Annotated in this window: 323 protein-coding genes, 21 tRNA genes, 1 rRNA gene, 6 pseudogenes, 2 riboswitches and 1 other annotated feature (2 of these 354 running past the window's edge); of the genes and pseudogenes, 91 read left to right on the forward strand and 260 right to left on the reverse strand. The window is 39.3% G+C overall.

Going from position 1 to position 394,829, the window contains the following annotated elements; translation table 11 throughout:
- From AC2TDL_RS02595 to thrS, 12 genes are all read right to left on the reverse strand, one after another.
- Positions 1-130, reverse strand: the start of a protein-coding gene (locus AC2TDL_RS02595) for a sensor histidine kinase (RefSeq protein ID WP_484698567.1). Its footprint begins 1,340 nt before the window's first position; the window shows 130 of its 1,470 coding nt (coding positions 1-130); the start codon lies at positions 128-130; its stop codon lies beyond the left edge, outside the window.
- Between the two features lie 4 nt (positions 131-134).
- Complete coding sequence (locus tag AC2TDL_RS02600) at positions 135-827, reverse strand: response regulator transcription factor (protein WP_484698569.1); 693 nt, start codon at positions 825-827, stop codon at positions 135-137.
- Between the two features lie 202 nt (positions 828-1,029).
- The gene (locus AC2TDL_RS02605; protein ID WP_484698570.1) at positions 1,030-2,727 is read right to left on the reverse strand and encodes a S1C family serine protease; all 1,698 of its coding nucleotides are present in this window, start codon (positions 2,725-2,727) and stop codon (positions 1,030-1,032) included.
- Between the two features lie 234 nt (positions 2,728-2,961).
- Positions 2,962-3,750, reverse strand: a complete 789-nt coding sequence (locus AC2TDL_RS02610; protein WP_484698573.1) for a zinc ribbon domain-containing protein — start codon at positions 3,748-3,750, stop codon at positions 2,962-2,964.
- Positions 3,751-3,997: 247 nt separating this feature from the next.
- Positions 3,998-4,651, reverse strand: coding sequence for a response regulator (locus AC2TDL_RS02615; RefSeq protein ID WP_484698574.1), 654 nt, complete (start codon positions 4,649-4,651; stop codon positions 3,998-4,000).
- Position 4,652: 1 nt separating this feature from the next.
- Entirely contained in the window at positions 4,653-5,687 is a 1,035-nt protein-coding gene (locus AC2TDL_RS02620) for a sensor histidine kinase (RefSeq protein WP_484698576.1), read from the reverse strand.
- A gap of 1 nt (position 5,688) precedes the next feature.
- Positions 5,689-6,429 carry a cell wall-active antibiotics response protein LiaF gene (gene liaF, locus AC2TDL_RS02625; protein ID WP_484698578.1) on the reverse strand — a complete coding sequence of 247 codons (741 nt, stop codon included), beginning with the start codon at positions 6,427-6,429 and terminating at the stop codon, positions 5,689-5,691.
- A 393-nt stretch (positions 6,430-6,822) separates the two neighbouring features.
- Positions 6,823-8,211 (reverse strand): methyl-accepting chemotaxis protein, encoded by a 1,389-nt coding sequence (locus AC2TDL_RS02630; RefSeq protein ID WP_484698580.1) that lies wholly within the window; start codon positions 8,209-8,211, stop codon positions 6,823-6,825.
- A gap of 223 nt (positions 8,212-8,434) precedes the next feature.
- Positions 8,435-8,626: a hypothetical protein gene (locus AC2TDL_RS02635; RefSeq protein WP_484698581.1), complete on the reverse strand. Its 192-nt coding sequence runs from the start codon at positions 8,624-8,626 to the stop codon at positions 8,435-8,437.
- A gap of 229 nt (positions 8,627-8,855) precedes the next feature.
- Positions 8,856-10,157 (reverse strand): uracil/xanthine transporter, encoded by a 1,302-nt coding sequence (locus tag AC2TDL_RS02640; protein ID WP_484698582.1) that lies wholly within the window; start codon positions 10,155-10,157, stop codon positions 8,856-8,858.
- A gap of 66 nt (positions 10,158-10,223) precedes the next feature.
- Positions 10,224-10,364, reverse strand: a complete 141-nt coding sequence (locus AC2TDL_RS02645) for a hypothetical protein (protein ID WP_484698583.1) — start codon at positions 10,362-10,364, stop codon at positions 10,224-10,226.
- 90 nt (positions 10,365-10,454) lie between these two features.
- Positions 10,455-12,395 (reverse strand): threonine--tRNA ligase, encoded by a 1,941-nt coding sequence (gene thrS / locus AC2TDL_RS02650; protein WP_484698585.1) that lies wholly within the window; start codon positions 12,393-12,395, stop codon positions 10,455-10,457.
- Positions 12,396-12,475: 80 nt separating this feature from the next.
- Positions 12,476-12,726, reverse strand: a binding site (T-box leader).
- Between the two features lie 146 nt (positions 12,727-12,872).
- Between thrS and AC2TDL_RS02655 the strand changes: the two genes are divergently transcribed.
- Positions 12,873-13,571 carry an AIM24 family protein gene (locus tag AC2TDL_RS02655; protein ID WP_484698586.1) on the forward strand — a complete coding sequence of 233 codons (699 nt, stop codon included), beginning with the start codon at positions 12,873-12,875 and terminating at the stop codon, positions 13,569-13,571.
- A 135-nt stretch (positions 13,572-13,706) separates the two neighbouring features.
- On the opposite strand, the gene ytxC is transcribed toward AC2TDL_RS02655, so the two are convergent.
- The 3 genes from ytxC to metA form a co-directional block, all read right to left on the reverse strand.
- Entirely contained in the window at positions 13,707-14,660 is a 954-nt protein-coding gene (gene ytxC / locus AC2TDL_RS02660; protein ID WP_484698587.1) for a sporulation protein YtxC, read from the reverse strand.
- 218 nt (positions 14,661-14,878) lie between these two features.
- Positions 14,879-16,045, reverse strand: coding sequence for a PLP-dependent transferase (locus tag AC2TDL_RS02665; RefSeq protein WP_484698588.1), 1,167 nt, complete (start codon positions 16,043-16,045; stop codon positions 14,879-14,881).
- A 35-nt stretch (positions 16,046-16,080) separates the two neighbouring features.
- Positions 16,081-16,998, reverse strand: coding sequence for a homoserine O-acetyltransferase MetA (gene metA, locus AC2TDL_RS02670; protein WP_484698589.1), 918 nt, complete (start codon positions 16,996-16,998; stop codon positions 16,081-16,083).
- A gap of 94 nt (positions 16,999-17,092) precedes the next feature.
- Positions 17,093-17,200: riboswitch (SAM riboswitch) on the reverse strand.
- 420 nt (positions 17,201-17,620) lie between these two features.
- Between metA and corA the strand changes: the two genes are divergently transcribed.
- The 5 genes from corA to AC2TDL_RS02695 all read left to right on the forward strand — a co-directional run bounded on the left by corA (position 17,621) and on the right by AC2TDL_RS02695 (position 22,121).
- A complete protein-coding gene (gene corA / locus AC2TDL_RS02675) occupies positions 17,621-18,556 on the forward strand; it encodes a magnesium/cobalt transporter CorA (protein ID WP_484698590.1) in 936 nt (311 codons plus the stop codon).
- Between the two features lie 212 nt (positions 18,557-18,768).
- Complete coding sequence (locus AC2TDL_RS02680) at positions 18,769-19,671, forward strand: LysR family transcriptional regulator (protein WP_484698591.1); 903 nt, start codon at positions 18,769-18,771, stop codon at positions 19,669-19,671.
- A gap of 128 nt (positions 19,672-19,799) precedes the next feature.
- Positions 19,800-20,633: a histidinol-phosphatase gene (locus AC2TDL_RS02685; protein WP_484698593.1), complete on the forward strand. Its 834-nt coding sequence runs from the start codon at positions 19,800-19,802 to the stop codon at positions 20,631-20,633.
- A 120-nt stretch (positions 20,634-20,753) separates the two neighbouring features.
- Positions 20,754-21,710, forward strand: a complete 957-nt coding sequence (locus tag AC2TDL_RS02690) for an EamA family transporter (protein ID WP_484698594.1) — start codon at positions 20,754-20,756, stop codon at positions 21,708-21,710.
- 99 nt (positions 21,711-21,809) lie between these two features.
- Positions 21,810-22,121, forward strand: coding sequence for a winged helix-turn-helix transcriptional regulator (locus AC2TDL_RS02695; RefSeq protein WP_484698595.1), 312 nt, complete (start codon positions 21,810-21,812; stop codon positions 22,119-22,121).
- A 163-nt stretch (positions 22,122-22,284) separates the two neighbouring features.
- On the opposite strand, the gene AC2TDL_RS02700 is transcribed toward AC2TDL_RS02695, so the two are convergent.
- The 11 genes from AC2TDL_RS02700 to AC2TDL_RS02750 form a co-directional block, all read right to left on the reverse strand.
- Positions 22,285-24,153, reverse strand: a complete 1,869-nt coding sequence (locus AC2TDL_RS02700) for an SLC13 family permease (protein WP_484698596.1) — start codon at positions 24,151-24,153, stop codon at positions 22,285-22,287.
- Between the two features lie 239 nt (positions 24,154-24,392).
- Positions 24,393-26,150: a glycoside hydrolase family 35 protein gene (locus tag AC2TDL_RS02705; protein WP_484698597.1), complete on the reverse strand. Its 1,758-nt coding sequence runs from the start codon at positions 26,148-26,150 to the stop codon at positions 24,393-24,395.
- 21 nt (positions 26,151-26,171) lie between these two features.
- Positions 26,172-27,212 (reverse strand): carbohydrate ABC transporter permease, encoded by a 1,041-nt coding sequence (locus AC2TDL_RS02710; RefSeq protein WP_484698598.1) that lies wholly within the window; start codon positions 27,210-27,212, stop codon positions 26,172-26,174.
- Positions 27,199-28,128 carry a carbohydrate ABC transporter permease gene (locus AC2TDL_RS02715; protein WP_484698600.1) on the reverse strand — a complete coding sequence of 310 codons (930 nt, stop codon included), beginning with the start codon at positions 28,126-28,128 and terminating at the stop codon, positions 27,199-27,201. The genes AC2TDL_RS02710 and AC2TDL_RS02715 overlap by 14 nt, the downstream gene beginning before the upstream one ends.
- A 14-nt stretch (positions 28,129-28,142) precedes the next feature.
- Positions 28,143-30,755: a DUF5696 domain-containing protein gene (locus AC2TDL_RS02720; protein WP_484698601.1), complete on the reverse strand. Its 2,613-nt coding sequence runs from the start codon at positions 30,753-30,755 to the stop codon at positions 28,143-28,145.
- A gap of 6 nt (positions 30,756-30,761) precedes the next feature.
- Positions 30,762-31,385, reverse strand: coding sequence for a Yip1 family protein (locus AC2TDL_RS02725; protein ID WP_484698602.1), 624 nt, complete (start codon positions 31,383-31,385; stop codon positions 30,762-30,764).
- Positions 31,386-31,436: 51 nt separating this feature from the next.
- Complete coding sequence (locus AC2TDL_RS02730) at positions 31,437-32,894, reverse strand: hypothetical protein (RefSeq protein WP_484698604.1); 1,458 nt, start codon at positions 32,892-32,894, stop codon at positions 31,437-31,439.
- Positions 32,895-32,947: 53 nt separating this feature from the next.
- A complete protein-coding gene (locus AC2TDL_RS02735) occupies positions 32,948-33,838 on the reverse strand; it encodes a carbohydrate ABC transporter permease (RefSeq protein WP_484698606.1) in 891 nt (296 codons plus the stop codon).
- Position 33,839: 1 nt separating this feature from the next.
- Positions 33,840-34,769, reverse strand: coding sequence for a carbohydrate ABC transporter permease (locus AC2TDL_RS02740; RefSeq protein ID WP_484698608.1), 930 nt, complete (start codon positions 34,767-34,769; stop codon positions 33,840-33,842).
- Between the two features lie 41 nt (positions 34,770-34,810).
- Positions 34,811-37,696 (reverse strand): extracellular solute-binding protein, encoded by a 2,886-nt coding sequence (locus AC2TDL_RS02745; RefSeq protein ID WP_484698610.1) that lies wholly within the window; start codon positions 37,694-37,696, stop codon positions 34,811-34,813.
- Between the two features lie 49 nt (positions 37,697-37,745).
- Positions 37,746-39,815, reverse strand: a complete 2,070-nt coding sequence (locus tag AC2TDL_RS02750) for a hypothetical protein (RefSeq protein ID WP_484698612.1) — start codon at positions 39,813-39,815, stop codon at positions 37,746-37,748.
- Between the two features lie 459 nt (positions 39,816-40,274).
- Here AC2TDL_RS02750 and AC2TDL_RS02755 point away from each other — a divergent pair, with 459 nt between their 5' ends.
- A complete protein-coding gene (locus AC2TDL_RS02755) occupies positions 40,275-42,665 on the forward strand; it encodes a glycoside hydrolase family 2 protein (protein ID WP_484698613.1) in 2,391 nt (796 codons plus the stop codon).
- Between the two features lie 180 nt (positions 42,666-42,845).
- Here AC2TDL_RS02755 and sdhB read toward each other — a convergent pair whose 3' ends face one another.
- From sdhB to AC2TDL_RS02770, 3 genes are read right to left on the reverse strand one after another with little or no spacing between them, the layout of a single operon-like run.
- Positions 42,846-43,610, reverse strand: a complete 765-nt coding sequence (gene sdhB / locus AC2TDL_RS02760) for a succinate dehydrogenase iron-sulfur subunit (RefSeq protein ID WP_484698615.1) — start codon at positions 43,608-43,610, stop codon at positions 42,846-42,848.
- Between the two features lie 2 nt (positions 43,611-43,612).
- Positions 43,613-45,370 carry a succinate dehydrogenase flavoprotein subunit gene (gene sdhA, locus AC2TDL_RS02765; protein ID WP_484698617.1) on the reverse strand — a complete coding sequence of 586 codons (1,758 nt, stop codon included), beginning with the start codon at positions 45,368-45,370 and terminating at the stop codon, positions 43,613-43,615.
- Between the two features lie 23 nt (positions 45,371-45,393).
- Entirely contained in the window at positions 45,394-46,065 is a 672-nt protein-coding gene (locus AC2TDL_RS02770) for a succinate dehydrogenase cytochrome b558 subunit (protein WP_484698618.1), read from the reverse strand.
- A 229-nt stretch (positions 46,066-46,294) separates the two neighbouring features.
- Between AC2TDL_RS02770 and AC2TDL_RS02775 the strand changes: the two genes are divergently transcribed.
- Complete coding sequence (locus AC2TDL_RS02775; protein WP_484698619.1) at positions 46,295-47,191, forward strand: LysR family transcriptional regulator; 897 nt, start codon at positions 46,295-46,297, stop codon at positions 47,189-47,191.
- A gap of 115 nt (positions 47,192-47,306) precedes the next feature.
- On the forward strand, positions 47,307-49,001 hold the full coding sequence (locus AC2TDL_RS02780) for a CPBP family intramembrane glutamic endopeptidase (protein ID WP_484698621.1): 1,695 nt from the start codon (positions 47,307-47,309) through the stop codon (positions 48,999-49,001).
- Here the strand turns inward: AC2TDL_RS02780 and uvrC are convergent.
- Positions 48,967-50,814 carry an excinuclease ABC subunit UvrC gene (gene uvrC / locus AC2TDL_RS02785; RefSeq protein ID WP_484698623.1) on the reverse strand — a complete coding sequence of 616 codons (1,848 nt, stop codon included), beginning with the start codon at positions 50,812-50,814 and terminating at the stop codon, positions 48,967-48,969. The genes AC2TDL_RS02780 and uvrC overlap by 35 nt on opposite strands.
- Before the next feature lie 165 nt (positions 50,815-50,979).
- Between uvrC and AC2TDL_RS02790 the strand changes: the two genes are divergently transcribed.
- Entirely contained in the window at positions 50,980-51,123 is a 144-nt protein-coding gene (locus AC2TDL_RS02790) for a YqzM family protein (protein WP_484701012.1), read from the forward strand.
- 118 nt (positions 51,124-51,241) lie between these two features.
- Here AC2TDL_RS02790 and AC2TDL_RS02795 read toward each other — a convergent pair whose 3' ends face one another.
- The 10 genes and pseudogenes from AC2TDL_RS02795 to AC2TDL_RS02840 form a co-directional block, all read right to left on the reverse strand.
- Complete coding sequence (locus tag AC2TDL_RS02795) at positions 51,242-51,427, reverse strand: YezD family protein (RefSeq protein ID WP_484698625.1); 186 nt, start codon at positions 51,425-51,427, stop codon at positions 51,242-51,244.
- A 110-nt stretch (positions 51,428-51,537) separates the two neighbouring features.
- Entirely contained in the window at positions 51,538-52,413 is an 876-nt protein-coding gene (gene cysW, locus AC2TDL_RS02800) for a sulfate ABC transporter permease subunit CysW (RefSeq protein ID WP_484698627.1), read from the reverse strand.
- Positions 52,414-52,454: 41 nt separating this feature from the next.
- Positions 52,455-53,282, reverse strand: coding sequence for a sulfate ABC transporter permease subunit CysT (gene cysT, locus AC2TDL_RS02805; protein WP_484698628.1), 828 nt, complete (start codon positions 53,280-53,282; stop codon positions 52,455-52,457).
- A 35-nt stretch (positions 53,283-53,317) separates the two neighbouring features.
- The gene (locus AC2TDL_RS02810; protein ID WP_484698630.1) at positions 53,318-54,439 is read right to left on the reverse strand and encodes a sulfate ABC transporter substrate-binding protein; all 1,122 of its coding nucleotides are present in this window, start codon (positions 54,437-54,439) and stop codon (positions 53,318-53,320) included.
- A 236-nt stretch (positions 54,440-54,675) separates the two neighbouring features.
- Positions 54,676-54,843 carry a hypothetical protein gene (locus tag AC2TDL_RS02815; RefSeq protein ID WP_484698632.1) on the reverse strand — a complete coding sequence of 56 codons (168 nt, stop codon included), beginning with the start codon at positions 54,841-54,843 and terminating at the stop codon, positions 54,676-54,678.
- A 180-nt stretch (positions 54,844-55,023) separates the two neighbouring features.
- Complete coding sequence (locus tag AC2TDL_RS02820; protein ID WP_484698634.1) at positions 55,024-55,527, reverse strand: hypothetical protein; 504 nt, start codon at positions 55,525-55,527, stop codon at positions 55,024-55,026.
- Between the two features lie 266 nt (positions 55,528-55,793).
- Positions 55,794-57,341, reverse strand: a pseudogene (locus AC2TDL_RS02825) (IS1182 family transposase); the annotation flags it as partial.
- 123 nt (positions 57,342-57,464) lie between these two features.
- Complete coding sequence (dnaI, locus tag AC2TDL_RS02830; RefSeq protein ID WP_484698635.1) at positions 57,465-58,442, reverse strand: primosomal protein DnaI; 978 nt, start codon at positions 58,440-58,442, stop codon at positions 57,465-57,467.
- 35 nt (positions 58,443-58,477) lie between these two features.
- On the reverse strand, positions 58,478-60,034 hold the full coding sequence (locus AC2TDL_RS02835) for a replication initiation and membrane attachment family protein (protein WP_484698636.1): 1,557 nt from the start codon (positions 60,032-60,034) through the stop codon (positions 58,478-58,480).
- A 161-nt stretch (positions 60,035-60,195) separates the two neighbouring features.
- Complete coding sequence (locus AC2TDL_RS02840; protein ID WP_484698638.1) at positions 60,196-65,832, reverse strand: endo-1,4-beta-xylanase; 5,637 nt, start codon at positions 65,830-65,832, stop codon at positions 60,196-60,198.
- A 189-nt stretch (positions 65,833-66,021) separates the two neighbouring features.
- Between AC2TDL_RS02840 and AC2TDL_RS02845 the strand changes: the two genes are divergently transcribed.
- Both AC2TDL_RS02845 and AC2TDL_RS02850 read left to right on the forward strand, forming a co-directional pair.
- A complete protein-coding gene (locus AC2TDL_RS02845; protein ID WP_484698639.1) occupies positions 66,022-66,846 on the forward strand; it encodes an AraC family ligand binding domain-containing protein in 825 nt (274 codons plus the stop codon).
- Between the two features lie 32 nt (positions 66,847-66,878).
- A pseudogene (locus tag AC2TDL_RS02850) lies at positions 66,879-67,815 on the forward strand (proline dehydrogenase family protein).
- 128 nt (positions 67,816-67,943) lie between these two features.
- Here AC2TDL_RS02850 and AC2TDL_RS02855 read toward each other — a convergent pair.
- Both AC2TDL_RS02855 and AC2TDL_RS02860 read right to left on the reverse strand, forming a co-directional pair.
- A complete protein-coding gene (locus tag AC2TDL_RS02855; RefSeq protein ID WP_484698641.1) occupies positions 67,944-69,161 on the reverse strand; it encodes an MFS transporter in 1,218 nt (405 codons plus the stop codon).
- A 16-nt stretch (positions 69,162-69,177) separates the two neighbouring features.
- Positions 69,178-69,597, reverse strand: a complete 420-nt coding sequence (locus tag AC2TDL_RS02860; protein ID WP_484698643.1) for a MarR family winged helix-turn-helix transcriptional regulator — start codon at positions 69,595-69,597, stop codon at positions 69,178-69,180.
- A 122-nt stretch (positions 69,598-69,719) separates the two neighbouring features.
- On the opposite strand from AC2TDL_RS02860, the gene AC2TDL_RS02865 reads away from it, so the two are divergent.
- Positions 69,720-70,679: an IS30 family transposase gene (locus AC2TDL_RS02865; RefSeq protein ID WP_340834498.1), complete on the forward strand. Its 960-nt coding sequence runs from the start codon at positions 69,720-69,722 to the stop codon at positions 70,677-70,679.
- A 207-nt stretch (positions 70,680-70,886) separates the two neighbouring features.
- Here the strand turns inward: AC2TDL_RS02865 and AC2TDL_RS02870 are convergent, their stop codons facing one another.
- Positions 70,887-71,177, reverse strand: a complete 291-nt coding sequence (locus tag AC2TDL_RS02870; protein WP_484698644.1) for a YuiB family protein — start codon at positions 71,175-71,177, stop codon at positions 70,887-70,889.
- A gap of 181 nt (positions 71,178-71,358) precedes the next feature.
- Here AC2TDL_RS02870 and hemQ point away from each other — a divergent pair, with 181 nt between their 5' ends.
- Positions 71,359-72,108 carry a hydrogen peroxide-dependent heme synthase gene (gene hemQ, locus AC2TDL_RS02875; protein ID WP_484698645.1) on the forward strand — a complete coding sequence of 250 codons (750 nt, stop codon included), beginning with the start codon at positions 71,359-71,361 and terminating at the stop codon, positions 72,106-72,108.
- A gap of 193 nt (positions 72,109-72,301) precedes the next feature.
- Here hemQ and AC2TDL_RS02880 read toward each other — a convergent pair whose 3' ends face one another.
- Both AC2TDL_RS02880 and AC2TDL_RS02885 read right to left on the reverse strand, forming a co-directional pair.
- Positions 72,302-72,589 (reverse strand): hypothetical protein, encoded by a 288-nt coding sequence (locus AC2TDL_RS02880; protein ID WP_484698646.1) that lies wholly within the window; start codon positions 72,587-72,589, stop codon positions 72,302-72,304.
- Positions 72,589-73,782 carry an NAD(P)/FAD-dependent oxidoreductase gene (locus AC2TDL_RS02885; protein ID WP_484698648.1) on the reverse strand — a complete coding sequence of 398 codons (1,194 nt, stop codon included), beginning with the start codon at positions 73,780-73,782 and terminating at the stop codon, positions 72,589-72,591. Before AC2TDL_RS02885 ends, AC2TDL_RS02880 begins: the two co-directional genes overlap by 1 nt.
- 419 nt (positions 73,783-74,201) lie before the next feature.
- Between AC2TDL_RS02885 and AC2TDL_RS02890 the strand changes: the two genes are divergently transcribed.
- Positions 74,202-75,203 carry an NAD(P)/FAD-dependent oxidoreductase gene (locus AC2TDL_RS02890; RefSeq protein WP_484698649.1) on the forward strand — a complete coding sequence of 334 codons (1,002 nt, stop codon included), beginning with the start codon at positions 74,202-74,204 and terminating at the stop codon, positions 75,201-75,203.
- Between the two features lie 168 nt (positions 75,204-75,371).
- Here the strand turns inward: AC2TDL_RS02890 and sda are convergent, their stop codons facing one another.
- The 3 genes from sda to AC2TDL_RS02905 form a co-directional block, all read right to left on the reverse strand.
- Entirely contained in the window at positions 75,372-75,536 is a 165-nt protein-coding gene (sda, locus tag AC2TDL_RS02895) for a sporulation histidine kinase inhibitor Sda (RefSeq protein ID WP_484698651.1), read from the reverse strand.
- A 234-nt stretch (positions 75,537-75,770) separates the two neighbouring features.
- The gene (locus tag AC2TDL_RS02900; protein WP_484698652.1) at positions 75,771-76,442 is read right to left on the reverse strand and encodes a YheC/YheD family protein; all 672 of its coding nucleotides are present in this window, start codon (positions 76,440-76,442) and stop codon (positions 75,771-75,773) included.
- Between the two features lie 261 nt (positions 76,443-76,703).
- Positions 76,704-78,821 carry a DNA topoisomerase III gene (locus AC2TDL_RS02905; RefSeq protein WP_484698654.1) on the reverse strand — a complete coding sequence of 706 codons (2,118 nt, stop codon included), beginning with the start codon at positions 78,819-78,821 and terminating at the stop codon, positions 76,704-76,706.
- A 160-nt stretch (positions 78,822-78,981) separates the two neighbouring features.
- Between AC2TDL_RS02905 and AC2TDL_RS02910 the strand changes: the two genes are divergently transcribed.
- On the forward strand, positions 78,982-79,689 hold the full coding sequence (locus tag AC2TDL_RS02910; RefSeq protein ID WP_484698656.1) for a metallophosphoesterase: 708 nt from the start codon (positions 78,982-78,984) through the stop codon (positions 79,687-79,689).
- A 196-nt stretch (positions 79,690-79,885) separates the two neighbouring features.
- Here the strand turns inward: AC2TDL_RS02910 and AC2TDL_RS02915 are convergent, their stop codons facing one another.
- The 6 genes from AC2TDL_RS02915 to AC2TDL_RS02940 form a co-directional block, all read right to left on the reverse strand.
- Positions 79,886-81,844, reverse strand: a complete 1,959-nt coding sequence (locus AC2TDL_RS02915; protein WP_484698658.1) for an ABC transporter permease — start codon at positions 81,842-81,844, stop codon at positions 79,886-79,888.
- On the reverse strand, positions 81,819-82,595 hold the full coding sequence (locus AC2TDL_RS02920) for an ABC transporter ATP-binding protein (protein ID WP_484698660.1): 777 nt from the start codon (positions 82,593-82,595) through the stop codon (positions 81,819-81,821). Before AC2TDL_RS02920 ends, AC2TDL_RS02915 begins: the two co-directional genes overlap by 26 nt.
- A gap of 218 nt (positions 82,596-82,813) precedes the next feature.
- Entirely contained in the window at positions 82,814-83,887 is a 1,074-nt protein-coding gene (locus tag AC2TDL_RS02925; RefSeq protein ID WP_484698662.1) for a sensor histidine kinase, read from the reverse strand.
- Positions 83,887-84,618 carry a response regulator gene (locus AC2TDL_RS02930; protein ID WP_484698664.1) on the reverse strand — a complete coding sequence of 244 codons (732 nt, stop codon included), beginning with the start codon at positions 84,616-84,618 and terminating at the stop codon, positions 83,887-83,889. Before AC2TDL_RS02930 ends, AC2TDL_RS02925 begins: the two co-directional genes overlap by 1 nt.
- 94 nt (positions 84,619-84,712) lie before the next feature.
- Positions 84,713-85,018, reverse strand: coding sequence for a hypothetical protein (locus tag AC2TDL_RS02935; RefSeq protein WP_484698666.1), 306 nt, complete (start codon positions 85,016-85,018; stop codon positions 84,713-84,715).
- 166 nt (positions 85,019-85,184) lie between these two features.
- Positions 85,185-85,724: a DoxX family protein gene (locus AC2TDL_RS02940; RefSeq protein WP_484698668.1), complete on the reverse strand. Its 540-nt coding sequence runs from the start codon at positions 85,722-85,724 to the stop codon at positions 85,185-85,187.
- Between the two features lie 342 nt (positions 85,725-86,066).
- On the opposite strand from AC2TDL_RS02940, the gene AC2TDL_RS02945 reads away from it, so the two are divergent.
- Positions 86,067-86,345, forward strand: a complete 279-nt coding sequence (locus tag AC2TDL_RS02945) for a hypothetical protein (protein ID WP_484698670.1) — start codon at positions 86,067-86,069, stop codon at positions 86,343-86,345.
- Between the two features lie 72 nt (positions 86,346-86,417).
- On the opposite strand, the gene AC2TDL_RS02950 is transcribed toward AC2TDL_RS02945, so the two are convergent.
- The 6 genes from AC2TDL_RS02950 to AC2TDL_RS02975 all read right to left on the reverse strand — a co-directional run bounded on the left by AC2TDL_RS02950 (position 86,418) and on the right by AC2TDL_RS02975 (position 91,248).
- A complete protein-coding gene (locus AC2TDL_RS02950; protein WP_484701014.1) occupies positions 86,418-86,795 on the reverse strand; it encodes a copper amine oxidase N-terminal domain-containing protein in 378 nt (125 codons plus the stop codon).
- Positions 86,755-87,099, reverse strand: coding sequence for a YHYH domain-containing protein (locus tag AC2TDL_RS02955; protein WP_484701016.1), 345 nt, complete (start codon positions 87,097-87,099; stop codon positions 86,755-86,757). The genes AC2TDL_RS02950 and AC2TDL_RS02955 overlap by 41 nt, the downstream gene beginning before the upstream one ends.
- 198 nt (positions 87,100-87,297) lie before the next feature.
- Positions 87,298-88,137 (reverse strand): MurR/RpiR family transcriptional regulator, encoded by an 840-nt coding sequence (locus AC2TDL_RS02960; protein ID WP_484701017.1) that lies wholly within the window; start codon positions 88,135-88,137, stop codon positions 87,298-87,300.
- 221 nt (positions 88,138-88,358) lie between these two features.
- A complete protein-coding gene (gene nagA / locus AC2TDL_RS02965) occupies positions 88,359-89,534 on the reverse strand; it encodes an N-acetylglucosamine-6-phosphate deacetylase (RefSeq protein WP_484698671.1) in 1,176 nt (391 codons plus the stop codon).
- Entirely contained in the window at positions 89,531-90,259 is a 729-nt protein-coding gene (gene nagB, locus AC2TDL_RS02970; protein WP_484698673.1) for a glucosamine-6-phosphate deaminase, read from the reverse strand. Before nagB ends, nagA begins: the two co-directional genes overlap by 4 nt.
- 50 nt (positions 90,260-90,309) lie before the next feature.
- Positions 90,310-91,248: an ROK family protein gene (locus AC2TDL_RS02975; RefSeq protein WP_484698674.1), complete on the reverse strand. Its 939-nt coding sequence runs from the start codon at positions 91,246-91,248 to the stop codon at positions 90,310-90,312.
- Between the two features lie 152 nt (positions 91,249-91,400).
- Here AC2TDL_RS02975 and AC2TDL_RS02980 point away from each other — a divergent pair, with 152 nt between their 5' ends.
- Positions 91,401-92,711: a GNAT family N-acetyltransferase gene (locus AC2TDL_RS02980; RefSeq protein ID WP_484698675.1), complete on the forward strand. Its 1,311-nt coding sequence runs from the start codon at positions 91,401-91,403 to the stop codon at positions 92,709-92,711.
- A 123-nt stretch (positions 92,712-92,834) separates the two neighbouring features.
- On the opposite strand, the gene AC2TDL_RS02985 is transcribed toward AC2TDL_RS02980, so the two are convergent.
- The 15 genes from AC2TDL_RS02985 to AC2TDL_RS03055 all read right to left on the reverse strand — a co-directional run bounded on the left by AC2TDL_RS02985 (position 92,835) and on the right by AC2TDL_RS03055 (position 109,485).
- On the reverse strand, positions 92,835-93,032 hold the full coding sequence (locus AC2TDL_RS02985) for a hypothetical protein (protein ID WP_484698678.1): 198 nt from the start codon (positions 93,030-93,032) through the stop codon (positions 92,835-92,837).
- 22 nt (positions 93,033-93,054) lie between these two features.
- Complete coding sequence (locus AC2TDL_RS02990) at positions 93,055-94,089, reverse strand: Ger(x)C family spore germination protein (protein ID WP_484701020.1); 1,035 nt, start codon at positions 94,087-94,089, stop codon at positions 93,055-93,057.
- Between the two features lie 171 nt (positions 94,090-94,260).
- Positions 94,261-95,223 (reverse strand): BadF/BadG/BcrA/BcrD ATPase family protein, encoded by a 963-nt coding sequence (locus AC2TDL_RS02995; protein WP_484698679.1) that lies wholly within the window; start codon positions 95,221-95,223, stop codon positions 94,261-94,263.
- Positions 95,224-95,307: 84 nt separating this feature from the next.
- Positions 95,308-96,870, reverse strand: a complete 1,563-nt coding sequence (locus AC2TDL_RS03000) for a glycoside hydrolase family 3 protein (protein ID WP_484698680.1) — start codon at positions 96,868-96,870, stop codon at positions 95,308-95,310.
- An 18-nt stretch (positions 96,871-96,888) separates the two neighbouring features.
- Entirely contained in the window at positions 96,889-98,031 is a 1,143-nt protein-coding gene (locus tag AC2TDL_RS03005) for an exo-beta-N-acetylmuramidase NamZ family protein (RefSeq protein ID WP_484698682.1), read from the reverse strand.
- A 36-nt stretch (positions 98,032-98,067) separates the two neighbouring features.
- Entirely contained in the window at positions 98,068-98,775 is a 708-nt protein-coding gene (locus tag AC2TDL_RS03010; protein ID WP_484698686.1) for a PIG-L deacetylase family protein, read from the reverse strand.
- 4 nt (positions 98,776-98,779) lie between these two features.
- Positions 98,780-99,745: a GNAT family N-acetyltransferase gene (locus AC2TDL_RS03015; protein WP_484698687.1), complete on the reverse strand. Its 966-nt coding sequence runs from the start codon at positions 99,743-99,745 to the stop codon at positions 98,780-98,782.
- 34 nt (positions 99,746-99,779) lie between these two features.
- Positions 99,780-101,024, reverse strand: a complete 1,245-nt coding sequence (locus AC2TDL_RS03020) for an anhydro-N-acetylmuramic acid kinase (protein ID WP_484698688.1) — start codon at positions 101,022-101,024, stop codon at positions 99,780-99,782.
- On the reverse strand, positions 101,024-101,884 hold the full coding sequence (locus AC2TDL_RS03025; RefSeq protein ID WP_484698689.1) for a carbohydrate ABC transporter permease: 861 nt from the start codon (positions 101,882-101,884) through the stop codon (positions 101,024-101,026). The genes AC2TDL_RS03020 and AC2TDL_RS03025 overlap by 1 nt, the downstream gene beginning before the upstream one ends.
- 17 nt (positions 101,885-101,901) lie before the next feature.
- On the reverse strand, positions 101,902-102,807 hold the full coding sequence (locus AC2TDL_RS03030) for a carbohydrate ABC transporter permease (protein ID WP_484698691.1): 906 nt from the start codon (positions 102,805-102,807) through the stop codon (positions 101,902-101,904).
- Positions 102,808-102,957: 150 nt separating this feature from the next.
- The gene (locus tag AC2TDL_RS03035) at positions 102,958-104,421 is read right to left on the reverse strand and encodes an ABC transporter substrate-binding protein (RefSeq protein ID WP_484698692.1); all 1,464 of its coding nucleotides are present in this window, start codon (positions 104,419-104,421) and stop codon (positions 102,958-102,960) included.
- A 38-nt stretch (positions 104,422-104,459) separates the two neighbouring features.
- Positions 104,460-105,383: an N-acetylmuramic acid 6-phosphate etherase gene (gene murQ, locus AC2TDL_RS03040; RefSeq protein ID WP_484698693.1), complete on the reverse strand. Its 924-nt coding sequence runs from the start codon at positions 105,381-105,383 to the stop codon at positions 104,460-104,462.
- A 370-nt stretch (positions 105,384-105,753) separates the two neighbouring features.
- A complete protein-coding gene (locus AC2TDL_RS03045) occupies positions 105,754-106,617 on the reverse strand; it encodes a MurR/RpiR family transcriptional regulator (protein WP_484698696.1) in 864 nt (287 codons plus the stop codon).
- Positions 106,618-106,652: 35 nt separating this feature from the next.
- Positions 106,653-108,077, reverse strand: a complete 1,425-nt coding sequence (locus AC2TDL_RS03050; protein WP_484698699.1) for a (Fe-S)-binding protein — start codon at positions 108,075-108,077, stop codon at positions 106,653-106,655.
- Positions 108,070-109,485, reverse strand: a complete 1,416-nt coding sequence (locus tag AC2TDL_RS03055; protein ID WP_484698701.1) for an FAD-binding oxidoreductase — start codon at positions 109,483-109,485, stop codon at positions 108,070-108,072. The genes AC2TDL_RS03050 and AC2TDL_RS03055 overlap by 8 nt, the downstream gene beginning before the upstream one ends.
- Before the next feature lie 112 nt (positions 109,486-109,597).
- Between AC2TDL_RS03055 and AC2TDL_RS03060 the strand changes: the two genes are divergently transcribed.
- A complete protein-coding gene (locus AC2TDL_RS03060) occupies positions 109,598-110,311 on the forward strand; it encodes a FadR/GntR family transcriptional regulator (RefSeq protein WP_484698703.1) in 714 nt (237 codons plus the stop codon).
- A 207-nt stretch (positions 110,312-110,518) separates the two neighbouring features.
- Here the strand turns inward: AC2TDL_RS03060 and AC2TDL_RS03065 are convergent, their stop codons facing one another.
- From AC2TDL_RS03065 to AC2TDL_RS03080, 4 genes are all read right to left on the reverse strand, one after another.
- Positions 110,519-111,055 (reverse strand): DoxX family membrane protein, encoded by a 537-nt coding sequence (locus AC2TDL_RS03065; RefSeq protein WP_484698705.1) that lies wholly within the window; start codon positions 111,053-111,055, stop codon positions 110,519-110,521.
- A 181-nt stretch (positions 111,056-111,236) separates the two neighbouring features.
- Positions 111,237-112,340: a PAS domain-containing sensor histidine kinase gene (locus tag AC2TDL_RS03070; protein ID WP_484698707.1), complete on the reverse strand. Its 1,104-nt coding sequence runs from the start codon at positions 112,338-112,340 to the stop codon at positions 111,237-111,239.
- Positions 112,330-112,992: a response regulator transcription factor gene (locus AC2TDL_RS03075; protein WP_484698709.1), complete on the reverse strand. Its 663-nt coding sequence runs from the start codon at positions 112,990-112,992 to the stop codon at positions 112,330-112,332. Before AC2TDL_RS03075 ends, AC2TDL_RS03070 begins: the two co-directional genes overlap by 11 nt.
- 105 nt (positions 112,993-113,097) lie before the next feature.
- A complete protein-coding gene (locus tag AC2TDL_RS03080; RefSeq protein WP_484698711.1) occupies positions 113,098-113,553 on the reverse strand; it encodes a peptidoglycan recognition protein family protein in 456 nt (151 codons plus the stop codon).
- Positions 113,554-113,766: 213 nt separating this feature from the next.
- Between AC2TDL_RS03080 and AC2TDL_RS03085 the strand changes: the two genes are divergently transcribed.
- From AC2TDL_RS03085 to pflA, 4 genes are all read left to right on the forward strand, one after another.
- A complete protein-coding gene (locus AC2TDL_RS03085; protein WP_484698713.1) occupies positions 113,767-114,525 on the forward strand; it encodes a Crp/Fnr family transcriptional regulator in 759 nt (252 codons plus the stop codon).
- 334 nt (positions 114,526-114,859) lie between these two features.
- Positions 114,860-117,457 (forward strand): bifunctional acetaldehyde-CoA/alcohol dehydrogenase, encoded by a 2,598-nt coding sequence (gene adhE / locus AC2TDL_RS03090; protein ID WP_484698714.1) that lies wholly within the window; start codon positions 114,860-114,862, stop codon positions 117,455-117,457.
- 64 nt (positions 117,458-117,521) lie between these two features.
- Complete coding sequence (pflB, locus tag AC2TDL_RS03095; RefSeq protein WP_484698716.1) at positions 117,522-119,780, forward strand: formate C-acetyltransferase; 2,259 nt, start codon at positions 117,522-117,524, stop codon at positions 119,778-119,780.
- On the forward strand, positions 119,780-120,568 hold the full coding sequence (gene pflA, locus AC2TDL_RS03100; protein WP_484698718.1) for a pyruvate formate-lyase-activating protein: 789 nt from the start codon (positions 119,780-119,782) through the stop codon (positions 120,566-120,568). Before pflB ends, pflA begins: the two co-directional genes overlap by 1 nt.
- A gap of 190 nt (positions 120,569-120,758) precedes the next feature.
- On the opposite strand, the gene erpA is transcribed toward pflA, so the two are convergent.
- Positions 120,759-121,118: an iron-sulfur cluster insertion protein ErpA gene (erpA, locus tag AC2TDL_RS03105; RefSeq protein ID WP_484698720.1), complete on the reverse strand. Its 360-nt coding sequence runs from the start codon at positions 121,116-121,118 to the stop codon at positions 120,759-120,761.
- A 261-nt stretch (positions 121,119-121,379) separates the two neighbouring features.
- On the opposite strand from erpA, the pseudogene AC2TDL_RS03110 reads away from it, so the two are divergent.
- Positions 121,380-122,444 (forward strand): annotated as a pseudogene (locus AC2TDL_RS03110) (NAD(P)/FAD-dependent oxidoreductase).
- Between the two features lie 41 nt (positions 122,445-122,485).
- Here AC2TDL_RS03110 and AC2TDL_RS03115 read toward each other — a convergent pair.
- Complete coding sequence (locus AC2TDL_RS03115; RefSeq protein WP_484698721.1) at positions 122,486-122,758, reverse strand: YuzB family protein; 273 nt, start codon at positions 122,756-122,758, stop codon at positions 122,486-122,488.
- A gap of 128 nt (positions 122,759-122,886) precedes the next feature.
- Here AC2TDL_RS03115 and AC2TDL_RS03120 point away from each other — a divergent pair, with 128 nt between their 5' ends.
- Positions 122,887-123,132: a NifU family protein gene (locus tag AC2TDL_RS03120; RefSeq protein ID WP_484698722.1), complete on the forward strand. Its 246-nt coding sequence runs from the start codon at positions 122,887-122,889 to the stop codon at positions 123,130-123,132.
- A gap of 56 nt (positions 123,133-123,188) precedes the next feature.
- Here the strand turns inward: AC2TDL_RS03120 and AC2TDL_RS03125 are convergent, their stop codons facing one another.
- The 11 genes from AC2TDL_RS03125 to AC2TDL_RS03175 all read right to left on the reverse strand — a co-directional run bounded on the left by AC2TDL_RS03125 (position 123,189) and on the right by AC2TDL_RS03175 (position 134,027).
- Positions 123,189-123,974, reverse strand: coding sequence for an SDR family oxidoreductase (locus AC2TDL_RS03125; RefSeq protein ID WP_484698724.1), 786 nt, complete (start codon positions 123,972-123,974; stop codon positions 123,189-123,191).
- A 27-nt stretch (positions 123,975-124,001) separates the two neighbouring features.
- A complete protein-coding gene (locus AC2TDL_RS03130) occupies positions 124,002-124,709 on the reverse strand; it encodes a Cthe_2314 family HEPN domain-containing protein (RefSeq protein WP_484698725.1) in 708 nt (235 codons plus the stop codon).
- Between the two features lie 278 nt (positions 124,710-124,987).
- Positions 124,988-125,974, reverse strand: coding sequence for a YhdH/YhfP family quinone oxidoreductase (locus AC2TDL_RS03135; protein WP_484698726.1), 987 nt, complete (start codon positions 125,972-125,974; stop codon positions 124,988-124,990).
- A gap of 180 nt (positions 125,975-126,154) precedes the next feature.
- Positions 126,155-127,081 carry a COX15/CtaA family protein gene (locus AC2TDL_RS03140; protein ID WP_484698729.1) on the reverse strand — a complete coding sequence of 309 codons (927 nt, stop codon included), beginning with the start codon at positions 127,079-127,081 and terminating at the stop codon, positions 126,155-126,157.
- 91 nt (positions 127,082-127,172) lie between these two features.
- Entirely contained in the window at positions 127,173-127,511 is a 339-nt protein-coding gene (locus AC2TDL_RS03145; protein WP_484698733.1) for a thioredoxin family protein, read from the reverse strand.
- A gap of 94 nt (positions 127,512-127,605) precedes the next feature.
- Positions 127,606-129,267, reverse strand: a complete 1,662-nt coding sequence (locus tag AC2TDL_RS03150; protein WP_484698736.1) for a putative polysaccharide biosynthesis protein — start codon at positions 129,265-129,267, stop codon at positions 127,606-127,608.
- Positions 129,268-129,290: 23 nt separating this feature from the next.
- Positions 129,291-130,004, reverse strand: coding sequence for a ThuA domain-containing protein (locus AC2TDL_RS03155; RefSeq protein ID WP_484701022.1), 714 nt, complete (start codon positions 130,002-130,004; stop codon positions 129,291-129,293).
- A 26-nt stretch (positions 130,005-130,030) separates the two neighbouring features.
- Positions 130,031-130,510, reverse strand: a complete 480-nt coding sequence (locus AC2TDL_RS03160; protein ID WP_484701024.1) for a DUF456 domain-containing protein — start codon at positions 130,508-130,510, stop codon at positions 130,031-130,033.
- Positions 130,511-130,529: 19 nt separating this feature from the next.
- Positions 130,530-131,297 (reverse strand): Cof-type HAD-IIB family hydrolase, encoded by a 768-nt coding sequence (locus AC2TDL_RS03165; RefSeq protein ID WP_484698738.1) that lies wholly within the window; start codon positions 131,295-131,297, stop codon positions 130,530-130,532.
- A 93-nt stretch (positions 131,298-131,390) separates the two neighbouring features.
- The gene (locus AC2TDL_RS03170; protein ID WP_484698740.1) at positions 131,391-133,496 is read right to left on the reverse strand and encodes a peptidoglycan D,D-transpeptidase FtsI family protein; all 2,106 of its coding nucleotides are present in this window, start codon (positions 133,494-133,496) and stop codon (positions 131,391-131,393) included.
- Between the two features lie 33 nt (positions 133,497-133,529).
- Positions 133,530-134,027 (reverse strand): hypothetical protein, encoded by a 498-nt coding sequence (locus AC2TDL_RS03175; protein WP_484698741.1) that lies wholly within the window; start codon positions 134,025-134,027, stop codon positions 133,530-133,532.
- A 252-nt stretch (positions 134,028-134,279) separates the two neighbouring features.
- Between AC2TDL_RS03175 and AC2TDL_RS03180 the strand changes: the two genes are divergently transcribed.
- Positions 134,280-135,455, forward strand: a complete 1,176-nt coding sequence (locus AC2TDL_RS03180; protein WP_484698742.1) for an MFS transporter — start codon at positions 134,280-134,282, stop codon at positions 135,453-135,455.
- 79 nt (positions 135,456-135,534) lie between these two features.
- Positions 135,535-135,903, forward strand: coding sequence for a toprim domain-containing protein (locus AC2TDL_RS03185; protein ID WP_484698743.1), 369 nt, complete (start codon positions 135,535-135,537; stop codon positions 135,901-135,903).
- Here the strand turns inward: AC2TDL_RS03185 and AC2TDL_RS03190 are convergent.
- On the reverse strand, positions 135,900-136,529 hold the full coding sequence (locus AC2TDL_RS03190) for an SCO family protein (protein WP_484698744.1): 630 nt from the start codon (positions 136,527-136,529) through the stop codon (positions 135,900-135,902). The two genes, AC2TDL_RS03185 and AC2TDL_RS03190, sit on opposite strands and share 4 nt — an antisense overlap.
- A 20-nt stretch (positions 136,530-136,549) precedes the next feature.
- Positions 136,550-137,404 carry a heme o synthase gene (gene cyoE, locus AC2TDL_RS03195; RefSeq protein ID WP_484698745.1) on the reverse strand — a complete coding sequence of 285 codons (855 nt, stop codon included), beginning with the start codon at positions 137,402-137,404 and terminating at the stop codon, positions 136,550-136,552.
- A gap of 237 nt (positions 137,405-137,641) precedes the next feature.
- Between cyoE and AC2TDL_RS03200 the strand changes: the two genes are divergently transcribed.
- The 3 genes from AC2TDL_RS03200 to AC2TDL_RS03210 all read left to right on the forward strand — a co-directional run bounded on the left by AC2TDL_RS03200 (position 137,642) and on the right by AC2TDL_RS03210 (position 139,670).
- Positions 137,642-138,064 (forward strand): cell wall hydrolase, encoded by a 423-nt coding sequence (locus AC2TDL_RS03200; RefSeq protein ID WP_484698746.1) that lies wholly within the window; start codon positions 137,642-137,644, stop codon positions 138,062-138,064.
- A 36-nt stretch (positions 138,065-138,100) separates the two neighbouring features.
- A complete protein-coding gene (gerQ, locus tag AC2TDL_RS03205; RefSeq protein ID WP_484698749.1) occupies positions 138,101-138,523 on the forward strand; it encodes a spore coat protein GerQ in 423 nt (140 codons plus the stop codon).
- A 145-nt stretch (positions 138,524-138,668) separates the two neighbouring features.
- Positions 138,669-139,670: a metal-dependent hydrolase gene (locus AC2TDL_RS03210; protein WP_484698750.1), complete on the forward strand. Its 1,002-nt coding sequence runs from the start codon at positions 138,669-138,671 to the stop codon at positions 139,668-139,670.
- A 176-nt stretch (positions 139,671-139,846) separates the two neighbouring features.
- Here the strand turns inward: AC2TDL_RS03210 and AC2TDL_RS03215 are convergent, their stop codons facing one another.
- Positions 139,847-140,059 (reverse strand): alpha/beta-type small acid-soluble spore protein, encoded by a 213-nt coding sequence (locus AC2TDL_RS03215; RefSeq protein ID WP_484698752.1) that lies wholly within the window; start codon positions 140,057-140,059, stop codon positions 139,847-139,849.
- A 136-nt stretch (positions 140,060-140,195) separates the two neighbouring features.
- Between AC2TDL_RS03215 and AC2TDL_RS03220 the strand changes: the two genes are divergently transcribed.
- Positions 140,196-140,396 (forward strand): DUF5325 family protein, encoded by a 201-nt coding sequence (locus tag AC2TDL_RS03220; RefSeq protein ID WP_484698753.1) that lies wholly within the window; start codon positions 140,196-140,198, stop codon positions 140,394-140,396.
- Here the strand turns inward: AC2TDL_RS03220 and AC2TDL_RS03225 are convergent.
- A complete protein-coding gene (locus tag AC2TDL_RS03225; protein ID WP_484698754.1) occupies positions 140,384-140,785 on the reverse strand; it encodes an O-methyltransferase in 402 nt (133 codons plus the stop codon). The two genes, AC2TDL_RS03220 and AC2TDL_RS03225, sit on opposite strands and share 13 nt — an antisense overlap.
- Before the next feature lie 255 nt (positions 140,786-141,040).
- On the opposite strand from AC2TDL_RS03225, the gene AC2TDL_RS03230 reads away from it, so the two are divergent.
- The gene (locus tag AC2TDL_RS03230; protein WP_484698755.1) at positions 141,041-142,312 is read left to right on the forward strand and encodes a methyl-accepting chemotaxis protein; all 1,272 of its coding nucleotides are present in this window, start codon (positions 141,041-141,043) and stop codon (positions 142,310-142,312) included.
- Between the two features lie 372 nt (positions 142,313-142,684).
- On the opposite strand, the gene AC2TDL_RS03235 is transcribed toward AC2TDL_RS03230, so the two are convergent.
- Positions 142,685-143,599, reverse strand: coding sequence for a CAP domain-containing protein (locus AC2TDL_RS03235; RefSeq protein ID WP_484698756.1), 915 nt, complete (start codon positions 143,597-143,599; stop codon positions 142,685-142,687).
- A 518-nt stretch (positions 143,600-144,117) separates the two neighbouring features.
- On the opposite strand from AC2TDL_RS03235, the gene AC2TDL_RS03240 reads away from it, so the two are divergent.
- Entirely contained in the window at positions 144,118-148,050 is a 3,933-nt protein-coding gene (locus tag AC2TDL_RS03240; protein ID WP_484698757.1) for a family 10 glycosylhydrolase, read from the forward strand.
- Positions 148,051-148,218: 168 nt separating this feature from the next.
- Here AC2TDL_RS03240 and AC2TDL_RS03245 read toward each other — a convergent pair whose 3' ends face one another.
- The 3 genes from AC2TDL_RS03245 to AC2TDL_RS03255 form a co-directional block, all read right to left on the reverse strand.
- A complete protein-coding gene (locus AC2TDL_RS03245; protein WP_484698758.1) occupies positions 148,219-148,719 on the reverse strand; it encodes a GNAT family N-acetyltransferase in 501 nt (166 codons plus the stop codon).
- 201 nt (positions 148,720-148,920) lie between these two features.
- Positions 148,921-149,568, reverse strand: a complete 648-nt coding sequence (locus tag AC2TDL_RS03250) for a glycoside hydrolase family protein (protein ID WP_484698759.1) — start codon at positions 149,566-149,568, stop codon at positions 148,921-148,923.
- Between the two features lie 43 nt (positions 149,569-149,611).
- A complete protein-coding gene (locus AC2TDL_RS03255; RefSeq protein ID WP_484698760.1) occupies positions 149,612-149,944 on the reverse strand; it encodes a hypothetical protein in 333 nt (110 codons plus the stop codon).
- 173 nt (positions 149,945-150,117) lie between these two features.
- On the opposite strand from AC2TDL_RS03255, the gene AC2TDL_RS03260 reads away from it, so the two are divergent.
- Entirely contained in the window at positions 150,118-151,557 is a 1,440-nt protein-coding gene (locus AC2TDL_RS03260) for an IS6 family transposase (RefSeq protein WP_484696056.1), read from the forward strand.
- A 269-nt stretch (positions 151,558-151,826) separates the two neighbouring features.
- Here AC2TDL_RS03260 and AC2TDL_RS03265 read toward each other — a convergent pair whose 3' ends face one another.
- On the reverse strand, positions 151,827-152,696 hold the full coding sequence (locus tag AC2TDL_RS03265; protein ID WP_484698762.1) for a carbohydrate ABC transporter permease: 870 nt from the start codon (positions 152,694-152,696) through the stop codon (positions 151,827-151,829).
- Between the two features lie 15 nt (positions 152,697-152,711).
- Positions 152,712-153,644, reverse strand: coding sequence for an ABC transporter permease (locus AC2TDL_RS03270; protein ID WP_484701026.1), 933 nt, complete (start codon positions 153,642-153,644; stop codon positions 152,712-152,714).
- Positions 153,645-153,947: 303 nt separating this feature from the next.
- On the opposite strand from AC2TDL_RS03270, the gene AC2TDL_RS03275 reads away from it, so the two are divergent.
- Positions 153,948-155,678 (forward strand): sensor histidine kinase, encoded by a 1,731-nt coding sequence (locus tag AC2TDL_RS03275; protein ID WP_484698763.1) that lies wholly within the window; start codon positions 153,948-153,950, stop codon positions 155,676-155,678.
- Positions 155,656-157,014, forward strand: coding sequence for a response regulator transcription factor (locus tag AC2TDL_RS03280; RefSeq protein WP_484698764.1), 1,359 nt, complete (start codon positions 155,656-155,658; stop codon positions 157,012-157,014). Before AC2TDL_RS03275 ends, AC2TDL_RS03280 begins: the two co-directional genes overlap by 23 nt.
- Positions 157,015-157,076: 62 nt before the next feature.
- Here AC2TDL_RS03280 and AC2TDL_RS03285 read toward each other — a convergent pair whose 3' ends face one another.
- From AC2TDL_RS03285 to yicI, 4 genes are all read right to left on the reverse strand, one after another.
- A complete protein-coding gene (locus tag AC2TDL_RS03285; RefSeq protein ID WP_484698765.1) occupies positions 157,077-158,102 on the reverse strand; it encodes a Gfo/Idh/MocA family protein in 1,026 nt (341 codons plus the stop codon).
- A 40-nt stretch (positions 158,103-158,142) separates the two neighbouring features.
- Complete coding sequence (locus AC2TDL_RS03290; RefSeq protein WP_484698766.1) at positions 158,143-158,922, reverse strand: sugar phosphate isomerase/epimerase family protein; 780 nt, start codon at positions 158,920-158,922, stop codon at positions 158,143-158,145.
- 134 nt (positions 158,923-159,056) lie between these two features.
- Positions 159,057-160,130 carry an AbrB family transcriptional regulator gene (locus AC2TDL_RS03295; RefSeq protein ID WP_484698767.1) on the reverse strand — a complete coding sequence of 358 codons (1,074 nt, stop codon included), beginning with the start codon at positions 160,128-160,130 and terminating at the stop codon, positions 159,057-159,059.
- Between the two features lie 320 nt (positions 160,131-160,450).
- Complete coding sequence (gene yicI / locus AC2TDL_RS03300; protein ID WP_484698768.1) at positions 160,451-162,772, reverse strand: alpha-xylosidase; 2,322 nt, start codon at positions 162,770-162,772, stop codon at positions 160,451-160,453.
- A gap of 168 nt (positions 162,773-162,940) precedes the next feature.
- On the opposite strand from yicI, the gene AC2TDL_RS03305 reads away from it, so the two are divergent.
- Together AC2TDL_RS03305 and AC2TDL_RS03310 are read left to right on the forward strand one after the other, a co-directional pair.
- Complete coding sequence (locus AC2TDL_RS03305; protein WP_484698770.1) at positions 162,941-163,846, forward strand: AraC family transcriptional regulator; 906 nt, start codon at positions 162,941-162,943, stop codon at positions 163,844-163,846.
- A gap of 163 nt (positions 163,847-164,009) precedes the next feature.
- Positions 164,010-164,237, forward strand: a complete 228-nt coding sequence (locus AC2TDL_RS03310; protein ID WP_484698771.1) for a 3-dehydroquinate dehydratase — start codon at positions 164,010-164,012, stop codon at positions 164,235-164,237.
- A gap of 286 nt (positions 164,238-164,523) precedes the next feature.
- Here AC2TDL_RS03310 and hflC read toward each other — a convergent pair whose 3' ends face one another.
- From hflC to AC2TDL_RS03325, 3 genes are all read right to left on the reverse strand, one after another.
- A complete protein-coding gene (hflC, locus tag AC2TDL_RS03315; RefSeq protein ID WP_484698772.1) occupies positions 164,524-165,393 on the reverse strand; it encodes a protease modulator HflC in 870 nt (289 codons plus the stop codon).
- 52 nt (positions 165,394-165,445) lie between these two features.
- A complete protein-coding gene (gene hflK / locus AC2TDL_RS03320; protein ID WP_484698773.1) occupies positions 165,446-166,522 on the reverse strand; it encodes an FtsH protease activity modulator HflK in 1,077 nt (358 codons plus the stop codon).
- Between the two features lie 169 nt (positions 166,523-166,691).
- A complete protein-coding gene (locus tag AC2TDL_RS03325; RefSeq protein ID WP_484698775.1) occupies positions 166,692-167,615 on the reverse strand; it encodes a copper amine oxidase N-terminal domain-containing protein in 924 nt (307 codons plus the stop codon).
- A gap of 158 nt (positions 167,616-167,773) precedes the next feature.
- Between AC2TDL_RS03325 and AC2TDL_RS03330 the strand changes: the two genes are divergently transcribed.
- Complete coding sequence (locus AC2TDL_RS03330) at positions 167,774-169,795, forward strand: DUF2339 domain-containing protein (protein WP_484698776.1); 2,022 nt, start codon at positions 167,774-167,776, stop codon at positions 169,793-169,795.
- Positions 169,796-169,907: 112 nt separating this feature from the next.
- Here AC2TDL_RS03330 and AC2TDL_RS03335 read toward each other — a convergent pair whose 3' ends face one another.
- On the reverse strand, positions 169,908-171,092 hold the full coding sequence (locus tag AC2TDL_RS03335) for an IS256 family transposase (RefSeq protein WP_484696077.1): 1,185 nt from the start codon (positions 171,090-171,092) through the stop codon (positions 169,908-169,910).
- Between the two features lie 534 nt (positions 171,093-171,626).
- Between AC2TDL_RS03335 and AC2TDL_RS03340 the strand changes: the two genes are divergently transcribed.
- The gene (locus AC2TDL_RS03340) at positions 171,627-172,358 is read left to right on the forward strand and encodes a M48 family metallopeptidase (RefSeq protein ID WP_484698778.1); all 732 of its coding nucleotides are present in this window, start codon (positions 171,627-171,629) and stop codon (positions 172,356-172,358) included.
- A gap of 11 nt (positions 172,359-172,369) precedes the next feature.
- On the opposite strand, the gene AC2TDL_RS03345 is transcribed toward AC2TDL_RS03340, so the two are convergent.
- Positions 172,370-173,074, reverse strand: coding sequence for a hypothetical protein (locus AC2TDL_RS03345; RefSeq protein ID WP_484698779.1), 705 nt, complete (start codon positions 173,072-173,074; stop codon positions 172,370-172,372).
- 11 nt (positions 173,075-173,085) lie between these two features.
- Positions 173,086-176,025, reverse strand: a complete 2,940-nt coding sequence (locus AC2TDL_RS03350) for a type I restriction endonuclease subunit R (RefSeq protein WP_484698780.1) — start codon at positions 176,023-176,025, stop codon at positions 173,086-173,088.
- A 143-nt stretch (positions 176,026-176,168) separates the two neighbouring features.
- Here AC2TDL_RS03350 and AC2TDL_RS03355 point away from each other — a divergent pair.
- A protein-coding gene (locus AC2TDL_RS03355) for an IS3 family transposase (RefSeq protein ID WP_429776203.1) occupies positions 176,169-177,292 on the forward strand; the annotation gives its coding sequence in 2 pieces (ribosomal slippage) (positions 176,169-176,418 and positions 176,418-177,292; 1,125 coding nt in all).
- Here AC2TDL_RS03355 and AC2TDL_RS03360 read toward each other — a convergent pair.
- From AC2TDL_RS03360 to AC2TDL_RS03395, 8 genes are all read right to left on the reverse strand, one after another.
- On the reverse strand, positions 177,293-178,480 hold the full coding sequence (locus AC2TDL_RS03360; RefSeq protein ID WP_484698782.1) for a restriction endonuclease subunit S: 1,188 nt from the start codon (positions 178,478-178,480) through the stop codon (positions 177,293-177,295). It abuts the gene before it with no gap.
- Positions 178,470-179,951 carry a type I restriction-modification system subunit M gene (locus tag AC2TDL_RS03365; RefSeq protein ID WP_484698783.1) on the reverse strand — a complete coding sequence of 494 codons (1,482 nt, stop codon included), beginning with the start codon at positions 179,949-179,951 and terminating at the stop codon, positions 178,470-178,472. Before AC2TDL_RS03365 ends, AC2TDL_RS03360 begins: the two co-directional genes overlap by 11 nt.
- 350 nt (positions 179,952-180,301) lie before the next feature.
- A tRNA-Leu gene (locus AC2TDL_RS03370) sits at positions 180,302-180,387 on the reverse strand.
- Positions 180,388-180,639: 252 nt separating this feature from the next.
- A tRNA-Lys gene (locus AC2TDL_RS03375) sits at positions 180,640-180,715 on the reverse strand.
- Between the two features lie 44 nt (positions 180,716-180,759).
- Positions 180,760-180,834 (reverse strand) — tRNA-Glu (locus AC2TDL_RS03380).
- 124 nt (positions 180,835-180,958) lie between these two features.
- Positions 180,959-181,049: transfer RNA gene (locus AC2TDL_RS03385), tRNA-Ser, on the reverse strand.
- A gap of 4 nt (positions 181,050-181,053) precedes the next feature.
- Positions 181,054-181,129, reverse strand: a tRNA-Asn gene (locus tag AC2TDL_RS03390).
- 47 nt (positions 181,130-181,176) lie between these two features.
- Positions 181,177-181,644: a SprT family protein gene (locus AC2TDL_RS03395; RefSeq protein WP_484698784.1), complete on the reverse strand. Its 468-nt coding sequence runs from the start codon at positions 181,642-181,644 to the stop codon at positions 181,177-181,179.
- Between the two features lie 103 nt (positions 181,645-181,747).
- Between AC2TDL_RS03395 and AC2TDL_RS03400 the strand changes: the two genes are divergently transcribed.
- Positions 181,748-182,116, forward strand: coding sequence for a hydrolase/acyltransferase (locus AC2TDL_RS03400; protein WP_484698785.1), 369 nt, complete (start codon positions 181,748-181,750; stop codon positions 182,114-182,116).
- 104 nt (positions 182,117-182,220) lie between these two features.
- A complete protein-coding gene (gene cmpA / locus AC2TDL_RS03405) occupies positions 182,221-182,370 on the forward strand; it encodes a cortex morphogenetic protein CmpA (protein ID WP_484698786.1) in 150 nt (49 codons plus the stop codon).
- A 185-nt stretch (positions 182,371-182,555) separates the two neighbouring features.
- Here cmpA and AC2TDL_RS03410 read toward each other — a convergent pair whose 3' ends face one another.
- The 4 genes from AC2TDL_RS03410 to AC2TDL_RS03425 form a co-directional block, all read right to left on the reverse strand.
- Positions 182,556-184,715 (reverse strand): Tex family protein, encoded by a 2,160-nt coding sequence (locus AC2TDL_RS03410; RefSeq protein ID WP_484698788.1) that lies wholly within the window; start codon positions 184,713-184,715, stop codon positions 182,556-182,558.
- A gap of 113 nt (positions 184,716-184,828) precedes the next feature.
- Positions 184,829-185,479: an MBL fold metallo-hydrolase gene (locus tag AC2TDL_RS03415; protein WP_484698789.1), complete on the reverse strand. Its 651-nt coding sequence runs from the start codon at positions 185,477-185,479 to the stop codon at positions 184,829-184,831.
- Positions 185,480-185,482: 3 nt separating this feature from the next.
- The gene (locus tag AC2TDL_RS03420; RefSeq protein ID WP_484698791.1) at positions 185,483-186,049 is read right to left on the reverse strand and encodes a thioredoxin family protein; all 567 of its coding nucleotides are present in this window, start codon (positions 186,047-186,049) and stop codon (positions 185,483-185,485) included.
- A 113-nt stretch (positions 186,050-186,162) separates the two neighbouring features.
- Positions 186,163-186,774: a DedA family protein gene (locus AC2TDL_RS03425; protein WP_484698792.1), complete on the reverse strand. Its 612-nt coding sequence runs from the start codon at positions 186,772-186,774 to the stop codon at positions 186,163-186,165.
- Positions 186,775-186,883: 109 nt separating this feature from the next.
- Between AC2TDL_RS03425 and AC2TDL_RS03430 the strand changes: the two genes are divergently transcribed.
- Entirely contained in the window at positions 186,884-187,198 is a 315-nt protein-coding gene (locus AC2TDL_RS03430) for a dehydrogenase (RefSeq protein WP_484698793.1), read from the forward strand.
- 115 nt (positions 187,199-187,313) lie between these two features.
- Here the strand turns inward: AC2TDL_RS03430 and AC2TDL_RS03435 are convergent, their stop codons facing one another.
- On the reverse strand, positions 187,314-187,502 hold the full coding sequence (locus tag AC2TDL_RS03435) for a hypothetical protein (RefSeq protein WP_484698795.1): 189 nt from the start codon (positions 187,500-187,502) through the stop codon (positions 187,314-187,316).
- A 350-nt stretch (positions 187,503-187,852) separates the two neighbouring features.
- On the opposite strand from AC2TDL_RS03435, the gene AC2TDL_RS03440 reads away from it, so the two are divergent.
- Entirely contained in the window at positions 187,853-188,308 is a 456-nt protein-coding gene (locus tag AC2TDL_RS03440) for a bactofilin family protein (protein WP_484698796.1), read from the forward strand.
- 160 nt (positions 188,309-188,468) lie between these two features.
- Here the strand turns inward: AC2TDL_RS03440 and gltB are convergent, their stop codons facing one another.
- Positions 188,469-193,070: a glutamate synthase large subunit gene (gene gltB / locus AC2TDL_RS03445; protein ID WP_484698797.1), complete on the reverse strand. Its 4,602-nt coding sequence runs from the start codon at positions 193,068-193,070 to the stop codon at positions 188,469-188,471.
- Between the two features lie 278 nt (positions 193,071-193,348).
- Here gltB and AC2TDL_RS03450 point away from each other — a divergent pair, with 278 nt between their 5' ends.
- Complete coding sequence (locus AC2TDL_RS03450; RefSeq protein ID WP_484698798.1) at positions 193,349-194,704, forward strand: stalk domain-containing protein; 1,356 nt, start codon at positions 193,349-193,351, stop codon at positions 194,702-194,704.
- A 31-nt stretch (positions 194,705-194,735) separates the two neighbouring features.
- On the opposite strand, the gene kapB is transcribed toward AC2TDL_RS03450, so the two are convergent.
- On the reverse strand, positions 194,736-195,119 hold the full coding sequence (gene kapB, locus AC2TDL_RS03455) for a kinase-associated lipoprotein KapB (RefSeq protein ID WP_484698799.1): 384 nt from the start codon (positions 195,117-195,119) through the stop codon (positions 194,736-194,738).
- Between the two features lie 129 nt (positions 195,120-195,248).
- Between kapB and AC2TDL_RS03460 the strand changes: the two genes are divergently transcribed.
- Together AC2TDL_RS03460 and AC2TDL_RS03465 are read left to right on the forward strand one after the other, a co-directional pair.
- Positions 195,249-196,361 (forward strand): MGDG synthase family glycosyltransferase, encoded by a 1,113-nt coding sequence (locus AC2TDL_RS03460; RefSeq protein ID WP_484698800.1) that lies wholly within the window; start codon positions 195,249-195,251, stop codon positions 196,359-196,361.
- A 173-nt stretch (positions 196,362-196,534) separates the two neighbouring features.
- A complete protein-coding gene (locus AC2TDL_RS03465; protein WP_484698802.1) occupies positions 196,535-197,149 on the forward strand; it encodes a YqaA family protein in 615 nt (204 codons plus the stop codon).
- A gap of 228 nt (positions 197,150-197,377) precedes the next feature.
- On the opposite strand, the gene AC2TDL_RS03470 is transcribed toward AC2TDL_RS03465, so the two are convergent.
- Positions 197,378-198,241, reverse strand: coding sequence for a C40 family peptidase (locus tag AC2TDL_RS03470; protein ID WP_484698804.1), 864 nt, complete (start codon positions 198,239-198,241; stop codon positions 197,378-197,380).
- A gap of 383 nt (positions 198,242-198,624) precedes the next feature.
- Positions 198,625-199,521, reverse strand: coding sequence for a cation diffusion facilitator family transporter (locus AC2TDL_RS03475; protein ID WP_484701029.1), 897 nt, complete (start codon positions 199,519-199,521; stop codon positions 198,625-198,627).
- 274 nt (positions 199,522-199,795) lie between these two features.
- Here AC2TDL_RS03475 and AC2TDL_RS03480 point away from each other — a divergent pair, with 274 nt between their 5' ends.
- Complete coding sequence (locus tag AC2TDL_RS03480) at positions 199,796-200,983, forward strand: MFS transporter (RefSeq protein WP_484698805.1); 1,188 nt, start codon at positions 199,796-199,798, stop codon at positions 200,981-200,983.
- Between the two features lie 172 nt (positions 200,984-201,155).
- On the opposite strand, the gene AC2TDL_RS03485 is transcribed toward AC2TDL_RS03480, so the two are convergent.
- Positions 201,156-202,784 carry an ABC-F family ATP-binding cassette domain-containing protein gene (locus AC2TDL_RS03485; protein WP_484698806.1) on the reverse strand — a complete coding sequence of 543 codons (1,629 nt, stop codon included), beginning with the start codon at positions 202,782-202,784 and terminating at the stop codon, positions 201,156-201,158.
- Between the two features lie 255 nt (positions 202,785-203,039).
- On the opposite strand from AC2TDL_RS03485, the gene AC2TDL_RS03490 reads away from it, so the two are divergent.
- Positions 203,040-204,182, forward strand: a complete 1,143-nt coding sequence (locus tag AC2TDL_RS03490) for a conserved virulence factor C family protein (RefSeq protein WP_484698807.1) — start codon at positions 203,040-203,042, stop codon at positions 204,180-204,182.
- A gap of 71 nt (positions 204,183-204,253) precedes the next feature.
- On the opposite strand, the gene AC2TDL_RS03495 is transcribed toward AC2TDL_RS03490, so the two are convergent.
- The 5 genes from AC2TDL_RS03495 to mutY form a co-directional block, all read right to left on the reverse strand.
- Positions 204,254-205,516 carry a hypothetical protein gene (locus tag AC2TDL_RS03495; RefSeq protein ID WP_484698808.1) on the reverse strand — a complete coding sequence of 421 codons (1,263 nt, stop codon included), beginning with the start codon at positions 205,514-205,516 and terminating at the stop codon, positions 204,254-204,256.
- A 115-nt stretch (positions 205,517-205,631) separates the two neighbouring features.
- On the reverse strand, positions 205,632-205,937 hold the full coding sequence (locus AC2TDL_RS03500; RefSeq protein WP_484698810.1) for an ArsR/SmtB family transcription factor: 306 nt from the start codon (positions 205,935-205,937) through the stop codon (positions 205,632-205,634).
- A gap of 72 nt (positions 205,938-206,009) precedes the next feature.
- On the reverse strand, positions 206,010-207,377 hold the full coding sequence (locus tag AC2TDL_RS03505) for a transglutaminase domain-containing protein (protein ID WP_484698811.1): 1,368 nt from the start codon (positions 207,375-207,377) through the stop codon (positions 206,010-206,012).
- A gap of 66 nt (positions 207,378-207,443) precedes the next feature.
- Positions 207,444-208,079, reverse strand: coding sequence for a bifunctional 4-hydroxy-2-oxoglutarate aldolase/2-dehydro-3-deoxy-phosphogluconate aldolase (locus tag AC2TDL_RS03510; protein WP_484698812.1), 636 nt, complete (start codon positions 208,077-208,079; stop codon positions 207,444-207,446).
- 1 nt (position 208,080) lies between these two features.
- Positions 208,081-209,289, reverse strand: coding sequence for an A/G-specific adenine glycosylase (gene mutY, locus AC2TDL_RS03515; RefSeq protein ID WP_484698813.1), 1,209 nt, complete (start codon positions 209,287-209,289; stop codon positions 208,081-208,083).
- A gap of 107 nt (positions 209,290-209,396) precedes the next feature.
- Between mutY and AC2TDL_RS03520 the strand changes: the two genes are divergently transcribed.
- Positions 209,397-209,732 (forward strand): c-type cytochrome, encoded by a 336-nt coding sequence (locus tag AC2TDL_RS03520; protein WP_484698815.1) that lies wholly within the window; start codon positions 209,397-209,399, stop codon positions 209,730-209,732.
- A 221-nt stretch (positions 209,733-209,953) separates the two neighbouring features.
- Here AC2TDL_RS03520 and acpS read toward each other — a convergent pair whose 3' ends face one another.
- The 4 genes from acpS to AC2TDL_RS03540 all read right to left on the reverse strand — a co-directional run bounded on the left by acpS (position 209,954) and on the right by AC2TDL_RS03540 (position 214,804).
- Positions 209,954-210,361, reverse strand: coding sequence for a holo-ACP synthase (gene acpS / locus AC2TDL_RS03525; RefSeq protein ID WP_484698817.1), 408 nt, complete (start codon positions 210,359-210,361; stop codon positions 209,954-209,956).
- A 4-nt stretch (positions 210,362-210,365) separates the two neighbouring features.
- Complete coding sequence (locus AC2TDL_RS03530; protein WP_484698820.1) at positions 210,366-213,407, reverse strand: EAL domain-containing protein; 3,042 nt, start codon at positions 213,405-213,407, stop codon at positions 210,366-210,368.
- Between the two features lie 148 nt (positions 213,408-213,555).
- The gene (gene nadE / locus AC2TDL_RS03535) at positions 213,556-214,368 is read right to left on the reverse strand and encodes an ammonia-dependent NAD(+) synthetase (RefSeq protein ID WP_484701031.1); all 813 of its coding nucleotides are present in this window, start codon (positions 214,366-214,368) and stop codon (positions 213,556-213,558) included.
- 1 nt (position 214,369) lies between these two features.
- Positions 214,370-214,804, reverse strand: coding sequence for a BrxA/BrxB family bacilliredoxin (locus tag AC2TDL_RS03540; RefSeq protein ID WP_484698823.1), 435 nt, complete (start codon positions 214,802-214,804; stop codon positions 214,370-214,372).
- Between the two features lie 146 nt (positions 214,805-214,950).
- On the opposite strand from AC2TDL_RS03540, the pseudogene AC2TDL_RS03545 reads away from it, so the two are divergent.
- Positions 214,951-215,412: pseudogene (locus tag AC2TDL_RS03545) on the forward strand (FAD-dependent oxidoreductase); the annotation flags it as partial.
- A gap of 76 nt (positions 215,413-215,488) precedes the next feature.
- On the opposite strand, the gene AC2TDL_RS03550 reads toward AC2TDL_RS03545, so the two are convergent.
- The 4 genes from AC2TDL_RS03550 to AC2TDL_RS03565 form a co-directional block, all read right to left on the reverse strand.
- Positions 215,489-215,731 (reverse strand): hypothetical protein, encoded by a 243-nt coding sequence (locus tag AC2TDL_RS03550; protein ID WP_484698825.1) that lies wholly within the window; start codon positions 215,729-215,731, stop codon positions 215,489-215,491.
- A gap of 552 nt (positions 215,732-216,283) precedes the next feature.
- Positions 216,284-216,487, reverse strand: coding sequence for a hypothetical protein (locus tag AC2TDL_RS03555; RefSeq protein WP_484698826.1), 204 nt, complete (start codon positions 216,485-216,487; stop codon positions 216,284-216,286).
- Positions 216,481-216,819 carry a YolD-like family protein gene (locus AC2TDL_RS03560; protein WP_484698828.1) on the reverse strand — a complete coding sequence of 113 codons (339 nt, stop codon included), beginning with the start codon at positions 216,817-216,819 and terminating at the stop codon, positions 216,481-216,483. Before AC2TDL_RS03560 ends, AC2TDL_RS03555 begins: the two co-directional genes overlap by 7 nt.
- Before the next feature lie 13 nt (positions 216,820-216,832).
- Complete coding sequence (locus AC2TDL_RS03565; RefSeq protein ID WP_484698829.1) at positions 216,833-217,066, reverse strand: hypothetical protein; 234 nt, start codon at positions 217,064-217,066, stop codon at positions 216,833-216,835.
- 77 nt (positions 217,067-217,143) lie between these two features.
- Here AC2TDL_RS03565 and AC2TDL_RS03570 point away from each other — a divergent pair, with 77 nt between their 5' ends.
- The 4 genes from AC2TDL_RS03570 (at position 217,144) to AC2TDL_RS03585 (ending at position 219,176) form a co-directional block, all read left to right on the forward strand.
- A complete protein-coding gene (locus tag AC2TDL_RS03570; RefSeq protein WP_484698831.1) occupies positions 217,144-217,323 on the forward strand; it encodes a hypothetical protein in 180 nt (59 codons plus the stop codon).
- Positions 217,324-217,334: 11 nt separating this feature from the next.
- Positions 217,335-217,517: a hypothetical protein gene (locus AC2TDL_RS03575; RefSeq protein ID WP_484698833.1), complete on the forward strand. Its 183-nt coding sequence runs from the start codon at positions 217,335-217,337 to the stop codon at positions 217,515-217,517.
- 522 nt (positions 217,518-218,039) lie between these two features.
- Positions 218,040-218,456: a hypothetical protein gene (locus AC2TDL_RS03580; protein WP_484698836.1), complete on the forward strand. Its 417-nt coding sequence runs from the start codon at positions 218,040-218,042 to the stop codon at positions 218,454-218,456.
- Positions 218,457-218,483: 27 nt separating this feature from the next.
- Entirely contained in the window at positions 218,484-219,176 is a 693-nt protein-coding gene (locus AC2TDL_RS03585) for a hypothetical protein (protein WP_484698839.1), read from the forward strand.
- 144 nt (positions 219,177-219,320) lie between these two features.
- Here the strand turns inward: AC2TDL_RS03585 and AC2TDL_RS03590 are convergent, their stop codons facing one another.
- Positions 219,321-219,674 (reverse strand): stalk domain-containing protein, encoded by a 354-nt coding sequence (locus tag AC2TDL_RS03590; RefSeq protein WP_484698841.1) that lies wholly within the window; start codon positions 219,672-219,674, stop codon positions 219,321-219,323.
- Positions 219,675-219,822: 148 nt separating this feature from the next.
- On the opposite strand from AC2TDL_RS03590, the pseudogene AC2TDL_RS03595 reads away from it, so the two are divergent.
- Positions 219,823-220,584: pseudogene (locus AC2TDL_RS03595) on the forward strand (BaiN/RdsA family NAD(P)/FAD-dependent oxidoreductase); the annotation flags it as partial.
- Between the two features lie 122 nt (positions 220,585-220,706).
- On the opposite strand, the gene AC2TDL_RS03600 reads toward AC2TDL_RS03595, so the two are convergent.
- The 3 genes from AC2TDL_RS03600 to xylA all read right to left on the reverse strand — a co-directional run bounded on the left by AC2TDL_RS03600 (position 220,707) and on the right by xylA (position 224,216).
- The gene (locus AC2TDL_RS03600; protein WP_484698842.1) at positions 220,707-221,048 is read right to left on the reverse strand and encodes a hypothetical protein; all 342 of its coding nucleotides are present in this window, start codon (positions 221,046-221,048) and stop codon (positions 220,707-220,709) included.
- Between the two features lie 232 nt (positions 221,049-221,280).
- Positions 221,281-222,777, reverse strand: a complete 1,497-nt coding sequence (gene xylB / locus AC2TDL_RS03605) for a xylulokinase (protein WP_484698843.1) — start codon at positions 222,775-222,777, stop codon at positions 221,281-221,283.
- A gap of 125 nt (positions 222,778-222,902) precedes the next feature.
- Positions 222,903-224,216, reverse strand: a complete 1,314-nt coding sequence (xylA, locus tag AC2TDL_RS03610) for a xylose isomerase (protein ID WP_484698844.1) — start codon at positions 224,214-224,216, stop codon at positions 222,903-222,905.
- A 358-nt stretch (positions 224,217-224,574) separates the two neighbouring features.
- On the opposite strand from xylA, the gene AC2TDL_RS03615 reads away from it, so the two are divergent.
- The 3 genes from AC2TDL_RS03615 to AC2TDL_RS03625 all read left to right on the forward strand — a co-directional run bounded on the left by AC2TDL_RS03615 (position 224,575) and on the right by AC2TDL_RS03625 (position 226,740).
- Positions 224,575-225,738 carry an ROK family protein gene (locus AC2TDL_RS03615; RefSeq protein ID WP_484698845.1) on the forward strand — a complete coding sequence of 388 codons (1,164 nt, stop codon included), beginning with the start codon at positions 224,575-224,577 and terminating at the stop codon, positions 225,736-225,738.
- Positions 225,739-225,829: 91 nt separating this feature from the next.
- A riboswitch (guanidine-I (ykkC/yxkD leader) is annotated at positions 225,830-225,929 on the forward strand.
- A 94-nt stretch (positions 225,930-226,023) separates the two neighbouring features.
- Complete coding sequence (locus AC2TDL_RS03620) at positions 226,024-226,425, forward strand: DMT family transporter (RefSeq protein ID WP_484698846.1); 402 nt, start codon at positions 226,024-226,026, stop codon at positions 226,423-226,425.
- Entirely contained in the window at positions 226,426-226,740 is a 315-nt protein-coding gene (locus AC2TDL_RS03625) for a DMT family transporter (RefSeq protein WP_484698847.1), read from the forward strand. It begins immediately after the preceding gene.
- 56 nt (positions 226,741-226,796) lie between these two features.
- Here the strand turns inward: AC2TDL_RS03625 and AC2TDL_RS03630 are convergent, their stop codons facing one another.
- The 4 genes from AC2TDL_RS03630 to AC2TDL_RS03645 all read right to left on the reverse strand — a co-directional run bounded on the left by AC2TDL_RS03630 (position 226,797) and on the right by AC2TDL_RS03645 (position 236,785).
- Positions 226,797-233,861, reverse strand: coding sequence for a hypothetical protein (locus AC2TDL_RS03630; protein ID WP_484698848.1), 7,065 nt, complete (start codon positions 233,859-233,861; stop codon positions 226,797-226,799).
- A 46-nt stretch (positions 233,862-233,907) separates the two neighbouring features.
- Complete coding sequence (locus AC2TDL_RS03635) at positions 233,908-234,837, reverse strand: copper amine oxidase N-terminal domain-containing protein (RefSeq protein ID WP_484698849.1); 930 nt, start codon at positions 234,835-234,837, stop codon at positions 233,908-233,910.
- A 346-nt stretch (positions 234,838-235,183) separates the two neighbouring features.
- Positions 235,184-235,681, reverse strand: coding sequence for a hypothetical protein (locus AC2TDL_RS03640; RefSeq protein ID WP_484698850.1), 498 nt, complete (start codon positions 235,679-235,681; stop codon positions 235,184-235,186).
- Between the two features lie 174 nt (positions 235,682-235,855).
- A complete protein-coding gene (locus AC2TDL_RS03645) occupies positions 235,856-236,785 on the reverse strand; it encodes a copper amine oxidase N-terminal domain-containing protein (protein ID WP_484698851.1) in 930 nt (309 codons plus the stop codon).
- Between the two features lie 280 nt (positions 236,786-237,065).
- Between AC2TDL_RS03645 and AC2TDL_RS03650 the strand changes: the two genes are divergently transcribed.
- The gene (locus tag AC2TDL_RS03650; protein ID WP_484698852.1) at positions 237,066-237,719 is read left to right on the forward strand and encodes a response regulator; all 654 of its coding nucleotides are present in this window, start codon (positions 237,066-237,068) and stop codon (positions 237,717-237,719) included.
- Positions 237,720-237,763: 44 nt separating this feature from the next.
- Positions 237,764-238,582 (forward strand): sensor histidine kinase, encoded by an 819-nt coding sequence (locus AC2TDL_RS03655; RefSeq protein ID WP_484698853.1) that lies wholly within the window; start codon positions 237,764-237,766, stop codon positions 238,580-238,582.
- Positions 238,583-238,634: 52 nt separating this feature from the next.
- Here the strand turns inward: AC2TDL_RS03655 and AC2TDL_RS03660 are convergent, their stop codons facing one another.
- The 7 genes from AC2TDL_RS03660 to AC2TDL_RS03690 all read right to left on the reverse strand — a co-directional run bounded on the left by AC2TDL_RS03660 (position 238,635) and on the right by AC2TDL_RS03690 (position 244,797).
- Positions 238,635-239,198, reverse strand: coding sequence for a TlpA family protein disulfide reductase (locus AC2TDL_RS03660; protein WP_484698854.1), 564 nt, complete (start codon positions 239,196-239,198; stop codon positions 238,635-238,637).
- Positions 239,188-239,925: an ABC transporter ATP-binding protein gene (locus AC2TDL_RS03665; protein WP_484698855.1), complete on the reverse strand. Its 738-nt coding sequence runs from the start codon at positions 239,923-239,925 to the stop codon at positions 239,188-239,190. Before AC2TDL_RS03665 ends, AC2TDL_RS03660 begins: the two co-directional genes overlap by 11 nt.
- On the reverse strand, positions 239,918-240,739 hold the full coding sequence (locus AC2TDL_RS03670) for an ABC transporter permease (protein WP_484698856.1): 822 nt from the start codon (positions 240,737-240,739) through the stop codon (positions 239,918-239,920). The genes AC2TDL_RS03665 and AC2TDL_RS03670 overlap by 8 nt, the downstream gene beginning before the upstream one ends.
- Before the next feature lie 44 nt (positions 240,740-240,783).
- Positions 240,784-241,476 (reverse strand): nitrous oxide reductase accessory protein NosL, encoded by a 693-nt coding sequence (locus tag AC2TDL_RS03675; protein WP_484698857.1) that lies wholly within the window; start codon positions 241,474-241,476, stop codon positions 240,784-240,786.
- Complete coding sequence (locus AC2TDL_RS03680) at positions 241,473-242,933, reverse strand: right-handed parallel beta-helix repeat-containing protein (protein ID WP_484698858.1); 1,461 nt, start codon at positions 242,931-242,933, stop codon at positions 241,473-241,475. Before AC2TDL_RS03680 ends, AC2TDL_RS03675 begins: the two co-directional genes overlap by 4 nt.
- A complete protein-coding gene (locus AC2TDL_RS03685; protein ID WP_484698859.1) occupies positions 242,920-243,342 on the reverse strand; it encodes a hypothetical protein in 423 nt (140 codons plus the stop codon). Before AC2TDL_RS03685 ends, AC2TDL_RS03680 begins: the two co-directional genes overlap by 14 nt.
- Before the next feature lie 222 nt (positions 243,343-243,564).
- Complete coding sequence (locus tag AC2TDL_RS03690; protein WP_484698860.1) at positions 243,565-244,797, reverse strand: MFS transporter; 1,233 nt, start codon at positions 244,795-244,797, stop codon at positions 243,565-243,567.
- A 169-nt stretch (positions 244,798-244,966) separates the two neighbouring features.
- Here AC2TDL_RS03690 and AC2TDL_RS03695 point away from each other — a divergent pair, with 169 nt between their 5' ends.
- Together AC2TDL_RS03695 and AC2TDL_RS03700 are read left to right on the forward strand one after the other, a co-directional pair.
- Positions 244,967-245,296, forward strand: coding sequence for a LytTR family transcriptional regulator DNA-binding domain-containing protein (locus AC2TDL_RS03695; RefSeq protein ID WP_484698861.1), 330 nt, complete (start codon positions 244,967-244,969; stop codon positions 245,294-245,296).
- Positions 245,297-245,432: 136 nt separating this feature from the next.
- Entirely contained in the window at positions 245,433-246,434 is a 1,002-nt protein-coding gene (locus AC2TDL_RS03700) for an aldose epimerase family protein (protein WP_484698862.1), read from the forward strand.
- Positions 246,435-246,480: 46 nt separating this feature from the next.
- On the opposite strand, the gene AC2TDL_RS03705 is transcribed toward AC2TDL_RS03700, so the two are convergent.
- The 6 genes from AC2TDL_RS03705 to AC2TDL_RS03730 form a co-directional block, all read right to left on the reverse strand.
- Positions 246,481-246,705: a hypothetical protein gene (locus AC2TDL_RS03705; protein ID WP_484698863.1), complete on the reverse strand. Its 225-nt coding sequence runs from the start codon at positions 246,703-246,705 to the stop codon at positions 246,481-246,483.
- 115 nt (positions 246,706-246,820) lie between these two features.
- The gene (locus AC2TDL_RS03710) at positions 246,821-247,933 is read right to left on the reverse strand and encodes a LacI family DNA-binding transcriptional regulator (protein ID WP_484698864.1); all 1,113 of its coding nucleotides are present in this window, start codon (positions 247,931-247,933) and stop codon (positions 246,821-246,823) included.
- A 12-nt stretch (positions 247,934-247,945) separates the two neighbouring features.
- Positions 247,946-248,707: an SDR family NAD(P)-dependent oxidoreductase gene (locus tag AC2TDL_RS03715; protein ID WP_484698865.1), complete on the reverse strand. Its 762-nt coding sequence runs from the start codon at positions 248,705-248,707 to the stop codon at positions 247,946-247,948.
- A 149-nt stretch (positions 248,708-248,856) separates the two neighbouring features.
- Positions 248,857-249,786 (reverse strand): AEC family transporter, encoded by a 930-nt coding sequence (locus AC2TDL_RS03720; protein ID WP_484698866.1) that lies wholly within the window; start codon positions 249,784-249,786, stop codon positions 248,857-248,859.
- A 13-nt stretch (positions 249,787-249,799) separates the two neighbouring features.
- The gene (locus tag AC2TDL_RS03725; protein WP_484698867.1) at positions 249,800-250,417 is read right to left on the reverse strand and encodes a nitroreductase family protein; all 618 of its coding nucleotides are present in this window, start codon (positions 250,415-250,417) and stop codon (positions 249,800-249,802) included.
- 79 nt (positions 250,418-250,496) lie between these two features.
- Positions 250,497-251,351 (reverse strand): EamA family transporter, encoded by an 855-nt coding sequence (locus tag AC2TDL_RS03730; protein WP_484698868.1) that lies wholly within the window; start codon positions 251,349-251,351, stop codon positions 250,497-250,499.
- Between the two features lie 154 nt (positions 251,352-251,505).
- Between AC2TDL_RS03730 and AC2TDL_RS03735 the strand changes: the two genes are divergently transcribed.
- Positions 251,506-251,667 carry a hypothetical protein gene (locus AC2TDL_RS03735; protein ID WP_484698869.1) on the forward strand — a complete coding sequence of 54 codons (162 nt, stop codon included), beginning with the start codon at positions 251,506-251,508 and terminating at the stop codon, positions 251,665-251,667.
- Between the two features lie 31 nt (positions 251,668-251,698).
- Positions 251,699-252,361, forward strand: a complete 663-nt coding sequence (locus AC2TDL_RS03740) for a metal-dependent hydrolase (RefSeq protein WP_484698870.1) — start codon at positions 251,699-251,701, stop codon at positions 252,359-252,361.
- A 210-nt stretch (positions 252,362-252,571) separates the two neighbouring features.
- On the opposite strand, the gene AC2TDL_RS03745 is transcribed toward AC2TDL_RS03740, so the two are convergent.
- The 8 genes from AC2TDL_RS03745 to AC2TDL_RS03780 all read right to left on the reverse strand — a co-directional run bounded on the left by AC2TDL_RS03745 (position 252,572) and on the right by AC2TDL_RS03780 (position 261,379).
- Entirely contained in the window at positions 252,572-253,231 is a 660-nt protein-coding gene (locus tag AC2TDL_RS03745) for a metallophosphoesterase (protein WP_484698871.1), read from the reverse strand.
- A 24-nt stretch (positions 253,232-253,255) separates the two neighbouring features.
- Entirely contained in the window at positions 253,256-254,395 is a 1,140-nt protein-coding gene (locus tag AC2TDL_RS03750) for an ABC transporter ATP-binding protein (RefSeq protein ID WP_484698872.1), read from the reverse strand.
- Entirely contained in the window at positions 254,395-256,071 is a 1,677-nt protein-coding gene (locus tag AC2TDL_RS03755) for an ABC transporter permease (RefSeq protein WP_484698873.1), read from the reverse strand. The genes AC2TDL_RS03750 and AC2TDL_RS03755 overlap by 1 nt, the downstream gene beginning before the upstream one ends.
- 2 nt (positions 256,072-256,073) lie before the next feature.
- Complete coding sequence (locus AC2TDL_RS03760; RefSeq protein ID WP_484698874.1) at positions 256,074-257,198, reverse strand: extracellular solute-binding protein; 1,125 nt, start codon at positions 257,196-257,198, stop codon at positions 256,074-256,076.
- A 284-nt stretch (positions 257,199-257,482) separates the two neighbouring features.
- The gene (locus AC2TDL_RS03765; RefSeq protein WP_484698875.1) at positions 257,483-258,247 is read right to left on the reverse strand and encodes a response regulator transcription factor; all 765 of its coding nucleotides are present in this window, start codon (positions 258,245-258,247) and stop codon (positions 257,483-257,485) included.
- Positions 258,248-258,274: 27 nt separating this feature from the next.
- Positions 258,275-259,114, reverse strand: a complete 840-nt coding sequence (locus AC2TDL_RS03770; RefSeq protein WP_484698876.1) for a carbohydrate ABC transporter permease — start codon at positions 259,112-259,114, stop codon at positions 258,275-258,277.
- Entirely contained in the window at positions 259,107-259,997 is an 891-nt protein-coding gene (locus AC2TDL_RS03775; protein ID WP_484698877.1) for a carbohydrate ABC transporter permease, read from the reverse strand. The genes AC2TDL_RS03770 and AC2TDL_RS03775 overlap by 8 nt, the downstream gene beginning before the upstream one ends.
- Before the next feature lie 77 nt (positions 259,998-260,074).
- Positions 260,075-261,379, reverse strand: coding sequence for an ABC transporter substrate-binding protein (locus AC2TDL_RS03780; protein ID WP_484698878.1), 1,305 nt, complete (start codon positions 261,377-261,379; stop codon positions 260,075-260,077).
- A gap of 241 nt (positions 261,380-261,620) precedes the next feature.
- Between AC2TDL_RS03780 and AC2TDL_RS03785 the strand changes: the two genes are divergently transcribed.
- The 3 genes from AC2TDL_RS03785 to AC2TDL_RS03795 are packed head-to-tail and all read left to right on the forward strand — an operon-like array spanning position 261,621 to position 264,993.
- Positions 261,621-262,580, forward strand: a complete 960-nt coding sequence (locus AC2TDL_RS03785; protein WP_484698879.1) for a glycoside hydrolase family 113 — start codon at positions 261,621-261,623, stop codon at positions 262,578-262,580.
- A complete protein-coding gene (locus AC2TDL_RS03790) occupies positions 262,577-263,818 on the forward strand; it encodes an AGE family epimerase/isomerase (RefSeq protein ID WP_484698880.1) in 1,242 nt (413 codons plus the stop codon). Before AC2TDL_RS03785 ends, AC2TDL_RS03790 begins: the two co-directional genes overlap by 4 nt.
- A gap of 2 nt (positions 263,819-263,820) precedes the next feature.
- Entirely contained in the window at positions 263,821-264,993 is a 1,173-nt protein-coding gene (locus AC2TDL_RS03795; protein WP_484698881.1) for a glycoside hydrolase family 130 protein, read from the forward strand.
- A 174-nt stretch (positions 264,994-265,167) separates the two neighbouring features.
- On the opposite strand, the gene AC2TDL_RS03800 is transcribed toward AC2TDL_RS03795, so the two are convergent.
- From AC2TDL_RS03800 to AC2TDL_RS03815, 4 genes are all read right to left on the reverse strand, one after another.
- Positions 265,168-266,304 carry a DUF418 domain-containing protein gene (locus tag AC2TDL_RS03800; RefSeq protein ID WP_484698882.1) on the reverse strand — a complete coding sequence of 379 codons (1,137 nt, stop codon included), beginning with the start codon at positions 266,302-266,304 and terminating at the stop codon, positions 265,168-265,170.
- A gap of 206 nt (positions 266,305-266,510) precedes the next feature.
- The gene (locus AC2TDL_RS03805) at positions 266,511-267,602 is read right to left on the reverse strand and encodes a LacI family DNA-binding transcriptional regulator (protein ID WP_484698883.1); all 1,092 of its coding nucleotides are present in this window, start codon (positions 267,600-267,602) and stop codon (positions 266,511-266,513) included.
- A gap of 13 nt (positions 267,603-267,615) precedes the next feature.
- The gene (locus AC2TDL_RS03810; RefSeq protein ID WP_484698884.1) at positions 267,616-268,908 is read right to left on the reverse strand and encodes an ABC transporter substrate-binding protein; all 1,293 of its coding nucleotides are present in this window, start codon (positions 268,906-268,908) and stop codon (positions 267,616-267,618) included.
- Positions 268,901-270,721: a cache domain-containing sensor histidine kinase gene (locus tag AC2TDL_RS03815; protein ID WP_484698885.1), complete on the reverse strand. Its 1,821-nt coding sequence runs from the start codon at positions 270,719-270,721 to the stop codon at positions 268,901-268,903. Before AC2TDL_RS03815 ends, AC2TDL_RS03810 begins: the two co-directional genes overlap by 8 nt.
- 261 nt (positions 270,722-270,982) lie before the next feature.
- On the opposite strand from AC2TDL_RS03815, the gene AC2TDL_RS03820 reads away from it, so the two are divergent.
- Together AC2TDL_RS03820 and AC2TDL_RS03825 are read left to right on the forward strand one after the other, a co-directional pair.
- Positions 270,983-271,672 (forward strand): helix-turn-helix domain-containing protein, encoded by a 690-nt coding sequence (locus tag AC2TDL_RS03820; protein ID WP_484696083.1) that lies wholly within the window; start codon positions 270,983-270,985, stop codon positions 271,670-271,672.
- Between the two features lie 20 nt (positions 271,673-271,692).
- A pseudogene (locus AC2TDL_RS03825) lies at positions 271,693-272,562 on the forward strand (IS3 family transposase); the annotation flags it as partial.
- A gap of 111 nt (positions 272,563-272,673) precedes the next feature.
- On the opposite strand, the gene AC2TDL_RS03830 reads toward AC2TDL_RS03825, so the two are convergent.
- The 6 genes from AC2TDL_RS03830 to AC2TDL_RS03855 all read right to left on the reverse strand — a co-directional run bounded on the left by AC2TDL_RS03830 (position 272,674) and on the right by AC2TDL_RS03855 (position 279,991).
- Positions 272,674-274,092: a cellulase family glycosylhydrolase gene (locus tag AC2TDL_RS03830; protein WP_484698886.1), complete on the reverse strand. Its 1,419-nt coding sequence runs from the start codon at positions 274,090-274,092 to the stop codon at positions 272,674-272,676.
- A 365-nt stretch (positions 274,093-274,457) separates the two neighbouring features.
- Positions 274,458-275,507, reverse strand: a complete 1,050-nt coding sequence (locus tag AC2TDL_RS03835) for a LacI family DNA-binding transcriptional regulator (RefSeq protein WP_484698887.1) — start codon at positions 275,505-275,507, stop codon at positions 274,458-274,460.
- A gap of 203 nt (positions 275,508-275,710) precedes the next feature.
- Positions 275,711-276,643, reverse strand: a complete 933-nt coding sequence (locus tag AC2TDL_RS03840) for a manganese-dependent inorganic pyrophosphatase (protein ID WP_484698888.1) — start codon at positions 276,641-276,643, stop codon at positions 275,711-275,713.
- A gap of 98 nt (positions 276,644-276,741) precedes the next feature.
- A complete protein-coding gene (gene thrC, locus AC2TDL_RS03845; RefSeq protein WP_484698889.1) occupies positions 276,742-278,139 on the reverse strand; it encodes a threonine synthase in 1,398 nt (465 codons plus the stop codon).
- A gap of 103 nt (positions 278,140-278,242) precedes the next feature.
- Positions 278,243-279,121, reverse strand: a complete 879-nt coding sequence (locus AC2TDL_RS03850; RefSeq protein ID WP_484698890.1) for a DUF72 domain-containing protein — start codon at positions 279,119-279,121, stop codon at positions 278,243-278,245.
- A gap of 84 nt (positions 279,122-279,205) precedes the next feature.
- Positions 279,206-279,991 (reverse strand): TerC family protein, encoded by a 786-nt coding sequence (locus tag AC2TDL_RS03855; protein ID WP_484698891.1) that lies wholly within the window; start codon positions 279,989-279,991, stop codon positions 279,206-279,208.
- 294 nt (positions 279,992-280,285) lie between these two features.
- Between AC2TDL_RS03855 and AC2TDL_RS03860 the strand changes: the two genes are divergently transcribed.
- On the forward strand, positions 280,286-280,609 hold the full coding sequence (locus AC2TDL_RS03860; RefSeq protein WP_484698892.1) for a thioredoxin family protein: 324 nt from the start codon (positions 280,286-280,288) through the stop codon (positions 280,607-280,609).
- Positions 280,610-280,700: 91 nt separating this feature from the next.
- Here the strand turns inward: AC2TDL_RS03860 and AC2TDL_RS03865 are convergent, their stop codons facing one another.
- Both AC2TDL_RS03865 and AC2TDL_RS03870 read right to left on the reverse strand, forming a co-directional pair.
- Positions 280,701-282,020: a TraB/GumN family protein gene (locus AC2TDL_RS03865; protein WP_484698893.1), complete on the reverse strand. Its 1,320-nt coding sequence runs from the start codon at positions 282,018-282,020 to the stop codon at positions 280,701-280,703.
- Positions 282,021-282,209: 189 nt separating this feature from the next.
- The gene (locus tag AC2TDL_RS03870; RefSeq protein WP_484698894.1) at positions 282,210-283,208 is read right to left on the reverse strand and encodes an LLM class flavin-dependent oxidoreductase; all 999 of its coding nucleotides are present in this window, start codon (positions 283,206-283,208) and stop codon (positions 282,210-282,212) included.
- 123 nt (positions 283,209-283,331) lie between these two features.
- Between AC2TDL_RS03870 and AC2TDL_RS03875 the strand changes: the two genes are divergently transcribed.
- Positions 283,332-286,313 carry a DEAD/DEAH box helicase gene (locus tag AC2TDL_RS03875; protein ID WP_484698895.1) on the forward strand — a complete coding sequence of 994 codons (2,982 nt, stop codon included), beginning with the start codon at positions 283,332-283,334 and terminating at the stop codon, positions 286,311-286,313.
- 89 nt (positions 286,314-286,402) lie between these two features.
- Here the strand turns inward: AC2TDL_RS03875 and AC2TDL_RS03880 are convergent, their stop codons facing one another.
- Both AC2TDL_RS03880 and AC2TDL_RS03885 read right to left on the reverse strand, forming a co-directional pair.
- Positions 286,403-287,416, reverse strand: coding sequence for an HD-GYP domain-containing protein (locus AC2TDL_RS03880; RefSeq protein ID WP_484698896.1), 1,014 nt, complete (start codon positions 287,414-287,416; stop codon positions 286,403-286,405).
- Positions 287,417-287,454: 38 nt separating this feature from the next.
- Entirely contained in the window at positions 287,455-288,195 is a 741-nt protein-coding gene (locus AC2TDL_RS03885; protein WP_484698897.1) for an HAD family hydrolase, read from the reverse strand.
- Between the two features lie 239 nt (positions 288,196-288,434).
- Here AC2TDL_RS03885 and AC2TDL_RS03890 point away from each other — a divergent pair, with 239 nt between their 5' ends.
- Entirely contained in the window at positions 288,435-289,997 is a 1,563-nt protein-coding gene (locus tag AC2TDL_RS03890) for an IS1182 family transposase (protein ID WP_484697438.1), read from the forward strand.
- Between the two features lie 124 nt (positions 289,998-290,121).
- On the opposite strand, the gene AC2TDL_RS03895 is transcribed toward AC2TDL_RS03890, so the two are convergent.
- The 12 genes from AC2TDL_RS03895 to AC2TDL_RS03950 form a co-directional block, all read right to left on the reverse strand.
- Positions 290,122-292,665 (reverse strand): beta-mannosidase, encoded by a 2,544-nt coding sequence (locus AC2TDL_RS03895; protein WP_484698898.1) that lies wholly within the window; start codon positions 292,663-292,665, stop codon positions 290,122-290,124.
- 145 nt (positions 292,666-292,810) lie between these two features.
- Complete coding sequence (locus tag AC2TDL_RS03900; protein ID WP_484698899.1) at positions 292,811-294,280, reverse strand: glycosyl hydrolase; 1,470 nt, start codon at positions 294,278-294,280, stop codon at positions 292,811-292,813.
- 44 nt (positions 294,281-294,324) lie between these two features.
- The gene (locus AC2TDL_RS03905) at positions 294,325-295,386 is read right to left on the reverse strand and encodes a glycosyl hydrolase (protein ID WP_484698900.1); all 1,062 of its coding nucleotides are present in this window, start codon (positions 295,384-295,386) and stop codon (positions 294,325-294,327) included.
- A 27-nt stretch (positions 295,387-295,413) separates the two neighbouring features.
- Positions 295,414-296,406, reverse strand: coding sequence for a carbohydrate ABC transporter permease (locus tag AC2TDL_RS03910; RefSeq protein WP_484698901.1), 993 nt, complete (start codon positions 296,404-296,406; stop codon positions 295,414-295,416).
- Between the two features lie 18 nt (positions 296,407-296,424).
- Positions 296,425-297,327, reverse strand: coding sequence for a carbohydrate ABC transporter permease (locus AC2TDL_RS03915; protein ID WP_484698902.1), 903 nt, complete (start codon positions 297,325-297,327; stop codon positions 296,425-296,427).
- Positions 297,324-299,885 carry a DUF5696 domain-containing protein gene (locus AC2TDL_RS03920; protein WP_484698903.1) on the reverse strand — a complete coding sequence of 854 codons (2,562 nt, stop codon included), beginning with the start codon at positions 299,883-299,885 and terminating at the stop codon, positions 297,324-297,326. The genes AC2TDL_RS03915 and AC2TDL_RS03920 overlap by 4 nt, the downstream gene beginning before the upstream one ends.
- Positions 299,886-299,908: 23 nt before the next feature.
- Complete coding sequence (locus AC2TDL_RS03925; RefSeq protein ID WP_484698904.1) at positions 299,909-300,529, reverse strand: Yip1 family protein; 621 nt, start codon at positions 300,527-300,529, stop codon at positions 299,909-299,911.
- Complete coding sequence (locus tag AC2TDL_RS03930) at positions 300,526-302,001, reverse strand: gluconolactonase (protein WP_484698905.1); 1,476 nt, start codon at positions 301,999-302,001, stop codon at positions 300,526-300,528. The genes AC2TDL_RS03925 and AC2TDL_RS03930 overlap by 4 nt, the downstream gene beginning before the upstream one ends.
- A gap of 15 nt (positions 302,002-302,016) precedes the next feature.
- Positions 302,017-302,883, reverse strand: coding sequence for a carbohydrate ABC transporter permease (locus AC2TDL_RS03935; protein WP_484698906.1), 867 nt, complete (start codon positions 302,881-302,883; stop codon positions 302,017-302,019).
- Positions 302,884-302,885: 2 nt separating this feature from the next.
- Positions 302,886-303,788: a carbohydrate ABC transporter permease gene (locus AC2TDL_RS03940; protein ID WP_484698907.1), complete on the reverse strand. Its 903-nt coding sequence runs from the start codon at positions 303,786-303,788 to the stop codon at positions 302,886-302,888.
- Positions 303,789-303,807: 19 nt separating this feature from the next.
- On the reverse strand, positions 303,808-306,732 hold the full coding sequence (locus AC2TDL_RS03945) for an extracellular solute-binding protein (protein WP_484698908.1): 2,925 nt from the start codon (positions 306,730-306,732) through the stop codon (positions 303,808-303,810).
- Positions 306,733-307,354: 622 nt separating this feature from the next.
- Entirely contained in the window at positions 307,355-308,716 is a 1,362-nt protein-coding gene (locus tag AC2TDL_RS03950; protein ID WP_484698909.1) for an ABC transporter substrate-binding protein, read from the reverse strand.
- Positions 308,717-309,019: 303 nt separating this feature from the next.
- Between AC2TDL_RS03950 and AC2TDL_RS03955 the strand changes: the two genes are divergently transcribed.
- Complete coding sequence (locus AC2TDL_RS03955; protein WP_484698910.1) at positions 309,020-310,045, forward strand: LacI family DNA-binding transcriptional regulator; 1,026 nt, start codon at positions 309,020-309,022, stop codon at positions 310,043-310,045.
- An 82-nt stretch (positions 310,046-310,127) separates the two neighbouring features.
- Here AC2TDL_RS03955 and htpG read toward each other — a convergent pair whose 3' ends face one another.
- The 4 genes from htpG to AC2TDL_RS03975 all read right to left on the reverse strand — a co-directional run bounded on the left by htpG (position 310,128) and on the right by AC2TDL_RS03975 (position 319,103).
- Positions 310,128-312,008: a molecular chaperone HtpG gene (htpG, locus tag AC2TDL_RS03960; protein WP_484698911.1), complete on the reverse strand. Its 1,881-nt coding sequence runs from the start codon at positions 312,006-312,008 to the stop codon at positions 310,128-310,130.
- A gap of 228 nt (positions 312,009-312,236) precedes the next feature.
- The gene (locus AC2TDL_RS03965) at positions 312,237-315,548 is read right to left on the reverse strand and encodes a FecR family protein (protein ID WP_484698912.1); all 3,312 of its coding nucleotides are present in this window, start codon (positions 315,546-315,548) and stop codon (positions 312,237-312,239) included.
- A gap of 36 nt (positions 315,549-315,584) precedes the next feature.
- On the reverse strand, positions 315,585-317,153 hold the full coding sequence (locus tag AC2TDL_RS03970) for a stalk domain-containing protein (RefSeq protein ID WP_484698913.1): 1,569 nt from the start codon (positions 317,151-317,153) through the stop codon (positions 315,585-315,587).
- A 117-nt stretch (positions 317,154-317,270) separates the two neighbouring features.
- Positions 317,271-319,103 (reverse strand): CHASE2 domain-containing protein, encoded by a 1,833-nt coding sequence (locus AC2TDL_RS03975; RefSeq protein WP_484698914.1) that lies wholly within the window; start codon positions 319,101-319,103, stop codon positions 317,271-317,273.
- A 322-nt stretch (positions 319,104-319,425) separates the two neighbouring features.
- Between AC2TDL_RS03975 and AC2TDL_RS03980 the strand changes: the two genes are divergently transcribed.
- From AC2TDL_RS03980 to AC2TDL_RS03995, 4 genes are all read left to right on the forward strand, one after another.
- The gene (locus AC2TDL_RS03980) at positions 319,426-319,977 is read left to right on the forward strand and encodes a hypothetical protein (RefSeq protein WP_484698915.1); all 552 of its coding nucleotides are present in this window, start codon (positions 319,426-319,428) and stop codon (positions 319,975-319,977) included.
- A gap of 429 nt (positions 319,978-320,406) precedes the next feature.
- Entirely contained in the window at positions 320,407-321,786 is a 1,380-nt protein-coding gene (locus AC2TDL_RS03985; protein ID WP_484698916.1) for an arsenic transporter, read from the forward strand.
- 20 nt (positions 321,787-321,806) lie between these two features.
- Positions 321,807-322,472 carry a DUF2642 domain-containing protein gene (locus tag AC2TDL_RS03990; RefSeq protein WP_484698917.1) on the forward strand — a complete coding sequence of 222 codons (666 nt, stop codon included), beginning with the start codon at positions 321,807-321,809 and terminating at the stop codon, positions 322,470-322,472.
- A 328-nt stretch (positions 322,473-322,800) separates the two neighbouring features.
- Positions 322,801-323,568, forward strand: coding sequence for a helix-turn-helix domain-containing protein (locus AC2TDL_RS03995; protein ID WP_484698918.1), 768 nt, complete (start codon positions 322,801-322,803; stop codon positions 323,566-323,568).
- A 127-nt stretch (positions 323,569-323,695) separates the two neighbouring features.
- On the opposite strand, the gene AC2TDL_RS04000 is transcribed toward AC2TDL_RS03995, so the two are convergent.
- From AC2TDL_RS04000 to AC2TDL_RS04120, 25 genes are all read right to left on the reverse strand, one after another.
- A complete protein-coding gene (locus AC2TDL_RS04000; RefSeq protein WP_484698919.1) occupies positions 323,696-325,231 on the reverse strand; it encodes a glycoside hydrolase family 43 protein in 1,536 nt (511 codons plus the stop codon).
- A gap of 43 nt (positions 325,232-325,274) precedes the next feature.
- Entirely contained in the window at positions 325,275-325,769 is a 495-nt protein-coding gene (locus tag AC2TDL_RS04005; protein WP_484698920.1) for a DUF1854 domain-containing protein, read from the reverse strand.
- Positions 325,769-327,964: an ABC transporter ATP-binding protein gene (locus tag AC2TDL_RS04010; RefSeq protein WP_484698921.1), complete on the reverse strand. Its 2,196-nt coding sequence runs from the start codon at positions 327,962-327,964 to the stop codon at positions 325,769-325,771. The genes AC2TDL_RS04005 and AC2TDL_RS04010 overlap by 1 nt, the downstream gene beginning before the upstream one ends.
- A 130-nt stretch (positions 327,965-328,094) precedes the next feature.
- Positions 328,095-329,666, reverse strand: coding sequence for a glycoside hydrolase family 43 protein (locus AC2TDL_RS04015; RefSeq protein WP_484698922.1), 1,572 nt, complete (start codon positions 329,664-329,666; stop codon positions 328,095-328,097).
- Between the two features lie 172 nt (positions 329,667-329,838).
- Positions 329,839-331,569 carry a sensor histidine kinase gene (locus tag AC2TDL_RS04020; RefSeq protein WP_484698923.1) on the reverse strand — a complete coding sequence of 577 codons (1,731 nt, stop codon included), beginning with the start codon at positions 331,567-331,569 and terminating at the stop codon, positions 329,839-329,841.
- A gap of 69 nt (positions 331,570-331,638) precedes the next feature.
- Positions 331,639-333,354 carry an extracellular solute-binding protein gene (locus tag AC2TDL_RS04025; RefSeq protein ID WP_484698924.1) on the reverse strand — a complete coding sequence of 572 codons (1,716 nt, stop codon included), beginning with the start codon at positions 333,352-333,354 and terminating at the stop codon, positions 331,639-331,641.
- A 49-nt stretch (positions 333,355-333,403) separates the two neighbouring features.
- Entirely contained in the window at positions 333,404-335,047 is a 1,644-nt protein-coding gene (locus AC2TDL_RS04030) for a response regulator transcription factor (RefSeq protein ID WP_484698925.1), read from the reverse strand.
- 82 nt (positions 335,048-335,129) lie between these two features.
- Positions 335,130-336,164: an efflux RND transporter periplasmic adaptor subunit gene (locus AC2TDL_RS04035; protein WP_484698926.1), complete on the reverse strand. Its 1,035-nt coding sequence runs from the start codon at positions 336,162-336,164 to the stop codon at positions 335,130-335,132.
- 107 nt (positions 336,165-336,271) lie between these two features.
- Positions 336,272-337,243 carry a carbohydrate ABC transporter permease gene (locus tag AC2TDL_RS04040; RefSeq protein ID WP_484698927.1) on the reverse strand — a complete coding sequence of 324 codons (972 nt, stop codon included), beginning with the start codon at positions 337,241-337,243 and terminating at the stop codon, positions 336,272-336,274.
- Positions 337,244-337,258: 15 nt separating this feature from the next.
- Entirely contained in the window at positions 337,259-338,158 is a 900-nt protein-coding gene (locus tag AC2TDL_RS04045; protein ID WP_484698928.1) for a carbohydrate ABC transporter permease, read from the reverse strand.
- On the reverse strand, positions 338,155-340,707 hold the full coding sequence (locus AC2TDL_RS04050; protein WP_484698929.1) for a DUF5696 domain-containing protein: 2,553 nt from the start codon (positions 340,705-340,707) through the stop codon (positions 338,155-338,157). The genes AC2TDL_RS04045 and AC2TDL_RS04050 overlap by 4 nt, the downstream gene beginning before the upstream one ends.
- A 23-nt stretch (positions 340,708-340,730) precedes the next feature.
- Entirely contained in the window at positions 340,731-341,357 is a 627-nt protein-coding gene (locus tag AC2TDL_RS04055; RefSeq protein WP_484698930.1) for a YIP1 family protein, read from the reverse strand.
- Positions 341,354-342,814 (reverse strand): hypothetical protein, encoded by a 1,461-nt coding sequence (locus AC2TDL_RS04060; RefSeq protein WP_484698931.1) that lies wholly within the window; start codon positions 342,812-342,814, stop codon positions 341,354-341,356. Before AC2TDL_RS04060 ends, AC2TDL_RS04055 begins: the two co-directional genes overlap by 4 nt.
- A gap of 13 nt (positions 342,815-342,827) precedes the next feature.
- The gene (locus AC2TDL_RS04065) at positions 342,828-343,697 is read right to left on the reverse strand and encodes a carbohydrate ABC transporter permease (RefSeq protein WP_484698932.1); all 870 of its coding nucleotides are present in this window, start codon (positions 343,695-343,697) and stop codon (positions 342,828-342,830) included.
- A gap of 8 nt (positions 343,698-343,705) precedes the next feature.
- Complete coding sequence (locus AC2TDL_RS04070) at positions 343,706-344,662, reverse strand: carbohydrate ABC transporter permease (RefSeq protein WP_484698933.1); 957 nt, start codon at positions 344,660-344,662, stop codon at positions 343,706-343,708.
- An 18-nt stretch (positions 344,663-344,680) separates the two neighbouring features.
- Entirely contained in the window at positions 344,681-347,569 is a 2,889-nt protein-coding gene (locus AC2TDL_RS04075; protein WP_484698934.1) for an extracellular solute-binding protein, read from the reverse strand.
- Positions 347,570-347,666: 97 nt separating this feature from the next.
- Entirely contained in the window at positions 347,667-349,049 is a 1,383-nt protein-coding gene (locus AC2TDL_RS04080) for an ABC transporter substrate-binding protein (RefSeq protein ID WP_484698935.1), read from the reverse strand.
- 133 nt (positions 349,050-349,182) lie between these two features.
- Positions 349,183-350,064, reverse strand: coding sequence for an ABC transporter ATP-binding protein (locus tag AC2TDL_RS04085; protein WP_484701033.1), 882 nt, complete (start codon positions 350,062-350,064; stop codon positions 349,183-349,185).
- A gap of 3 nt (positions 350,065-350,067) precedes the next feature.
- On the reverse strand, positions 350,068-352,938 hold the full coding sequence (locus tag AC2TDL_RS04090) for an ABC transporter permease (RefSeq protein WP_484698936.1): 2,871 nt from the start codon (positions 352,936-352,938) through the stop codon (positions 350,068-350,070).
- 25 nt (positions 352,939-352,963) lie between these two features.
- Positions 352,964-353,956, reverse strand: coding sequence for an efflux RND transporter periplasmic adaptor subunit (locus AC2TDL_RS04095; RefSeq protein ID WP_484698937.1), 993 nt, complete (start codon positions 353,954-353,956; stop codon positions 352,964-352,966).
- Positions 353,957-353,984: 28 nt separating this feature from the next.
- On the reverse strand, positions 353,985-354,725 hold the full coding sequence (locus tag AC2TDL_RS04100) for an ABC transporter ATP-binding protein (protein WP_484698938.1): 741 nt from the start codon (positions 354,723-354,725) through the stop codon (positions 353,985-353,987).
- Positions 354,726-354,937: 212 nt separating this feature from the next.
- Entirely contained in the window at positions 354,938-359,047 is a 4,110-nt protein-coding gene (locus AC2TDL_RS04105) for a sugar-binding protein (protein ID WP_484698939.1), read from the reverse strand.
- Positions 359,048-359,245: 198 nt separating this feature from the next.
- Positions 359,246-360,265 carry an endo-1,4-beta-xylanase gene (locus AC2TDL_RS04110; RefSeq protein WP_484698940.1) on the reverse strand — a complete coding sequence of 340 codons (1,020 nt, stop codon included), beginning with the start codon at positions 360,263-360,265 and terminating at the stop codon, positions 359,246-359,248.
- A gap of 127 nt (positions 360,266-360,392) precedes the next feature.
- Complete coding sequence (locus AC2TDL_RS04115) at positions 360,393-361,013, reverse strand: FtsX-like permease family protein (protein WP_484698941.1); 621 nt, start codon at positions 361,011-361,013, stop codon at positions 360,393-360,395.
- 551 nt (positions 361,014-361,564) lie between these two features.
- Entirely contained in the window at positions 361,565-362,638 is a 1,074-nt protein-coding gene (locus AC2TDL_RS04120) for an amidase domain-containing protein (protein ID WP_484698942.1), read from the reverse strand.
- A 173-nt stretch (positions 362,639-362,811) separates the two neighbouring features.
- Between AC2TDL_RS04120 and AC2TDL_RS04125 the strand changes: the two genes are divergently transcribed.
- From AC2TDL_RS04125 to AC2TDL_RS04155, 7 genes are all read left to right on the forward strand, one after another.
- Entirely contained in the window at positions 362,812-364,251 is a 1,440-nt protein-coding gene (locus tag AC2TDL_RS04125; protein WP_484696056.1) for an IS6 family transposase, read from the forward strand.
- A gap of 1,048 nt (positions 364,252-365,299) precedes the next feature.
- The gene (locus AC2TDL_RS04130; RefSeq protein WP_484698943.1) at positions 365,300-366,091 is read left to right on the forward strand and encodes a ParA family protein; all 792 of its coding nucleotides are present in this window, start codon (positions 365,300-365,302) and stop codon (positions 366,089-366,091) included.
- Positions 366,081-367,133 (forward strand): ParB N-terminal domain-containing protein, encoded by a 1,053-nt coding sequence (locus AC2TDL_RS04135; RefSeq protein WP_484698944.1) that lies wholly within the window; start codon positions 366,081-366,083, stop codon positions 367,131-367,133. Before AC2TDL_RS04130 ends, AC2TDL_RS04135 begins: the two co-directional genes overlap by 11 nt.
- A complete protein-coding gene (locus AC2TDL_RS04140; RefSeq protein ID WP_484698945.1) occupies positions 367,117-367,563 on the forward strand; it encodes a DUF6075 family protein in 447 nt (148 codons plus the stop codon). Before AC2TDL_RS04135 ends, AC2TDL_RS04140 begins: the two co-directional genes overlap by 17 nt.
- Before the next feature lie 771 nt (positions 367,564-368,334).
- On the forward strand, positions 368,335-368,856 hold the full coding sequence (locus AC2TDL_RS04145) for a TnpV protein (protein WP_484698946.1): 522 nt from the start codon (positions 368,335-368,337) through the stop codon (positions 368,854-368,856).
- Entirely contained in the window at positions 368,799-369,482 is a 684-nt protein-coding gene (locus AC2TDL_RS04150) for a hypothetical protein (RefSeq protein WP_484698947.1), read from the forward strand. The genes AC2TDL_RS04145 and AC2TDL_RS04150 overlap by 58 nt, the downstream gene beginning before the upstream one ends.
- 59 nt (positions 369,483-369,541) lie before the next feature.
- A complete protein-coding gene (locus AC2TDL_RS04155; protein WP_484698948.1) occupies positions 369,542-374,164 on the forward strand; it encodes a DEAD/DEAH box helicase family protein in 4,623 nt (1,540 codons plus the stop codon).
- A 170-nt stretch (positions 374,165-374,334) separates the two neighbouring features.
- Here the strand turns inward: AC2TDL_RS04155 and AC2TDL_RS04160 are convergent, their stop codons facing one another.
- From AC2TDL_RS04160 to AC2TDL_RS04170, 3 genes are all read right to left on the reverse strand, one after another.
- On the reverse strand, positions 374,335-374,637 hold the full coding sequence (locus tag AC2TDL_RS04160; RefSeq protein ID WP_484698949.1) for a type II toxin-antitoxin system RelE/ParE family toxin: 303 nt from the start codon (positions 374,635-374,637) through the stop codon (positions 374,335-374,337).
- Complete coding sequence (locus AC2TDL_RS04165; protein WP_484698950.1) at positions 374,624-374,896, reverse strand: type II toxin-antitoxin system Phd/YefM family antitoxin; 273 nt, start codon at positions 374,894-374,896, stop codon at positions 374,624-374,626. The genes AC2TDL_RS04160 and AC2TDL_RS04165 overlap by 14 nt, the downstream gene beginning before the upstream one ends.
- A 90-nt stretch (positions 374,897-374,986) precedes the next feature.
- Complete coding sequence (locus AC2TDL_RS04170; protein ID WP_484698951.1) at positions 374,987-375,508, reverse strand: hypothetical protein; 522 nt, start codon at positions 375,506-375,508, stop codon at positions 374,987-374,989.
- A gap of 83 nt (positions 375,509-375,591) precedes the next feature.
- Here AC2TDL_RS04170 and AC2TDL_RS04175 point away from each other — a divergent pair, with 83 nt between their 5' ends.
- Positions 375,592-376,563, forward strand: a complete 972-nt coding sequence (locus tag AC2TDL_RS04175; RefSeq protein WP_484698952.1) for a DUF3991 domain-containing protein — start codon at positions 375,592-375,594, stop codon at positions 376,561-376,563.
- An 87-nt stretch (positions 376,564-376,650) separates the two neighbouring features.
- Here AC2TDL_RS04175 and AC2TDL_RS04180 read toward each other — a convergent pair whose 3' ends face one another.
- From AC2TDL_RS04180 to AC2TDL_RS04215, 8 genes are all read right to left on the reverse strand, one after another.
- Complete coding sequence (locus AC2TDL_RS04180; protein WP_484698953.1) at positions 376,651-376,938, reverse strand: hypothetical protein; 288 nt, start codon at positions 376,936-376,938, stop codon at positions 376,651-376,653.
- A 173-nt stretch (positions 376,939-377,111) separates the two neighbouring features.
- A complete protein-coding gene (locus AC2TDL_RS04185) occupies positions 377,112-378,251 on the reverse strand; it encodes an IS4 family transposase (protein ID WP_484698954.1) in 1,140 nt (379 codons plus the stop codon).
- Between the two features lie 268 nt (positions 378,252-378,519).
- Positions 378,520-378,780, reverse strand: a complete 261-nt coding sequence (locus AC2TDL_RS04190; RefSeq protein ID WP_484698955.1) for a hypothetical protein — start codon at positions 378,778-378,780, stop codon at positions 378,520-378,522.
- Positions 378,781-378,975: 195 nt separating this feature from the next.
- Complete coding sequence (locus AC2TDL_RS04195) at positions 378,976-379,479, reverse strand: hypothetical protein (protein WP_484698956.1); 504 nt, start codon at positions 379,477-379,479, stop codon at positions 378,976-378,978.
- Positions 379,480-379,508: 29 nt separating this feature from the next.
- Complete coding sequence (locus AC2TDL_RS04200; RefSeq protein WP_484698957.1) at positions 379,509-379,892, reverse strand: hypothetical protein; 384 nt, start codon at positions 379,890-379,892, stop codon at positions 379,509-379,511.
- A gap of 734 nt (positions 379,893-380,626) precedes the next feature.
- Positions 380,627-381,127 carry a hypothetical protein gene (locus AC2TDL_RS04205; RefSeq protein WP_484698958.1) on the reverse strand — a complete coding sequence of 167 codons (501 nt, stop codon included), beginning with the start codon at positions 381,125-381,127 and terminating at the stop codon, positions 380,627-380,629.
- 187 nt (positions 381,128-381,314) lie between these two features.
- Entirely contained in the window at positions 381,315-381,839 is a 525-nt protein-coding gene (locus AC2TDL_RS04210; RefSeq protein WP_484698959.1) for a hypothetical protein, read from the reverse strand.
- An 820-nt stretch (positions 381,840-382,659) separates the two neighbouring features.
- Positions 382,660-383,097: a hypothetical protein gene (locus tag AC2TDL_RS04215; protein ID WP_484698960.1), complete on the reverse strand. Its 438-nt coding sequence runs from the start codon at positions 383,095-383,097 to the stop codon at positions 382,660-382,662.
- Between the two features lie 183 nt (positions 383,098-383,280).
- Here AC2TDL_RS04215 and AC2TDL_RS04220 point away from each other — a divergent pair, with 183 nt between their 5' ends.
- A complete protein-coding gene (locus tag AC2TDL_RS04220; protein ID WP_484698961.1) occupies positions 383,281-383,487 on the forward strand; it encodes a hypothetical protein in 207 nt (68 codons plus the stop codon).
- 44 nt (positions 383,488-383,531) lie between these two features.
- Here AC2TDL_RS04220 and AC2TDL_RS04225 read toward each other — a convergent pair whose 3' ends face one another.
- Positions 383,532-384,305 carry a hypothetical protein gene (locus tag AC2TDL_RS04225; protein ID WP_484698962.1) on the reverse strand — a complete coding sequence of 258 codons (774 nt, stop codon included), beginning with the start codon at positions 384,303-384,305 and terminating at the stop codon, positions 383,532-383,534.
- Positions 384,295-384,876 (reverse strand): RNA polymerase sigma factor, encoded by a 582-nt coding sequence (locus AC2TDL_RS04230; RefSeq protein ID WP_484698963.1) that lies wholly within the window; start codon positions 384,874-384,876, stop codon positions 384,295-384,297. The genes AC2TDL_RS04225 and AC2TDL_RS04230 overlap by 11 nt, the downstream gene beginning before the upstream one ends.
- A 568-nt stretch (positions 384,877-385,444) precedes the next feature.
- On the opposite strand from AC2TDL_RS04230, the gene AC2TDL_RS04235 reads away from it, so the two are divergent.
- On the forward strand, positions 385,445-385,828 hold the full coding sequence (locus AC2TDL_RS04235) for a sigma-70 family RNA polymerase sigma factor (protein ID WP_484698964.1): 384 nt from the start codon (positions 385,445-385,447) through the stop codon (positions 385,826-385,828).
- A 582-nt stretch (positions 385,829-386,410) separates the two neighbouring features.
- Here AC2TDL_RS04235 and AC2TDL_RS04240 read toward each other — a convergent pair.
- The 3 genes from AC2TDL_RS04240 to AC2TDL_RS04250 all read right to left on the reverse strand — a co-directional run bounded on the left by AC2TDL_RS04240 (position 386,411) and on the right by AC2TDL_RS04250 (position 389,172).
- On the reverse strand, positions 386,411-387,715 hold the full coding sequence (locus tag AC2TDL_RS04240) for a sensor histidine kinase (protein ID WP_484698965.1): 1,305 nt from the start codon (positions 387,713-387,715) through the stop codon (positions 386,411-386,413).
- Between the two features lie 6 nt (positions 387,716-387,721).
- Positions 387,722-388,402, reverse strand: coding sequence for a response regulator transcription factor (locus AC2TDL_RS04245; RefSeq protein WP_484701035.1), 681 nt, complete (start codon positions 388,400-388,402; stop codon positions 387,722-387,724).
- Between the two features lie 209 nt (positions 388,403-388,611).
- Positions 388,612-389,172: a hypothetical protein gene (locus AC2TDL_RS04250; RefSeq protein WP_484701037.1), complete on the reverse strand. Its 561-nt coding sequence runs from the start codon at positions 389,170-389,172 to the stop codon at positions 388,612-388,614.
- 686 nt (positions 389,173-389,858) lie between these two features.
- On the opposite strand from AC2TDL_RS04250, the gene AC2TDL_RS04255 reads away from it, so the two are divergent.
- Positions 389,859-390,029 (forward strand): helix-turn-helix domain-containing protein, encoded by a 171-nt coding sequence (locus AC2TDL_RS04255; RefSeq protein ID WP_484701039.1) that lies wholly within the window; start codon positions 389,859-389,861, stop codon positions 390,027-390,029.
- A gap of 75 nt (positions 390,030-390,104) precedes the next feature.
- Entirely contained in the window at positions 390,105-391,304 is a 1,200-nt protein-coding gene (locus AC2TDL_RS04260; protein WP_484698966.1) for a tyrosine-type recombinase/integrase, read from the forward strand.
- Between the two features lie 46 nt (positions 391,305-391,350).
- Here AC2TDL_RS04260 and AC2TDL_RS04265 read toward each other — a convergent pair.
- The 17 genes from AC2TDL_RS04265 to AC2TDL_RS04345 all read right to left on the reverse strand — a co-directional run.
- Positions 391,351-391,434, reverse strand: a tRNA-Leu gene (locus AC2TDL_RS04265).
- 40 nt (positions 391,435-391,474) lie between these two features.
- Positions 391,475-391,551: transfer RNA gene (locus tag AC2TDL_RS04270), tRNA-Arg, on the reverse strand.
- 20 nt (positions 391,552-391,571) lie between these two features.
- Positions 391,572-391,645, reverse strand: a tRNA-Cys gene (locus AC2TDL_RS04275).
- Positions 391,646-391,655: 10 nt separating this feature from the next.
- A tRNA-Gly gene (locus tag AC2TDL_RS04280) sits at positions 391,656-391,730 on the reverse strand.
- A 25-nt stretch (positions 391,731-391,755) separates the two neighbouring features.
- A tRNA-Gln gene (locus tag AC2TDL_RS04285) sits at positions 391,756-391,830 on the reverse strand.
- Positions 391,831-391,844: 14 nt separating this feature from the next.
- A tRNA-His gene (locus AC2TDL_RS04290) sits at positions 391,845-391,920 on the reverse strand.
- A gap of 21 nt (positions 391,921-391,941) precedes the next feature.
- Positions 391,942-392,015: transfer RNA gene (locus AC2TDL_RS04295), tRNA-Trp, on the reverse strand.
- 7 nt (positions 392,016-392,022) lie between these two features.
- Positions 392,023-392,108, reverse strand: a tRNA-Tyr gene (locus AC2TDL_RS04300).
- Between the two features lie 6 nt (positions 392,109-392,114).
- Positions 392,115-392,190 (reverse strand) — tRNA-Thr (locus AC2TDL_RS04305).
- Between the two features lie 17 nt (positions 392,191-392,207).
- Positions 392,208-392,283, reverse strand: a tRNA-Phe gene (locus AC2TDL_RS04310).
- A 16-nt stretch (positions 392,284-392,299) separates the two neighbouring features.
- Positions 392,300-392,376: transfer RNA gene (locus AC2TDL_RS04315), tRNA-Asp, on the reverse strand.
- Positions 392,377-392,400: 24 nt separating this feature from the next.
- Positions 392,401-392,477: transfer RNA gene (locus AC2TDL_RS04320), tRNA-Met, on the reverse strand.
- A gap of 38 nt (positions 392,478-392,515) precedes the next feature.
- A tRNA-Val gene (locus AC2TDL_RS04325) sits at positions 392,516-392,591 on the reverse strand.
- 6 nt (positions 392,592-392,597) lie between these two features.
- Positions 392,598-392,672 (reverse strand) — tRNA-Glu (locus tag AC2TDL_RS04330).
- Between the two features lie 26 nt (positions 392,673-392,698).
- Positions 392,699-392,789: transfer RNA gene (locus AC2TDL_RS04335), tRNA-Ser, on the reverse strand.
- A 4-nt stretch (positions 392,790-392,793) separates the two neighbouring features.
- A tRNA-Asn gene (locus AC2TDL_RS04340) sits at positions 392,794-392,869 on the reverse strand.
- Between the two features lie 88 nt (positions 392,870-392,957).
- A 23S ribosomal RNA gene (locus tag AC2TDL_RS04345) occupies positions 392,958-394,829 on the reverse strand; it runs 1,186 nt beyond the window's last position.

Consider the following 394,829-nt stretch of genomic DNA (forward strand, 5'->3'; position numbering starts at 1 on the left):
CACGCAGCTCAGCTTTTAATTGAGCATAAGTATTCCAGCTAATAAATAAATAGACGACAATACCAAAAATGAATAATGCTCCTGCCAGCATTGCTGAATACCATAGTGTTAATCTCAGGCGCAACGACACAGCTCTAACCTGCCTCTCCTTTAAGCACATAGCCAGTACCGCGAACGGTAACAATAATTCGACTATTACCGCCTTCCTCTAGCTTTTGGCGTAGCATTGCAATATATACTTCTAATACATTAGATTCTCCACTAAAGTCATAGCCCCAAATTTTTTCCATAATTGTATCACGAGTCAGTACCCGCTTAGGATTTTGCATAAACAATAATAACAGCTCGTACTCCTTAGAAGTAAGCTCAATTCTTCGGCCTGCACGAATCGCTTCACGCGCATCAAGATCCAAAACTAAGTCTTCAAAGGTTAACACGCTTTCTTGTTTGGTCGTTCGCTCGCCCTTGCGACGAAACAATGCACGCGCTCTTGCCAGCAGCTCTTCAAGCGCAAACGGCTTAACAACATAATCGTCTGCTCCAAGATCTAGCCCCTTTACCCGATCATTAATTTCATCCTTTGCAGTTAACATAAGGATCGGAACATCACTGCCGCTTTCTCGAATACGGCGACATACTTCCATTCCATCTATATAAGGCATCATTACATCAAGAATAACGAGATCAGGCTCTTTAATCATAAACTGCTTTAATCCATCTGCTCCATTATTCGCAATACTGACCTCATAGCCTTCAAAAGCTAAAGAACGTCTAAGCATCGAAGTAATACGATCATCATCATCAATGACTAAAATAGATTGTCTCATATAAGTCCTCCTATATTATAAGAGGATGTTCAAAAAGTCAGCAAAAACTGTCAATCTGAACATCCCTTAAATTACTGCGGATATATTTGCTGTTGAAACGCTTAGGAAGCATTTTCTACAGTCTTCCAGATGCAATTTCCTTCGTTAGCCTATAGCTTTATATTAGCCGAATCATTTACAGTTTCAATAGTTTTCTTATCGTTTAATCTAAGTTAAATTGGTTTTTATCTCCAATCTCAACGGATAGCTTAATCTGTTGTCCGTCACGAATAATAGCCAATTCAATGACGTCTCCCACTTTTTTCTCTTTAATATAACCCACTAGCTCTTGATAATTTTTTATTTTTTTATCATCGGCAGCTGTAATAATATCGTATTGCTTAATGCCTGCTTTGTAAGCTGGTGAGTTGTAGTAAACGCTGCGAACAATTGTGCCTTCCGTACTGTTTAGACCAAGTTGCTGAGCAAGATTTTCCGTTAAATCTGATAAATCTACACCAATAAATGGTGAAGCATCAGCAGCAACCGGCTCGTTATTTTTCAAAGATTCAAGCACTTCCATAATCGTTGAAGTTGGAATTGCAAAGCCGATACCTTGTGCTTGCGAGCTAACTGCAGTGTTAATTCCAATAACTTCGCCATTCATATTTAACAATGGTCCACCTGAATTCCCTGGGTTAATTGAAGCATCAGTTTGCAATAAATTTTCATAATTTCGTGTACCTTCGGAATCAGTAATATCGATCGGACGCTCTTTCGCACTAATTACACCGACAGTTAATGTATGATCAAAGCCATATGGATTACCAATTGCTACTACCCAGTCCCCAATTTTAGTTGTATCAGAGTTTCCAAGCTTCAATGTTGGAAATTGTGTATCACTGTCCACCTTTAATACGGCTAGGTCAAGCTGATAGCTTGAACCAAGTAAAGTAGCTGTAAACGGCTCTTCATGACCTTCAACAATGACGCGAATTTCATCTGCATCAGACACTACATGCTGATTCGTTAAAATGTAACCGTCTGATTCAAAGAAAAAGCCTGTCCCCATACCGGTTTGCACTAGCTCTTTCGATTGCTTTTCCTCTACTTTAGGTGCATCGTATCCGAAAAACTGTCTAAAGAACGGATCATCAAATAATGAACTGCCGCTGCTTCTTTGCTGCGAATAGGTTTCAATTTTGACAACAGCAGGGCTTGCACTGCTAAATAATTCAGAAATATTATCTGGCCGATCCATCATCAGCGAAGTCGCAGTTCCTTGCGTATAACCACTGCTGGAGCCGCTTGAATTCCCGCTTTTTGCATTGCTTTGCATTACTGTTGCTTCCTTAGAGAACCAATTTTGCACATCAGCGGTATACATAAGTAACCCAACGGCAACTACGCCAGCCATAAACGATAAAAAGATTTTACCAAAACCACTTGAATGCTGTTTATTTTTTTTCGCAAATGGATCTTTACCAACTGTTGAAGTTGTAAACGAACGATAAGTGGCAGCTTGATTGGCTTCATTTGAGGTTGCGCCAAAGCTTGGCTGTTCTCCTGTATTTTCTTGAGCTGATTGATGACTATTCATATATTGATTAGTTTCATATGGTCGATTGTTGCTGCCGTATGCATAGTTAGAGTGTTGTTGCGGAGCCGACTGATAAGACTGCTGCACTGGTCTAACTGGTTGAGTATGACCGAACGAATAGTAAGTTGGACCTTCTTGCTTACCTGTATTTTGAGGTTGAGAAGGTGAAGAATTTATCGGAGTAAATTCAGCATCCTCAGAAACTCGATCGTTTCCTTGAGCATAGCTTGAATGAGACTTATTAAGTTCAGAAGCTCCATTTTGCTGGTTATTGTCTGCTCTTCCAGCTTCAAAATATTTGTCGCGGTTGTCGTTATTCATAGAATAACTCCTCCTATCTTGATACTGTTTGTTTCTCATTATTGTTAATTCTATAATGCACAAGCTTCCTTAAAAGAAACTTAAAAATTCATGAAATCATAATAAAATATTATAACCAAAAAGCCTATATTGTAGCGTATTTTTTTATTTTGGCAATGGTTTAAATAGCAAAAATGAATAAAGAAAAAGAGCCTAAAAAGGCTCCTAATTTCTAGTCAAAACTCCCTTGATGCATTATTCCTTATCAATTTGCTCCATATCTGACACTGCTTCATTTGCGATTGCTTTAATTTCATCCTCAGAAAGTCCTAATTTTTTCAAAAATTCTTTGCGACTGTTAACCGCTTGAAGCGCTATTTCCTCAGCACTGCTGATCTTTTTCTTAGCTGTAGCTAAATCTTCTTTAGCTCCTGAATCCAAATATTTTACAATGGTCTGAGCAGCTAATCGATGCTCTTTTTGAAACTTCTGGAACGTTGCCAAGTATGCGGCCTCATCCTCGGTCTTGCCAAAGTCGAATGTAAATCTAGCAGCTTCGCTGTCTAGTTTTTTGCTATATTCATTTAAATACGACTTGGACGTTCTGCCATTTGAATAATAATCAACATAATTTGTTAATGATTTATGATTGCGATAAACTGTTAAAAAATCTTTCCATGCTTGTTTATCTACTTCTAATCCTTGAGCGATCAGCTCACTATCTGTTGTTTGGTTTACTTCAGTTTGGTTTACTTCTATTTGATTATCTTTGACAGTTTCATTAGTTTTACTCGATATTACCTGAATTACTACAACTATTAAAGCTGCTATACACATGGTACCAAAATACATCAATACCATTTTTCCTAGACATCCAAAGCATCCTGCCGTTGGAACCACTTCTTGATTAGACGGCGGAGGTGGGGGTACCGGAGAATTTGAATTTGGAGAAGAAGCAAATAAACTAAATCCTGCTTTTTTACCGCACTCTGAGCAATATTTAGCGTTAGACGCAAGACGAGTACCACACTTTGAACATTTCATCAATTATCACCTTAATTTATAATCTTTTTTTATATTACCATATAATTCTAAACTTAGACTATTTAATTTTAATTTTCTCTAAGTAATTAGATTTATGGCAACGAGCAAACTAATGCAAATAAAAAACCGCTGCAATATTTGCAACGGCTAATAAAAAACTATTAATTTATTTAACAATATAAATTGTCTCGCATAAGTTCGTTTGCCTTCACTAGTAAACTAAACTAATTATATTCTTTGTCCGTAGCTAATGCTTATTCACCCAACCCTTGCGATGCGCCAGCACAGCAAGCTGCGTACGATCTTCCAATTCGCATTTCATTAACAGATTGCTTACATGAGTTTTAACAGTTTTTATACTTATATGAAGCTCATCGGCAATTTCCTTATTAGACAAACCATCCGCGATAAGCAGCAGCACCTCGCGTTCCCGCTCCGTAAATGACTCATCTCCTTGCTGCGTGCGTTGAATCCGCAAGCCGCGAGTTAACGATTGCGACACTTCACTGGTCATTACAGGCATGCCTTTTAATGCGCCCTTTAAAGCAAAAATAAGTTCCTCCGCCGATACAGTTTTCAATACATAACTTACCGCACCAGCCTCAATCGATTGGTAAACTTTATCATCCTCTAGGAAACTTGTAAGCATTACAATTTTTATATCAGGATATTTGGCAGTGATTGCTTTTGTAGCTTCAATCCCGTTCATTTGAGGCATCATTAAATCCATTAAGATTAAATGAGGAAGCTGTTCACATTGCTGCAAGTAATCGAGTGCCTCCTGTCCGTTGGATGCCTCTGCAATAACCGTAAAGGACGGCTCCAGCATTAAATACGTTTTAAGTCCAAGACGTACCATATCGTGATCATCAACGATCATAATGTTTACAACTTCATCCATCTTATATCTTAAGCTCCTTTTCAATTAACTTAGGAATTGTAACTTTAACAATCGTTCCTCTGCCTTCCTTGCTTATAATTTCTGTATTACCGCTCAGCTTTTTTGCTCTCTCTTGCATCGTAGATAAGCCGTACGATTTGCGAGTCAGTGCTTCCTGCTTAAATCCTATACCGTCATCTTCTATCGTAACTATCACACGATTATCGGTTTCATAGAGTGTCAATTGACAGCTTGTACATTGAGCATGCTTCACAATATTAGCCATTGCCTCTTGAATAATAAGAAAAAGTTGGTGCTCTTTCGCATCAGAAAGGGAAGATTCAATAAGATAGTCCAGTCTGCCTTGAATATTATTTTGTCTACAATAATCAGGATACCAATGGTTTAATGCTTCCGCCAAGCTGCGATTTTCCAGCTCCATCGGTCGTAAATGAGCGATAAACTTACGCATTTGCTGCTGTGCATTGCTTGACATCGTCACAAGCTGCTGCATCACTACGCTTGCTTGCTCAGGATTAACTTCTTGCAGCTTTTGTAAGGAAGAAGCGCTCATGTGAATTGCAAACAGTTGCTGACTAACACTGTCATGCAAGTCTCGAGCCAAGCGTTTTCTTTCTTCAAAAACTGCTGTTTCAACCGAAGCTGCCTCCTGCAACACTTTTGCCTCTCCTAGCACTTGGATATAGGCAAGCTTCTGCTCAGTTTGCTCAAGAAAATCGTTAAATTGTTCATACCATTCCTTGAACGGATCGTTTTCATCGTATTGGACACGAGCTGAATAGTCGCCATTATAGGCATCCTTTAACGCAAATTCCAGCTTTTCAAGTGCAGCTCGATCATTGCGCACCAATATTTTAGCGAGAATTGCACTAATAATTGTACTTAGTAATAGCAAAATTAGGATCAGTGTAAACCAGGGCATTAAGTTGTGTAGCAACTCATACAAAATCGTTGTACAAGCTGCTGTCAGCACGCCTAGCAATATGAAATGAATATTTCTGCTAATACCGGCAAAGAACACATTATTTTTACTCATGTTATCCTACCTTTTTTACTTTTACGTCACCAATAAAGGTTGATACCTCAAGATATATTTTACGATCGCAATCCTCATAGTTAGGCGTGCTTAAATGATAAGAACCCATTAATCCAGATTCCTTTTGATCAATCAGCTTTGTATCTCCAATAAATGAATTCATCTGAATCGAAACACCAAGTGTTACATCATTTGGCACAAACACTTTTACATCCCCTATAAAGGCAGACACTCTAATTCGTGTTTCACCATAAGGGATATGAGCTTTCGATAAATCAAGCTTCATATCACCAATGAATGCAGACAAATTCATCGGCTTTAACTCCCAATGCTGCTTACCATAATGAATGTCACCAATAAACACTGAACGCTCAATCGTACCGCGATCAGAACTATATTTCGTGTACGCTGTATTGTCATTAGGAGGCACATGCTCTGATTTCATCCCGCTGTACCCTTTATTGGGGTCAACATTTACCGAAGAAAACGGTGTGTCATCTGGCGGTGGTGGCGGCGGAGCCATATTAGGATTGTAATAATCCCAACTTTGCTCTTTGTAATCATCAGTAGAACGAGATTGCTTAATCATTTTTACACCGTACATAACAATGCTTATCCCGACAACGATCATAATTAATTTTCCTAGACTAAAAGCAAAGCCAAGCTGCTTTGCAACAAACCATACACCAACAGCGATAACAAGCAGCGATACGCCATACTTATCGATAAAAGAACGCTTCATCGTAATTCTCCTTTCCAACAACCTTAAGTCTATGCTTAAAGTATAGCAAAGGAAAACAGCTTATTATAGCGACGTGCGATTGAAATTGATCTCGGTCTAGAGACTGATATTTCTTAGGCAATCTTTCAATGAATAAAACGATAGGCAGATCAAAATTAGAAAAGAGTCAATTGTAATCTCTTGGATAAACTGAGTCATAAGAGGAAGCAATTTGCTAATGGCTATAGCGTAGGAAGGAAAAATAGCAGGTGACACAGTAACATTTAAGAGTTAATTATCGTAATTGATCTCTGCATTATAAATATGCTGTGCTCCGCCTGTAAACCCTACTGGCAACTACCATTAGCAGCAGGGTTTATTAAGCGTGCTGAAAACCATTCTCTTTCAGAGCACTTAGCTGCTTATCCTTAAGTCTACTCCAAGCACTCCAATAATTTCACCGGTATCACTATAAATTGGCACAGATAATGTTTGACAGAGTTGCTTTGTAATCGCAGACACATAGGAATTAGACTTATAATTTTCACCAGCGATCGCTCGCTTCCACCATTCTCGTCCTTTAGCATTAAGCAGTCCAGCATCAGGGATGGAAACGATAAAGGCGCCTTCTTTATCATTTGACCAAATTGCTTCTACTTCTGGTTGCTCCTCCAATAATGCCTTTAACTTTTCCTTATGTATGTGAGGATCGAGCGAACGAATATCAGCGTGTTGTGCAGCTGATTTTAGCCAAACCATTGTATTTTCACTGCTAGAATTAGTTACTTTAGTATCCTGATCAATATCAACTAGATTAATTGCTTCCTTCAAATCATTGGTTGCTTTTCCCATATTTTTGCGAATACGATCGAGCTTAGTAATTTGCTCTCTTTGTACATGATTAATTTTCAATGTATCTTCTACAGCAATAAGCGTTTTATTCACATGCTCTACTGCTTCCTGCAATTGCTCGATCACTTCACTCGTTGCTTGTGTCTGGATTGAACTGGACTGTCGCATATCATGAACAAGCTGATCAACTTCAACCATTCGTTCCGCTATTATATCCATTCGTTCCCGACTAATTGCAATATCTGCAACACCAAGCTCGACCGATTGCTGCTCCTGCTGTACCGCTTCAGTAACAAGCTTTACTCCTCGTTCAATTTGCTCAACAAGCTCAGTGGACTGTTTAACAGTTTCATTACTTTGCTCTGCTAACTTGCGAATCTCACTGGCAACGACAGCAAAGCCTCGCCCGTATTCGCCTGCATGAGCAGCTTCGATGGAAGCGTTTAAGGCAAGCAATGATGTTTGCGATACGATTGATTGAATTAAATTGTTCAATTCATAAATTTGTGAAGTGTGCTGGATTAAGTCTTGTATATGTTTAATCATGTTGACATTATTTTGCTTAAGATGATTCATCATACTTTCTGTTTTTTGCAGCGACTGCTGTAAATGAAGTGTTGCTTGCTTTGTTTCCGAACTTTGCTCTGTTAAATGATCAGAGGCATGACTAATTTGCTCTGCTGCTGCAGATACCTCTTGAATTGAGGAAAACGATTGTATAATTTTATTTGCTGCAAGCTTACTATGATTTCTTAATGTTTGTTCCTGCTGATATGACTGATCAGCAATTGCTCCTAATTGAATCATGGCTTGATCCACTTCATCAACTGCCGCAACTAACTGGTCGGAGATCACGATAGATTCATTGTAGAGCCCTTTCATTTGATCGATATACCGCGTGTTTTCTCGTTCTGTTTCACGCTGTTTCGCCCATGAAAATACGCCTAGCATGTAATCTTTCCCTCCATCCATTGTAATATAAGCACATTATATAGAAATTGACTTTTTAAGGAAAGTAGATCACTTGTTATGTAATCGCTTTCAATATTACATTATTTGATATAATCTTTGTGTTTTTATGCTAAAAAATAACGATGACTCCTAACTATTAAAGTCATCGTTATTTCACTTTTGAGAAGCAGATATTGAATCAGCTTCTAGGTTTACTTTGTTTTTACAGTGCATATTGCTTTAGTAACTCCTCTGTTGTCTGTTCTCGTTGCTGCTCTTTATGAAGTTCTTCAAAAATGTCTGCCATACATGCTCGGCACTGTTCTTCTGTTTTACAACGCTGTGCATCCTCGCAATGATAGCAAACTGTTAATAAAAATTTTGTTACTTCATTATGCATTTCTTTTGTCATCATAAACACCTCTTTAATCATTTATGTATTAGACTTTCTATGGTTTAAGCATAACTGATTTGAATGAAAAAATATGTGATTTTTTTCACAAATATAATTGTAATAAATTTTAACTTTTTGCAACAATGCTTAATGTATATTTCATCTGCCACAACCGCTATTTTTAACGTCAGTGGAAGCAGCAGATGAATGAAAAATACACTTATTAGGACATTTCTAAGGATTTATCTGATTACTCTTTATCGTCCCATTTCATAACTGCCTCTATAATAATTGAAAGTATAACCCCCATTAAAAAACCGTTGCTTACTAATGGCTGGATTAATGAAGGAAGGCTAGTAAACAGCTTTTCATCGGCCATCATAATGCTGACACCCAGCAAAACAGGAGCAGCTATCCGATGCACAGTTACTGAGTTAAATTGGTAAGGTGCTACGCTTTTTAGGGCTGTACCGAATAATTGCAAATAAGCAACAAAAAGCACTGCGTTTCCTAATGTAATCGGAAGATTTGCAAGCATAACGGCAAGTGACGGAACTACACCTAAAAGAACGATGAATGCCCCTCCCCAATAGAATGGCTTTTTTTCATAAATTTGCGTGCTTTCTAGAAAGCCAATCGATGAGGCAAACGGTGCGTAGGCAACTAAGCCAAAAAATGAAGCAACTACACTATAGATGCCGGTTAAGAAAATAGAATTGCGATATTGCGAATGCTGTGGATTATCCTTATAAAGAGATGTCGCTGCACTGATCGAAGCAAACGTATTGCTAATATTCAGCATACAAGCGATAAATGTCACAATAATAATGCCCAGCTCTAAATTAGGTTGACCAAGCGGAAATATCAGCTTTGCTCCTGTTGTTAATGCGTCTGTTGATGATTCTAGCGCTGATGACGCCTGATTATGAAATAATAAGCTATAAATTGGCCAGCCGACAATAATTCCAATTAATAATGAAAAATTACTTATAATAGCATTACCCTTAATTTTTAATACTGCGACAAATAAAGCAATGATTATCGAAAAAACAGTAATCGGTATAATTATCGATCCATCCTCAGCAATTCCTAACATGCCGTTAAAAAAGATCACTGCCAATTGAATAGATAAAAGCAATAAAAATACGTTCATAACCATCGGTTTAAAAATACGATGAATCGCTGATACCGCACCACATAACGCAAGCAAGATCGTTACTCCGCCTGCAAGCAGCATACCTGTGGCAATTCCTCCGCCGATTTCCTGAAGCGACAATCCAAGCGTTGGCGCTGAGGAACCAAGGGTTAACATTAAGCCCCACAAGATGCCTGATGGCCCCTCTAACAACGGATAACGATGACCAATCCAGCCTTGAATAATACAAGCTAATCCCGTAACAATAAGCGAGGTGCGCAGCATCACGACTACTTCGCCTGAAGTTAGCTCAAATGCGGTACCAATCGAAATTGGTACAACGACGACATTTACAAAAATAAAAAACATCCATTGCATTGAAGCAAAAAATGTCATTCCTTTATGTTGCAGCTTCATATTCACCATTCCTAGAATATATGTATGAAAGGGAGTGCCGCTAGACACTCCCTTGCTAAGTAATCATTAACGTTGATTGTTATTAGTTTGCTTCTTAAACGATTGCTTTTCATTTTCGTGTTGCTGTTGTTGACCTGGCTCTTCTGCAAATTCTGCATCAGCATTCTTGTTAACAACTTGCGCTTGTTGCTTATTACGTTTTGCCACTGCTATCACCTCCCAAGTAATAGTATGGTTTCTTTTCCCCATACTATTCACTTGGGAAGCACCTATATTTGGCACGCATAAAATCGAAAATTATTGAGCTTTCGTTGCAATTTCTTTTTGTACGAGTGCAATAAAATCAGCGATTGGCATTGAACCAATATCTCCCTCGCCGCGTTTACGCACAGAAACTGTACCCGCTGCTTTCTCATTTTCACCAACGACAAGCATATACGGTGCTTTTTCAAGCTGTGCCTCACGAATTTTGTAACCAAGTTTTTCATTGCGAAGGTCGCTTTCAGCACGGATACCAGCATCAAGCAATTGCTCATTGACTTGAGTTGCATACTCTTCATATACAGTAGATACTGGAATAACTTTTGCTTGTACAGGAGACAGCCATAGCGGCAATGCACCAGCAAAGTTTTCGATCAAATACGCAGTCATACGCTCCATTGTACTAATGATACCGCGATGAATGACGACTGGACGATGTTTTTTACCATCATCACCGATATATTCTAGCTCAAAACGCTCTGGCAGCAAGAAGTCAAGCTGTGCAGTTGACAATGTTTCCTCTTTACCAAGCGCAGTTTTAATTTGAACGTCTAGTTTAGGACCATAGAACGCAGCTTCACCCTCTGCTTCAAAGAATGGCAAGCCTAGTTCTTCAACAACCTCACGCAACATACGTTGAGAAGTTTCCCACATTTCATCGTTCGGGAAATATTTCTCAGTATCCTGAGGATCGCGATAAGATAAACGGAAGCGATATTCTTTAATTCCGAAGTCTTCATAAACTTTGCGAATTAAGTTAATAACGCGAGCAAATTCTTCTTTAATTTGGTCAGGACGACAGAAAATATGAGCATCATTCAATGTCATCGCACGAACGCGGTGTAAGCCTGTTAATGCTCCTGACATTTCATAACGGTGCATTGTCCCCATTTCTGCAACACGAACTGGCAAGTCGCGATAAGAGCGCATTTCACTTTTATAAACCATCATATGGTGTGGACAGTTCATTGGACGAAGCACAAGCTCCTCGTTATCCATTTGCATAGGCGGGAACATGTCTTCATTGTAATGATCCCAGTGACCAGAAATTTTATATAGCTCAACGTTAGCCAACACTGGAGTGTAAACATGTTGATAACCTAAACGTTCCTCTAAATCAACAATGTAGCGCTCCATTGTACGACGCACTTTCGCACCATTAGGCAGCCATAGCGGCAAACCTTGACCAACCTCACGAGAGAAGGTGAACATTTTAAGCTCTTTACCTAGTTTACGATGGTCGCGCTTTTTTGCTTCCTCTAGGAAATGTAAATGCTCATCAAGCTCCGATTTTTTAGCAAATGCTGTACCATAAATACGTTGCAACATTTTATTTTTAGAATCCCCGCGCCAGTAAGCACCCGCTACGTTAAGCAGTTTGAACGCTTTAATGCGCCCTGTGCTTGGCAAGTGAGGGCCGCGGCAAAGGTCAAAAAACTCACCTTGATCATAAATAGTAATGACGGAGTCTTCTGGCAAGTCATTAATTAGCTCAAGCTTCAGATGGTCATTAATTTCTGTATAAATTTTTAGTGCTTCTTCACGGGAAACTTCGCGACGACGAATCGGCAAGTTTTCACCAATAATACGGTTCATTTCTTTCTCAATTTTCACCAAATCATCTGGTGTTAACGAATGATCCATATCAATATCATAATAGAAGCCATCTTCAATAACAGGACCAATACCAAGTTTTACATTTGCATCTTTATATAGACGTTTAATTGCTTGTGCCATTAGGTGGGCTGTACTGTGACGATACACCTCTAAGCCCTCTGCACTTTCTACAGTAATAATTTCTACAGTTGCATCTTCTTCGATTGGTCTGTAAACATCAATCACTTTACCGTTTACTTTACCAGCAATCGCATTTTTTTTCAGACCTGAGCTTATAGACGCAGCGATTTCTTCAGTTGTTACGCCAGCAGGATACTCGCGCACTGCGCCATCTGGAAATGTAATGTTAATGTTACTCATTTGTCGATTTCCTCCTAGTTTTATTTTCTATAATTATTAAATTAAGCTTATTGGGACACAAAAAAAAGCACGCATCCCAATACAGGGACGAGTGCTTATCATCTCGTGGTTCCACCCTATTTCAACTACAATGAATGATCAAAATTGCAGTCCTCATAGCATCTGATAACGGAGATAACCGGTATTGCTTACTGATTGAACGACAATCCAACGTTCGGCGATACAGCTAAGAAGTGGTACAGCTATGTGCATCATGGAAGGAATTTTCAGCCAACGATTCCTCTCTCTGAGCCAGTGCGGCATAGTTGCATGTCTTCCTCATTGCTTTTTACATACAAGATATTATAATGCGAACGGAATAGGGAGTCAAGGAACAGATTCTTAATATGACTAGAAAATAAAGATTTTATATTTTCCAGAACTTTATTATAATATACATTATTTGTATAGTATTTCAAGTTCTCGTTCAAGAGGTGAATGATAATGAAATATTCTATTGCACAATTTATTACGCAAACCGAGCAAAATGAGGAGCAGAAGTCTTTTTTTGAACTTGAAACACCGCGCATGTTAGAAGTGAATTTAAATGGTCAAGTATGGGCAAAGACAGGTTCAATGATTGCTTACACTGGCAATGTCAAGTTTGAACGAGAAGGTTTATTAGAACAAGGACTAGGAACGTTGTTTAAAAAAGCTTTTACTGGAGAAGGCGCATCTTTGATGAAAGCTACGGGCAATGGAAGAGTTTATTTTGCAGACAAAGGTAAAAAAATAATTATTCTTAATCTGCAAAACGAAACAATTTATGTAAATGGTAATGATCTGTTAGCATTTGAACCTTCAATTAAACATGAAATTAAATTAATGCGCAAAATAGCCGGTATTATGGCAGGTGGCATTTTTAATATTCGTTGCTCAGGCTATGGGCTAATTGCCATTACAAGCCATTACGAGCCATTGACGCTTCGCGTTACTCCTGGCAACCCTGTGTTTACTGACCCTAATGCAACAATTGCTTGGTCTGGCAATCTTAATCCTGAATTTCATACTGATATATCTTTTAAAACCTTTATTGGCAGAGGAAGCGGCGAGTCAATTCAAATGCGCTTTGAAGGAAATGGTTTTGTCATTATACAGCCTTATGAGGAAGTTTATTTTCAACGTTCTGATGACTAGCTGTAATGTACATAATGGAGTGAAAAACCCACTCATACTAATTCACCATTTAATAGGATTTAGTGAGTGGGCTTTTTTACTTCCTTCTCATATATCATTAAGAGCATTGCCCTTATTACTTTCTAAGTTAATGAACTAATGAATTGGAACTCGTTCATCTCGACTATGTCTACACATTGGACAAGAACTGCAATATTGTGCTCGTTCTCCAAAAATGGCTTTCACGGTACGAATTACCTGATAATCATAGTGCTTCGCATGCACGATAATTTTTTGTGGGGAGGCAGAAATTAGCGAACTAATGACAATATCCTCAATATTAATTTCAGTTTCAAGCATCTCGGCAACAATTCGATCATGCTCATGCTTTAGCTCTAATGGCTTCATATGCTCATCACAAAGAATAAAACTGTTTCCATCCTGCTGCACAAGATGAACTAGCTCCGTTTTTGTCTCTTGCAGCTGAACAAAGTATTTGAGCAATGTCATAAATTCCTCATATTGCTGATCTAATGTATACTCATCAATTGCATATTCAATGACCTCGCGCAGTTCTTGCTTATAGTTATGCATGCGAAATTGAATAAAACCAGCAATATTTAAATAGTTGTACATTTCAAAATGCTGAACCAGCTCTTCAACGATTTTTGCTATTCTCCTTGCACGATCCTTTTCAGTAAACTTCTTACCTAACGGCTCCCACGGATCATTATTTAAAATATTGTAGCAATAGTAGGCAACTTTCTCCGGCACAAGCTTCGTTTGGCGACAGCGACTGCGAAGCAGCCAATGAATAATCTCATTCTCACAATGCTCAATAATAAACTTGCCTATTGCATAAGCAGCAGCCTCATATAGCGGAGCGGCATGTTCAATAAGCTGAAACTCCGGCAAGCAAGGATTAATAATAAGTTTATTTGCACTTTTTTGCTGTTCAATGATTATCGGAAATGTGTTTGCTTGCTTAATATCATGTGACTGACGATGTTGAATATGTATATCGTCATTTAATTTTTGCATGATATTAGAAATGATCGATTCTACATAGGCAAACTGACTTTCTGAAAAATGTAGCGTTAGTAAACTCATTTTCATCACTCCTTTCTCACCTAAAGTATATGGTCAGTGGACACAGTATATACAAAGCAGAGTTTGGCATACATGCTAAAATTATCGTTATCTTGTACGTTAAATCGCAATATATCGCCGGTATAGACAAAAAAAATAGCTGTAAGCTTTTCCTTTGCTTAAGAAAAAGCTTACAGCTACCGTATATAATGATAAAAATTAGCTTTATTCAAAACTAACTATTGGTTCGCTCCGTCCACTTCTTTTACGGCCGCAGCCAGTGCTTGATCTAAATCAGCAATTAGATCATCGACATGTTCAATTCCAACAGATATACGTAACAAGCGATCATCGACACCGATTGCTTGACGAATTTCTTCAGGAATATCAGCATGGGTTTGCACCGCTGGATAAGTCATCAACGATTCTACACCGCCAAGACTTTCAGCAAATGCAATAAGCTTAATTGAACGTAAAATAGGTTCAACATAACGTGCATCCTTTACTTTAAAGGAGAAAATCCCTGTGTTGCCAGATGCTTGAGAAGCTTGTATGTCATGACCTGGATGTTCAGGCAATGCTGGATAAAATACTTCAGCAACTGCAGGATGCTGCTGCAAATATTTCGCAATAGCCGTCGCATTACTTTGATGACGCTCCATGCGAAGAGCTAATGTTTTCATCCCGCGTGCAAGTAAAAATGAATCCTGTGGACCAAGCACTGCCCCCATTGAGTTATGCAGAAATGCGATCTGTTCAGACAGCTCTTTTCCTTTTGTAATAATTAACCCAGCTAGTACATCATTATGTCCGCCAAGATATTTTGTGGCACTATGGATAACAATATCTGCCCCAAGCTCAATTGGACGCTGGAAATATGGTGTTAGCAAAGTATTGTCTACAATCGTTAGCAAGCCATTGCTTTTAGCCCAACCCGCTACCTTTTTAATATCCGTAATCATCATAAGCGGATTAGTTGGCGTTTCAATTAGCAAAGCCTTCGTATTTGGTCTTAGGCTTGCTCCTAATTGATCTAGATCATTTGTATCAACATAAGTCGCTTCAACCCCAAAGCGCTTCATTACTCGCTCAAGCAAACGATACGTACCGCCGTATAGATCTAATGATACAATTAAATGATCGCCAGAGCTAAAATACGCAAATACCGTTTGCAATGCTGCCATACCAGTGCTACAGGCAAACGCTGCATCTCCACTTTCCAGCTCAGCTACTGCTTCCTCCAGCACTGAACGTGTAGGGCTTTTCGTACGAGCATAATCAAAGCCAGTGCTTTGCCCTAATCCAGGGTGACGAAATGCAGTTGCTTGATAGATTGGAAAACTAACCGCTCCCGTTACCGTATCTTTTTGCGAGCCAATTTGCGCTAAACGACTTTCTATTCTCATCCTTAGTTCTTCCTTTCTCCTCTTAGCTTTATAAGCTATATACCAGCACCCAACTCATAAGGCGTAATCTGATACACATAGTAATTCAACCAGTTTGAATATAATAAATTTGCATGTGCTCGCCATGTTGATATTGGCAGCATGTTCGGGTCATTATTTGGAAAATAATTTTTCGGAAGCTCAATCGGCAAGCCTCTTGCAACATCGCGATCATACTCCGCTTTTAATGTAGTAGCATCGTATTCGGAATGACCTGTCACAAAAATTTGCTTTCCACCCTTAGAAGCGATAATATAAACACCCGCTTCATCGGATTCTGACCAAATTTCTAAATCCTCTACTGCCTCAATATCGTTTTTGCGAACTTCAGTATGACGTGATTGCGGTACAAAAAACTGTTCATCAAACCCGCGCAGCAAAGGAATATTTCGCTGACTAATTTTATGCGGGAAAACTCCGAATAATTTTTTATCCAATTCATATTTAGGAATACCATAATGATGATATAAACCAGCTTGGGCAGCCCAACATATATGGAATGTAGAAGTGACGTGCGACTTGCTCCAATCCATAATTTGCTTTAATTCTTCCCAATAATTAACTTCTTCGAACGGCATCTGCTCAACAGGAGCTCCGGTAATAATCATGCCGTCAAAATATTGGGCTTCAATTTCATCAAAGGTATGATAGAAACTTGTCAAATGTTGTTGAGATGTATTTTTAGACACATGTGTTTTCGGATGCAATAGTACCGTTTCAACTTGAAGCGGTGTATTCCCAATTAAACGAAGCAATTGTGTCTCAGTAGTTTCTTTTGTTGGCATTAAATTTAGTATCACTATTCTCAAAGGACGAATATCCTGTCTATAAGCAACGCTTTCGTCCATGACGAATATATTTTCACTTGTTAAAATTTCTTTTGCAGGCAAGTTATCTGGAATTTTAATTGGCATTGCTTTTCACTCCCTATTTGTAGCATAAAAATCCGGTTTAAAGCATAAAAAAAGACCCTTCTGAAAGCTTGAAAAAGGTCTCTATATACAACCTTTCTCATCTCTCAGAAACCTAAGTTTCCGCAAGAATTAGCACCGTGCGTTTTATCCGCCGGTTGCCGGGCTTCACAGGGCTAGTCCCTCCGCCTGCTCTTGATAAGAAAGTGGATTATTTAGTTTTGGAGTCTCTATAGCATAACTTTATAGTATTTACTGCATTACGTCAAGATGATAACCTTTCTTTTCTAACTATAAAGTTGTTGCTAAATTAACTGTTGAATGATTCCAATGTATCAGAGTATACTAGACAAGTGTGTTAGCCCGTTCTTTACTAAACAAGGAATATGTTTAATTAAAATGAAAAGGAGTGTGGGATAATATGGGGGACGACCGACCGAGGACCAGAAAATTGAATATCGGGATGCGTCATAACGACTCCACTGATCAACTAAATGATTGGCTGCCCACAGCTTCTAATTTCATTTTTCTTGTGACGGCAGCTAGCTGTATCATTGGTGTTTATTCAAATGGTTAGTTATAAGTAACAATGGCCGCATCCTTTGGAAAAGGAAGGAGAAGCCGGATGAAAATAAGACATGTGAATCAAGGAAACTTTACACTAATTGAGAACATTGAACAAACAATCAATCCTCCAGAAGAAGGATTTTATTGGATTGATGCTGATTTGGACGATCTCGTTGTGCTTCAACCAATTTTTCATATGCATGATCTTGCGGTTGAAGACTGCTTGAATGAAGAAGAGCAGCGTCCAAAAATAGAAATTTATGAGGATCATTATTTTGTTGTTGTAAACAGTATTCGTTTTGATGATGAAGAGTTTTTTCTTCGCGCATTAAATATTTTTCTAGGGAAACATTTTATTATTACTGTAACAAAACAAAAAATTAACGAGCTTCGTTTATTAAAACCGATTCTTTGGGAGCATGAGGTTTCAAGCCCCGATCATTTCCTATATCATCTTATTGACTTAGTCATTGATAATTATTCTGTTGTCGGCGATCGCATAGAGCTTAGAATTGATGGGCTTGAAGAAGAAATTCTACTTCATACAAAAAAATCTCATTTAAATGAAATATTTGGATTACGCTCAGAAATTTTATGGTTAAAAAAGGTGCTAGGTCCGCAGCGTGATCTTGTTGCCCAATTAATGAAGAAAGATCTGAAGCTTATCGACGACCAACTTCAAAAATATTTTAGCGACGTATATGAAAATGCCGTCAAGATTTCAGAGTCATTCGATACGTATCGTGATCTGATGGGCAACTTACGAGAAGCTTACCAGTCTGCGGTGCAAAGTCGCGCAAATGAAATTATGCGCGTATTTACAGCAATTACAACGATTTTCATGCCACTTACCTTCATTACTGGTATTTATGGAATGAACTTTGACGTTTTACCTGGGACGCATTTCAAATATGGTGCCTCAATTGTGCTAGGCATTATGTTATTACTTGGAATCAGTATGTATTTTATTTTCCGGAAAAAAGAATGGCTTTAATTCAACTAAAAATAAACAGTGCAATGATTCAGAAATGATGTCTAGAGTTGTATCAGTCAAGTTGGCTGAAGCTTTGGACATCATTTTTTTAACAAGAAATTCCGTTGTCTTTTTAAAGTTATTTCAGTTTTCTTTGCTCTGCGGGCTTAAGTTCGCTATAATTAACAGTAGCTTCATCGGGCTATTTATTTCGAAAAGGAGGTTTGACGAAAATGAATATTAGTCAGCTAGAAACCTTACTCACAATTTCGAAAACGATGAGCTTTCGCAAAGCTGGCGAGCTGCTTAATCTTACACAACCCGCTGTTTCTGCTCAAATTAAGAGCTTAGAGGAAGAATTTAATACAATTCTTATTGATCGAAATCAACCGGTTACATTAACGGATCATGGTAAAGTATTTCTTGAACACGCAGAACGAATGCTCGCAATTGTAGAAGAACTAAAGCAAAAATTGTCTGACCTTAATGATAATCCGCAAGGTCATATTATTTTAGGTACTACTGCATCCATTGCAGTACAAATTTTACCGCGCGTTCTTTCGTACTTTCAAAACCAATATCCGCTAATTAAAACTACAATACATACAATGCCCTCCGTTCAAGTAATGAGCGCTGTAGACAACGGAACCGTTGATATCGGTATTACCTATTTGAGTGAAAAATCAGCAACCGTTAGCTCGTCAACACTTTACTACGATACATTTGAGCTCATTGCGGCTCCAGAAAATCCTTTGAGCCAATTCGATTTTCTTACGATTGATCAGCTTAATAATGTCCCGCTTATTATGCTTTCTCCTGATACACTTGGTCGACGCTTTGTTGAACAAATCTTTCGTGAGCACAACATCCAGCCCAATATCGTGATGGAGCTTTCTAGCAGTGAGGAAGTTAAACGTATGGTGGAGATCAATCTTGGCGCTGCAATTGTTTCCAAGTTATCCATTGAACATGAGCTAAAACTCGGTACAGTCAAGGTTATTCGAGTCGAAGAATTCCAAGTTTCTCATCCTGTAGGTGTTATTTATAAATCAGGTCGTTATTTGAACTCCGCAATGCAGCAATTTTTAAGTGATTTAAAAGGGATGCCTGAATATCAATTTATGAGTACGGAGTAAATTGGGCAAGTTAATAGATACGAATTGTTTTGTTACATGTAAAGGTAATAACTTATGCTTTAGAAGTACTTTTCATATGCAGAGGGCAAGTCATGGTGTTTACATGAAAAGTTTGAGGAGAGATTAAAATGACTATTTCAGGAAACCAAGCTGTAAAGTTTGACATGCATACTCATCACCAGCGTTGCGGACATGCTGATGGATCGATTGAAGATTATATTCAAGCAGCCATCGCCAATGGGTTTCATGCAATTGGAATCTCAGATCATACTCCTTATTTTGCTCATGAGCTTGATCAACCATTCCCAGGGATTGCAATGGCAAAAAGCCAGTTTGCTGAATATGTTCAAGAAGTGCTTGAGCTAAAGAAAAAGTATGAAGGAAAAATTGACGTTCTGCTTGGCATTGAATCAGATTTTTTCCCGCAGCATTTTTCCATTTATAAACAAGAGCTTCAGCAATACCCAATGGACTATATTATCGGATCCGTACATCAAGTTTCTGGCGTAAGTATTTTTAATAAAAAACGCTGGAATGGTTTAACCGATCGAGAAAAAATTGCAACAAAAGAGCTTTATTACGATTTAATTGCTCAATCTGCACGCACTGGTTTCTTTCAAATTTTAGGGCATATTGATGCAATGAAGGGATACTACCCTGAATTTTCCGATATTCCTGCGTTTGAAAAAATCGACGAGACATTAAAGGTTATCGCTGAACATAATGTTGCAATTGAAGTTAATACATCAGGCAGTACGAAAGATGCTGGCGGCTGGTACCCGTCACATGATATTTTAGAGCGTGCTCACCATTTCGGTGTAAAAATATCGTTTGGTTCGGATGCACATACCCCACGCCGTGTCGGCGAAGATTTTCAGCAAGTTGAGCAAACTTTGCGTGATATTGGTTTTAAAAGCTGGGTTTATTATAAAAATAAACAAGAAGTAGTTGTGCCATTGTAAATTCCTTCTTCTTGTTTTAGCTTCAAATAAGTGAAGCAGCGGTAGATTAGAGCTGAGCTCCTAAATCTGCCGCTTTTTGTTGTATGTGATAGAAAATACGATGACTTAGGAAGTGACTGCATGTGGTTAACTCTTTCAATAGCTAGTGCAATTATTTTCGGCAGTGCAGGCTGGTTTATGAAAATGTCGCAAATGAAAGGCGGATCTGTAAATGTTCTGCTCATTTGGCTTTATATCATTGGAACGCTTGGCTTCGCAGCTCATGCTATTATTGAAAACAGCTATACTCAGCTCGTATCACCCACGGTATGGCTAGCTGGCTTTATTATCGGGGTAGGCTCAGCGTTTGGTAATTATTTGTTTATGAAAGCATTGGAGCTTGGACCAGCAAGTCTTACCTCTCCGCTTTCCAATAGCAATATTGTGCTTGTTGTGCTGATGGGAACCTGGATTTATAACGAAAAATTAGGGATATTGCAAATTATAAGCATCATTCTGCTGCTTGTCGCTACGGTGTTGATCGCACAGAAAAAAGAGAATAAAGGGATTGTTTCAAACTCATGGTATGGGTTAATTGCGTTATCGGTAGTTATGTTTGCCTTGCGTAATGGCGGGTTAAAGGTTACTGCTGAATTAGGTTATGCGTCTGCACCAGTATTATTTATTGCTTATTTGTTGTCGATTGTATTTTTTATCATTCCGGTTCTAGGTGAAAAGAAAAACAGACAGGAGCTACGACATCATTCAGCAAACTGTATTGAGTCTCAAGGCATATCTAATAATTTAATTGAAATAAAGCAAAATAAAAATTTTAAACCGATAATCAAAAATAGCGCTAGCTCAATTGGCTTACGTTTCGGAATAATTAGTGGTTTATGTTCCTATGGCGGCTTGCAGCTCTACGCGGTTGCTCTGCAATTTGGACCTGCTAATCTCGTTGCTCCTATCTTTGCAACGAACGGACTGCTTGTCTCCTTGCTTTCGATCCTAATTTACAAAGAACGACTAAATAAATTGCAATCGATTGCCTTTATATGCTTGCTGCTTGGCTTAATATGTATTCGCATCACTATCTAATAACATTTATTCCCAGCCTATTTTTGCGCATACGGTTATGTTATGTACTTACTTATATTAAGTCAATATGGTACAATATAGGGAAGGAAGGTGGTACGGATGGACTATTCGATGATGTGTCCAAGATTTGAATCAGCAACAGATATTTTGGGTAAAAAATGGACAGGAAAAATTATTCATGTACTGCTTGGCGGTCCTAAACGATTTAAGGACATAAAAGAGCAAATTCCTGAGATGAGTGACAAAATGCTTACCGATCGAATGAAAGAACTGGAAGCTGTAGGAATTATTGCTCGTAACGTGTACCCAGAAATGCCTGTACGTATAGAATATGAGCTAACTGAAAAAGGGCTCGATCTTGAACCAGTGATTTGCTCTATTCAACAATGGGCTGAAAAATGGATAAATTAGTGAAATAGCGTGAGAAATAGGCGTTCAATGCCTAATTTTCACGCTATTACTTTGTGCTTCGCCAATTAGCTGGAAGTTTAATCGAAATTCCAGCTAGCTGCTTCGAATCAAAGCCCAGCAGTAGAACCCACCTCTATTTCAATGTTTGGTTCTACCTCTAATTTCAGAGTGGGAAAATTAGCGGAAGTGTTAACACTACCACCACCCCCAACAACACCTGTACGGGCAGACCTACCTTTACATAATCAATAAACTTATATTTTCCTGCTGACATGACAAGCGCGTTTGGCGGCGTCGAAAATGGTACAGCAAAGCACATGCTGGCTCCAATCGATACAGCAAATAAATACGGAATAGGATTGACGTCCATTGAGATTGCTGCAGCAAAAGCAATCGGTGCAAATAAGACAGCACACGCAGTATTGCTAATAAATAAGGTCATAAAGGAAGTCGCAAAATAAATACCTGCAAGCAAGGCAAGCGGACCATAGCCACCTATACTGTTCACTAATCCTTCCGATAACAATTCGGCTGCTCCAGTTTTTTCGATCGCAGTTGACATCGGAATCATTGCCCCAATTAACACGATACTTTCCCAGTTTACCGTTTTATAGGCTGCTTCCATATTCGGCAAACATCCTGTCACCACCATTAATATCGCTGCCACCATAACACATATAACCGCCGGTACAACATTAATAATCATCGCAATAATCATTAAAATCATAATCGCAGCAGCGAGCGGCGCTTTATGGCTAAACGGTATTTTTGCTGCTGCATCTGCTGGCTGCCCTACGACAACAACATCCTCATGCTCTAAAGCTAGTCTTGAAATATGCTTCCATTCCCCTTGAATTAGCAGTGCATCTCCTGCTTTAATCTTTTCTTCTTTTAAATCCTTTAACAAATACTTACCTTTACGTTGTATTCCTAAAATATTAACATGATAGCTTTCACGAAAGCCTGAGTACTTAACTAACTGATTAATATGCTTGGAATTCGAAGGGATTAATACTTCCGCTATACCAATTGTCGGAGTTGCTAAGCCTTCAAGTATTTCTCCTCCTTCTCGTTCCACCTGTTCCTCAGTTAGCAAAATTAACCCTTCTGCTTCACAGAAATGAGCAATATCATCATACTCTCCTGTTACGTACAATAAATCATTGCTGTTAACAGTAGTCTGCGGACCAGCTAGTTCAACATCCAAAGTTTTGAAAAAAGGATTTTTTTTCGACTGGCGTCTACGCACCTCATGAATATGTACATAATAATGATCTTCAATAGATAGTTCCTTCAATGTTTTATGAAGCATTGTAGATTGCTCTGAAACTTGCAAGCGATATAAATTATTTCCCAGGCTATATTGATTAGCTAAATCAGACAATGAGCGTTGTTTGCGACGTTTTCCGCTGCTTTGCTCATTTGCAGGCAGCATCCATTTACTAAATAAAGCGATAAGAATTGTCCCTGCAATCAAGCAAATTAAACCTGTTGGTGCAAAGGAAAAAAAACTTAACGGCTTATATCCACCTTTTTCCAATGTTTCACTAATAACCATATTAGGCGGTGTCCCAATTAAAGTAAGCATTCCGCCTAAACTGCTGGCAAAAGCAAGCGGCATTAATAGGCGACCTGAATGGACACCAGCACTTGCAGCTAAGCTGACGACAATTGGCAGCATTACCGCTACCGTGCCAGTATTACTAACAAATGCACCAATTAATGAGGCAGATATCATCACAGTGAGCAGCAAGCGAGTTTCGTGATTTCCTGAGAATTGCAGCAACTTACCACTGACAATTTTAGAAAGTCCAGTTTGAAAGATTGCTCCGCCAACAACAAATAGTCCAATCATCATAATAACGACAGAACTTGAAAAACCTGCTAATGCTTCATTCGTATCAATCACTCCGAAAATAACAAGTAAGCTTAGTGCACAAATAGCAACGAGATCGGAGCGTATTTTTCCACTAACAAATAAAACTGATGCAATAACTAATATAGCTAGAGTTAGTATCATTTCGACATTCATATTATGCAGTTCCTCCTAATTTTGCTGCTCAAACTGCTTATTGCTCGCTAATTGTGGCATAATTGTCCTATCTATTATGTATTGTAAATAAGCATATTAGACTTGTAGATGATATTTGTCACTTATATCCCTTTTACTATACGATCAACTATACGAGACAAAATAAAAAACGTCTCTTAATAATAACAGACTAAAAATTCAAATCTGTTTCATTAAGAGACGGAATTGGTTATTTCAAATTATAAACCTGATGTAGCTTCTAAGCTAATTGTATCGCCCGCTTTACCTTCCGTTTCAAACAGAATAATCTCATTTTTTCCTGCTTGTAGTAATGGTCCTGGAATATACAGTCGTTTTTGTGGTCCTGCTTCCCAGAAACGGCCAAGATTAAAGCCATTAATAAATGCGACACCTTTCCCCCAGCCAGTAAAGTCGAGGAAAGTATCTCCTGCCTCATCTACTTCCAACTCGAACCGATAAAATGCAGGTACTCCTGACATGTAACCTCTTGTAAAATCAAGCTTTTCTAAATTAGTTAGCGGCAAACGATAGTGCTCCCAGCCACTTTGGAAAGCACCGTTTACAATGACGCCGCCTTTAATCCCTTTATGCTGGTTATTCATCTTCACCGAGTAATTAACTCTGCCCATATTCTCTACTAAAATCGAAAGCTGATTTTCTGGAGCATTAAGTTCGAACTGCTCTTTCAGCTCCATATCCAAATCATACTTTGTAAACTTATGCTCTCCGTTAATGTAAACATGAGCTCGATCTGTAACTTGAATTAAACGGAAGTCTTCAATATTTCTCGCTTTTCCTAGTTGAGATTGATATAGCACATAACCAAAAGGTTGATCAAGCGCCTCCATCGTTAATGGATAAGGCGAATAAACTGGTGTAGCTAACAAATCCAGCACTTCAAACAAGGCGACCTTATCTTTTACTGCCAATTTCCCGTATTCTTTTTGCTTAATGTCTGTCGTATATTGAACCTTCGGCAGCTCTATAAAACGTCCGATAACCTCTTGGAAAGCTTTATACTTTTCTGTAATCTGTCCGCTTTCAGAAAGCAGTGCATCGTAGTCATAGGAAGTCGTATCTGGAGCGAGCTTCTCATAATAGTTCGCACCATTGGAAAAGCCGAAATTCGTACCTCCGTGGAACATATAAATATTTACACTGCCCTCTTCGAGGATATGCTCCAGCTCCATTGCTGCACTAGCAACATCTGTTGTATGATGCTCCTCATCTCCCCAAGCATCAAACCAGCCAATCCAAAATTCCATAACCATTAATGGCTTCGTCTCACCGTGGAACGCTTTTAAGCGCTTAAAGTGCTGCTTAATATTTGAGCCGCAATTAATAGTTGGCAGGGCTATATCTGGAATTGAACCGTTATCCAACATATCATGCCACGGACCGTCAGAAGTAACAAATGGAACGACCGCACCATGTTTGCGCATTAAGTCTGCAAGTGAGCGCATATATGATAAATCATTAGCATATCCGCCATATTCGTTTTCGACTTGCATCATAATGATTGGGCCGCCGTAGTTGATTTGAAGATCGACGAACTCTTTAAATAAACGTTCAAAATAACGATCAATTTTATCGAGAAATGGTTGATAGCTAAATCTTACTTTCATATTCGGGTCCTTTAACAGCCAATAAGGCAGCCCGCCAAACTCCCATTCCGCACAAATATAAGGCGACGGTCTTAATATGACATAAAGCCCTAACTGTGCTGCAGTTTCGATAAATTTACGAAGATTGTAAATACCCTCGAAGTTATACTGACCCTCATATAATTCATGCATATTCCAAGGTACATAGGTTTCAACGGTATTACAGCCTAGAGCCTTTAACTTTTCTAAGCGGTCCTGCCAATATTCAGGAACTACTCGAAAATAATGAATGGCTCCAGAAATAATTTTAATTGGCTCATCATTTAAATAAAACTGATCTGCGATCTTAAACTCCATCCCTTGCTTTCCCATGCTGCATCCTCCAATCGAATTTTAACCAACAATACCGGATTGTTCGAAGTTTTGTACAATTTTCTTTTGTACAGCAAAATAAATAATAAGCAGCGGCAATAGATAAATAAATGCTGCAGCCTGCTTCACTGCATCGAAAGCAAAAACATTTGCTCCTGGTATACTGTACCATGTTTGAAGCGCATATAAAATGTTATTTACATTATTCGAAGCAAAAGTTTGTGTTAGCTTAATACTTAAATAAGGGCCATCTGGATGAAAAAAGCCAGTATAATACGTATCACCGTAGTTCCAAACAAATGATAAAATACCAACTGTCATAATTGCAGGAATCGCATTCGGCAAACAAATGCTAAAATACGTCCGATAGAACCCGCTACCATCAATTAATGAAGCCTCTTCCAGCTCTTTTGGCAGCCCCTTGAAAAACTGTGTAAACATAAATACAAACATACTTTGCTTTACACCAAAACCAAAGACAGCAAGTAAAATTAACGTAATTGGTTTATTTATAAGATCAATACTATCGCCTGTCATTAAATTAATAATGCCTAAAATATCAAAGTCCTTAAAGTTCAAATATTGGGATATTAACAGCGATTGCGGAGGCACAACAAATGTAAGAATGACAAGAAACAAAATAATGTTTCTCCCCCAAAATTGCACCCTGCCAAGCGAATAACCTGCTAGCGCACAAACAAAGATTTGAATAACTGCAATTAAAGCCGCATATAAGATAGATTGCAAAATCGGCATGCCATTACCGAAAACAAGCCGAATCGCTGCTTTAAAGCTTACCAACGAAAACTCGATCGGCACCCATATCACATCTGGATTACCGAGATCCTCCATATCGTTCAGGACCGTTGGTACTAATTTTAATAACGGATATAGAATAGCAAAACCAAGACCAACAACGAGCGAAATAAACGCATACCAATAAATAATTTTCCCTATCTTTTGCTTTACTGCATATAACGTGATAGGTATATGCGTTTTACTTTTTTTAGGTTTATTCGCATTAGTATTCGGATTAGCTGGCGTTACTTCAGTTGGAGTCATGCGGCTTCACCACCTTGTTAATTACTAGCATTAAAACTAAAAGGTCGATCAGAACGTTAACAAGATAAACGACAGAGAGCGCTGAACCAGTACCAATATTGTTACGATTAAAGGCAAAACGATAAATTTCTGTAGAAATGGATGATTTCAAAAACATATCTACAAAAGTATAAATCATTGCAAACATCGTAATATTGGCTAACAGCGGCAATGTAATTTTCCAAAAAACCTCATATGCGTTTGCGCCCTCAATTTTTGCTACTTCATATAACGAGGTGTTAATTGATTGTAAGCCAGCTAGAAAAATTAGCGTTTGAACCCCTGTTTGCGAAATTAACATAAAAACCCCATTAATAAGATCAGAAATAAATAATGTTACATCACGCGGTAAAAATGTATATTCTCGCAAAAAATCTAAAATAAAACCATTGTCAAACGTTTCCGTAATCGTGGCATCGGCCACGTCACCGCCAGTCGTAACGAGCGTTAAATCAACGACAACCTTCAAGCCTAATACTATTGGCAAGAAAAAGATAACTCTGGCAAGTCCCCGTCCTTTAAAGTTTGCATTAACTAAGATCGCGCAAAATAAGCTAAATAGCACAATAACAGGAGTATTAATAAAAATATCAATATTCTCATCGGTAAAAATTCTTAAAAACTGCGTACTTTGGCTAGATACTTCAGTAGTGAACAATTCAACAAAGTTTTGCAAGCCAACATATTGCAGACTCATTCCTCCAGAATCAGCAACACCGACTTTATGGAAGGAATATTTGATTGTGCTAATTAACGGCTTTACAAAAAAGATAATAAAGCCAACTAACCAAGGAAGCACAAAGATGATACCGTTGATTTTGCGCATATTCGTATGAGAGATATGAAGTTTTCTCGCCTTATGTGCGGTATCTTCCATTTTCTAACCTCCCACTAAATGATGATGTAACCAAGTGCATCAAGTTGTTGTCCTTCAATCGTTACGGCAAATTTATTATAGTTAACAATCACTTTTACTCCTGAGGCATAGCTTGTTTCGAATACATTTTCTGCGAGCATGCGGTGGTTAACGATTTCTTGTGAACCGATCTTCGCTAACCCAGCACTGTATTCCTCATACAGCTCTTTTATTCGTTTTTCAACAACTCGATATTCTGTGGCAAAGTAATCTCGATATTCGGAGTACTTGAGAATATCCACATTTTTAGCAGTTAACGTAAATTTCGGAATACTGCCTAGCTCTAACGCTTGTAAAATAAAGTAATTGCTGCGCTCTGCTGATAAATTCACATTTAACGTTGTATACTCTGTCAAACCATTCATTACTAATTGTCTAAATGGGATAGACACATACATCGTTCCATAATCACTGCTTTCTCGGGATATGTTTACAGCATACTTTGCATAGCCAAGTTTATCGGCGTTAGGATTATCTAGTGCAATTTTTTTAACTTCCGTTAACTTCTGCAAATTGTCTTTTACAATTTGATTAGCAACAATCGGATCAACCACTTCTTTATTTTTGTAGCTTGCATAATACGTTGAACCGAAATCATTTACAAAAATATTGTGATATTGTCCCGAATCCTTTATAAATCGCTCAACTGTGTTGCTTAAATGCAGTGGATCGACTAAATATTCATTGGTCGTACCGTCAAATATACCAAGTGCCAAATTATACTTTTGAATATATTGCGGCTTATTATTAAAGCCATAAACGGCATGGCGCTTTGGTTTAAATCCGTCCCTTAACTCAAGCACTCTCATTAAATCAATGTTGAAAAATAGTTCATGATTGTTGCTTGCTGCATAATTCATAAGCTGCTCTAGCTCGGCTTTGCTGCCGTTCACTTTAACGAGATCTGCTTTATTGCCGATTGAATTACGCAAGCCATCATTAAATACTCCTTTATAATTGATAACTGTCGATATGCCCTCTAAATCCTTTAAAATATCAACTAACTCGTTATAGCTTGTCATCGTATACTTTTTATCGTATGGAATTCCTAAAAACCGCTTCTCTAATGTTAAGGCGCCAATAACATCTAAAAATAGCTTTGGCGAATGGTCGTAGTTAAGTTCTAATCCATATTGATCGACTAAATAGGTTTGATAAGCTTTAGCGAGATCATAGTAATTTACTTTGCTTGCAAACAGCTTATAACGTACCGTATAGTCAATATCGATAATCTCTGTTGCAGAAGTAAACTTTGCCTCATTTTCACTATATGGACCAAATACCTTTACACGAGAAAACTGCATCGTATCAAAGCTGCTATACACTTTGTTATATGGTGTTCCGCCAAGCGATGTATCCTCAACACCAAGCTGCACTTTAATTTTGCCAAGCTCTGCTCCTTTTTCGACGATACCGAGTAGACCGCTGGACTTGCCCTTCTGATCGCTATAGTATAAGCCAAACACTGGCATCATTAAATTTTCAGGAAACTCGGGGCTTTCATAAATTGTGTCATAGTAGTTATTGTTATAAATTGGCCGCTCATACTCTGGATAGCTTCCGTTAAAGGCATTCATCTTAAACAGCGCGCCAGCTCCATCAGGAACAAAAATATAGCCTTCGCTTACATTTTTAGCTGACGTCATGCCAAAGGAAGGAAATACGGAAATATTTTGCATCGTGTAAAAATCATTGCTACTCACAATTTCATAAGTCGGAACCTTAACAATTAGCTCGCCGTTATCTAGCTTTACTTCCATCGTCACAATAAAGTTTGCTGGCTGGGTAATCTGCACAGTAAGTCCATGAAGCGCACTCTCTTCAATTAACATCTCTGTCGTGTAATCAATCGCCTTAGTCATCGCAATTAAATCACGCACCAACGTTAATGGAGGCAAACCAGCGAATTTGTAATAGTACAGATCATTGGCTTTGTCGTATTGATAGGTTAACGATAATGACTCTTTATATTTCGTTGCCTGCGCTTCAGTTATCGCCCCTTCTGCTAGCTTTTGCTCAATTTTGTCAATAAAATGAGCTTGATAATGTTCCGCTGTAATTTTTTGCGGCACATATTCATTTAAGCGATACGATTCCGTTTCAAAAAAATCAAAAACAATTTGTACCCCGTTTTCAATCTGATAAAGCTTATAGCGCTGATTTTGAATTGCAAATGTATAAGCATCCCATTCGTATAGCGTGTTATCTTTGCCTAAATACTTAATAATAATCGGAGACTTATCAATTGCGCTGCTATCCTTATCAAGCGCTAAGCTGCTCCATTCTGTCCGAGTATTACTATCGACAACCTTAACATTTAATGTTTTTGTATCAATATACAGATCTTTTCCTTCACTGCTAGCTAATTTCACATTGCCTGCTTGCTGATCCAGCTCCTGAATCACCGCAGTTTTCCCTTCCTTAACGTATTCTGGCAGTGCTTGCCGCTTTATGCCCAATGCTTTTAATTGCGAAGGGATTAAAAATAGTGAAATAATAAGGATTAATAGAATCGCCGCAATGAATATCTCTTTAACTCCCGCATATCGGATACGGTTTAATGTTGTATCTCCTAGATTTCTGAGCACATTGCGTCACCACCTTTTGGTCATTTCACTAAATACCGAGGTAACAAAGCCGATTACTTTACCCATAAGCGTAAAATAAAGCATTGCCAAAAAGATAATAATGATCGCAGCGATAAAGGTCGCTAATATCGTTACGATATTCGTTAAAGCACTGTATTCATGTACAACACATAAGCCGCAAAATAGGAGAAAGCAAAACCAAACCATGCCAATCATCGTAAATGCCCTTAACAATGGTGCCTCTTCCAATGTTACGAAATTACTAAGCACAATGCCGACAATATCAAACAATAGCTTCGGCACTAAGGCATAGCACATCACAATAAAAATATCTCCTATTGAGCCATTACCATCAAACAGCGTTGTAATGCTCCAATTGCTTATAAGAAATAAAACTATCGGAAATAACGTCGTAATAAAAACAACGACACTGTTTAAGTAATGAATGGGAAAACTGTTTAATATAAACCCTGTATATTGATAGTCTAAAACCCCAACAATGCCAACGAGCATTAGCACGATAGTAGGTAAAATATAATTTTTCTTCCGATGATTAATAACGTCATAAAATCCATCAAACGGATGGAACAATACATTAAACATTAGCTTTCCATCTGCAATCATTGACATAAATACAGATCATACCCTTTCTAAACGGATTTATTAAGTAATAAGCATTGCTTAACCGTTCTTTCTGTTATATCTGTATTCCGAATAAATTAGGTAGCCAGCTATAAGTAAAACCGGCAACACAAGCCAAACAAAGTAACGCTGGATAAAAATATTGCGGTAACCAGCAAACGCCTTAGAGTAATAATTTCGCGCATTGCCTAACTTGGTATAGTACATCGCTTTTTCATATTCATCCTGCATTAAATAGTTTCTGCCTACACCGGTATAAGCAATATCATAGTTAGCATTTAGTTCAAGCGTTTTGGCATAGCTTGTTCCCGCTTCTTCCCATTGCCCGTAATAATATTGCTTCTCGGCATTTAATGCCGCTTCACCAAACTCAGTTGGCTGATAAATATGTGCCACTGCAAATTGCTTATCAGCAATAATTAATTTGTCACCAAACCAAGTAATCGCTGATGGATCACGCACATCGCCTTTTAAATAACCTTTCGAGCCAAAAATATTTAATAGATCCCCTTGGAAGTTGTAAATAAATACTCTTCCTTTATTTTTATCAAGCAACGCATAGACCCCATAATCAGAAACGGCGATATCCACAAACTGACTGCGATCATCTTTCGATAAACGAACCACATCACCAATTACCCAAAAATAGCCGTTTTCCATTAATACATTTTCACCCTTCGCATTAAAGCGAAACACTTGATCCTGGGCAGAAGCATCATAAGTCGTTGCATAAATCATCCCTTCAGCGTCTAACGATAAATTGTTAAAGGCAGGAGCAAATACTTTTTTCATTTTCTCCTTTTGTTCGCTTGTAGCCATCGTTTTCCAAAAGTGATCGATTAAATTAACTTTTGGCTTATTTAAACCAAAATATCTGGAGAACGTACCATTGTTATGAATTTCAATAATCCCTTCGTAGCTCCCTTGAACGATTACACTTATTTTTCCATCCTTATCAACAACGATTTTGGAAGGCTTGAACAGCGTTACACCGACCATATTTTCAGGCTTTTCAATAATTCGTTTTAAATAATAGTTTTTGCCGTCCAGCACAACAATTCGCTCTGCACCTGTATCCGCTATATAAATCTCTTGACTGTACTCGTGATAAAAAACTCCTTCAGGTTTATCAAGCATAAGCTGTTTATTGGTCGCAGCATTAACGATAATTTTATTGTTTTCATCACGAATAAGCTTAATCGACTGAACAAGCTCTAAATTGCTATTTAACACATTGATTCTGCTTTCCACAGTATCGACTAGAAAAATTCGCCCATCCCTGCTTACAAATACATCATCAATGCTGCCTAGCTTAATACTGCCTAAATGCTGTTGATTGATCGTATTTACCCACTCAAAGGCAGGCAAACTGCGCGGAGTATCTCCCCAATAATCGTAAATATAATTTTCTTCTAGCGTATGTTCAGCAAACACTGGAGTGGAGGGAAGAAGCAAACATAATACAATTATGAATAGTAGAACCCTCTTTTTCTTCATAGCTGCTAAACTTCCTTTCCCTATGTTTATAGAGCTGCTGATGCTTATTCCACTTATTCCTTTATCCCCGTTGTTGCCATCGTCGATATGACATTACTTTGTGAAATAATAAACACCACAACTGGTACAGTAAGCATAATTAAAGTAACAGCAGAGGCAACCCCTGTCCGCGCAATACCTGCATTGACAATTTGTGATAATGCATAACTGACTGGCTTCAATTTTTCCGTGAAAATAACGCCGCCTCCTGTCGTTCCCCATAACGACTGAAACGATAAAATAATTAACGTAATCCAAGCAGAACGAGATAAAGGCATCATAATTCGCCAAAAAATCGTAAATTCACCCGCTCCATCAATTTTAGCCGCTTCAATTAACGGATCTGGCACTTGCACCATAAAATTCATCATTAGGAACAAGCCTAACGTTCCGCCGATCGAAGGCAACAATAATGCCCAATACGTGTCGATCATATGGAGCTTAGACATAATGATATAGTTGGGCAATGCCGTAACCGTGCCGTTAAACATTAAGGAATAAACGATCAGCTTGGACATCGTTTTGGAGCCGGGAAAAACATATTTCGCAAGCGGAAACGCCGCCATTGAACCGACGATCACTGTGCCAATCGTCCCTACTGCTGTAATGAAAATCGTATTAAAAATATATCTTGTCATCGGCACCCATGAATTTCCAATAATAATAAATAAGTCTTGAAAATTCGTTAACGTCGGTCGCATAACAAATAGCTTTGGCGGAAAAATAAAGATTTCATTTAACGGCTTAAACGCATTATTAATTATGAAAATTAACGGCCAAACGCTAAATAAGCCAAATATGCCGAGTATGAGCGTAAGTGACATATCGCCTAGTATACTGCGATTTCTTCGTCTAAATTGGCGAGAAATATATGCTTTTTTTATCGCTGTAATCGGATTCGTCATCTTACGCACCTACCTTTCTTAATGCTTTCTGCACGACGATATTTGTAAAGAGCATCGTAAAGAAGAGAATCGTTGCGATCGCAGAGGCATATCCCATTTCATAACGGATAAAGCCATAATCATGCAGATGCGTTAAAATCGTATGCCCAGAATATTCGACAGATGGGAATCCTGCTAATTCGATCGATAGCTGAGAAACCGAGAAAGATGAAGTAATTTGCATTACCGCACCAAATAACAGCTGTGGTCGCATGGAAGGAAGCGTAATATACCATAGCTCCTGCCAACGATTTTTAATTCCATCAATATTGCCTGCTTCATACAACGTTTTGTCGATATTTTGTAAGCCCGCAATAAAGGCAAGAAAGCTAACCCCTAAACTTAGCCATAGCTGAACGAGAATAAGAATTGGGAATACATATTCCTTTTTATCAAAAAACAGAATTGGTTCAGTAATAAAGCCAAAGCGCAGGAGCCATGAGTTCGCATAACCGTACATATCAGAGGAAAAGATAAGCTTCCAAATTAAATAGGCATTTCCTGAAATAGACGGCGCATAAAAGACAAGTGTCATAACTGCCCGCACTTTCGGGGTTAGCTCATTAATTAACCATGAAAAGACAAAGCACATTAAATAGCTGATTGGTCCTGTAATTAAAGCAAAGAACAGCGTATTTTTGACTGCGATCAAAAACACATCATCATTAACAATAAGATTGATATAGTTTCTAAACCCGACAAATGTAGGAGCTTCAAGCATATTGAAGGATGTAAAACTGATAATCATCGAAGTGATTACTGGAATCACAGTAAACACGATGAATAATAAAGCAAACGGCAAGATTAAGAGATATTTCGCCCCATGATCTTTCCATAGCTTCCTAAATGACCTATTGCTTTTTCTTCTCGTGATTGTTTGATTTGTCAGCATACTCTCTGTTTACTCCTTTTTCCTAGAATGCGAGATCGACATCAATCACTGCTCGTAAAATAAGATAGATGAAACTCCTGACGCTTTTTCGTAAGCTCCCTGTCAATCGCCTTGTTATTCAAATACAATGCTTCACGCGGATTTTCCCCGCTTGTAACAACAGCACGGAACGCGTAATCGATGGCACGAGTCGTCATATATCCGCCTGGCACCTCTGGTACACCGACTGTTGCAGCAAATTGATTTTTGAGTTGCCCTGCTGCTTTTAATGACCATGGAAGCTGATCAAGCACCTCGATATTTGCAGTCGGATAGCGAGCTGCAGAGCCCATAACTGCTTCCAACGCATTGGCATACTCCGTCTGTGTATCTGTAGATAACCACCACTTAATAAACTCCCACGCTGCTTCTTTATTGTCCGCATCATCTAGCATAATCGTATTAATCGTCGTTGCTACGACCTCATTGTTAATAGTTCCGTCTTCCTTCTGGATACCTGGCATTGGGGCAAATGACCACTGCCCGCGAATTTCTGGAGCAAACACTTCTAGCTGGTTATAGGTTGTATATGGGGCGATACCTGCTGGCATTTCACCCGTTCTAAAACGATTGGAAAACTCCGCTTGTACAGGAAGGCGATAGGTGGTAAAGAAACGCGTAACACGGCTAAAGGCTGACATTGCATTGTCCTCAGTTAATGCACTAGCAATACCGTAGTCATTTCCTTCGCCCTTGAACAAATCACCACCATATTGGAACACCATAGATGGCACTAACTCTTGTCCTGGAATATAAAAATCATAGTTATTCGCATGCAGCACCGAGATTACATGCTCTACCTCATCCCATGTCTTCGGTGCAGTTAAGTTTAACTGCTCGAAAATATCGTTTCGATAAAACAGCATAAGAAAGGTTTGCTGCTCTGGCAGTGCATAAATTCCTTCTTGAAATGTTACAGTGCGAAGTGCGCTATCATAAAACTTATCAGCGATTTCCGTGAATCCATCGAACTGAGAAAGATCTGCTAACGCATTACGCATTGCAAAGTTCACAACGGTTGATTGCGGAATTGATAATGCGACATCTGGTCCATTTCCTGCTAACGTTGCTGGCAGGATGACATCCTCTGGAATAAGCATTAAATTTACAGGAATATTGCTCTTTGGTGTAAAATTTTGATCAATTAAATCTTTAATGACCTGTGCTTGATCGCGGCCTGATGATACCCATACCGTAATTGCATCTTCAGAGTCATCGCCAAACATTTCAGACTCATCTACAAAAAAGGTTGAGAAAAAGCGAACAGCACCGTTATAAACGCTTACAAAAAAGTTTGGCTTTGCTTTTTTTAGCTCCGCTCCAGGTGCGAATAACGTAAAACTATCAAGCTGCAACGGCATTTCAGAGATCGAGGTAATCCACGTTCCTAGTGAAGAAATATTATTTGCTAGGGTAGCAATCTCATGAATGACCGATTCGGGCTTAGCCCCTATCCCTGCTGCCTGAACCTGCATTTTTTCGATCATTGCCGTCTTTTCGCCTTTTTCCCCAGTAATTCTTACTAGCTCATCGACAACCAATTTCAAGCGCTCGCTTTCCGCTTGAAATTGCTCAGCATAATTCGGTATTTTCTTAGTTATTTCATAATCAATATATTGGTCTGGCACTAGTCCAGTAATTTGCACCGTTTTCCGATAAAGATCATTTAGCACGAATACACTTTTTTCAACTTCTGATAGCGGCATTGCAAACTCGCCTAATACAACCTCCAAAGAAATTGTATTTTCGCCTTTATGAAGTAAAATGAGATATGGTTCATCTTCTTGCCCGATGACATAATTAACAAATCCTGAATGAAACGAAAACGGAATTGCCATCGCTTCTTTAAATGGCACTTCTCCATTTACTTTAAGCTGTCGATATGACATAACTCCGCGATTTGTATTTTGAACTCCACGGAAGGAAAGCTGATATAACCCCTCCTCCGGCACATCAATTTTCCACTCGATATAGTCACCAGGAGTTCGCCAATTTGAGCCACCGATTGCATTAAGCTTTATTTTGTACGGATGATAAGGCTCCGTATATGGATTGCTATAATCAGTAGCCATCGTAATATCGACTGATGATTTTTTAATCTCAAGCGTTTTTCCATCAATTCTTTCAGCTTGATAAACAAGATTTTCTTTATCGTACACTTTATAATGCTGCTTCCATTCCGCAACGACATCCTCATAGGAACGGATTTCTGGAGCTGCCTTAAGTGTCAGCTCATGTATTTCCATAGGCTCCTTGACCGATTCAAGCGTTATCGTATGTGTCCCCGCACTAAAGTAAAATTTATATGGTTCAAGATTTCTTCTTTGTGCATCGGCCAAATACACGGTCATAAGTTGCGGAGTTTCTACTGCTTGCGGCCTAATTTCATTTCCGTTGCGCTCCATAATTTGTTGACCGTTGCTATTATCCCAAACGCGGTTAAAAATGAGCTGATTCATTCCTTTGAAGTAGCTTTCATCATCAATACGCAGCATTCTTTCAATTTTAGAGTTGGTCCCATCAATCGGCTTATATGTTAGCTCGATATTGTAAAAACCGGCTTCTTTCACTTGAAACGACCATTTGATTGATCCTTGCTCTCCTGTGGCAACTGCATTGCCATTAACATAAGCCTCCATGCCATTTAGTGCTTTAAATGCTGTTACATCAACGTGAATTTCAGAAGACGACATTTTGCCATCATACCCATGAGCTGACAGGTATTCACCATAAGAATCCTCAATATATTGTTGATAGTGTTGATTGCTGTCCTCTAGCTCAATAGCAAAGACAGGGTCAGTGCTACCTGACCCTATCCCTGCAGGTATGAACATGGCTAACAATATGACAACCAATATAATTTTGAATGCTCCCTTTTTCATGCTCATACCATTAACCTCCGTGTAAATTACGAAGTGTCGTTATCGTCAAAATGAATTACTCAACTTTAACTTTGAGCGTTAAATCTGCAGTGTTGCCGACAAAGTCTGTTACGGTAATAACCACATCATATTCGCCAGGAGTTGTAACATCTAGCTCACTAATATCAGCAGTAATATTCTTTTTCAGATCAAAACCGTCTTTATCAACCGCTGATTCGATGAAATCATCTGCCCAATTAATTGCTGCTGCATCTTCATCTACGTTTACAGCACGATATTCTTCTTTAGCTGTCAATGTAGGAGCCGTTGTATGATTTGGATCGTAAACGATAACAGAATATTTTTTATTTGTTTCATTGCCTGCGTTGTCTTTAACGGAAAGAGACAAACCACCATCATATTTAGCTACGGATGCAAAATCGATCGCACTCGTATCGACTACAACTTTATCAAATGGAATATCGCCGTCCACCCCGTCTTTCGCAGTAACAAATTGATTCCAATCTATCGTTGACGGATCAGTGCCTGCTGCTACAGCAATTGGCACACCTGTTTCTGAGAAGGAAGGAGGCATATTATCTACTGGCGCACTTGCCTTTAATGCATTTTCAGTAGCGCTCATTGCATCAACAATTCGATTTTTATTTGCATCAATAGCTGCTGCATATTTAGGTGTACCATTTAAGCCATAAATCGAACTACCCATTATTTCTTCTTCCCAAATTGGTGCCCACGATAGAATCGTTGCAAACTCATTTGGCACTGGATCTGCGGATAGTGCCATAAATGCTTCCATTACCGCTTCACCATATGTTTCATTTGTTACATCGAAACCGTAGCTAAGTGCTGAGCTTTTTGCTTGTCTTGCTAAATAATCTAACGCTTTATCACTATTAGCTAAAGTTTTATAAACGGTTGACCAATAAATTCGATAAGCTTCAAGGGCAAGTCTAGTACGTTCTTGATCTATACCTTTTAGTACTGCCATTTGGTTACCAGGTGCAACCACTTGTTGATAAGCAGCATCATCAGCTGCTAGCCGGTCAGCTCTAGGGAAAGGCACTACGCCCATTGATTCACCGCGAGAAGCAAGTGATTGACCAGCCCCGCCTGACAACCAAGGCTCCATATTTGTGAATACGGTTTCACCATTGCCAAAGTCACTGCCATTCCAAGTCCAGCCTGGTGTAGGTGAATCGTCACTATAGCGAGCAGAGAACATTAAACCTTTGCTCATTAATCGGTCTATATATTCAATCGCTTCCTTCGCCTCTTGGGAATCTGCAGTTAAACCATTTGCACCATAAACTGCTCCGCCGTTAGAATGAATGGCTTGATACGCAGTTTGACGATAGTCCGTTTGGAAAGCTTTAATAGGCACATCTGTCCGAACTGGAGACATTTTGTTCGCATAGTACTCATTGACCTTTGTTAAGTAATCTTCAAATTTTGACCAAGTCCACTCGCCTCTTTTCCAAAGATCATGAGGATAGACAGTTTGACCATTTTCTTTCAAAGCATCAACTTGATCCAGATAATCAATGTTATATACAAGCGGCCAAGTAGAAACAAATGGCAGTTCATAGTTTAAGAAGTACACTGCACCGAACATTTGATTACCAAACATCCATGAATCATCAGGATCACTGAAAATATCTGCATACTCATCAAGCGGCTGGAAAATGTTTTGTCCAAGCAATGTACCTTGTGAGCCTCCCCATAACAGGGCAATATCAACAATAGGGTCATTCGCAAGAACTGATTTCAACAATGTTTCACGAACATCTTCCGGGTATTGCACCCATTCTACTTTAACGTTTAGCTGGCTTAACACTGCTTCTTCAGCAGCTTTTCTCGCTGCCAGTTGATCAGGAGCCATTCCTGGTTCGCCAGTTACTGGATCCGTCCAGTTTGGGTCATCCCCTTGTTGCCAGTGCGTACCAAATTTAATGACAATTGGCTCTCCTTTTGTTGTTTCGTTATTATCGTTCGTAGCAATAGGAGATGGTGTTGCGCTGTTTGTCGGGGTATTGTTTGAGTCAGACTTCGTACATGCTGCAATCAAAGTACTTAGAAGCATAAATATTGTTAACAACAAAAATGCTTTTTTCGGTCTACCTAACATAACCTGATTCCTCCTATATTCAACATTAATTTCAAAACAACGACTGCTAAGCTATAAATATAAGCGCTTACAAATTTGCTTTAATATAAAAGTTATTGCTCCCATCCTCCTCTCATTCGTCATTCTTGCATCAGTCCCCCAAATTTCCTAAATGAACATGTAACCTGTTTCATGAAACGGGTTTCATTTCTTTGAAAAAATATAAAAATAGAAAATCCCCTAATCACTGCCATTCTACTCTGTCATAATATTCCATGTCAATACGCGATTTTAATTATTAGAATAAATTGACATAAACGAGCAAAATTGAGTATATTATTTTTATTAAGCATGAAAGCGTTTTATTAATCCAGTTCCCCTAGCAACTATTCATCTAACCCCTAATTTTGATGCTTTATTATTTTTATTTATGAAACTGGTTTCATTTTGCTTCACTATTAACTTAGAGGACTTGGTAGAATGTCAATCCAAAAAAAAGTAATGCTGGCCGTTGTTGTTTGCGGTGTTATTAGTTTATTGGCTATAGCGATGATTTTGAATTCAAAAACAAATCAATCCATAAATTCAAATTCTGAGGAGCTAAATATGAAAACAAGTGCTGCGAAAACATTAGTGGCGGAAAATAAAGTCCATCTTATCGAACATGATGGAGTTTATGTTGCCTATGATAACGGATTTCCAATACCCGAATTCTCTACATGGAAATTAGACGAAGACAGACGAGAATATATCTCGTTAAACGGGGATTGGAAGTTTGCCTATGAACAGGAAATAAACTGTGCTGCCACAGCTGCTGACGAGCCTGCATGTTATGCAAAAAACTATGATGACAAAGCTTGGTCTGTGCAGCCCGTTCCTGCTAGCCTTGATCTTGCTTATGATGATGGAAAATATCAATATAAATTCGGCTCATTTTGGTTTAGAAAATCAATTTTTGTTGATGAGAGCTGGAGCGATAAATTTGTTAAGCTTAACTCGTTAGGCATGGGTTATCTAGCAAACATTTATGTTAATGACACGCTAATTGGCTCCAATGAAGGGGGCATGACGGCTTTCTCATTTAACGTTACCCCTTATCTTCAGTTTGGCGCGGACAATTTAATTGCGATTGAAATCGTACGACCAGCTCATGATCATCAAGATAATGGCGCATTACCGGCAGGCGGCTTTGACTGGTGGGATTACTCAGGAATTACAAGAGATATTTATTTGGAAGCTACCCTTCCTCTTACGATCTCGAAAGTGATCGTTAACGCTTCACCATTACAAGGAAAGATTGAGGCTTATGCTGTTTTATTAAATTACAGTCATTCAGAGCAAACTGTAGATTTGCTAGTTGATGCTGGCGTTGAACAAGTAGCGGCGCAAAGCAAGAGTGTAACAATTGCAGCCGATCAAGTTAAAGTCGTTTCCTTCGAATTTGCTGCTCCTTCTATCCAAGCTTGGTCTACGGATAATCCTAAGCTATATACATTAATTGCAGAAATATCTGATGGGGATAGATTAAAAACAACCTATGGCGCAATTGATATTGAAATTAACAAAACAAAAATACTCATTAATGGCGAGCAGGAATGGTTTAAAGGAGTTAACTGGCATGAGGAAAATAAGCAATCTGGACGCTCCCTATCACCAAAAGAATATGAGGCGGAAATAAACGTTGCAAAAAACGCTAATGCCAATTTGCTTCGTAATTCTCATTACAATCGCCATCCTTACGCCTATGAATATGCAGATAACATTGGCATTTATGTAATGGATGAAATCGAAAACTACTGGCTAAGTGAACAAGCGATTGGCCATCAGCTTCATGAAAAAGGGTTATCGCGTGAAAAAGCGATCGCCATGGCATGGAATCAAATAAACCATCCGTCTGTAGTTATTTGGAGTGTGGCAAATGAAAATACGCCAAATAATACGACACATCTTGCTTGGTTTAATGATATGCGAGATGCTATCCGACTAGTCGACCCTAAGCAGCGACCTGTTACCTACGCTTCAAATTCGCAACATTACCCTGTTGATATGTCCATGTCGGCAGCTGATATTATTAGCTTAAACGAATATTATGGTTTTCATGGCGGAGATGCGACTGATTATGGCGCTGCTGAATACCGAAATAAGCTAAATGAAATTCATGAGCGCTACCCAAGCAAACCGATTATTTTAACAGAAAACGGCACCTGGTCTACGTTAGGCGATCGTTCGCGTCAGCAATGGCATGCTGGCAACTTTGCTGCGCATTGGGACGTCACCGTTTCAGCACCGTTTACATCTGGCTATGTTTTTTGGAGTATGAAGGATTATCGAAGCAAAATGGATTATACGAAAAATGATGCTCAGCGATTATCATCAATGGGGCTTGTAGACTGGAACAATCTCACACCTAAACTTGTTTATTACTATTATCAGGAAGCAACCCTGAAAGGCGCTAATCGAATTTTAAACCCTAACTTTGAACGAGGGATCGAGGAATGGCAAGTTATTAGCACTCGCCCTGCTAATGAAGTTATTACGAATATAAACCAAGGATTGCAGCTTTCACTAAACGAACAAGAAAAAATACAGCTTAAGCAAGTTGCCTTTGATCTACTAGCAGGAAACTATATGCTGGAGCTGGAATTGCAAAGCGAGCAGTCTCCGGTAGCTGGAACCGTTGAGTTAAAATCAGCACATTTACCAAACGGTGGAGTAAGTTTAAGCTTTGCTCAAAATGGAATTATTCGACTGCCATTTATGCTTGAACATGTTGGTGTTACAAACGTTACAGTTCAATTAATGTTCGAAGGTAAGCAAAATGATGAAATAGTAACTTTACAATCTGTTAGTTTGTTACCAATTTTCGAGTAAGGCATGCATTAAATGATACTTAATTTTCAGAGCCAATGACAATTAGGATTGACATTGGCTCATCTATTATGTAAACTATTACTGATAATGATTATCATTATTAACTGACAAAAAAGACGTCAGAGTCGTAATTACTCTGACGTCAAAGTTAATAGTTGCTTGATTAGTATAGATTTATTGTTACATACCTAACCATTTTTTAAATAATAACTTCGTTGTATCACGATTCATTGCAGCGATTGAAGTAGTTAACGGAATTCCTTTCGGACAAGAGCGAACACAGTTTTGTGAGTTACCGCAACCTTCAATACCGCCATCTTTCATTAACTCTTCAAGACGTTCTTCCTTGTTCATTTCACCAGTTGGATGAGCATTAAACAAACGTACTTGTGAAATGGCAGCAGGTCCAATGAAGCTGTTGCGCTCATTTACATTCGGGCAAGCCTCTAGACATACACCGCAAGTCATACATTTAGACAGCTCATATGCCCATTGACGTTTTGATTCAGCCATACGCGGACCTGGTCCCAAATCATACGTACCGTCAATTGGAATCCACGCTTTTACACGTTTCAAGGCATTGAACATACGCTGACGATCAATAACAAGGTCACGAACAACTGGGAACGTGCGCATTGGTTCAATACGTATTGGCTGTTCAAGTTTATCGATAAGTGCACTGCATGCTTGACGCGGCTTACCGTTAATCACCATTGAACAAGCACCGCAAACTTCTTCCAAGCAGTTAGATTCCCAGACTACAGGCGTTGTTTTTTTGCCTTCAGCAGTAACTGGATTGCGCTGAATTTCCATTAAAGCACTAATTACGTTCATATTAGGGCGATAAGGAATGCTGAACGTTTCCTTGTAAGGCTGTGAGTCTGGTTTATCTTGTCGCGAAATTATTAAAGTAACCGTTTTGCTAGCAACAGTTGCTTCAGCCATACTTATTCTCCTTTCTTTTTATCTGATGTGTAGTCACGTTTACGAGGCGGAATTAAGCTAACGTCAACATCCTCATAAGAAATTTTTGGACCTTCTGGTGTCCAATCAGCGATTGTTGTCTTTAAGAAGTTTTTATCGTCACGCTCAGGGAACTCTGGCTTATAATGTGCACCGCGAGATTCATTACGCATTAATGCACCTAAAGTCATTGCTTCAGAAAGCTCTAACATATTCCAAAGTTGACGAGTAAATGCTACACCAGCGTTATTCCATTGTGCTGTGTCATTAATGTTAATGTTTTGATAGCGTTGTTTTAGCTCCTTAATTTTGTCAATCGTTTGCTGCAATTTATCATTGAAGCGAACAACTGTCATATTGTTCGTCATCCATTCACCAAGCTCTTTGTGAAGCATATAAGCATTTTCTGTGCCGTCCATTTTTAGGATACGCTCATATTTTGCTTGTTGCTCACGCACATAACGATCATAAACTGAAGAAGCAATGTCTTCAGCAGATTTGCTTAAGCCTTTAATGTATTCAACCGCTTTTGGTCCAGCTACCATACCACCATAGATTGCAGATAGCAAGGAGTTGGCACCTAGACGGTTCGCACCATGATATTGATAGTCGCACTCACCAGCGGCGAATAGACCAGGAATATTGGTCATTTGGTTGTAATCAACCCACATACCGCCCATTGAGTAATGTACGGCAGGGAAAATTTTCATCGGAATTTTACGTGGATCATCGCCCATAAACTTCTCATAGATTTCAATAATACCGCCAAGTTTTACATCAAGCTCTTTCGGGTCTTTATGAGAAAGATCCAAGTAAACCATGTTTTCTTGGTTAATACCAAGCTTCAAGTCAACGCAAACATGGAAAATTTCACGTGTTGCAATATCACGTGGAACTAGGTTTCCGTAAGCAGGGTATTTTTCCTCAAGGAAGTACCAAGGCTTACCATCTTTATATGTCCAAATACGTCCACCTTCACCGCGTGCGGATTCACTCATTAGACGTAATTTGTCATCGCCTGGAATTGCAGTTGGATGAATTTGGATAAATTCGCCATTTGCGTATTTAACACCTTGCTGATATGCAGCACTTGCTGCAGTACCAGTATTGATAACAGAGTTTGTCGTTTTACCAAAGATGATACCAGGTCCGCCTGTCGCAAGAATAACTGCATCGCTGCGGAACGTTTGAATTTCCATTGAACGCAAGTTTTGAGCAACGATACCGCGACATACGCCATCATCATCAAGTACTACACCAAGAAATTCCCAATGTTCATATTTGGTAACGAGACCAGCTGCTTCCCAGCGGCGTGCTTGTTCATCAAGCGCATACAATAACTGCTGCCCCGTTGTTGCACCGGCAAATGCTGTACGATGATGCTTCGTACCACCGAAACGGCGGAAGTCTAGTAGCCCCTCTGGAGTACGGTTAAACATAACGCCCATACGGTCCATCAAATGGATGATTCCTGGCGCAGCTTCGCACATCGCTTTTACTGGAGGTTGGTTAGCAAGAAAGTCGCCACCATATACTGTATCATCAAAATGCTCCCATGGTGAGTCGCCTTCACCCTTTGTGTTTACTGCCCCATTAATACCACCTTGGGCGCACACGGAGTGTGAACGCTTCACGGGAACAAGAGAAAACAAGTCAACTTGTGTACCAGCTTCTGCTGCTTTTACAGTTGCCATCAGACCAGCCAGTCCACCACCGACGACAATAATTTTATTTTTAGCCATTATTAATCGCTCCTTGTTTTATACTAAAGCATTGAGCGTAATGCCAATGCGGCATCTGCTACTTCTTTAAATTCGTCACTTCTAAATGCAACAAGCGATAAAATAAACAATAGTGAAATTACTACGAAAATGCCCATACAGATTTTAGAAGATACGCGTTGAGCACGTTCGCCAACTGTAATTCCCCAACTGATTAAAAAAGCCCAAAAACCGTTGGCAAAATGGAAAGCTGCTGCAAGCACACCGATAATATAAAGAGTAAAAATGATCGGGTTTGTCGCAATTTCATGCATCGTTAAGCCAAGCTCTTCATGTGAAGTATTGCCAAGGAAAACTTGAAAACGAGTTTCATATACATGCCAAAAGACAAAAACAAATGTAATTACACCAGTCACTCGTTGCGCTGTGAATGCCCAGTTACGGCCATATTTAAATCGACCTAGATTGGAATTAGATTGATATGCCACATACAGACCGTATACGCCATGGAACAACAGCGGTATGTAGATCATTACAAATTCCAAAACCGTCAATAGCGGCAAGCCATTAATAAAGTTTACCCCTTTTTGAAATCCTTCAGGTCCACGCTCAAAAGCCTGGAAATTCGTCAAAGCATGCACAACAAAAAACATACCTAGCGGAAGAATACCGAGCAGTGAGTGCAGCTTGCGAGAGAAATAGCTATTTCCCTTCATTTTTTAGTTTTCTCCTTTCAATCTGTAAGTGCTTACTAAAGTTTGCTTATCGTTTTCAAACCATAGCAAATTTTACCCCACGTGTCTTGGCTCGTCAACGTTCGTTCAATGATCTGACAAGCATGAAGTGACACATTTCTGCCATAGTTTTATCCTACTCCTTTTTCGCTTATAATGGAATTGCATATTTATTATTAATACTTATAACAATTTTGCATAAGGAGATACTATGAACGAGGAATTCTTTATATTTAAAGGAATTGTTGAACATTCAAGCATGAATAAAGCTGCACAAGTCTTAAATTTATCACAGCCCGCATTGTCTCGCAAAATTGCCAAGCTTGAGGTGGAAATCGGTGCCCCTTTATTCCGTCGTGTTGGTAAGCGACTCCAGCTAACCCGTATCGGTCAACTTACTTATGAGTACACGATTGCAGCTGAAAAATTGTATAAGCAATTTTTACAGACCGTAGAAGAGTTTAAAGAAACAGGTCGCAGCCAATTAACGATCGGTGCCAGCCTTACAACTTTGCAGTCAACTTTGCCTGATCTTATCGCATTACTGCGGAAAACTCATCCAGAAATCGATATTAAGGCAGTTACGGGAAAGACCCATGAAGTTGTTACTTTTGTCAAAGAACATAAAGTTGATTTGGCAGTCATCGCTTCACGGCTCGATGATCCATATGTACATTGTACACCATTATTTGACGATCACCTTATTTTAGCGTTGCCACGTACAGTAATTCAGGATGAAGAGCGTATTTTTCAAATCCAGGATTTAAATAATATGCCGATGATCTTATTTACAAAAGGGACCTGGTATCGTCTACTAACAGATGAGCTGTTTGAAGCTTATCAGCTTACTCCAGAAATATGTATGGAAATCGACTCCTTTGAAGCTATTTTAAGGTTGCTTCATACATTCCGTGCTGGAGCACTGCTGCCGAAGTCTTACTTGCGTCCGCAACTATTAGTTGATAATGATTTAGTCATCTGTCATATCCCACAGCTCGAAGCTACTAAACGTACAACATCATTAATTCATGCTGATCCGAATACACTAGATGAAGCTGTACGTGATTGCATCCAAAGAATTGCAACGTATTACCGAAGTAAATCGTAAATATACCATATAATAGCTATTATAATGGTAATTAATGTTACCGTTGCTTGACTATTCATTGTAACCCTATTTAGCGTACGGTATACTAGAAGCACATTTTGTAAAGAGGTGGAGTATGAACAATCTCAACATATCACGTAAAACTTGGACTACATTAATTGTACTGGCAATTGTAGCTGCAATCGTGTATGTCGTTATCGAAATTTTTTCCAGCTTAGAATATAGTGGAACAACAAGTGAGCAACGTCCGTTAAGCAAGCAAGTGGCGATAGAGCAAGCTACGCAATTTGCCGAGCAGCAAACTGGGCTTAAAGTTATAAAGGCAGAAGCCTATCATTATTCTGACAAAGATTATACAGGCTACCTAGCTAAATATGAACTTGGGAAAGAACATCAGGATAAAATTGATAAATTTTTGCCAATTGACCAATATCGAGTCAATCTTCTATTTCCTAATAAAATACTCGGCAGCGTCTATATGAATTTATATAGCGGCAACATTATTGGTTGGGAATTTAATTTAGACGGTACCGTGGCTGAACAAACAGACTCCTATCGTGAAATTGAGGCTGCCCTTAGCAAATTTGGTTTTCCAATCGATCAAGGCACACATATTCAAGCATATAACCGTATTGATGAAGCAGAAGGATTAAGTGCAATGAATAGATCGGCTGATGTAAAAGTCGGCTATTATGTCACTAACGATCATTTGAAAATTAAGGATGCTATCTTCCAATATGATACGGCTGTAATCCAATATAACGATAAGTTAATTGTAAGTACACTTAAACCGACCTTTGATGTCCCTTCAGATTATTTGAAGCTTGTTGATCGTCAAGATTTATATGCCACGATTTGGACGTACGCTGTTTATTTTCTATTTACGTTTGTATTAGGAATACTTGCGATCGTTTATGCAATTCTTTACCGCAAATATACTTCATTTAAGTATGGGGCATGGCTAACTGCTATCGCGACGATCATTTCATTAGTGCTTAATATTGCTATGTTTAAGTCTCAGTTCGGACTTGAAGGTGAAATGTTATCTGTAGCGGAACCTGCTATTAAAGTATTTTTCGTTTTTATTACTGCAGTTAGCTTAATTGCGGGTGCAGTAGGCTATTATTTCTCCTTTGTCGCTGGTGATGGTTTGTGGAAGGTACAAGGGTTTAGATTATGGCCAAGATTTAGAGATAACGATTATGGTCAGCATGTGTGGAATTCAATGAAACTTGGATATTTACTAGCTGTCATTGGTTTAGGACTGCAAGGTGTCATTTTTCTAGCGCTTTCGCTTGTAATTGGGACATGGACTGCAAATGATACATCGCAGTCAATTCTTAATTTTGATTACATGTGGTTTTACCCAGCAGCCGCTTGGTTTGCGGCAATTAGCGAAGAAGTCGTTTACCGTTTCTTTGGAGTAGGTATTTTACGTCGCTGGTTTAAAAATACATGGCTTGCAGCACTTATTCCAACTATCGTTTGGGCAGCAGGACATACGCTGTATCCATTCTATCCTTCAAGCACGCGTGTTATTGAATTAATCATCATCGGATACTTCTTTACATGGGTAATGATTCGCTTTGGCTTTATTGCAGGTATCTTTGTCCATGCAACATTTGATACAATTTTAATGAGTATGTCGCTAATTTTCTATGGAGAAACGTTCGATGTTATTTCAGGTTGGATCTTTATTTTTCTACCTTTCCTTATCGCTCTAGTGATTCGCTGGCTGCATAAGGTTGTTCATAGAAAAAAAGATACTGAGAACTTTAATCGTCCTCAGTATCCTCACGCAACGCCGTAAGTATCGTCGTTGCTAGTTTATCACCGATTCCAAGAGGCTTGAAGTCAGCAACTTCAGCCTCTTTTATTTTTTTCAATGAGCCAAAGTGCTTAAGCAACATTTTTCGCCGCTTCTCGCCTATCCCTGGAATAGCATCAAGCTTCGATTCTACCATTGACTTCGCTCGCTGCTGACGATGGAATGTAATCGCAAAGCGGTGTACTTCGTCCTGAATACGCTGCAGCAAGTAAAATTCTTGACTATCTCGAGCAAGCGGCACAATTTCAGGCGGATCACCGCTCATCAGCTCTGCCGTGCGATGCTTTTCATCCTTCACTAAACCGCATACTGGAATATATAAGTTCAACTCATCCTGTAAAATTTCTTGTGCGGCACTAATTTGCCCCTTTCCTCCATCGACAATGATAAGGTCAGGCAGCGGCAATCCTTCCTTCAGCACCCGCTCATAGCGGCGTCTAATCACTTCACGCATTGTGCCGTAATCATCAGGACCTTCGATTCCTTTAACCTTAAATTTACGATACTGCTTTCGGTTTGGTTTACCATCGTCAAACACAACCATTGCAGATACAGGATTCGTTCCTTGAATATTTGAGTTATCAAACGCCTCGATCCGATGCAAGTGCTCGATGCCAAGCGCTTTACCTAAATTGCGAGCTGCGATTACACTGCGCTCCTGCTCACGCTCAATCAGTTTAAACTTTTCATCAAGTGCATTTTTCGCATTTTGGATAGCCATTGAAACTATTTCACTTTTTTGCCCGCGCTGTGGAATAATAACTTTCACTTTAAGCCACTCCTGCAGCGAAGCAGCAATTTCTTCTCCGCTCATGCTGCTACCTTCATGCGGCATTGGCAACAGTATTTGCTTTGGTAGGGCTGGATTGTCGCTATAATATTGAGTGACAAAGCTCATAAAATCATCGTATTCCTCGCCAAAATAAGGAAAAGAAGTGCCTTTCCGCTCAATCAGCTTGCCTTGGCGCATATACATAATTTGTACACTCATCCAACCTTTATCTACGGCATAACCAAAAATATCGCGATCAAGTGCATCGTTAAGTGTAATCTTTTGCTTTTGCATTATCGTATCGATGGCAATAATTTGATCGCGATATTCCTTCGCTTTTTCAAATTCGAGATTTTCCGCAGCAAGCTCCATTTTGCGCTGTAACTCTTGCAGTACAGAATCCTCACCGCCATTTAAGAAACGAGTAATCTCTGTAATCATCTCATCATATTGCTCCTGCTCTACAGGAAACTCACAAGGGGCTACACATTGTCCTAAATGATAATATAGGCACACTTTATCTGGCAGCTTATCACATTTACGAAGCGGATAAAGCTTGTCGAGCAGCTTTTTCGTTTGCTGTGCTGCATAAGCATTTGGATAAGGACCAAAATATTTCCCCTTATCCTTTGTTACTCGCCGCGTAATTTCTAAGCGTGGATGCTTCTCGCTTGTTATTTTAATATAAGGAAAGGTCTTGTCGTCTTTCAGCAAAACATTATAATACGGGTAATATTTTTTTATTAAATTACACTCTAATATTAAAGCTTCAACATTGCTATCAGTAATAATGAATTCAAAATCAGCAATTTCACTAACAAGTTTTTGTGTTTTTGCATTATGACTGCCCGTAAAATAAGAGCGAACGCGATTTTTTAGTATCTTAGCTTTACCTACATAGATGACAGTACCTTCACTGTTTTTCATTAAATAACAGCCTGGGCGATCAGGAAGAAGCGCAAGCTTATTGCGAATATGCTCTTTTACAGTAGCATCTGTTTGACTGTCCTGAAAGGATGACACGACTCTTCCTCCTCTGTACTGTAATACTGTATTTCATATTGTAGCATATTTTTTTTATAAATTTGCTCCCTTAAAATACAGAATATCGCTCAACTACCTTTACAATTTAGCAAAATATTGGGTATACTAGGTAAAGCAATTGGTCTTGTCAAGGAGGACTATAAAATGGAAAATGTTCGCGATCCACGCCAACATATTAACGAAGAGCCACGCGACGATCTTAAAGACGTTATGGTTGGCTTTGGTGCTATGTTTGGCTTCATGACCGTTGTGTTCGTTGCCGCTGTCGTTATAAAAGCATTAATGTAAGCGTAATGCTTTTTTGAGAGGGCAACAAAAATCCCGCTGCTTTCAATGAAAACAGCGGGATTTTTGTTTGAACAGGACTATTCAATTGAAACAATATTATATAATGACAATACTTATCTTAGCCCTCAGCAGCTTCTTTCTTGTTAGAATGAATTGCGGAGGTTAATGGATAACGAGTACGCTCCATACGGTCAATTTGCACAATTTGACCATCATGCACGGTCACAACCACTTGACCATATTGCAAACCTTTAAGCTGCTGTGCAATTCGTTGCTGCCATATTGCATCTGTCTCTTTCGTCATAATCATCAATCCTCCTCAAACTTTTTATGTGAGACTTACTTGTAATTGCTTCTCTGTACATAAAAAGCACTTCGTAAGCCCTCACTTTAACTGCGAATCCTATCGTAAACTTACGGTTCTTTTACTTGACGCTGCTCCTTCCACTCCACAATTGCTTTAACAATCAAAGTAAATATTGCAAGCAGCATTAATAGTGAAGCTATTGCAAAGGCAGCAGAAAATTGATACTCATTGTATAAAATTTCAACATGCAAAGGAAGAGTATTAGTTCTGCCACGGATATGTCCAGAAACGACAGAAACAGCACCGAATTCCCCCATCGCCCGAGCATTACATAAAATAATTCCGTAGAGTAAGCCCCATTTAATATTCGGCAATGTTACTCGCCAAAACACTTGGAAGCCTTTTGCTCCGAGACTTACAGCCGCTTCCTCTTCAGTAATGCCTTGCTGCTGCATAAGTGGAATAATTTCTCGTGCGACAAATGGCACAGTAATAAATAATGTTGCAATAATAATGCCAGGTACTGCAAAAATAATTTTAATATCATGATCTGCCAGCCATGGACCTAAATATCCTTGCGCTCCGAACAACAGAACAAAGACAAGCCCCGCAATAACAGGTGATACAGCAAACGGAAGATCAATTAATGTGAGCAGTACTTGTTTGCCGCGAAATTTAAATTTCGATACTGCCCAAGCTACTAACAAACCAAATATAGCATTTAACGGTACTACGATTAGTGCAGTAATTAACGTTAACCTTAGTGCTGCTAGTGCATCACTGTGTGAAATAGCGGCAAAATAAACATCGGCTCCCTTTTTTAACGCCTCGACAATTACTTGAGCAAGCGGCAAAATAATCATTAATGTAATGAACAACACCGCAATACCAATTAATAACCAGCGTATGACAGGTGCTTCCGTAATATGCTTCTCACGCGCCTCAACGCGTCCTGAGCTACGATAGCTAACAACTCCAGCCATGAAAATTCCCCCTTTAATGATCCTTGCTCCAAGCTATCCCCTTAGGAGTTCGCAGTCATTCGCCGATTCATTCGCCATTGCAGCAAATTGATAAGCAGCAATAATATAAAGGAGACAATTAACATTACTGCAGCTATAGCAGTTGCTCCAGCGTAATCGTATTGCTCCAGTTTAGTCATAATTAGCAGCGGTGAAATTTCCGTCTTTAATGGCATATTGCCACTAATAAAAACAACAGAGCCATACTCGCCAATTCCTCGCGCAAAAGCAAGTGTAAAACCAGTCAGCAGGGCAGGATATAAGGTTGGTAATATGACCTGAAAAAAGGTGCGAAAGCGATATGCTCCCAGCATTACCGCTGCTTCTTCAATATCTTTTTCCAAATCTTCAATTACAGGCTGTACCGTACGAACAACGAACGGAATACCAATAAAGGTTAATGCAATGATAATCCCTAAAGGTGAATAAGCTACTTTTATGCCAAGCGGTTCAAGCCACGAGCCAATCCAACCATTTTTTGCGTACAATGCTGTCAACGCAATACCCGCAACCGCAGTTGGCAGGGCAAAAGGAATATCAACGAGGGCATCTAACAGCTTCTTGCCTGGGAATGAATAACGAACAAGCACCCAAGCAACGATTAAACCAAATACTGTGTTAACTAGCGCTGCACAAAATGCTGTTACTAAACTTACGCGATATGAAGCAACAACACGCGGATTCGTAACTGTATTCCAAAACTCAGCAGGGCTAAGTTCAAATGATTTAATAAAAATGATGGCTAGTGGAATAAATACGAGAATGCTCAAATAAAAAAGAGATAATCCTAACGTTAGTCGAAAACCTGGAATGATTGAACGTTTTGTCATTTAACTCGTACTCCTTCAATACAGCCAGGAAGCAATTAGCTTCCTGGTGTATAGATTTGGTCAAATATTCCTCCATCAGCAAAATGCTTTTCTTGTGCAACTTTCCAACCACCAAAGTCTTTATCAATTTCTAGTAGCTCCAGCTCTGGGAATTGCTCCTTGAATTGTTCAAATATCGCTGGTGTAGTTGGACGATAGTAGTTTTTACCTGCTATCGTTTGACCTTCATCACTATATAAATACTGTAAATATGCTTCAGCTACTTCTCTAGTACCACGTTTATCAACAACTTTATCGACGATCGCAACTGGCGGTTCTGCCAAAATACTTAATGAAGGATATACAATATCGAATTTATCTGGGCCTAACTCATTAATTGATAAATAAGCTTCATTTTCCCAAGCTAGCAGCACATCACCAATTTCACGCTCTACAAATGTTGTTGTCGAACCTCTTGCACCTGTATCTAATACTGGGACATGTTTGAATAGTTCAGTAACAAATTGCTTCGCCGCTTCTTCATCGTTATTGTTTTGTTTTAGTGCATATCCCCAAGCTGCTAAATAGTTCCAACGTGCCCCGCCTGATGTTTTCGGATTTGGAGTAATAACTTCCACTCCTTCTCTTACTAAATCGTCCCAGTCCAAAATATTTTTCGGATTGCCTTTACGGACTAGAAAAACGATAGTCGATGTATATGGCGAGCTATTTAACTCAAATTGAGATTGCCAATCCTCTGAAATCAATCCAACGTTCACAATTTCTTCAATATCATAGCCAAGTGCTAAAGTGACAACATCTGCCTCCAAGCCATCAACAACAGCACGAGCTTGCTTACCAGATCCGCCATGCGATTGCTCAATTGAAACCTCTTGCCCTTCCTTTTCTAGCCAATATTTTGCAAAAGCTTCATTAAAATCTACATAAAGCTCTCGCGTTGGGTCGTAAGATACGTTTAATAGTTTAACAGGCTCTTTTTTCGAATCTGAGTTATTATCTGAATTTGAACTATTTTCTGTTTGCGTATTGGATGTGTTTGCATTGCTGCCAGATTTAGTATTGCCAGCTTCATTACCTCCTCCGCAAGCAGCTAATACACCTACTAATAGAGTGAATACTGTAGTTAATAAAAGTGAACGAAAAGACCAATGTTTCATAACTTAATCCCCCTTAAAAATTTCCGGGATAGGCTAATGTTCACTCCAGTTGTCTGGTCATCAACAATTATTCCTATCAAATTAGTTGGTTATGTGGAGATATTAACAACGATTGCTATCTTTTGTCAATAGTTTTTTTTAATTCCTTCATAACTTTTGCTTATAATGGCGTAAATCAGGCAATAAAAAAGCTGTTCAGTTAGTCAATGGGTTGACTCTGAACAGCTTGTAACGCTTCAGCAAATATCGCTTGGCAATACATCGCTTCGATATTTAGTGCTCCGTATCATCGCCGTATTCATGCTTCGGAATAATACGTCTTCCATCACGCTTTTTAACCCCTGCTGCTTCAATGATTTATCGGTAGCAGCAGGGGTTAAAGGCGGATCGCTGGCGCTTTTCATACGTATTATTCCTTAACTGGAAACTCCATGCATATTTGCTTTATAGACTTTTAAGGCGAACCGCCGCGCTTTCTATTCTGTTTCCCTTCACTGTTAGCAATGATTAGCTTAGCTTGCTCCAAAAATGCATTATTACGGACAGCTCACTTTTCATAGCTTTCTTATTACATAATAGCTTTTCTATGCCTGTTTTTTGCGGCTCATCATTAGAACAACCCCTGCTAGAACAAGCAAGATTGCTAAAATAGGTTGACCGAATAGTTCTTCGCTCATGATGTTACCGATGAAGTAAACAGCGAAGAACAATAACGATAGAGTTGTAAAAATAATTATCGGTAGGAGCAGCCATTTATCACGATAACCAAACCAATACAGCTCAAACAATCCTGTTGCCACTGCTAATATAAATCCTGGCCACATCTGCCCCCAATTATTGAACAGCATAGCAATTTGACATACCACACCTGAAACGAGCAATATTCCTCCTGGTACAAGCAAGCCAACTCCTCTACGAGCAAGCATGCCGAAATAGAACCAATGAAAAAATAAACCTAGTGGAATTACAAACAATGTTGGCCAAAAATGTGCAAAAATATAACCTGTACTCATGCTTCCTGCTGGATTAAGTAAAAAATATAGCCCGACTAATAACAAAACTGGGCCAATAATTGCTTTCTTCATCATAGTCAAAATCCCTTTCTGCTTAACTTATGTAACCTTCATCGCCTTTTCCAACCGCCATTTATCACGATTTTGATTTTAGCAGAAGATTCTATTCGCTACACCGTACTTGAGGGACAGGTTTATCCTAGACTATGGTCTAGAAATAAAAAAGAGGCTGGGACAAAACTTGTCTCTTAAAACAAGCAAACGGTGAAATCTGTTCAAAGATTTCACCGTTTGCTCATTTTAGGCTCTGTTTTTCTAATGCTATGCTACGTTCGTAGCACATATTTCCTTAAGTTTACTGCCATTAAGGCAAGTCCAATCTCATGCTCAACTTTCCGTTTTCCTCGAACTGAAAAGCGAGTGAAACCTAAATTAGCCTTCAAGAATCCAAAAACTGGTTCTACGTCAATTTTTCGTTGACGGTAGATCTCCCCTGTTTTTTCTCCTGAAAGCTGCTCTCTTACATAGGTTTTTTGTTGTTCCCAACGTGCATTGATCATCAGTTGTCGGTGTCTTCCTTCTTGTGCTTTCGTACATGAGGATCGGAAAGGACATCCTGTACAATCCGCACAAGCATAGATCTTGAATTGTCGCTCAAACCCATCTTTATCTTTGCGTATGGTATAGCGTTGAAACGTTAGTTCCTGTCCATTTGGACAAAGATAACGATCCTTTTCGGCATCATAGTGCCAGTTACTTGTTTGAAATGGATCGGTTTTAGACTTTCTCTTTTGCTCACGCTCATACATCGTATACTTTATTAATGGAACACGCTTGCGCTTCGTGATCACATCCTCATAGTTTTGCTCACTTCCATATCCGGCATCCGCTACGATATAGGTAGGCAAGTCAAAATAATGGGTTTCAATTTCATCAAGAAAAGGAATAAGCGTCTTGGTGTCCGTTGGATTGGAATAGATACCATAAGCCAGTGTGTATTGTCCTTCGGTTGCAATTTGTACATTGTATCCAGGCTTCAATTGTCCATTCTTCATGTAGTCATCTTTCATTCGCATGAAGGTTGCATCAGGATCGGTTTTGGAATAACTGTTGCGCTTTCCGAATCGTTGTTGATGAAGCTTGTACATGTTTTTTCGTTCCATCCAATCACGGACTTGCTTGAGTAGTTGTTTTGGTGCTTTTCGCTTGCTTCGTAATTGTTTTCGTTCACTCGTATCTTCGGATGCTGCGATCTTTTCTGTATAGCTTTCAACCACTCGCTCAAGGTGTTCTGCGATCTCCAGTAAGTTTTCCGTAGAGAGTTCTTGCTCATGTTCAAGCTCTGGAATGATCTTTTGTTCCAATAACTCGTTGTACAGTTGATTCGACTTTTCAATGAGCCGAGCATGATGTTTGTCCACGGCTTTTTTCCATACAAAGGTGAACTTATTCGCATTGGCTTCAATTTTGGTTCCATCAATGAACATCGCTTCTTGGGTAATGATCTTTTCTTCCACTAACTTCGAGCGAAATTGAACGAAGCACTGGCGGAGTAAGTCTTTCATCACAGGATGAACACGGAAACGATTAATCGTACGGTAGCAAGGTTCATAGCCTTGAGCTAACCACATCATCCGAATACTGTCTTTCGTAAGAGCTTCAATTTTACGACCAGAAAAGGCAGATTGAGTGTAGCCGCATAGAATGATCTTGAGCATCATGCGCGGATGATAGGCTGGACAACCGTCACGACGAACAAACGAACGAAACGCTTCATCTGGAATACTTTCGACCAAATGATGAATGGCAAATGCGATATCATGTTTATCTAATTTAACTTCTAAATTTAGAGGCAAAACTAATTGATTCATGTTATAATCTTTAAACATAAGGAACACCTTTCTTTTGAAATTTTTGGGGTGAGATACTTAAATTTTAACAGAAAGTGTTCCTTTTGTATGTAAAAAATGAACTCCTGGCATTCTACTTTGTAGAGCACCAGGAGTTTTCTTTCATTTAGCTGGGTTTTGTCCCAGGCTCTCTCCACGTTTATTTTTTCCGAGAATGACTAACTCGTCCACATAAGGCTTAACACGATTCATTAATCGTTTGCCTTTATGATGCTCTTCTCCATCCTTGTTCGTAAAGCTAAAATGACTTTCCAGATCGGATAGAGCGTAATTGGATGTGTAGAAGGTCGGCTTGCGCTCCATGCGATAGTTTAAAATTGCACCTAACACATGGTCACGAACCCAAGGACTTAAGTTTTCTGCACCAATGTCATCAAACACGAGTAAATCTGTTTCCTTCATTAAATCAACCGTTTCCTTGAGCTTGGCAGGCTCATGCATTAACACCTTAATATCCTCAACAAAATCTGGCATATAGACGATAATGCCTGAATATCCTGACTTTGCAAGCTCCTGCAGCATAAAGCACATTAAATATGTTTTACCGACACCAAAATCTCCTGCTAAGTACAAGCCTCTATAAGATAACCCTTCCTCTTTCGTGCGATTAATATACTTTAACAGCTCTCCAACAGCTTTTGCTCGCTCCAAATCTCTGCCGATAATCTCATCTGCAGAATAGTTTCGCTTCAAAAATTTATCGTCTAAATGAAAGCTGCGAATACGATTGCGAAGCTGCATTTCATGCTGTTTAGCACGCAACTTTTTACATGCAACTTTTTTATCAATAAGTTGAGCTTCCCCATTCATCTGTTCAACTTGAATCATCGTATAATGACCTGTAAAATCATTCGGACATTGTTCAAGTCCTGGACATTGGCTACAATTACGATACTCGCTAACATACTGATATAAGCGATTTAAATTAACTTTGATCGCATCATCCGATAAGGCTGGATACTTTTCTCGCAAGCTAATAATTAACGGTTCCTGCATAAGCTCAGCGCGCTTTTGCTCCGCCATTTTTAGCATCTGCTCACCACTTGGCCACGCCTTTAACATATCGCCTAACGATTCCATTCCTTATCACCTCATTTTCCGCATCTTTAGCACAATTATGATTGCTGATCAAATTTGCGAGCTAGTTCACGCAGCTCCGCAAGCTCCTCCGCTGTAATTTGTGGTGCCGCCACCTGTTCATTACTAACGATCGGAATAACTGGTTTTTGACGATTACCGCTGCGTCCTCGATTGTTAACACGTGTGCCGTTGCTGCTTCTTTTTGCTCCATTAGCTACAGGAACTGGATTAATTCCATCTTTACGCATGTCAAGCTCTCGAGCAAGTTGCTCTTGTTCACGAACATATTGAACAGCCTTTTCAAAGCTGTCTACTCCCTGCATCAGCATGTTGGAGGCAACTGAATCTAAGTATCCTTTTGTAATTCGACGACTTTCATTCATCCCGATAACATAATGAATAAGAACGTTTATAACTGGCTGGGTAAGCTTATAATGCAAATCTATTCGTTCAAATACATCAAGTATCCAATCTGGCACTTGTCCAGGAAAATATCGTTTTAGAAACTGAGTATGTGGTTCATTGCGCATTAACGCATTATATTGCTTAATATCACAAAAGCCTTCAAGCTGCTTCGGCACAGGTAAAAAATATTGCTCGTCAACATCTACTTCCGGATCAATTTCCTCTGCTTGCTGATGATTCTCATCAATATCTTTCCTAAACATTTCAATACGAGATAATCTTAATGTACGCTGTTCCTCATGCTTTTTATCCTGATGGAATTGCTGTACCGCATTTTGCTCCAAACGCTCTAAATCTAATTCTCCGGTCACGTCGAATACGCCATCCTCATCTAGCAAACGAGAAATTTGAGATACAGAAAGATCATATTTTATCGCCAAGAAATTAATATCTTCAAGCTGCTTCCTGCGATTTCGCATCTGCTCAACATAATAACGATTATTCGAATGATGAGGAAATCGATTTAATAATTCGCTATGTGTAAATTTTAAAGCAACACTATGAATTGGATTGTCTTTACTGCGAGCTGGAGCAATCTCACTTAAAGCCTGCTCAAGCTCCACATCAATAACTGATGCATTTAATTTAAAAATATCATAGAACGGCACAGATAAATTTTCCTTTTCATAGTTTTGCTCATCAGCAAGCTCTTCAGGCAACGCTGCATGAAGCTGCTCACGAATATGAATAACTGCATATTTGCCAAGCTTATCGCGTAAAAGCATCGTTAAATGTGTATTTTGAAAAAATTCTTGCGGAGACAGCGGGCTATACAGCTCATACTCATAAACAAAATCACTTTGCTCATCTTGCATAAACCGAGAGCTTTGCAGTAAACCAATTGCCTCCAACAGAGAAAATTGCTCCAGCAAATAGCTGCGGCTCTTATCATTTAAAGCTAATCCAAGTCCGAGCAATAATCGACGATGAGGTTCAAGCGGGGAATACCCTGTCTTTCCATCAGGAACCATCATACATAACTGCTCGTACAGCGATATTGCAAAAGCGCCAACAAGCGGTTTATATATTAAAGCAAGCATACGGTAATCTATTGTACTCAAAGAAAAATCTCGATAACAATAAAAACGATGATGCTCTGTAAACTCAAATAAATGCTGGATTCGCATAGAATAGACTCCATCCTTTTGACAATCTTCATTCTATTTTAACATAAATCTCCCTAGTTCGTACGAATGAAAACTTGGTAATCTCATTCTTATTTTAAAAACAGCAAGCCGCTGTGAGCTTACTTATGTAAACTCGCAACGGCTCGCTATGCTAGTTTATTTTATTTTTTTGCAAGAACATCTAACGCCCAAATTCGATATAACACAACTGCCGCCTCTGCACGAGTTAAGGAGTCAAAAGGTGCAATTTTATTATTTTTGCCTTTTACAATACCTGAAGCAACTAGTCGATTAACAGCAAGTTGTGCATAATCTGAAACGCTGCTAGCATCCTCTAGCTGATTGCTTGTAACAACAGGCAACGATTTATTGGCAATATTCAAAGCGCGTAACGTTAACACCATCATATCTTGACGAGTTAGCGATTCATTTGGCTTAAAGTTACCTGCTTGATCTCCTTTAATTAACTGATTGGAAGCAGCAATAGCTAGGTCGTTGTAGTAATAATCCGATGGCGAAACATCGTTAAACTGCACTTCACTTGGTTGCTGTTGCAGATTTAGTACGCGAACAAGCAATGCAACAAAATCAGCTCTAGTAATCTCTGCATTAGGGTTAAAGGCATTATTCGATACGCCGCGAATAATGTTGCGAGCTGCCATTGCAGCGATCTCCTTCTCTGCCCAAGCAAAGTTAGCCGTATCTGTAAATGGATTTTCCACGAAAGCACCTACAAAGCTACTGAAATGAGTTGTTGTAAAGACAATCGATTTTGCACTGTGATCGTAACGGCTAGAAGTAATTGGGTGAGGACTTCCTGATCCGTCAACATACCAAATAACAATTTGATCACTTGATGCCAGCTCTGCTTCGGTAGCCTCGTATGGCAAGCTGATCGTCACTGGTGCACTGTCATTGTTAAATTCAATATTGCTTCCCGCACTGTTAGAGAAGCTAATCTCTATCGTCGGCTTATTCCCAATTAGGGCAACTACTTCAGAATCTAGCTTAGTTTTATCAACAGATGAAATCGTTAATGTAACATTGTCACTTAATGCATTATGATTGCTTAGAACATCGCTAGGAATAGTTACTGAACCAAGCGGTGTACGCACGACAATTTGATGTTCTTTACTTGTTTTATTCAAGACACTAGCTGGCAAGCTTAACTGTAAGCTATCTGTTGTTACTTTCGTTAGATCGAGCGTTACCGTATTGCTTGATGATGCAGAAATTGCCGCTGAAATTTGCTCTGCTGTAACCTCTGTAGTCGATACTTCATTGACAACCGTTACAGAAGGTGTAATTGTTGCTGTTGGCGGTGCAGCTGTAGGACTTGGCGTTCCAGGCGAGCCTGAGCCTGATCCTGGTTTTGGTGTAACATAACTTGGATCGATTAATTTAATTTCACCAAAAACAGAAGTATCGTTATATGCTTGACCAGTAGAGTCATTCCATGCTGCTACTCCTCTACGCGAACCGCTTGCAGCATCATTAATTTGAATATCAAAACCGATTACATCATTATGCTTCGGTTCTAGGTAATCCCAAGGAATCTTAGCTTCTACAATATACGATGTGCCATTAACAGAAGTCGCAGATTCAAAGCCTTCAGCTTGATGCGGTGCGCCAAATGAAGTTTCATTATCATAATTCACACGATATTGTCCGTCATCATCACCGTAAGCAATTGATTTTTCATTTAATTCATCAACAAAAATTTCAATAGAATCTTGTTCATAAGCATTTACGCTTCGTTTATCTAACTCCGTATCATTAACTGTAGCTAACACATATAAATAATCTTTATCCCAAAGCACTTTCGCTGTTCCTGTTGCGACATTGTGTGCTTGTTGGAACGTATTAATGTGCAATGTCTCAGCATTGTTCCATATACTGTCTACTTGGCCATCAATTGTTGGTGTACCTAGTATAGCAGTTCCCTGTTTTGGCGGTACAGTTACAATTGGATTATTTTCCAAGTATTCCGCTGGATTAATCGCAGCATAATAAGCAGGCTTTGCTTGTAAACGTTCATTGAATAGCAACGGGAATTGCTCTTTTCTCCAGCTTAAATCATCGTGCAGTCCCCAAAGCGTTACTCGTGAAATGTGTTCGCTGTTACGTTTATACAAATCAAACAATTGTGCGTATAAATAAGCTTGGGTTGCAAGCTGCTGCTCAGTCGGCGGAACACTTCCGTTCCCTGGAATAGTAATATCAAGCTCTGTAACACCTACCTCAACACCTAAAGAAGCATAACGTTCTAAGGCTGCTTCAACAAGCGGGAAGCGTGTATTAATATTGTAATGTGCTTGCATGCCGATACCATCAATTAGCTTTTTGCCATTATGCTCAGCTGCATATTTTTCGTTAAGCTCCTTCACCATCGAGTAAATCGCTACGGACTTATTTGGACTTTCATCATTGTAGTCATTGTAGTAAAGCTTAATATTTGTACCGTGTTCTGCGTTAATTTCATCGACGACTTCACGCGCTTTTAAGTAAGCTAATTCAATAAAGTCATCACCGATTGATTGTCTCCACATCGAATTACGTAGCGCTTTTCGCCAATCTGTTGGATTTGATATGCTGTCAGAGAATGCTTCGTTGACAACATCCCATGAAATGACATCTGTGCCAAAATGTCTAATGACGGTTTCAATATGAGTTTCCATATTTTGAATAGCTTCTTCACGAGGAAGCGGATTACCATTGCTATCCTCATTCATCCATCTTGGCGATTGGGAATGCCATACTAACACATGACCGTGAACAGCAAAGCCATTTTCCTTCGCAGCAGCAATTAGACTATCTGCAGTATCCCAAGTGAAGACGCCTTTTTCCGCTTGCAGCTGATCAGGTTTCATCGCATTTTCCGCTGTAACGAGATTAAAGTGATGCGATAATAGCTCAAAATTTTTGCCGCTAAATGAGTTAGGACTTACGGCATTACCAATTAAGAAATGATCTTTATAAGCATTTTTCAAAGGTGTTAACGATTTATCAACCTCTACAGGACCTAGATCTAACGGTTCAATGCTAATGTCATCAATATAGAATGTAGCTGGAGCAAATTCTGGTTGATTATAAGGTGTTTCTACATACAGCTTGACGTTTTCATGTTTTAAGTTATCAAAGCGTCTTACACCTTCAAGCAATACCCAGCCATCTTCAACAGTAACCGTTTTTTGCTGAACGGTTGGATAAGAGCCATTTTCTTCAAAAGTTAATTTTAAAGGAACGCTTGGGTAGCCTTCTGGCGCAGAAGCTAGCTTCACCCATGCCGAGAATTTATAGGTTACGCCTTCCTCTAAATATTGGGCGATGCTAATAATCGGACCGTTCCAATGCTCGCTGCGGTTTGTAGTTAATAACGCATATTGTCCGCCCTCGGTATGGTTATCAGTATTCACCACTTGCACCGTTTCATTACTGCGCGGACCAAAGCCGTTTAACTCACCATTTTCAAATGTGATGGTTTCAAATGGCAGCGCTGGCGCACGAGGCGGTAATTCAGTAGAATCATAGCTAAATTCTACATGACCAATATAGAAAGGAACCTCTTTCCCTGCTGAATTAGATTGAACACGAAGTTTATAGTCTGTACTTTTTGCATCAAAGCTGCCGACAAGCGTTAGTGCCTCCCCTGCCACCATTGCTTTATCGCCGCTTAATGGAATATGGGAATACGTATCATTATTTTCACTATCTTTACCTAAAATAACGAGCGCATACTCTGATCCTGCTGCAATACTCTCTCCTTCATCAACATATACACTTGCAGTAACCGTATACGTTTTCCCTGGTGTTAAAATTAACGGTTCATTGCCAAAGTTAAAGTCAATGCCGAAATAGTCTGCACTTCGATTGCTCACATACAGCGCTTGACCGTCAGCATTACCTGCAAAATCTTTCTCGACTTGTGTTAGCGTAACATTTCCTGCTGGGCTGTTAATTGCTGTATTTGGATTAAACCCTGCAGTAAACTCTTCAGTGTACAGAACATGCTTATAAACAGGCTCCTCAGAATCTACAGCAATAACTTTAATTTCATTAATATAGAAATTCACATTTTGACCCGCTTCGTTAGTTTGGAAACGCAACTTATCATCTCCAGCATCGTAAACGAAGCTTGCAGTAATTGTCGTTGGCTCGCCTGCCTTAATCTCCACTTGGCTGTCAGGAATCGCTCGATAAGTTGGGTCGCTGCTTTCAAGCTTTAAAATTTGGAAGGATGCACCTGTTGACACTGTCTCCGTATTATCAACATATAATGTTGTTTCAATTGTGTAAGTTTTTCCTGCAGTCAGCCCCATATGACCGTCGCCAAGCTTAAAGTCTGCTGCATCGTAAGTTTTCGTACGATTTCCTACATAAAGTGCTGCGTCTGTGCTGTTTCCATCGTTAGATTGATCGACATAAACTAAATTTGCATCACCAGATTGAAAGGCAATGCTCTCTCCATCATCAAACGTTTCATGATATACGATTTCACCATTCGTAGGCGGTGCAGCTTTTTCAAATTCTCCTGTTATCATCACTTGGCCAACAATATAGGAAATTAGCTGCTCATTATCATCGCCAATCGGATTAATTTGAATCCGTAAACTTGCAGTATCCTCTGTATAAGTAAATGGTAAGCTTACTAAAGTACCCGTTTGTGATTCTAAATCATCAAAGCTTTGGTAGCTTGAGTAGTTCGTATTGTAATAACTTTTCTCATTTATATCTTTATAGGTTAAAATAACAGATTGAATTTGTTGAGATTGTGCCGGATACACTTCTTCTGAATAAATGGAGTAGGTAGCAATATAGGATTTTCCTACTTCTAAATTCAATGTGTCCAGCTTAATATCAATTGCATCGTAATTGTTTACACGATTTTCAATTTTAACTCCTTGACCGTCTCCATTACCTGCAAAACGCAAGCTATGGAGCGATGTTTTATCAGACCAAACAAGGTTGTTCATCGAAGTCATTGCATCAAAATACTTCACATCACGTTTCGCAATAACTTCAGTTGGTGCAGGACCGCCAAGCATTCCTGCAATATTTGCAAGTGTCGTTGAATCGGTAATATAATGTCTGCCTTGCTCAAATAAATCAGAAGTGCCGGAAGGATAACCTACTTTAAAGCCAACCTCAATTCCTAAAGCTTGAGCTGCTGCTTTGACATTATCGTTATATTGCCCATAAGGATAAGCGATTAGCTTAGGCGAGCGTCCAGTTATCTCCTCAATAAATTGATTTGCTTCAGATAGCTCTTCTAAAGCATCCTCTTCACTAATTGAATTCCATACATTGTATTCATGGTAATAGGTATGGTTTTCCAAAGTGACAATATGGCTGTAATGCTCGTGAATATACTCTAGCTGTTCCCTTGACATGCCATAACCTGGTGTTTCTCCATGCCAATTTGGAACTACAAATAAAGTAGCCTTCATCTTATATTGATCAAGCACCGGCAAAGCATAATTTAAAAAACCAGGTGTTCCATCATCAAATGTTAATAGAACAGGATTTACATCTTGGGGAACCCCATTTTTCATATAATCGATATATTCATCGGCTGTAATCGTTGTATAACCACTTTCGTCTAAATATTTCATCGTTGCTAAAAATGTTTCGTACTGAGTTTCTGTCTCTGAAGATGTACTTCCTTTAATGTCATGGTAGAGCAAAACCGGGATGTGAGGCGGAGATTCCGCAAATACTGAAGATACAAAAGCGTTAGCAGGAAGTAAAAGAGTTAAGCTTAGAAACAATGGTACCACTTTTCGTAGAATCTTGTTCATTTTTGACCTCCTATAATTGTAATCGCTTTCAATGCTTGCGATTTCAATTATACTAAGTGGGCGGTTTTGCTTTAATTAAATAATTTTACTAATTATTAAAGAAATTATAGTTTAATCTTTCTAGTCAATATCTTACAAGAGAGCCAAAAGCAATTGTGATACACTAACTATTAGAAGGAGGTTGTTCGTGTGGGACGAGAAGAAAGAACTGTACGCTTTGATCATGATTTGCAAATAGAAGCCTATCGTTTTAAAGGAATTATGCAAAAGTTTCCGAACCACTTCCATGAATATTATGTAATTGGAGTTATTGAGAAGGGACAACGACGCTTAAATTGTAAAAACAAAGAATATGTAATCGGTACAGGCGATCTTGTCTTTTTTAACCCTCTGGACAATCATGCCTGTGAAGCAATTGATAATGAAACATTAGATTATCGTTGCTTAAATATTAAGCCTGACATTATGCGAAAAGTGACAGAGGAAATTACAGGACAAAATTATCTCCCTTCCTTTGCTGCTCCTGTTGCTTACCGAAGTGAGCATGCTCAGTTGTTACATCATCTTCATCAAATGATAATGGATGAAAGATCAGATCTGAAAAAAGAAGAGGCTTTTTACTTTCTTATTCAACAGCTTATTGAAAAATATACGATAAAGCTCGAAGACATCGAGCCAGAAGCTGGCAAGCAGGAAATTGAAAATGTCTGTCGCTATTTGGAACAACATTATGCAGAGCATATTACTTTAGATGATTTAGCAAAAATAGCGAATATGAACAAATATTCATTGTTACGCACATTTACCCGAATTCGCGGAATTACTCCGTATCGTTATTTACAAACGGTTCGGATTAATGAAGCAAAAAAAAGACTAGAACAAGGAGCAAAACCGCTCGCTGCAGCAATCGAAACAGGCTTTGTTGATCAGAGTCATTTTAGTAATTTTTTTATGGAATTTATAGGGTTAACACCCGGACAATACAGAGATATTTTTATTCAAAATGAGAAGTGATTTAATTTAATTATTAAAGGAGTGTTTAATTCGTGCTAAATGAAGAAACGCGCTTTTCCGAAGCTCTTAAATCAATTGCTCGAAATCAACAGTTGAAATCCTATATTCAAAATTCCAAAGAACTTTATCCAATTTTCGCTAAAGGTGCTAAACGATTTGTCGCTGGAGAAACTCGGTTGGAAGGGATAGAACGTGCTAAGGCTCTATATAACAAGGGGTATCGGATTTCATTAGAATTTATAGGCGAAAATACAACATCCGAGGAAGAATGTATCGTTGCTAAAGATGAATTCTTGCAATTAATAAATGATCTCGGAAAAAATCAACTGAAAGCTACCGTATCCTTTGATCTTTCACATATCGGAATGATGATTTCTGATACATTTGCATTGGCTAATTTAGAGCAATTAGCAAAAGAGGCAGAAAAGCATAATATTCAATTAATGATAAGTATGGAAGAATCACAAAAAACATTTAAAATTTTATCGCTATATCAATCGGTTTCAAGTTCATTCGCTAATGTTGGAATTACGTTACAAGTACATTTGCAACGCTCATCTGCTGACCTCAATGAATTATTAAAAACGTCAGGAAGAATACGTCTAGTGAAAGGAGCTTATCAAGAGCCCGCAGGGATAGTTATTCCAAGATCTGAAGAGTTAAATAAGCGGTATATCGAATTTGTATCCATCTGTATCGCTAATGATCACCCATTGTCTATCGCAACACATGATGAACATTTATTGATGGAGCTAAAGGCAAAGGGACTTCTTTCCTCATCCGAATGTAGAAGTTGAAATGTTAGACGGAATTCAAACTGACTTATTAAAATCATTAAAAGACGAAAACATTCCAGCTAAAGTCTATATTACATACGGTAGTGAATGGTACTTATATGTAGTGCATCGTATTGCTGAATATCCTCCGAATATTTTTACTTTTATTTCAGATATTATTGAACAATATTAATATGCCAAAGCACATTACTAAAGTGAACAGTCCTCTATTTTTTAGATACAGCAAAGAGGCTGTTCCAATTTGCATTTAGTAATTTGCTTTTTATTTTAAAGTGTTACTTTAAGAATAACAATGAATAGTTAACCCTGTGCAGCTTTAAGTTTTTTGCTGGCAGTTTCCTTTTTGCCGTGCAGCCAATAATAGAAAATAATCGAAATGACAATAACTACAACCATCCATAGAAAAACTTTTCGATAGCCAATGCTTGGAACAAGTTTACCTAAGCCGTAAGGTCCAAAGCCAAGCCCGAGGTCATATAAAACAAAGAATGTCGATGTTGCTAAGCCCATTCGTTCTCTTGGTGCTGCTTTAACGGCGATCGCTTGTGCTACAGAAGTAAAGTTGCCATAGCCGATCCCGATACAGATTGCTGCAATTATAAATACTAGCGCATTCGTTGCCGAGCTAAATGCAATCATACCAATCGCAAAAATAATTAAACATGGATAAATAATGATGTTAGAACCTCTTGCATCTAACAGCTTACCTGTAATTGGACGAGTTAATATAACAACAGCAGCATAAATTAAAAAGAAATAACTGCCGATTTTTGCTAAGTTAATTTCCACAGTATAAAACGAGATAAAGGATAGTACGCCTGAATAAGCCAGTCCTACAAATAAGGCAATAAATGAAATTGGCAATGCGCTCATTTCTACTAAATTTGACAGTATCCCTTTCTTCTCAGTCGCATTCCTTTTATTCCCCTTTGCAGCTGCACTAAGGGAGGATGGAAACTTAATAAAGAAGAAAATAACGACGACGATAACCGCTAAAATCGCATTAAAAATAAAAATCGCATTAAATCCTGAAAAATTTTCTAATAGAAATAGCCCAAGATATGGACCGATAGCTGTCGCTAAAATATTACTTAAACTAAAATAACCAATTCCTTCTCCGCGTCGATTAACTGGCAAAATTTGCGCAATAATTGTCCCTGTTGCTGTACCTACTAAGCCAACAGCAACGCCTTGCAATAAACGATAAATAAGTAAAAGGGTAATATTAAATGATGCAAAATATAAAAATGTAGATATAACAAAGCCAATTAAGCCGATTAATAGCGTATTTTTACTGCCTATTTTACCGATAAATTGTCCTGCCGCCAGCCGTCCGATTAATGACCCAATAATAAAAATACTTGATGCTAGGCCCGCTGTACTTGTTGAAGCATTAAATTCGCTCACCGCAAATTTTGCAATCGTGACAAGTAACAAAAAATAAACTAGCGTTGCCAAAAAGTTAATTAACGATAAAGTAACAAACTCTTTTGTCCACAATTTTTCTTGTTGTTCCACAAAATTTTCTCCTTAGTTAGTTCATGATGTTGTTTCGAATAATTTGAAAGATTTTTCTCGTGCTATCAATTTCCTCTTGCGATACTCCTTGTAATACATGGGCAAGAAATGGATTAAGATCCTTCCGTATTTGCTCGATTAAATCTCTCCCCTTTGATGAAAGCTGTACCAGCTTTTCACGTTTATCTTTGCCTTGATGAATTTCAACAATCTCCATTACACATAATTTTTTTATTATTTTAGTTAACGCAGGCTTTTCAATATACAGTTCATCAGAGATCTCGCCAAATGTTTTATACTCTGTGGTTTCGAGAATCCGCATAACACGCCAAAAAGAACTAGATAACTGGTGCTTCTCTAATATTTGATTGACATGATAGACAAAGAGGCGATTCGTACGAGTAAACTCATTAAAAAATTCTGTTTCATACTTCATAGTATCCCTCCTCTCTTTCTATCTGAAAGATTGTAATATGAAGTGCGACACCTAAAAAAATAACTCATGACGAATTCGTGTAGAATGAAGTTACCAGACACCACCTACAAGGAGAACTCGTCATGAGCTATACACATCTTACCATAAACGAGCGTACAAAAATAGAAACATTATTACATTTAGGATGGAGTGCAAGAGCCATTGCACAGCAGATCAAGCGCCACCATTCTACGGTTTCTCGTGAAATACAACGCATGAATAACCACTCTTCTACTTATGAGGCTAGCGACGCACAAGCCGATTATCAGCACAAGCGGATGCAAAGTAAACCAAAAGGAAAGTGGAACAAAGACAGAGCACATTACCTTACTCAAACTCTGGCTGCAACATGGTCTCCAGAACAAATTGAAGGTCGAATGAAACAAGACGATCCTGAGCACGCGGTATCCTTTAAGACCATCTATCGCTGGATTTACCAGGGGAAGCTCGTCCAAGGAAACACCATCTTCTTGCGACACAAGGGAAAGCGTAGAAAGCCTCGTGAAAGCAGAGGTCGCTTTAATCTTGGATTATCCATCAGGCAACGTCCAAAAGAAGTGAAGCAACGTGAAACCTTTGGTCATTGGGAGCTTGATACTGTCGTTTCTAGCCGTGGTAAAAGTAAAGGCTGCTTGGCTACCTTTGTCGAACGAAAAACACGCTATTACTACGCTGTAAAAATGCCTGACCGTTCAGCCTTGTCTATGGAGAAAGCTGTTGCTACGGCTTTAGAAGAACTTGCTTTACCTATGTTTACAGCTACCGTTGACCGTGGGAAGGAATTCGCTTGCCATCAAGCATTGTTAGAAGAACACGGCTTGATGGTTTACTTTGCTGATCCTTATTCATCTTGGCAAAGAGGCAGTAACGAAAATGCCAATGGGCTTCTCAGAGAATTCTTTCCTAAGAAGTTCGACTTAAACACGATAGATCAAGCTGAACTTGAATGTGCTTTAGATTTAATCAACCATAGACCACGTAAATGTCTAGGTTGGAAAACTTCTCACGAAGCGATTATGGACGAGTTGTCGCACTTAGCTTGACAATCTATCATCTAAAAAAAGTTAACTTGGTTAACTATTACTTCGAAAAAAATAATTCCAAAAAATTAATCTTCAAAAAAATAATTAACTAAGTTAACTAATTTTATGTAACATCAAGTAGTATAACTGCTTATCACAAAAAAGTAAAGCTTGCGAGCCAATATTATTAAAGTTAACCTTTAATAATATGAACTCGCAAGCTTTGAACTAAAACATTTTATATCCGCCCTTACGCAATGCTCTTATCGTATAGCCGCTTATAATTGCTCCTGCAATTGCACCTATTACAGGGATGAAGTCAATAAATGTATAATTACTAATGACATCAATCAGCTTTTCATCATCGCCGCTCCACGGCGCCCAAAACGCCAAAATAATAATAAGGACAATAAAAAAGTAAGTTGGAAACCATGTTGTTTTGATCAACATATTTACAATAAATCCGATACCAAACGTAATAACCATAAACAGCATAGTTGCTAAAACGATTTGTAACACGATTATAGCCTCCAATCAACTGTTTGAACATTAGCTGTAAATAGTTTAATGAATTAAAGCAACTAAGTCAATTAACCATTAATATTAATGTCACAATCCCGTCATTTGCTCCTTTGACTGCGGTTAGGCTACAATATAAGCATGTTCGTTAGTTATTGATGTGAAAGGAGTTAATAATATAATGAGTGAAGCAGCACAAACACTTGAAGGCTGGTATGCCTTACATGATTTCCGTATGATTGATTGGACTGCATGGAGATTAGCTGACAAGAGCGAGCGCGATAAAGCAATAGATGAACTAAATCAATTTTTAAAAGAATGGAACGCAATAAGTGAAGCCCGTACTGGCAGCACTGTTGTGTACTCTATTGTTGGTCAAAAAGCTGACCTTGTATTTATGCACTTGCGTGAAACATTGGAGGAGCTCAACGAACTTGAAGTTGCCTTCAATAAAACAAGCTTTGCCTCCTATACTTACAGTGTTTACAGCTATGTAAGCGTAGTAGAGCTAAGCAACTACTTAGCTGGCGGCAAAGGCGGCGATCCGATGGAAAATCCTGAGGTTGTAGCTCGCCTAAAACCGTCATTGCCTAACACAAAACATATTTGCTTCTATCCAATGAATAAGCGTCGCAGCGGCAACGATAACTGGTATATGCTTAGTATGGACGAGCGTAAAGCTTTAATGCGCAGCCACGGAATGATTGGACGTTCTTACGCTGGTAAAGTAAAACAAATTATTACAGGCTCTGTTGGCTTTGACAACTGGGAGTGGGGCGTTACATTGTTTGCAGACGATCCGTTACAATTTAAAAAGCTAGTTTATGAAATGCGTTTTGATGAAGTTAGCGCTCGTTATGGGGAGTTCGGTGACTTCTATGTTGGCAATCAGCTTGATGAAGAAAAATGGGCTAAGCTATTGTCAATTTAAACTGCAAATGAGTTAACTTTCCAGTCGCCTTTTAAAGTTGATGCTTCCTAATTTATGTTACGTGTTACATTAACTTTGAAGGCGACTCACAAAAAATAGACTGTCCTGATAGCTCAGAACAGTCTATAGATAACATATATTCTTATATATCCTTATAACGATTAGCTTGGTTAAAATTTATAAATATGAGCCGCTAGTCTTCCTCATCTTCAGCAGCTAATGCAGCAAGTTGAGCTTCCAGCTCGGCTTTGCGTCGTTTTTCCTCCAAATACTCAGCAGTCGCTCTATCACGAGCACGACTCTTTTCTTTCAACCGCTCAATTGCTGGCATAATGAGTATATCGACTTCTTTCTGTATAATGGCTGATAGGTCATAACGCATTTGCGATTCCAGATAGCTTCCTACTTCCATCAGCGCATTGTAGCGATCGAGCTCCTCGCGTGTCAATAATCCTCTAACTTGCACACTGCAATGTCTCATTATAGAAATTTACCCTTTTTTAACACGAGTGGAATACCACCGATAATAAATAAATAACGAATATCAATTAGCTTTTTTAACCAAGCCGCTTTGCGTCCTTTATATTTTTTGCCAAGCGCAATGCCGATTGCTTCGCCTTTTCCGAGTGAAGCTACTGTTCCTTTATTATTAAATTGGAACGGCTTCAAGCTTTGATTGCGAATGGAAGCAACAAGATTATGAGCACACGCTACACCTTGCTGCATTGCCATTTGTGCTGTAGGCGGATAAGGTTTGCCGTCCTCATTAAACATTAAAGAGTTGTCACCAATTACATAAATATGCTCAGTGCCTGGATAACGCAAATATTCATCTACTTTCACGCGTCCGCGCATAGTTTCGAAACCAGCTTCCTCAATTAGACGATTACCGCGAATACCACCTGTCCAAATAACTGTTGCCGACTTAATTTCTTCACCTTCGCCAACAACGACACCTTCTGGTGTACATTCCTTAATCGCTGTACCAAGACGGAATGTAACGCCTTTTTTCGTAAGTACATCCATCGCATACTCCACAAGCTCAGGATCAAAACCTGGCAATGCAGTTGGAGCAGCTTCGATATTATATATTTTCACTAATGTTGGATCAACATCATAATACTTGCATAATTCTGGAATGCGATCAGCTAACTCGCCTACGAATTCAATTCCGGTAAAGCCAGCGCCGCCAACGATAAATGTTAAATAATCTAGGCGATGCGGTTCACGTTTATAGCGCGCAAATTGATATTCAATATGCTCACGAATTAGGCGAACAGAGTTAATGCTGCGAATATTCATCGAATGCTCTGCCAAACCTGGGATACCAAATGTTTCAGGCTCCCCTCCTAAGCTAATAACTAAATAATCGTAAGAAAGAGTGCCATCTTCAAGTATAATCTTTTTATCCTGCGGTCGAATTTGAACAACCGTTGATTTGACAAAATCTATCTTAAATTCGTCAATTAACTTAGATATATTAACCCTTGCATTGTCTGGCTTGTCAGTGCCAGCAGCCGGCATGTGTAAATGAGTTGTAAAGTAATGATAGTCATGTTTATTAACTAGCGTAACATCAGCTTCGTTGTAGTTTAGTTCTTTTTGTAATCTTAATGCGGTTAATATGCCTCCATAGCCTGCCCCGAGAATAACGATTTTCGGTATGTTGCTCATTGTAGAATCCCATCCATTCTTGTCTTTTCTATATAATTGGACCCCATCATAATGGTTTAGTTTCTCTCTCTTATTTTATAAAAATCGCTTAAATACGGATAACTCGCTTGGCTTTTTGCTTCATCCAAATACAGTGTTGTAACTGAGTCCGTTCTATCACGTTATCTGTAAAAAAATAACACAATCATTAACGTTGTGTTATTGATGTTTAATATCAGGATCAAGGCTATTGCCAGCTTTTCATATATACATGAGACATAATACAGATTTTCAAGCATATTTTCAAGGTTATTTTTCACGAAAAAGTTCGGCATCCTGCACAATTTCTTTATCTTTTTTTTGTAAACGATACATTCCTTTATTTCTTAATATTGTCTATAATAAATACGATAGATATTAATTTAAGTTGGAGGTAAATCATGACTAACTCAGTAAGCTCAGCAGAAGCTACAGATATACTAATCATTGGCGGAGGCCCAGCAGGAATGTTTGCTGCATTTTATGGGGGAATGCGCCATGCTTCTGTAAAAATTGTAGAGAGCATGCCTCAACTTGGAGGTCAGCTTGCTGCACTTTACCCAGAAAAATACATTTACGATATTGCAGGTTTTCCAAAAGTAACAGCTCAAGAAGTAGTTGATCGTTTAAAACAACAAATGTCATTGTTCGAGCAAGAAATTTGCCTTGAAGAGAAAGTTGTAAATGTAAAAAAACTTGAAGAACGCTTGTTTGAAGTAACAACAGATAAAGGAGTTCATTATGCTAAGTCCGTAATTATTACGGCCGGTGTTGGTGCATTCTCACCACGTAAACTTGAACTGCCTGAAGCTGAAAAATTCGAAAAAGCAAACCTGCATTACTTTGTTGGTGACTTGCAAAAGTTTAAAGATAGAAGAGTTCTTATCAGTGGCGGCGGTGACTCCGCAGTTGACTGGGCGCTAATGCTTGAACCAATCGCTAAAAGTGTTACTCTTGTTCATCGTCGTGATAAATTTAGAGCGCATGAGCATAGCGTTGCTCAGTTAATGAGTTCATCTGTTAACATTATTACACCAACAGAAATCACTGCTTTACACGGTGAAGATAAGATTACAAGCGTAACGCTAACAGATGTAAAAACTAAGGAAGAGCAAGTGATTGAAGTTGATGATGTTATCGTTAACTTTGGCTTCGTATCTTCACTTGGTCCAATTTCTGAATGGGGCATCGAAATTGAAGGCGGCTCTATAAAAGTAGATACCCGCATGGAAACAAGCATTCCAGGTATTTTCGCTGCTGGTGACATTACGACTTATCCTGGTAAATTAAAACTAATTGCTGTTGGCTTTGGTGAAGCTCCTACTGCGGTTAACAACGCAAAAGTTTATATCGATCCAACTGCTAAACTATCTCCAGGTCATAGCAGTAATATGAAGCTATAAAATATGTAAAAACAAAAAATGGGGGTTGCTCAAGCTAGAACTAGCTCACAGCAACCCCTTCTTTTCTCTCTATCTTATTTATATCGACATTTCTAACCTTGCCCAATATTTATAGGTCAGTATTCTATTATAAATAAACCATATACACTAACTCTATGCTGGCATTCCCTAAGCTGTATTTTGATGTTCAGTCATCTCTGCTTTAGGTAAGTAATCTACTAACCCGCGTCGTTGTAGTTCGAGAATAATAAGCTCAATAAAATCACTATCTACTTCTCTAGCAACAGCTTCGATATACAGTTCCTTCATTTGCTCATCATTCAGTCTATGCACTACAACCCCTCCCAAATATTGGATTACTTCAATACTAGCATTTATTTGTGCTTCCGACAATAGTTGCCATTATTAACAATCGCTTGTGGATAATTTGTGTATTTTATGTGTATATTTGTCAAATTTCCACAAAAAAACAGACTGGATAATGTGGATATAGTTATCCACAAGCGTTCCTATTAATCTTTCAATAAAAAAAATTAATAGATTGTTTTTCTCTATTAAATTAGATTATCAATTTGGATTCGTATTCACTTCAAATATCCATATCTTTCCGTTCTTATCTATTCCAAAGTCAAAGCCTAATCGCGTCAGTCTTGGATATTTAGAAACAAGAATTGACGTAGATAACTCTGTTAATCGTCTAAAGCGTGATTTTGTTGCTGACACTGCCCCGCTTCCTAATGTTCGTGCTATCGCAGTTCCACCTTTAAGCTGCACACCGCCTTGCCTTAAGTTCGTTACTGCTAAACCTCGTTTTGCTTTGCGCCCTACAATCGCTCGATAACGCCAGCGACCATTCTCATATACATATTTCACCCGATAGTCCACAGGACAACCATCAATCGTTAGCAGATCAATTCCTTTTTGAATCATATATTTGCGTTTTTTCATAGAACGCTTTAAGCTATCGAACATTGCTGCATATGAAGCAAATTGATATACTCTATCACGAAAATGATAAGAATATCCATTTGTGTTTCTCTTAACCTGTATAACCCCCGCTCCCCCTGAACCAACAATCGGTTTAACATAAACCATGCCATGCTGCTGAAGCATCAGCAGTAAATTACCATAGCTAAATGTTTTTGATGGCGGAATATGTGAAGCAATTTCAGGATGAGATTGCAGAATCGCCTGCTTTAAAGTTTTGCTTGCTATTTTTTGACCAGTGTGAGTAAACATCCCCCTCGTCTCCTTTCAATTTATCGAGGTACTTTACACTATTAGTCTATGCTAGCTAATCTATTATTCTTGTGTTGTTGACTATTAATAGATTAATAGTCATCGTTATTTCTATCTTGCAATTTACAATAAAAAAGTCAGAATGGATTTTCACAAGAAAGTTCTAAACTACTTCCTTATGAAAAACCATTCTGACTTCGATAATCTCAATTTATTGCTTGGCTTATTTTTGGGTAACTTTCCTACATATACTGTTCGCTGCTATTGTTGCTGTTGCAGCGCTGCTTTCAATTTATCCGCTAAGCTATTGCCTATTCCGCTGTTATCTTTGCTGTATTGCTTTAATAGACGAGCTGTTTCCTTACGGTTAACGGCTGTACTAGCTTTGTCCTCAAGCTTTTCTATCACATTGCAAGGTCTGCACTGTGCGTATTTACCAGCTTTACCTTCATGCAGCTCCATTTTTTTGTGACATTGCGGACAACGTTTATTAATTTTTATTGGCTCAGCCATCCGTTTATAATTACACTCACGACTTGAGCAAACTAACCGTTTGCCCTGTTTGCCCTTAACTTCAAGTAATGGCTCGCCACACTGCGGACAACGTGAACCAGTTAAGTTATGTGGCTTATACTGTTTATCTTCTTGCTTCACTTGAGCAACCCATTGTTCAGCCTGCTTGCGAATATGATTCATAAACTGTTTGGCATCACCACGACCTCTAGCAATATCCTCTAGCTGCTGCTCCCATTTTGCGGTAAGCTCCGGGCTTTTTAGTTCATCCACAACAAGCTCAATCAATTGCTTACCTTTGCCTGTTGGATATAAGCTGTGCCCACGTCGCTCAATTGTTTCCGTAGAAAGCAGTTTTTCGATTATATCTGCACGAGTTGCTGGAGTGCCTAACCCATACTTTTCCATAATCGCAAGCAAAGACGCTTCTGTATAACGTGAAGGAGGAGTAGTCATGCACGACTTCAATTGACAGCTGCGGACAGGGATCTGCTCACCTTGAGATAAAGAAGGGAGAAAGCTAATCTCTTCTTCTGCTTCATCCTGATCGCGTGATAAAGTGTACACTGCTCGCCAGCCCTTCTCTTTTTCCACTCTGCCCTTTGTATAAAAATGCTCATCGTTAATGACCAGCTCAACACTTGTCTCATCATAGCGATACGCCCCGCTAAATAAGGCAAGAAAACGACGTACTATAAGATCATAGAGCTTACGCTCATCGGAGCTTAATGCTTGTAAATTGACTGGCTCATCCGTAGGGATAATCGCATGATGGTCACTAACCTTGCTGTCATCAACAATACGCTTCGTAATTACTAGCGGCTTGCGCAAAATCTCCTTTGCATGCTCACGATATGGACCTACTGCTACACGTTCTAAGCGAAGCTTTAATGTAGAAGCCATATCGCTCGTCAAATAACGGGAATCTGTCCGTGGATACGTAACGAGCTTATGCTGCTCGTATAACTTTTGTAACACATTAGACGTCATCTTTGCCGAGAAGCCTAGCTTTTTGTTAGCATCACGTTGCAATTCCGTTAAATCATACGCAAGCGGATGCGGCTCTTGCTTCTCGCTTGTTTTTATTGCTGCAACCTTTGCGGTTTTCGCATCTTTTACTTTCGCTAGCTGCTGTTCCGCTTGCTCCTTATCCCAAATTCGCCCATCATGCCCACTTTTCATTCTCCAGCTCGCGGTAAAGCCCGTAAGCTGAGCCTGAAGTTGCCAATAAGGCTTAGCTTGAAATTCATTAATTTCACGCTCACGTTCCATTAATAGTGCCAGCGTTGGCGTTTGCACACGACCTGCAGCAAGCTGGGCATTATATTTACACGTTAACGCACGTGTCAAATTTAAGCCAATAAGCCAATCTGCTTCTGCCCGACATACAGCGGAACGATACAAATTATTATATTGTGAGCCTGGTTTTAGCTTGCTAAACCCTTCACGAATCGCTTGATCGGTTTGTGAGGAAATCCATAGACGAAAAAACGGCTTTTTCCAATGAATTAGCTCCATAATCCAACGAGCGACAAGCTCACCTTCTCGTCCTGCATCTGTAGCAATAATAAGATCTTTTAAGTCATTGCGTTTAGCCAGTGCTGCGATCGCTTTGAATTGATGAGCAGTTTGTCGCATTACCTTTATATTCATTCGTTGAGGTAAAAGAGGCAAATCCTCAAGCGCCCAAGTTCTATATTTCTTATCGTAATCCTCCGGCTCTGCCAGCTCGACAAGATGACCAAGCGCCCAAGTTACGACATAGTCTGGTCCTTCAATATAACTTTTCGTTTTCTGTTTGCAACCAAGTACACGTGCAATTTCTTTGGCTACACTCGGTTTTTCAGCTAATACTAACGATTTCATTTTATTAACTCCAATCTAAACATTTGCTTCGACATAGTATTACTATACCAAAAAAGACAGGCTAACATAATGAGATTCGGGCGATTATCTGTGTCAATCTATCGTGCATTCGTATATATTACTGTAGGATTACAACTTCATATAGAAGGTAGTGAATGCAGTGCAGCATGGTTCAGCACGACGAACAACACGACGGCTGCTGGCCATATCAGACATTCATGGGCATCGACAAGGATTGCTTTCTTTACTCGATGCAGCGCAGTATGACGCGAACAAGGATCAGCTTGTTATTTTGGGGGACTTTATAGAAGCTGGGGAACCGGTCACTTGGCATCTCGTTGATACTGTGCATGCACTTGTAGATAAAGGAGCAATCGCCTTGCCTGGCAATCATGAACTTAAATTAGCAACATTGCGAAGGGGAAGTGCAGCACAACGCTTGCGATATTTACGATTTATTCGTTCGCTTCCCACATACTATAAAGCAAACGGATATTTGTTTGTTCATGCAGGAGTAAGACCTGGCCTCCCGCTTAGCTTACATCCTATTCGTGAACTAACAGAAATTCGTGAGTCTTTTACACGCCACCCATTATCAACGTTGCGCGAAAAGCTCGACAGAGACAAGGAAGGTACAGCAGGACAGCGAATCGTATTTGGACACACTCCAACATTTAAGCTTGGAGCAAATCCAGGATCGCTATTTATCGATGAGTGCAGAATCGGAATTGACACTGGTGCAAAGCATGGGTATCGCCTATCACTTGTTGATCTGACGAATAGCTTATGCTACTCCTGCTCAACGACATCTGATTATCGTGCAGGCGATGTGTATGTGTATCACGTACCTGGGTTGCGCAATAGCTAACTACGTTCAGAGCGATTGTTCGTTTGATTGGCCGCTTTCATTACATCACCTCCTCGATCCTAAGGATTACTTTGCAGCTATGCTGGCTCAGTTAGAAGCTGACAGCAGCGTAGCTGCTTTTTGTTGCAGAATATAAAGAAAAAAGCCAGGATACCTGCGATATTAATCCAATGTTCGCAAATATCCCGACTCATTTTTAAGGAGACACTGATCCTCGACGTATACTGGTCAAGTAGCTGCGGCTAGCAATAAAAAAGTAAATTCCTTGCATCACTACATAGATGGCAAAAACGACTAATGAATAGAACATTCCTGTTTCCATAATGACATTTTCCAGCGCAATCATTGCAAATACAGCATGAATAATACCCACTGCACAAGGCAGGAAGAAAATAATGCCAATTTGCGTAACAATAACTTTTTTCATTTCTTTGTACGTAATGCCTATTCGCTTCAACCCTTGAAACATTGAAATATCATCGTCACGTTCAGTGTACAGCTTAAAATAGATGAGCGAACCCGCTGCAACAAAGAACAAGAAGCAAATGAACACCCCAATAAATAAGGTTAATGAAGTATACTGCATAAAATCAAAATAATCTTGGTTTCGTGTATAGTCGACCATCTTAAGAAAATCATTTTTATTAATATCTGTATGTTGAGCAGCGTATGCAGCTAACATTTCAGCGCTCTTTTTCATATTGTTAAAATCTAAGCCATGAATCGTAAAGATTTCAGACTCATCAACTTGCGCTTTAATTTTTTCATATTGCTGATCTGATACAACAACCGTAAAATAGTTCCAATAATAAAAGTAGTTAGTTACTCTTTTTTCTTTAACTTCAGTAACAGGCAGCTCTAGCTGTAAATCACCAATAGCTCCTTTCATGATACCTGAATTAGCTTCCGTTCCATAAGTTACCGCTAACAGCGCAACAGCTTCCTCATTGCTTAACGATAATTGCTCTTTGTCATCAAACAGCTCATTGTATGAAGACTGCGAAAGTAACATCATTGATTGATTTTTGCTTTGATATGTTTGAACTTCAGTTTCTAAGCTGATATTGTACTTTTCTAATTTAATCCCTTGCAGCTGTCCTTCCTTGGTAACCGTTAATCCATACTCCTCAATTAATCCGTCAATCTCACTGCGCTCCAACTGAAATAGCTCTGGCTCACTGCTTTCCACCCAAGCAAGTGCATAAGGAATTTGTTTAAACTGCTGCTTTCCAACCATTTGTAATACATAGATTGCACCCATCGCTGTCATTACAACAGCACTTAACACCGTAATCGTTGACAATACTCTCGCATTATCCTTTATTTTGTAGCCAAGCTGACTAATAATAAGCAAATTCGATTTATTATAGTACAAAGACTTACGTTGTTTAAGTCTGTTTAAGATAACGACACTAAGCTGTGAGTACAATAGAAATGTGCCCAGCACAACGCAAGCAATCGTTGGCAGAGCAACAACGATAAATGTCCCTAAAGTCATCGTCACTGCTAATCCATAGCCTGCTAACAAGCTAATTGTGCCGACAAGAACCTTCCAGACAGAAAATTTCAGTTCGCCTTTTGGCTGCTTATGTGCCTTCAAATGCTCGATGATCTGTCCTTTACCAATCCGAAAGGTAGTATAAATGGTAATAACGAAAAACATCACTAGAAAAACGATAACTGTAACAAGTACCGCTTTTAAAGGTACGGCAAAGCGAATATGCTCTGTTAATCTAAGCAGCGACCCTAACCCCATTAAAAACAGCTTACTAAATAAAATTCCAACACCGATCCCTGCTAAAATCGCGAGTAGTCCGATAATCATATTTTCAATAAATACAAGCTTCCGCAATTGACGTCTGGTCATTCCAAATAAGGAAAATAAGCCAAACTCTTTTTTGCGATTTTTTAAGAAGGAGCTGCTTGAATATAATATAAAGACAGCACTAAAGATTGAAATTAAGTATAAGCAAAATTCCATTCCTTTCGTAACCATCCCTGCCGCAGCAATTACACCATTCTCAACATCAGGATGGACCATAAAAGCATAGTAAATATAAAAAATCGCTACGGAAAACACACTGCTTAAAAAGAATGCACTGTAGGAACGCCAATTAACTCTTATATTTTTAAGCGCGAGGGAACGAAAGGTCATCAAAATCCCCTCCTAGCATGCTTTGCACATCCAAGATTTGTTGGAAAAATACTTGGCGATTTGCTCCGCGATTAATTTCTGTAAACAATTGACCATCCTTAATAAAGATAATTCGTTGACAATAGCTTGCAGAAAACGGATCATGGGTAACCATTAAAATGGTTGCGTTCATTTGCTCATTCATCTGTTTTAATGTATCCATCACGTCTTTAGCAGCTTTCGAGTCAAGATTCCCTGTCAGCTCATCGGCAAGAATTAGCGAAGGTTCATGGATTATCGCTCGAGCAATTGCTGTGCGCTGCTTCTGTCCGCCTGATATTTCATACGTACGCTTATTCAACAAATTTTCAATTTGTAATATTTGAACAATACGCATTAACCGCTTTTCAATTTCTTTTGGCTTCATGCCCTCCATAACGAGCGGTAAAATAATATTTTCTTTTACTGTTAGCGCATCTAACAAATTAAAATCCTGAAATACAAACCCTAATTCTCTGCGACGGAACAGGGCTAATTTATGATCATCTAGCTTAGTAAGATTAACTCCATTAATCTCAATTTCGCCGCTTGTTGGTTTATCGATCGTGGAAAGCAAATTTAGTAATGTCGTTTTCCCGCTTCCAGAAGGTCCCATAACTCCGACAAATTCGCCCTTATCAACCTCTATGTTGACATTTTGCAATGCAGTATATAATACATTTTTTTTCGAACCATATACTTTTCCAAGACCTGTCGTTTTTAATACGCTCATTTTTCTTTTCCCCTTCTCCTTTGTTATAGCTTTATTATAATGAGGGTAAAGGTGGGGAGAAATTGAGGAAGCTTTCAATATACCTTACAGTTTTGTCACGTAGAAGTGAAACCTTACTTATTCATCTTTTATTTCAAGCTGGTGGATGAATAAGTAAGGCTTGATGACGAAGGTTTTCACTGTTCTGTTTTAGAAAGCGAATATCATTCAGCGGGAGGCTACAACTGATTAATTGAGGAATGCTTCATGCTCAAAGTAAAACAAGCACCTTCTCCTTCAACCGAGCTTACATTTAACGTATAGCCTAGCCGCTTACACACTTCCTTTGCTAAATATAATCCCATACCTGTTGATTCTCCTGTCATACGACCATTTTGCCCTGTAAAGAACGGATCAAATACCCGCTTCAAATCACTCTTAGTAATCCCAATCCCTTCATCACGCACCGAGACGCTTGTACTTTCTCCTTGCTGCTCTATTATAATCTCCAGCTCCTTGCTGCCCTGCTTTAGTTTGCTATATTTTATCGCATTGGTAACAAGCTGATTGATAATAAAGCCAAACCATTTCTGATCCGTTGCAACAAGTGCTTCGCCAACTAATTTAGGATAAATTTGATGTTGAATTAACAGCTTTTTATAACGATTAATTATTTCCCTGATTACCCCGTGCAGCTCAACTGGCTTAATGTGCAGATCGAGCTCCAGCTTATCTAACCTTGCTGAATTTAGCATTAGCTCTAAGCCGCCTTGCAATTTATCAATTTCCTCAGACATACTGCGATAAACGCTAGCTTGCTGATGCAACTGCAAAGGCTCTCTTCGTTTTAGCTGCTCATCAATTTGCTGCATCTGCATATCTAAAACAGAAAGCGGCGTTTTCATTTGATGCACCCATTGCAACGTAAAATGATGCTGGATTTCCCGCTTGCGCTCCATCTCAGCAAGCTGATCTACGTATTTTTTTTGCTGATTATGAAGCAATTTAGAAATGAGCTCTTGCTCCTTATATACTTCTCCCTGCAAAATATAAACCGCTTCTAACGTATTCTCACTCTCTAACGCCTCAAATAAAGACTGATAGTACGATTTAACACGCATATATTGCACAATATTCCATATCACAATACATACACCAGAGAGCACAAAATAATAATACATGCTCGTCAAATCAATTAGATCAGCATGACGTTGGCGCTCCAGCAAATAAATTCCTCCGCCTAATAGCACAAGAAAAAGCTGAGCAATGATATTAAGCATTTGATCATTTAAGTAAAGCAGTACTTTCTTCATTATGAATCCTCCAGCTTAAGCTTATACCCTTGCCCACGTATTGTTTCAATTCCGTTAGGCAAGCCTAGCTCTGCCAGCTTTTTACGCAATCTTGTCATATTTACAGTCAACGTATTATCATCGACAAATTGCACATCATCCCATAATGCCTCCAGCAGCATATCCCGCGGTACAACCTCACCATAATGGCGAAGCAAGCATTCAATTAGCAATAACTCATTACGAGTAAGATCAATTCCTTTATCGTTATAATACAGCTCATTACGATTTAACCATAAAATAAGACCATGCTGTTCCAGTTTGCTACCATCCTGTTGTGTCAAAGATGGAGACATACTTTGAGCTTCTTCAGCGTTTTGGGCATATTCCCCGTACACTCGTCTAAGCTGTCCTCTAACTTTAGCGACAAGGAGATCTAGCTTAATTGGCTTTGTAAGATAGTCATCACCACCATTTTCAATAGCCATTACTTGATCCATTTCCCCTTCTCTAGCTGAAATAAAAATAATTGGCACGTTGGAGTTTTTTCGTATTTGCCTGCACCAATAATATCCGTCATAATACGGAAGATTTATGTCAAGCAAAATGAGGTGTGGTTTAAAATTATCAAGCTCAGACGTAATATCTTTAAATTGCTTTGCTATCGCCACTTCATAAAAATATTGCTCTAGCTTTCCCTTCATTAAGCTAGCTATTTTCATATCATCTTCTATAATTACAATTCGATACATCGTAAAGTACACCACCAACAACTAAAATCATTTCCATAAAAAAAAGCGCAGTCAGATCTTGACTACGCCTATTGTATCACGCTAATAAAAAGCTTTACCATCTTCCGCCTCTTAGCTGCTCTATAATTGCTCTTAGTTCTCCATCATGATGAACCTTTTCTTCACCTTTAATCTCAATTTTCTCAATATCTAGCTTATAAGTTTCTTTTGCATTGACTGGTGCAAAGATAAGCTCTTGCTCATCCTCAAGTTTCACATCGTAGCCAAGCTGCTTAAACGCTGCAATAAAATCCTTAATGCTAGGCTGACGATCATCGGGTAAAAAAATGAGTGCGCGCAACATTTTCGTATGCGCTCCATCAATAAATTTGAAATGAAAAATGCATTCTCTTAGTGCCATCTCAGTACAAAAGCCCCTTTCACGGTTGTACTATCAGCATACAATGAATTATTAAGATAATCCATACTTTAACATGTTTCGTAAAATTATAGCCTATATATTAACAGAAAAAGGCAGATATAGCGTATAACTGCTATCTGCCTTTTGCCTTATAACCTTTAATAATCTATACTGTTTTAGGTTCTACAGCTTCAACCTCAGGCACGGCAGCTTTAGTTTTGAATAGCTTGCCCCAAACATTTGCTTTTAGCCAAGGAAGAACAAAATAGTCTCCGCCAAGTTTACCTGCATTACCTGCTGCTAGCATTACGATGAATCCTAATAGCACCATTTTTGGATTTGTGCTCACTGTTCCTGCGAACATAAACATAAAGTTCATTAACATTCCGAAGAACGCTGCTGGCAATGTTAGAATTCCAGTAATTAACCCGATACCTACTAAAAACTCGCCCCAAGGAATTAAGAAGTTTATAACATCAACCATTGGTAAAGCAAAATGCTCAATAAAGGCGTTATATGTTGGATATAATACTGCATCGCCCTTCATCACTGGATTGGTGATTGCATTTGTTAGGTAGCCTGTTGCATCAAAGCCTCCACCAGTAAGCTTACCCCAACCGCTCGTTACCCATTGGTAACCTAATAATATGCGAATAACTGCTACCACCATTGCTGCGTATTTATTTTCTCTCCAAAACTTTAACATTTTAACCACTCCCTGTTCGTTTTTCTTTATGGTCTTAGTATACAGGGGAACTAAATAAAACTATGTGATTTTAATCACATATTACGTGATTTTTTTCACAAATATAATTCTGCGCATGACTTTAGCTGCATTTGTGATTTTTTTCATGCAAGCTATGAAGATGCAGAGCGTTATAGACGTTAACAAACGCATATTTTCAGTTAGTTTACTATTTAATGCAATGTATTTTAAAGGAATGCTAAACATTTATTATAATAGAAGAATAAAATTGGGGGGATTTATATCAAAAAGATGCTAATGATTTTATGCATTCTCTTTCTTTTTGGGTGCAGCAAGCTTGAAGTGGACTCATTTGAGAAAACGATCGAGCTTATTGAAAACAATCAGTTTTATATTAATTGCTCAGAAGAGATTACCTATAAAGAAAAGAGCGGAAACAGTATAGGCTATCTATGTGCCATTATTATTGATGACCAAACAAGGCTATTAGACAAAAATCATCAGCCGCTAGAAATAAGTGATTTTACCATAGGAGATTCTATAGTCATCTCTTTTACCGAACCAATTACAATTACGAAAACAAATAGAGATTTTGTTGCTGAGAAAATCATTTTACAATAAGTTCTGCCTAGTTTTAAATAAGCAATGCCTTCACAAACAGTAAAAATCTGTTTTGAAGGCATTGCTTTCCCCTTACTTAATTTCTACTTTAATTGCATTATTTTTCGCATCAAAAGTAACTTTTCCGCCTAGCTTTTCTACGATACCACGAATCGGAGCGTAAGTTGTATTATTTTTGCTGATGATTTCCTTACTGCTTAGTTTGAAAGTAACAGTTTTATTATTCCGATTAAGAATAAGCTCTGTCTTATCATCACTAAAGCTTATTGAAGCATCGATTGCCTCGGCAATTTCACGGATTGGAAAATAAGTGCTATTGTTCTTAACCAGCGGCTTGTTCGTTAATTTTATTTTTTCACCGTTTATGTATAGCGAAATATCCGAAGTTTTTAGCTCATCCTTAGCTTGCTTAGCTTGAGCTGTTTTTATTTGAACTTGAGCTGTTTTTATTTGAACTTGAGTTGTTTTTGGAACTGCTGTTTTTGGAACTGCTGTTTTTGGAGCTGCTGTTTTTGGAACTGTTGTTTTTGGAACTGTTGTTTTTGGAGGTCGTGCTGTTTTTAGTATTGCTGCTTGTGCTAGAACTTGAGCTTCCGCCATTATGGTAATGATAGCCTGTACATAACCCTTTTGCCTTCGATTTTTCAGAGCAATTATGACCTCCATTAGCATCCGTGCGTCCAGAATGAGCAGATGCCACAGAAGCCGTAGTTAATAATAAACAAGCAATCACTACGGCAGTTAAAAATTTCATAAAGCAAAATCTTTTCACATCTTACACATCCTTTATATTGTTTTTGATTACACTAGTACATATTATATTTCAATATCTTACACTTTCAAGATAAAATGGCAATTTGTGATTTGTTTTTCATAAAAAAAGCCATAGCAGCCTACACCAGTAAGGCATACTATAGCTAAATTGTCCGCTTCTATTATCATTATTTATCGGCTACTTCTTTGTTTTTTTAGACTTAAAGCGACGAACATTTTGATAAGAGCTTTCCAGTCTCGGTACATATTGATCAAAATATTCACTGACAAGCCCTACAAATAATACATCAACGAGATGCAGTTGAGCCATACGTGAAGCCATATCACCACGACGCATACCCGCTTCCGAGGATGAGATAAACAAGCTAATTTCTGCAATTGAAGCAAGGGTATTTTCACCATACTTTGTAATCGAAATCGTCGTTGCGCCTTGCTCCTTCGCACTAATCAATGCTGCAATCGTCTCAGGCGTTTCTCCTGAATAAGAAAAGCTAATGGCAACATCTCCGGGCTTTAACGATGCAGCTGAGGTTTGCTGCATATGCGGGTCGGAAAATACAGCCGCTGCCTTACCGATTCGAATCAGCTTTTGATACAAATCCTCAGCTACGACACCAGAGGTTGCTACGCCATACAAATCAATACGGTTAGCATAATGCAGCTTTTCAATTGCGAGTCTTAACTTGCTATAATCCAGCATTTTTGCTGTATCTGTAACAGACCTGACATGATTAGCAGTAATCGCATTAACGATTTGATCGAGCGGTTGGCCTGCAACAATATCTTGGTATGTATCTATATTAGTCTCCCCTGTAAGATCAACTGCTAGCTTGATCTTAAACTCCGAGAAGTTATCAGCTTGAAACCTGCGACTAAATCGCGAAATGGTCGATGTGCTGCAACCAGATAATTTAGCTAGTTCTGTGATAGAAAGCTGCGATGTTTCGTGAGGGTGCTGCAAAATATAACTGCACAAGTTCTTTTCTTGCTGTGTTAATTCTTCAAACTTTTCCTTCATGGCAGCAATAATACTCAAACTTTTCACCTCCAAAATTAATCGCATTAATAATCATATCGCTTTCTTCATGAAAATTAAATGGTTCTGATAATATTTTCATAAGTTAATGTTAAAAAAATGAGCATCGACTTATGGAAGCAAAAAGCGTTGTTTTGCTGCTCGACTCGTCGATGCCCGAATTCTTTACTATAACTTAAATAGATTAGCTTTGCTACTTGCTACTATAGCTTCGCTTCCCCGTTAATAAATACTTGGCTTAGCTTGAATTGCTCATCCATAATAAGCAAATCAGCTCGTTTGCCTATTGCGATGCTGCCGTATTGATCATCAAGACCGATTACACGAGCAGGGTTTAAGCTAGCCATTCGACTTGCTTCGCTTAGCGTTGCCCCTCCTTGCTCTACTAGAAAACGATAGCCTTCGATCATCGTTAACGTACTGCCAGCTAAGTTTCCATCTTTGGTTAAACGAGCAACTCCTTGCGAAACTGTAACTGGCAAGCCACCAAGCTCATATGCGCCATCTGGCATGCCTGCTGCTGAGATCGCATCAGTTACAAGCACTACGCGATCAGCGCCTTTTACTTTGAGCAAAAGTCTTACGGCTGCAGGATGAACATGAATACCATCTGCGATAATTTCAGTTGTTACTTCATCATGCAGCATAACCGCACCTAGCGTGCCTGGCTCGCGATGATGTAAACCTTTCATTGCATTGTACGTATGGACAGCATGGCTAAGTCCATGTTTAACAGCTTCGCTTAATTGATCATAGGTAGCATCGGTATGTCCGCAAGCTGCGACAATACCATGCTTATCTAGTAACTCGATATACTTATATGCCCCATTAATTTCTGGTGCAAGAGTTTGCATTTTAATTAAGCCTGGATATTGAACCTGCCACTCTTCCATCCATGCTGGCTGAGGTTCAACCATATAAGCTTCATTTTGCGCGCCTTTCCATTTTGGATTGACAAAAGGTCCTTCTAGATGAACGCCAACCAGTTGTGTATAAGGCATTGGTTGTTGACGATAGCTGTTAACTCGCTCTAAAACGGAGCTAAGTTGCTGCTGTGAACCTGTTACTGTTGTAGCTAACATTGCTGTTGTACCATTTTGCATATGGAAAGAGGTAATCGCATCTAGCTCTTTTGCCTCTGCATGCATAAAGTCATGCTTTGCACCACCATGCACATGGATGTCAATAAAACCAGGCAATACATATTTTCCTTCACCGTCAACGACTGTAGCAGCTTCTTCTGACTGCAAAGCTTCTGGCAAACTGCCTGTTCCAAAATTACTAATTTTTCCGTCCTCGAAAACGATCCAGCCTTCATTAAGAACTGTTTCTGGTAAGATAAGATTTACATTATAAATGATTGTTTTGTTTTTGTTCATTTTAGTTTGCTCCCTGCTGCTTCATCCAACAATACGACCAAATTAGCATGTGTTTGTAGTAAAGACGCTGGACATTGTGGTGTAATTGGTCCTTGCAAGGCACGCTGCACAATTTCCGCTTTATCTTCACCTTTAACAACTAGCAGAATCATTTTTGCTTTAAGAATAGAACCGATGCCCATAGTAATCGCTTGACGCGGCACATCTTCCATGGAAGCAAAGTAACGCGCATTCGCTTGACGTGTCTTTTCCGCTAATTCTACAACATGTGTACCGCTAACCAGTTCGTCTGCTGGCTCATTAAAACCGATATGTCCATTATGTCCTAGCCCTAGCAATTGAATATCCAGCTGACCGTAAGCAGCAATCGCTTCGTCATAGCGAAGACATTCTGCCTCTAAATCCGCTGCGTTGCCATTAGGAACGTTTGTGTTTTCAGGTACAATATCAATGTGATTAAATAAGTTGTGCTGCATATAGTAACGATAGCTTTGCTCATGTGCTGGATCAAGTCCGACATACTCATCTAAGTTAAAGCTAGTAACTTGCTTGAAGCTCAAAAATCCTTCATTATATTTCTTTACAAGCTGCTCATAGATTCCTACTGGAGTTCCTCCTGTAGCCAAACCAAGTACAGCTCTAGGATTTTTTTGCACTATGCTGGCAATTAATGCTGCACCTGCTTCATTGACTTTATCCTCTGAATTAAACGTCAAAATATTCATATTCTAGCCTCCTGTATTTAATCATGATGCATGTTAATAGTCAAATTGCTTTATTCCATAAAGAACATCCCTGCTGCACCTAGCACTGCGATTTCTTTACCTAGCTCCGTACGACGCAATGTAACATGCTTAAGCATATCTGGTAATGCACGTTCACGAACAACCTCTTGCATATAATCGTAAAGCAGATTGTCACTGCTCATTACACCGCCGCCAAAAATGATTTGCGTCGGGTTAAATAAATGAATTAATGAAACAATTCCGTTACCTAAATAAAAGGCTGCCTCTCTAAGCAACTCCTGAGCTTTTTCATGTCCTTGACTAGCTTGTTCTAACAGCAATTTACTTGTCCAAGCTCCTTGCTGGAGTGGCTCTAATCGCTCATTAGCAAGCTTTGCCAGTGCAGTGCCGGAAGCATAGGTTTCCACACATCCATAATTGCCACAGCCGCAACGCTCACCGTTAGGATTGACCGTAATATGTCCAAATTCACCTGCACTTGCAGAAATTCCCTGAATTAATAGTCCGTCACTAATAATGCCCGATCCTATTCCTGTACTTATTGTTACATAAATAAGATGTTTCGCTTGCTTTGATGTTCCCCATACATATTCGGCAACTGCCGCCAAGTTCGCATCATTTCCAAGCTGTACAGGCACTTGAAAACGGTCTTGCAAAATAGCACCTATTTTTACATTGTGCCAATTCAAATTACTAGCATATACAATGCTCAACGCTTCAGGGTCAATCACACCAGCAGAGCAGATTCCTATTCCTTTAAGCTTTCCGCCTTCAGGTATGCTCGTAATTAACGATGCAACTTTTTCCTCAATACAGGCAATAAGCCGTTCTGCTCCTTGCTCTGGCAAACTCTCAAATTGAATCTGCCGCAAAATGGTACCATCTTGCTGGACTAGCGCCAGAAGCGTCTTTGTTCCACCGATATCAATGCCAATGCCGTATTCTTTCTTATTTTCAAGCATGACCATTTAACAAGCATACCTCCTATTAAGAAAATTATTTTCATAATTAATATAACAATTTATTAAAAAATTTTCAATAATCTATTTCTATTTTCGTAATCCATGATAAACTATGAATAGAAGCAGGTTTCATTTTCATTCAGAGGAGGACAGCTAGTATGAGCAATACGCATTCCAATATTGAAGTAAAAAATAATGCGTCTCGTGAGCAGCTTGAACAGATTTTAGACATTTTAGGAAAAGGTTTTTCAGTTGGAAGAGCTTTTTTTCAGGAACGAATTGATCATGATCCAACGTTTGACCCTGCTAACACTTGGTTTGCTACAGTTGATCAAGTCATTGCCTCAAGTGTACAAATCTTCCCAATGAGTTTACGAATAGATCAAGATATAATTCGAGTTGGCGGTATGGGAAGCGTATGCACAGATGAAAACTATCAAGGAATGGGGCTAGCCACTCGTATTTTGCAAGAACAAACGAAATATATGAAACAACAAGGGTATCATCTTAGTATGTTGCTAGCCAGCAAGCATAGTTTTTATAACCGAAGCGGCTGGTACCTGCTTTCAGAGCCAATTTATTACCTTAATAATGAGGCTTATCAAAATAATAAAGAAGTTGTGCAAGATACCGCTGAAGCTAATTATGTAGTTATTCCTTTTGATTCTTGTCATTTACCGCAAATGAGTCAACTTTACGATACGTTTAATAAACATCGTACAGGCAGTTATGTACGTAATGAGAGCTATTGGAAAAGTCTTATTCAGTGGCCTACTTGGCGGGAAGCAGAGTGCTTAACGCTGTGGCAGGATGAAAAGCTAATCGCTTATGGCATCATTGCCCATACCAAACATGAGCAAGCGATTTTACGTGAATTCATTTATGATCCACAAAAATCAACAATTGCAGATGTTTTGCCGCTCTTTAACGCGCTTTGTCAGTTACGTCCAGATGCAAAGGTTATTTTAGCTAAATTACCAAAAGATCATCTGTTATACAAACATTTTCAAGAGAGCGGGGCAACTACTGAAAAGATAAACATTGCAATGTGGAAAATGATCAATTGTGAGGCGTTGTTCAACGACTTGCTACCACAATTGCAAAATCGTTTGAAAAATAATGATAAACTAGCTGGGCAGCAGTTTAAGTTTGCCCTTGAAACAGAGCATGATCGAATTGTTTTCAGCTTTAAGCAGTCTAATCTACAAATTGCTGTTCAGTCTAAGCGGGATCAAGCCAATCAATCCCAAGCTCAACAGATTGCAGTGAATGGTATTGACGAACAAGCTATTGCAACGATTGAAACAAGTGAAATTACACTAATAAAATGGTTGCTATATGGGTTTGATGCAGCTGATGAAAAATCAGTTTGTGAAAATGAGGCTGAACAAAGCGCTGCTATTGATATGATACTGTCCGCACTTTTCCCTGAGCAAAACTATGCTTTTTATATTACAGACTACTATTAATATGGCAATTCAATCAGACAGCAAATAAAAGTAATTAAAAAGGATGTCAAAATGTCGGCAAAGCCGCTGACGATTCTGGCATCCTTTTATACAATAGATTGTTCTTTTAACTCCAAGCTTCTGTTAATTTTCCGCATCAGTATGCTCAATTTGACTTGGGAAACACTCTTCCTGTTCATTCTCCAATTTCTGCTTCCAAGGAGCATCTGTCACCTTATGCAAAAACTGATTTATTTTCAAGACTAATACTGGAATCAATACGAGCAGAAGGGTGCATACAATCACTAAAGAGTTATGAATTAAATCGTAACGAAACTCCATTTTAGCTCCCCCTTTATTTTGTTTATTTTGATTCAGTTATTGTACCGATTGTTATCAAATTCAAATTAACATCTACGTTTACTTGACATTGCGTAAAGATTTTTTCTCCGCTGTCCCAATTGTCTTTATATTTTTGCCACAGTTCATATTGTTGCTCATACATATTTTCATAAAAACCTAGAAAGTCTGTTTCATACTTCTTTTGTGATAATTCAATGACTCCTTCAATCAGTTGTTTTATTTTTTCTTCTCCTTTTGCCTTAATATCTTTGTTTAACTTATTAATCGTAATATCTTCCTCCAGCTCTGATTCTACAATAGAGCCATTTGCAGAAATCGATATTTCGAAAAACGGCAATCCTCGTTCATCTTTTTTTACCTTTATGTTGCGGAAAAACTCAAGAACTTCTATAACAATCTCTTTTCCATCCATATCAATTTCTAATGCTGCGGTCTTCACTAAACCTTGAATCATATTGCGTCCCGTAGTTTCTTCCGGATTAAGGTGTCCAATAAATTTATGATCCTGCCCATAAAAGATTGAGGCACCTGCTGTAGATATTTTATTTTCAGCTGCCCTGCTCACTTTTGGCAACACATAGCTCATATTGGACAAGAGCATTTTACGTAAAACACCGATTGTAATTGGCGGTGTAATGGATTCACTTTTATCAGGGTTATTATTAGTTGAGATAATGTATTTTACAGGCAGTGTTTCTAGTTCTGTACTTACTTCTAAAATATCCTTTGCTCTTCCTTCAGAAACCATAACATAGGATGCTCTTCGACTTTCAGGATCTCGTATAAATAGATCCATTATTTCTCCAATATGCTCTTTTTCAGCTAATTTATCTGAAATAATGATAAGCTGATTATGCGAAAGAAATGGAGTTCGACTAAGCTCACTTGCCAAATTTCGAACAGCTTTAAACACTGTTTTAGCTGTAGAGGACTTATTAACATATGGATGTACTCCTTTTTGCCCGCTACTTCCCTGCATTTGTGTTGGCAGCACAATTTGAAAAGTTAACGTAATATTATCATCCTCTATATTTATTACTGCTGCCTCATAATTGCTTCCCCCAACTCTAAATTGCTTTACTTCTTATCCATCATGACGAACTGCATAAAAAAGCCCTTAATTCCTTATCTTTGGAATTAAGGGCTTGGGCTTATGTTTTATATTTACTGTTTATAATCTAGGAAACATGAACAAGATCGATATAACCTATTTTTTCTCACTCACTGTTTCTAACTTCGAAGCGGCGATTAACAATGCGCCGTAAGCTGCATCTTCAAGGGGGAGAATGAGCTTTGTATTTGGAAACTTAACTTCTAGTTTTCGTTCTAGGGCAGAACGCACATATTGTGATTTTTGCAAAACACTGCCCGCGATTGCAATGTTTGCCTCATGCATATCTAATCGTTCAATAACAGGTACAAGTAACTTCAATAGTTGCTCGCCACAGCGCTCCGCTATTGCAAGCGCAGCTTGATCGCCGCTATCGCAAGCTACATTTAATATTGGAGCGAGCATAGCTATATCTTTCTTCGTAGTTTCCTTATTATAAACATAACCGATGACTTCCTTCACATTTGACATTTGCAGACGATTATAAACTAAAGATGGAATAACACTGTCGGCAATCCTTCCATCCTCAACTTGTACAAGCACCGAAAGCAAATCTCGTCCAATGCTATATCCGCTTCCTTCGTCATCGATCAAATGACCAAAGCCGCCAGTGCGATGCTGCTGTCCTTGCTCATTAACACCTAAACAGATAGAACCTGTTCCAGCAATAAGAATAATGCCAGACATCGCCTTTTGTGCACCATATAACGCAGTTTCATGATCGCCAGTAATGCTGATCTGACCTTGATAACCATTTGACCGAACTTGCTGTTCTAAAAAGAACCTCACCTCAGGATTGCTAATCCCTGCTGCACCAATACAAATATGAGAAACCTTATCAAGTGAATTACATTCCTCTTTAATCTCACTAAAAATGCTCTGAAAGGATTGAATAATAGCCGCTTGATCTCCACCGTTCACATTAATAGCCCCAACGGAAAATTGCTTTACGATCTCAAACGATGCAGTAGTTTGCAGTGCTTTCGTGCTTTCGTTAACTACTGCAATTGAAACGGCTGTCTTTGTACCACCGCCATCGATGCCAACGATATAGGTCATTCCTATTCCTCCTAACAGATTGCTTCTATTATTTCTCTCTTACTCTTCACGTAACATGCTTCTAACCTAGCAATCGTCTCTATCCTACAAATTAATTGGCAGCTTAGCAGCCGGTACATATTTTCCAGTTAATATTGGGATAAGCGACTCAAATGCATCAACAGAATATTCTAGCAGGGTTAGACTAGCGATCGCCCCGTTAATGAGTGCAAGATCATAAGGTCTACCTAGAGCAACAAGCGTTGTTTTTACGCCTTTTTCGATTAATGCCTTAGCTAGAGCTAATTGTCCAACATTCTCACGAGCATTGAATAGCCCCAATATGACATGCTCTCCTGCTGCAACTTTGGCAAGACAAGCATCGATTTCCTCCTGCTGCGGGTCAATTGATAAAGTTTGATGTTTCAATCCTAACTTTTCACCAATATAGGCAGCAAAGCTTAAATCTGTATTTACACTGCTGGAAGCAAGATCTGTACGATAAGATTGCGTACCGATAATGTGTACTGATGAATCATTAAAGTCAATTGAAGCAAGCTCTCCTGCTACAAGGCTGATCGTTTCGGTGCGCATTAAACCGCTAGCAGCTAAATGCACTGGCGTGCCGACTTGTTCAGGTTGTGGAGGAGCAATAATTGCATACTGTGACTTGTAAGATAAAATGTTTTCTACTGCTGCATCAATAATCGCTTCATCTAACTCACCAGCAGCTACTGCTGCTTCAATTTCATGCACCGCTTCTTTTACTAATGAAGGGGTATGGCTAATAAAGATTAAATCAATACCAGCGGAAATTGCACCTACAGCCCCTTTAGCAGTGCCGTAGAAACGTTTTATTGCTTCCATTTCAAGACAGTCTGAAACAACTAGACCTTTAAATCCTAATTTTTCCTTTAACAGCCCCGTAATAATGACGCGTGACATTGTTGCCGGTACACCAGAGGTCTCAATTTTCGGGAACAAAATATGAGAGCTCATAATCGCGTGCGCGCCTTGCTTAATTGCCGCTTTGAACGGAATAAGCTCAAGCTGCTCTAGCTCCTCTACCGTTTTATCAATGCTTGGCAAGCCAATATGAGAGTCTACATTCGTGTCACCATGACCTGGGAAATGCTTCAAGGCAGACATGACACCGCCGTCAATTAGACCTTTCATCATTGCGATGCCGTATTCTGACACAGTTTCAGCAGTATCGCCATAGGAACGAATATTAATAACTGGGTTCAAAGGATTATTATTTATGTCCATAACAGGAGCTAGATCAAAATTAATACCTAAAGCCTTTAACTCACGAGCAGTAATTCTGCCTGCAACATACGCATTTTCAGATCTGCCTGTAGATGCAATTGCCATCGCTCCTGCAACATTGGTCGCTTCTTTAGGCATGCGAGTAACACGTCCGCCCTCTTGGTCGATCGTAATAAAACCTGCTACTCCTGTGTGCTCAACATATAACTGCTGAAGCTCTGCAACCAAGTTTCCTAGCTGAACTTTATCAATTACGTTATGAGAAAACAAAATACAGTTGCCAATATAATAATCTTTAATTAGTTCCTTAAATTCATCGGTAATTTCCGAGCTAGGAAAACCTGCTACGATCATTTGCCCGATTTTTTCCCGCAAGCTCATTTGTTTCACTGTTTTCATCTGATTCATCACCAAGCCCTATCTATATAAATGATACTGCTTCTTCCGAACGGCAAAGCTGTTGCTTTCTTCTGCAAACTGCTCAAGCAGCTCCTTAGCGCTAACTCCTGGAGTACGATAAATATTATCCCCTGCCAACAAATCAATAAATGGTCTTGAACCTTCTTTAATCGGCGGCAAGAAAGCAAACTCTTCGTACATATCACGAATCGTAAATAGTAAGTTAACCCCTACTTCAAGCGGTTTAATTAACTCTCGATCCGTTATATAAATTTGGATGCCTCCGCAAAATTCACCAGCATGCTTTGAAGCTGTCGGCTTAAAATGTACAGGACGGAAACGAACTCCAGCTAGTCCTTTAGCATTCATTGCATCACTTAGCTCTTGCGCTTTAATATAAGGGGCGCCGATCATTTCAAATGGAAAGCTCGTGCCTCGACCTTCAGAGCAGTTCGTTCCTTCAAACAAGCATGTGCCTGTATATAAAAGTGCGGTCTCATAACGAGGCATGCCTAATGACGGATGAACCCAAATTAATCCTGTGTCAATAAACTGCATATTACGCTGCCATCCTTCAAGCGGGACAACATAAAGCTCAGCATTCCAGTTCATCTCGGCATTCGCCATCGTTGCTACTTCACCAGCAGTTAAACCATAGCGAACAGCCAACTCATAGTTACCAACAAAGGAACGATAACCTGGCTTAAGTACATTGCCTTCTACAGTTACTCCATCAAGCGGATTTACACGATCCAGAACTACAAAAGGAATTCCTGCTTTTGCACAATCCTCTAACGCATAAAGCATAGTATAAATAAAGGTATAATAGCGAACACCAACATCCTGAATATCATAAACAACAATATCAACCTGCTCTAGCATTTCAGATGTAAGTCGCTTAGAATCTTTACGGTATAAGCTATAGACTGGCACGCCTGTCTCAGCATCAATATAGGTGTCGACAATCGCTCCTGCATCAAGATCGCCGCGCACTCCGTGCTCAGGAGAAAACATCGCTGTTAAATTGAAGTTTTCGTGTAAAATAGAGATCGTTGAACGAAAATTGCGATCAAGTCCTGTTGGCGCAGTAATTAAACCAACACGTTTATTTTGTAAAATATGTTTATACTTATCCAGTACATCGATCCCATTAAGCACCATTGTCTCTCACTCCCCACTCCTAATATTTTATATTTCTTACCATAGCGAGGATTTATTTACTTTCATACTTTCTGGTGCAACCATAAAAGCTTCAGCATAAGTTTTACGTGCTTCACAACCACGTACTACGGCAAGTGCTTTATAATAATCTAAATATTTGAATGATTTGCTGTTCGTTACGAACCAATGCTTGCTTAACGCATCAATCCATAAATCAAAGGCAGCCTGATCGAAATCAACATAAACATACGGTACAAAGTCTACTGCATCTTCCCAGTTTTCAGAGTAATATAATCTCGCTGCAAAATGATTAGGCAATTCGCGTTTGAAGGTTGGCAAAGCCGCATAATAACGTGCATCATTAACGATATAATGAGTTAGTGCATGATCTTTATGCATACTGTTTTTCCAGTGTGTAATAATGATGTTTGGCTTCACTTTGCGTATTACATCGCATACTGCAAAGCGAACTTCTTCATTATCGGGAAGTTCACCGTCACGATAATCGAGCACAAACGCTTCTCCACCAAGCATGTTGGCAAAAATATTGGCTTCCTCTATCTTTTGCTTACGATATTCTTCCATATCCATCCCTGCAGGAACGCCGCGTTCGCCGGCAGTTAAAGCAAGGGTATAGATTTTATCCCCTTTTAAGCTGTGACTTGCAAGCACGCCTCCAGAAGCAAGTTCAACATCTCCTACATGAGCTCCAATTGCTAATACTGTTAATTTTTCAGTTGTCATAGTTTTATAACTCCTTTCGTAATGTAGCAAATTCTTTTTCAATGCGGAAACCAGCTTTTAAGTAGATATTTAAAGCAGGATTTGTTTTACCTGTAAATAACGTAATATAATCACAGGAAGCATTTTGAAACGCTTCCACCATGCGATAGAATAGCACACTGCCAAGTCCTCGACCCTCATGCTCAGGATGCACGCCCACACCGCAAAAAAATGCGCGACCATTATCCTGTCTTATAATCGGACCAGCAAAACCAACACAAACTCCGTCTTTTACTGCTACAGGAAGCGGAACCCCTTGAGCAGCAAACGGCGGAACCTCTTTTTTCCATTGCGGATTGTCCAAAGCTTCAAATAGCTGCTGAATGCCGCTATGCTGTCTTTCGTTATAAAACATCACCTGATAGCCTTGTTCCTTCGCTCGTTTCTCTTTTTCTAGTATCGCTTGTGGAATTTGAAAGCTTCCTAATGGCAAATACATACCACATTGCGTAGCACGATCTAGATAACCTCTAGCAATTAATCGTTTATAGAGAGGCATATTGCGATCAAGCCCAGGAGCGTTATTATGCTCATGTTCTGGAGCGCTCGGCATCGTCCATATTAATTTGACAGGGTTGAAAAATAGCACATCCGCCTGCTTTTTGCCTAGTTCAATAAACCGCTTTTCTAAAGTTTCTATCATAGCATCAAATTGATCATCAGTTGCCTCTGGCTTCATCATTACCGTCGTAATATAACCGGCTACGTCACCTAAAGGAATATCTTTGCTCGTAATACCAGCAGCAAAGCCAATGATTTGCTCGTCCTCTATTGCAACAAATGTACAAGCTTCATCATAAAACGGATGATCAATAAATGTTTTAAGAAACTGCTCATCAGTTAATGGCTTGTAATTGTATTTGCTGCCTACCTCATTCCATAATCTACAGGCTGACTGAACATGCTGTGCACTAAAGCGTTTGATTTCCATTGATATCACTCCAATATGCGATTAGTGATCCGATTCATTTTGCAGGCCAGCTTATTTTCCCCATCACAACCTGCTTATTCGCTCCTGTTACAGAGGGTAAATTATTAGGCAAGCGTTGCATCGTATAATGTGCTAACAAAGCAAAGGCGATCGCTTCCTTGGCATCACTGTTTCCACCAATATCTTCTTGAATCATTGTTGTTATACCATATGGTTCAAGTAGCTCTCTTATATGCTTTACAAGCTGAGCATTATAACTGCCGCCGCCGCCAATTAGCATGCGATTTGCTGGGTGAGTAGGATGAATAAACTGTCGATAACTCTCTGCAATACTCCATGCGGTGACATAGGTAGCCGTAGCGATAACATCAAGCGGATTCCAGTCATGCTTCTTCATCATCTCTAAAATTTGATTAACATATTGCTCACCAAAATGTTCACGTCCAGTTGACTTAGGCGGAGCTTCGTTATAATATGGATCGCTTTGCATCCACTCAAGCAGTTCATTGATGATTTCGCCTTGTGCAGCAAAATGACCGCCAGCATCCATTGTTAGCGGTGGAAATATCTTAGCAACAAGTCCATCAATAATCATATTGCCCGGTCCTGTATCAAACGCATATACATCCTTTATCGTACCTCCTGCTGGCAATACAGTAATGTTCCCGATACCGCCAATATTTTGCAGCAGCAATGTTTCATCCTGCTCTGCGTATAGCAGGTATTCTGTAAAAGGTACAAGCGGGGCTCCTTGTCCGCCAGCCGCCATATCAGCAATGCGAAAATCTGAGACACAAGGGATGCCAGTGCGATTAGCAATAACTGCCCCTTCGCCAATTTGCACTGTAAAATGCAAATTATAACCATCAACAAAATTAGACTGCGGTGCATGATAAATGGTTTGTCCATGGGAACCAATCGCTGTAATCTGTTCGCTACGCAAACCTGCTTGCTCAATAATGGAATATGTAGCTTGGCTATATAATTCGCCAAGCCACATATTCATCTTACCTACTTTATCGATTGTTGCTTTTGAAGGATCAAACAACTTAAACAGCTCACATCTTACATGCTCAGGGAAGGGAGTGTTGGCAAAAGCCAGCAGTTCAACCTTCACCTTGCTTGCATGCGCTTGATGCTCATTTTTTTCTGCTGCGAGTTTAATAACTGCAGCATCAATTCCATCAACTGAAGTTCCAGACATTAGTCCTACATAATATTTTTCCTGATTATTTGCATGACGTATTTCCGTGCTGGATTTCTTTAATGGAGTAGTCATTATCCTTTCACCGCTCCTACTGTTACCCCTTCAAGGAAATAACGTTGTAAGCTAAAGAACAGAATAAACATTGGCACTGCTGAAATTGTTGCTCCCGCCATCATTGGTGCAAAATAAGTTGTGTTCGCGAAGCGGAAGTTTTTCAAACCAACCTGAATAGTTTGCATATCCATTGTGTTGGTTACTAGGAATGGCCAGAAGAATGTATTCCAGCTTTCCATGAAAGTCAGAATTGCCATAACCGCCATTACAGTTTTGGATAACGGCATAATAATATGGAAAAACAATCTTGGTTGAGAACAGCCTTCAATTTTAGCTGCTTCAATAATTTCATTTGGAATACCGGACATAAATTGTTTTACCAAAAAGATGTTATATACCGTAACAATACTTGGTGCAATCAAAGCAGAATAAGTGTTTTGCAATTCAAAAATATTTACAATTAAGATATACAATGGTACTTGAGTTACCTGACCAGGAATCATCATTGAGCCAAGTAGTAAAGCAAATAGAAACTTACTACCCTTAAATGTAATTTTAGAGAAAGCATACCCCGCTAACGTTGCAAAAAGCACGTTAGAAATCGTTATCGCTACTGCAACAATTAATGAATTTAGTAGCCAATCGTAGGTATATTGGTTAAAATTAAAGAAAAATTTGTATGACTCAAATGAGATTTTCGAAGGAATAATCGAATAACTCATCGCTCCTGCTTCAATTGGATCTCCAAATGATGATATAATCATAAAATAAATTGGAAAGATTGTTGCAAGTGCAAACAGGAGCAGGAACAACATAATTAGTCCATTACGGGTAAATAATGCGCCTTTACTTTTAAAGTTGTTAGTAAACAATCCCATATTCGCCGCTCCTTCTTCTAGTATTCAACATCGTTTCCAAGGAACTTAAACTGGATAAACGAAATGATTGCGATAATTAACGCTAACACAAGTGATTGTGCTGCTGCTTGACCAAACTCAAAATATGTGAACGCATTGTTGAAAATTAACAACCCTACCATCGTTGTTGCATGGTCTGGACCTCCACCAGTCATCATATATGCGTTTTGGAAAACTTGGAAGGAGCCGATTATACCAGTAACGAGTAGGAACAGCGTTGTTGGCTTAAGGAATGGAATAACGATATACCACAATTTTTGGAAGAAGTTAGCACCATCAATATCGGCAGCTTCATAATAGCTGTTATCAATCCCAAGCAAAGCTGCAACGTAAATAATAATTGCAGTACCATGACTAGATAGCCATGACATTAATACTAGTGAAAACATTGCTGTTGAACTGGAACCAAGCCAGTTTTGATTTTCAAATCCTAGCAAGCTGATAACTTGGTTGGCAATACCGGATTTTAATGGGTCAAAAATCCATAACCATACAACGGAAAGTGCCACACCAGACGCTACAGCTGGCAAATAATAAATAGCTTTGAATGCAGTTTGAGTTCTTTTCTTAAACGGAAGAATTAAAATAGAGACAAGAAATGCTAAGAAGATATTAATTGGAACTGTGAACACTGTGTAAAGCGCGGTGTTTTTAACAGCTTTCCAAAATAGTTCTGATTCAAAAGATTCTTTAAAGTTCTCGAATCCAATGAAAGTGGAGCCTAATGGACTATAATCTTGCAAGCTAATGATAAAAGCACTGACAACCGGATATGCAGTAAACATAGCAAAAGCCACAAGTGCTATAGCAATGAAGGCATATCCCCAAGCAGAATCTCCTTTAATTTTAAATCTTCGTTTCGTTGCTACTGTTTGTTGATTCATCGGGCTTCACCTCTCTCTATAGAACGATCCATCACTCAAATCTAGATAAACCGAAGTGATTTCTGCTTGAGTGTGAATGCGCATTTCATTGAAATGGAAGGCTGTACGTTTTAAGCATACAGCCCTTCACATCTTACTTTCTATCGATTATTAGTCGATTACTACTCCATCTTCACCAAAGGACTTAATTGCCGCTGCCTTAACTGCATCGAACATTTCTTGTGGTGTAACTTCACCAGCAAGCAATGCTTGCAATTTAGGTACGATTACTTCAGTTTCAATTTTGATCGCCTCTGCTGCTAGATCAGTAGGAATATCTGTGCGATTTGGACGGGCTTTAGACATCATAATCTCATCTGCTTTAACGTTATCTTCATTACGTTCGTATTGCTCAATAGTTTGAGCGTTACGAGCAGTTTCAGTAATTGGAGACAAGAACAATTCATTTGCCGCATTTGCCGCTACTTCACCAGATGCTAGATAGTATGCAGCTAATGCTACGTTTTTAGTATGCTCCTCTGTTGGCTCTTTTTTACCACGGAACGCTACATAACCTTCAACAACAGTTGTTGGTACATACTCAGCGCCGTTAAATGTAGGAACTGGAAGCACAATGTATTCTGTTTCAATTGAGTCAGCAACGGCAGAACCGTCATTTGCTTTAAGTTTCTCGTTGTTCAAACGAGCAGAGTTTTCAAAGCTTGAAAGACCTTTACCTGTAATCATTGTTTGACCAGTTAGGAACATGTTCCAACGTTTACCTGCATCAATTGAGCTAAGCTCTTTAGGCATTGAACCGTCGTCGATCATTTCACGAATCGCAGTCAATAGACCCAAGAATTTTTTACTTGTATAAGAGAATTTCAAGTTTTCATCGAAATATTCTGGCAAACCAGCTGATTTAGCCATAATGCTTAGGTAGTCTTTAGAAGTAACGCCAGATGTAGCAAATACGAAACCATAACGAGAAGTGTTGCCACTAGCGTCTTTTACTACACCATTTTTAATTGCTTCGCGGAATTCTTCATAAGTCCAACCGTTTTCTTGAACGCTTTTCCAGTCGATTCCTGCTTCTTCAAGGAATTGTCTGTTACCACCGATGGAATGAACCGCCATATATGCTGGCAAACCGAATTGTGCATCGCCAAGAGCCATATATTGGAATGGAACTTCATCAAAGTCAGCTTTCATTTCATCAGTTAAAGCATTACTAAGGTCAAGAAGCATACCCATGTTTGCATATTTGCTAATACCAGTTGATGCAATAAATGCAATGTCAGGTGGTGAACCTGCGTTAACTTGAGTATCTAGTTTTTGTGTCATATCTTCCCAGCTAGCTGGTTCGATTTTCAAAGTTAAATGTGGATAAAGTGCATTGAAGTCTTTCTCCATTTGATCAAAGCGAGCTTGATAGTTTGCTGAAACCGGAGGCAATAGCGCCGTAATTGTATCTTTTTCCGGTGCAGAACCACTTGATGATGAGTTGTTGCTAGAATTAGATGAGTTCGTGCCTGAATTCGAGTTTCCGTTGTTGTTCCCACCACATGCTGCAAGTAACGATACAAGCATCGTAATTGCCAAAAATAAAGATAAAATACGTAATCTTTCTTTCATTCTTAGTACCCTCCTCATTTTGTGTTCCTTCAACATTCTCACCTTACAGTATTTTGCTGCTCAAGATAGCGAATCGCTTGTTTCAATCTCCCTTGATGCTGATTAAGAAGTTCTTCAGCTGACTGTGCATCTAGTCCAGTTTTAAGCATCATAATCGCTAGCTTTGTATTCATTGATGCCTTTTCTAATGTTGCTTTTGCAGTCACAGCATCCACTTCTGTGATTTGCATAATGATGCGAACTGAACGATCAACTAGCTTGATATTACTTGCTTTGAGGTCTACCATTAGATTGTTATAAGTTTTACCAAGCTTCACCATCACGCAAGTCGTCAGCATATTAAGTACTAACTTCTGAGCTGTTCCGGCTTTTAATCGTGTCGATCCACTGATAACTTCTGGTCCAACAACAGGAGAAATGCATACATCTACGATTGGTTCAAACTTAGAGCCCTTATTATTACAAACGCCAATTGTAGCAGCTCCAAGTTCTTTTGCCTTCGTTAATGCAGCTATAACAAAACGCGCGCTACCACTCGCAGAAATACCAATCACAACATCCTTTTCAGATACACCGATGCTTTCGATCAAGGATTTACCTTCATCCTCATCATCTTCACAGCCTTCTACTGCATTTCTTAATGCAAAATCCCCACCTGCAATATAGCCTTGTACAAGAGATGGATCAGTTCCAAAGGTAGGAGGACATTCTGATGCATCCAATACTCCTAATCGTCCCGATGTCCCGGCTCCAATGTAAAACATTCTTCCACCAGTTGATAGACGTTGGTAGAGAATATCCACAGCCTTGGCAATACTCGGAATTTCGTTGGCTACAGCTGCGGGCACCAGAGTATCCTGTTGATTCATTAAACGCACCATTTCTTCAGTTGTGCATTCATCAATCTTGAATGTCTCTTGGTTTATCGCCTCTGTTGTTAAACCCGCAAGGTAGTCATTCATAGCCACCCTCCCTTTGCTGATAAAATATAACATAAATATTACGAGGGATGTTATGTTCATTTACAATCCCTATAGTTATATAGTAGATCAACTATATGAAAGCGTCAATACATTTCGAAAAAAAATTTCAAATAAAATTATTTTTTCGTTGTTTTATTTCAAATAAGGAAAGGTTGGCTATCTTTTTATGGATATTCTTGTATTGAGTTTCATATTCTCCATATTGCTTGCGAATTTCAGAAATAAGTAAACGTTTACTTTTTGACTATTCGTTTTACAATATCCTCCAACTTTTTATAAAAAGTAACAAAGGCATTGGTCATTTCTATGACCAATGCCTTTGTAGCATTTTCTTACATCAACTAAAGCGCTAATATTTTAATTTTTTTGTTACGATGTTATGAGTTGCAGTCAAGTACTTCTTCACACTGTCATATTCAGCACTTGCTACTCCTGCAAACAAAATATCAACCACAGTGAGCATCGCAATTCTGGAGCCCATTGCTCCGCTTCTTATCGTTAACTCTGGGTGAGAAATATTAAGCACAATATCTGCTCGCTCAGATAATATACTTTTATTATACTTCGTAATGGCAATGCAAGTTACATTATTTTTTTGAGCTATTTCTAACGCATCTAAAATCTCGATCGTAGCACCAGAGTTAGAGATAAAAATGGCTACGTCGTCCTCACTAAGTAGTGTAGCAGCCGTAAGCTGACTATGTCCATCGCAATAAGCATGACAAATTTTATTGATTCGCGAAAACTTCTGTTCTCCGTCCATCGCAATCAGTCCTGAAGCGCCGACACCAAAAAACGCAATGCGCTTGCACTCGCGAAGGATATTTACCGCTTTTTCAATTTCACCTCGATCGATAACGCTCATCGTATCATCAATCGATTTTCGATTGTTAAGCGAAATATTCGCAATAATGGTTGAAAGTTCATCTCCGGGTCTTATGTCTGTATAATGTTCCTTGTCTTCTTCATCTCTTGAACCTATAGCAGCAGATATACTAACAATAAAATTACGATAGCCGCTATAGCCTAACGTTTTGCAGAAGCGCAATACAGACGCATCACTCGTTTTACTTGCTTGCGCAAGCTCTTTTATCGACAAATGCGGGATCTCTTCGGTATTCTCCAAAACATAATCCCCTACAAGCCGTTCAACTGGAGTTAGACTTTCTCGCATCTCGCGAATTTTAATTAATACATTGTCATTCAAACTCATAATCTACCTACTCTAGTTTTATATTATATTTTCAACTATTTCTCTTTTGAGAGTACCATTCGTTCATGTAAAAAGTCAACAATATGCATTGCCTTCATTGGCTGGGAAGGCTGGTACTTTTCGATACCTAGCTTCATCTGCAATAAACAGCCAGGATTACTTGTAAGCATATAACTTGCATGTGTTTCATCAGCATGTTCCATCTTATGCTCCAAAATTGAGTCTGCCATCTCTGGCTGAACAACGTTATAAATGCCCGCAGAACCGCAGCAACGGTCAGATTCCTTCATTTCGATAAATTGTACCCCTTCAACCTGCTTCATTAATTGGCGAGGTGCACTAGACCCCTTCATTACATTGCGCAGATGACAAGAGTCCTGATACGTGATTTTATTTTCCTGTCCATTCGTTTCATTGTGAATAAAGCGCAATTCACGGCCCTTTTGCACAAGCAAGCTGCTAATATCAATCACTCGTTTGGCAAACCAGTCAGCATCGTCTTTAAACCGCGGATCATGACTCATAAGATGATCATATTCCACCAGCAATGCTCCGCAACCGCCAGCATTCGACACAATATAATCTACATCCAGTGCCTTAAATACTTTTATATTGATTGCAGCCAGATCTCTTGCTTGTTCCATCTCGCCACTATGCGCATGCAATGCTCCGCAGCATACTTGACCTTCAGGAATATATACATCAAAACCTGCAGCAGATAACAAATCAACTGTATTCACGTTTGTGTCAGCAAACATTACATCCATAATACAGCCTCTGAACATGGCTACTTTACCAATTGCCTTACCTTTAGCTGGCACAAATGTTCCTAGTCGTTCTACAACGCCTTTGCTGCTAGCCCCGCTCGGCAATATGCCCTCTAGCTCCTGTAAATGCTTAGGGAACAGTTTCATGACGCCAGTTTTACGAGCGATTGTCTGGATACCTGACTTTTGATAAAGTGCAAGCGAACTTCCAAGGAATTTAAGACTGCTGCGCTTAGGAAATAATGTTTTAAACACGGTTTTGCGAATTAATTTCACTGGCATGCTATGTTTAGCATGCTCTTCAAGCGCTTCCTTCGTCTGCTCAATTAATTGACCATACTTCACATCAGCAGGACACGCAGGCTCACAGGCACGACAGCCAAGACATAGGTTCATCTGATCTTGAAACTGCTGATCAGGTTCCATCAGTCCGTCAACTGCTGCCTTCATCATCGCAATACGACCGCGTGGAGATGCTGGCTCCATCCCAGTCTCACGAAAGGTAGGACAAGCTGGCAAGCAAAATCCACAGCGCATACAGTTTGTAAGCTGATCATAATCTAATTTTTCCAAAAGTGTCTTAGCTAACGGATTCGTGTGCTGTATATTTGGCTTACCTAATGTATGATTGCCATTGATAGACGAAGCTTGTACTTGCTCGTTGCTGGACGAAAGTTGCTTAACACTAGCCATGCTGAATCACCACTCTTTTCTTACCATGTTTTGCGAAAATTTTATTTGGATTTAAGATGTTATTCGGATCAAATGCTGCTTTAATGCCTTTCATAACCTCGATTCCCGCTGTACCAACCTTCCATTCTAAATATGGAGCCTTCACAACACCTACACCATGCTCACCTGTAATTGTTCCACCCAGTGTAATCGCTGCATCAAAGATTTCTGCGAAAGCTTCTTCAACACGATGCACTTCCTCTTGATCACGCGCATCAGTTGTTGCCGTAGGATGCAGATTTCCGTCTCCAGCATGACCAAAGGTAGCAATATTTACGTTATGTTTTTTAGCGATGTCATTAATTTGCAAAATCATATCAGCAATTTTTGAACGCGGAACTGTCGCATCTTCGAGTATCGTTGTCGGTCTTAATCTTGCTAAAGCAGTAAAGGCACTGCGGCGCGCTGTTAGCAGTTTTTCCGCTTCTTCTGCAGTTTGTGCCATTTCAACACGATCTGCCTTTTGCAACTTACAGATTTCATAGATGCTATCAATATCACGTTCTACTACTTCAGGCTCACCGTCCTGCTCAATGATTAGAATAGCTGCCATATCACGCGGCAAACCGATTTTAGCAAAATCATCTACTACTTTAATTGTTGCATTATCTAAGATTTCAAGCGTTGCAGGTATAATTTGCTTTTTAATAATGTCGGAAACTGTACGAGCTGCTCCATAAATATCTTTATACATTGCAACCATTGTTTTCTTCGTTTTTGGTTTAGGAATAAGTTTTAAGATTGCTTCAGTAATAACTGCTAACGTTCCTTCTGAACCAACTAGCAGCTTCGTTAAATCATAACCTGCGACATCTTTAGTAAGCTTGCCGCCTGTACGAATGATTTCTCCGTTTGGCAATACCGCTGTTAAACCAAGCACATAATCCTTCGTAGTTCCATATTTTAAGCCACGTAGCCCCCCAGAGCATTCAGCAATGTTTCCGCCGATCGTTGATATTTTCATACTGCTTGGATCAGGCGGATAAAACAAACCAAGCTCCTCAACATGAGTAATAAACTGTCCTGTAATAACACCTGGCTGCACAGTCGCAGTTAAATTATCCATGTCTACCTCTAAAATACGATTCATGCGATGCATCACCATTACAATACCGCCATTTACTGGTGTCGTACCGCCGCATAAATTAGAACCCGATCCTCGAGTTATAATTGGAATTTGATTTTGATTTGCAATAGCCATAATCTTGCTTACTTGCTCAGTTGTTTCAGGATAAATTACCCCATCAGGCAATGCCTGCAGCATCGGTGTACCGTCATAGGAGTGAGCGATTAACGCTTCTTGATCCACGCGAAAATATTGGTCACCTACAATTGATTTTAATTGCTTAATGATCAGTTCGTTAAGCATATGTTGTCCTCCAATTCAAGAAAATAGAACAGGTCATCTGATGACTTTCCATTGCTTCTAGTTTAAATTTCTTGTACAGTATAGTCAAGATGATTTTATCGGGGGAGATTTTGTGCAAACGATAAAAGTAGAAACGGAAAAAGGACATGAGATTGTTAAACGCATTATTTTAGGACAAATAAAAAATGGTGAGCTAAAACCAGGAGAGCGATTACCTTCTGTCGTTGAACTTAGTAGCCAATTAGGAGTTGGCCGCTCAACATTACGTGAAGCGCTTAGTGCCTTAAAAGCAATGGGCTGGATTGAAGTAAAGCATGGCGGTGGAACATTTGTAAGCAAAATTTTACCGAGTGCACAAGAAAGTGCGCCTGATCCTTTTCAACAATCAGATAACATTCGTGAGCTGCTTGAAGTGAGAATTTGGTTGGAAAGCGGTTCATCTGCTGCTGCAGCTGAACGACGCACCGATCAGGATCTGCAAAAAATTCAAAGCATCCTGCACAAAATGGAAGAGGCTATTTTAAATAATGATCGGAAGCTGAGTGAGCTTGCAGATGTAGAATTTCATTTAGCTATAGCTGAAGCTTCTCATAATGAACTGCTTTATAACCTAATGAGTTCATTAAGCAGCAAAATGAGTGAAACGATTGGAGCAACGCGCGAGCTGCGCTTTTTTGGCGATGCCTCTTCAACAAGTCTGCTGCATAAAGAACATCAAAGTATATATGAAGCTATTAAGCAAGGCAACCGTTCACTAGCCAATGAACTCATGCTGACTCATTTGCTTAAAGTTCAGCAAACATTAAATTCTAGCTTGCAAAGTTAAGCTCTTTTTCTCTTTAAAAACGTTATGACAGAAATAGTACATTAATTAAAAATAAGCTATTGCTCATCAGCACCGTTAGTTCTGCAAACTAACTATCGTTGATGACAATAGCTTATTTTTAATTTATCCTTATTCAATTGATTAATTTACAGTTATCAACTTCTAGCTCTGTCCTGCAGTTGCCTATGCTTAGTCTGCTGTTAACACTTATGCTTTTAGCTCAACGTCCCGCTTCGCAGCAGTTTTTCTAAACTTAGCAAACAACTTATCACCGACATTGGCTTTAAGCCAAGGATTTACAAAATAGTCTCCGCCAAATTTACCAGCATTGCCTGCCGCTAACATAACGAGGAATCCTAAAAGAATCATATAAGGATTCGTGCTGACAGTACCTGCGAACATAAACATAAAGTTCATTAGTAAGCCAAAAAATGCTGCTGGTAAAGTTAATATTCCTGTAATTAGTCCTATGCCGACTAATAACTCACCCCATGGAATAATAAAGTTAATAACATCAACCATTGGCAAGGCAACATGTTCTATAAAAGCATTGTAGGTAGGGTATAACACCTCTTCTCCCTTAGCCACTGGATTGTTAATCACATTGGTTAAATATCCTGTCGCATCGAAAGTTCCAGTTGTTACTTTCCCCCATGCACTTGTTATCCATTTATAACCAAGAATAATTCGTATGATAGCTACTATAATGGCTGCGTACTTATTTTCTCGCCAAAACTTTAACATATCAATCACTCCTTGTTATTTATGACTTTAGTATATATTGTCTAATTAATAAAGTATGTGATAAAAATCACAAATATTTGTAATTTTACCATCACAATTTCAAAACAAAAAAACTTTCGCTATCTGTTTAGATAAAGCGAAAGTTTCGTGATTGCCTGGAAACTATATCATTTAAAAACGATTATTTTGGGATAGTTAGCCGAACAGTTGTGCCTTGTCCAGGAGCGGACGTAATCATTAACTTGCCTCCTATACCGTTTGCACGCTCTTCCATACTAAATAAGCCGACACCTCTTTGAGCTAGTTTGCTGCTGTCGAAGCCTACTCCATGATCGGTAATTGCAATAACAACCTCTCCTGCTTCCTCCTGAACAGAAATAATTGCTTCATCAACGTCAGCATACTTCGCAATATTCGTTAATGCTTCTTGAATTACACGATAAATGACCGTTTCCTTCTCCGAGCTAAGTCGTTGCTTTAGCTTGCCTTCCGTCTTAACTTCAATGCCGAAATGCTCTGTATATTTTTCAATATAAGTGCGAATCGCAGGCTCTACTCCTAAATCATCAAGCACCGATGGTCGAATTTGCCATGCCATGCTGCGAACATCCTGCATCATACCGCTTACTTGCTCTCGCAGTTGCTGCAATTGCTCTAGATCAGGATGATTCCCTATCACATGATCAATTTGAATCATCAATGAGAACAGACTTTGTCCAATTCCATCATGCAACTCACGAGAAATACGCTTCCGTTCCTCCTCTTGCACCTCCATGACTTTAACCATCATTTCTTTCAAGTCTTTTTCAGCTTGCTTAAGCTTCGTAACCTCATTACGAATAGCTAAATATTGGTAAGGTTTATCATTGTCATCGAGAAAAGGCACAATTGTCGTATAAACCCAATAATAAGTGCCGTCCTTTGCGCGATTTTTAATTTCACCTGTCCATATTTTTCCTGATGAAATCGTAGCCCATAAATCACGGAAATAAGATTTCGGATGGTATCCTGAATTAATAATACGATGATCTTGACCTAAAAGCTCTTCCCTACTGTATTTTGATATTTCTACAAACTTATCATTCACATAAATTATTTTGCCTCTAACGTCGGTAATCGCTACAATTGAGCTGACATTTAACGCATATTGCACATCAACAAGCTGAGTTAACCGTTGCTTTGTTAAATTATAGAGTTCCTTATCCTCCATTTGCATTTCCAAATTGATAAGCAATCTATCTATTTCATCGTATTGATTTCGCTCTGATCGATTATTATTCTTCATCAAATTGCAACAGCCCCTTTTGCAATGCATATTTAATAAGCTCAGGACGTGTTTTCAATCCTAGCTTCTCCATTAAGTTGCTTTTATGTGTTTCAACCGTCTTTACACTAATAAATAACTGCTGGGCTATTTCTTTATTTGAGTATCCTTTTGCAAGCCAGCTAAGCACTTCTCTTTCACGATCTGAAAGCTGTTGATAAGTAGAATCCTCGACAGGAGCATGCTTATTACTATGGATAAATTGACTCATTAGCTTTTTTGTTGCAGAAGGATATAGGTAAGCATCTCCTGCAGCAACAGTTATAATTGCAGAGACTAGCTCTTCATGCGGTGCATTTTTCAGGATATACCCTGATGCCCCTGCCTTAATTGCCTGAAATAAATATTGATCATCATCATGCATAGTCAAAATAAGGATATTAACCTCTGGCATAAGCTTTTTAAGTTCTGCTGAGGCAGTCATGCCATCTTTACCATGAGGCATACTTAAATCCATTAATACAACGTCTGGCTTTAATTGCTGTACACGTGCGATCGCTTCATCTCCCTCTGAAGCTTCGCCTACTACCTCTATATCATTTTTTCCGTTTAGCAGCATCGTAAGCCCAGAGCGAACAACTGCATGATCATCGCATATAAAAAGCCTAATCATCGTAACAATCCCTTCAGCAATTCTTAACTATTTATATTATAGCGTTTCATAACTCGAAAATCAGCTATAATAAGAAATTTGGAATCGATTACGATAAATTAGGCTTTAATTATTACTATTTTTCTCTAATATTAACTTATAATGCTCTATTATTTCCTGAATAAGCTGAGTGCCTGCTTGAATTTGCTCAGGTTCATAACTTCCATACTGTCGCCTGCCTATTAAAGCTACCAAAGAGCTGTCATTACTACTAATAAGCGGCCAAGCAGCGGCATGGCTTAGCTTCTCAGTCATCATAATTGCTTCATCAATCGGACGCACATAACTATTATCTCTGCGAAATTGAATGAAGCTGCCTGTTCTTAGCACTTCCCCAGTCAAACCAAGCTGCGCATGCTGTCGGATTTTTTCTGTTCGCTTGCTTATACTGCCAATGACCGTATCCCAACGAACTTTTTTAGTATCCCGCTCAACTAAACCAATTGCGGTTAAGTCGCTGTTCGTCACAACAGACAACTGAGTTAGCTTTTGCTCAATCATCATTCGCATGTTGGTAATCATAAATGATGTGCTCCTTTCTTAATTGATTCATACTATAGTTAATTTTTATCCTGAATGACTTATTCTGAATATCTTCCATTATAATGCGAGATTGTCCTCCTGTATGTCAGGGAAACCCCTTAAAAAGATGTAGGAGTTCTCCCGATATTCAAACAATCGTCGGCAATGTATAGTATAGATATGGAAACCTTTCTTGAGGAGATGACGCACTTCATGAGTATTTATTTTGATTCTAATGCTGCAAAAGTTAAGCGACCAGAAAACAAGCAACGCCCCGGCTCACTTAGTACTGCTTTCACCGATGAACAGCTTGATCTGTTAGCATCTGTCATGCACATAAAAAAATACTCTGCAGGTACTCATTTGTTCTGGGAAGGTGATGAGGCCACAGCGGTGTATTGGATTCTAAAAGGACGTGTCAAAATACGCAAATCAACTTCGGATGGCAAAGACTTATTACTATCTATCCTGCAAGCTGATGATATGATTGCCGATATTGATGCTTGGGATACAACTCATCGTTACTCCGCTGAAACGATTGACGATGTCGAAGTAGGGGTTATCCCGCGTCTTCAGCTGGAAATGCTCATGTGCAAATATGGTGATTTTGCTTACCGTTATGCAATGTGGATGGGGCTTATTCAACGTAAAACGGAATCTAAACTTCGCGATCTTCTGATGGGCGGTAAAAACGGAGCTTTAGCGTCTACGTTAATTCGTCTTTGTAACAGCTTTGGTGAATATGATGGAAATGGCATTAAGATTAATATAAAATTAACGAACAATGAGCTAGCAGAACTGGTTGGAACAACTCGTGAAGGAGTCAACCGTTTACTAGCTGCTATGAAAAAAGAAGGTATTCTTTGCAACGAAGCAAATGGCATCATTAAAGTAATCGACTTACCAGCATTAAAGGATATGGCAGGATGCCCGCTATGCCCTACTTGTCCAAAAGAAATCTGTCGCTTATAGCTAAAAACACCTGTAGTTTCGTCACTTGTGAAAAGTGCACGGCAACAACAGGTGTTTTGTTTTTGTTTAATTAATAGCGGACGATTGAGAATGAACTGTCGCAATAGTAAGCATTTGACTAATCCATTTATTTGTAAAAAACTTTGTGATTTTTAGCACATCATTATTTCGCGATTATAACTACAATAAAGCTATACAATAAAGCGCTATTATAAATGACTATTGAGATATAGTTGTAAGGGAAAGTCAAACCTTGTTTGGCTAAGCTGCTTTTCATCAAAATGAAAAGTTTCTTACTTTACATTCTTTCGATGGAAAGTTAAGGGGGAGGATTATGATGGCACTTAAGGAATCAAGACTCCAACAATTTAATAAAGATACACCTTTTGTTAACGAAGTTTTGCAACATGCTAAACAAGCATCTGAACAATATGCAAATCTGAATCAGCAACATATTGATAACATCGTGCAGAGCATGACGCTTGCAGGGATTCAACGCCATATGGAGCTTGCTAAGCTTGAATTGGAAGAAACAAAAAGAGGTGTATTTGAAGATAAGATCGTTCTTAATATGCATGCAACAGAGAGCATCTATCACGGAATTAAGTATATGAAAACTGTTGGCGAAATCGAAAATAACGAATATGAGGGCTACAAGTTAATTGCCGAGCCAATCGGCACAATTCTTTCGATTATTACGGAAACAGCACCAGTATCAAGTATTTTGTTTCAAGCACTGATTGCTGTAAAAACAAGAAACCCGATTATATTTGTTTTTCGAAAAGAAGCGCTGAAAAGCAGTGTTGAAGCAGTACAGACTGTACGGGATGCAGCCATTTTAGCAGATGCTCCGAATTATGCATTGCAATGGCTTGATCATCATACCTACTCTGAAATTTTGGCATGTATGTCGCATCCTGATATTGCCTTAGTCATTTCGAATGGTGATGAAGCTGTTGCCCATACTGCGAAGCAACTAGGTAAAGCAACGATAAGTGTAGCTTATGGCAACACTCCTTGCTACATTGATGCATCGGCTGATTTAAAACAGGCCATCACAGATATTATATTGTCTAAAAATTTCGATAATGGAATGATGTTTACTGCCGAACAAGCACTTATTATTCACGATAAGCTTTATGATCAAGCGGTTCGCATGTTAGATGTGCTAGGCTGTTACGTATTAGATGAAGCTGAATGTAAACATGTAGCAATTCAGTTATTCAACGAACAAGGTGCTTTACGAACAAGCTATATCGGAAAATCTGCTAGCGAGCTGGCAGCAGCTGCTGGAATAGAAATTGCTGCAGATTCGAAGCTAATCATAGCACCGCAAAGTGAGATTAGTGAGAAAAATCCGTTATCGCGAATTAAACCAGCTCCGATACTGGCACTTTACCGTGCTGACGATGCTGAACATGCAATTCATCTTGCCGAACAGTTGTTGCAACTCGGCTCAGTTAAACATACTGCAGTGATTCATAGCCATGACGAGGATGTTATCGAGCGTTTTTCTCAGCAATTGCAAGCTAATCGCCTAACCATCAACGCTCCTTCGATTGAATCAGTGTTAAGCTTCCGCGATAAGGAACATCTCCCATTCGCTGCCTTAGGCTATCAATCGTCGCTAGCACCACAACATCTGAACAGCGAGCTGCTTCATATTAAAAAAGTGGCAAATCGCAACGTTGAAATGCAGTGGTTTAAAATACCGCCGAAGCTGTATTTCTCAGCTGGAGCAACACAGTATTTAAGCAAAATGCCTGATATTAACCGTGTGATGATTGTGACCGATCATAATATGGAAAGGCTTGGTTACGTTGAAAAAGTGCAATATTACTTGCATCAGCGTACAAAACCAGTACAAATTGATATATTTGCTCAAGTGAAAGAAGAACCAACGATAGACTTAGTTATGCAAGGCAGCAATCGAATGCATGCCTTCCAGCCAGATTGTATCGTGGCACTTGGCGGCGGTTCAGTTATCGATGCAGCTAAAGCGATGTGGTTATTTTATGAAAGCCCAGAAACCAACTTCGATACGATTAAAATGAAATTTTTGAATATTCGCAATCGTGTCTACAAATATCCGCATCTCGGTAAACGTGCAAAGCTAGTAGCGATTCCGACAACATCAGGAACTGGCTCAGAAGTAACGTCTTTTGCAACCATTACAGATACAAGTAAAGGTCAGTCCAAATATCCACTTGCCGATTATGAGCTGACACCAGATGTAGCAATAATTGATGCTGAATACACAGCAACCTTGGAGCCATCAATTATTGCCGATACAGGAATGGATGTTTTGACTCATGCAATCGAAGCTTACGTTTCCATTATGGCAAATGATTTTAGCGATGGACTTGCAATTAAAGCAATTCAGCTTGTCTTAGAAAATTTGGAGAAATCTTATGCAGTAGCAGATCCAATTGCTCGTGAAAAAATGCATAACGCTTCGACGATCGCAGGCATGGCATTTTCCAATGCATTCTTAGGTATTTGCCATAGTCTCTCTCACAAATTCAGTGCAGAGTTTGGCTTGCCGCACGGTCGAGCAAATGCGATCTTGCTGCCACATATTATTCGCTATAATTCATCGCGACCGACGAAGTTTCAAAGCTTCGCTAATTATAAACATTTCCAAGCGGATGTACGCTACGCAGAAATTGCTAGACTTGCAGGCTTACCTGCTTACACCTCCACTGAAGGAGTTAACAGCTTAATCTCTTGCGTACGCGGACTTAATCGCTCGCTTGGAATTCCCGAAAGCTTTCAAGAAGCTGGTATTTCTGCTACCTGCTTTGAGTCAAAGGTTAATTATTTAGCAGAACGAGCATTTGAAGATCAATATACCAATTACAACCCGAGGTTACCTCTTGTCTCCGAGCTCGCCGAGTTATATCGACAAGCATTTTATGGAGATTTCAAATAAATAAAGAGGATTTTATTCGCTACAATTCTATTTATTTTATTAAGTGAATCGAGGAGGAGTCACCATGAGTACAGTACAAACCGTTCACACCAACGGAGCACATCGTATGTTTAAGCAAGGAGATTGGAATTCTACAATTGATGTAAGAGATTTTATTATCCGTAACGTAACTCCTTATTATGGCGATGAGTCTTTTCTAGCTGCTGCAACTGAGGCGACGAATAAACTATGGGATCGCATTAGCGAGTTGTCTCGTGAAGAACGCCAGCGTGGTGGTGTATGGGATGTAGATACAACTACCCCATCTACCATTACTTCACACGCTCCTGGTTACATTGACAAAGAACTAGAAAAAATTGTTGGTGTGCAGACAGATGCTCCATTCAAGCGTTCAGTTCAACCTTTCGGTGGAATTAAAATGGTAGTTGATGCCTGCAAAGCCTATGGCTATGAGGTTCCACAGGAACTTGTTGACTTATTTACAACGATTCGTAAAACACATAACCAAGGGGTATTTGATGCTTATACTCCAGAAATGAGATTAGCTCGTAAATCTGCTATTATTACAGGTCTTCCTGATGCTTACGGTCGCGGTAGAATTATTGGCGACTATCGTCGAGTCGCATTATATGGCGTTGATCGTCTAATTGCAGAAAAAGAAAAAGACAAAGCATTAACTGAAAACATGCCAATGACAGATGAAGTGATTCGTGAACGTGAAGAGCATACTGAGCAAATTCGTGCTCTGCAAGAATTAAAACAAATGGCTGCATCCTATGGCTATGACATTAGCCGTCCTGCAGAAAATGCACAGGAAGCAATTCAATGGTTATACTTCGCTTACCTTGGTGCGATTAAAGAACAAAACGGTGCAGCGATGAGTATTGGTCGTATTTCAACTTTCCTAGATATCTATATTGAGCGTGATATTCAGGAAGGAACGCTTACTGAAGAACAGGCGCAAGAGCTATTCGATCATTTCGTGATGAAGCTTCGTATTGTTAAATTTTTACGCACACCAGATTACAATGAACTATTCTCTGGTGACCCTACTTGGGTAACAGAATCTATTGGCGGTATTTCCAATGATGGTACGCCACTAGTAACAAAATCTTCCTTCCGTATTCTGCATACGCTCTATACGTTAGGACCATCTCCAGAGCCAAACTTAACCGTTTTATGGTCTAATCAATTACCAGAGGCATTTAAAAAATATTGTTCAAAAGTTTCCATTGAAACGAGCTCAATTCAATATGAAAATGATGATTTGATGCGACCAATCTACGGTGACGATTACGGTATCGCCTGCTGCGTATCTGCAATGAGAATCGGTAAACAAATGCAATTCTTCGGCGCACGTGCTAACTTAGCTAAAGCATTGCTGTATGCTATTAATGGCGGGGTTGATGAAAAACTTAACGTGAAAGTTTATCCTAAGGAATTACCTGCTTTAACCAATGGAGTACTTGATTATGATCAAGTTATGGAAAACTTCGAAGCGGTAACAGAATGGCTTGCTGAGCTGTATATTAATACACTTAACGTCATTCACTACATGCATGATAAATACTGCTACGAACGTTTGGAATTTGCTTTACATGATCGTGAAATTTTACGCACAATGGCATGTGGTATTGCGGGTCTATCTGTCGTAACAGACAGCTTAAGTGCAATTAAATATGCAAAAGTATATCCAATTACTAATGAACATGGTGTTGCAGTTGATTTCCGCATCGAAGGCGAATTCCCGCAATACGGTAACAATGATGACCGCGTAGATTCTATCGCAGTTGCAATCGTTGAAAACTTCATGAAAAAACTGAAAAAACATAAAACGTATCGCAACTCTATTGCTACGCAATCTGTATTAACAATTACATCTAACGTTGTATACGGTAAAAAGACAGGTACAACTCCAGATGGCCGCAAAGCTGGAGAACCATTTGCTCCAGGAGCTAACCCAATGCACGGTCGTGACCGCAAAGGCGCTCTAGCTTCCTTGACAAGTGTCGCAAAATTACCATATGAGCATGCGCTGGATGGTATTAGTAATACGTTCTCTATCGTTGGCAAAGCTTTAGGTAAAGACTTGACTAGTCAACAAAGCAACTTAACTGCGCTGCTTGATACCTATATGGGACAAAATGCTCATCATCTTAACGTTAACGTATTCGATCGTGAAACATTAATCGATGCTATGGAGCACCCAGAGCTTTATCCGCAGCTAACTGTTCGTGTATCTGGTTATGCCGTCAACTTCATCAAGCTGACGAAGGAGCAGCAGCTTGAAGTTATTAGTCGAACTTTCCATGGTGCAATGTAATGTTCACCAAACTTGAGCCACAAGCTCAAATCCAGCATGATTCACAGGCCAAAGGACGGATCCACTCCTTCGAGTCATTTGGCACGGTCGATGGACCTGGTATTCGCTTTGTACTCTTTATGCAAGGATGTGCTCTACGCTGCCAGTTTTGTCATAACCCTGATACGTGGGATACTTCAACTGGTAAAGTAATGACTGTTGATGAAGTAATTGCTGAAATCGAGCCCTTTATCCCGTACTACCGAGCTTCTGGTGGAGGGGTTACTATTTCTGGCGGAGAGCCGTCCTTGCAAGCCCCCTTTATTGCAGCACTTGGGCGTGAGCTAAAGCGACGTCACCAGTTACACTTAGCAATCGACTCTTCAGGGTTTTGTGATGGCGAGCATTTGCAAGCGACAGGCTTACTTGAAGTGCTTGATCTCGTATTGCTTGATCTTAAAATGATTGACGAAGCCAAGCACAAACAGCTAACAACTCAATCGAATGAGCGTATATTACGAACTGCACAATTTTATAGCAATCACGGCATTAAGCTATGGATTAGACATGTTGTTATCCCTGGAGTTACTACAGATAAGGAAGATGTTGATCTACTTGCGGCGAAAATTCGTACATTGCAAACAGTTGAAAAGGTTGAACTTCTTCCTTATCATGAAATGGGCAAATACAAATGGCAACAGCTCGGCTTAACTTACGAGCTTGAGCATGTTAAGCCTCCAACCCAAGAACAGCTGCTAGCTTTTCAGCAACAATTACAGCAGCAGTTAGACGTACCTGTGCTATGTTAATCATTTAAGCAAGCTGCCTTAACTTAAAAAGATGTTCAGTAAGTCAGTTTAGACTGAACCTACTGAACATCTTTTTGATGTAAATGCCATAAAACCATCATCTATAAATTAAAGTAGCGACAGTTACGGTATGCAATTACCATAAACTGTCGCTATAAAAGTTAAGTTAAGCTAATTTTGAGTTGCGAACTTAGCAAGGATCTGCCGAAGGATTTCCTGCATCAGTTGCAGTGCGGAAGCTTGAACCGCAGCCGCAAGTTACTGTAGCATTTGGATTTTCAATTGTGAAACCGCCAGACATTGCCGATTCCTTGTAATCAATAATTAGACCACGAAGATATTTAATACTATCTTGGTCAACAACAACTTTTAATCCTTGAATATCAAAAACATTATCGCCTTCAAGCTGTTCATCATCAAATCCCATACCGTAAGAAAAACCGCTGCATCCGCCTTCTTTTACACCAATACGTAAAAACAAGTCTGGATTATTCTCCTCTTCCAGCATCTCGCCAATTTTTTCAGCAGCTAGATCAGTTATTGTAATCATCTTATTCCCTCCAGTCTATTACAATCTCAAAATGAGATCTCGGCTTACTTTTCTATAGCTTTAGTATACTCCTCTCCGTATTGAAGCTCAATAGCAACGACGAACTGTACCTGACTAAAAAGCTGTGAAAGTCGTTCATTACAAGAAATTGGCATTACTCTATTTACGTTTTTATGCAAATAAAAGATAAGAAACGCTCATTCTAAATAAGCAACCAATTCACTTGATGCGATAATGAGCTTTATGAATGGAGATGATGGCATGAAAAAAAATCTCGTTGTGTTAGGTGGTGGATATGGCGGATTAGCAATTATTAATGAGCTGCTTCATAAGGGACTTCCTGATAATATTCATATTACTTTAATTGATCGTCAGCCTTTTCAAGGGCTTAAGACTGAATATTATGCGTTAGCGGCTGGTACATCCTCAGATTCATAGCTTAGAGTTCCCTTTCCAAAATCTCCTGAAGTAAGCATCGTATTAGGAGAAATCCAATCCTTTGATCAGGTTAAAAAGCTCGTTTTTGTTGAAGGTCATGATCCGATTTCTTATGATTATTTAGTCATTGGTCTAGGTTGTACCGATCATTATCATGGTGTACAAGGTGCTGAACAGTATACCTACAGCATACAAACCTTTCAGGCTGCTCGTAGAGCTTATACTGCCCTTAACAACGTTTCTCCCTATGGTACAGTAACGATTGTTGGAGGTGGACTAAGCGGAGTTGAGCTAGCATCAGAGCTGCGCGAAAGTCGCGGAGATCTCAATATTTCTTTAATCAACCGCGGTCCTCATTTACTTGGCGGTTTTCCTGAAGGGATTCAAAATTATGTTGCGGAATGGCTAATTGAGCATCAGGTGGATTTACTTTTACAAACGCAGATTTCTTCCATTGAGCAAAATAAACTTTTTGTGCAAGGTACAAATAATGTGATTCATACTAATATCACTTTATGGACCGCAGGAATTCAGCCAGTATCGCTCGTACAAAAGCTAAATGCGAAAAAAGACGCCAGTGGGCGTCTAGTTCTTAATCAGCACTATCAGTTGCCTAATGATCCGGCCGTTTTTGTTGTTGGAGATTGCGCTTCCTTACCGTTTGCACCTAGCGCCCAAGCTGCTGGCATTCAAGGCGAGCATATAGCTCATATATTGCTTGCCATTTGGCGCAATAAACCAATTCCTACGGAAACGATAAAGCTTCGTGGCACACTGGGCGCATTAGGTAAACATAACGGCTTTGGTGTTATGGGCTCTGTTTCGATAAAAGGCCGCGTGCCTAGATTAATAAAAAGCGGCATTCTATGGCGTTCAAAACACCTTTAATTGCTTTCAACAAATAAATGGAAAAACATTTTATAGCGGAATTACAGCTGATCAAGCAATCGCTCCAGAGCAGCTCTGTTTTCTTCCTCTTCAACGAGAAATTTTTGAATTTTTTCGTCAAGCTCAGCAACAGAATCTGCTGCAACAACTGTTCCGTTTACTAAAGCAAACGGCTTTAGATAACATTCACCACAATTGCCCAGGCAGCCATATTCAGTTGTTTCATACTCATCATCAAGCTCATATTTATCAAGCAGCACTTCAGTTCCGTGATGCATATTGCTAGTACAAAATTCTATTGTAGGTTTTAACATGGTCACACCTTATTTCCTTAACAGCAAGCACAATGCTGTCTATTTTAGAATTATGCAACAACATATTTGGCAGTTGTATTCATTTATAATTCTTTGTACTATAATAGAATAGAAAGGAGTTGAATGCAATGAGTGAACAAGTACAGGATACGCTTTATGATGAAGTATTAGATGTATTAGACAAGCTTCGCCCGTTCTTACAACGTGACGGCGGTGATGTTGAGCTTGTAGATGTAGAAGACGGTATTGTTAAGCTTCGTTTGATGGGTGCTTGCGGCAGCTGCCCAAGTTCCACTATCACACTGAAAGCAGGTATCGAACGTGCACTATTGGAAGAAGTAGACGGCATCGTAGAGGTTGTTCAAGTATTCTAATATACGCACCGCTTGATGTGGTCAAAAAGCGATCTCGCGCCTGGCGCGGGATCGCTTTATTTTTGTACAATATTGGCACGAATTGGATCAAAGCCGCCTGTTACATCAATAATATTTCCAGTCAAATAACTCGACTTATCCTCACATAAAAAGGCAATAACACGCGCCACATCTTCCCCTGTGCCAGGGCGAACCATTGGATTTTCTTCATCAAATTGACTTTTCACATCGTCGATCGACTTCTCTTTGTTTTCTCCTTTAATATCCCCTGGACCAATCATATTGACAGTTATCCCGTAAGGAGCTTCCTCGACTGCAAGTGATTTGGTAAAGGAAACTAACGCTGTTTTGGCAGCCGCATATACTGCTCGCTGCGGCCAAGCACGCGCTTCGTTCGCATGTCCGAAGCCAAAATGAATAATACGTCCCCATCCATTACTACGCATATATGGTAAAACATGATGATCTAAGAGCATCGCTGAAATCAAATTTCCTTGGATAAGCGATGTTATTAGTTCCTGATCATATTGTTGAAATAGCTTGCGTTCTCGCACAAAAGGCCCTGCGTTATTGATTAATATATCTACGCCGCCTTCCCAACGCTTCACCTCTGCTGCTAGGCATTCAACCCCAGCAGTCGTTGATAAATCTGCCTGTGCTAATCGTACTTCAACCCCGTATTCAGTAAGCTGCTGCTGTAATTCACGAGCTTCTTTTTCACTAGACATATAATGCAAAAGCAGATTACACCCTTTTGCTGCAAGCTCTATTGCTGTTCGCTTGCCTAATCCTTTAGCACTTCCAGTAATAAGTGCCTTTTTCCCCGTAAGTAGCACTGCCATTCCCCTTTCCCGAGCCTAAAGCTTTGTTTAATGACGATGCAACAAGCGCTCGGCATATTGAAATGTCAATCTAATTGACTGGACTGCCATATGTACTCCAACAGCTAAATCTTCAAGCTGCTGATCTAAGTTTTCAAGAGCAACCTCTTGACCATACATTCTCGTTTGCTGCAACAAATCATCATGCATCTCCGAGTTCATATAGTGTATTTCTGTATTTCTACGACGCCGTAAGCGATGGGTCGACTCCTTACAGCTTTCCTTAAGCTCGTTAAGTGGAACTGTTAAATCTCGATGAACACCACGCTCTCGCATCGTTCTAAGCACAGTAAAGTAAGAGAAATGCGACTTAATTTTTTCTGTACGCAAATCAAGTAATGCATTTAAAAACGTCCCAAGCTTATCAAGCAATGAAAAAACTCGAATAAAGCCATTTTTATCAAAGTACACATAACGAGTGTAATTTACTCTTTCTTCTTCGTCCATATCAGCCATCGAATTACTCGTAAGCTTAGCTCTAAACTTTTTTGCCGCGTAGTGACTAGTGTACAGTTCATGAATCGATGTTCGCAGACCATTGGTCCAAATTTCAAAGCGAGACCAATATTTGTTTGCTTCATCGCTTTCTTTACGCTTAGCTGACACTGCTGCTGCGTAGCGCTGCAATAGCTGATCAACTTCAATTAATGCTTTATCCGGCTGGTCTTTATCTTCTGGGAATAAAAATTGCAGCACCCATGCTCACCTCACCCAAAAAATCAGTTTGTAGCTACAATAATACCATATTTAGGGTCGTTCACGCACCTTGCACTGTGAAGCAAAATGTTTGAGAGCTCCGAAGCAAAATATTTCTCATGCTGCTTTTTAACCCCTCCTCGTTGCATCAGGGGTTAAAGGCAGCTCGCTGCGCTTTTCGAAACACTTTGCTTCTCCGCTGGTACAATATTGCTTGTTTTCTTCGCTGTCCTTTAGTTATTCAACGCTTTCCAAGCATGTGATCGCCAGCCACTTATTTAAAATCTCACAATTGTTCTTCCTAAATGACGACCATGTTTAATTGCTTCGATTGTTTGCGGAATTTCTTCCAATGTAATTTCATTGATTAGAGTCGTTTGCGAAACATTCCATTCATTTGCCATTTTACACCAAACATTTCCTCTTTTTTCAATCGGAACATTTACAGAATCAATGCCAAAAAGACTAATTCCTCTAAGGATAAACGGCAATACTGTTGATGATAGTTGTATTCCACCTGCATTGCCGCACAAACTCATACTTCCACCATAAGAGATTTGAGGGATTAACGCAGAAGCAATTTCCCCACCGACAGTATCAAGCACATAGTCGAATTTAGCCTTATTTAATGGTTTATTTTGAACTTCTAAATTCTCTGCTAAAATAATCTCTGTAGCACCTAGTGATTTTGCTGCCGCAACCTGATATTCTTTACGAACTAGAGCAGTAATATTTTTATAGCCGATTTTAGATAGAATTTGAACAGCGATGCTACCTACTCCGCCAGTGGAACCAGTGACCAAGATTCTAGGATTATTATTTATATCCATCCCATTATTCTCTAAAGCCATTATAGAAAGAGCAGCAGTAAACCCTGCTGTGCCAAAAACCATAGCATCTTTTAACGATAAATTGTTTGGCAAAGGAACTATCCAATCTCCCGGCACTCTGGCATATTGTGCAAAGCCGCCTGTATGGCTCATGCCCATAGCAAAACCTGTAACAATCACTTTTTGTCCCACTGCATAACGACTATCTGATGTCTTTACAATCGTTCCACTCAAATCAATTCCAGGAATCATCGGATAATTCCGAATCACTCCTCCGTTTTTTTGAACAGCCAGCATATCTTTATAGTTTATAGAAGAATATGCAACCTTAATTAAAACGTCGCCATCCGACAGACTGTCTAAATGAACATCTTCCGCGCCATAAATGACTTGATCTTGTATTTCTTTTACAATAATTGCCTTAAATGTATTCAATATACTCGCTCCCTATCTGTAGCTTATTTTTCTCTTATCTTATATATTCGATTATTGTTATAACGTATGTTATACAGAAAAAGGATAGATGAGGCAGGAATAACTCCTGTTCATCTATCCTTACTTCACAAATTATCAGGCCTCTTAATTAAAACTTTAACTTTCAAAATTCCATACAAGTCATTTAACTTTTTTTCGATAAATCCACGATCGAATGACTAGATCGAGCAGCATACTAAACAGTATAACGATAATTACATTGTGCAGTAAGCTGGTAAACAAAAACCAGTCATCATTGCCAACTGTTTTTACAACCCAAGCACCGCTTAAAATTTGAGCTAGTACTAAAATAACGATTGCAAAAGCTGTCTTGCTTAACGAGGATTGGCCCGTCAAACGTTTAATATAAAAGTATAATGCGATAAGTGCAATTCCCAGTATTGCTGCTGCTACACGGTGTACAAAAGCAATCCCTGTAGCTCCAGACAGCTCTGGTATAACTTCACCGTTACATAGCGGCCACCCTAAGCAGCCACCTGCACTTTCCGTATGACGAATAAAGGCTCCTAGATAAACGACAATGTAACTGTAGATAGTAGCAATTAATGCCCACGGCATAATTGTCCGTGGAAAAACAGTCGTTTCCACAATGCCCTTCTTATCGCGATAACACCATATCACGAGTAATAGCGTGGCAGCAAATGCTATCAAGGAAATACCAAAATGAATCGCCATAACTGGTGGAGATTGCGGCCACATGACTGCAGCAGCCCCCATAAATGCCTGTAAAATCGTGAATAATAGTGCATACCAAGCGTATTGCATTGGTTCACGCAAAGCTTTACCTTCACGTCTATATTTTCGATAAATTAGGATAAAAACCGCAGTAACAATAATTCCTTCTAGCCCTGTAACAGCTCGATGTGAATATTCAATTAGAGATTCAACTGTATATGCAGGAACAAATTTACCATTACATAGCGGCCAATCATCACCACAGCCGCGACCTGATTCCGTATTCGTAACGAGAGCTCCTGCCAGCAGCACGAGCAGCATTCCGATACAAGACAGATTGGCTAATAAACGAAATCGTTTCGTAACCTTCATGTACTCACCTAATTCTTATTATTCTGTCTCATTCATTATAGCGATTCAATTAGGCAAAAACCATGATGAAATTGTGAAAATTGTAACAATACTATAACAGTTGCCCGATTTCAATTGCTCGATTCACAAACTGTTCAATTTCCTCTCTAGTCTTGCGCAGTTTATTTACAAAACGAGCAATTTCTTTGCCATTTTTAAAGGCTACAAAACTTGGAATTCCAAGAATATTTAGTTCACTGCACAAATCAGGCAATTCGTCGCGATCGATCTCATAAAAAACGACTTGATCCTTATATTGTTCTTCAACCTCAGGCATAAACGGATTAATAAAATGGCAATCTCCACACCATGTAGTTTTGAATACTACGATCGTTAGCTTGTCCTCTGCAATTAATTTGCGATACTGTTCCTCATTTGTAATTTTGTCCATCTTTCCTTCCTCCTTATCTATCTTTGCTGAAATTTCAGCAATTATGAGTGCTTAAGCTCAGCCTAATAAAGGAGCGCCTTATTGTCTAAAGCTTTTATGCAGCTCCCATTACGCGCATTAACTTCTTCAATGGTCCTCTTAATTTCCCAGGTAATACTTCTACATCATTAGCGGTTAAAATCTTAAGCTTCAGCAGTAATATGCCATATATTCCGCATAATATACCGCCAGAAACGATTACCGCTAATAAATAAGACAGCTTAGCTGTCATACCGCTCGTTAGCTCCAACATGCCATACTCTGTTCCCCAGCAAGCAGCTAAGGAAATTAGCACAGCCGCGATATAAGGAAGCCAATTTTTCCCCATTACTTTTAAGGTAAGGTGACGTCTGATTAGCAACAAATTCAACATAGTAATAATTAAGAAACATACTGTTGTACCGATAACAAAACCTTTAACTCCAAAAAAGTACCCGCAAATTGCAGTAATAATAATCTTTGCGATTAAACCGACAATGGTATACATCATCGTTTGTCGTTGTTTGCCTAAACCGTAAAGAATCGAATTGGAGGTCGTCATCGTAATTTGAAAAATAGTTCCTGCACAAAGCAAGGCAACTGTAGAGTAACCATCAGGATTAGGGAAAAACAATCCTGTTACTGAATAAGATGCCGTCGCCAAAAATAGTGCAATCGGCACTCCAGTAATGCAGACAATTTTCATAACAAGTGACGCCTGACGATCAGCTTCCGCTTGATCTTTACGCGCAAAAGCAGCTGCAATAATCGGAATAATCGTTGAACCTAAAGCAATCGCTAAAATCGGCGGAATACCTGCAAGCGGCTGTGCCTTATTCATTAAAATCGCTACCTGTTTTGTTGCCTCAGCTTCGTTATAAACCCCGCTTGTAATTTGCATAAAAAATGATGAGTCAAACATATAGGCTAAATTAATCGCCATCGACGTAATTAAAGCAGGTAATGACATTTTTAATATTTCCAAGTAAATTGTGCGAAATTTTAATTTCTCACCTTTTACAACAGTCTGATTTGGCATTAACGCTGCTCGCGCTTCAGCAGACATATTAGTCGGCAATTGTTTATCTTGCTTTTTTAATTTACGAGCATAATAAAGCATGACGCCAAGTGCAGCAATACTACCAAATACGTTACCAAAGCTAATCGCAGCGGCTGAATCCATGTCACTGTAGCCTAGCTGTAAAACTAAATATCCTAAGCCAATCCCAAGCAAAACCCGAGCAAATTGCTCAACAATTTGTGAATGACCGCCAGCAGACATCATTTGTCTGCCTTGAAAATAACCTCGCATCATCGCAATTGTTGGGAACAAAATGAGCGTTGGTGCAATGGCTTGGATCGCAATTGTATAGGATTCTTTTTTTACAATATTCGCAGCGTAATATGGTGCGAAAAAATATAACAATGAGGCAAGTAAACAGCCTGTGACTGCTCCAAACCATAATGATGCTTTATATATCCGTCTTGCCTCGTCATATTTTCCCAACTCCATACGCTCTGAAACCATTTTGCTTATCGCACTTGGGAAGCCTGCTGTTGCAATGACTAGCAATGTTAAGTAAATATTGTTTGCTACGCCAACAGCATATTGTCCATCATCATCGAGCATATAAGCTATCGGGATTTTCTGGAACAGCCCTAACATTCTCGCAACCAAAGCTGCTAATGCTAGAATTAATGTACCTTTAAGTAAAGAATCTTTTTTTAGTGTTGCCATTTCGTTTCTAAGTACCCCTTATCCTACAATTGTTCTAGCGGTTGAACATTACCTCTTACAGGAGCAGCTGATTTTGTAGGATTTGCCCAATAAATTCCGTTTGAGATTACCTTTAACACATGCTCATTATAGTAGGTTGGAAATGTTTCATGCCCAGGGCGGAAGTAAAAGATTTTACCCTGTCCACGATAAAACGTACAGCCGCTGCGGAAAACTTCGCCGCCTTGGAACCAGCTCAATAAAATAAGCTCGTCCGGTGTTGGAATATCAAAGTGCTCACCATACATTTCTTCATGAGGCAGCTCAAAATACTCTGGCAAACCTTCAGCAATCCGATGTCCAGGATTAACAACCCAAATTCTTTCCTTCTCGTTTGCTTCACGCCATTTTAGATCACAGCCTGTCCCCATCAGCTTTTTGAAAATTTTTGAAAAGTGACCTGAATGCAGAACAATTAAGCCCATCCCAGCCATTACACGGGCATGAACTCGCTCAACGATATAATCTTCAACGCGATCATGCGCCATATGTCCCCACCAAATAAGGACGTCGGTATTATTAAGCACTTCCTCTGTTAAGCCATGCTCAGGTTGCTCTAATGTAGCTGTACGAATATTAAACTGCTCGTTGGCTAACCCTTTTTGCAAAGCAATATGTATCCCTTCAGGATAAACACTTTTCACTGTTTCGTTGTGTTGCTCATGTAAAAACTCATTCCAAATCGTTACATTAATCATCATAAATCCTCCTTGAATCTTAAATGTTATACAACCCAGAAAATAAATAAAGCAATCATAACAAGCTGTAAAATGATTTTGACCACAACACTGCTTAGCAGTCCGATTAAAGAGCCCCAGCCAACAAGCAAAGATTGCTTAAAGTTAGAGCCGGCAATTAGCTCTCCTAACACCGCACCGATAAACGGTCCTAAAATTAGACCGAAGGCAGGTATTACAAATGGACCTGCAATAATTCCAATAGTGGAGCCGATTACCGACGCTTTGGAGCCTCCATACTTTTTAACACCCCATGCACCAACAATGTAATCAGCAACAACTAACACTACAAGTATAAACGTTTGAATGATCCAAAACCATACATTAAATGCACTAAACGAGAAAAACCAGCCATAAACAAAGAAGGCTGCATAAATTGCAAATACACCGGGAAGTACAGGGAAAATTGCGCCAAGCATACCTACAACAAATAATAATACGACGAGAATAATGCCAACTACTTCCATAATATAAACCTCTCTGACGTTAAAATAACGATTGCTCTCCATTAAAAATAAATCTTCTAATTACTTCTGCAACCCCATGATCATTATTGGATAAGGTTACGTAATCCGCAGCAGCTTTCACCGTATCCTGTGCATTTTCCATAGCAACGCCAAGTCCAACTGCTTGAATCGCCTTAATGTCATTTAGACTGTCTCCTACCGCAATTACCTCCTGCAAATTAATCCGAAGCACATCGCATAAAAACTCTAGTGCACTCGCCTTTGACACGCCATTCGGATTAATTTCCACGTTATATATTGAGGAGTTCGAGATTTCTAGTGACTGCCAAGCCTCAACATGCTGACGAATTTCTTGGATAATTTCAACGCTCTCATCTGCAAAACCAAATTTGAGCCATTGATATTGTTCAAAGCTGCCCTGCAATTCATGCCAGTTATCCTTGTTATAAACACGCTCTGTTGTATAAGCCCAATACCAAGTGTTTGGATATTGTTTTGTTAACTCGTATAGTTTTTCCATCCAAGCAGGTTCTAATGTAGTTCGTCGAAGCAATTCATCAGGCCTTCTCCAAATTTCCCCACCATTTGCACAAATTAATGGAGCATCAAGCTCCATCTCTTCAGCGTAATTAATTGCATTAATATAGCCTCTGCCTGTCGATAACATAACGATTACACCATGCTCGATTGCTTTCTTAATCCAATAGAGGTTTACGTCACTTACTTTGTGTTCATTATTTAATAGTGTCCCATCCATATCTAATGCTAATAATTTATACTGACTCATCTAACCCCTCCTAGTAAAAAGAAAGGCTGAACGTATAGCGGAAACGCCATGCGCTCAACCTTACCTGCTGTTCGTATTCCCCTCGAATGTCAACTATTCATTGGTTGTTTGAGCATCAGCTTGCTCATTAGATCCATCATTCAAGCTGATTGCTGAGCCATCTCTATTTTTGCCAAATAATCGTTGATATTTCTGATCATTCGGGTTGTCTCCTAAGCCAAATACCGCATCATAAGCATCAAAGATTTGACGAGCAATTGGCGCTGCCCCCCAGCCTCCGAAGCCACCATCTGGCACAACGACCGCTACTGCCAATTTTGGATTTTCTGCTGGAGCATAAGCAATAAACACCGCGTTTTCTGCACGTCGACCAGCAACATCCTGCTCCGAAGTCCCCGTTTTACGTAAGAACTTATACTCAAATCCATCAAAGCCTTGAACGCCAACTTGGCTCATGCCGGTTTCAATTTCTCTCCAATATTCCTCAGGGAATTGTACTTCATTTAACACCACAGGCTCAAACGATTGAATTAACTCACCTGTTGCTGAACGAATTTCATTTACAAATTGCGGCTTCAAGCGTTTACCATGATTAGCAAGCATCGAAGCATATTGCGCTAGCTGCAGCGTAGTATATTTCCCTTGCTGACCAAACGATGCATAAATAAGCGCTGATTGCACGCTATTCTCTGCCTCTTTAAAATAATCGATAACACCAGTACTTTCCCATACTAAGCCGCTTTCTGTAGAAACGCCTAAGCCGAACTGCTTCATATAATCGTCCCAAATCTCCAAACTTGACTTACCATTAACAGAGCCGCGCATATATAACTTATTACCAACCATTGCAGCCATAAACGCGTTTGAAGACCTAGCAATCGCCGTCGCAGGATCGATCGAACCATTTGCTTTACCGCCACCAGAATTTCGAACATAAGTCTCATATCCCGCACGACCAAAACCAAAGCGACCTGTATCATTATAGTAAGAGTTTGTTGTAAATAGTCCTTCATTTAAACCGATTAAGATGGATAATGGTTTAATGGTCGAACCGAGCGGTACAATTGATGATGGATGTTGATTGCGCTCTTCCTGTGTTTTATAAGGACCATAAACAGGACGAATTGTCCCGTTGCTCAACATATTTTGATACTTTTCATAATCTTCAGGACTAATGCTTCCGCCAGCCCATACATTTGTGTCATAGTCAGGCATGCTAGCCATTGCAACGACTTTTCCTGTTTGAACTTCCATCGCAACTGCAAAACCAGTAGAAGCATACTGTGCACGTTCACTTTTATTCGTCGAAGTTCTAATCTTTTCAATATGCTCCATAATTGATTTTTCAGTATAAAGCTGAACATCTTTATCAATCGTTAAATATAAATCTGCGCCTTTTTCAGGAGTAGTAATAGAAATATCCCCGATAATTGCTCCTTGGTTGTTAACAGGATACGATTTTAAACCGTTTGTCCCGCGCAGCACGTCCTGGTACATATATTCAATACCGTCAAAACCAACCTCTTCTTCTGACAAATATTTATAAAGCGGGTTAGTTTCCTCTGCCTTTTTTTGATAAAACTCGTAGCTATCACGAGCACCGCTAAATTTTTTAAGATAACCAACAAGCTGAACTGCGATCGTTTCCTCAGAGTAATGACGAATGCTTTCTTCTAATATATTGACGCCAACAAATTCGTCCTGGTTCTCCATAATATACGCAAGCTCTTCATTTGTCAGTTCTGTTTTAATTCTGCGAGGCGTTGAAATATAATTACGTCGGAAATTTAAATCCATTAGCTCGATAATTTTTTCTTTAGTCAAAGCCTTCTCAGGATCACCATATTTGGCAAATACTTCAGCTAATTTTTCAGCCATGTCATACGCTTGCTCTGTCGAGCTTTTACCGCCGCGAATTGTAGGTTGAATATTATAGTATAGAGACTGACTGGAAGAAGAATAGGCTATCGGATAGCCATTTACATCATAAATATTGCCGCGGATCGGCGCAATCGGATCTTCCCGCTCCGACTTTTTACTACCTGACGCACTTAGCTGTGGTCCTTCAACAAATTGGAGTACCGCTAATCGAACGATTAAAATACTAAATACAACAAATAAAACAAAGAAAAATATATTTAAGCGAAACGAAAATTGCTTTCTTCGGGCAATTTCCTTTTGCTTTGGATCGTCTTGCACGGTATTCACCTCTTACCTTACTCTAACTCAATGCTATTTGCCATTATTTTTTGCCTGTTCAATAAATTGATTAATAACGTCACTCGTCTTTACTTTAAATGCAGGAGCTCCCTTGACGGAAATGGACACTTCATCCTCCCCAGCTTTGCCAGTTACGACAATCGAATCAGTAGAAACGGTAAAGCTGCCATCTTTCTCTGTCTTATAACTCGCTTTTTCCGCATCTTTAATCATTGCATCAATCGCTTCCTGTTTCACATTGTCGGCGACTTTGCTGCCAATTTCCTTTAACTCCTCAATTCCTGAGCTTACGAAGCCCGCACTTATATTTTTTATATCATCAAGACTATAGCCGCTATACATGATTACCCCTATTACAATAAGAAGAATAATCGCCCATCGAGCAGCAGTCCTAATTACATTCGCAATAATAACAACAACAATTAGTGCTATAACTAGCACATACCATCTTTCGGCAATAAATGTTGTCCACGTATCCCAATCATAATTTGAAAAATCTAAAAAATTCATGCTCATTCCCCCTATTTCATTAATTGCCAGTTGATTCCACTTATTCGATTATAGCTTAATAAGGCATAGCAATACAAATACGGTCTAGCTTAAATTAAGTTTCTTTGAACAAGACATAAGTTGTCCAGTTTTAGCGTACAAGTAGTATTACTATGCGTAAATTCTATTTTCCAAGTCTATAAATCCTAACGGAAGAGTAGCTAGATAAAGGCATAGCCATTACTTTATACAATTGTAAGGAGGCTTATGTTTGTGAAAACGGCAATATGGCTTTACTTATTTCTATTTATCGCCTTTTTTGATTTACATGCTCAGTATCCGATCTTAACCCCATTTGCAATTTCTTTAGGAGCAGCTCCGTCGTTTATCGGGCTAATGATGGGATTATATTCTGTTACGCATCTTCCAGGCAATCTTATGGCCAGTGTCTACGTTGATCGTTTAGGAAGCCGTCCTTTTATTGTCGGAAGTTTATTGCTCGCAGGCATCCTGTTAATGATCCAAGCAATCGTTACCAGCCCATGGCATTTACTGATCATTCGTTCAATTGCTGGCTTCGTGCTAGCCTTTTTGTCTCCAGCCTGCTTATCCTTATTAGCCAAATTAAGCACAGACAATAGCCAGCAAGGCAAATATATGGCTGGAAATGGTTTAGTTCACACAGTAGCTTCGGTGCTTTCTCCTGCTGCTGGAGCATTGCTTGTCGCAAAACTCGGATTCACTAACGCTTTTTTCATCTTAGGAATCATTCTAATCGTTACTGCAGTACTTGCGTATATTTACATTAAAGAAAAAGCTCCTCAGCCAGTGAATGACAAAGCTGCAGCTCAAAAGACACTTTATCATAATAGCACAATCGAGGGTAGTAATACCTTAAAATCCAAAACTCTTTCCTGGAATATTTTTTTAATACCAATCGGTTTAAGCTGTGCCCAAGGTATACTTTCATTTGAATTGCCATTAATGGTTGAAAATAACGGCTCTATTATGACAACAGGACTATTATTTACCGTATTAAGCATCGGTTCGCTAATAACGCTCTGTATGCTATTTATTAACCGTTATAACCCGGCCTATCGTACGATACTGGGGTCAATTGGATTAGTAGCGCTATACTTTTTACTAGCTATTGATGCCCCTATTCCGTTTATGTTTATTTTGCTGCTTATCGGTATGGGCAAAGGAGTTGTATTTCCAGCCTTATCTCACTGGTTAATTCAGTTAAGCCAAGGCGCAAAATATGGTCGCACCTTTTCTATTTTAGCTATCGCTTCTTCAATTGGTGCATTCCTTGGACCGTTTCTTGCAGGACATTTACGAGATTACATTTCACCGTATTATATTTCATTTATGGCGCTTTGCCTGGCTTTAGCTTTTAATGCCTTGCCTGAACGAAAATCTCCTCATCTGTCTTCGAAATTGCTCTAATGTTTAATGTACATCAAATCCGTGGTACACTAATGCCTAGCAGACATTTATTTCTCACGGGAACAGGTGGATGAAACAAATGAGAATAACAATTATCGTTGAAGGCAAAAATGATCGTGTCAAACTTAAACATGTACTAAGCGATGAAATCAATATTGTTTGCACGTTCGGCACACCAGGCACAAAAAAACTGCAGGCTTTATATCAAGAGCTGCAAAATGATGAAGTATTTATTTTCACTGATAATGATGCATCTGGTAAAAAAATACGGGCACTATTAGGAGAGCTATTTCCCGATGCAATCCATATTTATACACGTCGAGGCTATCATGGGGTTGAAGGCACACCTATCGAATATTTAGCTTTGCAATTGGAAAAAGCAGGGCTGGAGGAGTATATCACTTACTCTCCCGACCCTGCTTCGCTGTGGGCTAAAGATCAATTTTAATATAGCTTTTTCACTTGCTTATAAACATCTTCTGGCAACAATTCAGGTTCACCAGCTAATGTGTTTGGAGAACCATTGATCCATTTGCGAATATTGCCATCTTTATCAACAAGAATAATAGGATTGTTATGATAAAAAGTTTTTGCATTTTCATCATAAATGACTCCTACGCCAAATTCTCGCGCCAGTTCAATCATTTCATCCCTAGTCGTTCCTCTTAGAAAAGTCCATGAGTCCATTTCAGCGCCAGCACGCTCTGCAAAATCCCTAATAACTTCTGGCGTATCCGTATCCGGATCAAATGAAATGGAGTACATTTCTATCTTACTTCCAAGCTCTCCCTTTTCGCGTAAAATATCTTGTACCTCGCCAAGTAAATAAGTTGTAGGAGGGCATACGTCTGGACAGCTAGCAAAGTAAAAATAAAAAATCCGTGCCTTGCCGTTAGTTGATTCCAAGGTAACAGGGTTGCCATCCAAATCCATTAATTCAAAGCTAGGAGCTGGTTGTTCAATCTTTAATGGTGCTTCTGGCTTTAATACATAGGTGTAGAGCAGATAACCAGCCATTAACAAAACTAAACAGATAAGAGCAATTTGAAAAGCATACTTCTTTACAAATGCCACTCCTCTATTCCCCCTTAGAGCTACAGCTTTGTAGTATTAACAATCATTAAAATAAATACAATCATTAAGTAATTGACTGAAATTAAGAAATTTGTCTTCGCCCACTTTTCATCATTGCTTGTAAATAACCCTGAAATTGTATGAACAAGCCAAAACACAGTTAGGACACCCGATATAATAAGATACCATATTCCTGCTAACTCATAAGTATACATAAGAATTACAGTCCCAAGCATAAGCACAAGGTATGGTATCATTTGAATTTTTGTGCGCTTAACCCCTTTTACAACAGGTAACAACGGAAAGCCTGCTTTACGATATTCCTCGACACGACGAATGCCAAGTGACCAAAAATGAGCAGGCTGCCATAAAAATAAAAATGCGAACAATAAAAACGCACCAATATCAAACTGTTCAGTAACTGCGCAATAGCCAATGACAGGCGGCATTGCTCCGGAAATTCCTCCGACAGCAGTACTCCAAGTGGAGCTACGCTTTAACCACATTGTATAAATGACAATGTATGTAAACCAGCCTATAACTCCAAGTATACCGCACAAAATGGAAAAATAAAACAATACTCCAAGCCCTATGATACCAAGGATAATTCCGTAAATTAATACTTGCTGTGGCTTCATTCTGCCTGAAGGGAGTGTACGATTACGCGTTCGCTCCATTTTCATATCAAGCTCACGATCATAATAGTTGTTTATTACAGTTGCTGAAGCCATTGTAAACGTACAGCCAATGAGCATCCAAAGCAATATCCAAAAATCAAAAGACCACTTAGAAGCAACCCAATAGCCTGCAAAAGAGGCAAACATATTTAGCCGAAGCAAGCCGGGTTTAGTTAAACTAATTAACTCTTTAAACACTTGTTGATCCTCCTGTTAACGCAAATGCCTGTGTCAAATTTGCTTTTTTGCGTTTGTCCATCTTGATGAATCGTAACTAATCATACCGAAAAAACAGTGTTGTGACAATGTTCACTTTTTTTGTTCATCAATTCGTCATTCAAATGTGACAAAAATGCTGTCACATTTAGTTGGGCAGCTCCATATGATAACGTATAGTTTCTTGCCCAGGCAAGGAAAGGAGTCGATTATAAGGATATGGCAGTAATAAAAACCAATTCCGAACATACGAAAATGCTGGCTCGTCTTATGCGCGCTGAAGCAGAAGGCGAGGGAGAACTCGGTATGCTAATGGTGGGTAATGTCGGAGTTAATCGGGTGCGTGGCGACTGCCTAGACTTCCGAAATATCCGCTCTATTCCCGATATGGTTTATCAAAGCCCCGGTGGGTTTGAAGCTGTACAAAAAAGCTATTTTTATCAGCGAGCGCGTGACAGTGAAATTCGCCTAGCAGAACGTGTTATTCGTGGTGAGCGTCAATACCCTGCTTCGTATGCGCTATGGTTTTTTAGACCTAGCGGCAGCTGTCCCGCTACCTGGTATAACCAAAGCAATAGCGGCAGATTCAAAGCCCACTGTTTTTACCAACCTACCTGGGAAAATTGCCCCTCCATTTTTTAATATTTAATAACTTTTATTAGAAGGGATGTATTTGTAATGAGTTACTATTATGCTGATCAACCTTATTATTACCCTTATGGCTATGAGCCATTCTATCGCGATGTACAGCCTGTGCCTCCATTTGTTCCAAGTGGTGCGGTTGTAACGCCACAAGGCGGCAATATCGTAACAGCTCAGCCTCAATTTGAAGAATCATACATTGAAAATATTTTACGTCTTAACCGTGGCAAAATTGGCACGTTTTATATGACATATGAAAACAATTCAGAATGGAATGCGAAAGTATTTAAAGGTGTTATTGAAGCTGCAGGACGCGATCATATTGTTGTAAGTAATCCTGTAAACAATGAACGCTACTTGCTGCTAATGCTTAACCTTGATTATGTTACATTTGATGAACCAATTAGTTACGAATATCCTTTCCAAGGTCAAATCGTAACTCCTGAATCTCCTATCTAATAGAAGAAGCTGAACGCTCATTTAACCAGCTCTAATGAGATTATCCAAAACTGGATATGCTTTAGAGCTGGTTTATATATGATTAGCTTATTATTTTGTTGGTCAATACTAATGATGATACTAGATACTGCTAGGAGGTTACATCATGGATTCTGCTTCACATTTTGCGGTTGGTTTAGGACTGGCTGGTTTAGCTCAGCTTGACCCAGCTGTCAGCACCGATTCTGCCTTATCTACTGCTGTCATTATTGGTGTCATCATTGGTTCTCAAGCACCTGACTTTGATACGATTACACGGCTAAAAAGTAACGAAACTTATGTAAGGAATCATCGAGGAATTTCACATTCCTTGCCTGCTATTGTACTTTGGACAATTTTACTTTCAACAATTCTTTACTTTTTCGTTCCTGACCCACAACATTATTTGCATCTGCTTGGTTGGATAATGCTTGCTGTCAGTTTGCATGTATTTATGGATCTGTTCAATACATATGGAACACAAGCAATGCGGCCTTTTAGCAATAAGTGGATTTCATGGAACATCATCCATATCTTTGATCCATTTATTTTTTTTACGCATATTATCGCTTTTTTATTGTGGGTATTTACAAGCATTAAGCCACTGGTGATATTCCCTGTTCTGTATGCATCCATCACTGTTTACTATGTGATACGAACACTATATCACCACTTGTTGCACAAAAAGCTTAGTCGACAATTACCTATAAATGATGATTCCCAATTAACTGTAATGCCAACTGTACGTTTTCGCAGCTGGCATTTAATGCTGCTTCATAAAGATGGCAGCTATGAGCTAGGTACTTATAATAAAGGGCATATTCACTGGTATGAGTCCATTCGTTCACACAAGCATGAATTAATTGAAAAATCTCGCTCCCATGCTTCCGTTGCCGCTTTGCTGCAATTTACAAAGCATACGATCGCTCAAGTAACAGAGCACCATTGGGGCACTGAGGTACGCTGGATTGATGTTCGCTATCGCTACCGTAAACAATATCCATTTGTCGCCATCGTATTTTATAATCATTCACAGGAGCCAATTGCTTCTTATGTTGGTTGGTTAAATGACAAAAAGCTATATCGTCGGTTATATCAGCAGGCAAATTTATCTCCTTCAAAATCATAAATTTCATTATTGCTTTAGCACGTTTTGTCACTTATAATTTCATATTATAAGTGTGCAATCGTATTCACTGGTCACAACTAATCGTAATCTGTCGTTACTTGTCAGAATTAGTTAAATAAAAAGAGCTCAAGGTTAACCTTGAGCTCTCATTAATAATAAGAATTTACGATTTACGATTAGCGTTGACCGCCAGACAATTGTTGTTCAGCAATCTGTACTAGTCGTTTAGTAATATATCCACCAATAGATCCTGCTTCACGAGTAGTTAGGTTACCGTTATAGCCTTCTGGTGAAAGCTGTACGCCTAGCTCATGAGCAGCTTCCATTTTAAGTTGATTCAATGCTTGAGTCGCTTGTGGAACAATTAATTGATTGCTTCTGTTTGCCATGGTGTAAGTCTCCTTTCGACCTGTTCACATTATTTCATTTGCAAGCTTGCAAAGATATTATGTGCAACAAAAGCAATACTATACATCGACCTCATGTTTTTTTACTTTTACGATTTTTTTCTAGGAGAATACGAACATGCCAAAATATTTATCATTACTGTTTTCCATAATCGGGGTTTTATGTTTAAGTGCTATGGCAATCTCAATTGCTCACAGCTTTTTATGGGTGGTCATTTGGGGGGTGCTATATGTCGTCATTGTAGGAACAGGATTTATGGTGAAGCGGAAATTTAACAAAAAAGCAAGTGTTAGACAGATTCCACCTCAAGAGGAGTAGTTAACTAAGCTCTTTCTGTCGAGTAATGAGCTTATATTCCAAGTTGACATATTATAATTAGACTCATATAAAACACTGGCTGACCAGCCTTTATGATTGCTCTTTACAGTGAAATCATACAATATTTCCCCGTGGGTCCAATTACGCTTTAACTTAAGAGCTTCAATAGCTAATTTTCTAAAGCTGCGTACTTGCTCAAGTGTAAGACCAGATTGCCCAGCAACAACTTTATTATCTTTCAAATGGATAGGATGATGCTTAATGCCAAACTTTCCAATATTGTTATTGCGAACTTGAAGCAAGATAGTACCAGCAATTGCACCTATCAACTCATTTTCAAGCTGTTGAAATACAAATTCAACTTGTCTTGCCAACGGTATTTCTTTCACTATATCTTCTCCTTTCACATCATGAACTAACTCACTATCTAATGTAAATATAACTATTAACTACAAACGTTTCACCGTAATTATTCTAGGAAAAAACTCACAATTTCATTGATATTTTTCGCAATTTATTAGTATTTCACGCAAAATCTACCATTATCCTACTGGATACATATGAGTAAATTTGCCTATAATTTCATAGACCAAGAAATGATGCAGTGTTATAATATGGATATTATTGAAAAAGGAGCGCTTTCTATGGAAAAATTAACGCAGTGGTTCAATTCATTATCTGTGAAAAAGAAGCTAATGTTTGTCACTTATGTAAACTTAGCTATCCTAACGGTCTTCGTATTAGTATTTTCCTTAATTGTTGGTCAGTATACGATGATCATCCTCATATTGGCCTTAGTAGCTGCGGGGATCGCATACCCAATCGTTAGTTTTACTGAAAACGCAATTACCTCTTCCTTTGACGAAATTCGTCTTGCTGCTACGCGAATTGCTAAAGGAGACTTTACGCAAACAATTGATGTTGAAGCAACAAATGCAGGAGAACTTGGTCATACATTTAATAGCATGGTTCAAAAGCTGCGTGATATTTTATCTGAGACTATGAATATTACTCGCCATGTTGCTGATACAAGCCGCAGCATATTTGATAAAAATAACAGTATTCAACAAACTATGGAACAAGTTGCTATCTCTGCAAATGAGCTTGCTACTGGTGCAAATTCGATTTCTGAAGATGTGGCAAGTATGAGTGAAGCAATTAATGAAATTGAACATCAAGTTGCAAACTATGCAAACTCAACAAAGGAAATGAATGTTCGCTCTGAGCACGCCCTTGAGTTGGTTAATAAAGGTAGAGTTGCCCTTGATACACAAAGTGTAGGTATGAATCGCAACATTGAAGCTACAGAGCAAGTTGCCATAACGATTAAAGATCTAGCTGAAAAAGCAAAAGGCATTAGTGCCGTTACAAAAGCGATCTCTGAAATTGCTGAACAAACAAATTTGCTATCACTTAATGCTTCAATTGAAGCTGCACGCGCTGGCGAGCATGGTCGAGGTTTCGCTGTCGTTGCTCAAGAGGTGCGTAAGCTGGCAGAAGAATCATCTGCTTCTACAAAAGAAGTATTCAATCTCGTAAAAAGTATTGAAAAAGGAATTCAAAATTCACTTGAACATATGAAAATTAACGAAGAAGTTGTAAGTATGCAAGCTGAGCATATACGTGAAACAGAAGAGATATTTAATCAAATTGTGGAAAGCATCCAATTTATCGGTGAACAAATTTATCAGTTCTCTAAAGAAAGTGAAGTTATGCTGGCAAATGCTAAAAATATAACGGCTGCGGTACAAAATATTTCAGCTATTACAGAGCAATCTGCTGCAGGAACAGAGCAAGTATCAGCTTCAATGAATGAGCAAATTCCATCTGTGCAAGCAGTTGTTGCTGAAACTGAGAAAATGCTCAATATGGCAACTCAATTGCAACGTACAATTCAAGTATTTAAGTTAAAATAATGGATAATAATAAAAGGAGGTTCAAGTCATCAGTAAAATGCTGATGGCTTGAACCTCCCTTTTTGTGCTTGTGTGTGCTTGGGTGTGCTTCGGAATAACAATCTTCTCGTCGCTTTTTGGCTTTATATTAACACTCTTCTTCATCGCTAAGCAGATACTTATTTAATAGATTTGTATTATACACATCAGCTTTAAAGGAGACTCACATTGTTGATCAGAGCGTTATTCCTGCGCTGGAGCCTTTTAGCTTTTCAACAAAGCTTGATTGTGGCGGGCTTTAGAGCTATCAACTCTTTTCCAACCTTATTGTCTTCAATTATGGGTTTCTCTATCTCCCAATCTGTCTTTTCTAACCTTTTGTATACTACTTAATTAACCAATAAAGAGTTGAACCCATTTTCCGTTAACGAATCCTACGCCAAGCTTTGTATAGTTCGCATTTAGAATATTTGCACGATGGCCTGAGCTATTCATCCAATCCTTCATTACTTGCTCAGCTGAACGTTGACCAGACGCTATGTTTTCACCAGCAGTACGATATGAAACTCCAAATGTTTTTAACATGTCAAATGGTGAGCCATAAGTTGGCGATGTATGACTGAAATAGTTGTTATCGTCCATGTCTTTCGCTTTTGCAGTCGCTACTTCATTTAATTTTGTATCAAGTTGCAAAGCGTTAAGTCCCGCTGCAGCACGCTGTTGATTAACAAGTGTTAAAATTTCCTTTTGAACTTCTGTTGCCTCAACAGAAGTTGTTGGAGCTGCTGTTGGCGCTACTGTTGCTGTTGGTGTTGCTGTCGGTTTCACTGTCGGTGCTGCAGTTGCTGTTGGTGTTGCTGTTGGTTTCACTGTTGGTGCTGCAGTTGCTGTTGGTGTTGCTGTCGGTTTCACTGTCGGTGCTACAGTTGCTGTTGGTGTTGCTGTCGGTTTCACTGTTGGCGCTGCAGTTGCTGTTGGTGTTGCTGTCGGTTTCGCTGTCGGTGCTACTGTTGGTGTTACTGTTGCCGTTGGCTTTACTATAGGTAGAGAAGCATTAGGCATCTTCACAGTTAATTGACCTTGAGAAAAATATAATTGAAACGGTCCTGCTTCTACAGTAAAAGTGGAATCCTTTGAAAACAATTCTAACTTATCTACTATTTTCTGAATAACTATTGATTGTTGAGGAAAGCTAAGTTTAACTTCCTCCTTAGATTGAGCATTAACAGGAGCTACTAGACCATATGTAGTAATTATGGAAGATGCAGCTATTACAGCTAAGCTCTTTTTCAAAGTGTTCTTTGGCATAATTTAACCAGCCTCCTACATTTTTGTGTTTACTTGCTGTCTAACAAATCTGCTGAGCAGTTAAATTAGCAGCAGCTAGTCATTGATTTATCTTTTAACACTAGCTTCTCTATCATCCTAGCATTGCTATATGGGCTTGACATGCTATAATATTTACCAACATAAAAATGTAAGCGCTTAACTAATTGATTTGACAGCATTATTAGAATCTATTCATTCTGCAGCCTTCTTTCTTATTAAAAATTAATTTACTATTTTACAACTTAGCCTAACCAGAGCTTAATAGATTCCTCCTCTTTTCATACTTACCTTCCAAACTCCAAAAAATGTTGTTCAATAAATCAAAATTTTTCGACAAAAGATCTATTTACATAAATTCAAAAAATTTGTATCATTGAGCTAATCGTTTGCAATAAAATTTCGCGTTATATTTTTAAATTGAAATTATATTTCAAAATAAAATGTTTGCGTTTTCTATTGCTAAGCGGATCAAAAACTAGTGAGGGAGATGTGACAAAGTGTATCAACAAGTAAAACGTATTTGTATTGCTTTATTATGCTTTCTAGTTGTTTCTTCTAGTTTTTCGTTTCACTTTTTTTATGAAAGGGCATCAGCTGAATCTAGTTCGACAACGTGGCGGGTCATATTTGAGGATTTTGAAGATATGTCCGATATGTTGGGAACTAAATCTGTGCAAACTAGCGATGTTACGTTAGAAAAAGTAGACAGACCTTCTCCTGTTGTACATGGCCAATATGCAGCAAAGCTGGAATACAATTTTCTTGGAATAAATGGAACAGCGGCTGCTTATGCTAGATTTTTAGATGAAAATGGTAATACAGGCCGTCCAATTGACGGGAAACCTGTTGAATTTGGATTTTGGTTTTACGGAGCAAGTAATAACACTTGGCTTAGAGCACAATTTCAAGGCAAAGACGCTTCTGGCACCACAATAAAACCTGTTGTCGATATTACAACTACAACAACAAAGATTGATGGCTGGCAATACTTAACAGCATCCGTACCATCAACTCTAGTTTCAGATTTAAAATTAGATTTTATTTACTACATTGAAAATAATGTTAAAACATCAGGAGTTTTATATATCGATCAAGTTTCTATGCTCTATCAAACTAATACAATTAAAGAGCTTGATTGGCATAACGTTCGCGACTTAACCATTGGTGAATCAATTACACCAAAGCTAAGCATTACGAAAAAAAATGATAAACAGCCTACCTTTTTAACTCCAACAGAAGTGCAGATTACAAGCAGCAATGAGCAGGTAATATCAGTTAATAACGATGGCTCGATTACCGCACTAGAAGAAGGATCTGCCATACTAACTGCACACTATAATGGTTTAGCAACTACTAAGACCATACATGTCGTTTCAACAACAATAGCACCTACATCAATAACAATTGATGGTCCTCAATCATTAGTACCTACCGAATCAAGCAGTATAAACGTTTATGCAAATTATCCAAATGGACAAATCGTAGATGTTACAAGCGATGCTAATATTACTTCAAGCGATCCTAATATCGTCATCATTACAGATCAAAGCAATATAACAGGTGTAAGCTATGGAACAGCAGATATTATTGCTACATATCCAACTCATTTAGGGGAATTAACAGCCTCGTATCAATTAAAAGTTCAGCCTGGCGAACTTCGCTCAATAGCGTTTAGATCTACTATATTTGCCTCTGTCGGCGAACCACAGGTTGAAGCAACAATTGTTGGAACATATCGGATTGAAGGCGAACGAGATATTACTGACGGCGTAACATACTCTATTGATAACACTGAAATTGCAACAATTGATAATGAAACTGGTGAAATTACACCACTAAAAGGAGGAGTGACGACTATTACAGCACGATATCAAGGTATGCAAACTAGTACGAGCTTAGTCGTTACAGAACCAATTGGTCCAGTTAAACGCGAGCTGCGCGGTGCATGGATTTCAACAGTTGAAAATATTGACTGGCCTGCTAAAGATGATTTTGATCCTGAATCACAACGCCAAGATTTTATTGAATTGTTAGATAATCTTAAATCTGCAGGCATCAATGCAGTATTTGTCCAAGTGCGACCAACAGCAGATTCCTTTTTCCCTTCGACTAAGTTTCCTTGGTCACATTGGTTAACGGGCGAACAAGGTAAAGCTCCAGCAGATAATTATGATCCATTAGCTTTTATGATTGAAGAGGCACATAAACGAAATATAGAGTTCCATGCTTGGATCAATCCATTCCGCATTGCGATGCATACTAATCTAAATGCTCTCGCGGATGGTCATATTGCTAAGCAAAATCAAAACTGGGTCGTTGCGTATGAAGGAAAGCTATACTTTAATCCTGGAATTGAAGAAGCACGTAATTATATTATCGAATCAATTGAGGAAATTGTAGAAAACTATGATGTTGACGGAATCCATATGGATGATTATTTCTATCCGTATCCTTCTTCAGTGCCGTTTCCAGATTCACAACAATATAGTGAATATCAAAATAATGGCGGAACAATGTCACTAGAAGATTGGCGCAGAAACAATGTTAATATCGTTGTTTCAGGCTTGTACCAAACTATTAAAAATTCAAAGGATTATGTGAAGTTTGGCATAAGTCCATTTGGAATTTGGAAAAATGTATCCTCTGATCCAACGGGCTCAAAAACCAATGGGCTGGAAAGCTACAAATCAGTTTATGCTGATACACGCAAATGGATTCAAGAAGGATGGGTCGATTATATTGCACCACAAATTTATTGGCATTTTGGTTATTCAGCAGCCGCATATGATGTACTGGTCGATTGGTGGATGAATGAGGTGAAAACTCAAGCGTTAACACATGATGTGCATTTATATGTTGGTCACGCAGCTTATAAGGTAGGAACGGCAAATTGGGAATCACCTGAGCAATTACCTGCACAGCTTAAATTTATTCAAAATCAAGATGGTCGAGTATCTGGTAGTATTCTATTTAGTTCAAATCATTTTTTAAGTAATCCGCTTGGTATTTTAGATGAAATTAAAGCTTTATATGCAAATCAAGCACTTATCCCTGTTATGCCATGGATTGGAAGCAACACTCCAAATGCAGTTAGTGATGAAGCAATTGAAAATGTAAGTGACGGAATTAAATTGATCTGGACGGATAATAACGTTGAAAGTGATTCTACGTATTATGCAATTTATCGTACTACAAGTTCAGAAGCTGTTGATACTAGCAATGTAAGTCAGCTTATTGCTAAGGTGAGAAGAACAACCGATGATGTGCAAAGCTATGTTGATGAAACAGTAATTATAGGTGAAACCTACAATTATGTTATTACTGCAGTGTCTCGTTTGCATGTTGAAAGTGCAGCAAGCTCTTTATTGACGTTAATGGCTGATGAAGTAATTGCACCAACGCCTACACCGGAACCGTCATCATCGCCGGAGCCTTCAGCTACACCAGAACCGTCGGCTACACCGGAACCGTCAACAACACCGGAGCCTTCAACATCGCCTGAACCTTCGGCTACACCAGAACCGTCGGCTACACCGGAACCATCAACAACACCGGAGCCTTCAACATCGCCGGAGCCTTCAGCTACGCCTGAACCTTCAGCTACACCGGAGCCTTCAGCTATGCCTGAACCTTCGGCTACGCCGGAGCCTTCAGCTACGCCAGAGCCTTCGGCTACACCGGAGCCTTCAACATCGCCGGAGCCTTCAGCTACACCGGAGCCTTCAGCTATGCCTGAACCTTCGGCTACGCCGACGGCTAAACCGACATCGACACCTAGACCAGCACCGGCACCAACAGCAATACCTGTGCCTACAATAACACCTTCGCCGTCACCAACGCCATCGCCAACACCAACAATACCAGGTGATGAGCAAGAAGTTGATATTGCTGAAAACTATACAGATTTGCCGGCAAATCACTGGGCTGCTGAATATTTAAAAGTTACTGTAAACAAAAAAATAATTAACGGATATCCAGATGGAACTTTAAAGCCAGATCAAGCGATGACACGGGCTGAATTTACTACAGCATTATATCGCTTAGGATTAATAAATCAAAAATCCGGTACGAATAACTTTAAAGACATTAATCCAGATGCATGGTACGCCGAAGCAGTATTAAGTTTTGCAAATAATAAGCTCATATTAGGCTATAGTGATGGCACATTTAGACCAAATCAAACTCTAACACGAGAAGAAGCATTTGTTATTTTATATCGTCTGTTTGAACCTGTACTAACGATTCATTCTGAGGGAGTACTTTCCTTTACAGATATGAACGAAGTCTCAAGTTGGGCAAGAGAAGCCACTTCCATTCTAGCAGCTAATGGCATTATTAGTGGAAATAACAACAATGCTATTTCTCCAAAAGATTATATTACTCGAGCTGAAATTGCTAAAATGATTGCTTTAATCTTGCAAAAATCTTAGTCAATTACAACACAAACATTAGGCTGACTATCTAATTCAGTTTTAATCCTCTTTACAGAAAAGGGGGAGATGAGAAAAGTTTGCTTTTCTCAATCTCCCCTTTGATTTGTGTTCGCACAAAATAATATTGATGTAGTGTCGGATCTCTATATGTAAATCCATAATTTATTATACTTTTTTACCTAATATGATGAGATCATATTTTTTTCCATCCATTTTAGCAACTTCAGGCAAATGAGCCCATTTTTCAAACCCAACACTTGAAAATAAGCGCAGACTAGGTTCGTTATGAGCAAATATAAAACCTAATATCGTATCAATATCAAAATTTGGACATTGCTGCAAAACCTTATTTATTATTTTTTTCCCAAGTCCCTTCCCTCTATAATTTTCATGCAGATAAATGCTGATTTCCGCAGTTGCATCATAAGCTGGTCTTCCGTAAAAAGATTGCAAACTTACCCAGCCGCAAATGTTACCCTCACATTCTACCATCCAAAGTGGTCGCTTTTCTGGACTATGGGCATTAAACCAATCGATTCGATCATTTACTGTTACAAATTCAGTGTCTGCAGTTACCATTCTGCTTAATATGGTTGAATTATATATTTCAACAATAAGCGGCAAATCATCCATTTCAGCCTTTCGCAGTGTAATTGTATCTATCATCAAAACCATCCTTTATCTTTAGTAAAAATGATATATAAATGGTATATTATCTTTTATCTAATTTGCAAGAATATGGGTCTTGCTCAGCTAAATGTAATAAAATTTAATGTAATAAAAATATCCAGCCACCTTGAGGCAACTGGATATATCGAATAAATAATTAAGTTTTAATACGAGGTTGGACAATGCGTTTTATATTTATTAGCTTTTCCACCCATCTTTCAATGACCATTGATCGTACCATTTAATTGTAACTTTCCCATCTCTATCAATCTTAAGCGGCAACCAAATATAGCGTGACTTCCCTAAATCATCAGGAGTCCAGCGATCGCCCATATAAATATACTTTCCATTCTTCTCATCTATCGGCAGTACAAAAGTACTTTGCGAATGAAATGTCGTCTGATCCTCATCACCTACACATGGATCCCCTTGTACTGTGTAATCCCCTAATGGTTCATTTGCTACTGCATATTCTGCTTGGTTTGGTGCCCATCCTGTACAAGCTGATGAGATAATATAATATTTTCCTTGATGCTTAAATGGTGTTGGAGCTTCGCGCATTTGACGAATAAATTGCCGTGACCATACTTGACCGAGATGTTTAGCTTGACACTGTGGACGAATTCGCGAGGAGTCCTCTGGTAAGTCAACCCAAGTATAATCAGCGTTCAAGCGAACAATATATAGCGTCCAATTTCCTTCTGAGGCATACATAACATATGCATCATTAACACCATCCCCATTACTATCAACATCATCAACAAACAAATGCATATCGTGAAATGAGTTTCCAAGCTCCTGTTCGTTGGTGTGTTGATCAAAGCCTTCTTCAGGCTGGAATAGCACAGGCCTGTCATAAAATAAAAATGTAAATGGTCCTGTCGGACTGTCACTTATTGCTACGCAGCTTATTGTTGTATTGACTTGCGTCCCCGCCTAGCAGTGTCGTTTCAATTTTTATCCCTAAATTTTCTACACCCCAACGTGTCAATACGTTATCATTCAGACTTTCGCCTTCTAAATATTTACCGGCATTTTCATCTAACTGTTTCCCGATAGTAATTGTAATTGTTGGATCATATTTTCCATTGACTAGCTTGCTGCCAGAATTTTGCGAGCCTGCATTGCTAGAACTACTTCCACTACTGTTCGTGTCACTACAACCTGCTATCAAACTAGTCATTAATGCTGCTGTCAAAATAATCGTTGCTGCTTTTTTCATATAAATTCCCCTTTTCTAAAATACGTATTGTAAAAACTTTATATATATAATTGAGGGTTTTCCTTGATATATAAGTCTCGGAAAGCAAAAAACTTGCCACCCCCATAGTTTTAGGTTAAAAGTAAGGTTACCACACCGAACACTTAATCCCAAACAACTAGGAAGTGACAAGTTTGTATCCTCAATTATTAACCTATTTACTTGAATTTATCAAGTACCAAGATCAAATTATTAAAACTTTACTTACTCTTCTTATCGGTAAAAACATGTTTGATAAACCTAAAGAAGAGCCAATCAATAAACCATATCGTAAGCTTCAGGTGGATGATCTTCCGATCAACGAAACTCTTCAGAAGCTTGATTATCGAATCCTTCTAACAGAATACCTAGAGAAAAACGGTAAACATCTAAAGCCTGTTCAAAGGCGTTTGAATGCAAAGACGACTGTACCTAAATCTATGAACTGTCCGAAGTGTGGTGCTCCATCGGATTATCTTTATGCCAATAATGGGGGCAAAGGACAGTATCAATGTAAGGTATGTTCCTGTCTGTTTAATGATAAGAGCCGCTATTTGAAAGAGGCCATTTTAAAGTGTCCTCATTGTTCTAAGACTCTTGAAAAAATCAAAGAGCGAAAAGACTTTAACGTGTTCAAGTGTAAAAATAATGATTGTCCCTATTACCAAAAGAAACTAAATGGTATGTCTTCGAAAGAGAAGAGACAGTTTAAAAAAGATCCTCAATCCTTTAAGTTAAGATACATTTTCCGGCAGTTTCACATCGATTTTCAGCCATTGTCTAAGTCTTCCCCCAAAAAGCCCAAGGTTGATTTATCCAGGCTGTATGCGTCGCCACATACTTTGGGGCTCATTTTAACCTATCATGTCAACTATGGACTTTCGGCCCGTAAAACAGCTGCACTCATGAAAGATGTACATGGGGTAAGCATATCGCATCAAAGTATTTTAAATTATGAGAATGCAGTTGCCCTAATACTTAAGCCTTACGTAGATTATTATCCCTACGAACTTTCTGACCAGTTCTGTGGAGACGAAACCTACATCAAGGTGAATGGGCGTTGGCATTACTTGTTTTTCTTCTTTGATGCGGTAAAAAAGATTATTTTGTCTTACCCAGTATCGCCAAATCGGGATACAGTGTCAGCAATCCGTGCCATTGATGATGTCTTAATGAAACTGAAAGAGATTCCTAAAGATCTTACATTTGTGGTGGATGGCAATCCGATTTATCTCTTAGCTCAGCACTTTTTCGCTCAACACGATATTCAGTTCGACATCAAGCAGGTTATTGGACTTACCAATGAAGATCCTGTGTCAACGGAGTATAGGCATCTCAAACAAGTTATCGAAAGACTAAATCGCACATTTAAAGGCAATTATCGTTCAACACACGGGTTTGGATCCGAACAAGGATCTGTTTCTTTTGTGACCCTGTTTGTAGCTTACTTTAACTTTTTAAGGCCTCATTCTGCATTAGAAGGTAAGGTGCCAGTGCTTAATCCAGAGTTACTGCAGCTCCCGAATATGCCTGCGAGATGGACTAAACTGATCGCTTTAGCACAACAATGGATTAACGAACAACAACCAGCCTAACTTTTTGGTTTAGCAGAGCCCGAAGTAAAAACGAGCAATCGGCGGAGCGAACTCTTGACAAACCGAACTAGCCAATGGTTTAAAATGGAAAAACCAAGGGCTATTTAGCATGCCTTCTTTTTGTCCCCGTCGCCCTTGTTAAAGTAGAGTCAAACCATTGGCGTGTTTGTCAAGAGCGATTGCGTGGCCTTTCCACCCAACAAATGGGAGACGACCCGAACACCTATTGAGTTTTCATAGAACTTTTGACACTACCCTAAAATATATTTTTACTCTTTTACTGCTCCAAGCACAATCCCTTTAACAAAATAACGCTGTAAAAACGGATAGATAGCAATAATTGGCAGAGTACTAATAAAGATTTGCGCAGCTTTTACACTTTGTTCAGCCATCGCTTCTACTTCCGATTGACTCATCGCCATGCTTTGTGCATTAGTTTGCACGACTACCGTTTGCAAGAAAGATGCTAGAGGATAGTCAGCAGGATCAGACATATAGAGCAGTCCATCAAACCAGGAATTCCAATGACCAACCATTATAAATAAAGCAACAGTAGCCAAGCCTGGTAGAGATAATGGCAAATAAATACTGCGAAAGATTACAAAGAAAGAGGCTCCATCTATAAATGCTGCTTCTTCCAATACTTTTGGAATAGTACGGAAAAAGTTCATCAATAGGATTAAGTTATAAGCACCAAATGCACCTGGTAAAATTAAAGCCCATATCGTGCCCTTTAATCCAAGGCTTGATACCAAAATATAAGAAGGGATTAATCCACCATTAAACAACATTGTGAATACGAAAATCCACATAATTGTTGTACGACCACGAAAATCTTTTGATAGCGCATACCCAGCCGTCGTTAGTATGGTCATGCTAAGTAAAGTACCTAGCACTGTTCGTATTACCGAAATAAGCATGGAACCTGTAAAGTTTGAATTTTTGAAGGTCGTTACATAGGCATTCGTATTAAAGCCAACTGGCCAAAATGATACTAGATTGCCTGTAATAGCGGCCTTGCTGCTAAATGATTGTGCTAATAAATGCAGCAGCGGTAAAAAACAGGAAAGCGCAGCTGCTATTAATAGTACATAATTAAATACCGAGAAAATTTTATATCCTTTTGTTTTATGGTACATTTCGACTCCGCCTTTCTAAAAGATTCTGTAATTGGCTAACTTGTAGGCAAGCCGATACGCGATAACAATTAAGACGAAGCTTACAACCGACTTGAACAAACCAACTGCTGTACCAAAACCGTACTGTCCATTTAAGAGCGAGGAACGATATACATAAGTATCAATAATATCACCTGTGCTATAGACAAGCGGATTGTACAAGTTGAAAATTTGGTCAAATCCTGCATCTAGCACGCTGCCAAGATTTAAGGTAGCAACAACTATAATCATTGGCATCATCGAAGGCAGTGTAACATGCCAGATTTGTTGACGACGTGTTGCGCCGTCAATTTCCGCTGCTTCATAATAAGAAGGATCTATCCCAGCAATCGTAGCCAAGTATACAATCATTCCAAAGCCGAAGTTTTTCCACAAATCACTGACAACAATCGTACTGCGAAATATTGATGGATCACCAAGGAAGAAAATTGGCTCATTGCCAAATATGTTAGAAATAATTTTATTTACTCCACCATCAAGAGCTAAAATATCAATCATCATACCTGCAACTGTAACCCAGGATAAAAAATGTGGTAAATAAACTAATGTCTGAATACTTTTCTTAATACCTGTGTTACGAACTTCATTCAGTAAAATCGCCATAATAATGGGAACGATAATTCCCACAATAATTTTCGATATAGCAATGATAAGCGTATTAATAATCGCTTGTACTGCCCCTTCATATTCAAATATCCGCTTAAAGTTATCCAGCCCGATCCAGTTTGAGCCTGTTATTCCAAGCCAAGGTTTATAATCTTGAAACGCCATTACTAAACCAACCATTGGCCCATAAGCGAAAATTATGACAAATACTAGAGATGGGATGCAAAGTAAATACAGCGGCCAGTTCTTTTTAATTTCCTTACTCCAAGGTTGCTTTGCTGCTTTGCTTGGCTTCTTACTCATTCTCTTTTTTTCTCTAGTGGTATCTGCGATAGTAGCGATAGTAACCCCCTCCTGTCTGACTGTTTGTTTACGTGCTTTTCTGTTCATTAATGTTTGTTATAGTGTGTTGGTGTTTCCTGTTGTTTACGTTTTCATCATAACAAATAGCGCTTTCACTAAGAAATGCCACAAAATTAATCTCATAGCCACAACCTAAACTAGTTTGGCATCGCTTTCATTTTTTCGTTGTTAATAACTTTTTCTTTTTTTATGATAAAATGTATCAACTAGTTTTTTAATTAAGCCCTGAAAGAGGATGACGACATGATAAGAAATGTTACGATGAAACGCTTTATCTATTTCTTTATTTTTTTCCTCTTACTTACATTAAGCTTGTTTTATATTATGAATAAACTAAGCTCCAACACTGTGGAACAAAGCTTGATTCATGCGTCGAAGGAGCAAGTTCAATATACGAATAGTATTGTTGAAGGTATTATTGCTGAAGCCAGCTTGTACGGCACACAATTTGCTTCTGACAATGAGGTGCGCTTTTTCAAAAATCAAATATTAGAATTAAATGACTACGATTACCAAATGAAGAAAAACAGAATTCGCGATGAGATGAAAGATGTGCTTATTTCTAGTCAATCGATCCAATCGATCGGGATATATTGGAAAAATGATGATACATATATTACTACAATGAATGATGCTTCAGCTAAATCATTGTTTCAGTCTGTTAATGAGCGAGGCTGGCGTGTTCTAAACAATTCACTATACTATTTTTCTGTATATCCCTTTATTTACCAAAATAGCGAGGATTTTGACGTGGAATATATCGTGGGCGTTCAGCTAAAAACGGATTACTTAAAAAATTTGCTGCAGAATGCGATTAGCGGAGAAAATTCCAATGCGTACTTTTGGATTAATAAGGAGCTATTGTGGAGTAATGCGAAGGTTGATGAAAGCATTATAGATTTAGTTCAGTTTAATACTACTAATAATACGGATACATCAATTCTAAAATTTGATTATCATTCACGCTCTGGTGATTATTATATTCTTACTCAGTTTATCCCGAGCATTAATAGTTATTTAGTTTCTTATACTCGTATGAGCGACGTATTACAGCCGCTTGAATATAATCGTCAACTTTTTGTAATTAGTATCGCAGCAATTCTTATTGTAGGTTTATATGTCATTTATATGTTTTACCGCAATTTTTACCGTAATGTTAATTTGCTGCAAAAAAAGTTTTTACACGTTGAAAATGGTAACTATGGAACGAGAATTACACATCAAACGAAAAATGAGTTCTCTACTTTATTTAATAGTTTCAATGGGATGGTTGCAAAAATTCAAAGCTTGTTTGCCTCTCTGAAAATTGAAACCGAGCTGCGGCGAAATGCTGAACTGAAGCAACTGCAGGCGCAAATCAATCCGCATTTCTTATATAATAGTTTATTTTTTATTACGACGGTGGCAAAAACTTCACCAGATGCGGTAATTCAAATGAGCAAGCATCTTGCCCAATATTATCGTTATATGACCAAGTTGGATAAAGAAGATGTAACATTAGCGTCTGAACTAAAGCTTGCTGAGCATTACTTAGCAATTATGGCTTTAAGCAAGCAACTTAACTATCAAATTCTACTTCCAACTGATTTAGAAAATGTGATGATAAAGCCTCTTATTATTCAACCAATTGTAGAAAATGCAATTCAGCATGGCATTGAAGAGCGTCAAGGTGCTTATCGCATAAATATTACTGTTGAACGAACAGAAAGCGGTATTCAAATAACCGTTGCCGATGATGGTAAAGGATTGAATGAAACGGAGTTAACGTTATTAGCAAATCGCATTAATTATGTTACTCCTAGCGGAGGTAAACGAGGAATTGGTTTATGGAATATTAATCAACGCTTGAAAAACCTCTATAGTGCAAATAGCGGCTTGAAATTTGAAATAAATGACTGGGGTGGCTTATCTGTCATCGTTAATATTGAATTCCAGCAAATAGGAGGGCAACATGAAATTACTTATCGTGGATGATGGGCATTATGTAGTTGAATACTTGAAGCATTTATTAGATTGGAAGAGCTATGGAATCAATCAAATTCAAACGTCAACGAATTCTATTGAAGCAAAGCAAATTCTAGATGCTAACGAGATAGATATTTTAATTACCGATATTCGGATGCCTGAAGTATCTGGAATCGACTTACTTGAACATATTCATCTTCATCATTTAAAGACTAAGGTTATCTTTTTATCAGGGTACTCTCAATTTGATTATGCGCAAAAAGGAATTCGCTTAGGAGTATTAGATTATTTGCTTAAACCAGTAGACAAAGAAGATATGGAAAAAGCTATTTCTCAAGCCATTAAAGCGATTGATGCACAGCCGAAATATAATACGATATGTTGGGAGCAATTTGATGGACCAAGCTTTTTACTTTCAATATTATGTGAAGAGTCTGTTATACTAGCAAAGCAATATGAAACGAATATACAAGAACTTAATCGTGAACATTTTTGCTTTTTTTCGTTAGAGAACTATCAAAATATTGATGAAGCACTCATTCTTGATCATAATGATGGCTTAAACTGCTTTATTTGGCGTACAGAATCAATGCTAACAGGGTTAATTCGCATAAATGCTGCAAAATTGCTTGCAGAGAAAATAAGCTCGTTAAAAATTTCGAGTGAATTCCAATTATGTCATAAGCATAGTGTGCGTCTCCATTTTTATCAGTTTTTTTATGCTGAAACTATAAACTTAAACGATTTTGAGCAGTTTCAAAATATGCTGCAGCTTCCAAGCTTTATTGAAATAGAAAGCTTTCGCAAGCAAATTTATAAAAAATATAATCAATTTACTGAAAACAAATATAAACTCATTTTTATTACGGAGCTTCTTGGTTACTTATATAAGTCTAGTGACTCACTAGATAAAACTTCTTTAGTCCATTGGATGCTTCAAGGATTAAAACAGCCAGATGACACGCTGCAAAGCATCCTTTTTGCCTTTGCTCAGCTAGATAAAAACCGAATGATGTCAAATGAGCATACGATAAGACTGGTTAGGGAATATATCGATAGCCATTTAGAGAGTGGCTTAAGCTTAGAAGAGCTAGGAGACTACGTTCATTTGCATCCTGTCTATTTATCTAAATTATATAAGCAGGAAACAGGTGAAAATCTATCTGCGTATATCGCTACCAAAAGGTTAGACAAAGCAACAAAGCTGCTTGAACAATCAAATTTGCATATCGTCGATATATCGCAAATGGTGGGCTATAAAAAAACTCAGTATTTTATTAAGTTATTTAAAGAGAAATATGGAGTTACACCGCAACAGTATCGCAAGCAACATCGGCATTCCTAATAATCAAACATATAAAAAGCGTCATTTCACCATTAGCAACGGTAAAATGACGCCTTTTAATGTTATGGAGTTACTTTAACAATTTGACCTGTCGCTTGAGATTCGAACGCTTTAAGAATAACCTTTAAGGATGCTCTGCCTTCTTCTCCAGTAACAGCTGGCACTGTATCATTCAAAATAGAGTCTACAAATTTATCAATTACTCCGCTAGATACTTGTTTTTCATTTGTAGAAATTTCACCTGGCTGATATTTATTGACTGTGCCGTCACGAAGCTCGACAATCACTTGATCGACTGGATCTGTACATAGCTTCATTACACCATTTTCACACCATAGCACTGTGCTGTTGTCCTCACCTTTGTAATATGTCCAGCTTGCAACAAGTGTACCGATTGCACCTGACTTCATCCGTAAAATACAGTTTGCATTATCGTCGATCTCTGTATCTTTTTTATCTAGTGTTCCAACAAATGCAGCTACTTCAGCTACTTCATCATCTAGCAACCAACGAATTAGGTCAGATTTGTGTACACCAAGATCGCCCATTGCCCCCATAATTGCTTCCTCTTTGCGGAAGAACCAACTGTTAGCACCATCAACACTCCATGCATCAGGTCCAGGATGACCGAAAGAAGTACGGAAGGTTAACACTTTTCCTAGCACGCCTGATTGAAGAATTTCTTTCCCCTTTTCATGTGGCGGCATAAAGCGTTGGTTATGACCTACCATTAGCTTTACATTGTTTGCTTTCGCAGCTTCGATCATCGCAGCAGCTTCCTCATCTGTAACAGCCATTGGCTTCTCAACCAATACATGAGCACCAGCATTTGCTGCTGCAATTGTCATTTCAGCATGCAAATAGTTCGGTGTACATACACTAACTGCATCTGGCTTCACTGCGGCAAGCATTTCTTTATAGTCGGCAAATGCTTGAGCGCCATATTGTTCAGCAAATTGCTGCGCACGCTCGATTACTGGATCAACAAATGCCACAAGTTCAACTGCTTCATTTGCAGCATACTCTGGAATATGACGATGCTTAGAAATAGATCCGCATCCGATTACTGCTACTTTTAGCTTAGACATTCAACATCTCTCCTTAATCAAAATATAGATTTTATGATGATTAAAATTGATTCAAATAGTTTTGTTTAAGCCAATTAAAGCTTGTTGCTACACATTCTAGTGGTGGATTTACACAGGAATCCTGCTCAACAATGATCCACTCGGCACCAGCATCAGACGCTGCCTTAATAATATCGTTTAATGGCAGACAGCCTTCACCAAGTTCAACAGTATCTATCATTTTTTCTGGATCGCGACTTTCCTGCAAATAGTCTTTTAAATGAACAAGCGGTAATCTTCCAGCATATTTACCGATATACGCCACAGGATCAATATTTGAATATTGCACCCAGCCAATATCTAGCTCCGGCTTAATATGCTGAGCCGGAATCGTATCAAATAGTACCTCGAACACCATTTTGCCATCGATTAAAGTTGAAAATTCAAATTCATGGTTGTGATAGAGCAGTTCAATTCCTTGCTCGCTGCAAGTTTTACCAATTACAGCAAGATCCTTTAAGTGTTGCTGCCAAGCCTCAACACTGCGGTCTTCAGGAGCTAGCCAAGGGCATATTGCATACTTAGCACCAATCGCTTTTAAATAATCAATTTCAGCCTGTAAATTATTTTTTAAATTGCTAAGTTGAATATGGCTGCCAATCGCCTTTATGCCTAGCTCGTCTAGTAACGCTTTCATTCTATCAGCTGGAATATCACCGTAACCGGCAAATTCCACTCCCTCATATCCTAATTCTGCAACATGACGTAATGTTCCTTCAAAATCTGCAGCAAGTTGATCACGCAACGTATATAATTGTAGCCCGATACCCATTCTTTTCATAGTTTCTTCACTCCTTTACCTTAATCTAAATCACTGTTTTATTTTGTTCTGCTGTGTATTAGTATAGCGCATACATTATTTCAAAAACATTTAGCTAATTAGCTAAAACTTATGCGATTTTGTCATTATGGCTATCAGGCGGCTGCTTTTTTCGCCTGATAGCCTGCTAACCAATGCAGCATTGGAAAAACAATGAAGTAGATAAATAGAAGTCTAAACATTTGAAAGACAGTAACCACCGATGCATCGACCTTGAGCGCAGCAGCAATAAGACTCATTTGATCCATCCCGCCTGCAGCCGTACTTAAAAAGCTTGTTACAACGTCCAGATGCAGCAGCTCACTTAGCAGCAATCCGCAACAATAGCTAAAGCCAAGTAATATGAGACAGCTTGCCAGTCCAGTAACAATCACCTTCCATGGCAGCTTAATCATTTCTGGCTTAAGCAAAAGTCCGATATAAGAACCTATTGCAATTTGCGCAATATGTAGCAAGACATCAGGTATCGCCAACTCCATAACGCCGAGCAAACTTATTACAATCCCAACTGTAACAGGAGCAAGAAAATAAGCTACGGGAAGCTTTATTTTTTGCGCACAAATAGCTGCAATTGCTGCTATTAGAAGATAAACAGCAAGTTGCCAAATTGGCGTTGAAGCAGTTTCAGCCTCCGCTACATTTAGCTTGCCGCTGACGATAAACGGAACTACGCTAACTATAGAAAGTACACGAATCACTTGAAAATAAGTAACCGATGCTAAATCAATTCCCGTTTGCTCTTCGGCAAAGGTAACTGATTGCGATAGTCCTCCTGGAATACTTGAAGTTAATGCCGTCATAAATGACATTCCCGTAATTCTCATTGTAAGAATTGAAAGCAGGAAGCAAAACATGATTAAAATAACGTTTAGCAGCAGCATATAGAGCACATAATGTCCCATATTTGCAAAAGCATTAACCGTAAATGAGCAGCCAATCGCTGAACCTAAAATAACTAGCGCACCGTTTCTAATCCCTTTTGGCATTGCCCAATTCGCCGCCCCTTTAATTGTTAACTGAGACAGTGTAACTGCAAAAATTGAGCCTAACAGCCATGGCATAGGCAAATGAAGCAATTGAAAAATGATAATGCCGATACATGCAACTGCCAGCACTTTAATCGACATCAGCGTTGTTGTTTTAATTTTGTTAAGCGATGGAGTATACACTAATGAAGCACTTCCTTAAATGAATTTGCTTAAACGCTAGTAATCCGTGCGAAGATTCTTCTATTTAAGTATAACAGCTGATCTCCATACTTTACCAATAAAATCCGCTGGAGACTTTGGTTGCTTCGGAACTTAATCGTCTTCCACCCGCTTTTTAAAGTCCACTGCTTAAGTTTTTGCTGTTTGTTGCATTAGCGCTTCTTTAATCATTACAAAAGCTCTCCGTTCCTTTGATTTTGGAACAAAGAGCTTTTGCGGCAGTAACTCATTACGCCTTATTAACAGAGTCTTCTATCTTTACCTACCCATAACATTTAGTTTTAGCCAAGCAGAAGCTTAAAGCTTGCTTCGCCTATTGCCGGCAGCGAAAGTACGCCATCCTGTAAATCTCCTGATATTCCTTCTACTCCAGTAATTATCTCCTCGCCTTTTGCAACGAGTGATAATGGTTTAGCTGCCCCCTTCAATGTAACTAGAAGGCTGTCGCCATGGCGAGCAACAGTTGCCTCCAGTTGTGCCTGACCATTTATATTACGCACTATAGTGCTGGTACTAGCGCCATCGAGAATATTATGCAATTGCAATTGCACTCCATCGGCATAATCGTAATCTGGACGATTCTCATTTGCACCAATCGCTAAAATGGTATTTTCCCGTACAAAAAGCGGCAAGCTCATAAAATCATATACCTCTGTCCGCCAACTTCCGCCCTGTACAGTTTCTCCTGTTAGAAGATGATTCCATTTTCCGCTTGGCAAATAGTAAGTCACTTCTCCTTCCTCTGTAAAGATCGGTGCGACTAATAACGATTCGCCAAGCATATATTGACGATCAAGATGCTCTGCTGCAGGGTCGCCATAAAATTCCAGCACCATCGCTCGCATCATTGGCAGCCCCTGTTCATTTGCTTGAACTGCTGCATTAAACAAATATGGCATTAGTGAGCATTTTAATTTAGTGAATTTACGTGTTACATCAACGGACTCTTGATCATAGTCCCAAGGCACACGATACGATCTGGAGCCATGCAAGCGGCTATGACTGGATAACAAACCAAACTGCAGCCAGCGCTTAAATACATGACTAGGCGCGGTATTTTCAAAGCCGCCAATATCATGACTCCAGAAGCCAAAGCCAGATAGACCTAACGATAAGCCGCCTCGCAGACTTTCTGCCATTGATTCATAATCAGCATAGCAATCTCCGCCCCAATGTACAGGGAAGCGTTGTCCGCCTGCTGTAGCTGAACGTGCAAAAACCGCTGCTTCATTTGCTCCTAGCTTTTCCTCTAAAACGCCAAAGACGCATTTATTGTACAGATGAGTATAATAGTTATGCATTTTGTATGGATCTGATCCATCGAAATAAACAACGTCTGTTGGAATTCGTTCACCAAAATCAGTTTTGAAGCTGTCTACCCCCATATCGACTAACGCTCGTAAATAGGAGGCATACCATTCACAGGCAGCTGGATTCGTAAAGTCAACAAGTGCCATACCTGGCTGCCATAAATCCCACTGCCATACATCACCGTTTGGCTTTTTCACTAAATAACCGTTCGCTTTCCCTTCTTCAAACAAACGTGAACGCTGAGCAATGTACGGATTAATCCATACGCAAATTTTTAAACCGCGCGCTTTAAGGCGAGTCAGCATGCCTTTTGGATCTGGGAAAACTCGCTCATCCCATTGAAAATCTGTCCAATGAAATTCCTTCATCCAGAAACAGTCGAAATGAAAAACATGCAGCGGTAAATCACGTTCTACCATTCCATCGACAAAGGAATTAACCGTTTGTTCATCATAATCCGTAGTGAATGAAGTGCTTAGCCATAATCCAAACGTCCAAGCTGGAGGCAACGCTGGGCGACCTGTAAGCTGTGTATATCGGTTCAACACTCCTTTTATATCAGGACCATCGATCACAAAATATTCTAAAGATTCACCTGCCACGCTAAATTGCACCTTTTTCACTTTTTCAGAGGCAACCTCAAGTGAGACAAGCTCTGGCTGGTTAATGAATACGCCGTAGCCCTTATTTGTTACATAGAACGGTATATTTTTGTATGCTTGCTCAGAGCTGGTACCTGCATCTTGATTCCAAATATCCACTGTTTGACCATTTTTCACAAACGCTGTGAAGCGTTCACCTAAGCCGTAAACCCATTCCCCTACGCCAAGATCAAGCTCCTCGCGCACATATGCTCGCTCCTTACCTTCACGAATATAAGCCATTGATTTTTGGGCGCTGCCTGTAAGACGTTTGCCATTTCGTAAGAAATCGACCTTCCATTCTGCTCCCTTGGCAATGCGTACAGTTAAGCTGCCGCTTGTTAGGGAAGCGTATTCATCATTTTCTTCAATAATCGCACCGCTATCCTTTTCAGCAAATAACTCAAATCGCGGTCCAGCATTACGTACACCTGCATGATGAATGATTTTTACACCAATTACGCCAGGCAGCGGAGAATGAAATTGAATAGTTAACAGCATGGTATCTAACATATTCGCACGAGATGCAATCGCTCGCGGTGCTGCATATGCCGTAAGTACACCATCCTTCACTTCAAAATCATGTGCCTGTACCGCTCCTTGAACATTAAATTGCTCATAAATTAGCCAGTTACCATTTTGAAACTTCATCTCAATAACCCATCCCTTCTATCAGTTCTATTAAATTGTTAAATACAACAACATCCAGTACCCTTCATTTATGCTATACTTGCATTATAGTGATTTATTTTTGTGCATTCTAACAGAATCATGCTAGAATATAGCACTATTTTGATGTTTCTTAAGGGGAGAACCTTTATGGAGCTTAACAAAAAAACTAGTTTGAAAGAAAATCGTCAGCACGGCAATGCCTTATTTCCGTTAGCTGCCTATTGGATAAATATCAATCATCCAGGCGCACCGATTTTGGAATGTCATTGGCATGATGAGGTAGAGTTTTTTTATGTAATTCAAGGGGAAGTATTGTTTCAGCTTAATACGGAGTATTTTCATGTTAAAGCAGGAGAAGCGGTATTTGTGGAAAGTGGTGAAATTCATGCAGGTCATTCCTATCAAAATGCAACTTGCATGTTCGGGGCAATCGTATTCGACAAACAGCTTTTATCGAGCGCAAGCTTTGATTACATTCAAGCTAATTTCATCGCTCCTTTTCTTGAGCGTACGCGCACTTTTCCTAAACATATTAAGGGAGAAACAGCCTGGGAAAAACAACTGCTATATCAAATAAGAACGTTGCTTTCAATTTGCGATCAGCAAGACTGGGGCTATGAGCTTGCAGCCAAGCAACAACTGCTTGCTATGCTGCATACTATTACGCCGCAAGGTAGACATGTAAACCGCAGTACCAAAGATAGTTATCGTTCAACGAAAGCAGCAAGACTAAAAACAGCGATTAGCTATATGCAACAGCATTATCAGCAGCCACTAAAAATAAAGCAAATCGCCGAGCAAATTCCGATGAGCGAAGGACAGTTTTGTCGTTTTTTCAAAAACATGACCCGACAAACCCCAATCGAATATTTAAATAGCTACCGTATTAAAGTTGCAGCTCAGCTTCTGCTTGATCCCGGCTACAAAATTTCTTCAATTGCACTTGATGTCGGATTCGATCATATTAGTTATTTTGTTAAAGTATTTCGCAAACAAATGAATTGCACTCCTTCGCAATATCGTAAAACAATGCTGCAAGCAAGCACCGAATAAGACGAAACTAAGCAAAATGAGAAATTTTTCATGTAATTCAGCTCATTTTTCTTATTTTTTCAAAAATTCGTTTCGTTTTTTAATGTAAAATTAAGGTTCACTCGATAAACTATACGAAAACTATACTTAAATCAAACTATCCGAAGTATTGGAGGTTGATACTATGACAACAACACTTGTATTCCAAAATAAAACAATTCCAGTATATATGAGTGAACAAAACAAAAAAGCAATGCGTAAGCTTGAAGCCATTTTGAATAAGAAATGGGAAACAGGTAAACAAGCATTAAAACAATGCTTAGCAACATTAATTAGTATTGAAATTGTTGGTTCAGAGGCTACCTTGCATGCTCTAAGAGAACACCATACACTAACAATCTCGCTATATTAATGAGCATTACCTGCTATGTAAAATTAAAGATAAGGGATGGGATGAATATAGCTAATCAAATATTTGAGAGCAAATTACTTGTCTTTAATGTTACATACAATCTATGAAGGTACATCACTATTTAGGTGGTGTACCTTTTACTTTATGCTGTTAGAAAATGGAGACTGGGCGTAAATACTGCGACAAATTTGAAATAAAAAAGGATAGATTGAACAGGTGTCATCCTGTTGTCTATCCTTCCTTAGATTCTCTTGTTTAAGTTGTTATTGATTATCCGTTAACCGGCTTACTCACCAAGTAATATTTTCGCATATGGAGAATCAATCGGTATCATAATTACAGGCTCATTTGCCATCGTTACAACATAGCTTTCCAATGTACGATACAGTTTATAGAACTCTGGATCCTTACCATATGCTTCGTTATATATTTTTGCAGCTTCCTGCTCACCTTCGGCAACAATTTTTTTCGCAGTTGCTTCAGCCTCGGCAATAAGCTCTAGCGCAGTACGATCGGCTTTAGAGGTAATTTTTCGGGATTCCTCATCCCCTTCGGACAAATATTGTGCAGCAATCGATTCACGGTCTGAAATCATGCGGTTATATACACTTTCCTTGTTGCTGTCTGGCAAATCAGTACGTTTAATCCGTACATCAACAATTTCAATTCCGTAGTTATCACGGGATAATGCTTCTGCAACATCCTTTGTAATCTGCTCATTTAAGTTACCGCGAGCAGTGTTCTCACTAATAATTTCATCATAATTAACTTCAGACAGCTTTCTTCTGACAGAGTTATATACTGCCTCATCTATTCTTCGTGTACCAGCGTCAACGGTATGATTCGTTTTTATAAAATGCTCCGGATTATTAATACGCCATACAGTATAGTTGTCGACGAAAATAACCTTTTTATCCTTAGTCATAATTTGCGTCGGCACATTTTCATAGGTCATTTGATATTTAGGTAAAGTTTCTACCGTATCAACAAATGGAAGTTTGAAATACAATCCTGGCTCACTTTTGGCTTCTTGAGCTTCGCCAAAACGCAAAATAATTTTATATTCCCCTTCCTTCACAACAAATAATGAAGCTGAACCGAGTATAACGATGACAATAAAAGCTGTTATTATAAGATACCATTTTTTTCCGTTCATGGGCTCCTCCTAAATGTTCATTCTCTCTCACCATTGCTTACACTTTAGCTGCTTAATTGTTAGCTGAGCTTGATGAGCTGTTGGACGATGAACTAGAACTAGAATTAGTGCTAGAATTTGCACCAGTATTTGCACTGGAATTCGTACTTGAACGATTCATTAGGTCAGTAAGCGGCAAATAGTTAACCGTGTCGCTATCGGAATTGGTAATAAAGATTTTTGCATTAGGTAAAATTTTCTCTAATGTTTCTAAAATAAGACGGCTTTCCGTAATATCTTTATTTTTCGCATATTCCTCATAAATCGCATTAAACTTCGCAACGTCACCTTGGGCATTTAAGATACGTGATGCTTTCTCAGCCTCGGCTTGCTCAATTAGCGCTTGAGCTTCACCGCGTGCCTTTGGAATTCGTTCATTTTCATATTTCTGAGCATTATTTATTTTCGTATTTTTCTGCTCACGCGCATTGGTTACTGCGCGGAATGCTTCCGATACTTCCCCATCTGGCGGTTCAATATCTTGGAACTTCAAGTCAATAATTTGGATTCCTGTTTCATAATGCTCCATTAGTTCCACAAGATGCTCTCTTGCAAGCAATTGAATTTCTGTTTTACCGTCGGTAATTACATAATCTAATTTTTGCGAGCCAATCACAGAGCGAATAGAGGCAATCGCAGCATTTCGTAGAAACGTTTCAGGGTTATCTATGTTTGTTAAATAGTTTTTAATATTACTAATTTTCCAGGTAATGACCGCATCGGCTGAAACGATATTTTCATCACCTGTAATCATCATCGCTTCTTCCTCTACAACCTCATCTCCATTTGAAGTTTGGCGATAACCAATCGTAATCGTTTGTGTTAATTCTGCTGGAACGACTTTAACCTTTTGAATAGGTGACGGAAGCTTAAAATGCAATCCAGCGCCCTGCTCCTGTGTTATTTTACCGAAAGTATAAACGACCGCTTTTTCACGCTCTTCCACCGTATAGAACGATGTTGTACCAATGTAAATCAAAGCAATCAGGACAATACCTAAAATAACAAAATTACGTATTGCTTTTGAATTAAATTCTGGTTTATTCGGTATTTGGCTTCCTTGTTCTGGTGGATGTTGTTGAAAATTCATTTACAGCACTCCTCTCCTTTGTATCTGATATGTAATACGTCATTTTCAACAAATGGTCACATTTTTTTAAGCTTTATTTAATGTAAAAGAAATGCCCTTGATAATCACCCGCTAGCGAGTGTTTTCAAGGGAAGATTACAGTTTACTCATTCTATTTAATCAATAATAGCTACTTCGTATTATAAATCGCTACTTGCAAAGCGATATTCCCGCTGCTATTACCATTTGCGCTTAATTCAATTGAAGTATAGCCTGCCTGCCATGTAATTGTAATTTTTGCTTTGCCCGCTGCAATTCTTTTGCCAATAACCGTCATATCCTCACTATACTGATCAGCGGAAGTAAAGTATACTTCATCGCGATACGGTTCGCCAAAGTACTTGCTTAATTTTCCGTATATTTCACCAACCGTCGTTAACGCTGTCTGGTTGTCTTTGGCATTTAAGTTAAGCTGATAATAAACATTCGTAAGCTTATCATTGGTAAATGAAAATGTAGGATTGACCGAAAAACCTAACCAATCAACTGCTTCATAACGCAATAAACGCTGCTTATTCGTTCTCCCTGCAGTATTAGACTTTATCGTTGCAGTTTCCCGCTTCTCAACACTATTTACGCTGTCGTTCCAGCGATGCTCTCTCATAATCTTGCTTAAATCATTTCGTGCAGGCGGAGAAGTAATTTTTATTTTGTCATTATCTTTGTCCCAAACAACGTTGGCTCCTGTTACTTCAGACACAAATCGCAAAGGAACCATCGTTCTACCCTCCACGATAAGAGGTGCTGCCGATAATTTAATTACATGATTATTAACTAGTGCTTTTCTTGAACCAATCGTTAACTTCATTAACACATAATCATTAACACCAGTTATTGTTTTTGTGCTCTGATCCCAGGAGGACTGCATTCCTAACAATTTAAAAATAGTCGTATATTGAACAAGCGTAGTCCCATCAACGACAACCGGATCTACCTCAAATGAAACCTTTTTACCGTCTATAAAGACATTAATAGAGTCATTTTTTGCTGCTTCTAATAAACTAGAAGGCATTAGTAAAGCAAAAGCAATAAGTAGTACAATAAGTCTTTTCATGCAGTGCACCTCTTCTGTTAAATTTGATTGCCTACTACTAAAATAACCGAAACAAGTATATGATGTAATTAATTATTTTTCGATAGGAGGAATATGCCATAGATTGGAATAAAAGGATTTCTGATTTAGAGCATAGACTCGCGGCTGTAGAATATGAATTGCAGCACTTAAAGCGCAACGTACAGCAAGCTGGCTCGGAAAATGGTCAACCATTTACACAAGGTCAACAGCCGTTCCAGCAGTCGCAGCAATTTAATCAGCAAAGCCCGATGCGACCACAGCAATTTAGTCAAAGCCCGATGCAACCGCAGCAGGTTGGGCAAGGCACTCAGCCATATATACAGCAAACGCAACCGTTCGTACAGGGCACCAGACAGCCTGTTCAGCAACAAAACCAACCACATTTGCAACAGCCATTTGCGCAACGCATCCAGCAGTCGCAGCAATTTCTGCAAGGTGTTAAGCAGTCTGTTCATTATGGCGAGCCTTATTCACAGAGCGCAGCAAATGCAACATCAGCAGACAATTACTTCACTCAGTCCTTCCCAGACTTAGCACAAGCGGGACAATTCCCTCAAAATGGATGGCAATCCGCTTCACAAGCTTTCAGCTCAACAGCCAATCAAAGCAAAAACTTCGAAAGTGTTCTCGTCAAGATTGTGCTGCCCATTGTATTCGTAGTAGTACTGTTAATCGGCATCCTTATGCTTTTTATTGCTGGCATCGCTTACGGATTGCTAACGGAGCCTGTGCGTTGTCTGCTTGGACTAATGCTGGCAACATTTATGTATATATTCGGCATGCTGCAGCAACGCTTTAAGCGGCCTATATGGGGAAGAACATTACTGGGTGGAGCACACGGCGTCTTTATTATTACAGTTTCAATCGCCCATTTATCCTATGAAATCATTGGTGTCTTTGTTGCATTACTAGCCTACGCATTGACCTTCGCTTTAATTACATTTTCGGCAATACGTTGGCGCTCTCAGTTGCTAGTCACTATCGCCATTATTTCTGGTTATCTATGCATGTTTCTAGTTGATCTAAGTAAGGTTTATATCATTGCATTTATCCTTATTCAGCTTCTATTCTCAATCTGTATGATGGTTTTATCAAGTAAACTAAATTACAGAGTTGCATACAGTTTTGCATACCTGTTGCTACATTTCTCCCTGCTTATTACTTACAACATACAAGAGTATTCCACTCATAAACTATTGCTAGCAGCGCTTGCTATTCAACATGTATTAGTATTTATTTCGTTTATTAGACGGAAGCTTATTCTTATTGAGCAAATGATTGTGCAAATTATCGGCTCAATTGCCCTTATTAGCTGGGCTGCTCAATTATACAATTTACCTGGTGGAATTAGTTTAACCTATTCATTAGTAAATCTAATTATCGCAATTATGTATGGCTGTATTCTGCTATACTTTGAACGTGAACTGGCACAATTAGATAGCAATGAGCATGCTAAGTTGTATCATTCACTTTGGCTCCGTACAGAGGTTAGCACAATCATCATAGCGATTGCATTACTCTGCTTCTTTGTTGAACTGCTAGGAATATCATTTATTGGACTTATCATGTTTTTAATAGGCACAACCATTGTATTATATGGGATGCGTGATGAACATCCTGTTTTGCGTTGGGTTGGTGCTTTATTTACCTTTATCGGCGGAATAACAATATTATTTGATTTTCCAAGCAAATTGATATCCTATGAAAACCTTAGTTGGATCGTTATGCTGATTAGTCTTCTACTTATTTACCGTGAATGCCACAATGATTTAGATGACACTGTAGCAAAACCAATACTTTTGTCGGTCTTAATGTGGCTTGAAGCTGTCCTCCTGTTTATTTTCGTAACAATTATCGCGGATCTCATTGGAGAAAAATGGGGAACTGCAAGTTCTTATGCCTATATTATTTCTGCGGCTTGGCTAATCTATGCCCTCGGTGCGATTATTATAGGAGCTGTTCGCAAGCTGTCAAAGGCTAGATTAACGGGGATAATCTTACTGCTAGTAATCTTAATCAAAGTTATCTTTATTGACATGACATTTCTTAATATGTTGGCAAAATCACTTATCTTTACTGTGCTTGGTGGTATCGGGATTCTCGTCTCGTTCTTCCTATATAATCGAACGGACGATGCAGGTAAATCTGTAAGTAAGTAAAGTGTCGGTTATCATTGTAAAGGCTTTAGCTCTCCTTATGAGCTAAAGCTTTTTTTGGGTAGCGTCAAGAAGTTTGTGTAAATAAAAATAACTTTTACTTGTAGCAGTTGAATTACGTGTTGCTTTTGAACATGGCTTGTAGTTCTGCACGAGCTTGATCAAAGCCAATATGACATCTTGTAGCAAAGCGTTGGTTATAGCCTTCGAACTGTGAAACTAAGAATTTTTCTAGTGCTTCTTCATGAGGAAATTGCTCTTTCCGCTTGGTATATTTCTTGATCTGCTTGTTAAAGGATTCAATAAGATTAGTAGAGTAAATGCTTCTCCAAATCGACTGTGGAAAGCTGTAAAACGTGAAGATATAGGGATTCTCCACTAAGGCTTTCGTTGCTTTAGGATAAGCAGTTTTCCACTTATCACAGAAACGTTCTAGTGCTTCACGACCAGCTTGCTCATCTTTTGCACGGTATACGGTCTTGAAATCATCACAGATCTCAGCACGATCAGACACACGCACTTTATGAGCAAGATTGCGAGCAAGATGAACACAACAGGTTTGGTATTTGGCACCTGGAAAGACCTCGAAAATGGCATCAACCATGCCTTTTAATCCATCAGAAATAAAGAGTAGCACTTCTTCTGTGCCTCTTTCTCGAAGGTCTTGCAGAAGCTCTTTCCACACGTAAGCAGACTCGGTTGGAGCAATGGCATAGCTTAACACTTCCTTAGAACCATCTTCGCGAATGCCAACAGCTAAGTAAACCGCTTCTTTCGAAACGGTCTCACGCTTTACAGCAATGTAGGTTGCATCCAAATAGACGCAGACATAGCGTGTAGCTAACGAGCGTTTCAAGAAGGCATCCACATGCCCTACCATCACTTGCGTCATGTTAGAAATGGTTTGCGGGGTGTAATGATGCCCATACATTTTCTCGATCAGATCAGCGATTTCAGTCATGGTTACGCCCTTTTGGAACATATGAATGACAAACGATTCTAACGTGTCGTTGGATCGCTTGTAGGGTGCTACGGTCTGCTGCTTGAACGCTCCATTACGATCACGAGGGATTTGAAGGTGCAGATCGCCGTATTCCGTATGGAGCGTACGTGTATAGCTGCCGTTACGAGAATTGCCTGTATTGAAGCCTGCACGATCATACTTTTCGTAATCTAGGAAGGCGGTTAACTCGGTTGTTAACAAGTGATTCATCGCTCTTTCGAGGTGAATACGAAAAATTTCAGTCACATCTTGTTTTGTAACTAGAGCTTGGACTAAATCTGTTGTAAAATGATTCATAGGGAAGACCTCTCTCTGTGAATTTTGTGTGGTAACTCAATTCTACAAGAAAAGGTCTTCCTTTTGCATTTATTCATTTACACATAATATTTTATACTCTCTATCCAGATGTTGATTATATAATCAAACCTACTTCTGTAACTAGCAAAAATAATTATTAATATAATAAAATAGATTATATATGCTGTTAAATAAAATCCAGCAAATGCTAAATTACTACCTATTATCCCAAATAAAGATAATGGTGAAGGTTCAATAGACTTTACATTACTGTAATATGTTACGTAGATTGAAAATCTATACATCTTAGGTATAATTACTAGAAATGCAATACTCAATAATACTATAAGGATAATCACGGCTAGGTCTCCATATATAGTATTAGAAAAATAGTTAATCAAGATTAGATAACAATATAAACCGCCAAAGAAATATGGAATTAAGGCACCGTCTTTAATAAGTGAAATTATTCTTTTCATTTATATCCCTCTGAGCAATATATTAAACACAATTTAGAAGAAAGGGGGTTTTTTAGTGAATCAGTTACAATACGGTACAACAACAATAGAATACACACTGAACTATAACTCCTCTCAAGAAGAAGTATGTATTAGCGTTGATTGGATTGATGGGGTAACAGTTAATGCTCCCAACTCTCTGACTATAGATAGCATTAATGAGATTCTATATCGAAAAGCTCCATGGATACTCAAAAAATGGTTTGCCTTTGAAGAAATTGCTTCGTCTCCACCTCCGAAGGAGTATATAAGTGGAGAAAAATTCAAATACATTAACAGAGCATATAAACTAAAAGTCATTGCATCCTCTAACATTCAAACTGTCAACTTGCAATTTAATCAAGGTAAGTTTTTAGCTGCTGTTCCTTCATATTTACAAAATGAAGAACGAAGAAAACAACTACGAAACTTATTCCAGCAATGGTATATCAACACTGGTCAATCTAAGATCAACGAACGGGTAAAGCTATATGCTAATAAATTAGGTGTTACCCCCTCTAAAGTAGTTGTGAAGGATCAAAAAATGCGATGGGGGTCTTGTACAAATAATCATTCAATTTACATTAATTGGAGAGTTATGATGGCACCCATGAAAATAATTGATTATGTAATAGTGCACGAGCTAGCACACATTAAAATCAATGATCATTCTGCAGAGTATTGGCAATTAGTAAGATCAATCCTACCTGATTACGAAGAACGTAAAGAATGGTTAAGAGTAAATGGACCGCTACTGACGTTAGAGTAGCGGTTCCTTAATTAGTTCTTATGTAGAGCAGTATAGTCTGCTCTTAAATAAATCACTATATCACTGGACTTATATCCGCATTTTTGAAGCATCTTAAACATAAGATTCCTAATAGAATTTGCACTCATATTCGTTTCCAAAAAAATATCTGTTCCTTTTATTAAATAAGGCTTTCTTAACTCAGTTGATTGAGTAGTAAAATACTTCGATTTCTTACCATTCATACTTGAATCATTTACAAATTTTAATAATACTTCTTTATTTTTCTTAGCAATAATGTCAGTAAAACAGGTCAAAACTTCAATCCAAGTTTTACACTCATGCGTTTCATTTTGGAATTCAAATGAAAAAGGACGTTTATGTGCAAAATTTTCATATAAGCTATGTGGAATCTTATTGTCGACTACATAATCCCCATAATTAGGCAATGGTTTACTTTCATCTTTATCATCTAGTATTTCACTATCTAAATCATGTTCTAGTTCGTTCCGTAATTCAATGATTTGATCTTCTAAATCATTTATTTTCTTAGCATTTTCAATAAGTAAGTTAATTTGATCGTATTTTCGTTCACTCGTCTGTCTATTAATTCTTTGATGAATCTTGTCTAAAACATCATCCAATACACCTGTAATCAATTCTATACATTCAGTCAGGTTTGCGGCTTCTTCTGGAAACTCCTTTGCAATATAATTTAATACTATATTTAATTCCATACTTATCCCTCTTACCTTTTGTAATGTACCATCGCTAAGGTTACCATTTGCTGAGATAAATGATCTAGCTTTTCGCTAGGACACTTCATTGCTCTTAATTCCTTTTTAATAGACTTACGCATTTCACGCTTTACATCTTCCTTCTGAGTCCATTCTACGACTGCTTGAGCCTGTATAACGCCTGTTGTAAGATAAACCAATCTACGAAGTGCTTCTTTATCTAGTGACTCTCCTAATTCCTTTTCAAGCATGAGATAGAACGGATATTGCTCTCTAGCAAATCCATGTTCCTTGCTTTCTTCGCTTTGCTTGCGAATATCGTCACGTATACGACTAAGCTCTTCATATAGATCAGCAATTTCCATTTGTCGTAATCTGCGAAGCTCGATTAGCTTCTCAAGACGTTCTCGCAACGAAGTATAGAATACAGGGTTCTCATGCAACTTCACACGAATTTCATGCCTGATCGCATGCTCCATCTCCGCTGCTTGAGCTTCTTTACTTTTTATATTTTTCAATCGATCTTCAAATCCACTAGCTAAAATATCAATAGGCTCATGTAATATTTCAACAGATGAAGCACGTAAATGTTCTGCTATCAGTTGTTTTACTTTTTCACCGCAATCTGAAATATCCATTCCATCCTCACGAAAACGATTCTTTGCTGCTTGTCTAACTTTTCCGAGGAACTTCAAGTCTGCTACAAATCGTTGAGCTTTCGGGTTTGGCAAAATTATCTCCATACTCTGAGCAAACTTACTAAATGCCATCTCGAATTGCTGCCTTACATCCTCAGGCTCTAATACATCCAGGCAAGCATCAAGATTATCTTTACGAATATAATCGAAGAAACGCATTGCAGCACGATGACGAGTTTCCAATCGTGGTAACTCGCTTTCAATTGGTAGTAAAGCACCTTGAATGTCTTGCTTTGTAAAGATACCTAATGCTTTTTCTAAAAATGAAGATACACCAAAGTAATCAATAATAAGGCCATAATCTTTCTTATCATACGTGCGGTTTGTTCGTGCAATGGCTTGTAATAGGTTATGTTCCTTTAATGGCTTGTCTAAGTACATGACTTGCTCTATCGGCGCATCGAACCCAGTCAGCAGCTTATCGCAAACGATAAGAATAGCTAACTTATCCTCTGAAAAAGGCTTCTTAAAGCGTTCGATGAGCTGTTTTTCTTCCTCTTTACTCAATTGATATTTCTTTAAGTGTTCATCATCATCGTTGCTTCCAGAGAAAATAACCGCAGATTCCAGATCACTTAACTCATCAAGCTTTTCTTTATAAAGTACAGCAACTTCACGAGAAATCGCTACAATCTGCGCCTTAAAGCCATTCGGTAAAATATGTGTTTCATAATGGTTAATAATATCTAGCACGACTTGCTCAATACGTTTTGGCGAAGCTATAATCGCCTGCTCCGTTGCAAATTTCTTCTGAATTCGCTCCCTTGTCTTTTCATCATATTCACGGAACTTACGATCAAACAGCTGATCTAGCGTTTCCCCGTCAACATGCAAATGAGTGAGTCTAGCTTCATAGAAAATTGGTACCGTTGCTCCATCAGATACAGCTTGTTCAATCGTGTATTTATCGATATACGAACCAAAGGTACGTGTGGTACTTTTATCTTCCTTATCAATCGGTGTACCAGTAAACCCAATGTAGCAAGCATTAGGCAGAGCCGTGCGCATATTCATGGCTAATCCTTTATATTGCGTACGATGACTTTCATCCACCATCACGATAATATTGCTTTCAGCAGACAGCTCTGGAAACTGATCTTCATCACTTGAAGTTTGGAACTTTTGCACAAGTGTCATGACTGTTGAACCAGTTCCTTGACGTAGTAACTCTCTTAATTCAGCAACACTGCCAGCTTGTTGAGGATTAGGAAAACCGCAACGTCGGAAAGTATTTGTAATTTGCCCATCCAAATCTGTACGATCCGTTACAATGACAAGGGTAGGATTTTTTAGCTCCACCATTCGCCTAAGCTTAACCGCTAAATAGACCATGGTTAAAGACTTGCCAGAACCCTGCGTATGCCATATGACACCGCCACGTTCTCGTGGATGTTTCGCATTTAGAATTCGCTGTACTGCCTTGTTAACCGCACGATATTGCTGATAACGAGCCAGCTTCTTTACGATTTTATTGTTTACAGGTTCATAGACAATAAAGTTTTGGATGAGATCCAGCAAATTCTCTTTACGCAATGTACCCGCTACTAGAATATCACTAGCATATGGATTGTCTGATATCTCAGGTGTAGTTAATGGATAAGGATCTTTCCACTCGGCAAAATGCTTTATTTCAGCTCCTATTGTGCCTACTTTAGCACGATCTTTACTTGTTGCTAACATGAAAGCATTGTAATGGAATAATTCTTCCTTCATCGCTTGATATCGCTTCAGTTGCTTTACTGCATCACCAATTTGCTGTTCAGCATTTAGCAAGCGACTCTTACATTCAATAACGACGATAGGAATACCGTTAATGTATACAATTAAGTCAGGACGAATTGCTTGCTTAGACGTAGCAATCGTTAACTGTTCGACAACAAGAAACTCGTTGTTTTCAGGATTAGTGAAGTCAATGATTTTTACTGTTTGATTTTTCTTACCCTTACCAAGATCCTGTTGAACAGAAGTATAGTTCACGATTAAGTTATGGAAGAATGAGTTTGCTTCCATAAGGGAAGAGGCTTCAATAACTGTGATTGCCCGCTTCACCTTATTTAAGTTCGTATCATCTATCCAAGGATTAAGTCTGCGCAGAGCTGATTCAAGCCTGCCTTCAAGAATCACTTGATGGTTAGATGAACGTTCTTGCTCAAGCTCTAGACCAGTGCAATGAAGGTAGCCTAGACCTTTGAGCTGTTCTATGACGTGATTTTCAACATCCTTTTTCTCGTTCCATTCATCGGTGTAAGACATACCTTCACCACCTAGTCGTCTAGTTTTACACGAACCTTGCCTGTGAGCAAGTCTTGCATAAGTGGATCGGCTACACTGAATTGGACAATTCTCTTAAGGTCTAGTAGATTGAAATCAAATCGACAAAGAACGGAGAGAATGTCATGCAGAAACGTGAGCGTCGGTCATTTACAGACGAGTTCAAGCAACAGATGGTTCAACTTTACGAGAATGGGAAACCGCGGGCAGATATTTTGAGAGAATATGATCTGAGTGCATCTGCGTTTGACCGTTGGGTCAAACAGAGTAGAACAACAGGTTCTTTCAAAGAAAAGGACAACCGGACAGAGGAACAGAATGAACTCCTTGCGCTGCGTAAGGAAATCCAACGGTTGAAGATGGAAAACGATATTTTAAAGCAAGCAGCGCTGATCTTCGGACGAAAATAACGGTAATCCAGCAAAACGCTCATAAGTATCCCATATCGGCCATGTGCAAGATTCTTCAGGTCAATAGGAGTACCTACTACTACGAGAGTAATGAGCAATCATCTGTCGATGATGAGGTGGAACAAGCAATTATCCGTATTTTTGGAGAGAATCAGCGCGTGTATGGAGCAAGGAAGATCAAAGCAAAACTTCAAGAAGAGGGAATGACGGTTTCCAGACGGCGCATTGGACGTCTGATGAAGAAAAACGGCCTGGTCTCGGTCTACACAGTGGCGCAGTATAAACCGCATATGTCGTCATGTAACGAATCGCCGATCCAGAACGAACTGAATCGCGAGTTTGCGAAAGAAGCACCATTGGAAGCCGTTGTGAGTGACTTGACATACGTTCGGGTCGCAAATAAATGGCACTATATTTGTTTGCTCGTGGACTTGTTTAATCGGGAGATCATCGGTTACAGCTGCGGAAAATTTAAAGATGCCGCACTAGTCTATCAAGCATTTGCAAGCGTAAAAGGAGATCTACGCCAAATCCAGCTTTTTCACACAGATCGTGGCAGTGAGTTTAGAAATCTCACGATTGATGAAGTGATCAGCACGTTCAAGATCAAGCGTTCATTGAGTATGAAAGGCTGTCCCTATGACAATGCAGTTGCGGAGGCAACCTTTAAGCTGATCAAAGCCGAGTTCGTGAAAAATCGCAAATTTGAATCGCTATCTCAGTTAAAGCAAGAGCTAGGAACATACGTCAAATGGTTTAACGAAGCTAGGATTCATTCCACACTAGGATATCTAAGCCCATTAGCGTACAAAGAGAAGGCACTTAAGAAATCTGTCTAGTCAGGTGTTGACAATCCAAAGACCTTTTTTGAGAGTTTGGAGTTGGGTTAGTTTTTGTTGTTCAGCTTCAATACGCTCTTCAATAGAATTCAAAGTTTTTACAATCTCATTTTGCTCTTCTAGACTAGGTAGAGCAATTACTATTTCGTTTTTAAATACTTCATTTGGAACTCGTTGTCTCCCAGTTGTACCTGTCATTCTACCGATTGCATAGTTACGAATTCTTTCATGCTTTACTAAATAGTAAAGAAATTTTGAATTAACAAAATTGAGATTAGGTGATAAAACTATAAATTCGGTAGAACCAATACCTAAATCACACTCAGTTACTAAGCATGTTTTTCCGTTTTCTGCACAAGGTGTTATCCGTGCAAATAACACATCTCCTCTTTTGAATCTTGAACCGCTCCCTCCAGATTTTCTTTTCCCTAAATAAGAAACCTTACTTGAATTGGTTTGAACAGCGCTCATTTCTATAAACGGATACTCCTTATCCTTTTCCAGCTTATAAGTTGGATTAATGGACACGTATTTTGAAAATAAACATTCCTCCCACTCCTCAGGAATCTCACCAATCTCCGTCTGCTTAAACTTCGTATGTCCTATACCTTTTGTTAACAGTTCTTGCATTAATCCCTTTTTGACTTTTTCCGTTTGTTCAATGATTGCTTCAGTCTTAGAGATTGCTTCATCTACGGATGAAAGGATATCTGCTATTTTTTGTTGTTCAGGTAAAGATGGTAATATAACTTCGATATCAAAAAAATCATTAACACCAACATTTAATAAACCGTGGCTTCTTCCACCTTCTTGTGCTATATTTCTGACTTGATCATGCCAGTATTCACTTTCAAAGTAATACTTATAGAAGTCCTTACTTACAGTATTTATCATTCTAAAACAAATATATAGTGTTGACACAATACCATTTTCATAGAACTCTAATGGCTTTATTACCCCCAATGGGTAGCCAGCAGAATAACTTTTATTATATGCAAAATCTCCTTTTGTTAAATAATAGTAACCTTCAAGATTTTTACTTGCTACAGTTTTGTTAAAGAATTCTAGTTGACTCACTAACCCCTTTTGTGCAGATATTGTCAACACGTTGCTACTTCTACCTTTGTTTTTCTCTGTGATTCTATCTGCAATATCTCTCAATCTAACCTTCTTCCACTCACTCATCATAACCAAGCTCCTTCAAGTAAGCATACATTGTTGCTTCAACTTCTTTACGTTCCTCTTCAAGCTTACGAAGTTCAGCTAATGCTTCCGCTACATCGATTTTTTCCTCTTCTTCAGCAGTATCGATATAACGAGCAATATTAAGGTTATAGTCATTCTCACGAATTTCATCAAGGCTTACTACCCTGCAATATTTCTCTTGATCAGTCCAGTTGTCATATGCCGATACGATCTTTTCAATATCTTCATCACGCAATGTATTTTGATTTTTACCAGGTTGGTAATCATCTGCTCCATGCAGAAAGAATACTTTACCTTTACGGTCTTCAGTCTTGTTGCGATTAAAGATTAGAATACAAGCAGGAATACCAGTACCATAGAAAAGGTTTGAAGGCAGACCAATCACTGCTTCTAATAGATCATCTTCAAGAATCCCTTTACGAATGACACCTTCAGCTCCGCCACGGAATAGCACACCGTGAGGCATAACTACGCCAGCTTTCCCATTGTGGTTAAGCGTAGCAATCATATGCTGGATGAATGCTAGATCTCCTTTATCTTTTGGAGGAATACCGTAACGGAAGCGACCTAACGAATCAGCTTCTGCTTCTTCACGTCCCCAATTGGATAGTGAGAATGGCGGATTAGCAATAACCCGATCATACAAAATTAATTCGCCTTCTTCTAATAGCTTTGGATCACGAATTGTATCTCCCTTTTCAATCCGATGATCGCTTAACCCATGCAATAATAGGTTCATCTTACAGATTGCCCACGTATTCAAGTTACGCTCCTGACCATGTAGGGTTATGTTGCGTTCATTCCCGCCTCTTGCCTTAATGTAATCGACAGACTGAATAAGCATACCGCCTGATCCTGCTGTTGGATCGCAGACACGCATGCCTTCTTCTACTTTAAGAAGATGAACGATTAGTTTTACAACTTGACTTGGTGTATAGAACTCTCCACCTTTTTTCCCTGCATCATCGGCAAATTGTTTGATAAGGTACTCATAGGCACGACCTAACATATCTGGTTCAGAAAGATTACCATTCGATAAATCAATTTTAGAAAAATGCAAAATAAGCGTTTGAAGAAGACTGTCAGGGAGCTTTTCTTTGTCATTAAAATCAATGGTAGCAAGTACCCCTTGTAGTGAATCGTTCCTTTCCTCAAGCGCTTCGAAAGCTTTATTAATGGCATCACCGATGTTTTCAGTTAAGCTTTGAATTTTACTCCATCTTGCAATTTCAGGAACGAAAAATTGGTGCTCATCTGGATCATACCAACCATAATCATCGCCTTCTTCTTCCTCGATTTTACGTGCTGTTTCAACAAAAACGTCATTAAGTCGTTTTAAAAATAGTAAACCAAAGATGTAATTTTTATAGTCAGAGGAATCTATGCTTCCTCGAAGAATATTTGCGGACTCCCATAAATGAGATTCTAATTGTTGTAAAGTCAGTTTACTCATTGCTTCCTCCTAGTTGTTCTAAGACTATAGTACTATTCGATAAATGATGACAAATCCCTTCAAAGTTCTGTAATAAAGCCCTAATTTCGTAAGTAGTTAAGTTGTTACTTCTTTCTCGAGAAAAACAACTATTAGTATAGTGTGTAGATAATCATATCCGACGTCTAATTATAAAACGAATACTAGATTAGATAAACCTGGAGCTCCTTACTCATACATGTCACCTCAAAAGAAAATCTAAGAACATTATTACATATCTGCTACTCATTCATTATCTGTAAAAATAGAATAAGAACATTTAAAACATCAAAAAAGCCCTTGCATAGCAAGGACTCTGAACTCTTATATTATGGTGCGGTAGAGAGGACTCGAACCTCCACGGGTATCCACCCACCACCCCCTCAAGATGGCGCGTCTGCCATTCCGCCACTACCGCATGACAGTTAAATAAACACCACATAAAAAAAGCGGTGCAAGAAATATATTACTACAGCTTTCATTAAAAGTAAAGTAGTACTATAAATTTATAAGCAGCTTATTTATAAGTTATAATATCTAAAAAACCACCCCAACATTAGTTTTAACTAACATTAAAGTGGTTGAATCATCAGTTGATTAATGCTTTATTAAACTTCCACTAAGTACTATCGAACTATTCTTACCAGCTGACTTACTCAAAGAAGAAAACTGGTGAGCCATGGAGGACTCGAACCTCCGACACCCTGATTAAAAGTCAGGTGCTCTACCAACTGAGCTAATGGCTCACATGATTGTTTACTTATCATGAGAGCAGCTCTCATAATAATAGTGGTGACCCGTAGGGGATTCGAACCCCTGTTACCTCCGTGAAAGGGAGGTGTCTTAACCCCTTGACCAACGGGCCATATTTTCAAAAGCGACAAGAAATATATTAACATATTTCTTTTATCATTGCAAGCATTTTTTTTAGAATTCGAGCAAATAAAAAAGACCGGCGTGGTCTTTTATCAACATCTTTCTAAAAAAGATGGCGGAGAAGGTGGGATTCGAACCCACGCACCACTCACGCAGTCTAACCCCTTAGCAGAGGGTCCCCTTGAGCCACTTGGGTACTTCTCCGTACTGGCTCCCCGAACAGGACTCGAACCTGTGACAACTCGATTAACAGTCGAGTGCTCTACCGACTGAGCTATCGGGGAACAACAATTAGATAAAGCGGACAAGTAATAATTTATCATCAGTTGAGTTAGTTGTCAATACTTTTTAAAATTAATTTTCCACTACATTTTCCACAGCGATATTTTAATACATTCATCTTACGTTTTCGGTAATATTTCTGCTTACAATTTACGCATGTTATAAGATAACGGTAACGTGCTCCTTCCCCGCCTTCTCGTTCAGGCAGTCGTTTACAATAACGCGCTCCCCCAACAGCAGCAAGTAACAGCTTAAAATCTTTATCGCGATGTCGATAACCACGCTTTTGTAAATGAAGATGATAGTGACATAGTTCATGCTTAATTATTTTTTCTGTTTCTTCTACTCCATAGGAATGAAGTTGATGCGGACTTATTTCTATATTATGTGTTGTAGTAAAGTATCTGCCGCCTGTTGCCTTCAGCCGTGCATTAAAGGTCGCTTTATGTAAAAAAGGACGACCAAAACTTTCTAGTGACACTTTCTCTACCCAATGCTGCAACTCGGTATTATCCAAGCTGTTCACCTCCAAACTACTTGAATTGTAAGGCAACAATAGGCTAAACTGTCAAGTAGAATTGTTAAGTAGAATTGTCAAATTGAGGGGAGTTATTTTCATTATGCCTACTATGCGCTATGTTCTCTTACAGCAAGATACTAAACTTACATTTGTTGAAATGCCAGCTACTCATGCTTATCAGCTAAGCGCGCTTAATTTAAGATTACGTAAGGAAATTGATAAACTAACTGCTGAAGAAGTCCCTGCCTTGCCACTGGCTGTTGCTGAATGCGACGCATTAGACGTGCATAGTGACTCCGTGCAGGTCGTATCAGGGTTAGCATACATAAATTCTCTAGAAGCTGAATTTGCTAATATTAAAGAACAGTCTTATCCGTTAATTGCTCTGTTAACGGAAATACGTGCCCTGCAAGCTCAGCTGGAGCAATGGTATGAAGAGTACGAAGAAGAAAAACTAAACCAACAATAATAAGATTAACTTCGACTTATCAGTTGATTACGTAGACAGGCACTTCAACCGCCCAGAGGTCATATGCTATACAACATGAGTAGCGTGACAAGGGAGGTAATTCTATGCCGCATTGGCTACGTAATCAGCTTATGAAGGCATTTCAGCGAGGAGATGCTCGTAAAGTACGTTTACTGAACGATTGTTGGTATTTTTATCGGGCGCAAGCCATTCATATGAAATCAAATTTAGAAAAGGATCATACGGTTCATTGAGGATTCTTTCAATTTTATTTATCTTATTGGGGCGATGCTGTCCATAATGCGAATGCAAGATTATATGAAAAGGGCATTAATAATGAAAAAAGTTGTATGGAAGAGCTAAACTAAACTCTGTTCAGCTCATTACTCCGTACAACTTTTATTTTTGTCGAATTTAGCGCAATGGCGAAAGCGACAAATTATTCCTGCGGCTGCTTCATCGTTAAGCTGACTCGATTACGCTTCAAGTCAACATCAAGCACCCACACCGTGACCGTATCCCCTACAGAAACTACATCAAGCGGATGTTTAACATAAGAATTGCTTAGCTGTGAGATATGTACTAAGCCGTCATTTTTTAGCCCAATATCGACAAAAGCACCAAAATCAATAACGTTGCGAACTGTTCCTTTAAGCTCCATCCCTTTAACGAGATCCTCGATATGAAGCACATCGGTATGAAAAATTGGCGGCGGCAGTTCCTCACGCGGATCGCGTCCAGGTCGCAGCAAGCTCTCTGCAATATCCTTTAGCGTTGGTACGCCTACCCCAAGCTTTTCTGCCATTTCCTCGATATTTAATGCTCGTAACTCCGCATTAAGCGCTTCTGTCCCAACTGCTTGCTCAGTTAAGTTAAGCTGTTTAAGCAGCTCTCTAACGACCCCATACGACTCCGGATGGATTGGGGTATTATCTAGCACTTGTTCACCGTCTGGTATGCGAATAAAGCCGATACATTGCTCGTAGGACTTTGCCCCAAGGCGTGGTACCTTTTGAAGCTCATTACGCTTCTTAAATTTACCATGCTCCTCGCGATAAGCCACAATATTTTTAGCAATTGTACTATTGATCCCAGCGACGTAAGATAACAAAGAGCTTGATGCAGTGTTTACATCCACCCCAACATGGTTGACCGCAGATTCTACGACAGCGGCAAGCGACTCCTCTAGCCGTTTCTGTGAAACATCATGCTGATATTGCCCTACCCCAATCGCTTTCGGCTCGATTTTTACAAGTTCAGCAAGCGGATCTTGCAATCTTCTGGCAATTGATACAGCGCTGCGCTCTGCTACATCGAGTTCTGGAAATTCAGCGGCTGCCAGCGGCGAAGCGGAATATACACTTGCTCCTGCTTCATTGACGATAATATATTTTAGTCCTCTGCTGCTTGGCTGACGCTTAATTAAGTCAGCAATAAATTGCTCTGTCTCACGTGATGCCGTACCGTTGCCAATTGCAATTAGCTCAACATTATATTTTTCAATTAGCTCACTAATAATTTTTTCTGCCTCTGCAGTCTTGTGATGCGGCGCTGTCGGATAACATACGCCAACCTCAAGCATTTTTCCTGTGTCATCAATAACAGCTAGCTTACAGCCTGTTCGGAAAGCTGGATCGACGCCTAGCACAATTTTCCCACGGACAGGAGGCTGTAACAGCAAGTTACGTAAATTAGCAGAGAAAATCGTAATTGCATGAGCTTCCGCCTTATCTGTTAGCTCCCCTCTAACCTCACGTTCAATGGAAGGAGCAATAAGACGTTTATAGGAATCTGCAATTACCTCATCAAGCAATGCCTCAACAGCAGCGGCTGCATTAGTGAGCACAATGCCTTTACGCATATATTGCTCAATACGTGCTGTATCCAGTTCAAAGCTTACCTTTAAGAACTCCTCACGCTCCCCGCGATTTATTGCCAAAATACGATGAGGCGGCAACTTTGCAATTGGCTCGCTGTAGTCATAATACATTTCATAGACACTTTCCGCTTCGTTATCCTTCGCTACTGTGCGCAGAACGCCATGATTAAAAGTGAATGTGCGAATCCACGTACGAATTTTTGCATCATCTGCTAATTGCTCAGCGATAATATCTTTCGCACCCGCTAGCGCTTCCTCTGCGTTAGCTACACCTTTTTCTTCATTAACATACTTCTCTGCTTCAGCAATTGGATCATTGCCCTTCTGCTCTAAAATCCATTGTGCCAGCGGCTCTAGTCCTTTTTCCTTCGCTACACTAGCTCTTGTTTTGCGTTTTTGTCTATAAGGTCGATATAAATCTTCTACTTCTTGAAGCTTAACACTGGCTTTAATTGCTGCGGCAAGTTCTTCTGTCAGCTTTCCTTGCTCTTCAATTAAGCGCAATACTTCTTCCTTACGCGACTCAAGATTACGCAAATATTGCAGTCGCTCCTCAATTGCCCGAAGCTGAACCTCATCAAGCTCTCCCGTCATTTCTTTACGATAACGGGCAATAAATGGAATCGTATTCCCTTCATCCAGCAAACCTACTGCTGCTTGAACCTTTTTCACTGGCAACGAAAGCTGTTTTGCAATTTCTTCAACCATGTTCAATGCCATATATAAGCTCCTTTCCATCGTGCTTGCGCTAAATCACAACTACCTTATTAGGAAATGAAGCATTCCTTATTTTCTTGCGGAATGCTTCACTGTACCATTACATCTTTATCAAATTATCTGGCTCTAACATAAGGATTGTTCATCTTTTCAAATCCAATCGTCGTGCGAGGCCCATGCCCTGGATAAACGATCCCTTCATCAGACAGCTTGTACAGCTTGTTCTGAATAGAATCAAAAAGATCTGCTTCGCGGCCTCCAGGAAGGTCTGTGCGCCCGATAGACATGCGGAATAATACATCCCCAGAGAAAATATGCTCGTCGCAGATAAAGCTTACACTGCCTGGAGAATGCCCCGGAGTATGAAGTACTTCAAACGTATGACCGATTAAAGTCAACTTCATTCCTTCGGATAAATCATACTCCGCAGCATCTGTCGCTAACGGCTCGGTAACGTCTTGCCAGCGCATTGAGCCGTTTTTTCGCGGATCGGTTAGCCAATCTGCCTCCAGCGGATGAATATATACAGGACAGCCAGCGATTTTACGCACCTGATCTACCCCGCCCATATGATCGAAATGAGCATGAGTCAGCAAAATCGCTTCTATCTCAACTCCTTCGATGCGCTTAAGCAATGCTTGCGGATTCATCCCCGGATCGATAATAATTCCTCGTTCTGCTCCAGTCGCTTCATCTTCAACCGTTAATAAATAGCAATTTGTTTGCAGCGGTCCTAGGACAAAGCTCTGTATTTTGAAGCTACTCATTGCTTATACACTCTCCAATACTTCACGCAGCTCAGCAACGATATATTTTTGATAATCAGTACCTTCACCATACTGACGCAAAATTTCTTCACGTACGGCAGCCAGACGTTCTTGATAGTCTGGAGCTTGCGGATCTGGGTTTGTCGCTTTAAACGCAGCCATAGGCGCTTGAACATGCTTTGGTCTTGGACCCCATTGACCTAAAACTGCACCGCCAGTATCAGCGATAATAACGATAGGGATAGAGCGTCCGCCGAAGGTTAAAAACTGATCCATCGTATCCGTATGTTCTTCCATAATTAATACATCAATTGGAATACCGCTGTTTTCTAGCACTTTAAACACAACAGGAATGTTGCGCACAACATCACCGCACCAATCCGCCATTAAAATTAAACAACGTAGATCATCACGATTGCTTAATGATTCAAAAAACTCACGATCATCCTCTGATGGCCATTGAAATTGCTCACCATAAGCAATAAATTGTTCCTTATTTTTGGTCATTCCTGCAATAAACTGCTCAGGAGTAATTCCTTTACCTAATTTATTCGCAACATTTTTACTCATCGCTATCCCTCTTTCATTATGTATATTTGAAATGAACTATAAGCGGCTAAACCAACTATATGTTCATCTTATCGTGCTTGTTCATTTGAATAAAGACATTTTAAGAAAAGAAATTAATCTTTTTTACGGAATCGACGTAAATACATTACCGCAACAACTAAAACAGCCAGTGCAATAATTGCGTAAGTGATATTGGAATATACATCCATAAATTCTACAATTTCTTCCCACTTTTCTCCAAGCGTCGTTCCTAAAATAACAAGCAAAGTATTCCATATAATTGTACCTAGCGTTGTATAAATAAGAAACGGAGCCAGCTTCATCCCAGACATTCCTGCTGGAATTGAAATTAGACTGCGAATCAGCGGGACCATTCGGCAAAAAAATACGGCCTTGTTGCCGTGCTTATCAAACCACGCATCCGCGCGATACAAATCTTCTTTTTTAACGCGCAGTACTTTACCCCAACGCTCTACAATAATTTCCAAACGTTCTACTGAAACGATACGACCGATGTAATACAATATAATTGCCCCAATAACCGATCCTAATGTAGCTACAGTAATGACACCAACAGGAGTAAGTTCAGTCTTTGTTGTCATAAAGCCGCCGAACGTTAAAATAACCTCTGATGGAATAGGCGGAAATAAATTCTCAATTGCAATCAATAACAAAATTCCGTAGTAGCCAAATTTTTCCATAAAATCAATAATCCAATTTTCCATTGTCATCCCCCATCAAATATATTACTAAACGATATTCTATCATATGTAGAGACATGCTTCCAATTAACAGGGCTAATGCATATACATAGAGAGAAGGAGCTGATTGACGATGAAGCATCAAACAGTTAAGCATCAGCCTGAGCTGCCAACGGCGCGAAGCATTCGTCGTGCTTGCCAATCTGAGCTGTACCGAACAATAAAGCGCATGAAAGTATGGATCCCAGAAGATAAGATTAAGGCTGCCGAAAAACTATATTTTCGAAAGGTGGCGGCAAATTTGATATGGATTCATGAAAACCGAAGCAACCGCAAAAAACAGGTTGAATGGTGGGAGGCAAATGTTTGCGATGAGCTTGTTGCTATTTTAGAGGTCAAGCGCGAGAAGTTCGTGGAAGCGTTTAAAGCTGCTTATGGCGTACTTTGACAAGTGGTATCTATCGGATAATAATCACAGGCTGCTAACATGATGGTTCAAATGTTAGCAGCCTGCTTCGTTTAATTCGTTTTATTAGAGGCTTTTATTATAGTTTAAGTTATGCTTATTCTGCTACTCCATCATCTACACCAGTTGTATCAGTTGTGGTATGTCCAATTAAGCCATTATGCTCTGTTACATAACCACCGCCAAGTCCTTCATTTACCATACGATCGATGTCCATTTCATATTCGCGCCGACCTTCAAAGTACAGGTCGGGAGCTTCTTGATTCTTCTTTGCACGGTCGCTCATTATGTGCAAGTTCCTCCTTTCATAGAATTTAATGTGTGTAAGCTGCATCAACTACAACATAGCTATGCAACTTCACATGCAACAGCTTTCAAGATGCTCTTCCTCAGACTGGTCTAACAGCCAGCTAGCTGTTAGCTTTCCCCCGCTTTAATTTCTCATGCATAATTCGTTTTAATTGCGAAAACCTGTCTCTGTTAGACGACTTATGCAAATTAATGGCATGTTTTATAGTTTTTCAGAATAAATAGTGATAGGACATCAAATTTTACAAGCAATTAATTCAGACTGACGACTTTTGTTGGTAATAACTGCCAACACCATCCATTCCAAAATTCAAAGGAGGACTGACCGTGTTTAAAGACAATAAAAGATTACTTGCCACTGATACGTTAATTGGGCAAGGAACGTTAGTAGAAGGAAATATTATTTCAGAGGCATCTTTGCGAATTGAAGGAGAGTTTCACGGCGAGATTAGCACAAAGGGTGAAATCATTGTTGGCGAATTTGGCATTGTTAAAGGCAAGCTGCAAGCTTCTCAGCTTACTATTGCTGGTGAGGTAAACGGCGAAGTTACGGCACAAGAGCGATTAATTATTACGCCATCGGGACAGCTTACAGGAAGTTTCGTTGCTCAATCCATCATTATTCAAGAAGGCGGAATTTTCAACGGACATTGCCAAATGATGAGTCCCGCCAGTAGTGAAGCTAGTGAACATATCAAGCCGCATCAAGAAAAGTCGGATAAATTCGAGCGTCAAGAAAAGTTGGATAAACAGGAGAAAGAACGGGCACGACAAGCTGGATAAGTTGCGTTTCATCAAAAATAATCTATCTTCTTGCCGTAAGCAAAAAAAGAGACCGAGAAGGAGCTCTTTCTCAAGCTAAGCTTTACATTAGCTTGGGTTAGTAAGCACATACCTTCATTCGGTCTCATTTTTTATATTGTACAGCCTAAAGCTGCTTTAATTACTTACCGGCTAGCTGCAATTCTTTTTTACTTGTTTCAAATGCGACAAGCAATGCATCATTGCCTTTATGACCAGCTTGTTGTGCCTCTTTAATATGTTGCAACATTTTTTTATAGTCTTTTGGAATAACTTTTACGAAGTTGCTTGTTTCTGCAGCAAAATTGTCTAAGATACGTTGTGCAACAGTACTTCCTGTATATTTCACATGTTTTTCTAGCATGCTGCGCAACTCCTGAATATCCTCTTGCTCCGCTAAAGATTCAAGCAGAATCATTTCGTGGTTACTGCGTCCAGATAGTTTGCTTTGCGGATCATATACATAAGCGATACCGCCTGACATACCTGCACCAAAGTTACGTCCAGTTTCTCCAAGAATAACAACGCGTCCGCCAGTCATATATTCACAGCCGTGATCCCCTACTCCTTCAACAACAACGTTGACACCAGAGTTACGAACGGCAAAGCGTTCACCAGCAATACCGCGAATATAAGCTTCTCCGCTTGTTGCACCATATAATACTGTGTTACCTGTAATGACGTTTTCTTCAGGCACGAAGCTTGCTTTTGGGGAAGGTGCAACGATGAGTTTACCGCCAGACAGACCTTTACCAAAGTAGTCGTTCGTATCGCCCTCTACAGATAACGTAATACCTTTTGGTACGAATGCACCAAATGATTGACCTGCTGTACCAACAAAGTGATACCAAATTGTATCCTCTGGCAAGCCTTCTGCGCCATAACGAGATGTAACTTCATAACCAAGAGTTGTACCAACTACGCGGTCAGTGTTAAGGATTGGGAATGTGCCGCGTACTTGCTCTTTATTTTCAAGCGCTGCTTTTGCTCTTGGAATTAGCTCACGTGCATCAAGGCTAAGCTCAAGTCCATGATTTTGTGACTTGGAGTTGTAGCGAGTTGAGCCTTCTGCCGGTTCTTGATTGTACAGAATTGCTGACAAATCAATCCCTTTACGCTGTAAATGCTCTGCTAACTCTTTAGTTTGCAGACGATCCACGCGACCGACCATTTCTTCAATAGTACGGAAGCCAAGTTCAGCCATAATTTCACGCAGTTCTTCTGCAATAAAGCGCATATAGTTAACCATATGTTCTGGATCGCCCATAAAGTTTTTGCGAAGTTCAGGATTTTGTGTCGCTACCCCAACTGGGCAAGTATCAAGCTGACATACACGCATCATTACGCAGCCTAGTACAATTAGTGGAGCAGTTGCAAAACCAAACTCCTCTGCACCTAATAACGCTGCAATCGCTACATCGCGACCAGTCATCATTTTACCGTCTGTTTCAAGCACGACGCGATCGCGCAAGTTATTAAGCATCAATGTTTGATGTGTTTCTGCAAGACCAAGCTCCCATGGCAAGCCCGCATGGCGAATTGAGCCGATTGGGGAAGCCCCTGTACCACCGTCATAACCGCTAATTGTAATTAGATCAGCGCGACCTTTAGCAACCCCTGCTGCAATCGTACCAACGCCTGCTCCAGAAACGAGCTTCACGCTTATACGTGCACGTGGATTTGCATTTTTCAAATCATGAATTAGCTCAGCTAAATCCTCGATAGAATAAATATCATGATGCGGAGGAGGCGAAATTAAGCCAACACCTGGTGTTGATCCGCGTACTTCAGCAACCCAAGGGTAAACTTTTTGACCTGGCAATTGACCGCCTTCACCTGGTTTAGCCCCTTGTGCCATTTTAATTTGAATTTCATCCGCATTTGCAAGATAATGACTTGTTACACCAAAGCGTCCGGAAGCAACCTGTTTAATCGCACTACGACGTAAGTCACCATTAGCATCAGGCACGAAGCGAGATGGATGCTCGCCGCCCTCACCTGTATTAGATTTACCGCCTAGACGGTTCATTGCAATCGCTAGTGCTTCATGTGCTTCTTGGCTAATAGAACCGTAAGACATTGCCCCAGTTTTAAAGCGTTTCACGATCGATTCTACTGGCTCAACCTCTGATAATGGAATTGAATTTCCATCCTTTTTGAAATCAAGCAAGGAACGAAGCAAGAGATGCTTTTTATTTTCGCCTTGAATCATTTCAGAGAATTTTTTGTATAGTTTATAGTCGTTTTTACGAGCAGATTGCTGCAGCGTATGAATCGTTTGCGGTGTCAACAGATGATCTTCACCTTCACGTCTCCACTGATATTCACCGCCAGAATCTAGCTCACGCTCCGCTCCTTCTTGTTTAGAGAAGCCACGATCATGAGCAACTTGTGCATCATTTGCAATTTGATCCAAACCGATTCCGCCAATTCGAGATGGCGTCCATGTAAAGTATTTATTAATTAACTCTTCACTTAAGCCTACCGCTTCAAAAATTTGTGCCCCACGATAAGATTGAATTGTGGAGATACCCATTTTTGATAGTACTTTAACAACACCTTTAGTTGCAGCTTTAATGTAGTTTTTAACTGCTTTCTCATAAGTGATGCCACGCAATGTGCCTTTTTCGATATTATGCTCTAATGTTTCAAATACTAGATAAGGATTAATTACGTTAGCACCGTAACCAAGCAATAATGCAAAATGATGTACTTCTCTTGGTTCACCTGATTCAAGCAAAATCGACACTTTTGTACGATTGCCGTTACGAATTAGATGATGATGCAATGATGATACAGCAAGCAATGCTGGAATTGCTGTATTTTCCTCATCCACACCGCGATCAGATAGAATGATTAGATTATGCCCTTTAGCAATAACACGATCCGCTGCTGCAAACATTTCTTCAAGTGCAGCCTCAAGTCCTTTTGCACCGCTTCCTGATGGGAAGAAGATTGGAATTGTAATCGCCTTAAAGCCTTCACGGCGAATATGGCGAAGCTTCGCAAACTGCTCATTCGATAAGAACGGTGTATCTATCTTCACATGACGGCAGCTTTCAGGCTCAGGCTTAAGCAGATTGCGCTCTGGTCCGATTGTCGTAATTGTTGAAGTAACCAACTCTTCACGAATCGCATCAATTGGCGGGTTCGTTACTTGAGCAAACAACTGTTTGAAGTAGTTATATAGCAGTTGCGGACGCTCAGAAAGAATCGCTAATGGTGCATCATAGCCCATTGAAGCAAGTGGCTCTTGACCACCAACTGCCATTGGCTCGATAATGCGATTAATTTCTTCATACGTAAAGCCAAATGCTTGCTGACGCTGTTGCAGGCTTTCCTGTCGAACCTCTGGTAAATGCGGTGCATCTGGCAAATCACTTAAATCAACCAAATGCTCATTTAGCCACTCACGATAAGGTTGCTCAGCGGCAATCATTGCTTTAATTTCTTCGTCTGGAATAATGCGACCTTTTTCAGTATCAACTAACAGCATACGTCCAGGTCTTAAACGATCTTTATATACAACATCTTCCGGAGCAACTGGTACTGCACCAGCTTCCGAACCAAGAATAATATGATCGTCTTTCGTAATGTAATAACGTGATGGACGAAGACCGTTACGGTCAAGCATCGCTCCGATTTGCACCCCGTCAGTAAAGCCCATCGCTGCAGGACCATCCCACGGCTCCATCATCGTACTATGATATTCATAGAATGCTTTGCGTTGATCATCCATGCTTTCATGATTAGCCCATGGTTCAGGAACCATCATCATTGCAACATGAGGAAGAGAACGTCCAGCTAAGGTTAAAAACTCAAATGTATTATCAAACATCGCTGTATCGGAACCGTCAGGTGCGATAATAGGTTTAATTTTTTCTAGATCGTCACCAAATAGCTCACTTTCAAACAATGTTTGACGTGCATGCATCCAGTTGATGTTACCACGCAAAGTGTTAATTTCACCGTTATGAATCATATAGTGGAACGGATGCGCTCTTTCCCAGCTTGGGAATGTATTTGTACTAAAGCGAGAGTGAACAAGTGCAATTGCTGATACAACCTCTGGATTGTTCAGCTCAATATAGAAGGAACGTACTTGTTCAGTTGTCAACATACCTTTATAAACGATTTTGCGAGTTGACATACTTGAGAAATAGAACATTTCACCGCCAGGCATATTACTATAACGAATTGCCTGCTCAGCACGTTTGCGAATCACATACAGTTTACGTTCAAATGCCATTGTATCAGCTAACGCTGCATTACGACGAATAAACACTTGCTCTACGAAAGGTTTTACAGATAACGCTGATTTACCTAGTTTTTCATCATTGGTAGGAACCTCGCGAAAACCAATCAGCTCTTGACCTTCCTCAGAGATGATTGCTTCAAGCTTAGCTTTAATCGCTGCACGTTGCTCTGCATTTTGCGGCATGAACATCATCCCTACCGCATATTGTTCAGGCTGTGGCAATTCAATTCCTTGCTTGCTTAACTCAGCAGCAAAAAATTGATGTGGAATTTGGATAAGGATACCTGCACCGTCACCAGTGTTAGGCTCGCTTCCTTGTCCACCGCGATGCTCCATATTCTCTAGCAAGTGCAATGCCTTACGAATAACATCATGTGATTTTACACCTTTAATGCTGGCAACAAAGCCCATGCCGCAGGCATCTTTTTCAAACTGTGGGTCATATAGCCCTTGTTTAGGCGGTAAGCTTACTGATTGGTTTGTCATCGTATATTTCCCCTCTACCAAAAATTTCCCTTAAACTCTTCTGCTTTGTTTTAACTTATAATAGAATAGGTACAAGGGTTATTCCTCCTTGCCCATATTGTTCACCTAGTCTAAATTCCACTTTATTCATTCGGCAGTCGTTTGTACTTTTTGTGCAAGATAAAGCCGAATTTATTTTTGAATAATTTGATTTTAGCACTTTTTGAACAATAAATACAGAGGAAATTTAATAAAAACCTTGATTTACAAGGAAATAAGAAAGAGAGGATTTGCACTAAATGTATACTAATTTGGATTATGGAAAGCAGAAAACAACTTTGCTAATTGCGTTTTTTTCTGCTGTAGTACTTATTTTTTCTGCATTTTCGCCGTTTTTAAAGGCTGCTGCCCAATCAAATGACAGTATCGAAAAAATGCAAACAGAAAAAAATTTATTTCGTATCGCAGTAATCGGAGATTCTTTGGCGTATGGCTACGAAAGAGGCATTACGGAGGAATCTAAACCTTTTGGAGTCGGAGAACAAATTTATGAACAAGCTTTATTCCAAGGTTATCGTGCCAGCTATGTCAATTATGGAATTAATGGTTTAACTTCTTCTGGATTGTTGAATTGGTTAAACGCTGTTCAAAACAATCAGTCGATTACAGCGGATAAAGTGCAAGCTGGATTGAACAGTCAACGTGCGGTAACACTAATTAACAATACTGCACAATTAAAGACTGATTTATCTGAAGCGAACTTAATTATGCTCGCAATTGGCGGTAATGATTTTCTCAAAATATTATCCCAGCTTGATTTAACTAAAAAATGGAGCGATTATACGCAAGTAGAACGCGAGGAGCTTGAGGCAACGCTTCGCTCAACTACTGATAAGTATATTGAGCAGCTAAATTCAATTTTGGCAATCATTCATAACTTAAACAAGGATGCAGTAGTCGTTACACAAAATCAATATTTGCCTTTGCCAAAAATCTCATTTAATGGTGTGGAATCATATCAAGGAGTGGATAATCAGCTGGCAGAACTGCTTAACGGAGAAAAGGTGAACCTAAATAAGCAGTTTAATGAAGTGTTAGCTAACATGAACAAACAAGGAATGAATATTTCAGCGATTGATGCATCTGCTGTAATCGAAAGCAATGCGATCGGCTTAACAGGAATTGTGCTTAAAGATCCGCATCCTAATTCAGTCGGTTATAAAAAGCTTTCACAAGCATACAGTCAGCTCATTTGGGGCGAATATAAATCTGTTCAACCTCGCAAGCCAGAAATTCCATTATCGGTTGTTGTGAATGGCAAAGAAGTAATTAGCCCATATCCTACCAAGCTAATCAATGGCAGAACTTATCTTGTATTGCGCGATATTACTGATGCGATGGGTGCTAAACTAAAATGGGATAATAAAACACAAACCGCGACTATCACAGTGGATAATCGCGTTGTTGAATTAACTATTGGTTCTGAGAATTATAAAGTTAACGGCGTTGTACATAAGCTTAATGCCGAACCTGCTTTCCTTGCAAAAGTGAACAATGAAAGCAAAACTTATGTACCTGTTGCCGCAATCTCAGAAGGATTAGATTTCTTTGTTGTTTACCAAGCGCAAACAAAAACGGTTTTTGTTAATAAATAGCGCTATAATATGAGTTTTTTGTATAATACCTTTATAATTGATATGTTTTGATGACGTCTTCTAATGCAGCTTTGCTCTTAGCTGCCCAACGGTGTAGCTTATCTAGTCGATAAAGCTCCTGTTCGGCAGCTTGAGCAAGTGATTGCTTATAATCAGGAATTACGCCATGATATGGCTGTACATCTTTAAGCAGCACAGTGGTTTTTTCAGTATATGCTAACGCCCTGCGTTCATGAAACATTGGAACATCAGGATCATAAGGATGATGTAGATCCCCTTGCTCAGGATGCTTAACGACGGCTAATATTTTAACAACAAGACGTTTATCAACTATTTCAAATACTTCACCAATGTATATGCCTGTTCTTACTTGTACTTTAACATGATCGCCAATAGAAAATTCATTTACGTTCATCTTCCTGCCTCCTTCTAAGCTTAATTAAAAAATAATGTAATCGATAGGGCATATAAAATCAAGAAATAACTGGACTTGTGCAACTAGACATATCACAGTAATATGGAAGATAAGAAGAAGGTGAATGCTATGAGCAAGAAAAGAGTATTGCTGCTATCTGAAGGCTTCGGCTCTGGACATACTCAAGCAGCGCATGCTCTTAGTGAAGGATTAAAAACGATTAATCCTGATGTATCTACAAAAGTAATGGAATTAGGCAGCTTCCTTAATCCTGTGATGGCTCCAATTATCATTAATGCTTATCGTAAAACAGTAAGCAAGCAGCCAAAAGTGGTTGGTATGATGTATCGTAGTAATTATCGTAAGCCGACTCATCGAATTACGAAAAGTGCACTTCATCGGTTATTTTATACACAAACGACAAAAGTTATTGAAAGATTGAATCCACAAGTTATTGTTTGTACGCATCCAGTACCAAATATGATAATAGCTAGGCTAAAAGAGGAGGGCTTGGCTACCCCATTATTGACTGTAATAACGGATTACGATGCTCATGGTTCTTGGGTGAACGAAGAAATTAATCGTTACTTAGTCTCATCCAATATTGTTAAGGAACGTTTAATGGAAAAAGGAGTATCAAGTAATAAGATTGCAGTAACCGGTATTCCAATACGTCCAAAATTTTGGACAACAGGCGATAAAGAAGCGATTCGCGCTAAATTTAATTTAAAAAATATGCCTACTGTTTTAATTATGGGGGGCGGCTGGGGCTTACTACACGAAGACAGTGCTTTAAGCTATATGACAAAGTGGCGTGACACAACCCAGCTAATTTATTGCGTCGGCACCAATTCAGAAATGAAAGAAAAGCTTGAAACCGATCCGCTCTTCAAGCATCCTAATATACACATATTCGGTTTTACCCAACATATCAACGAGCTTATGGATATTAGCGATTTACTTGTAACAAAGCCTGGAGGAATGACTTGTACGGAAGGATTAAGCAAGGCGTTACCAATGCTTTTTTATGAGCCGATTCCAGGCCAAGAGGAAGAAAACTGTGAGTATTTTATTAATTTAGGTTTTGGTGAAATGCTTGCAGATCATGATACGGTCGATCGCTGGTTTAAATTAATTCACAACAAGCAAGAACTTACTAACCTGCGCAGCTCACTTCTACAAAAACGAGATAGTAACTACGATCCCTACAATTGTGTAAAAGCAGTGCTGCAATATTTGTAGCTCTGCTTTTTCTACATATTTTTCTATCTATTTTTCTACTTATTAATGAAACTAATCTTTTTTTTATGCGTATTCTATAAAAGGCATATTATGTTGATTTGATATGAGCTAATTTATTAGCTATTAATATTATCTTTTAACAATTTCGGTATTAAATATTAAAGGAGCACGCTATGATGGAACAGTTTGTTGAATTTATGGGCAATTTTGGACCGTTGGGATTGGCGATTCATGCATTTCTTGATGCAGTAATCTTTCCTATTCCAGCGTTTTTCACTCAAGTTTCGTTAAGCATGCTCAATCCTAATAATGCGTTATGGTTAGCTACGTTTGGCTTTATTGCTTGTCTTCTTGGTACACCGATCGGCTATCTTATTGGTAACGTGTTTGGCACGGGCATTCTTAATCGTTTTGTTAAACCAGATATAACAGAAAAAGCAAAAAACTACTTTAAGGAAAAGGGCTCCATTGCAATTTTAATCGGTGCATTTACCCCAATTCCTTTTAAAGTTTTTACAATACTATCTGGTGTATTAAAATATCCATTATGGCAATTGATGGCATATGCTGCGATTGGTCGCGCAACAAAATTTTATGTTGTTGGTGCTCTGTTTTATATGTTTGATAAAGCTGCTGCCAATATGGTTGAAAATGTCTCACTTTATATTTTTATTACGGTTGTTCCCGTTATCGTTATCTTTCTATTGGTACGCAAATGGCTGCGTAAACGTAAAGAGAAAAAAGCAATTGCATTACAAGTTGAAAACGAGCAACAAGCCGAGATGTAACGCTGCTATAGATAAACGGTTAACTAGAAGATATGATTATTTATGGACTTATTAAAATTAAAATGATACATGTTTATAGATGCTGTCTGCACACTGCGGGCAGCATTTTTTGCTTTTATTGCTCAAAAAGAGCGGCAGAAAGCAAATCTCCTTTCTGCCGCCCTATTAACTTGTAACAGTCTTTTATTTTGTCTTATTAATCGTATGAGCTTTCAGCTCTGCTGCATTTTATTTAAGCGCACTGCCGCCATATAAGAAGCGATATTCCCAATGCTTGCCTGTAATTGTATCTGTTCTTACTCCACCGCTATCTTTTGAGTAAGTATGAAGGATTTTACCGTCTCCTAAGTATATACCTACATGAGTAATTTTTGCTGAAGATTTATTCACATTGCTGTAGCTGGATTTGCTGGAACCTTTATATGACATAAAGAACATTAGGTCACCGCGTTTTAGTTGACTAATACTATATTTTGCATTACCTAATTCTTTAACATATGCCCCTTGTTTTCTTGAATCAGCAGGAAGTGTAATACCGAGTGCATCTTTGAATGCTTGTCTTACAAAATCAGAGCAGTCAAATGTTGTTGTTGTATTACGATTAGAACCATATTCATATGGTGTGCCTAAATATTTCATCCCTGCAGCAATAACCTTTTCAACATCTGAATTAGATACTGTACTGCTGTTAGAGGATGTGTTGCTATTAGTTGGTTTGCTAGTTGAAGATGAATTATTAGTACTGCTAGTTGAGCTGTTACTTGTTGAAGATTTGCTACTTATTAATTTTGAATATTTACTTCCGTTAGATATATAACCAGTTTTACCTTTACTGTCTTGAACTTTATACCAGCCGTTAGAAGCTTGTCCAGTTACGGTAACAATTTCACCTTTACTAAGCATTTTTACTTTTGAATAAGATGTACTTGGGCCAGTTCGCAGATTAACCCCCCAAGTAATCTGTCTTTGCTGACTTATGACGCTTGATTCAGCAGCGTGTGTTGTTGGTGCAGCAGCGTAGGACAACCCCCCCACTACCAAGCTAAATGCAAGTGCAGCTTGAGCTACCTTGTATTTAATTGAATGATTCATGTTTTTGTTCTCCTTCCACTTGTTGCGATTTCGCTTTGTTTTAGCGATGTTCACATTATAAAGTTAGAAGGAGCATCCAGGCATCTGACTGCTTGCCTAAAAATTTTTAGCGGAAATGCCCACAAATTCAAGCTTTTCAAAAGTTAGAGAAATCTAATAAAGGATGCCCTTTTAAAATCAGGCATCCTTTTTTTATGATCAAACCCAATATTTTTAAGTTGCTTAAAATGAGAAAAATGAAAACACTCTCATCAAGCTTCATTATTTAAAAAATAACAACATAGTTCAAAAGAACTATTTTTATAGGACTTTAAATTTATTACCTGTAATTACCACTTAGGGATTCTGAATCATAGCGGCTAAATTCCAAGAAATATTTATTATTAAATGTCATATTCTATAAAATCTTTTTTTTCAACATACGGCTCTACATGAACGTTTACATTCAATATATTATGTTTTTTATATAATCTGCGCTCAATTTCATCGCAAATCGTATGCCCTTCAATTAATGAAAGCTCAGGATCGACCATTACAGTTACTTCAACAAGCACATTATTTCCGTGGACACGTGCTTTTAAATCGGTAATTTCACGTACACCCTTTGTATTTGCTACAGTAGCGTGCAGCTTTTTAAGTACTTTTTCATCAATACCATCTGTTAGTGCATGAGTCGAACTATAGAATATCTCCCAAGCTGTTTTACATATAATGAGACCAACAACTAATGCAGCAATCGGGTCAAGCCAAGGCAATCCGAACTGAGCACCAATAATACCTACGGCTGCTCCGATACTGACTAATGCATCGGACAAATTGTCCTTGGCTGCAGCTTTAAGTGCAGCATTATTTATTTTTTTTGCTAAGCTAATGTTATAGCGATATACGATCAGCATAACAGCGGCTGCTCCAAGAGCTACCCATGCAGTAAGCAAGCTAGGAGTTTCTATTTCACCACCAATTAAATTACGCCCAGTTTCCATAATGACTTGAAGCCCAACAGTAGCCATAATAAAGGAAGCAATTAGTGCGGCTATCGTCTCTGCGCGAAAATGTCCATAAGGATGGTCAACATCAGGCGGTTTCTGTGATATTTTTAGACCGATTAACACCGCCACAGAAGCGATAATATCGGTTAAATTGTTATATCCGTCAGCGACTAACGCTCCCGATAGAAAATTATACCCTACCCAGAGCTTAATAGAGGACAGCAGCAAATAAGCAGCAATGCTTATCCATGCTCCTTTCTCCCCTTTTTTTATTTCCTCATACTGTGTCAGTTCAAAAACCTCCTAGCCGATTCTTCCCAGTCAAAATTCACTTGAATATCATAACCGATAAAACCAATGTGGGTCTATAGAAACAGTGTTAACCTTGTACGAAACTTTATGCCCTTATCAACAACTTATGAGTAGGCTAAAAAAATTGACCAAGGGCAATTTTAAAAATTTATTTTATTTCTTTCCTTGCTATAAGCTATACCAATTGCCCTCTTCATCCGCTATACTTAGTTTGATATATAAACAAACTAAAGTGCTGGGAGCAATCTAAACAATGAACGCGATAAGACAAAACATCACCTTAAGACGTTTTTTTCTTTATTATGTATTCATTTATGCCGCTCATGCGATCTACAGTACATTTTTACCGGTATATTTTAATGAAAGTGGCTTTACCTCACTGCAAATTGGGGCGATTTTAAGCTTAGGACCGTTTGTCGCCATGCTGGCGCAGCCGATGTGGGGAGTTTTAAGTGACCGAGCAAAATCTAAAAATTTTGTTTTAATGCTGCTGATTGCTGGCAGCGGTCTTGCAATGCTTCTTTATCCATTCTCAGTTTCATTTATTTATGTTCTGCTAATTACCTGCATCTTTACGTTATTTCAAAGCTCCACGTTTCCAATTAGCGATACGATAACACTTGAAACGATTGATCGATTGCGTTACGGCAGCTTTAGTCATATTCGTATGGGCGGAACATTCGGCTTTGCAATTATGTCATTAGTATTTGGAATGATTGCAGAGCTGCATTTACAATCGATGTTTCCTATTTATGCAGGAATGATGTTGATTTGCTCGCTGCTTGTCTTCTCGTTTCCCTCAGTTGCTGGTCATCAGGTAAAAGGCAAGCCTGTGCCAATGTCTATTATGTTTAAAAATAAAAAGCTTATGCTTTATTTAGGGTTTAACTTTATATTGCAAATTACATTAGGCTATTATTACTCATTTTTCCCGATTTATTTTCAAAATATGGGCGGAAGCAGCAGTCTGCTTGGGTGGTCAATGGTCATTTCCTCATTAGCAGAAGTGCCATTTCTGCTATTTGCAGATAAAATTTTCAAACGAGTATCTACCCATATTGTGTTAATTGGTGCAGCGGTTGCAACTTTGCTTCGTTGGCTTTTCTTCTATTGGATAAGCTCTCCTGTGTGGGCTTTGCCTGTTCAGCTCCTGCACGGAGCAATGTTTATTGTACTTACAGTTACAATGGCAACTTACATTAATCGCGAAATTCCAAAGGAATTGAAGGCAAGCGGTCAAACCTTCAATGGCTTATTAAACCTCGGGGTCGCTCGTATTATCGGCAGTATTGCTGGCGGGGCAGCCATTGACAACTGGGGAATACGCAATGTGTTTTTATATAATGCGATTATTGTGCTTATTAGCATTATTTTATTTATTATTATCGTTTGGCGGATGCAGCAGCGTGAGAAATTAATCGCTGTACAACAAGAACGTTAATCTGCTATTTCCTGAAAAGTTACCTGCTATTTATAAAGAAATAAACTTAAAAAAGCTTCTAATCGGCTAGATAGACCTTTTAAAAAGTCTTTCAGTTCGATTAGAAGCTTTTATATTTAACTGGTTTAATTGACGTTAATCAAGCTATGGCTGCACCAGACTAAGCTGTCACTTACGCTAAAGCACCGCCATACATTTTTTCACGCAATGCTTTAATTTCATCACTTTCAAGATACTCATCATAAGTCATTAAGCGATCAATTACACCGTTTGGTGTAAACTCAATGATACGATTTGCTACAGTTTGCACAAACTGATGGTCATGAGAAGTGAATAAAACAGTGCAATCTGTTTCAATTAAGCCATTGTTTAGTGCTGTAATTGATTCTAGATCCAAGTGGTTAGTAGGCTCATCCATAATAAGGACGTTAGCGCCCTCTAGCATCATTTTTGACAGCATGCAACGCACTTTTTCTCCCCCGGACAATACGCTAGCTTTTTTTAAAGCCTCGTCACCTGAGAATAGCATTCGACCAAGGAAGCCGCGTAAAAATGTTTCATCTGGATCTTTTGAATATTGACGCAGCCATTCTACAAGATTAAGCTCTACGCCATCAAAGTATTTGGAGTTGTCTTTCGGGAAATAAGAACGAATTGTTGTAACTCCCCATGAATACGTACCTGCATCCTGCTCGCGTTCACCAGCAATTGTTTCAAAAAATGCAGTCTTCGGCAGTCCGTTTGGACCTACGAATGCAACTTTATCACCTTTATTGATGGTTAGTGTCAGGTTGTTAATAAGAACTTCGCCATCAACTGAAATCGTTAAGCCTTCAGTAAGCAATAGCTGTTTACCAGCTTCACGCTCCCCTTTAAATTGAATAAACGGATATTTACGATTGGATGGACGAATATCCTCAAGAGTAATTTTATCAAGCAACTTTTTACGAGAAGTTGCTTGTCTTGATTTTGATTTATTCGCACTAAAGCGTTGAATAAACGCTTGAAGCTCTTTAATTTTATCCTCTTTGCGTTTGTTTTCAGCACGCATTAGCTGCAAAGCAAGCTGACTGGACTCATACCAGAAATCATAGTTACCAACATATAGTTGAATTTTACCGTAATCAATATCGGCAATATGGGTACATACTGTATTTAAGAAGTGACGGTCATGGCTGACAACAATAACCGTACCTTCATATTTAGCAAGAAAATCTTCTAGCCAACGGATCGATTCAATATCAAGATGGTTGGTAGGCTCATCCAGTAATAGAATTTGTGGTGAACCAAATAATGCTTGGGCCAGCAATACGCGAACCTTTTCATTACCTTCAAGTTCAGCCATTTTTTTATCATGCAAATCTGTAGTAATGCCTAGACCATTAAGCAATTCAGCTGCTTCAGCTTCAGCTTCCCAACCGTTCATTTCGGCAAATTCAGCTTCAAGCTCACCAGCACGCATACCATCTTCATCAGTAAAATCAGCTTTTGCATATAAAGCCTCTTTTTCCTTCATAACATCATAAAGTCTTTTGTGACCCATGATTACAGTTTCTATTACAGTAAACTCGTCATATTCATAATGGTTTTGTTTCAATACTGCTAAACGTTCACCTGGTGTAATATGAACTTCACCTTGAGAAGGTTCAACTTCACCAGATAATATTTTAAGGAAGGTTGATTTACCTGCACCGTTAGCGCCAATTAAACCGTAACAGTTACCAGGAGTGAATTTAATATTAACATCTTCAAAGAGCGCACGTTTGCCAAAGCGCAACGTGATGCCACTTGTACTAATCATTACGTTATCCCGTCCTTCTCTACATTCTCATTCCTGACTATTATAGCATAGTCTTCAATATAAAACTTCCGTTTCTGCTGAAAAAATGACATTCTTGTTACAGAATCGGCGAAATTTAGCTTTAACATACGTCATCATTTTGATATTTTAAAAATAACTGATAAGCTTAATATAAATGTACAATATACAGCTGCAACTAAATAGTGTTTATTTATTTCCATACATGCACTGTTCCAAATAGGAGGTTTAATAAATATGAAACTACTTTCCATCGAACCAACGCCAAGTCCCAATTCGATGAAATTGAACTTAGATGAAACTTTGCCGCGCGGACGTCGCTTAACCTTTACTGCGAAAGAAGCAGAAAATACTGCTGAACCTTATCGCAGCTTGCTTTCTATTAATGGTGTGAAAGGATTATTCCATACTGCTGATTTTATAGCGCTTGATCGTAAGCCTGGCGCAGATTGGGCAAGCATTTTAGCAGAGGCTCGCACCATTCTCCAAGCAGAGCAAGAGCTTGTAGCTGGAGTAGGCCAGTCTAACACAAGCTATGGCGAAGCTCAGGTGCTTGTGCAAATGTATCGCGGCATTCCAATTCAAGTGCGCGTACGTACAATAGATGGCGAAACACGCGCAGCATTACCGCAAAAATTTGTTGATGCAGTAACTAAAGCAGCTGGTTCTACGATGATTCGCGAACGAAAGCTGGAAGAATTCGGTGTACGCTACGGAGCTCCAGAAGATATTGCCAATGAAATCGTACAAGAGCTTGATGCCAGTTATACGAATGAACGACTAGAGGAGTTAATTGCAGCGTCTCTTGCTCTGGGAACGGATGTTACAAATCCGCCAGAGATTGTTCGTCCTGAACCATTAAATGGTCAAGCGGTCTTAGAGCAATTTAAATCTGATGATTGGAAAACTCGCTATGCTGCCCTTGAACGCTACGTCTTAGATGATGATGCGGTTACGGTGCTTACACAAGCTTTGCAAGATAGCAATGCATCAGTTCGCAGACTTGCCGTAATCTTCCTTGGTGATATGGGCAATGAAAAAGCAATGCCTTTGCTCTATCAAGCGCTTGAGGATTCTTCTCCGTCTGTGCGTCGTACTGCAGGCGATACGTTATCTGACCTAGGAAACCCAGAAGCTATTCCGCATATGATCAAAGCTTTATCTGATAAAAACAAGCTTGTTCGTTGGAGAGCAGCCCGCTTCCTCTATGAGGTTGGTGACGAAACCGCATTAGATGCCTTGAAAATTGCAGCAACAGACCCTGAGTTTGAAATTCAACTGCAAGCTAAAATTGCAATTGAGCGAATTGAGCGCGGTGAAGAAGCAGCAGGAACAGTTTGGCAGCAAATGACCGCCGCTCGTCAAAAAGACAAACAATAAATAATAGATAAAAAGAAAAGATTTCTACATTTTAGGTTAGGAATAACTAACGTGTAGAAATCTTTTTTCTTTTACAATTCATTTAATGCAACAACTTCTCCATTCACTTTTACAGCATATTGACAGTCTAACTTTCCGCATAATACATAGTTACCTTGCGCAACATCATAAACATAGCATGGTGTTAGTTCAATAAAGTCCCTTAATTTCTTATATGCTTCTTCCTTTGAAACCTCTATTTTCTCTGTTGCCTTTAAATTCATGTACATTCCTAACAAAGACTTATTATCCATATAATTCAATACTTGATAAGTCTCTGAATCTATGATTAGCTTCAATTTTCTTATAAATACTCGCTCTTTCTGTTCTTTAAAAGTTAAGGTTGCATGAATGTATCCATTATCACGATATAGTGACTTTAATACCCATTTCCCTGAATCATTGGAGTATTGTTGACTAAGAAATGTTATAACGTTATTTACACACTCGTTAATTTCTTCATCAGTAATTGGTCGCAAATTTGGATCTGGTTCACGCTGAAATGCTTGTTCCGGAGTGACCTTAGTAGTGAATGATATTTGTTTGCTTTGGAAAGCTTTTTCGCTAGGAACGTCCCATTCTATTACTTTGTCCATCTGTATAGCTAATTTATCTTCGATTGGAGCGAAAGGCAATGTAGAATGACCATTATTCTTAATATAAATCTCTTCAAAAGCATATGCTGGCACAAGTTTCTGTTGCTCAATATTCGGAAACTCAATTAACTTTAATTGCTCCATAACTAACGGTTTAATTTGATCAATAGAAAGTGAAAATTGCTCTTGTATTACTAATTTCTCTGGGGGAAACTGTCCAAAAACAGAAAATAATATAAGTCTGCCCTCGTCATCCAGTTTTAGTTCAATACTGCCTGATGGAGAAACTGCAACGCCATTTATACATTCTCTAAAATGAAGCTCTCTTTCTTTCTCCTTCCAGAACACAAACTGTCTTCCGTAATTCAAACCTGTTTCATTCTCAATCCACTTGATAATTTCATCCCTATTATTCTTATCAAACGATATACTGTCTACGGCTGATATACCGTTAGTAAAGATGACTCGTTTTGTTTTTCTTGAATGGATATCAATCTCGATACAGACAGTCCCCTCAGGATTAAGGATTTCATCTTCCCAATTTACAATATGATTTGGGAACCATTCCATGCTTAGGGTATAAACTGTATCTTTGAAAAGTGTCGAACTGCGATAAATATCCCATGCATGTAAATTATATTGGTGCAAGCCAAATTTTTCTTTTGTAAAATAAACGAGTTCTTCTATTCTCTTATCCATCTAATATACTCCCCTTTACAAAAGAATACTCATCCAATATGATGTCAGATGAGCCTCTGGTATAGTTCACAATTAATCAGTTGAGTGTTTAAATTAATAAACTCATCTAATCTATCTAGTGTTCACTATGATTAATTGCTTGCGATAATAGAGAGATAACATGGCTGTCGTCACAGGAGTAAATCATTGCTGTACCAACGCGTCGACTCTTAACTAATCGCAGCATTCGTAAAAAGCTTAGCTGATGAGAAACAGCAGACTGCGACATCTCTAATAGCTCAGCAATATGATTAACTGAGCATTCCTCCTGTGAGAGCAAGTATAATATTTTTATTCTGGTTGGATCAGACAAAGCTTTAAATATTTGTGCAACATTTTCTACTGTTTCTTGGCTTAAAAAGCTATGATCCTTGGCCTCCATTGTCTTCCCACCTTCGTAACAACGTGCATTCAATTCTAAATTGTTGTGCAGTTTCATGTAATTGTCAAGCAACTAGTAGGAAATCGTTAAATTTATAGCCAGATCCCCTTGCTCATTAAATTCATAATAGCTCATTTTATAGGAAAGAGCTGTCTTTAATGATCGCAAAGCTTTTTCTATATCTTTCTCTACTGTACTTCCATTGTGATAAACAAATTGAATCTGCTTCTCTCTATTTGCTACTGCTTCTTTCAACAGCGATTGCAGTTTTTCATAGGAAGTAATCTGATACTCATCATCGTACCAATGAAAACCTAGCTCCTTACGAAACGCCTGCAATTGCTCATATTGTTTTGATGATGGCTTTAGCTGACTCGCAGCTTCAAGTAATGTCTGCTTATAGCTTACTTGTGCTACAGGATAGTTGCCCTGCCACACATGATCCTTCGCCAGCTCTTTATCACTGACTAAGTAATAACGATAACTGACTTCATCAGCCGCCTGACCAATAGGATCATCCCATGTGAGATCAAGCTGATACCATTTGTCATTTAGCAAAATCATATTCCAGGCATGTTCCTGTCCTTTAGCTGTTCCTTCAACAATTCGCACGTCAAAGCCAGCTTCACTGTACAGCATATAACCAAGCATTGCATAACCTTGACAAACAGCCATACCTTCGGTTAATGCCTCGTAAGCCGTATAGCGGTTCAAGCTTTCATCATATTGAACATGCGTCACAACCCAATCATGAATAAGCTTCACTTGCTCATCCTTGCTATACTGAGATAAATTCATCTCGGCAATAAGTGCTTTAGCAAACTTTTTCACATAATCACTCATTGCTTTATCTTCACGGAAATCAAAATTTAGCTTTACTTCATTAGAAAGCAAATTGTTGCTAACTGTGTAACTATAGGATGCCATCGCAAATCGCGCATACTCATTTAGCTCAAAAGCTTGTTTAAGCCAATTAACAAGTTGATCAGATACTTTGCGATATGAACCCTCAATCCGAAAAGTCGTACTAGACTTACGTTGCTCTAATTCATTGGCCAAAAAATTGATTATCCCTTGCTCATCATCTGTCGTGAGTTTAGAAGGCACATCATATTTACTGCTAGACGCTGAATCTGCCTCTATTTGAATATCCTCTAAATTAAATTGATTTCCTGCACTAGCATTTCCATAATTCGCCTCTGTCCCTGCCCGAATTGCCGCAGTAAGTTCACCCTCTGCTGCAGCTTCCTCGGCAAGTCGTTGTTCAATGCTATCTAATTCCTCTTTCAGCATCGTTCCAGCTTTTTGTACGATACTTTCCACTGAACTTGAAATTGTTTCGATAATAGCAGTTTTGGACTCTCCGTTGATTTGCTGCAGCCATTGATAGGAAAAGTAGACAAGCACTCCTAGAATGATAAGACTAAATATTCTTCTCATAGCTGCCCTCCTCATTTCGATAGCTTTCTATTTCTAGTATCTACTATTATCTTCTAGTTTTATACGTTACAAATCAGAAATTGCTTCAATATATTGCTTAATAGTATCTTTAATTTGCTGAAACTTCCCTTCACGAGCTAATTGTAAATCTACTAGTTTTGTTCCCATGCCAACCGCATTAGCTCCTGCGGCAAAATAATCGCGAATATTATTTATGTTAACGCCGCCTGTTGCGATAATCGGAAATTTATCGATAGGTCCGCGAATTTCACGTAAATAATTTATACCGAGTGAAGCCATTGGGAAGAGCTTAACAGCATCAACCCCTGCCTTCTTTGCAGCAATAATTTCCGTTGGTGTCATAACTCCTGGCCACATCGGTATATTATGCTGCTGTGCGTACTGGATTGCCTCAATGTCCAAATTAGGAGAAATTAAAAACTGTGCTCCTGCAGCGATTGCACGTTTAGCATGCTCAAGATCAATAACGGTGCCTGCCCCAACATACGCTTGATCGGCAAACTTAGTTCTCCATTCCGTGATCATATCTTCGGCACCAGCCGTATTCATTGTAATTTCCATAAATTTAATTCCACCATCAATAATCGCCTGTCCTAGCGGCAGCGAATAATGAGGCTCGACCCCTCGCAAGATGGCGATAATTTTATGGTTTTTCAATTCTTCTAACAATGTATTGCTCATTTTATAGCTCTCCCTTCGCTTTGGCTTGCCAGTAGCTCTGTAATATTTTCAAAAATAGATTAGGAAACGGCAGACTGTTCATATCCTGCTCGGAAATAAATCGCACTTCCTCCTGCTCGATGACTTCATCTGATTCAAGCTTGTAAGCTTGCTTTTCCTCTGCAACAAGCGTTGCATCATTTATGTTAAGTTCAGGATCATTTTCCGCAATAAAAAACCGCATATTCCAGCGAATATGACTAAAAATATGATCTTGGTCGATAAACCATTTGTGCGGTTTAATAAGCAGATTATGCCTTATATGAACATCTTCGGCAATTAGTCTCCCCAGCTGCGGCTGCTCCTTTAAATCATTTTGAAACAACGCTTCATGCTCCTCAGATACTAGCACATGCGGCAGTTCCCACATTCCAGCAAGCAAACCTTGTGCGGGACGCTGACGAACTAATATTTTACCTTTATGCTCGCCATTCCCTTCAATGATCACTGCAACTCTATATTCTACTCGAGCTTTCTTTGCTTTAGACTTAATTGGTAGCTCCTGCTCTCTTCCTTGCAGGCGCGCCTCGCAATGCTCCATAACTGGACAAAGCAAGCAGTTCGGATTTTTCGGCGTACAAGTTAATGCTCCTAACTCCATTAAAGCTTGATTAAAATAGCGAGCTTCTCCTTGAGGAATCATGCTCTCGACCAGATGCTCTAGCTTCACACGAGTAGATGCTTTAGCAATATCGTCTTCTAAAGCGAAAAATCTTGATATTACTCTCATTACATTGCCGTCCACTGCAGGAACCGGTTCATTAAAGGCGATACTCATAATTGCACCGCAAGTATATGGCCCTACTCCCTTTAATGTCGCAACTTCCTCCTTTGTTGAAGGAATTACCCCTTGATGAAGCTCCATGACCATTTTTGCGCCAGCCTGCAAATTTCGTGCGCGCGAATAATAGCCTAATCCTTCCCAGCATTTTAGCACTTCCTCCTCTGGAGCTTCTGCTAAATGCTTAACGGTAGGAAACTTACTTATAAATTGCTTAAAATACGGAATAACCGTATCAACTCTAGTTTGTTGAAGCATGATTTCTGAAACCCAGACGCGGTATGGATCATGATTTTCTCTCCAAGGTAAATCTCGCTTAATATGATGATACCATTCGAGCAAATTTTCTCCGTACCACTGTTTTTTTTGCTCCATGCTTAATTGTGTCATATTTATAAACCGCCTTTAATCTAGCTTGATATTGCGCTTGTTTCATCTATAATAGTTGATAATTGCTTTACTATTATAGCATGTCTTCTAATAAGGAGGAGGCTACATTGAAACGGTTCACGATTCTCTTACTAATGATTTTTGCAATTGTCGCACTGCTTGCTAGTTGCGGCCAAAGCAAAAATAATAACAACGTTACGATAGATCAAGCATCTACCAAAGTCGCAAATGTATATAAAGCAAATTGTATAAGCTGTCATGCTCTCGATTTATCGGGAAAAATGGGAGATGCGACAAATTTACAGCAAGTATATACACGTCTAAGTGAAGAGGAAATTGCAACTAAAATTATGACCGGCGGGAAAACAATGCCATCTTTTAAAGAGCGGCTTACGGAAGATGAAATAAAAGGACTGGCTGCCTGGTTAGCGAAACAGGAATAGGCTTGAAGGAGGTGTAAAGGGATTGGATTTTATTTTCTTTCCAGAATTAATAATTGTATCAGTAATCCTAATCGCGCTTATCATTGGATTATGTTATTTATTTTATAGATTAGGCAAAAGCAGCAGACAAAAATAGACTTGTTAAATCTATGATTTATAAAATAGAAAAGCCTTAGTCCTAGAAAATCCAGAACTAAGGCTTTATTTTTTAGCAATAAGGATTAATGAAAATTGCTGCTTATCTCTTCTACAATTACATAAGCAGATGCTAGCTGACGTTCATGCGTTATAGATAGATGAATAGCAAGCTCTTGCTCAATCATCCCAAGACGTTCAAGCGCTGCTTGACTTACTTTACAGATAGGCTTTCCTGATGGTTGCTTATTTATTTCAATGTCTTGAAAACTAAGCAATCCGCCAATCCCACAACCGAAAGCTTTACTAACAGCTTCCTTGGCAGCAAACCTTCCCGCTACATATTCTGCTAGCCGCGGCTTTGCTGCTCCATTTGCAGCTTCCATTTCAAGCGGTGTTAAAATTCTCTGAAGAAATTTCGTACCAGCCTTGCTATTTAAAATTTTCTCAATACGTTCAATCGAGGTCAGATCATGACCAATTCCGAGTATCATCTCACTAGTCCTTCCTTGCTTGAGCATCTTTAACATAGCCACTATGTTCGAGCAGCAGACGTCGTGGAATAAAAGAAGTAAGCTCTTGCTCGCTAATAGGCTTACTAATATAATAACCTTGGATAAATTGACAGCCCAACTCATCCAGCAATTCTAATTGGGTATTATCTTCTACTCCCTCTGCCACAATACGCAGATCAAGACTTTTAGCAATATTTATTATCGCATTTACAATTTTATATCCTTTATCATCTGTAACCATTTCCCTCACAAAACTTTTATCTATTTTCAAAATTTCTATTGGGAAGTTTTTTAATACGGATAATGAAGAATAACTTATACCAAAATCATCAATTGCTACTGATATTCCTAGCTTTCGTATTTCTTCAATTGTATTTAATACAGAGTAGGACTGATCGATAATCGTAGATTCAGTTATTTCAAACGTTAAATATGCAGGATTCATTCCTGTTTCCTCTAAAATATTTTTTACGCTTGAAAGAAATTGAATCGATTTTAACTGTATTCCTGATATATTAATTGAAATTTTTATAGGTTCTAAGCCTTGATTAATCCACTTTATCCCTTGCTCGCAGGCAGCTCGGAGAACCCATTCACCAATCGGTACAATAAGTCCAACTGACTCTGCAGTCGGAATAAATTTGTCTGGTGTTAGAATTGTTCCGTTTTCCATGCGCAAGCGAAGCAGCACCTCAACGCCATAAAAACGCTTTGTATTAGCATATACCTGTGGCTGATAAAGCAGCATAAATCGCTCATTTATTAGTGCATCTCGTAAAATTTTCTCCATTTTACGTTTGTTATTTTGAAAGTTAACCATTGTGGGCTCAAACTTCATATAGTTATTCTTTCCATTATGCTTCACTTGATATAACGCTAAATCAGCTTTTTTCAATAGCTCATCATATTCATTGCCATCGTTTGGATACAAGCTAATTCCGATACTTACTGATAAGTTAATATCATCATTGATTTGATTGGATTGCTTGTTAATTTCAGAGGCAAGATGAGATACAAACTGATCTACCTCTTCAATAGATTCATAATGAAACAATATTACAAACTCATCACCGCCAAAGCGAGATATATGATCCTGATTTTTTATATTGCTTAATAGCACCTGCGTCAGCCGATCAATAAGCTCATCACCAACATGATGCCCATACAGGTCGTTGATTAGCTTAAAGTTATCGATATCCAACACACATAGTGCAAATTGTTTCGCACCATTTTGAATAACTGATTGAATCGCATCATAAAAGCTTCGTCGATTTACAATATCGTTCGATTTTCCTTTATCAATGGCAGCAAGATTTTGCGAAACATTTCGTACTGTTCCTATCAGCTTATGTATATTGCCCATATGATCGCGCGTACTTTCAGCACTTACATTAGCTAAAAAATAAGTATCGCCAACATCTTTAACACGTAGCTCTGTATAAAATGGTTTATTTTCTCGATAGTGCTCATAAAAATGCTTACGAAGCTGTGGAATGTCGTCTGCATGAATAATTTGCTCTAATCCTAACAACGGCGAATCATTAACTTGAACGAGTTTAATTTTGCGATTAAACCAAATTTTTCGCTTTTCAAAATCTAGCTCGAATAATATATCCTCCGTCAAACGGTTATGGACCTCTTGGCGTTCCTTAAGCTCTTGCTGCTCTTTCTTAAGCTGACCTACTTCATTCAGCAAGGCAAAACGATCAAATGTATTCGATATAATATCAAACAAATGAACAATGCGCATATACTCTGAGCTTCGCGTCAACGTTTTCTTGAATGAGGTACCAAATGCAAGCAAGCTCCAATTATTCTGCTTAAAGCGATACGGAATAACATACACAACCTCATTGTGCCCCGAATCGTTTTTTGAGGCTATGATAGGAGGATTATCTTGCAATGCCTCGTATTGCTCTACAATAAGCTCATTCATTAAATTCATGCCCGTTGTAAAATTAAAATACTCGATCACAGCTAGTCTTGGCTCTTTCTTGGAATTATAGCCTTGCTGCTGCATCAATGCGCCCCAATTAAAATAATTTTCAAGAAGATGAGCTAAATCTCGCACATGTTTAAATTGGTAATTTAATATATAACGATTAAATTCAGAATTACTGCTATATTCCGTACGCAATGCATTGATATGATTTGCATATTCAACTGCATCGATTTGCTCCCGCTCAGCTTCACTGACTTCTACGCCACAGCCGCATGATTGGCGGATAACTAAATTGCAAGGCAATACATCTAATGTAAAGGATGGTTCACCATTGATTCTATCCAATAAACGTTCAATTGCTATCTTTAATAATTGTTCTAAATTTTGCTCAATGCTTGTGATGGGAACAAGCGAATGACGAGCAGTACAGGAATTATCAAAGCCGATCAAAGCTAAATGTTGTGGAACCTCGTAGCCGTTTTCTATTAGCTTTTGTATAATACCGAAAGCACACATATCGTTACAGGTCAAAGCAGCAGTAATTGGAAAACATTGATCAATAATTTGCTCAGCAATCTGTTTTCCGCCTAATGCCGACATATCTCTTTTGTTGTAAACAAAGCTTGGTTGCACAGAAAGACCTAAATCGTGCATTGCTGCTATATAGCCTTTATAACGTGCATACATATCTTCTATTGTTAACGAACCAATAAAGCCAATTTGGCGATGTCCATGCTCATAAAGATGCTGAACAGCTTCATACGCAGCCTTTTCGTTATCGACAGTGACCATACTGCCTTTCATATTTAGCTTACGCAGATCTTTTGAAACAGCAACAACTGGTTTATGATAATAATCTTCAAGCTGTTTTAAAAAATGATCCTCTACGGCATGACTAATTACGACCCAGCCATCAACGATGTTCATAGCGATAGGAACATCGTATAATTTTCCGCCAGTACGAATAATAATGAGGTTAACGTTAAATTGATTAGATAGCTTATGAATGCTTTGTATGATTTCTGTATAATAATTTCCGCCTAGAAAAGGAGTTAAAACGCCGATAGTAAGCTGACGCTCCATGCTATTTCCTCCTCTTTCACCCCATAATATTCTGACTATATTTGATGAAATTATAGCATAATTAAACACACTATTATATACGAAATGCTAATTTACTCATAACACGACAAAAACCTATCGTAACTGTAATTACGATAGGTCTTTAAGTTTAAATACCTGGTATAGGTGAACGTTTATGTTCAGTTTTCAAGTATTGACGTTCTAATTTTTCACGAACATCGGCTGGAATTTCTTTCCCCTCCAAATAATCGCTATTGTGATCATAAGAAATTCCTAGCTCATTTTCATCTGTTTGACCTTCCCACAAACCTGCAGTAGGAGCTTTAGTCAATACAGATTCAGGTACACCGAGTTCTTTACCTATCAATTTTACTTGTCGTTTATTAAGAGTGCTTAACGGAGTAATATCTACAGCGCCATCTCCCCACTTCGTATAAAAGCCTGTAATAGCTTCAGAGGCATGATCAGTACCGACAACAAGTAGATTTAATTCGAATGCCAAAGCATACTGTACAACCATGCGTGTACGTGCTTTTACATTTCCTTTACCGCCACGGCTAAGATGTTGCGGACGCCCGATTGATTTTAATGCATGCTCGGTTTCAAGCGCAATCTCATCAACTGCTTCCTCAATATTTGTCTCAACTGTATGCTCAAGGTTAAATGCTTTTGCAACTGCATAGCTATCAGCAATATCGGACTGCTCCCCATATGGCTGGAATACGCCCAGCGTCATATATGGCCTGCCTGTCTCTTTAGTAAGTTCATCTGTTGCCAACTTACATAGACCAGTAGCCACAGCGCTGTCAACGCCACCACTGATCGCAATTAATAGCCCATTGCTTCTAGCGTCAAGAACATATTTTTTTAAGAAATCAACACGCTTACGAATTTCTGCTGCAGGATCAATGCTAGGCTGTACACCTAATCGCTCGATAATTTGTTGTTGTAATGTTGTCATATTATTTACAAAACTTGTCAAACACATTGATTAATTCGGCAGCAATTTCAGAAGCTGTACGATTTTCAATGCTATGACGCTCCATAAAGTATACAAGTTCTCCGTCCTTCATTAACGCAATTGAAGGAGAAGACGGCGGATATGGTGCAAAATATTCACGAGCTTTCGCTGTAGCCTCTTTATCCTGTCCAGCAAATACAGTAAATAAATGATCCGGCACTACTTCATGTTCCAAAGCAATCGCGACGCCTGGGCGAGCATTTCCAGCAGCACAGCCACACACAGAGTTAACTACAACAAGCGCAGTACCTTTCGCATTGGGAAGATGTTCTTCAACTTCCTCTGGTGTACGTAACTCTTTAATACCGATGCTTGTCAATTCATCACGCATTGGCTGAATCATATCAAACATATATCTTTCAAATGACATTGACATCAATAACACTCCTTTAAAATTCGATCGTACTTAATTATACCGTTCATTTGTAAAACAACGCAACACATCACTATTGTAATTTACTTAATAATTACAAGCAAATATGCTACTATTCTTAGAGAAGACTAAATCATGAGGTAAAGAATATGAACTACGACATCGTAATTATTGGCGCTGGCTCAGCCGGTCTGATGGCGGCAGTAGCTGCCGGTCAGCATGGAGCAAACGTCTTATTAATTGATAAAGGAGATCGCCTTGGACGCAAGCTTGGTATTTCAGGCGGCGGCCGTTGCAATGTAACGAATAATAAAGAAATTGATGATCTAATTAAAAACATCCCCGGTAACGGCAAGTTTTTATATAGCGCATTATCTACATTCAGCAATTATGATATTATTGCTTTCTTTGAATCACTGGGCATTGCATTGAAGGAAGAGGATAATGGACGAATGTTTCCTGTTTCCAATAAAGCAAAATCTGTCGTTGATGCACTTGTCGGCAAAGTAAAAGCATTAGGGGTTCAAATTCGCGTAAATAGCCCTGTTGCTGATGTATTGTACGAAAATGGTGCTGTAAAAGGGGTCGAGCTGCAAACTGGCGAGAAATACGGGTGCTTAACCGTTTTACAGAAGTTTAGATGAGTTTGAACCTTGATTTTTATGGGCTTTTCCAAAATCAACGAATTCAATAAAACATAACCGAATTCATATTTGGGGGCATTTTGGGGGCGCAATTGGGGGCGTCCCCCTTTTTTAATACCCACTTCGATAATAGTGAATCGAAATAAGCATGATAGGCATTATTAGGAACCTTAACGCTCACAACCTTTTCATAAGTAATGTTCATACCTAATAGGATAGCTTCAATCCAATAACTCAGTTTTACAAATTCAATTTCAGTACCAAATAAAATTTCATGGTCAAACACTCTATCTCCCTCCTTCATATTACTGGTATAATCTTCTTATCGCATATAAGAGGTGAGAACTATTTGAAGGTAATCCGAGTGAGTTGTAGGCTCGGAGAATGGATTACAAAAAGGGGTTTAACCCAAGCTGAATACGCCGTTAAAGCTAATAGATCCGCTAGAATGATTTCCTACTTTTGCACGAATGAACGCCCCATGCATCCAGAGGACATATTTCTAGCTGAGTCTATATTAGACATTACATTCGATCAGCTATATGTATTCGAGATCTCCGAGTAAAGAGCGGCCTAGTGTCGCCACAACTAATCAGGAACAAATAGTTCTTTATGATAAGAATTTTATCACACCCCCAACATAACGCATGTCACAACTTGTCGAAAATTGATTTTGAAATTTTTTACAGCAATTTTAATGAATTCAAATTAAAAACCATTAGCCAAATACAATCACTAAACAGTCTTTAGCCGAAGCTGCTCGAAAACTTTCAGGAAAACAGGTTTACAGTGATGATTTTTGGACATGATAAAAAGCTGCTACCTTTACAGTAACAGCCTACTTAAACGGCACCATGAATAAGTTGTCTTTTTTATCCCACTTAAGATAACCTTCTTTAACAAGCCAATTGATCGAATCTTTGACCTGTTGCTCAGTCCGCATAGAATAACGAGCAATGAGGGCGACATCAAGCACGAACCATTCGTACTTGTACTTATTACCGATTATACGGTATATTTTACGTGTAGTATCGTCTAGCATGGTTCTAAGTCCTCCAACTCCACCGCTTCAATTTCATCGATGTTAAACCACTCACCATCAACTTTGAATTGTTCGTGTAGACGACTAACGTTTTCTACAACGCCTACTATTCTCAACGTCTCAAAGGGATCATACATCCGTATAGAAAGTGGTACATTAAACCTCATTGACTGTTGCAATGCTCTGTTGATCTGCTCAAGCTCTTGTTCATCTAACTCTACACGTTGTTTGCGTTGTTTCTCAAGATCAAATTCATTTAATGCCCTAACATGTTCCGGCAGCATCATTCGACTACCTTCCCACATTCCATTTCCACTTAGCTTGCTTGCCATACCTTAACTTCCATCAAACTGATTGCTTATAACGATTAACTTGCTTAAACATGCCTAGCAGTCCTGGGCTAAGCTCTTCCATGTATACAACACCAGCACGATTAAAAGTCCTTACGCTATTTTTTGTGTAGCAATAAGCCATGAATTTTTCTTCACCCATTGCAATGACTCTTACATTGCGAATACTTACTTCACGCTTGCTATCGATATAGATTAATTGGACGATCTTGCCGATATAATTCTGCATAAACGTCTCACCTCATTTGATTTATATGAGGTTTATTATATACGAACATTTGTTCTATTTCAAGGAGGGTGTTTACGTTGATAATTAAATTATATGGTGCGGAGTTTGAAATAAAAGGATATTCAGTTATTGAGGGAAACATCACTAAAGCATTTGCAGTGAACGAAAAAGGCGATATTTTTATACTATCATGGAGAACTGGGAAGGAACCTGTACAGGGGAATGTTACTCTCGTGAAACTGGATAATGATTTGTAGGAGGAATGTTGATGAAGAAGATTTTAATCGCGATAATGTTTCTTATTACGCTTTTTGGGTGTGCTATCATTTTGATGTTAGCTCAAATTATATCTGACTTAGACGGCGGAAGTTTATTCGGTCAAATTCCAATTATGGTTTATCTCATATTTATTGTGGCTGTATGTGTTGTTGCCTGGGCTCTTTCTGATTGAAAACGAGAAAGGCCCCTCCACCATAAAGGCGGAGGGGTTTTGTGTATTTATTTAGTAAGTTTTAACTATCTAATTTGAATTTCATGACTTTTCTTTCCATGTCCACTTAGCAGTTGTAGAAATTGAAATCATATCATTTTTTTATTTGTAGCAGTTGCATTTTTAGGAGGATTTACAGCAAGTATCATCTCAATTAATTGTCTTCTATTAATAAGCTTCACAACATTGGATTGGGACCTACCATTTTTTCAATCTCTGCAATACCTTTGAAGAAAATTTTGATAGGTTTATTTTTAATGCGTATCATCAACTTCACTTAAATAAAATTACTTATATTGTATTTTATAATCACTTTTGGAGTAATTCAAGAAAAAACTTCAAACTACTATGAAGCTAAATTATTGTAAACTATTTACAATTAAACCTAAATATATTAAAGTTGTTTTGTAATATCATGGTTTTACATCCATTTTTTATGGTGCACTATCCATGATCTAATTAAATTATGAAAGAGGTGTTTATTTGGATATTGATTTTCTTTCAGGATTCAAAAGGGTTATTCGATTAAGAGACTTGGAAGCATGGGATATTAAGTACCGGAATAAGGATATACGCATTATTCTTGTGGACGAGCATCGTCCCAGTACTGTTGAAGATTTCCCATGGCTAAATGATGGTATTGATAATGACCCAAGAAAAAATCACATTACTTCATATGTATTTTTTTCAGCTGATTTAGATGAATCTGAACAAAGTTTATATTATCAAGTCGCTGAACGTTTCTCAGAACATGTTGCATTAGCACATTGTAACGTTACCGTTAGATTTGAGAAAGTAAATGATTATGATGCTGCATTGAATCAATTACTGAACTCAATAGGCTACCAAGATATTGATAAGATACCCTTAAGAAAGTTTTTCACATTTTCGCAAGATTAATAAAGAATGCATATTTTTAGATAGTTTATGGAGGGTTATATAAAAAAAATTATTAGTTTAACATTGATTGTTGCTCTTGTATTTACTCTTTGGATTCCGCAATTAAATGTACAAGCAAGTGAGTCGAATGAGATTCAAATACCTACCGAAGTTCTGGATAGACTGCCCGATGAATTGAAAGAAATGCTTACTGGTAAAACTATCACAAAAAAGCAGTATGAACTTTATCTTGAATTGACGGAGAAAGAAAAATATGAATCGATAAATCAATCACAGACCGAGACACCTAACGGTAACATTACAATTATGGCATCAAATGTTAACCCAAAAAACTGTACAGTTGATATTAACAAAAATTATTGTTTCAGAATTGATTCGGCCAATACATCAACTAAAGAACCGTATCATATCCATATTTATCAAAAACAGACCCATGTATATTGTATGAGATTGGACAACTTTCAACCTTGTGACCAAAAGAATAATTCAGTAGATAAATTTGACGATCTTCCTAAAGATGTCAAAGAAGGTGTGATGGGAAATGCAAAAGTTCAAGAGAGGGTAAAAATTTATAATCCTGAGGCTCAAGATTGGGCTGATTCAATACCGTTAATAAAAACATTAGCAATTGGACTGATTGTAGTAGCCCTAGTGTTCACGCCAATTCCAGGAGATGAGTACGTTGCATGGGCATATTTTTTAAGGGCTATAGCGGCATAATTTTTTTTACATTTACTTATTCCACTTAAATGAATGTAAAATATTATAGTAGACTATATTTCACTAATGTTCTTATTGGTTTATAGTTTTATTTCAGCAGACACAAAGCCCCTCCACCACTTAGGCAGAGGGGCTTAACTGTATCTATTTAAGCAATGACGCTGTATAAGTGGATTGATTCCATGACACTTTAGCACTGATCGTATCTCCTAGAAGCCTAAGAGGAACGTAAGTCGTACCACTGATCACAATACCGTCAATGACAACCCCATCGATGCTAGCTTCTTTGTTGACCTGATCCCAGCCAATTACGGCACCAAGAGCTCTACCAATTACACGCAGCGGCACATAAGTTAAGTTGTTCATGAGTATACCAGGATCATCGAGTTGCTTGCCATTTACCTCTACAGTAACTTTCTTTTGATCATAGGCTTTGAGAGCTTCAGAAACACGCTGCACAAACTGATACCAACCTGTCCATTTGCTGTCGATATTCATTAGTCTAGGGCAGTTCTTGCCACTCCAATCATAATGGCGTCTTAGCCGGTCTACTCCCCACCCTCGCTCATGTAACAACTTAGCAATTAAGTCTATAGCATTGGAGAGAGCTTGTGAGTACTCTCCAAGTGTGGTATCTCGGTGCGATACGGGTTCAACGGGTGATGGCTACCCTTGGGCAGAGAAAGCTGGTCATACAATCGTTGAGCTTTTTCCAACCGAAGTGCCGCTTATTTCGCGCGAGCATTTCATTGCCGACAAAGAGCTACAAGGACTTTCACTGCGCGATGTTGAGCTTAGCGTTTGGAGTTTAAAAGGGAAAAAATTAATAACCCATCGCGGCGATATGATCTTTACGCATTTCGGCATATCAGGACCAATCGTTTTGCGCTGTAGCCAATTTGTTGTAAAGGAATTGAAAAAGAGCACAGGCACTCCAATCACGTTAACTACTGATTTAAGACCTGATTCAACTGTACAGGAAGTTTACGATGAATCTTATTTACTTTGCCAGCAAGAGCCTAAAAAACTCGTTCGCAATGTATTAAAAAGCTATTTGCCTGAGCGTATGATTCCGCTTTTAATGCGCAAAGCGAATTTGTCTGAGGATCTTACCTTTGATCATATTCCAAAGGATCGGTGGCTTGAGCTTGCCAAACTTATTAAAGCATTTCCAATTCGTATTCACGGCTCGCAATCGATTGAGGAAGCATTTGTTACTGGCGGCGGAGTTAATTTGAAGGAAATTAATCCAAAAACGATGGAATCTAAACTTATGCGAGGCTTGTACTTCTGTGGAGAAATTCTTGATATTCACGGCTACACAGGCGGCTACAATATAACTGCTGCATTTACAACAGGCTATAACGCTGGTAAAGATGCTGCCGAGAGCCTGCAATTTGAAGATTAATTTGAAAAGCTTTATTGAAATGAAAGCTTACATTTACAATATGAAAGCTAATAAGACAACAAGCCACTGCTTCTGCTGTTTCTGTAAGATTGCCATAAAGCAGCAGTTAGTGGCTTGTTCAGTTAATCTCTAGCTGTAAAAGAAGATACATCGCCGATTCCAGGCAGCTCTTCATTGGCTACCCAATCCTCATTGACGATATGAGCAGGAATCGTAATGGAGTCTAAGCTATATGCCGAATTGGCAAGCAATTCTTCTTTTAAAGGCGCTTGTTCTACCATCCTTCCGCCATGAAGCTGGACAATTTCTAAGGCTGATGTTAGATCCTCATTAACGACATGGATGTGTAACGATGTTGGCGAATGCATCGCAGGATCGTAGCCTAATTCCTGTAAAAGAGAAAATGCTTGGTCGGCATCTTGCTTATTATTAAATTCAAATACGAGCGCTACTTGATCACTCATAAAAACAGCTCCTTATACGTTAATACTAAGTTGGTCGATGCTCACAGCTTGCAGCTATTATCAGATGAGATGCTTAAAATTCTTACATAACATCAATGATAATCATTGCATACTGCTACGCTTTACCAGCTTAGTATATGTATATTAAGGAGCTGTCTATACATCTTTCACTTTATCTCTCAAACATGTTCTCTTATCTATTCTTTAGTTATTTTTATGGTGAACTTCAATGTTAACCACGAAACGCTTTAAGCTGCTCGTTTAACTCTTTTGTCTGATGGTAAACCTGCTGATACACTTTAAATAATGAAGCATATACCTCAACTGCCTGTGGATTTGGCTCATAACTATCCGCATGCTTTACAAATTGCTCTGCACAAGCCTCTAAACTATCAAACCAACCACAGCCATAGGCAGCTAGCATCGCAGCCCCTAAGCCAGGACCTTGCTCATTTTCCAATGAAACAACGTTAGCATTAAAAATATCTGCCTGCATTTGCAGCCAAGTCGGATTTTTCGCGCCGCCGCCAATGGACACGATCTTTTCAACTTTTTTTCCAGCCTGACGGAACATAGCTACTGATTCATTTAAGCTAAACGTAATTCCTTCCATAACCGCACGTGCAAAATGAATTCGCTCATGCGTACCGTCAACACCAATAAAGCTTGCACGAATGTTTGAATCTGGATGCGGTGTACGCTCACCTACAAGATATGGCGTAAATATCAATCCATTAGAGCCAGGCTTTACTTGATCTACTCCTGCCAGCAGCTCATCATACGATTCATTAGCGGCAAAGGTCTTCTTGAACCAGCTAAGCGAATAACCTGCTGCAAGCGTAACCCCCATCGCATAGAAGGCATCCTGTTTACCATGATTAAAGAAATGCACCTTGCCGCCAAAGTCCTTAGACTTATCATTTTCATAAGATAAAATAACGCCAGAAGTACCGATACTGCTTAATGTTAACCCCTCAGACAAAATACCTGCCCCAATTGCGCCGCACGCATTATCTGCACCGCCAGCGAACACCTTCGTTGCAGTTGACAACCCTGTCGCCTGAGCAATTTCTGGTAAAATTGTGCCGACAAGCTCATGCGATTCTACTAAAGGAGGACAGAAGCTTTCAGATAATCCGAAAGCAGCTAGCACTTCTGGACTCCACTTCTTGCCTGCAACATCAAGCATCAATGTACCTGCCGCATCAGAATAGTCCATATGTAGCTTTCCTGTAAGGCGATAACGTACATAGTCTTTAGGCAGCAAAAAAATTGAAGCCTGCTCAAACAGCACTTTCTCGTATTGGCGAACCCAAAGAATTTTTGGCAAAGTAAAGCCTTCTAGCGCTGGATTACGAGTTACCGTTAACAACGTATCACCAAGTACTCTTTCGATTTCACGGCATTGCTCCGTTGTGCGAGTATCATTCCATAAAATAGCAGGTCGCACAACTTCCCCTTTCTCATTTAGGAGAACTAAGCCGTGCATCTGTCCTGAAAAACTAATTCCTTCAATTGACGCAGCTTCAACACCTGCAGCTGAAGCTACCTCTTTTAATGCTTCAACAGTCGCCGTAACCCAGTCCTCTGGTCGCTGCTCACTCCAGCCAGGATGGTCATGATATAAAGGGTAGCTTCGAGTAGCTTCTGCGACAATTGTGCCACTGCGATCCATTAACAATGTTTTTACAGCACTTGTACCTAAATCGACACCAATTACATAGCTCATGTTCTTTCCTCCTAACCTTTTTATCTGCTTCTATTCAGCTTCAAAATAAATCATTCTTTCTATCCAAAGACAGCTCGCCACAAGGACGAGCTGCATAAACGTTTTACGAACGATATATAGCTATGTTATACGCTGAAAATAACTTCATTTAAGCGTACACGAAGGTTTTCGATGCGTCCAGATTTATTACGTACAACTGGATTTGTTAGAGCGTAAGCCTCTAGATCTTTAAGCGTTGCTTTACCAGCTACCACATCAGCACCTAAGCCTTCTTTGAAGGTAGCATATTTATCTTCAATAAAGCTGTCGAACACTTTTTCTTCGATTAATTTTGCTGCAGCTTTTAGACCCCAAGCATAGCTATCCATACCGGCAATATGACCTAGTGCCAAATCATTCATTTCAAAGGAAGAACGACGAACTTTAGCGTCAAAGTTAACACCGCCGCGACCTAGACCGCCTGCTTTAAGCACTTCATACATTGTAAGCGTAGTTGCATACAGGTCTGTTGGGAATTCATCAGTATCCCAGCCAAGCAGCATATTGCCTTGGTTAGCATCAAGTGAGCCAAGCATACCGTTAATCGCAGCAACACGAATTTCATGCTCAAAAGTATGACCAGCAAGCGTTGCATGGTTTGCTTCAAGATTTAATTTGAAATGTTTATCTAGACCGTAAGTTTTTAAGAAGGCAATTGTTGTAGCAGCATCAAAATCATATTGATGACTTGTTGGCTCTTTTGGTTTAGGCTCGATTAGGAATTGTGCATCAAAGCCAATTTCATTTGCATAATCAACAGCCATATGATAGAAGCGTGCTAAATTGTCTAATTCAAATTTCATATCTGTATTGATTAGAGACTCATAGCCTTCACGACCGCCCCAGAATACATAGTTTGAAGCACCAAGCTCTTTACCGATTTCCAAGCCTTTTTTCACTTGTGCTGCCGCATAAGCATAAGCATCAATGTTTGCTGCAGTCGCTGCACCATGTACATAACGAGGGTTAGTAAAGTTATTTGCAGTGTTCCAAAGCAATTTTTTGCCTGTTGATTTTTGATAATCTTTTAGCATGGATACAATTACATCAAGATTTTTGAAAAACTCTTGCAAAGTTGCACCCTCTGGAGCAATATCAACATCATGGAAGCAATAGAATGGAATATTTAATTTTTCCATAAACTCAAAATTCGCTTCAACACGCGCTTTTGCACGATCTAAACCATCGTATTTGTCCCAAGTGCGAATCATCGTGCCTGAACCAAATGGATCTGTACCATTTGCATTAAATGTGTGCCAGTAAGCAACTGCAAAGCGAAGATGCTCCTCCATCGTTTTACCAAGCACCACTTCAGTTGGGTTATAATGCTTAAACGCATAAGGATTAGTAGAACCTTTACCTTCAAATTCAATTTTTGAAAAATCAGTAAAATAAGCCATTGAATAACTCCTCCTTAACAATGAATGATTAATATTGGATTGAATGTGACAGCGATCTTATATTTTTGAAATCGCTTTATTCGTATGTTATTGATAACAGAATATCACATCAAACTTTGTTTGTCTATTAAACAAAGTAAGTATGTCTTAAAAAATTTTCTGATACAAATTCCTCATCTTATGATAAAATCACGAAAATAATTTTATGAAAAAACGAGTTCAAAAAAGAACCTGATTCACTCCATAGTCTCCTGACGCTTATTCTTACGAACCTCAAACTTTATTTATTGGTTAAACTAAGTTGATTTTATGATATAATATCCCAATAATCGCTATATCATTGGACGGAGGTACTTCATTGAAAGCTAAATCAACAGGTGATCTTGCTCTAGTAAAAAAGATGAACTCTTATATTGTACTGAGCAATATCAAAAAGCATTCCCCTGTATCTCGTGCGCAAATTTCTGAAATTACAGGTTTAAACAAAGCAACTGTTTCTAGTCTCGTAAATGAATTAATTGAAAATGATTTGGTGCTTGAGATCGGACCTGGTGAATCAAGCGGCGGTCGCAAACCTGTACTGCTGCTGTTTAATGAGAGGGCTGGCTATGCAATTGGCATCGATCTTGGTGTTAACTATTTACGCGGCGTTTTAGTAGATTTAAACGGAAATATTGTGAGCGAATGCTACGAGCAATTAAGTCAACAACAACGAGCAATTGCCTTTGATAAATTAATCGCTAATATTGATCAATTAATTGCCCATGCACCGCCTAGCACATATGGCATTGTTGGTATTGGTGTTGGCGCTCCGGGAATTATTGATCAGACAGGTACGATTTTATTTGCTCCGAATATGAAATGGCGTGAGTTGCCTCTGCAAAATATGCTGTATGAGCGCTACAAACTGCCAATATTCATAGATAACGAAGCAAATGCTGGTGCACTGGGAGAACAGAAATACGGTGCAGGACAAGGAATTCGTAATCTTGTTTATTTAAGTGTCGGCTATGGAATTGGCTCTGGCATGATTTTAGACAAGGAATTGTATCGAGGGAAATCAGGCTTCGCTGGTGAGCTAGGTCATCTTTCGATTGCGTTTGATGGTAAGGAATGCACCTGCGGAAATTTAGGCTGTTGGGAGCTTTATGCTTCAGAAAAAGCACTGCTTGCAGAAGCTGAAGCGCTGGGCTATGAAAGACTAGATGATTTAATTTCTGCTGCTGAGCAAAACAATGCTGACGTATTAAAACTGTTCCAGCAAATCGGCTATTTTTTAGGAGTAGGTATTGCCAATATAATTAATACCTTAAATCCAGAATGTGTCATGATCGGCAATCGAATGAGCCGGGCAGCACAATGGATATTGCCATCATTAGAGGAAACGGTGCGAAAACGTGCATTGTCCTTTCATAGAGAAGAAGTTCAAATTTTATTTGCACAATTGCAAGAGCATTCTGCTGTTCGCGGCGCGGCTTACTATGCTATTAATACGTTCTTTGAGCAGTATAAGGCGCTGTAAAATTGCTATCTGATATAAGATAAGTACAGTACAATTTATTAGCTTGTTGCTGCAAAGAGTTGACAACCTGAACGATTCGTATATAATTTCAATGGTAGCTTTCTAGGGTTCCGCATTGGAATAATGGTCTGGTCCGAGAGAAAGCGGCTGTTGCATCAACAGCTTCACGGAGGGATAAAAGCCCGGGAGAAACTTGCTGTATTAACGTACAGTTTTCTCTCGGGCTTTTTTGCGTGTATATCGACTAAATGAAAGCACTATAAAATTAAGGAGTGAGATAAAATAATGAATAAGGCATGGGCTATGGTGATCATTGCAGCTTGCTTTGAGGTTGGCTGGGTAATTGGTATGAAGTACGCTGATTCGCCATGGGAATGGTTTGCCACGATAATAGCCATTTTAGTAAGTTTTTATGTCATGATTGCAGCAAGTAAAACTATCCCAGTAGGTACAGTTTATGCGGTTTTTGTCGGTTTAGGTACAGCAGGAACTGTTTTAGCAGAAATGATTATTTTTCATGCAGAGGTCAAACCAGTAAAGCTTGCCTTACTTGCACTGCTGCTTGCAGGAGTTGTCATTCTTAAACTTCAATCAAATGAAAAAGAGCAAACGGCCGTTACAGCAGAAGCTGCAACTAATTCCCATCAAGTGAACCATCACGAGAATAGTAATAAGGAGGACTGCTAAATGGATTGGTTGTGCTTAGTCATTGCAGGCTGCTGTGAAATATTAGGTGTATATATGATGAATCGTTATTTGCAAAAAAGTAATATAACGAATTTTTTAGCATTAGTAGCTGCTTTTTCAGCTAGCTTTATTCTTCTTTCCTATAGCATGCTGACTTTACCAATGAGTACTGCCTACGCTGTGTGGACTGGAATCGGCGCCTCTGGCGGAGCGATTGTCAGCATTGTCGTGTTTGAAGAAAATAAAAGTGCCCTAAGAATAATGGGGATCGCAATGGTGTTAATTGCAGCAATCGGCTTGAAATTAGTTGATTAATTCATATGTTGCATGAGCAGCTGTGTTAATAGTAGAGCTCTCTGCTCATGCAAAGTTTATTTCCACCTTTGAACTTTCGCCATATATGCTGCTTTACCTATAATCTCAATTTCTACCTTGTCCCACTTAATAACACCGTTAGAATACGTTGCTTGAAACAGAATTGTATGGTTTCCAGTAAGCAGATCGTTAAAGCTCTCCTCCCACATACTGCCACTCCAGCGATTGTTCCCATCATAACTTAATTTGACTGTCGTTCCTGTCGTGCTAAGCGTAGCTGTTACAGACACAGTATAGGTGTTACTATCGCCTACAGCGGTTTGCGAAAGCGCTGTGTCAGCATTCAGCATAAAACGTTCACCGCTATAAAACTGATAAACCTCCCAACGTTTGCTGCTGTTTGATGGCAATGCAGCATTGTATGCTTGACGATAGCTTTCCCATAGCTCAGTATGGCTTACTTGCCCAATAATCGTTAGCGGTTGAACATGCAGACGATTTACAGCTTCTACTGCTTCCGCTTTATTATCAGTTACGATTTGTTTAATCGAATATATGCCAGGTTTTAAAGATGACAGCGTAAATGCTAAATTTTTATATTGCGAGCTGGTCACAGTAAAATATGTGCCTGCGCTTGGATAGTACGTTTTGCTGCCTGCTGGCGTAGTCACTTCATAACGAACGCTTAACGTATCATTATCTGGGTCACTCACATTGTGATTAATTTTCACAGTATCGCCCTCATAGAGCAGCGTTGGCGCATACGTAAATCCGGCCTCTGGCGGCTGATTGAGTTCAATATAAAAGTATTTGTCAGTAGCATAATTACTCCAATCATAGCCATCATAAACACTTACCGTTATCCGATAAATATTCCCTTCACTTACCCAACCACTAGGCAAGGTATAGAACATATTAGAGCTTGTTATAATTGGCGATGTTTTAAGAACCGTTCCATTTTCTGCTTTTAGCTGCAATTGATATTGCACTTGACTATCGCCGTCTGCATCATTCATTGTCCAGCGAATAGTCGGTGTTAATGTATTAAACTTGGTCGCTGTCGCTGAGCTGATGCCACTTGGTGTCGTAACAGTAGCTTGCGGCGCACGATTCACAATATGAATTTGCTTCGTAACAGAAGCCGATGCTCCGTCATTATCCGTAACGGTATGTTTAATATCAAATGTACCAATCGAACTAAAGGAACGGGTAAACTCCTTCTCGGTACTTAAAGTAAGTGGCGAACTTCCTGGACGCAATAGCTCAAACCGATAGGTTTCAATCCAACCGTCATAATCTGTTGCTAAGCTCTTAAATTGAATATCTACGCCTCGATAAGTCGTAATTGGCGAACGTGTAAAATCAGCTATTGGCAGCTTGTTCAAAATATTAAAGCTTGTTGTTACCACTTCACTGACAGCTCCAAGCTGATCCTCAGCCCAATGTTCTACACGATAGCCCCCTTTTTCATTGAAAGAAATATTGGTAATGTCTTTCGTGTAGTAAGTCGTCATTTTTCCACTTGGAGATATAATACGCCAATATGACTTCAGACTACTAATATCCTCACTATCTGGATCGGTATCTGCGGATGTAAAACTATATTTTTCATCAATATAACCATACTTTGGCGCACTGCTAATTTTAGCAATTGGCGCTTGGTTAACAACCTCAAATATTTTCGTTAATGTACTGCGTGCCCCTAACGGATCGCTGGCTACTAGTTTAACTTGCCACTCGCCGATTGCCGATTTCCCTAAGCCAAATTGCTTAATGGTAAACTGTGGATGCTTGCTATTGCCTAAATTATAGCTTTTTCCGTTATGTTGTAATGTCCAAGCATAGCTTACAGGATCGCCATCTGGATCAGGCTCTACAGTAGTATTTACTACTTTGATTGAGCTGTCTCGATAAGAATCTGGTAGATCTTCAAAATTCGCATTTGGCGGATAATTAACAACCTCCATCCATTCTGTATGCCATTCCGATACTGCACCATGATCATCAGTAACACGCAGCTGCACTTGGTATGAGCCTAGGTTTGAAAGTCCTGCTGCAGTTGCTTGGTTTTGCAGCACTTGTTTTGTCGGCTGTGTTTGGCTATTCCAAATGGTATGACCATCTTTTATAACTATCCATTCACGCTTAATGATGTTATCTCCGTTCGGATCATAACTGCGATCCGTAATGACCGCATTAGCACGATGCGATACACTGCCTGGCTCAATCGTAAATAGAGCAATTGGCGGTAAATTATCTGGATTGGTCGATAGCAATTGAATCGTTTCTTTACTCCAAGCTCCGTCTAAATCCTTAACACGTAAGCTGATTAGATAATCCATGTTTTGCTCAGCCATTGTTAGCTGTCCTGCTGTCCAGCTTAGATCGTCTAGCTTCTTCCATTTCCACTCCCATTCAATAATGCCATGATTTAGCCGTGAATAACGATCGAGGTCGTAAGAGTAGTCGGTAATTTTCACGCTTCGGTTTGGCTGTACTATCGCACTAAATTGGGCAACTGGTTCACGATGAACATACAATCTTAGCAATGATAACGTATCTCTGCTCCACTTCCAGTAGTTACTAAAGCGAGCATCTGCCAGCGGTTCATCCTGCGCTTGCATGCTCATTTCATAAAGTCCAACTTTTGTAAAGCGTGTAGTTAACGTGTCTGCATATTCTCCTGTTCCAGCCATTACCCCTGTATGATTTTCATATACCGTTGGATCATGCGTTGTTTTAAAGCGTTCAGCTCGCTTACGATCACCTTCTGCATCTTCATAGAATAAATTCACGCTAATCTCTGCGCTATATTCGTTTGTTACTGGATCATGCTGCAAAACTAGCACGTCTTTCACTCGCTTAGGATTGAATAAGGCAGTATCAATAATCGTCTGCTTTATATCGTTATAGTAAGAACTATAACTTGTCCCTGAATAGAATTTCCCTTTGCCTTCATTTAGCTCGATAAGCTGCTCGGCAATACTGCGATTATTGCTGCTGCCAATTTGGAAGTAGTGAGCATAATACGTTGCTAAAGTTTCCGATGCGCCCTCTAAATAAGCTTCTTCAAGCAAATCATTCATTGATGCCGTTTGCAAGAACAATACATATTGGTTTTTCTCCTCGTTCCACTGAATGTTATTCATTAGCTCTTGCAGTTTGCTGCTTGCATTGCCGTAATAATAATGTGGTGTAACCAAAATATTTTGCCCTCTTAACTCTTTCACAAGCTGCTGGACTGAACTTTCAATGGCACTATTTCCTTGTCCATTTTGCGCCACTAACACATGCAAATCGGCTTCTTTACGTTCCGCAATAAATTGAGCTGCTTGTGTTAAAGAGGATTCCATGTTTCCACTATCATATTGCAGCAAATGTTGGTTTAAAGCCGTTTGAATTTTCGTTGCTTTATCGTGGTTTGTATTGACACTCATATACGTAATCTGTTGCTTAGCAAAAGTTTGAATCGTAGAAGCAAGTTGTTTTGCATTGTTTAGATGCGAAATATCAAAGTTATCTAAGCGAATATAATATTTATCAGCATCTGAGCGATAAGGCACTTCCTCGATAATATCAGTAATATAGCGTTTTTCAGCTACGTACCATTCAGGATATTTAGCGATTTGAGGATCTACCCCTAAGCTGATAATTTCACTGGTTTGGAGATTTACAAGTAAAGCATGGGCATTTGTTTGCTCATATATCAAATAATCTCCAGCATAAGAAGTTGGAAATACATTATTAAGGTTTCGACCATATGCACTTGCTCCTGCTAAATTAACCTTATTTCTTAATAAAACTTTCGTATTTGCATCCGTATAATCTTCGTAATAATAAATTTCTCCATCAATTGATGATCTATAGACTAACTGTTTACCATCAAGAAATAAGATTTGTGGTAATCTTGTTGTGCCTTCTTCGAATAAACGATGCTCATTCGTTTCCATATTGTAGACCATTACGTTCTGATGATCGATGATATTGCTGTATGTTCCTCTCATGATGGTCTTAATATAAAGAAGCTCTTTTGTTTCTTTTGAAAAACCATAAAATCTAATATTACTACTTGAATTGGTATCGGATGTACTAACATATCCTAATGGAATAGCATTTCTAGTTTCCCCTCTGAAAAACTCAATTGGATTCGTGATGAGATTTGCAGTTTCTCCCGTAGTCGTAGACCGCCAAATTAAGCTATTATTTGGCCCTACAGTAACATATGGCAAGACTAATTTCTCTGACTCATTATACTTTCTTCCCGTAATCGAGATAGGTGTGTTGGTATTTTTAAGGGCGTTGATAGCTGCAATATCTACAGCATATAAATTATTTACTGTAGTCGAAAAGTTAACTGATTGAGCTTCAAACAAGATATGTCCACTTTCGGTTAGAATAGCTGAACTAAAGGCAAGCGATCTAGTAAGCGCTCCATTATTTGCAAAAGAATCCCCTGGGTGAACAGAAATGACTCGATAAGGCTCTGAACTACTTGACATATAAGTAGAGAATATGAGTTCCGTTTCTGGATGATAAACGAGACTTCTTCCTGATCGATTATCAATTGATACACCTACGTCTTTTATAAATTTACTGCTCCTACTTGCAAGGTCAAACGCATATAACTGAGAATAAATACCTGGTTTATTGGATGGTGCTGCAAAATAATATAGCGTATTAATCCCTTCACTAGATTTCTCAACATGCAGCTTATAATCTAATCCTGCTTCTTGCACCTTCGGTCGTAAGTACTGATTAACCATGCTATTAATTTGATCTATTGTGTAGGATGTGTTACCAACGTCAACAATCACATCGACTTTCTTTTTCTCTTTCATCTCAAAACTAACAGTCGGGGCATAGTTTAATACTTCCCCTACATTATCTGCTTTCTTATTATCCCCTGCCCAGGATTGGGTAAGTCTGCGATCAGCAGCAGTAACAAATTGTTCAATGGTTGGCTGACCAAATTCCTCTTGTACTTGCAAGAAAAAGGCATACCTTCCAACTTTATTGGCTCGATACGTAACCTCTGTATTATTACCTGTATTGAAGGTCACTTTGGGTTCATCGTATACCCCATCGTTATTGGCATCATAGGCAACATACCAGGTACGTTTAACAATAGTGTCGCCATCCATGGAGTACGATTTATCTCGCAACTCAAAGGTAGCCACATTACCATCATTCGGATCGCGATATATTTTTTCTTGGAATTCAAAATCTACAACTGGAGGATCATCAGGCTGAATCGTAAACATTCTTTGGGTAGTAGACGTATAGCCAGCCGTATTTTCAACTGTTAACGTGACAATGTAATCTCCTGCTTGTTTGAATAACACATCAAATTCTTTCTTACCATTCAAGCTGCCACTATATTTAATCTGCGATGAACTGATTCCTTGGCTAACAGGCTCAATTGTCCATTTTGTTTTTGATGTTACGATAGGATATTTATATGGGGAATCTGATATATCGGTAAAGGTAACTTTACGATTTTCTTTTAATGTACCAGATTGTTTAATGGCTGCTTCGACAGTCGGCTCTACTACAACAAAGGAATGATATTCTCCACCTTGCAAACCGTCATTATCTTTAACATACAGCAATGCTTTTTGAGGACCTAACTTATCGTACATAGCAATGACGCTACTATATGAAGGATCGTAAGTATCTTGGGGAATGTCTACTTCAGCAGCATTAGGCAGTTTCCAGCGATAGGAGTCAATATAACCGTCTGGATCGTAAGATTCAGCGCCGCTAAAAGAAATATAATCGCCTTTTTTCACTTCTGGCAACGCATCAATCAATGCAACAGGGGGTTGTTTTTGAGGTCCTGAGGAGGGAGGTGGTGTTTGAGTTCCAATTGGATCTTTATAGACATAGGTAGAAGCCTTTAGTAAGCCACTATCTAATTCACTACAGTTAAAATACGAACTAGATTTACAAGTAGCTGTGACTCGCCCAAAAAACTCCTGAGTAAAATCCTTTATACTTGTACTGCTCAATTTGGACTTAGGAATAGTATATTGATAGGTTTTCTTAACCGTCGTTTGTCCATTTGCAGCTACTTTATCGCCAACGGGAGATATCATCGTCCCATCTGGCAGTCTGACATATAAATAATACTGCTCCAAGACTTCAGGCTTCTCAATATTATGAACTTCCCCTTCTAGCGTAAGATTAACTACAATATCATTCCCTACAAATTTCACACTGTTTGGATCTGCTGTTAATTGCCCTGTAAGTGTTGGGACACCGTAAGGAACATAACTATAAGTAACAGTGCCTTTATATTCATACGTATCTAGCGGTATAGTATCTGCTGTAATGGTGTACGCATAATAGGCAGGGTACATCCAGCATGCTGCATGTCCTGTTAGAAATTTTGGATCTTTTGCATCTATTGGGTTCATAAGTTTTTGATAGTCGCTTTTCAACTGATATTGCACACCAATTGTAGGTTTTTTTTCATTATAGTTTTTTGGAAAAACAATTTTTCCATCAATGGAAGTTTCAGCAGGCTGAACAGACGATTGTTTAACTCTTAGGGAATCTGGTTTAATTAAACTGCGATCAATTTTTGTTTTTCCATCAAAGAAATAAGTCTTATTAATATCTAGTGTTGGGCTTGAATAGGTCATTACAGCTCGTATGATATCTACAGGCAACTTAGTCGGTGTAGTCATAGAAGTATCAACAGAGCGATTAGGATGTACGTAATCTATAAGTTTTACACCAAAGTCTGGTACAGTACGTGTATTGATTTGCCACTTAATGCCGTCACTATAACGACAAACTGCATTCCCTGGATTAGCTTGAAAAAATTCTTTAATATCACTGCTATAACCTGTTACTTCTATTGATTTTCCAGCAACTTTTTTTCCTTGAATTTCAAGCTTTAATTTTCGTTTTCCATCTTTCATCACAATTTCTTTACTAAGAATTTTCAAACTAGTATCTACCTCTACACTAGACAAAACAACTTCTTTAGCAGCATCAGGGATATCAATATAAAAAGTAGCTTTATCCATACTAGCCTGTTCAGGAGTAGCTGTTAAGATTTGTTTATATGGCTCTAGTCCATTGTCTGCAAACGTTGTAAAGTTAGGTATAAGCATAGAAAGCAATGAAAAAATTAAGAAAACCTTAAAAATCCTTTGCATTTTAGTATGGTTCCTCCCCATAAATTATGACAGTATTTTTGTCATCTTTATGATTTGTTATTAATGCAATAAAGTTAATTGGATTTTTCTTTATTTTCATAAATGCAACATATCCTGTAATAGATTCATTTGGTTCCAACGACCATGTATATAAATAATCTGTATTTGCTGAAACACTAAAACTTAAATTTTGACTGAGATCGTCCATAACCCCAATTTTAAGTTGTAAATCTCTATAATCTTTCGCAATACGTTTAGAGCTTTTATTAGTAATCGTCACTTTTAACCAAAGAATGTGTGATCCATCTTTGAAATTGTGAAAATCATATTTTTCATTCAACGCTTTAGCTTCAGCAGAACTAGTTTTGTACAAAAATGCTTCATGATACGTAACCTCTAATCCACCAGCAGCTATAGATATGGGCAGATCCTTAACTTTTTCCAAGCCATAATCCGCAAAATTATTATTCACCACTTCTGCGCCAGTTAAGAAATTAACTGTATTCGTCTTGCTTTCAAAGCTAATGTTCACACCTAGCCCTTGAGCAATAAAGCGTGCTGGAATAAACACACGTCCTTGCTTCATTTCTGCAACGGTGTCCATCGTAACGTTTTTGCCATTTACGATAATCACTTTCTTTCCAACTGTCACAGAGACAGTATTATTTGCTCGCTTTAACGTAGCCGTTTGTTTTGCTTGATCCCACTTAATATTGCTGTTTGGCACTCCCAATGCAGACGCTAGTAAACGCAGCGACCCCATTGTCCGATTGTCTTTATTGATATATGGCTGCGGCTCACCTTTTGGTGTAACAAAGAGCTTGCCATCCACTTTAAATGTTGGTACGTTGTTGCTTGTTGCGGCAGAAACACTGCTTACCAATGTAAATGTAAGTAAGATAGATAATACAATAGATAAACTTTTTTTCATGATAAAACACTCCTTAATTTATAAATTTAATAGTTTACTTCTGTTTCAGTTTGCTAAAGGAACTTTCTTGACCCAAAGAATCAACCCCTTTAATTTAATTTGATGAAAGCGAGATAGTTTGTTGCGCACCCATTTGTACACATGTTACTGATCGCCTTGTCGGTTCCTTACACGTTTATCAATAAACGTGTAAGGCTACAAGGCTCTGGAAGGCAAGGACTAAGAAAATAAAGATACTTTATTTTCCCTTGCCGACAGGAAGTACATGTTACAATGGTTGCAGCAACAAATGGGGTCACTCGCTGTTTACGCTAAGCGTAAACTTACCTTGTTCGTTGAAGTACATTCAATAAACTTTGTATTGATATACTGTCGGCGCCAAAATACTATCTTTTCGGCTTTCTATGTTTAATATTAAAGTCTGTTTATTATTAATCACTGCAACAATTGCAGGTCCTTCTAAGTATTCAGCTATCTTGTATTCCTCATTTTCATATAAAAAAGGAAATATTGCATTGCTATCATCTATTACATCAAAATAGAGAATCTCTACTGGATTTTTTAGTTTACTATTTGATTTTGGATTCATATTTAGCTCTAATTTTAAATTGGCCGCCAATGATTTTTTATATTCTTCTTCAGCTTTTACTCGATCAATAATGAATCGACCTTCTTTCAACGCATCTACATCAAGACTTAAAATAAGTGCATCATGTGCTGCGATATTATTTGAATCTTTTAGGTGTTCTCTTATGTAATTCCAGTTGCTATGTTCGATTTCAAATAACCATGCAGGCATGTATATTAAACTAAAAAAAAGTACAATTTTAATAAAATAACTCATTTTATCCTCCCCTACTCTATATACTCTGATATTTTATCCATACTAGCCTGTTCAGGAGTAGCTGTTAAGATTTGTTTATATGGCTCTAGTCCATTGTCTGCAAATGTTTTAAAGCTAGGTAGGAGCATTAAAAGCAGTGAAAATATTAAGAAAATCTTAAAAATTCTGTGCATCTTAGAATGGTTCCTCCCCATAAATTAAGACCGAATTAATATCATCTTTATGAATTGTACTAAGTACAATAAAATCTATTAATTCATTATTTTTTTTCATAAGGGCTACATATCCCGAAATTGATTCATTAGGTTCTAACTTCCATCTATATAGATAATCATTTGCATCTGAGTAGGCATAACTCATTGATGCTCCTAAAGAATTCATTGCTCCAATTTTCATTTGCTGATCAGTATAATCTCTTGCTATTTTCTTATTGGATTTATTAGTAATCGTCACTTTTAGCCAAAGAATATGAGATGCACCATCAATATTGTCAAATTTGTATTTCTCATGGAGCGATTTAGCTTCAGCAGAACTAGTTTTGTACAAAAATGCTTCATGATACGTAACCTCTAATCCACCAGCAGCAATAGATATTGGCAGATCCTTAACTTTTTCCAAGCCATAATCCGCAAAATTATTATTCACCACTTCTGCGCCAGTTAAGAAATTAACTGTATTCGTCTTGCTTTCAAAGCTAATGTTCACACCTAGCCCTTGAGCAATAAAGCGTGCTGGAATAAACACACGTCCTTGCTTCATTTCTGCAACGGTGTCCATCGTAACGTTTTTGCCATTTACGATAATCACTTTCTTTCCAACTGTCACAGAGACAGTATTATTTGCTCGCTTTAACGTAGCCGTTTGTTTTGCTTGATCCCACTTAATATTGCTGTTTGGCACTCCCAATGCAGACGCTAGTAAACGCAGCGACCCCATTGTCCGATTGTCTTTATTGATATATGGCTGCGGCTCACCTTTTGGTGTAACAAAGAGCTTGCCATCCACTTTAAATGTTGGTACGTTGTTGCTTGCTGCAGCAGACACACTGCCAAACAAAGTAAACACAACAAAAATTGCTAACATTAGTATTAAACCTTTCTTCATCCTAAATTCGCTCCCATCTTAAATCTTTTTATTATCCAGCTACTCTTATTTAGCTGTCTATTAACGGTTGATCAAAAAAAGCACCTCCTCATCAGGAAGTGCTTCTTCGTTATGTATAGTATAGCATATTCATCCAATAATTTCTATATTTTCTTTGATACGGATAACAAGTAATCTGTTAATCTACTGCCATAATCCAAACATATAGCTCTTTGTAGTCATTTTGGTGGAGAAACAACATGCTATAATACTAGTATTTGAACTAGGAAAGGGGTTCATCATGTCTACTGCAAAATGTCGTATTTTAATTATAGATGACCATGAGCATGCTCGCGAGGGGATTCGCACCATTATTGGACAAGATCCGCACTTTACCATTGTTGCTGAAGGTGCTTCAGGTGAAGAAGCGCTCCAATTAACCGAGCGCTACATGCCAGACCTCATTTTAATGGATATTCAAATGCCAGGTATGAGCGGCTTGGAAGCGACCAAACGACTAAAAATTAGCTTTCCCTATATTAAAATTATTATGGTCACCGTATCGGATGATATTACTCATCTATTTGAAGCAATAAAAAATGGGGCACAAGGATATCTGCTAAAAAATTTACAGCCTAGTGCGTGGCTAGATTATCTTCATGCTGTTGCGCTAGATGAAGCTCCAGTAACAAAGGAACTGGCATTTCGCATGCTAAAGGAATTTACAGCTAATCGTTCATCAGAAGAGGACAAACACCCCCTGACTTCACGTGAACAGGATATTTTAAAACTGGTTGCCAAAGGCTATGTAAATCGTGAAATCGCCCAGCAGCTTGATATTTCCGAGCATACGGTTAAAAATCATTTAAAAAATATTCTGCAAAAACTGCATTTAAGCAATCGAGTGCAACTGACTCGCTATGCCTACGAGCAGGGATGGATACAAGAGCAATAGTAAGATGCAATGATAGCAATTGAGTGGAGTATCAGGAGGATACAATGAGCTATAGAGTAAATAAGTGGTTAATTCTTATCATACCTACATTAACAATTGGATTATGGGAATATATTCGGCATGAGTTTTTGCTGTCGTATATTTCGATGGAGCTGGGCAACTGGTTAACGCCTGTTATCGTGTTTATTGTTACGATCGTCTTTCTAACTAAGCTTTTTTCCATTATGGAAAATAATCAAAAAGAGTTAAATGAATCAAAAGCAATGCAAGATGTGCTGCTCGAGCGAGAACATATCGCCTCTGAGCTGCATGATGGCATTTCGCAATCACTATTTCTTCTAAATGTTCAGCTTGAACAAGCGTATCGCGAGCAATCTGAGGAGCATTACAATAAGCTAAAGGCTCAAATTCATCAAACGAATGCTTACGTTCGTGAAGCAATTATGAGTTTGCGCGCACCTATTAATGTGCAAAGCTTGCAGCTTAAGGAACAGCTAGGTCAATTTATTGATGATTTGGAAATGCGTATGGATGTGCAAGTTCAGCTTAATTGGAAGTTAAATGATGAGCTATTACCTCTAAAAGAGCGGATAGATTTACTGCTTTCCATTCGTGAAGGCTTGTACAATATTAAAAAACATGCACGAGCAGACCAAATTTGGATCGATGCCTTTCCTACAGAAAAAGGCTGGTATTGCTGTGTAAGAGATAACGGTGTCGGCTTTTCAGATCAGAAACTTTCACGTCATGAGCAATTTGGTTTAGCAATGGTACATGGGCGAGCAGAGCGCTGGAATTGGCAATTTGATATTGAGCGCCGTCAGGATCAAACCTATTTTCGTATTACAAAAAGCAAGGATTAGTTACTAAAACTACCTTGCTTTTTTCAACAATTCGTTTCCAGGATCAAAAATATTATGTAATTCCCTCACCCGCTACAAGCTTTTTACTTTGCTCAATAATTTCCTCTATTGTGCTGTAGGCGCCCGTATGAATGTGCTGAATTACCCCTTGCTTATCAACTAGAATCGTCACTGGATACCCCTGCATCGCTAACGCCGCTTTCCAGCTTAAGGTTTCATCACGCAGCACCGTCATCGTTATATCGTAACGCTCCATATAGGATTGGATTTTATCTAAATCCTCCTTCATATTTACAGCGATAAAGGTTACTTCTGGAACAAAGCTTTGCGCTTCATTAAGTAACGGTAATTCCTCGATACAAGGCTTACACCAGCTTGCCCAAAAGTTAATCAGCATCGGTTCAGCATTAGGGGTTAATGCTTGCAGCGTTGTTCGTTCTCCTTCTAAATCTGATAGCTTAATAGCAGGCAAATCATCGCCCGCTCTAACAATTGGTATTTGAGACGACTTGGCCCCAAGTTCTATATAAATAAAGATTGCGGCGATAATAACTGCTGCAATAAGAATAATCATAGAGAGAAAAGTCTTAGCATAGGAGCTCTTATTAGCGAACACGCTCCATCTCTCCTTCTTCTCCCCAAAAGATTGCCTCATATGCGGATTGCAAGCCATCCTCACCATATTGCTGTTTTATTTCCTCATAGCTGTTAGATAGCTTAATCTGTCCTTGATCAAGCAAAATAATATGATCCGCTACCGCCTCTGCAATCTGCAGTTGATGAGTTGAAAACAATACACTGGCTCCTTCATTAGCAGCCGAATTTATTATCGTTACAAACTGTTTCATCCAGTAAGGATCTAATCCATTGGTCGGTTCATCGAGGAGCAATAAGCTAGGCTTGCTTAACAAAGCCTGAGCTAATAGCAAACGTTGACGCATTCCCTTGGAAAATTTCCCTACTTTTTTATTACCTGTATCCGCCAATCCTACTAACTCTAGTAATTCACGTACCCGACTGTCAGATTGACGCTTTAGTTCTCCCCAAAAAGCTAACATTTCATAGGCATTCACATTTTCTATAAATTGATAATCGTCAGGCATATAACCTAATCTTTTTAAATACTGCACTCTATCCTGCTTTATACTATATCCATCTAATGTAATTGATCCGCTGCTAGGCTTCTTCAACCCCGCTACCATCTTGATTATACTGCTTTTACCGGCACCATTACCGCCGCAAAGAGCAACGATTTGACCAGATTTGATGTTTAATGAAAACGGCGCCACGATTGTTCTTCCCTTAATCACTTTAGATACATTTTTGATGCATAAATTAATCACGTTGATGCCCCCTTTTTCGCACGTAACCAGCAAGTGATAAAAAGCCTAGCACATACAGTATTAGCAAAAAGATAAAAGCAATATGGCCTGAAGGATGCTTAATCCATGTTACCCACTCGTAATACTCTGGTCCAATAATCGTTCCTCCGCCAAGGTTAGTAATGATATAGATTCTGATCCATTCTGCTGGATTAAGAAACGTAAACACTGTTAACAACGGCTTTATCCATAAATAAGGAAGCTGACCAAGAAGAGCAATCATTGTTGGTGACCAACCAATGATTAGAAAAAACCATACTCCTATTACTGACGTTAAAGCTTGCCAGCGTGTTGCAGCTAGAGCTCCAACTAACATCGCAATCGCTAAAAATGTAACAATTAACAGCAATGCAAACAAAAAGAGCAGCAAGTATGCTGATGGAGCAAGAGAATGAGTAGTCAGACTGCTAATAATGCCTGTGATCCCATAACCGATCGTAACGATAAGGGACAGAACAATAAGCAGCCCCACGTATTTACCGCCAATCCAGCTTGCCTCATCAAGCGAATAAGTATAAAGAAGTGCAGCACTGCCATCCTCCTTTTCTCCAGTAAGTGAAAAGGAGCCTAGCATTAATGTAATTAGCGGGAGCAGATATAATGTTAAGTTCATTAGCAATCCTGTTACTGCTGAATAGCCTGATGTATAACCTTGCTCGTTAATTAGCAGCAAGCTTAGCATGAACAAGATGAACAACACTAGAAAAGAATATGCCCATGGATTACGAAAGCCTAGCTTAAGCTCTCGCTTCATTATCGTTGTAAAATGATTCATTGCCATCTCCTGTACCAGATTTTAATGAGTTGTTTGCTTCTGCATCATACGCCACTGTGTGCTTGTTCAGCTGCTTCTCCATGTTCCTGCTCAGTCTTTTCCTCACTATGCTCTTGCTCTTCCATACTATTTTGTCCATGCTCAGCAGTACCATCTTGCTCTTCCATACCATCATGTTCAGCTTGTCCATCTTCGGACATACCTTCATGCTCTTGCTCTGTCATATGGTCATGTTCATGCGAATCTCCCTCTTGATGATGATGAGCTTTCTTCATTTCCTTGTTCACTTCCCATGAATGCGACTCCAAATCCTTTGCTGTCATTAGTTTACCTACGCCGTTCTCCTCAATATATTGCTTTGCGTCATCCTCTTTCTCAAATGAAATAATGCCATAAGCCATAGGGGTACTAATTGAAGCATCATAAACATAATAAGCCTTCTCATATTTCAACCATTCCAAGCTATTGAAATCTCGCACATAAGTAGCTGCAATTTGCTCTGTTCCATTTTCTACTCTCCACTTATTTAGATCGCCCAAATCATCAAATTTTAAGGAGCGACCTTCCTTTGTAATAATTTGTGTGGCATGAGCATCATCCTTAATTGCCATATTACAAATTTCACAGCGATCTACCTCTTCATTTATCGCTACTGGTGGATATTTCTCTTTTCCACAGCCTCCAACAAATAAACAAGCGATTAACAGTGTCAAACTAAACCATTTCCATTGCTTCATTGCTCATATCTCCTTACTTTTATAATGATATAAAACGCTAGTGCTGTAAGCAGCAACCAGCTTAACAACATCCCCCATTGCACTCCTTTAGTAACCGCCCCTTGCTGAAAGAAAGATTGATCAACTTGCTGTATTTTAATGCGAGGAGCTAAGTCACTAATCCAGTGCTTGGAATCTCCTTGATACATTTGCTCAATAAAGGCTACCCCTGGTGTGCCAAACAATAGCTGAAAGCTAGGTCTGCGTTCAATTAGTGACAGAAAAAATGGAGCTGACTTGTAGGGAAGCTCACTGTAACTATCTCCATCTAAATCTAGTCCCTGCAGGGAGTCCCAATAATTATGGCGAATAATTGGCTCTGTGCTGCCGTCATCCCATACATTGCTCACATTGCCAATAAAATTATTTTGCTCCAGCAACAGCTCATCTGCACTTTGCAACTGCAAAGCAACAAAGTTATGATCGAGCTCATTGTTAATGACTTCAAGCTGTTGACTGCGCTCTATCGTCAAACCAATTCGATTATTTGAAATGAAATTAGCGAAAATTTTAGCATTAAACACATCATAAATAAGAATGGCAGAAGCATTTGCATTAGCTTGATGCCCCGATAGCTGATTTTGCTCTAGCGTAATATCATTTGAAGTCATAATCATAAGCCCAATAACATTGTTATGACTTTCATTTTCGGCAATCTCAATTCTCTCAGAGTACATCATATGATAACCATAACGAGAATCAGTTACCTTGTTTTGGCGTATTGTTAAATGATCACTGTTTTCGACATAAACCCCATCATAAACTTCAGAAATTGTATTGCCTTCAACCACAATATCCGAGCTTTCGTATATAAAAACGCCATTACCTCGACTAGTTTGCTTCGTAAGTGAATCCCCGTTCCATTCAACTACATTATGAAGCAGTTTGCTTTGCTTCATATTTAACATTTCTATTGCCTTAGCTCTTGTCTGAATATTTAACTGCTGAAGCAACACATTGCTATGTCCTTCTGCTGTTATAACTGCTCGCTGCGGCTGCTTTCGTTCATCAACAATAGTGAAATTCGTTAGCTGAATATCATCACTTTGTACGATAATACTTTGCTCCTCATTTTCCTCGCTAGAAAGATAAATCGTCGTTTGATCACCTAGTCCGCTAATCGTAATCGGCTTATTGATGTACAGCGGCCCGATATACTGCTTGTCCTCTAGCTTTAGCTCGCCATTCGGCGGAACAGCATCGACTAATGGTTGGATTGGAGTAAAGTTTTGCGCCTTGCGAAATAATTTAGACTCTGGCAGCTCTCCATAACCTCTGCTTCTTTCTTTAGCCGTTACAACCCCAATATCCAATGTAAAGGTAAAATTGAAAATACAGAGAATTGTTAGTAATATTAAGGCGAATTTGAAGCCAGCAGATGAAGCAGATTTGATTTTATTGTGCTTAGTATCCTTCATCTGACTTCACCTCGATCGTAAAGCTGCTCATCACATGGTAATTCGCTACATTGCAATGATAAACAATTAAATTTTCTCCCGCTTGTTCAAATACTGCTTCAATTTCATAGATTAACTGATTGTCAATCATTTTTTCTTCTGCCTCGTACAGTCTTGTTTCTCTGCTATTATTACGCAGCTCTATTCGCATGCCATCGCTTGGCTTAGACTCAATTGGCAGCGTCACTCGAACAATTGTCACTTCACCAACAATCGGTTCACTTGGAATTGTATGTAATTGTGCCCCTAGCTCTGGCGGTTGCTCGAACTCCAGCTGGAATGAATCATAATTAGAAGCTGAGCTAGAATTGCATCCGCTTATAAACATGACGAGTAGTAGCAAGAAGAACGATTTGCATATCCTTTTCATAAAATTCGGCTTCACCGCTTTCCCTATGCTAGTAATTAGTATAGTTAGCAGCCATTGCTCCGCCATGACTATATGGGGCTATATTCGAACAAAAAATGTGGATGATCTTTGACAATTTTTCTTAATAACAGTCAATCACCGTACATTGATACATTAAATGACAAATAAAAAGGAAGCCTGCTTCATAGCAGACTTCCTAAGTATTAACTTCATTGAATCCTATCATTCACGATCTTTAGGCAATAAAAAAGAGAGAAACCCTAATAAAGGCAGCAAGCTAGTCAATATCATAACAAACTCCATTGAAGTTATATCGGCTAAGCTGCCAAGTGCCACTGCACCAACAGCACCCATACCGAAGGCAAAACCAGTAATCAGTCCTGATGCTGTTCCTACTTTGTTAGGCATAATCTCCTGCGCATACACAACACTTACTGAAAATCCTGATTGCAGAATTAAACCTAGTAATGATACGACAGGATAGACCCAGAACAAAGATAAATGAGGCAAAATTAACGCTAACGGAATTGAGCCTACTAAGGAAATAATCATCATTGCCTTTCTGCCAATACGATCAGCAAACATTCCGCCAAAAAAAGTCCCTATTACTCCAAACACCATAAAGAGATAGAGTGGAATTTGGGCTTGTTGTACAGTTAATCCATATTCATTTTGTACATAAAATTGATAATAATTACTAATCGCTGCTCCGTACCAAGAACGCGTAAAAACAATCGTTAGGAGAATGCCCATCCCCATGTAAACAACCTTCTTAGGTATATTGCTACTGCTAGTATTCGCAAGCGTTTTTTTCTTAACAGGTACTCCCTGTAAGGCTAGCTGCTTACTATACCAAGGTACAACATAGAGCAGGATACCAATCGCGGTAGCTGCTAGCAGGGTTCCCCATACTGCGCCACGCTGACCTAGCGGAACAAAAATAAAAATTGTCATTAAAGGTGCAAGAGAGGAGCCGAAGTTCCCTCCTACCTGATAAATTGACTGTGCCAAGCCGCGCTTATTACCTGCTGCGAAATAAACGACGCGTGAGCCTTCAGGATGAAAAACAGCTGATCCTAATCCGATTCCGATTACACAAAGCAAAACTAACCAAAAGTTCGGAGCAAATGCTAACCCAGCAATCCCTGCCATACTGCATGCCATGCCGACTATTAATAACCAAGGCATCGGTCTGCGATCTGACCAGGAGCCAACCACTGGCTGCATCACAGATGAGGTCATATTTAAAGTAAATGCGATCCAGCCAATTTGCCCATAGCTCAAACCAAGTGAAGATTTAAAAATTGGGAATAGTGCAGAAACAACAACTTGCATCGTATCATTTAGCATATGTACAGCACTAACGGCAAATAAAATGGAGTAAACCGTCAAGCTTGTAACTGCACTACTCGCTGCCAACTTAGGAGCTGCAGCGGCACTAAGTTTACTGTTCATTGTTTCCTCTCCAATTGTTTTAGTTCTAAAATAATTTAACACTAGTGATCTTATCACATAAGCAGAATACCGTAAAATCATTTTTTAGTCTTTTCAATTTTATATAGCTGTGGTATAATGTAAACGCTAACATTTCAGTTGTTCATATATCTTAAGGGGGGGTATTCGAATGATGAATGTTGCACTAAATGAGCGCACAATGTATAACGACTTTGACCTGGAGAAGGAAATTCTCTATTTTAATGTTGGTTCGGAAGGATTGGTATGCCTTCATACCCACAATTGTAATCGGAAGGTGCGCCTGACTTCGGCAGAGCTTAAAGCTCTCCTCAAAAGAAAAGGATATTATCCGATTAGCTCTACGTGCTACATCAATTTATCTCGTATTAAAGCAATTATTGCAGGCATGATTTATTTCGATACCCAACAGAAAGAGCCAAAAATGCTTGCAGTTAGCAAGCGTACAGAACAAAAGCTAAAGCAACTGCTCGCGCTATAAAATTCCATAAGAACTCATTGACCGCTAATTTTTTGATAAGATTAGCGGTTGTTTGTTTTTACTAATGCTGATATGCTAAATGTGGGTTAAGTTTTTGCTAACATGATTTATGAAAACGTTATTAGGAGGATTATAGATGTCTATCCAAGGAAAAGCATATGAAGGACAATTTCATGATGAAGCTGCAGTGTGGCTGGAATGGGGAAACTATAAGGCTGCTGTTGTTCCAGCAGTAGGAGCTAACTTAATTGCTTTTCGCGATCTCGAAAGAAAACTAACAATTTTAAGAGAACCGACTGCTGACAAAATGGATCATTTCCGTGAAAACCCAGGTATTTACGGTATTCCTGTTCTATTCCCGCCAAACCGCTATGAGGATGGTAAATTCAGCTTTAATGGTGTAGAATATCAATTCCCAGTTAATGAAGAGGCAACTGGCAACCATTTGCATGGCTTTTTCCATACTGCAAAATGGAATGTTGATGAATATAATGTAACGGCTTCAGAAAGCTATGCGATTTTCAGCATTACAGTTACACCAGAACATGAAATTTATAAGTACTTACCGCATCATTTTACAATTAGACTGCGCTACTCTTTAAGTGACAACGGCTTATTGCAACATGTGTCTGTACATAATCAAGGCGAAACAACGATGCCTTGCTTAATTGCTTTCCATACTGCAATTAATGCACCTTTCTCAAAAGAAAGCAGCGCAGACGATTACACATTTACATTAACCATTAATGAACGTTGGGAGCTTAACGAGCGTATGCTGCCAACTGGCAAGTACCAGCCACTAACAGAAGAAGAAGCTAAAATGAAAACAACTGGCTTGAATCCTTATTGGAGTTCAATGGACAATCATTACACAAGCGGTACAAAAAATGGCCGCAATATGATGGAGCTAACTGATCATCGTCTTGGTCTTAAATTAATTTATGATGTAGGTACACAGTACAAGCAATGGATGATCTGGAATAATGGTGCGACTCCTGAGTTTTTCTGCCCTGAACCGCAATTAAATCTTGTAAATGCGCCAAATAGTAAGCTGCCAGCCGAGCAAATCGGTCTTGTTGCATTAGAGCCAGGTCATATTTGGGAAGAAACTAGCCGCTTATATATTGTAAAAGCATAGATCTTATTTATTATCAAAAAAAGAGCAACCCTTGCCCCCTATTAATCTAAACCAGGCAAAGGCTGCTCTTTTCGCATTTGTTAAAGAATCCCGCTTCATTTCTAAATTGAATGATATTATTGATCGTAAAACGCCGAGAAGTTTCTTGCAGTTCCGACGCAATATCGCTTAATCCTTGAATATTCCCCTTCACTTCATTTAGAATTTGCTGCTGTTCCTCCGTCGTTGCCACAACCTGCTTCGCTCGTGCTGCGTGGGCATCAGAAAGCAATGCTCCTTGCTTTCCTCACTCATTACAATGTCTTAATTTTTCTTCTAGTTCCCTCGCAACCTTCATTTGCGATTCGATTTCTCATTCATAAATTAGGTAGGTTGCAGGATTAGGATCAAAATGACGTAGATTCGCGATAAATGATCTCGCTCTTCACCAGTAACTTCATTGTAGGCTCCTCTGGATGTGCAAGTCGCTCTATCAGTCGTTCTACTGCTTTTTTGCCAAGCATTTCTTTTGGAACATGGACTGTCGTTAATGCTATTCCTTTCATATAAGAGTCTTCAATATTATCAAAGCCTGTAATCGATATTTGCTCAGGAATTGCAATACCTCGCGAGCTTACTACTTCACTAACAACTAAAGCAATTGCATCATTTCCGCATACAATCGCTTTAGGCAGCTTTCGTAAACCTTGCAGCCACTTGTCGATTTGCTCTGCTATTTGTGCATGATCGAGTCCTTGCAAAGTAAGCAAGCTTTGCTGTAGCCACTCCAGATTACTGCCAGTTTGGCTTTTATCCATTTTGTCGACGCCTGCCCCTTGATTTTGGCGTAGGCTAAACTCCTCTAACGCTGCCCGATACCCTAAAAAACGATCATAAAAGCTGCGAGAAAAATGAATATCTCCAACAAAAGCAATATCCGTTTTGCCGCTGCTTAACAATTGTTTAGTTAAGCGATAGGTAGCTTCATAATTATCAGCAAATATGCTATCCAATGAAATTAGCTCGTCCTCATGATCGACTAGCACCATCGGAATGCCTAAGCGATGCAGCTCTAACACATAAGTTGAACTAATTTCACCAACACCAATAATGCCTAATATGCCGTCAGGATTAATAAACTTAGTTAAGGAATCCGTGCTTTGCTCCGACACGATAACCATGCCTAATCCTCTTTGCTCTAATTCATTGGAAATTCCATCGATAATTCTTCCCCAGTAGAGCGACTCCTTCGTTTGGAAACGAACATTGGGCATTAAGACGAAAACCGTTTGTTGATTGCTCCCTTGTTGCAGTGACTGCTTACCGAGTGTAACGATTGTATTTTGGCTGAATGAGCTTGATGGGCGTTGATTATAATATCCCAGCTGCGCCGCTGCTTCGATAACACGTTCCTTCGTCGCCTCGCTAACGCCGCCTTTTCCTGATAAAGCCTTAGATACAACATATTTAGAAACTCCTAAGTAGTTAGCGATTTGTTGCATCGTCACCTTTTTTGCCATACGAAAAACCTCCTAAATCGCAGGCATAACATTTCCGCCATTTACGGGAATATATGCTCCTGTAATAAAACTTGATAAGTCCGAAGCTAGGAAAGCTACAACATTTGCAATTTCTTGATCAGTGCCTCTACGTTTTAATGGCACATTCGCACTATAAGCTTCGTTAAGCTCTGTGCCAGCTTCCCGATCACGGTCGCTAATCGTCCAACCAGGTGCAACCTGATTAACGGTGATGCCAAACTCGCCAACCTCTTTAGCAAGCACACGATAAATTCCATCCATACCGCGCTTACCTGCAACATAGGCAGCTTGTGTTGGGAAGTTTTGCATCGCACATTCCGTATTAATACCAATAAATCTTCCTTCACCCCGTTCTTTCATTTGCGGGATAAACGCTTTCGCTAAATATACGCTTTGCATGACACAGGAATCAAATTGACCTTGAAAATCCTCTGGCGCCTGCTCAAGCAAGGAAGTCCATTCATATTGGATAACAGCATTAGCAACAACAATATGCACTTCTCCTAGTTCATTTTGAATTTGCTGCTGCATTTGCATAATTTGCTCCTGCTTCGTTATATCCGCTTGGGCAATCATTGCTTTTACCCCAAGCTGCTCGATTTCCTGCTGCAGCTGCAAAGCTTTAGCACGGTTGCCATGATAATGGATAACGATATTAGCTCCACATTGAGCAAGAGTCTTAGCCATTACTCTGCCTAAATAACCAGTAGCACCTGTTATTAACGCTGTTTTTCCTGTTAAAGATATTTTCATATGTATTAGTAACTCCTTATCATTAGATTCGTTAGCTTTTATGCTACCATAATCCCTAACTAAACACACTATGTTAATAAAAAAGCTATTCAATTTAGGAGATTAAACTCCTTAAACCAAATAGCAAGATAATCATAAATAAATGCAATTTACCCTAGATTAAGTAAAAAAATAACGACAGTTACTGTAAAAATACTTAACAATGTTGATACAAAAACAGCTTGTGAAGCAAATTCCTTCTCGTTATCAAATTCTACAGCGAGCAACACACTGCTCAATGAGGTCGGTACTGCCGAAGAAACAATTAATGCAGCAGCAATAAGTCCATCAATACCTAATAAACTGACAACAGCCCATGCTAACAATGGTCCAGCTACAAGTCTTAATGCACCGGAAATGCCAACATCTATCGCAAGCTCCTGTGAAACCTTCCACTTCATTTGTCCTAATTGTACCCCTAACGTAAGCAGCGCTGTACCGATAAATGCATCGGATACATAATTAATTGGAGTTTGGATCGGATCTGGAATTGGAATTTCAAAAATACGAAACAGAAAAGCAAGCGGAATGGCATAAATAACTGGCATGCCAATAATTGTTTTCCATACTTCCTTCAAACTTAATTTATGAGCATTTACGCTGTATACACCATAGGTATTAGGAATAAGCGACTGCACCATCATAATTAATATTTGAACGCCTAACGTCACTTTATTTCCTGCAAAAGCTAGCTGATTTAACGGTATACCGTAATTGGCACTATTATAGAATAATACGCTGTTGCGCATTGCACTTCGCATTGATGGTGAATAACCGCGCAAGCGAACAACGATCTCAACAACACCATATTGAATAACCATAAACAGACAAAAAAACAACATTACTTTACCGATAAGGTCAGCAGCAATCGCCGTTTCATAAAGCAATGAAAAAATCATTACGGGTGAAAATAAATAAAAATTAAGCTTGGAGAGCGTCTTAATATCGAGATGAAATATTTTTTCCAAAACAATACCGATGACAATCATAATGGTCATCGGCATAACGTTATTTAGCAGGATATGCAAAAAGATGCTCATTTTAATGGCAATCCTACTTTACTTCATATGGGATAACAAGCTCTTCCAGTGATTTACGTGGTGTAGGCTTGTTCATAGGATGGAATGAAGGATCTAGCTGCTCCAAACTGCCTGGTTTACCTAATGCGATTACAATTTGCGGAACAAGCTGCGCTGGAATATTCAGCTTTTGACGAGCCGCTTCAACTTCAAAGCCACCCATTGCACGCGTATTTAATCCGAGCAAATGAGCTTGTAAAGCTATCGATTGCCATGCTGCACCTGCATCAAAGGCGTGCTTGCGGTTTTCATTGCCATCTGGCGTTAGTGTATCGGATGCTAATAAAATTAATGCTGATGCATTTTTACACCATTGTACGTTCCGAGGCAAAATAAAGGATAAGAAAAGCTCTTTTTCCTGCTCAGTTTGCGCAATATAGAAGCGCCAAGGTTGAAAATTATTTGCCGATGGGGCATATTGTGCAGCTTCTAATACAGTGTATAGCTCCTCTTTTGATAGCTCATATGGAGAAAATGCGCGTGTTGACCAACGGTTAATAAATATCGGATCTGCACCATGCTGCGGTTGACGTATATCAAGTACATCCTTATTGTATTGCTTTGATTCACAACCAGTTACATTTGAACTCATAGTTTCCTCCTCCTATTCAATCAAATTGCTTATTTATTTTACTTCTAAAGTATTCATCAACTATATTACACATTACTTCTTACTTAAACAAGTGGATTAGAAGCACCCCAATAAAAGCAAACCCCATCCCTGTTAACTCCAGTTTAGTAAATGGAATTTTAGCAATAAAACGAGTATATAACAGAATAACAACCACATTCATTGCGATAATTGCAGAGACAAGACCAGTAATCCCTAACCCAAAGGCATACATATTTAGAATCATACCGATTGCATTGCTGGTCCCTACTAATAAACCAACTCCCCAAGTGTGCAGCTTGCTATACTTGCTTGGGGCTTGTTTACTTTTACGATTATCAATAAGCGAAAGCAAGGCAAAGCACAAAGCGCCTGTAATAAACATATTTGTTAAAGTTGGAAACTTGCTAGCCCCTTCCATCGTTGACCATTTTGTCGACAGATCGTTAGCAGCAAAAAATAGCATCGTTAATAGTCCCCACTGCGCGCCTTGCAAATTTTTAAGAGACAAATCATTCGAATACCGAATAATTAAAATGCCGCAAACTAATACAATAAACGCAATAAACTGCATCGTATGAAGTTTTTCATTCCATAGAAAATAAGCAACAATAACAACGACGACTGGCGGCAAAGCAGTAAGAATCGCAATTAGTGATGGTTTACCGACGGCAAAACCTTGATACATACAAGCACTTGCTGCGAATGAGAATAGCCCCATTTGAATACCAATTAATGATGCAGTATTCCACTGTTCACCTGTAATAAATGTTGCTGCTAAATTAATGATTGCACCTGAAGCAAATACACCACATAGCATGAGATTACGATTAAAGCCAAGCGTACTTGTCCAGTGATACAAACTGCCTCGAATGCCAAAAGCAATTGCAGCAAACAATGCAAAAAGTAACCACATTATTTAGTTCATCTCCTAGTCCTTAGCAAAGCTGAATGCACATTGCTTCTATTCTAGCTTCAACTCTATAATCTTTCAATGAAAGATTGTAATTCATAGGATAGACCTTTACAATCAAACTATATTGTTGATAGAAGATACGGGAGGACTCAGCATGTTTACATTAGCAGAAAAGCAATATTTATTAAAGCTGCTTAAAGAAAAAAAACGTTGGGGCTGGTTTAGAAAAATAAAATCAGATCCAATGGATAACATTCTTATCGAAAAGCTTGAGCAAATGATTCGCAATGAGCAAGTAAATCATAAGCATCTATAAGTTGTTTTCTAAGGTAATATATGGAGGATTTATGAACGGCAAAACACATTTAGCAATAGGAGCAATTATCGGTGCTGCATATAGCTTCATTCATGCTCCTGGCAGTGGGCTTGATACGATGACATGCTTTGTTGTTGTCGGCGGATTTTCAGCTTTAGCTGCTGATTTAGACGGTCCAAGCATGCTAACACGCAAGTTGTCTAAGCTCAGCCGTACTTTACGGACAAGCAGCATTATTTTAGGACTATCAGCTTTACTAATTTTAGGATTTTTCTATTTCACAAATGAACATTTTCGCCCAGGCTGGCTCTGGCAGAGTGTAGGCGGAGCAACCATGCTTACGTTGCTTGGCTTGCTTGTCTCGCGCGGCTTTTGGCGCAATGCGATGGTCAGTCTAGCAGGATTTGGACTGGGCGTTTACGGATATATGGAAGGTTGGTACTGGCTAATTGGTCTAGGTATCTTTGTAGTAATTGCACCTTGGTTAAGCCATCGCGGCTTAACGCATACGTTATGGGTGGTGCCAATTTGGGGCTGGATCGGCTTTGGTCTTGAAGCTCAGCTAGCTATCGACGGACTAGGGATTCTCGCAATGCTAACGTATCTGTCACACATAGTTGCAGATATGTTTACGCCCGCAGGGGTTAAGTTTTTATTTCCACTTTGGAAGAAAAAATTTAGGTTGAAGTTATAAGGCTACGGAACAATTCCTCCTTTTTGTCGCGGTTTAAAGCCTGTTGCTTTTATTTTTGTTATGGTTGCAACAGGCTTTAAAAGCGACACACTTCGTTAACAGGAGGTATTGCTCCTCCGCTGGTAGTTTTGTTTGTTAGGCTCTATAGCTTGTAATCAAAAAAGCTTTGTTTTGTGACAGCAACAAAGCTTTTTTGATTTTTATGTTAGATTACTCGCTGATCGACTCCTTCCGCTGCATTTGTTCTATCTTCATATCACCATACAACATATGAGGTGATGTAGAACAAGAATATACGAGCTTATTGGTAAAGTCGATTAAAGATAAGCGACAGCCGTGTTTTGCTCCTGTGTCAATGCCAATTTTTTTGTTGCCATACCATAGTTTTCCGTTGCAAATTCCAAGCTTAAAGGTGGGGGTATGTCCGAATACAATCGTATAGGGCAATCCTGTGTCTGCGTGCCAAAACTTCTCACGAATTTCAGTTAAGTCTTTTAGCGATTGAAGCTCTAACGGAACTTTAGGTCTTACCCCAGCATGAACGAATAAGTAATTACCCTCAATTTGATATAAAGGTAACTGTGCAACCCACTGGATAAGAGGCTGCAAATGTCTATCAATTGAATCCATCTTAGCAAATCTTAAGTCGACATTGCCAGGTAAAGCAACTGCACCTTGATCAACTAATTCCTTGATTGTAATAAGCGTCTCCCAAGTCTCTAGGTCGTCATTCATATAATCACCTAGCATAATGAGGCGATCTCTTCCTTCCCGATACTGGGCAAACTTAAGCAAAGTCAATAATCCTTGCGCATGACCATGAATATCAGAGATTGCGAGTAGTCTTGGAGAAGAAGCGTTATCCTTCACGTATATATAACACCCTTTTAAATTCTAATTTCCATCATCAACAAAAATAAATGCTTTATCTGAATCCAACCTCACTGTAATCCATTGCCCCGTTGAAATACAATACTCTGTAATAAGATACAGCTTTTGCTGATCCATTGTTTCAACAACAGATCTCCATTTCTTCCCTTCAAATGTGCAATAATTCACTTTTAAGGTAAATAGATTTTGCTTAAACTTCCCTTGATTTAACTCGCTGTTAATCGTATCGTTCTCCGTAACCTCCACTACATAAATAAGCTCCTCAGGGCGAAACATTACCAGCAATGGTGAATTATCCATAAGCTTCTCCACGCCAGGAGCCTCGATTCCATAAATCAGTTGACCGCTTGGCAACTTTATAGCTATTCCTTGCGTTGTGCGCTTTAGTACACCCTTTAATGAATTTATTGCGCCGAGCAATGCAGCCGCATGTCGACTGGCAGGTCGTTGATAACATTCCTGCGGCGTTCCTATCTGATCGATATTCCCTTTACGCATAATAAGCAGTCGATCGGCCATCGAAAATGCTTCCTCAGGATCATGAGTTACATGAAAAACACTCATCCCTAATTTTCGAAATAAGTACGCCATCTCTGTTCGCATTTCAATACGCAACCGCATATCCAGATTAGAAAGCGGCTCATCAAGTAAAATAAGCTTTGGTTGAGTTGCCAGTGCTCGAGCAATCGCTACCCGTTGTTGCTGACCGCCTGACAACTGCGGTGGCAGACGATGCTCTAAGCCATCTAGCTGCATTAACTTTAATAGCTCATTTACACGTTCCTGCTTTACTTGAAGCTTTAATTTATTTAAACCGTAAGCAATATTGTTATATACATTTAAATGCGGCCATAGCGCATAGTCTTGAAACACCATATTAATGCCGCGTTTTTCCGGAGGAAGTGAAATGTTAATTGAAGCGATCGTTTTACCGCTTAAACGTATTTCTCCTTCATCAACGTTGGTTAAACCTGCGATTAGTTGCAATAATGTTGATTTTCCACAGCCTGAGGGTCCTAATACACTTATAATTTCTCCCGCTTTCATCTTAAAAGAAAGCCCTGTTAAAGCTTGATAAGAGCCATAGCTTTTTTTTACATTTTGAACTTCTAACACTATATTGTTCTCCGCTACATCGTTCACTATAATTGCTCCTTCCTACGCAGCAATAGCTCTAGCAGTAAAATGATTAAAACAACTATTCCACCGCCAATAATGGTTGCTGCTGATGCATAACCAAATTGCATATCTTCAAACGTTTTATTTACGATTACGGGAAAAGTCATATAATTAGGCGGAAAAAGAACTGAATTCACAGCTAAATCAAATACACTTGCTCCAAATGCAGCTAAGCCCGCTGCAATTAAAGCACCACGAATTAAAGGGAACAATACGACTCGCAATCGTCTTTGCATGGAATCTCCCTGTAATTGAGCGGCATATAATAGAGATTGTGGCACTTTCGCCATAGCTCCCGTCATCAGTCTTGTTACAACAGGAATCACTCCAGCAATTGCAGCTAAAATAAGAATGATTGGCTTTCCGTATAACAATAAGCCAATCGGCTCCAGCCAACGTTGATTCCAAACAAAGATGTAACCAATCCCTAGTACAACTCCTGGAACAGCAAGTGTAATGATCGATAGAGCTTCAATTGCTCGTTTAAATTTAAATTGGGAGTACATCAACAAAAATGCCGTCAGCAAACCAATTATAAGTCCAAAGATTGCAGCTGTTGCAGCAATTGCCAACGATCGTCCAAGCCCGATTAATAGTTCACTTCCTTCATTCAACAATGCAATGTAATTGGCAAAGGTAAAATTGTCTGCGTTTAGTCCGCCGCCCTGTGTTTGCATGAATGACATTAGCACACTTGAACCTATCGGTATTCCTATTACAATCGCTAGAAAAAATAGGTTTACAGTTGCCAGCAGCCATCCTAGCTTACCAGCAGGTCTTGGTACTGCTGGAATAGCATTTCCTGATAAAAAATCAAATCGTGAACGTCGCATTGCGATAAACTGTAGTGTCATTGCAATGCCGATTAAAATCACTAAATAAAAAGACAACACTCCTGCCATATCAAAACGGATCGGTGAAGTATATAAAGCAGAAAAAATAGAATACGGCAAGGTTGGGTAACGATATATTGCCGCTATCGACGATGGCAAACCAAAATCTCCGATCGTATCCATAAATACTAATGCCGCTCCTGCTAAAAATGCAGGCAGAATCAGAGGAGCATTAATGGTTCGCCATACTCTGAAAGATGTGGCTCCACACAATCTAGCTGCATGAGAAAGCTGCTCTACCTTCCATTCCATTGCTGAGCGTACGCTTAAGTAAGCTAGCGGAAATTTGCTAAGCGACATAATGACAATTAAACCTATCGGTTGAAACACTGCATTAGGCACCCATTTCCAGCCAAGTAAATGCACAGCTATCCCCTTACTTGCAGAAAACATAATCCAGCCTTGTGCAAGAATAAAGGATGGAATGATAAATAGCAGCCAAACTGCTGCGTCAAGAAGCCTTGCGGTCGGAAACTGCCAGCTTGAACGAAATATTGCCAACACTCCTCCGATAAAAGTTGCAAGCAAAGTTGCGCCACATGCAAGCACAATTGAATTTTCCAGTGATTTTTGCCATAATGGGCGTTTAAATATCTCCAGCAATAAGCCGATGTTCCCAAATTTTAATTGACCAAAAAATACACCCGGCAACACAACTTGAATAATAACAGCTAATAATGGAAAAAGAACGAGGATGAAAAGTACTAGGCTTACCAGCCAGCCAAGCTTATTATTTTTCAACTTCATTATCATTGGACTGCTTTATCAGCAAACCATTGCTTAATTTCTGCTTCATGCTTTGCTGCCCATTCTGCGTCCGCGACAATAAGCTTCGCATTCGATTGTCGATCAGGTCGTGCACTAACGCCAATAGCTGCTGGATCAAAATATGCCTCATCCCCATTATCTATTAAATCTTGCTGTGTCTTAGGATCTAATAAAAATTCAACAAAGGCTTTAGCTGCATTCATATGCTTAGAGTTTTTCTGAATTGCTGCTACACGCACCGATGCAGGTGCTCCTTCCTCTGGCCAAATAATGCCGATCGGTTCACCTTTATTAATCATTCCGTATGCATTTGATTCCTGCAAAGCAGCAATAGATATTTCACCGCTGGACAGCGCTTGAACAACTTGCGGATTTTTCGGATACACGCGCAAACCATTGTTAAACCAAGCATCAAAAAATTCTTTTCCTTGATCTATGCCTCCCTCACGCTGAAACAAAGCTGCCACGAATGGAAACGCAGGTGCAGCAATGGCGGGATCTGCAGTTGCAATTTTGTCTTGATATTGATTCTGTGCAAATTCTGCCCAAGTTTTTGGAGCTGTTTCCTCTGTATATTCATTTTTGTTATATACAATTACTCCTGATGCATGTGCTCCCGTCGGATAATAACTATAGTTGCTTGGTATGTATTTTTTAAAATCTTCTGCTATTTGCGACAAATTGTTCGGCTGCCATCCTTCTAGCAATTGACCATCAAGACTAAGTCCATGAATTGATGGCATCATATCTGCCCAAACAACGTCCCAATGCGGATTTCCTCTTTCCGCCTCAATACGTGACATAATCTCTGCACCGTTACCTGTAACTAATTCAACATCATATCCAGTAGCTTCTTTAAACATATCTGCAATAATATCATCAAAATCATTTAAATAAACAACAAGTGTCCCTTCCTCATCGTTCTTCTGATCAGCAGTTAGTGTATGTATATCAGTTGCATTTTTAGGTGCAGACAAAGCAACTTCCATCCCAACTCGAGTATTACTGTTGTCACTGTTGTTGCCGCATGCTGCCATTAAAGACGTTGTTAACGATAAAATAAGTAATGTTAAGGCTGGCTTAGTTTGCCGCTTTCTTCTATTCATTGTTATTTCCCTCCACAAAGGTTAATTGATTCACCTTTAAATTATCAAAGGAAAATTAGCGTAATGTTATCAAAATATCATGCCAATATTAAATTAATATGGTTTAAAAATGCCGATGAATCGATCAACCGATAAAGAATTTCTCCTTACCATCTCATAACTCTCCACTTTTTCTTACTTGTAATAAAGACGGTCAAACAGCTCTTCTATTTTGTCAACATAAACAAACTCCCCTCATAGCAGTCAGGAAATTGACATCTCCTTGCTGCTATGAGGGGAGTTTGTTAGGGGTGCAGTTCTTTAAATTCTTTCGGCGTCAATCCTGTTTCTTTCTTAAATAATTTTTGAAAATAAACAGGATCGGTATAGCCTACTGACATCGCAATTTCATAGTTTTTCATATGAGGATAATCGATTAAAAATTGTTTAGCTTTTTCAATTCGAATTCTTATTAAGAAGTCTGTAATCGTTTGACCTGTCATTTGTTTAAATAAACGGCTGACATAATGCGCACTCATTCCTACTTGCTGAGAAATTTGCTCCAAATCAAACGGACGATCATATTGCTCATTCAATGTAGCTATTATCGTATCAATTGCATAATGACCGCTGCTGCTCTCGGACATTTCCTTTTCTTTGATCAGCTCTAAACTCTCGCTGACTTCCTGCTCCTTTTGCAGCGCTTTTGCTCGTACCCGCTGCAATACTTCTGCAAGCTGCTGCTTATCAATCGGCTTTAGCAAGTAATCGCTTGCGCCAAAGCGTAACGCCTTGCGCGCGTACTCAAATTCACTAAAACCGCTAAAAATAATTTTGGCAAAGGAACGTCCCTTTAATAGCTCAATCAATGTTAAGCCATCCATACGCGGCATTTTAATATCTGTAATAATTAAATCAAGCTCATCATCATTTAGCTTATTAATATGATAGAGCGCGTCCTGCCCATTGCTGTAAGAGCCGATCACTTCGATTTCCATGTTCATTTTACTTAAAATTTTCTCTAGTCCAGCGCGAATCATAGCTTCATCGTCTACAATAATGACCCTCATGCTTACAGCCTCCTTGCTTGTCTACTGCTACTTCACTGCTCCACTCGTTACTCCAGCAAAAATATAACGCTGTAAAAATAAATACATGATCGCCGTAGGTATCATAATAATTAGAATTGCAGCCGAAACTAACTGCCAATCACCACTATTATTTCCAAAAAACCGCATTAGCGACGTTGACACAACGACATGTTGAGCTCGCGGTAAATATAAATAAGGAACAAAGAAATCATTGTAAATACTAATTGTTTTTAAAATGATAATTGTAAATGTCGCTGGCGTCAGTAATGGGAAAATTATTGAGCGAAAAATGCGAACAAGCGAAGCGCCCTCCAGCATCGCACTTTCATCAAGTTCATACGGGATATTTTTAATAAATTGCAAATAAATATAAATTTGAATAATATCTGCTCCGATATATAGCAGCACTGGTCCCATTAAATTATTTGTCAAACCCAGCGACATAATCGTTTTATAGTTGACAACTTGCGTTGTAATTTGCGGGATTATCGTAGCAAACATAAATAAACCGACTAATAAGTTTTGCAGTTTAAATTGAAAGCGAGTAATTGCATAACAAAACGCAGAGCCTAGTAAAACATTAAATAAAAGAGATACTAGAATTATCGTTATTGTATTACTAAATGCAAGCGGAATACTAGCTTGTTTAAATGCTTTCGCAAAATTTTCAAAGTAAAACCAATTATCAGGCAGCGAAATTGCTGACGAGGAAAAAAACTTTTCTTTCGTTTTAAAAGCATTCACGACGATAATATACGGCGGAAACAGAATAGCTAAACTAGCAAAGCACAAAATGACGTATGATAAGCCTCGTTTAATATTGTTTGCAAGCTTCACGCTAATCATCTCCTCTAGATAGAATATAACGCTGGATCGATAACACGATGACGACAAATAAGAGCAGAACAACACTCATCGCGGAAGCAAGCCCGTAATTATTAAATTGAAATGCTGTTTCGATTATTTTCATAACAAAAGTTTCACTTGCACCTGCTGGTCCGCCTTTCGTTAATACAAACGGCAGATCAAATACTTCAAGTGCCCCTGTAACGGTAAGGAACAAATTCAGCTCAATAATTTTATAAATATTAGGCAATGTGATCCGAGTAAACTGTTGCCAAGAGTTTGCTCCATCAATTGAAGCTGCTTCATATAAATCACCAGGTATTGATTGTAAAGCCCCTAAATAAATAACCATATTAAAGCCCATAAAACGCCAAAATCCAACCGAAGCTAGCGTATAGTTCACGTAATCTTTATTGCCAAGCCAACTTGTCTGTGAAAGCTGATCAAAACCAAATGTAGCGAGCAAATGATTCAATGATCCATTAGTTGTGTCATACACGTAACCAAATAAATACGCTACGGCTACTCCATTTAAGATATAGGGTAGAAACAGCAATAAACGGAAGAAGTTTCTTCCTCTTAGCTTTGTATTTAAGAGAACTGCAAAAAATAAGGCGACGATATTTTGCACAATGCCTACAGCAAAATAAGCAAAGTTATGTTTGAATACACCGAACAATTCTGGATTAGTGAACACCTCTTTATAGTTTGTAAGGCCAATCCACTCCTTATTGGCACTAACTCCGTTCCACTTCATAAAGCTTAAACGAATTAATTCTAATGCAGGATAATAGGCAAACGTCAACAATAGCAGCAATGGAATTGCTATAAAACCTACGAGAACAATCTTTTTCTGGGTACGAAAGGATAGCCTACTTAACATCGAACATCACTGCCTTCCATGAGAGTAAATGAGCTTGCGAATGGCGAACAAGGAATAGCCGCCATTCGCAAGCACGATTATTTCACGCCTAATTCACTTCTAGCTCTAGCCCAATTGTTGTTAACTTTCTCTAGCACCGCTGCTGGATTATCTGATAGTACGAATTCTTGTACAGTTGCAGCTTGATCAAGTCTAGCTTGATTTTGAATATCTGTTGCAATATCCGATGGCTGTGCTGGCTCAAAGTAATTCACATTATAACTATTAAACTCTGCGAGCTGTGCTAGCTTAGGCTCTTTATTTTTTAATGTTGGAATAAAGCCAGCAAAATCATCATAGCCGGATTCCTCGATCATCCATTGAATAAATGCCTTTGCTGCAGCTACATTTCCATTTTTATTAACTGCATAAAACCAATCTGGATTTAATGGAGCTTTAGCTTGACCGCTATTATCTGCTGGGAATGGGAAGAAACCAATATTATCTGGATCAGCGCCATTTTCGATAACTTGATTAATTACCCAGTTTCCTAGCAGATACATACCGAATGTACCGTTCGCTACATCCTTTTTCGATTGCTCCCAATTTGTTGAGTTAATATCTGCTTCTAAATAGCCTTTTTGATATAACTCACGCAAAATGCTCCATGATTTACCGTACTCATTATCCATTGTGTAAGGGGTATCTGTTTCTGCACGTTTATTTTGATGATCGCTAGCTTCCGCAACTAATGTCGGCACATCGTACACCCATACATCAAGCGGCCACTTATCCTTAAAGTTTGAAGCAAGCGGTACGATTCCAGCCTGCTTTAACTTTTCACAAGCTGCTAAAAACTCATCATACGTTTTTGGAATTTCTGTAATTCCCGCTTTCGCAAACGCTTCTTTGTTATAAACAATGCCGACTGTAGAGCCGCCTGAAGAAATACCGTAAATTTGACCTTCATATGCTCTTAAATCTTTAAAGTAGATATCATCTGAAAATTCAATGTCGTTCAATGGTGCAAAATATTCAGGAAACTCCGAGTTAGACAGCGTAGGCAAAAACACAACATCAGGAAAATCTCCCGAACTCATGCGTACTTTTAGCGTTGCATCATAATCTTGGATAGCTTCAAACTCTAGGTTAACGTTAGGATACAATTCTTCAAAACGTTGCTTGTAATCATTGTATACATTGCCGATCATATCTGTACGATTTGTAAGAAAAACAAGATCGCCTTTAATTTCAGTTTGCTGGCTCTCCTCTTCTTGCTGGTTTCCTTCTGTTTGTTGACCTTCATTTGTCGGTTTGTTACTTGTCGACTGACTACTGCAAGCAATAGCAGTGATTGTTAGCATAGAAGATAACAACAATAACAACATTTTCTTTTTCATCATTCAATCCCCCTAAATAATTTGTAATCGCTGTCAAATCAATCTTACCGGAATGCATATGGGCATTAAATGGTTTAAAATGCTATTTATTGTTCTGTATTGACTTTTTTCTGTTACTGAGTTGTCAGCATTCATATTTGTTAAATTTCGAACCCTCTTGCAAAAAAAGCTTATATGTTGTTTACTTGTTATATAAAAGTCAGCAATTAAAAACTAACAAAACTAACAAAATGGAGGTAGCAATATGAGTGACAGCTTTACCTATATAGCTGGGATGACTTGGGGCTGGACTGGAGTGCGCGGCACTTGGCTTGGCGATAAAGCTAAGCAATCTATGAAGTTAATGACAGAACGTCTTGCAGTAAATTGGACGGCAATTACTTTTGCCGCTTTGCAGGCTCACCCACAAGCAACAGTAATCGCTTATCAAGAAGAACCTACAGTTACAGATGAAGAAGTGATTCATGCGATTCAAGAGGCTAAACGTCTTGGTCTTAAAGTAGTTTTAAAACCAGTAGTCAATTGCGCTGATGGCACTTGGCGCGCACATATTAACTTTTTCGATATTGATGTTCCATGTGAGCCGAAATGGAGCGATTGGTTTAAAAGCTATACAGAATTCATCGTTCACTATGCTAAAATCGCGCAAAAGCTTGGGGTTGAAATGCTGTGCATCGGCTGTGAAATGGTTCAAACCGACCGTCGTGAACAACAATGGCGAGCATTAATTTCAGAAGTTAGAAAGCACTATTCTGGACTCATTACGTACAATTGCGATAAATATCAGGAAAATCAAGTTAACTGGTGGGACGCTGTCGACATCATTTCTTCCAGCGGCTATTACCCAATCGATCAATGGGAAAGCCAGCTTGATCGCATCGAGCAAGTCGTTAAGCAGCATGGAAAGCCGTTCTTCTTTATGGAAGCTGGATGTCCAAGTCGTGAAGGTTCTCCTTATTTGCCAAACGATTGGGGGCTAAAGGGAGCACCTAGTGAACAGAGTCAAAAAGCATATTATGAAGCGATGTTTGCTGCCTGTAACAAACGTGACTGGGTTCGCGGCTTTATGCTTTGGGATTGGCCCGCACATTTATATGATGAGCAGTTAGCTTCCGCAAATGACGATTATTGCGTATATGGCAAAGCCGCTGAGCAAATCATTCATGAGCAATACTCTCGTTTAGTAAAGGAGGAAGTAAGATGAGTGAGTTATTTCAGCCTTCCGTTTCAACGTTGCCAGTTGATCAATGGCTCGCTGAACTCGATACCGAATTGAAAGATAATATATTAGGTTTTTGGATGAAATTCGCAGTTGATGAGGAGCAAGGCGGATTTATCGGTGAAATGTCGCGAGACTTAACTGTTATTCCGCAAGCAGCTAAAAGCCTTGTCCTTAATACGCGCATTCTATGGACTTTTTCTGCGGCATATCGGTTGCTGGGAAATCAACAGTATTTATCAATGGCAAATCGCGCCTTTGCTTATTTAGCTGAGCAGTTTTTTGACAAGAAATATGGCGGATATTATTGGATGCTCAATGCTGACGGCTCACCGCTTGAGCGCAAAAAACAAATTTATGGTCAATCATTTGCAATTTATGCTTTTGCCGAATACTATCGCGCCACTGGCAATCAACAAGCATTACAATTTGCAATTGATACGTTTTTGCTAATTGAGCAATATGGTCATGATCCGGAATATGGCGGATATATTGAAGCCTTATCTGAGGATTGGAAAGAAACAAAAGACTTAAGCCTAAGCGGTAAAGATTTGAATGAAAAAAAATCAATGAATACCCATTTGCATGTAACGGAAGCTTATACCAATCTCTACCGTGTCTGGAAATCTACGCATCTTGAACAACAGCTTGCTGAGCTCATTAATATTACAATCGAGCAGATTATCGATCAGCAAAGTGGGCATTTTAAGCTGTTTTTTAATGAGCAGTGGGAAAGTCAATCGAATCATATTTCCTACGGTCATGACATTGAAGGCAGCTGGTTATTAGTCGAGGCTGCTGAAGTGCTCGGCAACCCACAAGTACTAGCTAAGGCAAAAAGCATTGCCCTGAAAATGGCAGATGCAGTGCTTGTAAAAGGTTATGATGAGGATGGCGGCTTATTTAATGAAGCTGAAAACTCTGTCATTATTGATGATCATAAGGACTGGTGGCCGCAAGCTGAAGCAGTTGTCGGCTTTTACAACGCTTATCAATTAACTGGCAACCAGCAATATCGCCAAGCTGCTGAACGTTCATGGCGTTTCATTCAGCGCTATATTGTAGATAAACAATACGGCGAATGGTATTGGAGTGTACTGCGCAACGGAACACCAAGCGATCGCTTAGAAAAAATTAGCGCTTGGAAATGTCCATACCACAATAGCCGAGCGTGCTTTGAAATGATCGAACGTTTAACTTATAACGAAAAGAGAGGTAAATAATAATGAGTATTTTTGAGGAACGCAAAGCATACTTAACCGAGCAATATGAGCAATTAATTACTCGTCCTAATATCCCGCTACAAGGGGGAAATGGCATTTATACACGTTATCAATATCCAATTTTAACGGCCGCACATGCTCCTCTACATTGGCAATATGATTTCAATCCAGAAACCAATCCATATTTTATGGAGCGCTTAGGAATTAACTGTGTTTTTAATCCAGGCGCAATTTATCTAAATGGAAAGTACTATTTAGTGGCACGCGTTGAAGGCAACGACCGCAAATCATTCTTTGCAGTTGCGGAAAGCGATAACGGTATTGATAACTTCCGTTTCTGGGATAAACCTGTAGTCTTGCCTGAAACAGATGACCCTGATATTAATGTGTACGATATGCGTCTAGTTCAGCATGAGGATGGTTGGATTTATGGTCTATTCTGTACCGAGCGCAAAGATCCAAATGCAGCACCAGGCGATCTATCCAGTGCCATTGCGCAATGCGGCATAGCACGTACGAAAGATTTAAAAACTTGGGAGCGTCTTGCTGATTTAAAAACCCGCTCTAACCAACAGCGTAATGTCGTGCTGCATCCTGAATTTGTAGACGGCAAATACGCATTTTACACGCGTCCGCAAGACGGCTTTATTGATACTGGCTCTGGAGGCGGTATTGGTTGGGGCTTATCTCAATCGATCGAGGAAGCCTATATTGATGAAGAAGTCATTATCGATGAACGACACTACCATACCATTAAAGAAGTTAAAAATGGTCAAGGTCCTGCCCCAATAAAAACGGACAAAGGCTGGCTTCATATCGCCCATGGTGTACGCAATACAGCTGCAGGCTTGCGTTATGTTCTTTACGCATTTGTAACAAGTCTTGAAGATCCAACGAAAGTAATCTATACACCAGGTGGTCATTTAATCGCTCCGCAAGGAGAAGAGCGTGTTGGTGATGTATCTAACGTCGTATTCTGTAATGGCGCAGTAGTTAATGAGCAAGGTCAAGTATTTATCTATTACGCTTCTTCTGATACACGTTGCCATGTAGCTACATCCACTATCGATCAGCTGCTAGACTATGCAATGAATACTCCTGCTGATCCGCTTCGCTCTTATGCATGCGTTCAACAGCGTCTAGCATTAATTGAAAGTAATCTTGCAATCATTTAAGTTTTTCCTGTTTATTGAAATCTCCGACTAACAATGAACGGCTCTTCGATTACTGTTGCTAGTAATTGAAGAGCCGTTCCACTTAAACAGCTAAACTTCATCAGATGTGAATAGACCGTATATATCACTCTTAAAGCTTAACTGCAGATCAAAGCTTCGCTGCATCTGCCTATATTAGATTGCCTTTTTGCGCCATGATAAATTTGTCCACAAACGAAGCACCATCTCAACCGGACCATATGAAAAATAACGTAAGTATAACTTACTTAAAAATAATTGACAAACATAAATAACGATTCCGATAAGGAGCCCATAAGTAACTCCTAATTTTCCAAATAAGCCGAATCCATATCCATAAAAGATAAACGTAGAAATAACGCTTTGTAATAAATAATTAGATAAAGATAGCTTGCCAACCGCTGCAAAAGCGTTTTTTAATTTAGAACAATATGCGGATTGATAAAATAATGCAAATGCACCGATATAACCAATCGAAAGCAACGGTCCGCCTACCGTTAAAAGTATACTTGAAAAATTAGATTCCACTAAAGCTAGTGACTTTAATATTAATCCAATAAATACGAAAACTGCTAGCTTTTTATATAAACTTTTCTCTTGCATAGGAGAATAAAATAGATTTAATTTTGCACATGCCATCCCTACCAAAAACATCGGTAAGCTCAGTATTGGCGCAAAAAGAACTAATGAAATAACGATCCCCATTCCGCCAAATTTTAACGGTAGGTCACTATTTTGTCTATAATCAACGATTTCACTATAAGTACCAGTACTTAATATCGTAGCTTCTTTTGCTAAATATGCATCAAGTTTATTGGAATCAAACATTTCAACTTCCGGTCCATATGAAAAGATAGCCAATAAAATAAAGATTATTGCTGCCCAAATAAATAATGTTTTCGGTTTGCGATAGATGAAAAATAGCAGGAGAAGCATTATAATGCCATAAAACTGCAAAATATCTCCATCCCAAAGAAATCTAGCATGACAGAAACCAATTGCAATAAGACCGAGCGCACGGCGAATTAGCACCCAGCGCGTTTTTTCTTGACGCCTTTTGATCGATTCTACAAGCTTTATTAAGGAATAACCGAATAAAAATGTAAAAATTGGCATAAATGAAGATTCAACAAAAATTTTCGTAAAATAATAACTGATTGAATCTATAAGCGATAGCTCCTCTAAATAGTCCTTTCCGATTAAACCATATTGAAAAATTAATAAATTGGCTAGCAATATTCCAAGTAAACTAAATCCTCGTAAACTATCTATTAGCTCAATTCTTTTTTTCATTATACAGCTTCTCTCCTTCTTTATTTCTTAGTTGTTTAAGCAAATGAAAATGGTACATGTAGAATAACATAGTTACATTTATGATTTTTGATTTTTATTGCTAAAATTAATTTTTCGTAATAACAAAGAAAAGCTGTGTCAAAATTTAATCACAATTAAATTTTTGACACAGCAATAAAATACTACGTAAACAACTTATTCGGTTATTAGGTGTTTGCTGCTACTTGCATTGCAGTTGAATCACGATAAATAATTTCACTTTTTAGTAAGAGCTTCATCATCGGCTCTGTTGGATGCTGTCGTCGGTTCAACAGACGTTCCACAGCTTTTTTGCCAAGCATTTCTTTTGGCACATTTACTGTAGTAAGCGCAAGCTCTCCCATATAAGAATCCTCGATATTATCAAAGCCTGTTATTGATAACCGTTCTGGAACAGAAACTCCTCGTTCCTGTACTGCTCGCAGCACGCTTAGGGCGATGGCATCATTGGCACATACAATGGCACTAGGCAATTGTTTAAGCCTTTGCAGCCACTTCCTGATTTGTTCAATAAAATGTATGCTGTCATACCCTTGCAAATTTAATAGGCTTAATGCAAGGTTGACATTATCTCCTTTGTCCACTCCTCGCCCTTGACGAAAACCATGCTCCTCCATCGCTGCTCGATAACCTAAAAAACGGTCGTAAAAACTGCGCGAAAAATGAATATTTCCAACAAAGGCAATTTGCTCATTCCCACTATTCAATAGCTGCTTCGTCAGACGATACGCAGCCTCGTAATTGTCGACAAAAATGCTATCCAGTGGCAGCAGATCATCTTCATGGTCAACTAGCACCATTGCAATTCCGAGACGATGAATGGCAAGCAGCATTGCTGATGAAATCTCTCCGACGCCAATCATTCCCAGTATCCCTTCAGGATTAATGTAACCAGTTAAGCTGTCCGCATTTTGCTCAGAGAGAATAATCATGCCAATTCCACGCTTTTCCAGCTCTGCTGATATGCCATCAATAATTCTTCCCCAGTAAAGCGATTCCTTCGTTTGAAAACGCACATTAGGCATTAATACAAGCACAGACTGCTTATTTGCTCCGTGAGACTGCACTTGTTGTTGATTAATAAGCGACGGCTTAACGAGTGATCGTTGGGAAAAGTATCCTAATTGAGCTGCTGCCTCAATGACTTTCGCTTTTGTTGTCTCGCTAACTCCACCTTTGCCCGAGAGCGCTTTTGATACAACAAATTTAGACACGCCTAAATAATTAGCAATTTGCTGCATCGTTACTTTTTTGGACATCAAATTTCCCACCTTAATACTTCAGTAATTTTCTAGCTTCCGCCCAGCGTTCATTGTATTCGTCGAATACTTCTTGTAAATTAGGGGCGGCTATCCATTCTTGTACAGATAAACCAGACCATAATGTAATATTTGCCTTACTTGCAACCTCAAGTAATTCATCACTAGGAATTTGCCGTTCCACTAGAATGCTGCCAAAGGATAAAAACTCCTTATATTGCGGCAATGATGGTTGCTTTGTAGTGTCGATTGGTAAAAATCCGGAATCATCAATATAATTTGATTCATGAATGAAATATTGTATCCATTCCAGTGCAAGCTCCTTTTGCCCACTATGTTTACTAATTGCTACAAACCAATCAGGGTTAAGCGGAGAATATATCGGTTCCTCATTGCGATAAGGAAAAGGGAAAAATCCTATCGAATCGGGCTCAGCTCCTAATGAAATAAGCTGATTAATAATCCAGTTACCAAGAAAATACATTCCTGCTCTGCCTTCAACTATTTCTAGCTTAGAGGCTTCCCATTGATTGGAGATAAGGGAACGCTCCACGTAGTTGCGTTCGATTAGTGTTTTAACAATTTGCAGCGATTGTCCCCATTCGTTATTTACTTGCCACGGCGCTTCATCGTCGACCATACTATTTAAATAATCTGCATTTCCGTTCATTACACTTACCAGCTCTTCGCCCCAATTCATTAGCGGCCATTGCGCCCCATAGTTTAAATAAATCGGAACGATGCCAGCTTCCTTAAGCTTGCGGCATGCTTCAAAAAATTCATCAAGCGTCGTCGGAATTTTTTCAATGCCTGCCTGCTCAAATGCCCTTTTGTTGTACACAATTCCTGTCGCTGATGAACCGGTCGTTATTCCATAACGCTTACCGTTATATGACTTATAGTCAGCAAAACGTATATTTTCAAACAAACTGTCAGGCAAAGGCTCAAAATAGGTTGGTAAGTCTTCATTTTTCAAATAATTAGGAATGAGCAGTACATCCCCATAATCTTGCGTTGACAATCTTGCAGAAATATCGGAGACATAATTAGCTAATCCTTCAAAGATGAGCTTTACCCCAGGGTGCTGCTGTTCAAATGCTTTAGCGTATTGCTCGAAGGTGCCATTTTCAATTAAGTCCACACGATTGCTTAAAATATGAAGTTCAATTTGCTTAGTCATTTTATCCTGCTGCAATACATGATTTGTCGCCTCTGGTGGAAGCTGCTTCTGTTTAGCACATCCAACTAACATTCCACATATTAGCGTGATTATAATTAGCATCACCGAAGAAAAGCGCTTATTCATTTACCACTAGCCTCCTTTCGACAGGAAGTCGAATTTCTACGACGGTTCCTTGTCCTGGCGTACTTGTTACAAAGAGTCCATACTGCTCACCGTACTGCAGCTTAATCCGCTCATTCACATTTTTTAAGCCTATTCCGCCATCTGTTCGTTTACTTTGCTCTGGCTCTTGTTGCTTCCCTTGCAGTCGGTCATTAAGCTGATTTAGTATTTCTGACTGGATGCCTATTCCGTCATCTGTGACAAATAAATTAATTGCTTGTGGAGTTATCTCCGATGTTAGCGAAATATTCATCTGACTTTTACGATCATCTAAGCCATGATAAATGGCATTTTCGACAATAGGCTGAAGCATTAGCTTTATAACAGGCTTGTCTAGCAGTTCCTCTGCTATATTACAGTGCAGAACAAAGCGATTAGGATAACGATAATTTAATAATTCGACATAGTGCTGTACATGCTGCAATTCCTGTCTCAGCACGGTATAGCTATCCAAATTGCTTATGCTGTAACGCAGCAGCTTACCAAGTGTCGCAATCATATCTGCAGTTGAACTGTCATCATTTACCTCTGCACTCATTCGAATACTTTCCAGCGTATTGTACATAAAATGCGGGTTAATTTGATTTTGCAACGCCTGCAGTTCAGCTTTATTCTTTTTCTTCTCCAGCTCATAAATATCTGCTATCAGTTGCTCAAGGCGAACCGTCATACGATTAAATTGATTACCAAGCAAACCAACTTCATCATGATATTTCACTGGGAATTTCACTTGGAAATTTCCTTCTTGTACTCGCTTCATTAAGTTAGCCATAGCTCGCAAAGGCTTTGTAATCGCATAGGAGAGTACAATTGCTACTGCGATTGAGCCTATTGTCGCTAATATCGTCGTAAGCCAAATTACATTGCGAATCCCTGCTGTTTCATTAGTCAGCTCAGATACAGGAATCGAGGTAATAACCTTCCAACCAGTCCGTTCAGAGGTTGAATAAATACTTAGCCATTCTTCTCTATCAACTATCTGAAAAAAACTGCCCTTAGCCAGTTTCGCCGCCTGGACAACCTCTTGATCAGCAATATTGCTAGCAATCCATTGCTTTTTGCTGTCGTAAATAACATTGCCAGACTGATCAACAATAATGGAGCTGCCCTTTGTGACTTGGTCAAGCTCCTTCATCTGATCTTCAATTACACTAATATTGGCATCAATAGCAATTAAACCGATCGATTGAAAATTTCGATCCATAATTTTTCGTACAACAGTGAAAGCAAACTTTTCTGACTGTAAACTGCTAATATATTTTTCAGTTGAAAGTAATGCTGCTTCTCCGCCTAGCTGCTCAACTGCCTCCATCCAACGAGTATAACTTTGTTCAAGCTGACTTCTTACACCTCCAGAAACGATTGAGTAATAGCTATTGCCGTATCGATCAAACAAATAAACTGAATTGGCTCCTCGCTTAATCGTATTTATAAAGCTAAGCTCTCCCTCAATACTGCGTTGAATCGACAAAAGCTGCGGAAAATTATCTGGCATTGTTTGCTCGTTATAGCTGTACTGTCTCTCCGCATAATAATCGTTAGAGAGGATTAGATTTTTTTTCAAATCATCGATGTAGACTGGAATCGATGAAATACTCATCATATCTTCAATATAATCGTCTACGCGCACCATCATACTCTCTTGCATTTTCATAGAGTAAGCGATCGTTTTTTGCTCTATCGATTGCGTATACTTAAGTGAAGTATAATACCCGATTAAAAAAAGCGGGATTGTCACTAACAATATAAAGGAAAGCAGAAGTTTGCGATTCATTTTCATATCTCCAAAACGCCACTTCAATACCTTCACCAGCTTTCCAGTAAAATTATGTTTATCCTGCTCTATATAAAAAATAAGTTTTGTTAGTTATTATAATAACATATACACTAACAAATATCACAAATAGAATACAGTTTTTCTAATGTAAAGTAAATCTAGAGCAAAGCAAAAAAGCCGCCCCCAAAGTGATATGCTCCCCTCAAAGTAGACACCTGAAATAACAAAAATCAGGACTACTTTTGAGGGGAGTTTTCTATGAGTAGAAAAGGAAAAGGAATTAGCTATGAACTAAAATTAGAGGCAGTAGAAAAATATCTCCGTGGACAAGGAAGTCTACGAAGTATTGCACGTGAATACGGAATCGGGAAAACTACTTTTCGGCAGTGGATCGCGAATTATGAATCCATGGGTCCATCAGGACTTCTCACTACGAATACAAACAAACGATATATTGCAGGGTTGAAAACCGCAGCGGTCCAAGCATATCTTCGTGGAGAAGGAAGTCTGGAGGAGATTTGCAAGAAATTTAAAATCCGTAGTAGAACACAGCTTCGCAACTGGATCACGTTGTATAATAATGGTCATATAGATCGATGGGAAAAAAGCCAAGGGAGAGGGTTCTATATGACCAAGGGACGAGCTACCACATTGGACGAGCGAATCGAAATGGTAAGCTTCTGCTTAGCTAAAGGCAAAGACTATGGCTTAACCATGGAGAAGTACAACGTATCCTATCAACAGATTTATAGCTGGGTACGTAAATACGAAGAACGAGGTGTAGATGGACTCATTGACAGGCGGGGGAAACGTAAAACGCTAGACGAAATGAGTGAAGTCGAACGGTTACAGGCAGAGAATAAAATGCTTAGAGCCGAAATCGAACGAAAGGAAATGGAGAATGCGATCTTAAAAAAGCTTCAGGAAATCGAAAGGAGGCGGTACTAAGCGGAGTACGCCAGGAAAAGCTTTACCTAGTTGTAAAAGAGCTTCATGAACAAGAAGGATATCCGATCGCAAAGATTTGCGAGTTCCTGGACTTAAACAGATCATCCTACTACAAATGGCTACGCCGCGAAAAAAGTGCTCGGGAGCGAGAGAATGAAGACTTGCTCCACAAGCTTGGGGCTATCTACGCAGAAGTTTATGGGATATATGGATATAGGCGACTGACAGATGAACTGAACGCAAGGTACGAGACCCAGTACAACTACAAGCGAATTTACCGCCTGACTCAGCTAGCTGGCATCAAAGCGGTGATCCGGAGAAAGCGTCCACATTACCAGCGTTTCACACCAGAGGTTACGGCAGAAAACATATTGAATCGAGACTTTACGGCTGAGAAACTAAATGAGAAATGGTTAGCTGATGTCACAGAATTCAAGTATGGCAATAACGAAAAATTGTATTTAAGTGCGATTCTCGATCTGAAGGATAACAGCATTATCTCCTTTGCCATGGGCAAGAGCAATAATAACCGACTAGTATTCGACACCTTTGACTTAGCCGTATCCAGATACCCTGATGCACGCCCCATCTTTCATAGCGACAGGGGATTTCAGTATACCAGCAAACAATTTAAAGCCAGATTAGACAAGGCGGGGATGGCGCAGAGCATGTCGCGTGTAGGTCGTTGTATCGATAACGGCCCAATGGAAGGGTTCTGGGGCATCCTCAAATGTGAGATGTACTACCTGAACGGACATTTTGAGAATTACGAAAGCCTTGCTAAGGCAATTGAGGACTACATACACTTTTACAATTACAAGCGTAGACAGAAAAGGTTAAACAAGCTGCCTCCGATGACCTACCGTCAGCAGCTTGAAAATGCAGCATAAAAATGGACCCCGTAATTAACGGAGTCCAGACATTACGATTTTTGTTATTTCTACTGTCTACTTGACAGGGAGCAGTTCAAAGCAGGGAACGGCTCTGTTCTATTCAATTAACTATAAATGAACTATTTTCCACTTCTGATTATTGTGGTTGCTATCCCCCCATTGACCGACATCAGATCCATTAGAAGTGCGCCCCATTCCGTCAAGATATAGTCCTGTTGAGCAGTTTTTAAATCGCACATTGCCACTGCCTGCATTTTCTAGGCTCCACTGCTGGTTATAATGTGTGCTACTTTGCCACTGGCCCGCTGCAGAACCGTTAGAAGTATGACCTAATCCGTCTAAATATAGTCCTGTTGACCGATTTTTAATCTTCACAAAGTTTCCGTTCCTTTCGATAACCCATTGTTGATTGTAACTAGTGCTGCTTTGCCATTGACCAGCAGTTGAACCGTTCGACGTTCTTCCCATTCCATCCAAATACAAGCCAGTTGCGAAGTTCTGAATCTTCACATAACTGCTGCTGCCCCCGCCAAAAATTGGTGCGAGCATGCTCGTTTGCATAATCCCGTTAGGACCATTAACAACCGTATTTCCCCAATTAGTCAAACTTGTACCAGACCAATCATAGGATAAATCGAGATATTCGAATCCAGGGCCATTCCCCTTCCAAGACCAAGCAAGCCAACCTACTCCCCTTTGTTGGGTATAGCTCATTATTGTAGCTTCATCGACGTCTCCATTTGTGTGCATATGACCAAATTCACCAATAATGAGAGCCAAACCTTTATTTAATACATTGTCAATATTATTTTGAACTTGGGTAGCATTTCCACCGGCATATTCGTACATGTGAATTGAAAACATTGTATTTCGCTGCGGATCACTGTTTAATACCTCTTGACCTTTATCAACAATGGATTGCGGATATTGTCCCCAGCCTGCAGCATCCACAATTAACGTATGATTAATACCGGCGTTTCTAAGCTTAGGAATTGCTTCTTTATATCCATTTGCCCATCCGTTGCTATCCCATGTGCCATACCATTCATTAGCAATATTAATAAGCACTCGGTCTTCCTTGCCTGCCAAAATGTCTTTCAAACTAATCCAGTAGTTTACAGCACTATCAAGAGCAGTAAGCGAATCGCTTCCTGTCGTATCATGCACCTCAAGGATGGTGATTAGTTTGTATTGATTCGTTAAATTTAACAAATTGCTTACTGTAGTTGCATCGTCTTTTGTATACAATGATCCGTCAGATAATACAATTCGGACTGTGTTTGCTCCAGTTTGAGCAATTGCCTGTATCGCAGTAGCGGAGTCATTCTTGTACCAGGAGTGAGCATGATTAATTCCTCTCATAATAAAAGGATTGCCTGTAGAGTCGTACAAATTGTTACCGCTTACATAAAAACCTGAAGCAGCAAATGCTGGCTTAGCCGGTAATACCGAAAGAATAAAAGAAGCAATGAATAGACTAGCAACAATCAACATTAAGCGAACACGATTAAACATATTCAATGTCATATTAATTTTTATCCCCCATCTCTAAAATTTTTTCATTTAAATGCGTAATTAATGCGTAATTTTTCCCCGATTTTCTAGGTTATTGAGCATCATACTAAGCATTTATTTCCCTTGATAAGCAAGCCCCCTCTCTTAAATTGCAATCATAGCAGCCTGTTCAACTAGACTACTTTGTTGCCGTGACAATAGCGCGGCAACATTTTGTTAGCGCTAACAATTATATATTATGAACGTTTTTCCAATTTAATGCAATATTGTTAGCATAAAATTATCATTTTGTTAGTACTAACTAATAAAATTTGGACTAATAGTTATCAACAAAAAAATAAAAAAGCAACTTGGAAGTACCAAGTTGCTGGAATAGTTCAATGAATTTGGGCAGTTGACTCTCTGTAGACAATTGAAGCAGAGAGGAGTAACGATTCTCTTGTAAAATTTAGATATTTCATTTTTTCGAGAAGCATATGCACGGCGCGTCGTCCCATCAGTTCCTTTTCCACATTTACAGTGGTCAGACTAGGAGTATGAGAAGAAGCATCTTCAATATTATCAAATCCTGTAACCGAAATTTCGGAAGGAACAGAATAACCCAATTGCTCTAAAACATTGATAACGCAAATAGCAATTGCATCATTTGCACAAACCAATGCTGTAGGCATATTTCCAGAGGTATGCTCTGATTGCAAGATTCTTAATATCTCTCGTTCATGTTCCGCTCTATTTTCTCCGTTCAACGCACAGAGTGGATCTTTTGGCACGAGCTGCAACCCATGCTTTTCCATACAGTCACGAAAGCCTTCCCATCGCCACATGAAGCTAGCAGAATATGTCGTATTGCCTACAAAGCGAATTTTTTTGTGTCCTAGCGATATTAAATGGTCCGTTAACTTAAATACGCATTCCCAATTGTTTACGAATATTTGAGATGAAACGATTAACGGTTCATCGTGATCAATCAAAACTATAGGCACGCCTAAGCGACTTACTTCCTGCAACACATTTGTTGCAATTTCACCAACACCAATAAATCCATGAATATTATTATTATCTACAATTGACAGTAAACTATCGACTGTTTGATCCGTAATTACAATGCCTGCCATATCTTGCGCTCGTAATTCCTGCATAACCCCTTCAACAATCTTTCCCCAATACAAAGAATCTAGTAAATGATTACGAACATTCGGAATTAATACAATAATTGTTTGCTTATCCGTTTTGGTTGATTCCTGTTGAGTGCTAGTCTTGCTCTTTGTTCGTGGATTAAATTGATAGCCAAGTTTAACAGCGGTTTGAATTACATGCTCTCTTGTATCTGCATTAACCCCAGGTTTGCCAGACATCGCTTTGGATACGACATATTTCGAGACACCTGCTGCATCTGCAACATGCTGCATTGTAACTTTTTTACTCATAAGTACGCTCCATCGGTTATCCTATTTTCAGAATCAGTTAGCATTTATTGATATATTATACCTTAACCTAACAAGAATAGATACTACAGAGCAATAGGTTCTAAAAAACAAAAGAGCCGCCTTTAAACTCTGCTGCTCCCTTTTCCTTTATCTAAGGCAGCAGGGTTTAAAAAGCGGCTGGAAGAACTTTTTGCTCCGGAGCTTTACATTGCACTCAATGTTTCAGTTAGCACAGGAACAATTTGTGATTTACGAGATACTACTCCTTTTAGCAATGCAGTGTTGTTTTCTAGCTTAACATTAAAAGCTTTTTCTACTGCTTCTGCTTTAGAGCCTAGTGCTAGCGCTACAGAATCGTTGTTTAGAATATCTGTAGTTACAAGCACGAACAGATCAAGACCTTTTTTAGCGATAATGTCTTGCAATGCAGCTTCTAGTTCTGCTTGGCGAGACAATACATCATTTGTGTCCACTGCGTTAATTTGCGCAATTTCCACTTTATAGTTACCCATTGAAAACTCTTTAGAGTCAATAGAAATTAGTTGTTCAATCGTTTTATCGCTCAAATCTGCACCAGCTTTAAGCATTTCTAGACCGTACACTTGTGGGTCAACACCAGCGATTGCAGCCAGTTCTTTTGCAGCAGCTACGTCTTGCTCTGTGCATGTTGGAGATTTGAATAGCAGCGAGTCGGAAATAATCGCAGATAGCATTAAGCCTGCCATTTGTTTTGTTACTTCGATACCATTTTCTTTGTACAGCTTATTAAGGATTGTTGCAGTACAACCAACTGGCTCCGCACGGAAATAAAGCGGCGCGCTAGTTTCAAAGTTTGCGATACGATGATGGTCAATTACCTCAACGACACGCACTTGATCAATATCGTCTGCACTTTGTTGGCGTTCATTATGGTCAACAAGAATAACTTCACTAACTTCGTTAGCTACAGTTTTTACTAGACGAGGTGCTGTTGCCCCAAAATAATTCAAAGCGTAGTTTGTTTCACCGTTCACTTCACCAAGACGAACTGCTTCTACATCAGCCCCTAGCTTAGTTTTAAGATCTGCATAAACGATTGCCGAAGTAATCGTATCTGTATCAGGATTTTTGTGACCGAAAATCAAAGTTTTTGCCATTACATACTACTCCTATTCCTATTAAATATTGTCGCTTCATACAATTCATCATCTATTATACTGCCGCAGGCAATCATTTCCTAGCCCTTTAAGCAGGCTTAGTTTTGCTTATAAAACGCGGAAATTGCGCTGGCAATTGCCTCTTTATCGCCAGCAATTCGTGTTTGACGTTGCTCCTTGTTAAATAGAGCTTTAATTTGCTCTGGGAACTCTTGTTCAATGCCACAAAGCTCAATTGCCTCGTTAAATTTAGCAGGATGCGCTGTTGCAAGGGAAACTGTAATTTCTCCAGCTTCAGCACATTGCTTAGCTGCCGCAACACCACAAGCACTGTGTGGATCAAGCAAATAATCGTTTGACGTTTTAATGCTTGAAATCGTTGCTAAACATTCTGCACCAAGTACACCATGAGCAGCAAACTCGGCTTGTACTTTAGCTAAAGCTTCGCTAGAAATTGAGATTTCTCCCTCTACTTTAAATTGCTCCATTAGCTTTGTAATTAGCTCTGGATCTTCGCCAAGCACATAATATAAGTAACGCTCGAAGTTGCTCGCAACTTGAATATCCATAGAAGGCGAGTACGTCATGCGGAAATCTCCTGGCATATAGACGCCTTCTTTAATAAAGCGCTCAAGAATGTTATTTTCATTTGTTGCCAAAATTAGCTTGCCGACAGGTAGTCCCATACGTTTTGCCATATAACCAGCAAAAATATCACCAAAATTACCTGTAGGAACGCTAAAGTTCACTTTATCTAATCCTACATTGCTCGCAACTTTGAAATAAGCATAGAAGTAATAAACAATTTGCGCCATAATGCGAATAAAGTTGATGGAGTTAATTGCTGCCAAATCATGCTCTTTTTTAAACTGCAGGTCAGCAAACAACTCTTTAATAATGCGTTGGCAATCATCAAAGTTGCCATCAACAGACAAGTTCAAAACATTTTTATCTTGAACTGTAGTCATTTGCAGCTCTTGTACCTTGCTCACTTTTCCATGTGGATGAAGGATACAAATTTTAATTCCGTCCTTGCCACGCACACCTTCAATTGCAGAAGCTCCTGTATCCCCTGAAGTTGCACCTAATATGTTAATGTTCACTTTTTTCTTTTGTGCTACATATGAATAAAGCTGACCCATAAATTGCAAGGCAACATCTTTAAATGCAAAGGTAGGGCCATGGAACAGCTCTAACAAATAAAGCTCATCGGAAAGCTTTGTAATTGGTGTCACTTCAGGATGACGGAAAGTGCTGTAACTATCCGCAATTAATTTTTTTAATTCATCCTGTGGAATTTCATCATTAGTAAACAGTGTAAAAATTTCATATACAAGCTCAGTATAGCTTAATTTACTCCAAGCCTGTAATTGCTCTATTGAAATTTGTGGAATTTGTTTAGGTACAAGCAGACCGCCGTCATTACCTAATCCCATCATAAATGCGTCAATAAAGCCAATACTGTCTACTTTACCTCTAGTACTAATGTACTCCATTATTTAATCCTCCTGCTTTCTTGCACTTTCGTACACATCTAATAATAGCATTTTACCATCGTTTGCTTGAAAAATGAATGAAAGATTTTCTATAATCTATGTCTTAAAACAGCTCTAGCTGTTCAGCTTGCTTAGGCATTGCTTCAATCGGGTCTCTGCCATCAGGTGTTTTTTGACCAAGCATCACCATAAATTGCTTAGCATTTAATGCAGCATGACCGCCTGAGTTATTATTAAAGATAATACAGACATCCTTACTTTGCTCCTGCAGCTGATACACCTTTGGCAACCACTCCTGAAGTTCTTCCTGTGAATATTGATAGAGATAACGCACTTCTCGCCACTTATCATCACCTGTATCATTCCAGCCTTCCGTATTTCGGCCATGTAATCTAACGAGCGTCAGCTCATCATGTGTTGCCTGAACAATCGTTGGCACACTGCCTTCTCCGGCTTGCGGTTCATCACAAACACAATGAATCCAGTTCTCTTTACGCATAAATTGTAACGTCTTCTCTCGCATCTCGTCTGACCACCAACTCTGATGACGGAACTCTAGCGCACAAGGGATATCCCCCATTCTCTGCTTTGTTGCCCTTAGCACCATCACATGCTTAGTCATACAATCAAACCAAGGCGGATATTGAAATAACACGGCAATTAGACGGTTACTATCAATTAATGGCTTAAGCATCGCCAGAAAGGCAGCATACATTTCATCGCGTTTATTGCCGATTCCGATACTGCCCCGCTGATGCCCTGTCATGCCTTGATAAGCTTTAACGATAAATTTAAATTGTGGCGGAGTTTCCGCAATCCATTTTTGCATGCGTTCAGGTGATTGAATCGCATAAAAAGTACTGTCGATTTCAACGATGGGAAAATGTTTGCTGTAATGAGCAAGTCGTTCATTACTTTTAACGCTTTTTGGATAAATGGAGTCATGATCTCCCCAACCACCGAGACCAATCGCTATACTCATAAGATTCTCCCTTAACATGTAATCATTAATACGTTTACTTTAACAGGAGAAGGCACGATAATCAAATATTACTAGAAGTAAAGCTTATGCAGATAGCTTTTCTGTCTCTTCAGTGGATTGCTTTTTTCCTGACATAAACCAGCCGCTTACAGCGATTAACACCAGCACGGCATAAAATGTAAGCTTCCAAGCTAATGACTCTGCAAAATCATGTGAGATTACAGCTAGCGCTTCATGGGCTAACGTATGTACCGCAAGCTTTACGCCTACCCAGCCTACAATGACAAACGCCGCAATCTCCAATCCTGGACGACTTTCCAAAAGCTTAACAAACATTGATGCTGCAAAGCGCATAATCACAACACCGATGAACCCGCCAAGGAAAACGACGATAAAATGTCCGCCGTCCATCCCGCCAATCGTTGGCATAGAAGTTTTAGGCAATGAAACAGCTAACGCAATCGCCGCTAAAATAGAATCAATTGCAAAGGCAATATCCGCTAATTCAACCTTAAGAACCGTTAACCAAAAGCTGCTCCCTTTCTTCTTTTTGCTTGGCAAACTATTATGTTCTTTACTTTTAAACCATACCTTCCTTACGATATGGTTAATAGCGATAAATAACAGATACAATGCGCCAATTGCTTGTACTTGCCATATATTGACGAGAAATGAAATAGCAAATAACGAAAGAAAACGAAATACAAGTGCGCCAATTAGCCCATAAAATAGTGCTTTTTTTCGTTCTTCCTCAGGCAAATGCTTTACCATAATTGCTAGCACTAGGGCATTATCCGCCGCTAACAAGCCTTCAAGCGCAACGAGTATAAATAATACTGAGCCAAATTCAAAAAACATAGTCCAATCCATAATTATCCTCCTATTGCATAAATTTTAGGGTGATGGTTAAGCAAGCATTGCACAAAAAAAGACCTTTACCTATTACGAATGACGAAATAGGCAAAGGTCTTGCTAACAACGAATGTTTCGTTGCCAATAAAGCCGGAGCTTGCGCTCGTAATGACGACTTTATTGCTAGAGCTACTCCCCTTTGGAGTGTATTATTATGAATAACGTTGCTTACGAATACTTATACGATTAAACTTAAAGAGTGGTTTCAAAAGTTCCAAAATATTTTTTATTTTTTGAAAGAAGGTCAGCAGGTTGAGTGAACAGAGTAATCGCATCCCAGAAATAGAGGAGGCTGAGCTGCACAATTTAGCAAATATGCAGGTTGGAAAAGCAGCAGTACTTTTTACTACTCCTCTTTGCGGAACTTGCAAGATGGCAGTTAGAATGCTGGAAATCGTTGCGTTAGCTGGTGTTTCCTATCATCTATATACAACGAATATTAATTTTACCCCTTATTTTCGCGAGCACTGGCAAATAAAAAGCATCCCTGCGCTAGTTCTTTTAGAGCATGGTCAGCTAGTAAAAATCATCTATGCCATAGGCTCTGTTTCAGAGCTTTATGAGCAATTAAAATAAACCCAGCGTACGTAACTATACGCTGGGTTTATCCTTAGCTTAATTTATTTTGACTTACTAATAGATTTCTAGCTGATAGATCTCAAGCTGATTACAGGCGCTCTACAACATAGCCGCGCTGTTCAAGCAGGGCAATAATGCTATCTTCTCCAGCAAAATGAAGCGATCCTGCAATAACAAAATATGTTTTATATTTTGTATCGTTTAAGTAAGATTCAATCTTATCTGCCATGCCAACATTACGTTTTGTTAACAGACCATCATAATATTCGCTTGAATATTCCTTTGTTTGCTTAGCTATTTCAGTTAAGCTTTCCAAATCGCCTTCTCTCCAAATTTTAAGAAGTGCATCTGTACTCGAACTCACATCATAGCCATCCATGGAGTCAACATATTGCTGAATTGTTTCTTTCAGCATTTTTTCCTGCAAGCTATCAGAGAAGCCAGCTAGCATATTATATTGCAATAAGTAGCTTTCAAGCTGATCACTTGGCAAGTCTTCCTTATCTGCTAGATTCATAAAGTAATAATCAATACCATATGCCAGATCTGCAGATCCTTCATCAAAGATAGAGGAAAGAAGGTTATTAGTATACCACACTCGATATGTTTGCAGTTCTTCTAAACCTTCGTCTTGTATTCCAAGCTGTTCAGCCAGTTTCATTAAATCATTATAGGTTTCTTCTGATAAATGATCCTTTACTTTAGAACCATCTTCATAAACCAACAGCTTCTCAATCGCTTTTAACTCTTCTTCTGTAACGTCTTGGGTCATATCTACCTCAGTTACAAGAATTTCAGAAGCTGCATAAGCTTGCTTAATTTCATCACGCAATGGGTACAAGTCTTTATTTCCTACATGAATCGAACCTAGTAAATAAACAGTGTTTTCACCTTTGGAAACTTTCCATAAAAAGCCTTCAGATGGTGTGTTATTTACATTTTCATAGTCAATTGTAACATCGTAATCATCATCGAGATCTGAGTAATCATCGTCTACATACACTGAGTTCGTTGCACGATCCCATGTCGTAGTTGTAAGCGTAACTGGCTCAAGCTCACGAATTGGTGCATAGTAAGTATGATTGCGATAAATAAGATCTAATTTCTCAATAATAACTTCGTCATCTTCAATTACTTGCTGTGTTTTTAGATCAATAATAAATTCAAAACCATAGTAGTCCAAAACAATTTTCTTCTTAGATCCTTGGTAGCGCACTTCATAGTCTAATTCTTCCATGTAGCTGCGCAATTGAACATACGTTTTGCCTCTCTCTACAAAAGCAGGCTCAGCCAAATCTAATTTTTCTCCATTGTAATAAACAGTAATTCCCTTAGAATCGGCATGAACAGGTATTGCTAGTAAAAATACGAGCATAAATGCTACTAAACTACCAATCCACTTTTTCATTAGCTGAGATCATCCTCCTAGAATTATTCTTCTCTAGTATAGCATCCACCCCATTTATTGCCAATAAAAATAGTAGATTTTTACTCTTAATTTAATAGATTTATTTTCATGATAAATAAAGAGAATTTGGGAAATTATATAATTTCATTAAAAAACAAGAAAAATCATACTTTACTAAAATATGCACAACTATAAATTCATTATTTCTGCTAATAAGCTGAAAGATTTCAAGCGTGCCTGATGATCGTAAATATATGCGGTAGCCATTACCTCATCAACGTCAGTCGCTTGGATTAATGCAGCAAGCTTCTCCTTAACTGTCTCAGGACTTCCGATAATAGCTGCTCCTACCTGCTGCTCAACCATCATCTTTTCTTGCGGAGTCCATAGCTCGTCCATATTTTTTACAGGCGGTTTTAATGGACCGCGTTGATTGCGAATAAAGCCTAAAAACATTTGATACATCGATGTTGCAAGCAGCTCAGCCTCCTCATCACTATCTGCCACGATAATATTCATTGCAACCATGCTATATGGCTTTTCATATTTTTCAGAAGGCTGGAAATTCTGTTTATATAGTTTGAGCGCAGGCACAATATAGGTTGGAGAAAAATGTCCAGCAAATGCAAACGGCAAACCTTTTTCCGCAGCAAGAGCAGCGCTAAAATCGCTTGATCCAAGTAGCCAGATCGGTACTTTTGCCCCTTCGCCTGGAATTGCACGGATTGGATGCTGCACATATTTTGCTGGCTCTAAATAGCCAAGCAGCTCTATCAATTGCTCCGGAAAGTTGCCTCCGTGCGTTTGTCGCTCTCCACGTAACGCCTTTGCCGTAAACGGATCTGTCCCAGGAGCACGTCCCAAGCCAAGATCAATTCGATTAGGATATAAGGCATCAAGTGTCCCAAATTGCTCAGCAATTGCTAGCGGAGCATGGTTCGGTAGCATAATTCCGCCGGAGCCTACGCGGATCGTTTCCGTTTGGGAAGCAATATAGCCAATTACAACTGAAGTTGCCGAGCTGGCAATATTCGGTGAATTATGATGCTCCGCTAACCAAAAGCGTGTATATCCAGCCTTTTCTGCAAGCTGAGCAAGCTCTGCTGAGCGATGCAGGGCATCTGCAACGTCTCCCCCTTCAAGAATAGGAGCTACATCTAAAATAGAAAAAGGAATATGTTTATCCATCAATTATCTTCTCCTTGCATTAACTGTTACCAATATTGTAACAGTTAATGGGTAATTAAGCAAAATGGATTAGAACAAGGTATACTAATCATAGAGCAATTGTGCTCATAGGGAGGTTTTGTTTTGCGCGAAATTAATCACTCTACACAGTTATTAAATATATTTGAACGCCAACCGTTGCATAATACTTTGCAATCATCACTGGAGCTTTCATTGCTTGTCTTATTGCAAGCAAAAACGGATGGAACATACCATATTGCAATTGAACTTGCTGTATCGCTGGAAGGCAGGAAACGTCAAATCCTTGCACATCCATATCGTTTTCTTGATGCAGTTATCAATCGGCATGCTGTCAAGCTAAATCGCTCTGTTTCCTTTGATCCTCAAATCCATCGAATGCTGCCACAAACATTACAAATATGCAGACTTCTCTGGCAAGCATTGAACGAATTTCCAAGCGAAAATGCTGCTAAGCAAGCTCTTGTCTACATCTCTTCGAGTATGTGGCATAAGCTTGAGCCATTGCTGCTAGAGCATAAGCTCGTTCAGTTGCAATACTATTTAGATGAACTGCCGCTGGATCAGCAGTTGCAGGACTTTTCTCAACTTAGCTTTTCTGAGCATAAATTGCCAATCACATTATTTATTTCTAGTATCGACGAGCAAATTATGATAAACGGTGAGCAACTACAAATGCTATTACTGCTCCCAGCTTATGAGCTTGCCTGCTATCAAGGTGTTTTTTACCGCTTAACATGGGAGCAAGCAGAACAACTTCTTGCCTTAGTTAATTTAATGAAAGAAAACTTCTGGCAGCTTTCCATTGACCAAGCAGCTTTAGGTCAATTTATTGAGGAAATCATGCCGCAGTTGCAGCGCATACTGCATATTCATATTGCTGATCAGCTTGCAAGCAAGCTGACTTCTATGCCGCTGCAAGCAAATATTTATCTGGATCGCGTGCGTGACCGTTTGCTAATTGGCGTAGAATTTCAATATGGCAGTTTAGTAATCCAGCCTTTTCAGCCAATGCAAGCTGCCTCTGTAGATGAGCGAATTTTATTGCGCGAGCGAGAGAAGGAATCTGAAATTCTTGAGCTGTTATTGAAGGTTGAAGGGTTGCAAACAGAAGGCGGCATCGTTGTTGAAGGTGACGAGGCGGAATATGAATTTTTCCGAAAAATTTTACCTGAGCTTAAGCAGCTGGCATATATTCATGCAACAACAGCAGTAAAGCTGCGCTACATTACTGATCAGGTGTATCCGCAGCTTAGTTTAACTTGGGAAGAAAAGTCTAATTGGCTGCATTATTCTTTTTCAATGGCAGGAATAAGTGACCAGGAGTTAAAGGAGCTTTTGCAGGCAGTTAGCGATAAACGTAAATATTTTCGTTTATCTCAAGGAGCATTGCTATCATTAGAGCATCCGCAATATGCTGCCTTACTGCGCGTTATGAAGGAGCTTGGCTTAACTCATCCGACGGTTTGGGATGATAAAATACCGCTGGCTAAGGCTATTCCAACCATTCTAACATTACAAAAGAATGAGAGCAGCATTAACCTGTCCCGTTCCTTAAAAAAGTTTATCGAAAGCCTGCGCCAACCAAACATACAAGAAGTTGCTGTGCCAAATACGATTCATGCTGTGCCACGTGACTATCAGCTTGACGGATTTCAATGGTTAAGCAAGCTTGCTCGTTACCAGCTTGGCGGAATACTTGCTGATGAAATGGGACTCGGCAAAACATTGCAAGCGATCATACTGCTCGCTCATTTGCATGAACAATATAAAGACGTGGAAAAGCCAGGTCAAACTTACAAGCAGCTTGTTATCGCCCCCGCTTCGTTGCTCTACAACTGGCAGCAGGAGCTGGAACGGTTTGCTCCATCACTTTCTGTACATGTTTTAGATAGTGCGGACCTTAACAAGACTGGTTGCGATACTCCAAATGTTGAGGTAAACAACGATTGTTCAATTAGTCAAGCGTTAACCAGTCTGCCGTTCAACTGGCAGCAGGCAGATATTTGGATCGCTTCTTACCAATTCGTTCACTCACAGTTTTCGCTATTGCAAAACGTTTCCTTATTAACGATCATTGTTGACGAGGCGCAAACCATTAAAAATGAGCATACGAAAACTTCTCGCGCTCTACGCCAGCTTCAAGCGATACATCGGTTTGCCCTAACTGGCACGCCAATCGAAAATCGTTTGGAAGAATTATGGTCAATTATGAGCTTTGTAAATCCGATGTTATTTCCGGATAAAAATAAATGGCTAGAATTGCCGCGCGAAACATTAAAGCAAATGATCGCACCTTTTATGCTAAGAAGAAGTAAGAACGAAGTTTTACAGGAGCTGCCTCCTAAATATGAATCTACGCTATATGCTCCGCTTACAATGGAACAGAAAAAACTATACCTTGTACAGCTAGCCAAGCTGCAAGAAGATTCACTCAAGCATCTTGATCGCAAGAAAAAGGGAGAACGGCGTATTAAAATATTGGCCGGTATTACGAGACTGCGCCAAATTTGCTGTCATCCAGAATTATGTGTTGAAGGCTATAAAGGAGAAAGTGCTAAGCTTAAGCAGCTATTGCAAATCGTAGATGAAAAGATAGCGGCAGGTAATCGAATATTAATTTTTTCTCAATTTACTGCAATGCTGCAAATCATTGCCCGAGAATTACAATGGAATGGCTACAGTCATTACTATCTTGATGGCAGTACACCGCCTAAAGAGCGAATAAGGCTAGTTGATCAATTTAACCAAGGCTCACGACAAATTTTTCTTATGTCACTTAAAGCGGGCGGTACCGGGTTAAATGTAACGGGAGCAGATACCGTAATATTATACGATTTATGGTGGAATCCTGCAGTAGAGCAACAAGCTGCTGACCGCGTTCATCGCATCGGTCAACAATTGCCTGTGCATATTATTCGCTTAATCGCTGAGGGCACTTTAGAGGATAAAATGATTCAATTGCAGCAACGAAAACAGCAGCTTATTAATGATATTTTGGACGAGGAACAACTAACAGAGACAACATTGACTGAGGAAGACCTGCTAATGCTGCTACAGCATCAGCTAGATACTGATAATATATAACTTAATCTTTAATCTTTATAACCTGAGCCCTCCTGCTATTCTTAAGCATGAGAGGCATCAGGTTATAAATTCAGAATACTGCTTGTTTGTTAATCAAGCTCTCCTTCTTCATATAAGGTAACAAAAGCATCGACAACCTCTGGATCAAATTGCTTTCCTTTTTGCTCAATTAGCCATTCAATTGCTGCTTTTTGTGTCCATTTTTCCTTATATGGACGTTTCGTCGTAAGTGCATCGTACACATCGACTACTGATACAATTCGTGCTTCTAGCGGAATATCCTTACCTTTTAGCATATACGGATAGCCTTCACCATCCCAACGCTCATGATGATGGAGAATAATGTTTTTGGCAACGGCAAATTCATCCACTAATAAATTATCATTAAGCTCTCCATTAATTTTCTCCAGTATATCGACACCGATTTGCGGATGCATCTCAATAATTTTACGTTCATAAGGAGCTAATGAACCTGGCTTATACAATATGCCTTCTGGTATCGCTGACTTGCCAATGTCATGCAAGATGCTTCCATTAATCACTTGCTTAATATAACTGCTTGGCACATCAACGTTATGCAATGAGATAAAGCGATGGATTAGCATTTCACATAAACTTTGCACACGAATTAAATGATTTTCAATGCCTGGATCACGTATTTCACAAGAAATAGCCAATGCTTTTAATAGGGAGCCTTTTAAATTGTCAGTCCGCTGCTCATCAAGATAATAGCCGCGCTCAAGCTCCTCCAAACTTCGAAACACTCCAACGTAATACAGCTTACCTTCAATAAAGTAAGGGGTTATCGTGATCGAGGAATGCCATTCCTCTCCTGAGCGATTGCGATTAGTAAATACACCCGACCATGGAAGATTTTCAGCTAATGTTTCATACATTTGACGATACGTTTCGGGAGGTGTTTTTCCCGTACGTAAAACACCTGCTTTTTTACCAACTACCTCTTCATTTGTATAACCTGTAATCCGTTCATACACTTCATTCACACAACAAATTCGATGATGCTCATCGGAAATCATTACAGCATCAGCTAATTGTAAAACTTGAGTAAAATAACTTCTTAATTTTTTATTTTCATCATTCATAGTAACCCTCTTTTATTGAATTCCTTGCTGAAACCTTCCTACAGGAGCAACTTACCATTATGCAGCAAGCAATTGTGCAATTCAGATACAGTTTTTACTTCATAATAGCTTAATTTTTGCACTGGCTGCTGACCGCGATGATTAAACCAAATCATATTCCAACCAGCAGAATGCGCGCCTATCACATCATTACGCCAGGAATCACCAACATATGTACATTGCATATGAGTCGTATTCGTCTTTTGATTGATTAATTGAAAGATTTGCGGATCAGGTTTATCAATTCCATAAGTTCCAGAAATAAAAATATTTGATTTAGCAATGAGCTTATCTAACCCTAGTGCCTGAATTTTTCGCCATTGATGAGCTTCAGCACCATTGGTTAATAAACCAACAACAATTTCATGTTGTTGCAACTCGGTAATCAACTCTTTTATTCCTGCAAAGCATTGAATATTAAATTGGCAGGCAAGATATGCTTGCTGCACATTTTCTGCCTCTTCCTCTGTTAAATGAATGTCAAACTCTTTTAGAGCAAGACGAAATCGTTCACGACGCATATAATCCGTTGACGCTCCTTGCTCCATCTTTCCTGCACCGCCTAACTCAAGAGACAAAATATCACTATAATAACGCATGCGATGGTAAGCAGCCTCATATGGAAAATGTTCAAGCTTGGAAGTATAGGACCATACCGCTTGGCGAAACGGTATCAAATGGTCATATAAAGTATCGTCAACATCAAAAAATACCGCTTTCGTTTCTCTATTCTTCCGCATAATATTCACCTTTAAATTGTTAAGTATTTTTATTGTAACAGAAAACAGTCTATAATTGATGGATTTTACTTCAATGCCTAATAAAAAAGAGGCTGGGACAAAATAACCCAGCCTAACTAAAAACGGCGGTGACGTTTACGAAAGTAAAATGTCATCGCCGTTAAATTTTTAAATACAAAAGGAACACCATCTGTTAAAATTTTAGTACTCCTACAAAAACATTAAAGAAGGTGTTCCTTATGTACAAACAGTATAACATGAACCAATTAGTTTTGCCTCTAAATTTAGAAGTTAAATTAAATGAAAAAGATATTGCGTTTGCCATTCATCATTTGGTCGAAAGTATTCCCGATGAAGCGTTTCGTTCGTTTGTTCGTCGTGATGGTTGTCCATCCTATCATCCTCGCATGATGCTCAAGATCATTCTATGTGGCTACACCCAATCTGCCTTTTCTGGTCGTAAAATTGAAGCTCTAACGAAAGACAGTATTCGGATGATGTGGTTGGCACAAGGCTACGAACCTTGCTACCGCACAATCAATCGTTTCCGTGTTCATCCTGAGATGAAGGAATTAATCCGCCAGTGCTTTGTTCAATTTCGCTCGAAGTTAGTAGAAGAAAAGATCATTCACCAAGAAGCGATTTTCATTGATGGTACAAAGATTGAAGCGAATGCCAACAAGTTTACGTTTGTATGGAAAAAAGCCGTGGACAAGCATCATACTCGTCTAATCGAGAAGTCGAATCAATTGTACAACGAGTTATTGGAACAAAAGATTATTCCAGAGCTCGAACATGAGCAGGAACTCTCTACGGAAAACTTGTTGGAGATCGCAGAACACCTCGAACACGTGGTTGAAAGCTATACAGAAAAGATGGAAGCATCCGAAAATACGAGCGAACGAAAGCAATTACGAAGCAAGCGTAAAGTGCCAAAACAAATGCTCAAGCAAGTCCGTGAATGGATTGAACGAAAGAAAAAATACAAGCAGCATCAACAACAGTTTGGAGATCGAAACAGCTATTCGAAAACCGATCCGGATGCGACGTTTATGCGGATGAAAGATGACTATATGAAGAATGGTCAGTTAAAGCCTGGATACAACGTACAAATTGCGACAGAAGGACAATATACACTGGCGTATGGGATCTATCCTAATCCAACAGACACGAAGACGCTCATTCCTTTTCTTAATGAAATTGAAAACCAATACTTCGACTTACCTACCTACATCGTGGCGGACGCAGGCTATGGAAGTGAACAAAACTATGAGGATGTCATCACCAATCGCAAGCGTGTTCCATTGATGAAGTATACGATGTATGAGCGCGAACAAAAGAAGAAGGTAAAGAACGATCCCTTTCAACCGAGAAACTGGCAGTACGATACGGAGGAAGATCGATATACCTGCCCTAATGATCAATATCTCACCTTTCAACGCTATGCTACTCGTAAAGATAAAGGCGGGTTCCAACGTCAGTTTAAGATCTATTCATGTTCGGATTGTACAGGCTGTTCCTTCCGAACAAGCTGCACAAAGGCAGGAGAAGGACGAAATCGACAACTGTTAATAAACGATCGTTGGGAACAACAAAAAATATATGTACAAGAACAGCTTTCAGAAGAAAAAACAGGTGAACTCTACCGTCAACGTAAAATCGACGTAGAGCCAGTTTTTGGATTCTTGAAGGCTAATTTAGGTTTCACTCGTTTTTCAGTTCGTGGAAAACGAAAAGTAGAACATGAGATAGGACTAGCCTTAATGGCAGTAAATTTAAGAAAATATGTGTTACGAACGTAGACGAGTACAGAGAAAATAGAACTTAAAATAGGAAAAAGGTGAAATCCACTTGCGGATTTCACCTTTTTCTTGCTTTAGAGACTAGTTATGTCCCAGCCTTTTCTGAAAAAACAACTAATTTTCCTTATTTCACATAATCCAACATTGATTTCACTTGCAGTTTTCCAGACAATGCAGGCGTGTAAGAGCTGCCACCAGCAAATTTCATAAAAGACACGGTATGCGGCTTACCTGGTATAAGATCAAAATAGTTGTCTGACCAAATTCCTTCCTCTTCAGCGATTAGCACTACTCCTTTTGCTACTACATCACTCTCAATAGTAACAATTGTTTGCCCTGCTTGTTGCTGTTCATGCACCGTTAAATTAGGCTTTAACAGTTCCAGCTCAGCATTATTCACAAAATAGTGAAGACAGCTTGCTATAACACCATTCTCACCTTCCCAGAAAGCGGCAAGTACTACTTCCTGCTTTTTATAATTAGCTAGCAGTTCAGCAATAACTAAGCGTTCGATTAACTGTGAAGGCTGACTTGAAGTTGTTATCTCCTTGCTAGCTAAATATAATACATGACCAGACAAATGATATAATTGCAATGTCAGTTTACCCTTTTGTGGCAGCGAAGCATCTGAAACTAGATAAAGCTTTAACTGCCCTTCCTTCTCCTCTGGAGATAGGAGAACTGGAGCAAAGCTGCGGCGCGCATAATAATGCAGTGCTTTCCAACGCCCAAAATAGTCTATACCTGACCATGAAGCTACAGGCCAGCAGTCATTCATTTGCCAATACAATGAGCCCATACAATACGGCATACTGCGACGATGCGCCTCAATAGCCATTTTCATTGCATCTGCCTGTAACAGCTGACTTAAGTATAGGAAACTATGAAAATTCACTGGCTGCTTCATATAAATATCCATATATTCTTTAATAAGCCGATTTCCGTTGCCATTTTTTTGATGAGCAAGCATTACCTCTGATTCAATATCTAATTCATTCTCCTCGGCGAAGCTGCGAATTGTGCGATATTCTGGAAAGGACTGAAAACCGTATTCACTCATAAATCTGCCGATTTTAAGCTGATAATTTTCAAATGGCTCAACGTTATGCCATACACCCCAGTAATGTATATCCCCTTCATTCGTTAATGGATGAGCATGCTGGTGTTTATCCCCTGTTAACGATACTAGCGGAGAAGACGGCCAATAATCAACAGATGCATGCAGCTCTCCTACTACACTCGGCAATAGCTTATGAAAAATATTTTCGTAATCTTGCCATAGCTTTTCTCTTTGCTCCGCTGTATAGTCCTTTTTCCAGCCCCAACCTGCATCCTCATCATAATGCGCCCACGCTGAATCAATCTCATTGTTCCCACACCATAGTACAATCGAAGGATGATTACGTAATCGTTTTACATTATCAATTGCCTCATGCTTAACACTTTCGAGAAATGCTTCATCGCCAGGATACATGCTGCACGCAAACATAAAGTCCTGCCAAACCATAATGCCATACTCATCACATAAATCATAAAATACGTCTGCCTCGTATACACCGCCGCCCCATACGCGCAACATATTCATATTCGCTTCTGCAGCAGCAAGCACTTCTGCACGATAGCGTTCAGCTGTTACCTCGGTAATAAAGCTGTCATTCGGAATATGGTTTGCACCTTTTGCAAAAACCGCCACACCATTAAGCTCAAAGTAAAAGCTAGCACCACTTCCATGCTCATCTCGCTTACGAACAAGCTTTACATTGCGCAAGCCAGTTACAACACTGGCTCTTGTAATATGCTGCCTTCCTTGCTCCTCAAGGCTAACCTCAACCTCGAAATGATAGCGATGAGGCTCTCCCAGTCCTCGACACCACCAAAGTTTTGGGTTTTTAATCGTCATTGGCACAACAAGCTCTTGCTCGCCAAGCTTTAGCTCTACATCTGCAGCAAAACACAAATTTTCTGTTGTTATCGTTAGTTTAGCCTTGCCTTCCGTATTACTTTGCAGAGAAACTATAGCATTTAAATTTGCTTCCTCCGCATTAACGTTAAGCTGCTCAATATAAATGTCCTCGACCTTTACGCAAGACCAGCAAACTAATTCAATCGAGCGCCAAATTCCGCTTGTAACAAAGCGCGGTCCCCAATCCCAACCATAGTGATAAGGAGCTTTTCTTGCAAAAACACTTACTCTCTCTTCTCCTAAGCCGCCAAGCTGCGATTGATCATTTGCTGAAGGTAACGCGTAGCCAAGGGCGCGCAGCTTCGGTAAATCTTCATGAATCGGCGAGCGAAAAATAATATGCAGCTCGTTACTAGCAGCTAGCTTGCCTGTAACATCTACCTTCCAGCAGCGGAACATATTATTTGCGGACAGAATTTGCTCACCATTCAAATACACATCTGCATATGTATCTAGCCCATTAAAAATAAGCTGTTGCTTTTGTTCAGCTAGAAGCTCTGCAGGAACCTCGAAACTTGACTTATACTCCCAATTTTGCTTATCAATCCATTGCAACTGATGTTCATTCGTTCCGTAAAAGGGATCTGGTATTTTTTTGTGACGCAATAAATCCGTATGGACACAGCCTGGTACTTTTGCTGTCAGCCATTCCGCGCTTTCTGTCGATTTAAATATCCAATTAGCAAGTTCCAATTTATGACTCATAATTTCCTCCAGTCAGCATCCTCTTCCATGTTTGTTATATAAGTTATTTATTTATTAAAACAAATAATAACAATAATAACACTAAGGTTACAGTGATAACAAGAATTTATTCAAGATTCGTAAACATCACTCAGTTATTTGATTTTTATTGCTTAGTAAATATAGGCACCTGCTTCAGATCATCAAGCGTAATAACACGTGGATGGTGATAAACCTTCTCTATAAACTGCTGATCATTATGCTTACCGTCCATAAGAAAGTCACCGCTCCAAGTCACAAATAGCCCCCAATTAGCACCATATTGTTGCATCTCATCAGGATCTGGAATAGAGCCATTTTCCATCATAGCGATATATTTTGTGCCTCCGGTCAACTCGTAGAGCTGATCATAATAATTAACAATCGGGCTATGATCACCTGGTTCCGGATAACTATCATAGCTAACAATATCAACAACGTCATCACCTGGATACCATGCAGGATCGACGGAATTCCATACCCAAATTAAGTTATTTAATTGATGATAATTGACAAAACGATCATACATTAATCGATATAACTCCTTAGCGGCTTCTGGACCGCTTGCTCCCCACCAGAACCAGCCGCCTTCCGCCTCGTGTAACGGTCGAAACAGCACTGGCACATTATTGATTTGCAAGATCTTAATATGCTGTGCAATGACATCCATATCAGATATAAGCATTTGATATTGCTCGCCATTTTTATCAGCTAACGCTTCTGCTAAATTAAAAGTAACCGCATCACTATAAAAACCACGCCACCATTCTTTACCGGGTTCATCAATTAACCCAGTCGGTGCATTCCAATGCCATAAGAAGGTAACAATCCCGCCTTGCTTATGCCATGATAGTGCTGCTTCGACCTCAGATGAACGTGAACCTCTTGCTGCTCTCGAAGGAGAATATTCAATAAAATCAAAGCCTATGATCGCTGGGCGTTTTCCTGTCATATTTTCAATATCGATAATATGGCTATACTGCTGTTGTCCACTAATAATATATTGGCCTGCTTTCTCATTTAGAAAATTCATTAGTGCCTTTGCTTCCTCCGAAGCATTCGGATTACTTAATTGTGCAGTTTTTGGGGCTTGTTTCTTCACACTCTCATTTGCAAGCTGAAGTTCAATATAATCAATATCAAAATATCCCCAGCCGCGGCGGAACTCTATCTTATTTACACCCTGCTCTAATTTCACTCGCGTAGCTTTCATTTGCGTAAAGACAGAGCTTTCATTTAATTTCACTTTATTAAACGGCTGATCATTAATATAAAGCTGTGTTTCTTTATCTCCGCCAGCAGTTCTGTAGCCGACATGCAATGCGTATATGCCGCTTTTTTTTATCTCGACAGGTACGATCAATGCATCAGTTTCTTCGGTAAAGCTGCTAACATAGCCCTCACCTGAATAGTCCGAACCACTTTTTTCAATCGTTGTTCCGATAAGCTCACCAGTCTCTGCTTCTGCGCGAATGATAATTGGTTCAGCCTGCTTCGCTAATACATTCCGCACAAACATTACAGCGAGTATAGTCAAACTCACAATTAATACTAATATTAATAGCAGCTTGCCTAATCGCATCTCCCTAACACGCACAATATACGCCACCTTTACCGAAACAAATAATTTACATCTTTCTCTTAATCTCGAAAATTCGGCAATTGATCTCTCGTTACCGATCGCTCATCATTATAAAAATTAATAAGAGCTTGTCGTTCAGTATAATCCTCGCAATATACATATTGCTGTTGAATGTCATTATTTTTTAGGGCAGACTCATTATTTTCCATGTTCCTTTGCCTAATATCGACTGGTTTGCAAATAAAATCTCCATACCAGTTGCATTGCCATAACCACATAGCCTGATCTTTTTCCATTGCATGAAGTGAAGGGACGACTCCATTTTCAGTTAATGCGATTAACTTAGAGGTCGAGGAATAGCTTAATGCTTGTTGAAAGCGGGCTAGCTGAGAACTATAATCTTGCTTATCCGCATAAATATCCTCGCCAATAATGTCAACATATTGATCTCCTGGATACCAATCACGATGTTGACCGTTCCATACCCAAATTAAATTGTTCAATCCATGGAGCTCTGTTAATCGGTGATACATATATTTCCACAGCTTAATGCAAGGCTCCGGTCCCTCTGCTCCCCACCAAAACCAGCCTCCGCTTGCTTCATGCAATGGACGCCATAATACAGGTACCCCGGCTTCTTGCAGTCGTTTTAATTGAAAAGCTATTGCATCAATATCGCGCACTAAAAGTTGAAATAGTTTCCCCTCTAAATCCGACATCGCTTGACGGATGCTAAACGTTGTAGCATCCGTATAGAAACCACGATCCCAGCTCCGTTCTGGAGAAATATCAACTAACCCATTCGGTGCATTCCAATGCCAACAAAATGTTACGATCCCGCCTTCGTTCCACCATTTGATTGCATCTTCAACATCGTCGCAGGTAGAACCGCGCTCCACACGGGAAGGGGAATAATTCATCATATCAAAGCCGCAAACTGCAGGATATTTACCAGTCACTGCAGCAATAATCTCAAGTTCTGGCTGAGACAGAACACCAATTTGCTGCCCAGTCAGAACTTTACTTCCATAAATGCTGCACAAATATTCCATAAGTCTCTTTGCCTGCGTTGTTGCTTGCGGATTAATGAGTACGGGCTCAACAGTATAACGTTTGCTCATTCTCCTACCTCATTTCCTAGTCTCGAATTAACCAACAATACCAGTGCGTTCAATACTTTCTACAAAGTAACGTTGAACAACAATGTACATTAATATAAGCGGAGCAATTGCCAGCAATATGCCTGTATCAACAACCATTGCCACATGATTTGGATCTGCTTTAAAACCTGAACCATGAGCATAACCCATTAATACTGGAATAAATTGATTAGCTTGCGAAGCAAGCGTGGACACCTTCAAAGGCATTAACTCCATTCCATTCATAAAGAGCGTAGTATAAAAAGTATCGTTATACTGCCAAACAAAGCAAAACAGTACTACAGTAATAATTGGCGGTACTGCATTCGGCAGCATAATACGAATAAATGTCTGTATTCCGCCAGCACCATCGATTAACGCAGCTTCTTCAATTTCCTTAGGTAACCCCTTAAAAAATTGGCGAAAAATATAAATAAATAGTCCCGCCTTTAATCCGATCGCAGTAGCTGAAGTAATAATCGAGGGCCAATACGTATTAATTAAGTTCACTCCTGACTTTCCAGTAAACAGTGAAATTAAGCCAAGAAAATCAAAATTTTTGAAATGCAAATAGTAAGGCAGCATTAATGTTGTTGATGGCACAAGAATTGTCACAATAACTAAACTAAACAACAATTGATTGCCAGGAAAATTAAATCTGGCAAAACCATAACCAGCTAACGCACAGCTTGCTGTCGTCAGTAGCGTTGTAATTACAACGAACAGCAATGTTTTACCTAGCATCGGAAAATAATCTAGTATTCCCATCGCAAGCTGTATATTCTCCCAAGTATAGTGAATAGGCAGCATATAAATTGTAGGATTATAAATGTCTGCCTTATCCTTAAAGGCTACAGCAATTTTCTGCAAAATCGGATAAATAATAATGAAAGAAATACCAATGACGAGTAAGGCGCGAAAAATAGAATAGACAATATCAAAAAAACGCTGCAGCACCTTTTGTCTTTGATAATATCGCTCATCTTTAACGACATTGCTCATGCTTCTCCCTCCTACTGCTTAATTGTAATGAATGCGTCGTGACACAAGCACGCCAATGATAATTAAAACGAGGGCAACAACTGCAGTATAAATCCATGACATCGCAGCGCTTAAGCCAAAGTTTTGTGTTTCAAAGGCTACGGAATAAATAAGTTCTGTGACAGGACTGCCTGTAAATGAATCAATTATGGTATAAATAATGTTTGTTAAAATAAGCGGGCTAACCATCGGAAATGTAATTTTCCAAAAGCACTCATAGGAGGTTGCCCCCTCCATTTTGGCTACTTCATACATTGAGCTTGGTACTGATTGTAAAGCCGCTAGAAAAATTAAAATTTGCACACCAGAGCTTGTAATAATGTTATAGATTCCTAGAATTGCCCCCACAATATAATCAACAAAAGAACGAGGCAAACCGACATCTAGTAACATATAAACAATGGATGTCACATTATAGCTGGACGTATATACTTCTAACTCATTCAAATACGCCCCACTTCCGAGTAAATTAATCAGTCCTGCTTGTTCAGCCGCTGCAATGGCATTCGATGCCAAAATAACTGGTAAGAAGAAAATTGCCCGCGCCAACGTTCTGCCGCGAAATTTCTGATTGAGCAGCGTTGCTGAAAAGAGGCTAAAAAATAAAATCATTGGTACGCTAATTAACATTTGCCCGATCGAATCTGTAATTACACGGTTAAAATTAGCATCGACCAATAACGCGGTGCGAAAATTATCAAAGCCGATCGGCTCCAAGCTATACCCATCTGGCTGAATAACCAGCTTAGTAAAGCTGAACAATAGTGACTGGATAAGCGGAGTTAAATAAAGAAAAAGAAAGCCGATTAACCATGGAGCTATAAACATTAAACCAAGCAGCGACCGTCTACGCTGCAAGCTCATCATTTTCAGTTTTCTCATTTCCGATCACCGCCTAGCCTATAGTCTCTTGCCCCTACATTCATTCCATGGATGGAAACATCGGCTGCTGTATAATTAACAACAATAAAGAGGCCATTATCATATTGAATTTCGACAACACCTGGCTGATGCACAATCCGCTCCACGATTGCAGCTCCGCTAACTTTAACAAGCACACTATTTACTTCTTCATACATAGCCGCTGCTTCTTCAAGCCAAATTTCATATCCAGTTGAAAAGTAATTATCGTAAGCCGTTAATTTTAAATCTGAGGAATGATTATAGCTCCATGTGAAATGCGGATATGCTCCTTGCTCAATTGATCGTAATAAATGCTCCTTTATATTTTGCTCATCACTAAGATTGATGGAAGGTCCTGCGTACGGAATATAACCATGCAGCACCATCTGTATAAATGGAACACTTTCATCGGTAATACTAAATGAACTTGATGATGTCGGCACATCAAGCAAATGATCGCTATATGCCCATGAATACGCATGACCGCCAACGACGATCGTTTCATATTGATCTGAAAGCTCTGCTAATGATTGTTGCACAATTTTCTTTGCAGTATCACGATGCACAACTTTGCTAACACGAAAATCAGAGCCTAGTACATCGCCTAAATCTCGCAAAGTCACACCTGACAAACCGTACTTTTTATTAAAGGATTTCTGAAATTGCTCCACATAATATGGCAGCTTGGATGCAGAAAGCAAATAATAGCTTCCCATCATACTATCCATTCGATTTAATGCCCGATTATATGGGTATAGCTCAACGACTTCGCGTGTAACAAAACGTGCAGCATCTGAAGCTGGCGTAAAATGCAAATCATCATTATAAACATATTGAAAGGCTACATCGGGATAAAGCATACCGCCTGTCTTTTTTAATTTTTCATCCAATGCTAGCAACTGCGCTTGATTGCCTAGCACAGAATCTAGCTTCAGCTTAACTGGCGTTTTATGGTGAATACCGCGATCAAACCAGCCAATATAACGCATATTCACCTTTTCTACACCGTGTTCGACTAACTGATCAACAATCTCAGCAGCCTGCTTAAAGGTTGTTAAGGAATTAATCTTTTTATAGGGCACACCTAGGAACGAGGCTTGCTTATCATAGGAACCTATAATATCTAAATAGAACGGTATTTTCTCCAATGCCTGTAATTTTGTAAGCACACCATCCTCCGCAAGATGCTCTCGATATAATGCAGCCATGCCGCTATAGCTTGCTTTTTCATTCGTAAGGAAACTGTAGCGAATTTGCAGATCACCCATAAATCGCTGTTCATTTAGTCGCTGGATCTCTTGATATTTATTTCCTGTATACAATTCCAAGATGTCTTCCCCGCGGAGTTGGAAGGAAGCATACACATTGTTATAGGAATTGCGAATTCCATTAATAGAGCTTGTAATACTGCTGTTTGCTTCACCAGCAATAATCTCAGCAAACCAAGCTTTATTTCCATCTTTTAAGCCGAAAACAGGCATTCGCGCTTGCTCACTTACCATTCCTCTAGTCCTGCGGGTATTATTAGGATCATTTCCATATACGCGCTGGACATATTGCTCTTCTTTTGTTTTTCCGTTATTCAAATAAATGAGACTGCCCGATCCATCAGGTACAAACATATATCCTTCAGCAGCGCTATTTGCCGCGCCAAAAAACGGCAGCACATCAATGCTTCGTACTAAATACGATGATGTCTCCTCAATTTGCGATGCAGGAACTGTAACGACCAATTCATCGTCAATCAGACGATATTCAATGACAACTTTAAAGTTAGGCTTCTCATCAGCGGCAGCTTCGCCTCCGCCTTGCTCAGCATTGTCAAAGGCTAGATCCTCCTCGGTATATCCCGCTTCCTGGAAGGCAGCGAGCATTTTATTAAGGACGAGCTTTTTCTCAACTTGAGCATCTAATCGCTCCATTACTCCAGGCTTAGCTTTTGATTCCATATATCTGGCTTTCACATAATTTGCTGTAGCTTCAGGCAAATTTGCGAGAATTAGCGTCTCAAAACGCTCTTTACTGATATATTTTGGCAGCGCATCTATACCGACAGAATTATCTCCCAACTGATAAGTAACCCGTAAGCCATTTTCAATCGCTTCAGCATAAAATTGTTCATTAGCAATGCTTTTTTCGTAATTAGCGTACGTATAAAGATTCCCTTCTAGATCGCGGTATTGAAGCACAAGTTGTGAGGAAAGCATGCTTTGCTCATAGGCTGAGGCAAGCGTATCGTCCGCGCGATCAATAGGGTTGCTATACCAAGTAAAGCCGCTGCTTATATCGGTAACAGCAATTTCCGTCGTTTCTTCATTGTAGCTAAGTACTAATTTTTCATTTTTCGCTACAGCCTTCATTCCCGCTACTATCGGCTGCGCAACACTTTTAAGTTCTGTGCCCGCTTCTACAGTAGAGATATCCAAGTAATCAGCTACCGCAACGGCAGGAACTCCTCGATTAAGAAAAACAATAATACCGGTGATCAGTAAAGCAGTAAGGAGAGCACCGAGTATAAGCCATTTTTTGATTTTCATACGAATGGATGCATCCCCCTTTTCTACGTTCTAAACAATAGCTCACGGTAGATGTTATAAATAAATTCATAGATTTGCTGCAGCATACTAAACACTAGCGCTGCTAAAAAAACGATAATTCCCATAACGATAACCGTTAGGAACATCGTGGTTACCGTTTTCAACACAGTATATTGATGGACTGTCATAATCCCAACAAATAATAGCCAAACAAACCATATCGAGGCTATTGAGAGCAATAAATAATAGAAAGCCGTTTCCTCTTCAGCCATAAAGCGGCTAATAAACGTTATCGGGATATAAATAACAACTAACGGTGTTAAAGAATAGGCAGACGCTATAAAAATTTCTGTAAATTTGCCCTCACCATCCATCAACGTAGTAATGGACCAGTTAGCGACAACCCATAAGCAAAACGGAACAACAACCGTTGTAATATCTACAAGACTATTAATTGAGCGAGGGTCAATATCATTGACCATAAACCCGGCAAATTGCTTTTGTAAGATTAGCGCTAAAATAGTTAAAGCAATAATAACAAATGAAATTTTTAGACTGCCTTTATTGTCATATTTCAAATCCCAGAAGCTGCTGAATGGCTTAAACATAACGCGCAAAGGATAATAAAAGAGCTCATTCCTCATAACTTCTGCTCCCTCCCAACTTGTTGAACAGCAGTCATCGACATGTTTCGCTTAGGACGCATTTTTCTCCATAACAGAATGCCTATCACAGCCAGCATAGCTATGAGAAGAACCGTCATAATCGTAGCAAAATGCTGCTTCATTTCTTCGCGGCGATACCGCTTATATGCTACCGAATACTGATCACGATCCATGCCTTGCTTTAAATAATAGAGTGCTTCCTCATTGCGCTTTGCCAGCACTAATGAGCGTCCGATGCCCAAATAGGCAATATCATAATTGCTATTCAAATCTAGCACCCGTTGCCAAATTGGTACTGCTTCTTCGCTGTAGCCGTTATAATGCAAGCGTGAAGCCTTTAGCACCAGTTCGCCAAATAACGTTGGTTTAAACACATTAATAACTCCTTTAGCTCGGTCAAGCACTAGCTGATTTTTGCCATCGTATTCAATCGCAACAGGCGTCTTAAAAGTCCCTTCTTGATTAGCTAACATCCCATAAATAAATAACAGATTCCCTTCCGAATCATAAGTAAAAATTCTTCCTTGATTGCTATCAAGTGCACTATACATTCCGTCCCCTAAATATTTTATATCGATAAAAATTGAAGGGCCTACAGACAAGCGGTAACGAAGATCTCCGCGCACATCAAAATAACCAAACCGTTTTAAGACATCTTCGCCCGACGGATTTAACCGTTTAATCGGTGTAAGCGTATTTAAATCGATATTCGTTGCATAAACAAATCCTTTATGATCAATATCAAGATTTGAAAATTCTGTTGGAATGAATAAAATCATTTGACTGCGTTGTTCCTTTGTAGACAGCATCCGCCATATAATTTCGTAATAATTGCGCTTTACTTCATTCGTCCCGATATAACCAAGGAAGGTGCCATCTGCATCAAATTGCATAATCCCCTCAAAGACACCCTTAGCTACGACATACATCCGTTTTGCTTTGTCAACCGCAACTTTAGTCGGCACAAATTGAAAGCCAGCCGCAATAATATCCGATTGCACATGATCAATCGTTAATCGCACATCTCCCTGCTTCGTAAGAACAATTAGCTTTCCAAGACCGCTGTCAGCAATGTACAGATCTCCATCATGATCAACAAAAATGCCGCTAATGCTGCCAAATTGCTCAATGCCAGGAGCAGAATCAATAATTCGCTCAACGCTCCAGTCAGAATTTAGCACAACGATTCGTTTATTCCCTGTATCTGCAATATAGATGTTGCCTTGCTGATCTAACACCATATCGTTTGGCTCGCTAAATGCACCTACTCCTAGTAATTGACCGCTAATTACTTTTTCCGGCACAAATGCAGCTGGAGAAGGAACTGCTTCTTCCCAATAATTGTAGTTGTATGCCTCATACGGCGTTCCTGCTGATACCTCTTCCAACGAAGATGTAGCGACAAGAGCGAAGGCAAGGAATAATGCTGTCAATATTTTCGGTATTCTCATCTTTACCCTCCCTTCCTAATCTTTCATGCCAGAGGAAGCCATTGTTTCAATGATTCTGCTTTGGGAAAAAACAAATAATGTAATTGGTACGCTCATTAAAATCAAGGCTACTGCTGCAGCCGCTCCTGCACGAGCAATTCCGCCATAAATAATTTGATTGGCGGCAAAATGAAGACTTTTCAGTTGCTCGCTGTAAATAAAGCCGTTCCCGTCGCTTCCCCATAAAATTTGAAATTGCAAAATAATTAAGGTCAGCCATGCTGGTTTCACATTAGGCATAACAATACTCCAAAAAATCCGATATTCACTAGCTCCATCAATTTTTGCCGCTTCCATTAGTGCATCAGGCATTTGCTCCATAAACTGCTTCATTAAATAAAGACCCAATGAATAGGAAAAGGCTGGAATGATAACTGCCCAGTACGTATCAATTAGACCAAGCCAGCTCATTACCATATAGTTAGGAATTGACGTAACCACAGGCGTAAACATTAGAGATAATACGACAATTTGAAATAACACTTTTCTCCCTGGAAACTTATGTTTCGCCAGCGGAAATGCCGCAGCCGAGGCAAAAATCACATGACCAAGCACCCCAGTAAGCGTAATAAACAGAGTGTTGAAAATATAGCGACTAAACGGAACCCATGACTCGCCAAGTAAATTCATTAAATCTAAAAAGTTATTAAATGTCGGATTGCGAACAAATAACGTTGGCGGAAAGAGAAATATTTCATCTAACGGCTTAAACGCATTGTTAATCGCATAAACTAGCGGCAATACCATAAATGCCCCAAATAAGGCCAGTACGATAAATAAGGCAAAGCTTCCCCAGAACGAGCGATTTACCCTTTTAGATCGCAGCTTAAAGGAAAAGGGCATGCTCATTCACCTACCTTACGTAATAGTTTTTGGATAATTAAATATGTGCCTAGCATAATAATGAACAAAATCGTCGCGATCGCAGAAGCATAGCCCATTTCAAATCTTGTCGTACCAAAATCCATCAAATGTGTCACAATTGTCTCGGCTGCATAGTTAACGCTTGGAAAGCCTGCCAAAGCAATCGACACATCTGCAACCGCAAGTGATGTAGTGATTTGAATAACTGCGCCGAACATTAACTGAGGGCGCATCGATGGCAACGTAATATACCAAAGTTCCTGCCAGCGATTGCGCACCCCATCAACAGCTCCTGCTTCATAAAGCGTACGATCAACCGTCTGCAAACCAGCAATAAAGGCAAGAAAGCCTGTGCCGAGCGATAGCCAAAGCTGAACGATAATAATGATAGCAAGTATATATTCCTCTTTTTTGAGCCATTGAATTGGTTCTAAAATCAGCCCAAGCTTCAGTAAAAAGCCATTGGCAATTCCATAACGGTCGCCAGAAAATATCATGGTCCAAATAAAAAAGACGTTTCCTGAAATCGATGGCGCATAAAAGACAAGCGTCATAAACGCTCTTAGCTTTGGTGACAGTTCATTAATTATCCAGGCAAACACAAAGCAAGCAAAATAGCTGACTGGACCAGTAATAACCGCAAATAGAATTGTATTTTTTACTGCAATTAAAAAAATATCGTCCTCAAGGAACAATCTCGAATAGTTATTCCAGCCAATAAATTTAGGAAATTCAAGCATATTGAAATAAGTAAAACTTAAAACCATCGACATAATGACAGGCAGCACTGTAAATACGCTAAATAAAACCATATAAGGAGCAAGAAGCACGTAGGAATGCTTATTTTTTTTCATTTCACTCCATTTTAAGTTCCACCAATTCATTGAGCTGACTTCTCCCTCCTTATTGCGGCAAGCCGAATTCCGTTCGTTTATTTTTAATTTCATCCTGAATATATTCCGTGTAATCCATAATCGCTTCGCGTGCATCTACTCCACCGATAACTGTTTTGTAGAACGCATTAAATAGATGACGACCAGTAAAATAGCCGCCTGGCACTTCTGGAATGCCGACAACATGATCAAATTGCTTCTTCAATTGCTCATAATCAGCAACTGGCCAAGGTAAACTGTCAAGCGCTTTTATATTTGCTGTCGGATAACGAGCTGCCGCCCCCATTAATCCTTCCATCTCTCGCCCAAACTTCGCTTGTGTTTCATCACTTGTCCACCATTTTATAAATTCCCACGCAGCTTCCTTATCTTCTGCATGCTGCAGCATCATAACGGCTGAACCGCCGCTTGGCACTTGATTGTTAATCGTACCGTCCGCCTGTACAGTACCTGGAATCGGAGCAAACCCCCACAAGCCACGAATTTCTGGTGCAAATACAGTCAGTTGGTTATAGACGGTATAATCTGCAATCCCAATCGGCATTTCTCCTGTACGGAAGCGGTTAGCAAAGTCATATTCCCGCTCCAGCTTATAGTCGGTATAATATTCCGTCCATTGCTTGAAAGTTTCGATAGCAATGCGTGAATCTAAATCACTTTCCTTGCCGTCGTTACGATAAAATTGTCCTCCGTTTTGGAACAGTAATGCAGCATAAAGCGAGTTAGGCGGAATATTTTGTCCTTGAACCTGTGCCTGCTGTACAGGCGGAAAACCAAATTGCATATGGTTTTTACTTAGTACGGCAAGCATCTCCGCTACTTCATCCCAAGTCGTTGGCACTTCTAAACCTAGCTCTTCAAGCACGTCCTTACGATAAAACAGCATGTTAAACGTTTGCTGCTCTGGCAGCGCATAAACTCCATTGTTATAACGATAAGGGACCACTGCACTATCGCGGAAGCGCTTCTCAACCTCTTCGAAATCAGAAAATTGCGTCAAATCCACTGCCGCTTTACGCATTGCGAAATTAACTGGAATATCATTATCGATCTGCATCGCTACATCTGGTCCTTGTCCTGCAAGCGTAGCAGGCAGTAATGTGTGCATCTGCACAAGCTTTAGATTTACGTTAATTCCAGTTTGTGATGTAAATGTTTCGTCAATCATTGCTTTCATCGTATTCGCTTGGTCACGCCCGCTGCCGATCCAGACAGTAATCGTGCGCTGATCCTTTGCCTCGCTAATATTACCTATGCTGTTATAGTCAATAAAAAAGGAATTTACGAAAGTACGCATTTCATGTAATAGTTTAGCGGAGACATTCATCCCTTTAGTTTTAATTTTTTGACCAGGCGAGCTAACAATTATTGCATCAATTTCTAAAGGATGCTCTCTAGCTTGCTGTACCCATGTACCAAGACCACCCGTGTTAGATTTGTAATCCTTTAATTTACGATGGATATTTTCTGGCTTTTGAATCATCTCATCGAGCTGTGCTGCCATTGCTTTTAGCAAGCCTTCCTGATCGCTTGATCCTCCAGAAAGCTGCTTCAATTGCTGAGCAACATCTTTTAACCGATCTCGCTCAAATATAAATACTTCAAGTAAATCTGGAATTTTGTCTGTTAACTGATAGTCGCGATACTCATCAGGCTTCGTTCCCGTTATCATCAATATTTTGCGATACATTGAATTCAGCTCGTATAGCGAATCCTCGACATTAGCAATAAGCTCTGCAAATGGACCAAGTGTATTTTCAAGCCGCAACGTATGCTTACCCGCAGTTAAGTAAAATTGATAGGGCTTATTTTCATCGTCACTAAGCTTCTCTAAGCGATAGCCGCTCTTATAACGGAAGCCAATCTCATTCATTTCTTGAAATGGTACAACACCATCAATCGTTAGCTTTCGTGTAGAATAAATACCTCTTACCCAGTTTTGCTGTGCAATAAAGGAAATTTCATATAGTCCATCCTCTGGAGCTTCAAATTCCCATTCAATCCATTGACCAGGCAAACGCCAGTTATATCCGCCAATTGTATTGATTCGAATCTTTGATGCACTGTATGGAGATACCGCTGAGCTAGTACGTTCACTTGTTGGATAGAGTGTCGGTGAAGATTTACGGATCGCAGCTTCCCCTTCAATTCTAAGTTCAAATTCGTCTGCAGATTGAATATTCTCTTGCTTATATTGCTCAAAAAGCTCTGCATATGAAGGAACAGCAGGTTGTTGTTTAAGACGTATTTCCTTAATAAGCATAGGTTCGCGTGTTGCTGTGAACGATAGTGTGTGACTCCCTTTTGCTAAATAAAATTGAAACGGCTCAGTAATATAGCCATTTGAATCCTGTACAAGCTTCGTCGTCCATTGTGGGTACTCAATTTGTCTTGGTCTAAGCTCATTTCCTTGATTGTCTACCTTAATTTCCTTAAGTTCGTTATTCCAAATTCGATCGAACTGAACAAATTGCGCTTCTTCAAACGGGACTTCACCGTCAATTTCGATAATTCGTTCGATTGCCGAGCTTTTACCCTCAATCGGATAATATAGCAGTTCCATTTGATATAAGCCGCTGCTTGGAACCTCAAAGCTCCACGTCACTTTTCCCGTCTCGCCAGTATATAAGGACTTTCCCTGACTGCCTTCGTAATTTTCCAGCAATTTAAAATCATCGCCTGTCAATTCCTTATACTCTGCTGCTTCAATTACAATTTCATGTTCTGATTTTTCAGCAGTTTTATATTTTTCGATATATGCTGCATAGCTCTGCTCATCAAATCGAGACTTTGCTTCATATGAAATGTTGGCAGCAGCATCTATGTTCTGATTAGCAGTTTGCGCATTGATAATAAGCAACACGACACAAACAATGACGCATGCGCCGATTGCAATTATGGTTGATGTCTTTAGTGGTCTGCGATGATGATCCACTGCGTCCCCTCCCAATCATAATGTGCTTCGGAATGGTAAGCTCTTGACAGCTCTTTGCAACGCTCCGGAATAATCGTCTTTCATCCGCTTTTTAAAGCCTGCTGCTTTTTTCTTCTCTGCGGCTGCAACAGGCTTTAAAGGCGGATCACTCCCGTTTTCCAGACGTTATTCCTCCGCTGGAAGCCCTTTTCAGCCCTTCCTTGTAGCTACTTAAGCATTGCTTTCAAGGTAGATGCTACGCTCCGGAATAATCGTCTTTCATCCGCTTTTTAAAGCCTGTTGCTTTTTTTCCTTCTCTGCGGCTGCAACAGGCTTTAAAGGCGGATCACTTCCGTTTTCCAGACGTTTATTCCTCCGCTGGAAGCCCTTTTCAGCCCTTCCTTGTAGCTACTTAAGCATTGCTTTCAAGGTAGATGCTACGCTCCGGAATAATCGTCTTTCATCCGCTTTTTAAAGCCTGCTGCTTTTTTCCTTCTCTGCGGCTGCAACAGGCTTTAAAGGCGGATCACTCCCGTTTTCCAGACGTTATTCCTCCGCTGGAAGCCCTTGCCTCGCAGCTATAAATGCAAATAGGCTATTACACCAATCGCTTATTCCTTCGCTTAAACCGTTTGTTAGCTCTTTACTGACCTAACTTAGTAAGTGCTTCAGCAGCTTGACCTTTGTAGGTTTCAGCAGCAGCCGAAGGTGAAATTTGGTTAACAATGACATCGTTTACAAATGCCCATGTTGGGAAATCAGGGAATGCATCATCTATCGTAATTAGACCTGTACCAGCAATATGATCACGCAGCATTTGTACATCATCTTCATAGGTATAAATGCTTTCTAAGTAGTCTTGACCTGGATATTCTTCAAGCATTGGAATATCGAAAGTTTCTTCATAGATTTGATAAACTAGCTCTGGATCTTTAACTCCTTTACCGATGAACTTCGCAGAAGCTGCTGTGTTTGCATAGGTGTAATCTGTATTTTGATCTGGTCCTTTTGGAATTGGAACAATACCATATTCAAAATTCAAGCCGCCCAAATTCCATTCGGCAACTGTGAACATCGCCACATCGCCTTCTTTAAACGTATTGGACTCTTCCCAGTTCATTGGATCGCCAGTGCTAACCTTAACCACTTTGTCAACGTTGTATAGCTGATTCAAAAATTCTGCTGTTTTAATGGAACCTGGGCTAGTCAATCCCTCTGTCAAATTCTCTTCATCAACTACTCGTACACCGTTTGAAACGGCAAAATGTTTATATGCATCAATCGACCATGCAGAAAATCCCCATATGTCGTTTTTCCCATCGTTATTGGTATCCTTAGTAGCTGCTTTCGCCAGCTCTAAAAATTTATCCCAAGTCCATTCGCCGCGTTCGTAAATATCCTTAGGATCCTCTAAGTTAAGCTCTTTAAATAAATCTCGGTTATAATGCATGCCTGCACCAATTGAGGTTGGATTATCAAAGCCATAATAGTCTCCTGCAATCGGGGCATATTTCGCCAACAAATTACCTTCATTGTTGATGTTGCTTTTTTCGTTTGTAAATTCACTAATGCGTAAAATAAGTCCCTTTTTAATTAGAGGTAAAGCAGCTTTATATTCTAGTTGAACAATGTCAGCAAAAGGTTCTCCTGCTAAAACACTGTTTGTAAAATTAGGAACCATCTCTTCAAATGGCACTGTAACAAATTCGATCTTCACGTTGTATTTTTCTTCAACTTCTTTAATTTTCTCTAATCTGTTTATATCTGATTGTGTTGTACCTGCTGGTGTTAAATCCCACCACGCAGCAATTTTAATTACCCTTCCCCCTAAATCATAGGTTTCTTCTCCCTCATCAGTTGATGCGTTTGTTTCTGTCGCAGCAACCGATGGAGTTGGCGTAGCAGCACTATTGGTAGACTCAGTTGAATTCCCCTTTCCGCCACTACAAGCTGCCAGCAAAAGCAATGAGCAGATAAGTAATGAAACTCCTTTGAAATTACGCATTGTTTAACCTCCCATTTTTAATAAACTGTATAAAGTGGGCGATAACAAAATGGCGTGATGTAAAGTCTGCTAGATGTAAATAACAAATAACGTTATGTTATTTTTGTTATTTTGTTAGCGCTTCCTTACATAACAAAGAATATCATGAACATAACTTTTAGGTCAATATGTTATTTCAAATTTAAAAATCTCTTTTTGAATCCCTTTTCATTCGATAAAACCCAACAAATTTATTGCCAAAACCTAAATATCATGTTATGTTGAACATAACAAAAATAACAAAAGCGAAGTGATTAAATATTTATGCGCAGGAAAGTTACAATTCAACAAATTGCGGATACGGTAGGATTGTCAAAATATGCAGTTTCACGGGCTCTTGCGGGGAAATCAGGTGTTAGTGAAGAAACTCGGCAGCTTATTGTACAAGCTGCCGAACAACTTGGCTATTTTGCTTCTAAATCATTTCAAAACTCAACCTTTTATCCTGTTCATACGGACAAAGGTAACTGGAAAGGAACAATTCTTATTCTCTTTCCTAATATTCGTTATCAAAATGCAGATTCGCTTTACTGGGGACCTGTATTTAATGGAATTTCAAAAAGCCTTAATCAACAAGGTGTAAATATCCTTACACTAACTGAACCTAGCAATGACTCAATATTTACACTGCTCAATCCAGAAGCTATTCAAGGCATTATTTCAATTGGTTCTATTTCAACCTCATTGCTGCTTGAATTAAAGCGAAGCCAAATTCCAGTCATTATGGTCGATCATATTGATCCACAGTTTCAATGCGACACGATATTTTCAGATAATACGACCAGTGTTGTCCGCATGATCGAAGAGCTTATCTCCTTCGGCTATACGAACTATCAATTTATTGGCAACATTCAAGAGGCCTATAGCTTTAAGGAGCGTTGGCTTGCCTTCCGTAACACGCTTGAGGAGCATAAAATCGAACTTAAGCAGGATCAGCGACTAAACTTTATTGAGGTTGAAGAAATGCAATATGTCATCCCTCAATTTATTGCTGAAAAAGGATTGCCGCAAGTGTTTGTCTGTGCGAACGATTCCTATGCACAATTTACTATTGAAGTGCTTGAACAGAATGGTATAAAGGTTCCTAAAGATTGCAGTGTAACTGGTTTTGACTATACAAATCCAGAGCTGCCTCTGCTTGCTACCGTTAATGTGAGCAAGGACATATTAGGTATGCGCTCAGTCGACCAATTACTATGGCGCATGCAGCATCAAGGAGCGCCTCATGAACGAAAACTTATCGGTACTGAGCTGATCATCAATAAGCATTTTGCATATCCTTTATCATAACCTAGCAAAATAAATCGTTTAGAATTGCACAAAAAATGGACGGCAAGCACAACGCTACCGTCCTTCTTCCGACTAATCTTAATTAAACCATTACTTTACAAATGTTATTACTAAATTCAACTGGATCCTCAATAGTTAAGCCTTCGATTAGCAATGCTTGGCTATACAATAGCTGAGTATATAACTCAAACTTCTCTTTATCCTTCTCAAATGCTGATTTCAGCGCGCCATACACTTCATGATTAATGTTAATTTCGAGAACTTTTTCCGCTTGGATACCGTTAGCATCTGGCATAGCTTTTAAGATTTTTTCCATCTCAATAGACAAGTCGCCCTCTGCAGTTAAGCAGACAGGATGGCTTTTCAAGCGTTTAGAAGCTTTAACGGCTTTCACTTTATCTTTAAGCAGCTCGCCCATGCGTTGGAACAGTTCCTTAGCTTCCTCGCTATCTGCTTCTCCTTTATCGTCATTGTCGTTAACTTCAAAGCCAAGATCGCCGCTTGCAACGTTGCGGAATTCCTTCTCTTTGTAGCTTGCAATTACTTTAATCGCAAACTCATCAATATCCTCTGTTAAGTAAAGCACTTCATAACCTTTATCTAGCACTGCTTCTAGCTGTGGAGATTTTTCAATACGAGCGACAGATTCTCCTGTTGCATAGTAAATATATTTTTGATCATCCTTCATGCGCTCAACATATTCAGCTAAGCTAACTAGTTTTTTCTCAAATGATGAAGTGAAGATTAACAGATCCTGCAAATCTCCTTTATTCATGCCAAAATCATTGTACACACCAAACTTTAATTGACGACCGAACGCTTTGAAGAATTTTTCATATTTTTCACGCTCGTCTTTAAGCATTGATAATAGCAATGATTTAATTTTGTTTTTAATATTTTTCGCAATAAGCTTAAGCTGACGGTCATGTTGCAGCAATTCACGAGAGATGTTTAAGGACAAGTCCTCAGAATCTACCATCCCTTTCACAAAGCTGAAATAATCAGGCAACAAATCGCCGCATTTCTCCATAATTAACACGCCATTGGAGTAAAGCTCTAAGCCTTTTTCAAATTCCTTCGTATAGTAATCAAACGGAGCATGCTCTGGAATAAACAATATAGCATTATAAACAACCGCACCATCTGCACTAATATGTACATGTTTTAGCGGTTTATCAAAGCCATAGCGTTTATCTTGATAAAATTGTTCATAGTCCACATCGGTTAGCTCATTTTTATTACGACGCCAGATTGGAACCATGCTGTTAAGCACTTGCTCCTCAGTTACTTCTTCAAATTCTCCTTCAGCATCCGCTTTAGGCTTTTGCGTAGTAATATCCATTTTAATCGGATAGCGAATAAAATCAGAATACTTTTTAACAATCGCTTTTAGACGATATGGCTCTAAAAATTCATCATAGTTCTCTTCTTCACTATTTTGCTTGATATGAAGTACAATTTCTGTACCTACAGTATCTTTTTCCGCTGGCTCGATAGTATATCCTTCTGCACCAGAAGATACCCAGCGATAGGCTTCTGAGCTGCCTAAAGCGCGAGACGTAACAACGACTTTGTCAGCAACCATAAATGCAGAATAAAAGCCGACACCGAATTGACCGATAATATTATGACCGTCCTGCGCTTCAACTTCTTGTTTAAAAGCAAGAGATCCGCTTTTTGCAATAACCCCTAGATTATTATCTAGTTCCTCTTGCGTCATTCCGATACCAGTATCAACAATGGTTAATGTACGATCCGATTTATTTGGAATTAGTTTTATATAGTAATCTTCCTTATTAAAAACAAGGTTATCATCAGTTAAAGCTTTATAATAGATTTTGTCGATAGCGTCACTAGCATTAGAAAGTAGCTCTCTCAGAAAGATTTCTTTCTGGGTATAGATGGAGTTAATCATCATCTCCAATAGCCGTTTCGATTCAGCTTGAAATTGCTTTGTAGCCATAGTTGATTATTTCTCCTTTCATTTCATAACCATTGGTTAGATACATCATTGTTAGCACTCAAACGTCTAGAGTGCTAATCTCTATTAGATATATACCATAATTTGAAATTCGTTGTCAATCTAACGAAGGCTGGGCGCAAGCCATTACAATTTAAAGAACTGTTGTTAAAAAGAAGAGCAGCACAAGTCTAAAGCTTGCAACTGCTCTTTTCTCATTAATGTTAACGTTTATATAAAGGTTACAGTTCCTGTAAGGAGATATTGCTTCAGTTGCGAGTTTACATTATCCCGAACTGTAATACGATATTGGAAGCCGCCATCGATATCTAACGGAATAACATATTCGCCAGCTTGATACTCTTGTATTGCTTCCCATGCTCCCTGGCTCTCATACTCAATGGAAACAATCTCATTAAATTTAGAGATAATATACATATACTCAGGATTATCATTATAAACGTATAAGTCACCATCTATCGTTAGTACTCGTTCATACTGTTGATTATTATCCTCGGTGCTTCCATAGTTTGCCGGCGAGCCTTGATCAAATGGATAGTCGTCACTTGATTTAAAAATTGATATAGGGTAGAGTTCAGGATCAAGTTCGACCATAAATTCGAGATATAACGTTGTGCTGCCAAAGTCAGGATGCTCTAAAGTGACTTCAGCAATCAATTGAGTCGTATCAGTAGGAAGTTCGAAATAATATTTGTTATCGTCAACTTCCGCTTGCATGCTTTGACCATTGTAATTGAATACTACTCCAGTAATAGAGTACTCATTTGAATCATTTGAAATCCAAATTTTAGTACCTTCAAGTGCAAAAATTGAATCATTAACAACTACAAGCTCATAACCATATGGAGAGTGGTTATAGTCAATTGGCATACCATTTGCATTGTTATTGTCCGTCATTGAAATGCTGATTGGTTTTTCTAGCGTTTCCCAGCCTACAGGGACAGAACGAGTCATCACAGTTAATCTAAAGCTTTCAGCCCCTGCATTAACATGTTCAACATCAATAACAAACTCTAATTTTGTCCAAATTGGAGCTAGCTCTACATTATAGAAGCCATTTTGAACAGGAATCTCTTCGGTCATATCAGATAAAATTGGCGTTACTTTTGTAATCGTAAAATCGCTGTTAATGGCTGCAAACTGCAAATAGTCTCCATTTTCAACGATTACTGACTCAGATAAGATATACTCATTCGTACCAGCTACTTTTACTGGATTAAATTCCGTTGTTGAACTATCAAGTCCCACGAGATTAACTGTAAACGGAGAACTCACTATATCCCAAGGCGAACGGTTATCTACACTTTCACCATGCACTACAAATTCCTCTGTATGAGAAGAGTTTTCCATCGTAATGATTAGAGAAAAATTACCAATCGGAATATGTCCTGAAAATACACCGTTATTTTCTGATAACGAATACGATGGATTGTTGGAATCTACTGTAACATCAGTTATCACATACGTGCTGCTTTTCGATTCAATATAAATCATTTCGCTACCAGTATTGATTGAAATATTTTCATCCAATTGATATTTATAGTTTACACCAATAAAACTGTAATCTAACTCTGGAGTTGCTCTTGTACCATCCAAATAAATCGCAAATGGTGGAGTTGCTACTACTTCTGCTGTATCACTAGTCGTACTAACAGAAATGCCGTTTCTCGTATTTGTGACTACTACATAATAATAGCTTGTTCCAACGATATTTGTAGGCACAACAAATGATACACTCGTTGCTCCAGGAACTGCTTCTCCGCCTTCATTGCTGTCAATATCATTTACATACCATTGATATGTTAATGTACCGCCATCAGGCGAACTAGCCTCTACCGTTAATGTAACCAACTCCCCTAAAAATGCTATTTTATCTTCTGGTGGAGTTACAATCTCAGGTTCAGCCGCATTTATGATTGGCTCAACTGTAACTTTTGCTGTATTACTGCTTATCTTTGCAATTGGATTGCCATTCACATTACTATTTGTATTTGTAACAACGACATAGTAGTAATTTGTTCCAACTTCATTTGTCGGTACGCTATAGGTTGCACTTGTCGCGTCCTGAACTGCTATTCCACCCTCATTGCTATTTACAGCATTGACATACCATTGATAAGAAAGCGTACCTTCATCTGTTACAGCCGCTTCAATGCTAAGTGTAACTGGTTCATCAAGTGTTACTGTTTGATCTGTTGGCTGCATGTTAATGATAGGTAAAGCTGCATCAACAATCTGCTGACTTGGCGTCGGCGTCGGCGTTGGTGTCGGTGTTGTAGGTCTTGTTGGTGACGATGAAGTCGTCGGAACTGGTGTTGGTGAAGCTGATTGCATCACTTGTTCACGTGATTTCAGAAAAGCCTCCCGTTCTGCCTCAGTAAGTGTGCTTAAATGTCTATCTAGAGCCTCTTGCTCACGCTTCTGTCTTTCATCTTCCAACGCTTTCCTTTGCGCTTCTTTTTGTGCCTTAGCCTGCTCGTTTATGCTGTTTCTCGTTTCTTTTTGCTTTGCTAATTCATCAAGCATTTCTTCTGTTTTTTTATTAAGTACAAAATCAAAATTACTATTCTTCTTGTCACTAATTAATTGAGATTTATCATAATTTCGATTATCATACAATTTCTCTAGCAATTCCGCTTGCATTTGCTCAGTAATTAAATTCTTATTTACTGCTTCTTTAAGTAGAGCGGCTGCAATATTTAACATATTTTGCTTAAGTGCTTTAATAGTCTTATCATCAAGCCAGCTTTCCAAATCATATCTTGCATCATTATCAATGTTATCGTTTAATCGCTTTAAATAGTCTATATTTTCAGCTTGAATCTTCTCTAAATTAGCAATGATCGATTCCATGACCACTGGTGTAGTTTGCTGCAATAATTGAGCAAGCGTATCATTTGAGATCGTTCCAATAAGCTCATTAATTCCGTCATTATATAAGATTTGTGTAGGGTAAACATAATTATAATCCCTATAATTATCTGTATACGATGAGGAAACGACAACCCCTGCTAACACAGCAAGAACTGTTTTTCCAGTGTTCGGATCAATTCCAACAAAAAAATTTGTTCCACGAACACCCATTATTGAAGTTGGTGTTTCAAGTTCAAACTCATCTGAACTGTTTTCAATTGATTTAACATCAACCCATGCTTTACCGCTTTTCATTTTTACTTTTGTTGTCGTGCCATTACGAGTCGTCAGTTTACTAAATGTTACCGTCGTATTACTTTCTAAAACAAGCGTATCATCCTTAGAAGTGCCGTTAGAGAATTTTAATTCCACACTGCTTTTATTGCTAGTGGAAACAATATCCCCTTCGTTTAAACTCATATTTTTAAATCCTTTTAGCGTCTTCTTACCGCCAGATTTTTGCACCTCTACCGTGCCTTCTAGCTTCGTAATAACCGCTACGCGCGAGGTATCTGCTGCTTCCACTAAACCAACGTTACCCATCAGCGTTACAACCGCGAACATTAGTGTAAATGCAGCTATAAGCTTTCTTTTTATCCTCATCCTCATCGACTTGTCTTCCCCTCCCTATACTTACATTCAAATCTATTCATTGAAAATTGGAGTACGAACAACAACATGCTTATACTCTGAATCCCACTCAACATCATATTGAAGCTGTTCAGTAATAAAGCGGATTGGAACTAGCAATCGATTTTGATATATGATGCCAGTTTCATCTAGTGTTTGTACATTATCACCATCTATTTTCATAGCGTTAGCACCGTTCTCTGCAAAAATAAACGATTGCTGATTATTTATTACTAAGCTAACTTGAGCCCTGTTGGTATCATAGCTGACCTTATACCCTAATTGATCAGCTAATGCACGCAATGGTACATAAGTGCGCCCATTTTTTAGTTGCGGAGCTACATCACTTTGTAATAGCTTTCCATCAATAATAACGTGAATATTCCCATCTTCTTGATGCTCTGGAGCTTGATAACGTTGCACAATGCGAATTTTATTGTTGCCTGAATCTGCAATGGCTAGTGAACCATCGAATAATTCAATAACATCAGTAGGCTCATCAAGATATGCAGCGGATAAAATACCGTCATCGTTCCCGTATTCAGTTGCTTGACCAGCAATTGTATAAACTTCCCCATCTTTAATTACACGAATTACATGATTGCTACGATCCGCTACTAGAATTGAGTCGTCATGAGCAACAGTTAATCCTATAGGACTTGAGAATCTAGCTTTATCTACAGTACCATCGACATAATCTCCCGCTACATACAGTGAGTTCGCATCGTATTGACCACCTCCAGCAATTGTGCTAACGGTGCCGCTAGCAAAATCTATATAACGGATACGTTGATTGCCAGTATCGCTCACGTATAAATTACCTTTGTCGTCAATCGCTAAACCTCTAGGCTCATTAAATAAAGCTTGAGATAATGGTCCATCTCTAAAGTCCCCGCTATTCTCAACTATACCAGGATAGATTTCGGCAACACGATTTGAACGCATATTTAAAGTCGTTACTTTCCCATTAACATCTATTTTTTTAATTAGATGATTTAATGTATCAGCAACGTAAACATTTCCGTCTTGATCTACAGCAACATCAGAAGGGTTAAAAAAGCGAGCATTTTGCTTTATTCCATCCTGATCACCTGGAAATCCATTACCTGCTAGCGTTGTTACCTCTCCTTGTGGAGTTATTTTACGTATACTATGATTTTCACTGTCAGCTACATAGATATTGCCATGCCCATCTTGCGTTATACCGCTTGGAAAATGATAGAATGCTGTTTCATTGGTTCCATCATTATAGGCACCAACTGGAAAGCCTCGATCGTCAAAATCAAATATTAAACCGCTATAGCTTAACAGTTTATTATTCTTTAACAAGCGTAGACGATGATTAGAAGAGTCACTAATTAAAATACTTCCATCATTTAATTGAAGTAATGAGGTTGGCTCAAACAAATTGCTTGTTCTAGATGCTCCATCGGCAAAGCCCTGTTGAAAATTTCCCGCCAATGTCCGCATCTCATATAAACCTTTTTTGCTAAGTTCTAATCCGCTGGCACTCGCTGTAGATGACAGTATTAAACTTGCAGAGCAGATTGCTAGAGCAGCAACTTTTTGCAATGCTCTTTTCATAATAACATCCTCCTATCATGACCTAACATTGTGCAAGCTTACAGCAATGCTAAGTTTAGTGTAAGTATAAAATGTGCGTACATAATTTTCAGTAATCTAGCTCTCATTTTTAAGACTTTAGATAGTCTCCTTTAATCCAACTAGCTCATAAATCTGAATTGGTTTGGTTTTGCCTTTAAATAGTTTCGCTTCTCCTTTACTGTAATGGAAATACTCCTTTGTTACTTCAAATATATCCTCAGATACTAAAATTTGTCCTGCAGTCGTTCCTGATTCAATTCGTGAAGCTGTATTAACGGCATCGCCTATTGCGGTATAGTCCATTCGCAAATATGAGCCGATATTACCAATGACCACATTTCCAGTATGAATTCCAATCCCAACTGCTACTTCAACTCCATACTTCTCTAAAATTTGGTCGCGAATCGGCTTTAAATTTTGCTGAATATGATACGCTGTTAGCACAGCCATACGCTCATGCTCCTCTACATCTAAAGGAGCGTTGAAAAGAATCATTGCGGCATCACCAATGAATTTATCAATCGTCCCGTTAAATTGCAGAGCTGTATTTGTGATCAGCGTAAACTTAGTATTTAAAATGTCTACTACTTCAGCGGGAGAGAGCTTTTCAGATAATGAAGTGAATCCACGAATATCAAGAAAGAGAATCGTAATCCGCTTTGAAATACCGCCAAGCTGAATATCGATTCCTTGCTCAATTATGCTTTTTACTAAGTCTGGAGAGATATAGCGTCCAAATTGACGGGTAACAAAGTTTTTTTGCTGCTGCTCTTTATATGACTTAAGTGACACATTAAAGATATAGACAATAACAATTGCTGCAATGGAATAAATAACACTTAACTGATAATTTAATTTTGCAAACAACCAAAACTGCAAAGCATATAATATCCCAATCGTTATAACAGCAATAATAAAGGTGTATTGATTTTTGAACTGCCATGGCAGCCACATAAAGATTAAGCTTCCAACAATGATAAGCAATATTTCAAAGAAATTAGGCGCATAGATAATTGCGGTACCCTCTAATAATTGATTTGCTATATTTGCGTGTACATAGACAAGTCTAGCATCTCGTTCAATTGGTGTTGTACCAGCATCTTGGCCGCTTTCACCTGAAAGCCCAGTCGCAGTCATACCTATAAATACAATTGAATCTTGGAATGTCTCGGGAGGAATATTGCCATACAGAACATCTATAAATGAAACTGTCAAGAAATCATCTGTCACTGCATTATAGTCAATCGTCATTGTTCCTTTTGGATACTTGTCACTAGTTTTTACTCGTTCTGACCAGTCATTATAGTAACTTAAATCTTTTCCTGTCATCTCCACTGCTTTATAAGCTAATGAAGGAATCAAGTTGCCTTCTGGCGATTGAATATGCAGAAATACTTGACGAATGACTCCATCATAACTTGACACTCGATTAATGTGGGCATTTTCTGTATGAACAGAGAAGGGTTCATATGCATAGACAACCGAATTTACTTCTAAAAAACGTTCGCTGTTTACATTACTTGTGCGGAAAACATCGCCTGCTGTAATTCCTACAACGGGCAAAATAACATTGGAATATGAAGCTAATGCCTCTGCAAACATCATATCGCTTTCTTCATTACTAGCATCAGCAAATACAATATCAAAAGCAATTGCACTAGGTTCGTAACCCGGCTCATTGATTGTTGATAGAAGAGACGCATAAATCGAGCGATCCCAAGGGAATATTCCAAGTTCTTCAATTGATGCATCATCGATAGCAACAATTACGATATGCGGGTCTGGATTGTGGTTAGCTGTCTCTTTCATATTATGGTCATAAAGGATTGACTCTAATTTCTGAAATAAATGAAATGAATAACCAAATATAACGAGAACAATTAGCAATAGATTTATTGTAATAAAAGTAGCTCTTAATGAAGCTTTCAAACTCCCCCAACTTTCTAAACATTATTTATTTTTTGCATTTATTCCATTATTAATTGTTGCAATACTATCGTCAATAGAAATATTTCTATAAATTTATAAATGTGGCATTACTCACTAATAATTTTACTTAATCAATTTAAACAACATATATAACAACGTATTTTTAAAGAAAAAAATTGAGGGATTTATGTTTCTTGCAGGAGAGACCCTTCATCTAGACTGATGCGGATTTTTACGTAATTGCTAATTTATTTATGTCATTGTCCATGCAGTGCACGTATCATGCAATATGTGTCATTAATAAAAAAAGAGGTGTATATCAATGTACAGCGGTCATATATCTAACCTTGTCGGCAAGCTCGTACGAGTTAACAGAGGCGGACCAGAATCAAGTGAGGGCATATTATTAGCCGTAAAAAATGATTACATTGTTATCTTTGTAAAACATGAGGGTGTTGTGTATTACAAACGTGATCATATTAAAAGCATCACTCAGCTTGATAGACCACACAAGCCTCACATCAGAAAAGAGCACAGCCCAAAACTCCTTTGGAAGCTTAAAAAGTATTCCTCTTTCTTGGATGCTTTACGCTCTAAAAAAGGGCGCTTAATTAAAATTAACCGTGGCGGTCCAGAAAGTATTATAGGGGTGCTTAATCAAGTAAATCGGGATTACATTACACTAATTGATAACAAAGAAACGATTTTTATCTTTACCGAGCATATTAAAAGCTTTACACCTTCACTCAGACTTATCAATCAATATAAAGGTAAACACAATCAAGAGGAAAAACATGATCATAAACACGATCATAACAAGAAAAAAGATACGAACAAATCTGCTGCCTTTAAAGTAGCAAGAAGAAAGCACTAGAAGCACTTGCTTTAAAAGATGATATGTGCAATGATTGTTAGCCCTTAACCAGACATTTGTCTGGTTTATTTTTTACTTTCAGAAATTGACAAACCTTAGTAGAACAATCAGTAGGATATAAGTGGAGTTTTAACTAAAATAGGTTATTTCATTATTTCAATTTCTTCTCCGTGCTCGTATACATACTGTATATTTTAATCCCCCCACCATTGTCCCTGCGGTGTAATCGTCACATAATTACAGGCACCCAACAATGAGGTTAAGGAGGAAGTAGCTTGATCTTTTTAATTGTTCTGTTAGGGATACTTGGCTTTATATTATTTCTTTTACTCATGCCCAAACCTATAAATCAAAATCAGATAGCCTATACAGCTAATCAAAAAAATAGCGATTCCAATATTACAAAATCATATCGTGAGGCGAGAAGCAATGACTGAATCACTAATAATTACAGGCAGCTTATTTGTTGTTATTTTAGCCTTACTTATTTTACGACCATTTAAAATCCCTGAAGCAGGTTATGTATCCATAGGAGCCTTCATCTTATTCATATTTGGCATGGTGAGCCTAACGGATATTATTGAGATTATTGGAATCGTAAATGGAGCTGCTATAACGATTTTATCAACAATTATTATGTCCATCGTGCTAGAAAGTGTAGGATTTTTTAGGTGGGCAGCATTTAACTTAGCAATAAGATCACAAGGCTCGGGGAGAGCATTGTTTTGGTATATCAATGCACTTTGCTTTCTAATGACAATGTTTTTTAATAATGACGGAAGCATATTAATTACAACACCGATTATTATTAATACTTTAAACGTATTAAATTTTAAACCACATCAGAAAATACCTTATTTGCTCTCCGGAGCACTTATTGCTACTGGCGCAAGTGCGCCAATTGGAGTAAGTAACCTAGCTAATTTAATCTCTTTAAAGATTGTTGGGTTAGACCTTGTTGCTTATGCTACGATGATGCTTATTCCAGCAATGATCGGCCTGCTATCCATTTCCTTGCTCATCTTTTTTTATTTTAGAAAAAATATCCCGAAACATATCCCTATCATTCTCATTAAAAAAGAAAATTGGCAACAAATGCCTGCTGCTAATCCTGTAAGAGCAAAACGTATTCATCCTTTAATGGGACCAATTCGTGCGCAACCTATCGATCCAGTCGATTGGCAAATGTTTATTCTATGCATCCTAATCCTAATCTTAACTAGAATTAGCTTTTTTGTATTGCAACCATTAGGAATTTCAACTGAATGGCCTGCGATTGTTGGTGCAAGTTGCTTAATTTTGCTGCGATGGATGAAAAAAGGAATTACTCCAGTAGATATTGTGAAGAAAACACCTTGGCATATCCTTGTTTTTGCATTAGGTATGTATATTATTGTGTACGGACTTTATAACGCCGGCTTAATTAATATTATCGTGAACCAGTTAGGCAGCATTGTCACTGAAAATCGTTTTAATACCATTTTCGTTATCGGCATTTTGTTATCCGTTATGTCAAATCTATTTAATAATCTGCCCTCAGTCATGATCGGAACGATGGCAATTACAGGGATGAATTTAGAGCCTTCGCTACTTCATGCTGGCTACTTTGCAAGTATTATCGGCGCTGACATCGGTTCGCTTGTTCTGCCAATGGGAACGCTGGCATCGTTAATTTGGATGCATATTCTTAAAAAAAATCATATTCCTTTTTCGTGGTCTAAATATATTAAAACAACGTTATTTGTAATTCCGATTTCTTTATTCATTAGTTTACTTTGCTTATATGCATGGCTGGAAATATTTTATTAATCTGAGGTGAATACGTGGTCATGTTACAATCATTATTAAATAAAACAACTAGTATTGAAGTTTCAGGGGAGAAAAAGCATACAGGTATATTAATTGATATTGGGCAAGATATTATCGTTATATATAATGGCAGCAGCTTCATCTATATCCCTACACTGCATGTACAAAATATTAAAAGAAATGAAAATCCCGATGAAGAAATAGAAAGCCTAACTTCCATCCCGTATGAGGAAGCAAATAAATTGTCGTACCGTAACATTTTACAGCATGCTCGCGGACAGTTTATTGAAGTATATGTCTCAGGGGCATTATCCTTACACGGTTACGTTACTGCTATCATGAACAATTATTTTGTGTTCTATTCGCCAATATATAAAACAACGTATATTCCAATGTATCATATGAAGTGGTTGATTCCATATTCCGATAATCAAACACCTTTTTCTATTGAACGTGCGCAGTTGCCAGTTAACCCATCCGTGCTCCCATTGGCTCGTTCCTTTGAAGATCAGCTACAAAAGCTTATTGGTGAACTTGTCATTTTTGACCTAGGAGCAAATCCTAACAAAATTGGCTTGCTAAATAAAATCGAAGGAAACTTTGCCGAGTTAATTGTTGGCAAAGGGGAGAGTATTATGTTAAATGTGCATCATATAAAAACCGTGCATTCACCTAAGCAAATATAGAAGAGAAATCTACCTTTTATATTAATAGGAACGAACTCCGAAGGCGCTATAAAGCGAAACTTCAGAGTTCTTTTTTTGATTTTATATTTTATTACGTTATCTCTCTTATTACAACCTGCCTAAATATAGTTTATTACCCGCCTGTTTTTAGATAAATAGAAACGAAAATTCTCTCTATTTTTTTGCTCTCCAACAAGTAAAGAAATGTAGCAAAAGCAAAGATTTGAACATTGTTTAGCGCGATATTATTTCCCATAATTAAAGCGTATTCATTTTATTGCTGACACTGAAATCAATAGGATTATACATTAGAAGGAGGAATCATTTTATGTATAGCGTACTTCTGGTTGATCCTAATCAAGTTACAATTAATGAAACCTCAAAGCTAATTCATTCCTGCACTTCTAACTTCCGTATTAATGCCAGCGTTAGTCAGTTTGATAAAGCCCTTCAACTTCTTAATGATCAATATTTTTCATTAGTCATTATTAATATGCGCAATTATAATTCCAGTGGACTTGTACTTTGCAGCCGTATTCGTCAGCATAGCCAAATCCCTATCATACTTTTAGGTGGAAAAAATGATTTCCGACTAGCAAGAAAAGCTCTCACTTATCAAATCAGTGATTATTTAACAGAGCCAATACAAAAGAATTTACTTACATCAAGTATAAATGCAGTAAAAAAGAAAATTGAGAAAGAGTTCTTTTCTAATACGCTGGTTGTTTCTGCAACAACAACTAAAAAAGGAAATAACTCTGCAAAAGCGGTCATTGATACTGTTAAACGTTACGTACAATCTGAACTGCGTCATAATATTACACTAAAGCAAATCTCAAGAGAGCTTCACTTTAACAGTGCCTACTTAGGTCAGAAATTTAAACTTTACGAAAAGATGTCCTTTAATGAATACTTGCTGCAGCAACGGATGGAAAAAGCAAAGCAGCTTTTGAAAAAGACTGATCTAAAAATTTATGAAATCGCTAACGAAATTGGCTATAGTGAAATTGATTGGTTCTACAAAAAGTTTAAAGAATATACTGGTTTTAGTGCTAACGAATATCGAAAGAAATATGAGCTTTCTCGTGCTAATTAATACGTTTTTACATAGAAGTTTGAATTTAAGATGATAAAGCCCAGGAATAGCCAACAATATTCCTGGGCGTACGTTTATTAATCGGTTGAATGACCTTCAGGGACCTTCTCATTAATTAATTATTCTATTACTTAATAAGCTTGTATTCTCCGTCAACTAGCTTATAGTGACGGAAATAAGCAAAATCAGCAAAACCTCCGCTTTGCTTGCTTGCATAATTGAACAGGCCTGTGCGATACCCCATAAAATGCTCAAGTCGATATTTCATATGCAAAGTCTGTCCAATTGCTTGCCAATCTCCCTGCTCACATGCATAGTAAAAGCGAGCCTCATCAATGCTATCGACAAAGTTATATTCAATTTTTAAATTAATTAGCTTGGACTCATACGATATTGCTTCAATAACTCGCTCTACTCCAGTACTATCATTAAGTGTCATTACTACACTTCGTTTACCGTCCGCTTCAACTTTTATACCAACTGTTCCAAATTCATATTGCAGCGCAATTAGGCCTGCATGATCTCCTTCCTGCATATTAGACGTATCCAGTAATACCTCGCTAATGCATGCTGGTCCTTCAGTTCGCTGCGTTAACGTATTTTTTGCTTTTAAGACACTGTCTATGACAGCGCCTGTTTTGAGACGTAAATAGCTTGCACGCTCAGTAACTGACCATAACGCATTGTCTGGATTGTGATTCCATTGCCATTGCAATGACAGCTTATTTTCTAAGTATTCAAACTCATCACTGCATACAATCGGTGAAGTTGGCGTATAGGGCAGCTCAGTCTCATACACTTTAGGCACCGTTCCTTCAATCCCAAATATTGGCCAGTTGTTTTGCCAATAAACAGGAAGTACAACGGGGATTCTTCCTACTGCGTCATGATCCTGAAACAACATAGAGTACCATTGACCATTTTGTGTTGAAAAAATACCGCCCTGTGCGACACCATGATTACGATAGCCCATATTATCGTCTAACACAATTCTCTCTTCAAACGGACCAAGTAAATTTTCTGATCGATAACATATTTGTCTGCGACGCTTGTTATTTTCTCGCGGCCATTCAATAAAGAAATAATAATATAATCCATTTATTTTATAAGCGTGACATCCTTCGGCACGAAGAGCCATTCCTTCACTTTTAGCTTCAAGTAATACCTGATTAATTCCTCCTGCTTTTACCTCTGTCAGCTTATCGTTTAATTCGGTAATCCGAATATTCCCATTACCGTGAATGACAAATACTCGCTCACCATCAAATAGTAAACTTGGATCATGGAATAATTGCTTAATAACAGTACGCTGCCATTTCCCTTGTTCAATATCGTCAGTACGATAAATATAAAATTGAGAGATATCTAGGCTTGAAAAGCACACATAAAAAATTCCTTTATGTTCACGTAAACAAGCTGCCCATGAGCCTTTGCTATAAATATGCTTTCCGTTAATTAAGTTATGTCCGTCATTGTTTTCAAGCGTATCAAATACATAGTTAACAATTTCCCAATTAACTAAGTCTGCTGATCTCATAATGGGGCAGCCAGGCATCGCATGCATGCTGGTGCTTACCATATAAAATTTATCTCCAACTGTAATAACACTTGGATCAGGTACATCTGCCCAAATGATAGGATTATGAATAATTGCTTTATTCATGTAGAACTCTCCTTCTTAGCATATATGACACAAAAGCCCATTCCTATAAAATATCTTTCAACAACTTTTTACTATGTTCGTCTAGTTGAACCCAATCTGGAATATCACAACGTCTACCTTCTAAATCCGTCAAAATAATTCGCTTATCCCCAATAACTTGAATATACTCATGCAAGTTTCTCATTATTAATGAAATAGGTCCAAGATGGGTTTGCAGCTCCCAAAACCATAAATCTGACCTTTTCTTTATTGAATCAATCCTTGTAACTCTCGGCAAAAAATAACGAAGCTCCAGCTCTTCTTTCATAATCTCAGCACTATGATTATCTAGTTCAGTTAGCTCTCTTACGACACCAAGCTCTATATTTTCTTTAGTGTGAATGGACACATAAGAGTTTGGGTATACAATCGGAAAAGCTAGATAAAGCAATAACTCATCATATTTCTTTCCCTTAATTACACCATGCAGCAATCCACCTGTATCTCTATACAAATAAACATCTTCAGGCAGAAGAATGGTAATATTGTTAGTTTGCATTATGTGACCACTCCTCTTATTTTTGACATTTCCATTTGCGCCTCAACAAGCTTTCGATAAACACCATCTTGCTTCGCTAGCAACTCTTCATGCGTGCCAAGCTCAACTAGTTTGCCGCGATCAAGCACAACAAGCCGATCTGCATTTCGAAGTGTAGACAAACGATGGGCAATCGCGAAGGTTGTTCTGCCTTTAACTAAATTAGCTAGAGCGTCTTGTATTTTTCGCTCAGTCTCTGTATCAACTGAAGCTGTTGCTTCATCTAAAATTAATATTTTCGGATCATGAATAATCGCCCGTGCAATCGCTATTCTTTGCTTTTCTCCACCTGAAAGCTTATGTCCACGCTCTCCAACACGTGTATCATAGCCATTTGGCAATCTAAGAATAAACTCATGTGCATTGGCAATTTTAGCAGCATTCATAATTTCCTCTGGTGAGGCATCAGGCTTAGAATATGCAATATTCTCAGCGATTGTACCGTCAAATAAAAAAGTTTCCTGCAAGACTACACCAATTTGACGCCGCAATTCGCTTTGTGCGATACTGCGAATCGGAATTCCATCAATCGTAATTATGCCTTCATCGACATCGTAAAAGCGACAAAGTAAATTGATAAGTGTAGATTTTCCTGCACCTGAATGACCGACGATTCCAATCATCTCTCCTGATTTCACTTTCAAATTAATGTCTTTCAGTACTGGTAAATGCTTTTCATAGCCATAGGTTACATTACGCAGTTCAACCTCTCCTTTAATTTTATCCAGTTTAACTGCTTTAGGGTCGTCTGGGACCTCAGATGGTGTATCTAAAATTTCAAAAATGCGATGAGATGCAGTCAATGCTCTACTCGTCCAGTTGATCATTTGGCTAAGCCATTGGATCGGTCCAAACAGCATACCCAAATATGCAACAAATGCGAGTAACTTACCCAGTTGAAGGCCATTATCCAATACTTGCTGCCCTCCGATATACCAAATGATAATCGTACCGAAACTTGTAATTAAGCTGAATGCAGGAAAGAAATATTGCCACATTTTTTCGGCGCGAAAATCATTTTTAACTACTTGTTCGTTAGCAGCTTTATAACGAGCCATTTCTAACTTCTCTTGCCCGAAAGCTTTAATAACTCGGATTCCTTGTAATGTTTCACCGACTAACGTATTTAAGCGAAAGATCGATTGCCATTGTTGATAAAAACGATGACCAACTTTAGGCCAGATTATTATGGACATTAGCACTAAGAATGGTATTGGAATTAATGCGAGCAACGACAGCTTCCAATCAAGTGAAAATATAATAATAAGAATAAATAGAAATCGCAGCAAATGACCTGCAATGTAAATGACACCGTCTGTCATAAACTGACGCATTGCTTCTGCGTCATTATTAACTCGACTAATAAATTGAGAGGTTTGTCTTCTATCAAAATAAGCAAGAGATAATTTTAAGAGCGATTGATATATCTCATGTCTAATATCGCCCATAAGTTTTGAACTAATCGTCACCCCAATATAACCGCGCAACGCTTGCATCGCCGACATAACAAGAAGTGTAATTGCCCATGCTGCGATTACGATAATAAACAGATTGTCAGCTCGTTGTGGCTGAAGCACATCGTCAACTAAGATCTTCGTAAGATAAGGTGGAACAAGTTCAATAATTGTGGATAATATAAGCAAACAAACAGCAATAACCCCTTGAAGCTTGTATGGCTGCAAATAGTTCAACATCCGCAAAGCAGCATATTTCTTGCTCGTACAAAACTCACAAACTTGACTGCTTTCCTCTAATGGACGGTTGCATTTATCACAATAACGTGGTAAATCTTTGCTTGATAAAAGAGGCAATTCTTTTTCTTGTGCAAGTGCTGAAATTAGCTTAGCTGCAAAGCTCATTGCTGATGTCTGCGAAGAAGTATAGCGAGAAAAAACGATGCTATTCTGCTCTTTTGTATCGATGATCAGCATGCCACTGCCTATATTGCTGACAGTTCTCGCTTCCCTAATCGTATGAATGAATAGCCTCCTAGTTTTCTTGCTCTCTTGCTCCCATATCACTACTTCATTTTTCGTAATAGCTAGCCATTGATTAGCAAGCTTGCCATTCAAATTTAAGTCAACTTTTGTGCTAAATAAGATTTCTTCATTGAGTTGATTGCAGAAATGCTGTGGTAACGTATTCAACATAGCCATTTCATCTCTCATCCTTCTTCATAATCAATTGCACTTTTAAATTCCCCTTATCCATGCTAAAGATTCATCACTTGCAATGAAATGAACTTGCCCCTTATCCAGTTCCTCAGCTTTATATAATCTAACTTATTTATTCAAATACCCAATAATCAAGATTTAGAAGATTACTAGTTTGCTCTCCTCTAAACACTAGAAATAGATGTTGTATACCTTGAGCATTTGAAATTTCGGTTTTCATTTCTATAAACTCATGATTTTCTGAAGCTGGAACAACTAATGTACCGATTAATTCTCCTTCAAGACTGCCCAGACGCAGCTCAATGCTGGCAGGCTTGCTTCCTCCTGCGACAGAGGCTGTAAAAGTGCTGGCTCCGTTACTGCCAAAGTCTACATTGGATAAACCAATCCAAGCACCGTTTTGTATATCAGTCACAATTCTTTTGCCGCTATCAGTTGGATGAGCTTCTGTCTTAATTCCAGCACTCCAACCAATTGTTTCAGCTTCTACTCGAACGTAAGGATTAAACGCTTTCAATTGCGGTACTCCTTTATAGTCCGCAACGATCTCTTGAATTGTTCCATCTTGATTGAAACTTACCTTATTTAAATGGGTGGAGCGATACCCCTTAGGCACTCCTAAAGCTTTAGCTAATGTTTGAGCATGATAGGCAATATACCACTCGTTATGAAACTGAAAAATAACATGATGATTATTACCGCCTACCCCAAAAAAATGAACAGGATTTTTCAAAATTGTTCCGGCATATGTCCATGGTCCCATTGGAGAATCGCTAATCATGTACGCAATTTCTCCAGCAGGAGGGCTCCCTGCTTCCCGTGTACCGCTATAAAAGTTAGAGCAATAGGTGTAATAATACTTATCTCCAACTTTATTTATTCCAGAATCTTCAAACATATATGGAGCAGGAATGACCTCTGCTTCTCCAAGCACACTAATCATATCTTCACCAAGCTTCATTACTCGTGCTGTGTTTGGCATTGCATCTTTTCCTTCTGGAACACCGCCGCCAAAATAAATATAGCCCTGCCCATCCTCATCTACAAAAACTGCTGGATCAAACAGCCATGTTACGTCTGCAACACCCGCTGTCTCTCTAGTAATTAATGGACGACCAAGCGGATCAATCCACGGTCCAATTGGACTATCACTTGTTAATACACCGATATGACTCGCATTGTTGGCAAAGTATAGAAAGAACTTATCCTTACCATCAACAACCTTATGTACAATTGCTGGAGCCCAAGATTGTGTCGCCCACTTAGCTGCACCTTCTCTGCCTGCTACATTAATCTCACCATGATCGGTCCAATTCACGAGATCATCAGAGGAGATAACAGCTATTTTGTTAATAGTGCTATACGTATTATCTTTCACTTGACCATTCTCATCATATTCCAGCACATCATTTGTCATATACAGATAAACTCTATCCCCATACACAAGTGCATATGGATCAGCTCCAAATCTAAATGTAACAAGCGGATTATGATTTCCAAGTTCTTTCCCTATTGCAGAAATTAGCGGCTGTTCTTCTGTCTTTTCGATAACATTAGATTCAACTTTAACCTCTTCATAATTCATAGTATTCATCTCCTTTTTGGCAATTAAAATAATTATTAAACTAACGATAAGCCCAGTTGCAATCATTAAGATTCCTAAGAGCAATTGCTTTTTCTGCACATGACCCCTCCCTCTTAAAGCAACGTATAGTAAACAGAGTATCGTTCTCCAACCAATATAACAACCTGTCAAAATGTGGATAATCACCTTTCAATATATAGATTCTTCTATTTAACTAAAAACAGGAGGCGATGATAACAGCCCCCTGTTTTTAAACTCAATTCACCTTTTGTTACTCTAGATGGATACAAATGGTTACTTTTAATCCGTTTAACTCGCTTCTTTCCAGCCTCAAACCACTATTTTCTCCGAAGGTAAGCATTAATCGCCGATGAATATTAATCATCCCTGTCATCTCAGTAAATTGGTCAGCTTGGTTTAAACTAAGCTGAAGTTTTTGCAAATGTTCATCTGTCAAATGCTCACCATTATCTTCAACAACTAGATAAACGTTCTTTTCTGTTTTTTCAAAGGTAATGCGCAATATTCCTCCCATATCCTTTTTTTCCAGACTGTGCTCGTAAGCATTTTCAATGATTGGTTGTAAAATAAGACGCGGCACTTTAATCATGGCGCATTCATCTGGCAGTTCATCAAACCGAACAGCTATCCTTCTTGAAAACCTTAACTGTTGAATTTCTGTGTATACTCGAGAATGCTTAATCTCCTCTGCTAGCGGTACTAAATCATCACTATTGCGTGTAATAAAGCGAAAATACTCACCAAGCATAATCGTAAATTGCTCAATACGTTCTACATCATTGACCTTTGCCAATGAATTAAGAATAAAGAAACTATTATAAAGAAAATGAGGATTAATTTGCGATTGTAATTGCTTCAGCTCTGAACGTTGCATCATCATCTTTAACTTAAATTCTTGATCAATTAACCCAGCTAACTTCATAAGCATTTGATTAAAGCGCGTATATAAATATCCAAACTCATCCTTTTTATCATGCTTAATAAAATGATCTAGCTCTCCTTCTTCCATTTTTCGAAAACTTTGTACAAATAATAATAATGGCTTATGAATATAGCGATAAGTAAAATATGAAACGGTAACAATAGCAATAATCGATACTAATACAAATAACCATGCCCAACGATAGAAAAAACTTAAAGGACGCTTTACGGTTTGTTCTGGGATATAAGAAACAACCGATAGCTTTAAAGTGTCAGAGCTTGCTTTATCAATATGATAAACGGTTTCATTATGCTCGAGCAGTTTGATATTGTCTCTTGATTCCTTCGTACGCAACAAGTAATTTTGCACCAAAGACTCTGCTGCCTCACTATTCATTAAACGAAAATCTGTTGTTTCCGAAAATAGAAAAGCTCCGCTGTTATCATAAAGACTAATTTGCTGCAAAGATTCGCTTAATCGATCCATATCAAATTGAATTTGAATAATATAGAGCGGAGACTGGCTTTTTTTTCCTCCATATCGAGCCGTAACCAAATGTAATGAAGACCATAAATAAGTTAACCTTTCCGAGTTATTCTTCATAGACGTTTCCAGCTCTTGATATCTTTCGCGATTAAGATCTGTAAGAGAGTTTGCTGCCGATATACTTTTATTGATTGATTCAATGTAAATCGTAATATCTTTAATATATGAGCTGTTAGTTTTTAGTGACGTAAGGCGGTGCATCAAATACGCTACCCTCTCTCTTTTCTCCACACTGCTCATCATTTTCCAAGTAGACGATAGCTTTTTCAACTCATTGTCCTGCAGTAAATCATATTGCTGCAGTTCCATCCATTCTATTTCTCGATCTAAGTCTTCTAAAAAATAGTTAAGCTGCGTAACAGTTGCTCGCGATATGTCTTCACTAGCATTGTTGTAGCTCCAATAATAAAGATAGAATCCGAGTAATACAATTGGAATAATTACAAGAACATATGTAATTAAAAACCGAAAGAATATAGTGTTGCGAAATGAAGTGACGGGTAATTTAATCAAAAGATCTTCCTCCGCTTATTCAAGCTACTTAACTAGCTTTCAGTTTTATATGCTTATCTGTAAAATGGTTTAATTGATTGAGCTGAATTGTCGGTTTTGACGATACCACTCATTCACTTCTTTTGTAATGTCATCACCGCCCAGTTTTCTCCATTTTTCTACGAACTTATCAAACTCATCTATCGGATCACCTAGAATAATATTAATGTAAGCTTCATGCTGCAAATCATGTAAAATGCTTTGTGTCTCGATCATCGTTTCTGTAGGTCCTCCAGTATAAGCTTCATATAGCAATTGGTCATTTTTCACATATTGATGAAGAATTGAAAATGCCCCCTCCTTGCCATATGTTCTCTCCCACCCCCATCCTGTTGAGCTGTCTTCGCCACCAGCAAAATAAATATCAATGAGTTTCTTAATTGACCTTGCTTCTGAGTTAAGCTTGCTCCAATCCCCGGTACGACTTGCTTCCTCTAACTGCAGATATGCAAAGTAGTTTTTTTTAGCCGGAAAAGGAGTAACAGGAGACAGCTTCCATACAGGATAAGGTGAGCTGTAATAAGTTTCAAAGTTTTCAGTCTTGCCCCAATTTTTCTCAAGATGCAGATTGAATAATTTTACAATCGCTTCTGGATGCTCAAAATCTTTGCGAACAGCAAAATAATTTGTCGTACTAAACTTCAATGGCACTTTTGCAGGTTCTCCGCTTACCGACACAATAGGATATGCCTGCCATGCTGCATCACGATCTGTTTGATGACTTGTCTGAACAAGAAATGAAGCCCACTGTTCACCGTAAAGCATGCCAATCTTGCTGTTTTTCACATATTCCTCTACTTTTAAGCCATTTTTAAATGAAAATTCTGGATCAAGCTGCCCGCTTCGATACATATCTTGCAATGTCTGTAATGCTGTCTTTACTTCCGGCTGAATTCCGCCGAAAACAAGCTCTCCATTATCATTAACTAGCCAAATTTCAGGAAAAGCATTAAAGCCTGCCATAAACCCCTTTATTCCTAAAACAGGATCCCATAAGTAATTCGTAATGGCTAAGCCAAATGTATCATCCTCACCGTTTTGATCAGGATCTAAATAAGTAAACGCTTTCGAAATAGTAAGCACATCATCAATTGTTTTAGGAGGTTCAAGGCCTAAGTACTCTAGCCAATCCGTTCGCAGCCAAATATACATTGCTCCTTCAATTGAAGAAGCGATCTCGGGAATTGCCATTAACTTTCCATCGATTGTAGCAGCATCAATAGGCCCGCTTCCCTCTTGATTAACAAATGCTTTAGTTAAAGTCGTTGCGTACTGTTCATATACACTTGTTAAATCTTGAATTAAACCGGCATTGTTTAATATTCTTAGCTGCTCTGCAGAAACCTTTATAATATCAGGAATTTGTCCAGACGCAATGGCAAAATTAAGCTTTTGCCGATAAAAATCCCCTTCCTCCGTCCAATCATAGTGAATACGAATACCGAGCGTCTGCTCATATAATCTTGTCCATCTATTATCTTCTAACGTTTCACCTGGCAAAAAGCTGAGTAAGTTTTCAATATCTGCACCAAATTCTCTCACAAAAGAAACATCAATAGGCGGATCATATTTACTTAATCCCAGCTCATCATATAAAACGGTATTTTCTATTGAGTGTGATGACCTTACCTCAATTTGTTCTGTATCCTCATAATTATTTTCTTGAATACGACTTGTACATCCGGCTAATAAAGTAACGATTAACACTATTTTGACAACCAGCTTAAATCGAAAACATTTAATCATGCATTTCACCTCAATAAGAGTAGATAAAGTCCAATATTGATTAGTCAGTTTATTTATTTTCTATCAATTTATCTCTATATTCTTGCGGTGTCATGCCTGTAGATTTTTTAAAGAATCTCGTAAAGGAATGTGCTGATTCATATCCGACTTGCAGGGCTACATCACGCACTTTAAGTTCTGCATTGCATAATAGCTCTTTGGAACGCTTAAGTCGACATTCATCAATATACTCAGATATTTTCATACCACACTCCTGCTTAAAAAAACGAGACAAGTATGATGGGTTAAAATAATGAAGCTTGGCTAGGCGAACTAAAGACAAATCTTGGTTTAAATGCTCATGTATATACGTGCATATTTTTTCAATAACAACTGATGCCCGATCTCGTTCGTCTATTAACTTATATGAAAAAATGTTTTCTGCTACAGCGCGTAAATAGTGAAATGCATCCCTCATTGATTGATGTTCGTCAAATCGCATTAATTTGTTATACTCTTCTATTAATTTGTGCAAATTATTTCGATTCATATAAGAGAAAAGCAGAAGCGCAAAAGTATAATATACTTCCATAGAGCGATAGACACTCATATTTTTGTCAAAAATATACGTTTCAACCTCAGTAAAGCATGAAAAAAAATCACATGAGCGGCCCGCTTCCAGATGAGCATTAATAATTTCAACTTTAGCATTAATACGAAACGGCTCCTGCGGAGCTGCTACATTGTCTTGAGTAATATGATCGATTTGAATAATTGGAATACAATCTCCAGCATTCAGCTTTTGTAATTTTCGCAAACGATCATATTGAATTCCAGCCTGTGACCATGTGCAGCGCTTACCACTCATCATAAAAGATACATTAAGACCGAGTGATTGTTGGCAAGTTTGTTGAATCAATTCTAATGTACCCTCACAATAAGTAATCAGATGTTCACTAAATCTTGGCTCACAGTCATTGCTAGGTTGTAAAAACCAGACAATATCACCATATTTGTCAACCGTCGCTGCAGAAATAATTTGTTGCGACATAAAAGAATTCCAGATAGACTTCACAGAAGTAATATTTTCATTCATTTGGTAATATTGCAAATTTTTTTGAGGTGTTAAATGAGCAAGCACAATTAATACTTCCTTATCAGCATCAAGCTTTATATTTAACTTTTCAAAATCTTGTGGAATTGATTTAAGGCAATTGTTTGCTTCTAATTCAACTGCATAACCTAATATTTTTTTGAGAAAATAGTCACTTTGTGCAACTAACAGCAATTCATTTTTTTGCTCTTGCGATTGCTTAATTAAATTGTCAATTTGATGCTCGTAATTAATTTCATCAATCACCTCTTGCATCGTTTCAATTACTTTGCCATATCCTTCTGTTTTTAATAAATATCTAACATTCGATTTTTGAATTGCGCGATATGCGTAATCAAACTCGCTATAACCAGTTAAAAATATTACTCTGCAATGTGGCCAATAAGCGTGAATTTCTTCCATCAGTTCTATGCCGCTCATGCCTGGCATACGTATATCAGTTAATACAATATCTATTCTCGTACTTGATAACCAACTGAGCGCTTCTTTCGCAGAGTATGCCTTACAAACATCGAGATCCTCTTGCATGGCTTGATTGAAAACTTCGTATAATGAATCTGTAATAATCTCCTCATCATCTACAATTAACAATCTGTACACGCTATCTTCTCCTTTGCTGCCTAAACTATCTATTCATTTCAATTCTATCCCACTAATAGGAATACCTTCTAAATTATTATTCTCATTTACTTACTACAACTAATTGCCCTTCCTCAACACCTTTTACAATTTCTATCTCTGTTGATGTGGCTAACCCAGCTTCAATATCCACTTCCTTACGTCTCTCGCCTTCTACAATTTGAACATAATGACGTCCCATATGTGAGCGAATTGCTGATTTAGGCAAAATCACAGTATTTTCTCTGCGTTGCAATGGAATGCTAATTTCAGCGGTGTGGCCGATTTGTACGTTTTGCACTCCTTCGTTCAAGCCAATGATTGCTTTCTTGGCATTTTGCTCTGCTTTTACAGCGATAGTTCTTGTAGGAACAGTTGACGGAGCCTGAAGAACTTTGCCCTCATATTCTGTTCCTTTATACTTAACTGTGACCGACATTCCAACTTCGAGCGCAAGCATTTCATTCGGTTCATTTGCGGTATAAACAAGCTCTACATTACTAGGATCAGAAATCATCGCAATAGTTTGAAACACACTAACCTGAGCGCCTTGCTTTAATGACTCTACAAAGGTTACTATTCCGTCAATCGGTGCGTACAGTTTTACTTGTTGCAAATGGTTTTCCGCCGTGCTTAGTAAAAGTTTTTCTCGTTCTAATTCAATTTTTCTAAGTTGCAGCTCAGCTTCTCCCGCCCCTGATTCCATAGCTTGCTTGTAATATAGCTCCGCTCGCTCTACGTTTAGCTTCTGTAACTGGAGCGCCATCTCTAGCTCATCGTTTTCCAATTCCGCAATTAAATCACCTGCTTGAACATTATCTCCGTTTTTCACATAGATAGCTTTGAGACGACCATTGATTTCCTTATAATAGACCGGTATTGTTTTCGTTGATACAAAGTTTGCTGTTCCTCGAAGATATGTTTCAATCGTTCCGCGCGAAGCTTGAACTGTATCCCACTTTTCCTGAATCTTTTGAACTACCGGCGGTTGTAGCGGCTGTTTATTACTAGAAAAATTCGAGCAGCCTCCAAGCAACAATACAATAATTGCAACAATTCCTAATAGGAATTGTTTTGGATACAACTTCTTCTTTTCCATGTTAATTCAAAATCTCCTTTACGCTTTTTTTGTCTTCTATCAATTAATGAAAACAGCGCCTTGCAAGAACTCAACGTTCTCACAAGGCGCCTTCTACTAACATACCACTAGCCTACGATGCCTGTACGTTCTACACTTTCGACAAAATAACGCTGAACGAACAGATAAAGGATAATCAGTGGTAAAATCGCCAGCAATATCCCCGTATCCTGTACCATGCTTAGATAGAAAGGATCGGCCTTGGATGGGTCACCGTTAAGTTGAATCCCGAGATTATACGGTAATGATGCTAATTGCGTAGACATTACTTTGCTCGAGGTCAAATAGGTGGTTGTGTAGAAACTATCGTTCCATTGCCATACAAAGGAAAATAATGTCGTTGTTATAATTGCAGGTACTGCGTTCGGCAACATAATCTTAAAAAATGTTGAACCTACTCCTGCCCCATCAATATAAGCCGCTTCCTCTACTTCTTTAGGAATTCCTCTAAAAAATTGCCGAAAAATAAATATATATAACCCTGCCCTTAGCGAATTAGCCGTAAGTGAAGTTAGAATAAACGGCCAATAAGAATTGAGTAAATTTACCGATTTACCTGTCAGCAAAGGAATAATCCCCATTAACGTAAAATCCTTTAAGTTCAAATATATAGGAATGAGTATCGTTGTAGGCGGTACAAGAATAGTTAATATAACACCAGCGAAAAGCAAATTGCTCCCCTTAAATTTTAATCTAGCAAAACCGTAACCAGCCAAGGCACAGGATGCTGCCGTCAGTATTGTAGTCGTTGCCGACAATGTAAACGTATTAAGCAATGTTTCCCAATAATCCATAATACGAATAGCATCCTTGAAATTTTCTAGCGAATAGTTAATCGGAATCCATACAACAATGGGTGAATATAAATCAATTTTATCTTTAAAAGCCGTAGAAATTTTTTGCAGAATCGGGTACAAAATAATGAAAGAAAGTCCTGCAATTAAGATGATCCGTATAAACGACCATAACCATCGCTTCCAGCTTTCCAATGACAAGACACGCTTTAACTTTTCATTTGGCAGCGCATTCCCCCTAAACATATAAACACCTTCTTTCTATTCATGATAAAAGACTTTTCGTGACACCAGATACGAGCTAACTAACAAAATAAGTCCAATTGCAATAAAATAAATCCATGCCATAGCCGAGCTTAAACCAAAATTAAATTTGCTAAAGCCAGTATCGCGAATCAATTGTGTCAACTCATTGCGTGAAAAAGAATCAATAATGGTATAAATCATATTAACTAGAATTAGTGGACTAACCATTGGAAAAGTAATTTTCCAAAAAGCTTCATAACCAGTAGCCCCTTCTATTTTTGCAGCTTCGTACAGTTGCGGAGAAATCGTCTGTATGCCCGCAAGGAATATAAGAATTTGCACGCCGGACTCACTGACAATTTGATAAATACGATCAACTGCATTAACTAAATACATAACGATATTTTCACTTAAGCCTGCTTCCAACATTAACATCGCTAATTGTGAGCTTCCAAAAAAGTTCAAAAAGTTATTTGATGATGTATTCTGCTCAGCAATCGCCTGAACTAAGCTGTTGCTTTCCAAGCTAAGAATAATTCCGGAAGCTAAAATTACTGGTAAGAAAAAGATTGATCTCGCAATCGATCTCCCTATGAACTTTTGATTTAATAACGTCGCTAAAAACAAACTAAATATGACAATTAGCGGTACATTGACCACCATGTCGATAATCGCTTCAACTAATGTTCGGTTAAAGCTTGTATTGACAGTAAGCGCTTCAATATAGTTTTTCCAGCCAATAAAGGTAATAATAATTCCTTCAGAATTGGCTTGTATATTACTAAAACTGTAGTGCAACGATGATAACAGCGGCACCAAAAAGAAAAATATAAATCCAAGCAACCAAGGCAATACATAAATAAAGCCCCAAAACGCCTTCTGTCCCGCATAGGTTTGAGGTTTCCCTATTTTCATGATTGTCCACCACCTGTTATATAGCTTACTGCTTCGATTATTTTGCCATCCACAGTCACTTGCGAGCTATTATAGTTGACAATGACATAAACACCGTTCTCGTATTGCGTCTTGTACACTCCGTCAAGTAACTTTTTATGATCGACAATCCTTGCATTGCGAACATTTTTTAAGACTTCATTTACTTCTTCATATATCTCAGCTGCTTGGTCGATCCAAAGTTGATAATTGACTGCATATAATTGGTTGTATTCCGTATCTTTGACCTTAAAATTTGGCTCGTATATCCACTCAAAGTATATGCCAGCGCCATACTCCAATGTTTTAAGAATATATTGGTTTACATCAGTGTAGGAGGATAGATTATATGGCGAGCCAGTGTACTCGAGAAAGCCTCGTACAACCATCTGATAGAATGGAATTTCTTCATCTTCTATCTTAAATTTACTGTTTGACATAGGCGCATTCGTAATGTCATTAAGGTATGGTAAGGCATACGCATTACCGCTGTCAGCCAATATGCTCAATTGCTCATTATAAATTTGCTGCAACGCTTGAACAGCAATACGTTTGGATTCCGCTCGGTCAATTTGCTCACCCTTACGATAGTCACTGTTTAGCTGAGCAGCCAAATCATTAAGTGAGATAGCGTCAAAATGATAATGAGTGAATCCCTTTAATACACTGTTGACGTACTGATTTACATATCGTGGTGATATAACGTACGATGGTGATTTCGTTCTATCTCGTCTATTTGTTGCAATATTAAGCGGATAAATATCTGCTGGAACATCTCGCAGCGTTCTAGCAGCTTCCTTCTTTTCAGAGAAACCTGCTCCTGTATTGGCAATAAGCAGCGAGACATCTGGATATAATGTGATTCCCTCTAATTTTGCATACTCAATTAACTCAAGTAATCCTTTATTTCCGCCGACAGCGCCATCTACTTTTATTTTGTCAGGGACTTTATGATCTAATCCTCCATTAAACCAGCCAGAATACTTTAACTTAATATGATCAATCCCTCTAGCCTTCAACTGCGAAGCAATAATCTGTGCTTGTTCAAAAGTAGTAAGCGGCTCAAGCGCTTGATAAGGTATGCCTGCAAAATGTTTCTTTTTTGAAATACTACCGACTAGCTTTAAGTAAAAAGGAATATCTTCTGTACCGATTTCTTTCGCACGTTGCGGCAATCCGTTATTTTCGATTAAATAATTTTGATATGCATGTGCTAATCCTTGATAGGATGCATGATCACTGTCCAAAAATACATATCGAACGGTGAAATCGGTTTTACTCGGTTCTTCTTGGAACCTCGGTATTGTTCTTTGTTGTCCATTCGCATCTAAATACAACTCTCCTTTATTTAATAAAGTAAATATCGGGTGAACATAGTTATAACTATTTAATCGTCCGCTTATATCAGCGCTAATTGAAGCGACTGCATCTCCTTCTTCAATAATAGCTAAAAATGCAGAGCTTTCTCGTATCATTCCAAAAACAGGAAGCTTAACTTCTTGTGTTCGAACTTCCTCTTCGACTCTATCATATGTTCTGTCGGTACCGTATACAGGTTGTTGATATGCTGGATACTGCGTTTTTCCATTATTAAAATGAATTAACGCTCCCGAACCATCTGGTATAAAAATAGAGCCTTGTTCTTCTATGCCACTAGCTCCAAAAAAATTCAATAAAGAAACGGTGGAAACTGGATAATTATCTGGATAAACAATACTTGATACGGGCACTTTCGCGACAAGACTGTCACCATCTAGCACATATTCGATGGAAGCTAAAAAAATTCGAGGCTCTGGCTTTGTCTGAGTTACGTTATTTTCTGCAATGTCAAACAACAAATCCTCTTCCGTATATCCCGCATCTTCAAAAGCCTTAAGCGCTCGTTCAAGCTGTAAACCTTTTAATGCACTATCATTTCGAACATAAACTCCGTTTTCTTCATCCTCTGTATAAGCTATTTTTAGTGCACGCTGTCCCGTCTTATCGAGTTTGCTAAAAATATGCTCTTCCATTCTTTCCTTACTAATCATCATCGGCATATCATCAGCACTTTTCTGATTGGTCCCGAACATGTAGGTGACCATTACACCGTTTTCGATTTTTTTGGCGTTAATTTGGTTATATACAACACTATCAGAATAGGAGTTAACACTGTTTAGTTGTCCAAATGAATTATAAAAGTCGAGTTTAATTTGTGAGGATAAAATCCCTTTGTTTATACCCGAGGCAAGCGAATCCTGCTCACGATCTGGCGGATTACTGTACCATATTTCACCAGTCTTTTTATGGAGCACTGCAATCTCCCCAGTTTGAGCATCGATGAATAACTGAAGTGTGCCGTTATCGGCAACTCCTTTCATATTGGACAAGCGCGCATCTGTAAAGGAAGCATCTAGCGGTAGCCCTTTTTCAAAGGTCTCATAAAGCTCAGCATTGCTTCCGCTTTTTTCTATAGCTTCTGTATTTGAACAACTTGTTATTAAAAAAAGTAGCAAGATACAGCCTAATAATAGCTTTGTTCTAGTTGCCATCTTCACCCTCTCCCCCTTCCTGCTTACATTCTCATCGTCAATTCATTATAGATAACGGTTACAAACTCTACGATCTGCTGAACAAGGCTAAAAAATAGCAAACATAAAAATGCTATAAATCCCATTGCAACAATTGTTAATAAAGATGTACCAATTGTTTTAGCAGGTGTAAATTGATGTACCGTCATCGTTCCAACGAATAGAAGGAACACAAACCATATTGTGGCGGCTCCTGTAGAAAAATAATAAAAAGCTGTTTCTTGAAGTGAGATTAAATTGCTGAGCCACACCCATGGAAAATTGATTAGGACAAGAGGTATAAGAGCAAAGCAGGTTGAGTTGAATATTTCGATAAATTTTCCTTCTCCGTCCATTAATGTAGTGAGGGACCAGTTGGCGATGCACCATAGTAAAATTGGTGCAACAACATAGATAGCTTCCATAAAACTATTCATATAGTTGGGATTGTACAAATTAACCAAAAAACCGCTGTATTGACGGCTTAAAATATTAGTTAGCGTCATTAGAAACAGAATTGCGAACGAAATAATCAAGCTTTTTTTTGGACTTCGATCATATTTCAATTCCCAATAACCATTAAAAGGATGGATAATAACATATAAGGGATATTTAACCCAATCTCTGCTCATATTGCTGCCTCCTTCCTTTTAGTCATTACTTTTCGAAGTCTGTTCGCAACCAAGCAGGCAACGACAATAACAAGCAAGGAGGTCATAATTGTTGGGAAATATTGTCTCATTACTTGTTTACGATATAAAAGAAATGCTTTTGAATAATTACTCTGATCCATGCTTTGTTTGAAGTACTTCATCGCTTCTCTATAATTGCCCTGTCTTAGCAATGCCTTGCCAATTCCTGAATATGCAAACTCTAAATTTGCATTCATATTAATCGTTTCTTCAAACAATCGATATGCTGCTTCCTCGTCTCCGCGATAATAACTTCTAATAGCTTCATTTAAGACTCGTCCGTATTCAGTCGTCTTAAACACAGTAATTTCTCCAAGTGCCTTATCGAGAACTAGGAAGTCATCTCCGATACGTTCAATTGCTGTTGGCGTATGGAACTCCCCAAGCTGGTTGCCTAATCCTCCAAATACATACATTAAATGTCCATCTCCGCTATAAGTAAAAATCCGACCTCTCTTAGAATCCAGGACTGAATAAATTTCACTATCACTGACATCAATATCAATCATTCTTGATGGACCAGTATCTATTGTATAAATAATGTCACCTTGAGGATTGAAGTAACCCGTTCTTCGTAAAATATCATTGCCTTGAGCATTGAGCTTCTTAATCCGATCTCCCCACATATCTCCGTTGGTTGCATAAATAAAGCCATCATCATCAATATCAAGATTAGTAAACTCTGTCGGAGTAAACATTATCATTTGTGCACGCTGGGCACGTGTAGATATTCGCTTCCAAAAATACTCGATTGGATCAACGTAAACACGATTCGCTCCAATAAAAGAAGTGAACACCCCGTCAGTATTAAATTCCATAAATCCGTCGAATACCCCTAACGACATTACATAAATACGTTGCGCTTTATCCATCACAACTCGAACTGGCTGAAATTGAAAGGTCGTCTGCAGCAATTCAGATTCTGGAGACTCTATAATTTTTTTTATATGAAAATTCGCATCAAGATGCACTACTCGTTGATTTCCTGTATCAGCAATGATCATCTCATTATTTTCTGATACAAATATTCCTTGCGGGTTATTCAATGTGTCCTTTTCTCCCCCATTGTCAAATGAATCAATGATGTTAACAACTTCGAACAACTTATTCAAAATTACAATTCGATGATTACCAGAATCTAACACATAAATTTGATCATCCTTCGAAACATAAATATCGCTGGGTTCCTTAAATTGTCCAATCCCAAGGCTAACTCCGTCGATTAAGGAGGCTGCTTGATAAGCTGCTGGAGCAGTTACTGCATCTCCCCAAAAAGAATAATTATAAGAGGATTGCCCGCTATCAGCGTGTATTATCCCTTCGCCAATTCCAAAGCATAAAACACAGACTAACAAGGCAATAAGAGGCGTTTTTACTTTATTTATATCTTTCAGCATCTTCATAGCCTCCTTAATCCTTCATACCAGAAGTTGACATTGTTTGAATAACACTGCTTTGAGAAATTATGAATAAAGTAACCGGTACAATCATTAATAGCAATGCAACTGCGGCACCTACCCCTGCTCTTGCAATTCCTCCTTGGCTAATCTGCCCTAATGCATAATGCAGTGTTTTTAAGTTTTCGCTGTAAATAAAGTTTCCTCCGTCGCTGCCCCATAACGCAGGAAATTGTAAAATCATAAGCGTTAACCATGCTGGCTTTACATTGGGCATGACGATAGACCAGTAAATTTTATATTCGCTAGCTCCATCAATTTTGGCAGCTTCTAATAATGCATCCGGAATCTGCTCCATAAATTGCTTCATTAAGAAAAGTCCTAACGAAAATGCCAAGGACGGCACAATAATCGACGCATGCGTATTAATCCAACCTAACCAAGACATCACCATATAATTTGGAATTGCAGTTACATGTCCTGAAAACATTAACGACAACACTACAATTTGAAACAGCGTCTTGGAGCCAGGAAAACGGTATTTTGCAAGCGGATATGCTGCTGCTGAAGCGAGCAGAATATGACCTGCAGTTCCAATGATCGTAATGAGCAGAGTATTGCCTATATAGCGTGAAAGCGGCACCCAAGAATTTCCCATTAACGCGACAAGATCATAGAAGTTTTCCATCGTTGGATTATTCACAAAAAATCTTGGCGGGAAAATAAATAACTCATCGAGCGGTTTAAATGCATTGTTAACTGTATAAATTAGCGGTAAAGCCATGAAAGCACCAAATACAGCAAGCAGCGCAAACAGCAAAAAACTAACTATAAAAGATCGATTGAGCCTTTTGGGCGTTCTGAAAGCTGCTATCATCTTCATGACCAACATCATTCACCTATCTTTCTCAGCAATTTTTGCACCAACAGGTTGGTACCGAGCATGATGCAGAATAAGAACGTCGCAATCGTAGATGCATACCCCATCTCAAACCGAATTGTGCCGTAGTCAATTAAATGTGTGACGATCGTATGCGCTGCATAGTTAACACTTGGAAAACCAGCGAGTGCCATCGAAATATCCGCTACTGCAAACGATCCTGTAATCTGCATAACAGCACCGAACATTAATTGCGGCCTCATTGAAGGTAAAATAATATACCAAAGTTCCTGCCAACGATTACGAATACCGTCCATAGCTGCAGCCTCAATCAACGTTTGATCTAGCGTTTGTAAACCAGCAATAAAGGCAAGAAAACTAGTTCCTAAGCTAAGCCATAGTTGAACAATCATAACAATATAAAGTACATATTTTTCATCTAACAGCCACTGAATTGGTTCTAGAATAAAGCCCGTCTGCATTAAAAATCCGTTTAAATATCCATAACTGTCACCTGAAAATACAATTAGCCAAATAAAAAATACATTCCCTGATATCGATGGAGCATAAAATACTAAAGTCATAAAAGCTCTAACCTTAGGAGACAGCTCATTAATAATCCAAGCAAACACAAAGCAAGCAAAATAGCTGATTGGCCCTGTAATAACTGCAAATAAAAATGTATTTTTAAGCGCAATTAAAAATATATCGTCGTTTAAAAGCAGCCTTGAATAATTTTGCCAGCCGATGAAACGCGGAAATTCTAGCATATTAAAATAAGTAAAACTAAGTATGATGGAAAATATAACAGGAATAACCGTAAACAAAAAAAAGATGATCATATAGGGTGCCATTAAAATATAAAAGTGTTTGCTCCGTTTAATATCTTTAACCAATCTAGCCCAGCGGGATAATTTTTGCGGAGGCAAGGAACTCCGTACAGTACCGGCAATTGTTTCAGTTTGCATTTGGCTTCCACCTCCTGTTTAATTAGGTAAATTAAACTCTTTGCGCTTAAGTTTAATTTCATCATTGATATAAATGATATAGTCTGATAACGCCTCGCGAGGATTTTCGCTTGCATTAACTACTTTTCTAAACGCATTGTCTAAATGTCTGCCAGTGAAATATCCTCCCGGAACTTGCGGAATACCTTTAACCCACTTCCACTGACTTTCCAAATTATTGTAATCCTTGACTGGCCAAGGCAACTCTTCTAAAGCCTCAATATTAGCTGTTGGATAGCGTGCTGCCTCACCCATTAGTCCTTCCATCTCACGTCCGTAGGCAATCTGAGTATCTTTATTTGTCCACCATTTCATAAATTCCCACGCTGCATTTTTAGAAGTAGAATTTTCTAACATCATAACAGCAGTGGTATGACTGGCTACTGAATGATTAATTGAACCATCCTCCTGCAACGTTCCCGGAACAAGCGTAAAATCCCATAGACCTTTAATCTCTGGAGCCATCACAGTTAACAAGTTATACGTTGTATAATCAGCAATCCCAATAGGCATTTCTCCGGTTCGAAAACGATTAGCAAAATCAGCTTTCAACGGAAACTTGTAGCTCGTATAAAACTGCGTCCATCTTTTAAATGCTTCCATCGATATTTCTGAATCTAAAGCACTTAATGTATCGTTATTACGATAAAATTGCCCGCCATTTTGATATAACAACATCGAGAATGTTGCATTAGGCACTAAACTTGCATTGGTATCTTCAATTGGCAAATAAAATTCCATATTATGCTTTTGCAATATCGAAATCATGTTGTAAATGTCATCCCAAGTTTTTGGAGGCGATATTCCTAATTCCTGCAAAATATCTTTACGATAAAACAGCATCGGGAAAGTCTGCTGTTCTGGCAATGCGTATACACCGCCATTATATTGGTAAGGCTCCAAGCCGCTTTCACGGAATCTTGTAACTACTTCATAGAAGTCATCAAATTTTGATAAATCTGCTGCAGCTCCACGCATAGCATAGTTAACCGGTGTTTCCTCTCCTATTTGCATCGCAACATCTGGTCCTTCTCCTGCCAGAGTAGCTGGTAAAAGAATTCCTGCTGGAACAAGTCTTAATTTTACAGAGATTCCGGATTCAGGTGTAAATGATTCATCAATAAGCGCTTTCAATACTTGTGCTTGATCTCGACCTGTCGTAATCCATACTGTAATCGATTGATCTCCTTCTCCTGTATTGCCCACACTGTCATAATCTTCGGTATATGAAGCAATAAAAGCACCAACCTCATGGTTAATGATTTGGAATAGATTCGCTTCCGCTTTTGGTAACTTGTGACCAGGTGAAGAGACGATAATATAATCTAATGACAACGGTTGCTCTTTTACAGTAAGAATCCATGTTCCTAGTCCGCCAACGTTGACTTTGTACGTATCTAAACGATTTGGAACAGTCTCAGGATATTCTACTAATTCTTTTAACTGACGAACCATCGTATGAAGCACTGCTACCTTATCACTTCGCTCACCTGTTGTTTTCTCAAGATAATCAGCTACGTTTTGGATAATTTCCGCTTGTTCAGCAAACACCTCAACCATATCAGGGATTCGCTTTTCCAGCTGATAATCTCGAAATGGATCTGGGTTATTTGAAGTAATCATTAATATTTTTCGATACATTTCGTTCAGCTTTAGCACACTGGACTCAATTGTCTGAATAAGTGGAGCTAAATCTCCTAAAGACACAATCATGCGAAGTTTATGTTTACCTTTTGTAAGATGAAACAAATATGGTTCATCTCCGCCAAGTACATTCATTTTCCAATCTCTAGAGAAATCGAAGCGCACTTCCTTCAATTCTTGAAATGGATATTCACCGTCAATCATTATGCTTCTTGTAGCATATACACCGCGCAATTGATTTTGTTTTTGCTTTAATGCAATCTGATATAAGCCGTCCTCTTCTACCTCGAATTCCCATTCAAGCCATTGCCCAGGCAGCTTCCAATTCGTGCCCCCAATCGTATTAATTCTTATTTTGGACACATCATATGGCGTTACAGTAGGACTTGAACGATCAGAGACCGGATATAATGTCGGAGAAGATTTGAAATTCGCATCTTCGGCTTGGATTAGTATATATTGATCCTCAACAGGCTTAATGCCTTGAGATTCATATTCCCTTTTTACTTCTTCATACTTTTTCAACTCTTGTTCCTGATAGAGCTCGATATAATCAATTGCCATAGGCTCCCGCAGAGCAGTCAAAGACAATCTTTGGTACCCTTTTTCAAAGTAGAAAGAATATGGTTCATCATAGTAACCATTTCTGTCCTTAATTGAGGTCAGTTGCCAAGCTGGCTTCTCTACTTGCCTCGGACGAATATCATTCCCTCTATCATCCTGTTGAATGTCATCATCTCGATTGCCCCATAGTCGGTCAAACAATACAATATCTGCGCCATTAAACGGCACATCTCCGTTTATCGTGAGCTGTCTTTCAATTGCAGAACTTTTTCCTTCAAGCGGATAATAGTGAACTCTTATGTTGTACAAACCAGGCTGATCAATTGGTACATCCCAACCAATGCTGCCAGAATCGGGTGTAATAACAGCTTTACCATCAAGTCCTGCAAATCCATCCACTACCTCAAAGCCGTTTCCAATACTTTCTGCGAACGCCTCACCTTCGATTCGTATCGTAGCTTCAGGACGCTTCGCAGCAGAATATTTTTCAAGATAGAGTTTATATCCATCTTGCTCTGTCTCATTTGTAACCGCTTCAAAGTTTGCCAACGCCTGAACATGTAACCTTTCCTCCGTATCCGAAGGAAGCAATATCCAAACGATAAGCAGTAAGGCAATGACTAACAAGGCGATGACATACTTTTTCTTTTTTGTATTCAAAAGGTCTCCCCTCCTGCAAAAAGCATCTAGAATTTAATAACAGTCCCCATTATAGAGCGGCTCCTAATGGGGACTGTCCGTCATTACCTTTTAGTTTTTACTGACCGTATACCTCGTCAATGGCTGCCTGGAACTGTGCTTTATATGTCTCAATTACTGTTGATACCGATGTTCCATTGTTAATTTCACCCAAAAATTCCCAGTAAGGCAAGCTAGGGAATGTATTATGATCAAATACAATCATATTCGGTGCAACCAAACGAGCATTGTTAATATCATCCTCAGTTGTAAATAATGACTCGTACCAGCCTTGATCCGGATAATCATAAATCGAATCAATATCGTTAATTTTCTCCCAAATATAGAGGAGCTGTTCAGGGTTGCTAACCGATTTAGGGATAGTTAAAGCTTGGAATAGCGCTTCAGCTGAATGATATTCCGTTGCATTCGGACCTTTTGGGAATGGCACAAACCCAAGCTCATAGTCTGGCATATCGTCCTTGAAACCACTAAACTCCCATAACGCACCAGCATACATTAAGGTGTTGCCTTGACGGAAAAATTGTCCTGGCTCAGTCCAGTCTCCGCCCTCTGTTGGTCTAGCAATTTGTTCAGTTGCTATTCTTGATTGAAAATTAAGTGAATCAATCGTCGCAGGATTCTCAAGATTTTGCTTATTTCCAAGAGTTAATTGAGTGTTATTGGAATAAAGTGCATGTTCGAGAATATTGGTATTTGCTAATCCCCAAGTATCGAGCTTACCGTCATTGTTCGTATCTTTGTTCGCATCTTTAGCAACTTGAATAAATGTATCCCAATTCCAATTATCTTCATCTACATATTCCTGTAACGGTTTTAATCCCAATTGATTCATAAGTGTTTTGTTGTAGAATATACCTTGCACTAAGTTAGCTTGATCCTCACTAAAGCCGTAACCTCGGCCTTCATACGTATAATACTCATTTGTAACTTTTTGATTAAATGCATTAGCATTTTTCGTATATTCATCAACCGGCCAGAGCAAATCTTGTTTCACTAATGACGGTACCGTATATGTTTTACCTAAGCGGACAATATCTCCAATTGGCTCACCCGCTAGTAAAGATGCGGTTACCTTCTGCTGATATTCACCATAATCTATTGAGACGTATTCGACCTTGAAGTTGTGTTTTTCCATTAATTCTTCTAGATTTTTCTTTCTTTGAATATTGTCCGGATTATCTTCAGGTATTGTCATATCCCACCAGGATACGATTTTAATGGTCTTGCCGCCTAAGTCGAAATCCATCTCAGGTGTTCTGTAAATATCATCTTCCTCTTCGACATTGACGGCTGTCTCTGCCTCGTTATTCACATTGTTTTGGTTAGAACCGCCATCGTTTACACTACTGTTTGTCGCAGATGGTCCGTTACTAGAGCCGCTGCAGGCAGCTAATACTAGCCCCATTGCGCATAATAATGACATCAGCTTAACGCGCATTTGCTCAAATCCCCCTTAACAAATTTGATTACACCACAAAGTTTAGCGCTTTCATTCTAAAGCAACAACCTGTCGAAATTCAGATGTTATACCCGCTAAAATATAGAATTTCGTTGTACGGAACACCACACTTTCACTTATCAGGTGGGGATAGTACGATACGCCCTTCTTCCATTTGAACACGTACTTTATTGCTATTTTTAAAGCCACTTGTATTTAAGTAATCTGCTGGGATTTGCAATCTGCCTGCTTTGTCAATGACAGCATATTCAATATGACTGTCTTGTTCGATACTTGTCAGCTCCGCATCCAATTGTGCCAGCTCTTCGGCATAGGATACACGTCGAATCATTTCCGTTGATGTTTTACCATCTCGAATTTGGACTACACGATCCACCTTTTTGGCCAGCAATGGATCATGTGTTACGATCACAATTGTGAGCCCAAGCATTCGATTCAAACTGCGAAATAAATCCAAAATATGATTTGATGTTTTTGTATCAAGAGATCCGGTTGGTTCGTCAGCAAGCAGCAACCTCGGTTCATTGGCAAGCGCAATAGCGATCGCAACACGCTGTTGTTCCCCTCCTGACAATTCAGTAAGGCGATTTTTCATTCGACTTTTTAGCCCTACTGCTTCCAGCAACTCCATTGCTCGCGCACGACGTCGATTACCTTTTAACAACATTGGCAATTCAACATTTTCCAAGGCTGTCAAATAAGGAACTAAATTTCGAGCATTATTTTGCCAAACAAACCCTACTGTCTCCCGCTTATATTTAACAAGCTCTTTTTCGCCAAATGCCAACAAATCTTTACCGTCTACGTAAAGCTTGCCTGCCGATGGCTTATCAAGCCCTCCCAACATATTGAGCAATGTTGACTTGCCGCTTCCTGAATTACCGATAATCGCCATAAGTTCTCCAGTCTCAACTTGCAGATCTAGTCCTTGCAAAGCAAAAACTTCTAAATCAACAGTTTTATATATTTTCACAAGCCCTTCACACTGTATCATCATTTACTCCTCTCCTAGCTTCAGCGCCGAGGCAATTCTAGTCCGAGACAATCGATAACTGATAATCATCAAACCAATCATTAGCATAACGCCAACGATACTAAACACTTGCATATAATCACCTAACTCATATACGATCTCAAAAGGCGGTACTTGTTCGCTTGTTGCAAATGATATTTCAAAGAGAGGTACGAATAATTCACTGGTCAGATTCCCAATCATCATTCCAATTAGAACTGCTGCAACAGAAGTTAATAACTGTTCACAAACTAGCATGCCGATTATATGTGAAAAAGGTAATCCCATCGCTCTAAACACCCCATATTGCAGTGTTCTCCCCGATAGGGTAAGCACCCAGAAAAGTAGAAAGCCAAAGAAGCTGATCATCATAGATATAACAAATCCAAGCGTCATTACACCGTTAATCGCTAAACGAAATGGATCGTTTTTTGAGGTAATTAGTTGCTGTCTCGCGTCCTGCAGACTGGCAACCTTTAAATTCTTCTCGCTCAATTGCTCGTATATGGATTGACTAGTTACTCCTTCCTTGAGCTTAAGCCATACTTCATAAGGCTCAATCGCAAGCCGATTTTGGATTGTGCTAAGATGTCCTACTATTAGATGTGGCTTTACAGGCTCCCCGTTCTTTTCATTGTTTTGTTTTGGAAGAGGGTTCCAACTAGGCCAGTAGTCAACAACACCATAAACAACGAATTGTGCTTCCTCTAGTCCATCCCAAGTAATGCGAATGTTATCCCCTGCCTTTAGCTGAGCATCCTCTGCAAGAGATTGTGAAATGAGCACCGATTGTGGATTCGATGCCATTAAATTTAAGTAATGATTAATGTGATAGTCCAACAATCTATTTTTCATCCAAGCGGTTTCTCCGAATTCCAGCGTATGAATGCCCATCAGCTCTGTTTTACCGCTCTTCCCGCCAGGGACAATATAGCGAACATCGGATTTTTTGAACACTTTAGCTGTTGCTTGGACTCCTTGAAGTTCCTTAAACGGCTGAAAGGCAGGTTCGGTGTATTGAACTCGGCTATTTTCTGTATAATCAATCTCTTTTTGCTGCTGTAAAGCTGATAACTGTCCCGACGAACTCATATTACTAGGCCATCTTGTTGTTAACACAATATCGGCACCAATGTTATATTGAATTTTACTGTCCATATTATCGTTGATCGTTCTTGCCGCGTTGGCACTGAATAATCCAGTCGCTACTGTAATAATCAGAAACACTTTAATTGTTAAATATTGACCTGATGAACGACTGATTTGAATTAGCGAACTATAGAGCGCTGGCGACCACCATTTTCGCCCAGCCCAAAATATAAATCTTATCAGATAAGGATATAAACGAAGTAAAAGCAATCCTCCTCCTAAAGCAAACAAAGCAGGAATAAAGAACAATAAAGGTTCCAGCTGTAATGCATCGGAGTCAAGTGCAAGTCGTTTTAAATCTTCCTGACGACGATTGAAATTGTATAGCAAATAAACAGACACCCCGATAAGAATGAAATCAATCCCAATTTTATGCCAAATTGGCGTTTTATCCATTCTCGCCGATAGTTGCTTAAGATTCACTATGCTTGCTCGAGTCGCCAAAAATGCTGGAACTAATATAAGCAAGATTGCGCCTCCTACAGCAACTGCTGCAATTTTGTAGGCATCACTCGACATACTAATACTAAGCGAAGTGCGCTGTACAAATTCTAGAAATCCATTGGATGCTCCCAACACTTTCGTAAATGCAACTCCTAAAAAAGGTCCTATTCCTAACGCAGCAAGACCGAGAATGAGACTTTCGCAAATGTAGACAAGCATAATTTGCAGACGACTGGCGCCGCGGCTTCTTAATACGGATATTTCTGTTTTCTGACGTTCAATGATTAAGTTAGCAACCATAAACAAGTAAAAGGCAAGCATCAGCATAACCGGTGAATATAGAGACAACATTAAAATATCAAGCTTTTCTTGCTTACCTTGATAGGAAGCTATCGTCTCGGTCGCAGGGATATTTACCTCCTCCATGCCTAAACGTCCGCGAAAATAACGTTTTATCTCCGTACTTGCTGCAAAAAATTGCTCAATTTTATCAACTGAAAGCTGTTCATAATTCAACGCATAGCGCCAATCTAATTCTGTTATTCTAGCTTTCCCTTTATTTACAAACTCGCGTTCAAATTGTTCGAAAGGAATTAGCAGACTATCCGATGACTCCGTTGTCAAATATGGAAGATAAGAATCTCCCTCTACATTTGTCTCAATAATTCCTACTGGAATAACACGATATTTAGTTTTATCTTGTTCTGCTGACTCTACGATTAACTCCTCTCCTAGCCCGCGTTTTACCGCAAATAGAAACTTCTGTACTACAAGTGCTTCAAATACGCCATCTGTGCGATCGACAGGCATTCGCCCTTCAACTAGACGAACTCGCTTCTCCATATCAGATAAAGATATAAAATTACCTGCTGTTTTTTGTGACTGTATTTCCAGCTCAGTAGCATCAGCACCATATATTTTCATTTTCTGTGTAGTCCGCTGCTGATAGAATGAAAGCACATCCAACCCCATTTTATTTGGTATAGTATTGATAAATGTATCTGCCTTAGCAATTGCTGCTGCGGTTTTCTCATGATCTTCAGATGACGAGATAGTTGTTGCGACACGAATATAGCCAGGAACAACTCCGCTCTTTTCTTGTATCAGTTGAAGCTCCTTTTGCAATGTCCGATGCATAATCGCTTCAGAATAAAGAGGCATTGAGCTAAATAGCGCTACACAGATTGTTAGACCAAACCATAAATTTAACTGCAGCCATTTATTTTTTGCCATCTTGCGGAAGATCATCGTCCACAAGGTCATACGTACACCCCATTTATGTTGATTATTATTTACTCAGGATGACCTTTTGGCCTTCCTTCAAACCTTGAATAACTTCTACCTCAGTCGGGGTTACTAAGCCGACTTCAATATCAACTTCCTTACGGCTATTTTCTTCCATAATTTGTACATAACTACGGCCCATATAAGATCGAATAGCTGATCGCGGCAATACGATTACATTTTCTCGACTCTGTAGTTTAATCGTAAGTTCTGCACTATGACCAAATTGCACATCATCTGGTGTTTCTTCCATGCCAACGATAATGGTAACCGCATTTCGCTCCTGCTTAGCATTATCTGAAGATAGCGGTACATTAGAAGGAGATTGAAGCACTCTTCCTTTATACTCTTTACCTCTATACTTCAAATCCACTGGCATCCCAACTTCAATTGAAGAAAGTTCAGCCGTATTAGCAGCTACATAAGTCAACTGCAAGTTTGATGGATCAGCAATACTGACTATTGTCTCGTATGGATTGACAAAGTCTCCAACATTTAATGACTCAACAAAGGTTACAATTCCTGAAATGGATGCACGTAACTGAGAATTCGCCAATCGTTTTTCCATAGATTCCAGCAGCTTTTTTTCTCGCTCAAGATCAATTTCCCGCAAACGAAGATCAACTGCGCTGGCATTTTCCTTTTTAGCTTGCTTAAAGTGAATACTTGCCCGCTCCACATTTAATTTCTGCAACTCAATCTGAAGCTCAAGATCGCCTGTTTCAAGCTCAACGAGCAAATCCCCCGCTTTTACTTCATCTCCTGCCGATACACTGATTGCTTTCAGCCTTCCGCCCGATTCTTGAAATGAAAACGTCTCCATTTTTGAGAATACAAAATTAGCCGTTCCTTTGAGATAGGTTTGAATATCCCCTCTCGCAACCTCGATAAACTCCAGCTCCTCTTCAGTCGGTTGAATTAGCGGCGGCACAAGTGTATTCTCCTCCACTGACAGTAACGAGCAGCCTGTCAAGATAACTGATATGGCTATCCCCATTATCAAGTACTTGCAGTGAATAGTTATACTAAACAACGCTGAAATCTTTTGATGTCGTTTCCGAAACAATTTTTCCATCCTCCAATTCGATAACGTAATCAGCTAGCTCTATAATTTCTGGGTCATGCGTCGTCAATACAATCGTCATACCAGAATTGCGAACCAAATCGCGAAATAAGCGCATAATTTGCAGTCCCATTTTGCTGTCCAATTCAGCAGTCGGCTCATCTGCAATTAACAATTTGGGCTTATGAGCGATTGCTCTTGCAATGGCAACACGTTGCTGTTCTCCCCCGGACATCTCCATTGGTCGATGCCGCATTCTCTCGCGCAATCCGACACGCTCCAACGCGTACTCAGCGGCTTCACGATTATCTTTAAGTGGTTTGCCAGCAATGCGTAAGCCAAATTCAACATTTTCGTATGCCGACATAAGAGGAATTAATCCAAATGATTGAAAAACAAGTCCGATTTCATTTCGGCGAAGTGAGTTTTTTTCACGAGTGGATAAACTAGTAATCTCTCGATCATGAAAAAAAACTTGCCCTTCTGTCGGCTCGTCTAGTGCACTAAGAATATTAAGTAACGTAGTTTTTCCAGAACCTGAACGTCCTTTTAGTGCCACCATCGCTCCGGTTGGAATCTCTAGATTAATATCTGACAATGCAATTATTGAATTTTTGCCAGTGTCAAATACACGCTTAATCCCAACAGCTTTCAAAATCGTTTCACGTTCTGAAATCCACGATTCTTGCATATTTGAAGCCATTCTGCCCTGCTCCTTTCCATCTATTGGATTCGTATTTATTGTAGCTTGGGAGATTCATTAGAAATACCTGTTCGATAATTGATTATTACCTTAGAAAATTTAGGTCTTTACTAACTGTAATAGATGAAAAAAACGATCCCACCGCAGATGCAAATTCGACGCGGTAAGATCGCTTTTAGTATTATCCCTTATTTAATTTTCAAAGCTATCCCTTATTGCTGTTTAAGAATACGGTATAAAAGTAGCGCTGCTTCAGCTCGTGTAGCTGTTCCATTGGGGTCCAGTCGATAATTTGACTTTCCTTCAACTATGCCGGCTTGACTTAGCTCAGTTACTGCTGCCTTTGCATATGAAGCTATTTCTGATTCATCTGTAAATACGATAGCCTCTCCCTTTTGAGCTAGCTTTATAGTAGCTGCCTGCACAGCACGATGCAGGATTACAAACATTTCTTGTCGAGTTATTGGGTAACCTGTACCAAAAGTTGTTGGTGTTATACCTGAAACGATTCCCAACTGGAATGCAGTATTTATGGACACTTCATAATAAGCTTCATCGTTGACATCAGTAAAACGATGTTCTATTGGATTGTCAGTCAAATTCAAATCCAATGCCTGCACAATTAAGTGAATGAATTGCTCTCGTGTTATACTGCTTTGCGGGCTAAAGGAATGTTCAGATATGCCTTGAATAATTTGCCGTGCTGCCAGTGCTTCAATTGCCTCTTCTGCCCAAAAAATTTGATTTAGATCCTTAAATTTTTTAGGTACAGAGGTAATGATAAACTTACCTGGTCTGCTAACTTCAAGCGAAAATAGCTTTTCCTCTTCGTTATACCAAGCACGTTTAATTACTTGTGCAAGTTCATCAGAATGAATTTCCCGTGCAACAATTTGGCTCGATTTCTCATTATCACTGAGCTGAAAAACATATCGGATTTTTAGTGTTTCGTTAACTGGGAATTCTGTTACACGTTTATTGCCTGCGCTAATAGAAAAGTCAAATATATGATTGCTGTCGGCCTTACTTTCTGTGCCTTGCTCATTAATTTCTTCTATTGTCAAATAAAGAGATTCATTAGGCTCGGTTAAGGATAAAAGTAACGTCTTTGAAAGTTCCATTGTCCAGCTACCTGTTTCCAAAGCTACTCTGTCGACATTCAAGTTTTTTAAACGTTCAAGCTGTACCGCGGTTAATTCTATCTGTACACCATCGTTATAAGTTTCATTGTCTTCCGCCTTTAATACTAGCTTCCCTCCAGCAACATGCTTAATTGCGTAATTGAATTGTGCTTCGGAGTAACTGATTTTTAACAGTTTCTTAGCATTTGATTGCTGAACTGGTATTTCATTAGGTTGATCAGATGAATCTTGATTTTTTGGTGTTGGTGATGGTTTTGGTGTTGCTGTCGGGGTTGGTGTCGATGTTGCTGTCGGGGTTGGTGTTGGTGTCGGGGTTGGCTGTTCCTCTTCTTCCTCCTGCTTCAACAGTTTTAACGAACCAATTCCCGAAATGTTTTGCCAAGATTCCCCGCTATTGTCGTTCCAAATAGCAATACTATCTCGTATTCCATCACCATCGTGATCATCATTAACCTGAACATCAAAACCAATCGTACTGTTAGCTTGCGGCGGCTCGTCAACCCATTGAATAGCTGCCTCTACAATATAACCACCTTCAATAACTTTAGCAGATGACTGTAGCCTTTGCAGATGCGATTCACTTGTAGCACTTTGCAAATTTTTATAGTTTATTCGATACTGACCATCATCATTATCATAGCTCTCAGTTTTAGCATGGTTTTGATCAATGAAAATTTCCACCGAGTCTTGCTCCCATACATTAACACTAGTATCTGTTAAATATGGATCAGTAACTTCAATTAAAACATACAAATGCCCCTCATCCCATAATGTTTTAGCTTTGGCAATGGCTCCTTCGGAACCTTGTATCCAACGTTCAGTAACTATCTCATTGGCATTTGTCCAAATCGGATCGACTTCAGCATCTATCGTTGGCGTACCATATTTCGCTTCGCTTGCCAATGGCACAACACTTTCTTGTGCAAGAAGTCTTACAATACCAAACCCTGAAGTGTTTTGATAGGATAATCCGGAAAGATCATTCCAAATCGCGACACTGTCTCGAATTCCATCACCATCGCTATCATCATTTACTTGAACATCAAAACCGATAATATCACCGCTCGTCAAAGGATTACCGTGCCATTTAATAGCGGTTTCAACTCTATATCCTTGCTCAGTTACTTGTGTCGCCGATAGAAGCTTATCTGAATGAAGCTCTGGATTAACCGTTTGGTGATTATTAAAATTAATTCGATATTGCCCATCATCCGACTCATAGCTTGCTGTCTTGCCATTATTCTGATCAACATAAATTTCTACTGAATCTTGTTCCCAAGGATTGGCACTGGCATCTGATAAATAAGAATCCGTAATCTCGATTAATACATAGAGATACTCATCATCCCACAACAGTTTTGCCTTAGCAGTTGCACCTTCATTGCCTGATACCCAAAGATCGGTTTCAATTTCATTTGCTCCAGTCCATATTGGATCTATTTCCCCGTCAACAATTGGAGTTCCACGTTTCGCTCCCGCTTCACGCGTTAAATTAATCGGCTCAGGCGGAACCTGATCATAATCTACTAAAGCCCAGTATGCATATTTCGCTTGTAGTCGCTCGTCAAACAATAGTGGCCAGTTATTCCGAGTAGTCGGAAATGTACGCAGCCACGTATTCAGATCATCCTTGCCCCAGAAAATAATTGCTGTAAGATGCTCCTTATATTTTTCAAATATATCAAATAACTTTCGATAACGATGTGCTTGCTTAATTGCTAATTCTTCTGGAAACTCATCGAATGCTTCATCATCATTTTGATAGATTGACATATCCAGCTCAGTGATTTGCTGCTCGATGCCTAGATCTGTAAATTTTCCAATCATTGCATCTAACTCATCTAACGAAGGGCCATATAGTCCAATATGTGTTTGATGACCTACACCATGTATTCTGACGGGTGAACCTTCTTGTTCCCACTCATCATTCAAACGTTTAATTAGTTCATATATCGCATCCCGCTTATCTGGAATATTCGTATTATAATCATTAATAAATAATTTAGCTGTTGGATCTGCCTCATAAGCAAATTCAAACGCCTTTTTAATATACTCTTCACCGGCAATCTGATACCATAAGCTATTTCGCAGGCCGTGCTCCGTATAACCTCGGTACGTATCCCATGGCTCTACCACTTCATTTACAACGTCCCAAGCATAAATTTTCCCTTCATAACGCTTCATAACTGTTTGGATATGATTCTTCATCCGCTCATACAATAGCTCTTTACTAGCCAGATTTCCGTTTTCGTCATAAAACACCCAATTTGGTGTTTGGCTATGCCAAATTAATGTATGACCTCGCATAGCAATACCATTGTTTTCCGCAAACTCCATCACTAAATCTGGACGAGTAAAGTCAAATACGCCCTCTTGCGGCTCTGTTGCATCCCACTTTAGCTCATTCCCAAGCGTTAAACTATTAAAATGCTTTTTCAACAGTTCCCCATGAGCACCTTCAATCTCATTGTATAGAAGCGATGAGCCGAATTTAAAATTGTCACCATAAATTTCTGTAAATACATCTTTTAATGAAGGAATATCTTCCTGTATTTGCAATGGCTTAGGATCCTCAATTCGTAAGATGGTAACATCGTCCACATAAAAATTAGAGTATTCTCCAGGGACATCCCCATTCCAGCCATTTTCAAAATAAATCTGTATTGGTCCGCTAAAATCTTTGAGCGTATATTCTCCAGAAAGGCGAACCCATTGCCCTGCATTGACTGTTCTGCCAGTTACGATTTGATAAACATCGCCTTCTCCAGGGTTATACTGCAGCAGCATTTGGATATTTTCAGGCTCTTGCTCCTCAAGAGAATAAACCCAAGCCGAGAAGCGATATGTGCGATTCGGCTTCACATATTCAGAGACATCCACCGTTGGTCCTGAATGGGTTCTAAGACGGTTTGTAACCTTTAAGCTATACTCTCCTCCGTATGCGTTTTCATTAGTTGCTGCAACAACTTCATAACCTAAACGACCATACCACCCTTGAGCTGTAGCATCCTCAAAGTTAAATACATATGACTCGCCTATTGCCAATCCGTCTGAGTTCATATCAACTGCTTCATCGGCTTCTGTCGCTAACTCATTTGTAGAGAAGCCTAAAAATAGTGGACAGGCTAGTAAAATGGCCAGCATAATTATACAGCTTCTTTTCCAATGACTGCTTCTCACGTAACTAAGCACCCCATTTCTCATTTTCATATCAGATTTGAATTAATTATAGGAGGTTCGCAAATATGGTAAAACCTGTTTGATTTCATACCTTTACCTTATTTATCATTGATGTTGATTGCCAATTTTTACAAGCTCAAGATTACGGACAAATAAAAAGCGCCCACCCATACCAAAAGTATGGAGCAGACGCCACAATTAACCTTTACTTTCTATACCAATTACTCTGTGAAAAGCTAATTTAGGATTATGCTGCGTATCAAACAAAAATGGCCAGTTCTTTCGATTACGTACTGGAAAACCGTCAAGCCAAGTATAGTCATCTGCTGCCCCCCAAAATGTAACGGAGGAGATGACATCTCGATATTCCTTAAGTAATCGGAATAAAGCTTCATAGCGCTCAGCTTGAAGTTCAAGCAGTTCAGATGGTGGGCTCTTCAAATCTGTGCGGCGATCCTCAAAGCGAAACATCGATATATCTAGCTCTGTAAGCTGCAATTGCAGACCAAGTGAAGCATACTTTTCGATCGCTGCACGAATATCATCCAGCGAAGGATCATATAGATTCCAGTGCGCCTGCAAGCCAACACCGTGTACAGGTACTCCTTGTTCTAACAGTGACTTTAATAAAGTATAGATCTTATCTCGTTTTTGTGGGTTTGATTCATTATAGTCATTGTAAAACAGCAATGCTTTAGGATCTGCTTCATGAGCAAATTCGAATGCCTTAGCAATAAAGTCAGGCCCAGCAATTTCAAGCCATTTTGACTGACGCAGTAGCTCTGTTCCCTCATCAGAAATCACTTCATTAACTACATCCCAAGCATAAATATCTTCTTTATACCTTCCAACAACAGTATTGATATGTGACTTTAATCTTTCTAGTAACAGCTCCTTACTAGCTATTCCGCCTGCACTATCTGTAAACAACCAATCACTCGTCTGATTATGCCACACCAAGGTATGTCCACGCATTGCCAGCCCATGTTTTCGTGCAAATGCAACCAGTTCATCTGCTTTCTCAAAAGTGTATAACTCCTCTTGTGGATGAAGACTTTCAAATTTCATCTCATTTTCAGCTGTAATGCTATTGAAATGATAAACAAGCAACTGCTCCTGTCTCTGAATTGTCAGCGGATTTACCGCCGCACCAATTAGAAAATCGTCTGCGAATACTTTCTTTAGTGCAGGCTCTGTAAAACTAGCAGCTTCTCTCATCTCATGCCCTCCAAATCATTTGGTTATTACACTTGTATCACAATATAGTATACATTGGCGATATACATTCATTAACCCTTCAAATTATAGATAATTAAACCTGTCGCACTGTAGATATGGAAAAAAGTTAACCCACCTTCATTAGCTGAGGTATGCTCTGATCCTTTAACTTTTGCGATAAAATAAAAGCAAAAGTATAGCCAAGACACAATATTCCGATAAATAACCAACCAATGAAAAGCCACGGTATTGAAATGAAAGGACTTTCCATAGCTAGCAATAATGTGCTAGATATAATCAAACTAGTAGTAACTCCTGTTATTCCTGCTATAAGGCAAAACCAACAAAGCTGTAATGCAATAATCCTTCGCAATTGTCTAAAGCTCGTTCCTAAACTAATTAAAATAGCAAATTCCTTGCGTCGGCTGTTAATAAATGCATGTATCGTATAATAAAGACCAATTGTACTTATAAGTAAAGTCACTATAATAATTGCATATAAAAATATAAATCGTTGATGAGCAAACTCCTTTATTGAGCTAATTGCTAGCTGCTTATCTCCATAACGAATACTTGTATAGAATGAGGCATATGCCTCAAGTTCCTCATATATTGAATCTCGCAGTTTCTCATCTATATATAGCAATAATGTATTCCACGCTCTAGCTCTGCTGCCGACTAACGATTCCTTATCAGCGCCTATTTTTAATTGCTCTGCATCGACATAAGCAATTGTTTTTACACTCATTGAACCAGGGAGATATCCATCAATTATTGCTGCAATAACTAACTTTACATCATCCTTCTCTGGTTCTCGCAGAAAAAGCGCATCACCTACTGAAACACCTAAGTATAGTTAAAGTCCATTGAAGCTATAGCACAGCTATAAATAACAATCTATTTGTTTGATATTCTTCCTTTCTTATTTGTAAATAAAATAATAAGGTAGTTTAAGTAAGTGTTTACTGGGATAAATACCAATAATACATATCTATCGTTAAAATCTATACCAAACAACTGTGAGTCCCTATCCCAATTAAAAAACATCCAATAAGCTGTTCCTAAGATAATGAGATTGACAATAAATGAAGTAAATACAGCATTCCATTTACTTTTTTTGTGTCTCAATACTGCGACTGAAATAATTATTGAAATGATTAGAGAAATAATTATAACTAGGAAATTCAATTTTTCACCTCCTCTGATATTTCTTAATTAAATGAAATAAATCACTTAACTCTTCTATGTCTAATAAGCAAAAAGTCGTGATAATCACGACTTTTGCTTTCATTATAAGATTTAAAAACGCAAGAAATAAATCGAACTGTAATTCTGAATTGCATCAAGCAGAGGATATGCTTGTCTCATATTTGAATGCCCAGCTAGCTTGAAGTCTTTATTTACAGAATCATATCTAGATATAATCATTATGTGCTCTGCTATATCAAATATACCTGCAAAACCAGTATTAAATACAACAGCATCTCCTAAAGTTATATCATAGTAATATATATCCTCATGATCAGAAATATATTTCGCTTTTGAATAGTAGAAATTAGGAACTTCACCGCGCCAATATGATGCAAATTCAGAAGCACTAATCCATGGACTTGGATCGGCTAAATCCCAACTGTAATCTAATTGACTAGCATTTGCAGGGGAAGGATATACGGAATTTAGTTTGTAAACATACCAATCATCTACAAATGCCATCCCTCCACCTTCATGCATTGCCTGCGATACAAAATTAGCACAGTCGTTACCCCAACCATTATTAAAGGCAGGATAGTTTGAGTTGTATTTATCATAATTGTCATACGCCCAATTTGCTGCCTGTGCTCCATTATAAGTTGCCAGTATTGATAGCGTCCTTTCTTTAGGTGTGATTGATTCCAATAACTCAATAGAAAGTTCATCGTTTACTTTTTCAGAGTATCTAATCATATATCCTTTAAATTGCTCTTGAACTTGTTCATCAGCTAACTTATAATTATCAACAATTGAGTGCAATACTTCTATTCTATCATCTATCTCTAATGAAATTGCCTTTTGATTATAATTGCTGTCTTTTAAAAGTTTTGAAAGGATTTTTCCAACCTCAACATCTTTTATATAATAGGTATTTAAAGTCTGAACATTGATTTGTTTGCGTATCTCTGGATCAACAATAGAATGGATTTGTTCAACTTGCATTTCTCTTTTCGACTCATATTGTAAGTATGCTTCAACATAAGGGTTAATAGAAATATCCGTCTCATTTTTTGAGGGAGCTTGTTGATTATCAGAAAAAGCATGTACATTAGGCACTAATGTTAAACAGAAAATAATTAGTGAATAAATCCCCAAATTTTTGATTTTTTTTGATAAATTCATATTCTCACTCCTTTTACATGATTCGTATTGTAAAAACTTTATATATATAATTGAGGGTTTTCCTTGATATATAAGTCTCGGAAAGCAAAAAACTTGCCACCCCCATAGTTTTAGGTTAAAAGTAAGGTTACCACACCGAACACTTAATCCCAAACAACTAGGAAGTGACAAGTTTGTATCCTCAATTATTAACCTATTTACTTGAATTTATCAAGTACCAAGATCAAATTATTAAAACTTTACTTACTCTTCTTATCGGTAAAAACATGTTTGATAAACCTAAAGAAGAGCCAATCAATAAACCATATCGTAAGCTTCAGGTGGATGATCTTCCGATCAACGAAACTCTTCAGAAGCTTGATTATCGAATCCTTCTAACAGAATACCTAGAGAAAAACGGTAAACATCTAAAGCCTGTTCAAAGGCGTTTGAATGCAAAGACGACTGTACCTAAATCTATGAACTGTCCGAAGTGTGGTGCTCCATCGGATTATCTTTATGCCAATAATGGGGGCAAAGGACAGTATCAATGTAAGGTATGTTCCTGTCTGTTTAATGATAAGAGCCGCTATTTGAAAGAGGCCATTTTAAAGTGTCCTCATTGTTCTAAGACTCTTGAAAAAATCAAAGAGCGAAAAGACTTTAACGTGTTCAAGTGTAAAAATAATGATTGTCCCTATTACCAAAAGAAACTAAATGGTATGTCTTCGAAAGAGAAGAGACAGTTTAAAAAAGATCCTCAATCCTTTAAGTTAAGATACATTTTCCGGCAGTTTCACATCGATTTTCAGCCATTGTCTAAGTCTTCCCCCAAAAAGCCCAAGGTTGATTTATCCAGGCTGTATGCGTCGCCACATACTTTGGGGCTCATTTTAACCTATCATGTCAACTATGGACTTTCGGCCCGTAAAACAGCTGCACTCATGAAAGATGTACATGGGGTAAGCATATCGCATCAAAGTATTTTAAATTATGAGAATGCAGTTGCCCTAATACTTAAGCCTTACGTAGATTATTATCCCTACGAACTTTCTGACCAGTTCTGTGGAGACGAAACCTACATCAAGGTGAATGGGCGTTGGCATTACTTGTTTTTCTTCTTTGATGCGGTAAAAAAGATTATTTTGTCTTACCCAGTATCGCCAAATCGGGATACAGTGTCAGCAATCCGTGCCATTGATGATGTCTTAATGAAACTGAAAGAGATTCCTAAAGATCTTACATTTGTGGTGGATGGCAATCCGATTTATCTCTTAGCTCAGCACTTTTTCGCTCAACACGATATTCAGTTCGACATCAAGCAGGTTATTGGACTTACCAATGAAGATCCTGTGTCAACGGAGTATAGGCATCTCAAACAAGTTATCGAAAGACTAAATCGCACATTTAAAGGCAATTATCGTTCAACACACGGGTTTGGATCCGAACAAGGATCTGTTTCTTTTGTGACCCTGTTTGTAGCTTACTTTAACTTTTTAAGGCCTCATTCTGCATTAGAAGGTAAGGTGCCAGTGCTTAATCCAGAGTTACTGCAGCTCCCGAATATGCCTGCGAGATGGACTAAACTGATCGCTTTAGCACAACAATGGATTAACGAACAACAACCAGCCTAACTTTTTGGTTTAGCAGAGCCCGAAGTAAAAACGAGCAATCGGCGGAGCGAACTCTTGACAAACCGAACTAGCCAATGGTTTAAAATGGAAAAACCAAGGGCTATTTAGCATGCCTTCTTTTTGTCCCCGTCGCCCTTGTTAAAGTAGAGTCAAACCATTGGCGTGTTTGTCAAGAGCGATTGCGTGGCCTTTCCACCCAACAAATGGGAGACGACCCGAACACCTATTGAGTTTTCATAGAACTTTTGACACTACCACATGATTATTTACCGACAGAACTCTCATCTAAAATCATTATTTCACCTAGCAAAGAGAATTTAGAATTGATTTATTTACTTTTGTGTTTTCATAGACCTCTTAAGATAAATGCTAATATATTGTAACAAGATACCATATTTATTTTTGGTACCATGATACAATCGTAGAATAATTTCTATATTACTGTGATTATACCAATTATTTATATTACTATATGTTTTTGTATTGACATGTATAAAACAAGTCTTAATTGAAGGGGGAAGTTATCGAAAGCCAAAAATAGCTACATTTATGATAATTATTAGATTTAATTAAGTAATCAAATTAAGTGAGAGAGAAAAGAAAGCAAACTTAAAGGATACTTACTTTAATATAAAAGATAGATTGTCAATCTAAGTGCGACAACTCTCCCATAAATTTCTATTTCAAAGCAAAAAAGCTCACTAGAGAAATTCTCTAGTGAGCTGTGCTTGTATGTACTGGTGCCGGTGAAGGAACTTGAACCCCCACTCCCTTGCGAGAAACGGATTTTGAGTCGCTCATGCTACTCGGAATATAGCAGAAATTAAGTCAAATAAAAGGAATCTAAAACCCGCGAAAAGCCTTGTCAAATCAAGGTTTTTTGCGGGTTTTTTCATTTTTTTCAGGCTCCGCAAGGCTTCCCGGCGACTACCCAAAATGAAGCTGTTTTGGGACGTTGGAGAGAACTCGGAGAGAACGATAACAGAACAGCCCGCTCCCTACCATTGACAAATTAAAATGAAGCCACTGCTTCAGGGAGGGTTTTGAAATGACCAAAACAACGGTGATCACCATTGCCAATCAGAAAGGCGGTACAGGAAAAACCACTACTGCTTACAATTTGGCTTACGCATTATCTAATGAAGGAAAAAAAGTGCTGCTGGTTGATTTCGACCCACAAGGCAATCTGACCATGTGCTTTGGTATCGAGCAGCCGGATAAACTCAAGTTTTCGATGTTCAATGTGATGAACGCAATGATGACAGACGAACCGCTTCCAGCAACCGAAGAATTCATTCACTCTCATGGCAACATCGACCTGATTCCGAGCAACATTGAATTGTCCGTAGCCGAAATTAATCTGCGCGATGAGATGGGCGGTGAAAAGACTTTGGCAACTCTATTAGAACCGATGAAAAGCAATTATGACTATATCATCATTGACACAAATCCTTCGCTTGGCTTACTCACGATCAATGCTTTGGCAGCCAGCGACAGCGTATTGATTCCAGTCAATCCACAGCTATGGTCTGCAACAGGTTTGACCCAATTACTCAAGATCATTGTGAAGGTGAAAAAACGCATCAACCCGCGCATTAGTATTAAAGGCATCTTAATGACCATGTGCGATACACGAACCAATTTATATAAGGAAGCTTTTCGTCTGGTGAAAGTATATTACCGGGAAACCATTCGAGTATTTAATGTTCAAATTCCTCACTCCGTCAAGGTTGGAGAAGCAAACTTTTACAGCCAAAGTATTATCGAGTTTCTGCCCCAATCAAAAGTATCCATAGCGTATCAAGAGTTAGCCAAGGAGTTGATGGCGAGTGGCACCTAAACGACCTGTTCCAAAACTAGCTAGCATCGACGACTTGCTGCTTCTATCGGAACAACCGGGAGAATCCTCCGACCAAAAAGGAGGAATACAAACTATTCCGATAAATAAAATAAGATTTTTCAAAGATCATCCATTCCGCTTATATGATGGCGAACGTCTTACGGATATGGCAAACAGTATAGAAAGCAACGGTGTGCTTGTGCCCGTCATTATTCGTAGAATCGAAACAGATGAGAATGGCTGTGACTTCGAGATGCTCGCCGGGCATAACCCCATGAACGCTGCTCAACTAATCGGACTGGAACATTTGCCCGCTATCGTTAAAGAAAACATTACGGATGAAGAAGCGCTTATGTATGTCGTAGAGACAAATGTGTTACAACGCTCCTTTAGCGAAATGCTTCCTTCCGAAAAAGCTAAGGTGCTGTCTCTTCGTTACTCCGATATGTTTTCCCAAGGAAAGAGAAATGACATTGTTGAAGAACTCCAAATGCTCGAAAACCCGCATCATATAAAGGAAAACGAAACTTCGTCCCTAATAGGGGCGAAGTTGCGAAGTGACGAGAAACTAGGCAACGAGTACGGACTTTCCAAAAACACGGTTGCCCGATTATTGCGAATTGAGCATTTAATTGCTGAGCTTAAAAAACGGGTTGATGATGGGGAATTTGGCATTTATCCGGCGGTAAGTCTATCGTATTTATCGCAAGATGAACAAAGGACCGTTGAAAAAATTTTATCACAAAACGAGTACAAAGTAGATATGAAAAAGGCTGAATTATTGCGATCTTACTCTGGCAAGCTTACCGCCGAGCAATCAGCAAAAATCTTATCCGGCGAAGCGACCCGCAAGCCGCGTAGGAAATCGCCCGCCCCTTTTAAGCTCAAGCACAAATTGTATGCCAAATATTTTTCACCCGACACCAAAGCAACGAAGGTTGAGGAGATTATCGACAAGGCGTTGGAACTGTATTTTTCTCAACACCATCAGCAATCCCCATTACAAGAATCCAAGGAGGATAACCATGCTTACGAAGTTTAAGGATTTGGAGCATCATCAATTTTACGAAGGCATGATGCGAATGACAAGAAGTCACGAAGACCCATATCGCAAAGCATTGTTTTATTTGTTCGGCCTCACTGAACAAACCCGCCAGCATGTCCGGGACTTATATGATTTTGAAGATAACAGTATTCGATTGGAGGGGCTGCAACAAGCTTGGCAGACCAGTTCTACTGTCAAGCTAACTCGTCTGGCGTTTAACCTGTACAACGGGTACGTTGGCGAAGATATACAGGATGCTTCTAGAAACTACAGCCCATACTTCCTTTTCGACAACAGATTGCTACCTTATTTTTTTGAAGCCGTCAAACTGCGTTATGCCGAATATGCCAGCTTGCAATCCTATGATTTTATTGATGTTCCGACTGTCGTAACGGACAATCGTGTCGATTACGACTTGGAACACTAATCATTTTTTGAAATGAATACAATCCAACGGAGAGGAGGACCATCATGCGGCGAATCGAACAATTGCGAAATCTATACCAATCGGCCATTGCAGAGCTGACCCAAAGCGAAGAAGCATGGAAAAACTATTTGTACTTTGCTTCTTCTACCTATAAATACTCTTTTGATAATTCACTGCTGATCTATAGTCAAAATCCTAATGCCACTATGCTGGCTCCTCTGCCTGTATGGAACAAAATTGGTCGTCGTGTGAAATTAGGAGAAAAAAGTATCGCTGTCTGTGATTTCATACAAGACCATCCTTCGCTTGTTCATTTATTTGACGTAACGCAAACGACAGGACGACAGCTTCCTTCGCTTTGGAACCTAGAGTCCATTGATACAGAGGAGCTTGCGGGACGACTGACTTCTTATGATACGATTCATTTAAGCGAAGCCATTACTAGCTTTTCAAGGGAAGCTACTTTATCAGCTATGGACGAGTTGTTCCAAGATATTGAACTGGATATTCAGGAACATTGGCTAGGTTCCATCCCCTGGCACGGATTAGAACAACACATGCAGGATTTGGTTCAAGACAGTATCCGTTTCCTCGTTCACAGCCGCTGCAAGCTGCCGGAACCGGAAGACGTGGACTTTTCTACCATTGTTCATTTCGATTCGCTGCCTCTTGCCACCCGATTGGGGCATCAAGTGACAACAATAGCCCGGGACATCCTGAAAGACATCGCCCGTCACGTAAAAATCCTTAATAACGAAAGGAGACTCTCTCATGAGCAACAGCAAGCCCAACTTGAATTATCGCGAGATCGACGGCCTTCTGTATCCAAATCTGCAAATCTCGAACGAACCGGAAGCGGTCAGTCAACCGCTAGGACGTTATGGAAGAATGGCGCTGAATTATCTGCGCAACCATCACCCACAACGGTTTCTAATTCTTCAAATGCAAGGCGACCTAATGAAGAAAATGAGCGAAGTCGAACAAGAAGCCTTGAGCAAGATGGAGTCCCTGACCGAACAGCTTCTCCGGCTTCGTCCAATGCCACAAACCGACGACACGCTGGAGAGGACGCGCCATTTGAATCAGGTCAAGGAAACAGCAGAAGAACTGATCTTACACGACATCGTGTTCAAACCGAGACAGCTTCACCCGAACCGTCCCAGAAACCGCTGGAGGGCGGTTCTTTTTTTCCGCCTGATGATGAACGTCGTTCTGCGGAGGAGATGCTGGAAGTTTTGCTGCAACGCAATCAAGACGAGGAAACGTTTAAACCGCGCATCTATCAATTTGTGACCGAGCATCATCCAGTGAAACCTGCTGATCTTGTGCCCGTGCTAAAAAATTTGTACGGTACAGGCGGTGCCAGAGGCGAATTGGGATTTGGTCTGCAAGGCTACATGACAAGTGGCAAAGGCATTGAACTGTCATGGACGGATGTAACTGGCGATCACGAAGCTACGCTCACATGGAACAAAGTTGCCTCCATCTTGCTCACCCTGATTCGGGAAGGACGGTATAGCGAAAGCCTCCCTCCCTTTCCTCCACAGGAGCCGGAATGGACCTTGTTTAGTTATGCCGAACAACTTACAGAAAACAAACAAGAGGAGGTGTTCATTGATAATGTTCAACCTCCTACTGCACAAAGCAGATCGCGCCAAGCTTTATTCTCCGACGGCTCGATTGATGTTGCTACTACCATTGACAACTTGTCGCAAAACTCTACTCCTGCCATTACCGTCTCCACTGCAAGCAACTACCGTTTTGATCCGGCGCATTCTCCTTACGTTTCTGGCCCAAAAGGCAAATACAAGCGCAATGTAGAAGCCATTCGCCTGTTAAAGCAATTAGAGAAGGAAGAACGGCAGGCTACGCCGGAGGAACAACATGTCTTGGCAGGTTATGTCGGCTGGGCGGCTTAGCTAATGCGTTCCATCCCACCGCCGCGGGCTGGGAAAATGAATTTGCAGAGCTAAAACAATTGCTGGATGAAGAGGAATTCGCAACCGCTCGTAATTCCACGATCACTGCATTCTATACGGAACAGACGATAATTCAACCTATCCTTGACACCTTGAAACGCTTCGGACTAAAAGACGGTACAGGGCGAAAGCTGCTGGAACCATCCATGGGTTCAGGCAACTTTTTCTCCGTTCTGCCACAAGAATGGGAAAATGCTGAACTGCATGGTGTCGAACTTGACCCATTAACAGGACGGATCGCCCGCCAGCTTTATCCGACAGCCAACATTCGTCTGCAAGGATTCGAGACTGTAAACTGGAAAAACACCCGTTTCGATGCCATGTTTAGCAATATCCCCTTTAATAACATTCGCGTGTTTGACAAGCATTACAAAAGCAATTATCTCATCCATGATTACTTTTTTATCAAGTCGCTCGATTTGCTGAAGCCAGGCGGTATTTTGGCCTATATCGTCAGCAAAGGCACGCTGGACAAGCAGGATTCCAGCATACGGAAATTACTAGCTCAGCAAGCTGAACTGATCGGTGCCATTCGCTTGCCGAACACCACCTTTCAATCGCTTGCAAGTGCAACCGTAACGACCGATATCATATTTTTGCAAAAACGAGCGGTTCCGATTCGCCTTTCCAATGAGGATTGGCCTGAGTGGGTAGAAGTCGGAATGACAGAGGACGATGTTCCCATTAACCGCTATTACTTGTCTCACCCCGAAATGGTGCTTGGCCGTATGATTTGGGATCGCGGCATGTACGGGCCGGAACAAACCACTGCTTGCGTACCGCTGGAAGGACAGGATTTTCTCCCCGCTTTAAAACAAGCGCTTGATTCATTACAAGCGAATATTCCTTCTTTGCCCTTACAATCGCGGCATCCTCATTTACAAGATTTATCAAATAGTGACGAGCCGGAACGACGCGAAGCGCCCGTAGGCGTTAAAAATTATACTTATGTCGTAGAAGATAACCGGATCTACTACTGCGAAAACGGCGAAATGCTATCGCAAGATATTCAAGGAAAAAAAGCCGAGCGAATTAAAGGACTATGCGAAATCAGGTTAGCGCTGCTGAATGTTATTGACATTCAATCGCAGGAAGACGGATACGATAACGCCGAACTGGCAGCAGCTCAACGTCAGCTTAATCACGTCTATGATCGTTTTGTTCGCTCTTACGGAGCCATAAACGAGCGAGCCAATATCAACGCTTTTGCCGATGACGATCAACTGCCGCTCCTTCGTTCCATTGAAGATTATACTCCCGAGAAAACATGGGTAAAAGCGGCCATTTTCTTTCGACCCACCATCCGCCCGAATCGCCTGCCTGAACATACTGAATCAGCGCTTGAGGCGATGCAAATTTGTCTCAATCAACGACTACGGATTGATTTGCCTTACATCGCTTATCTGTGCAACAAAACAACAGATGAAGTACGAGAGGAACTCGGAGAACGCATCTATCTGAACCCGCAAAAGTATACCGGAGACATAGATGAGGGGTGGGAACTCGATGAAGAATATTTATCCGGTCATGTGAAAGACAAGTTAGCCTATGCCACGCTGAAAGCGAAGGAACATCCTGAACTGTTTACCCGAAATGTAGAAGCGCTGACACGTGTTCAGCCTGCCCCTCTCCTGCCGGGTGATATTGATTTTCGCATTGGCAGTCCGTGGATTCCTGTCCGTTATTACCGAGAGTTCATGTACGAAACGTTTGGAACAGCCAAGGTGTTTCAAAATAGCCAAGCCGTTGATGTTGATTATCTGGAATACACCAATACCTGGCGTGTGTCGGGCAAATCGTTGGAACGGGATTCCATCAAGGTGAACCAGACGTATGGGACGAACCGCGCCAATGCGTATGAAATTTTTGAAAATAGCCTCAATCTGCAAAGCGTTACTGTGCGCGATCCCGTCCCCTATTTGGACGCAAACGGCAACGAACAAGTAAAATATGTGGTCAATGCAAAGGAAACGATGATCGCCCGATCCAAGCAGCAACAAATGCGTGAAGCATTCGCCTCTTGGTTATTTCAAGACCAGAAGCGCGCTGATACATTGCTATCCATTTACAACGACAAGTTTAATACGGTTCGCCCGCGTCATTATAATGGCGATCACCTGACGTTTCCCGGGATGAGCGAGGAAATGGAACTGCGCAAACATCAAAAGGATGTCGTGGCGCGTATTCTCTATTCCGGCACCGCACTGATGGCACATGAAGTAGGAGCCGGAAAAACGGCGGCCATGGTTGCCGCCGACATGACCTTGAAGCGTCTCGGTGTGGTGCAAAAACCGCTGTATTGCGTGCCCAACCATCTCACGGAGCAATGGGCCAACGAATTTATGCGTTTCTTCCCCACTGCAAATATTCTGGTCACCACGAAAAAGGATTTTGCGCTCGCTAACCGTCAACGTTTTGTGTCTCGGATTGCGATGGGCAATTATGACGCCATCATTATTGGACACAGTCAATTTGAGAAAATCCCTATCTCTCGTGAACGGCAGGAGCGATTACTGGAGGACGAGATCCGTAGTGTCTCCCAGATGATTGACCAAATGAAAAAGGAAAAAGGAGACAATTGGAGCATCAAACAGATAGTCATATTTGAGAAAAATTTAAAATCCCGACTTGAGCGACTGGCGAATGAAAAGAAAAAAGATGATCTGTTAACCTTTGAGCAGCTTGGCGTCGATATGCTATTTGTCGATGAAGCCCATGCCTACAAAAACTGCTTTACGTATACGAAAATGCGGAATGTGGCCGGAATTGGCAAATCGAGCAGCCAACGAGCTACCGACATGATGCTCAAGTGTCAGTACTTGCAAGAAATGAATCATGGCCGGGGTGTCGTGTTTGCAACCGGAACACCGATCAGCAACAGTATGTCTGAAATGTACGTGATGCAGCGCTACCTTCAGCCTCACCTTCTAAAAAAGCTCGGACTGGACTTCTTCGACAACTGGGCCGCAACCTTTGGAGAAGTCGTCACCTCCTTGGAAATTACACCGGAAGGCAGTGGCTACCGGATGAAGTCCCGCTTCGCTAAATTCCATAACCTGCCGGAATTAATGAGCCTCTTTCGCCTCGTAGCGGATATTCAAACTTCCGACATGCTGAATCTCCCTACTCCGCAACTCGAAGGGGGAAAACCGACCATCGTTGTCAGTGAATGTACGCTCTATCAGAAGATGATGATGAACGAGTTTGTAGAACGTGCGGAGAAAATACGCAACAACGAGGTTGATGCGACAGAAGATAATATGCTGAAGCTGACACACGAAGCGAAACTCATGTCGATTGATCCGCGACTGGTCAATGAAGAGGCTCCCTCCGATCCCGACTCCAAATTGAATCGCTGTGCCGCTCAGGTTTTTGACATCTGGGATCAGACGCAGGCCGATCGACTCACTCAAACAATCTTCTGCGACAGCGGCACACCAAAACCCGAACAGTTTAATGTCTATGATGAAATAAAAAACCAATTGATGCTTCGTGGCGTACCAGAGCAGGAAATTGCCTTTATCCATGACGCCAAAACGGATGTCCAGCGAGAAGCCTTGTTTGAAAAAGTGCGCCGCGGTGAAGTCCGCATTCTGCTTGGATCGACGCAAAAAATGGGGACTGGTACCAATGTACAGGACCGGCTTATTGCCGCCCACCATTTGGACTGTCCCTGGCGTCCGGCCGACATTACACAGCGTGACGGACGTATCTTACGACAAGGAAACCAGAATGAGACGGTACAGATTTTTCGCTATGTAACCAAGGGAACCTTTGACGCCTACTTGTGGCAAATTCAAGAGCAGAAGCTACGCTATATCTCCCAAGTCATGACAGGCAAAAGCATTTCCCGTTCCTGCGATGATGCGGATGAAACGATGCTGTCAGCTGCCGAAGTCAAAGCAGTGGCCACTGGCAACCCGTTGCTGGCTGAGAAAATGAATGTAGATAATGAAGTTGCTCGATTAAAATTACTAAAAGCCAACTGGCAAAACGAACAAACAGTGCTCGAAAATAAAATTCAAAAAAGCTACCCAGCGATGATCGCAGCCTGCAATGAAAAACAAGAGAAAGTTTTGGCGGATATTCAGACAGCGGAACAACATCGCCAGTCGTCCTTTTCTATTCGACTGGACGGTAAGACTTATGAAGAACGGCCCGAAGCCGGAGAAGTTCTACTTTTGTTGGCAAACATGACTGAGGCAGGACAACCTGAGATACAGATCGGTCAATATTGCGGGTTTCCGCTTTTTCTGTTTCGTTCCGCCTTTGAATCTGTCCATTTGCAAGTACGTGGTGCAGAAACCTACTCCATTCCTCTTGGGGAATCAACACTGGGAAATGTATCACGACTGGAGAATCTGATTGCTAAATTCCCCACAATGCTCCGCGACATCGAACAAAAGCGTGAAGATACCTTGAAGCAGTTGGAAGCTGCTCAAAAAGAAATCGGTAAGCCTTTTGATGAGGATCAGAAATTGCAACAGCTCGTAGCTCGACAGTCCGAAATCAACTCCACGCTGGAATTTAAGGAGCTTCAAGACCAAGGAACGCTTTTGAGTGAGGACTCAGAGGAACAATCGGTCCAAAGCCATGAGATAGAGGCAGAACTGGAAAATTAATATCACTTCCCAGGTCTGCCTCTTCTACTTTTCATATAGGAACTGCCATTGTAAGGTTAATTAATTTCATTCGCAAAATAGATGTTTTTGTCACAGAAATGATCAAAAAAATCAGGCTATACGTACGCCTGATTTCACCTATACCTAGCTATTTTTATTAGCAAAATCGTTTATTTAAGTTGCTTGGTCACATCCATCTTAGCATACAAAATTCTGTGAATTTCCACAACCTGTTCCTTCACAATGTAAAAGACCAGGTATTTATCAATCACCATTCGTCTATATCGAAAACCCATGACTTCAATCGGATATTCTTCACACATAAAAGGAAATTCCTTCAATGTGTTGATTCTATCAATTACCCTGTCATACTGCTTCAGGGCTGTTTCTGGACTATATTCGGACAGGTAATCAATCATATCGCCCAAATCAATTCGGGCAGTGGGAAGCAGCTTAATTTTAAAGCTTTTCAAGGAGTTTATTCCTCATTTCAGATGCTACTTCATCAAAGTCATACCGAACATCCGTTGTTTGGGCTTCCACCGCTGCTTGTTTCAACTTCTCATAAATCATAACATTCAACTGCATCTTTTCATACGTTTCAATGCTCATTACAACCATATCGCCATACCCGTTCTTCGTCAGAAATACGGGTTCGGCAGTTTCATGCACCACTTTGGAAATGTCAGCAAAGTTGTTTCTTAAATCCGAAACGGGTCTTATATGCGGCATGTTCTCACCCCTTCACTCATTTATCATAATTTTATCATAATCACGATATACGTTCAATGAGATGCAGGCATTATACCCATTCCCTACAAATCAATAAATTTTCATTTGTGAAAAAACCTTAGCAACTGCTTCTTTGTCTTCTTTAATCTTTCTAAATACTTTCTTCGTTTCATCATCGGTCAATAATTCTTCAGGAGCAAGCTTTATCATCTGACCATCCATTTTTCTACATTCTATTTCTGACCTTTTTTTGTTCACAACACTTAACTTTTCAGGCTCTAGATTCTCTGCTTCAATTTTGCGAATGACAATATCACCTTTCTTGAATTTATTAATATTTGGATTTTCAGGATGCAATAACTCATAGTTTTCGTTCTTTAAAAACCTGTTTCGTTTGGAAATTTGAACAATAACAAGCAATAATATTATAACCAAGGCTATCACACTAATAACCGTTGGTAAGTTAAACGTTAGTTCAATAGTTTTCAAAGTTGTAATAAATGACATGATGAAAGGTACGGAAGCGGTTATTAAACTGATAATTACGGTCTTAACATTATCTTTCAACAAATCCCAGATGCTTTCTTTGAACAGTTTAGTTATCTTATTCACCCATACCACCCCAATCGTAACCCCAATCTTTCCATTATTATATCGTTTGCACCATAGGATAACAACGAAAAGGAGGCGGTCGAGTGGCGAAGAGCTTACTCTTTACCAAAGATCAAATTGCCCAAGCCAATAGCATTGACCTAATTGAATTCGCCAAATCCCATGGCTACATCCTCGAAAACGGCGGCCGTCGCGCGCTTCATGCGAAGCAAAGCGGCGGCCTTTACTTTTTCCGAGATAGTAACAAATACTATCATTTTTCCACCGACAGCCACGGTGGGCCCATCGACTTTGTCATACAGTTCTTGAACATGGGATTTAAAGAAGCTGTTGCTTACCTTTTGAAAACCGAATTACCTCACTATCAACCACCAACTCAAATAGATAGACTACGTGGCCAACTTATTCTCCCTGAAAGAGCACCTAACTTCAGGCGGGTCGCTTGGTATCTCATTCAAGTTCGGGGCACCGATCCAGAAATCGTTTCTTGCTTGATGCATGAAAAAAAGCTGTATCAACAGGACAAAACAGGAAATTGTGTATTCGTCGCCCACGATATGGATGGAACACCGAGATACTGCTCTCTGCGCGGTATTAGACCAGAGCAATCCTTTAAGCAAGATAGACCATACTCAGATAAGAGCTATCCCTTTCACATTGCTGGGAATAGCCAGAAGGTCTATGTATTCGAAAGTCCTATTGATGCCATGAGCCATGCGACCTTGAAGAAACTAGGTGGTGGTGACTGGAAATCTGATCATCGAATATCGCTGGGTTGCTTGTCTGATCAAGCACTGAATCGATTCCTACAGTATCACACCATCACAGAGATAGTTTTTGGCCTTGATAATGACGAGGACGCTACGTTCCAAAACGGCAGCCCAGCCCCCAACTGGGGACAAGAGGCTGCCTTAAAATTTGCAAAAAAATATGAATCATTAAATTATGTCACTAGTATTGAAACCCCGCTTCTCAAAGACTTTAATGAATATCTGATGTTCATAAGAGAGCAACAAAATACTACAATTCAAGCAGATATTCATTTTGAAAGATAATTTGGCGTTGATTTTATAAAAGGGAACTAATTTTCAATGAATCATCTTTAGCCAGTCTTTCCCCGATCTTAGTAAGTCCATAAATCATTAGGCTCGAGCATAAACATAAGGCGTTGTGGTTTCAGGGTAAATTGCTTTTAAAAGAATTGCTAACTGACCATCATTATCAAAGCTACCAATATTATAATTTGAACCACCTGTATCCGGTGGCACAAATGAAGAGGGATCGATCTCATCAAAATGATTTTTTAATGCATACGCAAGTGCAAATTTCGCCACTGTAGACGTATAATCGAAAAATCCAGTGTCTACTAACTTTTCAGCCACTTCATTTGCATAACGTGACAATCTTATATTTATCAGATCCTCCGCCAATTCTCTCACCTCTCTTCACTAGCGTTGCATAAAAGTAGTGATTAAAAGTTGTTTGAAAATTCAGAATATGTTTTTAGTTCCATTTTCCAAAAGGCAGAACAGGTAATAGAGGTAGCTCTGTCCATTTGGTAAAAATATACAACTAGGTCAACGCAACTAGTGGCACAACATTCTTACGTCTTTCGTCGTCCTGCGGATGTTCGAGTTGGTGGTTTCCTCATCTGTTTTAACCAGTTTTGGAACGGTTTCCACAGCAACACCTTCAACCATCGGTATAGCTGTAGTATCGTATGATGAGTTCCTGTCTCTTGTTTGATCAACACCAGTAAACAGAAGGCAATCAGCGCAATCCACACTTGGTTCATAACCGCTTGTTCACTTGTGCCGTAGAACGATTTAATTCGGACGTGTTGTTTCATCCATTTGAAGAATGTTTCAATGGCCCAACGTTTGCGGTACATGTCACTGATTTCATCTGCATCCAGATCAAACCGATTGGTGAGAATCTGCAAGAGATTCCCTTCCGAATCAACGGTGTGGATTAACCGCAACACATTCTCCATTCGTTTCTGCGGTGTACCAACATAGACCATTTCATCGGACAGTACTGAACTATCTTCAGGAACAGTAAATGCATAAATCGGACGCATGTCGGTATTTTTTTTAGATCGAGTGACGAAAAAGATGCCTTCATCACAATAGCGATCAAACGAAGCATAGTCGATATAACCTCGATCAAACACATAGGTCGTCCCAATTTCATCAATGAGTTCATCCATCTGAGTGCGATCATTTTTCTTAGCAGGTGTGATGACCGCCCTTTCGGGAAGGACATCATCCTGATCCACAAAAACAAGACGAAGATGAACTTTAATGCCTGCTTTCGTTTTACGAAAGGTGGCCCATTGATACTTCTGTAAGCAAAGACCAATAGTTGTGGAATCGATAACTTTAAAATCGTGTTTGTGCTTGAAATGTCCTGCCTGACTTTGGATTTGATTCACTAATTCAGAGAAGACCTGTTCAAGTAATACGGGATCGACTTGATTATGCTTACGACTAAGTTGGGCTGCCGAGATGGAATCTAAACCTAGTTCACTCTGAAATTCATCAGAGAGTACATCATCGGCAATTTCACGCAGTCCGTCTCGCTGATGAAGCTGAGCGTGTAGGAACAACTTCAAATAAGCAAGTGTTGTGAGTTTCTTAACGTACTTATCTTGCTGGGTTAATTCCACTTGTTCTTTAAATTTTTTTGAACAAATGGGCGCTACCCATTTACCAAATGAAGAAAATAAGGTATCCTTGTCCATAGCGAATATCCTTTCGGTGGATTATGGACAGGAACTACCTGCCATTCCATTGTAAAGGATTTTTTTATGTGTGGATGCCTAAACTACAGAAAATTATGAACATTTTGATAAAATTAATGCAACGCTAGTGTTTTCATTTATTTTAATAAAATCCTATCATTTGAAATTCTAGAATAAAGGGTAGAAGTCCACCCAACTGGCAACCCGAACGATGGATCGCAACAAGTGCGAAGCATGTTCGGGTTGGGTACTGTACAAAAGGAGAAGGCTACGGTAAGTCTGAATAGCGAACATCTACAAATCCACTGACATTCGTGCCGAATCCAATATGAGATGCCACACTAGGTGTCAAGTCAATACCTGCTGGATTAAGCACAGTACGTCCGCTTTCGTCTTTTCCATCGTTCCAGTCATCATAAAAAGCTGCTGTGGCCGCAGGAGTTCCCAAGTCCAAATCAGCCCCAAATCTTCTAGGGTTAGTTCCGTCATCAGAATCCCAATAATTATCATTAGTATTCCAAGGCCCCACTTCATCTACCGGTACACTGTTGGCTGCGATATTAGTACTTGGATTATAAACGTTGACTGTGTATTCCGGAGAATCATAATTATCTTCTATCGAATTTGGAATATCGCTCCACCATCCAAGATTGGCAAATTTTACATATTTATCGGGAAGAGCAACTTCATGGGCACCGGAAGTATTTGGGGTGTATTGAGTAGCCTAAACATTAGAAATCCGATCAATATCCGCCTGAATGCTTATTTGACTGTTTCTTTCTTTAAACCAAGCCATCCGATACTCACGTTCACTCTCCCACCATTTCGTTAACCATTCACCAAATGCTTCATATTGGTCGCCCAACATTTTTTCCAATGATCTGTTACGTTGTTCAAAGATTGTTTCAGCCTGCTTATTGAACGACTGCACAGTGATTTTTTGAGCTTGGGTCTGTAATCCTACGGAAGATTGATGTTCTTCCAAGCCCAAATTTTTCAGTGCCGCAACTTGCTCGTCCGACAATCTCAAACTGGCCTGAAGATCAGCAATATCCTTCTCCAGTTTTTGATCCTGAGTCCAAAACAGATAGTAAAGAAGCTCTTTGTTTTTGGTTAGCGCACTGTCCTTTTCAATAACTTCAGGCGCTTTTCCTAAAACGGTAGAACCTGATGCAAAAAGTGCAACAACTAGCGTTAACAATAGAAAAAGTGTGAATCTTCTTCTCATTTTAGTGATCTCCTTTCTCACCTTTTAGTTTACTTTGTAACGAACCGATATCGACTGACTACATATATTCCAGAATTACCTTCCTTACTAGGCTGAATAAGTTCCAATTCAACTACGCTTTGATCCATTACAGTATATTGAACGACTAGCTTGGAATCTTCTTCTGTAATGACTTTGGAATCAACGGATTCATCAACTTCTATTTCCATTGAGTTTAAAAACTCACGAGCTACTTGCCTCCATTCCAATGCACCTGGCTTATGACCTTCATCAACCTCTTTTTGGAGCTGATTTACTTCATTCTGAGAATACTCTGTGCTTATCCAATCAGCAGCAACCTCTGCTTCGCTACAACCCATTAGAAAGGCAAGTAATGAAATAGCCATAATAATCGAAATAGCACGAAACTTCATCGGTATTCCCTCCCTAAAACTTGATAGCCGAAATACTTAATTTCACGGGCAATACGCGATGTAGACTCATCACAACCCCTGTTTCAATAATACTTGTGAAAAATCCCCTCCTTTCCTAGTGGCTACTCCTGTCTATGTACAAAGCAATTATATGTTTTATAATAGAATCTAGGCTGTTTGCTTTGTATAACATAGCAAAGTGCGTATAGAGTCGATTTCCGGTTACCGCTATAAAGATACATGGAAGTCGACTCTTATTTATTGCAACAAGATACCAGAAAACTATTACCTGGTATTCTTGATACAATCGTTGCAGAATTTAAGTAGCAATACTTCGAATGACCCCAAAATGCTCGCGGCTTCCACATACATGTTGATTTTAGCAACCACGAAATTCTGTCTGATACATGACATCACAAAAGATCATCACATTCATTAGTTTGATTACAAATAAATTTGCTGGTTTCAAGCACCGCCCAAAATATGTGAGTACTAGAATGTAAGAGTGGAAATTCCTCCTATAATAAAAACACTTCAACTGCTAGTTTTCTTACGCTTCTCTGGAAATATTTTTTTATGGAAATCTTGATGAAATAGGGCAAACATTCTGGTACTAACAAGCCGTGTCGTGTCAGCTATGCGCGAGGAACTTTCACCCGTTAGATCTATGCCCTGCCAAGCGTAAAGAAATCAGCTCTAGTTGGAGCTGGTTTCTTTTTTCTTGTGGAATTGAGTTATTTATATCCAAGCGAAGACAGACGAACAACATCTCCCGTAGACGCATCAATATAAATTAACGTTTTCTTATTGGGGTAGTTAGGCTCCTTTTGTTCTGTACCTTTCGGCCCTCTTGCCTCAACAACCGCCCCATCAAGTGTAACCAACCAAATTGGACGATTGTCGGTTCCATCAACTTTATTCGTATACAATACGAACTGCGCTGTTGCTGATTCTGCTTTCTTCGCTAAATCAGTCCGATGGGCCTTAGCTTTTTCAATGGCCTCATCTTCTGTAATGTAGGCTTTTTCAGATTGTGGCTCGGAGAAAAAAATTTGTTTGGATTGGAGAGTCGCATCCACTTGCTGGTCTCCGGTTGAAACCAAATTAGGTACTGCTGCTGCACCATCGTCACCAGCCTCTTTAGCCGATACCTGCTGTAAGGTGAACAAAAATGCAACGGTTAAAATAACGCCCAGCATGATATACCAAAAACGCGCATTGCCTTTAACTGTCATCGCTCTTACCTCCCTTTATCATTTAGACTGCTTCTTTATCAGAAATGTTGCAAAATTTAACTGTACCTGTTGTCCCATTGTTCAAACGTGTTATCGCCTGGATCAGCATTATTCCTTTGATGACTTAAATCTTCGTACACGTTAGTTAGAGAAGCATTGCTCCATGTTCCACTGGTACTCTTAACCTTTAGTAAGACATGGTAATCGGGTCTGTAACTGTTCCAGGACTTTGATCGTCGGTACTATCGTGAATTTCACCGAAAAATTGAGCGCTTTGGGCAGTCCATCCAAGATCATTTGTATGGTTAACTGTAGCTTTGCTACTACCATCAATATAAATTGTCCACGTATTCCCTGTTCGTTCTACTTTATAAGCATACGTTGAATTTGGGGAAGCAACGGATGTTTCTTCGTGAAGAAAGCTATCCCCGTTATACTGATAAAAATGCCAGTTTGAAGATTGATCCCAATGTCTACCCCACCCTGCTTGAATATATTCGCTAGAACCTCCCCCTGCGACCATTACCCAAACAGATGCGTCATTTCCGACGTCCTGAAGAACATCGCATTCAATATTACCGCTTGCTCCATAATAGTTACCGGTTTGTAACCCGCCGTTAAAGTACCAGCCTGACACCCCCGCAAATGCCTGACTAGGAAGAAGAACAATTGCGAAACAAATCAAAGCAATAAACATCACTTGTTTTTTCATTTGTTGTCCTCTCCTTTCAATAAAAATTCAACGTTTTTGGAACTGGTTGAACTAAATGACCATTGAACGACCCATACAACTGAATTCTTGTGAGCATTTTAGTATAAGACTCAAGCATTTAACATTGAAGAAATAACTCCCTCCTTTCCCAATGACTACCCCTTATACTATGTACAAAGCGATTATAAAGTTTATAATAGAATCTAGGCTGTTTGCTTTGTATAACATAGCAAAGAGCGTACAGAGTCAATTTCCAGTTACCGCTATAAAGTTACATGGAAATTGGCTCTTATTTATTGCAACAAGATACCAGAAAACTAATTCACTATTACCTGGTATTCTTGATACAATCGTTACAGAATTTAAGTAGTAATACTTCGAATGACCTCAAAATGCTCGCGGCTTCCACATACATGTTGATTTTGGCAACCACGAAATCCAATCTGATACATGACATCACAAAAGATCATCGTATTCATCATGTTTGATTGCAAATAAACTTGCTGGTTTTCAAGTAACGCCCAAAATATGTGAGTACTAGAATGTAAGAGTTGAACCAACTCCTCCTATAATAAAAACACTGCAACTGATAGTTTTCTTACGCTTCTCTGGTAATATTTTTTTAATGGAAATCTTGATGAAATTGGGCAAACATTCTGGTACTAACAAGCCCTGTCGTAATACCACACAACGAAACTGGTCGCGCTACGCTTGCCGAACGGTGTCCGAATTCGGCAGCAGGTGGTTTCGGCAAGGAAGAGATTTGTTGATTGACTAGCCTTGGCTTGGATAAATCGGCATATCTAGGATAATTGAATGCTCAGATCAGCGATGGTTGTTTTCCGAAACCATCGCTGTTTCCATTTTTCACACTTCCCCGCCTTATTCCAACATTAATTTCGTTCATTGCAGCATTCCAATGAATTTTGTCCATAGGCAGCCATGCTGTGCTAAAACAATGTTTTCTATGGCGCTGTACAGTTCGCTCAATATATACACACTTAACCCCTTCACATCTTACACATATTTTGAAGCAATTCATCGAAACTTTTGATAATTTGTTATCAACTTTCAACAGTAAAACCATAAGATTATATACTTTTGAAGTGTTTATAATTGTAAGAACCTTATTTAAATTTGAAGGAGGAATTGTATTGGTTAAACCAGTTAAGGTTGTATGTTGCTTTTTGCTCAGTGTTGTAATTAGTCTATCTTTTTTGTCATCCTTAGGCGAAGCGAAATCTATTTCTAGCGACACCGTTTCATCTGTGCAGTTATTCTATTCAATTTTATTGAGCCGTTTGGTATTTTTGACCCTGACCATGATTACTTAGATGAAGGTATCAACATTTTAGAACAACTCCCTTCCCAAACTAAAGCGAGAATAACTGGGAAAACATATGCAAGTCAGGAAGTTGATTCTATCGGCATCACTTTTATCTTGCAGCGATGGACAGGTTCTGAATGGGTTAACGTGACTGATCCAGTTGAGCGCAGCGCCACTAACAAGGATTCATATACTACAAGTGTCACTTGGAATGTTACGGAGGGGTATTATTATCGTGCCAAGACTATTCACTGGATACAGCAGGGTACTACATACGAACAAGGTGAACGAGTTAGTTCTTACATTCTTATCGGATCTTAGAAAAATCATCCCGAATCCAAAACCGGATTCGGGATGTTTCTTTCTCAATATATAATATTATTAACAATCTGAATCAATGTTTCTTCATTTTCTCGTCCTATTACATGGACATATATATCGGATTGTAGTAACTCAATTTTATTCAAGCCGTCCTCTGTTAATGTCAAATATGCTTCACCTGCAGGAAGTTGAATGGTTTTAATTATTCCTCCCGAACGATTGGCTCCTGAACCGATAGTTGAGTTGTCAATCAGTTTTTTTAAGAGTATCCGTAAAATTTGTTCTTCTTCATTTTGATAAATAAATTCGACTTGATTAGATTTAACCTCTGCTCCAGACTCAGTAATCTCAATTCGTAAAAGCGAATAGGAGGGAGGAATGAAGTTCAACTTTGGTACATCAAAATTTAGCATCTCTTCAAGCTGCTCTACAGAAATCTCAAGTATATTAGCATCGGTTTCACTTGAAGTAGAGTCTTGAGGCGTTGATAATGTATCCTTTGGCGGCTCTGTCTTTGGCTCCGTTTTAGAAGAATCCTGGTTTCCAAAAAAAAATGACATAATTTGATTCGGTAATTCCTTTACCGTCTGATAAAAAGGAGTAAATGCTTTAACTACAGTTGGTGTGCTGAATAATGTGGCCCCGATTATGAATGAAATAACTGCAACGGTCACGAAACGAAATCTTAAACGAAATTTTTGTTTTCGATGCAAGCGTTTCTTTACTTGTAGCCACGATGAATCAATATTAGGCTTGAGGGTGGTCGGAGCTTCCTTAATTGTATCGTCAATCAATTGATCCAGTTCCTTATCGTCCATTTTCGTTCATCCAATCCTTGATTTGTTTTCGCAAAGCGCTTCTTGCACGATGAAGCTTTTGTTGAATAATTTCTGTCAATGTTTGAAGCTCATCAGCAATTTCTTGATAGGAGTATTGTTTTTGCCACCGCAACTCAATCAATATTCTGTATTCAGGTCTCAAATTATCTAATGAAGCTACTATAAATTCTTTTAACAGTTTGCTCTCAACTTGTTTTTCAACAGATTCGGCAGAGGGCGAAACCACATTCAATATAAAAACACTATCCAGGTCGCTTTCCTTACGAATTTTTTTTAACTTCCGCAAATAATTTAATGCCACATTTCGAGTGGTAAGCTTTAGCCATGCTTTGCAATGATTTATATCCTCCGTATAAGGCTTTTTCTTCAGGGATTTTAGAAAAGACTCCTGAATGACATCTTGTGCAAGATCATAATCCTGAATAATATATAACACCATGTTATAGGTCAAAGAGTAAAATGAACGGTAAACCTGTCGTTGTGCAATCTCATCCAATAAATAAAAGTCTGGTGAGATGAGTTGAAGCAAATATTCGTCAGAATACTCCATTAACTATATCATTCCCTTAGATTTATGAGATAGGCACTGTTGCCTTTGTATGAGAGAATGTATATTTTGTGAGTCAAAAGTAGGTCAAAAAATGACAGTGCTTGAAAAAAAGAAAAACATCTGAACACTCTATAAGATTGGTCAGGCAACCAATCCTACTAGAAGAAGTGTTACAGATACATACTCAGTATACCAATATTAATTTTCATTTTCCAGATGTAGTAAACAAACAGATTAGCTGCCAACGAGACATTAAAAGGCTAGGTATCGATTTCTGTCTTTCAGATATTCTAGTCCCTCGTTTTGTGTACATTCGTTCATTCACGCATTTGTAAAAGAGCGGTTGAATGACCATTATGTACGAACAAGTTCCATTTGCTTATATCCCTTCGCAAGAAAGATGAGCAAGGCCCTCCTCTACCTTTCCCGGTCTTCAACAATTCGCCATAGAAGTGTTTCAAAATTGTTCTACCGACAAATTCTTTAGAAACCCTTTTCGGACAGTTGGTTGCATTTTCCACCCCTACTTCCTATTTAGTTATAAGAACTAGAATAGGGGTGATATTAAATGAATGTCAATGAAGAAATGAAAGAACTTGTCGGACGAGCCTTCATTAGTTACGCCAAAAAATGCCTGAAGTATGCTAGAAAGGACTATTACATGAAAGAAAACCGTGAACTATATCGGTTAACCTTTCTGAGTGATCTGCCTTTTGATATTGGCATTCTTAACATGCCCTCTCACCTTTATCCAAGTGAGGATTATATCCTGTTACTCCAAGCGGGCAGCAAACTGAAATTAAACGCTAATGAAAAAAAGATTCTATTTATGAAGTTCTTTGAAGACATGACAGATAAGGATATTGCAGAGGTTCTTGGCATCACCAGACGAGCGGTAAGCAAGTCAAAGGCACAGCTTTTAATAAAATTGCGAAAATATATGATGGATTAACTTACATAGGAAAGGAACATGACAACTTCAACAGCTTAGCATTTTTCTATGTTAGTTGCGGGGAGGTATAATCATGCAGCAAATTTTCTTCCTTCTTGTGGAGGCCAAAAAAGGCAATCCAGATGCAGAAGCTCAACTGTTATGCAAGTTTGAACCGCTTATTTATAACCTTTAACAACAGCATGGCTTATTTGACGAGGACTGTAAGCAACATTTGACCATAGAATTTATCTTGGCTGTTCGTCGTTTCGATCTCAGTCGTTATTTAAAAATACAAGCTTAAAGAAAAAAATTTAAAATGGGAAAGCCGAGGTTGCTTTTTACTTCTGCTCTCCCATTTCTTATATAGAGGAGACAACTTTAGCTATTAATGCCTCTCTATCATAATATAGCCGTTCATTGAAACGGATAAAAAACATTATTTTGGCGGAGGGTTCCCCATACTCGAATAGTCTCCCCTTGCAAGCTCACGGGGTGGAGGGTATTTTTGTACGAGAAAGCTCCTGCCTGTCCGGAACAATGGAGATGAGAACAGAGCCTGTGTACAACAACTCCTCTTCTTAGGTATCGCCGAACTGTGAATCATCCTCGAAACGTACAGGTAAGTGCAGTCCATGCGCCTTCTTCACTGCGAACGGCAATGCGGCCGCCCGCCTGCTCGATGATACTTTTGGCAATCGCCAAACCAAGACCAAAACTGCCGTCTTCATGCTTGCGGGAAGCGGCCGCCCGATAGAAGCGATCAAAAACATGCGGCAAATCCCCAGCCGGAATGCCTGAACCCGTATTGGCAATCTCCAATTGAATGTGCGACTTGGCTTTGGAGAGCGAGACGTGAATGTTGCCGCCTTCATTGGCATATTTCACCGCATTATCCAGCAAGATCAGGAGTACATGCCGGATGCCTTCTTCCTCTCCTTTGAGATGAACATCCGCAGCGATGGCGTGTGTAAAGACAATCTGTTTCCGGACGGCTGCCGCTTCAAATGGAGCGAGAGCATCGCTTACCATGCGGCTGAGATCAAATGTCTTCACATGGGGTTGATGATTCTGGTCTTCCAGCCGTGCCAGCCTCAACAGATCATGGATCAGGTACGTCATGCGATCGATGCCTCTTTGCATATAGTCCAGCCACTTCAATTGGCTTTCTATCGTTTCTTTCCTGTTTTCATAAAGCACCCCAAGGTTGACATTCAGTATCGAAAGCGGCGTTTTCAGTTCATGCGAGGCGTCCGACACAAATTGCTTTTGCTTGTTCCAAGCTTCTCGCAGGGGACGAACAGCCCGATTTGCAAAGCCATAGCTGATGAGAAAAAGCACGATAAGCACGCCCCCTCCTACGGCCAGCAGCGTATTTCTTAATCCGGACAAGGAGGTGTAGCTTTCCGTCACATCTAGAAATGTGATTTTATTCAGCGCCTCCAAATGCGAAGAAAGACGGTTGTACCGTACATCTGCATCAGGCGTGACAGGAACGATTTTATACCGCCATTGCCTGCCTTGCCAGCTGATAGGGGAACGGTCGCTCTTTTGATTCAGAGCTTGCCGCGCCGCTTGCTCGTAGACATGATCCGACAACCCGAATGTAGAATGAATGGATACAATACGGCCGCTCGAATCGATGTCCAAACTGAACATTTCAGAGGTCTGAACGACAATGGAGCCGTTCGGAGGCAGCGAGTCCGACACTTCCACTTTGATATTCCCGGAAACGCTGTCCTCGCCTATGGAAAACTCAACGGTCGGCAACGCTTTTAACCTGCTGTCAATGTCCGATAACACTTTACTGGACGTACTCCAATAAATCGCCACAAACGCCGCGACGATTACAGCGCCTGTAACGGACAAATTAAACCATAACATGGCGTTTCGCAGCTTATGAAACATATGCGCTCAGTCCTTTTCGGTGCGCAACACATACCCGACATGCCGAATCGTTCGGATCGAAGCCTGTGTGTGAAGTTGAGCCAATTTCTTGCGCAACAATGAGATATGGATTTCTACACGATTGCCTTCCGCTTCTGTATCGTATCCCCAAAGCTTCTCGATCATGTTCTCCTTGGACATGATACGGGGACTGCTCTTGATCAGCATTGCCAGGATTTGCGCTTCTTTCAGCGGCAGCAGGATCTCTTGACCGTAACAGGAACACGTGAGCGTCTGCAGATCCAGGCGCAAGTCTTCATAGGTCAGAACGCCGTCCGGAATCCATGTCGGCGTTCTCCTTCCCAAAGCGCGTATACGCGCCAGCAATTCTCCGGGATGAAAAGGTTTGGCCAAGTAATCGTCAGCGCCGAAATCCAGGCCTTGTATCTTTTCTTCCGGGGCGTCTCTGGCCGTTAAGAGGATAACAGGAATCGCGATCCCTTCGCCGCGCAGCCTGCGCAGCACCTCAATCCCATCCAGCTTGGGCAGCATAATGTCCAGCACGATCAGATCATAGATGCCGGTGAGCGCGCAATCCAGTCCGTATTCGCCATCCTGCGCCAAATCGACACTGTAATGATGCTTCCTCAGTATTTGCATAATGGCTTCGGCTATATAGATTTCATCTTCAATCATCAGTACTCGCATCGTTTCCATTCCTTTTTCTATCCTCATCTTCATTATAGACCATTTAATTCAACTAAAACCCATTTTGCATGTTGACCTTATCCGATCAAAAGATGAAGAGGCTGCAACGCAGCCTCTTCATCCCCATCCCATTCCGGACCTTTATCTATCTCGGCCGCTCTCCCGTCAGGTCGCCCAATGTTATTGGGTTTATCGGGATTTCCGTGCAACTAACGAACTGCGGCTTCTGACTCCGCGGTTACGCTGAGCGTTCCTTTACCATCATCAAAGCTGATCGCAAATCCTTCGGGAACGTCCAGGCTCCAGGTTTTTCCACCATCCGTGGAGTAATACGTTTTGCCGTCCTCTCGAACTTCTACCGCAATGCTGCTCTCTGTCTCGGCACCTGTAGCTACTTCCAATTTATTATCGCCTAAAGCGCCTTCGCTGGCTATCCGTGCAGTTACTTCATCGGAAGACACGCCAATGGTTCCTTCTCCTTCGTCCAGGATGATCGCAAATCCTTCAGGGACGTTCAGGCTCCAGGTTTTGCCCCCGTCTGTCGAGTAATACGTTTTGCCGTCCTCCCGAGTCTCTACGGCAATGCCGCCTTCCACTTCGGCAATCGGAGTTGTTTCCACCTGTCCTGCCGGCGAGACGTTTGTGACAAGCGCATTTTTGCCGTCGGCTGCGAAGGCAGCGCCAGTACCCAATGTCGCCAGCAGGGCAGCCGTTGCAATCACCTTCACCGCCTTGCTCTTAAATATACCTGCTTCATTTTTCTTCATCATCTCCACGTTGAAATCCTCCATTCCTTGTGTTGTAAGCAGCTGTCTTACAAGTCCCACTATATCATCGGCAGCTTTAGCGAACCTTTAGTTGCATTACAAAAATTTATCCTGGCTATTCGGCGTTTTGAATTAAATCGATAAAAAAATAGGAAAGCAGAGGTTGCTTTTTGACTTTCGCTTTCCCATTTCTTTATGTAGAGGGAGTCAGATAATTGGTCTCTCTAATAATCCATATTACTGCTCATTGAAAACTGAATATTTGCCGTTCCAAGTACGTTCCTCTTGTGCCTGTAACAGGGAAGCGACGATAGCGGATGCGCCAAGACAATCCATGATGTTGTTTAACAATATGGATTTGAGCGATTTTTTCCGCTTTCAATCAGCCTGTGGTGGGCTGATCGCCAAGACCCGCAAGAGGGTATCATGATACTTCTGCCTGGCCAGCGTCACTGCATTGGGGGCAGCCCGCTCGGATGAGGGGGAGCTTCGCAAGAAGCTATGTGCGGACTCACCACCCGCAGCTTGGAACGCATTCTTTTGTTATACATAATCCTTAATCCTTGTATTTGAAAGGAGCTGTCGTGTTTATGCAAATCGACTCTGGTATTCCATCGGATACATTAAAGACTTATTCGCACATGTTTCAGGATTACCCATACGTCGTCAATGTCGTTCAAATGTGTGAAATGCTCGGATGGATTAGCACCAAGACTGGATATAAACTTTTACAGGCCAACAAAATCAACCACTTCAAAATAGGCAGAGCGTATAAAATCCCCAAAGCCGCTATTATTGCTTATCTCCACAGTATTATGACTCATCAACCGATTTCCCACTGTGACGCTTTAGTGCATTGAATCATCTATTCTACTATGGTATATTTAAAGTGTCAATGGTGGGATCGGTGCTGCTAACCAAGGAGGTATTAAAACATGGTTGCAGGCCACCTACAGGAGAAAAAAGGTCTTTTTTACATTGTTCTAAATTATAAGAACGAGGAGGGAAAGCGAAAAAGTAAATGGCTCGCTACGGGCTTGCCCGTCAAAGGAAACAAGAAAAAAGCGGAATCCCTGCTCATGGATGCCCGCAGAAATTTTGAATTAATGCCAAATGAAGAAGCCGAAAAAGTACAGGAAAAACAAATCATCGTAGAAAACACAGATGTTGACCAGACCTTATTTGCAGACTACATGCTGGATTGGCTTGAAACGGTGAAGCATAGGATCGAACTCATCACATATATCTCGTATGTTAACGCAGTAAAAGGACGTATCGTTCCTTACTTTCGAGAAAAAGGCACTACACTCCAGGAATTAAAACCACATCACATTCAGGATTTTTATAGTCATGCCTTAAATGAATGGAAAGTTAGTGCTAACACAGTCATTCATTATCATGCCAATATCCGTTCAGCACTTCAGCAGGCGTTCATTACGGATCGAATTTCTTCCAATCCTGCCGACAAGATCATTCGTCCGAAGAAGGAACCATTTGTAGGCAGCTCATACAGCGCTTCAGAAGTCAATCAACTTTTGGAAATTGTAAAAGGCACCAAGATTGAACTAGCTGTGATTCTGGGAGCCTTTTATGGATTAAGGCGAAGTGAAGTGGTGGGACTAAAATGGTCTGCCATTGATCTGGTCAATAAGACCATCACGATCAAGCATACCGTCACGTCTGGTTCTCTGGATGGGAAGCTGATCACGATTGAGAAGGATCGAACAAAGAACAAGGCAAGTCTTCGTACGCTGCCCCTTGTCGATGCTTTCTATGACCTTCTGGTGCAAATGAAGGAGCAGCAGGAAATCAATCAACAACTCTTCAAAGGTTCTTACTGCAAGGATTATATCGGTTATATTTATGTGGATGCCATGGGAGATCGAATCAAACCCAATTATATCACCCAACATTTTGCCCTTGTGCTGAAGAAGAATGGCATGCGTCATATCCGGTTTCACGATCTTCGTCATAGCTGTGCAAGCCTGTTGTTGGCCAATGGCGTCAGCATGAAGGAAGTTCAAGAGTGGCTGGGACATAGTGATTATTCCACCACAGCCAATATTTATTCGCACTTGGAGTACAGTTCCAAAGTTTCTTCAGCCAATACGATGAATGAAGTCATCAAAATATAAAAAAAGCCCATTAGAATTAAATCTAATGAACTGTTGGTTATTAATGTGGTACCGGTGAGAGGACTCGAACCTCCACGGATCTCTCCAAACGATTTTGAGTCGTTCGCGTCTGCCATTCCGCCACACCGGCTTATTCTCTTTTCTTTGCGCCCTATTTCAGCTAGCAAAGATGGCGCGGCCTAAGAGATTCGAACTCCTGACCTTTTGATTCGTAGTCAAACGCTCTATCCAGCTGAGCTAAGGCCGCATGTTCTTGCTTGTGATTTGTGGAGGCGCCACCCAGATTCGAACTGGGGGTAAAGCTTTTGCAGAGCTCTGCCTTACCACTTGGCTATGGCGCCAAATTAATTATGGAGCGGAAGACGGGAATCGAACCCGCGACCCTCGCCTTGGCAAGGCGATGCTCTACCGCTGAGCCACTTCCGCATAGTTAATATTGTTTATAAATAAATGGCTGGGGATCAAGGATTCGAACCTTGGAATGACGGAGTCAAAGTCCGTTGCCTTACCGCTTGGCTAATCCCCAGCGTCATGTTTTAATGGGGCGATCGATGGGACTTGAACCCACGAATGCCGGAGCCACAATCCGGTGCGTTAACCACTTCGCCACGACCGCCATATTCTATTAATCTTCCTTTGGCAGGGGCAGCAGGAATCGAACCCACACCAAAGGTTTTGGAGACCTTTGTTCTACCTTTAAACTATGCCCCTATAGGAATGGTGGGAGATGATGGATTCGAACCACCGAACTCGTCAGAGAACAGATTTACAGTCTGCTGCGTTTGGCCACTTCGCTAATCTCCCTTACAATGGTGCCGCCTAGAGGACTTGAACCCCCAACCTACTGATTACAAGTCAGTTGCTCTACCAATTGAGCTAAAGCGGCATATGTAATGAATATCATGGTGGCTCGGGACGGAATCGAACCGCCGACACGAGGATTTTCAGTCCTCTGCTCTACCGACTGAGCTACCGAGCCCAATCGTTGTCGTAGATGGCGGAGCTGACGAGATTCGAACTCGCGATCTCCTGCGTGACAGGCAGGCATGTTAGGCCTCTACACCACAGCTCCATACAACAAAAGGGACTTCTTTTTTGGTTGCGGGGACAGGATTTGAACCTGTGGCCTTCGGGTTATGAGCCCGACGAGCTACCGAACTGCTCCACCCCGCGTCATCATATCTTCCAATTCATATATTGGTATAGTTATATGGTGGAGGATGACGGGATCGAACCGCCGACCCTCTGCTTGTAAGGCAGATGCTCTCCCAGCTGAGCTAATCCTCCATTTATTGGTGACCCGTAGGGGATTCGAACCCCTGTTACCTCCGTGAAAGGGAGGTGTCTTAACCCCTTGACCAACGGGCCATAATCTATATCTATAATAAGAGTGCTGGCGGAGAGCTAGGGATTCGAACCCTAGATACCGGATTAGGGTATACACGATTTCCAATCGTGCTCCTTCGACCACTCGGACAGCTCTCCATACTGGCTCCCCGAACAGGACTCGAACCTGTGACAACTCGATTAACAGTCGAGTGCTCTACCGACTGAGCTATCAGGGAACGCTAAAATATTATAATAGCTTGAACAGCTATTTGAAGGTTTACACCCTCAAAACTGGATAGAAAGTTTCTCATCTTACGAATCATTTAGGATAAGCCCTCGACCGATTAGTACTGGTCAGCTCCATGCATTGCTGCACTTCCACCCCCAGCCTATCTACCTCGTCGTCTTCAAGGGGTCTTACTACTTGGGAAATCTCATCTTGAGGGGGGCTTCACGCTTAGATGCTTTCAGCGCTTATCCCTTCCGTACTTGGCTACCCAGCGGTGCTTCTGGCGAAACAACTGGTACACCAGCGGTACGTCCATCCCGGTCCTCTCGTACTAAGGACAGCTCCTCTCAAATTTCCTACGCCCGCGACAGATAGGGACCGAACTGTCTCACGACGTTCTGAACCCAGCTCGCGTACCGCTTTAATGGGCGAACAGCCCAACCCTTGGGACCTACTTCAGCCCCAGGATGCGATGAGCCGACATCGAGGTGCCAAACCTCCCCGTCGATGTGGACTCTTGGGGGAGATAAGCCTGTTATCCCCAGGGTAGCTTTTATCCGTTGAGCGATGGCCCTTCCATTCGGTACCACCGGATCACTAAGCCCGACTTTCGTCCCTGCTCGACTTGTGGGTCTCGCAGTCAAGCTCCCTTCTGCCTTTACACTCTTCGAATGATTTCCAACCATTCTGAGGGAACCTTTGGGCGCCTCCGTTACGCTTTAGGAGGCGACCGCCCCAGTCAAACTGCCCACCTGACACGGTCCCTTCGCCCGATTCAGGGCGACAGGTTAGAACTCCGATACGATCAGGGTGGTATCCCAACGGCGCCTCCACACAAGCTGGCGCTCATGCTTCCTAGGCTCCCACCTATCCTGTACAGATCGTACCAAAGTCCAATATCAAGCTGCAGTAAAGCTCCATGGGGTCTTTCCGTCTTGTCGCGGGTAACCTGCATCTTCACAGGTATTAAAATTTCACCGGATCTCTCGTTGAGACAGCGCCCAATTCGTTACGCCATTCGTGCGGGTCAGAATTTACCTGACAAGGAATTTCGCTACCTTAGGACCGTTATAGTTACGGCCGCCGTTTACTGGGGCTTCGGTTCATAGCTTCGGCTTACGCCTAACCATTCCCCTTAACCTTCCAGCACCGGGCAGGCGTCAGCCCGTATACGTCGTCTTACGACTTTGCACAGACCTGTGTTTTTGCTAAACAGTCGATTGGGCCTTTTCACTGCGGCCCCCTCGGGCTATTCACCCTACCGGGGCACCCCTTCTCCCGAAGTTACGGGGTCATTTTGCCGAGTTCCTTAACGAGAGTTCTTCCGCGCGCCTTAGCATGCTCTGCTCGCCTACCTGTGTCGGTTTGCGGTACGGGCACCTTCGTCTCACTAGAGGCTTTTCTTGGCAGCCTGAACTCATGACCTTCGCTACTGCAATTTTCGCTCCCCATCACAGCCCAGCCTTTCGATGAGCGGATTTGCCTACTCACCAGCCTCACTGCTTGGACGGACATCCATCAGTCCGCGTCACTATCCTTCTGCGTCACCCCTTCGCTCAAACAACTACGGTGGTACAGGAATTTCAACCTGTTGTCCTTCCACTACGCCTTTCGGCCTCGCGTTAGGTCCCGACTTACCCTGAGTGGACGAGCCTTCCTCAGGAACCCTTAGGCTTACGGCGGATAGGATTCTCACCTATCTTTTCGTTACTCATACCGGCATTCTCACTTGAATACAGTCCACCACTCCTTACGGTATGACTTCAACCCGTATTCAACGCTCCCCTACCCAATTCGTAGGCTTCACTTCAACTTCGATGGTTTGTGTTTAGCTGAAGAACATACATTTAGTCGAATTCTTGAACAACCTTAGCGGTTGATTTCGACGAATGTTAATCGTCGCTAAACACTTCTTCAAAGAAGAAGTGAAACCTACGACTTGCCATAGCTTCGGCGGTGTGTTTAGC

The organism is Paenibacillus sp. plas6 (genome assembly GCF_057221655.1).

Bases quoted from the DNA above. Each gene is read 5' to 3' on its own strand.
- AC2TDL_RS03000 (WP_484698680.1), bottom strand. From the start codon at position 96,870: ATGAAAACAGTGAAACAAATGAGCTTGCGGGAAAAAATCGGGCAAATG.
- AC2TDL_RS03940 (WP_484698907.1), bottom strand. From the start codon at position 303,788: ATGAATTGGTGGAACTTAAAATGGAGTGAAATGAAAAAAAATAAGCAT.
- AC2TDL_RS03915 (WP_484698902.1), bottom strand. From the start codon at position 297,327: ATGAGAAAACTGAAAATGATGAGCTTGCAGCGTAGACGGTCGCTGCTT.
- AC2TDL_RS02730 (WP_484698604.1), bottom strand. From the start codon at position 32,894: ATGAAGAAAAAGAGGGTTCTACTATTCATAATTGTATTATGTTTGCTT.
- AC2TDL_RS03045 (WP_484698696.1), bottom strand. From the start codon at position 106,617: ATGAGTTTGAATGACAATGTATTAATTAAAATTCGCGAGATGCGAGAA.
- AC2TDL_RS03010 (WP_484698686.1), bottom strand. From the start codon at position 98,775: ATGACAACTGAAAAATTAACAGTATTAGCAATTGGAGCTCATGTAGGA.
- AC2TDL_RS03500 (WP_484698810.1), bottom strand. From the start codon at position 205,937: ATGGAGGCCAAGGATCATAGCTTTTTAAGCCAAGAAACAGTAGAAAAT.
- corA (WP_484698590.1), top strand. From the start codon at position 17,621: ATGAAAATAAGACATGTGAATCAAGGAAACTTTACACTAATTGAGAAC.
- xylA (WP_484698844.1), bottom strand. From the start codon at position 224,216: ATGGCTTATTTTACTGATTTTTCAAAAATTGAATTTGAAGGTAAAGGT.
- AC2TDL_RS03510 (WP_484698812.1), bottom strand. From the start codon at position 208,079: ATGAGCAATACATTGTTAGAAGAATTGAAAAACCATAAAATTATCGCC.
- AC2TDL_RS02930 (WP_484698664.1), bottom strand. From the start codon at position 84,618: ATGTATCGAATTGTAATTATAGAAGATGATATGAAAATAGCTAGCTTA.
- AC2TDL_RS04225 (WP_484698962.1), bottom strand. From the start codon at position 384,305: ATGGACGATAAGGAACTGGATCAATTGATTGACGATACAATTAAGGAA.
- htpG (WP_484698911.1), bottom strand. From the start codon at position 312,008: ATGGCTACAAAGCAATTTCAAGCTGAATCGAAACGGCTATTGGAGATG.
- AC2TDL_RS03925 (WP_484698904.1), bottom strand. From the start codon at position 300,529: ATGAGGAATGAGCTCTTTTATTATCCTTTGCGCGTTATGTTTAAGCCA.
- pflA (WP_484698718.1), top strand. From the start codon at position 119,780: ATGTTCACCAAACTTGAGCCACAAGCTCAAATCCAGCATGATTCACAG.
- AC2TDL_RS04080 (WP_484698935.1), bottom strand. From the start codon at position 349,049: ATGCGCGTTAAGCTGATGTCATTATTATGCGCAATGGGGCTAGTATTA.
- AC2TDL_RS02815 (WP_484698632.1), bottom strand. From the start codon at position 54,843: ATGAAAAGCGCCAGCGATCCGCCTTTAACCCCTGCTGCTACCGATAAA.
- nagB (WP_484698673.1), bottom strand. From the start codon at position 90,259: ATGAATATTTTGACGTTTAATTCAGAGGATAAAGTCAATGAAGCAGGT.
- AC2TDL_RS03650 (WP_484698852.1), top strand. From the start codon at position 237,066: ATGTCTACTGCAAAATGTCGTATTTTAATTATAGATGACCATGAGCAT.
- AC2TDL_RS03350 (WP_484698780.1), bottom strand. From the start codon at position 176,025: ATGTCTTACACCGATGAATGGAACGAGAAAAAGGATGTTGAAAATCAC.
- AC2TDL_RS03695 (WP_484698861.1), top strand. From the start codon at position 244,967: ATGATGAATGTTGCACTAAATGAGCGCACAATGTATAACGACTTTGAC.
- cmpA (WP_484698786.1), top strand. From the start codon at position 182,221: ATGCCGCATTGGCTACGTAATCAGCTTATGAAGGCATTTCAGCGAGGA.
- AC2TDL_RS03910 (WP_484698901.1), bottom strand. From the start codon at position 296,406: ATGAGCAATGTCGTTAAAGATGAGCGATATTATCAAAGACAAAAGGTG.
- AC2TDL_RS03360 (WP_484698782.1), bottom strand. From the start codon at position 178,480: ATGATGAGTGAGTGGAAGAAGGTTAGATTGAGAGATATTGCAGATAGA.
- AC2TDL_RS03675 (WP_484698857.1), bottom strand. From the start codon at position 241,476: ATGAAGCAATGGAAATGGTTTAGTTTGACACTGTTAATCGCTTGTTTA.
- AC2TDL_RS02680 (WP_484698591.1), top strand. From the start codon at position 18,769: ATGAATATTAGTCAGCTAGAAACCTTACTCACAATTTCGAAAACGATG.
- AC2TDL_RS03720 (WP_484698866.1), bottom strand. From the start codon at position 249,786: ATGAGCATCTTTTTGCATATCCTGCTAAATAACGTTATGCCGATGACC.
- AC2TDL_RS03920 (WP_484698903.1), bottom strand. From the start codon at position 299,885: ATGAAAATCAAAAAATGGCTTATACTCGGTGCTCTCCTTACTGCTTTA.
- AC2TDL_RS03930 (WP_484698905.1), bottom strand. From the start codon at position 302,001: ATGAGAATACCGAAAATATTGACAGCATTATTCCTTGCCTTCGCTCTT.
- AC2TDL_RS03655 (WP_484698853.1), top strand. From the start codon at position 237,764: ATGAGCTATAGAGTAAATAAGTGGTTAATTCTTATCATACCTACATTA.
- AC2TDL_RS02700 (WP_484698596.1), bottom strand. From the start codon at position 24,153: ATGAATGTCGAAATGATACTAACTCTAGCTATATTAGTTATTGCATCA.
- AC2TDL_RS03420 (WP_484698791.1), bottom strand. From the start codon at position 186,049: ATGAGTAAAAATGTTGCGAATAAATTAGGTAAAGGAATTACTCCTGAG.
- AC2TDL_RS03540 (WP_484698823.1), bottom strand. From the start codon at position 214,804: ATGTCAATGTCATTTGAAAGATATATGTTTGATATGATTCAGCCAATG.
- AC2TDL_RS03245 (WP_484698758.1), bottom strand. From the start codon at position 148,719: ATGATAGATACAATTACACTGCGAAAGGCTGAAATGGATGATTTGCCG.
- AC2TDL_RS04100 (WP_484698938.1), bottom strand. From the start codon at position 354,725: ATGGCTTCAAATATGCAAGAATCGTGGATTTCAGAACGTGAAACGATT.
- AC2TDL_RS03880 (WP_484698896.1), bottom strand. From the start codon at position 287,416: ATGAATGATGAAAATAAAAAATTAAGAAGTTATTTTACTCAAGTTTTA.
- AC2TDL_RS04010 (WP_484698921.1), bottom strand. From the start codon at position 327,964: ATGGCTATGTTGAATACGTTACCACAGCATTTCTGCAATCAACTCAAT.
- AC2TDL_RS02600 (WP_484698569.1), bottom strand. From the start codon at position 827: ATGAGACAATCTATTTTAGTCATTGATGATGATGATCGTATTACTTCG.
- AC2TDL_RS03725 (WP_484698867.1), bottom strand. From the start codon at position 250,417: ATGAGTTCAAATGTAACTGGTTGTGAATCAAAGCAATACAATAAGGAT.
- AC2TDL_RS03050 (WP_484698699.1), bottom strand. From the start codon at position 108,077: ATGGCTAGTGTTAAGCAACTTTCGTCCAGCAACGAGCAAGTACAAGCT.
- AC2TDL_RS02780 (WP_484698621.1), top strand. From the start codon at position 47,307: ATGAACAATCTCAACATATCACGTAAAACTTGGACTACATTAATTGTA.
- AC2TDL_RS03005 (WP_484698682.1), bottom strand. From the start codon at position 98,031: ATGGTGCTTAATGGGATCGATGTACTGGATAAGTATAAACATATTTTA.
- AC2TDL_RS04195 (WP_484698956.1), bottom strand. From the start codon at position 379,479: ATGAGAAGAAGATTCACACTTTTTCTATTGTTAACGCTAGTTGTTGCA.
- AC2TDL_RS03955 (WP_484698910.1), top strand. From the start codon at position 309,020: ATGCGCAGGAAAGTTACAATTCAACAAATTGCGGATACGGTAGGATTG.
- AC2TDL_RS02900 (WP_484698652.1), bottom strand. From the start codon at position 76,442: ATGTTTACTCACACTGGTCAAAAAATAGCAAGCAAAACTTTAAAGCAG.
- AC2TDL_RS03985 (WP_484698916.1), top strand. From the start codon at position 320,407: ATGACTGAATCACTAATAATTACAGGCAGCTTATTTGTTGTTATTTTA.
- AC2TDL_RS03265 (WP_484698762.1), bottom strand. From the start codon at position 152,696: ATGTACCATAAAACAAAAGGATATAAAATTTTCTCGGTATTTAATTAT.
- AC2TDL_RS02840 (WP_484698638.1), bottom strand. From the start codon at position 65,832: ATGAACAAGATTCTACGAAAAGTGGTACCATTGTTTCTAAGCTTAACT.
- yicI (WP_484698768.1), bottom strand. From the start codon at position 162,772: ATGAAGTTTCAAAATGGTAACTGGCTAATTTATGAGCAATTTAATGTT.
- AC2TDL_RS02715 (WP_484698600.1), bottom strand. From the start codon at position 28,128: ATGGAAGATACCGCACATAAGGCGAGAAAACTTCATATCTCTCATACG.
- AC2TDL_RS02735 (WP_484698606.1), bottom strand. From the start codon at position 33,838: ATGACGAATCCGATTACAGCGATAAAAAAAGCATATATTTCTCGCCAA.
- AC2TDL_RS02880 (WP_484698646.1), bottom strand. From the start codon at position 72,589: ATGAGACATTGCAGTGTGCAAGTTAGAGGATTATTGACACGCGAGGAG.
- AC2TDL_RS02640 (WP_484698582.1), bottom strand. From the start codon at position 10,157: ATGAAGCTGCAACATAAAGGAATGACATTTTTTGCTTCAATGCAATGG.
- erpA (WP_484698720.1), bottom strand. From the start codon at position 121,118: ATGATTACAATAACTGATCTAGCTGCTGAAAAAATTGGCGAGATGCTG.
- AC2TDL_RS03460 (WP_484698800.1), top strand. From the start codon at position 195,249: ATGAGCAAGAAAAGAGTATTGCTGCTATCTGAAGGCTTCGGCTCTGGA.
- hflC (WP_484698772.1), bottom strand. From the start codon at position 165,393: ATGAACGGAAAAAAATGGTATCTTATAATAACAGCTTTTATTGTCATC.
- pflB (WP_484698716.1), top strand. From the start codon at position 117,522: ATGAGTACAGTACAAACCGTTCACACCAACGGAGCACATCGTATGTTT.
- thrS (WP_484698585.1), bottom strand. From the start codon at position 12,395: ATGAGTAACATTAACATTACATTTCCAGATGGCGCAGTGCGCGAGTAT.
- dnaI (WP_484698635.1), bottom strand. From the start codon at position 58,442: ATGGAATCGTTAGGCGATATGTTAAAGGCGTGGCCAAGTGGTGAGCAG.
- AC2TDL_RS04095 (WP_484698937.1), bottom strand. From the start codon at position 353,956: ATGGGGATAGCCATATCAGTTATCTTGACAGGCTGCTCGTTACTGTCA.
- AC2TDL_RS03235 (WP_484698756.1), bottom strand. From the start codon at position 143,599: ATGCCAAAGAACACTTTGAAAAAGAGCTTAGCTGTAATAGCTGCATCT.
- AC2TDL_RS03805 (WP_484698883.1), bottom strand. From the start codon at position 267,602: ATGTCCAAAAAAGTAACGATGCAGCAAATTGCTAATTATTTAGGCGTG.
- AC2TDL_RS04005 (WP_484698920.1), bottom strand. From the start codon at position 325,769: ATGCAAACTAACAATATTACCATTCTTCTGCCTGAAGATGTTTATTTG.
- AC2TDL_RS03585 (WP_484698839.1), top strand. From the start codon at position 218,484: ATGGAGGGTTATATAAAAAAAATTATTAGTTTAACATTGATTGTTGCT.
- AC2TDL_RS03220 (WP_484698753.1), top strand. From the start codon at position 140,196: ATGCCAAAATATTTATCATTACTGTTTTCCATAATCGGGGTTTTATGT.
- AC2TDL_RS04240 (WP_484698965.1), bottom strand. From the start codon at position 387,715: ATGTTTCATAAGCTGCGAAACGCCATGTTATGGTTTAATTTGTCCGTT.
- AC2TDL_RS02655 (WP_484698586.1), top strand. From the start codon at position 12,873: ATGATAATGAAATATTCTATTGCACAATTTATTACGCAAACCGAGCAA.
- AC2TDL_RS02905 (WP_484698654.1), bottom strand. From the start codon at position 78,821: ATGAAATCGTTAGTATTAGCTGAAAAACCGAGTGTAGCCAAAGAAATT.
- AC2TDL_RS03670 (WP_484698856.1), bottom strand. From the start codon at position 240,739: ATGAATCATTTTACAACGATAATGAAGCGAGAGCTTAAGCTAGGCTTT.
- AC2TDL_RS02635 (WP_484698581.1), bottom strand. From the start codon at position 8,626: ATGATGACAAAAGAAATGCATAATGAAGTAACAAAATTTTTATTAACA.
- AC2TDL_RS04050 (WP_484698929.1), bottom strand. From the start codon at position 340,707: ATGGCAACTAGAACAAAGCTATTATTAGGCTGTATCTTGCTACTTTTT.
- AC2TDL_RS03700 (WP_484698862.1), top strand. From the start codon at position 245,433: ATGTCTATCCAAGGAAAAGCATATGAAGGACAATTTCATGATGAAGCT.
- murQ (WP_484698693.1), bottom strand. From the start codon at position 105,383: ATGAATGACTACCTTGCGGGTTTAACAACAGAGGCGATAAACCAAGAG.
- AC2TDL_RS03640 (WP_484698850.1), bottom strand. From the start codon at position 235,681: ATGAGTTATTTTATTAAAATTGTACTTTTTTTTAGTTTAATATACATG.
- AC2TDL_RS02915 (WP_484698658.1), bottom strand. From the start codon at position 81,844: ATGACCTTTCGTTCCCTCGCGCTTAAAAATATAAGAGTTAATTGGCGT.
- nadE (WP_484701031.1), bottom strand. From the start codon at position 214,368: ATGACAACATTACAACAACAAATTATCGAGCGATTAGGTGTACAGCCT.
- AC2TDL_RS02770 (WP_484698618.1), bottom strand. From the start codon at position 46,065: ATGAAGGGAAATAGCTATTTCTCTCGCAAGCTGCACTCACTGCTCGGT.
- AC2TDL_RS02685 (WP_484698593.1), top strand. From the start codon at position 19,800: ATGACTATTTCAGGAAACCAAGCTGTAAAGTTTGACATGCATACTCAT.
- AC2TDL_RS03560 (WP_484698828.1), bottom strand. From the start codon at position 216,819: ATGGCAAGCAAGCTAAGTGGAAATGGAATGTGGGAAGGTAGTCGAATG.
- AC2TDL_RS02740 (WP_484698608.1), bottom strand. From the start codon at position 34,769: ATGCTGACAAATCAAACAATCACGAGAAGAAAAAGCAATAGGTCATTT.
- AC2TDL_RS03620 (WP_484698846.1), top strand. From the start codon at position 226,024: ATGAATAAGGCATGGGCTATGGTGATCATTGCAGCTTGCTTTGAGGTT.
- AC2TDL_RS04085 (WP_484701033.1), bottom strand. From the start codon at position 350,064: ATGATACAGTGTGAAGGGCTTGTGAAAATATATAAAACTGTTGATTTA.
- AC2TDL_RS04185 (WP_484698954.1), bottom strand. From the start codon at position 378,251: ATGGACAAGGATACCTTATTTTCTTCATTTGGTAAATGGGTAGCGCCC.
- AC2TDL_RS03530 (WP_484698820.1), bottom strand. From the start codon at position 213,407: ATGGAGCGTCAGCTTACTATCGGCGTTTTAACTCCTTTTCTAGGCGGA.
- AC2TDL_RS02665 (WP_484698588.1), bottom strand. From the start codon at position 16,045: ATGAGAATAGAAAGTCGTTTAGCGCAAATTGGCTCGCAAAAAGATACG.
- AC2TDL_RS04235 (WP_484698964.1), top strand. From the start codon at position 385,445: ATGAATGTCAATGAAGAAATGAAAGAACTTGTCGGACGAGCCTTCATT.
- AC2TDL_RS03215 (WP_484698752.1), bottom strand. From the start codon at position 140,059: ATGGCAAACAGAAGCAATCAATTAATTGTTCCACAAGCGACTCAAGCA.
- AC2TDL_RS03885 (WP_484698897.1), bottom strand. From the start codon at position 288,195: ATGCGGAAGAATAGAGAAACGAAAGCGGTATTTTTTGATGTTGACGAT.
- AC2TDL_RS03855 (WP_484698891.1), bottom strand. From the start codon at position 279,991: ATGGATTGGACTATGTTTTTTGAATTTGGCTCAGTATTATTTATACTC.
- AC2TDL_RS03230 (WP_484698755.1), top strand. From the start codon at position 141,041: ATGGAAAAATTAACGCAGTGGTTCAATTCATTATCTGTGAAAAAGAAG.
- AC2TDL_RS04090 (WP_484698936.1), bottom strand. From the start codon at position 352,938: ATGACCTTGTGGACGATGATCTTCCGCAAGATGGCAAAAAATAAATGG.
- AC2TDL_RS04120 (WP_484698942.1), bottom strand. From the start codon at position 362,638: ATGAATTTATCAAAAAAAATCAAAAATTTGGGGATTTATTCACTAATT.
- AC2TDL_RS03795 (WP_484698881.1), top strand. From the start codon at position 263,821: ATGAGTATTTTTGAGGAACGCAAAGCATACTTAACCGAGCAATATGAG.
- AC2TDL_RS03780 (WP_484698878.1), bottom strand. From the start codon at position 261,379: ATGATGAAAAAGAAAATGTTGTTATTGTTGTTATCTTCTATGCTAACA.
- AC2TDL_RS03435 (WP_484698795.1), bottom strand. From the start codon at position 187,502: ATGAGCGACCGTGCAAAGAAGAATCAAGAAGCTCCCGACCTGTACTTT.
- AC2TDL_RS03325 (WP_484698775.1), bottom strand. From the start codon at position 167,615: ATGAAAAGACTTATTGTACTACTTATTGCTTTTGCTTTACTAATGCCT.
- mutY (WP_484698813.1), bottom strand. From the start codon at position 209,289: ATGACACAATTAAGCATGGAGCAAAAAAAACAGTGGTACGGAGAAAAT.
- AC2TDL_RS03575 (WP_484698833.1), top strand. From the start codon at position 217,335: ATGAAGAAGATTTTAATCGCGATAATGTTTCTTATTACGCTTTTTGGG.
- AC2TDL_RS03735 (WP_484698869.1), top strand. From the start codon at position 251,506: ATGTTTACATTAGCAGAAAAGCAATATTTATTAAAGCTGCTTAAAGAA.
- AC2TDL_RS03775 (WP_484698877.1), bottom strand. From the start codon at position 259,997: ATGTTAAGTAGGCTATCCTTTCGTACCCAGAAAAAGATTGTTCTCGTA.
- AC2TDL_RS03485 (WP_484698806.1), bottom strand. From the start codon at position 202,784: ATGATTAGTACAAGTGGCATCACGTTGCGCTTTGGCAAACGTGCGCTC.
- AC2TDL_RS03065 (WP_484698705.1), bottom strand. From the start codon at position 111,055: ATGTTAAAGTTTTGGCGAGAAAATAAGTACGCAGCCATTATAGTAGCT.
- AC2TDL_RS02975 (WP_484698674.1), bottom strand. From the start codon at position 91,248: ATGGTCATGCTTGAAAATAAGAAAGAATACGGCATTGGCATTGATATC.
- AC2TDL_RS04070 (WP_484698933.1), bottom strand. From the start codon at position 344,662: ATGCAAACTGAAACAATTGCCGGTACTGTACGGAGTTCCTTGCCTCCG.
- AC2TDL_RS03555 (WP_484698826.1), bottom strand. From the start codon at position 216,487: ATGCTAGACGATACTACACGTAAAATATACCGTATAATCGGTAATAAG.
- AC2TDL_RS04065 (WP_484698932.1), bottom strand. From the start codon at position 343,697: ATGAAGATGATAGCAGCTTTCAGAACGCCCAAAAGGCTCAATCGATCT.
- AC2TDL_RS03895 (WP_484698898.1), bottom strand. From the start codon at position 292,665: ATGAGTCATAAATTGGAACTTGCTAATTGGATATTTAAATCGACAGAA.
- AC2TDL_RS03115 (WP_484698721.1), bottom strand. From the start codon at position 122,758: ATGTTAAAACCTACAATAGAATTTTGTACTAGCAATATGCATCACGGA.
- AC2TDL_RS03055 (WP_484698701.1), bottom strand. From the start codon at position 109,485: ATGCTTAACGAACTGATCATTAAGCAATTAAAATCAATTGTAGGTGAC.
- AC2TDL_RS03495 (WP_484698808.1), bottom strand. From the start codon at position 205,516: ATGGATAAGAGAATAGAAGAACTCGTTTATTTTACAAAAGAAAAATTT.
- AC2TDL_RS04260 (WP_484698966.1), top strand. From the start codon at position 390,105: ATGGTTGCAGGCCACCTACAGGAGAAAAAAGGTCTTTTTTACATTGTT.
- AC2TDL_RS03905 (WP_484698900.1), bottom strand. From the start codon at position 295,386: ATGAGCAAACGTTATACTGTTGAGCCCGTACTCATTAATCCGCAAGCA.
- AC2TDL_RS02985 (WP_484698678.1), bottom strand. From the start codon at position 93,032: ATGGAGTTTCGTTACGATTTAATTCATAACTCTTTAGTGATTGTATGC.
- AC2TDL_RS02790 (WP_484701012.1), top strand. From the start codon at position 50,980: ATGGAAAATGTTCGCGATCCACGCCAACATATTAACGAAGAGCCACGC.
- AC2TDL_RS03630 (WP_484698848.1), bottom strand. From the start codon at position 233,861: ATGCTTATACCTAACTTTACAACGTTTGCAGACAATGGACTAGAGCCA.
- AC2TDL_RS03365 (WP_484698783.1), bottom strand. From the start codon at position 179,951: ATGAGTAAACTGACTTTACAACAATTAGAATCTCATTTATGGGAGTCC.
- AC2TDL_RS03890 (WP_484697438.1), top strand. From the start codon at position 288,435: ATGTACAAACAGTATAACATGAACCAATTAGTTTTGCCTCTAAATTTA.
- AC2TDL_RS03710 (WP_484698864.1), bottom strand. From the start codon at position 247,933: ATGGCAAAAAAGGTGACGATGCAACAAATCGCTAACTACTTAGGAGTT.
- AC2TDL_RS04035 (WP_484698926.1), bottom strand. From the start codon at position 336,164: ATGGAAAAGAAGAAGTTGTATCCAAAACAATTCCTATTAGGAATTGTT.
- AC2TDL_RS03400 (WP_484698785.1), top strand. From the start codon at position 181,748: ATGCCTACTATGCGCTATGTTCTCTTACAGCAAGATACTAAACTTACA.
- AC2TDL_RS03255 (WP_484698760.1), bottom strand. From the start codon at position 149,944: ATGAAAAAAGCAGCAACGATTATTTTGACAGCAGCATTAATGACTAGT.
- AC2TDL_RS03790 (WP_484698880.1), top strand. From the start codon at position 262,577: ATGAGTGAGTTATTTCAGCCTTCCGTTTCAACGTTGCCAGTTGATCAA.
- AC2TDL_RS03275 (WP_484698763.1), top strand. From the start codon at position 153,948: ATGATAAGAAATGTTACGATGAAACGCTTTATCTATTTCTTTATTTTT.
- AC2TDL_RS02695 (WP_484698595.1), top strand. From the start codon at position 21,810: ATGGACTATTCGATGATGTGTCCAAGATTTGAATCAGCAACAGATATT.
- AC2TDL_RS03080 (WP_484698711.1), bottom strand. From the start codon at position 113,553: ATGATTACCAACATGCGAATGATGATTGAGCAAAAGCTAACTCAGTTG.
- AC2TDL_RS02630 (WP_484698580.1), bottom strand. From the start codon at position 8,211: ATGCTAGGCGTATTTTCATGGGCGAAACAGCGTGAAACAGAACGAGAA.
- AC2TDL_RS02755 (WP_484698613.1), top strand. From the start codon at position 40,275: ATGTCAATCCAAAAAAAAGTAATGCTGGCCGTTGTTGTTTGCGGTGTT.
- AC2TDL_RS03290 (WP_484698766.1), bottom strand. From the start codon at position 158,922: ATGAAAAGAATGGGTATCGGGCTACAATTATATACGTTGCGTGATCAA.
- AC2TDL_RS03020 (WP_484698688.1), bottom strand. From the start codon at position 101,024: ATGACTACTCCATTAAAGAAATCCAGCACGGAAATACGTCATGCAAAT.
- AC2TDL_RS03740 (WP_484698870.1), top strand. From the start codon at position 251,699: ATGAACGGCAAAACACATTTAGCAATAGGAGCAATTATCGGTGCTGCA.
- AC2TDL_RS03085 (WP_484698713.1), top strand. From the start codon at position 113,767: ATGAGTATTTATTTTGATTCTAATGCTGCAAAAGTTAAGCGACCAGAA.
- sdhB (WP_484698615.1), bottom strand. From the start codon at position 43,610: ATGGCTGAAGCAACTGTTGCTAGCAAAACGGTTACTTTAATAATTTCG.
- AC2TDL_RS02940 (WP_484698668.1), bottom strand. From the start codon at position 85,724: ATGTTAAAGTTTTGGAGAGAAAATAAATACGCAGCAATGGTGGTAGCA.
- AC2TDL_RS03410 (WP_484698788.1), bottom strand. From the start codon at position 184,715: ATGGCATTGAACATGGTTGAAGAAATTGCAAAACAGCTTTCGTTGCCA.
- AC2TDL_RS03865 (WP_484698893.1), bottom strand. From the start codon at position 282,020: ATGAAAAAGTGGATTGGTAGTTTAGTAGCATTTATGCTCGTATTTTTA.
- AC2TDL_RS03645 (WP_484698851.1), bottom strand. From the start codon at position 236,785: ATGAAGAAAGGTTTAATACTAATGTTAGCAATTTTTGTTGTGTTTACT.
- AC2TDL_RS03820 (WP_484696083.1), top strand. From the start codon at position 270,983: ATGAGTAGAAAAGGAAAAGGAATTAGCTATGAACTAAAATTAGAGGCA.
- AC2TDL_RS04040 (WP_484698927.1), bottom strand. From the start codon at position 337,243: ATGTTTAGGGGGAATGCGCTGCCAAATGAAAAGTTAAAGCGTGTCTTG.
- AC2TDL_RS03590 (WP_484698841.1), bottom strand. From the start codon at position 219,674: ATGAATATCGACAGCAAATGGACAGGTTGGTATCAGTTTGTGCAGCGT.
- AC2TDL_RS03070 (WP_484698707.1), bottom strand. From the start codon at position 112,340: ATGAAGAATAATAATCGATCAGAGCGAAATCAATACGATGAAATAGAT.
- AC2TDL_RS03150 (WP_484698736.1), bottom strand. From the start codon at position 129,267: ATGGCAACACTAAAAAAAGATTCTTTACTTAAAGGTACATTAATTCTA.
- AC2TDL_RS03690 (WP_484698860.1), bottom strand. From the start codon at position 244,797: ATGAACAGTAAACTTAGTGCCGCTGCAGCTCCTAAGTTGGCAGCGAGT.
- AC2TDL_RS04205 (WP_484698958.1), bottom strand. From the start codon at position 381,127: ATGACAGTTAAAGGCAATGCGCGTTTTTGGTATATCATGCTGGGCGTT.
- AC2TDL_RS03270 (WP_484701026.1), bottom strand. From the start codon at position 153,644: ATGAGTAAGAAGCCAAGCAAAGCAGCAAAGCAACCTTGGAGTAAGGAA.
- xylB (WP_484698843.1), bottom strand. From the start codon at position 222,777: ATGAGCTATGTAATTGGTGTCGATTTAGGTACAAGTGCTGTAAAAACA.
- AC2TDL_RS03125 (WP_484698724.1), bottom strand. From the start codon at position 123,974: ATGGCAGTGCTACTTACGGGGAAAAAGGCACTTATTACTGGAAGTGCT.
- AC2TDL_RS03715 (WP_484698865.1), bottom strand. From the start codon at position 248,707: ATGAAAATATCTTTAACAGGAAAAACAGCGTTAATAACAGGTGCTACT.
- AC2TDL_RS02725 (WP_484698602.1), bottom strand. From the start codon at position 31,385: ATGTCAATGATTGCAGATGGAAAGCTAATGTTTAATGTATTGTTCCAT.
- AC2TDL_RS02860 (WP_484698643.1), bottom strand. From the start codon at position 69,597: ATGAAGTATGAAACAGAATTTTTTAATGAGTTTACTCGTACGAATCGC.
- AC2TDL_RS03830 (WP_484698886.1), bottom strand. From the start codon at position 274,092: ATGACATTGAATATGTTTAATCGTGTTCGCTTAATGTTGATTGTTGCT.
- AC2TDL_RS03155 (WP_484701022.1), bottom strand. From the start codon at position 130,004: ATGATTAATGTAACGATTTGGAATGAGTTTTTACATGAGCAACACAAC.
- gerQ (WP_484698749.1), top strand. From the start codon at position 138,101: ATGAGTTACTATTATGCTGATCAACCTTATTATTACCCTTATGGCTAT.
- AC2TDL_RS03210 (WP_484698750.1), top strand. From the start codon at position 138,669: ATGGATTCTGCTTCACATTTTGCGGTTGGTTTAGGACTGGCTGGTTTA.
- AC2TDL_RS04140 (WP_484698945.1), top strand. From the start codon at position 367,117: ATGCTTACGAAGTTTAAGGATTTGGAGCATCATCAATTTTACGAAGGC.
- AC2TDL_RS02890 (WP_484698649.1), top strand. From the start codon at position 74,202: ATGACTAACTCAGTAAGCTCAGCAGAAGCTACAGATATACTAATCATT.
- AC2TDL_RS03770 (WP_484698876.1), bottom strand. From the start codon at position 259,114: ATGATTAGCGTGAAGCTTGCAAACAATATTAAACGAGGCTTATCATAC.
- AC2TDL_RS03465 (WP_484698802.1), top strand. From the start codon at position 196,535: ATGATGGAACAGTTTGTTGAATTTATGGGCAATTTTGGACCGTTGGGA.
- AC2TDL_RS03345 (WP_484698779.1), bottom strand. From the start codon at position 173,074: ATGGAATTAAATATAGTATTAAATTATATTGCAAAGGAGTTTCCAGAA.
- AC2TDL_RS04210 (WP_484698959.1), bottom strand. From the start codon at position 381,839: ATGAAAAAACAAGTGATGTTTATTGCTTTGATTTGTTTCGCAATTGTT.
- AC2TDL_RS03785 (WP_484698879.1), top strand. From the start codon at position 261,621: ATGAGTGACAGCTTTACCTATATAGCTGGGATGACTTGGGGCTGGACT.
- AC2TDL_RS03810 (WP_484698884.1), bottom strand. From the start codon at position 268,908: ATGAATAAGCGCTTTTCTTCGGTGATGCTAATTATAATCACGCTAATA.
- AC2TDL_RS03680 (WP_484698858.1), bottom strand. From the start codon at position 242,933: ATGAAGGATACTAAGCACAATAAAATCAAATCTGCTTCATCTGCTGGC.
- AC2TDL_RS03425 (WP_484698792.1), bottom strand. From the start codon at position 186,774: ATGGAAAATTGGATTATTGATTTTATGGAAAAATTTGGCTACTACGGA.
- AC2TDL_RS02885 (WP_484698648.1), bottom strand. From the start codon at position 73,782: ATGAGCAACATACCGAAAATCGTTATTCTCGGGGCAGGCTATGGAGGC.
- AC2TDL_RS02690 (WP_484698594.1), top strand. From the start codon at position 20,754: ATGTGGTTAACTCTTTCAATAGCTAGTGCAATTATTTTCGGCAGTGCA.
- AC2TDL_RS04045 (WP_484698928.1), bottom strand. From the start codon at position 338,158: ATGAAAATAGGGAAACCTCAAACCTATGCGGGACAGAAGGCGTTTTGG.
- AC2TDL_RS03285 (WP_484698765.1), bottom strand. From the start codon at position 158,102: ATGTCTAAGCTAAAAGTAGCAGTAATCGGATGCGGATCTATTTCTAAG.
- AC2TDL_RS03140 (WP_484698729.1), bottom strand. From the start codon at position 127,081: ATGAAGGTTACGAAACGATTTCGTTTATTAGCCAATCTGTCTTGTATC.
- AC2TDL_RS03970 (WP_484698913.1), bottom strand. From the start codon at position 317,153: ATGAAAAGAGCATTGCAAAAAGTTGCTGCTCTAGCAATCTGCTCTGCA.
- AC2TDL_RS03755 (WP_484698873.1), bottom strand. From the start codon at position 256,071: ATGAAGTTGAAAAATAATAAGCTTGGCTGGCTGGTAAGCCTAGTACTT.
- AC2TDL_RS03450 (WP_484698798.1), top strand. From the start codon at position 193,349: ATGTATACTAATTTGGATTATGGAAAGCAGAAAACAACTTTGCTAATT.
- AC2TDL_RS03840 (WP_484698888.1), bottom strand. From the start codon at position 276,643: ATGGCAAAAACTTTGATTTTCGGTCACAAAAATCCTGATACAGATACG.
- AC2TDL_RS04060 (WP_484698931.1), bottom strand. From the start codon at position 342,814: ATGCTGAAAGATATAAATAAAGTAAAAACGCCTCTTATTGCCTTGTTA.
- AC2TDL_RS02935 (WP_484698666.1), bottom strand. From the start codon at position 85,018: ATGGCACTAAGAGAATGCATTTTTCATTTCAAATTTATTGATGGAGCG.
- hflK (WP_484698773.1), bottom strand. From the start codon at position 166,522: ATGAATTTTCAACAACATCCACCAGAACAAGGAAGCCAAATACCGAAT.
- AC2TDL_RS03145 (WP_484698733.1), bottom strand. From the start codon at position 127,511: ATGGACAAAATTACAAATGAGGAACAGTATCGCAAATTAATTGCAGAG.
- AC2TDL_RS03430 (WP_484698793.1), top strand. From the start codon at position 186,884: ATGAAGCATCAAACAGTTAAGCATCAGCCTGAGCTGCCAACGGCGCGA.
- AC2TDL_RS02920 (WP_484698660.1), bottom strand. From the start codon at position 82,595: ATGAGCGTATTAAAAACGACAGGTCTTGGAAAAGTATATGGTTCGAAA.
- AC2TDL_RS02710 (WP_484698598.1), bottom strand. From the start codon at position 27,212: ATGACTCCAACTGAAGTAACGCCAGCTAATCCGAATACTAATGCGAAT.
- AC2TDL_RS03995 (WP_484698918.1), top strand. From the start codon at position 322,801: ATGTATAGCGTACTTCTGGTTGATCCTAATCAAGTTACAATTAATGAA.
- AC2TDL_RS03730 (WP_484698868.1), bottom strand. From the start codon at position 251,351: ATGTGGTTACTTTTTGCATTGTTTGCTGCAATTGCTTTTGGCATTCGA.
- AC2TDL_RS03030 (WP_484698691.1), bottom strand. From the start codon at position 102,807: ATGAATCAACAAACAGTAGCAACGAAACGAAGATTTAAAATTAAAGGA.
- AC2TDL_RS03165 (WP_484698738.1), bottom strand. From the start codon at position 131,297: ATGAGTCAGTATAAATTATTAGCATTAGATATGGATGGGACACTATTA.
- AC2TDL_RS04230 (WP_484698963.1), bottom strand. From the start codon at position 384,876: ATGGAGTATTCTGACGAATATTTGCTTCAACTCATCTCACCAGACTTT.
- AC2TDL_RS03625 (WP_484698847.1), top strand. From the start codon at position 226,426: ATGGATTGGTTGTGCTTAGTCATTGCAGGCTGCTGTGAAATATTAGGT.
- AC2TDL_RS03935 (WP_484698906.1), bottom strand. From the start codon at position 302,883: ATGCCCTTTTCCTTTAAGCTGCGATCTAAAAGGGTAAATCGCTCGTTC.
- AC2TDL_RS02865 (WP_340834498.1), top strand. From the start codon at position 69,720: ATGAGCTATACACATCTTACCATAAACGAGCGTACAAAAATAGAAACA.
- AC2TDL_RS03760 (WP_484698874.1), bottom strand. From the start codon at position 257,198: ATGAATAGAAGAAAGCGGCAAACTAAGCCAGCCTTAACATTACTTATT.
- kapB (WP_484698799.1), bottom strand. From the start codon at position 195,119: ATGAACGTAAATGAATTTTCTATTGGCGATCATGTTAAAGTACAAGTA.
- hemQ (WP_484698645.1), top strand. From the start codon at position 71,359: ATGAGTGAAGCAGCACAAACACTTGAAGGCTGGTATGCCTTACATGAT.
- AC2TDL_RS04250 (WP_484701037.1), bottom strand. From the start codon at position 389,172: ATGATGAAGAAAAATGAAGCAGGTATATTTAAGAGCAAGGCGGTGAAG.
- AC2TDL_RS03980 (WP_484698915.1), top strand. From the start codon at position 319,426: ATGTACAGCGGTCATATATCTAACCTTGTCGGCAAGCTCGTACGAGTT.
- AC2TDL_RS03200 (WP_484698746.1), top strand. From the start codon at position 137,642: ATGGCAGTAATAAAAACCAATTCCGAACATACGAAAATGCTGGCTCGT.
- gltB (WP_484698797.1), bottom strand. From the start codon at position 193,070: ATGACAAACCAATCAGTAAGCTTACCGCCTAAACAAGGGCTATATGAC.
- AC2TDL_RS03950 (WP_484698909.1), bottom strand. From the start codon at position 308,716: ATGCGTAATTTCAAAGGAGTTTCATTACTTATCTGCTCATTGCTTTTG.
- AC2TDL_RS02750 (WP_484698612.1), bottom strand. From the start codon at position 39,815: ATGTTAGGTAGACCGAAAAAAGCATTTTTGTTGTTAACAATATTTATG.
- AC2TDL_RS03685 (WP_484698859.1), bottom strand. From the start codon at position 243,342: ATGAAAAGGATATGCAAATCGTTCTTCTTGCTACTACTCGTCATGTTT.
- AC2TDL_RS02745 (WP_484698610.1), bottom strand. From the start codon at position 37,696: ATGAGCATGAAAAAGGGAGCATTCAAAATTATATTGGTTGTCATATTG.
- AC2TDL_RS02775 (WP_484698619.1), top strand. From the start codon at position 46,295: ATGAACGAGGAATTCTTTATATTTAAAGGAATTGTTGAACATTCAAGC.
- nagA (WP_484698671.1), bottom strand. From the start codon at position 89,534: ATGAACAAAAACAAAACAATCATTTATAATGTAAATCTTATCTTACCA.
- AC2TDL_RS03990 (WP_484698917.1), top strand. From the start codon at position 321,807: ATGTTACAATCATTATTAAATAAAACAACTAGTATTGAAGTTTCAGGG.
- AC2TDL_RS02610 (WP_484698573.1), bottom strand. From the start codon at position 3,750: ATGAAATGTTCAAAGTGTGGTACTCGTCTTGCGTCTAACGCTAAATAT.
- AC2TDL_RS03035 (WP_484698692.1), bottom strand. From the start codon at position 104,421: ATGAAAGAAAGATTACGTATTTTATCTTTATTTTTGGCAATTACGATG.
- AC2TDL_RS03965 (WP_484698912.1), bottom strand. From the start codon at position 315,548: ATGAGGATGAGGATAAAAAGAAAGCTTATAGCTGCATTTACACTAATG.
- AC2TDL_RS03310 (WP_484698771.1), top strand. From the start codon at position 164,010: ATGACAACAACACTTGTATTCCAAAATAAAACAATTCCAGTATATATG.
- AC2TDL_RS02615 (WP_484698574.1), bottom strand. From the start codon at position 4,651: ATGGATGAAGTTGTAAACATTATGATCGTTGATGATCACGATATGGTA.
- AC2TDL_RS03600 (WP_484698842.1), bottom strand. From the start codon at position 221,048: ATGAGTGATCAAGTAGCGCTCGTATTTGAATTTAATAATAAGCAAGAT.
- AC2TDL_RS03505 (WP_484698811.1), bottom strand. From the start codon at position 207,377: ATGAGAAGAATATTTAGTCTTATCATTCTAGGAGTGCTTGTCTACTTT.
- AC2TDL_RS03480 (WP_484698805.1), top strand. From the start codon at position 199,796: ATGAACGCGATAAGACAAAACATCACCTTAAGACGTTTTTTTCTTTAT.
- AC2TDL_RS03175 (WP_484698741.1), bottom strand. From the start codon at position 134,027: ATGAATTTTTTAGATTTTTCAAATTATGATTGGGATACGTGGACAACA.
- AC2TDL_RS02980 (WP_484698675.1), top strand. From the start codon at position 91,401: ATGAGCAATACGCATTCCAATATTGAAGTAAAAAATAATGCGTCTCGT.
- AC2TDL_RS03305 (WP_484698770.1), top strand. From the start codon at position 162,941: ATGGAGCTTAACAAAAAAACTAGTTTGAAAGAAAATCGTCAGCACGGC.
- AC2TDL_RS02925 (WP_484698662.1), bottom strand. From the start codon at position 83,887: ATGAAGAAAGTACTGCTTTACTTAAATGATCAAATGCTTAATATCATT.
- AC2TDL_RS03335 (WP_484696077.1), bottom strand. From the start codon at position 171,092: ATGAATCATTTTACAACAGATTTAGTCCAAGCTCTAGTTACAAAACAA.
- AC2TDL_RS03470 (WP_484698804.1), bottom strand. From the start codon at position 198,241: ATGAATCATTCAATTAAATACAAGGTAGCTCAAGCTGCACTTGCATTT.
- AC2TDL_RS04110 (WP_484698940.1), bottom strand. From the start codon at position 360,265: ATGAGAGAAGCTGCTAGTTTTACAGAGCCTGCACTAAAGAAAGTATTC.
- AC2TDL_RS02795 (WP_484698625.1), bottom strand. From the start codon at position 51,427: ATGACGAAAGAGACAGATGCAATATGGCAGCAACGAATTGCACAGCAG.
- AC2TDL_RS04025 (WP_484698924.1), bottom strand. From the start codon at position 333,354: ATGATTAAATGTTTTCGATTTAAGCTGGTTGTCAAAATAGTGTTAATC.
- adhE (WP_484698714.1), top strand. From the start codon at position 114,860: ATGATGGCACTTAAGGAATCAAGACTCCAACAATTTAATAAAGATACA.
- AC2TDL_RS03075 (WP_484698709.1), bottom strand. From the start codon at position 112,992: ATGATTAGGCTTTTTATATGCGATGATCATGCAGTTGTTCGCTCTGGG.
- AC2TDL_RS04255 (WP_484701039.1), top strand. From the start codon at position 389,859: ATGCTCGGATGGATTAGCACCAAGACTGGATATAAACTTTTACAGGCC.
- AC2TDL_RS02705 (WP_484698597.1), bottom strand. From the start codon at position 26,150: ATGGGAAAGCAAGGGATGGAGTTTAAGATCGCAGATCAGTTTTATTTA.
- AC2TDL_RS04055 (WP_484698930.1), bottom strand. From the start codon at position 341,357: ATGAGCAGAGATTGGGTTAAATATCCCTTATATGTTATTATCCATCCT.
- AC2TDL_RS03835 (WP_484698887.1), bottom strand. From the start codon at position 275,507: ATGAGTAAAAAAGTTACAATGCAGCATGTTGCAGATGCAGCAGGTGTC.
- AC2TDL_RS03415 (WP_484698789.1), bottom strand. From the start codon at position 185,479: ATGAGTAGCTTCAAAATACAGAGCTTTGTCCTAGGACCGCTGCAAACA.
- thrC (WP_484698889.1), bottom strand. From the start codon at position 278,139: ATGGAGTACATTAGTACTAGAGGTAAAGTAGACAGTATTGGCTTTATT.
- AC2TDL_RS03800 (WP_484698882.1), bottom strand. From the start codon at position 266,304: ATGAAAAAAAGAATTGAGCTAATAGATAGTTTACGAGGATTTAGTTTA.
- AC2TDL_RS03185 (WP_484698743.1), top strand. From the start codon at position 135,535: ATGAGAATAACAATTATCGTTGAAGGCAAAAATGATCGTGTCAAACTT.
- AC2TDL_RS03015 (WP_484698687.1), bottom strand. From the start codon at position 99,745: ATGGAAATCAAACGCTTTAGTGCACAGCATGTTCAGTCAGCCTGTAGA.
- AC2TDL_RS04245 (WP_484701035.1), bottom strand. From the start codon at position 388,402: ATGCGAGTACTGATGATTGAAGATGAAATCTATATAGCCGAAGCCATT.
- AC2TDL_RS02835 (WP_484698636.1), bottom strand. From the start codon at position 60,034: ATGCGAATCCAGCATTTATTTGAGTTTACAGAGCATCATCGTTTTTAT.
- AC2TDL_RS02995 (WP_484698679.1), bottom strand. From the start codon at position 95,223: ATGACCTATATCGTTGGCATCGATGGCGGTGGTACAAAGACAGCCGTT.
- AC2TDL_RS03490 (WP_484698807.1), top strand. From the start codon at position 203,040: ATGAAACTACTTTCCATCGAACCAACGCCAAGTCCCAATTCGATGAAA.
- AC2TDL_RS03280 (WP_484698764.1), top strand. From the start codon at position 155,656: ATGAAATTACTTATCGTGGATGATGGGCATTATGTAGTTGAATACTTG.
- liaF (WP_484698578.1), bottom strand. From the start codon at position 6,429: ATGAAGCGTTCTTTTATCGATAAGTATGGCGTATCGCTGCTTGTTATC.
- metA (WP_484698589.1), bottom strand. From the start codon at position 16,998: ATGCCAATTAAAATTCCAGATAACTTGCCTGCAAAAGAAATTTTAACA.
- AC2TDL_RS03160 (WP_484701024.1), bottom strand. From the start codon at position 130,510: ATGGAAGTAGTTGGCATTATTCTCGTCGTATTATTATTTGTTGTAGGT.
- AC2TDL_RS03815 (WP_484698885.1), bottom strand. From the start codon at position 270,721: ATGAATCGCAAACTTCTGCTTTCCTTTATATTGTTAGTGACAATCCCG.
- AC2TDL_RS03565 (WP_484698829.1), bottom strand. From the start codon at position 217,066: ATGCAGAATTATATCGGCAAGATCGTCCAATTAATCTATATCGATAGC.
- AC2TDL_RS03765 (WP_484698875.1), bottom strand. From the start codon at position 258,247: ATGAGGGTCATTATTGTAGACGATGAAGCTATGATTCGCGCTGGACTA.
- AC2TDL_RS03025 (WP_484698689.1), bottom strand. From the start codon at position 101,884: ATGGGATTGTTTACTAACAACTTTAAAAGTAAAGGCGCATTATTTACC.
- cysT (WP_484698628.1), bottom strand. From the start codon at position 53,282: ATGACAAAACGTTCAATCATTCCAGGTTTTCGACTAACGTTAGGATTA.
- AC2TDL_RS04130 (WP_484698943.1), top strand. From the start codon at position 365,300: ATGACCAAAACAACGGTGATCACCATTGCCAATCAGAAAGGCGGTACA.
- AC2TDL_RS04145 (WP_484698946.1), top strand. From the start codon at position 368,335: ATGAGCAACAGCAAGCCCAACTTGAATTATCGCGAGATCGACGGCCTT.
- sdhA (WP_484698617.1), bottom strand. From the start codon at position 45,370: ATGGCTAAAAATAAAATTATTGTCGTCGGTGGTGGACTGGCTGGTCTG.
- AC2TDL_RS02810 (WP_484698630.1), bottom strand. From the start codon at position 54,439: ATGAAACATTGGTCTTTTCGTTCACTTTTATTAACTACAGTATTCACT.
- AC2TDL_RS04200 (WP_484698957.1), bottom strand. From the start codon at position 379,892: ATGAAGTTTCGTGCTATTTCGATTATTATGGCTATTTCATTACTTGCC.
- acpS (WP_484698817.1), bottom strand. From the start codon at position 210,361: ATGATACTCGGAATTGGTCATGATCTGACCTCGATTGAACGTATTGAG.
- AC2TDL_RS04000 (WP_484698919.1), bottom strand. From the start codon at position 325,231: ATGAATAAAGCAATTATTCATAATCCTATCATTTGGGCAGATGTACCT.
- AC2TDL_RS03120 (WP_484698722.1), top strand. From the start codon at position 122,887: ATGAGTGAACAAGTACAGGATACGCTTTATGATGAAGTATTAGATGTA.
- AC2TDL_RS04115 (WP_484698941.1), bottom strand. From the start codon at position 361,013: ATGAGTGTAAAAACAATTGCTTATGTCGATGCAGAGCAATTAAAAATA.
- AC2TDL_RS04165 (WP_484698950.1), bottom strand. From the start codon at position 374,896: ATGCCGCATATAAGACCCGTTTCGGATTTAAGAAACAACTTTGCTGAC.
- AC2TDL_RS02955 (WP_484701016.1), bottom strand. From the start codon at position 87,099: ATGAAATTTTTAACTGCCGTAGTGATTGCTTGTTTATTATTAACTACG.
- AC2TDL_RS02820 (WP_484698634.1), bottom strand. From the start codon at position 55,527: ATGATGAAGAAAGCAATTATTGGCCCAGTTTTGTTATTAGTCGGGCTA.
- AC2TDL_RS03635 (WP_484698849.1), bottom strand. From the start codon at position 234,837: ATGAAAAAAAGTTTATCTATTGTATTATCTATCTTACTTACATTTACA.
- AC2TDL_RS03850 (WP_484698890.1), bottom strand. From the start codon at position 279,121: ATGAGTATAGCGATTGGTCTCGGTGGTTGGGGAGATCATGACTCCATT.
- ytxC (WP_484698587.1), bottom strand. From the start codon at position 14,660: ATGAGTTTACTAACGCTACATTTTTCAGAAAGTCAGTTTGCCTATGTA.
- AC2TDL_RS03870 (WP_484698894.1), bottom strand. From the start codon at position 283,208: ATGGATAAACATATTCCTTTTTCTATTTTAGATGTAGCTCCTATTCTT.
- cysW (WP_484698627.1), bottom strand. From the start codon at position 52,413: ATGGCTGGAGTTGTTAGCTATCGTAGCTCAGGACGCGTTGAGGCGCGT.
- AC2TDL_RS02605 (WP_484698570.1), bottom strand. From the start codon at position 2,727: ATGAATAACGACAACCGCGACAAATATTTTGAAGCTGGAAGAGCAGAC.
- AC2TDL_RS02620 (WP_484698576.1), bottom strand. From the start codon at position 5,687: ATGAGTAAAAATAATGTGTTCTTTGCCGGTATTAGCAGAAATATTCAT.
- AC2TDL_RS02960 (WP_484701017.1), bottom strand. From the start codon at position 88,137: ATGAAGGAAAAGTTTGAAGAATTAACACAGCAAGAAAAGAACTTGTGC.